Genomic DNA, 371741 nt, shown 5'->3' with positions numbered 1-371741 from the left:
GACGCCACACCGAGCCGACGGTCTCGGGCGGCCGCACCGTCGTTGAGCCCGGGCCACCCCACCAAACCATCAGGCCCGGACGCCACACCGAGCCGACGGTCTCGGGCGGCCGCACCGTCGTTGAGCCCGGGCCACCCCACCAAACCATCAGGCCCGGACGCCACACCGAGCCGACGGTCTCGGGCGGCCGCACCGTCGTTGAGCCCGGGCCACCCCACCAAACCATCAGGCCCGGACGCCACACCGAGCCGTCGGCCCCCGGCGACCACGCCAGGGCCCGGGTGGCTATACCGAATTGTTCGTGGGCGGCGCCGGGCTGTTCGCCCGGCGGGGCTTCACTCCGTGGCGATGGCTCGCAGCACGTCCAGGCGGGCCGCGCGCCGGGCCGGGCGCAGGCCCGCGAGGGCGCCGGCCGTGAGGCCCACCAGCGCCACCACGCCGAGTCGCAGCGGCGGCATCGCGAAGGCGAAGGCGCTGTCGCTCGCACCGTCCGAGGCCTTCACCAGCACCCAGCCGAGGAAGGCGCCGAGGGCGAGTCCGCCGACCGTGCCGAAGGCGGCGACAAGGACCGACTCCCAGCGGACCATGGCCCGCAGTTGGGACCGGGTCTGGCCGACGGCCCGCAGGAGGCCCAGTTCACGGGTGCGCTCGTGGATCGCCAGCGTCAGGGTGTTGGCGATACCGAGGAGCGCGATGAGCACGGCGAGGGCGAGCAGCGCGTAGACGAGCGTGAGCATCATGTCGATGCCCCCGGCCGAGGACTGCGCGTACTCGTCGCGGGTCTGCACGTCGGGGTTGCCGTACCGGTCGGCGACCTTCTCCACCGCGGCCTTGCCCGCGTCGACGCTCACGCCGTCCTTGAAGTCGACGGCGACGACGGTGTCCGAGTCCTGGGTGCGGTGCGGGGCCCACGCGGCGCGGGTGATGACGTAGTCGCCGGCGAGTTCGGACCGGCCGTAGACGGCGCGGACGGTGAAGGTCTCCTTCTTGCCGTCCGTGAAGGTGAGGTCGGCCTTGTCGCCGGTCTTCAGGCCCTGCTTGTCGGCCTCGCTCCCGGTGAGGGCGATGCCGTCGGTGCCGAGGGCGTGCAGGGAGCCGTCAACCTTGCCGAGGTCGAAGGTGCGCTCCAGCGCGACCGGGTCGGTGACGGTCAACGCCCGCCCCTTGCCGTCGACTTCGGCGACCCCGCGGCCGAGTCCGACGGCCGTGTCCACCTCGGGCAACCGCTGGACCGCTCCGGCGAGCCGGGGGCTGAGACCGCTGCCGCCCGCGCCGAACGACGGGGTACTGACGGCGACGTCGCCGGCGAAGGACCGGGACACGGTCTGGTCCATGGTCGCCTTCAGTGAGGCGCCGAACACCGTGAACAGCGACACCACGGCCACGCCGATCATCAGCGCTCCGGCGGTGGCCGCCGTCCGCTTGGGGCTGCGGAGGGCGTTGCGCCGGGCGAGCCCGCCGGTGACGCCGCGCAGCTTGTCGAGGGGGCCGCCGAGGACGCGTACGGCCGTCGTGGAGGCGACCGGGCCGAGGACCACGAAGGAGGCCAGGGCCAGGACGGCTCCGGTTCCCGCCAGCCAGAGGGACGGCGAGATGAAGACGCCGGTGAGGGTCACCGCGAGCGCCAGGGCGGCCAGGGCCATGCCGGTGACAGCACGGGCGCGGGAGGCGCCGGAGGTGTCGACCGCGGTCTCGCGCAGGGCGGCCAGCGGCGCGGTGCGGCCGGCTCGTACGGCGGGCAGCAGGGCGGAGCCCAGGCAGACCACGATGCCGACCGCGAGCGGCAGCACCATCGACAGGGAGCTGATCACCAAGTCCCCCTCGGGGAAGGCGAATCCGATGGCCGGGAACAGCGCCTGCAGCCCGGCCGCGACACCGATGCCGCCCGCCAGACCCGCGGCCGACGCGATCACGGCCACGACGCTCGCCTCGACGAGGGTGAACGCGGTGACCTGACGTCGTGAGGCGCCGAGGGCACGCAACAGGGCGTTCTCCCGGGTGCGTTGGGCGACGACGATCGCGAAGGTGTTGTGGATGGAGAAGGTCGCGACCAGCAGGGCGACACCGGAGAACACGAGCAGGAGGGTGGTGAAGACAGACAGGAACTGGCTGGAGATCATGTCCGTGTTCTCCTCGGCCGACTCCTGACCCGTGATGGCCTCGACTCCCTTGGGCAGCACGGAGGTCAGCCGGTCGACGAGTGCCCGCTGGCTGACGCCGGGTCCGGCGCGCACCTGGATGCTCGCCGCCTCCCCGGGCCTGGCCGTGAGGTACCTCTCCGCGTCGGCCTGGGTCATGCCGGTGAAGGTCACCTGGGCCATGCCGTCCTCGCCGCCGAAGGTCGCGAGGCCGACGATCGTCACCTTGACGGGGTCGGGGGTACGCAGGGTCGTCGTGTCGCCGATCCTCAGGTCGCCCTTGTCCGCGGTGCCCCGGTTGACGACCACCTCGCCGGACCGCTCCGGGGCGCGGCCCTCGGCGAGCCGGTACGGGTTGAGCTCCGGGTCGGCGATCCAGTTGCCGGCGAGGGTGGGCGGGCCCTGACCGCCGATGGGCTTGCCGTTCGCTCCCACGAGTTGGCCGGCGCCCTGGATGTCGGGCGCGGCGGCCGCGACGCCCGGGACCTTTTCGACGGTGTCGACGAGGTCCGTGGCGACCGGCTGTCGTACGCCCTGGCTCTCGCCGGGTGCGGTGATGTCGTCGGCGCTGCGGACGACGGCGTCGGTACCGCTGGTCGCGTCGCCGAACATGGTGTCGAAGCCGGCGCGCAGCGTGTCGCCCATGACGAGCGTTCCGGCGAGGAAGGCCACGCCGAGGAACACCGCGAGGAACGTCCCGGCGAAGCGCCGCCTGTGGCTGCGCAGGGAGGACACGCTCAGACGTACGGAGGCGTTCATGAGGGCACCTCGAAGGCTTTCAGGCGGTCCAGGACCTTGTCGGCGGTCGGGGATTCCATGCGGTCGACCAGGCGTCCGTCGGCGAGGAAGACGACCTCGTCGGCGTGGGCGGCGGCGACCGGGTCATGGGTGACCATGACGACCGTGCGGGACGTCTGCCGCACGGCACGGCCGAGGAGGCCGAGGACCTCCTCGCCGGAGCGGGAGTCGAGGTTGCCGGTCGGTTCGTCGGCGAAGACCACGTCCGGCCGGCCGGCGAACGCCCGGGCCACGGCGACGCGTTGCTGCTGGCCGCCGGAGAGCTCGGAGGGCCGGTGGTGGAGCCGGTCGCGCAGGCCGACGACGTCGACGAGCGCGTCGATCCACTCCGGGTCGCCCCTGCCGCCCGCGAGGTCCAGGGGCAGGGTGATGTTCTCGGCGACGGTCAGCGTCGGCACCAGGTTGAACGCCTGGAACACGAAGCCGACGCGGTCGCGCCGCAGCAGGGTGAGACGGCGGTCGTCGAGGGTGCCCAGCTCGGTGTCGCCGATGTGGGCGACGCCCGAGGTGAGGGTGTCGAGGCCGGCCGCGCAGTGCATCAGGGTGGACTTGCCGGAGCCCGAGGGCCCCATGATCGCGGTGAAGCGGCCGGCCGGGAAGTCGACGCTCACCCCGTCCAGGGCCCTCACGCTGGTGTCGCCGCCGCCGTACACCTTCACGGCGTCGACGACCCGGGCGGCCGGCAGGGTGCCGGTCGTGATGGTCGTGGCGGTCATGCCGCACCGCCCTTGCCGCTACGGCCGAACTGCTCGTCCAGGACGGACAGCCTGCGCCAGTACTCGTCCTCGTCGATCTCGCCGGAGGCGAAGCGGCGGCCGAGCATCGCGATCGGGGAGTCGCCGGACGGACCGGAGGGGCCGGTGTCGGTCATCGCGCGCCACGGTCCGCGACGGCCGCGCCAGACGGTGCGGCGCAGGACGGTGACGACGCCGATCACGACGGCCGCCCAGATCAGCGGGAAGAACAGGATCCACGGGCCGGGTCCGCCGTCCCAGTTCGCCAGGGTCTGCATCTCGAGTCATCTCCTCGGTGAGGCTTTCGCTGATGTCTCGAGACTCCCGCCGCGGAGGGGGCCGGGTCGTCGTACGGCCAGCGGCAGTGCGCGTACCTCGCGGGGAGTACGCGTGGACGTATCCGCTGCTCCTCAGACTGTTCCTTGGGCTGTTCCGCGGGCTGCCGGCGGCCGTGACGGACGACGCCGTACGGGAGACCGGCCGGCCGGGGAGGAAAAGCCGAGGGAGACGTGTTCCGGGTGCTCCACATGTCGGCGCGGGGCGTGACCGGCCGCGGTACGCGGACGGTCCGCGCGACCGTCAGTGATCCCCGGCCGGGCGGGCCCCGCCGAGGTCCAGGTGCTCGATGTGCGCCAGGTTCTCCCGGTCGTCCGCGTCCTGGCCGGCTTCGGCGGCGAACCAGGCGTCGAGGATCTCCTTGAGGAGGGGCTCGGAGGTGATCCGGAGGCTGAGGGCGAGGACGTTGGCGTCGTTCCAGCGACGGGCTCCGCCGGCCGTGTAGGCGTCCGTGCACAGGGCCGCGCGTACGCCGGGCACCTTGTTCGCGGCGATCGAGGCACCGGTGCCGGTCCAGCAGCACACGACCGCCTGGTCGGCCGTGCCGGCGGCGACCTCGCGGGCCGCGGTCGCCGAGCAGACGGACCACCGGGGATCGTCACCGGGGTTCAGCGCGCCGTACGTGACCACGTCGTGGCCGCGGGTGCGCAGCTGCGTCACGAGGCTGCGCGCGACAGGTTCGTCCATGTCCGAGGAGACGGAGATCCGCATGCCCCGAGCCTACTCGGGGCGGCGCACGCCCTCAGTGCGCGGGTGAGCGGGTCCCGGCGGTTGTGCGTGCCCGTCCTGGCGAACGCCGACCTCAGGTGGTCCTGGACGGTGGGTTCGGTGACGTACCCGCGGCAGGCGACGGTGTGGCTGTCGGCTCCCTCGGCGAGCGAGAGTGCGCCGGCGCCGGCCGGATCGCCGCGGACCCGGATCCTTGGGACCGCCGAGGAGACCTGAGCGGGCGGTCAGGTCAGCGCGCCCAGCGGATCGTCCAGTACCGGCTGCCAGGCCAGCTCCGCCGCGCCGACCAGGCTGTTGTGGTCGAGGGTGCAGGCCAGGATGGGGACGCCGCCGCTCTGCCCCCACAGGCTGCGGTCGGCGACGACCGCCCGCAGTCGGTCCGGGTCGGCGTCGAGAAGGGTGCGGTGGAGGCCGCCGAGGATGATGCGGTCCGGGTTGAGGATGTTCACCAGTCCCGCGAGGCCGAGGCCGAGCCGGTCGATGAGCGCCTCGGCGGCGGTGCGGATGGACGGGTCGTCGTAGTGGTCGCGGATCAGGTCGTTGGCGTGCTGGAGCAGGGAGACCTCGGGTCCCGGGTCGCGCCCGGCGGCGGTGAAGAAGGCCAGCGGGTCGGCCTCGACGTCGAGGCAGCCGCGGCTGCCGCAGTGGCAGGGGCGGCCCTCGGGATGGACAGTGAGGTGGCCGACCTCCAGCGCCAGACCCGAACTCCCGGTGTGCAGACGCCCGTCGAGGACCAGCGCGCCGCCCACGCCGCGGTGCCCGGTGGCCACGCACAGCAGGTCCCGGGCGCCGCGGCCCGCGCCGTGCCGGTGTTCGGCGAGCGCGGCGAGGTTGACGTCGTTGCCCGCGAACGCCGGGCCGGTGATGCCGGCAGCGCGCACGCACTCCTCGAAGATCCGGCGCACGGGCGCGCCGACGGGCCAGGCCAGGTGCAGGGGGTTGAGTGCCAGGCCGTCCGGCTCGGCGACGGCGGACGGCACGGCGAGGCCGGCGCCGACGCAGCTGCGTCCGGTGGTGCGCAGCAGTTCGGCCCCGGCCTCGACGACGGTTCCGAGTACCTTCGCGGGATCGGCGTCCACGGTCTCGCAGCCGGGCGCGGTGGCGACGATACGGCCGCCGAGGCCGACCAGGGCCGCCCGGAACCCGTCGGCGTGCACCTGCGCGGCGAGGACCACGGGCCCGTCCTCGGCGACCGCGAGCCGGTGCGAGGGCCGCCCCTGCGAACCGGCCGCGGCGCCGGGCCTGGCGTCCACCCGGATCAGCCCGAGCGCCTCCAGTTCGGCGGCGACCGCACCGGCCGTGGCCCGGGTCACCCCGAGTTCGGCGGTGAGCACGGCGCGGGTCGGCGCGCGTCCGGTGTGCACCAGCTCCAGGGCGGGCCCGAGCGCACCGCGCCCCCGGTCCAACCGCGTCCTCGAGGTGGTTCCTTCCCCCGGCGTCCGGGGGTCCGCCTTCCCGCTCATGAGGGCGAGTCTCCCATGATCCGCAGGTGCGGGGGTTTACAGACCGCTGACCCGGAGCGTGATGTTCAGCCGTCCTGTCAGTCCCAACTCGGGCGGCGCGGTGTCCGCGTGCACCCGGGGCACTCCGTGATGGGCGAGCCGGGAGGGGCCGCCGAAGACGAACAGGTCGCCGCTGCGTAGTTCGACGTCGCTGTACGGGCGGGTGCGGGTCTCGGTGTTGCCGAAGCGGAAGACGCAGGTGTCGCCGAGGCTCAGGGACACCACCGGGGCGTGCGACTTCTCGTCGCTGTCGCGGTGCATGCCCATGCGGGCGTCCCCGTCGTAGAAGTTGATCAGCGCGATGTCGTACGCGGCGGTCGCGGCCTCCTCGCCGCCGAGCGTGTCGGTCACCGCGCGGCGGCCGAGCTCCCCCAGCCAGTCGGGGAACGGCTTCACCGGGGCGCCGTCGCCGTCGACGACGGTGCGGGAGTAGGCGTACGGATGCCAATGCCAGCCCAGGCAGACCTGGCGCGCGGTCATCGTGCCGCCGCCGGGGGTGCGGACCGTGCGCAGGCCGGCCGGTGGGCGGGCCCACTCCCGGCAGGCCGCCAGCAGCTTCCGCTGCCGGGCCGGGTCCAGCCAGTCCGGTACGTGCACCGCGCCGGGCGCGATCCGCGTACGGGATCTGGGGAACAGCTCCGTGTCCATGGTCTCCATCCTTCCCGACGAGCCCTGAGCTGCGGCTCGGCTAGCCTGGTCGCACGATGAACGACCGTATGAAGACGCCCTGGGGCGAGTTCGAGCTGTCCCGCTTCCCCGAGAACCCGCGTGACCGGCTGCGTGCCTGGGACGCCTCCGACGAGTACCTGCTCCAGCATCTCGCGGACGAGGGGGTCCCCCTGTCCGGCACGGTCGTGGTGGTCGGTGACCGCTGGGGCGCGCTGGTCACGGCACTCTCGGCGCACCGCCCGGTGCAGATCACCGACTCTTTCCTCACCCGGGAGGCGACCCGGGCCAACCTCGCCCGGGGCGGTGTCGATGAGGACTCGGTGGGGCTGCTGACCACTCGGGACACCCCGCCCTCCCGGGTCGACGTCCTGCTGGTGCGCGTGCCGAAGAGCCTGGCGCTTCTCGAGGACCAGCTGCTGCGGCTGGCGCCCGCCGTGCACGAGGGCACGGTCGTCGTCGGCACCGGCATGGTGAAGGAGATCCACACCTCGACGCTCCGGTTGTTCGAGCGGATCCTCGGACCGACCCGGACCTCGCTCGCCGAGAAGAAGGCGCGGCTCATCTTCTGTACGCCGGATCCGACGCGGGCACGGGCCGGCACCCCCTGGCCGTACAGCTATGTCCTTCCCGACGGCATCGGCCCGGTGTCGGGGCGCACCGTCGTCAATCACGCGGGCGTCTTCTGCGCCGACCGGCTCGACATCGGCACCCGGTTCCTGCTCCGCCATATGCCGGCCACGAAGGGCCTGCGCCGGGTCGTGGACCTGGGATGCGGCAACGGTGTCGTCGGTACGGCGGTGGCACTGGCCGATCCCGAGGCGGAGGTGTTGTTCGCGGACGAGTCCTTCCAGGCGGTGGCCTCGGCGGAGGCGACGTACCAGGCGAACGGCGCGCCCGGGCACGCGGAGTTCCTGGTCGGGGACGGGCTGGCGGGGGTACCGGCCGGGAGCGTCGACCTCGTGCTCAACAATCCCCCGTTCCACTCGCACCAGGCGACGACGGACGCGACGGCGCGGCGGATGTTCACCGACGCCGAGCGGGCGCTGCGTTCCGGCGGCGAACTGTGGGTGATCGGCAATCGGCACCTCGGGTATCACGTGAAGCTGCGGCGCCTGTTCGGCAACAGTCGGCTTGTCGCCAGTGATCCGAAGTTCGTGGTGCTCAAGGCCGTCAAGCGGTAGCCGGCACTGGTCAGGGGACATTTCGGGCGGCGTCACGAGACAGCCGGTCCACCGTCGGGAAGGGCGCGCCCGTCAGGGCTCGGCCGTTCCCCTGAGCGCCCGTGGTGACGCGCCCAGTTCCCGGCGGCACGCCTTGTTGAACGCCTGGAGGTCGGGGATGCCGACGGACGCGGCGACGGCGGGGATGGACAGGGTCGAGGCCCGCAGCAGATGGTGGGCGCGGGCGAGTCTGCGGCGGCGGATGTAGCCGACGACCGTGGTTCCGGTGGCCTCGTGCAGGAGCCGGGTGAGGTGGTTGTGCGAGACGCCGACCGCCCGCGCGACCTCCGGCACGGTCAGCGGGGCCGCCAGGTGGGCCTCGATATAGCCGATGGCTGTGTTGACCACCGGATGCGGGCCGGGCAGCGAGGCCGCCGGGGCCAGTTGGGCGATACGCCACAGCGCGGTCCAGATCTCGGCGCGGGTGCGCTCGGGGTCCCGGGGCACCGCGGTGACCGCCTGCCACAACAGAGAGCTGAGGATGGGGAGTTCGGGCCCGGCATCCTGGACCACGGGGAGCGTGCGGACGGGTCCGGTGGCCGCGATGCGCAAGTGGGCGTAGAGGTGCTCGGAGCGGCCCCGGTAGCGGTAGCGGACCGTGGCGCCCGGCGGGATCAGGCTGACCCGGCCCGGGCGGACGATGTGCGCCGTGCCGTCGACCAGGAGCTCGGCGTCGTACTGGTACAGGTGCAGCTGCCACAGCTCGGGCAGCCGGAACACGTCGGTGCGGCCGGCGACGCCGTGCACACCGACGCCGGCGTTCGCCACGACGGGGGGTTCGCCGAGGTGGAGCTCGGTCTCCTGCATGGCCGGAAATTACCAGTGCGGGCCGGACGCCGACCGGGTCCTTGCCCAGCGCGCGAGGCGGACGTCAGTCCAGCGCCCGGATGATCTCCGCGACCGTGCGCACCATCGCCTCCCGTCCGACGGCGAGGTAGGAGCGTGAGTCCACCGCCTCGGGGTGGGCGGCGAGGAAGGTCCGGATCGCGCCGGTCATGGCGATGTTGAGGGCGGTGCCGACGTTCACCTTGGCGATGCCGCCCGCGGCGGCCGCGGCCAGTTCGTCGTCCGGCAGCCCGGACGAGCCGTGCAGTACGAGGGGCACGTCCAGTGTCGCGGCCAGCCGCTCGAGGAGGGTGCGGTCGAGGGCGGCGGTGCGTGTGGTCATGGCGTGCGAGCTGCCGACGGCGACGGCGAGCGCGTCCACGCCGGAGTCCGCGACGAAGGCGCGGGCCTCGACGGGGTCGGTACGGGCACCGGGCGCGTGGGCGTCCGACGGGCCCTCGCCGGGATCCGCCCGGCCGTCCGGTCCGGCCTTGCCGCCCACCCGCCCCAACTCGGCCTCGATCCAGAGCCCTTGTGTGTGTGCCCAGTCGGCGGCGGATCTGGTCGCGGTGAGGTTCTCGGCGTAGGGCAGCCGGGAGCCGTCGTACATGACGGAGCTGAATCCGGCGGCTGGGGCCTGGCGCAGCAGGTCGTCGCTCTGTACGTGGTCGAGGTGCAACGCGACGGGTACGGCAGCGCGTTCGGCCGCGGCGACGGCGGCGCGGGCGAGCGGAAGCAGGCGTCCGTAACGGAACTTGACCGCGTTCTCGCTGACTTGGAGGACAACGGGGGCGCCTACCGACTCGGCGCCGGCGATGACCGCCTCGACGTGTTCGAGGGTGATGATGTTGAAGGCGGCGACGGCGGAGTGGGCCGCGGCGGCGCGGGTGACGAGCTCGCCGGTGGTCGCGAGGGGCACGGCTGGTCCTTCCGTGGCTTCAGGGGCTCAAGGGGCTCAGGGGGCGAGGATCACCGAGCGGGTGAGGTGGCGCGGCAGGTCGGGGTCCAGGCCGCGGGCCGCGGCGACCGCCACCGCGAGACGCTGGACGCGGACCAGTTCGGCGAGCGGGTCCAGGCCGCCCGCCACCCATGATCCGCCGGTCGCCCGTACCTGTTCCGCCAGCCCGTCCGGCGCCTCGCCGAGCATCCAGGTGGCGGTGCCGTGGGTGGTGACGCTGATGGGGCCGTGCCGGTACTCCATCGCCGGGTAGGCCTCGGTCCAGGCGAGGCAGGCCTCGCGCATCTTCAGTCCCGCCTCGTTCGCGAGGCCCACGGTCCAGCCGCGCCCCAGGAAGGTGAACTGAGTGCGGTCGACGAGCCCTTCCGGAAGCGGGGTCGTGAGTGCGGTGCGAGCGTCGGTGACGACGGCGTCGCTGTGCAGGCCGAGGTGGGCGCGGAGCAGGGTCAGGGCGGTGGTGGCGAACCGGGTCTGGACGACGGAGCGTTCGTCGGCGAAGTCGAGGACGACGAGATCGTCGGCGGCCGTCATGACGGGGGTGTGCGGGTCCGCGGTGATCGCGGTCGTTCGCGAGCGCCCCTTCAACTCCCCCAGTAGTTCGAGTACTTCGGTGGTGGTGCCGGACCGGGTGAGGGCGACCACCCGGTCGTAGGAGCGGCCGTGCGGGAACTCGGACGCGGCGAAGGCGTCCGTCTCGCCCTGCCCGGACGCCTCGCGCAGCGCCGCGACGGACTGCGCCATGAAGTACGAGGTGCCGCACCCGACGAGCGCGACCCGCTCCCCCGGCGCCGGGAGCGCCCCGCCGTGTTCAGGCGCCTGCGCCGCGGCCCGGGTCCAGCACTCGGGCTGGCTCGTCAACTCGTCCTCGACATGGGTCATGCCGTACCTCTCCTCCGCTTCGAGCACCGTCTTCGAGCGTCGTCTTCGAGCACCGTCTTCGAGCGTCGTCTTCGAGCGTCGGCTTCGAGCGCCGTCTTCGAGCGTCGGCTTCGAGCCCCGACGTAGATCCTCAGCTTTGATTTTTCTTGCAAGATATAGCGATGTTTCGAGCACAATCAAGCATTCGGACATAGGGACGCACTATCGGCTCCGGACGGGGGTGCGCCCGTTCGAGGAACGTGGGCCGCGGGTGGTCGCGGTCCAGCGGTGTTACCGGCCCGGCGCTGTCTCTGGACGCCTAAGCTGAGGCTGAGGCCGAGGGGCGTGCCGGGCATGGAGGCTGCGATGGATGGACAACCGACCGCACAGCATGTGTCCGGGGGCGGACGGTATCTGCCGATCGCCGAGCACGGTCTGATCGGCGATCTGCGCAGTGTGGCCCTGGTGGGCACCGACGGGACGATCGACTGGTACTGCTGCCCCTCCTTCGACGCTCCGAGCGTCTTCGCGTCGATCCTGGACTCGGACAAGGGCGGCTGTTTCGAGCTGGCGGCCACCGTGCCGGCCACGACGAAGCAGTTCTACTTCCCCGACACCAACGTGCTGATCACTCGGTTCTTCACCGAGGACGGCGTCGGCGAGGTGCAGGACTTCATGCCGGTCGACGGCGGCTCGGTGGAGACCGAGCGCCACCGGCTGATCCGGCGGGTGCTGTGCGTGCGCGGGTCCATCCCGTTCCGTACCCGGGTGGCACCGCGCTTCGACTACGGCGCCGAGCCGCACACCGTGCGGATGGCCGGTGACGTCGCGGTGTTCGAGTCCGCGAAGCTCTCCCTCGGGCTGACCGCGACCGTGCCGCTGGAGGTCGACGGCCTGGACGCGCGCGCCGACTTCAAGCTGGCCGAGGGCGAGTCGGCGGTGTTCGCTCTGGACCAGGTGGGCGGCGAGGTGGCGCCGCGCCGGTGCGCGCGGACGGAGGCCGAGGAACAGTTCACCACCACGGTGGCGTACTGGCGGCACTGGCTGTCCGCGTCCAAGTACCGTGGCCGCTGGCGGGAGATGGTGCACCGCTCGGCCCTCACGCTGAAACTGCTGACGTACGCGCCGACGGGCGCGATCGTGGCGGCGCCGACGACGAGTCTGCCGGAACAGATCGGCGGGGAGCGCAACTGGGACTACCGGTACGTGTGGGTACGGGACGCCGCGTTCTGCGTGTACGCGCTGCTTCGGCTGGGCTTCACCGGCGAGGCCGAGGCGTTCATGAACTTCGTGACCCGCCACATCAGTCCGGGCGACGGCAAACCCTCCGGCCCGCTGCAGATCATGTACGGCATCGACGGCCGTACGGATCTGACGGAGCGTGAACTCGACCACCTGGAGGGGCACAAGACCTCCGCGCCGGTGCGGATCGGCAACGCCGCCGCCGAGCAGCTCCAACTGGACATCTACGGCGCGCTGATCGACTCGATCTACCTCTACGACAAGTGGGCCAAGCCGATCTCCAGCGGTCAGTGGGACGACGTGTGCGCGCTGGTGGACTGGGTGTGCGGGAACTGGGACCAGCCGGACGAGGGCATCTGGGAGACCCGCGGCGGCCGCAAGAACTTCCTGTACTCGCGGCTGATGTGCTGGGTGGCGATCGAGCGGGGCATCCGCATGGCCAACCGGCGGGGTCTGCCCGCCGACCTGAACCGCTGGCGGGAGTCCCGCGACGCGATCTACCGGCGGATCATGAGCCGGGGCTGGTCCGAGACCCGCCAGGCCTTCGTGCAGCACGAGGACGGCGACGTGCTCGACGCGGCGGTACTGATGATGCCGCTGACGAAGTTCATCGCGCCCACCGACCCCAAGTGGCTGTCCACGCTGGACGCCCTCACCCACGACCTGGTGTCGGACTCGCTGGTCTACCGCTACGACCCGCTGGAGAGCCCCGACGGACTGCGCGGCGACGAGGGCACGTTCTCCATCTGTTCGTTCTGGTACGTCGAGGCCATGGTGCACGCCGGGCGGATCGACGAGGCACGGCTGGCCTTCGAGAAGATGCTCACCTACGCCAACCATCTCGGGCTGTACGCCGAGGAGATCAGCCACACCGGCGAGCAACAGGGCAACTTCCCGCAGGCGTTCACCCACCTCGCCCTGATCAGCGCGGCCTTCAACCTGGATCGCGCTCTCGGCTGACCCACCGGGAGAACTCTCGCCGGAACGACAGGATGACGGGACGACGGGACGACGGACCGAACTGTCCGGTCGGGGCACCCCCGACCGGACAGGCACCTCAGCCGAAGGCTTTCACAGCCTGGTAGTACGTCCACGCCGTGCTGTTGCAGGCGGCCTTCGTACCGCTGGTGTAGGCCGCGCACACCCGTTTGAGGTCCTCGTAGAAGGCGCTGTCCAGTCGGGTCTTGTTGGCGCTGAAGGCTCCCGCCGCCTTGTAGTTGCGGTAGCCGAAGTCGTGCCGGGCGCAGGACTTCTGGAAGGGGAAGCCGAACGGGTTGTCCGGCGAGGAGGAGCAGTAGTCCGTGGTCCAGTCGAACGCGTACGCGCTCCAGGTGGACTGGTTCGCGCGGGCGGCGGCCCAGGAGTTGTAGCTCGACGCGGTGGTCTGGGTCCAGCTCGCGAGGACCTGGGACCTGTCGGCGGGGGCGGCGTCGGCGGCTGCGGCGGTGCCGACGACGGTGATCAGGGCCAGAGTCGAGGCGGCCATCGCGGTGGTGAGTCTGCGGTGCATCCCACACCTCCATGAGAACTGCGACCCGTCCGTCGGGCCGCAGGTTCATGACAAGAGGATTCACACCTGGACCGGCTTTCACACCGCCAGCCTTCTGACGAACCGTCAACTCTCCGATATGCCTGCCAATCGGACGTCGACAGCGGTGAGCGCCAACGCCAGCGGCCCCGGCGCGAGAAACGCGAGCGGGACCAGCATCCACGCGCACAGGGCAGCGGTCGCCAGCGCGAGCAGCACCAGACCACAGCCGCCCGGATCCCGTACGGTGTCTTTCGCCGCCGCGCGCACGGCGGCCGGCCAGTCGGTGAGCGACTCGGGGCGGGCGCAGGCCCTGAGGCCCACCACCAGGGCGCCGGTGCCGATCGCGGCGGCCACCACCGCGAACAGCGTCGCCCCCGGCAGCCCTGCCCCGGCCAAAGCCAGGTCCGCGACACACAGCAGCGCACCCGCCAGAGCGACGGCACCGGCCGCCAGATCGCCCACCCGCAGCCGTCGCCGCAGGAGAGCGAAGTACCGCCCCGCGGTGGCGGGTTGCCCCTGCCCCACGCCCCGCAGCACCGCGCACGCGCTCGACAGAGCGGCCGGGGCGGTCACCAGCGGCAGACAGGCCACCGCTGTGGCCAGGCCGACACTCAGCACGTCGGCGAACAGGGTCATCCGGGGCCCGAACAGCTCACCCGGCTCACGTGTCCGCAATGAGCTCATCCCTTGACTCCGGAGCTGGCCATGCCCTCCACCAGGAACCGCTGGAAGGCTAGGAAGAACAGCACGATCGGCAGCAGCGCGATCACCGACATCGCGAACATCGGGCCGAACGACGACTGGCTGGAGGCGTCCACGAACGACCTGAGGGCGAGCGTGAGCGTGAACTTGTCCGGGTCGAAGAGATAGATCAGCTGGGTGAAGAAGTCGTTCCAGGTCCAGATGAAGGTGAAGATCGCCGTGGTGATCAACGCGGGCCGGGTGAGCGGCAGCACGACCTGGAAGAAGCTGCGGAACGGGCCGCACCCGTCGATACGGGCCGCCTCCTCCAGCTCGCGCGGCAGACCACGCATGAACTGCACGATGAGGAAGACGAAGAACGCCTCGGTGGCGAGGAACTTCGGCAGGATCAGCGGCCAGTAGGTGTTCACCAGGCCGAGCTGGTTGAAGATGATGTACTGCGGGATCAGCACCGCGTGATGCGGGAGCATGATCGTCGCGATCATGAAGGCGAACAGCGGGCCGCGGAAGCGGAAGCGCAGCCGGGCGAAGGCGTAGGCGGCCAGCGAGCAGCTGATCACGTTGCCGAGGACCGCACCGCCCGCGATCAGCAGCGAGTTGGACAGCAGCCGCCAGATGGACACGTCGTTCACGCCGTCCATGGCCGTCTTGTAGTTCGACCACTCCAGATGGCTGGGCAGCAGGTCGAGACTGGAGATGACCTCGTCGGCGGGCTTGAGCGAGGTGGCGAGCAGCCAGGCCAGCGGGTAGAGCATGACCAGCAGGGCGGCCAGGCAGCCCAGGTGCAGAACGATACGGCCCCAGCGAACGGGCTTGCGGACAACGGCGGTTGAGGTCATCGGTCCCCCTCGGACGCGTAGAAGACCCAGGAGCGCGAGGTGCGGAACAGCACCGCCGTGACGGCACCGATGACGAGCAGCAGCACCCAGGCCATGGCGGAGGCGTAGCCCATGTGGGAGGCGACGAAGCCACGGTCGTAGAGGTACATGGTGTAGACGAGGGTCGAGTCGGCGGGGCCGCCCTTGCCGGCGCTGACCGCGAAGGCGGGGGTGAAGACCTGGAAGGCCTGGATGGTCTGCAGCACCAGGTTGAAGAAGAGCACCGGGGACAGCATCGGCACGGTGACGGACACGAACTGACGCCATTTTCCGGCCCCGTCGACGGCCGCCGCCTCGTAGAGCTCGGCGGGTATCTGCTGGAGTCCCGCGAGGAAGATGACCATCGGCGCGCCGAACTGCCACACCGTCAGCAGCGCTACGGCCAGCAGCGCCCAGCCGGGCTTGTTCACCCAGCCGCCGGTGCCGAGCAGGTTGTCCACCGTGCCGCCGTCGTTGAAGACCGCCCGCCAGACGAGGGCGATGGACATCGAGGCGCCGAGCAGCGAGGGGGCGTAGAACGCGGACCGGTAGAAGCCCTTGCCGCGATTCAGGGACTTCAGGGCGAGGGCTACGACGAGGGCGAGCGCGAGTTGGAGGGGCACGGCGACGACGACGTACGTCAGGGTCGTCATGACCGACCGCCAGTAGCGCGGGTCCTCGGTGAACATCTGCGTGTAGTTGCGCAGGCCCACCCATCGCGGGGGGTCGAACAGGTTGTAGTCGGTGAACGACAGGTACAGCGACACGGCCATCGGCAGCAGAGTCAGGACGCTCGCGCCGAGGACCCACGGGGACAGGAACACCCAGGCGGCGCCCTCGCGTTCGCGTTTCGGGCGGCGCTTCGGGGCGGTGACGGCCCGCTTCGGTCGTGCGGGGGGAGCGGGTATGTCGGTGGTGGTCATGACCTCAGCTCCGCCTTCGCCTCGGTGACGTAGTTCTCGGCCGCCTCGTGGGGCGACATGCGCTGGTACGACACCTGGTCGTAGTCGCGCTGGAAGGTGCTCTGCAGGGCGTTGTCGCCGGAGGGCGGGGCCTGCGGCGGATCCTTGAGAGTGCCTTCGAGGGACGACTGGAAGTCGGCGACGGTCTTGTCGAAGTCCTTCAGCTGGGACGCGGTCTCCTCGCGGATGGTCTCGTTGACGGCGATACCGCGGGTGGCGCCGAGGATCTCGGCGGCGTCCTGGTCGTTGAGGAGGAAGTCGACTAGCTGCGCCGACTCCTTCGCGTGGCCGGTGTTGGCGGAGACGCCGAGGAACATCGACGGCTTGAAGTACTGGCCGGGCGTGCCGTTCTCGCCGGCCGGCATGGGCGCGAGGGCGATCCCGGTCGGGATGAGGGCGAGGTAACCGCTGGACGGGGCGTCCCAGTTGGTGTCGGCGATCGCCTTGCCACGTCCGAGCGGGGTGTTCTCGACGGACCCGTCCAGCTGGGTGGTCTGCTCGGCGGGCGAGACGGCGCCTTCGCGCCGGAGCCTGTCGGTGAAGGTCCACCACTCGGCCAGGTCGTCGGTGGTGAAGCCGAGCCCGCCGTCCTTGGTGTAGAGGGCCTTGCCCCGGCCGCGCAGCCAGACCTCGAAGGCGTCCTCGCTCTGGCCCGGGTCGGTGGCGCCCGGCTTGCCCGTCCGCTTCGCCAGCTCGCGTACGGCCGCCGCCCAGTCGTCCCAGGTCCAGCCCTGGCGCGGGAGCGGCACACCCGCCTTCTTCCACGTCCCGACGTCGTAGACGACGGTCTCGGTGCCGCGGCCCTGCGGGACGGCGTACTGGGTGCCGTCCACCCGGCCGGTGGCCAGCAGACCCGGGTCGATCTCGGACGTGTGCAGGACGGACTTCTGTTTCGCCAGGTCGAGCAGCACGCCACCGGAGGCGTACTGGTCGATCTGGCGGTAGTCCAGCTGCATCACGTCGGGCGCGTCACCGCCTGTGGCCTGCACGGCGAGCTTCTGTTTGTAGGCGTCGTAACCCGAGAACGACGTCTGCACCCGCACGTTCGGATGGCGCTTCTCGAACAGGGCGACGGCCTGCTCGGTGCGTTCCGCGCGGTCGGGGTTGCCCCACCACGTGTACCGCAGCGCGACCTTGCCGCCGCCGACCGATTCCCCGGAGCCCCCGCATCCGGCCAGCACCGCACAGAGCGCGAGTGCGGCGGCCGATGCGCAGAACCCCTTTGTCCTGTGTCCGGGCATGCCGAGGTCACCTCATTCCTTCCTCGGACTTCTTGTGGCCCCCCTCAGCCCCCTGCGACGCCCCCTGCCACTCGCCCCCGTTCGGCCTGGTCGTCGCCGTTGTTCATCCCTGTTCGCCCCGATACGGCAGCATGGTTCCCGGCAGCGCGTACTCGTCCCGCCGGCCGCACATCCCGAAGCCCCCCAGCCGGGTGGGCGCGGCCTCGTACGCGGTCGCCTCGCCGAGATACCCCGGCGCGTCGTCGGCCAGCGCGTCGAGCTGGGCGCCGGTGCGTTCGGCGGTGGCCAGCGCGCCGGCCCGCCACAGCTCGCGCCAGGCCGGCACCTTGGCGCGCACCAGCCGGGCGGCGGTGCGCTGGAACTCGGTGTAGGGGCCGTTGTCGCCGGCGACGAGGGACTCCCGCAGACCGAGGTAGCCCTCGACGGCGAGGTCCCGGCGGCGCCTGGCCGCCGCGGCGGTATCCGGTCCGGTGCCGGGCGGAAGCGTGGCCGCCGCCGCGTACTTCTCCGGGTCTGCGAGCACCTCGGGCGGGAAGGTGAAGACGGCGTCCCCCGCCTCCGGCAGGCCGCTGTTCTGCATCAGTACGGTGATCCGCAGGTCGCCGCCCTGCACCATGCGGTGCACGGTGCCCGGGGTGAACCAGGCGACCGAGCCCGCCTCCAGGGGGATGTCCCGGTAGCCGTCGGGGCTCAGGGTCTGCACCGCGCCCCGGCCGCCGGTGACGACGTACGCCTCCGTGCACACCAGGTGCAGATGCGGGCTGCCGCCGCACACCCCGTCGGCCGCCTCCCAGTCGTAGGCACTCAGGTGGGACAGCCCCACGGCGCCGGGCAGCGGGTGCGCAAGGGCCGGTTTCGCCGCTGCGGGCCCGCTCACCACGGCAGACCTGCCAGGTACGTGCCGACGCGGTCGCCGTCCCAGGCGCCGTCCGCGACGATCACCCGGTAGCGGTAGGCGAAGGACTCGCCGGGCGGCAGCTCGAACTCCTCGAAGAACGCCCAGGAGAACGCGACCGTCGGGAAGGGCTCCGAGCGCACGAACCAGTGCGACGCGTGGACGGCCGAGGTCTCGTCGAGGTTCTCCGGGGCGTGTGCGAAGACGAGGGTGGAGTGTCCGTCGGTGTCGTCGTGCTCGGTGGTGAAGCCGAGCCACGGGCCCTGGGAGCCCATCAGCTTGTCCGCGTCCGCGTCGGTGTCCGGGGCGAAGACCGTGCCGCCGGTGAAGTCGCGCGGTCCGCGCCACTGCAGACCCGTGTAACCGGCCATCTCCCGGCCGGCGGTGGTCGGGGAGCCGAAGGCCAGCGGTTCGTCGCGCAGGTTCGTCAGCCGGATCGACCAGTCCAGCGCCCAGGCACCGGCCTCCTCGTCCACCGAGTGGACGGCGAGACCGCGCTCCTCGCGCGCCCACTGCGCGCCGCCGTTCTCCACCCAGGTGAGTGCCTCGGTGAAGGCGAGCCGGTCGCCGTCGACCGTGAACGCGGGGAAACCGTCGTGGCGCATCGAGCCGATGCGCTCGGGGAGGGGGAGATAGCCCTGTCCGTGGACGTAGCAGTTGCCGCCCCAGAAGTTCTGTCCGGACAGATGACTCGCGGTCATCTGCAGGCCCTTGTGCCAGCGGTGGTCGTTGGGGCGGTAGCCGGTCACCGTGCGCCCGGCGAGGGTGCGCACCGGGTGGGCGTAGGGCTTGCGGGCCTCGAAGGCCTCGGGGTCGGGGCGGTAGACGTAGCGGAAGATCTCGGTGCCGTCCGGGGCCTGGACCGCGATGTGCTCGCCGTGGACGTGGCTGACGCGGATGCTCATGCGCGCTCCTTGGGGGCCCAGTTGGGGTGGTCTCCGTGCATGGCCGGGTAGAACGGGTCGCCTGGTCCGATCTCGCCCGCGTGCACCGGGCTGCCGGTGAACGCCGCCTTGTAGAGGGCGGCGGCGAACTCAAGGGTGGCACGGGCCTCGGAGCCGCTGTTCGGCGGCCTGACACCGTTGTCGTACGCGTCGAGGAGGGCGCCGAGCTGAGCGGTGTGGGAGCTGGGCACGTCCGCCGCGGGGGTGCGCCAGGCCTCGGCGCGCTCGGCGGCGACCTGCGGGGCCGGGGTGTAGACCCAGTCCTCGTTGCGGTGCCCGTAGAGATGCGTGAGCTCGACCGTCGCGTCCGCGCAGTCGATGCGGATGCGGCTGACCTCGTCCGGGGAGAGCACGCTGTTGACGACGGTGGCGAGGGCGCCGTTCTCGAACCGGACCAGGGCCGTGGAGACGTCCTCGCTCTCGGTGTCGTGCACCAGGCGTGCGGCCATGGCCCGGATCTCCGTCCAGGGGCCGAGCAGGTGCAGCAGCAGGTCGTACTGGTGGATGCCGTGTCCCATCGTGGGGCCGCCGCCCTCGGTGGACCACTTGCCGCGCCACGGCACCGCGTAGTAGGCGGCGTCCCGGTGCCAGGTGGTCTGGCAGTGCGCGACCCGGGGGGCGCCCAGCTCACCGCTGGTGATCAGTTCGCGGGCGTGCGCGGCGCCCGAGCCGTAGCGGTGCTGGAAGACCACGGACGCGTACGCGCCCGACGCCTCCTCGGCCGCCGCGATCTCGTCGTACTCCGCGAGCGACAGGGTCAGCGGCTTCTCGCACAGCACCCAGGCGCCCGACTTCAGCGCGGCGATGGTCTGCTCCCGGTGCAGGGACGGCGGCGTGCCGATGAGGACCAGGTCGGGGCGCACGGCCTCCAGCATCGCGTCCATCGTGGTGTATCCGGCCACCTCGCCGCCCGCCAGTTCCCGGAACAGGTCGAGGCGGTCCTGGTCCACGTCGACGGCGGCCACCAGTTCCGTCCGGTCCGAGTGGGCTCTGAGCGCGGGCAGGTGGCTGCCGCTGACGATGGCACCAGTACCGACCACGGCGACGCGGCGACGGGCTGGGAGCGGGGACATGCGGTACTCCTCGGACAGCTTGCGGGCAGACGCAGAAAGCGCTTGCTCCGAGGGAGCCTAGGGGCCGGAGAATGTCCGAACAACCCCCCTGCGGTGATGTTGGAACGCCTTTCACCCACGGCGGCGCCCCGAACCCACGGATCGCCGCCTCCCAGGAGGGGGCGGCGCTGTGGTGTACGACGGTCCGCGAGGACGCGCCGGGTCACACGCGGAGCGGACGGACCAGGTCACGCACGGACCCGACAGGTGCGCGGCGGCGACCGGTCACTCCGGGTCGGCGTGGGTGACGCGGATCTTGGACTGGCCGTGCGGGAGGGCCTCCCAGTCGTCCATGAAACGCGCTCGCAGGCCGTGTCGTTCGGCCAGGGCGAGGAGCGTCTCGGTGCGGTAGTAGAAGTCCTCACGCAGCACGTGGTGTTCCTCGCCCTCGGTGCGGTCGAAGGTGAAGTCGAACCAGCCGCCCGGTGCGAGCACCCGGCCGACGTGGGCCAGACACTCCTCGATCACCGGAAGCGGCGAGTGCGAGAAGACACTGTGCGCGTGCACGACGTCGAAGTGGGCGTCGGGCAGGAAGCGCAGTGTCAGGTCGCGCACCGGGGTCAGGGTGGGGAGTCGCTGTTGCAGGCCCATCTCGACGATGGTGTCCTGCGCGGAGACCAGGATGTCCGGCGAGATGTCGATGCCGAAATAGTGGCCGACCTCCAGGTGCCGGATGAACCGCCAGCCTCCCCGCAGGTTGCCGCATCCGATCTCCAGCATGCGGTGCTCGGGGCGCAGACCGTGGCCGACCAGGTAGTCGAACTGCATCGCTCCGAGTGCGAGCCACCGCTCCCGGTTGCGGCTGCCGACCGCCGCGTCGGGGTCGGTCCGGGTGTCGGAGCGCATCACGGCCCGGTAGTAGGAGACGTGGTCGGTGTGGCGGCGGCGCAGCCATATGTCCCGGGTGGCGCGGGCCAGATGGCGGGGGACGCGGTCGGGATGACGCAGGGCGTAGCCGATGCGGTGGCCGAGTGCGGCGCGGTTGACGGTGAGGTTCTTGCCGGACATAGGGGGCTCCCTGCTTCCGAGTTCTGGAGTGGTGCGGGCCGTGCCACCAGCCTCGGTGCGTGAGCGGGGTGTCCGGCTCGGTCAACAGGCTTCGCTCCGGGAGCGGTTCGGACGGCACCCATGTCAGCCGATCGGTTGATGCGGTGCCGCGCACGGCGGGCTAGACACGGAGGATGAACCACTCCGACCCGATGAATCTGATGGAGCCGATCGGTGCGACCGACCTCTCAGATTCGACAAGTCTTACCGACCCAGATGATTCGGGCAATTCGGATGATCCGGACGAGCGCTGGCTGGCCACGACCGTGGATGTCGCGTTCCTGCTGCTGCTCGGATCCTCGTTCGCCCGCTTCCTGAACCGCGACCAGGGCGGGTCGGGCACCGGGTGGGTGGTGGCGCTGTTCGCGGGCTTCGGTCTGCTCTACGTCCTCGGGCGTTTCCTGGCCCCGGCGCCCCGCCCCGGCTCCGCGCCCACCACCCGCCATCTGGTCTGGCTGGGCTCGGTGACTGCGGTCTGGGTCGCTCTGCTGGTCCTCGCGCCCAGTGCCACCTGGTGTGCGATGCCGCTGCTGTTCGCCGGTCTGCACGCGCTGCCGCCACGGCTGGCACTGCCGCTCGCCGGCGTGCTCACCGTGCTGGTCGTCGTCTCCGAGATACGCGTGGCGGACGGCGCGCTCAACCCGAACATGGTCGTGGCGCCCCCGGCCGTCGCCGCGGTCGCCACCGCCGTACTGGTCCATCTGCAGCGCCAGGGAACCCGGCAGCGCGTGCTGATCGAGGATCTGGTCCGCACCCGCCACGACCTCGCGGCCACCGAGCGGCGGGCAGGTGTGCTGGCGGAGCGCCAGCGGCTGGCCACGGAGATCCACGACACGGTCGCGCAGGGCCTGTCCAGCCAGCGGATGCTGCTCCAAGCAGCCGAGCGGGTCTGGCGGACGGACCCGGACACGGCCCACGCACACCTTCGCGACGCGGCCGAGATCACCTCCCGCGGTCTGGCGGAGGCCCGCCGGTTCGTGCACGACCTGGCACCGGCCGACCTCGCCGAGCACGCGCTCCCGGGCGCGCTCGCCGTGCTGGCGGAACGGGACAGCGCCCCGGGCCTGGCCGTGGAGTTCCGACTCGACGGCGACCCGGGCCGACTACCGGAACGGGTCGAGGCGGCGCTCCTGCGCATCGCCCAGGGGGCGCTCGCGAACGTACGCGAGCACGCGGCCGCGACCCGGGCCGCGGTGACCCTGACCTGCCTGGACGACCAGATCTCCCTCGACATCGCGGACAACGGCCGCGGTTTCGAGGTGGACGGACCGCGCGCTTCGTCCGCCCCGGAGACGGACCGGGAGCGGGGGCACGGGTTGCCGGCCATGCGCATCCGGGCCCGGCAGGCGGGCGGCACGCTCACCGTGGAGTCCGCCCCCGGCGAGGGCACGGTCGTGTCGGTGGCCGTCCCCCTGGCACCCTTGGCCTCCGCGCCCCCCTCCGCCCCACGCAAGGAGCCCGTCCTGTGAGTACGCCGGTGCCCGCACCGTCTGTCCGGCTGCTGCTGTGCGACGACCACGCCGTCGTACGCGCCGGACTGCGCGCCCTGTTGTCCAGTGCCGAGGGCATCGACGTGGTCGGTGAGGCGGCCACCGGTGAGGAGGCGCTCGCCATGGCCGCCCGGCTGCGCCCCGACGTCGTTCTGATGGACCTTCAGCTCGACGGCGGCATGGACGGTGTGACGGCCACCCGGCGTCTGACCCACGACGGCACGACGGGCCCCCGGGTCCTGGTGCTCACCATGTTCGACACCGACGCGGACGTCACCCGCGCCATCGAGGCCGGAGCCACCGGCTATCTGCTCAAGGCCGAACAACCCGAGGAACTGTTCACGGCGATCCGTGACGCCGCCTCCGGCCGTACCACGCTCTCGTCCCCCGTCGCCGACCGGCTGCTGACCCGCCTGCGCAGCCCGCGCCCCACCCTGTCCCCGCGTGAACGGGAGATCCTCGAACAACTCGCCCGCGGACTGGGCAACCGCGAGATCGCCCGAGCCCTGTTCATCAGCGAGGCGACGGTGAAGACCCATCTCGGCCGCATCTACGGCAAGTTGGGCGTGGAGACCCGCGCTGGCGCGGTGGCGGTCGCCAAGGAGAAGCGGCTGCTGGCCGGATAACTCCCCCTACGACAGGATCCGTTGACACCCCGGGCGATCCGCGTCACGGTGAGGGCCCCGTCGTGCCCGGAGGTCCTCCATGGCTCCGTCCTCAGCGCCTCGTTCCGACGCCGACCTGGTGGAGCGGGTACGGGCGATCCGCCCCCTCGTCCGCGAGCACGCGCTACGCGCCGAACAGTTGCGGCGGGTGCCGGGCGAGGTCGTCGCGGCCCTGTCGGACGCCGGGATCCACCGGATGAACGTCCCCCGGCGCTACGGCGGGTACCAGACCCGGTTACGGACCCAGGTCGACGCGCTGGCCGAGATCGCCGCCGCCTGCGGTTCGACCGCCTTCATGGCGTCGATCCAGGCCGGCTGCGCCTTCATCGCGGCACTCTTCCCGGACGAGGCGCAGGACGAGATCTTCACCGGCCCGGACGTACGGGTGAGCGGCACCCTCATCCCGGATGCCACGGCCGTCGCGACGGACGACGGCTATGTCGTCAACGGGACCTCGGCCTTCGCCACCGGCTGCCAGGACGCCGACTGGCATCTCCTGACGGCCCGCCTCCCCTCCGGTGACGGACCGCCCGAGGTGCTGTGGACCGCCGTCCCCATGGCCGAGCTGGATGTCCTCGACGACTGGCATGTCTCGGGTCTGGCCGGCAGTGGCAGCAACAGCGTCGTCGCGCGGGACGTCGTCGTACCCGCGCACCGGGTCCTGCCGGTCGGGCCCCTGCTGGGCGGCCGTTTCCCCTCGAAGGCCAACGCCGACGACCCCTTCTACGGGATGCCCGTCCTGCTGCTCTTCTGTGCCTGGACCGTGCCGACCGCCCTCGGTCTTGCCCGGTCGGCGCTGGCGGAGTTCACCGAGCGGATCCACCGGCGGGGCATCACCTACACCTTCCACGAGCGCCAGCACGAGGCTGCCGTCACCCATCTGCAGGCGGCCGAGGCCGCGATGCGGATCTCCTGCGCCGAGGCGTTGACCGCCGAGTTCGTCGCGTTGATCGAGTCCCGGGCACAGAGCGGCGAGCCGTACACCCTGCCGGAACGGGCCAGGATCCGGGCGCAGAGCGGCTATGCGACACGGCTGTGCAAGGAGGCCGTCGACCTGATCGCGTCCGCCTCCGGTGCGTCCTCGCTACGCCGGGAGGTGCCGGTCCAGCGTGCCGTGCGCGATCTGCACGCGCTGAGCCTGCACTCCTTCGTCAACCCGGCCACCAACCTGGAGCTGTACGGCCGGGTCCTGTCCGGGTTGGACGCGGGGACACCCTTCATCTAGGTCACCGCAGCCTCCGTGCCAGGCCAATTCCGCGTCTGCTCCAGGTCACTTCTGGCGTGGGCCGGTCACCGGCAGGTCCTGCTTCAACTCGCCGAAGAGCTTCCGGGCGCGGGCCGTGTCCCACAGCACGGCACTGCCCTTGGAGGTGGTGACGCTCGGGTCGGAGACGGGCACGTTGAGCTGGCGGCCACCTCCGCCGGCGACGCCCCGCATGGCCTGGAACAGCGACATGAGCCGCGGCAGGTCGGTGCTCTTGTCCACGACGAGCGTGTCGAGGCCCGCGGTGACGGCCGGGACCGACTTGGCCGGGTCCAGGAGCGTGCCCGTGGTGGTCGCCTTGGCGGCGAGCGCGGTCAGGAACTTCTGCTGGTTCCGGGTACGCCCCAGATCGCCCTGGGCCTCCTGCTTGCGCTGCCGGACGAACGCCAGCGCCTCGGCGCCGTCGAGGGTCTGGCAGCCCCGGGGCAGGTTCGCCCCCGAGGACTTGTCCTTGACGGGCCGGTCGAGACACATGTCCACGCCGCCGACCGCGTCCACCACGCCGACGAACCCCGCGAAACCGATCTCGGCGTAGTGGTCGACGTGCAGTCCGGTGTTGCGCTCCACGGTCCGGACGAGCAATTCGGGTCCGCCCAGCGAGAACGCCGCGTTCAGCTTGTTCGGCGCGGCGCGGTAGCTTCTGCCGGTGCCGGGATCGACGTACGGCGGGAGGGTCACCCACGAGTCGCGCGGGAGGCTCATCATCGTGGTGCCGCTCGTGCCGGTGTGCAGCAGGATCATGGAGTCGGTGCGGCGGCCCTCGGCCGAGCCGGTGTTCAGGTCCTCGCGGTCCCGCTGGGACAGGCCCTCGCGACTGTCGGAGCCCACGACGAGGTAGTTGGTCCCCTTGCCGGAGGCCGCGCGGTCGGTGAGCGCGCCGAGGTCCACCTCCTGGTCGAGCCGGGTGTCGGCCCACAGGTACGTTCCGGCGCAGGCGGCGAGCAGACCGCAGAGCAGGACGACCGCCGCCCGCACCGCCCGGCGGCGCCCGGAGCGGCGGGCCCTGGGCACTCTGCTCCCCCGGTCCGGGTGACCGCGAGGGCCCTCCCCGCCGGTTCGGCCCGGCGGGGCGGGCGAGGGCATGCCGGGCAGCGGTGCGGTACGCGTCGAGGGCGGAGGCGCGTACGGCAGCACCCGGCCCGTGCTGACGTGTACCGGCCCGGTCATGCCGGCGGTCGCGCCATCGAGCGGGTCGTCGTCACCCGCGCGGTGGTCGGTCCAGTCGTCCATCGGCCTGTCCAGTCATTCGGAGCGTCGGATCACCTCGTCTCCCTCGGAGCGTCGGGATCACCTCGTCGGCACGCTCTTGTACGGCGCGGGGCCGCCGATCTGTTCAGCCGCCGTGCCGGAACGCTTCATCCGCTGCCACTTCAGCCGACTGCCGAGGAGCAGGGCGACCACGGACTGGATGACGACCAGATACATCAGCTGGCGGTAGACGAAGATCTGGAGCGGCATCGACCACAGCGTCCGCCTGCGCTCGCCGTCCAGTCCCAACGCGTAACCGGCGCAGAGCAGTTGGACACCGAGGAAGGCGAACCAGACCCCGGCCGACCGCAGCGGGTCGAGGAACAGGACGCCGTACAGGGCGTAGACGTCGATGACCGGTGCGAGCAGCGGCAGGACGACCTGGAAGAGCGCGAGGTAGCTCAGACCGCGGCGGCCGAAGCGTCCGGCCGTGCCCACGCCGAGGACGGCGCCCCGGTGCTTGCCCATGGCCTGGATGGTCCCGTAGCACCAGCGGTAGCGCTGGCGCCACAACTGCCCCAGCGAGGTGGGGACTTCGGTCCAGGCGACGGCGGACTCCTCGTAGAGCACCCGCCAGCCCGCCCGCCACAGGGCCATCGTGAGGTCGGTGTCCTCGGCGAGGGTGTCCTCGCTGATCCCGCCGACACCCAGCAGCGCGTCCCTGCGGAAGGCCCCGATGGCGCCGGGAACGGTCGTCATGCACTCCAGCACCTCGAACATCCGCCGGTCGAGGTTGAAGCCGAAGCAGTACTCCAGGTGCTGCCACTTCGCGAGCAGCCCCCGCCGGTTGCCGACCTTGGTGTTCCCGCTGACCGCGCCGACGGCGGGATGGGCCAGCGGCTGCACGAGCCGGTGCACGGCCTCGGGCTCGAAGACGGTGTCGGCGTCGACCATGACCACGATGTCGTGCCGGGTGTGCGCCAGACCGGTGTTGAGGGCCGCGGCCTTGCCCCCGTTGGGCGTGCGGATCACCTCCACCCGCGGGTCGTCGATCCCCGCGGCGATCTCGGCCGTACGGTCCGTCGAGCCGTCGTCGATCACGACGATCTGCAGGTCGCGGTGGGTGGATCCGAGAAGCGAGTGCAGCGTGGACGCGATGCCCGCCTCCTCGTTGTACGCGGGGACGAGCACCGTCACCGGTTCGATCACCTCCCGCAGCCAGGGCGCGCCGGGCCTGAAGCGCTCCAGCCGGCGGACGTGGGCGCGGGCGAAGAGGACGAGCAGGGCCAGACGCAGGACGCCGAGCGCGCCCGCGACCCCGAGGACCCACGTCATCGCCTGCGAGAAGGCGCGCCCGAGGCCGGTGCCCCAGATCAGGGCGGTGCCCTGCCAGCGGGCGACGGTCGACACCGGGGTGTACGGGGTGAGGTCGAGTCCGTCGGTCACGGTGATGAAGCGGTCGACGCTCCGGTCGTCGAGGAGTTTTCGGGTCTCCCGGTAGGCGGTCTCGGTCTGGCTGAGCTGCCGGACCATTCCCTGTGCCGGCTTGCGGGCGGCCTTGTCGGCGGCGACCAGGACATAGCCACGGGCGGTGGCCTGTCGGGCCGCCTGCCATTCCCGGCCGCACAGGGTGTCCGGGGAGGTGGTGCGCGGCATCCGCAGCAGCGTGGTGTGCACGTTCGCGGTGCCCGCCAACGCGGCCTGGGTCAGGTCGAGTTCGGTGGTGAAGCGGGCGGACGACGCCTCGCCGAGGACGGCGCCGGTGTAGGTGTTCGAGCCGATCTCGTGGCCCTCGGCGCGGATTCGGCGGACGAGATCCGGGTGGCGGGCGGCCTGGGCGCCGTAGAGGAAGAAGGTGGCGTGCGCGCGATGGCGGCGCAGCAGGTCGAGCAGGCGTGGGGTCCACACCGGGTCGGGGCCGCCGTCGAAGGTGAGGGCGACGGTGCGGGCGGGCATGGACGCGGTCTGTATCCCGTCACCGTTGATCCCGATCACCGGGCCGTTTCCGGCGGCGACCGCGTCCGGTGCGGGTGAGGTGCAGGGGGAGCGTGTCTTCGCGGCGTCGACCTCGTGGTCGGTCCAGCCCTCGAAGAGCAGGGCCGCGAACATCGCGGGGAGGACGAGGATCAGTAACAGCCAGTGGGCGCGCGGGTCGCGGGACTGCTTGTGCCGGCCCCTCACGGAACATCGGCCCCCTTCCCGGGAGATGCCCCGTGCAGGGCCCGGGTGCTGTGCAACAGCAAGGCGTTTCTTCTTCCCTCCGGGGCGCCGGAGCGCGGGAGGAGGGGGGACGCCTTGTGGCACTGCCTGATCGGGCTCATGTTGCGCATGGGGCGCGAGTGTAGCCACGGCGCTGTCCGCGCGTGGCGTGATCGACGAGGCTCACAGCAAGCTCGAATCACCCGTTGCGGCAGACACCTTGACAGCGTGCGTGCTGTTTCGCGACGTTTGATCCTCGCCGAACAGTTCGGCTTTCCGGGGGGAGCGGTCGCGCATGCGAACCATGACCAGACTGGACATCACCGTCCACAGAACCGGTGAACTGGACGCGTCGCTGCGTGGCGCCTGGCACCGGGCGATGGACGAGTCGCCGGAGTACGCCAACCCGTTCCTCGCGCCGGAGTTCGCGATCGGGGTAGGCAGACATCGAGGCGGGGCCCGGGTGGCGGTCCTGCGGGAGGGCGGCGAGCCCGTGGGCTTCCTGCCGTTCGAGCGCAACGCCCTCGGGGTGGGCCGGGCCATCGGTCTGGGTCTCTCCGACTGCCAGGCCCTGGTGCACCGTCCGGGGGTCACCTGGGACTCCGACGAACTCCTGCGGGCATGTGGGCTGTCCATCTTCGAGTTCGACCATCTCGTCGAGGAGCAGAAACCGTTCGGCAGACATGTCACAGGGACGTTCGCGTCACCGGTGGTCGACCTGAAGCCCGGCGACGGCGACTACCCGGCGTGGCTGCGGGGCGCGTACCCCGGGCTGGCCAAGACGACGTTGAAGAAGGAGCGCCGGCTGGCCCGTGACGTGGGCGAGGTGCGGTTCGTCTACGACGAACGCGACCCGCGGGCACTGCGGACGCTGATGGGGTGGAAGTCCGCCCAGTACCGCAGGACGGGACGGATGGACCGCTTCGCCCGGCCGTGGATAGTCGATCTGACGAACCATCTGTTCCATGTGCGTGAGGAGCACTTCACCGGTGTGCTGTCCGTGCTGTACGCCGGTGACCGGCCGGTGGCCGCGCACTTCGGGCCGACGTCGAGCACGGTGTTCGCGGCCTGGTTCACCGCGTACGACCCCGATCTCCGTTACTACTCGCCCGGCCTGATCATGCACCTTCGGCTGGCCGAGGCGGCGGCCCGGCACGGTGTGCGGCTCATGGACATGGGGCGCGGCGAGAAGGAGTACAAGGACTGGCTCAAGACCCGCGAACTGCGGGTGGGCGAGGGGTTCGCGAGCCGCCGCCACCCGGTGGCGGCGGCCCACCGGCTGTGGCGCAGGCCGGTACGGGGCCTGCGGAACACGGTCCTGGCCCATCCCGCGTTGCGCGATCCGGCCGACCGGCTGCTGCGGACGGTCGGCACGTTGCGTTCGTCGAGCCGGACCGACTCCGAGCGGACCCAATCCCCGACCGCCGAGCGGTGACGCCGCCCGACTGTGACGTATGCCATGACTTCACCCGTTATCTCTGGTTCTGGAGGACGGTCAGGCACGTAGGGCGAGTAGCGGTTTCCCGCACATGCCTTACCAGTATCCGAGGGGTTGTCAGGCGCACGATGCGCACGTCGGGGATCAGGGCTGGCCGGGGAAGTTGCCAGGCTTTCACACTGGATCGCAGCATGTCCGGCCCTGGATTCAGGTCCTGTCGGGCCGCTGGGCCGTGGAGCCAAGGTGATGGCAACCGCGCCCCGGCACTGACCGCCAGGCAGCCTCAAGACCCGCCGCGCCTCTACCATTCGCGTCAAGCGACCGCCGCGCCTCGGCCGCGCGGGCCGAGCGCGCGTCGTCCTCGAGATCGGCTGAGCCACCGGCCGGGCTTGATCCGTTTTTGGCGGACCTCGCCGCTCGGTCGGCCGGGTCGCCAAGACTTCGATCCGACCGAGACCGCGGTGCGGTTGTGGGTCGGTCAGGCCGAGGTCGACGCGGGCGATTGCGGGCCGCGGCAACTCCACCATGCGACCTGCTCCGTGGTCGCCGGACAGTCCGGCATACATTTCCTTGACGTCCTACTGCAGCTCGCCGACCTCGTCAGCCGGACATACCCTCCACGCGTGCGCGCAGGGCGGCGCCGTATCGGGAGTACTCCTGCGTGAACTGGTCGAGTGCCGGGATGAGTTCGGCGGCGGCAGCGCCGAAGAACTCCTCGGAGTCGGTGAGCTCGGTGGTGCCGTCCGGCTGTGGGGTGAGCACGAACGAGTGCCTGCCGAGGATCGCGTCGAGCGAACCGCCTTCCCAGACCAGCCGGTGGGGGGCCCGCACGTCGATGATCCTCAAAGTGACGTCCTGCTGACCGGTGTCGCCGCCCGAGCGGCGGCCCGGAATGTCCGCCCCGACCACGACCTGTTCGGGCTTCGCGTCGAGGGACAGAACCGGGTGCCACTGCGCGTACCGGTCGAACGCCACGAGCACGCGCCACACGTCCTCCACCGGAGCGGAGATCCTGGTCACCGCGGTGACAGTGGGGGCCTTCTTCACGATCGGGTCCCTTCCGGTGCCGTCGGTGTCGGTCACGGCACCAGCACGATCCGGCCGCGCCGGCTGCCCCGGGCGAGCTGGGCGTGGGCTTCGGCGGCCTGTGACAGGGGGTAGGTCTGCGCCACGCGCGGCGTCAGCACGCCCACCTCGGCGAGCGCGGAGAGGTACGAGAGGCGGGTCGCTTCGGGGCCGGCGGTCGTGTGTCGTACCACCACGCCCCGCTGCGGCGCCGGCAGCACGTCGCCCCTCACGCTCACGAGGATGCCGCCGTCGCGGACAGCCGCCAGCGCAGGGGCGCCCAGCGCCGCCGCGTCGAGCACGCCGTCCACGCCTTCAGGCACGAACCGGCGCACCGCCTCACTCAGTTCCTCCTCGCGCGACACGAACCAGGTGGCGCCACGACCGCGGAGAAAATCCTCGTCATCGGGCCGGCCCTGCGCGACGACCCGCACGCCTCGCGTCCTGGCCAACTCGACGGCGTAGCCGCCAACGGCCCCGGCGGCGCCCGTGACCAGCAAAGTGTCGCGGGGGCGTAGCGGGAGGTGGTCCAGGGCCAGTGAGGCGGTCATCGCGTTGAGGGGGATCGTCGCCGCGAGCGTCAGGTCCATGCCCTGTGGGGCGGGTGCGATGGAACCCAGGTCGGTCACGAGGTACTCGGCCTGGGCCTTCGTCGGGCGCAGCACCGTGGCGTCGAACGCGATCACCGGGGTTCCGACGGACAGCAGGACGCCTGGACCGACCGCGTCGATCGTCCCGGCGGCGTCCAGCCCCAGACCGGCGTACTCCATGCCCTCCGGCTGCGCGAAGACCCCGGCCCACACAGCGGCGTCGGCGGGATTGAGCGCGGCGGCCGCGACCTTTATGCGGACTTCCAGGGGACCTGGTTCCGGGAGGGGGACCTCCAGGACCTCGACGGCCTCGGGTCCACCGACCTTCTTCACGACTGCAGCGCGCATGATCTTCGCTCTTCCCTTTGCATATTCGAACGTCAGGAACGCTACGAACGCTAGGCAAGTTACGATCGATTCGTAAGTAGGCACTTTAAAGTGCGTTACGCCCCTGGTCGGGCAGACGGCCACCAAGGTGAAGTCGGCGCGCCGGGTCGGGCCCGGAACGTACGAGGCGTGCACGGATGACTGCCCCCGGCCAGAAGAGGCTCACCCGGACCTTGCGTTCACCTGGAACGACCCGGGATCCGCCGTGGAGTAGAACGAGGCATTCCCCACCCACCTGAGCACGCTCCCGGAACGGCTCCTGCGGCGATCCACGCCCTGGCAGGTCCGTCGCCGAGTTCGGGCACGACGACGGGCATCGTCCCCGCCGGACTGCGACCAGCTGCCGTCCACAGCCCACCAGAGTCCCCGCCGCCGTGCACGACGTGGAGGGCCGCAGTCCGATCATGTGCTCAGCCGCGTCATGCACGAGTCTTGATATGGGCCCCTGACCTGCAGTGATGATGTTCGGGGCCCCGCGGCAGTCGCTGACGATGAGGCCGGTCATCCCGTTCGGGCGCAGGAGCACAGCCCGCGGGGGGCTTGTGTTGTCTTTACTGGTCGGTCTGCCGGGTGTCGTAGCGGGTCCGCGCCGCGTCGACCTCATCGGTTTTGTCGGCGGCCCAGTCGCGTACCTGGGACAGCAGGCCGTACAGGCCCTGCCCGAGCGGGGTCAACTCGTAGTCGACACGTACCGGCACAGATGGTGTGACCGTCCGCTTCACCATGCCGTCGCGCTCGAGCATGCGCAGGGTCTGGGTGAGCATCTTCTGGCTGACGCCCGGTATCTCGCGGCTGACGTGGCTGTAACGCATCGGATCGCCGTAGGACCCGAGGGTGCACATCGTCAGGCTCACCCACCGGTTGCTGATCGTCGAGAGCAACGCCACCGCGGGACAGTCATGCATGTACGCCTCATACGTGCCCGGCTCGATTCGGCGCGCCAACTTCGTCGTGGTGGCCATCCATCTCTCCCGTCAGGAGTGCAACGCACTTCAAAGTGCCTACTTACCAATCGATCGTAACCAACTTGGCGTTCGTGGCGTTCGAATCACACGAAAGGAAGAATGCCTGCGCGTGCGCCCGCGGGCCGGTCAGCCCCTCGGCGTCGCGCGTACCGGCACGGGCGGGGCCAGGAGCTGGTGGATGCCCAGATCGAGGGCCGCTTCGAGGTGTGTGAGGGAGCCGGTGGACATCATGATCAAGACGCCGCCTTGGATACCGGCCAGCAGGGCGGCCGCGGCGCGGTCGGCGTCGACGCTGAGCGGGATCTCGCGCTGGTCCTGCATGGCCCGGATACCGGCCGCGATCTGGGCCTGCCACGAGGAGATCAGTTGTCTGGTGACGGCCTGCGTGCCGGGCGTGGCGGGTGTCAGCTGCGACATGAGCGCGCTGACCGGGCACTGCTGCCCCTGCCTGCGGTAGCGGTCGACGACAGCGTCCCGCCAGTTGCGCCAGGCCTGCCAAGAGGTGAGCTCACCGAGGTGGGGTTGCTGGTCGGACAGGACGCGGCCGGCCTCGTGCCGGGCCACGGCGAGCAGGAGCTCCTCCTTGCCGCTGGGGAAGTAGTGGAAGAGCTGGCTCTTGCTGGTGGCCGTGCGGGCGCGGATGTCGTCCAGGGTCGTCTCGGTCACGCCGCGCTCGCGGATCTCCTCCGCGGCTCCTTCGATGATGCGTTGCCTGGTGGCCGCGCCCTTGGGGGTCAGTCGTGGTGCCATGCCGCCATCCTGGCACTTTCTGGACTTGAAGGTCCATTTTTTGGGTGGCAGATTTGCTGTTCCCAGCCGGGTCGGTACAGACCGGTTCAATACAGAAAGGCACGGCATCATGATCCAGCGACTCACCGGGCGGACGGCCCTGGTCACCGGCTCCACCACGGGTATCGGCGCCGCCATCGCGGCAGCCCTGGCTGCCGAAGGCGCGTTCGTCGTCGTCAGCGGACGTGACGAGCGCCGCGGCGCAGAGGTGGTGGCGCACATCGAGAAGGACGGCGGTGCGGCGGCCTTCGTCAAGGCGGATCTGTCCGCGGGCGCCGATGTGATCGGCCGCTTCGCCACCGACGCGGTCGCCGCGGCCGACGGGCGGATCGACGTGCTCGTCAACAACGCGGCGCTCCTGCTCGCGCCGACCCCTACCGCCGAGGTTGCGCAGGAGACCATCGACGAGGCGCTGGCCGTGAGTGTGCGGTCGATGTTCCTCCTCACCGGCCTGCTGGTACCGCCCATGGCCGAGCGCGGCCACGGCGCCGTGGTCAACCTGGGGTCCATCAACGCCATGCGGGGCATGGCGCATTCGGCGCTCTACGGCATGACCAAGGCGGCCGTGCACTCGCTCACCGCGTCGTGGGCCGCGGAGTACGGGCCGCACGGCGTCCGGGTCAACACCGTCGCTCCCGGCCCCACGCTGACGGAGAAGGTGGCGGCGATGGAGGAGCACCTGGCCCCGATCATCGCGGGCACGCCCTCCCGCCGCGCCGGTACCCCGGCGGAGGTGGCCGCCGCCGTCGTCTTCCTCGCGAGCGACGAGGCGTCCCAGGTTCACGGCGCCACCCTCACCGTCGACGGCGGATTCACCGCGGTGTAGTGGCACGGCGGTGCGGCGGGGAGAGCCGCGACGGCTACGCCGAGGTCACACCTGATGAAGTGGTATGTCAGTGCCCACCCGGCTGATCAAGTCGGTCGACCGCTTCGGCCCAGAGCGCGGTGTCGAGTTCTCGACGTACGCGACGCCGACGGTGGTCGGCGAGAGCAAGCATCGAGGCTTGTCCGGCCACGGGGGATTGCGGTGGGCCCGCTACACGTAGAGGCCCGCTTGATGGAGCAGCAGCGGGAGACGCTCCAACCGCTCCGCGAGCGCGGCGGCCTGGGGCTCGGCGCCAGCCCCGGGAAACCCGGTCTTGGGCATCGCGAGCACATAGCCGACGCCGGCCACCTCAAGCATCCGGCGGAAGCGCCCTTCCTGATCGTAAGCGGCATCCGCGGTCACCCAGGAGATCGGCAGTGGGGAGACGAGAGCCCGCGGCACGATGGCCTTGGCCAGGGCGCCCTTGGTGGCGGACTCGCGCTCGGCCGGCACCCGGGCGGCACGGCATCGGTCGGGATCACCCGTCCAGGACTTGGGCAGATACAGCTCCCGGTCCACCAGCGCGCGGCCCGCGGGTGTCGTGTGGGCGGCGAAAACGCCGATCTGGCAGTTCTCCGTGCGCCCGCCGGTGCCGGAGTACTGGCGCTGCACCCCGGCGGAGGTGGCGCCCCTCTTCACGAATCCGGTGTCATCTGAACAGACTGTATGAACACCCCGTATGCTGCTCTTGGTCGGCCGGACAGACCGGCACCACGCCAGTCGAGCACCGTTCGCGACATTCCGGGAGGCGACCATGTCGTCGGTCACGCGACGCCGAACCCATGATCACGAGCGGCGGTCCGCGGCAACAGAGGCGAAGCTGCTCTCGTCGGTGGAAAGGCTCCTCGACGCCGGTGAATCCTTCACGGAGATCAGCGTTCAGCGCATCATCGAAGAAGCCGGCGTGTCACGGGCTACGTTTTACGCGTACTTCCAGGGAAAGCCGGACATCCTCAAGCGGCTCGCACAGAAAGTCAGGGACGCTTCTCTGACCTTGGCCAGGCAGTGGGACCCGGGGGCGGGCGAGGACGGCGCGGCCAGGTACACGACGTTCTTCGAGGACGTGCTCGCCCTCCACCGGGCATACCACCCGGTGCTTTCCGCGGTCCGAGAGGTCGCTTCCTACGACCCGGAGGTACGGGACTTCTACACGGCCGGCCTGGAGGGATTCGACGAGGCCGTGCTCGCGACGCTCGTGGAGCAGCAGCAAGCCGGGGCGACGCCGTCCGACCTTGATGCCGTGGCCGCGAGCAGGGTCATCGTCTGGGGCGGAGCCCAGGCCATCGCCCGGCACATCAGCGTGGACGACGGGAGCGGCGATGCCGCACTGGCCCGTGAGCTCGGCAGAATCTGGTGGTACGGCGCCTATCGCCGCCCGGCCGGGTGACGCGGGTCTTCGAAGTTGAGGGGCGGCGGCCGCGCGGAGGGGCGTCTGCGCGGCCGCACCCATCAAGTTCGAAGACCGGTAACGCCGGTCGGCCACATCACAGGTGAAGGCGAATCACCTGATTCGGACAACGACTGCCTTCCGTTGTTCCGTTGTTTTTCGCTGAGGACAAACCTTCAATTGGGAAAGGATCAAAATGAGTGGCAAAGGCTCTACGTATGTACTGATCCCAGGTGCCTGGCATGGGGGGTGGTCCTGGCGTCCGGTTGCCGAACGGCTGCGTGCCGCGGGGCATCGTGCGATCTGCCTTACTCTGCCCGGCCTGGGTGATGGTGACGATCCCACGGGTCTTGGACTCAAGGATGCGGTGGACCATGTGGTGTCCGAGGTGGAGGGGCTGGGTCTGTCCGATGTGACTCTGGTGGGTCACAGCTGGGGTGGGTATCCGCTGACCGGCGCAGCGCACCGTCTGCCGGGCAGGGTCTCCAAGGTTGTCTACTACGCTGCGCAGGTTCCCGTGCGGGGTAGGTCGATGGTGGAGGACAATCCTCCGGAAGCGGCGGCGATGCTGCGGGGGCTGATCGACGCATCCCCGACGCGTGCGATCCCGCCCACGCTGCAGTTCGTCCAGGGCATCTTCATGCAGGACGTCGACGAGGGGACCCAGCGTCTGGTGGCAGATCTGCTGACGCCGCAGCCCGGCGACTATTTCCTGGACTCACTCGACGTGCCCGATGTGAGCGAGCTTGGAATTCCTGCGCTGTACATCCTCGGCGAGGACGATCACGCGCTTCCCCGACCCGGCACCGAGTTCGCGGCCCGGCTGGGACTCGAACCCGTCATGGTTCCTGGGACCCACGAGGGCATGCTGACCCACCCCGACGAGGTCGCCAAGGCGATCCTGAACGACTGATGGCGCGTGAATGAGGTCCTCGGACGCATGGGTGTGAAATATCAGCCGATTTCCAATTGTGGACGACACTCCCATTCCTGTTCCGTGTTCGGATCGCGCAGTGCGCGCAGGGCACCGTCGCCATGGGAGCGGACAATCGGGTAACGGCCGTGGAAATTGGCGTTCAGCGCCATGCCCAGCGCCCCCGACTGATCCTCCATCCCTTCCCGCTGGGCGTGCCTCAGTTCACCGAGCCGTCCGAAGAAGATGCTCCGCGCCAGGGCATGGCGTCCCTCGCCGATGTTGAGCTGCACGCCAATCATGCGCCGGTTTGCCTCGGAGTCGATGACTGCAGCAGGTTCAGGGTCTTGAAGATACGGCCGTAGTGGGCGAAGGCGTCGCCGAGACCGGTCATGCGGTCGCCGCTGGTCATCATCCGCAGCAGGTCGTACGAGTGGACGGGCTGGTGAGACGCGCGGACGGCGTCGCGGCCTGGCGAGTTGTGGGAAGAGACGCTCTTCTGCCGCCGACACTCCTGCCCGGGTCGGCAGCAGTACAGGGCAGGCCCGGCAGCGACGATCCGTCACGATGGCCGGCTCGAACCAGTCCTTCGCGGCGCCGGCGCTGGACTTCCTCCGCCACTGGCGCGGAAAACGTCCAACCCCGCCCCGGACCTGCCCCCACCCGGCAGGGACCGGCGTGCCGGGACGACGCCGATCCCAGGTGGCGGGCCCCTGAACCAACCAGCCCGGCTAATGACGGGCCGCGGCGAGCGGCAGTTCCGAAGCGGGAGCACCGCCGGCCCGGTCGATGGCGCGCAACTCGTCGAGGCTGTCGGCGAGGGTGCGACCTGCCAATGCGCCGAGGACGGCTGCCTCGGTCTCGGCGGTGAGCCTGGCGAAGTACTCAGCGGAGTGGTTGGTGACCAGGCACTCCAGAGGCCCCTCCCGCCGGGGGGCAAACAGCGGCTTGTCGCCGATGGATGAGCGGTAGATCTCTCCCAATGTGATCTGGTCCGCGGGCCGACCGAGGCGGACACCCCCGCTGCGGCCCTTGATGGACGCGACGAGACCGTCCTGCACCAGCGGGACCATCAGCTTGCGCACCAGGCTCGGGTTCGTGTCCAGACTCCTGGCGAGCTGGGTGGAGCTGAGTACGGGACTCCCCTCCTCCTCGGCATGGCCCAGCAGGAGCATGGCCTTCAGCGCGCTGGAGAACCTCACGTCCAGCATGCTCGTACCCCTCTCATCCGCCGCTCGGTCCGGGTGGCTCCCGGCGCCGCCATATTAGCAACTCTTACAGTTGCGCTTCAGCCCAAGGATATGTATTTTTTACACATGCAGATTGCGTTCGCGGGGCCCGCCTGCAGCGCACAGCGGGGCCCGCCTGCAGCGCACAAGCGACCGGTCGCCCGTCTGCCCTACAAGCCCCGGCACCGCCGGGCATCACAGAGAGAACCGGAGAACGTCATGAGCACCGAGAACGAGATCAGGGAGATCGTTTCCCGATACACCCGGGCCGCGGACCAGCGCGACGGCAAGGCGCTGGCAGAGCTCTTCGAGGCCGACGCAGACGTCTCGGTCCACTACCACCGCGGGCCCGATGGGGATGAGTTGCTGGGAACCCTCTCCGGAGGAGCGCAGATCGCAGAGGCCATGTCCACGTCGATGGCGCCGCACCCGCCCCTGGGCTGGAGCCACCACACCACCTACGACCACCTGGTCTCCGTCGACGGCGACGAGGCGAGCATCGAAACCCAGTTCATCACCTTCGACGTCGTCGGAATCAGGAAGCCCGAGGGCGGGTGGCCCGAGGGCACCTTCGGCGCCCAGGGCACCATCAAGCCCATCGAGTCCGGGTACTACCGCTTCAGCTTCCGCCGGACCGACGGTGTCTGGCGGATCCGTCACCTGGGCGTCTTGCACGACATCCCCTACGTCTACTGATCACGCTGCGGCCCGTTCCCCACGCCCGCACAGCGGGCTGCGGAGGAGAGCTGCCGAACCGGACATGAGCCGCTCCGCGGCCGGCCGGTGTGAACACCGGCCGACCGCGTGACCGGGACACATCCGTCACACGCCGGCGGCGGTACGGGCTCACGGCGGCCTCTTCCGCAGCCACGCACGGCACGTTCCGCCCTCTCGCGGCCCCGGTCAGGCGAAGACCCCGCTCGCCGGGGCGGAGCGGGGCCGCGGTTCTTGATGTATTTCAACAGTCACTGCTGATCGCACGACTCCCACTTCGGGGACCGACGACAGGCACTCGTGCGGATCGGCACTCAACCGGGAGGTCGTCCCAGGCATGGCGACACTTGGACTCATCGGCAGTGGACAGATCGGAAGCACGCTCGCCCGTCTGGCGGTCGACGCCGGCCTGGACGTCGTGCTCAGCAACTCGCGGGGGCCGCAGACCCTTTTCGACCTCGTGGACGAACTGGGGCCGCGGGCCCGTGCGGCCACTCCCACGCAGGCGGCAACCGCCGGTGACTGGGTCGTCGTGACGATCCCAGTCGGCGCTGTCGGGAAGGTTCCCCGGAAGCCCCTCGCCGGCAAAACGGTCATCGACACCGGCAACTACTGGGCCCCGCGTGACGGCATCATCCCGGAACTCGAAACGCATGAACTCACCGATAGCGAACTGCTCCAGCGACACCTGGACGAGGCGCACGTCGTGAAGGCGTTCAACAACATCAACTACAAACACCTGGCGGCACTGCCGCGGCCAGTGGACGCGGCCGACCGCACCACCCTGCCGATCGCCGGCAACGACCCGGACGCAAAGAAGCACGCCGCCGAGTTGCTCTCGCTGCTCGGGTACGACTCCGTCGACATGGGACCGCTCACCGGAAGCTGGCGCTCACACGTGGGCACTCCGGTCTTCTGCGCGCCCTACGCGGCGACCAAGAACGACCAGTACCTGAACCAGCCGGCCGCTCCCGCCTCTGCCGCCGAGATCGGCGCGGCGCTGGCGTCCGCACGGCGCTGAGCCACGAACGCCTGCCGGCTTCGGAGCACCGTGGCGTCGGCGGCGCGTGCGCAGGCGACGTCGCCCGCCCCCAACAGCATTGGCACGAACAGATTCGGCAGGTCAGGCGCCGCAGGAGCCATCAGAGGACAGTCCGTGAGTTGGTGTTCCTTTCCGGGTGAGGCTGGGGCAGGGTTGCCGGTTGCGGGGTGATTGCTGCTTCCTGGTGAAGCTACCGGTGTCGACTTCGGTGAGGACATCGAGTTTGACGAGGCGTTTCAGCTTGGCGCGGTTGCCTTCGAAGTTCTTCGGCAGCAGTTCTTGGTCGAGGGCGTCGCAGACGTCACGGGCCCGGAGGGGGCCCGTGACCTCGTTGGAGACGGCGGGGATGCGGGGGTAGTCCGGATGTTCGGGCATGCGGGCGAGAACGGGTGGGTGGGGAGCCGTTCACCGAGCGCGGTGTCGGTCTTCCGGGTGATCGCCAGGAGTTCGAGGTGGGTCTCGGCTTCCCACAGCTGTCTCTGCAGTTCGGTGATCTGTGTGCGGAGGTCGGGACCCGCAGCATCGAGGTGGAGGGCGCCGCCCGGCGGTATCACGTCCACGGCACAGGACCGCTGTGCCTCGCACACTCCGGAGATCCGGAAGGGACTGGCCCTGCGGCGGTCAGACCAGACCCGCGTGGTGGACGGTCAGGGCGATCTGTACCCGGTTGGTCAGTTCCAGCTTGGTGAGGATGTGCGAGACATGGGCCTTGACGGTGGCCAGGCTCATGTACAGCTCCGCTGCGATCTCCGCGTTGGTCTTGCCCTGTCCCACGGCGACCGCGACTTCCCTTTCCCGCTCGCCCAGCCGGTTGAGCCGGGTGCGTGCCTCGGTGGTCTCCGGTCGCCGGTCCGTCCTGTGGTCCTGGGTGACACGGGCGATGAGCTGCTCGGTCACCGCGGGTGAGAGCACCGGCTCACCCGCCTTCACCCGGCGCACCGCCGCGACGATCTCGGCCGGTGAGGAGTGCTTGAGCAGGAAACCGGCCGCGCCGGCGGACAGGGCGCTGAGGACCTGCTCGTCGGCCTTGAAGGTCGTCAGCATCACGACGGCCGGCGGATGGGGGCGGGCTCGGAGCAGCCGGGTTGCTTCCAGGCCGTCCACCTCGGGCATCCGGATGTCCATCAGCACCAGGTCGGGGGCGTGCTCGTCGACCAGTGCGGAGACCTCGCCGCCGTCCCCCGCCTCGGCGACGACCTCGATGTCGCCGGCGCCGCTGAGCATCAGGCGGAGCCCAGAGCGGACCAGCGGGTCGTCGTCGACGAGCAGCACACGGATCATGCGGGCCAGGGTAGCCACGCCCGCAGCACATGGTCCGGCCCGGCCATGCCGTGGCTGATCCTGCCGCCGGCCAGCGTGACGCGTTCCTCAAGGCCGATCAGCCCCTGGCCGGCACCCGGGATGCCGTCGCGCGTGGCACCGCGTCCGGCAGGGTTGGTCATCTGCAGGCTGAGCCCGTCGCCGGGGCCGCCATCCACCGTGATCCTGACCGGCGCACCGGGGGCGTGCTTTCTGGCGTTCGTCAGTCCTTCCTGGACGATCCGGTAGGCCGTGAGTCCGGCGATACCCGCTGGACCGTCCGGCTCGGCGCAGCGCATGTCGAGGTCGACCCGCAGGCCGGCGTCCTGTGACTCCTTGACCAGGTCGGGCACCTCGGCAAGGCCGGTCTGCGGGGGCCTGGTGCCATCGATGGCGGGATCCTCCGTCGGCGAACGAAGCACCTGCAGCACCACCTGCAGATCCTCGAGTGCCTGGTGTGCGCTCTCCCTGATCACGGCGGCGGCACGGGTGGTTTCCCGCGCGGACGCGCCGGAGTTGAACTCCAGAGCACCCGCGTGGACGCTCAGCAGGGAGAGCCGGTGGGCCAGGACATCGTGCATCTCCCGGGCGATGTCCTCCCTGGCCTCACGCTGGGCACGCCGAGCACGGAGCACGGCCTCCGCCTCGGCCCGTTCGGTGCGGTCGTTCAGGGACCGGACGAACAGCCCCCAGCCGATAGCGGCGGCGATCAGAACCGCAAGGATCACCGCGTTCGCGAGCAGCGCCCCGGAGACATAGGAGTACGTCAGGAAGTAGACGGGGATCGGCAGCAGCCCCAGCAGGGCGACGGTCACGATGGTGCGCGGTGGCCTGAGGACGGCGACCGTGAAGAGCGCCACGACCAGGGGCACCACGGCCGGGGTGACGGCAGCGGCCGCCAGGGCGACGACGCCGACAGCGGTCGGCCACCGCCTGCGCCACCACAGCATCCCGGTGGACACCAGCGAGATCGGGTTCACCACCCAGGTGAAACCGAGCAGCAGCGGCGACGAGAAACTCAGTGTGCCGAACGGCCAGGAGCCGGAACCCAATGCCGGGCTCAGCGCCAGGTTCCCCCTGGTCTGGACATAGGAGAGAGCGGCCGACAGCACGGCCGTCAGTACGACAACGCCGAGGTCGACGATCTTCTCACGCCGGTCACCACTCACAAGGGCAAAGGTAGAGCGGCCGCCGGCGGGGGCCCAGCGCCGAGGAGTCCGCCGGGGAAACCACAGACTTTGGTCTAGGTCGAACGCCCGCCAACACCGACTTTCAGCCGAAGCCGCCCGTAGGCCCGCACTCCTAGCGTTCCGGGAGTCCCACCTCAGGTCTTCTACGAAGGGCCCGGCCTTGAAGAAATACGTTCTGCTCCTGTCGGGAGCACTGCTCGCGCTCTCCGGCGGGCTGCCGCTGGCACAGCGGCTCTACGACCGTCTCACGCTCTGGGGATTCGGCGTGCCCGCCTACGGGTCGTCGTTGATCAAGCTGGCCCTGGTGCTCGTCGGTACCGCGGCACTGGTCCTCGCGACGCGCGTGTCCGGTTCCCCCTGGCGCGCTCCCCGTTCCAAGGCGGGGCAGCCGCACCATGACTGATCCGACCGATGCGACCGATCCGCGAGAGAGCCCGGCGTTGGAGGCGGTGGGACACGGCAGGCGCTACAGCTGATCCGCCCGCGGGGTCCGCTGCCGGCGGATACCGAGCCGGTCCTGCCGAGCCTGGAGGACCGGCTGCTGGCTCACCTGCGGACGGACGACGTGGCGCCGCTGATCACGCCCACCGCGCGTGTCTGGCGGACTGGTACCGGTGGTGGCACCCGCGCCGTACCGTCCTGGCGATGGGCGCGACCGTGGCCGTGAGCGCGGGAGCGCTGCATCTGCTCGAGTCGGCCGGCATCTGATGCGCCCGACGCGGCCGGGCACCGGGTGTCGGAAGTGCCGGCCTCGCGGCCGACTGCACCAAGTGCCTCGTCCAGAACGGCAGGAGCCGACGTGTGCCTGCCGCTGGCGGCCGCGCTCGCCGGGCTGTGCGTTGGCGGATCCGCCGCCGCCCGGTCTGAACCGTCGTTCGGTCAAGCCGTCGGTCAACAGCGCCGGCGATCACCGGTGACCAACGACAGCCGTCACCCGAAGACATCACCCGATCCAGAGACAGGTTCCGCATGCCCATGTACCGGCGAATACGACGGCCGCGCACAGTCATCGCCCTCGCGACAGCCGTGACCACCATCCTGGCCGTGACGCTGACGCTGGCCTTTACGGTCACGACGTACGATCACACGTCGCCGCGCGCCGCCCGGGGCAAGGCATCGGGATCGGTCACCGGGGCCGTCGACTGCCGTAAGGCGAAGTGTGTGGCCCTCACCTTCGACGGCGGCCCCAGTCCGACAACCCCCGGGCTGCTGGACATCCTCGAGCGGGACCATCTGCACGCGACGTTCTTCCTGCAGGGCAAGGGTCACATCGCCAAATACCCCGAGATCATCCGTCGTATCGCGGACGAGGGGAACGAAATCGGCAACCACACCTGGAATCACAAGGTGCTGACGCGGATCGACGCGGTCGACGCCCGCCAGGAGCTGGTCCGCACGCAGGACGCCATCGAGAGGATCACCGGCGCCGAACCCGTCCTGATGCGCCCGCCGCAGGGCCGCACCAACCGCAATGTGGCCAAGATCTGTCGGGAGTTGGGCCTGGCGCAGGTGTTGTGGAGCGTCACGGCCAAGGACTACGAGACAACCGACTCGGCCCTGATCACCAAGCGGGTGCTCGAACAGACCCACCGCGACGGCATCATCCTGCTGCACGACCTGCACAAGGGGACCGTGCCCGCGGTCCCGGGGATCATCAACGCGCTCCAACAGCGTGGCTACACCATCGTCACGGTGTCGCAGATGCTCGCCCCTGCCAAACCCCGGCCGGGGATGGTCTACCGTCCCTGAGCAGCCGGAACAGATCCGCTTCTTCATGGCGGGTGGCATGGGCCTTGTGCGGCAGCCGTAGCAGGGCATGACGGGGTTGCGCCAGCGGCGAGTGCGCCCATAGGTCGCGCTCCTGCACGAGATCGTCGGTGCGCGAACTGGCGCGACCGCACATCGTCCTCATCGGCAAGACCGCCTCGCCGGCGAGCGGGACGGAGAAGCGGACCGGTGGCGACACCGGCACCGCACCCGACCGACTCAGCGGTCGGGGGTTCAGTGCCTGCGCAGTATCCGCTTGCGCAGAAGGTCGACTCCCGCCGACGGCGCCATCAGCGTGGCGGCCGACCCTCAGCAGGCCAGCCAACCACGTAGATCCTTGCGCAGGCGGCTGTCTCCAGTCAGGTTTTAGCTGCGCATACTGGATTGGGATCCCGGCGCGCCGGGGTACGACGCGACGAAGCCGGCGACTGCTTCCGCGAAGGTTTCGGGTTCTTCGATGTGTCCGAAGTGGCCACTGTCGTTCAGCACGATCAGCCGGGAGTCGGGGATGAGCTTGCTGAGTTCGCGCGCCCAGCGCATCCCGCAGATGACGTCGTACCGGCCGACAACCACCATGGCTGGGACGGTCATCGAGGCCAAGGTTTCCCTGTCGTCGATGGTCTCGGGCCCCTGGTCCTCGTCGAAGCCGGAGATGTGGCAGCCGCTGACTGTCGCTCGCATGGGCGCGAACTCCTGCTCGCGTCCCCAGTAGTCGGCGAAGTAAGCGGGGAGCAAGCCGCGGACGGCGGCCGTGAACTCCGCGTCGTTCGAGATGGCCGCCGTCGCCTGGAACGCCTGGACGACCTCGGGGAGGTCGGGGTTGTCCGCATGCCTATGGCTGAACTCCTGCACGTTGGCCATGGCTTCGGCCATGAACTCGGGCCCGGTCAGCGGCGAGCTCTCGTACAGGACGACGCCTGCGACGCGGTCGGGGTGCCTCAGGGCGCAGTGCTGCACGACGAATCCACCGTGCGAGTGCCCCAGGAGGTAAGCCTGGGGCAGGTTGAGATAGTCGAGCAGACCTATGAGGGCCTTCGTGTAGCGCTCGCGCGTGTATCCGTTCGGGTGCGAGGCGAGACGGCCCGAGCCTCCCGTACCGATCGGCTCCATGTACACCATGGTCAGATGCCGCTCCACAGCCGGCATGCGCAAGTACTCCCAGAACACTCCCGGCCCGCCCGGATGAGCCAGACAGACGGGGCCCGTGCCGTGGATGTGGTAGCGCTGGGTGATCCCGTCCAGATCGATGGTGTGGACGCCCGGGGACAATGGCGCAGCGTTCTCGTTCATCGCGATCTCCGATGGAGTATGGGGTGACGGACATCGACAAGACGAGAAGAGCGGGCGGATATTCGATCACTGCCATGTGACGGTCATCACAGTCAACCGGAGTGCCACCGACCGGCACGCACATACGGCGCGACACCATACGCCTCAGACAACCCGAGAGTGGAACAGGCGTAGTTGGCTCACACGGCTGTCCGCCAGAGACATCAGCCAGGTCACCGCGGGCGGGCAGTGTTCGGGGTCCTCGGGCGGGTTGACCAGGTCCATCTCCCAGATGATCGTGTCGCTGCTGGCGACCGCGTCCACGAAACGCTGGCGCACTCCTGCTTCCAGGTCGCACTCCATACCCCGTACCAGGAACTCGCGTCCTCCGACCGGCTGCCGGCCGTCGAACAGTGTGACGTCGGGCGACCACCGCTCGGTCAGGAGTTTGGCGAAGTGCCCCCGCTCCGCGGCGTTCAACGTCTCCAGGGCCTCTCTGCGGCTCGCGTCGGTACGTGCCGCCGCGTCGGCGTGCGCGGCGCTCGCGGTTGCCGCCATCGCCTCGGCGAGCCTGGCCCTCGCCTGGCTGAGCCGACTGCACACGGTGCCCACGGGAACCCCGCACACGGCCCCGATCTCCTCGTAGGACATGGCTCTGCTGTTGAAGTGCCTGAGCATGACGGTCATGCGAAGAACAGGGGAAAGACCCTCAACCGCTTGCCAAATCCAGTCCCGAAACGCGTGCCGTTCGAGTACGCGCTCGGGGCTTTCGTCGCTGGAGAGCAGGTCCAGGTCCTCGACGCGGCTCGTCTCCGGTACGGACCGCAGCCGGTCGCGGCACGCGTTCCTCACGATCATCCGCAGCCATGCGCCGACTGCTTCCGGGCTTCTTACGTCGCCGATACGCCGGAGCGCCACCAGTGCGGCGTCCTGCACCGCGTCCTCCCCGTCCGGGCCGGGGCCGAGCAGACTCAACGCCACCGCCCGCATCCCGGCCTGGTGTCGAACGATCAAGGCCCCGAGCGCCCCAGCGTCACCGGACTGGGCAGCACGGGCGAGTTCCCCGTCCGAAAGCCCACTCATCGTCATTCGAATCCCCTGTGTTCGGCATGAACGGGTTGCACCGGAACTACCGGCCTACAGGCTTCGGACTGGCTGGCCCCCGGTCTCGCTCCGAGCCAGGCCGGTGGGCCGTAGCGCTTGCTCACCGGCGGCTGCGCCACGAGTTCACCCGGCGTCAAGGGTGCGGGTACGCGGGCAGGTTCCGGGCTGCGCGTCCTTGCGGTGTTCAGCAAGGGCGGCCTCCGTGAGGTGGCGGGTGGCGATGCGGGCCAAGGTCTGCAGGGCCGCTTGCGCCTCGAGATGGTCGAGGCTGTCGGCACCGTCGACCACGAGGGGGCTGTCGCTCGTCAGTCGGGTCCAGCCGGTCTCGTCGCGTCCCACCTGGAGCGTGATGGGCTCGCCCGTCGGCAGAGTGAGAGTGATGCTCGCTCCGTCGGCCACCGCGTGTCGGCCGGTGTGCAGGACGGCTTGTCGGTAGCTGTCGGAGCTTGCCGCGAGTTCGGCTGGTTCGGCGAGGGCGGCCAAGGCCCGGCGGCTGTGGTGCGCGAGCTTCTCACCCTCGTCCGCCAGGCTGGGCAGCGTCTCTCGGGGTGTCCAGCCAGGCCCCTGGTCCGACGGTGGTTCCAGCACGTCGGCCACGGTCTCCAGGGCGCGCGACGCGGCCAGCGTCGCGCGCACAAGCGGGTCGTCGGGGTCATGGGTGAACGCGGGCAGGGCGACAGCGTCGGCGATCCTGGCGACGGTGCGCACCGCGTCACCTGTGAGGGGAATTCCGCGGCCCTTCTGGGGGCCTGAGATCACTTGCTCGCGGGAGCCGATGTCGATGGCCCGGGCGGCCAGATCGGCGTAGACGGTGTCGCGGCTGACACGGGCGAGGCGGGCCAGCTCGGCAACGTTGCGGGTGCCGGTGCGCCAAGCGGCGGCCACAGCGTCGGCGCGGTCCTCGCTGAGCCGTTCCCGGCGCGCGGCCCAGGCGATGAGCTCGGACAGGGCAGCGATGCGTACTACTTCGTTCGATTCCGTCACACCGACGATGCTATGTCGAACGGGTCGACATGTCGAATGAATCGACACAACGCTCCGTGCCGCGTCCAAGGGCGGGGTCTGTACGGGCAACGGCGCGGATATGGAGCGGGAGTTCATCGGGCCGTATCTGCCGGTCGGCGGGTACGGCTCGCACCCCGAGCGGCCGCGGCAGCAGTTCGAGAGCGTGATCTGGCGGTTTCGGACGGGCGGCCAGCAGCGGGAGTGCCGCAGGAGTTCGGCGCATGCCCGCCAGTGCACAAACGTTTCCGGCAGCGGCGGGACGCCAGGGCCTTCGAAACGCGATGTCCCCCGCCGGCACTGCGACAAGGGCGGCGCGCCGGGCCCCGGTCAGGCGCCCGCGACGGCGCCGGGCCCCGGCCGCACGGGGCACGCGCCGCCAAGGGTCGCGTGGCCGAGGCCGCTCGGGGAACCGGCGGTCGGAATGGCCTGCCTGCCACTGTCGTGATCGTCCGAGGGCGGGGCGAAGGCGACGTCCAGACGTGTGAGCCCACGGAAGTTGAGGCTGCGCTGCCACTGCGGCGGTGCGGTGTTTTCCATCCGCAGGCCGGGGAGCCGGTTGAGAAGTGCTTCCAGGACGATCGCGCCTTCCAGCCTGGCCAGCGCCGCGCCGAGGCAGAAGTGCGGACCGTGCCCGAACGCCATGTGCCGCCCGCCGGGCCGCTCGAAGTCCAGCACATGGGGATCGGGAAACACGGCCGGATCCCGGTTGGCGGCGCCGCACACCAGGAGCACGGTCTGCCCCTCAGCGATGGTGCGGCCCGCCAGGTCCAGGTCGTGCCGCGCCCGGCGCAGCATGAGCTGGACCGGAGCGTCGTAGCGCAGGAGTTCCTCGACCGCGGCGGGCATCAGATCGGGCCGCCGGCGCAGTTGGTCGGCCGCGTCCGGATGGCGGAGCAGGGCCAGCGTGGCGTTGCCGATGAAGTGGGTGGTGGTCTCGTGACCGGCGATCAGCAACAGGGCGCAGTTGGCCAGGAGTTCGTCGAAGTCCTGGTCGGTGTTCTCCGCCTGCGTGGTTACGAGCGCGCGCAGGGTGTGGGGGGCCGGCGGAGTGTCCTGGCGGGCGAGGAGTTCACGGAGGTAGGCGAGCATGTGCGCCATGCTCTGCGAGGCCTCCCGGTTGCGGTCGGCGTCGAGCCGGGAGTTGCCGATAGCCTCGGCGATCGGCTCGGACCAGGCGGCGACGGCGGGGCGGTCCTGCTCCGGTACGTCGAGCAGGTCGCAGATGATGGTGAGAGGCAGGGGGCGGGCAAGGTCCGCGACGATGTCCATCCGCCCGGTCGGCGCCGCGTGGGTGATGATCCGGTCGACGGCTTCGAAGATCCGGGCGCGGAGTGTCGCTACTGCCCGGGGAGTGAAGGCCTTGCTGATCAGGGCCCGCAACCGGGGGTGGTCGGGAGCGTCGTTGTAGAGCATCTGCCGGCTCAGGACCTCGGCCAGCGGCCGCAGTTCCTCGGGGACGGCCTCGATGTCGGGATAGCGCACCGAGGACAGCCCCGGGTCACCTGCCGCGCTGCTGACCACCGCGTACCCGGTCGCAATCCACGCGCCCAGGTGGCGGTCCCAGAACAGTTCGTCGGCGCTCCTGAGCTCTTCGTAGAAGTCGTAGAGACGCTCTTGAACCTTGGGCCGAAAGGCCGGCAGTAGCGATGCAGGGACGCGCATCGCGCCAGGCTACTCCATGTAATGACAAGGGGGAGTTGTCGTCCTCGGACCAGCGGTTCGGTGCCCGGGCCTCTCGCCGCAACGTGAGCAAGGGGCCCGGATCGTGTCCCATCGCCCGCGCAAGCATGGCCACAGTGTGTGCCGAAGGAGCCTTCGTACCGACACCAGAGATAGAGGTCGGAGAGGTTTACGACATCCCGAGTCGGACAAACGCTCGGGATGTCTCACCGTGACACCACGACCGTCACTCCGGCCGGCACCGGCACCGCCCCTGCGGGAAGTCCGCCGTCGCAGCACAGGGCGACGGCTTCGACCCAGGTCGTGCCCGGGCCGGCCAAGCAGCGCGACGCGTTCTTCGACAACGCCAAGTACCTGACGATCGTGCTGGTCGCGGCCGGGCACGCGTGGGAGCCGCTGCGAGACGGCAGCAGAGCCGCCGCCGCGCTCTACATGCTGGTGTACACCTTCCACATGCCGGCGTTCATCGTCATCTCCGGCTACTTCTCCCGGAGCTTCGACGCCAGTCCGGAGCGGATCAAACGGCTGGTGACCCAACTGGTCGTGCCCTACGTCGTCTTCGAGACGGCCTACACCCTGTACACCCGGTGGACCGACCAGGCGCCCGACCGCCCGATCAGCCTGCTGGATCCGCTGTATCTGACCTGGTTCCTGGCGGCGCTGTTCGTCTGGCGTCTGACCACTCCCCTGTGGCGGACCGTGCGGTGGCCGCTCCCCCTGGCCCTCACCATCGCGGCGCTGGCCACCGTGGCACCCATCGGCGACGACCTCGCCCTGCAGCGCACCCTGCAGTTCCTGCCGTACTTCGTGCTGGGCCTGTGTCTGAAGCCGGAGCACTTCCAACTGGTCCGCCGCCGGTGGGTACGCCTGCCGGCGCTCCTGGTGTTCGCGGGCGGGCTCGCCGTGGCGTACTGGGCGGTGCCGCGGATGACCACCGCCTGGTTCCTCCACGACGACAGCGCCGTGGAACTGGGCGCGCCCGGCTGGTACGGCCCGGTGATGACTCTGGTGCTCTTCGGATGTTCCCTGCTCCTGGTCGCCTGTTTCCTCGCCTGGATACCCGGTCGGCGCACCTGGTTCACCGCCCTGGGCGCGGGCACCCTCTACGGCTATCTGCTGCACGGCTTCGTCGCCCAGGGAGCCAAGTTCTGGGGCTGGTACGAGCCCGCCTGGGTCCACCGGCCGCTCGGCGAGATCATTGTCACGGCGGTGGCCGTCACCGTGGTGACCGTGCTGTGCACCCCGCCCGTCCGGCGGGTCTTCCGGTTCGTGGTGGAGCCGGGGACGGAGTGGGCGTTCCGGCGGACCGCTGCCACGAAACCGTCCGGGGTCCGCGGCGGAACCCGCACCGCTCCCGGTCGGTGACGTTCCCGGTCGCCGGTCGGTGAGCGGCGCCACGAACGGCGCCACCGGCCCGGGAGCACGCGCACGGGAGCACGCCTCGCATGATCGCTACAACCCTCGGGGCCCTTCGCGTGTCCAGGACATGGCCGGACGGTGAACCGCCCGGCCGCGTCCTTCCCGCCCCACCGAGGAGAACCACCGTGCTCCGCCGTTTCCACCCCTCGGCAGCGGTTGTCGCGACCGCCGCGATCGCCGCCGCCCTTCCCGCAGTCGCCGTTCCCGCAGCGCAGGCGGCTGAGGGCGGGCCCGCCCTGGTGATCTCGACTCTGCCGAGCGCCTCGCCCAAGCCCGGCGAGGTGTACGACGAGCAGGTCACCGTCACCAACAACGGCACGACGGCCGCGGACGGCGTCGCCTTCCGGATCCGGCTGACCCGTGGGCTCGACTTCCCGGCGCCCGTCGAGGGCTGCGTCTACTCGACCGGGGAGAACAAGGTCAGGCAGGCGCTGTGCGAGCTCGACACGGTCGTCGCCCCCGGCGCCTCCGTCACCGTGCCCGTACGGTTCAAGGCGCTGCCCAACGCCCTGATGGAGTCCGTCGAGTACGGCACCTCCGCCACCGGCGAGGCCCCGGGCGAGGGGTACGACGACAGCTACCGGCGCCTGACCCTGACCGCGGACAGCACGGCCGACCTGGCCGCCACCGGCGACCGGGCGAAGGCTCGCCCCGGCAGTGAGGTCACCGTCAGGGCGACTCTGCGCAACGACGGCCCCGGCTGGGTCCAGAACCAGGAGAGCGACGACCTCGCGGCACTGCTGGTGAAGATCCCGGCCGGTACCGTGGCCGTCGACGTACCCAAGGAGTGCGCGCCGTTCGGTATCGACGGCCCGAGCGGACCGTCGGCGCCCGGCAAGCCCCGGTATGTCTGCTGGTCCGACGGCGGCACCCTCGATGTCGGCCAGTCGTTCAGCTACACCTTCGTGCTGAAGGTCGACGACGACGCGCGGGACACCAAGGGCGAGGTGAAGGCGACCTCCGTCTACGACATCCACCCCGAGTACGACAAGAACCCCGCCAACGACACGGCGTACCTCGGCGTCGACCTGCCCGGCGAGCCCGACGAGGGCTCCTCCTCGGGCGCCGCCACCGGCACCGGCGGTGCGACGGACGGGGGCTCCGGTTCGGGCGGGGACGGCAACGACCCGCAGGGCCAGGCCGCGGGCGGCTCGGGCACGACGGGGTCCACCTCGGCGGGTGCGTCGACCGGCGGCTCCACCGACGACTCCACCGGCGGAACTGGCGGCACCGGCGGCACCGGCGGCACCGGAGACGACGCCGTCAGCGGCGACCTGGCCAGCACGGGCACCGGCGGCACCTCGCTCCTCGCCGGGGGCGCGGTGGCCGCCGCGGCGCTCGGCGGCCTTCTGGTCGTGGCGGGACGGCGGCGTCGCGCGAACGCCGCGTCGTCCTGACGGCTGACCGCTGACGGCTGACGGCTGACTGACTGAACGGCTCGCGGCTGACTGCTGCGGCTGCGGCTGCGGCTGCGGCTGCGGCTGCGGCTGCGGCTCGCCGTATCCCGGGTGGCTGGACCATGTCCAGCCACCCCCGCGAGATCCCTTGACGCTCACCCGTTTCGTTGCTTCTCTCGAAAGGCTGCCTATGGGAGCGCTCCCACCCCTCACGTGAAAGGGATCCCCATGCAGACCACCACTCCCCACGACACCCTCGTGCGCCGCGCAAGACGCGCGTTACCGGCCGTCCTCACCGCCGTACTCGTCGCCTGCCTGCTGTCCTGGGCGGGCGGTTCTCCGGCCCAGGCCGCCCCGGGCGACGGCTCGGTGTCCGACCCCAACATCGCCTATGTCGGCCGCTGGGACACCGGCTCGGGCACGGCCGCCGTGCCCGGCTGGACCGGCGCGTATCTGCAGACCGGCTTCACCGGCACCACGGTGAAGGTCATAGCCCGGGACGCCGTCAACTTCTACGCCGCCATCGACGGCGGACCCGACACCTTCTACGCGGGCGTACGGGGAACGGTGAACCTCACGCCCCGGCCGCTGTCCGCCGGCACCCACACCCTGCGTATCTCCTACCGCTCGGGCGACACGGTCTTCCAGGGCCTGGTGCTGGACTCCGGGGCCCGCACGGTGCCCGCGAACACACCGTCCGGGCTGGTCGAGTTCGTCGGCGACTCCATCACCGCGGGTGCCCTCACCGACCGGCTGGCGCTCGACTCGTACGCCTGGAAGACCGGCGAAAGCCTGGGGCTGCGGCACACCCAGATAGCCCGCTCCGGCTACTGCCTGGTCGCCCAGTCCGGCTGTACGGGCCTGAGCACGCAGTTCTTCAGGACCGCCAGCACGGGCAGCCAGGGCTGGGACTTCTCCCGCTACCAGGCGAACGCGGTCGTCATCAACCTCGGCACCAACGACATCGGCCACGGCGTGTCCGGGGCCGCCTTCCAGTCGGCGTACACCACGTTCCTGCGTGATCTGCGCGCCGCCTACCCGAACGCGCACCTCTTCGCGGTGCAGACCCTCAAGAAGCGCTACGTCACCGAGACCAGGGCCGCCGTCAGCGCCCGCACCGGCGCCGGTGACAGCAAGGTGTACTACGTCGACACCACGGGCTGGCTCACCGACGGCACCGACTACGAGGACGGCGACGGCCATCCCAACGAGGCCGGCCACACCAAGTTCGCGAGCCGGCTCGCCCCCGTGATCAGCGCCCGGCTCACCGGCACCGCCGCCAGGTCCGTCGCGGCGGCCGCGCCGGGACAGCCCGGTGACCCGAACATCAAGTTCGTCGGCCGCTGGGACACCACGAGCTCCGGCACCGTGTACACCCCGTACTGGGCGGGCGCGTACTACCGCGTCGGTTTCACCGGCCGGACCGTGCAGCTCAAGCAACGGAACACGATCGACCTCTGGGCGCGGATCGACGACGGGCCCGTGACCTTCTACAACGACGTCAAGGGAACGGTGAACCTGACGCCGTCGGCGCTGCCCGCCGGTCGGCACACCCTCCAGGTCAACTACCAGGTGGTCGCGGGTTCTTACCACGGCGACGCCGTGTTCCAGGGCCTGGTCCTCGACAGCGGCGCGACGACGTTCGCACCGGCCGCCCCGGCCGAACTGGTCGAGTTCGTCGGCGACTCGATCACGGTGGGGACGACGACCTCGCTCAACGCCCGTAGCGCGTATGGCTGGTTGATAGGGGAACGGCTCGGCGCCGAGCACACCCAGATCGCCCAGGGCGGTGCCTGTCTGGTCGCCACGGCCGACGGATGCGTGGGGCTGGAACAGCAGTTCGGCCGGCTCAACCCGAACGCGGCCACGCCCGACTGGGACTTCTCCCGGTATCGCGCGGACGCGGTCGTCATCAACCTCGGCACCAACGACGTCGGCCACGGGGTGAGTTCAACCCAGTTCCAGTCGGCGTACAGCAGTCTGCTGCGCAAGGTGCGTGCCGCGTATCCGCAGGCCTGGATCTTCGCGCTGGAGACCTTCCGCGGACGGTTCGTCCCGCAGACGGAGGCGGCCGTGCAGGCTGCCGTCGCCGGCGGGGACTCCCGGGTCTCCTTCGTCGACACCACCGGTTGGCTGGGCTCCGGCGATCTCTCCGACTCGGTCCATCCCAACGACCAGGGGCACCGGGTCATCGCCGACCGGCTCGCGCCGATCATCGCGGCACGGATCGGCGGCTGAGCGTTTTGGGCGGCCGGTGGGCGGCGCCGCTCCCAGGCACGTGCCGCGCACGGCGACGTCCGGAGGACTGAACGCGCCATTTCGTGGTACAGACAGTCCAGTTGAGGCGAACTACGGGCGGGGGCGATGGGGTGCTCGGCAGGGGCATACGCAGTGGCAGCGGTCGCGGTGACGGTCGCGGCACAGGTACGACTGGTGCGGTGGCGGCCGCCGTGTTCGCGGCGTGTGTGCTGGGGCTGGTCGGCTGTTCCTCCGGAGGTGACGGGCGTGCGGCGGAGCCGACGGAGACGGCGAGCGGCACGTCGACGGCTTCCACCGCCTCGCCCACGGTCTCCGCGTCGACGTCGACTTCAGCCTCGGCCTCGGCCTCGGTCTCCGCTTCCGCTTCCGCCTCGGGGAGCCGCCCGTCGCCGGTGCCCGTCACCGGTCCGGAGCAGAAGCTGGTGACGATGACGGTCAGCGGCGGCTTCGCCGGTGTCCGTCAGGAGGTGATCCTCCGCGGCGACGGCACCGTAAGCGCCGACGACAAGGGCAGCCGCGTGGTGCACCGCACCGGCGCGGCCCAGTTCACGAAGCTGCGCACGCTGCTCGGAGATCCGGCGCTCGCCGAAGTCCCCGCGTTCACGATCGACAAGGGGGCGGCCGACAAGTTCCAGTACGCCCTGCAGTTCAACGGCCGTACGGTCATCACGGACCGCTCCTCCGCCCAGCCCGCTCTCGACCGCCTCATCGACGACCTCAGCACCTGGCTGCCGGATCACTGACCTCGTCCGCTACCGACGCGGTTCGAGTAGGGACGCGGGTCGAGCGAGATGTGCGCGGACAGTGCGCGGAGGAAGTCGGGAGCGTCGAAGAGTTCGCCGGCCGAGGCGACACCGACGGTCCTGGTCCGCCCCGTGAGGATGCGGTGCACCGCCTCCACCGCGAGCGGCGCGGTGACGGCGTAGATGTCCCGGCCCGTCGCCACCGCACGCCGTTCGGTGCCGCCGGCGCGCACCAGGACGTCGACGAGGAAGGTCTGCGCGGAGCGTCCCTGCTCGTCGACCGAGGTCGGCGACGGTGTGTCCGGTTCCGCCAGGTTCTTGGCCGCCTCGCTGCTCATGTAGGTGCGCACCTCGGGGATGGAGAGGTGGCTGGGGACCGTGACGACGTCGGCCATCGTGAACTCCCCGATGACGCTGCGGGGGCCCATCGGGTCGGGAAAGGGCCACTCCAGGATCGGCAGGGCGTCGGTGTGGTACTCCAGTCGCCCCTTCGTGTAGCGGACACGTCGACCGTCGCGCCGCGCATGGGAGACCTTGCCCGCGGTGCGTGTCCCGGCGGTGGGATGCCAGCCGCTCAGCCCGTACGCGATGTGCGCCTCGTCGGCCTCCGTCCAGTCCCCCATCGCCGCGGTGACCAACAGATCGCCGAGACCGCCGTAGAAGGCCATCGCGGGGACGATCACCGCTCCCTCGGCCCGGGCGCGATCCGTGAACCGCGTGAACGTGTCGGCGTTGGCCTCGATCTCGGCCCCCACGTCGACGTACGGGATCCCGGCGCGCAGTGCCGCCTCGATCACGGGCGCGGCCGTCGTGGCGAAGGGCCCGGCGCAGTTGATCACAGCCGCCGCGCCGGCCAGCGCGCGGTCGAGCGAGGCCGGATCGTCGACCGACGCCGCGCGGACCTCGGCTCCGGGATGGGACGCCGCAAGCGCGCGCAGCTTGTCGGTGTCCCGGCCGGAGAGCAGCGGGACGAACCCGCGATCCCGCAGCTGTGCCACCACGAACCGCCCCGTGTGTCCGTACGCGCCGTACACCGCGATGGTCTGTCCCGATCCCATGGGTTCTCCCCGTACTCGAATGATCCGCTTGAGCTGCCTGAACTGCTTCAGCTGGTGGATCTTCCGGCCGACCTGGTCGACCGCTTGATCCACTGCGGACATCCTGACGCGGGCCGAGGCCTCGCGGTGAGTGTCTGGAACGCCATGCCCCGTACAGTTCCGGACATGAACACTGTCGCGCTGGCCGTCACGGACGGGATGCTGCACTTCGAACTCTCCGTGGCGTACGAGGTGTTCGACGCCGCTCCGGCCGGCGTGGCCGTTCCCTGGTACGACCTCGCCGTCTGCGGGTCGGACGCCGTGCGGGTCGGCCGGTTCCGGCTGGAACCCGACCACGGGCTCGACCGGCTGGCGCGCGCCGACACCGTGATCGTTCCTGGCTGGGCGGATGTCGACGAGGACCCGCCCGCCGACCTGATCGACGCGGTGCGGGCGGCCCACGAGGCGGGAGCGCGCGTGGCCTCCCTGTGCACGGGCGCGTTCGTGCTGGCGGCCGCCGGTCTGCTGGACGGGAGACGCGCGACCACGCACTGGGCGCACACCGAGGTCCTGGCCACCCGCCATCCCCGGGTGGAGGTCGACCCGGACGTGCTCTACGTGGACAACGGCAGCGTGCTCACCTCCGCCGGCAAGGCCGCCGCGCTGGATCTGTGCCTGCACCTCGTCCGCCTCGACCACGGTTCGTCGGTCGCCAACGCCGTCGCCCGCCGTCTGGTCGTGCCGCCGCACCGGGCCGGCGGCCAGGCCCAGTTCGTCGCCGCCCCGGTGCCCACCCGGGACGACCATCCGCTGGCCGCGCTGTTGCCGTGGGTGATCGACCGCCTCGACCAGCCGCTGACCGTGGAGGACCTGGCCCGTCAGGCGCGGATGAGCTCGCGCAATCTGGGCCGCCACTTCAGGGCGGCGACCGGGACCACCCCGCTGCAGTGGCTGCTCACCCAGCGGATCCGGCGTGCCCAGGAGCTGCTGGAGACCACCGACGAAGGTGTCGACGCCATCGCGTCAGCCACCGGCATGGGCACCGCCACGACGCTGCGCCGACACTTCAACCGCACGGTCGGCGTCCCCCCGGACACCTACCGCCGCACCTTCCGCTCACGGACCCGGCCGGACCCGGCATACGGCCGGCACCACCGCCACGGAGTGTGACCAGGCCTTTCGGGGTACTCGGCACCACGTCTCGGGGTACTCGGCAGCGTGTCGGACGTCTCCGCCGCGCCGCCGATCGCGATGGGAGAGACACATGGACGACCGCCCGAACCGGACCGACAACGACCTGCTCGGTATCTACCTCAACGATCACCTCGCCGGAGCCGCGCTCGGCGTGGACCGGGCGCGGACGCTGACCAAGGCCGAGTCCGAACGGGACCCGGCGCTCGCCGACGCCCTGCGCCCGATCGCCGACGAGATCGCCGAGGACCGGGCGGGCCTGTTGGAGATCATGCGGGGGCTGGATGTCCCCGTACGCCGCTACAAGATCGCCGCCGGTCATCTGGCCGAGCGGGCGGGGCGCCTCAAGGCCAACGGCCGGATCGTCCGCCGATCACCGCTCGCCCCCATGCTGGAGCTGGAGCTGCTGCGTCTGGGCGTGGAGGGGAAGGCCGCCGGCTGGCGCACGCTGCGTCGGCTGGCCGACGCCGACCACCGCCTCGATCCCCGGCGGCTCGACAACCTGCTCGAACGCGCCCAACGGCAGCGGGACACGCTGGAGCGGCTGCGCCAGCGACAGATCACGCAGACCTTCCAGCCGACCGACACCCCGGACACGGCCGAAGGCGACGAAGGCCCCCGGACATCCTCCTGACCCGACGCCCGGTGCACGCCCTCGGGGACCTTCCTGACCCGACGCCCGGACCGCCGGGTCGCCTCCGCTCTCAGCGGCCCGGCTCGTGGTGCAGCACGAGGAGTGCGATGTCGTCCCTGCGCTGCTCGGTCGCACTGGCCTTCCTCAGCAGGTCGTCGACGAGCACGTCCAGGTCCCGGTCGTCGGCGCCGGCCAGATGGTGGGCGAGGTGGGCGATGGAGTCGTCGAGGTCGACGCCCGGTGCCTCCACGAGGCCGTCGGTGTAGAAGGCGAGCATCAGCCCCGGGGTGAGCGGGATCTCGGTCAGGGGGAAGACCGCGTCGTTGTCGATTCCCAGGAGCGGGCCGGGCGGGACGTCGACGGGCCGGGTGTCGCCGTCGGGGAGGCGCAGCAGGGGCGGCGGGTGGCCGGCGCTGGCCAGGGTCACGCTTCGGCGGGCGAAGTCGAGGTGGGCGTAGAGGCAGCTGGTGAACAGGTCGGGGCCGAGGTCGGTCAGGAGCCGGTTGGTTCCGTAGAGGACCTGGTCGGGAGCCGTGCCGAGGGTCGCGTGGGCGTGGACACCGGTACGGACCTGCCCCATCAGCGCGGCGGCGGCCACGTTGTGGCCCTGCACGTCGCCGATGACGGCCGCGGCGGCGGCGTCACCGAGCCGGATCAGGTCGTAGAAGTCCCCTCCGATGTCCATGCCGCGGGTGGCGGGCAGGTAGCGGGCGGCCACTCGCAGACCGTTGATCTGGGGAAGGGTGCGCGGCAGCAGTGCCTGTTGGAGGCCGTGGGCGAGCTCGTGCTTGGTGTCGTACAGGCGGGCGCGGTCGAGGGCCTGGGCGATGAGCCCGGCGAGCGACGTCATGACGGCGCGTTCCTCGGACGGGAACACATGGGGGGCGCCGTAGGACAGGACGCAGCAGCCGACAGGCCGGCCGGAGACGATCAGCGGCAGGAACGCCCAGGCCTGCTTGCCGCTGGTCTGCGACGCCTCGGGATAGACGCGGCGCATCTCCTCGGGGTCGGAGAAGAACGTGGGGATGCCGCTGTCCAGGACGTGACCGGCCGGCGTGAAGTCGGTGTCGAGGGGCAGGCCGTCGAGACGCTCGATGGTGTGGGGGGCGTAGCCGCGGTAGCCGGTGATCCGCAGCCGGCCGGCGTCGGCGGTGGACAGGACCAGGCCCTGGGCGCCGAAGGCGGGCATGATCTGGTCGGCGACCAGGGCGATGACGTCCTGGACGCCGACGACCTCGGTCAGTGCGGCGGCCAGGTGGGTGAGCTGGTAGAGCTGTCCCGCGCGGGCCGGTGCGACGGTGCTCGCGGACCGGCGGGACCCCGGTACGGGAGGGGGCTGTGCGCCTCTGGGCACGATACGGACACTGATGCCGCTGGCGTCCGGGTAGAGGTGGAACTCCAGCCATCGGTCCGGCGGGCGGCACGCGGTGAACGAAACGGGCTCACGGCTGATCACCGCGGCACGGTAGCGGTCCTCGTAGGTGGGTTCGTCGAGCCAGCGCAGGGACTGCCACGGCAAGGTGCCCAGCAGCCGACCGGCCTCGCGGCCCAGGAGGTCGCAGGCACCGGAGCTGAGGTAGGTGAAGCGCCCCTCCAGGTCCACGGCGCAGCTTCCGCCGGGCAGGCGCTCCGCGAAGTCGGCGGCGGCCATCACGGGACTCGCGGGCCGGCGGCCGGTGGTGGCGGGGACGACGCGAGGCCTGTCGTCGTCGGCCGGTGACCTGCCGTGCTCGACGGCTTCCTCCAGCAGCCGGGCCAGGCGCCCGCATCTGGACGCGATGTGTCCCCGCTCCCGTCCGGTCATGTACGGCGGGCGGGTGGCCGGCCACATCAGCAGCAGCGCACCCCATCGCCGGGCGCCGGTGACCGGCGCGGCGACCAAGGCCAACGGGTAGGGAAGCACCATCGCGGTGCGCGGATAGGAGCGGGCCATCTCCTCCTGGCTGCCCACCCAGACCACACGTTGCTCACGGACCGCGACAGCGACCGGTGCCGGAGCGGCCATCGATATGGTCGCCCACGGTGCCGCGAACTCCGCCGGCGCCCCGCACAGCACGTCCAGACACAACAACCGCTCGTCCGGAGCGAGCAGGTAGAGAGCGCCGACGGACGCGCCGGTCCCGCGCACCGTCTCCGCGAACTCGGCATCCAGCTCACCGCTGCCGGTGGCCGGATCACCCGCGCTGGCCACGAGGCACCTCCAGCCTCACCGGGGTGGTACACCCCTACGAGGACGCTACGCCCCGGGGAGCGGTCGGCACACCCGTCCTGCGCGGGTGGAAGGCCGGCGCCGGCCATGGCTAGGAGACCGCGGTCGCCATCTCAGAGGTCACCCGGATCACCCGGGTCACTCAGGCCACCCAGGCCACCCAGGCCACCCAGGCTCAGCGGATCCCGGCAGCCGTCCCACATGTCACGGCTGGGCCGGGCGCAGACGCGCGGGCTGTCCGCAGAACCGGTAGCGGCGTTCCGGCCGGCCCGTGACCCCGTAGCGCAGGGACACCTCGGCGCTGCCGATGGTGTGGAAGTACTCCAGGTAGCGGCGGGCACTGACCCGGGAGATACCGACCGAGGTCGCGCACTCGGCGGCGGACAGGGTGCCCTCCGTGCCGCGCAGCGCGCGATCGACCAGCTCGGCGGTCTCCACGCTCATGCCCTTGGGCAGCACACCGGCCGTCGACGCCGGCCCGCTCGCTCCGGCCAGCACCCGGTCCACGTCGGCCTGGCCGCGTACGACGGCGGCGAGCAGACGGCCGCGCTGCTGGGCGTAGCGCTCCAGCCGGGCACGCAGTTCCTCGAACTCGAACGGCTTGAGGAGATAGTCGACGACGCCGTGCCGAACGGCGCCTCGGACCGTGTCGGCTTCCCGTGCGGCGCTGATGACCATGACGTCGCAGTCGTGCCCGGCGGCGCGCAGCCGGGGAATGAGGTCCAGGCCGAAGACGTCCGGCAGATACAGGTCGAGCAGGACGAGGTCGGGGCGTAGTTCGTCGACGGCCCGGGCGGCCTGTTCGCCGGTGTGGGCGACACCCATGACCCGGAACCGCTCGACGCGCTCCACGAAGGTGCGGTGGACCCTGGCCACCATGAAGTCGTCGTCGACCACGAGAACGCCGATCGCGTCGGACGTGGCAGACGTGTCGGACCCACCGGGCGCCCCGTTCATCCTCTCGCTCCTTCCGCCACCACGTCGGTGAGGTGGCCGACGGTCATGCGTGCGGTGAACATGGCCCCGTCCGGGGTGTTGGTCACCGAGATCTCACCCCCGTGACGCTCGCAGACCAGACGGGTGAGCGCCAGACCGATGCCGCGTTCGCCCTCCTGGGCGGCCTTGGTGGTGAAGCCGTGCGAGAACACCTCCCGGGCGAGTTCCGGTGCGACGCCGGGCCCGGAGTCACGGACCACGATCTCCACGCTGGACGCGTCCTGCCGCAGTTCGACCTCGACCCAGGCCTCGCGGTCGTCGGGTTCACGCAGGGCGGCGGCGACGGACGCGGCGTCCACGGCGTTGTCGACGAGGTTTCCCACCACGGTCGCCACATCGGCGGCGTCCTCCGGGGCGAGCCGGTCGAGGGCTGTGCTCTCCGAGATCCGCAGGCTGACCTTCCGTTCGGCGGCCAGGGACGACTTCGCCATGAGGAGGGCGGCGACCGCGGTGTCACGGACCCGGCGGCTGAGGGTGACGTCCAGGGACTGCCGACGCTGGTTCAACGCGCGGATGTAGCACACGACTTCGTCCTGTTCACCGATCTGGATCAGTCCCGAGATGGTGTGCAGCTGATTGGCGAACTCGTGGGCCTGGGCGCGCAGAAGCTCGGAGGAGCTGCGGAACGATCCGATCTCCCGCTCCAGCCGGGCGAGTTCGGTGCGGTCCCGCAGAGTGGTGACCGAGCCGAGCGGGCGGCCGTCCTTGGTGACCGTCATCCGGTTCATCACCAGCACCCGGCCGTGGCGGACGACGACCTCGTCGCGCCGACCGGTCGCGCCCTCCCGGTCACCCACCAGGACGTCCCGCAGCCGTCCCTCGATGTCGAGTTCGGCCAGGCTGTGGCCCTCGCAGTCCTCGGGCAGGTCGAGCAGGCGCCGGCCCATGTCGTTGACGAGGGTGAGCCGGTGCTGCGGGTCCAGGGCGATCACTCCCTCGGCGAGTCCGTACAGCATCGCCTCGCGATGCTCGGCGAGGCCGGCGATCTCGCGTGGTTCCAGGCCGAGGGTCTGCCGTTTGACGCGCCGGGCCAGCAGCCAGGAGCCGACCAGGCCGAGGCCGCTGGCGATGCCGAGATAGGCGAGCAGGTACGAGGACGCTCCGCTGAGGCGCTGCCACACCGTCGGGTCGGCTTCGCCGATCATCACGGTGCCCAGGTGCTGTCCGAGGTTCTCCCTGGTCGCGCCGAGTACCGGCACCTGGGCGACGAGTTCGCGGCTGTCGTCCAGGGTCAGTGAGCCGGACCAGCCCCGGCCCTCGGCGGCGCCCCCGCCCAGCGGCAGCCGGTCGCCGATCGCCGTGGGGTTCGTGGAGCTGACGATCCGGCCGTCGGCGTCCGCCACCGTCACCGAGGTGACCCCGGACTGTGTCTGCGTGGAGTTCACCAGCGGAGCCAGGGCCTCCTGCGGCGCGGGCCCCACCAGCTGGCTGCGTACGAGGGGGGTGGCGGCGAGCTGCTCGGCCAGCGCGCCGACCCGGCGGCCCTCGACGCGGTTGAACGTGGCCTCCGACTGGGCCAGCGAGACGGCGGCGACCGCCAGCAGCACCACCACGACGATGGCGAGCTGGAGGACCAGCATCTCCCCCGCGAGGGTCTGGCGACGGAAGGAGGCGACCACGACGGACTCAATCTCTCGTGACGACACGACGGCGGCGGCTCATGGGGCCGGGGCGCCCATCATGTCGCTCACCTGTGGCCAAGGAAAGAGACCGGCGAAGAGACCGGCGATGGGACGGACGAAGAGAGCGGCACGCAGAGCGGCCCCAGAGCGGCACACCCCCACCTGACGCGCGGTGACCGCAAAGACCACAAGCTCCGTTGGTTCCGGAAGAGAGACAGGCCCTCGACGCGCGGGCAACATGTGGCCCACGTCACCCTCCCCACAGGGCTTCCCCCGTTCCTCAAAGACGTACCGACAGGTGGTGGCACTCGTGCGCCTGCGCACCCCCTTCGCCCTGCTCGGAGCCGCCGTGCTCGTACTCGTCGGGCCTCCGCTGCTCACGGCAGGCAGCGACGCCGCGACGGGCACCCAGATCCCGGGCCTGCGCCTCATGGTCCCCAACACGCCCGGCGGCGGCTACGACATCACGGCCCGGACGGCCGCCAAGAACGCCGAGGACGCCGGACTCACGCACAACATCGAGGTGTTCAACCTGCCCGGCGCCGGCGGCACCGTAGGGCTCAGCCGACTGGTGAGCGAGCACGGCAACGGCAAGCTCGCCATGTCGATGGGTCTCGGCGTGGTGGGCGCCGCCCGCTCCAACCACGCTCCCAAGACACTCGACGACACCACCCCGATCGCCCGGCTCACCGAGGAGCAGGACGTCGTCGTGGTCGCCAAGGACTCCCCGTACCGAAACATCGACGAGCTGATCGACGCCTGGCAGGCGAAACCCGGCAAGCTCCCGGTGGGCGGCGGCTCCTCGCCCGGCGGGCCGGACCATCTCGCGCCGATGCTGATGGCGCAGGCCGCCGACATCGCGCCGAAGGACGTCAACTACATCCCCTTCGACGGCGGCGGCGAGTTGCTCGCCTCGATCCTCGGCGACAAGGTCGCCTTCGGGGTGTCCGGCGTCGGCGAGTACCTCGACCAGATCAAGGCGGGCGAGCTGCGGGTGCTCGCGGTCACCGGCCCCGAACGCGTCGACGAACTCGACGACGCGCCCACGCTCAAGGAGTCCGGCTACGACGTCGACTTCACCAACTGGCGCGGCATCGTGGCCCCGCCCGGCCTCTCCGGCGCCGAGCGCGACAAGCTCGTACGCCTCGTGGAGAAGTTGCACGACTCCCCCGAGTGGAAGAAGTCCCTTCAGCAGAACGGCTGGGACGACGCGTTCCTGACCGGCGAGAAGTTCAGCGACTTCCTGGACGCCCAGGACAAGCGCGTGGTTTCGGTGCTGAAGGAGCTTGGACTGTGACGACACAGACGGACATCCCCCGGAGCGAGCCGGCGCAGCGCCGCTCCTGGTTGCACGAGCACTCCGAACTCGGCGTCTGCGTCCTGCTGTTGGCGCTCGGCGTGCTGGTCCTGACGGACGCGCTCACCATGGACGTCGACATCACCCAGCGCGGGCCCGTCGGACCGAAGACGGTACCGGTCGTCGTCGGTATCGGGCTGCTCGTCATCGCCGCCCTGCTCGCCGTCGACGTACTGCGCGGCGGCCGTGGCCAGGCCGAGACCGGCGAGGACATCGACCTCTCCGAACCCGCGGACTGGCGCACGGTGTTGCTGCTCACCGGCGTGTTCCTCGGCGCGGCCGTCCTCATCGAACCCGTCGGTTTTCCCGTCGCGGGCGCGCTGCTCTTCTGGGGAGCCGCGTTCGCGCTCGGCAGCCGCCGCCTCGACCGGGACCCGCTCATCGCGGCCGTCCTCTCCCTCGTCACCTACGCCCTCTTCAACAACCTTCTCGGAGTACCGCTGCCCGGCGGCCCGCTGATGGGAGCGCTGTGACATGAACGCCTTCAACTCCCTGATGGACGGCTTCGGTACGGCCCTGACACCGATCAACCTGCTGTGGGCCGCCATCGGTGTGCTGCTGGGCACCGCGATCGGTGTACTGCCCGGCATCGGGCCCGCGATGGCGGTCGCGCTGCTGCTGCCCGTGACGTACGGACTCGATCCGACCGGCGCGTTCATCATGTTCGCGGGCATCTACTACGGGGCGATGTTCGGCGGCTCGACGACCTCGATCCTGCTCAACACCCCAGGTGAGAGTGCCGCCGTGGTCGCCGCCATGGAGGGCAATCCGATGGCCAAGTCGGGTCGTGGCGCGCAGGCGCTCGCGGCCGCAGCCATCGGCCACTTCGCGGGCGGGCTGATCGGCACGACCCTGCTGGTCGCGCTCGCCCCGACGGTCGCCGACCTGGCGGTGGACATCGGCGCGCCGGACTACTTCGCCATCATGGTGCTGGCGTTCATCGCCGTGACGTCCGTGCTGGGTTCGTCCCGCGTCCGCGGTCTCGCGTCCCTGCTCATCGGTCTCACGCTGGGTCTGGTGGGCCTGGACCAGATGACCGGCCAGCAACGGCTGACCTTCGGTTCCCTCCAACTCGCCGACGGCATCGACGTGGTGATCGTCGCGGTCGGCCTGTTCGCGATCGGCGAGGCCCTGTGGGTCGCCGCCCATCTGCGGCGCCTGCCGGCCGAGCCGATCCCGGTGGGACGCCCGTGGCTCGGCCGGGAGGATGTGCGGCGGACCTGGAAGTCGTGGCTGCGCGGCCCGTTCATCGGCTTCCCGTTCGGCGCGATTCCGGCGGGCGGCGCCGAGATCCCCACCTTCCTGTCCTACGTCACGGAGAAACGCCTGTCGAAGCACCCGGACGACTGGGGCCGCAAGGGCGCCATCGAGGGCGTGGCCGGACCGGAGTCGGCCGCGTCCGCGTCGGCCGCGGGCACGCTGGTGTCCATGCTGACCCTCGGCCTGCCCACCACGGCGGTCGCGGCGGTCATGCTGGCCGCCTTCCAGCAGTACGGCATCCAGCCGGGTCCGCTCCTCTTCGAACGTGAACCGGACCTGGTGTGGGGTCTGATCGCGTCGCTCTTCGTCGGCATGGTGCTGCTGCTCGCGCTCAACCTGCCGCTGGCTCCGGTGTGGGCCAAGCTGCTGCGGATCCCGCGACCGTACCTGTACGCCGGGATCATGTTCTTCGCGGCGGTCGGCGCGTACGCGGTCGGCGGCGAGGTCGTCGACCTGGTGATCCTCCTGGTCATCGGCCTGATCGGCTTCGGCATGCGGCGCTACGGCCTGCCGATCCTGCCCGCCGTCATCGGCGTCATCCTCGGCCCGAACGCCGAACAACAGCTGCGGCGGGCTCTACAGATCAGCGACGGCAGTGTGTCCGGTCTGGTCGACACGCCTTTCGCGGTGACCGTGTACGCGGTGGTCGCGGTGCTGCTGGCCTGGCCTCTGCTGAAGCGGCTCGGGACACGCGGCCGCGCGGAGGCCTGATCGGTTCGCACCGCGGCGACCACCACCTCCCGTAAAACGATTTACGGATGGTCGGGGTAGACTGGCGCCGCCCATGAGAGACCGCGTCGTGCCTGGTCGCACGGCTGCCGCAGCGAGGGGGGTGGACGCCGTTCCGGTTCGCCCCGCCCGTATCCAGGACGTCGCCGCCGCCGCGGGGGTCTCGGTGTCGACGGTGTCGAACGTCCTCAACCGGCCCGAGCGCGTCAACGCCCGCACCGCCGAGCGGGTCCGGGACGTGGTCGCCGCGCTCGACTACGTTCCCCACCCGGGAGCCGCCGGCCTGCGGACCGGGCACTCCTCCTCGATCGGTCTGGTGCTGCCCGACGTCGCCAACTCGTTCTACTCACGTATCGCACGGGGCGCGGCGGACGCGGCGTACGAGCACGGCTACAGCCTCGTGCTCTGCGACAGCGGGGACGCGCCCGAGCGGGAGCAGGGCTACTTCACCATGCTGATAGAGCAGCGGGCCGTCGGGGCCGTGGTGGTTCCGCTCAGCGCCGATCCCACCCGGCTGACGCGGCTGCGCGAGCGCGGCATCCCGCTGGTGCTTGCGGACCGTGCGATGCCGGCCCAGGACGGCTGCTCCGTCTCCGTCGACGACATCGCCGGAGGCCGTATCGCCGTATCGCATCTGCTGGACCGCGGTGCGCGGGACATCCTCGTGGTGAACGGGGAGCGCGGGATCCGGCAGTGCGCCGACCGGTACCAGGGTGCCCGGCAGGCCGTGCGCAGTCGGCGGGCGGCGGGGCTGGGCCAGGTCGTCGCCGAGGAGATGACGGTGGCGTACGGCAGGGAGATCGCGAGCGGCCTCGACGAGTTGCCCGACGGGGTCTTCTGCACCAACGACTTCCTCGCCGCGGGACTGTGCCGTGGACTGGGTGAGCGGGGCGTGCGGATTCCCGAGGAGGTGCAGGTGGTCGGCTACGGCGACCTCGACATCGCGAGCTTCGTGGGGACGACCCTGACGACGGTGCGGCAGCCGGTCGAGGAACTCGGCAGGGCGGCCGTCGAGATGCTGCTCGACGAGGTGGAGGCCCGCGCGGAACACGCCCACGGGACCCGGGTGTTCGCGCCCGACCTCGTCCTACGGGAGTCGACCCGGCCGCCTTCCGACACCTGAACCCGGCCGCCGTCAGGCGGACCCGGGGATCCGGAGCGTCACGGGCCCCAGCAGCCCCGACGCGAGCTGGGACGGGAAGGCCCAGGCGGTCGGCGTGGCTTCGGCGAGATACGGGGCCAGGGTGTTGTGGACGGTCACGTCGACGCGGACGGTACGCCCGGCGGCACCGCGGAGTTCGAAGCGGTACGGCGCGCAGAACGCCTCGCCCATGGGTTCGCCGTCGACAAGGACCGAGACGCTGCCGCGCACCCGCCCGAGGTCCAGCACCGGGCCAGGCCCGGCCGGTACCTCCAGGGTCCGCGAGTAGGTCACGCCGCCGCTCCAACCGCCCAGTCCCAGCGCGCCCCAGTCCCCCAGCGGCAGCGGCGCAGGCACGGTACGCACACGCACCGGCCCGCGCCAGGCGGAGCCGCCCCGCAGCACCGCCGTGGGTGCGGTGACGGACTCGATCTCCGTGGGCTCCGACAACGGCTGATCCAGTGTCAGCACCTGCCCGTCGAGCGTCTTCTCGGTGCCGTTCCCGACCCGTACCCGAGCCGGAAGCTCCAGCGGCAGATCCATCGACACGGTGCCCGCGGGCACGGTGAAACGGAAGCGCTGCGCGCGCTCGCGGATGTCGTCGGTGGACCGCAGCGGCAGTACGGCGGTGCCGAGCTCCGGTGCGCCGGTGAGCCACTCGGTGTCCGGCAGCGGGTGCGGCCGTACCGCGGCATGGCAGTGCTGCAACTCCCCCCACCGGCCCTCGTGTTCGACCGTACGTCCGCGCCACTGGCCGGTCCGGGCCTCCCATCCGGCACCACTGACCAGAGCGGTCGCGATGGACTCCGCGCCGGCCACGCAGTCGACGTAGACCGCTTCTCGTGCGTGGACGCTGTCGGCCACCACGTCGAGGACGTGCTCGCCCGCCCCGAGTGTCAGTCGGTGGCGGAAGAACATCGGCACCGCGCCCCAGTCCGACTCGTAGTACTCCACCTTCTCCTGACGTGCTACGACCGAGCCGTCGAGCAGGACCGTGACGCCCACCGCGGCGCCCACGACCAGCACCGCCGCGCCGCCGGAGGCAACGCGCAGCCGGCCGCGGTAGGTCACGCCGCCGTCGGGTCGTACGTCGTCGGGCAGACACATGAACTGCGGACGCGGCGAGAACCCGTCCGGACGGGACAGGCAGAAGTAGCTGCCCAGCGGTGTGCCGGCGGCACCCGAGATCAGCAGCGGCCGGTCCTCGGCGTCCCCCAGTTCGTACTCGAGCACGTTGCGGGACCGTGTGACCCGCACCGGGGCGAAGGCGAGAAAGCCCCTCCCGATGTCCAGCCGCTCGCCGTTCCACCAGACCCGCTTGGCCGCCGCCGCACCGATGTGCAGATCGGCGGGACCCCGGTGGTCCGTCACCACGATCGACCGGATCCGGGCGACGGTTCCGAACCCGGGCACGGGGACGCGCACGAACTCCTCGGACACCATCCCCTTGTTGCCGAGCAGACCGTCCTGGTCCGGCATCCCCCGGCTCGACGAGTACAACGAGACACGCCAGCCGCCGTCCGGGGGCACCAGGGGCGCCGCCCCGGCCAGCACCCGCTCGACACCGGCGGCGTCCAACGGGTCGGGGGCCTGGGCGGAGGGCACCGGAGGCAGGACACACACCCGGTTGCCGTATGTCGCCCGCGACAGCTCCCCGTACGCGTCGGTCCGGTCGGTCTCGGTCCATCGCATGGTCCAGATCTGCGGCTCGTCGACGGACGTGCCCGCGGGCAGCGCCAGGTCGCCCCAGGTGTTGTCCATGGTGGGGACCAGCCGGCCCTCCCAACCGCCCGAGACGTCGATCGTCTCCGCCGGCTCGGGGTGCGGCGCCGCCGTCCGGGCCGGCGGTGTGCCTTCGCGCCATACGACGAGAGCGGCGGGGGCGCCTTCCAGCGGCACCTCGATGGTCGAGAGGCCGTCAAAGACGGTGACACGCGCCGGACTTCGGGCGCCGGTCGCCGGATTCCAGATCTCGGCCTCCGCGATCGCGGCGCGTACGGTGATGGACGAACCGCGGGCGTAGCGCGCGGGGTCGACCTCGTGGAGGCCGTTCGGCGGATCCGTGCGGGCGTCCGGGAAGGCCCCCGTGACCAGGGCGACCGCCGTGTCGCCCCGCCTTCTGACGAGCAGCGGTACATCGCCCGTCACGTGGCCCGCGGCGTCGGCCACCGCCGCCGCACCCGCCGCGGCGTCACTCGCCCACTCCAGCCTCGGGTGGGCCGCCAACGCCGCGACGACGGCGTCGTCGCCGCCCGCCCCGGCCGCCGTCGCGGGCGGCCGGCCCACGACCACCACCCGGCCGCCGGCATCGAGCAGTTCCGTCAACCGGCGTGCCGTCTCCTCCTCCAGGACGCTCGCCGAGGGCAGCAGGACCGCGGTGTACGCCAGGTCCCTGACGCGCAGGGCGCCGTCGGCGGCCTTGGCACACCGCACCGAGGCGTCGTCCAGGACGTCGAAGGAGACGCCCCTCCGGTCCAGTTCGCCGATCCGGGGTCGCAGCCAGTTGTTCGTGCCGCACAGGTCCAGGTAGTGCCGCTGAGTCTCGTCGACGTCGGCGTGAGCGTCGCCGAGGCGGCCGTCGCCGAAGTGCTGGACGGGCACGTCCAGCGGGATGAGGGACTGCATCGTGGCGGTGGGGTGCAGGACCGCGACGTCGGCGCTGTAGGTGCCCCAGGACATGATCGAGCAGATCCGGGCGACCGCCCGGGAGAACGCCGGGTACTGCTGCCAGTAGGGCTGCCGCCAGTCGGTGGACGGCGGCGCCCACTCGAACCAGCCTCCCGCGGTGCCGAAGTAACTGGCGTGCGGGTTGTACAGGTTGGCGCCACTGCGCAGGAACGGCAGCAGCCAGTCGTAGGTGTCCTCCAGGGTGCCGCCCCAGCCGGAGGAGTGGAACGCCTCGATCCAGACGCGCTCGTGGCCGTGGAGGTGGGCCATGGAGGAGTGGACCTTGGCGTCGCCGTGGTGGTCGCTGCCGACGGCGCCGTACCAGCGATGGGTGCGGAAGTAGTCCGTGTAGATCTGCGTGGACTGGGCCGGGAAGCCCGCTCGCGCGGGGTTGCTCTGGTCGGCTCCGATGAGCATGCCGCGTTCTTCGTGCCAGGCGGCGAGCGGCCTGAACAGGGCCTCTTCGGTGAGTTCGGCGCGGACCGCGTAGTAGTCGGCGCGGACCGCGCGGGGGTCGACCTCAGTCGCGCGGTGGTCGGCGTGGGTCTTCGCCGCCGAGGCGGTCGCCGGGGTTGTCGCCGGGGCGAACAGGGCCGGCAGATGGTCGAGCAGGTCGTAACCGCGTCGGGCGCGGAACTCCTCGGGGAAACGGTGGCTCCAGGAGTTGGTGCCGGGCAGCTCGTCCTGGAAGCTCCCCGCGACGACATTGCCCAGGTACTCCGGGACACGCCGGTCGAACTCGTGGTGGACGGCGTCCAGCAGCAGGCCGACGGCGTGCGGGTCCAGATAGTCGAACGCCGTGGGGACGGCGACGACCAACCGCACCTCAGTCCCGTCCCCGGCCTCGACCCGGGCGGCACCGGGGCCGGCGCCCACGGCCATGGGCAGGCGACGCCCCGTCAGGTCGTACACCCCGACCGGGGTTTCGGAACCCCGCAGCGTGACCGCGCCCCCGGAGACGGTCGTCGTGCGGGAGCGCAGCGCCCGGCCGGTGGCCCGCGGGTGCCGACGGGTGACACCGCCCTGGACGTTGGCGCCGGAGAACCCGATCTGGTCGTAGAACCACAGGCGGGTGCCGAGTTCCCCGGCGATCCCGCAGGCGTCGGTGAAGCGGGCCCACCACTCCTCGCCGAACCACACCGGATCGTCGGTCCGGGCGCCGAAGGTCGGCCCGGCGGGGGCCAGGTTGATCACCACGAGGTTGTGGACGCCGCCGTCCGCGAATCTGCGCATCTGCCATGCGAGGCGCTCCCTGGTGACCTTCGCACCCGACCACCACCACAGCGGGGTGGGGCCGAAGTCCCGGGGCGGATCGTCGAACAGCTGTCGCAGTCCAGGAGAGATCACGAATGCGGTCCTTCCGAGTGCGGCCCGGGCAACCTCGCGGATCTGAAAACGTTTTACATCACGTCCACCGTAGGCGACCTGCGGCGTTCGCACCAGATACGAAACTCCGAGAAGGATCTGCCCCTTCTCTGCGCGGATGTGGGCGCGGGGGCTTGTTGCAACGTTTTTCGAACCTTATAGTCACTGCGACCTGCCCGGCCGAGAGCCGCGACGTCCCCCTCCGCCGCTCCTTCCGCGTGTTCCTCCGCCGGGTCTCGTCGATCGAAGATCACCAAGGCCAATCCCCGGACGACGACGGAGTCGCATCATGGCCCGAACTTCGACTGCCCCGGATCACCCGGAACAGCCCATCCCCAAGCGCCTGTGGAAGGTCGCGGCCCTGTCAGGCATGGCCTCGTACCTGGACGCCGCTCTCATCGTCAGCATCGCCGTCAACCTGGCCATCTACCGGGACCACTACGACATGGGCGTGTGGATGGCCGGCGCGATCAGTGCGATCGTCACCGGCTGCATCGCCGTCGGCTCCCTCGTCGGCGGACGGCTGGCCGACATGTTCGGGCGCCGCCGTGTCTACAACCTGGACATCCTCTGCTTCGCGCTGGGCGCGATCGTCATCACCCTGGCGCCGAACGACATCGTGCTCCTGGTCGGCGTGCTCGTGGCGGGCCTGGCGGCAGGAGCCGATCTGCCGACATCCCTGGCCGTGGTCTCCGACGCCGCGCCCGCCGACGGCCGCGCCCGGCTCGTGTCCTTCACACAGGTCATGTGGGTGTTGGGCATCGTCGTCGTCATCTTCCTCGGCTACGTCCTGTCGGACACGGGCATGACCGGGGCGCGGATCATCACCGGTCATCTGGCCGTCGCCGCGCTGCTCACCTGGCAGCTCCGCGCCCGTCTGAAGCTCGCCGACGAGCCGTCGGACGACGCGGTGGAGGCCGAGACGGTGGAGGCCGACGCGGTGGAGGCCGGGGCGACCGCGCCTGCCGCCCCGCGCGGAACCGCGCTCAAGAACGTGTGGAACCGTGCCGCGTTACTGCCGATGGCCGCGACCTTCCTCTATTACGTCACCTGGGGCGTCGGCGCCAACACCTTCGGCCAGTTCGGCACCTATCTGCTGGTCACGGTCAGCGGCGCCTCGCAGAGCCTGGCCACCGGGATCAACCTGGCCTTCCTCCCGATCGCGCTGGTGCTGACCTTCGTCTTCGTCCGGCTCGCCGACACCCCCTGGCGCGACCGGCTGTTCTACGTGTTCACGATCGTGCAGGTCATCGCCTTCTGCATCGCCTCCCTCACGGCAGGCGCCCTCGTCGGCATGCTCGTCTTCTTCGTGCTCTACCAGATCTCCAACCCCTTTGCGGGGGAAGCCAGTTACAAGGTGTGGTCGCAGCTCACGCTGCCCCCGGACACCCGCGGCACCACCCAGGGCCTGACCTACGCCCTGTCGCGAGGCGTCTTCGCGGGCGTCGCGTTCGTCACGCCCGCCCTGATGGAGTACAGCGTGTCCCTGCTGCTCTGGTCGATCACCCTCTGCATGGCGGCGTCGGGTGTCGCCGGGGTCTACATCGTCCGTGTCCTCATCCGGCGTTCCCCTGATGCCGCTGCCGCCCCGGCGGGTCTGGGAGTGTCCCGGGCCTGAATCCGAACCGGACCTCCGAAGGAGCACCGCCCATGGCAACGACCGAACCCACCACCCTGGCCGCGGACCGCGCCGCCGCCCTGCGCGATCTGCTGCCCCCGGTGCCCCGCCGCCGTACCCGGATCGGACTGGTCGCCGGCGGGCTCGGCACCTACTGGCCGCAGTTCCCGGATCTTCTCCCGCAGTTGAGGGAGTCGGCCCGGTACGTCACCGAGCGGTTGCGGCGACTGGACGCGGAGGTGACCGACGTCGGCTTCATCTCCGACGCCGAGGAAGGGGCAGTCGCCGCCGAGGAGCTCCGGCGGGCGGACTGCGATCTGATCGTGCTGTTTCTGACGACCTACCTGACCTCGTCGATGGTGCTGCCGATCGCCCGGCGTTCACACACCCCCGTCCTGGTCATCGACCTCCAGCCGTCCGAACGGATGGACCACGCCTCCTTCGACACGGGCGCCTGGCTGGCGTACTGCGGACAGTGCCCGGTGCCCGAGGTCGGCAACGTCTTCCGCCGCGCCGGCATCCCCTTCCGGTCGGTGTCGGGCTGGCTGCGCCAGGAGTCGGCCTGGCGGCGCATCGAGCAGTGGATCCGGGCCGCGCACGTCCGCGCCGCGCTTCGGCACGGCCGGCACGGTCTGATGGGGCATCTGTATCCCGGCATGCTCGACGTGTCGACCGATCTGACGCTGCTTCCGGCGACGTTCGGCTCTCATGTCGAGGTGCTGGAGTTCGACGACCTGCGGCATCGAGTGGAGAAGGTGACCGAGGAGGAGACCCGTGAGCGCATGGCCCTCGCCCGGCGGGTCTTCGCCGTCGACGACAGCGTGGCGGACGAGGACTTCGCGTGGGGGGCGACCGTGTCGGTCGCCCTGGACCGGCTCGTCGAGGACTTCGGCCTCGACACACTCGCGTACTACCACCGCGGCCTCGACGGCGAACTGCACGAGCGGCTCGGCGCCGGCCTGATCCTGGGCGCCTCGCTGCTCACCGCCCGGGGTGTGCCCGCGGCCGGTGAGTACGAACTGCGCACCAGTGTCGCCCAGTTGGCCACGCAGTGCATCGGTGCCGGGGGCTCCTTCACCGAGATCCAGGCCCTCGACTTCGAGGACGAGGTCGTGGAGATGGGGCATGACGGGCCTGCCCACCTCGCCGTCAGCGCCCGCGATCCGCTGCTGCGGGGTCTGGGTGTCTTTCACGGCAAGCGCGGCTGGGGCGTCAGCGTGGAGTTCGACGTCCAGCACGGGCCCGTCACCCTCCTCGGCCTCGGCCAGGACGCCGACGGCAGCCTCTCCTTCATCACCTCCGAGGGCACTGTCGTACCGGGACCGCTGCTGGAGATCGGCAACACCACCAGCCGCGTCGACTTCGGCCGTGATCCGGGCGAGTGGGTCGACGCGTGGAGCGCCACGGGCGTCGGCCACCACTGGTCCCTCGCGGTCGGCCACCACACCGCCGACTTCCGCGCCGCCGCGAGTCTGCTCGGCATCGACCACCGGGAGGTGTGACCACGGCCGGGACGTGCGGAGCTCGACGTGCGGTCGCCGATCAGCTCGGCGCCATCGCCGCCCTACGGGCTCGACCCCCCTACGCTCAAGGCGGGGCGACCCTGGCCGCCCTCGCCCGAGGGCCCTGGGGCGGCATGCCCCGAGCCAGCGGACCGCGCATGTGGCCCCGGAGCCGCGGGGGCGGCCGGGGCGGGAGCCAGGACGCCAAGGTCCACGCTCCGCACACGCGGTTGCCGGAGGTGAGTTCCCGAGACCTCCTTCGTGGTCAGCCGGAAGCCTCGGTGAGCATGCGCCAGCCCGGGGTGTAGTTGCCGTGAAGCACGAGGGACGCGGCACCGACCGCGCCGACGGTGTCGCCCATCACGCTCTGCTCGACCGCGATGGGGCGGATGGCGCGCGCGACCGACGTGCTGTTGACGGCCGTGTCGATCTCCTCCCGCACGATGGGTTCGATGCCGCGCAGCGCCTCACCGCCGAGGATGACGCGGCTGACGTCCAGCAGGCTGACGGCACCCCGGGCGGCCTGTCCGATGCGACGGGCGGCGTGGCGTACGACATCGCAGGCGGCCGGGTCGCCCGTGCGGGCGGCCCGGCGGAGCAACTTCCAGTCGCCGTGCAGGGAGTCGGGGCCGACGGCCAGGCCGATGCGGTCGGCGGCGGCCTGCCCGTGGCGCCGCAGCAGGTCGTCGATGATCGCGGCCGGGCTGCAGTAGGGGCCGAGGCAGCCGGTGCCGCCGCAGTGGCAGACGCGGTCCCCCGGTTCGACGGCCATATGGCCGAACTCCCCGGCGTTGCCCGAATCGCCGTGCAGGACGGTGTTGTTGAGGACGATGCCGGCGCCGATACCGGTGCCGAGGTAGAGGAACAGGAAGCTGCCCGCCCTGGCCTCGCCACCGATCCACCGTTCGCCTATGGCCGCGGCGGTGGCGTCGTTGTCCAGGGCCACGGGCATGCCGGTGGCCTCGGCGAACATCTCCAGCAGGCCGACGCGGTCCCAACCGGGCAGGTTCGGCGGGGAGATCACCGTACCGGTGGAGCCCTCGATGGGCCCGGGAGCGGCGATGCCCAGGCCGAGCAGTCGGGCGGGGTCCACGGCGGACCGGTCGACGAGCCGAAGGGCCGCGCGGGACACCCGTCGCACGACGTCGGTCGGCTCGCTCGGGACGGTGAGCCTGAGCCGACGGGTGGCGATCGCCTCACCGGCCAGGTCGACCAGGACGATGACGGCCGTGTCGGGGTCGAGATGGACACCTAGCGCGTAGGCCCCCTCGGGACGGGCCGCCAGCAGAGTGCGGCGTTTGCCCCCGCTGGAGGGCGCGTAGCCGGTCTCCGTGACCAGGCCGGCGTCGAGCAGCTTGCGGACGACGTTCGAGACGGTCTGGTTGGTCAGGCCGGTCAGCTCGGCCAGTTCGACACGGCTCACCGACCCTCTGGTCCGGATGCCGTCCAGGACGACGGCCTGGTTGTACCGTTCCTAAAGACTGAGCGGGAGTGACTCCTGTTGCCAGGGCCCGTGCTCAGCCGTGTGCCCCGAACGGTGTTGGGCACGTTGGTCGCCCGCTTTCGCTCCACGGCCCGGCGGCGCGCATCCGGTGCGCGATCCGGGCAGGTGGGGGCGGGTTCCCTCACGCCGCCGGGCCTCCGGTCGGGCCTGGACGGTCCGATGCCCACTACGATCACTCTGGTCGTCGTGGGGCGGTGTCGTCCGTCGCCTGATCGAGTGTCCGAGGGCGCGTCGCCCGACCGCGATGCTCGCCGCATCGTGCCGGGACATTGTGCGAGTCGGTGTGGTCAGCGGCTGCTGCCAGTGCTGGGCACCCCACCGGCTGGTGTAGGCGGGGTCGACCGCGACGATCATGATGCCGTGCTCGGCGGCCATCGACACCAGCCGGACGCGGAGTTTTGCCGTCGGGAAGAGGGAGAGCAGCCGGCGGAAGCGCTTGTTGCGGCCGTGCTTCTCCCGGCTCGTGCCGTCAGTGAAGTCGAGGTTCTCGATGGCGATCGCTGCCGCGCCGCTGCGTTGGGTGTGGTGCAGCAGCCGGGTCAGGGCGTGCCGGATCTGTGCGTCCCGGTGCGCGGCGGTGCCGGTGAGGTCGTAGAAGTAGCGGCGTGGTTCGCCCACCGGGTTGCCGTGCACATCCAGGCGCCAGGCTGCGAGGTGGTCGTCGTTCATGTCCACCCCCACCACCCCCCGGGCCAGGGCCACTTCCAGCGGCAGGACGGGGGCGGCGGCGCGCTGCCACGAGGCGGTGACATACCATCGGCCGCGCACCGTGTCGTGGTGGACGCGGTAGGCCACCGCCCGGTTGGCGGTGATTCGGTCGCGCCACTCCTCACCCCGGTGCTGGAACCGTACGGTCGCCTCCAGCAGATACCGGCCGTGCGGGGCGTTGGCCAGGTGGGCCAGCGGTGCCGGGAGCTTGATGGAGAGGTGTCCGGTGTCGGTGACACGGATCGTCTCGTTGCCGAACCGCTTACCCGTCTCTCCGTCGGCGGCCAGGAACATCCGCTCCGCGAGCCAGCGTTCCTTCCACGCCTGCTCACTCAGCCCGGCCGCCTCCAAGTGGTGGCGGGCGTTGGCGAGGCGTTTGCCGCCGCGCACCACGTGCACCCGTCCCGCTGCCCAGTGGGCCTCCACCTCCGCGAGGCGGTCTTTGAGGGTCTGCAGACGGCGGGACTTGGCATGCCACTCACGGCGCGAGGCGTACCCGCGCACCAGTCCCGCCCGCTTGTCGGCTTTGGCGCCCAGCGGCCGGGCCAGTCGCGCCTCGACCACAGCGATCTGAGTACGCAGCCAGCCCAGGTGGGCGGCCTGCCCGCGCCTCGCCAGCGCCCACTGGTCGTGGGTGGCCTTGGTGATACTCCCCGCCCAGCGCGCCGACGACCTCCCCGTCAGCTCCCGCTTACGCACCGCCCACCCGGCCGCATCATGCGCGAGCCCCTGCCGGGAACGTACTGCGAGGTCTTCAGCCGCCAGCGAGCCCAGGAACGTGCCCACCTCGGCGAGCACCGCCGTGTCCGACTCGCTCACCCGCAGCCGGTCCCGGATCGCCACCCCAGCCGGGCCCGGGCACCACGAACGGTGCCGCCAACTCCCGCAGCCCACCCCCCGTTCACCTCCACCCGGCCCAAGGCCCCCGACACAGCACTCAACGAGCACCAGAACCAAAGGTCACCCATTCGACCCAAGAACCTCAGTTCGCCTCAAGAAACGGGGCCAGCACACCCCATGGCAGGAGAAACACGCCCAGCGCGTCGGTGGATGACCGCAACACGGCCTGACGGCTCCCTACCGTCCGGCGCAGGTCGGCGACCGGTGGGCCCCCGCCTGGTCCACGAGCTGGTTCCGGGTCGACGGCGTGATCCCGGACGACTGGACGGGACTGCCCGCCGAGGCCGTCCTCGACCTGGGTTTCTCGACCCACTCCCCCGGCTTCTCCGCCGAGGGCCTGGTCTATCGGGCCGACGGCACCGCGGTGAAGGCGCTCAACCCGCGCAACACCTGGCTGCCGGTCACGGCCACGGACCTGCTGGAACGCCCACTCGACGACACCACGAGCCATGAGGTCACGGACGGCACCGCCCGGTTGCGGCTGCGCCCGTTCCAGATCCTCACCCTGCGCCTGCGCCCGCGGGCGACCGGCGGCACCTCCGCCGACTGAACGTGCCCGTCACCCGGACACACCGGGCCCCACCCGCAGGAACTCCGACAGGCCCGCGAGGAGCCGGTCGACGTCCTCGGTGTCGTTGTAGGGCGCGAGACCGACGCGGAGACCGCCGGTGTCCCCGAGGCCGAGCCGGCGGGACGCCTCGAGGGCGTAGAAGGTCCCGGCGGGCGCCTGGACACCACGGTCCGCCAGAAAGCGGTAGGCGTCTGTCGTGCCGCGCCCCTCGAAGGTCATCAGCACGGTGGGGGTGCGGTCCGCGGCCCGGGAGTGCACCGTGACCTGCTCCAGGGCGGACAGGCCCTTGTCGATCCGCGCCCGCAGGATCCGCTCGTGCTCTTCCAGCGCCGCGGACGCGGCGACAAGCCGCTGACGGCGGGTGCCCTCGGCGCTCGCGTCGAGGCCGGCGAGGAAGTCGACCGCGGCGCGGGTACCGGCGAGGAACTCGTAGGGCAGCGTGCCGAGTTCGAAGCGTTCCGGGACCACGTCCGTGGAGGGCAGCAGTTTGTCCGGGTGCAGACTCTCCAGCAACGGCGGCCGGGCGGCGAGGACGCCGTGGTGCGGGCCGAGGAACTTGTACGGGGAGCAGACGAAGAAGTCCGCGCCGAGCTGCTCGACGTCGACCAGGGAGTGGGCGGTGTAGTGCACGCCGTCGACGTAGAGCAGCGCGCCCACCTCGTGTGCCGCCTGGGACATCGCGGCGGTCGCGGGCCGGGTGCCGATCAGGTTGGAGGCGGCGGTGACAGCGACCAGCCGGGTCCGCTGCGAGAGCACGGCGCGGATGTCCTCGACGGTCAGCTCACCGGTCGCGGGGTCGAAGTCGGCCCACCGCACGACGGCGCCGGCCTGCTCGGCGGCCTGGATCCAGGGGCGGATGTTGGAGTCGTGGTCGAGGCGGGTGACGACCACCTCGTCGCCGGGCGACCACGTCCTGGCGAGGGTGCGGGAGAAGTCGTAGGTGAGCTGGGTGGCGCTGCGGCCGAAGACGATCCCGGACGGCTGCGCGCCCAGCAGATCCGCCATGGCCCGGCGGCTCTCGGAGACGACGGTCTCGGCGTTGCGCTCCCCGGCCGTGATGTGGCCCCGGTTCGACAGCGGCTGCGCCAGCACGTCGGCGATGGCCTGGATGACAGGCCTGGGGGTCTGGGTGCCGCCGGGCCCGTCGAAGTGGGCGATCCCGGCGCTCAGGGCGGGGAACTGCGCGCGGAGGGCGGCTACGTCGTACGTCACGGGAAGCTCCTGTCGGTGCTCGGGCGCGGCCGGGGTGGCGGCCGACCGGGGCCTCGTCGAGGCGATGACGACGGTAATCGACGACGGCGACAGACCGGGTCGGTGACAGGAGGCGGGGCAGGAGGCGGAGGTGGGAGGCGGAGGTAGGAGGCGGGCACGGACAGCGGGCCCGCGGGGCCGCCGGGCGCCCCGCGGACCACGGGTTCAGCGCAGGGCACCCTTGGTGGCGTCGGCGATGAAACCGCGGGCGAAGAAGGTGAACACCAGCACCAGCGGGATCACCGACAGCAGCACTCCGGACATCACCATGCTGTAGTCGGTGGAGTGGCCGGCGTACAGCTGTGCCAGCGCCACCTGGAGGGTGAGGTGGTCCGGGTTGACCAGCATCACCAACGGCAGGATGTAGTCGTTCCAGGCGGCGATGAAGGTGTAGATGCCGAGGAACGCCAGGGCCGGGCGGACGCACGGCAGCACCACGTGCCAGTACAGGCGGAAGAACCCGGCGCCCTCGATCCGCGCGGCGTCCAGCAGTTCGTCGGGGACACTGCTGGTGGTGTACTGACGCATCCAGAAGATGCCGAAGGCGTTGGCGGCGGCGGGCACGATGAGCGCCTTGAGCGTGCCCAGCCAGCCCAGCTGCACCATGATCTCGTACTGCGGGATGATCGCCAGCTGGGTCGGCAGGATGTACATCGACAGCAGCAGACCGAACAGGAACTTCTTCGCGGGGAAGTCGTACTTGGCGAAGGCGAAGGCCGCCAGCGAGTCGAAGAACAGCACCAGCAGGGTCGTACAGACCGCCACCGTCAGGGTGTTGAACATCGACCCGAAGAAGTCCATCCTGCCGAACAGGTGCTGGATGTTGGTCAGCAGGTTGTCGCCGAACCACAGCTTCGGCGGAAAGCGGTAGATGTCCTGCGAGGTGTTCGTCGCCATGACGACGATCCAGTAGAACGGGAACACGGAGATGACGACACCGGTCATCAGGGCGAGGTGAACGCTCAGCCCCCGGAACCGGTTGCGGTTCTGGCTGTTCACGGCTGTCGGTCCTTTCGCTGCACCAGGCGCCAGTTGATGAGGACGATGAGCAGGATCACCAGGAAGAAGGCCCAGACGATCGCGGCGCCGTAGCCGAAGTCGTTGTTGTCGAAGGCCTGGTGGTAGAAGTACAGCAGCGTGGTCAGGCCCGCCTGGCCCGGCCCGCCGGAGTTGGGATTGGTGGCCGCCTCGCTGCCGAACAGCACCTGGGGTTCGGTGAAGCTCTGCAGGCCGGTGACGGTGGAGATCACCACGGTGAACAGGATGATGGGCCGTAGCAGCGGGATCGTGATGGAGAAGAAGATCCGTGCCGGGCGGGCTCCGTCCATCTTGGCGGCCTCGTAGAGCTCCGAGGGGATCGCCTGCAGGCCGGCCAGATAGATGATGGCGTTGTAACCGGTCCACTGCCAGGTCATCAGCGCCGCGATCACCAGCTTGATCGTCCACTCGTTGCTCATCCATGGCACGGCCGACACATGCAGCGACCTGAGGATGGCGTTGATCAGGCCGAAGTTGTTGCTGAAGATCGCGCCGAAGAAGATCGCGATGGCCACCAGCGAGGTGATGCTGGGGATGAAGAGGGCGACCCGGTAGAAGGCGGTGAGACGGCGGGTCGAGTTCACCAGCACCGCGAGCACCAGCGCGAGACAGAGCATCGGCACGGTGGACAGCACCCAGATGACGAGGGTGTTGCGGACGGACAGCCAGAACACCGGGTCGTCCCACAGGAAACGGAACTGCTGGAACCCGACGAAGTGCATGTCCCCGATGCCGTCCCACTTCTGGAAGGCCAGATACACCGTGTAGAGCACCGGGAAGAGCATGAAGACCGAGAACAGCAGGTAGTACGGCGAGATGGCGAGGTACTGCGGCCAGTACCTGCCGGGCCGCCGCCGCGGCACGCGTGGCATCCCGGCCGACACCGGCCGGACCCGGCGGCCGTGCCGCCCCGGACCGCGCCGGCGGTCCGGGGTCGGCCGGTCGGTGGGCCCGGCGTCGGATCCGGGGGTCGGCCCGGTGGGAGCCGGCCCGGCTACCGGGCTTGACGACATGTCACTTCACTCCCTGACGCTGGGCGATCTGCTTGGCCTGGCCGACCGCGTCCTTCCAGGCCTGCTCGGGGTCCTTGCCCTTGGCCTCGATGCTGGTCAGCTCGCTGAAGTAGGGCGCGGAGACCGCCGCGTCGGCGGGGGCTTCGTAGACGCTGTGGATCTTCTCGGCCGCGGGACCGAAGATCTCGATGGTCTTCTGGCCGCCGAAGAAGGCGTCGCCCTCGGTCAGCGCCGCCAGCTTGTACGCGGCCGGGGCGGTCGGGAACAGGGCCGCGTCGGTGAAGCCGCGGGCCTGGTTCTCCGGGCTGAGGATCCAGCTGATGATCTTGAAGGCCTCTTCGGGGTTTCCGCTGGTCGCGGGGATGGCCAGGAAGGACCCGCCGAGGTTGGACGGCCCGCCGGGCAGGCTCGCCACCCGCCAGTTGCCCTTGGTGCCCGGGGCGGCGTTGCTGATGTCCAGCGCGTGCCAGGCGGCGCCGATCTCGGTGGCCAGGGCGCCGTTGCTGATCGCGGCGTTCCAGGTGTTGTCGTTGATCTTGGCGTCGATGCCGAGGGTGTAGGGCTTCACGGAGGTGAGCCAGGCGGCACGGATGTGGTCCTGGTCGCCGATGAACTTGTTGTCCTCGTCGATGAACCGCCGGGTGCCCTGGCCGATGATCATCGAGAACACCGAGCCGATGTTGTTGATCAGGTAGGTCTTGGGTATCGCCTTGTGCAGTTCGACGCCGGCCTTGAAGTAGTCGTCCCAGGTGGACAGTTCGGAGGAGACCTTGGCCGGGTCGGTGGGCAGTCCCGCCTTCGCGAAGAGGTCCTCGCGGTAGTACGTGGCGCAGGGACCGATGTCGATCGGGAAGCCGATGAGCTTGCCGTCCTGCGAGGTGGCCTGCTTCAGCTTCCACGACAGGTACTGCGGGACCAGCTTGTCCGCGCCGACGGTCTTCAGGTCGATGAAGCGGTTGGCGTTGGGCAGGAAGGAGGCGATGTCCTCGCCCTTGACGCCGGTGATGTCCGGGGCGGACTGCGCGGCCCGCAGGCCGGTGAGCAGCTTGGTCTTGAAGTCGCCGCCGACCACGGAGGTCTTGAGGCTGATGTCGGAGAAGTGCTTCTTGGAGTCCGCGACGACCTTGTCACTCAGGCCACCGGACCAGTACCAGAGGGTGAGGTTCTTGCTGTCCTTGCCGCCGGTCGACCCGGAGCCGCCACCGCAGGCGGCGGTGGCACCGGCCGTGGCGGCCGTCAGTACGGCGGCCTGAAGGAATCGTCTGCGGGAAAGGTCCACGATCTTCTCCTAGTTCTCGGCATGTCCGGCAAGGACCCATGAGTCGAGGGACTGCGGCGGGGGCCGGGTGGCTGAAGAGCATCGGCGTGGTGTTGACCTCTTCAGCCACCCGGGGTGTTCGACCGGGTCCTCTCAGACGGCGCCGAAGCGTCCGTAGCGGCGGAATGCGCCGTTGATCCGCTTCGGCCGACCGGAGTGGGGCCCGGACCTGGCTCCGAATTACGCAAGAGAGTGCACCTGGTGAGCAGGTTTGACAAGGGTCAAGTACAAATCGAGACATTCATGCGCGGCTTTGCTTGAGTTTGGCGGGTTGACGAGTATGGTCTGCGGCATGCTCGCTGACCGAAGACATCAGCTGATCCTGCGCGCCCTGCGTGCGGACGGGCCCGCCACGGTCGTCTCCCTGGCCGAGGCGGTCGGGGCGAGTCAGGCCACCATCCGGCGCGACCTCGCGCAGTTGGAGGACGAGGGACTGCTCAAGCGGGTCTACGGCGGTGCCGCCCCCCTCGACGACGAGGACGACCCGTTCGCCGACGTGGCCGCGGTCCGGGTCGAGGCCAAGGACGCGTTGGCCGAATGGTGCGCAAACCTCGTCAGGGACGGCGAGACCGTACTGCTCGACATCGGCACGACGGCCCACCGGGTGGCCCGCCACCTGCACGGCCGGTCCCTGACGGTGATCACCAGCAACCTGGCCGTCTACGAGGAGCTCCAGGACGACAAGGCCGTCCAGTTGATCCTGCTGGGCGGTGTGGTCCGGCGTGACTACCGCTCGCTGGTGGGCTTCCTCACCGAGGACAACCTGCGGCAGATCCACGCCGACCGGCTGTTCCTCGGCACCAGCGGGATCCGCCCCGACGGTCAGGTGCTGGACACCACCGCCGTCGAGGTCCCCGTCAAACGGGCGATGATCGCGGCCAGCGCCCAGGTGGTCCTGCTGGCGGACGCGGGCAAGTTCCCCGGCACCGGAATGGCCCGGGTGTGCGGACCGGAGGAACTCGACGTGGTGGTCACCAACGCGTCCGCGGACGAGAAGACCTGCGGCCGACTGCGTGAGGCGGGAGTCGAGGTGGTCAAGGTATGAGACTCACGATCCTGGGCGGCGGTGGCTTCCGGGTTCCGCTGGTCTACCGGGCGCTGCTGGGCGACCACGGCGAAGGACGGGTCACCGAGGTGACCCTGTACGACCTGGACGCCTCCCGGCTGACGACCATCCGCAAGGTCCTCGCCGACCAGTCCGCCGGGCATCGCGACCCGCCCGTCGTCACCGTCACCACCGACCTGGACGAGGCGGTCACCGGAGCCGACTTCGTGTTCTCCGCCATCCGGGTCGGCGGGCTCGCCGGGCGCGCGGCGGACGAGCGGATCGCCCTGGAGGAGGGCGTACTGGGTCAGGAGACCGTCGGCGCGGGCGGCATCTCGTACGGACTGCGCACCGTCCCGGTGGCCCGCGAGATCGCCCGCCGTATCGCCGCGCTGGCGCCCGACGCCTGGGTCATCAACTTCACCAACCCCGCCGGCATGGTCACCGAGGCGATGACCGCCCACCTCGGCGACCGCGTGATCGGGATCTGCGACTCCCCGGTGGGTCTCGGTCGCCGGGTGGCCGGGGCGCTCGGCGCCGATCCGGCCCGCGCCCGCCTGGACTACGTGGGCCTGAACCACCTGGGCTGGTTGTGCGGCCTGCACGTCGACGGCCGCGACCTGCTGCCGTCCCTGTTCGCGAACGAGGCCGCACTGGCCTCGTTCGAGGAGGGCAAGCTCTTCGGCGCGGAGTTGCTGCGCACACTCGGCGCGCTGCCCAACGAATACCTGCACTACTACTTCAACCGTGAGTCGGTCGACTCCGCGCGCGCCGCCGAGCAGACCCGCGGCGCCTTCCTCCACTCCCAGCAGCAGCGCTTCTACGACTCCATGGGCGTCGCCCACGGCGAGCCGCCGGCACCCCGCGCGGCCTGGAACGCCTGGGACGCCACACGCCTGGAGCGCGAGACCACCTACATGGCCGAGAACCGCGAGGCCGTCGGCATGGGCGAACGGGACTCGTGCGACCTGGAATCCGGCGGATACGAGCAGGTGGCGCTCTCCCTCATGCGGGCCATCGCCCTGGACGAACGCGCCACCCTCATCCTCAACGTCCGTAACCGCGGCCGGATCCCGGTCCTCGACGACGACGCCGTCATCGAGGCCCCCTGCCACGTGGACGCCAACGGCGCCCGCCCCATCTCCGGAGCCCCGCTGCCCGACCACGGCACCGGCCTGGTGTGCGCGGTCAAGGCGGTCGAGCGCGCGGTCATCCACGCCGCCACCACCGGCGACCGCGCACACGCGGTCAAGGCGCTGACCATCCACCCGCTGATCGACTCGTACGCCGTCGCCAAGCGCCTGCTGGACGCCTATCAGCGACACTTCGCCGAACTCGGCTACCTGAACCGCTGAGGGCGGCGCGATTACCATGCCGGGGACGGGAACCCCGGCGCGTCGGGCCACCTCGGCGATGTCCAGGTCCGTCATCCTCATGACCTCAGGCACAGGAGACGATCATGGGCATCGCGCGCAGGAGCACCGAGGGACAGGCCGCCCGTTGGAGCGGGCCCGCCGGCCATGCCTGGGTCGAGGCGCAGGCGGTGTTGGACGAGATGCTCAGGCCGTTCGAGGAGTTGCTCATCGAATCGTTGTCCGCCGAAGCCGGGGACCATGTGCTCGACGTCGGCTGCGGCACCGGCGGCACGACGCTGGCCGTCGCGGAGCGGCTCGGTCCGGCGGGCAGCTGCGTCGGCGTCGACATCTCGGAACCGATGATCACCGCCGCCCGGAAGCGCGCCGAGCAGGCGGAGGTGCCGGTGTCCTTCATCCAGGCCGACGCCCAGGAGCACTCGTTCGAACCCGCCGGCTTCGACGCGATCATTTCGCGCTTCGGCGTCATGTTCTTCGAGGATTCGGTCCGGGCCTTCTCGAATCTGCGCCGTGCCGCGAAGGACGGAGCCCGGCTCCGCTTCATCACGTGGCGTGGCCCCGCGGAGAATCCGTTCATGACGACGGCCGAACGCGCCGCGGCACCGCTTCTGCCGGATCTCCCCGCCCGCCGGCCGGACCAGCCGGGGCAGTTCGCCCTCGCGGACTCGGACAGGATCCACCGCATCCTGGTGGAGAGCGGGTGGACCGGGATCGACATCCGGCCGGTCGACGTGACGTGCGCGCTGCCCGAGAAGGAACTGGTGGGCTACTTCACCCGGTTCGGTCCCCTCGGCCTGGTCCTGCCCGAGGTGGACGAGCGGACCCGCGCACAGCTCGTCGAAACGGTCCGCGCCGCGTTCGACACCTTTGTGCAGGGCACGGAGGTCCGCTTCACCGCGGCCTGTTGGATGGTCGGCGCCCGAGCGTCAGCCGCGTCGGGCGACTCGGTCGGCTGAGCGGGCGGGCGGGCGGCAGGGTCAGCGTCTGGTGAACTGAACCCGGGTCGGCTGCACGACGTTCGGCCGGAGTGCGATCCCGTCGAGCGTGAGCCGTTCTCCGAAGACGTCGGTGATCCTGATCGCGCCGCCGCACCCGCTGCCGTCCTCGGAGATGAAGTAGTTGTAGTCGGTACGCGGCAGCCGACTCCAGCCGCCGCCGGTACGGACCTCCAGCCGGGCCAGCGGATTGCGGTGACCGATCACCTGGATTCCGCACCAGTACCGGCTGGACCCGGTCTTGTACCGGATCGAGAGCGGGCCGGCGGTGCCGGGGCTCACCAGCTGCCAGGTGATCGGGATCTGACCGAGCGAGGGGGCGGCGAGTTCGGCGAAGGCCTGTGCGCTGAGGTCGATCTGACCGGGTGCGCACTCCCCCGGGCATTCGTTGGTGATGCGGACCGTGATGGAGGCCCCGTCGGCGGTACGGACCCGTACGTACGCCCCGCACGCCGTGGCCGACTCGTAGTCGGTGTGGTTCATCGCCCCGGTCATGACGTCATCACTCGCGTCGTACAGACAGGCGCCGGTGCCGTCCGAGTCGTAGAAGGTGGCGACTCCCCGGTAGGTGGCACCGGGCCGTACCCGTCCCGCCAACGGCGCGGCGGCAGACGGCGTTCGCGGGGTGTTCGTGGCCGGAGGCTTCGCCGGCGTGGCGGTCGGGCGCGCGGTCTCTTTCCGCGGGGTGCCCTTGGCCGACGGTTTCGACGAGGCGTCGCTGGCACGGGCTGACGCGGTCGGGGACTCCGTCGCGGGCGGGACGTTCGGCCGTTCGCCGGCCGCGGGCGTGGCCGCGGCGTGTCCGACATCGGCCTTGTCGTCGGAGAGGAGCACCACGGTCAGGGAGGCGATGATGAGCGCCACGGCCGCCGATATGAACAGCCATCGTCTGTGCACCGGACCTCCTTGACGGCCGCCAACTGTTGCCGTGGGTGACAGGAAGCAGCGATCGTGCCAGACCCGGGAGCACGGCGACAAGCCCTGCATCGGGGCGTGGCCGGGGCCGAGAGCCGTCCTGGCGCGGATGTCAGTCCACGGGCCACGTGTGCGCGGGCGCGTTCATGTGCATGTAGTCCATGTATGTCGTGGTCATCCGCCGCAGCGCCTCCTGCCGGTCGGAGGTGACGGTCTTCTGCAGATGGTGGACCGTCTCCGCCTGCCACAGAGCGCCGTTGCGGGCGGTGACGCAGCGCTGTTCGATGATGCCCAACAGGGGTTCGCGCCATGCCGCGTCCATATGGGACAGCTCCAGACCGCGGTGGGCCAGGGGCAGCAGGCGCCGCAACACCAGTTCCGTGACGGGCACTTCGCCCACGCCGGGCCAGTAGAGGCGGGCGTCGATGCCGTCGCGGGCCGCGGTGTGCAGGTTCTCCTCGGCCACCGAGAAGGACATCCGCGTCCACACCGGCCGGTCCTCGTCGACCAGGGTCCGGGTCAGGCCGTAGTAGAAGGCGCCGTTGGCGATGATGTCGGCCACGGTGGGGCCGGCGGGCAGGACCCGGTTCTCGATGCGCAGATGCGGGCGACCGTCGCTCACGGCGTAGACGGGGCGGTTCCACCGGTAGATCGTGCCGTTGTGCAGCGTCAGTTCGCCCAGTTGCGGAACGCCGCCGCGTTCGAGCGCCTCCCGCGGGTCCTCGTCGTCGCAGAGCGGCAGCAGCGCCGGGTAGTACCGGACGTTCTCCTCGAAGAGGTCGAAGACGCTGGTGATCCATCGCTCCCCGAACCACACCCGAGGTCGTACCCCCTGGGTCTTGATCTCCTCGGGGCGGGTGTCGGTGGCCTGCTCGCACAGGGGGATGCGGGTCTCACGCCACAACTCCTTGCCGAACAGGAAGGGCGAGTTCGCCGCCAGGGCGATCTGCACGCCCGCGATGGCCTGGGCCGCGTTCCAGTAGTCCGCGAACTGCTTCGGGTCGACCTGCAGATGGAACTGCGTGCTGGTGCAGGCGGCCTCGGGGGTGATGGCGTCGGCGTACATCGCCAGCCGCTCCACGCCGTCCACCCTGATCCGCAGGTCCTCACCCCGCGCCGCGAAGATCTGCTCGTTGAGCAGCTGGTACCGCGGATCACCGGACAGGGCGGCCTCGCCGACGTCCGCCTCCGCCAGGGTCGGCAGAATGCCGATCATGATCAGGTGCGCGCCGACGGCCGAGGCACGGTCCTCGGCGTGGTTGAGCGCGTCGCGGATCGCCTGCTCCCAGGCACCGGGGCCACCGGCTGTCAGCTGTCGGGGCGGGATGTTGATCTCCAAGTTGAAGCGGCCCAGCTCGCTCGACCAGTCGGGGTCGGCGATCGCCTCGAGGACCTCGGTGTTCCGCATCACCGGCAGCCCGTGGTCGTCCACCAGATTGAGCTCGATCTCCAGTCCCACCTGGGGGCGCTCGCTCTCGAAACCCGACTCGCGCAACATCTGCTCCAGCACATCGAGGCAGGTGCGCATCTTGTCCCGGTACCGACGGCGGTCCTCCCGCGTGAACACCAGGGCCGGCACGTCACGTCCCATCGGTCCTCCCGAGTCCCCTCGGCGGATACCTCTCGCCCTCCCAGCGTCGCACCTCGGGCGGCACCCGGACAGCCGGCGCACGGCTGCGGTCCCACGGCTAGATCGGCGGCCGGCGAGCTCGAAGTCTCCGCCCCTGAGCCGACCACTCTGTCCCACCGTGCTACGCGCAGGCGCATACTAGAAGGGATGACAAAGCCAGCCGCACCTAAGCGCTATTTGCCCACCAGTCCCTTCAAGGCTCCGGCCACGCCGGCTCCCAAGCAGTTCGCCGTGGGAGACCGGGTCACACACGACATCTACGGCCTCGGCCGGGCGATCGCCGTCGAGGACGGCATCGCGGTGCTCGTGGACTTCGGTTCGATGCAACAGCGAATCATGAGTCCGTACAGCAAGATGAGCAAGCTGTAGGGCCACTGTTCCCGGCCTCTGCACACAGGTCCGCTCCCTGTCCCGGTAACGATTGGAAGACTTCTCATCGACCTCCCCTCTCTGTTCTCCGCGCCGGAAACGGCGCCTCACTCCGCCACCGTCGCATCCCCGACTCCGGCGACGAACCCCTTCCAGGCACCGGGCTTCGGGGATGACGACACGTTCCTGCCCGAGGAAGCGCCAGCACCCACCTCGGGCAGGGGTACGGACCGACGCAGGGCAAGGTAGTTCCGACCAGCGACAGTGGCCTCAGCAGCCGGCCACTGGCCGCTCAGTCTCAGTCTCCGTTTCCGTCCCACTAGTCAACGCGTAAGCCCGTTCCTCGGTCCAGAGTCGTTCTCGGGTGGTCGTCGTTACGGAACGCTCCTACGACGATCACGCTCCACAGGCATGGGCCGCCCCGCCGACCGCCTTTCCGGCCGCCCGGAAACGCCGTCGATGAACACAGCCCGCCCCATGACGGCGGGCCGCGTCCAGCAGCCCCCTGGCCATCGCGAGGTCGATCGGTGAGCACCCGCTCGGTGCGGTACGAGGACGCGTCCGAGGGCAGATGGGGCAACGCCCCGTCGAGTTCGCCCTGTTGAGGGTGGATCGGCCAGCAGCCGGGCCAAGGGGAAGGATGCCACCAGGCTCACGGCCATTACGTCCGAGAAGCCCCCGGGGCTGTCGTCCTGCGCTCGTACGGCGCCGGGTGCCCCGCATTGTTGGCCTGGACGTCGGGAGGTCTTGCTCCGGTTACGGCTCCCCCATAGCCTGATTTTGTGCCGCTAATAAACAAAGCCCGAACGCACAACGCCGTGCCGGGCGACACCCTCACCCGGCTCCGTATCGTCCTCACCGTCTTCTTCGCCCTCGACGGCTTCGTCTTCGCCGGCTGGGTCGTGCGCATCCCCGCCATCAAGCATCAGACCGGCGCCTCCGCCAGCACCCTCGGACTCGCCCTCCTCGGCGTCTCCGCCGGCGCCGTCATCACGATGATGCTCACCGGCCGCCTCTGCCGCCGCTACGGCAACCACCAGGTCACCGTCGTCTGCGCCGTCCTGCTCTCCCTCAGCGTCGCCCTGCCCCCACTCACCCACTCGGCGCTCACACTGGGCGCCGTGCTGCTGATTTTCGGCAGCGCGTACGGCGGGATAAACGTCGCCTTCAACAGCGCCGCGGTCGACTTGGTACGAGCCCTGCAACGCCCCATCATGCCCACCTTCCACGCCGCTTTCAGCCTCGGCGGCATGGTCGGCGCCGGACTGGGCGCGCTGGTCGCCGGAGTGCTGTCCCCCACGCAACACCTACTCGGCCTCACCGCGATCGGACTGCTCGTCACCGTCCTCGCGGGCCGCACGCTGCTGCGTATCCAGCCTCCGCCACCACCGGAGAGCGCACCGACGTCGACGTCCGCGCCGCGCCGGCTGGGAGCCCACACCCGCCCCCTCGTGATCACTTTCGGTCTGATCGCCCTGTGCACGGCCTACGGCGAGGGCGCCCTGGCCGACTGGAGCGCCCTGCACCTGGAGCAGGACCTCGACGCCGCACCGGGCGTGGCGGCTGTCGGCTACTCCTGCTTCGCGCTCGCCATGACCATCGGCCGCCTGACCGGCACCCAGCTGCTCGAACGTCTGGGCCAGACACGCACTTTGGTGGTCGGCGGCGCGACCGCCGCGGTCGGCATGCTGCTCGCCGCGCTCACTCCCTCCCTGTGGGTCGCGCTCGTCGGCTTCGTGATCACCGGCCTCGGGCTCGCGAACCTCTTCCCCGTCGCCGTGGAACGCGCAGGCACGCTGGCCGGCCCGGACGGAGTCGCGATCGCCTCCACACTCGGCTACGGCGGCATGCTCCTCGGACCACCCGCCATCGGATTCATGGCCGACTGGTTCTCCCTTCCCGTCGCTCTGACCAGCGTCGCCGTACTCGCTGCGGTCGCCACCCTGATCAGCCTCACCGTCCGCCCCGCGGGCCCGGCCGAGCAGGCTCCGGGCCCCGCGCGAAACCAGTAGCCGACCACCGGCCACCCGTCATCAGTGGGGGACTCCCCGTCACCTCGCCCCGCGCAAAGCTCCCCCTGGAGCGTGCTCCATCCGGCAGACTCACCCCATGGAGACTGCCGAGTTCGTAGCGATCCTGGACCGGGAAGGCCGGTCGCTGGCCACCGCCGCCGAGCAGGCCGGCACCGACGCGAAGGTGCCGACCTGCCCGGAGTGGCAGGTGAACGACCTGCTGCGGCACACAGGCAAGGTGCACCGTTGGGCGACCTCGCTCGTCGCCGAGGGTCACTCCTCCCCCCGCCCCGTCGGTGGCCCGCCCGACCTGGACGGCGCCGCGTTGCTCACCTGGTTCCGGGAGGGACACGGGAAGCTCGTCAGCACCCTCACCAGCGCCTCGCCCGACGTCCGGTGCTGGCACTTCCTGCCCGCCCCGTCGCCGCTCGCGTTCTGGGCCCGGCGGCAGGCGCACGAGACGACCGTGCACCGCTTCGACGCCGAGTCGGCCAGGGGCGGCACCCCGACCGGGATCGACCCCGCCTTCGCGGCGGACGGCATCGACGAACTGCTGATCGGCTTCCACGCCCGCGACAGGAGCAGGGTGCGCACACCGGAGCCCCGGGTACTGCGGGTGCGGGCGACGGACGCGGACGACGCCGTGTGGACCGTACGGCTGTCGCAGGAACCGCCGGTGGCCAAGCGGGGTGATGCCGGGCCCGGCGAGGACGTCGACTGTGAAGTGGCCGGTCCTGTCGCGGAGTTGTATCTCGCGCTGTGGAACCGGCTGCCGTTTCCCGCGGTGACCGGTGACGCCTCGGTCGCGGAGTTGTGGCGGGCGAAGTCGGCCGTGTGACCTGAACCTGAGCCCGCCTCAGCTCGAAGCCAGCATCCTTGTCAGCACCGCGCGCTGTACCGGCAACACGTCGCCGTGCAGCGCGCGCCCCTTCTCCGTGAGCGCCACCCGTACGCCCCGCCGGTCCTCCGCGCACATCGCGCGCTCGACGAGCCCGTCCTTCTCCAGCCGGGCGATCAACCGCGACAGCGCGCTCTGACTGAGGTGGACGCGCTCGGAGATCTCCTGCACGCGAAAGGCGCACCCGCCGTCCGCGGAACGCCCCTCGGACAGGACGTCGAGTACCTCGAAGTCACTGCCGCACAAGCCGTGTTGGTGCAGTGCGCGGTCGAGTTCGCACTGGGTGCGCGCATGCAGTGCCAGGATCTCCCGCCACTGTTCCGCGAGCGCCCGCTCGGCTTTCTTCGCCGCCATGGGCGCACCGTAGCAGAGAAACGAATTTGTTGCATCGGAATTAAATGCGCTTACATTCGATGCATGCGCATGTAGTCTCTTCGCCATGACCTCTCCGCTCACCACACCCACGGCCCCGTCCCCGACGGTTCGCTGGACGCCCCGTCTGTGGGGCACCCTGCTCGTGCTGTGCGCCGCGATGTTCCTGGACGCGCTGGACGTGTCGATGGTCGGCGTCGCCCTGCCGTCGATCGGTGCCGATCTCGGCCTGTCGACCTCGACCCTGCAATGGATCGTCAGCGGCTACATCCTGGGCTACGGCGGCCTGTTGCTCCTCGGCGGACGGACCGCCGACCTGCTGGGCCGACGCCAGGTCTTCCTGATCGCCCTGGGTGTCTTCGCGCTGGCCTCGCTGCTCGGCGGGCTCGTCGACTCGGGCCCGCTGCTGATCGCCAGCCGCTTCATCAAGGGCCTGAGCGCGGCCTTCACCGCACCGGCCGGCCTCTCGATCATCACCACGACGTTCCCGGAGGGCCCGCTGCGCAACCGCGCCCTCTCCATCTACACCACCTGCGCCGCCACCGGCTTCTCGATGGGCCTGGTGCTGTCCGGTCTGCTCACCGAGGCCAGCTGGCGCCTGACCATGCTGCTGCCCGCGCCCATCGCCCTGATCGCCCTGGCCGCCGGCCTGAAGCTGCTGCCGCGCAGCGCCCGCGAGAAGGACCACAACGGGTACGACATCCCGGGGGCCGTCCTCGGCACCGCGTCGATGCTGCTGCTGGTCTTCACCGTCGTCCAGGCACCGGAGGCCGGCTGGGCGTCGGCCCGAACCCTGTTGTCCTTCCTGGCCGTCGCCGTCCTGCTCACCGTGTTCGTCCGGGTCGAGCGGCGCTCGGCCGGCCCGCTGATCCGGCTCGGCGTGCTGCGGTCCGGCACCCAGATCCGGGCCCAGCTCGGTGCCATGGCCTTCTTCGGCTCGTACGTCGGTTTCCAGTTCCTGGTCACCCTGTACATGCAGACCCTGCTCGGCTGGTCGGCGCTGCACACGGCGCTCGCCTTCCTGCCGGCCGGCGCGCTGGTGGCACTGTCCTCGACGAAGGTCGGCTCGATCGTCGACCGGTACGGCACGCAGCGGCTGATCGCGGCGGGCTTCGCGCTGATGGTCGTCGGCTACGCGCTGTTCCTCCGCGTCGACCTCGACCCCGTGTACGCGGCCGTCATCCTGCCGTCGATGCTGCTCATCGGCGCCGCCTGCGCCCTGGTCTTCCCGTCGCTCAACATCCAGGCCACCAACGGCGTCGAGGACCGCGAGCAGGGCATGGTCTCGGGGCTGCTGAACACCTCGGTGCAGGTGGGCGGCGCGATCTTCCTCGCGATCGTGACGGCCGTGGTGACCGCGGGCGCCCCCGAGAACGCCACCCCGCAGGCAGTCCTCGACAGCTACCGGCCCGGGCTGGTCGTGGTGACGGTGGTCGCCGCGGCCGGGCTGCTGATCACACTCACGGGCCTGCGGCCCAAGCGACACGCACGGCCGTCCGTCGTGATCGCCAAGTCCACCGTGGAGGAGACGGAGCGCGTTCCCGTACGCGACTAGGCACTGTCCCAACGGTCAGGTCTGAGAGGCCGTCTTCGACGGCGTGCGCCCGGCGGGGCCTGCTTGCTCCGCCGGGCGCGCGCCTGTGAGACTTCTGGGATGGAGACCCACGGGGGACGGCGCGGTCAGAGCGAGCGGGACGCGATCACCGTCGAGATCGGGTACGCGCTGTTCAGCGCGGCGTTCGCGGCGGCGGTCGTCTTCGGGGCGGTGGCCGGTCCGGCACTGCTGTTCGCGCTGCCGTACACCGTCGAGCTGTTGCTGGTCCGCACCGGGCTGATCCTCGCGCCCGTCCTCTTCCTCGCCCGGGTCGTCAGCGTGCTGGTCCGTTTCCGGAACGCGCCTCAGCCCAGCCAGCCCGGCCGCACCAGCCCCGACTCGTAGGCCAGCACGACGAGTTGGGCCCGGTCGCGGACGGCCAGCTTGACCATCGTGCGGCTGACGTGGGTCTTGGCGGTGAGCGGGCTGACGACCAGGCGGCGGGCGATCTCATCGTTGGACAGGCCGATGCCGACCAGTGCCATCACCTCCCGTTCCCGCTCGGTGAGTTGGGCGAGGGCGTCGGCGGCGGCCGGTTCCTTGGAGCGGGCGGCGAACTCGGCGATCAGCCGTCGGGTGACGCCCGGTGAGAGCAGCGCGTCGCCACCGACCACCGCCCGTACGGCGCGCAGGAGTTCCTCCGGTTCGGTGTCCTTGACCAGGAACCCGGAGGCGCCCGAACGGATCGCCTCGAAGACGTACTCGTCGAGTTCGAAGGTGGTCAGCATGACCACCTTGACCTGCCGGAGCGCCGTGTCCTCGGTGATCCGGCGGGTCGCGGCCAAGCCGTCGAGGAGCGGCATGCGGATGTCCATCAGGACGACGTCGGGGCGCAGTTCGCGGACCTCGCGCACCGCCTCCTCGCCGTCGGAGGCCTCCCCGGCCACCTCGATGTCCGGCTGGGCGCCCAGCAGTGCCCGGAAGCCGGCCCGCACCAGGGACTGGTCGTCGGCGAGCAGTACACGGATCACCGGCCCTCCTCCTTGACCTTCGACGGCAGCACCGCCAGCACCCGGAACCCGCCGTCGGCACGCGGGCCCGCCTCGATCGTGCCACCCAGGGCGGCGGCCCGCTCCCGCATTCCGGCCAGACCGTTGCCGCTGCCGCCCGCCTCGGCCCCGGTCGCCGGTCCGTCGTCGTCGATACGGAGCCGTAGCGCCTCGCCGTCGTGGTCGAGCCGCACCCGCGCCTGCCGTGAACCGGAGTGCCGTACGACATTGGTGAGGGCCTCCTGGACGATCCGAAACGCCGCGAGGTCCGTCCCGGGCGCGAGGCGGGGCGGCTCGCCCGCGACCTCGACCGTGAGACCGGCGCCCGCCGCCTGCTCCACCAGCTCGGGCAGTCGGTCAAGGCCGGGTGCCGGCGCACGCGGCGCGTCTCCGGGCGTGCGCAGCGTGTCGAGGACCTGGCGGACCTCGCCGAGCGCCTCCTTGCTCGCCGCCTTGATGGTGGTGAGCGCCGTGCGCGCCTGTTCCGGGTCGGTGTCGAGGAGCGCGAGGCCGACGCCGGCCTGCACATTGATGACCGAGATGCTGTGCGCGAGGACGTCGTGCAGCTCACGGGCGATCCGCAGCCGCTCCTCGTCCGCGCGCCGACGGGTCGCCTGGGCGCGCTCGGCCCGCTCGCGGGCCCACTGCTCACGTCGGGTGCGGGCGAGTTCCGACACCGCGACGATCGCCACCGCCCAGGTGGCGACCACGATCTCCGCACCCCAGGAGGCGGCCGGGTCCCCGGAGGGCGGCAGCCACCGGTACAGCCAGTGCGCGACCAGGACGTGCCCGGCCCAGAGCATCCCCAGCGCCGCCCACGCGGCCCTGCGGTGCCCCGCGACGACGGCGCTGAAGCAGGCCAGAGCGACGGCCAGGAACACCGGCCCGTACGGATATCCGGCGCTCAGGTAGAGCATGGCCGCCGCCGCGGTGCCGAACACGACGACCACCGGATACCGAAGCCGCCACAGCGGCAGCACCGAGGCCACCACCAGGAGCAGCCGCCCGAAGGGGGTGAGGGCCGTCCGCTCGCTCTCCTGCGCGTGCGCCGCGAAGTTCGAGCCGGCGAGCACGAACACGGTGAGCAGCAGGGTGGAGCGCCAGGGCCACCGGCCGCTTCGCTCCCGCTCGTCCCAGCGGTTCCACCACGCGGGCCCGTTGCGCCACCACTGGGGCGCACCGCCGCGGCCCGCGGGCTCCTCGTGCTCGTCCATGACGGCCACGCTAGACGCCCACCGGTCCAGGTGGCGTCCGCCGGGCGCGGTGATCACACGTACTCCCCGCGAAGTACGCCGGGCCCGCCCCCGCCCGTTTCGGCGGCTCACCCAGGTGGGGTGTCCGGCAGTCCCACGCTGTGGGCGAGCCGGGTCACCGCGTGCCGGAAGAAGGGCTCGCGGTCCTCCACGACCCGGTTGAACTGCCCGAAGAGCTCGAAACCGATCAGCCCGTACAGCTCGGCCCAGGCCGCGACGAGCGCCGCCACCGCCTCCGGCGGGAGGTCGGGGGCGAAGTCGGCGGCGATCCGCTCGGCCTCGGGCCGCAGTTCGGCGGGCAGCGGCAGCTCGGCGAGACCGGAGCCCTGGTGCGCGTCACGGACGATGCCGATCAGGACGAGGCCGGTCCGGGAGGCGGCCGGGACCGTTGTCTCCGGCGCGGTGTAGCCGGGCACCGGTGAGCCGTGGATCAGCGCGTACTCGTGCGGGGTTCCGAGCGCCCAGGTGCGCACGGCCTCGCACACCGCCGACCAGCACCGGACGGGCCCGGCGTCGGCGGAAGCGGCGTACGCCGCTTCCGCGCGCTCGCCGACGGAGTCGTAGGCGTCGATGATGAGAGCGGTGAGCAGGTCGTCGCGACTGGGGAAGTAGCGGTACAGCGCGGAGGAGACCATGCCTAGTTCGCGGGCCACGGCCCGCAGCGAGAGCCTGGCGGCGCCTTCGGCCGCGAGCTGTCCGCGTGCCTCGTCCTTGATGGCCGCGGTGACTTCGATACGGGCGCGGGCTCGGGCGCCGCGTGGGGTGCTGCTCATACCCGTCAGTGTCCCATGAGATCAGAGCAGTGCACACAAAGGAGAGCACTGCTCTTGCTTTGGAGCACCGCTCTCGTGCAGACTCTTCTCAAGCGAGAGCAGTGCTCTCGGAATTGGTGAGAGCTCCGCTCTCTCGAACACGTGGGAGTCATCATGTCGATGTCGTCGCAGTACTACCTCCAGGGCAGCCCGATGGCCATCCGGCTCAACAACGTCATCGGGTGGCTGGCCCGGCACGGACTCAGCCTCGCCGGGACGGCCGAGATGTCGGTCCGCGGCCGCAAGAGCGGTCAGATGCAGCGCGTCCCCGTCAACCCGCACACCTACGAGGGCGGGCAGTACCTGGTCTCGGCCCGCGGGCACTCCCAGTGGGTGCGCAACATGCGGGCGGCCGGCGGTGGGGAGCTGCGGGTGGGCCGCAAGGTGCGCGCGTTCACCGCGGTGGAGCTTCCCGACGCGGAGAAGCTCCCGGTCCTGCGGACCTACCTGGAGAAGTGGGGCTGGGAGGTCAACCAGTACTTCAAGGGGGTCACCGCCAAGTCCACCGACGAGGAACTCGTCGCGGCCGCCGCCGACCACCCGGTCTTCCGGATCACGGTCACGAAGTGACCTCGCCGCCCGAGGGATCGGCGGGCCGCCGGTCCATCGCGGTCAGCGCACGCTGGGCGAGCGGATGCGCGCGGACGAGCTCGCCCAGTGACGTGGCACCGCGCGTGATGTCCGTGAACGCCTTCCAGGCCGGGCGGAAGCCGGTGAGGGCCGCGTGGAACAAGCCGGGACGCCGCTCGAAGACCGTCAGCAGGGTTTTGCCGACGCTCATCTCGACGCCGAGCCCCGCCTTGATCGCGAACGCGTAGTTCAGCGCCTGGCGGCGGGTGTCCACCGCGTCGTGCGCCTCAGAGATCCGCACCGCCCACTCCCCCGCGAGCCGGCCCGAGCGCAGCGCGAACGAGATGCCCTCGCGGGTCCACGGCTCCAGCAGTCCGGCGGCGTCCCCGCACACCAGCACCCGCCCGCGCGACAGCGGCGAGTCGTCGGCACGGCACCGGGTCAGGTGGCCGGAGGAGATGCTCGGTTCGAAGCCGGCCAGGCCCAGCCGCCCGATGAACTCCTCCAAGTACCGCTTGGTGGCCGCCCCTTCGCCGCGCGCCGAGATCACCCCGACCGTCAGCGTGTCGCCCTTCGGGAACACCCAGCCGTAGCTGCCGGGCATCGGGCCCCAGTCGATGAGCACCCGCCCCTTCCAGTCCTCGGCGACCGTCTCCGGCACCGGGATCTCCGCCTCCAGGCCGAGGTCCACCTGGTCGAGCTTGACGCCGACATGCGCCCCTATGCGGCTCGCGCTGCCGTCCGCGCCGACCACGGACCGCGCGAGGACCGTCTCGCCGCCCTGCAGGACGACCGCGACGGTGCGCCGGTCCGGCACGGACGAGCCGTGCTGCTCGACCCGCTGGACGGTGACACCCGTACGCAGTTCCGCGCCCGCCTTCTGCGCGTGCTCGACCAACTGCTGGTCGAACTCGGGCCGGTTGATCAGCCCGAACAGCATCTGCCGGGAGCGGCGGGTCCGGCTGAACCGGCCGTTGTTCGAGAAGGTCACCGCGTGCACGCGGTCCCGGAACGGCAGCTCGAAGCCGGGCGGCAGGGAGTCGCGTGAGGGGCCGATGATGCCACCGCCGCACGTCTTGTACCGGGGCAGCTCGGCCTTCTCCAGCAGGAGCACGCGCCGCCCCGCGACCGCCGCCGCGTAGGCGGCCGAGGCCCCCGCGGGTCCCGCGCCCACCACCACGACGTCCCACACCCGCTGCACGTCGTCCGCCGAAGAGTCGTTGGCCGAAGGGTTCTCGCTGCTCACGATGGTCTACTGCTCCTGATCAAGCCGCTGCCGCACCTGTCCCCCGCATCCTACGGCGGACATCGCCGCAGGCCACTGTGGGAGGATCTACGGCACTCACTGGTACAACGTCGCACCCACAAGGAGCGTGCCCATGTCGTCGAATCCGGTCGCCGAGACCGTCACCTCGCTGATGCCGAGGGCGAAGGCGGAGCTCACCCAACTGGTGGCCTTCAGGTCGGTGGCGGACTTCGACCAGTTCCCCAGGAGCGAGAGCGAGGGCGCCGCCCGCTGGGTCGCCGCCGCGCTCGACGCCGAGGGCTTCCAGGACGTGGCCCTGCTCGACACCCCCGACGGCACACAGTCGGTGTACGGCTACCTGCCCGGCCCCGAGGGCGCGAAAACGGTCCTGCTGTACGCCCACTACGACGTGCAGCCGCCCCTGGACGAGACCGCCTGGACCACCCCGCCCTTCGAGCTGACCGAGCGCGAGGGCCGCTGGTACGGGCGCGGGGCCGCCGACTGCAAGGGCGGCGTGATCATGCACCTGCTGGCGCTGCGCGCGCTGAAGGCGAACGGCGGCGTCCCGGTCCATGTGAAGGTCATCGCCGAGGGCTCCGAGGAACAGGGCACCGGCGGTCTGGAGCGGTACGCCGAGGAGCACCCCGACCTGCTCGCGGCCGACACGATCGTCATCGGCGACTCGGGCAACTTCCGGGTCGGGCTGCCCACGGTCACCTCCACGCTGCGCGGCATGACCCTGGTCCGGGTGGCGATCGACACCCTGGAGGGCAACCTGCACTCGGGCCAGTTCGGCGGCGCCGCCCCCGACGCGCTGAGCGCGCTGATCCGCGTCCTGGACTCGCTGCGCGCCGAGGACGGTTCGACCACGGTCGACGGGCTCAACGCCGACACCCGGTGGGACGGACTGCGGTACGACGAGGAGCAGTTCCGCCAGGACGCCCGTGTGCTGGACGGCGTCGAGCTCATCGGCTCCGGTACGGTCGCCGACCGGATCTGGGCGCGGCCGGCCGTCACGGTCCTCGGCATCGACTGCCCGCCGATCGTCGGCGCCACCCCGTCCGTGCAGGCGAGCGCCCGCGCGCTGGTCAGCCTTCGGGTGCCGCCGGGCGTGGACGCGGTCGAGGCGACCAAGCTGCTCCAGGCCCACCTGGAGACACACACCCCGTGGGGCGCCCGGGTGCGTACCGAACAGGTCGGGCAGGGGCAGCCGTTCAGCGCGGACACGACCAGCCCGGCGTACGCGGCGATGGCCGAGGCGATGGCGGTCGCGTACCCGGGTGAGCAGATGCAGTACGCCGGCCAGGGCGGCTCCATCCCGCTGTGCAACACCCTCGCCGCCCTGTACCCGCGCGCGGAGATCCTCCTGATCGGGCTGAGCGAGCCGGAGGCCCGGATCCACGCGGCGAACGAGAGCGTGTCCCCCGAGGAGCTGGAGCGTCTGTCGGTGGCGGAGGCGCTGTTCCTGCGCAACTACGCGGCGAACTGACCGCTCTGCCCTCAGCCAAGGGCCCTCGCCTGCGGGCGGGGGCCTGTCTACGGTCGTTCCATGGACGTCGTAGAGCTGCTCCCCCGTCTCCATCTCCTGCGCTTCCCGGTCGGCCAGGCCTATCTCTGGCGCGACGGCGACGGCGACGGCGACGGCGACGGCGACGGCGAACTGACGCTGATCGACGCCGGGCCCGCGGGCTCCGCGGCGCCGATCTCCGCGTACGCGAAGGGTCGCCTGCGCCGGATCGTGCTCACCCACTTCCACGAGGACCACGCGGGCGGCGCGGGCGAGTTGGCCGCGCTGACCGGTGCCGAGATGCTGGCCCACCACCTGGACGCTCCCGTCGTACGGGGTGAGGTCCCGGGCCCGCCACCGGTGTTCGAGGACTGGGAGCGCCCCCTGCACGCGGCGGCCGTACGGCACCTCCCCCGCGGCGACCACCAGCGCCCGTCGAAGGTCACCGAGTTGTCCGACGGCGACGCACTCGACTTCGGGGGCGGGGCTCGGGTCATCCACGTCCCCGGGCACACGGACGGCAGCATCGCCCTCCATCTCCCGGATCACGGCGTGCTGTTCACGGGGGCCACGATCGCCGCCTCGCCGGTCGACGGCAGCGTGATACCGGGCGTGTTCAACCTCGACCGCTCCCAGGCCCTCGCCGCCTGCCACCGGCTCGCCGCACTCGATACGGACGTGGCCTGTTTCGGTCACGGCGCCCCGGTGATCGGCCAGGCCGGGGCCGCGCTACGAGAAACGGCGGACACGTACGGGACCCGGGACTGACCATGGGGACATGCCGTCCACCACACGCCTCACCGCCCACGCCGACCTCGCCACCTCACTCGCCTTCCACAGCGACCGCGAACTGGCGGACCTGGTGGCTTCGGGCACACCGGCCGGTGCCGGGATCGGCGGACGGTCGACGCTCCTGGAGGTCGACGGCACACGGGTCTTCGTGAAGCGGGTGCCTCTCACCGACACCGAGCGCCGCCCGGACCACGTCCGCTCCACCGCCAACCTCTTCGACCTGCCGGCCTTCTGCCACTACGGCATCGGCGCCGTCGGCAGCCCCGGCTTCGGCGCCTGGCGTGAGCTCGCCGTGCACGAGATGACGACCAACTGGGTGCTGTCCGGCCGTTTCCCGGGCTTCCCCCTCCTGCACCACTGGAGGGTCCTGCCCGACACACCCGGGCCACTGCCCGACGAACTCGCCGACGTGGAACGGGCCGTGGCCTACTGGGGCGGATCACCGGGGCTGCGGGAGAGCATCGAGGGCCGGCGCACGGCGTCCGCAAGTCTGACGCTGTTTCTGGAATACGTGCCGTACACCCTCCACGACTGGTTCGCGGCCCAACTCCGCACGGACGAGGCCGACTCCGCCTGCGCCCTCGTGGAGCAGGGCCTCGACGCCGTCACCAAATTCCTCCACGAGCAGCGGCTCCTGCACCTCGACGCCCACTTCGGCAACATCCTCACCGACGGGCACCGGCTCTGGCTCACCGACTACGGCCTGTCGCTCTCGCCCCGCTTCCGACTCGGCGAGGACGAGAGCGACTTCTTCGACCGCCACCGTCCCTACGACCACGCCTACGCCTTCTCCTACCTCGTCCACTGGCTGGTCGTCGACCAGTACGGCCTCGGCAGGGACGAGCGCGAGGAGTTCATCCGCGCCTGCGCCGACGGCAAGCGCCCCGAGGGCATCCCGCGGGCCGCCGCCGATCTCATCTCCCGATACGCCCGACTCGCCGCAGTGGTGGGCGACTTCAACCGGCGTCTCGAGCAGGAGAGCAGGCTCACCCCGTACCCTCACGAGGAACTCGAAGGCCTCAGCGCCGGGTCGAGGACGATGTCCTCCGCGCGGGCCTCGACGAGCGGCTCCTCCGGGAAGTGACAGGCCGTCAGGTGGCCCTCCGGGTTCCCGGCGATGCGGACCAGCGGCGGCTCCTCGGCCGCGCACCGCTCCTGCGCCTTCCAGCAGCGGGTACGGAAGCGGCAGCCCGAGGGCGGGTCGACCGGGGAGGGTACGTCCCCCGCCAGGCGGATGCGCTCACGACGCCGGATGCCGTCCGGGTCGGCCTCCGGGACGGCGGAGAGCAGGGCGTGGGTGTAGGGGTGCCGCGGCCGTGTGTAGAGCGTCCGCCGGTCGGCGACCTCGACGATCTTGCCGAGGTACATCACCGCGACGCGCTCGCAGAAGTGGCGCACGACGGCGAGGTCGTGGGCGATGAAGACGAACGCGATACCGAACTCCCGCTGGAGGTCCTGGAGCAGGTTGACGATCTGCGCCTGGATGGACACGTCCAGCGCCGACACCGGTTCGTCGGCCACGATGAGCTTGGGCCTGAGAGCGAGGGCGCGGGCGATGCCGATGCGCTGACGTTGCCCGCCGGAGAACTCGTTGGGGTAGCGGTTGTAGTGCTCGGGGTTGAGACCCACCGTCTCCAGCAGCTCCTGGACCCGACGCCGGTGCCCCTGGGGCGGGTTGATGCCGTTGAGCCGCATCGGCGTCTCGACGATGGTGCCGACCGTGTGCCGTGGGTTCAGCGAGGAGTACGGGTCCTGGAAAATCATCTGGAGGTTGCGACGGGCCTCCTTCATCCGGGTCACGGGTGTGTGAGTGATGTCCTCGCCGTCGAACACGACGGTACCCGCGGTCGGTTCCAGCAGCCGGGTGACCAGACGGCCCGTGGTCGACTTGCCGCAACCGGACTCCCCGACCAGCCCCAGCGACCGACCGGCCCCGACCGTGAAGTCGACGCCGTCGACGGCGTGCACGGCCCCGATCCGGCGCTGGAACACGATGCCGTGCCGGATCGGGAAGTGCTTTTGCAGACCGCTGACCTCGAGCAGGTTCTCGCCGGCCGGTGGCTCCACGGCGGGAACGGCCCGCTCCGCGGGGGGAGGCTGGGTGGCGCTCATGGCATGCTCCTGTTCGTCCGCCGCCTTCACCGCGCGGCCCCGGCCCTGCGGCCGCGGATCTCGTCCTTGGTCTCCGGCGTGAGGTGACAGGCGGCGAGATGCCGGTCGGTGCCGGAGACGGCCAGCAGTTCGGGCCGCCGCACCGAGCAACGCCCGTCGCCCACCCAGCCCTTGTAGGTACAGCGGGGGTGGAAGGCGCAGCCGCCCGGCGGGTTGATCAGGCTCGGAGGCGAGCCGGCGATCGGGTTCAGCCGGCGGTCCACGTCATCGGTGATCTGCGGCATCGACTCCAACAGGCCCCAGGTGTAGGGGTGTTCCGGCTGTTTGAGTACGTCCCGAACGGTGCCGTACTCGACGCGTCGGCCGCCGTACATCACCAGGATGTCGTCGGCGATGTCGGCCACCACGCCGAGGTCGTGCGTGATGAGGATGACGGCGGAGCCGAACTCCTCCTGGAGGTCGCGGATCAGGTCCAGGATCTGCGCCTGGACGGTGACGTCGAGGGCGGTGGTGGGCTCGTCGGCGACGAGCAGTTCGGGGTCGCAGACCAGCGCCATGGCGATCATGGCGCGTTGCCGCATGCCGCCGGAGAACTGGTGCGGATAGTCCTTCGCCCGCCGCTCGGGCTGCGGGATGCCGACCCGTCTCAGCATCTCGACGGCGCGGTCCCGGGCCTCCTTCCCGGTCACCTTGTGATGCACCCGGTAGGCCTCGGCGATCTGGGCGCCGACGGTGAAGTACGGGTGCAGGGCGGACAGCGGGTCCTGGAAGATCATGGAGACCGTCCGGCCGCGCAACCCGCGCATCTCGTGCTCCGGGAGGGCGACGAGCTCGCGGCCCGCCAGCCGGATCTCACCGGAGACCGTGGCGCGGGTGCCCTTGTGCAGGCCCAGCAGGGCCAGCGAGGTCACCGACTTTCCCGAGCCGGACTCGCCGACGATGCCGAGGGTGCGGCCCTTGTCCAGCGTGAAGGAGACACCGTCGACGGACTTGACGACGCCGTCCTCGGTGGGGAAGTGCACCCTCAGGTCCCGTACATCGAGGAAGGATTCGGGGGCGGGCGTGAGGTCCGCGGGCTGTGGAGAGGTCTGCGGGGACACTGGCTTTCCTTACGCGGCTGTCGGGTCTCAGGCGAGGCGTACACGGGGGTCGACGAGGCCGTACACGACGTCGACGACCACGTTGGCGAGCACCACGAACGTGGCGGCGAAGAGGGTGGTGCCGAGGATGACCGGCAGGTCGGAGTTCTGCACCGAGTCCACCGCCAGCTTGCCGATGCCGTTGATGCCGAACACCGACTCGGTGATCACCGCGGAGCCGCCGATCAGCGAACCGACGTCCATGCCGAAGATGGTGATGATCGGGGTGATCGCGGCCCGCAGCCCGTGCTTGAGGACGACCTTGCCGACCGGCAGCCCCTTGGCCCGGGCGGTGCGCATGTAGTCCTCGGCGAGGACCTCCAGCATCGAGGAGCGGGTGAGCCGGGTGTACATCGCGAGATAGACGATGACCAGCGTGGCCCAGGGCAGGATGAGCCCCTGGAACCAGGCGGTCGGGTCCTGGGTGATCGGTGTGTAGCCGGCCGCGGGCAGGATCTGCCACTTGTCGACGAACAGGAACAGCAGCAGCAGACCGATGAAGTAGATCTGCACGGAGACGCCGACCAGCGCCAGTCCGACCGCCGCCTTGTCGGCGGCCCGGCCCCTGCGGACCGCGGCCACCATGCCGAGGCCGACGCCCAGGACCAGGAAGACCAGCGCGGCGCCGAGACCGAGCGAGAGGTCCGCCGGGAAGTCGTCCAGCAGGGTGGTGAGGACGGGTGTGTCGGTCTGGAAGGAGAGGCCGAGACAGGGCGCGCCGCAGTGCACGCGCACGCTCTGGTCGCCGTAGTCACGGCCGGCGAAGAGCCCCTTGAAGAACTCCCAGAACTGGGTGACGAAGGTCTGGTCGAGGCCCAGGGAGTGCCTGATCTCCGTCAGCCGGGACGGCGAACAGGTCTTCCCGCAGGCCAGGAGCGCGGGGTTGGACGGCAGCGCGTAGAAGATGACGAAGGTGATCGCGGTGATCACCAGCAGGATCATGGCCGCTGCCAGCAGGCGTCGGACGAGGTAGCGAAGCATGTCGTGCTGGACCCTGACGTGAGTGGGGTGCCCGCCGGCCGGGACCGCCGGCGGGCCTGGGAGGGATGTGTCAGTGCTTGATGTACGTCAGTGCCTGATGTGCGTCAGTGCTTGATGTAGACGTGCACAAGGCTGGGCTCGGCCATGATCGTGTCGTCGATGACCCCGCCGATCTTGGAGCCGCCCAGATCGCTGAAGTTCATGTACATCAGCGGGACCACGGCGGCGTCCTTCAGGATCTGCTCGTCCAGGGCCCCGTAGGCGGCGTTGCGCCGACCGATGTCGGTCATCCTGCCGATCCGGTCGATCTGCGCGTTGACCTTCGGGTCGTTCAGGTACGACAGGTCCTGGTTGGACTGCGGCAGCTTCTTGATCTGCCGTCCGTCGAACAGGGTGGGCAGCACGGTGGAGGCGTTCGGCCAGTCCGCGATCCAGTCGCCCCAGGTCAGGTCGTACTGGTTCTTCACGTTGTCGATCGTGCTGAAGTAGCTCGACTTGTCGATCGGGCTGATGTTCACCGTGACGCCGATCTTGGCGAGCGCGGTCTTCACGGCGTCGGCGAAGTGCTCGTGGGTGGGAATGTTCTCCACGGCCAGTGACATGGTGAGCTTGGGGTCGCCGGCCTGCTTCATCAGGGCCTTGGCCTTGGTGAGGTCACCGGCGGGACTGGAGGCGTAGAGGTCGAAGTTCTTGTGACCGTTGATGCCGGGGGCCAGCATCGTGGTGGCGTAGTCACCGTAGGCCGAACCGCCGAAGGCGCCACGCACGGTTGTCTTGTCGACGGCGTACTCGATCGCCTCACGGACCTTGATGTCCTTGACCCGGTTCGTGTTGATCGCCATGTAGTTGATGCCGGGAGCCGGGATCTTGTAGTAGCGCGACTTCAGCGAGGGGTCGCCCGCGATGGTCGTCAGGTCGGATCCGGCGATCGGCGTCTGCGTGATCGAGGTCTGTGCGGTACCGGCGTCGGACTTGATCTGCTGGTCGATGGCGGCCTGGTCCTGCCCGACCTTCACGTCCATCTCGTCGACGTTCTGTTCGCGGATCGGGTCGTCGGACCGGCTCCAGTTCTTGTTCCTGACCAGGACCAGTTCCTTGTTCTTGGTGTACGACTTGATCATGTAGGGCCCGTCGGACCAGACGTGCGTGTCGTACGTGGAGCCGGTGTCGTGGGCCTTGGGCACCGCCGACCATCCGGTCATGGCCGTCGTCTCGTCGAAGTCGGCGACCGGCTGGTCGAGATGGAAGACGAGGGTGTACTTGTCCGGCGTCCCGATCGAGTCCAACTGCTGCCCCTTGTAAGGGCCCTTGTACGAGGCGCCGCCGACCAGCCACTGACTCGCGTACGGCGGGCCCCCGTTGATGTCCGGGGAGAACGCCCGCTCGATGCCGTACTTGACGTCCTGCGCGGTGACCTCGGTGCCGTCCTGCCACTTGACCCCGTGGCGCAGATGGAAGGTCCACACGGTGGCGCCCTCGCTGGACGTTCCGGTGTCGGTGGCGAGGTCCCCGACCAGCTTGGGCTGGGACCCCGTCTCCTGCCATCCGGTGAGGGTGCGGACGATCTCGTAGTCCATGCTCGACGCCTCGGTCGTGTAGGCCCGTTGGGGGTCGAGGTGGTCGAAGTCCGCGTCGTCGAGGATCGTCAGCGTGCCGCCCTTGGCGGGGGCGCTGCCGGTGGTGCTGGAGGAGCCCCCGCAGGCGGCGGCCCCCAGGGCGATCGCCACGGCGGTTGCCGTGAGGGCGACCGAGCGCGTTCTGCGCGTCATGAGGTAACACTCCGTTCTTGTACGGGCTCGGCCACGGCGGTTCGCGACGGAACCGTCCGGCCGGTGCTTCGGGGGCACGCGTCAGCCGCGCGCCGCACGGGGATCGAGGGCGTCGCGGACTCCGTCTCCGAGGAGGTTGAGTGCCAGGACGAGGACGAGGAGCAGGACCCCGGGGACGAAGAGGTACATCGGGTCCTGCAGGAAGTACTGGGAGGCGTCCGACAGCAGGGCCCCCCAGTCCGGGTTGGGCGGGATGACGCCGACGCCCAGGTACGACAGGGCGGCCTCGGTGGTGATGTTCTGCGGGACGGCGAGCGCGAAGGAGATCAGGATCGGCGCCCACAGGTTCGGCAGCAGTTGGCGGAAGAGGATGTGTCCCGGACCGGCGCTCATGATCCGCGCGGCGTCGACGAACTCCCGCTCGCGCAGGGACAGTACCTGGCCGCGTACCAGGCGGGCGGTGTAGGCCCAGGCGAACCCCGCGATGTTGAGGACCAGGACCAGCAGTCGCAGGTTCTCGTCGGTGCCGCCGTGCTGGTCGGTCTGCAGCGCGTTCTGGATGACCGGGGTGAGCGCGATGATGAACAGCAGTTGCGGGAACGCCAGCATCACGTCCATGACCCGTGACAGCACCGAGTCGACCCAGCCGCCGGAGTAGCCCGCGGCGAGTCCGGCCACGACACCGACGACGGTGGACAGCACGGCCGAGGCGAAGCCGACGAGGAGCGAGGTGCGCAGGCCGTGCACGACCCGGGCGAACAGGTCGTATCCCGTGCCCGGTTCGACACCCAGCAGATGGTGGAGGCTGATGCCGCCCAGCGATCCGTAGGGGAAGTTGCCGGTGTCCGGGTCGATCGCCCGACCGTCCGGGGTGATGGGCCCCCAGCCGGTCAACGCGGTGAGCACCGGGGCCAGCAACGCGATCACGATGAACAGGACGGTCACCACGAACGCGGTCAGGGTGACCTTGTCCCGCCTGATCCGGTTCCAGGCCATACGGGCCGGCGAGCGTCCGGCGACGGCGGGCGCGGCGGACGGGGAGGCTCCGGCCGGTTCGTCGGCCGAAGGCGTGGTGCCGGTGGCGTTCTGGACCGGCTGATGCTGCGTGGTCATCGTACGGACGTCCCGGAGGTGAGCTGGGGCTGCCGCGGGGTGGCCACGGTCGCCGGGGGAAGGGACGCGTCAGGGGACGGGCCCCTGGGCGAAAGGCCTGGACGGCGTCCGGTGTCGGCGCCGTGAGGACTCTGCGGACTGTCGCAACGCCCCGTCGGCCCGGTCAAGGCGGAACGGGGGCGGAAAAGTGATTGTTTGCGCAGGTTGCCAAGAGTTGACGCGAGCGAGACGTTTCGTTAGCTCCGGCATAGAGGTATGGCGACGGACTCTTGGCCGGAGCGCGGTGCACGGCGGCGCCGGAAAGTCCCTGCGCACAGGGCTTCGCAGGGGCTTCGCAGGAGCGGGGGCACACCTGAGATCCCCGCCGGCACCAGGGTGCGGCGGGGATCTCACGACAGGTCAGCCGACCGGGATCCCGGCTTCGAGGTACAGCGCCGCCCCGCGTTCTCGCGCCCGCAGGGCCCAGCGCAGCCGCTCGTAGCGGACCGGGGGCAGCAGGTCGGCGGCTTCCTCCTCGGAGGCGAAGCACCAGGCGCGCAGCTCGGGCCCGGGCAGCAGGAGGCGCCCCGCCTCGGTGGAGTCCAGGCGTCCGCCGTCGAAGAGGAGGCGCAGACCGCCGTAACCGGGCGGCGCGGGCGGTTCCCAGTCGACGACCAGGAGGCGGGGTACGTCGTCGAGGCGGATGCCGGTCTCCTCGGCGACCTCGCGCATGCCGGCGCGGGCCGGAGCCTCACCGGGCTCGACGACGCCGCCGGGGAACTCCCAGCCGGCCTTGTAGGTGGGGTCGACGAGCAGCACCCGGTCCTGCTCGTCGAAGAGGAGGACACCCGCGGCGAGCGTCTCGGCGGTCGGCTCGGGCGTCTGCACGATGTCGCAGACGGGCACGGTGCCGCGGCTGACGGCCTCGGCGATCCGCGAGGCGGTCTCGTACGGCGTGAGGGCGCTGGTGTCGATCGGGTGCGCGTCCGCCGTGAGCCAGGAGGCCAGAGCGGATCGGTACGGATCGATGTGGTCGTACGACCACTGCCGTATGCGTATCTCCCCGTCCGGGAGGTCCGGCGGGACCTCGCGGCGGGCTATGCGCTCACGCAGGATCGTTTCCGCCGGAGCGAGGAGGACATGCCGGACCGCGATCCGGCGTGCGGCCAGGCCACCGAAGATCTCGTCCCGGTAGTCCTGGCGCAGGAGGGTCATCGGGATGACCAGGGTCCCGCCCAGCTCGGCGAGCATCGCGGCCGCCGTGTCGATCACGAGTCGTCGCCAGATCGACAGGTCCTGGAAGTCGCCGACCTCGGCGAGGTGCTTGGGCGGCAGCAGGTGCGTGAGCCCTCCGCCGATGACCTCCGGGTCGAAGAGCGTGCTGTTCGGGATCAGTTCGATCAGTTCCCGTGCGGTGGTGGTCTTCCCCGCACCGAACGCGCCGTTGATCCAGACGATCACGTTTCCCCCTCTTCAGCCGGCCCCCTGAGGCTTGCCCGCTCCACCCTGCCACGAAAACCAGCCGCAGTTGAGGGCGCACAGACGGACGCCGGCGCCCCCTCCCGTCGGGGGCACCGGCGCCGCGTCCTGCGATCGAGCCTCGTCAGCCGTTCTGCCCGAGGGCGTCCTCGTCCCCGTCGGGGCTGTCGGGGGCGACGGTGTGGTCGAGGGTGCTGAGCGTCTTGTCGACGTCGAGGTTCCCCAGGTCCTCGCCCAGGGCGTGGGACGGGGTGATGGCCGCGACGACGAAGCCGGTGGCGAGGGAGGCGATGGCGAGCATGCTGCGCTTCTTCATGCCGGGTTCAACTGGCGAACGCCGTCCGGAGTCACGCCCCGCCTCGAGGTGATCGGGACAGCGCCGGGCGCCCCGGACGAGAGGCCCGGCCGACCCACGTGGGCGGACCGGGTCCATTCGAGTGAAACCATCCTGCCTAGGGCCCTAAGTCCGTCAGACCCCCGCCGCAGCCGGGTCCGTCCGCCGGGCGAGGGCGGCCGCCGCCGCGCCGACCAGTCCCGCGTCCGTGCCCATCTGTGCGGGCTCCACCCGCAGGCGCCGCACGAAGGACAGGGTCGCGTAGTCGTGCAGGGCCTTGCGCAGGGGTGCGAACAGCACGTCGCCGGCCTTGCCCACGCCGCCGCCGACGACGGCGATGTCGATCTCGACGAGGGTCGCGGTGGCCGCGATGCCGGCGGCCAGCGCCTGGGCGGCCCGCTCGAAGGAGGCCACGGCGACCGGGTCACCGTCCCGGGCGGCGGCGGCCACCGCGGCGGCGGAGGTGTCACCGTCCGGGCCGGGCCGCCAGCCGTTCTCGAGCGCCCTGCGTGCGATGTTGGGGCCGCTCGCGATGCGCTCCACGCAGCCGCGCGCACCGCACGGGCACGGGTCGCCGTCCAGGTCCACGCTGATGTGGCCGATATGGCCCGCGTTGCCGGTCGGGCCGGGGTGCAGTCGGCCGTTGAGGACCAGTCCGCCACCGACGCCCGTCGACACCACCATGCACAGCGCGTTGTCGTGCCCACGGGCGGCGCCCTGCCAGTGCTCGGCGGCCGTGATCGCCACGCCGTCCCCGATCAGCTCGACGGGCAGCCCCCCGGCCGCCGCCTTCACCCGCTGGACCAGCGGATAGTCGCGCCAGCCCGGCACGTTCACCGGACTGACCGTGCCCGTGGAGGCGTCCACCGGGCCCGCGCTGCCGATCCCGAGGGCCGTGGCGTGTCCCCACAGAGGCGACGCGGTCAGCTCGGCGAGCACCTCCTCGACGGCCCGCATCACGGTCTCGCCGTCTTCCCGGGCGGGCGTGGCGCGCTGCGCGCGAGCCTGGATCCGGCCGTGGCTGTCCACCAGCGCTCCGGCGATCTTGGTGCCGCCGATATCGAGCGCGGCCACGAGGTCGGTGTGCATCAGTGTCGGATCTCCCCGTCAGACATCGGAACAACCTTGGGAACAGCCATGAAGAGTGTGCGAGCAACCGCGCGGTGACGCGGGCCGGTCTCGCGGTGGGGCGCAGGCCGGAGATTGTGGTGGACAGTGTCTCTCGCATCTGACAACGTTGTCCAGGCTCTATGCTCGACGCCACATCCTCATACAAAATCATGGGCGCCGCATCCCCCATGAACCGCAGTATCCCCGTGGACGACAGGACAGGACACCGCACCGTGCCCGAGACCCACCGCCGCGCCGAGCGCCTCGCCACAAACCGCTACGGCAACCGTCCGACGATGAAGGACGTGGCCGCGCGGGCCGGCGTCGGGCTGAAGACCGTGTCGCGCGTGGTCAACGGTGAGCCGGGAGTCACGACGGAGACCGAGCGGCGTGTCCAGGAGGCCATCGACGCTCTCGGCTTCCGTCGCAACGACAGCGCGCGCGTGCTGCGCAAGGGCAGCACCGCCAGCATCGGCCTGGTCCTGGAAGACCTCGCGGACCCGTTCTACGGCCCGCTCAGCCGCGCGGTCGAGGAGGTGGCGCGGGCCCACGGCGCCCTGCTCATCAACGGTTCCAGCGCGGAGGACCCGCAGCGTGAGCAGGAGCTGGTGCTGGCGCTGTGCGCACGGCGGGTGGACGGACTGGTGGTCATCCCCGCCGGTGACGACCACCGCTATCTGGAGCCCGAGTTGCAGGCGGGCGTGGCGACGGTGTTCGTGGACCGTCCGGCCGGTCACATCGACGCCGACGTGGTCGTCTCGGACAACTACGGCGGCGCCCGGGACGGTGTGGCCCACCTGATCGCCCACGGGCACCGGCGGATCGGGTTCATCGGCGACATGCCCCGCATCCACACCGCCGCCGAGCGCCTGCGCGGCTACCGGGCCGCCCTGGAGGACGCCGGCATAACGGTGGAGGACTCCTGGATGTCGCTGGGCGTGACCGATCCCGAGCGGGTGCGCCGGGCGACCGAGGAGATGCTCGCCGGTCCCTCCCCCGTCACCGCCGTCTTCGCCGGCAACAACCGGGTGACGGTCACCGTGATCCGGGTCCTGGCGGAGCACCGGCGCCCGGTCGCCCTCGTCGGCTTCGACGACATCGAGCTGGCCGATCTGCTGCAGCCCGGGGTCACCGTCGTCGCCCAGGACGCGGCCGCCCTCGGCCGTACCGCCGCCGAGCGGCTGTTCCGCCAGCTGGACGGCACCCTGCTCGCCCCGGAGCGGATCGAGCTGCCGACCCGGCTGATCACCCGCGGCTCGGGCGAGCTGCCACCGACGGACTGAGCGACTCATGGAAGATCACACCCTGGAGGCACTGGGCCTGGCCGAGGCGCCGCGCGATCATCCGCTGCTCTATCCGGGCGGGTGGCCGAGGGACTCCGGACTCCTCGACGGTGACCGGCTGCTGCCCCTCGACGTCTTCGTGCACCCGGACCGCACCGCCGTCCTGGCCGTCGGCTCCAACGCCAGCCCGGCCCAACTGCGGCACAAGATGGCCGAGTTCGGGATCACATCGCCGATTCCGATGGTCAGGGCCCGGGTCACCGGCCTCGGCGTGGGTGTCTCCGCGCACGTCAGCCGCCTGGGGTACGTGTCCGCGTCGCCCTTCGACTCGCCGGGAGCCGTACGGGAGTTGTTCGTCACCTGGCTCGACGACGAGCAGCTCGCGGTGGTCGACGCGAGCGAGGGGGTGCCGCTGCCGAACGGCAACTTCCACCGCGCCTGGCTGCCCGCGCCCGAGGTGCGCGTCGAGCCGGCGCCCGGAGTGACGCTGCCCGGCGTGTACGCGTACGTCAACCGCCATGGCGTCCTGCACGACGGCACCGGCGTGCCTCGCACGCATCCGGGCCAGCGGACCCTGCTCGGCGAACTCCTCGTGGGTTCCGCCCGGTTGAGGGAACTCTTCGGCATCACCCCGGAGGAGTTCTGCGCCCGAGCCCGGGCCGACCGGCGGCTGTGCGAGCGGGGCGCCCGGCTGTTCAAGGACGAGAAGCTGGTGACGACCTCGGGGCTGGAGCGGTACGCAGGGGGCTGAGGGGGCCGTCGGCGGGGCGATGTCGCGGGCGGCGACTGTACGGCCGGACCGTGGGCGCGGCGAGATCGTCGCGCCTGCGGTGTAGCGGTCCTCGTTCAGCAGACCGGGAGTCCGGGTATCGGGGAGTCGTTGTCGCCGCCCCTGATGTAGACGGCGCTGAAGTGGACGTTCGTGTTGCCGCTGTCGTCGTCGGTCTTCGCCCACCAGACGTTGGTCCACCGGCCGTACGTCTCGCGGCGGCCCAGGTTCTGCTGGCAGTAGAAGTAGCTGGTGCCCGCCTTGAGGACGCCGACCTTGGTGCCGGAGGCGGTGTACGAATCGGAGGTGCGCCAGACCTCGCAGTTGTATCTGCCGCCGCCGATGGAGTGGCAGGTGGTGCCGCTGCCCGAGGTCTTGGCCGGGGACGAAGCGGTGGCTCGGTCCGCGGGGTCCGTGTCGGGCTTGGCCCCGGGCGGCTTCGTCGCGGTGGGACTGCTGCCGTCGCCCTGCTCGGTGGGCTCGGGGGCGTCCGAACCCTCGGCGTCGGCACGGTCGGCCGCGGCGGAGGCGGCACCGGACGTGACGGACGCCGTAGGCCGGGTATCGGCCGCGGTGTCGCCCGTGTCGTCCAGCACGGCGACGGTGGCCCCCGCGGCCACGAGCGCGACGGCCACGGCCGCGGCGGCGAGCAGGACACGCCCCTTGCGACGGGAGGGGCCGGAGGGGGGCATGGGGCCGGTGGCTGCCGGGTCCGATCCGGCGGGGACGGGGGCGTCGAAGCCGTGCGGGTGCGGCGCGGTCGAGTTCCCGGGGCCCGCGTGACCAATGTGGCCGACCTGGCCGGAGGGACCGGCCTGCGCGGCGCCTTCGGCCTTCCGAGTGGGCGCCGGTTCACCAGCCGCCCCTGGCTGACCGCTGTGGTCCGTCGGCTCACCGTGACCCGCTGGTGCGCCCGGCGCGGGGAGACTGGTCCCCTGGTCCCCCGGCGGGACCGCCGGCACAGTCCGCTCCGTCTCCGCCCGCTCCGTCTCCGTCCGCGCCGGTGCCGGATCCGCCGGACCGCGCAGCCGCGTCGTCGGCATGTCCGTACCGGCCGTGTCCGCCACCGCCTGCAGCAGTTCGCCGGCTTCCTCGGCCTCGGGGCGGGACTCGGGACGCTTGTCGAGGAGGCGCCGGAGGACCGGGCCGAGGTGGCCGGCGCGGTGGGGCTCCGGGAGCGGCTCGGTCACGATCGCGGTGAGCGTGGAGAACGTGGACGTACGGCGGAACGGCGCGGAACCCTCGACGGCCGCGAACAGCGTGGCACCGAGGGCCCAGATGTCGGAGGCGGGGCCCGGGTCCGCGCCCTGGGCGCGCTCGGGGGCCAGATAGTCCAGGGAACCCACGAGTTCGCCGCTGCGGGTGAGGTGGGTGGCCGATCCGTCGCCCGGGTCCTCCAGCTTCGCGATGCCGAAGTCGGTCAGGACGACGCGGCCCGAGCGGTCGAGCAGGATGTTGCCGGGCTTCACGTCCCGGTGCAGTACGCCCGCGCGGTGGGCGGCGGCGAGGGCGTCCATCACCTTGGCGCCGATACCGGCCGCCTCGCGGGGGTCGAGGGGGCCGCGCTCGCGCAGGACGTCGTCCAGCGACGGGCCGTCCACCAGTTCCATGACGATCAGCGGACGGCCGTCGACCTCGGCCACATCGTGCACGGCCACCACTGCGGGGTGGCGCACCCGGGCCGCCGCACGGGCCTCCCGCTGCATCCGCAGCCGCAGACCGGCGAGTTCGGGCCCGTCGGTGTCGGTGTAGGTGCGCAGTTCCTTGACAGCGACCTCACGCCCCAGCACTTCGTCGACGGCCCGCCAGACCACACCCATGCCGCCACGCCCGAGCTGTGCCACGACGCGATAGCGCCCGGCCAGCAACCTCCCGGCCTCGTCCGCCTGTTGGTACTCCCCCGAAGACACCGTCGCCCCGTTCCTCTGACCACGCCCGCGAATGACGTCCAGACTACGGGGCGGGGGTGACAACGCCAGCCGACGCTTGCGGCTGTGACAGGCCCGCTACGTCGCGGAGACCGTCAGGTCGGCTCGTCTCGGTGCCGCGAAGCCCTCGAGGTCCGCGCGGGTCAGGCCGCTGCGGCGGGCGACCTCGGCGATGTCGAGAGCGCCGCAGTCCAGGCCGCGCAGCAGGTAGCCGCTGAGGGCCTTGGCGGTGGCGGGCTCGTCCATGACGTCGCCGCCGGTGCGGTTGGCGTAGCGGGTGAGACGGGCGGCGGCCTGTTCGAAGCCCTCCCGGTAGAAGGCGAAGACGGCCGCGTACCGGGTGGGGATATGGCCGGGGTGCATGTCCCAGCCCTGGTAGTAGGCGCGGGCCAGGGCGCGTCGGGTGAGGCCGTAGTGCAGCCGCCAGGCGTCGTGGACCTTCGCGGTGGGACCGACCGGCAGGACGTTCGTCGAGCCGTCCGACACGCGTACGCCCGTCCCCGCGGCCGCGACCTGCATGATCGCCTTGGCGTGGTCGGCGGCCGGGTGGTCGCTGGCCTGGTGGGCGGCGGACACCCCCAGACAGGCGCTGTAGTCGAAGGTGCCGTAGTGGAGGCCGGTGGCGCGGCCCTCGGCGGCCTGGATCAGGCGGGCGACCGTGGCGGTTCCGTCGGTGGCGAGGATGGACTGGCTGGTCTCGATCTGGATCTCGAAGCCGATCCGGCCCGGCTCCAGCCCGCGCGCCTTCTCGAAGGCCTCCAGGAGCCGCACCATGGCGGTGACCTGCTCGGGGTACGTCACCTTCGGCAGCGTCAGCACCAGCCCGTCGGGCAGAGGGCCGGCCTCCGTCAGTCCGGTGAGGAAGATGTCCAGGGTGCGGATGCCGCGGTCGCGGACGGGTGCCTCCATGCACTTCATGCGGATGCCCATGTACGGGGCCGCCGTGCCGTCCTGGTACGCCCGGGCGATCAGTCGCGCCGCGCGGGCCGCCGTCTCGTCCTCCTCGGCGTCCGGGCGGGGTCCGTAGCCGTCCTCGAAGTCGACGCGCAGGTCTTCGATCGGCTCCTGCTCCAGCTTGGCGCGGACCCGGGAGTACACCGGCTCGGCGAGCTCGTCGGAGAGACCGAGGACGGCGGCGAAGGACTCGGCGTCCGGGGCGTGTGCGTCGAGGGCGGCCAGGGCCTCGTCGCCCCAGGAGCGGATGGTGTCGGCGGCGAAGACGTCGCCGGGGACATAGACCGTGTGGACGGGCTGGCGGGTGCCGGGGTCTCCGGGGTAGCGGCGCTCCAGCTCGGCGTCTACCGGCGCGAGGGAGGCGCTGATCTCCTCGCTGACGGCTCCCGCGAGGCTTGTCGCCACCTGCTCCTGCTGCCCCTGACCCATCCCACACCCTCCTGTTTTCCGCTCTGCGGAATCTAAAATCCAAGAGCGAAGTTATCCATGAAGCTTCCCGCCGGTCAACACCCTGCCCATGTCCTGGCCCACTGCGTTCACTCCCGCTGCCGATAACCTCAGTGCCCCCTTTCGCACTTCGGCTCACACCTTCATCCTGACCTCTGGGGAGGGAAACACATGGGGAACACGACCAGCATGACGCGTCGCATGGGCATGAGATCGGCGGTGGCCACCGTGCTCGCCGTCCCGCTGTTGGGCACGGTCCCGGCCTCGGCCGCCAAACCGAGAACCCGCCGTCTGGAGGTCATGACGTTCAATCTGCGCTTCGCCAGCACCACCGAGCCCAACAGCTGGGCGGCCCGCCGTCCGGTGATGCGCGAGCTGTTGCGCCGCGAGGCACCCGACGTGATCGGCACCCAGGAGGGCCTCTACCAGCAGTTGCTCGACATCCACTCCGACCTCGGACCGCACTGGGACTGGATCGGCACCGGCCGCGAGGGCGGCAGCCACGACGAGGCCGTGGCGATCTTCTACGACACCCGGCGCCTGGCGCCGACCGAGCACGACACCTTCTGGCTCTCCGACACGCCGAGGGTGATCGGCTCGAACACCTGGGGCGCCCGCCTCCCCCGCGTCGTCACCTGGATCCGGTTCAGCGATCTGCACAACAGAGGGCGGGAGTTCTACGTCCTGAACACCCACTTCGACCACGTGAGCCAGTACGCGCGCGTGCGTTCCGCATCGCTCATCGGCGACCGGATCGCGGAGCTCGACCGGTCCTTACCGTTCGTCGTGACCGGCGATTTCAACGCGGCGGCCCACAAGAACGAGGCCTACGACACTCTCCTGGGCGCCGGACTCGTCGACACCTGGGACACGGCGGCCGAGCGCGGCAGGCTCTACGCGACCTTCCACGGCTACCAGCCGCTGACGCCGGACGGCGACCGCATCGACTGGATCCTCACCACGCCGGGTGTCACGACCCACCGGGCGTCGGTCAACACCTTCGAGCGCGACGGCCAGTTCCCGAGCGACCACCTGCCGGTGCAGGCGTCGCTGACCCTGGGATGAGCCGAGGCCCCCGCGACCAGGGACGGTCGCGGGGGCCTCGTACAGCCTGACTGACGGGGATCAGCCCTTGCGGGTCTTGATCTCCTCGGTCAGCGCGGGGACGACGTCGAAGAGGTCGCCGACCACGCCGTAGTCGACCAGGTCGAAGATCGGGGCCTCGGCGTCCTTGTTGACCGCCACGATCGTCTTCGAGGTCTGCATGCCGGCCCGGTGCTGGATGGCGCCGGAGATGCCGTTGGCGATGTAGAGCTGCGGCGAGACGCTCTTGCCGGTCTGGCCGACCTGGTTGGTGTGCGGGTACCAGCCGGCGTCCACCGCGGCACGCGAGGCGCCGACGGCCGCGCCGAGGGAGTCGGCGAGCGCCTCGATGATCGCGAAGTTCTCCGCGCCGTTGACTCCACGGCCGCCGGAGACCACGATCGCGGCCTCGGTCAGCTCCGGACGGCCGGTCGACTCACGCGGGGTGCGCGCGGTGACCTTGGTACCGGTGGCCTGCGCCGAGAAGGTGACGTCCAGCGCCTCGACGGCACCGGCGGCCGGAGCGGCCTCCACGGCGGCGCTGTTGGGCTTGACGGTGATGACCGGGGTGCCCTTGGCGATACGGGACTTGGTGGTGAAGGACGCGGCGAACACCGACTGGGTCGCCACCGGGCCCGACTCGCCGGCCTCCAGGTCGACGGCGTCGGTGATGATGCCCGAGCCGACGCGCAGCGCCAGACGGGCGGCGATCTCCTTGGCCTCCGCGGAGGACGGCACCAGCACCGCGACCGGGGACACCGCGGCGACGGCGGCCTGCAGCGCGTCGACCTTCGGGACGACCAGGTAGTCGGCGTACTCGGCGGCCTCGTGGGTGAGAACGCGGGTGGCACCGTGCTCGGCGAGGGTGGCGGCCGTGTCGGCGGCACCGGCGCCCAGTGCCACCGCAACCGGCTCGCCCACGCGGCGGGCGAGGGTCAGCAGCTCGAGGGTGGGCTTGCGGACGGCACCGTCCACGTGGTCGACGTAGACGAGAACTTCAGCCATTGCTACTCCTGGGCGAAAGCCCCGAACTTCGGCCGGGGCAAGTTTTGTTGGACTGCTAGGCTCACGCCCGTGCCTTTCAGGCACCGGACAGGGCTTGTCCGTCGCGAGGCTGTCTCAACAGTCGAGTGAGAAGCCCCTTCGGGGGCGGAGTCACGGGATTGCTCTCCTGCAGCACTCCGAGGCGCGGGTCGTGTTGCAACCGGCCCGCGCCGCCACCTTCAGATGAACTTCTGGCTCGCGAGGAACTCGGCGAGCTGCTTGCCGCCCTCGCCCTCGTCCTTGACGATCGTGCCGGCCGTGCGGGCCGGGCGCTCAGTCGCGGAGTCGACGACCGTGTAGGAGCCCTCCAGGCCGACCTCCTCGGCCTCCAGGTCCAGGTCGGACAGGTCCCAGGACTCGACCGGCTTCTTCTTGGCCGCCATGATGCCCTTGAAGGACGGGTAACGCGCCTCGCCCGACTGGTCGGTGACCGACACCACGGCCGGCAGGGAGGCCTCCAGCTGCTCGGACGCGGCGTCGCCGTCCCGGCGGCCCTTGACCGTTCCGGTGGCGCCACCCTCGACGGAGACCTCGGACAGCAGGGTCACCTGCGGGACGCCCAGACGCTCGGCGAGCAGCGCGGGTACGACACCCATGGTGCCGTCGGTGGACGCCATGCCGGAGATCACCAGGTCGTAGCCGGCCTTCTCGACCGCCTTCGCCAGCACCAGGGAGGTGCCGATCGCGTCGGTGCCGTGCAGGTCGTCGTCCTCGACGTGGATCGCCTTGTCGGCACCCATGGACAGCGCCTTGCGCAGCGCGTCCTTGGCGTCCTCGGGGCCGACGGTCAGGATGGTGACCTCGACGTCGTCGTCGGAGTTCTCGGAGATCTGCAGCGCCTGCTCGACCGCGTACTCGTCCAGTTCGGAGAGCAGACCGTCCACGTCGTCCCGGTCGACGGTCAGGTCATCGGCGAAGTGCCGGTCGCCAGTGGCGTCGGGCACGTACTTCACGGTGACAACGATCCTCAAGCTCACGCCGGCTCTCCTACTGCATCGTCATTTTTCGGCTGCCTCTTGCGGGCAGCATAGGCGCCACAAGCGGCCGATTCCGGTCGGGGCTACCCATGCTCCGAACGAAATATTACTCGTCAGTACACCTAGTTCGTTCCCGCTGAGCAAGCGCTTTGAACTGTGACCTTCGCAACGCAGCGTAATCGGAACTCGACGCCTTCGCAGCACCGGACGGGGCCGGCCGGGCCATTCAGTCGCTCAGCCCGTGGAAGCGGCCCTGGTGATAGAGGAGCGGACGGCCGGGGCCGGTGGGGTCACCGAGGACGACCTCGGCCAGCACGATGCGGTGGTCGCCGGCCGGCACCCGCGTGACGACCCGGCACACCAGCCAGGCCAGAACGTCGTCCAGGACCGGCACGCCCTCGGGGCCCTCGCCCCAGACGGTCGCCGCGCCGAAGCGGTCGGCTCCGCTGCGCGCGAAGGTGGCGGCCAGGTCCTGTTGGTGCTCGCCGAGTATGTGCACGCCGACATGTTCGGACTCGGACACCGCGGGCCAACTGGACGCGCCGGTGCCGATACCGAAGGAGAGCAGCGGGGGTTCGGCGGAGACCGAGGTGAGGGAGGTGGCGGTGAAGCCGACCGGACCGGCGTCACCGCGCGCGGTGATCACGGCGACTCCCGCCGCGTGCCGCCGGAAGACGGAACGCAGGAGGTCGGGCGAGGCGAGCCGAGGGGTGCCGAGTTCGGGCGTGGCCGTCATGGAAGTGTCCTTCTGCGAGGAGTGGCTTGGGCGTCCGTAGCTGCTCAACAGCTCGGACAGCGCGCGCTCGCGGTGCGGGCCAGGTCGACGTGGACCCGCTCGAAGAGAAGGAGTTCCGAAGGCATACGGTCAGGCTGACGATAGGTGGTAGGCGCAGTCAAGTGCGTACCGGCATGTGGGAGATGCCTCACCGCCCCCGTCACCGGTGTCACACCGCCTCCCCCAACGCGGCGATCACGTCGGCCTTGCGCGGCTGGCCGGCGGCACGCCTGACGATCCGGCCGTCGGCGTCCAGGACCAGCACGGTCGGGGTCTTGAGGATGTCGAGGACGCGCACGAGGTCGAGGTTGTCCTCGGCGTCGAGTTCGACATGGGTGACCCCCGGGACCAGGTCGGCCACCTCACCGAGGACTCGGCGGGTCGCCCGGCAGGGGGCGCAGAACGCGCTCGAGAACTGGACGAGGGTGGCGCGCTCACCGAGCCGCCCGCCCAGTTCGGCCGCGCCGAGCCGCTTTCCGTCGTCGCGCCCGCGCACTCGTATCCTCCCGCTCCGTCGCCGATGCAGCACTCCGTAGGCGCTCGCCGCGGCGAGCACCGCCACACACACCACCAGTCCGGTCATCGACGGCATCAGCATTCACGAGACTGAAAAGATTCCCGCCCCCCTGAACTGCCGCCGATGCGGAATGCTTGATTCCCATGGACATCGATGTAAGGGGGCCGCGCTTCGGCGCGGCCGTGACCACCGTCGTGCTGGCGGCCGTGCTGATCACCGGCAGCGCGTGGCTGCTGGCCTGGCAGACGCTGGCGTTCGCACTGGGGGCGGCGGGTGGCGTGGGGCGTTCGCCGTACGGCTGGGTCTTCCGCGCGGCGGTGCGGCCCCGGCTCGGGCCGCCGACCGAGTTCGAGGCGCCGGAGCCGCCCCGGTTCGCGCAGGCGGTGGGCCTCCTGTTCGCGGGCGTGGGCCTCGTCGGCTACACGCTGGGACCGGACTGGCTGGGGCTCGCGGCGACCGGCGCGGCGCTGGCGGCGGCGTTCCTCAATGCCGCGTTCGGTTACTGCCTCGGATGTGAGATGTACCTGCTTGTACGGCGGGCGACCGTACGCGCGGAGTAAAGGCGACTTAAAAGCCCGAGGTGGATCACTTCGTAGAAGTGACGAGAATCTCGCGCCCGACGGGCACCAGGACTGGCTCCCCGCCCGTTCTTGGGGCACGATCTGCGAGATGCCGTAAACCTACGGCCGCGTAACTTTCCGCCTGGAGGCGCCTTCCCAGGCAGAGAAGGAAGGGCTCACACCGTCCATGGCAGAGCTTGTCTACCGTCCCGTCGTTGGTTTCGCCCAGGCCCTGTTCAAGGCGTGGGACCTCAAGATCGACTGCAAGGGTTCGGAAAACATCCCGCGCTCGGGCGGTGCCGTGCTGGTGAGCAATCACATCAGCTACCTGGACTTCGTCTTCGACGGGATGGCGGCGCTTCCGCAGAAACGTCTCGTGCGGTTCATGGCGAAGGAGTCCGTGTTCCGTCACAAGGTCTCCGGCCCGTTGATGCGCGGGATGAAGCACATCCCGGTGGACCGTAAGCAGGGTGAGACGGCGTACGCGCACGCACTGGACTCGCTGCGGTCCGGCGAGATCGTGGGCGTCTTCCCGGAGGCCACCATCTCCCCCTCCTTCACGCTCAAGTCCTTCAAGACGGGCGCCGCCCGCATGGCGCAGGAGGCGGGCGTCCCGCTGATCCCGATGGCCGTGTGGGGCACCCAGCGGCTGTGGACCAAGGGTCACCCGCGCAACTTCAAGCGCAGCCACACCCCGATCACCATCCGCGTGGGCGAGGCGATCGAGGCCTCGCGCGACAAGTACGCGGGCGTGATCACCCGTCAGCTGCGGGAGCGCGTGCAGGAACTCCTGGAGGCCGCCCAGCGCGCCTACCCGGTGCGCCCCAAGGACGCGAACGACACCTGGTGGATGCCGGCCCACCTCGGCGGCACCGCCCCGACCCCGGAAGAGGTCCGCGCGGCCGAGGCACACTGAGCCCCGCGCTCCGCAGCCGGCCTGGGAGTCATCGCTCGCCTCGCAGTGCCGTGGGGAGCGTCTTCCACAGGGAGGGCCGGTCCGGCGCGGCCTTCAGGGGGCCCAGAACAGCCGGGTGCGGTTCGGCGTACAGGACCGGATAGTCCACCTCGCCGGACTTCGGGTCGGGGATCCAGGCCAGCCGTTCGCCGTCGAGCGAGAACCGGGCGTCCACGCCGGGCTTGTTGCCGCGCGGATCCTGGCGGTGCCAGGCCCCGTTGAAGCGCACGGCGACCAGACCGTGCACGGCGTGGCCGACGCCGTCGTCCTGCAGCAGGCGCTGATAACAGAGCGCCGCCGGGATGTCCTCGGCCCGCAGCAGGGCCGTCAACGCGTGGGCCTTCGCGTAGCAGATCCCGGTGCCCTGTTCCAGGACGTCGGAGGCCCGCCAGGTGACGCGCGGGTCTGCGGAATCCTGCGAGTGGGGAATGGCGTCGCGCACGAACTCGAAGGCCAGACGTGCATAGGCATACGAGCCCACCGCCTCCTTGGCCAGGCGGGCGGCGGTCTCCCGCACCAGCGGATGATGGTGGTCGATGACCTCGTCGGCGGCCAAGTACGCGGACAGGTCGGGGGTTTCCTGGATCAGCTCCATGCCCGCAGAGCATAGGAAAGCGATCACTCGACAGTCAATGACTTTTCGAGTGACCGCATATCTATGCACGACTAGTGCGCCATCTCCTCCTTCAACGCGGCGACGAACGCGTCCACGTCGTCCTCGGTCGTGTCGAAGGCGCACATCCAGCGCACGACGCCCGTCGCCTCGTCCCAGAAGTAGAAGCGGAACCGCTTCTGCAGGCGCTCGCTCACCTCGTTCGGGAGCTTGGCGAAGACGCCGTTGGCCTGCACCGGGTAGAGGATCTCGACGCCGTGCACGGCGCCGACTCCCTCGGCCAGCCGCTGGGCCATCTCGTTGGCGTGGCGGGCGTTGCGCAGCCACAGGTCCTTGGCCAGCAGGGCCTCCAACTGCACCGACACGAAGCGCATCTTGGAGGCGAGCTGCATGGACAGCTTGCGCAGGTGCTTCATGTGGCTCACGGCGTCCGGATCGATGACGACGACCGCCTCACCGAACAGCGCGCCGTTCTTCGTGCCGCCCAGGGAGAGGATGTCGACGCCGACCGCGTTGGTGAACGTCCGCATCGGCACGTTCAGGGAGGCCGCCGCGTTGGCTATCCGCGAGCCGTCCAGGTGGACCTTCATCCCGTGCGCGTGGGCGTGGTCGCAGATCGCGCGGATCTCGTCCGGTGTGTAGAGCGTGCCGAGCTCGGTGCTCTGGGTGATCGAGACGACCTGCGGCATCGCACGGTGCTCGTCCTCCCAGCCCCAGGCCTGCCTGTCGACCAGCTCGGGGGTGAGCTTGCCGTCGGGCGTGGACACGGTGAGCAGCTTGAGGCCGCCCATGCGCTCGGGAGCGCCGCCCTCGTCGACGTTGATGTGCGCGCTCTCGGCACAGATCACGGCACCCCAGCGGTCGGTTACCGCCTGGAGCGCGACGACGTTGGCGCCGGTGCCGTTGAAGACCGGGAACGCCTGTGCCGTGGGGCCGAAGTGGCTCCGGACGACGCTCTGGAGGTTCTCGGTGTAGTCGTCCTCGCCGTACGCGACCTGGTGGCCGCCGTTGGCCAGGGCCAGGGCGGCCATCACCTCCGGGTGGGCGCCGGCGTAGTTGTCGCTGGCGAAACCGCGGACCTCCGGGTCGTGATGACGGCGAGCGTCGGTCTTCGGGGGGTTCACGGCTTGTCGGATCACGGCTTCTCGGTCAGCCACAGACGCTTTCCGTTCACTTCGGCGGCGGGCTTCTCCCAGACGCCGACGATCTCCTCGGCCAGGTCCTTGACGTCCGTGAAGCCCGCGAACTTCGCGTTGGGGCGCTCGGCGCGCATCGCGTCGTGCACCAACGCCTTCACCACCAGGATGGCAGCGCCGGAGGTGGGCCCGTGCGCCCCCTGGGCGGCGCCCGCCTTGGCGAAGTAGTCGGCGAGCGCGAGCGTCCACGCCTCGGCGGCGGCCTTGGCGGCCGCGTAGGCGGCGTTGCCCGCGGTGGGCCTGCTGGCGCCGGCGGCGCTGATCAGGACGTACCGGCCGCGGTCGCTGCTCTGCAGCGCCTCGTGGAAGGCGAGGGAGGTGTGCTGCACGGTGCGAATGAGCAGCATCTCCAGCAGGTCCCAGTCGTGCAGGTTGGTCTTGGCGAAGGTCTCGCTGCCTCGCCAGCCGCCGACCAGGTGGACCACGCCGTCGACCCGGCCGAACTCCTTCTCGGTATGGGCGGCCCACTCCCGGGTCGAGTCCAGGTCGAGCAGGTCGACCGTCTCGCCGGTGACCGTGGCGCCGCCTGCGCTGTAGCGGGCCGCGTCCACGGCCTCCGCCAGCCGCTCGGGATCGTTGTCCGCGCCGACGACGGTCGCCCCCGCCTCGGCGAGCCTGAGCAGCGTCGCACGCCCGGCGGGTCCGCCCGCGCCGGCCACCGCGATCACCGCACCGCTGAGAGCCCCGTTCCCCATGTTCTTCGCCTCCTGAGCAGTGGTCCTGGTCTCGCGGTCGCTCACGCGGCGATCCGCTCGGCGCTCTCCGCGGTGATGCCCCGGGTCGAGGCGATCACCTTCTTCAGCTTCTTGGAGAGGGCCTCATAGAACATGCTCAGCGGAAACTCGTCCGGAAGCACGTCATCGACGAGTTTCCGCGGCGGCTGGATCAGATCGAGGGCGTCGGGGCCCTTGGCCCAGCGGGATCCCGGGTGCGGGGAGAGGTAGGTGGAGACCAGCTCGTATCCGGCGAACCAGTGGACGAGCTTGGGCCGGTCGATGCCGTCCCGGTAGAGCTTCTCGATGTCGGCGCACAGCTCGTTGGTGACCTGGGGCGCGCGCTGCCAGTCGATGAACAGCTTGTTGTCGGTCCAGCGGACCACGTCGTGCTGGTGCAGGTAGGCGAAGAGGAGCTGGCCGCCGAGGCCGTCGTAGTTGCGCACCCGCTCGCCGGTGACCGGGAAGCGGAACATGCGGTCGAACAGCACGGCGTACTGCACGTCACGGGCCTGCGGGACGCCGTCGGCCGCCAGCTTCACGGCCTCCCTGAAGGCGGTGAGGTCGCAGCGCAGCTCTTCGAGGCCGTACATCCAGAACGGCTGGCGCTGCTTGATCATGAACGGGTCGAAGGGCAGGTCCCCATGGCTGTGGGTGCGGTCGTGGACCATGTCCCACAGCACGAAGGCCTCCTCGCAGCGCTTCTGGTCGTGGACCATCGCGGCGATGTCCTCGGGCAGCGACAGGCCCAGGACGTCGACGGCGGCGGCGGTCACGCGGCGGAAGCGGGCGGCCTCGCGGTCGCAGAAGATGCCGCCCCAGCTGAACCGCTCGGGGGCCTCGCGCACGGCGATGGTCTCCGGGAAGAGGACGGCCGAGTTGGTGTCGTATCCGGAGGTGAAGTCCTCGAACTTGATGCCGCAGAACAGCGGGTTGTCGTAGCGGGTGCGCTCCAGCTCGGCGAGCCAGTCGGGCCAGACCATGCGCAGCACGACCGCTTCGAGGTTGCGGTCCGGGTTGCCGTTCTGCGTGTACATGGGGAAGACGACCATGTGCTGAAGGCCGTCCGCGCGGCTCGCGGCGGGCTGGAAGGCCAGCAGCGAGTCGAGGAAGTCCGGCACCTGGAAGCCACCGTCGGACCAGCGGCGCAGGTCCTTGACGAGGGCCTCGTGGTACGCGGCGTCGTGCCCCAGCAGCGGCGACAGCTCCTCGACGGCGTCGACGACCCGCCGTACGGCGCGTTCGACGTCGGCCGGGTCCGGGGCGCCCTCGGTCTGGAAGTCGATCGACCCGTCCTTGGACTGCCATGGCCGGATCTGCTCCACGGCATCCTTGAGCACGGGCCACGCCGGGTGATCCACCACCCTGGTCGCGGGAGGAACCTGTTCCCCCGAAGCCGTCTGCACAAGAATTTCCGTCATGTCTCACCCTCCACGGGAGAACCTCGCGTATGAAGACCGTATACATAGATGACTTCGGTCAGCAAGCGAGAGTTCGGGAGATTATCCTGCCTGCCCCCGTCATCACAGGATATTCTCCTGTCGGATACCCTGATGGAAGCTACTTATGCATCGCACGCCCGCTCCGCGTGCAGGCGTGGGTTCATCGCGGGGCAGGGACGTTAGGCTGCGGATCTGCCCGCGTAGCCGTCCGCCCGGACTGCGCGGCGTGCCGAGTCCGCAGTCGACGGAAGCGAGTCGAACGTTGAACTTCCTCACCATCGGTCACCGCGGAGTGATGGGTGTCGAACCCGAGAACACCCTTCGGTCCTTCGTCGCCGCCGAACAGGCCGGTCTCGACGTCATCGAACTCGATCTGCATCTGAGCAAGGACCGCGCCCTTGTGGTCATGCACGACGCCGACGTGGACCGTACGACCGACGGGACCGGCCCGATCGCCGAGCAGACCCTCGACGAGCTGCGCGCGCTGGACGCCGGGCTCGGCGAGCGGATCCCGGTGTTCGAGGAGGTGCTGGACGCCGTAGGGCTGCCGCTGCAGGCCGAGATCAAGGACCTGGCGGCCGCCCGCGCGCTCGCCGAGGTCATGGAGCGGCGGAACCTGACCGCCCGCGTGGAGGTGTCCTCGTTCCACGACGAGGCGATCGCCGAGATCTCCCGGCTGCTGCCCGGCGTACGCACCGCGCTGATCGGCAGCCGCTACGGCACCGACATCGTGGAACGCGCGGTCGAGGCCGGTGCCACGACCGTCTGTCTCAACATCCGCCGTCTCACCCTCGAGGTCGTCGAGAACGCCCGCAAGGCCGACCTGCGGATCATAGGCTGGGTGGTGAACACGCAGGACCAACTGCGGCTGGTACGGGCCCTGGAGCTGGACGGCGCGACCACCGACTATCCGGAGATCAGGCGCACCGGCCGCTTCACGGCGTGACGATCAGCCCACCGCCGTAACGATTATGCGAGCTCCTTGACCAGCAGCTCGAACTGCAGGTCGTCGCGCTGCGGAATGCCGAAACGCTCGTCGCCGTACGGGAAGGGGGTCATCCTTCCCGTACGGCGGTAGCCGCGGCGCTCGTACCAGGCGATGAGGTCGTCGCGTACGGAGATCACGGTCATGTGCATCTCGGTGGCGCCCCAGGTCGCGCGGGCCTGCCGCTCCGCCTCCGCGATGATCGCCTTGCCGAGGCCGCCGCCCTGCGCGGCGGGGCTGACCGCGAACATCCCGAAGTAGGCGTGGTCGCCGCGGTGTTCGAGCTGGCAGCAGGCGACGACCTGGCCCTCGCGCTCGACCGTGAGCAGTCGGCTGTCGGCCGCCTTGATGACATCCAGCACGCCCTGCGCGTCGGTCCGCTGCCCTTCGAGGATGTCCGCCTCGGTGGTCCAGCCGGTACGGCTGGAGTCCCCGCGGTACGCCGACTCGATCAACGCGATCAGGACGTCCACGTCGGCGTCGGTGGCGTCACGGAAGCTCAGTCGGGTGGCAGCTGTCTCCATGGCTCGGATCTCCGGTTCTCGGGGCAGGGCACGGCACGGGCATCGATGAGGTTACGCCGCGGAGCGGTGCCACTAGGCTCCCCATACATGGTGCACGTACTGAGCGGCCGGACATTGCTGCGGCCCACTGATCCTGAACGGTCCCGTGTCTTCTACGGCGAGCAGTTGGGGCTCTCCGTCTACCGCGAGTTCGGGGACGGGCCGGAGCGCGGCACCGTCTACTTCCTCGGCGGTGGGTTCCTGGAGGTGTCCGGGCGCTCCGAGGTACCGCCGTCGCCGGCGGTGCGGCTGTGGCTCCAGGTCGCGGACGTGGCCGCGGCTCACAAGGAGCTGCGGGGCAAGGGCGTCGAGATCGTGCGGCCCCCGGTGACGGAGCCGTGGGGGCTGGTCGAGATGTGGATCGCCGATCCGGACGGGACGCGGATCGTGCTGGTGGAGGTACCGGCGGACCATCCGCTGCGGTACCGGCCCGGTATCTGAGGTCGCCGGTTCGCAGGCGCTGTCGGTCGGATGGCCGAGGCGGGTGCCGGGGCATAGCGTGCTGAGAGGGAGCTCCTCCCCTGCGGTCCCAAGGCACTCGGAAGGAACGCCATGAAGCTCGACAAGCCGGTGACCGGCGGCCCCTGCTGGACCGAACTGGGGACCGGGGACATGGAGGCGGCGAAGCGCTTCTACACGGAGCTGTTCGGCTGGCGCCCCGAGACGGATCCACGTCAGGAGGCGGGCGGCTACACGATCGCGCACCTGGGCGACGCCGCGGTGGCCGCGTTGACCCCGCTGTACCAGGAGTCGCAGCCGGTCGCGTGGAACGTGTCGTTCGCCGTGCGGGACGCCGACGCCGCCGCCCGGGAGGTGACGGAGGCGGGCGGCACGGTCCTGGTCGGCCCGATGGACGTGTTCGACGTGGGCCGTTTCGCGGTGGCCCGCGATCCGGCCGGCGCGGCCTTCCAGCTGTGGCAGGCCCGCTCCTTCCCGGGCGCCGGGCTGTTCAACGCGCCCGGTGCACTGGGCTGGGTGGAGCTGCTGACCCGGGCCCCCGAGCGGGCCGAGGCCTTCTACACGGCGGTGTTCGGCTGGAGCGTCAACGCCTCGGAGCAGTACACGCAGTGGGGCATCGACGGCGCGGACTTCGGCGGCATGGTGACGATGGACGACAGGTTCCCGCCCGAGGTGCCACCGCACTGGCTGCCGTACTTCGCGGTCGACGACGTGGACACCACCGCGAGTACCGCGACCTCGGCGGGCGGCACCGTCCTCATGGAACCCGCCTCCGTCCCGGCCGGCCCTCGCATCGCGGTGCTGCGGGACCCGCAGGGCGCGGTGTTCGGGGTGTACCGCGCGGCGGACGAGGACTGAGGCGGAGGACGCGGGCGGTCGTCACGCCGCCGAGGAGCGGCGTGACCGGAACCGGGCGTCAGAACAGCCGCGTCACCGTCACCTGGTCGATGACGGGGGCGTGGGCGGAGCGCTGGCCGTGCGGGTTGTGTGTCGCGCCGTCGAAGTTTGGGAGTTCGTCGGCGGTGAGGGTGATCGTGTTGGCGCCCGGCTCCAGGGTGACGGGGACCGAGAGGTTCCAGAAGTTGTTGAAGTGGAAGGTGGTGGGGAACAGGACCCGGTGCGGGGCGGCCCCGTTGACGGAGACGTCCGCGTGGCGGCAGACCGGGTCCGGGTTGTAGTGGGTCGCGGGCGCCTGCTCGCCGTTGGCGTAGCGGAGGGTCAGCGCGTGGCGTCCGGCCCGCGCGGCCGGCACGGTGAGCGTGAGGGCGTTGCCCAGGCCGCCGCCGATTCCGTCGACCGCCTTGCCGCCGGTGGCGTACGAGTATCCGGTCACCTTCGCGGTGCCGGTCACCAGGCCCTCCTCGGCCGGGTACGCGGCGCTGGGCAGCAGGCCGCGCGACGGGCCGACGCGCAGCCGGTCCACGACCATGCGCTCCGAACTCCCGGTGATCGTGAGCTTGTTGACGCCCCCGGTGAGGAAGAGCGGGACGGCTCCCCGCTCGACGCGTCCGACGTCCTCGCCGTTGACGCTCAGCAGGCCCTCTCCGGGGCCGAGTACGTCGACGGTGACGCTCGCCTCGCCGTCCTCGTCGGCGTGCACCCAGAAGGTGACGGTGCCGCCCCTGGGGAGCACGGCGGCTCCCGGCCCCGAGGCCCCGCGGTGCGCGTAGCTGACGGCCGCCCCGGCGCCGAGGGCGGCGTACTCGGCCTCGTACAGCGCGGTGGCGTCGTCGTCGCACCGTACGAGGTCCAGCTTGTCGACGACGGCGTCCCCCTTGGTGACGCCGAGTTCGGGGTCCCGTGCCGCGAGGGTGACGCGGTGGCTGCCCGCGGCCAGCTCGACGCGGGTGTCGGTGTGGCCCCACACCGCCCACTTGTAGCCGAGCGGCAGCAGCAGTTCGCGCGGGTCCTCGCCGTCCACGCGGAGGAAGACGTTGGTGGGCCCGTGCTCGCGCACCAGCTCGGCCTGGTTGTAGGAGTTGGCGAACACCCGGATCTCGTAGGTGCCGTCGCGCGGGGCCTCGACGTCGAAGGCGAGCACACCGTCGGATCCTGTGCGCAGACCGCCCACGTGATAGCCGCCGGAGGTGGCGAACCGGTCGACGTCGGCGGGAGATCCCTCGGGTCCGTTACGGGAGTAGCCACCGCCCGTGTACGTGGCGTCCTCGGCCTCGTACGTCCGCCGTGTGCCCGCCGCCGGCGGCGGCGCGATCGGGGCTCCGTTGCCGCCCGGCGCCAGGATGACCTGGTAGGCGGACATCGCGTCGAGATCGGACACCGACAGGGTCACCCGGCCGTCCACGACGGGCAGTTCCTCGTCCCGCAGCCGTGACGGCTGGGCGCAGACGCCCACTTGGCCCGTCCACGGTATCTCCTGGAGCCGTAGGTGCACGGCTGTCCCGAAGAGGTCGGGGTCGACGCCCTCGAAGACGATGTCGGCCGCGCCGCCCGCTCCCCCGAACAGCAGCCGGGCCTGCCGCTTGACCCGGTCCAGTGCGGCCAGGCCCTGGAGGGTGTACTGCACGTTGGGATGCGGGGCGGTGACCCGGACGGTGTTGCCGGTCAGCTGCCCGTAGGCGTTGAACAGCCACCACTGGCCGTTGCCCTTGCCCGCCTCGACGGCCGAGTCGTTGAGGTTGCCCGCTATGTTCCAGTACGCCAGGTCGGCGTCGACCTTCGACTCCTCTATCGCGGAGATCCACTGCACCATCTGGCCGGGGACGGAGACGTGGTAGTTGTGCGCGTACTCGTTGAGGTTGACCGGCAGCGGGCCGATGCCCAACTCCCGTTCCAGCTCGCGGTACTTGGCGACGTTCGTGCGGACCTCGGCCGGCGAGGACAGCTCGTGCCAGGTGATCACGTCGGGCAGCACGTCCTGTGCCTTGGCGAACTGAAGGAAGTCTCGGACCTCGGGGTACAGGATGCTGGTGTTGGGTCCGGCGATCCGCGCCCGGGGGTCGAGGCCCTTGATGAGGTGGTACGCCTGCTGCCAGGCCGCGAAGTAGTGCCGCGGGTCGGTGCGCCAGGAGGTCCGGTCGTAACTCCACTCCCCCTCGCCGAACATGTTGCCCTCGGGCTCGTTGAACGGCACGTACACGACATGCGACCGGTACGCGCCGAGGGTCAGGACGTGCTCGACCTGGCGGCGGACGACCTCAAGGAATCCGGCCAGCCGCTCCTCGCCGGTGGCGCCGGGCCACTCGTAGGGGAAGCCCCGGTAGTGGTCGGGCAGGTAGACGTACACGTCCTGGCCGCCCGCCGCGACGAAGGACGGGAGGATCTCCAGCGCGTCGGCACCCGGATGCTGGATGCCGTCCTGGGCCTTGGTCGTGACCGTGCGGACGTACATGCCCTCGACGACCGCGCGACTGGGGACTCCGTCGCCGTACAGGCCGTAGAGCGTGCCGCTCGCGCCACCGTGGAAGGGGCCCGTCTCGACTCCGAGGTCGACGGTGAGCCGGTCGGGAATGACGGTGAGCCGATCAGAAAGGGCGGTGCCTCGATCGGGAACGGGGACGGCGGGGTCTTCAGTTGTCACGGCATCATCCTTCGTCCGGCATGTCGTACGCCAGTCGATGATCCGAACCGGCCTGGTCGAACGTAGGAAGGTCGCGTCGGCCGCGTCAATGGCACGCCGACCACGAAACGTGCGGAGCGGGAGGGCACCGGAGGGGCTCAGGGGCGGGGCGCTCCCAGGCGGCCCTCCAGCCGGCTCAGCAACCCGGCGAGCAGCGCGGACAGTTCGTCCCGATGTTCCGGGTCGATTCCGGACAGTACGGAGGTCTCGTAGGCGAGCTGTTCGGGGAGGATGCCGTCGACCAGGTCGCGTCCGGCGTCCGTGAGGCGGACGTGGGCGACGCGGCGGTCGCGGGTGTCGCCGCGCCGCTCGACCAGGCCACGCTCGGTCAGGGCCTTGAGGCGCTTGGTGACGGCGGCGCCCGAGGAGAAGGTCTCGCGCACCAGTTCACCGGGGGTGAGCTCGTGGCCGGTGCGGCGCAGCGCGCCCAGCAGGTCGAACTCGGGGCGGCTGAGGCCGGCCCGGCGCAGCGGGGCGTCCTCGGCCTGTTGGAGGAGGGCGGCGCAGCGGGTCACTCGGCCGATGATCTCCATGGGGCCGGTGTCGAGGTCGGGGTGGACGGCCTGCCACTGCTCCACGACCGCGGCGACCGTGTCGCTCCTGGTCGCGTCCTGTGCCGTGGTCGGCCGTCCGCCGGTCACCGTCATGGCCGTGCGCCCTCCGTCGTGTCCGTGTGCCGGTCCAGGTGCAGCCCCTGGCGCCGAACCGTCGCCGCGAGCGTACGGTGTCCGGACTGTTCGGCGTGCACGACCCTCTCGTGCGGCAGGGCACGCTGCCACCACTCGCCGGACGCGGCCTCGACCGTGCCGCGCAGTTCCAGCAGGGCGGCGGCGAGGCCGCGCCGGGCGGCTTCGAGGGCGCCCGGGGCGGGGTGCGGCTCGGCCAGGAGCCGGGCGGCGTGTTCGCGGGCCCGCTCGACGCCCGTCAGCGCGTGCCCGACGCTGTCGCCCGCGCGACGGTTGGTGACGGCGACGGCCGCGGCGAGGCCGACGAGCGCCCCGACGAGGGTGTCCACGGCTCGCTCGACGATCAGCTGTCCGGGCTGCTGGTAGCCGGCGAACTCGGTGATGAGCAGTGCCATCGGGGTCACGCAGACGCTGCCGAGCCAGTAGTTGCGGCTGATCAGCGCCTCCGCTCCGAAGTTGAAGGCGAGGCAGCACAGGACCAGCGCCGCCGGGCCGAGGTGGGCGAGCGGAGCCACCGCGGCGAAGAGGAGGACGCCGAGGAGGTTGCCGACCACGCGTTGGACTCCCCGGGTCCAGGTGAGGGTGATGTTCGCCTGGTAGAGCGAGGCGGCCGTGACCAGGGCCCAGTAGGGGCGGCCGACACCGAGGGCGAGGGAGGCGTAGCCGGCGAGGGCACAGCCGAGGGCGGTGCGCACGGCGAGCGGGGTCAGCGGGCCGAGGCGGGTCCACCAGGGGCGGGTGGGGGCGGCGAGTTCGGTGTCGACGCCGAGGAGTTCGTCGGTCTCGGCCGGCCCCTCGCCCACCGATGGGACCGGTCCGGTGCCGCGCAGGGCGCGGGCCCAGGCGCGCAGTCGCCGAGGCTCGGCGTCGGCGGGTGCGGCGAGGGCGACCTCGGCGCGGACGACGAGCCGTTCGAGGGCGCGCCGGGTCGCCGTGCGGGGGCCGGCGGACAGCAGGCTCTGCCAGGCGGCCTGCACGGCGGCGGCCGCGGCGGCGCGGGCCTTCGCGTGTCCGTCGCCGACGCCACGGGTGGCGGCGTGGGCGGCCGCCGCGTCCAGGGCGTGTGCGGTGGCGCGGCGCTCGGGACCGTGCGGGCGCAGCAGCCCGGGCGCCATGCCGATGAGCCAGGCCCAGACGCCCGTCCCCGCGGCCAGCGCCAGGTGGCCCGGGACCTGGCCGAGGGTCTGCGGAGCGAACAGCGCGGCGGAACTGATGAAGGTGAGGACCACATTGCCGGGCGGCCCTGTGCGGGTGGCGTCGCACAGCGTCTTCTGTAGGGCGGCCAGGACCGCGCCGACGGTCACCAGGACGACGGCGCTGGAGGTGAGCGAGGCCGTGACCAGGGCGGCGGCAAGACCGCCGAGCATGCCGAGCACGACCCAGGCGAGGGCGTGGGCTCTGGCGGCGTAGGGGCGGTTGTGGGCGTACAGCGCGCACAGGGACCCGGCCATCGTGTAGAGCGCCAGGTCGAGGCGGCCGAGTACCAGCAGGGTCAGATTGGGCGGGGCGACCGCGACGACCACACTCAGGGCGGGCTTGAACCAGATGTCGGAGGGCCGGCCGAGGCGCAGCACGCCGGACAGCGGGAGGCGTCGGGCGGACGGGGCGTCGGGGGTGGGGGTCGCACGGCTCATGAGGCAGAAGTTTAGCAGGTGTTTTACTCGTAAATAATAGACGCTGACCTGCCGTGCTCCATCGAATGCTCCCCGTGTACACCCTTGCGCTCGCTTGCGCTCCGCACGGCCGGGGCATTCCTTGACCGACCGTCTGGCGGGGAGGTGGGCGTGCACGGACCGACTTCGCCCGGCTGGCTGCTGGTGGCGCTGTGCGCGGCGACCGGGGCGTACTGCCTGCGGCGGATGCGCAGTGGCGTCGAAGAGCAGCGCCGGGCCGCGGGCGGCGAGGCGCTGATGGGATTCGGCATGTCCGCGATGGCCGTACCGGCGGCGGTGTTCACCCCGCCGTCCTGGGCCTGGCCCGCCTACGCCGTCGTGTTCGGCGCGGCCGCGCTGCACGCCCTGTGGGCGGCGCGGGCCGGCGCCCATCACCTGCACCACCTCGTGGGGGCCTTGGCCATGGTCTACATGGCCGCGGTCATGGCGGCCTCCCCCGGACAGCACGACGGCCACGGCGGCGCCGGGGTGCCGCCGGTGACGGGGGCGCTCCTGCTCTACTTCGCGGGATACGTGTTGCTGTCGGGCGTACGGCTGGTTCCGACGGGTGGCGGAGACGGGGCCGTGGGGTGGGGAGACCGGCCGGAGCTGGCCCGGGCGTGCCGGCTGTCGATGGGGATCGCGATGGTGGCGATGCTGCTGGCACTCTGAAGAGGCTCGACGCGCCGGCTCGGCACCCTGTGCGAACCGTTGCCTGCGTCACTTCGGTCTCGGGGGCCGTACCGGTGAGCGGTGTCGCGCTCATAGGCTGCTCCCCATGATGCTCCCCGCGGCACTGTTGCTGCTCGGCGCCCTGACCGCCGTCGTCGCCCCCCGGCTGCTGGCCCGGGCCGACTGGGCGGACCACGAACCCGTCCTCGCCCTGTGGGTGTGGCAGTGCGTGGTGGCGGCCGTCCTGGTGTGCTGCGCGCTGTCCATGACGCTCAGCGCGGCGGTGGCCTGGCAGGCGGTCCGCGGCCATGTGTTCGCGCCCGCGCCCCACGCCGTCGTGGAGGCCTACACGCTCGGTACGGCCGGGCCGTGGGCCGCGACCACCGCCGTGGCACTGGCCTGTGGCGGGATGTGGAGTGCGACGATGCTGGTGCGTGAGGTCGTCCGCGCGCGTGCCCGACGGCGGCTGCGGCGGGGCGAGCTCCTCGTCCGGGCCCCGCTGTTGCCCGGTGAGGAGCCCGGCGGCCGACTCGTGGTGCTGGAGGGCGAGCGGCCCGACGCCTGGTGGCTGTCGGGTGCCAGGCCGCGACTTGTCGTCACCACGGCCGCGTTGCGCCGTCTGAAGGGCAGGCAGCTGGACGCCCTCGCCGCGCACGAGGAGGGGCACGCCCAGGCCCGGCACGACTGGCTGCTGCACTGCTCGGCCGCCCTGGCCGACGGGTTTCCGCGGGTTCCGGTGTTCGCCGCGTTCCGCGACCAGATGCACCGACTGGTCGAACTCGCCGCCGACGACATGGCGTCCCGCCGCTTCGGCCGGCTGACCACCGCACTCGCCCTGGTCGAACTCAATGAGGACCGGGGTGTGTTCGGCCCCGCCCCGACCCCACAGGCCCATCTGCCCCAGCGGGTGCACCGCCTGCTCACTCCCCCGGACCGGTTCACCGCGGCCCGCCGGCTGCGGCTGACCGCGGCCGCCGGGCTGGTTCCGGTCGTCCCGGTGTTGGTGGCGTTCGTGCCGGGACTACGGGTACTGGGGTGACCGGCGGGGCGGATCATCCGGCCCGCCCGAGCCCGGAAGGCACCGTGGCGTCGCGCCGAGGTCACATCGGCATCGGCATGATTTCGCCCGGGATTGGCCTCACGCCCCACAGGTCAGCAAGGATCACACCATGCACACTCCGCCCGTCGACTCCCCGCCCCGCCCGCCGGCGCCCCGCACCGCCGCCCGCGCCGCCGGCGTCCTCGCGCTGTGCTCCACCCTGCTTCTCGTGCTGGTCGCGGCGCAATGGCCACCCCTGATCACCCTCGACGAGGACATCGCCCGCACCACCCACCGCTGGGCGGTGGACGAACGCGGTGTCACCCACGCGTTCCGCATCCTGACGGACTGGATCTGGGACCCGTGGGCCATGCGCCTCCTGTGCGCGGTCGTCGTGGTGTGGCTGGTGTGGCGGCACGCGGACTGGTGGACGGCCGGGTGGCTGACCGCCACCTGTGCGCTGGGCACACTGGTGCAGCAGTTCCTCAAGACCGCGGTCGGGCGGGCACGGCCGGTCTGGCCCGACCCCGTCGACACGGCCCACTTCTCGGCCTTCCCCTCGGGCCACGCCATGACCGCCACGGTCGTGTGCGGTCTCCTCCTGTGGCTGTTGCACCGCCACGGCGCGGGCCACGCCCTGTGGAGCACGGTCCTGACCCTCTCCGTGCTCTCCGTCGTCGGCGTCGGCCTGACCCGGATCTGGCTCGGCGTCCACTGGTCCACGGACGTGGTCGGCGGCTGGCTGCTGGGGGCGCTGATGGTGGCTCTGGCGGTGCTGGTCCACCTGCGGTGGCGGCCGAACACCCCGCCGGCGGGAAATCCGGCCTCGTAAGATCACCCCATGGCTGCCGTGTTGTTCGACTTCTCAGGGACCCTCTTCCGTATCGAGTCCGGTGAAGCGTGGCTGCGAGCCGTCCTCACGCAGACCGAACTCGCCCTCCCCGAGCCCGAGTTGCTGCGGGCCGCGCAGGATCTGGAGAGCGTCGGCGCCCTGCCAGGTGGCGTCTCCCAGACACGGCCGGTCCCCGACGAGCTCGCCCCCCTCTGGCAGATCCGTGACAGGAGCGCCGAACTGCACCGGGCCGCGTACACCGGCCTCTCCCGTCAAGTACCGCTGCCCGACCCCGCGTTGCACGACGCGCTGTACGACCGGCACATGACCCCGGCCGCCTGGGCCCCGTATCCCGACGCCGCCGAGGTGCTGCGCACGCTGCGCGAGCGCGGGATCGGGGTGGGTGTGGTCAGCAACATCGGCTGGGATCTGCGGCCGGTGTTCCGCGAGCACGGGCTCGACCCGTACATCGACACGTATGTCCTGTCGTACGAACACGGTATCCAGAAGCCCGACCCGCAGCTGTTCGCGACGGCCTGCACGGCACTCGGCGCCGAGCCTCGTGACGTCCTGATGGTCGGCGACGACCGGCGCGCGGACGGCGGCGCGACGGCTCTGGGCTGCGGGGTGCACTTCGTGGACCATCTGCCGGTGACGCAGCGGCCGGACGGGCTGCGGCCGGTGCTCGACCTGGTCGGCTGACATCTCCGCGATGGTCGGCCGACCCCGCCGCCCGCGGAGGTAAACCGCACCCGGCTGGACCGAAGGACCCACCGAAAGTAGCCCAAGGCCACCACTGGGGCGAGATGCTCGCCCACCCTGGACGATCCCCCGCGTCGCCCAGGGCAGACGGCAGCCCCGACCAGGCCCTCACGGGGCGCCGGTCCGGACGCACTGAGTATAGTTGGCTGGCAGCCAGTCAACGCAGGAGTTACAGCATGTCCCCGCGCAGCGCCTCGGTCAATGAAGAGTTGCGGCGGCGTTCCCGGGAGCGGCTGCTGCAGGCGGCGGTCGAGCTGGTGAGTGAGCGCGGCTACGAGGCGACGACGCTCGGCGACATAGCGGACCGCGCCGGCTCCGCGCGCGGGCTGGTGTCGTACTACTTCCCCGGCAAACGCAGGCTGGTGCAGTCCGCCGTGCACCGGCTGATGCACCGCACGCTGGAGGAGGCGCTGGAGCGCGAACCGCGCACCCGGGACGGCCGGGAGCGGATGGCCCGGGCCATCGACGCGATCCTGGGGCTGGCCCGGGACCGGCCCCTGCTGATGCGCCAGCACATGGCCGGACTGTTGCAGGCCGAGGGGTTCGTGCCGTGCCCGGAGCAGCGGCGCCTGGCCGAGCTGCTGCGCGACACCGTGGCCCGCGACGGCTCTCAGGACGTCGACGCCGACTACCCGATGCTGCGCGCGCTGCTCATGGGCGCGGTCTACGCGGCGCTGGTGCCCGGCGCGCCCATGCCCGTGCCGGTGCTGCGGGCCGAGTTGTTCAAGCGCTATCGGATCGGCTGGGAGCAGGGGGTCCCGCCGGACGCCTCGGGGGCGTCCGGCGGGAGCTGTGACACCGATCTGTCGAGATTCTTCGCGACCGGGGCCGCACCGGAATGCGGCCGGGACGGTCAGTCGAAGTAGTCAGGCTGCGTCTGGACGTTGAGCTCGCCCAGTCGGACCCGCTTCGCCGGGTCGGTGCGCCGGTCGCTGAGCTTCAGCACGTCGAAGCCCTTGGTGATGTCGTTCGAGTAGATGTACCCGTTGTAGTAGTACGCCGACCACGAGCCGCCCCCGGTGAGCGTGTCGGTGCTCAGCGGGCCGCGCTCGAAGTAGGCGATCTCCTTGGGCTTCGAGGAGTCGGTGAAGTCCCAGACGGAGACGCCGCCCTGGTACCACGCCTGGACCATGATGTCCTTGCCCTTGACCGGGATCAGCGAGCCGTTGTGGGCCACGCAGTTCTCGGTGTCGGCCTGGTGACGCGGGATCTTGTAGTAGCCGCGGAAGACCAGCTTGCGGTGGTCACCCCTGCCGACGACGTCGTAGATGCCGTCGGCACCGCGGTTCGGGCCGATCGCCGCGTTGCAGGTGGCCGCACCGCCACCGCCCAACTCGTCGGTGAAGACGACCTTGTCGGCCTTCTGGTTGAAGGTCGCCGAGTGCCAGAACGCGAAGTTCACGTTGTCCTGCACCCGGTCGATGACCTTCGGACGCTCGGGGTCCTTGATGGAGAACAGGATGCCGTCGCCCATGCAGGCGCCCGCCGCGAGGTCCTTCGAGGGCAGCACGGTGATGTCGTGGCAGCCGGTGGTCTTGGAGACACCCGGGTTGGTGGGTGCGCCGGGGTTGCCGCCGCCGTCCGGGCCCTCACCGGGGAAGAGCACCGGGAAGCCCACCATCGCCGCCTTCTCGGGGGCGTTGCGCGGCACCTTGATGATCGAGATGCCGTCGTGCGGCGGCTGGCAGTCGGGGTAGGTGGCGCTCGGCGAGTACGAGGAGACGTAGACGTAGACGTTCCTGCGCTCGGGCACCAGCGTGTGGGTGTGCGAGCCGCAGGCGGTCTCCACGGCGGCGACGTACCTCGGGTTGGTCTTGTCGCTGATGTCGAAGACCTTCATGCCCTCCCACGACGACTTCTCGGTGGCGGGCTGGGTGGTGCTGTTGCAACTGCTGTCGCTGCGCGAGGAGTCCGTGGACAGGAACAGCAGGTTGCCGGAGACGGTGATGTCGTTCTGCGAGCCCGGGCACAGGACCTGCGAGACGGTCCTCGGCGCCTTCGGGTTGCTGATGTCGAAGATGCGGAAGCCGTCGTAGTTGCCGGCGTAGGCGTACTTGCCCTGGAAGGCGAGATCCGAGTTGGTGCCGGGCAGAACGTCCTTGGGGACGTTCACGAGGTGCTTGATGTTGGCGGAGTGGACGATCTGGCCGGGGGCCGGTATCTCGTCCGCCGCGATCGCCGCCCGGACCTCGGCCGCGACGCTCTTGGAGACCTCTCCGCTCGTTGCCGGCGCGTCCCCGGGGTCGGGGGTCGCGGCCGCCGGAGCCACCGTCAGAAGTGCGGCCAGCAGTCCGGCTGCCGCCGCCGCAACTCCCAGACGTCTGTGCCGGGTTCGGGGACTGTTTAACAGGATCACTGCTTTCCTCCCTTGACCGTTCAGCGAACACGGTTCATGCACCCCGCAGTATCGTCTTGACCATGCCCATATCAACAGTGGGCAACGAGCCTGTAATGAAGGTTTTCGATCAGTGATGCGCCCAAGCGTGCTAGGACGGTCATCGGCACTCACGAGGTGCCCCCGCATTCCGCCTGCCACAGGAGGTCGTTGTGCCCTTCCGCCGTGTGTCGCGCGCACCCCTCGCCTCGACCGCACTGGTCACCCTGGCCGTGTTCGGGCTCGGGGCCTGTGACTCCGGTCCGGAGCCGAAGCCGACCGCGGCGACCGGGCCCTCGGTGCTGGTGCCCGGCAAGCCCGGCGAGGCGAACCGCACGATGTCCGCCGAGGACGCGCAGGCTCAGCGCGTCGACGACGACACCCCCAACACGGCGGACGTCGGCTACGCCCGCATGATGATCCAGCACCACACACAGGCACTGGAGATGACCGAACTGGCCCCGAAACGCGCGCAGTCGTCGAAGGTCAAGGCGCTCGCCGAGCGGATCGCCGCCGCGCAGGGGCCGGAGATCAGCACCATGCGGGGCTGGCTGACGGAGCACGGCGAGGACGAGAAGAGCGGCGGACACGAGCACGCCGTCATGCCCGGCATGGCGACCGAGGCCCAGGTGAAGAAACTGCGGGCCGCCCGGGGCGAGGCCTTCGACCAGCTCTTCCTCACCCTGATGATCACCCATCACGAGGGCGCGATCACCATGGCCACGGACGTCAAGTCCCAGGGCAACAACGTGCGGATCGAGGAGATGGCCGACGATGTGATCGCCCAGCAGACCAGCGAGATCACCCGGATGCGGGACATGCCGTGACCCGCGACCCGGCAACGGCGCTGCTCGGCACCATGTGTGACGTTGCGTCAGATAACTGGCGTCACGCGCCCGCGCGCTCAGCCTGAGGGACTCACGGCGGCCGCGTCCGTTCGCGCACAGCACCGCGAGGACGGGGTCGTCCCCCTGCCCTGGGCCGGCCTGCCCCTGGGCCGGCGGCATTCCTGCGCGACCAGGCGCCGCCCCTCGGCATCACGCGGCCACGTCGCCGCCCGCCGGACAGTCACCAGAAAGACCAAGAAAGGACGCTTATAGCACACACGCCAGGTAACCGCAGGATCACATTCCGTACGAACGTACACACACGCCCGTTCCGCGCGCCGCGCCTGTCAGCGGAGCGCTGACAGTGCCATCCTGGAAGTGACTCCTGTGGATTCCCCGGGTTAGGAGTTCCGCCGTGTTCCGAGTCGCCGTCGTCGGATCCGGGCCGAGCGGGTGCTACACCGCCCAGAGCCTGGTCCAGCAGGACCCCGACGTGCTCGTCGACGTCCTGGACCGGCTGCCGTGCCCGTACGGCCTGGTGCGGTACGGCGTGGCGCCGGACCACGAGAAGATCAAGTCGCTGCAGAACACCCTGCGGATGGTCCTGGAGCACGAACGGGTGCGCTTCCTCGGAGGCGTCCAGGTCGGCCCCGGCGGGGTGTCGGCCACACGACTGCGGGAGCTGTACCACGCCGTCGTGTACTGCGTGGGCGCCGCCACCGACCGGCACCTGGGGATCCCCGGAGAGGACCTGCCGGGCAGCTGGTCGGCGACGGAGTTCGTGTCCTGGTACAGCGCGCATCCCGACTCCGCCGCCGAGGGTTTCGTCGTCGGAGCCCACTCCGCGGTGGTCATCGGCGTGGGCAACGTCGCCGTTGACGTCACCCGGATGCTGGCCCGGGGTCTGGCGGAGCTGAACCCGACCGACATGCCGCAGGCGCCCCTGGCCGCGCTGGCCGCGAGTCAGGTGACCGACATCCACATGGTGGGGCGGCGCGGCCCCTCCCAGGCCCGCTTCACCACCAAGGAGCTGCGTGAGCTGGGCGCCCTGCCGGGCACCGAAGTGGCCGTGGACCAGGAGGAGTTGGCACTCGATCCGGCCTACCACGACCCCGCCGCGCTGCCCGCGGCACAGCGCCGCAACGTCGAGGTGCTGCGGGGCTGGGCGAACGCCCCGGCCCCACAGGCCGCGGCCCGCCGGATCCGGCTGCGGTTCTTCCTGCGGCCCGTGGAACTCCTCGCCGACGAAGGACACGTGGGCGCGGTGCGTTTCGAGCGGACGGTGCCGGACGGACACGGCGGGGTGACGGGGACGGGCCGGTTCGAGGTGATCGAGGCCCAACTGGTGCTGCGCTCGGTGGGCTACCGCGGCGTACCCCTGGAGGGGCTGCCGTTCGACCCGGCGACCGGCACGGTGCCCCATCTGGCCGGCCGGATCCTGCGCGAGGACGTGGTCGCGCCCGGCGAGTACGTGGCCGGCTGGATCAAGCGGGGCCCGACAGGCGTCATCGGCACCAACCGGCCGTGCGCCAAAGAGACGGTGACCTCGCTGCTGGAGGACGCCTCCGTCCTCGTATCCGACGATCTCCCCGGCGACCCGCTCAGGGAACTGCGGGCCGACGGGATCCTGCCGGTCGAGTGGGCCGGGTGGCAGGCGATCGAGCGGGCCGAGGCGGAGCTCGGGGCCTCGCTGGGACGGAACGTGGCCAAGCTGCCGGACTGGGAATCGCTGCTGACAGCGGCGCGCTCGCTGACCCCGTAGCGGCGTGGCGGACAACTGGGTGGGCATGACACAGATCGGCAATGCCGCCGACATCAACAAACTGTTCAAGTCCCTTACGGTCCCGTACTGACCGAATGTCCCCAGCCGCCCGCCGTTCTGGAGCGCCCATGACAACGACCGCACCCGTGCATCCCGTCGACGAGGTCCCACCCGCACGGCAGTTGGCCGCCTTCGGCCTGCAGCACGTGCTCGCGATGTACGCGGGCGCGGTGGCCGTTCCGCTGATCGTCGGCGGGGCGATGAAGCTGTCCCCCGCGGATCTGGCGTATCTGATCACCGCCGACCTGCTGGTGTGCGGGATCGCCACGCTCATCCAGTGCATCGGGTTCTGGCGTTTCGGCGTGCGGCTGCCGATCATGCAGGGCTGCACGTTCGCGGCCGTGTCGCCGATGGTGCTGATCGGTACGACCGGTGGCGGTCTGCCCGCGATCTACGGCTCGGTGATCGTCGCGGGGCTCGCGATCGTGCTGCTCGCGCCGGTCTTCGGACGGCTGCTGCGGTTCTTCCCGCCGCTCGTCACCGGCACGGTGATCCTGATCATCGGTATCTCGCTGCTGCCGGTGGCGGGGAACTGGGTCGCGGGCGGCGTCGGGGCGAAGGACTTCGGGGAGCCGAGGAACATCGCGCTCGCGGCCTTCGTGCTGGCGGTGGTACTGGGCGTGCAGCGGTTCGCGCCGGCGTTCCTGAGCCGGATCGCCGTGCTGACCGGCATCGTGGTGGGCCTGGTGGTGGCGGTGCTGTTCGAATTCACGGACTTCGGCGGGGTGGGGGACGCCGACTGGGTGGGGATCAGCACGCCATTCCACTTCGGCGCGCCCACCTTCGAGGCGTCGGCGATCATCTCGATGCTGGTGGTGGCGCTGGTGACGATGACGGAGACGACCGGTGACCTCATCGCGGTCGGCGAGCTGACCGGCCGGAAGGTCGAGCCGCGCTCACTGTCGGACGGCCTGCGCGCCGACGGCCTGTCGACCGTCCTGGGCGGCGTCTTCAACACCTTCCCGTACACGGCGTACGCGCAGAACGTGGGCCTGGTCGGTATGACCCGCGTCCGCAGCCGCTGGGTCGTGGCCACCGCGGGCGGTGTCCTCGTTCTGCTGGGGCTGCTGCCCAAGCTGGGCGCGGTGGTCGCCGCCATACCGGCGCCGGTGCTGGGCGGTGCGGGTCTGGTGATGTTCGGGACGGTGGCGGCGAGCGGCCTGAGGACCCTGACCCAGGTGGACTTCAAGGGCAACCACAACCTGACGGTGGTGGCCGTCTCGGTGGCGGTGGGCATGCTGCCGGTCGGCGTGCCGACGATCTACGAGAAGTTCCCGGACTGGTTCCAGACGGTGATGAACAGCGGAATCAGCGCGGGCTGCCTGACGGCGATCGTGCTGAACCTCCTCTTCAACCACCTTCCGGCGAAGGAGCGTTCAGTCCCTGCGGCCGACCCGGCGCGGTCAGCCACCGAGGCGGTCGGCCTGCCGGGCGGCGGCGCCGAGCAGGGCGTCGACAAGTCCCGGGAAGAGGTCGTCTAGGTCGTCTCGGCGCAGGCCGTTCATCTTGGCCGTGCCCCGGTAGATCTGCCGGACCACCCCGGCCTCACGCAGCACCCGGAAGTGGTGCGTGGACGTGGACTTGGTCACGGGCAGGTCGAAGTGCGAACAGGTGAGCTCGCCGCCGTCGGCGGCGAGCTCTCGCACGATCCGCAACCGCATGGGGTCGGAGAGCGCGTGCAGCACGCCCTCCAGCCGGATCTCCGCGCGCGTCGGGTGCGGGAGGTCGCGACTGCTGACGGCGGGGGTGCTCACGGTGGCTCCACTCACTGGGGGGAGCCCCATTGTACGAGATCTCTCGTAGTTTGACACTCGACGTACTACGATGCCTATCGTACGAGTCGTCCATCGGCCCCGTGACGATCGGAGTAGCTACCCATGAGTGCCCTCTTCCAGCCTTTCAGCCTGCGTGACGTGACCATCCCGAACCGGATCTGGATGGCCCCGATGTGCCAGTACTCGGCAGCCTCCGAGGGGCTGGACACCGGCGCGCCCGCCGACTGGCACTTCGCGCACTACGCGGCACGCGCGGCCGGCGGCACGGGACTGATCCTCACGGAGGCGACCAGTGTCAGCCCCGAGGGCCGGATCACCCCGTACGACCTCGGCATCTGGAACGACACCCAGGTCGAGGCGTTCCGTCGGATCACCCGCTTCCTGGTGTCCCAGGGCACGGTGCCCGGGATCCAGCTGGCGCACAGCGGCCGCAAGGCCTCGACCGACCGCACCTGGACGGGCGGCGCGCCGCTGACCCCGGACGCCGGCGGCTGGCAGCCGCTGGCGCCCAGCGCCCTGGCGTTCGACGAGCGTCACCCGGTCCCGACCGAGCTGACGACTGATCAGATCAAGGAGATCGTCGGCCAGTTCGCGGCCGCGGCCGGTCGCGCCCTGGCCGCCGGCTTCGAGGTCGTGGAGATCCACGGCGCCCACGGCTACCTGATCCACGAGTTCCTCTCCCCGCACTCCAACCACCGTACCGACGCCTACGGCGGCTCCTACGAGAACCGCACCCGCCTCGCCCTCGAGGTCGTCGACGCCGTGCGCGCGGTGTGGCCGGACGACAAGCCGCTGTTCTTCCGCGTCTCGGCGACGGACTGGCTGGAGGACGGCGGCTGGACCCCCGACGACACGGTCCGCCTCGCCCGCGACCTCCAGGCCCACGGCGTCGACCTGCTCGACGTCTCCACCGGCGGCAACACCTCCGGGGTCCGCATCCCGACCGGCCCGGGCTACCAGGTCCACTTCGCCGCCCGCGTCAAGGCCGAGACCACTCTCCCGGTCGCCGCGGTCGGCCTGATCACCGAGGTCGAACAGGCCGAGAAGGTCCTGGCCAACGACGAGGCCGACGCCGTACTGCTGGGCCGCGAACTGCTCCGCAGCCCGTCGTGGGCCCGACTCGCCGCGCGTGAGCTGGGAGCCGAGACGCGGGTGCCGGACCCGTACCACCGGTCCGTCTGAACCAGGAGGGACAACCGAGCAGAGGGCGACCTCGGATCCCGCACCCGAGGTGACCCCCTGCTCGACGCTCAGCTCACGTGCAGGCCGTTCCGTTCAGCGTGAACGCCGTCGGGGCCGCGCTGTTGCCCGAATGGTTCGCCTGATAGCCGATGGTCACGCTCCCGTTCGGGGCGATCGTCCCGTTGTACGCGACGTTCGTCGCCGTGACCGACCCGGACGCCGGGGCGTAGGTGGCGCCCCAGCCGTTGGTGATGGTCTGGCCCGAGGGCAGGGTGAAGCCGAGTTTCCAGCCGTTGACCGACGTCGTACCGGTGTTGGTCAGGGTCACCGAACCGGTGAGGCCGGTGCTCCAGGCGTTGGTCGTCGCCGTCACCTTGCAGGCGCCCGGCTGGGGCTGGGGCGCGGGGCCCGAGCTGTCGAGGCCGAAGAAGGTGAGCGCGCGGGCGGCCATGCCGGAGCTGTAGACGTTGTGGCCCACGCCCTGGACGCTGATCGCCTCGACGGGGGCACGGTCACCGGTGGAGCCGTAGCGGGTGCGGGTCCAGCCGGAGACGGGCGAGTCGGTGGCGGCCGGGGTCTGGCTGACGCCGAGGACGTTCGTCCATTCCTTGATCTGCTCCCCGAAGTTGGGATAGCGCAGCACATCGTCCTCGGTGCCGTGCCATGTCTGCATCCTCGGCCGGGGTCCGCTGTAGCCGGGGTAGGCGGCGCGGACCAGGTTGCCCCACTCCTGCGGGGTGTGTATGACCGTGCCGTTCGCGCACTCGCTGTTCCACTCGGAACCGTTGGTGGTGGCGAAGCAGCCGAACGGCACACCGGCGAAGGCGGCGCCCGCCGCGAACACATCGGGATAGTCGCCCAGCAGGACGTTCGTCATCATCGCGCCGGAGGAGATCCCGGTGGCGAAGATCTTCGACGTGTCGGCGCTGTAGGTGCGGGTGACCCAGTCGACCATGGACTTGATGCCGACCGGGTCGCTGCCGCCGTCCCGTTTCAGCGCCTGGGGCGATGACACGTCGAAGCACTTGCTGGCGCGGGTGACCGAGGGGTACACGACCACGAACCCGTAACGGTCGGCCAACGAGGCCCACTCCGTGCCGGAGTACATGGCCGGTCCGGAGCCGGTGCAGTAGTGGACGGCGACCACGACCGCCGGGTGCGCGGTGACGTTGTCCGGCACGTACAGGTACATCTGGAGGTTGCTGGGGTTGGTACCGAAGGCGGTGACCTCGGTCAGGGCCGCGGCGGCCTTGGCGGGGCGTGCCGTGGCCGCCGGAGCGGTGAGGACGGTGACCGCGAGCAGCGGCACGAGCGCTCCGAGGAGCGCCACGAGTACCGAACGCAGCGGTCCGCGCGCGATGGTGCGGGGGGTGGTGGGCACGTCCTTGTCCCTTTCTGTCGGCTCTGGGACGTGGTACGGCGTTGCTTCAGCGGTGGTTGAACGCGGTGGCCGGTGGCAGTTGTCGGAAGCGGTGGCCGGTCAGCAGGAGGAGTTCGTCTGAGTCAACAGGGCGCCATCGACTCGCCCTCTCCGAAGGGACGCTTCCGCCGAGCATCGTGGCATGGACATGGTCCCCATGGAAGCGCTCCCACAGGTCGAAAGAATTCGCTCGCGACGCCTGCCAGGGGTGGCCGAATGCAGCCTGCGCAAAGCGTTGACTAGAAAGCGCTTGCCCTCTACGTTCCGTTCAGCAGTGTGACCGACCCGGGCCGTCTTGGCTCCGCACAGTCACGTCGCCCTCAGGTGGCGTTCAACATGGCGTACAACATTCACGTACCTGACCTGCATGGCACCCGCAGGCACCTCCGAAGGGGCGCACCCCACATGCGTACTCGGTCCCCCACGTACACACGCGCAAAGGTCCGCCCTGACAGCCGGCGCGGCCGCCCTCGCGACGGTGGCCGTCCTGGCCGCACCGCAGTCGGCCGGGACCACCGAGACCTCCCCCATTGGTTTCGGCGCCGGAACCACCGGCGGCGGCAGCGCGTCGGCGGTCACCGTCTCGACACTGTCCTCCTTCAGGACGGCCGTCACGGGCAACTCGGCCAAGGTCGTGAAAGCGAGGACACCGGCCATCTGAAGGTGACGTACCACCACAACCTCTTCAGCAACGTCTACTCGCGCATCCCCAGTCCGCGCTTCGGCACCGGGCACTTCTACGACAACTACGTCGTCGGCGCCGAAACGGCCGTGCACTCCCGCATGGGCGCACAGATGCTCGCCGAGAACAACGTCCTCCGCTCGACGTCGGTCGCGGTCACCACGAACCACAGCAGTGACTGACGGATACGCCGATTGCGCGGCAACGACCTGGGTGGGGCCGCCACCGAGGTCTCGCGGGTCGGCACCTTCACCGCCCCGCCCTACAGCTACACCGCCGAGCCCGCCTCGTCGGTCGTCACCTCGGTGACGAGCGGCTCGGGCACCGGGAAGCTCTGACCATCCCCCGACATCAGCCCCCAACACCAGCCCCCGAAACGGAAGAAGGAATCGGGACATGACTTCTTCGGCACCTCCCCGCGCCCGCGGGCGCGCACTGACCGGCTCGCTGGCCGCACTCGGGCTCTCGATTGGCATGATCATGACACTCGGTGCGCCACCGGCGAGTGCCGCCACCTGGCCCACCGCGACCGGCAGCCAGGCGGTCTCCTCCACCATCTCGCTGTCCGGCACCAAGGACTACGGGATGATCCGCCTCTACGGCACCGGAGACCTGGGCAGCGGCAGCCAGGACGAGGACCAGGGACCGATCCTGCAGCTGGCTGCCGGGACCGTCCTCAAGAACGTCATCATCGGCGCCCCGGCCGCGGACGGCATCCACTGCCTCGGCAACTGCACACTGCAGAACGTCTGGTGGGAGGACGTCGGCGAGGACGCGGCCACGTTCAAGGGCACCTCGTCGTCCAGCGTCTACACCATCTCCGGTGGCGGCGCGAAGGAAGCCAGCGACAAGGTGTTCCAGTTCAACGGCGCGGGAACGCTGAACATCTCCAACTTCGCCGTGAAGAACTTCGGCACCTTCGTCCGCTCCTGCGGCAACTGCAAGACGCAGTACAAGCGGACGATCAACCTCAACACCATTGAGACGACCTACAAGGGCAGCAAGCTCGTCGGCATCAACACCAACTACGGCGACAGCGCGACCCTGAGGGGCATCACGATCGTCGGGGACACCAGCAAGAAGATCGTCCCGTGCCAGAAGTACATCGGCAACAACACGGGCGCGGAGCCGACGACGAACGGCAGCGGCCCCGACAGCAGCTACTGCAAGTACTCGACCTCGGACATCACCTACAAGTGACGCCCCTGGCCTGAGAGGCGGCCGTACGAAGCGTCCCTGCACGGCGCTTCGTACGGCCGTCGTGTCATGCCCGCAGCGCGTGCGGGGGCATGGTCCGGCCAACTCCCCCTGCTGGTCCGTGAACAATGCCCGGGCCCTGGCCGCGCAGGTTGGCCGGGCGCAGCCAGACACCAGGCCTCCCTCATGGTCCGGCCTGGTCCGGCACGCCCCGCCCGCCCTGGACGCGATCCTGGCGCGCGCGCTGCCCTTCGGGCACCGAATCCCTGCCCGACGGGACCTCTTCCATCCGTTCGCACACTGTCACGTCCCGATTCCGCTTGGTTGTCAGTCCCGTGGTGAAGACTCACGATCAGTTGGCACTTCGCTTGGGGAGGACAACGTGTTCACGGGGATCGACGAAGTCGACTGGGCCGCGTTGCGGCATGCGTACGGCAGTGCGGAGGACGTGCCCGGACTGCTGCGGGGGCTCGCCTCGCCGGACCCGACCGAGCGGGCGGGTGCCCTGGACCGGATGTACGGGGCACTGCACCACCAGGGCAACGTGTACGACTCGACGCTCGCCTGCGTTCCGTTTCTGCTCACGCTCGCCGGGAGCGAGGCCGTGCCCGAGCGGGGCGGGATCGTCGAACTGCTGGTGAGCATCGGGTGGGACGGCGCGGGTCGAAAGGGTGCGGGGCGGCAGGAGGCCGGTGGCGGCGGCGACCCGTCGGCCGGTGCCGCGATCCGTGCGGGCGCGGAGGCGTTCGTCGAGCTGGCCGGGGACGCCGACACCTCGGTGCGCGTGGCGGCCGCGGGCGCACTCGTGCGGTTCCTCGACGAACCGGTCCGGGTTCTCGGGCTGTTGCGGGAGCGAATCACCGTGGAGCGGGACGACCGCGTCCTGATCGCCCTCACCGAGAGCCTCGGTCTGTTCGTACGACGGCACCCCGCGCACGCCGACGGGGCGCTGGAACTGCTGGTGGCGCAGAGCGCGTCGCCGAACGGGCCGGGGCTGCGGCTCGCGGCGCTGGGCCAGCTCATGGGCTGCGCGCCCGGCCGGGCCCCGGCCGACCCGGTACCTCTCGCGGTGCGGCTGCTCAGGGAGCGGTCCGCGCGGCGGAGCGTGCGGCCGGCGGAGGGCGGGGGCCCCGGCATGGACACGCTCGTCGGCCGCCTGCGGCGGCTGTGGCCGTCGGACGAGGAGGGCTCGCAGCTGCTGCGCACCCTCCACGCCGCGCTCGACGACCGGGTGGCCGACCGGACCGCCCTTCTCGACGGGCAGTTGACCAGCCCGGACCCGAGCGACCGGTGCAACGCGGTATGGATGGCCGCGGGACTGTTGCGCGAGTGGCGGGGCGACCACGCGGGGCTCGTGACAGTGATCGGAGACCAACTGGGCGCGCCGGAGGGCGGGGTGGGCGACGCGGCGGTGTCCGTCCTCACCGACCTGTTCGGCCTGGCCGTGCCCGCCGCGGACCGTCTCGCCGCGCGGGTGGCATCCCGGCCCGAGCTGTGGGTGCGTCGGTGGCATCGCGGGACGCCCGCACTCGGCGGTCCGATCAGGGCGCTTGCCAGGAGCGGGGATCCACGGGCGGTGCCGGTGCTGGCCGAGGTACTGGCTGGGCCGGTCGTACCCGGCGATCTTGGCCAGGCGATCGGTCACCTCGGCTCGGTGGCCGCCGTACTCGCGCCCGTGGTGCGGCGCAGGCTTGGTGAGATACCCCTCGACTCACCCGAGGCCCCGGCCCTGGCCGTACCCCTGCTGTCGGCTGTGCTCGCGCTGGGAGACCGGGAGGCTCTGCCGGAGGTGATGCGTCTGGTGCGCGGTACGTCGTCCGCCGGGTTGGGTCCGGACGACACGCACGTGGGGGACGTGATCCGCGCACTGAGCGCGTTCGGGCCCGCGGCACGGGAGGCGGTATCGGTGCTGCGGCGGCTGCTCGACACCGAGCACGTGAGCGCGGCGGCGGGTGCGTTGTGGGAGGTGGCGGCGGACGCGTCCGTCGTACGGCCGGTCCTGCTGCGGGAGCTGGAGGGAGGGGATCCTCGTCGTCGCCGGGCGGCCATGGAGGTGCTGGCGCGGATGGGGCCCGCGGCTTGTCCGGCACCGGCCGCGTTGCGCCGCGGAACGGAGTCCGGTCACCCGTGGGAGCGGGTGACGGCCGCGCGCGCCCTGTGGCGGATCGACGCGGACGCCGCACCCGTCCTTCCGGTGCTGCGGTCGGCCTGGACGGAACATCCGCACACGCGCGGCGCGGTCGCCGAGTGCCTGGTCGAGATGGGGCCGGCCGCCACACCCCTCAGGGACCTGCTGACGGCCGAACTGTCCTCGCGACGACGCCATTTGGCGCTGCCTGGTGGTTACGGCAGCCACGACATCCCGAAGGACGAGCGGCTGTTGCGGCTGTGCCGGGAGGCGCTGGCGGGCTAGTCGGCGGCAGGGCTCCGCACAGAGCCGTGGCGTGCCGTGGCGTGCCGCGCCCTGTCGTGTCTGGGACGCCGGGTGGCGCCGGCCGCCCCCGCCCTCAGCCCGTCGTGCGCCCCCACAGAGGGCCGAACCGTGCCCACTCGGCGTCCCACTGGTCCATGCGGCGGCGTTCCATGCGGCCGCACAGCACCCGCCCGCCGATGAAGGGCACGACCCCGGCGCCGACACCCAGCAGGCCGCCGATCATGGCGGCCCGCAGCCGGGCCTCGGCGACGCCGGCGGGCTTCGTCACCAGCCGGCCCTGCGGATCCGTCCAGACGGTGACCGGGGTCCCGTAGACGCTGCCAGGGTCGACCCGGGCCTGCCCGGTGTGCGCGGAGCCGTCCGGCACCGTCCAGCGCACCTTGGCCCACACCTGCTCGCCACTCGACGTACGGGAGCGCGAGGCCGCCGTTCCCGGTGCCTGTTCGGTGAGATGCGCCACGACGGGACGCCACTCGAGACGTTCCCGGGCCAACCCGTGCTCGACGGTCCGGGCGACACCCAGACCGGCGAGTACACCGGCGAGAACGGTGAGCGCCCAGGCGCCGAGCACGACCCACGCCTCCATCGCGTCGGCACGGCGCTTGAGCGGATTGCGCCGCCAGCGCCACAGCCACACCTTCGGACCACGGAACGCCATCGCAGGCATCCTCCTCAAGAGCGCACGAACATGCCGGACCGCCCTCCCATACGGGAGCCGCGTCCTGGTTGCTCACGACGGGTTTCCCGACTCGGCGGTCGCACGCCTCCCCGTTCTCGTGCGGCGTCTTGCGTGAAGCGGCCCACAGGCCGCCCCGCCCGACTGTCATCGCCGCGCTGACCTGCGGCGAAGCGTTTGAGGGGGTGACTGTCAGTGGTGGGGTGCAGACTGGCGGGTGTCTGGGACAAAGACGTCGCGGAGGTGATCGGCATGACCGAAGTACTGCTCGCCGTGGGCACACGCAAAGGCCTGTTCATCGGGCGCAGGCGGGAAGGAGCCTGGGAGTTCGACGAAAGCCCCAGCTTCAACGCGCAGGCGGTGTACTCGGTCGCCATCGACACCCGAGGGGACCGTCCACGGCTGCTGGCCGGCGGGGACAGCGCGCACTGGGGCCCCTCCGTGTTCCACTCCGACGACCTGGGCCGGACCTGGACCGAACCGGCGCAGCCGGCCGTCAAGTTCCCGCAGGACACGAAGGCCTCGCTGGAGCGCGTCTGGCAGCTGCACCCGGCGGCCGCGGAGCCGGACGTGGTGTACGCGGGCACGGAACCGGCCGCGCTGTACCGCTCCGAGGACCGCGGTGAGAGATTCGAGCTGGTCCGGCCCCTGTGGGAGCACCCCACCCGGTCCAAGTGGGTGCCGGGCGGCGGCGGAGAGGGCCTGCACACCGTGCTCACCGACGAACGGGATCCGCGCGCGGTGACGGTGGCCGTGTCGACGGCCGGTGTCTTCCGTACGAAGGACGGCGGCGCGAGCTGGGAACCCTCCAACTCCGGTGTCTCCGCGGTGTTCCTGCCGGACCCGAACCCGGAGTTCGGCCAGTGCGTCCACAAGGTCGCCCGGGACGCGGCGACTCCGGACCGGCTGTACCTGCAGAACCACTGGGGCGTGTATCGCAGCGACGACGCGGGCGCGCACTGGACGGACATCGGCGAGGGCCTGCCGTCCACGTTCGGCTTCGCGGCGGCGACACACCCCCGCCGCGGCGACACGGCGTACGTGTTCCCGATCAACGCGGACGCGGACCGGGTGCCTGCCGACCGTCGCTGCCGGGTCTTCCGGACCGCGGACGCGGGCAGGAGCTGGGAGCCGCTGACGGCGGGCCTGCCCCAGGAGGACCACTACGGCACGGTGCTGCGGGACGCCCTGTGCACGGACGACGCCGACCCGGCCGGCGTGTACTTCGGCAACCGCAACGGCGAGGTGTTCGCGTCGGCCGACGACGGCGACAGCTGGCGGCAGTTGGCGTCGCATCTGCCGGACGTGCTGTGTGTACGGGCCGCGGTGGTGTGATGAGCCCCAGACGGTTACCGGTCGGCCTGCCTTCCTGCCTTGGCCACTGGTTGATCCGCGTCACCTGTACGGCAGTAGGGTGACGCCCGTGGCACCACGACCCTTGGATGAAATCGTCGAACCGGGCTGGGCGAAGGCCCTGGAACCCGTCGCCGGACAGATCGCTCGGATGGGCGACTTCCTGCGCGCGGAGATCGCCGCGGGACGCACCTACCTGCCGGCCGGACCGAATGTCCTGCGGGCCTTCCAGCAGCCCTTCGACGAGGTGAGGGTCCTGATCGTCGGACAGGACCCCTACCCGACGCCGGGGCACGCGGTGGGGTTGTCGTTCTCGGTCGCGCCGGATGTCCGTCCGCTGCCCGGCAGTCTCATCAACATCTTCCGGGAGCTGAACAGCGACCTGGGACTGCCGCAGCCGTCCAACGGTGATCTGACGCCCTGGACCCAGCAGGGTGTGCTGCTGCTCAACAGGGCACTCACCACCGCGCCGCGCAGCCCGGCGGCGCACCGGGGGAAGGGCTGGGAGGAGGTCACCGAGCAGGCGATCCGCGCGCTGACGGCCCGCGGCAAGCCCCTGGTGTCGATCCTGTGGGGCCGCGACGCCCGCAATCTCCGTCCGCTTCTCGGGCCTCTGCCGTCGGTGGAATCCGCGCACCCCTCCCCCATGTCCGCCGACCGCGGCTTCTTCGGTTCCCGTCCCTTCAGCCGGGCCAACGAGCTGTTGATCGGGCAGGGCGGACAGCCGGTGGACTGGCGCCTGCCGTGACCGCAGTGGGGCACGGTTTCCTCGCCGTCGACTCCGGCGGCTCAGGCCTTCGCGTGGTCGTCGGAACCGCGGGAGAGGCCCCACGGGCGGAACGGGCGTCCCGGGAGCCGGTGCGCACCGGGGCCCGGGGCATCGACCCGGCGCACTTCATGGAACAACTGGTGCCCTTGGTCCGTGCGTTGATCACCGAGACAGGTATCGACGGGCTGGACACGGCGGTGATCGGCGCCGCCGGTCTCGCCACCCTGGGCGAGGCGCTGCGTGCCGAACTCCCGGGCGCCCTGGCAGGGGAGTTCGGTGTCCGTACGGTCGCGCTCGTGGCCGACGCCGTCACCGCCTACACCGGCGCCCTGGGCGCACGGCCCGGCGCGGTCGTCGCCGCGGGCACGGGTCTGATCGCGATCGGCACGGACCTGACGTGCTGGCGCCGGGCGGACGGCTGGGGGCACCTCCTCGGCGACTGCGGCGGCGGCGCCTGGATCGGGCGGGCCGGGCTGGAGGCCGCCCTGCGTGCCCACGACGGGCGGGAGGACGGCTCCGCGCGGCTGCTGGCCTGCGCCGAGGAGGTGTTCGGCCCGGCCCGGGAACTCCCCGGCAAGCTGTATCCGCGCGCCGACCGGCCGGCCGTGCTCGCCGCCTTCGCGCCCCGAGTGGCCGACTGTGCCGACGCCGACCCCGTCGCCGCCGGGATCCTGCGCGCCGCCGCCCGGCACATGGCCGACTCCGCGGCTGTCGTCTGTCCATCCGACGGCGAACCCCTGGTCGCCCTCACCGGGGGCCTGTTCAAGATGGGAGACCCGCTGGTCGTTCCGCTGGCGGAGGAGCTGACGAGGCGGCTGCCGCACGCGCGGCAGGTGGTGGCCGAGGGGGATCCGTTGCGGGGGTCGGTCCGTATCGCGACCGCTCTCGCCACCGGTTCGCTCACTCTGCCGGGTGACGAGGCGATGCTGTCCGTGGTTACCACGAACGGCGTAGGTGCGGTCGGCATAACCGCTGATCACTTCTGAAACGTACGTAACTCATCAGACAAAACCGGACGGATACCGCTCACCTGCACCCTCCCCGAACAGGGGAGCCCAGGAAACCAGTAACATGCGACGCCATGAGCTCCCCCACTGGGCCCGCGTCCGGCCTGCCAGTACGAATGCCGCGACCTCGCCAGCCCGGGCGGCACCGCCGACCCGAGCCCCTGGCGGCTCCCGAGGGTGCCCCCGCGCTTGTTCTCGCGGTTCCGGGCACCCCGGGCATCGCCACGCGCAGTCTCGCCGACGAGGTCGTGAGCATCGCGCGTTCCGAGCTCCCCGGCCTGGACGCCCGGATCGGGTACCTCGACGGGGACGACGCGGAGTTCCCCACGCTGCAGGCCGTGCTGACGCACGCCGCGGAGGAGCGCACCGCTCGATACGCGCAGGCCAAGGCCGCGGGGATGAACGTGAAGGAGCCCGACGGCCCGGTGGCGGTCGTCGTGCCGCTGCTGGCCGGTCCGGACGGCGCGCTGCTGCGTCGGGTCCGCCAAGCCGTGATGGAGAGCCGGGTCGCGGCCGACCTGACCGATGTGCTGGGCCCGCACCCGCTGCTCGCCGAGGCGCTGCACGTGCGGCTGTCGGAGGCCGGTCTGGCCCGCGCCGACCGCGCCCGTCTGTTCACCGTGGCGACCGCGGCGGACGGCATCATCCTGGCCTCCGTGGGCGGCGACGAGGCCGTGCAGGCGGCCGGGATCACCGGCATGCTGCTCGCCGCGCGCCTGGCCGTGCCGGTGATGGCGGCGGCCCTCGACCAGGACGGCTCGATCGCGTCCATCGCCGAGCAGCTCCGTTCCTCCGGTTCGCAGCAGCTGGCACTCGCGCCGTACCTGATAGGGCCGGAGATCGACCCGGGCCTGATCGAGGAGGCCGCCAGGGAGGTGGGCTGCTCCGCCGCCGAGGCGCTCGGCCCCTACCCGGCGATCGGCAAGCTCGCCCTGGCCAAGTACACGACCGCGCTGGGCATCGCCCCGCCGCAGCCGCAGGGCGCGCCGGTCCGCTGACGCGCACCGCACGACGTACGGCGAAAGGGCCCGTTTCCCAATGGAGCGGGCCCTTCGCCATGCGGGCGGGGCGAGAGGGTCAGCCGATGACCACGCAGGAGGCCGCGGTCACCTCGACCGCGCCCTCGAAGCACGGCAGTCCGGTCGCCGGGTCGAGGGCGAACCAGGTGACGTCGCCGGAGCGCTCGTTGGCGACGTAGAGGAAACCGTCCGCCTCGGTGAGCGCCCGGGGCCAGTGGCCGCCGCAGGGGGCCGTACCGAGCAGCCGCAGGGTCTCGCCCTCGACGGCGAACGTGGACAGGACGTCCTCGCCCCGGATCGCGGTCCACACGAAGCGCCCGTCGGGCGAGGCGACGATCCCCGAGGGATAGGCGTGGCCGTCCGGGGTGCCGGGCAGGGCCGGTGTCTCGGCCAGCGGCTCCAGCGTGCCGTCCGCGGCGCCCCAGTGGCAGACGGTGACGGTCGGGGTGAGCTCGTTGACGACGTAGGCGTGCGAGCCGTCCGGGTGGAAGGCCAGATGGCGCGGACCTGAGCCGGGCCGCAGCGCGATCTCCCGGTGGAGCACGAGGCCGCCGTCGGTCAGCGTGCACACCCGCACCGAGTCCGTGCCGAGGTCGACGCTGACGGCCCAGCGGCCGCTCGGGTCGGGCTGGACCTGGTGAGCGTGCGGGCCGTGCTGGCGGGGGGTGTGCGGGCCCGAGCCGGTGTGCCGGAACACTCCGGACGGGGCGTGAGCGAGGGTGCCGTCGGGGCGGAGGGGGACGGCGGTGACGCTGCCGGAGCCGTAGTTGGCGGTGAGGACGTGCCCGGCGTGGACGCCGAGGTGGGTGGGGCCGTTCCCGTCGATCGGCACCGGTGGGCCGGCCGGCTCGGGTCTGTCGCCGTTCACGCGGTACGCGGCCACCGCGCCCTCGGCGGTCTCACTCACCGCGTAGAGCGTGCCGCCGTCGGGTGCGAGGGCCAGGTAGGACGGGTCGGGCAGGCCGTCCAGGCTGCTCAGAAGAGTCAACGCGCCGCTGCCCTCGGCCACGGCCGCCGTCACGATGCCGGGGCCTCCGGCCGCCGTGAAAGACCCGATGAAGGCCCGCCGTCCCCGCCTGCCGCCGTGTGCCACCGCGGTCCCCTCTCGGTCCTGTGCCGTGGGGGCGACGGTAGAGCAGTCGATCACGTGAGGTCTAGACCAAGGCGGCGGTTTGGGGCGCCTTCTCTCGCTGCCGCCGGACGGCGCCTCAGGCTCCGACGAGCGGCGAGCCCGAGGGTGCCCTCAGGGGTTTGGCGAGTTCCGCGAGGGCTCGCTCCAGGCCGTGCAGGTGAGCCAGGGCGGGTGCGTGCGCGGGTGCGGATGCGTGCGGCGGCATGAGAGGCGTGAGGTTCTCGCGCGCGTCGTCCCCGAGGCCGTTCCCGTCCCCGACTCCGGCGCGTGAGCCGCCGCCGACACCGGGAGCGGTGAACACGCCGTCCGCGAGCACACCGGCTGTCGGGACACCGTCCGCCAGGGCCCGCCCCACCGGCCGACCACGCGCCTGGCCACCCCGCGCCGCCATCTCACCCTCAGGACCAGGCCCCGTCAGGGCACCCCCGGTCAGCGCTTCCACCGCTGTCTCGACTCGTCGGCACGCGGTGGTCAGGCGGGTGTCGTGGGAGGCCTCCGGGTCGGCGGCGACGGCGACCAGGCCGCGGATCTCGCGGGCGCAGTCGTCGAGCAGGGCCAGGACCCGGCGGGCGCGCCGCTTGCGGCCGAGCATCGGGTTGAGCGGGTGCACCAGCGGGGCGACGGACAGCCGGACCCGGCCGAGCAGTTGCTCCAGTTCGGCCGCGCGGGGCACCGGGTCGGCGTGCGCGGAGCCGGCCAGGCGGGCCGCGGCCTCGGCGGTGCAGGCGCGGACGCCGTGCAGCGCCCGCAGGATCCAGGCGTCGGTGACGGTGTGCGTGGTGATGGGCAGGACGAAGAGCACCGCGAGCACGGCGCCGGCCGCTCCGACGCCGGTCTCCGCGAACCGCAGGGCCAGCAGCCCGGGCTCCAGGACACCGAGGAGGCCGTAGAGCAGCTCGGCGAGCAGAGTCACGCAGAGCATCATCCAGGTGTACGACACGGCGGCCGCGTAGAAGATGCCGAAGACACAGCCGGCGAGGATCAGGACCGTCGGCAGTACGGCCCCGTCGAGCGGGACGGCGACGAGCAGGCCGAGCCCGATGCCGATCACGGTGCCGAGGACCCGGCGGAAGCCGCGCACCAGGGTCTCGCCGCGCGAGGTGGTGTTGACGAAGATCCACCAGGTGGCGCCGACGGCCCAGTACCAGCGCTGTCCGGACACCAGCTGCCCCACGACCAGGGCGAAGCCCGCGCCCGCGGTCGCCTGGATCGCCTGGCGGGTGGTGATCCGGGCGAGACCGCTGCCGCCCGGCGGGGCGGGAACGGGGGCCGGGGGCAACCGGCGCTCGTAGCACCACAGCCCGAAGCGCACGATCGCGGCGGTGAACACGGACAGCAGGACGGCGGCGTACAGCTCGGGCAGTCGGTCGGTGGTGGCGTGCAGGAACTGCGCCACGAAGTAGGTCATGAACGCGAACACGCCGAGACTGTGCCCGCGCGGCCCCCAGCGCCGCGCGTACACGCCGGCGCCGACGACGGCGAGGAAGGCGAGGTCCCGCGCGACGGGGTGGTCGTGCAGTTCGGCCGCGGCGGCGAGCACGGGCAGGCCGACGACGGGCAGCAGCGCGGTGGTGAGGGCCTGACCGCGAACCGTGGCGTCCGTGACGGTGAACAGGGCGAGCAGCGCGGCGAGGCCGCCGGTGACGGCGCCGACGAGCGAGTGTCCCGCGAGCCCGCACAGGACCACCGCCGACCCGATCCCGAACACCGCCCGCGCGGCGAACCGCAGCCGCACCCGCCCCGGATCCGGCGCCACGAACACCCTCTTCAGCATGCTTCCCGCCACCTTCGGCTCCTGGCTTGAGTGAGCCCTTCGGCCCCGGCACGAGCCTTTCGGCCCCCGGCATGAGAAAGGCGCCGCGGAATCCGCAGCGCCATCGACCTGCCCATAAGAGCACTACGGACCCTGCTGGCTCAAGTGACCTCTGAAATGCTGGACCATTGGCACAGCCATATGGGTTCCGGCCCGTCCACCGACGAGCCAACGGACCTGGCGGGCAGACGGACCAGCCAAAGCCAACGGACCAGGCAGGCAAGCGGACCTGGCAAGCCAACGGACCGGGCCGGCCAACGAACCAAGCACGAGGAGGCGGACAGCATGTCCGTGGACGAGCTCGACACCCGCATTCTCCGGCTGCTGCTGGATCAGCCCAGGACGAGCGTGCGCGAGTACGCCCGTGTCCTCGGGATCGCCCGCGGCACCCTGCAGGCCCGCCTCGACCGGCTGGAGCGGGACGGGGTGGTCACCGGCACCGGCCCTTCCCTCTCCCCCGCCGCTCTCGGCCACCCCGTGTTGGCGTTCGTGCACATCGAGGTCACCCAGGGGCATCTGGACGACGTGGGCGACGCGCTGGCCGCCGTACCGGAGATCGTCGAGGCCTTCTCGATCACCGGGGGCGGCGATCTGCTGACGCGGGTCGTGGCGCGCGACAACGCGCAGCTGGAGGACGTGATCCAGAAGTTGATCAGCCTTCCGGGAGTCGTCCGCACCCGCACCGAGGTGGCCCTGCGCGAGCGCGTCCCGTACCGGCTGCTGCCCCTGGTGGAGTCGATCGGGCGAGCAGCTCGGAAATGACCTTTGACATCCTGGCGTCATGAGCAATCTCGGCGACACCGCGGTCATCTTCGATCTCGACGGAACGCTCGTGGACAGCGAGCCGAACTACTACGAAGCGGGCCGGCAGGTCCTCGCGGCGCACGGCGTCCCGGACTACACCTGGTCGGACCACGAGGGGTTCGTCGGCATCAGTACGCTGGAGACGGTCGCCGTATGGAAGGACCGGTACGGTCTGCGGGTCTCCGTCGACGAGCTTTTCGCCGCAAAGAACCGGCTCTATCTGGAGCTGGCCCGCGCCTCAACGCGCGCGTACCCCGAGATGGCCAAGTTCGTGGAGTTGCTGGCGGCGGACGGAGTTCCGATGGCCGTGGCCTCGGGTTCGTCGCCCGAGGCCATCGAGGCGGTCCTGGCCGGCACGGGCCTGGACGCGCATCTGCGCACCGCCGTGTCGGCCGACGAGGTCGCCCGTGGCAAGCCCGCGCCGGACGTGTTCCTGGAGGCGGCCCGCCGACTCGACACGGCCCCGGCCCACTGCGTGGTGCTGGAGGACGCGGCCCCGGGCGCGGCGGCGGCGCACGCGGCGGGGATGCGCTGCGTCGCCGTGCCGTACATCGCCGCACAGGCCGACGCCCCGGAGTTCGCCACCGCGGATCTGCTCCTGCCCGGCGGTCAGGCCGAGTTCACCGCGCGGACGGCGTACGACTGGCTGGTACGGACGGCTCAGGCGGCCTGACCGTTCGCTCGGCCGGAACTGGACGCTCCCGCCCCGTTGACGCTCTCCCGCCCCTTCTCTAGGGTCTGGTCGATCATCAGCACGCCGTTCGATATCTCGAACGCGCGGCACCCGTGAACACTCGTTGACCCATGGACTCGTGGAGGCGCACACATGGCACCGCCCCTCTCCAGACGGAACCTTTTCCAGGCGGCGGCGATCGCCACTGTGACGCCCGCGATCCCGTATGCGGCGAGCGGCCGGGCCGTCGCCTCGGCTTCGGAGGCACCATCCGTGTGGACCGTAGAGCCGTTCGCCCTCGATGAAGTGGCGCTCGGTCAGGGGCTGTTCGCCGAGAAGCGGCAGCTGATGCTCGACCACGCGCGCGGCTACGACGTGAACCGACTGGTGCAGGTGTTCCGCGCCAACGCCGGTCTCTCCACGGGCGGAGCGGTCGCGCCCGGCGGCTGGGAGGGGCTGGACGGCGAGGCCAACGGCAACCTCCGCGGGCACTACACCGGTCACTTCCTCACCATGCTGTCGCAGGCGTACGCCGGCACCGGCGAGCAGGTGTTCATCGACAAGACCCTCACCGTCGTCGAGGCGCTCACCGAGGTGCGCGAGGCACTGCGGCACGAGCCGCGCGTGCTCAGCGGCACGGGGCGGTTCGGGACGGCGCCGGAGCAGGTCCGCGGTTCCTACCAGTACGTCGACCTCCCCTCCGGTGTGCTCGGCGGCGCCGCGGCCCTCACCCTGTCCGTCTGGGTGAAACCCACGCACGACGCCAACTGGGCCCGGGTGTTCGACTTCGGCGACGACACCACCCGCTACCTGTACCTGGCCGCGCGCAACGCGAACGGCGTGCCGCGCTTCGCCGTCACCACCGGCGGCGGCGGTGGCGAGCAGGGCCTCAACGGCACGGTCGCGCTGCCGCTGAACCGGTGGAGCCATCTGGCGGTGACGCTCACGGGCGACACGGGCACCCTGTACGTCGACGGCACGGCCGTCGCGCGGAACACATCCATGTCCCTCACCCCGGCGGCCCTCGGCACCCTCGCCAACAACTGGCTCGGCCGATCCAACTACCCCGCCGATCCCGTCTTCGCGGGCGCCGTCGACGAGTTCAACGTCTGGTCGCGCGCCCTCACCGCGGCCGAGATCGTCGGCCTCCAGGACAGCCGGGCCGCCGATGCCCCCGCCGGCCCGGGCGACCTCGTGTCGTACGCCTTCGACGAGACCGAGGGATCGACCTTCGCGGACGCCTCCGGCCGGGACCTCACCGCCACCCTGCGCCGCACCTGGGGCGCGCCCAGCCATCCCGGGTTCCTGGCGGCGTACCCGGAGACGCAGTTCATCCAGCTGGAGTCGATGACCGGCCCGGACTACACGAAGGTCTGGGCGCCCTACTACACCGCGCACAAGATCCTGCGGGGCCTGCTCGACGCGTACACCGCCACCGACGACGCCCGGGCGCTCGACCTGGCGTCGGGCATGTGCGACTGGATGTACTCCCGGCTGTCGAAGCTGCCCGCAGCCACGCTGCAGCGCATGTGGGGCATCTTCTCCAGCGGGGAGTTCGGTGGCATCGTCGAGGCCGTCTGCGATCTGCACGCGCTGTCCGGCAAGGCCGAACACCTCGCGCTGGCCCGGCTGTTCGACCTCGACAAGCTCATCGACGCGTGCGCGGCGAACACCGACATCCTCGACGGACTGCACGCCAACCAGCACATCCCGATCTTCACCGGGCTCGTCCGGCTGTACGACGCCACGGGCGAGGAGCGCTATCTCACCGCTGCCCAGAACTTCTGGGACATGGTCGTACCGGGACGCATGTACGGCATCGGCGGCACCAGCACCACGGAGTTCTGGAAGGCGTCCGGGGTGATCGCCGGCACCCTCAGCGCCACGACCGCCGAGACGTGCTGCGCGTACAACATGCTGAAGCTCAGCCGGATGCTGTTCTTCCACGAGCAGTCGCCGAAGTACATGGACTACTACGAGCGGGCCCTCTACAACCAGGTGCTCGGCTCCAAACAGGACAAGGCGGACGCGGAAAAGCCCCTCGTCACGTACTTCATCGGACTGACTCCCGGTCAAGTCCGGGACTACACACCCAAGCAGGGCACCACCTGCTGCGAGGGCACCGGCATGGAGAGCGCCACGAAGTACCAGGACTCGGTGTACTTCAGGGAGGCCGACGGCAGCGCCCTGTACGTCAATCTGTACAGCCCGTCCAAGCTGACCTGGGCGCAGAAGGGCGTCACGGTCACCCAGACCACCGACTACCCGAGGGAGCAGGGCAGCACCCTCACCATCGGGGGCCGCCGCGCGGCCTTCGCGCTGCGGCTGCGGGTGCCGTCCTGGGCGACCGCCGGATTCCGGGTGACGGTCAACGGGCGTGCGGTGTCCGGCACTCCGACGCCGGGCAGCTACTTCACCGTCTCCCGGACGTGGCGCGCCGGTGACACCGTACGCGTCGCCATGCCCTTCCGGCTGCGCGTGGAGAAGGCCCTCGACGACCCGTCGCTGCAGACCCTCTTCTACGGCCCGGTCAACCTCGTCGCCCGCGACCCGGCGACGGACTACCTGAGGTTCGGCCTGTACCGCGACGCCGGCCTCTCCGGCGACCTGCTGCCCTCCCTGACCCCGGTGAGCGGCGAACCGCTCCACCACACCCTCGACGGCACGGAGTTCGCGCCGTTCTTCGAGGGGACCGAGAATCCCACGCACGCCTACTTCCGGCGGTCCGAACCGCAGGTCGTCTTCGGTACGACCGACGCCGGTGTGGCCAACCCCGCGAAGGCCGACGGGACGACCCTGCTGGACGAGATCTGGGCCGCGGCCCCGTTCCGCACCAAGGACGCGCTGGTCACGCGGGTACGGACCACGGTGGACACGTGGGTGTCCGCCGGGCTGCTGGGGCGGGCGGACGGCGACAAGGTGGTGAAGACGGCACGGAAGGCGTCCTACGCGCGCTGATCCGCACGACTGTTGCGCAGGGCACCCGGTGCCGGGTCCTTCGTCGGCCCGGCACCGGGTGTCCTGCGGCTCCCCCGCGAACATGATGATCGACCGAGCCGACGGCCCGCATTGCCGCTTTCCGGCAGTGTTGACTACGCTCACGGTGCCGGAGGGGCGTCACGAACGCGTCAACGGCGTGCCAGGGGTGGCGGGGTAACAGGGGCAGAGGAAACAGGGGGACGTCGGTGGCCGAGCCGGGGGCGGCTGAGCGATATGTCGACGGGTACGCCGAGTTGCTGGCGGAGGTCTCCGTCACCGGCCGGCGTCCGACCCGCGCCGCGCTGGACCAGCGCCGAGCGCTCGGGGAACGGGCCGCGAACGACGGGCTCAGCCTGCGCACTCTCGTCCGGCAGCACCTGGAGGCCACCCGGTCGGCGTGGCCCGGCACGCCGGGCGCCGCGGACGGAGTCCTGGCCGCGGTGGCGCAGGCCGTGGACGCCTTCGCGGAAGGATACGAGCGGGCCCAGCGGCTGGCCGTGCGCCAGGAGGAGGCCGCGCGCCGCGAGTTCATCGACGACCTGCTCTACGGGCGCAGCGACCTGGGCCGGCTCGCCGAACGCGCGGAGCGATTCGGACTCGTCCTGTCGCACACGCACGCGGTCGCGGTGGCCCGGGGGCTCGAGGCGTACGACGACACCGCGCCCGTCACCCGCCGGGTGGAGACCGCGCTGAACTCCCGTTTCGGCGACCGGCGGATCCTGCTCGCCACCAAGAACGGGCTGCTGATCTGTGTCGCGCCCGGCGACCAGCACGAGGTGCTCGCCCACTTCGCCAAGCAGGCACACGCGGCGACGGACGGCAGCCGGGTCGCCGTGGGACGCCCCCAGCCCGGCGCGGGCGGTGTGGTGCACTCGTACGAGGAGGCGCTGAGCACCCTCGATCTGGCGGACCGGCTGAAGCTCGACGACCCGGTGGTGCACGCCGCCGACCTGCTCGTCTACCCGGTGCTCACCCGGGACCGACAGGCCATGGCCGACCTGGTGCTCAGCGCGCTGGGTCCGCTGCGGGACGCCCGGGGCGGTGCCGAGCCGCTGTTGCGCACACTGGAGGTGTACTTCGAGTCCGGCTGCACGGCCGCGGAGGCCGCGCGGCGCCTGACTCTCAGCGTGCGGGCCCTCACCTACCGCCTGGAGCGCATCCACCAGCTGACGGGAGCGGACCCGTCCGACCCGGTGCACCGGTACACGCTCCAGACGGCGGTCATCGGGGCACGTCTGCTGGACTGGCCGGAACAGGAGATCTGAGGCCGGGCCCTCACACACCTCGGCCGACCGTCACGTCGGCGAACCCTCACGTCGGCGAACCGTTTCGCTGCCGTGTTCCGGCAACTACGACCGACGGCGGGGCTTGCTCCGTCGGGTGCCCTTCGGGGCGCCGGCGGAGCCGGAACGTCCACCGCCGGTGCGGCCCGCACCGCCCCGGGAGCCCTGCCCGGCGGTCTTACGGGGCGTGGGCGTGCCCTTCTCGGTGCGCTTGCGATCGGAGCCGGACTCGCTCGCGGGCTTGTCGCGGCCCCGGGTGCTGTTCGGAGTGCGGCCTCGGACGATGCCGATGAGGTCCTCGACCTGGTCGGTGGTCGCGTCCTCGAGCCAGGAGAGGGCGACGCCGGACTGCGGGGCGTCGACGACCGGGCGGTAGGTGAGGTCGCGGCGGTGGTGCAGACGGGCCACGGACTGGGGGACGACGAGAACGCCGATGCCCGCCGCGACCAGCTCGACCGCGTCGTCCGTGGTGGCCGGCCGCTCGAAGGCGGGCTCCCCCGGCGGTCGCTCCCAGTCCAGGACGTCGTCGAGGGGGTGCAGCACGGTCTCCTCGGCGAGATCCGCGCACGACACCTCCTCCACCGCCGTCACGACATGATCCTTGGGGACCATGACGACCGTCGTCTCGGTGTAGAGAGGGATCGCGCTGAAAACCGTACGGTCGACGGGGAGCCGTACGAACGCGGCGTCCGCGTCGCCGTCGCGCAACACGCGGGATGCCTCGGCGGCCGGGACCGCGACAAGCTCCAGGGGGGTGCCGGGCAGGCGCTCGTGCCAGATCCGCGCCCACTTGCCGGGGGTCACCCCGGGGACGTACGCGAGCCGGAACGAAGGGGTTGCCGCAGAGCCTGTCACCTCGCCAGGCTACCCGTCGTGGTCTCAGGCCCCGCGCGCGGTCGATAGTCTGGACACCATGAAGTCGCACCAGAGCACCCAGACGATGAAGCCCGCGACCGCGGCGAAGAAGCTGGGTGTGTACCTCCCGGCCACCCCCGCAGAGTTCCAGGAGGGCGTCGTCACCCGCACCGAGCTGAACGAGCTGCAGGCGAACCCGCCGGAGTGGCTGCGGGAGCTACGACGCACCGGCCCGCACCCGCGCCCCGTGGTGGCGGATCGACTCGGGGTGTCCATCGCCGGGCTGGCCCGCGGCGGAGTCACGGAGGCGCTCACCACCGAGCAGATCGAGGCGCTCCGGGAGGAGCAGCCGGACTGGCTGGACAAGGAGCGCGCCACGCAGGCCGAGGTCCGCAAGGAGGCGGCGCGCATCAAGCAGAAGAACGCCGAGCAGCCCGAGACCTCCTGAGGTTACGTTCCGGGCGGGCCCCGTCCGGCCTTCCGACCGGGTCCTGCCCGGCCTTCCGACCGGGTCCCGTCCGGCTCCGCCCGCCGAATCAACTCGCCGAATCACTCGCCGAATCACTCGCCGAATCACTCGCCGGTCAGCGTGCCAGGGCCGTTCGCGCTGCCGCGACGGCCTGTTCGGCGTAGCCGCGGCCGAAGAGCACGGCGTGCACCAGGAGCGGGAAGAGCTGGTGCGGGCCGACCCGGTCCCGCCAGCCTTCGGCGAGCGGGGCCGCCTCCTGATATCCCTCCAGTACCCGGTCCAGGTGGGGACAGCCGAAGAGGCGGAGCATCGCGAGGTCGGTCTCGCGGTGACCGCCGTGCGCGGCCGGGTCGATCAGCCACACCTCGCCGTCGCCGCCCCACAGCACGTTGCCGTTCCACAGGTCGCCGTGCAGCCGGGCGGGCGGCTCGGCCGGGCCCGCCAGCTCCGGCAGACGTGCGCAGAACTCCTCGATCACGGCGGATTCCGCGGGACGCACGGTGCCGGCGTCGACAGCCAGGCGCAGGTAGGGCAGCACCCGATGCTCCGCGTACCAGTCGGGCCAGTCACCACCGTCGAGGTTCCGCATCGGGGCGCGTCCGATGTACGCGTCCTCGAGGCCGCCGGGCGGTGGGGCGCCGAACGCCGGTGCGCCGGAGGCGTGCAGGGCGGCCAGGTCCCGGCCGAACCGGCCGGCGGCAGCCGCGCTCGGCCGCCCCTCGGCAACCCGGTCGACCACCAGCCACCGCGGATCGTCACCGTGCACGGCCGGGACCCGGACCGCTCCGGCCTCGGCCAGCCAGCGCAGCCCCGCCGCCTCGGCACGCACCGCGCCGGGATCCTCGCTCCGCTTCACCACCACCAACCGCCCGTCGTCCAGGGCGACTTCGGACAGCGCCCCGGACACCGGGCGCACGGCGCGTGCCGGACGCCCGGTGAGCCGCGCCGCCACGGCACCGGGCCCCTCGTCGCCGTCGAGTGTGGGGCGGCGGTTCATGCCGTACCGAACCATGCCGTACCGAACCATGCCTCGGCGAACGCGGTCGGCGTGCCGTCGGCGGGTGCATGGAGCTCTCGCAGGTACCAGGAAGGGTTGCTGTACACGTACAGCAGTGTGTACCCGGTCAGGGCGGCGTCGCGGCCGGGGTCAGCCGATCGTCCACTTCTGGTTGGCGCCGCCTGAGCAGGTCCAGATCTGCAGCCGGGTGCCGTTGGCCGAGTTGTTGCCGGTCACGTCCAGGCACTTGTTGGCCTGTGGATTGACGATGTCGTTCGCCCCGCTGACGGCCCACTTCTGGTTGGGTCCGCCGCCGCAGTCCCAGAGTTGGACCGTGGAGCCGTCGGCGGTGCCGTTCTCGGTCACGTCCAGGCACTTGCCGAGCGCGCGGATCGTGCCGTCGGAGCCCACGGTCCACTGCTGGGCGGCACTGCCGTTGCAGTCGTAGAGCTGTACGGGGGTCCCATTGGCGGAGCTCGCCCCGGCGATGTCCACGCACTTGCCGGCCAGGCCCTTGATCGCCGCGCCGGTGGACGTGCTGCCGGTCGTCACCGACACGGAGTCCACCACCAGCTGCTGTGGGAACGATGTGGAACCGTCCGGGTCACCCGGCCAGTAGCCGCCCACGGCCAGGTTCAGGATCAGGAAGAACGGCTTGTTGAACACCCATGTCTTCCCACCGAGGTCGGCCGGGGTGCGCCGCTGGTAGACGTTGCCGTCCACGGTCCAGGTGATCGAGTCGGGCGCCCAGTCCACCGCGAAGGTGTGGAAGGCGTCCGCGAAGGCCTGGCCGTTGGCCAGCGAGTAGCCCGCGCCTATGCCGCCCGAGCCCGAGTAGCCGGGGCCGTGGATGGTGCCGTGCACGGTGGAGGGCTCATAGCCGACGTTCTCCATGACGTCGATCTCGCCCGAGTCCGGCCAGTTGACCGGCGTGCCCAGCATCCAGAACGCGGGCCACATGCCCTGCCCGCGCGGGATCTTCATCCGGGCCTCGACGTGCCCGTACTGCGCGTTGAACTTCCCGGAGGTGTTCAGCCGGGCCGAGGTGTACTGGCAGGTGCCGTACCAGCACTGATAGTTCGCCGGGTTCTCCTTCCGTGCGGTGATCACCAGGTGCCCCTGGCCGTCCAGGGCCGCGTTCTTGTTGCCCGACGTGTAGTACTGCCGCTCGTGGTTGTTGACGTTGTCGCCCGTCTCGATCTGCCACTTCGACGAGTCGACCGCGGAACCGGAAGCACCGTCGAAGGTGTCGGAGAAGGCCACCGCGGCGGCGGCCGCGTCGGTGGTCGCGGCGGTGGGGGAGGCGTCCCGCGGATCCGCGTGCGCCGCGCCGGTCGCGGCAGAGGCGACCAGTACGGCGGACAGGGCGGCTAGCAGACATCTGCGGAGCAGGCGTGGGGAGGCCACGGCTTTTCCTTCCATACGGCGGTCGGGCGCGCGGAGGAGCCGACCGGGGTGGGGGGTGAAGGCTTCGACTCATGTTTTAAGGAGTGAAGTAAGGGTGCGTCAATACTTTGGTACGGACTAACGATCGGACGTTCACCTTCCCGACCCCACCGCCGAGGTGTGACACCGGTGAAATCCTTCAGCCATGTATTGACATATGGAATAAACGATTCGTAGCTTGGGTGATCATTTAGATTCGTGAAGCATGTTCACGGATATGAACCCACGCACATGCTCGTAGTTTCGAGGGAGCCATGAAGTTCCACGGAGTGCTGTTCTTTCCGGTCACACCGTTCGCCGCGGACGGGTCACTGGACGAGGGACGGCTCGCCCACCACATCGAGGCCGGAGTGGCCGCGGGCGCGGGCGGTGTGTTCGTCGCCTGCGGCACCGGCGAGTTCCACGCGCTGACGTCCGACGAGATCGAACGGGCCACGCGGGTCGCGGCCCGGACGACCGCGGGCCGGGTGCCGGTCCTGGCCGCCGCGGGCGGCCCGACGCCGGTCGCCCGCGACCAGGCCGCCCGCGTCGAACAGGCGGGCGCCGACGGCATCCTGCTGCTGCCGCCGTATCTGGTGAACGCCCCGCAGCAGGGGCTGGTGCGGTACGTCGAGGAGGTCACCGCCACCACCCGGCTGCCCGTCGTCTTCTACCAGCGCGGCACCGCCCGGCTCACCGAGTCGACGGCCGCCGAGCTCGCCGCCCTGCCGAACGTCGTCGGTCTCAAGGACGGCATCGGCGACATCGAGCGGATGCACCGCATCGTCCGCGCGGTGCGCGCGGTGCCGGGCGGGGCGGACTTCCAGTTCTTCAACGGCCTGCCCACCGCCGAGATGACCGCGCCGGCCTACCGCGGTATCGGCGTCGACCTGTACTCCTCCGCGGTGTTCGCCTTCGCCCCGGAGATCGCCCTGGCCTTCCACCGGGCGCTCGCCGAGGGCGACGGGACACTCGTCAACACGCTGCTCGACGAGTTCTACGGCCCGCTCGTCGCACTCCGCGACGAGGTCCCCGGATACTCCGTGTCCCTCGTCAAGGCCGGGGTGACCCTGCGCGGCCTGGATGTGGGCGGGGTACGGGCGCCCCTGCTGGACCCGACGCCGGAGCACGTCGCCCGGCTCGCGAGACTTCTCGACCACGGCCTGGAGGTGATCGCCGCATGAGCACCGCCGGTGACACGAGGATCCGCGAACTGATCATCACCCCGATCGCCTTCGGTGACCCGCCACTGCTCAACTCCAACGGCGTCCACGAGCCCCTCGCGCTGCGCGTGATCCTCCAACTCGTGCTGGAGGACGGCACGGTGGGGCTCGGTGAGTCGACGGGCGGCACCGCACGGCTGGAACGACTTCACGCGGCGGCGCGGGTGGTCGTCGGGATGGACGTCTTCGACACGACGGCCGTCGCGGCCGCGATCGACGCCGCCCTGCTGCCGACCGTGCCCAGCTCCCACGAACGGGGCTGGACCACCTCCGCGGTGGAGGTGGCCTGCCTCGACGCGCAGGGCAAGCTGCTCGGGCGCCCGGTCAGCGACCTGCTCGGGGGCGCGGTCCGCGACTCCGTGCCGTTCGCCGCGTACCTCTTCTACAAGTGGGCCGAGCACCCCGCCCTCGACGGCCGCGCGGCTGTCGGCGACGACTGGGGCGAGGCCCTGGACCCGGCCGGCATCGTCGAGCAGGCGCGGCTGATGCAGGAGCGGTACGGTTTCCGGTCGTTCAAGCTCAAGGGCGGGGTCTTCCCGCCCGACGAGGAGATCGCCGCCATCAAGGCGCTGGCGGAGGCATTCCCCGGGCAGCCGCTGCGGCTGGACCCCAACACGGCCTGGACGGTGGAGACGTCCAGGTGCGTCGCCCGCGAACTGGACGGTGTGCTGGAGTACTTGGAGGACCCGACCAAGGGCATCCCCGGTATGGCGGAGGTCGCGAAGGACTCGCCGCTGCCGCTCGCGACCAACATGTGCGTGGTCGCCTGGGAGCATCTGAGGCCCGGGATCGAGCAGAACGCGATCCAGGTCCTGCTGACCGACCACCACTACTGGGGCGGGCTGCGCCGCACCCGTGAACTGGCGGCCGTCTGCGAGGCGTTCGGGCTCGCGCTGTCCATGCACTCCAACTCGCATCTCGGCATCAGCCTCGCCGCCATGACCCATGTGGCCGCGGCCATCCCGAACCTGGACCACTCCTGCGACACGCACTACCCGTGGAACTCGGCGGACGACGTGATCGTCCCCGGTGCGCTGGAGCTGCGCGACGGCGCGGTCAAGGTCCCCACCGGCCCGGGTCTCGGTGTGGAACTGGACCACGAAGCCCTGGACCGGGCGCACCGGCTGTACGTGGACTCCGGGATGCGCAGCCGTGACGACACCGGCTACATGCGGCGGATCCAGCCGGAGTACGAGCTCAGGCTCCCGCGCTGGTGAGAGGACGCACCCGGACCTCGACGGGGCGAACACTGCCTGCCCCGGCACTGGCACCCCGTGCCCGGCCACCGCTCTCCGCGTGAGCCGGGCACGTGCGGGGCGCGCGCTCTCGGGGCGGTGTCCTCCCGGGACGGTGATCGACGCCTTTTCCCGGCCCGGGCCACCAGGTCCGGCCCCGGCACCGGTGTTCATCGCAGGGTGAGCGGGGTCTCGGATTCGAGACGGGACAGCTTCTCCGGGTTGCGGACGTAGTAGAGGCCGGTGATGCGGGCGTCCTCCAGACGGATCGCCATGACGCCGTCGATCTCCCCGTCGAGGCGTACGAGGAGCGCCGGGTTGCCGTTGACCACGGTGGGAGCGACGGTGACCGGGCGCTTGTTCTTGCCGAGACCGCCGATCAGAAGGCGGGCCACCTTGTCGGCGCCGGTGATCGGCCGCAACGCGGCCTGCTTGATGCCGCCGCCGTCGCCCATCAGGACGACCTCGGGGGCGAGCACGTCGAGCAGGCCCTGCGGGTCGCCGGTCTCGAGTACGCGCCGGAACGCCTCCAGAGCCGCCCGGGTCTCGCTCGCGGAGACCACCTCTCGCGGGCGACGGGCCTCGACGTGCCGGCGCGCGCGGTGGGCGATCTGGCGGACGGCCGCGGGGCTCTTGTCGACGGCGGCCGCGATCTCGTCGTAGCTGACGTCGAAGGCCTCGCGCAGCACGAAGACGGCGCGCTCGGTCGGCGACAGCGTTTCGAGGACGAGCATGAGCGCCATCGACACACTCTCGGCGAGCTCGACGTCCTCGGCCACGTCCGGCGCGGTGAGCAGCGGCTCGGGCAGCCAGGGGCCGACGTACGCCTCCTTGCGGCGACTCATCGTGCGCAGTCGGTTGAGCGACTGCCGGGTCGTGATCCGGACCAGGTAGGCGCGCTGGTCGCGCACCTGCTCCAAGTCGACCTTGACCCACCGCAGCCAGGTCTCCTGAAGGACGTCTTCCGCGTCGGCTGCGGATCCGAGCATTTCGTACGCGACGGTGAAGAGCAGGTTGCGGTGGGCGACGAAAGTCTCTGTCGCCGGGTCGGTGGCGTTCTCGCTCATGTCTCTACCCCCTTCGTTCTTCGTTCCGTTTCGTCGATCGTCACTGGCCGGTGAAAGGCTGAGGACCGAAGCGGCCCCACGCGACGAAGACCGCGAGCGCGAAATAGACCGAGTTCAACATCACGAACATGAACTGGCCGAGGCGGCCATGGGTGATCATCGCGCCTGCCATGAGCAAAATCCAGCAGACGGCGGTCACCGGCACCATGACCGGCGCGATGTCGAGCACGGCGGGCAGGGTCAGGCCGACCGCGGCCAGGATCTCAAGGGCCCCGAGAGTCTTGACGAAGCCGACGCCGGCGTCCTGGGTCCATTCCCCGCCATGCTGATCGGCCAGTTTCTCCTTGGGTACGAACGCCTTGGTGATGCCGCCGACCAGGGCGACCGCGGCCAGCAGTCCCGTAGCGATCCAAAGGGTGAGGTTCACGGGGTCTGTCTCCGTTGCTCAGAGCTGGACTGTCTGTTCAGCGGTGGCCGGTGCCTCGCCGCGTTCGGCCAGCAGCTGCTGACGCTTGGCACCTCCTGAGACGCGGTGCAAGCCGTAGGAACCGGGCTTGCGTGCCTCGCCGGCCAGATGCTTGACGATGCCCGTGCACACGAACTCCTTGAGCCTCGCGCCAGGGCGACCGTCGATGTGGAACCACAGCGCGACGTCGTTCCTGTGGGCGAACTGGAAGATGCCCGCGCGTCGGCCCAGGCTGATGCACTGGCCGGCGAACACCTGGTTGAGGGTGGAGGGCTGCTCACCCGCGATCCTGCTGAGCACCGTGTCGGCGGCCCGCGCGCCCAGCGGCATCGCTGCCTGGCAGCTCATCCGCAGTGGCAGGTCCGACGGTGCCGCCGAGTCGCCGGCCGCGACGATGCGCACGTCGTCCACGCTGGTCAACGTCTCGTCCGTGAGCAGGCGGCCCAGGGCGTCGGTGCTCAGCCCGCTGCGCGCGGCCAGGTCCGGCACGCCGAATCCGGCGGTCCAGATGGTCACCTTGCTCGGCAGCTCCCGGCCGCCGCTGAGCCGCACGGCATCGCGCGTCACGGCCGTCACCGTCGCGTCGGGGCCTTCGAGCACGGTCACACCGAGTTCGGCGAACCGCTTGGCGACCGAGCGTCGGCCCCGAGGATGCAGGTACGGGCCGAGTACCTCGCCGCAGACCAGGGTCACGGCGCGGCCCTCCTCCGCCAGCTCGGCGGCGGTCTCGATGCCGGTCGGGCCGGCTCCGACGACCGTCACCGCGGCCGTCGCGGGCGCGGCGTCGAGGACCGGCCGCAGCCGCACCGCCTCCTCGAAGGTGGCGATCGGGTAGGCGAACTCCGCCGCCCCGGGCACACTCGGGTCGGCGCTGCCGCTGCCCACCGCGTAGATCAGGTAGTCGTAGCCGACCGTGCCGCCCGTCGCCAACGTCACCCTGCGCTCGGCCGCGTCGATCCGTGTCACGGTGTCGACCACCAGCCGGACGCCCTCGGCCAGGACCTCTCGGTAGTCGACGACCGCGTCGTGGGAACCGCCCACCAGTTGGTGCAGGCGGATCCGCTCGACGAAGGTCGGGCGCGGGTTGATCAGAGTCACTGTCACGTCGTCGCGCCGCGTCAGGCGATCGGCGGCCATGACGCCGGCGTATCCGCCGCCGATCACGACCACATCGATGTTCTCAGTCATGGTGTCTCCTTCGGTTCCAGGAAGTCGACTCCGGGAGTTCGGCTCCAGGGGTTCGGCTCCAGGGGTTCGGCTCCAGGGGTTCGGCCTCAAGACACCGTCTGATCGATCGCTGTGACAGCCTGTGAGGCAGATCACTCCACAGCCGGGGGCCCGTGGGCTCGGTACACGGAGTCCTCACGCTCGGAGCCGATGCTCAGCGAACGCGCGCCACCGGGGCGGAGTGACTAGCGTGCGGTTCATGGATCACCGACCTGGACCGTCCGTGCGGCACTTCGAACACTGCCCCTGGCTGTTCGCCGACGAGGCGAGCGAGGACCAACGTCTGGCCCAGCGAGAGCGGCAACTGTCGATAGGCGGGGACAGCGAGATCGGCGAGCAGTGCTACGTCGCCGAGTCGGCGGCGGTGTTCCCGGACCGACTGCGGCTCGGGGACGGCTCGTACCTCGCCGCCCACGCCTATGTGACCGGGGAGTTGACCACCGGCGAGGACTGCTCGCTGAACCCGTTCACGACCGTGCGTGGTGCCGTGGCGCTGGGTAACGGGGTCCGGATCGGGGCGTACACCTCACTCCTAGGCTTCAACCACTCCATGGCTCCCGACCGCCCGGTCTTCCAACAGCCCCTCACCAGCAGGGGGATCAAGATCGGGGACGACGTGTGGATCGGCTCGCACGTGGTCGTGGTGGACGGGGTGACCATCGGCGACCACTGCGTGATCGGTGCCGGGGCGGCGGTGACCAGGGATCTGCCGGCCTGGACGGTGGCCGCCGGGAACCCGGCGCGGCATATCCGCGACCGGCGTGACGTCGGATCGAGCCGTGCCGACGGTACCGAGTCGAGCGGCTTCGCCGGTCACGTGGCCGGTGCGGAGTCGGGCCACTCCACCCGCCCCGCCACCGTCGCAGCTCCACGCCCATCCCCCCGTCGCACAACCGGCACCGAGCTGAGCCGTTTCGCCGACACCGTCCGTGCCCAGGCCCCCGACCTCCTCGCCCGCTGCTGGGACGGTGACCGTTACGTCGACCGTCCCGGTGTCGCGCCCACCGTTCGGGCCCACTGCGACGCCGTGGAGATCGCCGACCTGCTCCTGGGATCCGCGCCCGAGCAGTTGACGGCCGCCGAGCACACCGGACGCCTGGCCGCGCTCCAGGATCCGCGCACCGGGCTGGTGCCGGAGTTCGGCGAGAGCCTGTCGGAGGACGGCTTCCCCCGGTCGGGGGCGGCGCTGTACCACGTCCTCTGCGTCGGCTACGCCCTCGACCTGCTGGGCTCCTCCCTGCCGCATCCGGTGCGCGGAGCAAGGCAGATGACGGCCGGTCACCTCATCGGCCGACTGGACGAGTTGCCCTGGCGTGACGAGGCGTGGGGCGCCGGTGCCTGGGTCGACGCCTGGGCCACGGCCGCCCACTGGAACCTGCGGCGTTCCGAGGACGGACGTGAGGCCGGGCGTGAGGCCGGGCGTGAGGCCGGGCGTCAGGCCGGGCGTCAGGCCGGGCGTCAGGCCGGGCGTGAGGCCGGAGGTATGGAACCGGGCGCGGTGGAGGCGCTGTTCGGGTGGCTGCTCGCCCGTGCGGATCCGTGGACCGGGATGTGGGGTTCCGCCTCGCCCGAGTCGGGCCGGTTGCAGGTGGTCAACGGCTACTACCGGCTGACGCGCGGGTCATTCGCCCAGTTCGGGTTGCCGGTGCCGCACCCGGAGCGGGTCGTGGACGCGGTTCTGGACCACGCCCGCGACGCGCGGTACTTCGGCGCGGGCCAGGAGAACGCCTGCAACGTCCTGGACGTCGCCCACCCCCTGTGGCTGTGCACGCGTCGGCTCGGGGCAGACGGCGGCCACGGATACCGTACGGCCGAGATCCGCGCGTGGGCCGAGCGGCAGTTGGGTGCGGCTCTCCCCCGTCGGCAGGACGACCGGGGCTTCGGGTTCGGTCCCGGCACCTCGGGCCCCGGCCCTGAACCCGGCCTCCAGGGCACCGAGATGTGGCTGGCGATCATCTGGCTCCTGGCCGACCTGCTGGGCCGCTCCGACGAGCTCGGCTACCGCCCACGCGGCATCCACCGCCCCGAGCCGGCTCTCCGTCCCGGAACTGACGGCGCACGACGGCACGCTGAGTCCTGAGAACTCGACCGGCCGTCCGGGGACCCGGATCCCCTTCGCACGGGATGACAGAACGAGAGGCGTCACAACGATGGCTGGAACCACGACGGTCTACCTGCTGTGGCATGTGCACCACCTCGCCGAAGTGGACGGCGAGATCCGGCACTTCACCGAACCGGACGACTTCTGGTCCGACGACGAGGCCGGTGACGACGTCAAGCACCTCGGCACGTATTCGAGCCGCGAGGCCGCGCGCGAGCGCATCGAGCGAGCCCGGCAGCTCCCCGGATTCGCCGACGAACCCGACTGCTTCTACATCCAGGAGTCCGTCCTCGACGAGGACGAGTGGACCGAGGGATACGTGGTGGCGTAGCACAGACCCCACCCCGACAGCAGAGATCCGACCCCGCCGCCGTCCCTTGCCATTCCCATTCGGCAGGGACATGCCCGACCCTGTCCGAGGGCGTGGATCGTCGCGCCCTCGGACGGAGCGGTGACCGGAACAGATGACCGCAATAGAGGAGCGCACGCGTGGGCGGAGTCGGGGAGAGGGCCGTGCTGGTGACCGGCGGCAGCGGTTTCGTCGGCAGCCATCTGGTGCGACGGCTGCTGGAGCGGGGCCACCGCGTCCACGCCACCGTGCGCGGCGTCACGCACACGGCGAAGGTGCGCCCGCTGCGGGAGATGCAGCGGGCGTTTCCGGACCGACTGACCCTGTTCGAGGCTGACCTGCTGCGGGAGGGCTCCTTCGACGAGGCGATGACCGGCTGCCGGGTGGTCTTCCACGTGGCGTCGCCGTTCTTCATGCCGGAGAAGATCAAGGACGGCCGCCGGGACATGGTCGATCCCGCGCTGCTCGGCACCCGCAACGTGCTGGCGAGTGTGGAGCGGACCCCGACGGTCGAACGGCTGGTGTTCACCTCGACCGTCGGCGCGATCTTCGGTGACTACGCCGACGTCCTGGAGATGGACGACCAGGTGCTGTCGGAGAAGTACGTCAACACCACCAGCACAGTGGAGAACAACCCGTACCACTACGCGAAGACGGTCGCGGAACAGGCCGCGTGGGAGGCGGAGGCGGCCCAGGACCGCTGGCGCATGGTGTCCGTCAACCCCGGCCTGATCCTGGGCCCTTCGCTCGCGCCCGCCTCGGAGTCCGGCAGCCTGTTCCTGCTGGAGGAGCTGTTCAAGGGCTACTTCTTCTACGGCGCCCCGGACTTCAGCTTCACGACGGCGGACGTACGGGACGTGGCCGACGCGCACATCGCGGCCGCGGAGCACGCCGACGCGAAGGGCCGCTACATCGTCGCGGCGCCGACGATGACGTCCTTCCACGAGATGGCACGCGTCATCCGGACCCGGTACCCCCGCGATCCGCGCCTCCCCCGAACCGCCCTCCCGCACTGGCCGGTACGGGTTCTGGGGCCCGCCTTCGGGCTCACCCAGGACTACATCCGCAAACACCTCGGCATCCGGTTCCGGGTGGACAACAGCAGGAGCGTGCACGAACTGGGCGTCACCTACCGCCCGATCGAGGAGACTGTGCTCGATCACTACGAGGCGTGGCGACAACGACCGGGCAGGAGATGACGAATTCATGCCCCCTGAAAGCACAGAGGGATGAAGGTCACAGATACGTATCGGACATTTAACACTTCAATCTTCACACTAGTCACACAAGTTGGCTAAGTTGGCTTGTGGACCACACGACTCCTCCGGCGAACCCGCCGAGTCGCGTGCCCCAGCACGGAAGGAGTACGGCTCCCATGGCGCCGGAACGAACCTCGCGCCCCGCCGGCAGCGGTCTCCCGGGTGTGCGCAACTCCGCGCTGGCCACGGCGGCCCTCACCTCGGTGGCCCTGCTCTCACAGACCGCGGGCGCCGCGGCCGCCACGGGAGACGACGCGCCGAGCCGGGACGAGGTCCAGCAGCGGGTCAACAGCCTCTACGACCGCGCCGAGACCGACACGGGGACCTACAACGCGACTCGCGCGGCGGCGATCCCGCGCCAGCGGGGCGGGGCGCCCGCGAGTACCGAGCGTCGCGGCGCCGGTTCGGCCACCGACAGCGCCGGTGAACCCGCCGCCCCCGCGATCACCGATGTCGCCCGGCAGTGGTTCGACGTGGCCCGCGCCAAGCTGGGCCCGACCGTCCCCGCCGTCCTGCCGTCCGACCGGACGCCGGCCCGTCCGACCCGTTCACCCGCGGCCCGGCCCTCGCGCCCGGCTGAGCCGCCGACGAACGCCCTCGCCCTCGAAGGGCCGAAGACGGCCGACCGGGCCGTCCCGGAGCTGACCGCCGGGTCCGCCCCCGAGTTGACCGCCAGGTCCGTCCCGGCACTGCCGAGCGCGGCGGAGCCCCGGCAGGATGCTCTCAGGGCGCTGCCCGCGGGGTCCACCGCGCCCGCCGCACCCGCCGCTCCCGCCGCCGACTCCGGGTCGTCGCCGTTGCGGGCCACCAAGCAGCGCAACCAGCAAAAGCTCGCCCAGGCCCGCGAGTTGCTGGCCACCCACCGCTCCGCGCAGCTCAGCACGCCGCTCGCGGCGATCGAGTCCCGGCCGGCCGAGAACACCTGGTCCGCTCCGGCGGAACCGGCCCTCGCCCATACGGGCACCCAGTGGCAGCTCCTCCAGCAGGCCGACCTCACCCCGGATCTGCCGGTCGCCCCGAACTACCCGCCCTCCGCGGACCTTCCGGTCACGGCCGACCCCACGTTCATCACCCCCCTGCCCGCCGACCCGGCCGCGACGCTCACCCCCGGCCTCCCGGTCGACCCCGCTTTCACGACCATGTCGGGCCTCCCCACCACGGCGGCCGCTCCGTACGCCACGAACCCGCCGACCGCCCCGGCCGCCGCATACGGCACGGCCCTGCCGGTCGCCCCGAGCTACCCGCCCTCCGCGGACCTCCCGGTCGACCCCGCCTTCACGCCGACACACGGCGTGCCCGTGATGCCGGCCCCCGGTCTCCCCACCACCCCGGCCGCCGCGTTCGCCACGAACCCGACCACCCCGGCCGCCGCGTTCGCCACCAACCCGCCCGCCGCGCCCACCTACGCCCCCGCGCCGGTCCTGCCCGCCACCCCGGCCCCCGCGTACACCGCCGGCCTGCCGACCGACCAGGGCTTCGCGCCCACGCCCGGCCTTCCCGTCGCCCCGGCCGCCGCCTTCGCCGCAGCCCCGCCCGTCGACCCGACCCCCGTCCCCGCCGCGCCCGTTCCGGCCGGCCAGGCGGCGGACGCCGGATACGACCTCAAGGCCGCCAAGGTGGTCGCCTTCGCCCGCGCCCAGATCGGCCGACCGTGTGTGTGGGGCGCGGCCGGGCCGGGATCGTACGACGCCTCCGGGCTGACCCAGGCCTCCTGGAAGGCCGCCGGGGTCGGACTCCCGCGCACCGCGCAGGGACAGGCGGCCGGCACGGCGGTCTCCCTCGCCGACGTCCGGGTCGGGGACCTGATCTTCTTCTTCGACGACCTCAGTCACGTGGGCCTCTTCATCGGCAACGGCATGATGATCCACGCGCCGGGTCCGGGAGCGTACATCCGCGAGGAGTCGGTCTTCCACGCCGGCGAGTCGGCGATCCGCGGCGCGGTGCGCCCCGCCTGAGACCGGGTGCCGCCAAGGCGCCGACCACGTCACGCCGGCCGGGCCGCGCGGGTTCACCTCGAACCCGCGCGCCCGGCCCGCCGCTCTGCGATCGCCTCCGGTTCCTTCCGCGCGCCATCCGCGCCGGCCTGGTTTCCTCACCCCTGCACACCTCCACCCCACGCACCTCCACCCCACCCACGCACACCTCTGGACGCCCCCTCCGTGCCTGTCCTAGGGTGCGTAGCAAGCGCTTTCTGGCCTGACCATGCCAATGCGTGCCCGCCGTCTTCTCCCGCTCTCCGGCCATCTCCCGACCGTCCATGCGCTCGGCTCCGCCGCCGGCCCGCACCCTCAGCCGTCGCGGGCCGGCGCGGAAAGGCAGCGTCTCGTGCCGCACCGCGAACCGCAGGTCCCGCCGCAGCCGCCCACCCGCAAGTCGTTCCTGCGCGGCATGGCCGCCGTCGGGGTCGCCCCGCTGCTCCCGGCGGTCCTGCCCGCCGTCGCCGAGGCCGCGCCGTCGGAGCGCCCGGCGTTCCCACTGGCCCGGGACGGCGCCGCCGTCGACGTGTTCGTGGACGCGGCGGACGACCCCGCCGTGATCCGCGCCGCCGGGGACCTCCAGGCGGACGTGGAACGAGTCACCGGCGTCCGGCCCCGGCTGCTGCGCGCCCTGCCCGAACGGGCGGCGCTCCTGGTGGTGGTGGGCACCCTGGGCGCGAGCCCGGTGGTCGACCGGCTGGTCGCCGACCGGCGTCTGGACGTCTCCGGGGTGAAGGGCCGCTGGGAGGCGTCGGTGACCCAGGCGGTGGACCGTCCGCTGCCCGGAGTGGACCGTGCCCTGGTGATCGCCGGAAGCGACCGGCGCGGCACGATCTACGGCGTCTACGACACCTCGGAGCGCATCGGGGTCTCGCCCTGGTACTGGTGGGCCGACGTGCCCGTCGAACACCGCGACACGGTGACCGTGCCCGCGGGCCCCCTCAAGCGGTACGAGCCGTCCATCCGTTACCGGGGCATCTTCATCAACGACGAGCAGAACCTGACCACTTGGTCCCACCGGACCCAGGAGCCGGACAAGAACATCGGGCCCGAGACGTACAGGCGGGTCTTCGAACTGCTGCTGCGTCTGAAGGCCAACTACCTGTGGCCCGCCATGCATCCGTACTCGGACTTCTTCAACAAGCACCGCGAGAACCCCGAACTCGCCGACGAGTACGGCATCGTCGTCGGCTCCAGCCACCCCGAGGCCCTGCTGCGCAACGGCGTCCACGAGTGGGATCCGTGGGCCGCGGAGCACCGGGGTCCGGACGGCAGCCTCCCGGTGTACGACTACACGGTGAACCCCACTGTCATCTCGGACTACTGGAGAGCCCGGGCGAGACAGAACGCGGCCTACGAGAGCAGTTGGACGCTCGGTATGCGCGGTCTGCACGACAGCGCGCTGGAGACCAAGTACGCGACCACCATCCCGGAGAAGGTGGTGGTGATGAACGACATCATCGCCGACCAGCGCCGGATCCTCACCGATGAGGTCGGTGCCGCCGCCGAGCCGCAGATCTTCATCCCGTACAAGGAAGTGCTGGAGCTGTACAACGCGGGCGTCCGGGTTCCCGAGGACGTCACGCTGATCTGGCCGGACGACAACCACGGCAACATGCGCCAGCTGCCGAACGAGGCGGAGCGCGATCGGCCGGGCGGCAACGGCATCTACTACCACCTCTCCTACTGGGGACGTCCGCGCAGCTACCTGTGGCTGGACACCACCCAGATCGCCAAGGTCTGGCAGGAGTTGCGCCGGGTGTACGAGCACGGCGTCGACCGGATGTGGATCTTCAACGTGGGTGACGTCAAGTCGATCGAGACCGGCCTGTCCTTCGCCATGGACGTGGCCTGGGACGTGGACCGGTGGAGCGCCGACGACGTCGAGGACTTCCTGGCCGAGTGGTACGGGCGGCAGTTCGGGCGGCGCCACGGGCGGGAGATCGCCGAGATCCGGACCGAGTACTACCGTCTCGCGGCCGAGCGGCGACCGGAGTTCATCGACCGTCAGATGTTCTCCGTCGTGCACCACGGCGACGAGGCGGGACGCCGGCTCGCGGCCCACGACCGGCTGCTGGTCCGGACCCGGGCGCTGGGCGCCACACTGCCCGAGGCCTACCGTGACGCCTTCTACGAGCTCGTCGAATACCCGGTGCACGGGGCGTACTTGATGAACCTGAAGTACTACTGGGCGGACCGCAACGCCCTGGCGGTCCGGCAGGGGCGCGGCGCGGGGACGAACCGTTTCGCGGACCTGGCCGAGGCCGCCCACGCCGAGGAGGTGGCGATCACCAAGCGGTACAACTCCGAGGTGGCGGGCGGGAAGTGGGATGGGATCGTCAACCCGTACCCCTCGCAGATCCCGAAGGCTCCCGGCCGGCCGGCCGTCACCCGGATCGCCCGGAGTGAGACCTCCGGGCTGGGTGTGGCCGCCGAGGGCAACGAGACCGGGACGGACCGGCCGCTGTCCTTCTCCTCGTTCACCCGCGACCGGCGTTTCGTGGACGTCTTCAACACCGGTTTCCTGGCGCTGGACTGGACGGCCGAGGCCAGTCACCCCTGGGTGCGGCTGAGTACGGCGGGCGGCTCGCTGACCGAGCAGACCCGGGTGTGGGTGGAGGTGGACTGGGCGCGGGTGCCCGAGGGCACGCACAGCGCCACGGTCACCGTCGGCGGGGCCGGGCAGCGCGTCGAGGTACCGCTGCGGGTGGTCGACGACGGGGAACGGGCGCGCCGTCGGACACGGGGGTTCATCGAGGCCCACGGGTATGTGTCGATCGACGCCGTGCACACCGAGCGGCGGGTGGCGCGCGGCGGGGCCCGCTGGCGGACCGTGCGCGGGCTGGGTCGTCGTACGGGTGCCGTCGAGGCGGTTCCGTCGACCGCGGCGCCGGTCACCGGGGACTTCGCGAGCCGGGCCCCGGAGCTGCGGTACCGGGTGCGGTTCGCGAGTGCCGGGAGCTTCGCCGTGACCGTGTTCCGGCTGCCCTCTCTGGACGAGCGCGGTCTGCGTCGGGTGGCGGTCGCCCTCGACGACCAGCCGGCCACCGTGCTGTCCGGCCAGGCGATCGCCACCGGCAACCGGGGGGACGCCTGGGCCCGCAACGTCGAGGAGGGCGTCGAGAAGCTGACCGCCACCGTGACCGTCGGCGAACCCGGCGAGCACGTCCTGCGGCTGTTCATGGTGGACGCGGCGATCGCCGTGGACCAGATCGTCGTGGACACCGGGGGCCTTCCGGTCACCTATCTCGCGCCGCCGGAGAGCTACCACCCGGTGTTCAACCCGGACCCGGGGTACGCGCCGGGCGTGGACGCTCCCGTCCGGTAGGGCTCCGTTCGCGATCGCCCGGCCCCCGGGAACGTACGTTCCGCTCGAAGGCCCGTGTGGGCCGCCGGTCCCCCGCGCCGGCGGCCCACACGGAATCTGCGGGGCCGCGCCGGGTGACGGCCGCGGCCTGTTCCCCCCGCCTCGTGCGCACAGGCGCCGTGTGCTGGAGTACATCCGAGAACGTCGCTGTTGCCCGACTGGATTGTGGAACGGCGAGAGGTCGCGCCGGTATGGGTACAACTACGTACACGAACGGGCCGGACACGCGGAGAGGGACATGGCACCGGGGCTGGGCGACGCCTACGAGCGCATGGTGTCGGTGGCGGTCGCGGCACTTCACGAGCGTGAACCGCAGCGGCTGTGGCCCCTGCTGGCGAGCGCCCTGCCGAACCTGCTGGGCGGCGACGTCGTGCTCTACAAGCTGGACGACTGGAACGAGAGCGCGGGCACGGTCGGTGTGTCGCCGGCCGCCGCGGCGGAGTTCGGCCGCCTCGGGGACGAGGCCATGGGTCTGCTGCGCAGGGGTTACCCCTTCGCACAGCACTACGCGACCGGACCGGACCGGACGCCCGTCACCGCGCGCCGGGCGGCCGGGAACGCCTGGTCCGCCAGCGCGACCGCCCGGCTGATCGGCGACCTCATGGACGCCGACCATGTGCTCGGGATTCCGCTGCCGCGGTCGACCGCCCCGATCACCGGGTGCCTCGTCTACCGCGGCGGCCGGGACTTCACCGACGACCAGGTCCGGCTCGCCGAGCAGGTGCAGCCGCTGTTGGTGGCCGTCGAGCAGCAGCGGCAGCTTCTGGAGCGCTGGCAGTTCCTGACCGCCGGGGACATCGTCCGGGACGCTGCCGAGGAGCCGGCCGCGGATCTCGGTCTGACGCCCCGGGAGACGGCCGTGCTGCTCCTGCTCAGCGACGCCCTGACGGCGACCGCGATGGGTCGCCGCCTGGGCATATCGGACCGTACGGTCCACAAGCACATCGCCAACATCTACCGGAAGCTCGGCACGCACGACCGCGTCAGCACGGTGCTGCGCGCTCAACGGCTCGGCCTCGTCCCCGCGCCGTCCGGATCCGCGTCGCGCTGACCGTCGGCGCGGAACCCGTCGGCTCGGCACGGTGGATCGGCATGGCCGAGCCGGTCAGCGGCGCGCCGGTGCCGCCCCGCCGGGCCGCGACGATCTCCGCCGCGATGGACAGCGCGGTCTCCTCCGGCGTACGAGCGCCGAGGTCCAGACCGATCGGCGACCGCAGCCGGGCCAACTCCCGTTCGTTCAGGCCGACTTCGCGCAGCCGCCGCTCCCGGTCGAGGTGGGTGCGCCGTGAGCCCATCGCGCCGACGTAGGCGACCGGCAGCCGCAGGGCCTCCGTGAGCAGGGGTACGTCGAACTTGGCGTCGTGGGTGAGCACGCACAGCACCGTGCGCGCGTCGGTCGCGGTGCCCCGCAGATAGCGGTGCGGCCAGTCGATCACGATGTCGTCGGCCTCGGGGAAGCGGGCCCGGGTGGCGAAGACGGGCCGGGCGTCGCACACGGTCACGTGGTAGCCGAGGAACTTCCCGGCGCGCACCAGCGCCGCGGCGAAGTCGATCGCACCGAAGACGATCATGCGGGGCGGCGGCACGCTCGACTCGACGAGCAGGGTCAGGCCGTCGGGCCAGCGCGAGCCTCCCCCGGACTCCGTCCGGGGGGACCCCCGTCCCGCCGCGCTCGCCGACAGGTCGAGGGTGCCGGTGCGGCCGGCGTCCAGCAGGGCCCGGGCCTCGGCGGCGACCGTGCCGTCCAGTGCCGCGGGGCCGCCGAGTCCGCCCTCGTGCGACCCGTCGGGGCGCACCACCAGAGCTGTGCCGAGGAGTTCGGCGGGACCGCGCACCACCCGGGCGACGGCCGTCGACTCCCCCTTGGCGGCGGCCGACAGCACGGATCGGAGCACCGGCCGGGCGGGCGTATCCGCGCGGACCGGTGTGACCAGGATGTCGATGATCCCGCCGCAGGTCAGCCCCACCGCGAAGGCGTCCTCGTCGCTGTAGCCGAACCGTTCGAGGACCGTCTCGCCGGTCTGGAGCGCCCGCGCGCACAGGTCGTACACCGCGCCCTCCACACACCCTCCGGAGACCGACCCGATCACCGTGCCCTCGCCGTCGACGGCGAGGGCCGCGCCAGGTCCGCGCGGGGCGCTGCCGCCGACGGCCACCACGGTGGCGACGGCGAACTCCCGTCCCTCCTCGGCCCAGCGGTGCAGCTCTTCGGCGATGTCAAGCATGTCCGCCCGCCAGCAGAACACGGTCGGGCCGGATCGGCAGGTTCCGGTGGCGTACGCCGGTCGCGTGCCAGACCGCGTTGGCGACGGCCGCCGCCGCGCCCACGATGCCGATCTCGCCGATGCCCTTGATGCCGACCGGGTCGTCCGGGTCGGGGTCGTCCACCCAGTCCGCCTCGATGGCCGGGATGTCGGCATGGGCGGCGACGTGGTAGCCCGCGAGGTCGGCGCCGTAGTTGCCGCCGGAGGCCAGGTCGCGGACGGCCTCCTCATGCAGGGCCATGGAGATGCCCCAGGTCATGCCGCCGATGAACTGGTTCCGGGCGGTGAGCGGGTTGACGATCCGGCCGGCCGCGAAGATGCCGAGCATGCGGCGTACCCGTACCTCGCCGGTGGCGGGGTCCACGGCGACCTCGGCGAACTGGGCGCCGAAGGAGTGCCGTTCCTTCTGGGCCAGGGCGCCGATGGCCTCCGTGGTGTCGGACCGTACGGTGATCCCCTCGGGCGGGATGTCGGCGCCGAGGGCGAGCCGCTCCCGCAGTTCACCGGCGGCGGCCATGACCGCCCACGCCCAGGAACGGGTGCCCATGGAGCCGCCCGCGATGAACGCGGGGCCGAGGTCGCTGTCCCCGATACGCACCCGGACCTGTGCGGGCACGGTCTCCAGCGCGTCGGCGGCGACCAGGGTCATCGCCGTCCGGGCCCCGGTGCCGATGTCGGCGGCGTTGATCCGCACGGTGAAGGTGCCGTCCGCCTCCGCCGTCACGGCCGCCGTGGACGGGCCGGCGCCCGCGGGGAAGGAGGCGGCCGCCATGCCGGTGCCGAGCAGCAGGCGTCCGTCGCGGCGCAGGCCGGGGCGCGGGTCCCGGTCGGCCCAGCCGAACCTGCGGGCACCCTCCCGGAAGCAGGCGATCAAGTTGCGGCCGCTGAACGGCAGTCCGGACACCGGGCCCCGGTCGGGCTCGTTGCGGACGCGCAGTTCGATCGGGTCGAGGCCGCACTTCTCGGCGAGTTCGTCGATCGCCGACTCCAGCGCGAACGATCCCGGTGCCTCGCCCGGCGCGCGCATGAAGGTCGGGGTCGGCACGTCGAGCCGTACGAGCTTGTTGCCGGTGTGGTGGGCGTCGGCGTCGTACATCGTCCGGGCCGGGCCGGCGCCCGACTCGATGAACTCGTGCACGGTGGAGGTGGCGCTCAGGGACTGGTGCTCCAGCGCGCGCAGTCGACCGTCGGCGTCGGCGCCGAGCCTCAGGCGCTGCCGGGTGGGGCTGCGGTAGCCGGCGAGCGAGAACATCTGACGGCGGGTCATGACCACCCGGACCGGGCGTCGCAGGTGGGTCGCGGCCATCACGGCGGCCACCTGGTGGGCGCGCACGCCCTTGCTGCCGAAGCCGCCGCCGACATGTTCGGAGCGCACCCGTACCGTCGCCGGGTCGAGCGCGAACAGGTTCGCCAGTTCGCTCGCGACCCACGTGGTGCCCTGGTTGGAGTCGACGACCTCCAGCCGGCCGCCGTCCCACAGCGCCGTCGCGGCGTGCGGCTCCATCGGGTTGTGGTGCTCTTCCGGGGTGGTGTACTCCTCGTCCACGACCACGGCGGACGCGGCGAGTTCGGCGTCGAGATCACCCTTCTCCGCGACCGCGGGCCCATGCGAGTCGAGCGGGTACGCGTCGGGGTGCTCGCCGGCGAACGTCACGTCGTGCGGCTCGGTTTCGTAGTGCACGACCAGCGCCTCGGCGGCTTCCCTGGCCTGCTCGGAGGTGTCGGCGACGACCAGCGCCACCGGCCAGCCCACGTGTGGCACCCGGTCGTGCTGGAAAACGGCCGCGGTCGGGTCCGGCTTGCCCAGCATGCCGAAGTAGTCGGTATGGACGCGAGAGGCGTTGCCGTGGTGCAGGACGGCGACCACGCCCGGCATGGCGAGGACGGGACCGTCCTGAACCGAGCGGATCCGGCCGCGGGCGATGGTGGACAACACCAGCCAGCCGTGGGCGAGTTCGGCGAACGGGATCTCTCCCGCGTAGCGCGCGGCCCCGGTGACCTTGTCCCGGCCCTCGACACGGGTGTGTGCGGTGCCGACGGCGTTCTTGCGCGCCGTGGGGGCGGTGGTCATCGGGTGGCCTCCTCGGCGAGTTCGGTCAGGACGGCCACCACGAGGTTGCGCATGAGGGTCACCTTGTATCCGTTGTGCGGCAGCGGCTTCGCCGCGGCGAGTTCGGCGTCCGCGGCGGCGGCGAAGGTCTCGGCGTCGGCCGGAGCGCCGGTCAGTGCCCGCTCGGCCGCCCGGGCGCGCCACGGCCGGGAGGCGACGGCCCCGAACGCGAGGCGTACCTCGTGTACGACGCCGTCGTGCACGTCGAGGGCGGCGGCGATCGACCCGATGGCGAAGGCGTACGAGGCACGCTCGCGGACCTTGCGGTAGCGGGAGTGGGCGGCCACCGGTGCGGGCGGCAGGGTGACGCCGGTGATCAGCGCGCCCGGCGGCAGCGCCGTCTCCCGGTGGGGAGTGTCACCGACCGGCAGGTAGAAGTCGGCGAGCGGCAACTCTCCCCCGGAGGGGGTACCCCCGGGCCCGTCGGCGGTTTCGTACGAGACGACCGCGTCGAAGGCGGTCAGCGCCACGCCCATGTCGGAGGGGTGGGTGGCCACGCAGTGGTCGGAGGCGCCCAGGATGGCGTGGTTGTGGTGCTCGCCGGCGATGGCGGGGCAACCGCTGCCGGGGACGCGCTTGTTGCAGGGCTTGGACAGGTCGGTGAAGTAGCCGCAGCGGGTGCGCTGAAGCAGGTTTCCGCCGACCGTGGCCATGTTGCGCAGCTGACCGGAGGCTCCGGCCAGGACCGCCTGAGTCAACGCCGGGTAGCGGCGGCGGACTTCGGGGTGAGCGGCGAGGTCGCTGTTGGTGACGGTCGCGCCGATGCGCAGGCCGCCGTCCGCCGTCACCTCGATGTGGTCCAAGGGGAGTTCGCGGACGTCGACGAGCCGGGCGGGACGTTCCACGCCGGCCTTCATCAGGTCGACGAGGTTGGTTCCGCCGCCGAGGAAACGGGCTTCCGGGTCGGCGTCGAGCAGGGCGAGGGCGCCGGAGACATCGTGCGCGCGCCGGTAGTCGAACTCCCTCATGCCGCCGCCTCCGTGGTCGCGTTCCCGGCCGCGCGGGCGACCGCTTCGACGATCGACACGTACGCGCCGCAGCGGCACAGGTTGCCGCTCATCCGCTCCCGGATCTCCTCGGGGCTCAGGGGCGGTGGCCCGGCCTCGGGACTGACGTCGCCGGTGACGGCGCTCGGCCAGCCGGCCGCGTGTTCCTCGATCACCGCGACGGCCGAACAGATCTGACCCGGCGTGCAGTAGCCGCACTGATAGCCGTCGAGGTCGAGGAACGCCTGCTGCACGGGGTGCAGTCGGTCGCCCTCGGCCATGCCCTCGATGGTGGTGACCTCGCGTCCCTCGGCGGCCACGGCGAGTTGGAGACAGGACACCGCCCGGCGGCCGTCGAGCAGAACGGTGCAGGCCCCGCACTGCCCCTGGTCGCAGCCCTTCTTGGTGCCGGTCAGGTCAAGGCGCTCACGCAGGGCGTCGAGCAGGGTGGTGCGGTGGTCGACGGACAGTGTGTGCTTCTCGCCGTTGATCTTCAAAGTGACGGCGCTGTACGTCGACTCGGGGACTGGGGTCATGATCAGTCTTCTTTCGCGTATCCGGAGTGCGCCGGGGCGAGGGTCCGACGCTAGAGTGCGCTCAAACGGACAGCTGTCCGCTAAGACCGAACGTAGTGGACAGTTGTCCGGTCAGCAAGTGCCGGTTCCGGACGCGAGCACTGCTCCGCAGCCGGGCACGGCGCCAAGGGGACGCGTCGGGGGGTGTCCGCCCGCAGCGGTTGGCGCGTCAACACCGCCAAATCGGTAATCAACCGATTCCGCGCCGTTCCGAGGACGGACACCCCCCGACGCGGCCCCGACCCCCCCACCGCGAGGAGGACCAGTGCGGCGGAAGAAGGGCGGGCCCCCGCGATCGAACGCGCACCGCACTCGCGAACGCACCCTGGATATGGCCCTGGCCGAGCTGACGCGCGCGTCGGGCACCCCGACGGGCACGATCGCCACGCAGGCGGGCGATCTGAAAGGCACGTTCTACCGCGGCTTCCCGAACTACGGGGCCCTCGTACTGGAGATCCACCGCCATGAGATGCGGCAGGTCTCCGACACCCCGGCCCGCGGGGCGGGTGGTGACCCGCGGGCAGGGCGACGGCCGTCAGGCGGTGGAGCAGGCAGCGCCGTTGAGGGTGAAGCCGGTCGGGGCGGTGTTGGTCGCGGTCCTGGTGCCGATGAATCCGACGGTGACCGAGCCGCCCGCGGAGATGGTGGAGTTGTAGGAGGCGGGGGTCACGCTCACCGAGCCGCCGCTCTGGGTGGGGGTCCCACCCCACATGTTGGTGACGGTCTGGCCGTTGGCGAAGCTGAAGGCGAGCTTCCAGCCGCTGATGGCGGCGGTGCCCGTGTTGCGGATGGCGATCTCGCCCTGGAAGCCGCCCTGCCATTCGCCGACGACGCGGTAGCCGACGGAGCAGGTCCCGGCGGGGGCGCTCCCGGTGGTCACGTTCACCGTCGCGGAGCGGGCCGACCGGTTGCCGGCCGCGTCCCGGGCGTAGACGGCGAAGGTGTACGCGGTGCTCGCGGTGAGGCCCGTCACGGTCACGGAGTTGGTGGTCGAGGAGGCGACCTTGGTCTCCGAGGTGCCGCTGACCCGCACGACGTCGTAGCCGGCGACGCCGACGTTGTCGGTGGCGGCGGCCCAGGTGAGGGCGGCGGACGTGGCCGTCACGGCGGAGGCGGCCGGGGTGCCGGGAGCCGTCGGGGCCTGGGTGTCACCCGGGTTCCCGCCGCCGAAGACCGTGGCTTCCTTGGAGGTCTGGGCGATGCCGTTGACGCCGTTGAAGATGCGCTGGCCCCAGGAACTCAGCCGGCTGGGGTCGAAGTCGGTCGCCAGGTCGAGGATCGGGTCGGTGTTGCCGCTCCAGGACCAGGCGAGGTAGCCGAGCTTCAACTGCTGGGCGGTGGCCATCATGGTGTCCTCGTCGGGGTCGCCCCACTGATCGGCGGGACCGCCGAACTCGCCGATGAGGAGGGGCAGTTTCGCGTTGACGAAGGCGTTCAGATAGTCGGTGATCTCCGCCGCGGTGTCGAAGACGCTGTACATGTGGATCGAGAAGATCAGGTTGCCGGTGGTGTCGGCGTCGTAGACGGTCTTGGCGTTGGCGCGCATGACGCCCTGCCAGTCCTGGCCCCAGTTGGGCGCGTCCACCATGATCGTGTGCTGGAACCCGGCGCCGCGCAGCTTCTGGATCGCGGCGATCGTGGGGGCGGTCCAGCCTTCGGGGCCGGTGTTGCCCCAGGGCTCGTTGCCGATGTTGATGATGATGTAGTTCTCCTGGCCGGCCAGCACGTTCTTCAGGCCGATCCAGTAGTCGGCCGCCTGGTCGAGGGTGCCGGCGGCGGCGTCCTCGCCGTAGCCGGTGGTGTCGTGCACCTCCAGGACGCAGATGAGCCGGTTGGCCTTGCACTGGGCGATGACGTCGGCCACGTCGGCGGCGCTGTTCGCGGTCCAGCGGTGGCCGTCGGCGAGGACGACACGGACCGTGTTGGCGCCGAGGGCCTTGACGTCGGCCAGCGACTGCGTCTCGTTCGGGTACCAGGTGTGGGCGTGGTTGACGCCCCGCATGACGAAGTCGTTGCCGTTGCCTTCGACCAGCCGGCCGTCGCTGATGTGGAGGCCGGTGGCCTTGGCCGCGGGCGACTGCGCCTCGGTTGCGGGCGACTGCGCCTGGGCGACGGCCGGGCACAGGACACCGAGGACAACGAGTCCGACGAGGGTCGCGAGGCCGGCCAACAGTTTGGTCAAGGAGTTCTCTCGTGCCGTGCTTCTTGATGTTCTCACTGCGGCTCCAGGGGGTGAGCGCCAGGAACTCAGGCATCGACAGAAGTATGGGAGCGCTCCCATGAAGCCATCACGACCGGTACACGTCAAGACTTCGCGCACGCGGGGGCGACCGCCGTAGAGCCCGCTACGGCAGCGGGCGGCACCGCGCCTGTGCGGGTGCCGCCCGGGGGTGCCTCAGGCGATTTCGACGAGCAGGTCGCCGCCCTCCACCTGCTGGATCTTGTTGATCGCCAGCCGGGAGACCCGTCCGGCCTTCGGGGCGGTGATCGCGGCCTCCATCTTCATCGCCTCGATGGTGGCGACGGTGACCCCCGCGTCGACCTCGTCTCCCTCGGCGACCGTGAGGGTCACCACTCCGGCGAAGGGCGCGGGGACATGGCCGGGGTTGGCGCGGTCGGCCTTCTCGGTGGTGGGGATGTCGGAGGAGGCCGCGGTGTCGCGCACCTGGATGGGCCGCAGCTGACCGTTCAGGGTGGACATCACGGTCCGCAGGCCGCGTTCGTCGGCCTCGCCGACGGCTTCCAGCGCGATGAGGAGCCGGACGCCGGGTTCGAGGTCGACGGCGTACTCCTTCCCGGGCCTGAGGCCGTAGAAGAAGTCCTTGCTGTCCAGCACGCTGGTGTCGCCGTAGGAGTCGCGGTGGGTCTCGTACTCGCGGGTCGGCCCGGGGAACAGCATCCGGTTGAGTGTGGCGCGCCGGTCCTTCTCCAGGCCGGTGCGGTCCTCGGCGGTCAGTTCCGGTACGGGCTTGGCGGCGGCGCGGCCCTGGAGCGCCTTGCTGCGGAACGGCTCCGGCCAGCCGCCGGGCGGGGTGCCCAGCTCGCCGCGCAGGAACCCGATCACGGAGTCCGGGATGTCGAACTTGTCGGGTGTCGCCTCGAACTCGTCAGGTGCCACTCCGGCGCCGACGAGGTGCAGGGCGAGGTCGCCGACCACCTTGGAGGAGGGGGTGACCTTCACGAGGTGGCCGAGGATGCGGTCGGCGGCGGTGTACATCGCCTCGATGTCCTCGAAGCGGTCGCCGAGCCCCAGCGCGACCGCCTGGGTACGCAGGTTGGACAGCTGGCCGCCGGGGATCTCGTGGTCGTAGACGCGTCCGGTGGGTGAGGCGAGGCCCGCCTCGAAGGGCGCGTAGATCCTGCGGACGCTCTCCCAGTACGGCTCCAGGTCTCCGACGGCCCTCAGGTCCAGTCCGGTGGGCCACTCGGAGTGGTCGGTCGCGGCCACGATCGCCGACAGTGACGGCTGGGAGGTGGTGCCCGCCATGGACGCCACCGCCCCGTCCACGGCGTCCGCGCCGGCCTGGATGGCGGCGAGGTAGGTGGCCAGCTGACCGCCCGACGTGTCGTGGGTGTGCAGGTGCACCGGCAGATCGAACTCGCGGCGCAGGGCGGAGACCAGCTTCGCGGCGGCCGGGGCGCGGAGCAGGCCCGCCATGTCCTTGACGGCCAGGACGTGGGCGCCGGCGTCCACGATCTGTTCGGCCAGGCGGAGGTAGTAGTCGAGGGTGTAGAGCCGCTCGTTCGGGTCGGACAGGTCGGAGGTGTAACAGAGGGCGACCTCGGCGATCGACGTGCCGGTGGCCCGTACGGCGTCGATGGCGGGGCGCATCTGGCCGACGTCGTTGAGCGCGTCGAAGATCCGGAAGATGTCGATGCCGGTGCGGGCGGCCTCCTCCACGAAGGCGTCGGTCACCTCGGTGGGGTAGGGCGTGTAGCCCACGGTGTTGCGGCCCCGCAGCAGCATCTGCAGGCACAGGTTCGGGACGGCCTCGCGCAGGGCGGCCAGCCGCTCCCACGGGTCCTCGGCGAGGAACCGCAGGGCCACGTCATAGGTGGCGCCGCCCCAGCACTCCAGGGAGAGCAGTTCGGGCAGGGTGCGCGCGACGACCGGGGCGACGGCGAGCATGTCCTTCGTACGGACCCGGGTGGCAAGCAGCGACTGGTGGGCGTCCCGGAAGGTGGTGTCGGTGACGCCGATGGTCGGGGAGGAGCGCAGCCAGCGGGCGAAGCCCTCCGGGCCGAGTTCGGTGAGCCGCTGCTTCGAACCGGCGGCGGGCTCGGTGTCGGCGATGCGCGGGAGCTTGCTGCTGGGGTCGATCAGCTCGGGCCGCTCGCCGTGCGGCTTGTTCACCGTCACGTCGGCCAGATAGGTGAGCAGCTTGGTGCCGCGGTCGGCGGAGTGCCGGGAGGTGAGCAGATGCGGGCGCTGTTCGATGAACGACGTGGTGACCCGGCCCGCCTGGAAGTCCGGGTCGTCGAGGACGGCCTGGAGGAACGGGATGTTGGTGGCCACGCCGCGGATGCGGAACTCGGCCACGGCACGGCGGGCGCGGTTGACCGCGGTGGTGAAGTCCCGGCCCCGGCAGGTGAGCTTGACCAGCATCGAGTCGAAGTGCGCGCTGATCTCCGTACCGGCGTGGGTGGTGCCGCCGTCGAGGCGGATGCCCGAGCCGCCGGGTGAGCGGTACGCGCTGATCCGGCCGGTGTCCGGGCGGAAGCCGTTGGCGGGGTCCTCGGTGGTGATCCGGCACTGGAGGGCGGCGCCGTGCAGGGTGACCGTCTCCTGCGAGAGTCCGAGGTCGTCCAGGGTCTCACCGGCCGCGATGCGCAGCTGCGCCTGGACGAGGTCGACGTCGGTGACCTCCTCGGTGACCGTGTGCTCGACCTGGATCCGGGGGTTCATCTCGATGAAGACGTGGTTGCCCTCACGGTCGAGCAGGAACTCCACGGTGCCCGCGTTGCGGTAGCCGATCTCCCGGGCGAAGCGCACGGCGTCGGCGCAGATCCGCTCGCGCAGATCCGGGTCGAGGTTGGGCGCGGGCGCGAGCTCGATCACCTTCTGGTGGCGGCGCTGCACCGAACAGTCCCGCTCGAAGAGGTGGATGACGTTGCCCTGGCCGTCGGCGAGGATCTGCACCTCGATGTGGCGGGGCTCGACGACCGCCTTCTCCAGGAAGACGGTGGCGTCGCCGAACGCGGACGCCGCCTCGCGGGCCGCCGCCTCGATGGACTCCCGCAGCTGCGCGGGCTCCTCGACGCGGCGCATACCGCGCCCGCCACCACCGGCGACCGCCTTCACGAACACGGGGAAGCCGACGTCGTCGGCGGCCCGGACCAGCTCGTCCACGTCGGTGGAGGGCGCCGAGGAGCCCAGTACGGGTACGCCGGCCGCGCGGGCCGCGGCCACCGCGCGCGCCTTGTTGCCCGTCAGCTCCAGGATCTGGGTGCTCGGCCCGACGAAAGTGATGCCCGCCTCCTCGCAGGCCCGCGCGAGTTCGGGGTTCTCGGACAGGAAGCCGTAGCCCGGGTAGACGGCGTCGGCGCCGGACTGGCGGGCCGCGCGGATGATCTCGTCGACGGAGAGATAGGCACGTACGGGGTGCCCCGGTTCACCGATCTCGTAGGCCTCGTCGGCCTTCAACCGGTGCAGTGAGTTGCGGTCCTCGTGCGGGAACACGGCGACGGTCCGTGCGCCCAGCTCGTAGGCCGCGCGGAACGCGCGAATCGCGATCTCACCACGGTTGGCGACCAGTACCTTGCGGAGCATTACCGTTCCCTTCGGCCTGCCGGTGAAGAACACCATGGTCCCGGCTATACCCCGACCGTGCCATGAGACCCGGGTCACGTGCCGGATGTGTCGTACGACTCAGCGGGCCTCAGCAGTGCCTCAGCGGGTCTCCGGGAAGGGCTCTCAGACCGGGCCTGCTCCGGTGCCGCCCTTGAGGCGTTCCAGGTCGGACGAGCGCACCTGGATGACCAGGATGGCGATCAGCGCGGCGAGCACCGTGAAGGCCGCGGCGATGACGAAGGCGGCCGAGACCCCGGCGGTGAGGACCTCGTCGGCCCAGGGGCGTGGGAGCTGTCCGGTGCGTTGGAACCGCAGGCGTTCGGCGGGGGTGGCCTGCGCCAGGAACGTCGGGATCTGTTTCTCCGCCTCGTTGGTGCTGGCCGTACCGAACATCGTGACCAGGATGGACAGCCCCAGTGAGCCGCCGACCTGCTGGGTGGCGTTGAGGAGCCCGGAGGCCGCGCCGGTCTCCTGGACCTGGACGTTGGACAGGGCCATCAGGGTGAGCGAGACGAACTCCATGCCCATGCCCAGGCTGAAGACCAGCATCGGGCCGAGGACACTGCCCGCGTAGGTGGAGTGGATGTCGGTCAGGGTCAGCCAGGCGAGGCCGGCGGCGGCGAGGATCGCGCCCACCACCATGAAGGGCTTGGGGCCGAAGCGGGGCAGGAACCGCGAGGCCAGTCCGGCGCCGACCGCGATGACGGCGCTGACCGGCAGGAAGGCGAGGCCGGCCGCCAGCGGGCTGAAGTCCAGGACGTTCTGCACGAAGAGCGTGAGGAAGAAGAACATCCCGAAGATCGCGGCGGCTAGGCAGAGCATGATTCCGTAGGTGCCCGCCCGGTTGCGGTCGGCGAACATGTGCAGTGGTGTGATCGGCTGCCGGGAACGCCGTTCGACAAGGACGAACAGCGCGAGGACGACGACGGACGCGGCGAACGAGGCCAGCGTGAGCGGGTCCCGCCAGCCCTCCTGCGCGGCTCTGATGAATCCGTAGACCAGCAGCACCATGCCCAAGGTGGAGGTCAGCGCGCCGGTGACGTCGAAGCGGCCCGGGTGACGCTCGGACTCCTTGATCCAGCGAGGTGTGGCGAGGGCGATGAGCAGTCCGATCGGGACGTTGACGAACAGCACCCAGCGCCAGTTCAGGTACTGCACGAGGATGCCGCCCGCGAGCAGGCCGATCGCGCCGCCGCCGGCCGAGACCGCGGCGAACACCCCGAAGGCCCGGTTGCGTTCCGGGCCTTCGCGGAAGGTCGTGCTGATCAGGGCGAGGGAGGTCGGGGAGGCGATGGCGCCGCCGACGCCCTGGACGGCGCGTGCGGCGAGCAGTTGGGCCTCGTTCTGGGCGAGCCCGCCGAGCAGGGAGGCGAGCACGAAGAGCAGCACGCCGAAGATGAAGACGCGCCGTCTGCCGAGGATGTCGCCGGCCCGGCCGCCGAGCAGCAGCAGGCCGCCGAAGGTGAGGGTGTACGCGTTGACCACCCAGGCCAGGCTGGTGGTGGAGAAGTCGAGGGAGCGCTGGATGTCCGGCAGCGCGATGTTCACGATGGTGATGTCCAGGACCACCATCAGCTGGCAGGACGCGATGACCAGCAGGGCTATCGCGCTTCCGCCACCACCCTGTTCCGTGGTGGTGGCCCCTGGCGCGGAGGTCGGCTGCGGGCTACTGCTCATGGTGTGTCGTCCCTTGGGGGGTCGCACCCTCGCGAGGGGTCAGTGAACGGTCGCGTCCACTGGTGGGTCCACCGTTCGACGGTACGCCGGGGCCCGGGCGGTCACCACTCGAAGCGGGGGACGGCCACGGTCACTCCCAGACCACGACATTGCGCCGCACCGGCACCGTCGAGGCGTCGGCGGCGAACAGTTCGGGTGAGTGGGCGCGGATGCGTTCGATGTCGCTGAAGACGGCCCTCAGGTGGGTGCGCATGGCGGTGCGGGCGAGCGGGACGTTCCCCCCGACGACCGCGTCGAGGATCTCGTGGTGCTGTCCCGCGAACACGGCCGGGGACACGTTCTCGTGCAGGCCCAGGCGCCTGGCCCGGTCGAGATGGCCCTTGGCGGCGGCGACCGTGGTCCAGACCTCGCCGTGGCCGCTCAGCCGCATCAGACCGTGGTGGAAGGCCTCGTCCAGGGCGAAGAACTCCTCCAGGTCGAGGTCCGCGTGCCGCTGGCGCTTCAGGTTGCCCCGCAGTTCCTCGACGAGCGCGGAGTCGAGCGCGCCCGGCAGGTCGTCCAGCGAGGCGAGCTCCACCGCCTCCCGCAGGAACTGGGCGTCGGCGACCTGTGCCGGGTCCACCCGGGACACGAACGACCCGATCTTCGGGAAGACCTGCACCAGGCCCTCCTGGGCCAGCAGGATCAGGCTCTCCCGCACCGGGGTGCGGCTGACGCCCAGGGACGCGGCGAGTTCGTTCTCCGACAGGGCTGCGCCCGGGGCGAGTTCGAGGGTCAGGACCATCTGACGCAACTTCAGGTAGATGTCGCGCCGACTCGTCCGCCGCCCGTTCGTTTGAGCCATGGGCCCATCGTACGTAGAGCCGCGGCGCAAGTATTGCCGTACTGCACGACAGGTGCTTGTATACAAGTACTTCGCGACCAAGGAGCCGCTATGGGCAAGGAGCCGCTGTGAGCAAGATCGAACGTGTCGAGGTCTTCGTCGCCTCTCCCGGCCGGACCTTCGTCACGCTCCGCGTCACCACCACCGACGGGGTCACGGGGCTCGGCGACGCCACCCTCAACGGCCGTGAACTGGCCGTCGCGAGCTATCTGCGCGACCACGTGGCCCCGCTGCTGGTCGGCAGGGACCCCGCCCGTATCGAGGACATGTGGCAGTACCTCTACAAGGGCGCCTACTGGCGGCGCGGGCCCGTCACCATGACGGCGATCGCCGCGGTCGACACCGCGCTGTGGGACATCAAGGGCAAGACGGCCGGCCTGCCCGTCTACGAACTCCTCGGCGGCCGCTCCCGGGACGGCGTGCTCGTCTACTCGCACGCCAGCGGCACCGACGTGCCCTCCCTGCTGGACGACGTCGAACGCCATCTGGAGCTGGGCTACAGGGCCGTCCGGGCCCAGGCCGCCGTGCCCGACGTCGGAGGGACGTACGGGGTACGCAAGGGCACGCTGTACGAGCCCGCCGCGACCGAGCTGCCCGACGAGCAGCCCTGGGACACCGAGGCCTACCTGGGCTTCGCGCCGACCTATCTGGAGGCCGTGCGGGAACGCTTCGGCTTCGGCTTCCATCTGCTGCACGACGTGCACCACCGGCTGACCCCGATCGAGGCGGCGCGGTTCGGCAAGAGCGTCGAGAGCTGCCGGCTGTTCTGGATGGAGGACCCGACCCCGGCCGAGAACCAGGAGGCGTTCCGCCTGATCCGCCGGCACACCACGACGCCGATCGCGGTCGGCGAGGTGATGAACTCGATCTGGGACGTCCAGCACCTGATCACCGAACAGCTCGTCGACTACGTACGCACCACGGTCGTGCACGCCGGCGGCATCACCCACCTGCGGCGGATCTTCGACCTCGCCGCGCTGTACCAGGTGCGCACCGGCTCCCACGGGGCGACCGACCTCTCCCCCGTCAGCATGGCCGCCGCCGTGCACCTCGACATCGCCGTGCCGAACTTCGGCATCCAGGAGTACATGGGCCACCCCGAGGAGACCGCGGAGGTGTTCCGTACGGGTGTCACCTTCGCCGACGGCATGCTGCACCCGTCCGAGGAACCGGGCCTCGGCGTCGAGTACGACGAGAAGGCGGCCGAACGCTTCCCGTACCAGCGGCGCTATCTCCCGGTCGCCCGCCGCCTCGACGGCTCGGTGCACGACTGGTGAGCGCCGACGCCCTGAACCGTGCGGTGCTCCCCCGGCTCGCTGTGGAGCTGCGGCCCGCCGTCGACCCGGCCGAACTGCGCCCCCGTGTCGTCCACTTCGGGATCGGCGCCTTCCACCGGGCGCACCAGGCGGTGTACACCGAGCACGCCACCGCCCGCTCCGGCGAGCCCTGGGGCATCACCGCGGTCGCACCCCGGTCGGCGGAGACGGTCCACACGCTGCGGGACCAGGACTGTCTGTACTCGGTCACCGAGCGCCGTCCGGACGGGCACCGCACGCGGGTCGCGGGCGCGCTCGTCGGCGCGCTGGCCATGGGGCCCGACGCCAAGGCCGTCGACGCCCTGCTCGTCGACCCGGACGTATCGGTGGTGACCCTCACCGTGACCGAGAAGGGCTACCACCGCTCCGCGTCGACCGGCGGCCTGGACACGGCGTCCGCGCCGGTCGCCGCCGACCTCACGGCGGACCCCGACGGGCCCCTCGGCACGGTGATCGGGCGCCTCGCCGCCGGGCTGGCGGCGCGGATGCGCGCGGGCGCGCCCCCGATCGCTGTCGTGTCCTGCGACAACATGGCGGACAACGGCGTCGCGCTGGCCCGGGTGGTCCACGACTTCGTCCGTGCCTCCACCTGGCCGGACCGTACGGAGATCCTGGACCGGCTGGCCGAAGCCGTCGTCTTCCCCGCGACGGTCGTGGACCGGATCGTGCCCGCGACGAGCTACGCCGACCGGATGGCGGCCGGCGCCGCGCTCGGAGTGCGCGACGCCCTCCCCGTGACCGGTGAGCCGTACCGGCAGTGGGTGTTGGAGGACTCCTTCACCGCGCCCCGGCCGCCCTGGGAGCTCGACGGAGCCCTGTTCGTCCCGGACGTCGCGCCCTACCAGCTCACCAAACTGCGGCTGTTGAACGGCTCCCACTCCGCCCTGGCCCATATCGGCACGGCCGCGGGACTCGCCACGATCGCCGACACCATGGCGGCGGACTGGGGCGAGCGTCTGGTCCGGGCGCTGTGCGCGGAGGTCTCCCCCACCCTCCCAGCGGGCGGCCCGGACCCGGTCGCGTACGCCGACGACCTCGTCGTACGTTTCCGCAATCCCGGCATGCGGCACCTGTTGCGGCAGATCGGCTCCGACGGATCAGTGAAGATCACGGAGCGCTGGCTGCCCGCCCTGCGCGCACTGCGCACCCGCGGCCTGGGCACCCCGGTCCTCGAACTCGCCCTCGCCGCCTGGTCCCACGGCACCCGCCGGGCCGACGCGCCCGCCGATCCCGCCGCCGGGGAGCTCGCCGCCTGCTGGGGGCCCGCGACCCGCCCCGCACAGACGGTACGCGCGCTGCTGCGCGTCCTCGGCGCCGCGGACCTGGCGGACGACGACGCCCTCACCGGCGCCGTCGCGGACCGGCTCCCCGCCCTGCGGGCCGGACGTATCGAGATCTGAGCACCCGTCTCCCTCCCCTCCTCTCCCCCTCTTCTCCCCTCTGCTCTGCACACAGCTTCGCCACCGTCCCCGAACAACGGAGTTCACGATGAAGGACAGCGTCACAGCCCCTCAGCAGACGCCACCCGCCCGGCGCACCACGAGAGATCTGACCCGGGCCGCCGTCTCGGGCTGGCTCGGCACGGCCATGGAGTTCATGGACTTCCAGCTCTACTCGCTGGCCGCCGCGATCGTCTTCAACAAGATCTTCTTCCCGGACGTCAGCCCGGCCATCGGGCTGATCGCCGCGATGGCCACCTACGGCGTCGGGTACGTCGCCCGGCTCGCCGGGGCCGTCTACTTCGGGCGGATGGGCGACCGGATCGGCCGCAAGAAGGTCCTGTTCCTGACGATCCTGCTGATGGGCGCCTCCACCACCCTCATCGGGGCCCTGCCCACGTACGCCTCCATCGGCATCCTCGCGCCGATCCTGCTCGTGGCGCTGCGTCTGGTGCAGGGCTTCGGCGCGGGTGCCGAGATCGCCGGGGCGACCGTGATGCTGGCCGAGTACGCGCCCGCCCGGCGGCGCGGCCTCATCTCCTCGCTGGTGTCGCTCGGCACGAACTCCGGGACGCTCGCCGCCTCCGGCCTGTGGGCCGTGCTGCTCGCGGTGCTCAGCGAGGACCAACTGCTCTCCTGGGGCTGGCGGTTGCCCTTCCTGCTGAGCTTCGCCCTGATGATCTTCGCGGTCTGGCTGCGCCGCAGCCTCAAGGAGAGCCCGGTCTTCGAGGAACGCCCGGACGTGGTGGACGGTGTGGCGCTGGCCCGTGACGAGGTCGAGTCCGCGATCGCCACGGCCGACGAGCGGGAGGGCAGCGTCCTGGCGGCCGGTATCCGCCAGCGGAAGGGCAAGGCGTTCTTCCTCGCCCTGGGGCTGCGCTTCGGCCAGGCGGGCAACTCCGGGCTGATGCAGACGTTCCTCGTCGGCTACCTCGCCACCAACCTGGCGGTCGGCCGGTCCGTCCCGACCGACGCGATCGTGTACGGCTCGCTGGTGGGCTTCGCCACCGTGCCGGTGATCGGTCTGTTGGGCGACCGGTTCGGACGCCGCGCGGTCTACCTCGTGCTCTCGCTGCTGACCGCGGTCCTCGCGTTCCCCGTGATGCTGCTCATCACCTCCGGCTCGACCCCGGGCGTGATGCTCGGCATGGTCCTCGGCCTGAACGTCGGAGTCCTCGGACTGTTCTCGCTGGAGAGCGTCACCATGGCCGAACTCTTCGGCTCCCGCACCCGGTTCACCCAGCTCGCGCTCGCCAAGGAGGTCGGCGGCATCCTCGCCACCGCGATCGGCCCGGTCCTCGCGGCCACCCTCACGGCCGTCACCGGCAGTTGGTGGCCCATCGCGGCGATGCTCATCGTCTACTCGCTCATCACCTGCGTCAGCGCGTACCTGGCGCCCGAGACCCGCGGACGCGACCTCGTCCGGCTGGAGGACGCCGTATGAAGACGATCACCGAAGGAGCCCCGGTGCGGGCGGCAGCCGGAGACCACCGGATGAGAGCGGTGGTGGTGCACGGTCCCGGCGACGTGCGCGTCGACGAACGGGCCCGGCCGGTGCCCGGCGCGGGCGAGGTGCTGCTGGCCCTGGAGTGGGGCGGGATCTGCGGATCCGACATCGCGTACTGGCAGAAGGGCGCGTCCGGAACCGCCGCGCTCACGCACCCGTTGGTGCTCGGGCACGAGTTCGCCGGCCGGGTCGCCGCGCTCGGCGCCGGGGTGACCGGCCTCGACGAAGGGCAACCGGTCACCGTCCACCCGGCCCAACTCGTCGGCGACGGCGTGCTTCCCGAGCGCATCGCCGGACGGACCAACCTCTACCCGCACGTCCGCTACTTCGGCTCGGCGGCCTTCGACCCGCACACCGACGGCGGGTTCAGCGAGTACCGGGTGGTCGGCGCGCGGCAGATCCGGCCGCTGCCGGACGGTGTCGGCACCGAACAGGGCGCCCTCGCCGAGCCGTTGGCCGTCGCCCTGCACGCCGTGGGCCGGGTCCCCGACCTGCGCGGCCGTACCGTGCTGGTCAACGGCTGCGGCCCGATCGGCTCCCTGGTCGTCGCCGCCGCCCGGCACCGCGGCGCGGGCACGGTCGTCGCCGCCGACCTGGCGTCCTCCTCGCTCGCCGTCGCCCGAGCCATGGGCGCCGACGACACCCGCGACCTGTCCGGCGGCGCCGCGCTGCCCGAGGATGTGGAAGTGGTCTTCGAGGCGTCCGGCGCCCCGGCCGCGCTCGGGCCGGTGCTCCGGGCCACCGCCCGGGGCGGCACCGTCGTCCAGGTCGGCAACCTGCCCGGTACGGCCGCGGCGGCCGTCCTCGGTGACCTGGTGACCCGGGAGATCACCTGGATCGGCTCGTACCGTTTCGTCGAGGAGATCGACGACGCGCTGCGCGCCCTCCGGGACGGCCTGGACGTGACCCCGCTGATCACCCACCGCTTCCCGCTGGAGCGGGCCGAGGAGGCGCTCACCGTCGCCGCCGATCCGGGCAGCGGAAGCAGCAAGGTCATGCTGCGCCTGACCGACGCCTGACGCCCGGCGGACCGGTCCGCCGAAGCCCAGGCGCTACGCCCACGCCGTCCCGTGCACACGCACGCCCCGTCCGCCAGGAGACACCCGTGCCGCCCCCTCACCTCACCGTCGACCACCAGGAGCAGACGCCCGACGTCGTGTGCGTCGGCGAGACGATGGCCGTGCTCAGCCCGCCGGACGCCCGCCCGCTCGCCGAGCAGCCCGCGCTCAGCCTGGGCATCGGCGGCGCCGAGTCCAACGTCGCCTGCGGGCTGGCCGGACTCGGACACCGCGCCGCCTGGATGAGCCGCCTGGGCGACGACCCGTTCGCCCGGCGCATCCTCGCCGAACTCACCGCGCGCGGCGTGGACGTGAGCGACGTCGAGACCGATCCGGGGCGTCCCACCGGGGTCTACTTCAAGGACCCGGGACCGGACCGCACCCGTACGCACTACTACCGGCGCGGATCGGCCGCGAGCCGGATGGGACCCGATCTGGCCCGGCATCCCACCCTGCGCCGGGCCCGGATCGTGCACCTGTCGGGCGTCGCCGCGGCCATCTCCGACACCTGCGCACAACTGCTGGAGGCACTGCTCCTCGACCGCGACGACACCACACGTGGACCGGCCGTCTCCTTCGACGTCAACCACCGCCCGGCGCTCTGGCGCGACGGCACCGCGGGCGCCGGGCGGACCCTGCTGACGCTCGCCCGCGCCGCCGACATCGTGTTCGTCGGACGGGACGAGGCCGAGGCGCTGTGGGGCACCGCCCGCCCGGACGACATCGCGGACCTGCTCGACTCCGCCTCCGTCGTGGTCGTCAAGGACGCCGAGCACGGCGCGACCTCGTACGCGGGCGGTGTGCGGACGTTCGTGCCCGCCCTGCCCACCGAGGTGGTGGAACCGGTCGGTGCGGGCGACGCGTTCGCGGCCGGCTATCTGGCCGGGGTGCTGGAGTCCCGCGACGAACGCTCCCGGCTGCGCCTCGGACACCTGGCCGCCGCAGCCGCACTGCGGACCAGGGACGACGTTCCCGTGATGCCCCCGCGCGCGGAGACCGTCCGACTGCTCGCCGTGGACGACGACACCTGGGCCGCCACGGCGGCACCTCGCTGAGGCCACCGCGGATGCCCCCGCACGGCACTCCGCGAAAAAGCAGCTGACAGAGCTGATCGAGGGGCTATACGCTCCGCCGCGATGACTACTCCATCTGTTGACAGATCGGGGGCCCCGTCCGCGCAAGGTGAGTGCTGATGCTCACTCAGCTCGCGAACGAGGATTCCCGCCTTTCCTTCTGGCTGCGCGTGCGCGAGTTCGCCGTGCCGCCGTCCATGATCGAGACCGCGACCGCCCGCCGCCGCTCCGGCGACTGGGCGGGGGCATGCGCCGCCGCGGGCGTCGATGTCGATCTCAGTCTGCGTTCCGTGGCGCGCGCCCACGGCCACGACCTCGCGGGCCGGGTCCGGGCCGACCTCCGCAGACTGGCTCCCGACCTGCTGCGCTGGCACATGCCGAGGATCGCCCCCGACGGGCTGCTGCGCCCCGGCCTGACTCTCTCCCTGGCTCGCTACGACGCCGCGGGGCGGGCCGGAGCGGGTTCGGTGCACCTCGTGGCCCGGACTCCCCCGGCCTGGGCGGACGCCGGTCAGAGGATCAGCCTCACGCTGTGGGACGGCTCCCGCGCCGAGACCGGTGCCTGCCGTCATCCGCATCCCCGCCCCAACCGCCGGTTCCGGCTCGACCTGCACCGCCACCTGTGGGACGCGAGCCGGAGTGACGAACTGCGGCTCCGGTCCGGGGCCGACCGGCTGGCCGCCGACGGCGGTCCGGTGCCCGACCCGGATCCGGATCCGGATCCGCTGGGAGGGGAACCGGGGCCGTACGGGCGGCGCTGTGCCGTCGACCGGTGGGCGGCCGAGGCGGAGATCCTGCTCCGTGCCGAAGGGCGGCATACCGGTACCGTCCTCGTCCGGCTCGGGGGCCGACAGCGGCTGGCGGTGGACCTGGTCGCGGACGGCGACGGCCACGGTGCCGGTGGGCCGGCCACCCTGCGGATCACGACGGCGTCCAGAGCCGACGGCGCCTCGGGACGGCCGATGCTTCCCGACGCGGCGACCTGGGTGACACCGGACCTGGAGCTCGTCCGCACCGGTGCGATCGCGGCGGACCGGCTGCACCCGCTGGTCGCCTCTTCGCTGGTCCCTGATCACGTCCCGACCGGGACCGAGACCGGGGCCGGGGCCAGGGCCGGGAGCTCCGACCGGGCGGGACGGCCTCGCCTCGTGGAGTGCCGGGGGGCCCGGCATCGGATCGGTCTGGTCGACGGTGTGCTGGCCCCGCTGGACCACGACCCGGGCGAGATCCGGCGCGAGGAACTGCTGGCCGCGCTGACCGGCACCCCGCTTCCCTGTCTGCGGGTCATCGACGAGGCGCACCGCCGCCCGGAGTGCCTCACCGACGTCCGCGAACGCCTCGGCCACGGCGACATCGCCGGTGCGCTGGCCGTCGTCGAGGGCCTGCTGGGACCCGACGCGCTGCTGCGCGGCGGGGCATTGCGGGACGAACTGGAAGAGGCCGCACGGCGACGGATCACCTACGGCCTGTTCAGGGCGGGCCTGATCGGCCCCGGGCCCGGTCATGTCCGCGTCCACTCGGACGGTCGCCGAGCCGGCGACCGCCGCTCACGCCCGCGCCACGCGACCCTCGGCTGACCCGGGGTACGTCAGCCCGTCCCGTATCCACCCCGGCGTATCCACTCGACGTATCGACTCGGCGTATCGACTCGGCGTATCGACTCGGCTCATCGGCCGCGTCCGCTTGTCCCGTCACCGCGCCCGCCCGGCGCACCACCCGCGTCCACTCGACGCCTCACGAACCCAAAGGTGATCACACATGCCCACACGCACCCCGTTCCCCGCCACCGACACCCCCTCCACCCCCTCCGCGCCATCCCAACTCGACGTCGCCGGAGACCTGTTGGCCCTGCTCCGCGACTCCACCACCGAACCGCGTCCCGACACCCAACTGGAGGCGTTGACGCTGGCCGTGGCCGCCGACCTGCCGGTGCTCCTGTGGGGTGAGCCGGGAATCGGCAAGACCGCGGCCCTGACCCAGCTCGCCGCGTCCCTGGATCTTCCGCTGACCACCGTGATCGCGAGTGTGCACGAGCCGTCCGACTTCTCCGGACTGCCCGTCGTCGGCGACGATCCCGCGGCGCAGGGTGTGCCGATGGCCCCGCCGGACTGGGCCGTGCGCCTGGTCCGGGCCGGCCGGGGGCTGCTGTTCCTGGACGAGCTGTCCACCGCGCCGCCGGCTGTTCAGGCCGCCCTGCTCCGGCTCGTGCTGGAGCGGCGGATCGGCGCTCTGCGACTGCCGCCCGGGGTCCGGATCGTGGCTGCCGCCAACCCGCGGTCCTCGGCGGCCGACGGCTGGGAGCTGAGCCCGCCGCTGGCCAACCGGTTCGTCCACCTGCAGTGGACCCACGACCACGAGGTCGTCGTACGCGGCCTCGGCGGAACGTGGCCCCGGGCGACCCTGCCCCGGCTCGCGCCTCAGAAGCTGGCGGAGGCCGTGGACCTCGCCCGCCGCGCCGTGTGCGAGCTCCTCACGGCCCGCCCCAGACTCGTGCACCAGATGCCCGGCAGCGAGACCCGGCGCGGCGGCGCCTGGCCGTCCCCCCGCAGCTGGGAGATGACGCTCTGCCTGATCGCCTTCGCGACCGCGGCCGGATCCTCCCGGGAAGTGCTTTCCCTGCTGGTCAGAGGCACGGTGGGAGACGGTCCGGGGCTGGAGCTGCTGGCGGGCCTGGACCGGATGGACCTCCCGGACCCCGAGGTGCTGCTCGCCGACCCGGCGAGTGCCGAACTGCCCGAGCGCGGGGACCTGCGCCAGGCCACCCTCGACGGTGTGGTGGACGCGGTCCGCCGGCGCCCGGAGAAGTCCCGCTGGGACGCGGCGTGGGCGCTGCTGGTCCGGGCGCTGGAGACCGGAGCCCCGGACCTGGTGGTCGTCCCCGCGACCACCCTCGCCTCGCTGCGCCGCGAGGACTGGGACGTTCCGGCGACGATCGAGCGGCTCGCCGGAGTGGTGTCCCTGTCCCGGCGCGCGGACCACGCGGCGGCCCGGACCGCGATCACCGCGAAGGCGGGCCGATGAACGCCGATCAGGATCCGCGCCGGGACGTACCCGCGGCCCTGGACCTGGACAAGCTGTTCGCCGCCCGGCTGCACGCCGCCCGGGTCCGGCCCTACCTGGCGACGGCGCTGTTCGCCCTGCACACCGTGGAGTCGCGGTGGGTCCCGACGATGGCGGTGGACCGGCACTGGCGGTGCTACGTCTCGCCGGCCTTCGTCGAGCGGACACCGGTGGAGGAACTGGCGGGTGTGTGGGTGCACGAGGTGTCGCATCTGCTGCGCGACCACCACGGCCGCAGTGACCGGGTCGCGCGGGAACGCGGGCTGACCGGCCCGGGGGAACGGCTGCGGATGAACATCGCCGCGGACTGCGAGATCAACGACGACGTGTTCGGTGAGGGGCTGACCCGGCCCGAAGGCGCCGTCGAACCGAAAACCTTGAGACTGCCGCCAGGACAGCTGATGGAGGACTACCTGCGTCAGTTCCGGCTCGGACCGGGTATGCAGGACCTGGCCTGGCTGGACTGCGGGAGCGGCGCCGACGGGCTGGACCGGGAGTGGGACCTCGGACCCGACGGCGCGCACGGCCTCAGCGCGCAGGAACAGGACGCGGTCCGGTTCCGGGTGGCGCAGGGCATCTCGGCCCGCCCGGGCCACGCCCCGCAGGGATGGCTGCGGTGGGCGGAGGAGGCGTTCCACCCGCCGCAGCCCTGGCGGGAGTTGCTGGGAGCGGCGGTCCGCTCGGCCGCCTCCGGCACCGGGGCGGGCGAGGACTACACATACGGCCGGCCGTCGCGGCGCTCGGCCTCGGTGCCCGGCGTCGTGCTGCCGAGTCTGCGGCGCCGCCCGCCTCGGGTCTCGGTGGTCATCGACACCTCGGGGTCGGTCAGTGACGCCGAACTGGGCAGCGCGCTCCTGGAGGTCGCCGCGATCGCCCGCGCCGTGGGGGGCCGTCGCGACCTGGTCACCGTGGTCCCGTGCGACGCGGCGGCCCAGTTCGTGCACCCGCTGTGCCGTGGTGAGGGAATTCCGCTGCTGGGCGGCGGGGGCACGGACCTGCGCACCGGCTTCGCCAAGGCGCTCCGGGCGCCGCTGCGGCCCGATGTCGTCGTGGTCCTGACCGACGGCCAGACGCCCTGGCCGGTCACCCGGCCGCCGTGCCGGACGGTGGTGGGCCTGTTCCCCCGGCAGCACCGGCGCCGGACGTGGAACGAGAACGACCCCGACTACGTACCGGACGCACCGCCCGCCTGGGCCCGCGTGGTCGACATCGGATCGGCTCCCGCCGCCCGGTGAGCCATGATGGAAAGGTCAGGGACAGGGACTCGGCACCTCCTGGGCCAGCCGAAGGAGACCAGACCATGACCATGCATCCCGCCGAGCAGAGCATCCGCAGCACGCCCGAGGGTCTCCTGTGGGAGCCCAGCGAACGCTGGGTGCGCGGGCGCAAGGGCGACGTCACCGTCGTGGACAGCAGGCACCCGGTCCTCGTCTGGGAACCCGGCGTCCCCGTACCGCTGTACGCCTTCCCGCGCGAGGAGGTCCGCGTGGATCTGCTGCGCCCGGCCGAGCGGCCCCCGACGGGCAGCCACACCGGATCGCGGATCTTCTACGACCTCACGACCGACGAAGGGGTGGTGGAGAACGCGGCCTGGACGTTCCCCGCCGACGACCTGGCCGGTCACATCGCCTTCGAGTGGTTCAGGCACTGGGACAGCGGTCTCGACCACTGGTACGAGGAGGAGGAAGAGATCTTCGTCCACCCCCGTGACCCGCACAAACGCGTCGACGCCCTCCGCAGCGGCCGGCACGTCCAGGTGGAGGTCGGCGGTCTGCTCGTCGCGGACACCCACCGGCCGGTACTGCTCTACGAGACGAGTTTGCCGACGCGGTTCTACATCCCCCGCGCGGATGTCCGGCTCGACCTCTTCGAGCCCACCGACCACAGCACCCGCTGCCCCTACAAGGGCACGGCCCGGTACTGGACCTGGAGCGGTCCGGGCGACGTCCCGCAGAACATCGTCTGGAGCTACCGGGACCCGCTGCCGCCGGTGGCCGCCGTGCAGGGGCTCCTCGCGTTCTACAACGAGGCCGTGGACATCACCGTGGACGGCGAGCGCCGGACGCGCCCGGTGACGGCGTTCACCGACGCCCTCAAGGTCTGAACCAGGTCTCAACCCAGGTCTGAACTCGGGGACTTGGAACGCCGCCCATCGCGGAAACGTTCGATCACTCGGCCCTTGGGCCCGTAGGCTCGACCTCGTTGATCGACGAGGAGTGCGGCGGCGAGCGTGCCGCCGCCTGTGCCGGGGGCGAGAACTTGACGTACGACAACGAGCTGGTCCGGGCGTTACCGGAACTGCTGAAGGCGCACGCCGAGACGTCGCCGTCACGCGTGGCGTTCGCGGACGGCCATCGCGCCGTCACCTACGCCGAGTTGGAGCGGCGCACCGGCCGGCTGGCCGCCCATCTCGCCCGGACGGGACTTCGGCGCGGCGACCGGGTCGCGATCTGCCTCGGCGACCGCGTGGAGATGGTGGAGAGCGTTCTCGCCGCCGTCCGGGCCGGGGCGATCGGAGTGCCCCTCAACCCCCGGTCGTCCGACGCGGAACTCGCCCACTTCCTCGAGGACAGCGACGCCGCGGTCCTCGTCACCGACCCCGCGCACCTCGCCCGGCTGCGCCGTCCGGTCCCCGGGCACCCGCGGCTGCGCGTCCTGCTCACCGGTGACAACTCCGTCGCCGCGGACTCAGGCTCCGTTCCGGTGGATCCGCCCGACGGCGCCGTCCTCTTCGAGGACGTGGCGGGCCGCGAGCAGTCCGAACCGCCCCGGGACGACCTCGGGCTCGACGAGCCGGCCTGGATGCTCTACACCTCCGGCACCACCCACCGGCCCAAGGGCGTGCTGTCCACCCAGCGGGCCGCCCTGTGGTCGGTGGCGGCCTGCTACGCGCCGCTCTTCGGGCTCTCGTCCGAGGACCGGGTGCTGTGGCCGCTCCCGCTGTTCCACAGCTTCGGGCACTCCTTCGCGATCCTGGGCGTCACCGCCGTCGGCGCGAGCGCCCGGATCAGCGGCGGGCTCCTCCCGCCCGGCGGCCTGTGGGAGGAACTCCGCGCGCCCCGTCCGGCACTGGGCGGCCCCTACACGGTTCTGGCCGGAGTGCCCGCCACCTACCACCAGTTGACGGCGTCGGCCGGTGAGACCGTGCTCCCCGCGCGCCTGCGGACCTGTGTCGTGGCGGGCGCGCCCAGCGCGCCGACGCTGCGTCACAAGGTCGAGAAGGTGCTCGGGGCGCCGCTCCTCGACGCGTACGGCAGCACCGAGACCTGCGGCATGATCGCGGTCAACCGTCCGGACGGGCCCAGGATCGACGGGTCCTGCGGACCTCCGGTCCCGGGCATGGAGGTGCGGGTCGTCGACCCCGGCTCGGGCAACGACCCCGGCTCCGGCAACGATGTCGCGGACGGCGTCGAGGGCGAGATCTGGGTGCGCGGGCCGAGCCTCATGACCGGCTATCACCAGCGGCCCGAGGAGTCCGAGGCGGCACTGCGGGACGGCTGGTACCGCACCGGGGACCTCGGCCGACGCGTCGAACACGGTCATCTCGCCCTCACCGGCCGGGTCAGCGAACTGATCATCCGCGGCGGGGAGAACATCCATCCCACGGAGGTCGAACAGGCTCTGCTGCGTTGTCCCGGCGTGCGGGACGCGGTGGTGGTGGGCCGGCCGCACGACGTCCTCGGCGAGGTTCCGGTGGCCTACGTCGTGGCGGGGCCGGACGGCGTGGACGCGAGGCAGGTGCTGGCCGCGTGCCGCGCCCGGCTGGCCGCGTACAAGGTGCCCGTGGAGATCCTGGAGATCGCGGCCGTACCGCGCACGGCATCCGGCAAGATCGCCCGCCACGCGGTCCTTCCGGAACTGGCCCGGCCGGCGGCACCCACCCCCGCCGCGACGACGACCGACGGAGCCCTGCGCCGACGGCTGCTGTCCCTCCCGCCGGAGGGACGGGAGCGGGCGCTGCGGGCGGCGGTACTGGCCCAGACGGCCGCGGTCTGCGGCTGCGGACCGGACGAACGGCTCGACGGCGACCGGCCCTTCACCGATCTGGGGCTGACGTCCGCGGGCGCCGTCACGCTGATCGACCGTCTCGGCGAGGCGACCGGGCTGCCGCTGCCCTCGACGCTGGTCTTCGACCACCCCACCCCGGCCGCGCTGGCCCGGCGGGTGCACGACATCCTCTTCGCCCCGGTGGCCACCGCGTCGCCCGAGGCGCGCACAGCGGGACACCCGGACGATCCGGTGGTCATCGTCGCGATGGGCTGTCGCTGTCCCGGCGACGTCGACTCCCCCGAGGACCTGTGGCGGCTGCTGTCGGAGGGCCGGGACGCGATCTCGGACTTCCCCGCCGACCGGGGCTGGGACCTGGACGCCCTGTACGACCCCGACCCGGACCGGATCGGTACCTCGTACACCCGCAGCGGCGGCTTCCTGCACCGGGCCGCCGAGTTCGACGCGGGTCTGTTCGGGATCTCGCCGCGCGAGGCGCTGGCCATGGATCCCCAGCAGCGGCTGCTCCTGGAGACCTCGTGGGAGGTCTGGGAGCGGGCCGGGATCGACCCGGCCGCGCTGCGCGAGAGCGACACCGGTGTGTTCGTCGGCGTGATGCACGGCGACTACTCCGCCCGCTTCACCCAGCACGAGCTGGAGGCCCACCTGGGCCTGGGCTCGGCCGGGAGCGTGGCCTCCGGCCGGATCTCCTACGTGTACGGTCTGCGCGGACCCTCGATCACCGTCGACACCGCCTGTTCGTCCTCCCTGGTCGCGCTGCACTGGGCGGCGAAGGCACTGCGCTCCGGCGAATGCTCGCTCGCTCTGGCCGGCGGGGTCACGGTGATGGCGACACCCAAACCGTTCACCGCGTTCAGCCGCCAGCGGGGGCTCGCTCCCGACGGCCGCTGCAAGTCGTTCTCGACGGCGGCGGACGGTACCGCCTGGGGCGAGGGCGTGGGACTGGTGCTGCTGGAACGGCTGTCCGACGCCCGCCGCCACGGTCATCCGGTGCTGGCCGTGCTGCGCGGCTCCGCGGTCAACTCCGACGGCGCCTCCAACGGGCTGACAGCCCCCAACGGACAGGCCCAACAGCTTCTGATCACCCAGGCGTTGGCCGACGCGGGACTCGGACCGCGGGACGTGGACGCGGTGGAGGCACACGGCACCGGCACCACGCTCGGCGACCCCGTCGAGGCGCGCGCCCTGCTGGCCACGTACGGCCAGGGGCGCGGCGAGGACCGGCCGCCGCTGTGGCTGGGCTCGGTCAAGTCCAACCTCGGGCACACCCAGGCGGCGGCAGGGGTCACCGGCGTCATCAAGATGGTGCAGGCCATGCGGCACGAGGAGCTTCCCCGGACCCTGCACGCCGAGACGCCCACCCCGCACGTCGACTGGTCCGCCGGCCGGGTGGAACTGCTGACCGAGGCCCGACCCTGGCCGGCGACGGACGCCGGTCCGCGCCGGGCCGGTGTGTCGGCCTTCGGCATCGGCGGGACGAACGCGCACGTGATCCTGGAGGAGCCGCCTCGACCGCCTGACTCCGGACCGCGAGCCGCGGCGCCGCCGGCAGCCGTGCCGCCGCGGGTTTCGGTTCAGGTGCCGGTTCAGGTGCCGGTGCCCTGGCTGCTCTCCGGCGCCGACGAGGCGGCCCTGCGGGCCCAGGCACGCGGGCTCGCGGCCCGTCTCTCGGCCCGGCCCGACCTCTCCGCGGCCGACGTCGCCTTCTCCCTGGCCGTGTCCAGGTCGGCGCTCGCCCACCGGGCGATGGTGCCGGCCGGCGGCACGGACCGCACACGGGCCGCGCTGACCGCGCTCGCCGAGGGCCAGGACGTTGTCGGCTCGATGCGGGCCATCGCGGATCCGGGCCTGCGCACGGCCTTCCTGTTCACCGGCCAGGGGTCCCAACGTGCCCGAATGGGGGCGGAGTTGGCTGCGGCGTTTCCCGTCTTCGCGGCCGCCTTCGAGGACGTCTGCCGGGAGCTGGACGACCGCCTCGAACGGCCGCTGGGCCCGGTGCTGTCCGCCGCTCCCGGTACACCTCAGGCCGCCCTGCTCGACCGTACGGACTTCACGCAGGCAGGTCTGTTCGCCTTCGAGGTGGCGCTGTTCCGGCTGCTGGAGTCCTGGGGCGTGCGGGCCGACTTCCTGTCCGGCCACTCCGTGGGGGAACTGGCCGCCGCCCATGTGGCCGGCGTACTGGACCTCCCCGACGCGGCGGCACTCGTCGCGGCCCGCGGCCGGCTGATGCAGGGCCTGCCCGCGGGCGGGGCGATGGTGTCCCTGGACGCGACGGAGGAGGAGGTGCTCGCCGCGCTCGCGGGCGCCGCCGGTCACGGTGCCCGCCCGGAGATCGCCTCGGTCAACGGTCCGCGCTCGGTGGTGATCTCCGGCGCGCGGGAGGCGGTGCTGGCCGTCGCGGCCCGGTTCGAGGCGCGCGGCCGCAGGACCGTACGCCTGCGGGTCGGTCATGCCTTCCACTCGCCGCTGGTGGAGCCGATGCTCGACGACTTCCGTCGGGTCGCCGAGGGACTCGACTTCCGGCCGCCGCGGATTCCGGTGGTCTCGGCCCTGACGGGTCGTCCGGCCGAGGCGGCGGAGCTGTGCTCTGCGGAGTGCTGGGTACGGCACGCCCGTCGGCCGGTGCGGTTCGCCGACGCCGTGCGATGGCTCGGGGACCACGGGGTCGCGGCGTTCCTGGAGATCGGCCCCGGTGCCGCGCTCACGGCGGCGGCCGAGGACTGCCTGAGCACGCCGGACGGCAGCACTCCGGACGGCAGAGGTCCGGTGTTCGCGGCCGTTACTCGCGGTGGCCTGCCCGAGCCGGAGACGCTGCTGTCCGCCGTGGCCCGCCTCCATGTGCGCGGGGCGCGTGTCGACTGGCCCGTGGTGTTCGAGGGTTCCGGGGCGCGGCGGGTGGACCTGCCGACGTACGCCTTCCAGCGACGCAGGTACTGGCTCGACGCGCCGCGCACCCCGGCACCCGAGGCGGACGCCCACGGTCATCCGCTGCTGGGCCCGGCGTTCACCGTGCCGGACACGGACCGGACGGTGTTCTCCGGTCTGCTCGCCCGCACGACCCACCCGTGGCTCGCCGACCATGTGGTCGCCGGGTCCGTCCTGGTGCCCGCGACGGTGTTCGTGGAGATGGCCGTTCGCGCGGGCGCCGAGGTCTCAGGCGGCGCGCTCGACGAACTCGTGGTGCTGGCCCCACTCACCCTGCCCGCGGCCGGGAGCGTACGCGTCCAGGTGGTGGTGGACGAGGCGGACGACTACGGCCGGCGCCCGGTCGACGTCTTCGCGCGGTCCGGTGAGTCCGCCTGGATCCGGCACGCCTCGGGGCTCATCGGAGCGACGAGCGAGCCGGCCCCCGCGGAGACTTCGCCTCCGGAACCGTCGGTGTGGCCGCCGCGGGGCGCGACCGAGGTCGACCTCGCCGACGCGTACGACAGCCTCGCGGACGGTGGCCTCGCATACGGGCCGGCCTTCCGAGGGGTCCGGGCGGCCTGGCGGCTCGGTGACGAACTGTTCGCCGAGGTACGGCTGTCCGAGGCGGAGTCGTCGGACGCGGGCCGGTTCGGCATCCATCCGGCGCTGCTGGACGCGGCACTGCACGCGCCCCTGCTCGGCGGTGCCGAATCCGGCGCGATCCGCGTGCCGTTCGCGTGGAACGGCGTACGGCTGTACGCGGCGGGCGCGTCGGAGGTACGGGTACGGGTCTCCCCGGCCGGGACGGACACCGTCTCGGTCACGCTCGCCGACCCGGCGGGCCGGCCGGTGGCGGAGGTGGCGTCCCTGACCACCCGGGAACTGCCGTCGGCGGCGCACGACGTGGTACGGGAGGCGCTGCTGCGGCCCGACTGGATCACGGCTGACCCGGCCGGCGGCAAAGCCGGTACGGACACCGGATCCTGGGAGCTCGTGGCTCCGGACGGGCTGAGCCTGCTGGACCTGGGCGCGTCGTTCCCCGGGATGGCCGACACCGGCGCGAGCGAACCGGGCACCGTCGTCGTCACGGCCGTCCATCCGGCCACGGACGCCGATCCGCTGACCGCCGTACACGAGTTGACCTCCAGGGTGCTCCGCACGGTGCAGGACTGGCAGGACGACCCGCGTACCGCGGGCGCCCGTCTGGTGGTGGTGACGCGGAACGCCACCGCGGCGGAACCGGATCTGGCCGGCGCCGCGGTGTGGGGGCTGGTGCGTACGGCACAGTCGGAGCTGCCCGGACGGGTTGTCCTCGTCGATGTGGACGGGCGACCCGAGTCCCTGCGGCTGCTGCCCACGGCGGTGGCCACCGGTGAGCCCCAACTGTCCGTCCGGGCAGGGCGGTTGACCGTCCCACGACTGACCTCGCAGAGCGCCGCCGGACCCGCGGGCCCCGGCTCCGGCAGGTTCGGTGCGGACGGCACCGTGCTGATCACCGGCGGTACCGGTGCGCTCGGTGCGGAACTCGCCCGCCACCTCGTCACCTCGTACGGCGTACGACACCTGCTGCTGACCGGACGGCGGGGGCCTGGGGCGCCGGGGGCCGGGGAACTGCGCGATCTGCTGAGGGAGTTGGGCGCCGAGGTGCGGATCGTCGCCTGCGACGTGGGCGACCGTGCCGCGCTGGCCGAACTGGTGAAGGGTTGTGAGCCCGCGCTGACCGCCGTGGTGCATGCCGCGGGCGTGCTGGACGACGGCGTACTGGCCACTCTGACCACCGAGCGGATGGCCGCGGTGCTCCGGCCGAAGGCGGACGCCGCCTGGCACCTGCACGAGGTGACCCGGGACCTGGATCTGTCGGCGTTCGTCCTGTTCTCGTCGGCGTCCGGGCTGCTGGGACGCGCCGGTCAGGGCAACTACGCGGCGGCGAACTCCTTCCTGGACGCCCTGGCCCGGCACCGCACCGCGCTGGGGCTGCCCGCGCTCTCGCTGGCGTGGGGGCCGTGGAACTCCGGCGGGGGCATGGCGGCGGAACAACTCCGGGAGCGCGACGGGAAGTACGGGGACGTGCTCCGGGCGGTCTCCGTGGAACAGGGCCTGGCACTGTTCGACGCGGCGCTGCGCGTGGACGAGCCCGTGCTGGCGCCCGTCCTGCTGGACCGGGCCGGTCTCCGGGATGCCCCGGGGCCGCTGCCGCCGCCGCTGCGTGGAGTGGTGCGCCCGCGCAGGCCCGCCGCCGGGGCCGGGGCGTCCGGTGCGGGGGCCGGATCCGCGCCGGGTGCGGAGCAGCCGCGGGAGCCGGGAGCCTGGCGGAAGGTGCTGGCCGGGCTGCCCGCCGCGCAACGGGTCGACACGCTCGCGGAGTTGATGCGTGCCGACGTTGCGGCCGTCCTCGGACACCCGGACGCCGACGCGTTGCCGGCCGGCAGGTCCTTCGCCGAGCTGGGCTTCGACTCCCTGATGGCGGTGCAGGTTCGAAACCGGCTGAGCATGGCCCTGCGACTCAGGCTGCCCGCGGCCGTGGTGTTCGAGCACCCGACCGCCCACGAACTGGCCCGCCACGTGCTCGGCCTGCTCGACGACCTGCTCGACGACCTGCCCGCCGAAGTGCCCGCGACCGCCGAGAAACACGAGAAGGACGAGGAGGACGAGGAGCACGAACCGGGGTCGGACCCCGCCGTAACCGAGGAGCGGCCCGCGCGGACCCTGTCCTCGCTCTACCGGCGGGTCTGCGAGGCCGGTCAGGTGGTCGCCGCGATGCACATGCTGGTCACGGCGTCCTGGGCGCTACCGACGTACGGTCCGGCCGACAGCCGGGCGCACGCCCTGCCTCCGCTGCGGCGCGCCGACGGTACCGGGGACGGCCCTGTGCTGGTGGTCTTCACCGGGTACCACCCGCCGTTCGCCGCCCCTGGCGGGGAGTGGGCCCGCTTCCACAGGTGCTTCGAGGGCGCCTTCGACGTCCTCGAACTCCCGCACCCCGGCATCGGTGCGGGCGCGGCCGTACCGGCCGACCGGGAGACGCTCGCCCGGACCCACGCCGAGACGGTGCTCCGGCACGTCGGCGACCGGCCCTTCGTCGTCGTGGGCGTCTGCACCGGGGGCGCCGCCGCGCACGCCGTGACCCGGCGGCTCGAGGCCCTGGGGTCGGCTCCCGTCGGGCAGGTACTGCTCGACACGTACCTCATCGACGACGGCAACAGCGACAAGGACTGGCTGCTGTCCCTGCCCGCCGTCATCGCGCCCCGGCTGGGCGGCGACCAGTTCACCGGCGACGAGGACAACGGGGTAGCGGCGCTGGGCGCGTACACCCGCATGTTCCTCGGCTGGGAGCCGGAACCCGTCGACACCCCCACCCTGCTGGTCCGCGCCATGGAGCCGACGCCCGCGATGGCGGCGGGCGCGGACCCCGACGAGTGGCCGACGTCGTGGCCGCTTCCGCACACGGTCGTCGACGTCCCCGGCGACCACTTCTCGTTCCTTCAGGACCACGCCCCCAGCACGGCGGCGGCCGTGCGCGCCTGGATCGGCTCGCTCGGCCACCCGGGCGCACGCCCGGCGCCGGCCGCGGAAGGAGACCGGTGAACAGCCTCGATGAGCGGACGCCGTCGGAGGAGTTCGACGTCGTCGTCGTGGGCGGCGGCCCGGCCGGTGCCACCGCCGCGACCGCCGTCGCGCTGCGCGGCCACCGTGTCCTCCTCCTGGAACAGGAGAAGTTCCCCCGCTACCAGATCGGCGAGTCGCTGCTGCCGTCCACCGTGCACGGGGTGTGCCGCATCCTCGGCGTCGAGGACGAGGTGGCCCGGGCGGGCTTCAAGCCGAAGCGGGGCGGGACGTTCCGGTGGGGCCGTAACCCGGACCCGTGGCAGTTCTCGTTCGCGCTGTCTCCCCGGCTGGCCGACCCGACCTCGTTCGCCTACCAGGTCGAGCGGTCCCGGTTCGACGCGATCCTCCTGGACAACGCCCGCCGGGTCGGCGTGGACGTACGGGAGGGCTGCCGTGTCACCGGCGTACTCGCCGACGAGGAACGGGTGCGGGGCGTCGGCTGGGCCGGGCCCGGCGGCGAGGTGCGCGAGGCTCGGGCCCGTCATGTCGTGGACGCCTCCGGCAACGGCAGCCGGATCCACGGCGAGGTCGGCGGTCGGCGGACGTACTCCGACTTCTTCCGCAACCTCGCGGTGTTCGGCTACTTCGCCGGCGGCGCCCGGCTCCCGCGACCGAACGACGGCAACATCTTCTGCGCCGCCTTCGACGAGGGCTGGCTGTGGTACATCCCGCTGCGGGACGACCTCACCAGCGTCGGAGCGGTGGTCAGCCGGGAGAACGCCGCCGAGATCCAGCGGGACCCGGCGGCTGCCTGGCGTCGGCTGATCGACGCGTGCCCCGAGGTCCGGGACCTCCTGCACGGGGTGCCCCGGGCCACCGAGGCGCCGTACGACCGGGTCCGGGTGCGCCGGGACTGGTCGTACTGGAAGACCCGGCTGTGGCGGCCCGGCATGGTGCTGGTCGGTGACGCTGCCTGCTTCGTCGACCCGGTGCTGTCCTCCGGCGTGCACCTCGCCACGTACGGCGCCCTGCTCGCGGCCCGGTCCCTCAACAGCGCCCTCGACGGAACGCTCCCCGAGGACCGCCTGTTCGACGAGTTCGAGGCCCGCTACCGGCACGAGTACGGCCTCTTCCACGAGTTCCTGGTCGCTTTCTACGACATGCACCAGGACGAGCGGTCGTACTTCTGGAAGGCGCGCAAGGTCACCCATATCGGGTCGACGGAGTTGGAGGCGTTCGTGGACCTGGTGGGCGGCCTGGCCTCCGGCGACGCCTCCCTCGGCGGGCCCGCGGCTGCGGGTTCCCGTCTCGCGGCGGCATCCTCGGGGCTCGACGAGGCCGTGGGCCGGCTCCAGGACTCCGACGGGCTGCGCAACCCGCTGTTCGAGTCGGCCACCGTGCGGCAGGTGTTCCAGGAGGGCGCGGTCCTCCAGGAACGCGGCGTGTTCGGCGGCCCGCTGGAGGACGAGTCGCCCGTGCGGCTGGGCGGCCTCGTGGCCTCGGAGGACGGTCTGACGTGGGAGGAGCCCGGCCGCTGAGTTCGGCGCGGGGTCACCGGTCGCACCGGCCACTCCTTCCCTCGGGAGTCGCGGTCCGCTCCTCGCAAAGTGATGCGTCTCGCTGACCGAGACGATTCCATGGGCCGGAGCCCTGGCTGTTTTTACGCTCGCGCCTATGAGCTTTCTTCCAGACGGACAGGGACAAAACGCCACGGATGGCGGACGGGCCCCGCTGCGCGTCGGTGTCCGAGTGCCGCCGTGCGACCGGGCGGATCGCGTGGCCGGGACCGTGCGCCGGGCCGAGGAGCTGGGCTTCGACGAAGTCTGGTTCCCCGACTCCCAGTTGCTGTGGCGGGACGTGTTCACCACACTGACCGCCGCCGCTCTGGGCACCGAGCGGATCGGGTTGGGCACTGCCGTGACCAATCTGGCGACCCGGCACCCGGCCGTCGTCGCCTCGGCCGCCCGCAGCGTGGCGGAACTGGCACCGGGCAGATTCACCCTCGGCCTCGGTGTGGGCAACAGCTCGGTCGGGCCCATCGGCCTGCGCCAGACACCTTCGGCGACGATGCGTGAGGGGCTTCTCATGCTCAGGGCGCTCCTGGACGGCAAGGAATGGGACTTCGAGGGCAGGGTCCGCTCGCGGCTGCGTGATCCCCGGCCCGACATACCCCTGCACCTGGCCGCGAGCGGGCCGAAGAACCTGCGACTCGCCGGGGAGACGGCCGATGGTGTGATCCTCCTCAGCGGTGTCTCGCCGAGGACCCTGGAGCAGGCGACCGCGCGCGTACGCGAAGGCGCCGAAGCGGCGGGCCGGGACGCCGACCGCATACCGCTGACCGTCTCCGCGTTCTGCGCGGTGACCGACGACGTCGAGGCCGAGGTCCGGCGGATCAAGCCCATCTGCGCGTCGATCGCGCAGAACGGCGGGGCGCCCTTCCTGGCCCTCGCGGGGATCGACGTCCAGGTTCCCGCCACGGTCGAGGGGATCTACCCCGACCTCGTGCACGCGGAGGACTGGGACGCCGCGGTCGAGATCTGCTCCGAGTGGATCAGCGATGAGGCGGCCCTGCGGTTCGCCGATGAGTTCTGCCTGTTCGGCACCGCGGAGCGGATCACCGAACGGCTGAGCGCTCTGGGCGCCTCGGGGGTCACCGGGGTGTTCCTTCAGCACGTCGGCTCCTACGACCCGCCCACCGAACTGATCGAGGCCGTCGGCTCCTCCGTGCTCCCGGCCCTCTCCCCCACCACCGAGGCGAAGGCAGGCCACCGATGACGGATCCGCTGCGCAAGGGCTATGTGCCCAGCCCCTTCGGGCAGTTGCACTACGTCGAATGCGGCACGGGCGAGCCCGTACTGATGCTCCACCAGACCCCGCGCTCCTGGACCGAGTACCTCGACGTGCTCCCGCTGGTCGGTGCGGAGCACCGGGCGATCGCCATGGACACCCTGGGCTTCGGCGCCTCCGCGAAGCCCGAAGAGCCGCACTCCGTCGAGCGGTTCGCCGACGCCGCCGACGCGTTGATCGAGGAGCTGGAACTCGAACGCTTCCACCTCGTCGGACACCACACCGGCGGCGTGATCGCGGTGGAGCTCGCGGCCCGTCACCAGGATCGTGTGGCGAGCCTCCTGCTCTCCGCCACGCCCTTCATCGACGACGAGAAGCGGCGTACGGCGGGCGAGCGCAAGCCCGTCGACCACGTCGTTCCCCAGCCCGACGGTTCGCACCTGCTTGAGCTGTGGAACCGGCGCCGCGGCTTCTACCAGGAGGGCGAGGAGGCGGCTCTCAACCGGTTCATGGTCGACGCGCTGACCGTGCTGGACCGGGTGGAGGAGGGGCACGAGGCGGTGCGGCGCTCCCTCATGGACCAACGCCTGCCCCACGTCACGGCGCGCACGCTCGCGGTCTGCGCGGCCGGGGACCACTACTCCATGCCCGCACTGGAGAGATTCGCCGAGGCGCTCGGCTGTGAGACGCGCGTCCTGTCCGGCGGACACGTCCCCGTCCTCGAGCAACTGCCCCGGGAGTTCTCGAAGGTCGTCCTGGAATGGGTGGCGCAGGGCTGATACACGACGGTGCCGGGGATGTTTCCCCGGCACCGTCGTGTATTGCGTAAGGAACGTGTCGGGTCCGGCCCGCCTCCGTGCGATCGGACCGGACCGCTGGGTAAGGACCTCATCGCAGGCCGATGTGCGCACCCGGCCCGAGCGGCAGATCGAACCCGTAGAAGACGCCCAGGATCACCAGCCATACCGCCAGGAAGGGCACGACGAAGATGGCGAGCCGGGAGATCAGGGTGCCGAGCTTGGCCTCCGGCTCGTATTCGCGCACCATCGCCAGGATGAGGAAGAGATAGGGATTCATCGGCGTGATGGCACCGGTCGCGGAGTCACCGATCCTGAAGGCGGCCTGGCTGAGCGCGGGGCTCATGCCCATGAGCATGAACGCCGGGATGAAGACGGGGCCGACGAGCGACCACAGGGCCGAGCCGGAGACGATGAAGAGGTTGAGACAGGACGCCAGCAGGACGAAGGCGATGATCGCCCAGAAACCGGTCACCCCGATGGAGGTGAACAGCGCGGCGGCCTTCACCGCGAGCAGGACACCCACGTTGGACCAGTTGAAGAGGGCGATGACCTGGGCCGCGACGAACATCATCACGATGTAGCCGGACATGTTCTTCACCGAGTCGGTCACGGCGGTGACCGCGTCCTCGGTACGGGTGAGCTTCTTGACCGTGATGCCGTAGGTGAGCCCGGCGAACAGGAAGGCGCCGAAGAGGATCGGGACGATGCCGCCGAGCACCGGCGAGGGCACGAAGGCGCCGCCCTCACCGCGCAGGGGCGCGCCCGGCGGCAGCCACAGGGCGAGGACCCCGCCCAGGTAGAGGAGGACGACGAGTGCCGTCGCCAGCAGACCGCGCCGCTGCACCGGGGTGAGAGCGACCTTCTGCGCGGGGGCCTGGTCCGCGGACTCGTACGTTCCCAGTCGCGGCTCCAGGACGCGGCTGATGAGGAATCCGCCGAGCAGGGCGAGCACGATGCTGGTCGAGGCGGTGAAGAAGTAGTTGATGAGCAGATGGATGTGGAGCCCCTGGGCGGCCGGAAGCACCGAGGCCGCCTGCTCGGTGATGCCGACGTACAGGGCGTCCAGCGAGCCGACGGTGAATCCGGCGGCGTAGCCCGCGGTGACACAGGCGAAGCCGCCGATGAGACCGGCGACGGGATGGCGTCCGGCGCTCTTGAAGACCAGGGCCGCCAGCGGCGGGAGCACGATCGCGCCGACGTCGCTCATCATGTGCGCCTGGCTGGCGATGAGCGCCACCGCGTACGGGAGCGCGGCACGCGGCACCCAGGCCAGGGTGGCCCGCATCACGGTCTCCAGCAGACCGGTCTTCTCCGCGAGGCCGACCACCATGATCAGGACCAGTACGGCGCCGATCGGCGGGAACGTCGCGAAGTTGAGGACCAGGTTCTCCACCAGCCAGCGCAGTCCCTCACCGGTGAACAGCCCGGCGATCTGCTTGGTGTCGTGGGTGCCGGGTACGGCGACGGAGACGCCGCCGAGAGCGAGGGCGGTGGAGATCAGGCCCAGGAGCACGAAGAGCGCGGCGAACAGGACGATCGGGTTGGGCAGTGCGTTGCCCGCCCGCTCGATCAGGGAGAGCACGCGGTCCAGGCGGCCGCGCCGCTCGGCGTCCGGAGACTTGCCGCCCGTCGGCTTGAGGTCGGTCAGTGAGGACATCAGGACTGCCTTCCCGTCGGGGCCGCTGGGAGCAGGAGATCCTTGCGGACGATGCCGTCCTGGACGACGCACACGATGTTGGCGGGATCGCCGAGGACACCGATGTCCGCGAGCGGATCGCCGTCGCATATCACCAGGTCCGCGGTGCGGCCGGAGGCGAGGGTGCCGAGCCGGTCGGCGACGCCGAGGAGCTCGGCGGAGGTACCCGTGCCGGCGACGATCGCCGCCATCGGGTCCATGCCGAGGTCCACCAGGTAGCTGAGTTCCATCAGGTTCACGCCGTGCGGGCCGACGGCCGCGTCGGTGCCGAGCGCGATGCGGGCACCGTACTCGATGGCCCTGGCGATGTTCTCCTTGGTGATGCCGGACCAGCGGGTCTTCTTCTGGTAGTGGTAGTCCGGCATCGTGTCCTTGTTGATGCCGGCGTAGACGGTGGACAGCGTCGGGACGACGAAGACGCCGCGCTCGCCCGCCATGTCCAGGGCCCGGTCGTCCAGGCCGTAGCCGTGCTCGATGCTGGTCACTCCGCCGCGGATCGCGTTGAGGATGCCCGCGTTGCCCTGGGCGTGGGCGGCGACCCGCTTGTCGCCGTGGCGCCGGGCCTCGTCCACGGCGGCTCGGATCTCCTCTTCGAGCAGGCCCTCGTCGTCGGGGTCGTCGTAGGGGCTGCCCATGCCGCCCGTGGCGCAGACCTTCACCAGGTCGGCGCCCTCGCGCAGCACCCGGCGCACGGCGAGCCGGGCCGCGTCGGCGGTGTCGGCGATCTCGGACATGCCGGCAGTCAGGTCGGTGCCGTCGGGCAGGCGCAGGTCGGCGTGGCCGCCGGTGTGGCTGAGGATCCGTACGGCCGTGTGCAGCCGCGGGCCCACGATCCGTCCGGTCTCGACGGCCGTGCGGTAGCCCGCCGACAGGCCGCCCAGATCGCGTGCGGTGGTGATGCCGGCGTCGAGGGTCTGCCGCAGCCGCGTCGTGGTGTCCAGCGTGACCAGCACCGGGTCGAGTTCCGCGCGGCGGCCGGGCGGCGAGCCCTGCGCGTAGGCGAGGTGGACGTGGCAGTCGAAGAAGCCAGGGAGTACGGTGCGGCGACCGGCGTCGATGACGCGGGCCGAGGAGAGGCCGTCGGTGGCCGGGGCTGTCGCGGCGGCTCCGGCGTAGGTGATGGTGCCTTCGGCGTCAACGGTGACGACGGCGTCGTCCACGGGGGACGAGCCGGTGCCGTCGATGAGCCGGGCGTTGTGGATCCGCAGGGCGGTCCGGGTGGGCTCGTGCAACGTGGCTTGCGTCATGGGGCGCGGTCACTCCTCCGTGTCGGGATCAGGCGAAGGGAGTGTGGAATGCGGAAGAAAACCTGGTGTGACGGTGCAGACTTCTCGCCGGATTCCCTCGGGGTGCGCAGAGAAGCGCCACCCTCGGGCATGCAGGATTGTGCCGCCGCGGAACCCGCCATGGAACTTGACGAACTGGACCGCGGTGTCGTCCACGCCCTGCAGATCCATCCGAGGGCCCCGTGGACGCTGGTCGGTGAGGTGCTCGGGGTGAACCCGGTCACCGCCGCGCGGCGTTGGCACCGGCTGGAGGAGGCGGGCCTGGCGTGGGTGACCGCCTATCCCCGGCTGTCCAACTCGCGGATCGTGGTGACCGGTGTGGTCGAGGTGGACACCGAGCCAGGCGTCGCCGAGGACGTGGCGCAGGCCCTCGCGGTGGATCCCGCGGTGGCGAACATCAAGCTCACGGCGGGCGGCCGCGATCTGGTGGCCGCCGTACAGGCCCGGAGCCTGGACGAACTGGCCCGCATCACCACGCTGCTGTTCCAGCGGACGCCAGGGGTACGGGCGACGCGCACCCATGTGTCGACCGGTGTCCCCACCGAGGGCAGCCGGTGGCGGCTGCGGAGCCTGGACGACGCCCAGAGCGCGCGCGTCGAGGCGGCGCTCCCCCCGCCCGGCCGGCCCGCGCCCGCGGCCGAGGCACGCCTGGACGACCTGGACGCGCGGCTGCTGGAACTGCTGAGTGCGGACGGGCGGATGTCGCTGCGCGACCTGTCGACGGAGACCGACACGAGCCTCACCACGGTGCGCCGCAGGATGCAGTCGCTGCTCGCCTCACGGCTGAGCCTGCGCTGCGATCTGGCCAGGCCGCTGTCGGGATGGCCACTGTCCGCCGTGTACTTCGCGTCGGTGCCGGGTCAGTACGTGGAGGAGACCAGCCGGGTGCTGGCCGGGGTGCGGGAGGTCCGGTCGTGTGCGATCACGGCCGGTCCGCACAACCTGGTGATCGATGTCTGGCTGCGCGACCTGCATGACGTGCACGCCTTCGAGGCCCATCTGTCACGCAGTCTGCCGCGTCTCACGATCGCCGACCGCTCGGTGGTGCTGCGCACGGTCAAACACATGGGGCACCTGCTGGACCGGGACGGCCGATGCACCGGAGTCGTCCCCCTCCGGCACCCCCAGGCACCGCACTCCGCAGCCGTGGAGCGGACCCCGGGACCGCCTCCGCGGGGCGGACCCACCGGGGCGGCAGAGGCGCCGGCCCGGCCTCAGGCAGCGCCGAGAAAGCTCAACCGCACCTGACGGTTCGGATTGTCTCCGTTCGTGTCCGCCAAACTCCGCAAAGACAACCCGCAGCATAGCCGGGGCGCCGTCGGCGAGGCCGTCCTCGTCGAGGTGATCGGCGGCCAGGACAACCCCTGGCGGTCTCGCCGGCCTTCCTGGCCTCGGTCTGCGACTTCCGGGCAGGGAATAGCAAGGAGGCTTGACGTCTGTAGGGCATGGCAACGACGAGGGTGGACACCTGGTGGTGTCCACCGGCAATGCTCCTGACCGCCTAGTCGGCGCGATGCCGACGTTGAACCGCCCTTAGCCACAACGCCGAGGCAAGGCAGCGGTTTGCGACAAGCCCAGCCAGCTACGCGGGGCCCGCTGGCGGTGGAGGTAGTCGTCGGGGGCGCGCTCGGCCGGCAGCCGCCACTGCTCGCGCTTGCGCCGCTAGTCTTCGAGCCCACCGCCCGTGCCATCGACGGCCTGGAGAAGACCCTGGCCGGCCTCGGCCTCCCAGATGACGCCCTCGCCCTGGACCCTGTGCAAACCCCAGGACTACTTCCACCGCGTGTGGTCCACCGCCTTCCGGGCCTCCGACCTCGCCGACGCTGGCGCTGAGGAGAAGAAGAGTCGATGACCAACGCCGCGTGCATCGCGCGAGCCGTGGCGAGCTGCTTCTCCGGCAGGTCGATCCCCATCGCGTGGGCGTTGCTCTGGCCAGCCAAGGGGAAACGTAGGCACTTGCCGCTCGGTCCGTGGGTGCTGGACGGCCTTCCCGGCCCGGCGCCTGTCCACGGGGAGCCATAGACCGTCCTAAAATGGAACAAATTATCCATCGATGATCGAGGGCAACGTGTCGACCAACCGTGTGGCGTCGAACTTGCACCCGTTCGGCGCCGCAAGTGTCGGCGAAGCGCCCGAGCGCGACGACGCGCTGGTCAGTGCCGTCGTCGGTGCCGTGGAGCTGACCGGAGCGCATACCGGAAGCGTGTTTCTGCTCTCCGGCGACCACCGCTCGCTCGTAGTGGCCGCGTCGTGCGGGACGCCGCCCTCCCTGCTCAGCGGGTGGCGTCGGATCCCGGTGAACAGCCGTCTGCCGGTGGCGGAGGCGTACCGCTGCGGGCGCATGGTCCACCTGGCCGGCGCGGAGGAGACGATGCGGCGCTTCCCCCAGCTCTCGGTCGCCCTGCCCTACCCGTTCGGCTCTGCGTCGGTCCCCGTACGGGCGGGCGAGCGGACCTTCGGCACCATGGCCGTGGTGTGGACGGCCAGGCCGGACGGGACAGGGCTGTCGAGGGCGCAGCGCCGGCGGCTGCTCTCCGCCGCCGACCGGTTGGGCACCACCCTCGCCGGACTGCGGGCCCGCGGCGCGTTCGGCGAGTACGACGAGCGGACGCCTCCGGTAGTGGTCCCGCTGCCATCCGCTCCGGTGATCCGGGTGGGCCTGTTCGACTGGAACCTCGACACCGGAGCCCTCACCGCCGACGACGACCTGTGCGCGATCTTCGGAATGCCGCCCCGCGAGTTCGACGGACGGGCAGCCACCCTGGCGGCCATGATCGAGCCCGCGGATCTTCCCGGCTTCCGGTCCGCCGCCCGTGCCGCGGTCCAGGAACGCCACGTACTGGCACACTGCCTGCGCATCCGGGACGGCCGCGGAGGCCACCACACCGTCGAGCTGTGGGGCCGGATGCCCGAGAGCCCTGACGGCCTGGAGGCCTCGGCCCATCTGGTCGGCGCCGTACTCGACTCCGGGAGCCGCATGGCCGCCGTGGCGGCGATCGAGCGGCTCGCGGACGGCTTCTTCGCGCTCTCGCCCGACGGACGCCTCGCCTACGCCAACCACAGCCTGGAGAATCTGCTGCGGGTCCGCCTGGACGAACTGCTCGGCCGACGCCCCTGGGACGTCCTGCCCTGGCTGGCCGATCCCGTATACGAGGACCGCTACCGGGCCGCCGTGGTCTCCCAGCAATCGGTCTCCTTCCTGGTCCGCCGCCCACCGGACAAATGGCTGGTCTTTTCCCTCCACCCGGGCGCTCAGGGCATGACGGGGTGGGCGGCACCGGCGCGACAGCCCGTACCGGCCGAGACCGGACCCGGGGCAATCCTCACGGAAGGGGGGGCCGCCCGCCTCCTGGTCGCCTCCGCCCGCGGCCCCGCGCGTGGGTTCCCTCTACCGGGTGCTCACGCTGGGCAGCGCGCTCACCGAGGCGGTCACCGCGCACGAGGTGTTCGAGGCCGTCGCCGAGCAGCTGCTGCCCGCTTTCGGCGGCCAGAAGCTAGCGATCGCCGTGGTGGAGGAGCGGCGCCTGCGCCTGCTCGATCAGCGCGGCTACTCGAAGCGCTTTCTCGCCCGGTTCGAAGGCACTCCGCTGCATGCCCGGCTGCCCGTGACGGACGCGCTGACCTCCGGGGCCCCGCTGTTCGTCGAGTCCCGTGAGGAGCTTCTCGAGACCTACCCCGGGATCATGGTCAGTCCATCCAACTCCTGGGCGTTCCTGCCCTTGATCGCCTCGAACCGCCCGGTCGGCGTCTGCCTGCTCGGCTTCGACGACGTCCACCGATTTCCCGACGAGGAGCGCGGAGTCCTCACCGCGCTGGGCGGCCTGATCGCCCAGGCCCTGGAACGTGCCAGGCTCTACGACGCCGAGTTCGCCCTCGCCCGCGGCCTGCAGAACGCGCTGCTGCCGCACCGGCTGCCCACACTGCCGGGCCTTGGTGTCACCGGGCGCTATCTTCCGGGCACCAGAGGCATGGACATCGGCGGCGACTGGTACGACGTCATCCCCACCGGCGACGAGGTCGCGCTGATCGTCGGGGACGTCGAGGGCCACAACGTCGCCGCCGCGGCCGCCATGGGCCAGCTGCGCAGCGCGGTACGGGCCTTCGCCACCGCCGGCCATCGGCCGAGCGACGTTGTCGCCAACACCAACCGGCTCCACATGGACCTCGACCCGGCGCTACTCGCAAGCTGCTGCTACGCCCGCCTCCATCCTCGCTCGGGGGTCGTGCGCATCGTCCGTGCCGGCCACCTCCCGCCCTTGCTGCGCCTGCCCGACGGGCACGCCGAAATCCTGGATGTGCCCGGCGGCCCTCTGCTCGGCATCGACGCAGCGGCACACTTTCCTGAGTCGGAGCTGCGCCTTGTACCCGGGTCGGTCCTGGCTCTGTACACGGACGGACTGATCGAGAGGCGTGACTCGGACATCGGTTCCGACGTCGACCGGCTCCGCGCGTCACTGGCCCGCATGGGCGGAGGCCGCCTGGAGGATCTGGCCGACGCGCTGCTGCGGGATGCCTGCCGGTCCGCCGACAGGGCGGACGACATCGCCCTCCTGCTCACCGAGTGCGCCCCGCCACCGCAGACGGCGACAAAGCCGGCGTCCGCACACGCCGGCTCCGGCCCGTCGCCGTGAGGCAGCAGGCTCTCCGACGCCGCTGTCACCTGCCCCAGATCTTCCGGCACGCCCCCTGGTAACCCGACGGGTCCCAGGTCCTGGCACTGTCCCTGTTGGCGGCCGTAGTGATGTGGAAGGGGGCTACATATCCGCCGGCCGAACGGCCGGAGAAGGCTCGGTTGAACTCGTCGACGGTCTGCCGGCCCTGCAGGGACAGCGGCTCGCGCGCGGTGGCCGCCTGGTGCTGCTCGCTGTACGCCGCCGAGGGCCAGGACGGCCGGGGCCGTGGTGGGGCAGTGGTGGGGCGGTGGTGGGGCGGTGGTCAGCCAGTTCCTCGCCACTGATGTCGTGCACCATGCGGACAAGGGGTGGTCTGTCGGCGAGCCTTGGCTAACGAGGCTGACGAGGTGGTGCCGCCAGGAGATCAGTCCGGCGCGGCGCGGATACCCGGTGCTCAGGGAGATGTTCTCGGCGACCGACACCAGCAACACCGCCCCACATCTGCGCCGAGCCCGCTCGCGCCGCTCCAGCGCGCCCGGGCCGTGGCCGTACCCGCCACCGAGCTGGCGGCCGGCGCCCGTGGCGGCCAGATCGAGGTGGGCGACAGCCATACCGGCGATGACGAACGGGACCCAGGTCAGGGCCGGACAGCCGCCCGTGAAAAACAGAGAGTCGAGGCCCTCTGCCTGGCCGACGACGGGGAACGAGCGGCCGCCGACCACCGGCTGCAGCAGGTTCGTTCGGGACGAAGAGGCCGCCTGAGCACGTCGGTATGTTCATCGGCCAGGGGCTGATCATCAACGCCCCGCGCACCGGCGACGTGATTCGCATCGCGACCCTCGCCTCCTGGAAATCGCAGATTCTCGCGGTCCGCCGAGTCGTCTGACCGGCGCTTCTCCCCTCCCCTTTCCTTGCACCGCCGCTTCGCCCCCTCGGGCTTTGGCATACGTTAAATCGAACTGGAGTTCATGATGTATCTCGCCGACAAATTCGTCCAGCTCGCCTACGACCCCGGGATCAAACCGAACGATGGTGGCCTCCCCGGCTTGGCGGTCCTCAAGCAGGTGGTGGGGTCGATCAACCTCTTCGGGATCATCGCTGTAGTCGGCGCGCTTGCCGTCAGCGCGGGCGTATGGGCCTGGGGCCATCACTCCGGCGGTCACCAGGCCGAGGCCAGCGGCAAGAAGGGCGTGCTGGTGAGCGCTGGTGCGGCCCTTTTGCTGGGTGCCGCGAACGGTCTGGTGGCGTTCTTCAGCACGCTCGGGACGCAGGTCCACTGATGTCTCCCCGCTCCACGAACCCCAGCGGCGCATCTCGCGTACGCCGCCGGGCGCTGCTCGGCACCGCTGTCCTGGTGGTGCTCGTCGCCCTCGCCGGCCTGGCCGCCTACCTCACCCGCGACGGCAGGACCTCCTCCAAGGCTCGTGCATCGCAGGCGAGTTCGGCTTCCCCCTCCTCCCCGACCGCTTCTGCTTCCGCCTCGTCACCACCGCACGGGAGCCGCGGTGCCCTTCCCCTGCCCCCGTCCACGCACGACCCGATCACCTTCGGGAAGGCGGCAGCGGCAGCGCTGTGGTCCTACGACACCCGCACCTACTCTCAGCATGAGCTGCTGGCTGCCCTGCACGAGTGGCTGACCAGGGAGGCCAAGTACGCCGACACCGACTCGGCCGACGCGCTCGTCCCCTCGCCCGTGCTGTGGAAGGAGATGGCCGCGAACGGCCAGTTCGCCACCGCCACCGTGAACGAAGCCCACTTCCCCGACTCGTTCACCCAGGCCCTGCAGGCGGACCCCGGGGCGATCACCACCGCGTACGTCTACGCCGTGACGGTCTCCGGCAAACAGTCGATCGCCTGGAAAGGCTCGCCCCGCGGCGGCGCGGAGAACCGTGTCACCACCCTCGCGGTCCAGTGCCGCCCCTCCCAGCCCTGCGCCCTGGCCGGTGTCCTGTCGGCCGTCGCGCCCTGACCTCCACCCCAGAAAGGAGATATCACCATGGGAGTCTGCGACTTTCCGCTGATGGACAAGGTCTGCGGCGCCGTCGACTTCGCCACCAACCCCGCCGGGACCGTCACCGACGGCATCGGGGCGTGGATCGCGAAGTCAGCGGGTGAGCTGGCCGCCAGCGCAGCCGATCTCGCCGCCAAGGCCGTCAACGAAACCACGGCCATCGATCTCAACGCCGGTTGGTTCCGGGGCAACTACGAGTTGCTGTTGCCCATCGGCCTTGTCTTGACCGTCGGTACGTTCTGCCTCCAGTTGATGTTCGCGGCTTGGCGACGGGACGAACGCGCCCTCGCTCAAGCGGCGATCGGCACGATGACCGGCGTCCTCTTCTCCTTCTGCGCCGTCGCCTTCACCTCGGTGGCCATCACGGTGGTCGACGCTCTGTCCGACGGCCTGTTCCAAGCAGCCAACAGCTCAGTGGACGACGCGATCCGCCGTGTCATCAAGGTCAACCAGTTGGGGGTGATGCATGGCCTCGGCTGGGCAGTCCCAGCCCTGGTCGGCCTCGGCTGCGCGATCGGCGCGTTCATGTACTGGGGCGTGATGGTCGCCCGCAAGGTCGGCGTCCTGGTCATGGTCGCCCTCGCGGTCTTCGCCGGATCCGGCGGCGGCTGGGAGGTCGCCAAGCGCTGGCGGCGCGGCTGGATCGAGGCCACCGCCACCCTCGTCGTGTCGAAACTGCTGATGACCGTGGTCTTCCTGATCGGCGTCTCGGCCATGGGCAAGTCCGACGCCACGGACGGCATGGCCGCCCTGTCCGACGCGACGGCCGGCATCGTCGTGATGGTCCTGGTCCTGCTCTGCCCGTACGCCACCTACAAGTTCGTCCACTGGGCGACCGACGGCGGCGGCCACGACGACCTGCACCGAACCGGCGTCGCCGGCATGGCGATCGCCGCAGGGGCCGCGAAGACCGTAGGCAGCCTCGCGATGCAGGCCAGCACCGGCACGCCTTCTCCGCAGGGGCCCAGCCGGGTCCCCGGCGCAGGCAGCGACGGTGTCGCCTCCGGCATCAACCCGACCGGCGGCAACCTGAGCAAGAAGGGCATCGACGCCGGACCGCCCAAGCCGCAGACCAGCTTCCGGTACGGCGAGGACCCGAACGCCTCCGGCGACAAGGGCCGCGCCCTGATCCAGCACCCCGGCGTCCCTGCGCTGATCACGCGGCCTGCCGACACCGAAGCAGGAGGATCCGAGGGGGGCGCGCCCTCCGCCGCCCAGCCCGCTGGTGCGTCGGTTCCGGGGCGGCAGCTTGACCCGCGCAGGTGCCGCGCCGCCCAGCGGTCCCGCCGCACCGCCGCCGCCCTCCACCGGTCCGTCGGCGACCGGCTCCCCGACTACGACGAGCTGGGTCTACCCCATGCCGCCGTCCGGGTCGGGGTCCGAGTAGGAACGGAACAGAAAACCGGTGCAGCCGTCAAATCTTTTGACGGGCAGTGAGAAGGGCAGCTTCCGTCCCCTCGTCGGCTTCGGCGAGGGCCCGGTACACCGAGGCGACCGAGGGGTGCTGGTCCTTGTTCTTGCCGCTTTTGATGGTGAGCTTCTTGGCGATCTCGGGGACGGGGACGCCCTTGTCCTTGAGCGCCTGGGCGAAGGTGAGCATGTCGTCGTCGATAACCTTGGGCCGTCCGCCATGGTTGCCCTTGGATGCGGCGGACACCTGGCCCTCCAGGGTCTTCTCCCGGATGTAGTTGCGCTCGATCTGTGCGGCGGCGGCGAGTACGGCGAAGAACATGGCGCCCATGCCGTTGGCGTCGTGGATGCCGGTGAGCGGTCCGGTGAGGAGTTCGAGCTGGACGCCGGCGGCCTGGAGCTGGCCGGAGAGCGTCATCAGCTCGGCTGCGTTCCGCGCCAGGCGCTTGAGCTCATGGACGGTGAGGATGACCTCCTGATCGGGGGCGGCCTCCTTGATGTGGTACGCGAGCTTCAGCGCCTTCTCCAGCTCGGGCCGCGTTTTGATCCTCGTGCTGATCTTTTCGGAGTAGACGCACTTGCAGTCGGCGCGGGCGAGCGCGTCGAGCTGGCTCTGCAGTTCCTGCGTTGCGGTCGAGCAGCGGGCGTACCCGATCCGGATGGGCCTGGCCGGCGGAGCGGCGGGCATCTCCTCGACCGGCGGCCCCGGCTTCCACGTTCGTCCCGGGCCGCGGTCTTCGGGAACAAGAACTTCGAGTTCTTCGCGGAGCGCGGGCACGAGGATGAAGCGGGCGGTGTGGTACTTGGTGGCGGTCTTGCCGCCGCGGGTGCGGCACGGACTCCCGGCAGGGACTTCGCACTTGGGGCAGTCGTGGCGTTCTACAGCATTTGCGGGTTGATCGGGCGTCAGCTGCATGAGGTCAGGCTCTCAGAAGTGCTTCGCAGAACACCCGGGTTTTGACAGGAGTTTCGCGAATGGCGACCTGCGGAAACGTGGTCGCTCGGAGCCTGTTCTCAGAACTCTCGCATCTGGTCATTTGTGAGAATGCCCTTGCGTCATGCGGACGTGGCGGCCTGGTTCCGCGTGACCGCGCCGGACGTGGCACCCCGTGTTGGGGGTCAGGCGCGGCGGGCGGCCCAGACGGTGCGTTCGGTGCGTACCGTCAGGTCGTCGCGGCGCAGGATGCTGTGTGGGCTGGTGGTGTCGAGGAGCCGGTCGAGCGCGGAGAGGTCCTCGGGGAAGAGCCTGTCGGCGATGACGCTGCGGATGCGCTGCAGGACGCCGAGGGCGTAGCGGCCGATCGCTTCGCTGCGGTCGCCCTCGATGTCCACGGCGATGGTGCGTTCGTCCTCGACGGTGAAGCCGGCGGCCGTCAGCATCGGGCCCCAGTCGGCGCCGCGGTGGGGCATGTGTTCGGCTTGGCGGCGGTCGGCTGCGGCGTGGACGCGCTCTTCCAGGCCGGGCCGGTCCGTGGGGGCATTCTCGGGTAGGAAGCGGGGGTGGCCGGCCAGTTCGACGACGGCGAACAGGCCGTTGGGTGCGAGCGTGTCGTGGACGGTGCGCAGCGCGCGCTCGGGGTGGGCCATGTGGTGCATCGATGCCGATGCCCAGATCAGGTCGGGCGAGCCGAGGTCGGGCCAGGCGTCGTCGTCGAGGTCGGCCTGCACGGTGCGTACGCGTTCCTCGACGCCGCGGGTACACGCCTTGGTGCGCAGGCGCTGAAGGTGTTCGGCGGACGTGTCGACGGCGGTGACGTGCGCGTCGGGGAAGCGGTCGAGGAGGGCGAAGGTGCCCGTGCCCGTGCCGCAGCCGAGGTCCACGATGTGACCGGGGGCGGTCTTCAGTGGCAGCGACGCGGTGATGGAGGCGGTGTGCTCGGCGAGGACCTCGGCGTCCAGGTCGAGGATCTCCGCCTGGCCGCTGGTGTCCTGCTCGTGGTGGTGGCCGTGCGAAACGCCGTGGTGGGGGGTGTGCGTGTGTGCTTGGTTCATGCTCTTCACCGTAGGTCGACTATGCGCCAGAGGCGTACTGTCTCCCTGCTTGCGCAAGACGATGGTCGTAGGTGCTGCGTGACGCGCAAAAGGGCACCGCTGCGGAGGCCGTCGTGCGGCTCGCGCTGTCATTCGGGAGGGCCTTGAGCGTCGCTGCCGTCGCCGTCGTCGCGCTGGTGGCCGCGGCGGGCGTCGCGGTCGAAGAGGCCCAGGATCTCGCAGGGTCCGCCCTCGGTGCCGATCGCGTGCGGCATCATCGTGGGGAACTCGGCGGCCTGGTTGGTCTCGATGCGGAAGCGGCGCTGGCCGAGCATGAGGATCGCGGTGCCGGACAGTACGACGAGCCACTCGCGCCCCGGGTGGGCGCGCATGCGGGCGGGGTTGTCGGGCGGGGGGTCGGTCAGGCGCTGGCGCACCACGCTCATGCCGGGGTCGGCCTTCAGGGTCCAGCGCATCCGGCCGTGGGTGCTGTCGATCGTCGGACTGGTGACGACGTCGTCGGTGGCGGTCTCCACGAGCTGGTCCAGCGTGGTGTCCAGGGCGCGGGCGAGGGTGACCAGCTGGTCCAGTGCGAGGCGGCGCTGGCCGTTCTCGATGCGGCTCAGTGAGGACTGGCTGAGGTGGGCGCGGGCGGCCAGTTCTTCAAGTGACAAGCCCTGCGCCACCCGCAGGGCGCGGATGCGTTTGCGTACGAGGCTGTCCAGCTCTCCACTTTCTTGCGTCATGGGCAACATTGTATGCCTTCGGTGCAATGTGGGGTTAGCGTCGTGTGCAGATGGCCGGCAGCGTCTGGGACCACGCACGATGAAAGAGCAGGAGGACATGGCTGTGACGACTTCTCCGTACGCGAGCGACGCACTGCCCGGTGGAACCGTCGACGCAGTGGTGATCGGCGGGGGCGCCGCAGGGCTGAACGGTGCTTTGACTCTGGCCCGCTCCCGCCGGTCGGTCGTCGTGATCGACAACGGCTCCCCGCGCAACGCGCCGGCTGCGGCCATGCACGGCTTCATCGTGCTGGACGGCACCGAGCCGCGCGAGATCCTTCGGCGGGGCCGGGAGCAGGTCCGCCAGTACGGCGGACACATCGTCTTTGGCACGGTGGCCTCTGCCGCCCCGGCCGCCCCGTCGGCCGACGGAGACTTGCGTTTCACCCTCACCCTGGCTGACGGCCACAGCATCACCGCGCGCCGCCTCCTGGTGGCCACGGGTCTGCGGGACGTGCTGCCCGAGGTCCCCGGCCTCGCCGAACACTGGGGAGACAGTGTGGTGCACTGCCCGTACTGCCACGGCTGGGAGGTCCGCGACCAGCCCATCGGCGTCCTCGCCACCGGCCCGGCCTCCGTCCACCACGCACTTCTGTTCCGCCAACTGACCGAGGACCTGACCTACTTCACCCACGGCACTGCCCTGGATGAGGACACCCGCGCCCGCTTCGCCGCCCGCAACATCCCCATCGTCGACACCCCGGTGCAGGAGGTCGTCAACCACGAGGACGGCACCCTCGCCGGGCTGCGCCTGACCGGCGGCCAGGTCGTGGGCCGCCGCGTCCTCGCGGTCGCCACACAGATGCAGGCCCGCACCGAGGGCCTGGACGCGCTGAAGCTGCCCATGGAGGACCTGCCCGACAACATGGGCCGCCGCTTCGCCTCCGGCATGGCCGGCACCACCGAGGTGCCGGGCGTGTGGGTGGCAGGCAACGCCACCGACCTTGCCGCCCAGGTCGGCGCCTCTGCCGCGGCCGGCGCCCTGGCCGGCGCCCACATCAACGCCGTGCTGGTCACCGCGGACACCGACGCCGCGCTCGCCGCCGCGCGGGGTGAGACGCCCGCGCCCTGACATCCCCCTGGGGCCCGGCTGGCTGGCCGACCGAACCCGCCCCGCGCCCACTGGGCCCCCGCCCACCCCGTCCACCCGCCGACCGGCCCTGCCCGGCGTCGGCTCGGCATGCCCATTTTGTGAGGAATCCATGAGCACACCCCAGCCCCCACACGCCGCGCCGGCCAGTGGCGAAGGCAGCCCGGACGCGCGTCAGCTGCGGACGGTCCTGATCGCCGTCTCCCTCGCGCTGATGTCGGTCATCGCCTCGGTGTCCGGGCTGAACGTCGCGCAGACCCACATGGCCGTGGAGTTCGGGGCCTCGCAGAACACGGTCCTGGGGATCATCAACATCTACACCCTCGCCCTGGCCGCCCTGCTGCTGCCGCTCGGCGCCATCGGCGACCGCCTGGGACGCAAGCCCATGCTCCTCGCCGGACTGGGCGTCTTCGGCGTCGCCACCGTCGTCTCGGCCCTGGCCCCGACGGCGGAGGTGATGATCGCCGCACGCGTCGCCAGCGGTATCGGCGCCGCGATGATCATGCCGATCACCCTGGCCGTCATCACCTCCACCTTTCCCGAGGAACAGCGCGGCAAGGCGATCGGCGTATGGACCGGCGTCGCCGGCGGCGGCGGCATCCTGGGTATGTTCCTCTCCGCCCTCCTCGTCGACGTCGCCACCTGGCGCTGGCTGTTCGCCCTGCCGGTAGCCCTGATCCTCGCGGCCCTGGCCATGACGGCGAAGTCGGTTCCCAACTCCCGCGAGACCTCGGCCCACCGCTTCGACACCGCCGGCGCGCTGCTCTCCACCCTCGCCGTGACCGGCCTCATCTTCGTCCTGCAAGAAGGTCCCGAACGCGGCTGGACCGCCCCCCTCACTCTGATCAGCCTCGCCGTCGGTCTCCTCGCGGCCATCGGCTTCGTGGCCTGGGAGCTGCACCGCCGCGACAGCGCACTGCTGGACGTGCGGCTGTTCCGCGAGCGCGGCCTGAGCAGCGGCTCGATCACACTGCTGGTGGTCTTCGGTGTCCAGGCGGGCATCGGCGTGGTCCTCTTCCCGTTCTTCCAGGCCGTGCTCGGCTGGTCCGGGCTGCTGTCCACGGCCGCCATGATGCCCATGGCCGTCATGATGATGGCCACCTCCGGCCTGGCCCCCAAGCTCGCCGCGGGCATCGGTTCCCGCTCCACCATGGCCGCGGGCATCGCGCTGGCCGGACTCGGTCTCGTACTCATGGCCCTGCTCGTCTCCGTCAAGGGCGGCTACCTGTCCATCCTGCCCGGACTGCTCGCCATGGGACTGGGCATGGGCCTGTCGATGACCCCGTCCACCACCGCCATCACCGCGTCCCTGCCGCGCGCCAAACAAGGCGTGGCCTCTGCCCTGAACGACGTCACCCGCGAGTTCGGCACCGCACTCGGCGTCGCTCTGCTCGGCGCGCTGCTGGCCAACGGCTACCGCGGCGCCATCGACAACCGGCTGCACGGCATCCCCCAAGGAACCGCGGACACCGCGCGCGACGGCGTTGCCAACGCCGTCGAAGCGGCCGGCAACGCCGGCCCGCACGCCCAGGACCTGCTCCACGCAGCCCAGCAGTCCTTCGTCGACGGCTGGCAGCAATCCATGTGGGCAGGCGCCGCCGTCATGGGCGCCCTCCTCGTCTACATCGTCTTCCGCAGCCCCAAGACCACAACACCTGCGGTCACCGCCGAGGCAGAAACCGCCGAGGCCCTCGCCGCCCGCTGACCGCACAAGAGCCAGACGCACACCAGACACACCGCTCCGTGAACATCGCGTTCGCCGGCGCACGATCGGCCCACCGGATCCCGGCCCGGCCCGGCCCGGCTGATCGTGCGCCGATTTCGTGACCCGGGCCATGACATGCAGCCACCAACGGCTCCCCGACCTCGGTGATCCGTGCCTTCAGTTGGCGTCTGCATGGACCGTGTTCATGCTCGTCCCCGGTGGGCTCGACGTCCCCCTGGCCCTGATACGGCACAGTTCCCGCAGGAGAAACGAGAAAGGTAGGACCGACATGTTGACCATCGGGCTGATCGGCGGCATGAGCTGGGAGTCGAGCGCGGAGTACTACCGCCTGCTCAATGTGCCAAGTACGAGTCGATCGGTGTCACCGACCGCGGGCGAACCGTCGCCATCGACTTCGCCCCCGCGGTGTAGTCGGCTCGTCGTCGAGGGGCTCCGGCTCGTAGGCCGGTGCCGTACGGTCCGGCTCCAGCCCGATCTTGTAGGGGTGGACGCAGGCCGGAGTCCCCTCGGCGGTGTAGCGGAAGCGTCATCCGGGTTGAACGGCGCCTCGCGGTTGGGCCGGTCGTAGACCACGAACTTGCTCCGGGGCATGCGCTTGGACGGGCAGATCCCGCACACCGGCCGGGCCGGGTCATGGATGTCGAGGTCGATGTACGGCGCCTCGTCGTCCATACCGCAGCAGCGTACGGGAGTTGAGCACATGCCCAGGGCCACCATCCCGGCCGTCACCTACGCGAGTACGACGCTGCACGGCAACCTCGACGCCCTCCAGCAGCGGCTCCCCGCATACGCCCGCGAACACCGCCTGGACGTCGTCGCCTCCTACGCCGACCGCGAGGGGCAGCGCGAACCTGCGGAGAAGCCCCATCTGCAGGCCGCTATCGACCAGGTCCGCGAAGGCCGGGCAAAGGTCCTGCTCACCGTGACCGTCTCGATGATCTCCCCGGTCTGTGCCGAGTACGACGCCGTGCTCGCCGACGCTCGCGCGGCCCGCGGACAGCTGGTCTGCACTGGCTGGAGTCCGCCGCCCGCCAAGTAGCCCCAACTACCCCATCTATCACATGGGGTGATGCTATGGGTTGAAATAAGGGATCACCTCACACACCGTCAGGTCACCTGGCACCGTCGCGCGCGAATCACGCCGACGGATCAAGGACCGGGCCAGTGCCCACCAACTTTCTGAGCGACGAACAGCGCAGGCGCTTCGGTCACTTCACCGTGGACCCGGACGCGGGACAGCTCGCCGGGTCCTTTCTGCTTGATCAGACCGCGCGGCGCCGGGCAATGGCCGCCCGCGGCCCGCGGAACCGGATCGGCTGGGCCGTCCAGCTCGGCACCATCCGCTACCTGGGCACCTACCTGGAGAACCCAGAGCAGGTGCCCGCCGTGGTGGTCCCCTATGTCGCTGAGCAGCTCGGGTTGGACCCCGGTGACCGACCGGCTCGACAAGGCCCACCGGGAGTTCGCCGACGGCCTGGCAGCCAACCCCAACGTGCGCATCGAGCAGCAGGGAGGCCGCGACCGCATCATCCTCACCGGCCTGGACCGCCTCGCCGAACCCGACTCTCTGATCGACCTGAACAAGGAGATAGAAGCGCGCATCCCCGCCGTCGACCTCCCCGAGATCGTGCTGGAGGTCAACTCCTGGGTGCCCTACCTGTCCGACTTCACCCACGTCTCCGAGGCCAACTCGCGCATGGACGACCTTCAGCTGTCCGTGGCCGCGGTCCTCACCTCGGAGGCCACCAACGTCGGCATCGAGCCGATCGTCCACGACGGCGTCGACGCCCTCAACCGCGACCGACTGTTCTGGGTCGAGCAGAACTACATCCGCGCCCAGACCCTCTCGACGGCCAACGCCCGCCTGGTCGACTACCACATGCGCCTGCCCCTGGTGCAGGCATGGGGCGGCGGCGAGCTGGCCTCCGCCGACGGACTGCGCTTCGTCACCCCGATCCGCACGCTCAACTCCGGGCCGAACCCGAAGTACTTCGGCTTCGCCGCGGCCATACCCTCATCCAGGGCCGCGTCCGTCACCTCGTCCAGCGCGGCCCGCAGCCGCACGAGCAGCCGCAGCCGGATCGCCGGGGCCAGCTCATCCAGCCCGGTGCAGAACCGCGCCACGTCCGCCTTCAGGAAACCGATCGTCGGGTCGTCACTCATGGGCGCGCACCCTGGCAGCGCTGTTCACTGCCCGTCAAAAGATTTGACGGCTGCACCGGTTTTCTGTTCCGTTCCTACTCGGACCCCGATTCGGGCCGCCGTGAACCCCCGGATTGCACGGGTTCGTTGGACGCACGGGCGGCCTGTCGGCAATCGATCGTTTGCCGACAGGCCGCCCGTGCGGGGAGTCGCTGGATGGGGCACCGCAGGCGATGACGTACGGCGTCTCGCCAGCGCTGGAACCGGGGCCGGTGTCAGGGGCGTGCGGTGGCGGTACGGCCGCCTGTGACGCGCAGGAGGTCGAGCTTTCCTTCGTCGCTGCTGCCGGACGCTGTCGTGTAGGTGACCACGCGCAGGTCCGCGCCCGGAACGATCAGGACGTCGCAGTCGAGCAGGATGTCGCCGATCTCCGGATGCCGGATCGTCTTGCGGTCAGTGGTGTGCTGAGCTGCGGCTGTCTGCGTGGCCCAGTGATGGGCAAAGGCGTCGGATCCTGCCCGCAGTTCCTGCACGAGACGATCGAGCCGGGCGTCCTCGGGGTAGCGGGATGCGGCGTCCTTGAGGTCGGCGACGATCGACGCCTCGAAGGCGTCCTGCCCGCGCTCGGGCTGGATGGGAAGCATCGAGGCATGAGCGGCGCCGTTGCCGAAAAGGGCGCGGGCGAGGTTGCGCTCGGCCGGCGGGAGCACGGCGGGGTCGCCGTGCAGTGCGCTCCACATGGAGTTCCACCACACCAGGGCCCAGTCAGCGGAGAACACCCCGATCGGGACATCGCCCAGGCGCGCGGCAAGCCGCTGGATGCCCGGGGGCACGTGGGTGCTGACCATGCCGTCCTGCGGCGGCAGGAGCCCGGCGCTCCGGTACAACTGGTCGCGCTCGGGCCGGGAAAGCTGAAGGGCCCTGGAGAGGGCGCCGACGACCTGGGCCGAGGGATTCCTCGCGCGTGCCTGCTCCATGCGCAGGACGTAGTCGACCGAGAGCCCGGCCAGCTGTGCGAGCTCCTCGCGGCGCAGGCCCGGGGCGCGACGGCCGGCCGTCGCGGAGAGACCGGCGTCGGCCGGGGAGAGCCGGTCGCGCCAGGCACGCAGGAGTGCACCGAAGGTGGAGCGGGAGGCAGCCATGGATCCATTCTCGCCGCTCGGCACCCGACGAGCCTGGGTACTGCCAGTCCTAGTGACGGGGACGGCACTGGTTGGCGGTGGCGCGAGCGGCGAATGTGGTGATGCGCCCAGCCGGGGCGCACATCAGCTGACCAGCAATTGGAGCCTCCCATGCAGCACACCGTCGTGATGACAGGCGCGAGCCGCGGCATCGGTCGCATCGCCGCAGAGCACATTCTGCGCCGGTCGCCCAACGTGCACCTCCTCGTCGTCACCCGCGGATCCTCCGGCGCACGCCTGGCCGCAGAGCTGAGCGCGGGCGGACACACGGTCTCGCACGTCTCGGCGGACCTCGGCTCGCTGGGCAGCGTCCAGTCGGCTGCCGCCGAGATCCGCGAGCGGCTGGAGCGGGGTGATCTGCCGCCGCTGCGCGGCTTCGTGGGCAACGCGGGCATGCAGTACACGAACGCGCTGACCGAGGGGCCCGACGGGTTCGAGTCGACCTTCGCGATCAACGTGCTCGCCAACCACCTGTTCGTCCGCCTCCTCCAGGACCGATTCGTGGCTCCCGCCCGGATCGTGATCACCGCAAGCGACACCCATTTCGGCGACTTCAAGCACAACATGGGCATGGTGCCAGGACCGGCATGGAGGTCCCCGGACGTCCTCGCCCGTCCGGGCGCCTTCCCCAAGCCGGACACCGCGGCCGGCGGGCGTACCGCGTACTCCACGAGCAAGCTGGCCACGATCTATCTGGTGCACGAGTACGCCCGCCGACTGCCGGCCGGGATCGACTCCGTCGCCTACAACCCGGGGTTCGTCCCCGGCACCGGCCTCGCCCGGAACGCAGGACCCATCTCCCGGTTCGCGATGCGCCGCATCCTGCCGGTCATGACCCTCACCCCGTTCGCGACCAGCCGCAATGCCGCCGGACGCTACCTCGCCGACATCGTCCTCGGCACGACCAAGGCGCCGACCGGGTCCTACGTAGACCGCACCCATGCGGCCCGGTCGTCCGAGGAGTCCTACGACCCTCAGCGCGAAAGCGAGCTCTGGGACACCGCCGAACGGTTCACCGCAGCGTACGCTGCCTGAACTGTGGAATCTCCGGGCTCAGCCCGGAGTACGACGCGCGCACCCGAATGGCGAACGCCCTCACCCACCTGCTCGACGCGGCCAGCGCGGCCGGCACCGTCCCTAACGACGTCACCGGCTCCACCCTGCTGCGCGCCCTGGGCGGCATCTGCGGAATGCGCGCCACGGAGGGCTGGCTGGACGAGGCCCAACAGATCACCGCCCTCCTCCTCGACGGCCTGCGCCCGCGGCACCCCACGGGCGACCTGAGCCGGAAGCCGGGAGCTGTGGCCCGCCGGTCGAGCCCGCCCGTTACTCCTGTCCGCCCCCGTCGTCGTCCGCGTCAGCTCTGGCGCGTCCGGGTCGCGCAGCGGGCGCAGGCCCTGGCCGGGCCCGCTGGCCTTGATGTTGAACAGGTAGCGGCCCAGGAAGTTGATGTGCCGGTCCTTGAGCGGGGAGAGGCGGGCGACGTCCTCCTCCGTGATGTCGTGGCCCTCGGTCCGGAGCTGGGCAACCGCAGCGTCCAGGTAGCGGGTGTTCCACAGGACCACCGCGTTGAGGACCAGGCCGAGGGCGGCGAGCTGGTCCTCCTGACCCTCGCGGTACGCCTTGCGGATCTGGCCCCGGCCGCCGTGGCAGATCGCGCGGGCCAGGCGGTGGCGGGACTCCTGGACGGTGAGCTGCCTGTTCATCAGGCGGCGGTGGGTGTCGTCCATCGGGTCGACCAAGGCGAGCAGGTGCATGGTCTTGTCGATCCGCCCGTACTCGGCGTACGCCGCCCCCAGCGGGGTGGGGTGGCCCTCGCGGCCGAACATCCGCAGCAGGTCATAGGCGCGGACCTGGTTGGTGATGAGCGACCCGGCCACCCGGAGCATGTCCGGCCAGTGCGTGGCGATCCGCTTGAGGTTGACCTTGTTGCAGGCCACGGCCTCCAGCGGCCCGTAACCGGCGGCCGGCTCCTCGCCGTCGGGCAGGTCGGCCCGCCAGAACCGCTGATCGGCCAGGTCGCGGAAGCGCGGGGCGAAGCGGAAGCCGAGCATCTTGTACAGGCCGAAGGCCATGTCGCTGTACGAGGCGTTGTCGGTGGCCACCATCTCCGGCTTCACCCCGCCGTCGAGGTTCAGCAGGGTGTCCAGCGTGTAGAGGCTGTCGCGCGGGGTGCCGCGCACGACCATCGCGCCGATCCCGGCGACCTGGTCGTTTACGGCATTGAGCCAGGTCACACCGCGTTTGTAGCCGTAGTACTTGGGCGAGGGGCCGGTGTTGATGCTCTTGACGGGGACGAAGCGCAGGCCGTCGACGGAGGCGAGCAGCCCGCCGCCCCACATCTGGGCCAGCTCGATGCGGGACTGGGCGGTGATGAGCGCGGCGTTCGCCGCGGCGAGGGTGTCGGCGCGCACGTAGTTCTGGTCGACGTGGGACAGGCGCGAGCGCATCAGTGCCTTGTTCTCCGTGTCGATGACCGGGGTCAGACCGATGTTGCAGCTCTGCGAGACCAGCAGGGCGACCAGGGAGACGAGCAGGCCCTCCATGCGGGTGCGCCGGTCGGAGACGTGACCGAAGGCGTCGAGGAACCCGGTCCAGGAGTGGACCTCGAACAGCAGATCCGGCAGGTCGATCCTTGGGAGCATGGCCTCCGTGGTGGTCTTCAGCCAGGTCAGAGACTCCGGCTCACCCACCGCGCCGAGCTTGTCCACGGACAGGCGGGCTCGTCCGCCGCCCTCGGGGACGACGACCTCCACCTTCGCGTCGTCCCCAGCTTCCTCCAGGCGGTCGGCCATCTGCCACCATGCCGCGTCCAGGCCCCGGGTGAGCTGGGTCAGATGCCGGTCGGCGTCCTCGGTCAGGGACAGGCCAGCGAGGACGTCCGCGCGCATCGCCTCCCACCGTGCCCCGTCCAGCAGTCTCGCGCGCGGGTCGGCCCACCGGTTCGACGGGGCGGCGAACACGTCGCGCCGGTTCAGGGCGCGGTGCAGCTGCTCCAGCACGCACACCACATACGCGTCGCGGTCGACCGCCCCCTGCGGCAGCTTGGTGTTCGAGAACACCGCCCGCTTCCACATCGCGGGCACCAGCTCGGCGTCGACCTCGCGGGGCAGTGGCCGGTCCTTGACCCGCCGGCGCGAGAGCGCGGGCAGGCGGCGCACCGCCTTCAAGATGCGCCGCCCAGACGGGGCAGCGCCCAGCGCGTCCGACTCGCCCAGCAGGGACAGGCAGGGGCGCACGCACGGTGTTGTAGCGCAGGGCCAGCTTCTCGCGCATCGCCGCCTCGGCCGACCCGTCGTCCTCCGGCACCAGGGCCTCGACGGTCGCGACCGCGCCGGCCACCGCCGTACGCGGCATCGCCTCCTCCACCGCCGCCCACAGCGCGGCCACGTCCAGGTCCGCGTCGTGCTCGGCGACCAGGTCCAGCTCCTCGGTGAGGATCTTCGACGCCTTCGCCAGGATGCGCGCCGCCTTCTCCAGCTGCGGCAGCATCGCCAACCGCTCCCGCTCCGACGCCCTGCGCGCCGGGCTGATCAGCCGGTTCGCCATCAGCACCGCGAACAGGTCCAGCGCGTCATCGACCGCCTGCGCCTCCAACTGGCGCACCACCGCCGTCAGCAGCGCGGTCCGCCGGGGCTCCGGCGCCCGCTCGATCGTCTGCGCCTTGCTCAACTGCCCGTACCGGGCCAGCGTGGACAGCCGGTTCACCGGCATCCGTGACAGGTTCACCCGCACCCCAGCGCGAACGCGGAGATCTCCTCCACCCGCTCCATGGCCCGCACCATCGCGGTCCCCGTCGACTTCGTCGGCGGCGTACGCGGCCGCTCCAGCTCCGAGACCCGCTTGCCCTCCGGCACCACCAGCAGTTCGGCCAGCGCCGGCGCGAGCGCGGGGTCGGCCCGGCGCGTGGCACGGGTCACCGCCTCGTACAGGCGCCGCTCGGCCACGGTGCGGGCCTCCGACACCTGCCGGGCCAGCACCGAGACGCCCGGCAGCAGCACCCGGTTCTTCCGCAGCCACGTCACCGAGTGGTTGAACAGCGCCACCGGCCCCTCGGCTTGCGTCCACGCCCGCCCGTACAGGAACCCGCGGAACTCCCGCCCCCACCGCCGGTCGGTGAAGTCCCGGTACTTGAACCGTTCCTGGATCTCCTGCGCGTGCTCGTACGACGTCCTGCGCCGTTCCGGGTACCGCTTCACGCACGAGGCGTCCTCGATGCCGAGCTGCCCGGCCAGGTACTCCACGGCCTCCCACGGCACCGCGAGCGGGTCCTCGCCCAGGAAGCGCGCGACGTAGCGGACCGTACAGATCTGCACCGCCATGCCCAGGCGGTGCGCGTCCGTACGACGCAGCGCGATCAGATCACGGTCGTCATCGTCGAGGAAGAAGAAGCGTTCCAGCTCCGGGCGCGTGGGCACCTCGGTGAACGTCCCGTACGCCTCGGCCTGCTCATCAGTCAGAAATTCCACCGGCACGACCGGACCGTAGCCAGCATCGACAGCCACCCGACGATCTTCCGCGAACCCCAGCGGCACCCCCGGTAGATGTGCTAGCCGACCATGATCAATCTCAGCGGCACTTTCTGTACCTCAACTACTCACACCCGGTATTGGATCGTCGCCGGACTACTCGCCCTCTTCTACCTCTACGCAGGCGCGATGAAGGTTCTCCGTAGCCGAGATCAACTCCGCCCGATGATGGCCTGGGTCGATCGCATACCCCTGCCCGCCGCCAGGGCGCTGGGGACGGTCGAAATACTCGGCGCGACCGGGCTGATCCTGCCGCCCCTGACCGGCATCGCACCTTGGCTGGCACTGGCCGCGACCATCGGGTTCGTGCTCCTGCAGATCGGTGCGATCGCCGTCCCCCTCACCGGCGAAGACCGCCAGATCACACTCAACGTCGGACTCATCGCCACTGCGGCCGTGATCATCTGGCTGGCCACCACCTGGCTGTGATCGAGCACAGTTCTCGACCGGTGGATGCGACTGCGGGCCAGCCGCCCCACCGGTCGCTGGATTTTCTCGGCACCCGTGACCCACAAGCAAGACCCCACAGGTCCAACATCACGTTATCGTCTGGCAGGGTCACGCAAGGGATAGTTGGGAGCGAAACGTGCGCGGTGCAGGGCGACTGCCGTTGCCGATAGCAGCGGACAGCGGGCGCTGGGTGAGTGTGGCGGCGGAGCGGACCGTTCTCGGCGTGGTCCACAACATCACATCCGCGACACGGCTACTCGACCTGCTCACCGTATTCGAGGGCGACCGACGTATACAGACGGTCTTCACCTGCACTGAATCGTCGACTCTGGACGAGGGGACCCTTGAATTCTTCACTTCCAGGGGAATTCTGCACATACCATGGAAAGAAGCAACTGTTCAGAAATTTGACATGGCAATTGCCACAAGCCGCGGCGGCGACCTTCACAATTTGCGCATTCCATTGATCGGCGCACCGCATGGCGCCGGGTACAGTAAGCTATTGAAGCGGGAAGCGGGAAGCGGGAAGCGGGAAGCCTTTGGCTTGTCGCCTGAATGGTTGACGCATGAAGGGCGGATTGTTCCGTCGGTAATCATTCTTTCTCATGATGAGCAACGCGAGCGGCTCGCTGTTAGTTGCCCCGAAGCCGTACCCGTGAGCTTGGTGGCGGGGGACCCCTGCTTCGATCAGCTACAGGTGAGCACTCCTTTCCGAGAGGACTACCGGCGGGCTCTGGGTATCCGTCCGGGCCAGAAGCTCATTGTGGTCTCGTCCACGTGGGGGCGCGGGTCGATTCTAGCGTCGGACGAGAGTGAAACGGATTTGCTTCGCCGCGTTCTGGCGGAGCTACCTATCGAGGAATATCGCGTTCTGGCGGCCGTCCATCCCAATGCCTGGTTCGGTCATGGCGCCTGGCAATTGCAGAACTGGCTGGCTCCGCTTACAGAGCATGGCCTACTGCTTCCGGTGCCGGACACGGAAACATGGAAAGCCGCGCTTCTGGCAGCGGATGGAGTTCTTGGCGACCATGGCTCTTTGACAATGTATGGATTCGCATTGGGAATCCCTGCAATTTTGGGTTCTTTCGCTGAATCGAAGGTGGCCCCTGAGTCCCCTATGGCTCGCCTCGGTAAGATACTTCCCCGGTTTTCTGCTCACCGGCCTTTCCTGACGCAGATCGAGGAAGCAGCCGCAGCCCAGCGAGGCAGCGCCGAACTGCGCCAGCTGCGTGCGACTGTGACGTCACGGCCCGGGGAATCGGCCGTCCTGCTGCGGCGCCTGTTCTATCAATGGCTCGAACTTCCCGAGCCCGCGACACCCGCCAGGCCGCGATCGGTGCCGGTCCCCTCCACCGTGCCGGTCGGATATTCCTCCCCCGTCCAGCGGCCGGTGTACGTGTCGGCCGCCTCCGGGGAGCGCCGGGCCACGGTACGCCGCTATCCGGCGCCCGTGCAGCGCCGCACTATGGAACGGCATCTGGCGGGAACGCACCTGGTGGCCGACATCGACGATCCGGACGCCCGCTGGCCCCGCTCCGCGGACGTACTGCTTCTGCCGCTCGGCCGACCGCGTCACGTCGCCGGGATGATGGGCTGGGAGGACATCGCCGCCCTCTACCCCGGGTGTGCCTTGCTCGCCCTCGAAGAGCCCGAGGACGGCTGCCTGGCGCTGCTGCGGGACGGCATGCGCCTGCGCGCCCGCTGGCATGGCAGGCGCCCCTCGTGGACGTCGACCGCCATAGCGGCCTCAGTGGTCCACGACCATGCGATGTCCACAATGAGTGGCCCCGGCCCGGTGTGTATTCAGGTGGCGATCGGCGCAGAGGCCGAGGCCGGCCTACTCGACGTCACCGTCCTGTGAGCCGTCCTCGTCACCCGCCCCCGTGGCATCCGCGAGGCGCTGGTCCGCCTCCTGCGCCCGCAGACTGTTCGCCTCGCGAAACAGATCGCCGGCTGTGACCCAGTCCAGCGTCGCCCGTGTGTGGTCGCCCTCCGCACTCAGCAGGTCCCCCCTGAGCAGAAGGATCCCGGCCCGCTGATAAGGCGGACCGTTCACGGTCATGATCTCGATCGCATCGTCGAGCGCCCGCACAGCCTCGCCCGGCTGCTCGGCAGCACGCCGGTCCTCGGCGTACCGGGTCAGGGCACGAGCCTCGTTGTAGGGGTCGGGCACCGGCAGATCCGCGAACTGTTCGCGGGCGGAGTGCAGTTCCCGGGCCGCCTCGTCATGACGTCGCAGATCAGTGCAGGCCACTCCCCGGTGGAGGGCGAACAAGGCTCGGCCACGCTTGTGGTCGATGCCATCCAGTGCGCCCAGGCCCAAGGCGTAGCGCTCAAGGGCGACGGCAGGATTGCCAAGCTTGCGTTCCAGCAGGCCGAGGCCCTCCAGCGCACTGGACTCCGTACGCCGCTGGCCTTCGGTGGCGTTGCCGTCGGCTGGGCGTACGAGTTCCAGCGCACTCTCGAAGTGCTCGCGGGCGGTCCGCGGGTCACCCTGGCGTGTACTCCACCGCTCAAGATGAGCGAAGCCGAGTTCGAAGTGCATCCGGGCGATGGCCATCTGGTCACGGCACTCGTGGGCCGATTCGAGTGCCAGTTCATGCGTCGTTATCCAGGGACTGTGCAGGCCGCATTTGAGGTAGAACGTGTGCAGCCCCTGGGCCAGCCGCCAGGTCTGGTCATGACGGCCCTTCTCGTGAGCCAGGCGTACCACGTTCTCCAGGCTCTCCCGGCGTCGCTCCAGACTCGCGATCACCTCTGGTGCGTCAACGCTTCCCGTGGGTACGTAAGCCGCGTACGCACCTGCCGGATCATGCCGGTAGCGGGAGGACAGAGCCGCCTCCGCGCGTTCGGCGAACTCCAGGTAGTGCGCGATGATCCGGTCCAGCACCGCTTCACGGGCCTCGGCCGGTTCGTCGGCGAGAGCGCAGGCGAGCGCATGGTCGTGGATGAGGTGGTGACGCACCCGATAGCCGTCCCTGTCCGGCTCAATCAGGTTCGCGGCGGTGAGCTGCCGAAGGACTTTGTTCCGGGCGGCGGTGTCCATGTCCGGGAGCATGGCCCGTACGACATCCGCCTCGAACTGTCCGGCGGGGTGGAGACCGATGCAACGGTAAAGACGCGCGGCGTCCGGGGCGAGACCGCGATAGCCGGGGTCCAGAGCGGCGGAGATCTCGTCATCCATGTTGAGCGCTTCCAGCCTGGTCGTGCGGTCCGACAGTTCCGCCGCCAGCTCACGCACCCTGCCGGCGTGACCGAGTGCCAGCTGCGCCCCTGCGATGCACAGCGCGAGAGGAAGATCGCCACACCCGTCGGCGATCAGGTCCAGTTCCTTCTCGTACGCCGTGGTGTCGCCTCTGATCCTGCCAACGTTGACGAGCAGCTTCCGGCTGTGCACCCGACCCAGCGGCTTCATCTCGAAGGGCTCGGCGCCGACGGTGCGGACCAGTTGGGGCAGGCGGGAGTGGCTGGTGATGAGAGCCACGCTGCCCGGGGTGCCCGGCAGCAGCGGTTCGACCTGGGAGGCGACTACGACATCCTCAAGCAGCACGACGATCGGACCACGGGCAGCGAGCCGACGGAAGTAAGTCGACCGTTCCCCGGGGTCAGCAGGCACGTCTCCCGCCGGGACTCCCAGCTCGCGGAACCAGCGTTCCAGGATCGCTGAGGGCTCCGGCAGGTTTCCCCAGGGATCTCTGCCCAGCGACGCTTCGAGTTGAGGACCCCTCAGTTCATCCTGGTGTATGCGCAGCCACCTACGCGCCACGGCGGACGTCCCACTACCCGGCACACCCTGCATATACATCGTGGCGGCAACCCCGGCGGCCTGGCCTTGTGTTCGCACGGCGTCCATTCGCCGGAGCAGGCTCTCATTGTTCTCGTAGTGCTCCATCGGCCACAGAGCGATTTGGGGCAGCGGCGCCGCGGTGCTCGGAAGGGCCTGCCGTGGCGTCGCCGGGCCCCCGTCGTAGTAGTGGTACACGTTCGAGACCTGCGTATGACCACCCACCACCAAGGTGCCGTTGGTGACAACGTTCCTCACTTCGGTGTGCAGGTCCCTCAACTCGCCTGCCAGAGACGGCTGCTCCTCCAGCAGCATCCGCAGTTCGCCGCGCAGCAGCTCCTCGATCTCCGGCACCAGTTCCGCCACGCGGGCCTCGTCGCCCCTGTCACGAGCCAGGGTCAGATCGCTACGCCGCTCCTCCAGTTCACTGAGGAAGGAGTCCTCCCGTTCCTGCCTGCCCCGCCTGAAGAGTGCCCCCACCCGGGCCTTGAACGCGGTATATGCGTCGGTACCGATCGTCCCTGCCACTGTCGTCGCAACGGACGCGGCCAGCCGCACCAACTCCGCTTCCACTCAGCCCCCTTGAACGGCCCGAATCCGGCTCGCTCCACATTATCGGCTTCCGAACGACGTGCAGCTGAGTTGCCCGGCAACCGCACACTGCTTCGGCGAACGAGTAGCCCGACGACCCACGGCGCAATCGCACAAGGAGTTCCGGTTGCGTCCAGGGAAGTGGTGTACGGGTTGGACCTGATCCGGGGTTTGCTCCGGCTTCTGGCTGATGCCCGCATAGATGAACGGCCACCGGCTGATCTTCGAAGTGTCGAAGCCTCGAAGGAGATCAGCACGATGACCGCACCTGACAGTGTGCCCCTGCACGCCCTCGCCGAGGACAACCTCGCCGCGGCGAGTCCGGATCTGCTGCGCGCGATGGTCAAGACGTTCGCCGACGCGCTCATGTCCGCGGAAGCCGACGCTCTCTGCAACTCCGAGTACGGGCAGGTCAGCGACGAGCGCGTCAACCACCGCAACGGCTACCGCCCACGCGAGTGGGACACCCGCGCAGGGACCGTCGAACTCGCCGTCCCCAAGCTGCGCCAGGGCAGTTACTTCCCGCACTGGCTCCTCGAACGGCGCCGCCGGGCCGAACAGGCCCTCATCTCGGTGGTGGCCACCGCCTATCTGCTTGGCGTCTCCACGCGCCGGGTCGAGAAGCTCGCCGAGTCCTTGGGGTCACCCAGCTGTCGAAGTCCCAGGTCAGTGCGATGGCGAAGCACCTGGACGAGCAGGTCGCCGCCTTCCGCAACCGGCCCCTGGACCAGGGCCCCTACGCGTTCGTCTGGGTCGACGCGCTCACCCAGAAAGTCCGCGAGGGCGGCCGCATCATCAACGTCCACGCACTGATCGCGGTCGGCGTGAACGCCAACGGGCACCGCGAGATCCTCGGCATCGACGTCGCCACCGCCGAGGACGGCGCCGGCTGGCTCGCCTTCCTGCGCTCCCTGACCGCCCGCGGCCTGTCCGGCGTCCAGCTCGTCGTCTCCGACGCCCACACCGGCCTGGTCGCCGCGATCGGCGCCGTCCTGCCCGGAGCATCGTGGCAGCGATGCCGCACCCACTACGCCCGCAACCTGCTGAGCCAGGTTCCCAAGTCGGCCCAGCCCTGGGTGACCACGCTGCTGCGGACCGTCTTCGAACAGCCCGACACCGACGCCGTCCAGGCCCAGATGCGGCACGTTCTGGACGCCCTGGAAGTCAAGTTCCCCAAAGCTGCAGCCCACTTGGACACCGCCCAGCACGAGCTGCTCGCGTTCACCGCCTTCCCGCGTGAGATCTGGCGGCAGATCTGGTCGAACAACCCGCAGGAGCGGCTGAACAAGGAAATCAGGTGCCGCACCGACGTGGTCGGCATCTTCCCCGACCGCACCGCCCAGATCCGCCTGGTCGGCGCGGTCCTGGCCGAGCAGAACGACGAATGGACCGAAGCCCGCCGCTACATGGGCCGAGAACTCCTCGCCAAGTCCCGCCTCCACCCGATCGAGTCAGAAACCGACGACACAGCCCTGCCCACCGAACTCACCGCATAGCCTCAAAACGAGATCACCGACTGGCCGTCGATACACCACTCCAGCGGACGTGACCTTGAAGGGACATATCGCTTGCTCTGCCTGTACGCGGCGACTCCCGGCGCGGCCTACAAACCCGGAGCTCGGCACGGGTTCCGCCAACAGCGCTGCAGCCACTCGGGGGGGCCCTGCCCCCGGCTGAACACACGGGCCACGGTTTCCGCGCGGCGACCGACCCCAGCGGAGTTCGGCTCCGCTCAGTAGCCGGGCGGGATCCGGTCCTGCGGCCCGTCAGCCACCTCCACCGCGCCTTCTTCCTGTGCCCTCTTGGCCACTCCCGGGTCGGTCGAGTCCGAGACCAGCTCCGCGATGCGCAGAGTGCACTCCCACTCCGTCAGCTTGCCTTTGATCACCACCAGGTATGACTCCTGGTCGGCGAAGCGGTACACGCGGCGCCGCTTCTCGACGATATTTCTGCTCGGCACATACGTGTGGAGGACAGCACGGAGCTCCCCCAGTGCCTGGTCCTTCGTTTCCCGCCCACGGCAGATGAACTCGGTCCTGCACGACTCGCCGTAGCAGTACTGCGCGATCACGGCCCAATTGCCCATGCCCACTCCCCCTCGGTGCCGCCGCCAGTCAGCCACAGCTCAGCCGCCGGGACAAGAGCAATACAGACCGTGGGGTGGCCACCACGCCCCGACGCCAGCGGGTCAGCACCCGCAAGGTCAAGTCACCGATGTCCCGCCACAGCACCCGCCACGAGGACGGCAGGCCCGCCCGGCACCAGCCGCACTGTCACCGGTCTCGACATCAAGGTCCTCGAGCCTGCGGAATCCCGTCCACAGCATGGACCCCAACTCCCCTTGCACGACCAGCGAAAACGCTGGCTACCCGGCCTTGGGGGGGCAGCCCTTGATCGTAGTCACCCTGATCATTGGATCGTGAAGATCCATAGGACAGGAGTTCCCGTTGGGGACTTTGAAGTAGTCGCCTGAGTCCGGGCCGATGCCGTCGCGCTGTACCGGGCCACGCCCGGTGGCACCTACGCGTCCGTGGCCAAGGACCTGGGCGTCAATACGCGGACAGCCCCTCCGGGCGGATCATCCGGCTGATCAGAGGGCCGTTCGAACATCTGCGACCTGCCCCTGCTGGAGCTGGTCGGCTCCCCGGCCGAACGGCTGCCCGTTCAAGCGCCGCCCCGTGCCGCCCGAGGACAGGGCGATGATCTCCGCTGCGACGCAGTCTGGTCAGTGCGGGTTCCAGGACCCCCGCCGCCAGCAGGCCGGCGAGCCGGTCCTCGTGCGTGCGGCGGCTGCCCATCGCGCCGATGTAGCCCGCCCGGGTCCGCAGAGCGGCCTCCAGCAGCGGGACGTCGAACTTCGGGTCGTGGGTGAGCACACACAGCACGGTGCGCTCGTCCACGACGTCCGCCCTCTCGGCCAGATACACATGGGGCCAGCTCACGACGACATCGTCGGCGTCCGGGAAGCGTCCCCGGATGGCGAAGACGGGCCGGGCGTCGACCAGCGTCCCGTGATAGCCATGTCGGGGTGGAGGGAGTTCAGAACCACCCGCATCCCCTGCCGAAGCGCGACCATCGCATGGCGCTCGATGTCTGCCTGGGCCTGCCCCGCAAGCCGTCGCCAGGAAGGGGCGAGGGCCACGTCCCAGAACACACGCAGTTCTCGGGCGGCGCGGTCAGCGTAAGCAGATGCTCCCATCTTCAGGTATCGCCGGACCGAGGGAAGATCTCTCCCTTCGGTCGGCTCGCCCTCCGTATCGGCAACTTCCGGCAGTGACATCAGACGGCGCATCTGGCGGGCCATCACGGGCGCCGCTGTCGTAGCGACGCGGTGCAACTCGGTATCGACATCGGACACCGGTGTTTCCGTAGGCGGAGTCAGGAAGTCCGGCAAGTAATCGGTCATGTCGTCACGCAGCGCGAGCAGAAGATGCAAGCCATGCGTGATCAGTGTCCGGCGGACAGCGCTCGGCGAGGAACGGTGTCCGGCGATTGCGCCAGGGTGGTGGGGGTGCAGAGCGGCCGCCAACTGCATGACGGGCGAGACGGCAAAGCGCGACTCGGCGATGGCATCGGCGCTCAGGCGCAGTTGGGTCATGACGTCCGCCTCTCCCCCAACCGTTCGAAAGTGATCGAATCATATAGGCGACGGTGATCGGCCCAGGCTTTGCTACGGGCACGGAAAGCGCAGCCTCGTACCGTTGAAGTGAGGAACATCCATGCTCATACTCAAACGCGCAGCGACGCCCGCCGCCGTGACGCTCAGCGGATCTGTGCGCTTACGACGCATCCTTGCTGTTGCCGGCACCAGCACTGCGGCATTCATGCTTACCGGATCCACGTGACGGTAAGGGTGACGTGACGTCACAGCTCTGGCAGGGCGGCCTTCGTGCTGAGCCTTGCCGGGGCTGCCGTGCACCGCGAAACATTGAGGTCTTTCAGCGTTGCCGCTCCAGGGTGAGGACCGCTGCGGCGATTGAGCGGCGACGATCTCCTCGGCCGGGTGCGCGGCCAGTTGCGAGGCTGCCCGGCGGGCGACAACTTCTCCGTCGTTCGGGTTGGACGCCTGGTTACGGGCTACCTCGATGAGCTGCCAGAACTGCTCTTTGTTCATGGCGGCAGAGCATGCCACCTGGTACTGACATCATGCCGGTCCCGGGATGTTGACCCGCCAGAGCCACCATGTCGGGGTGCCGGTAAGAATGCTGTCACCAGCCGCAAACGGCGGTGATCAGTCCTCGGACCTGGTGGGTTGGGGCAGTTCCGGCGTGCTCGTTGCCTCGGCGAGTGCGAGGCGACCGCCCTTCAGTTCGGGCACGTAGTTGTAGATCGTGTTCCTGCAGACGCCAAGGAGCTTCGCGATCGAGGTGACGGTGTTCTCCGGGCGGGCGAGCAGGTCGCGGGCGTGACGTACCTGTTCCTCCGTCATCGCCGGCGGGCGGCCGAGTCGGGCGCCGCGGGCGCGGGCGGCGTCCAGGCCCTCGTTGGTGCCCTGCACGATGAGTTCGCGGATGAACTCCGCCAGCGCCGCGAACACGTGGAAGACCAGGCGCCCGCCGGGCTCGGTCGTGTCGAGCGCCTCGTGCAGCGAGGTGAAGCCGACGCCACGCTTGCGCAGGCCGGACACGATCGCGATGAGGTCCTGGATGGAACGGCCGAGCCGGTCCAGCGACGGGACGACGAGGGTGTCGCCCTCGCGCAGGTAGTCGAGGGCCTTCCACAGTTCCTCGCGTTCGGCGTTCTTGCCGGACTTCTTGTCGGAGAAGATCCGGATGCAGCCCGCTGTGTTGAGTGCGTGGATCTGCCGGTCGAGCAACTGCCCCTTGGTGGACACGCGTGCGTATCCCACGAGGCTGCCGGTCCGTACGGCCGGAACGGGTGCGAGGAGATCAGCGGTGTCGTCGTCCTGGGGTGGCTGCACCCGCCAGATAGATGAGCAGCGGCACCTCACAAACGAGGCGAACCGCAAAGGGTTCTTCGCGAAGAATCCTTTGCGAAGAACCCTTTGCGGTCTACCGTGTGTCGCATGGCTGATGCAGTGGAGAGGCCGGATGGCCCGAACGTTGAAGAGGACTCGGTTGTCCTGGATGCCAAGGGGCTGCGTGCCCTGGCGCATCCGGTGCGCGTGCAGTTGGTCGGGCTGCTGCGGAAGTACGGTCCGTCGACGGCCACCCGCCTCGCGGAGCGGCTGGGCGTGAATTCCGGTACGGCCAGCTACCACCTCCGGCAGCTCGGCGCGGCCGGTTTCGTCGAGGAGGACACCGAACGCGGCAACGCGCGAGAGCGCTGGTGGCGGTCGGTGCACCGGACTACCTGGTTCAACGATCCGGAGCTGGCCGAGCGGGAGCCCGAGGCCGCACTGGCCTACCAGCAGTCCGTCGCCGCCATCTACACCCTGCGCACGCAGCAGACCCTGAACGAGCTTCAGACGATGCCACGCGCATGGCGAAACACCTTCGACATGAGCGACTGGGCCTTGCGGCTCACGCCCGAGGAAGCCGCCGCCCTGCACCGGGAGTTGACGGAAGTCGTCGCGCGTTACCGGCGGGACGCGCCGGAGACGGCGGCGAGTGCCCCCGAGGGAGCCGAACGGGTCGCCGTGATCACGCAGATCCTGCCCGAACTGGATGCGCCTGCCGCGTCGTCGCTCCCTTCCGGCCCTCAGGATGAGGAAGGAAGCCCGACGTCATGACCGACGACGCCTCGGAGGCCGGCGGCATACCCGGCAAGAGGTCCTTACGGCCGCTGGGCGGGGTGCTGGCGGCCATGGCCGTGTCGCTGACCGGCACTCGGATCTCCGTTGTGGCACTGCCCTGGTTCGTCCTGGTCACCACCGGCAGCGCCACCCAGACCGGACTGGTCGCCTTCTGCGAGATGACTCCCTACGTGGTGGTCAAGGCGTTCACCGGACCGCTGGCGGACCGGATCGGCCCGCGGGCCGTTTCCTGGACCACCGATCTGGCCAGCGCGACCGCCGCCGCCGCGGTTCCCCTGCTCCACGCCCTGGACCTGCTCTCCTATCCCCTTCTGCTGGTTCTGGTCGCGCTGATCGGCGCCGCCCGCGGACCCGGCGACCTCGCCAAGGAGGTGATGGTCCCGGAGGCGGCTGAGCGCGGCCGGGTGCCACTGGAGCGGGCCACCGGTCTGGCCGGCGTGATCGAGCGGCTCGCCTCCACCGTCGGCCTGGCGGTCGGCGGATCCCTGGTGGCGCTGCTCGGTCCCCTGACCGGACTCGCCGTCAACGCGGGCTGCTTCGCCCTCGGATCTGTGATCATCAAACTCGCGCTGCCTCGCGGCATGGGGCACGCAGTCGAGGAAGCCCCCTCGCCGGCCGGGGAGACGGAACCGGGCTACTGGCGGCGGTTCGGCGAGGGCTTCACCTTCCTGCGCGGCGAGCCACTGCTGCTCACCGCCATGGTCATGTGCGGCATCACCAACCTGCTGGACGCGGCGATCACCTCGGTGCTCGTACCCGTCTGGGCCAGGGAGTCCGGCGACGGGCCGACCGCGATCGGCCTGACGGGCAGCGTGATGGGGGCCGCGGCGGTCGGCGGGAGCCTGATCGCCGCGGTGGTCGCGCACCGGCTGCGGCGGCGGGTGGTGGTTCTCACCGGGTTCCTGCTGGCCGGGGCACCGAGGTTCCTGATCCTCGCCTTCGATGCCCCGTTGGGGGTGGTACTGGCCGTCTTCGCGGTCAGTGGGTTCGGTGCCGGCTTCATCAACCCAGTGTTGGGGGCCGTCCTCGTCGAGCGGGTGCCGCGCCGGATGCTGGGCCGGGTCAACGCGCTCGGTGACTCGCTGGCCTGGGCCGGTATCCCTCTCGGCGGGCTGCTCGCAGGGGTGGCGGTGACCGCTGTCGGACTCGTGCCGGTGCTGCTCGCCTGCGGCGCCGCGTACTTCCTCACCACGAATCTGGCTGGACTGCGCCCGGAATGGCGCGAGATGGACCGTACGCGTGGGCGGGGCGTCCTGAAGTCGCATTCCAAGGAAGACGCCTCACAAGACAGTGCGAACGCAGCGACATGATGCTTACGGGAGGGAGGTGTGGTGGACCATCTGGCTTCCTTCTCCCTCCCACCGCTCCTTCTGACCTCGCTCACGCTTCACGCACGCTCAGATGTCCGCTGGTCGGCGGCGTCCGTCGGAACTCGGGGACCCGGGAGTTTGACCGCGGCAAGGTAGAGGCGGGTGTCCATGTCGAGGTTGACCTCCCCGTACGGACGCACGTGCGACCAGAACAGCGGGGTCAGGCCGCGCCGGTCGGCGGGCGTGAGGAGTTCGGCCCACTCCGGTTCGCCGAGGATGTCCTGGAGCATCAGGGTGTTCACGTAGACCAGGGCCGATTGCAGGATGCGCAGGCACAGGACGAACATCTCCTGCTCGTCGCGCCGGTTCGAGGCGATCTCCCCGCCCTTGCCGTAGGCGATGACGGAGTTCGTGCCGTTGGAGGACTCCATCACGTTCAGGCCCTCCTCGATCTCCCGCTGGAGGTCCCGAAGTCGCAGGTACCGGGCCACGAAGATGGTCTTCTGCGCGCGGCCGACCTCCAGCATCGCCGCGTAGGTGGGGTGGGATGCGTTGCGGGTGAAGCGCCGCAGGATCGCCTCGGTGGAGGCGGTACGGGGTCCGGATCGCCGTGGCGTACTTGATCATCTGGTCGTACTGCTGGGCGATGAGCTCCCAGCGGATCGGGCGGGTCAGCGCCGGGCTCAGCTGCGGGTAGGCGTCCGACTCGCCGGCCACGCTTCACGTTGTTGATCCGCTTGATATGCGGCAGCAGGTCGAAGTTCAGCAGCCTCGTGATGCCGAACCCGATTTCCGACTGGCCGTGCGAGTCCGTGTAGTTGGCCTCCACGTCCATCGTGGTGCCGTGCCGCATCGCGCCCTCGATCATCGTGGCGACCTCGGAAGCGGTGCAGTTGATCAGCTGGGAGTGGACATGCCTTGTTCCCTGTCCGCTGATGTCCCAAAAAAAGACGGTCAGGGTACCTCCCACCCGCTTCTCCTCATCCCCGGTCGGCATTGACAACCGCCCTCGCACCTCTCCATCATCATTCCACTAATCAAGTAGTGGAATGATGGTGGTGATCGTGGAGTACCGCATCGACAGGCGGAGCGGGGTCCCCGCCTTCCAGCAGATCGTGCAGCAGACCAAGCAGGCCCTCCGGCTGGGCGTACTCGTGCCGGGTGACCGGCTGCCCACCGCCAAGGAGGTCGCCGCGACCAGCACGGTCAACCCGAACACCACCCTCAAGGCGTACCGCGAGCTGGAGCGCGAGGGCCTGGTCGAACCGCGACCGGGCCAGGGCACCTTCGTACGCCGCACGCTGGGCCGCCCCGAGACGGGCACCGACTCGCCGCTGTACGCGGAGCTGGTGGCGTGGATGTCGAAGGCGGCCGGGGCCGGTCTGGAGCAGGAGGACGTGGCCGCGCTGGTCGCGTCGGCGATGGAGAAGCAGTACGCCGCCGGGAACGTGGCGGCAACGGGGTCCACGGGGGCCACGACAACCAGGAGCACAGGTGAGTGAAGGTATGTACGCGGGGGAACCGGCGATCGAGGCGTACGGGCTGGGGATGCGCTACCGGCGGGGCTGGGCGTTGCGGGACTGCTCCTTCCGGCTCCCGGCGGGACGGATCTGCGGCCTGGTGGGACCCAACGGGGCGGGCAAGACCACGCTGCTGAGCATCGCGGCCCATGTCCTGCAGCCGACGAACGGCTCGATCAGCCTGTTCGGTGAGGCTCCGGGCTCGGTGGAGTCCGGTCGGCGCACAGCGTTCCTCGCCCAGGAGAAGCCCCTGTTCCGCCGCTTCACCGTGGCGGAGACCCTGCGTCTGGGCCGGGAGCTGAACCCCGGCTGGGACCAGCGCGCCGCCGAGGACATCATCCGCGCGGGCAACGTGCCCTTCGACGCGAAGATCAGCACCCTCTCCGGAGGCCAGCGCACCCGCGTCGCCATCGCCCTCGCCTTCGGAAAGCGCCCCGACCTGCTGATGCTCGACGAGCCGATGTCGGACCTCGACCCGGTCGTGCGCCACGAGATCATGGGCACCCTCCTCGCCGAGGCCGCCGAGCGCGGAACCACCGTGCTGATGTCCACCCACGTCCTGGCCGAACTGGAGAACGTGTGCGACTACCTCGTCGTCGTCTCCGGCGGCGGAGTGCGCCTCGCCGGTGACGTGGACGAGCTGATGTCCGTGCACACCCTGGTCACGGGCGCCAAGGAGGGTGACGGCATGCCTCCCGCCCTCGCCCTCGGGCACCACACCCTCGTCGAGTCCCGGACCAGCGGACGGCAGTTCACCGCGCTCATCCGCCCCGAGGGCCCGGTCACCGGCCCCTGGGACACAAACGCCCCGAACATGGAGGAACTCCTGCTCGCCTATCTCCGCTCACCCGACGCACCACCGCTGATCACCCCCACCGCACAGGTCCATGGCCAGGGGTTCGGCACCGGGGCGGTGGCGGCATGAGCACCTTCACCCGCAGCTCGACCAGCACCTCGACCGGCTCCACGAGCGACGGCAAGAACGGGACCATGAACGGGACCATGAACGGGACCCCCGACGGGACCTTGAACGCGACCACCACGGAGGGCAACCGGCGCCCCCGACTCAGCGGTATGACCTGGCTGGTCTGGCGCCAGCACCGGGCCGCGTTCTGGACGATCCTCGCCGCCACCGCGCTCTCCGTGGCCTGGATCGTCTACCAGCGCGGCCAGCTGGTCGACTTCCTCGACGGCTACGGCTATCCCGGCAAGAGCCTCGACGAGGCGGGCGGCAAGTTCCAGCAGTACAACGACGCGTTCTCCTTCGTCTCCATGGGTCTCCAGGCGATACCCATCCTGCTCGGTGTCTTCCTCGGCGCCCCGCTCATCGCGGGCGACCTGGAGAACGGCACCGCCAAGCTGGTCGCCGCCCAGTCCATGAGCCGGACCCGCTGGCTCGCCACGAAGCTGGCGCTGGCCGGACTGGTGGTCGTGGTGAGCACGGGTGTGTTGTCGGCGGTGTTCGGCTGGTGGTGGAACCCCGTCAAGTCCGAGGTCACGGTCATGGACTGGACCTCGGGCGCCGCGTTCAACACGACGGGCCCGGTGCCTGTCGCCCTCACCCTCTTCTCCGTCTTCGGCGGGGTGGCGATCGGTGTGGTGCTGCGGCGCACGCTGATGGCCATGGTGGTCACCTTCGGTTTCACCGTCGTCCTCCAGCTCGTCTGGGGCTACTTCCTGCTGTCGCTCGGCAACGTCGTCACGGTCACGACGAACAAGGGTGTCACGGGCGGGAACGTGTCCCCGTCGCTCCCCCACGGCGCCTACGAAATCGACCAGTCGTATGTCACCGGCAGCGGGGATCTGGTGGGCTGGGGCACCTGTTCGGGGTCGCAGACCGACGCGGCACGGCAGGTGTGCCTGGACAAGGCCGATGTCGTGGGCTGGTCGGTGCAGTACCTCCCGATGTCGCAGATGAACGCCATGCAGTGGTTCGGGGCGTCGATTCTGTTCGCCCTGACCGCCGGTGTCGTGGCGTTCCTCTTCTTCTGGGGGCGTAAGCGGCTCGTCTGAGTCCGTACGCCCCGCGCCCCTTTGCGAAGGGGCGCCTCTTTCCCCCTCTGTTTCTTTGTCCCGTCCGCCGGGCTGCTCTGCCATGCCCGAAGGTCCGGAGAGAAAGGCATGCCTTGAATCACCGTAAGAGGCGAGCGAGTGAGGCTTCCGCTCTCGCCGTGCTCGTCGCCGCCGCCCTTACCTCGGCCCTGCTCGGTGCCCCGGAATCCGGGGCCGCACAGTTCGACAGCGGTACGGCAGGTACGGCCGGCGCCCTCGGCAAGGCCAGGACAGTCACCCTCGTCACCGGTGACCGGGTCACGCTGGACGCCACCGGACAGGTCACCGGTGTGCGGCCCGGCAAGGGTCGGGAAGGCACCGCCTTCCGAATAGCGCGGAGCGCCGACCGCACCTACGTCGTCCCGCGTGACGCCGAGCGGCTCCTCGCGAACGGCACCGCCGACCGGCGGCTGTTCGACGTGACGCAGCTGGTCAAGTGGGGTTACGACGACGCGGCCCGCCCCGACCTCCCGCTGATCGTGACGTACGCCAAGGGCCGCACCCTCGCGCCGAGCGCGCTGTCCGCCGCCGGAGCCCGGGTCAGCCGGGACCTGCCCAGCGTCAACGGGGACGCGCTGAAGGCCCGTAAGTCCGAGGGCGCCGACCTGTGGGAGACGCTCACCGGCAGCGGGGGGACGGCGCGGGAGAGGTCGGCCGCCGCCGACCGGGTCGAGAAGATCTGGCTCGATGGGAAGGTCGAGGCGGCCCTCGACCGGAGCACCGCGCAGATCGGCGCCCCCGAGGCCTGGGCGGCGGGGTACGACGGCACGGGCGTCGAGGTCGCCGTGCTGGACACCGGAGTTGACGGCACGCACCCGGATCTGAAGGGCCGTATCGACGCGGCGAAGAACTTCTCCGAGGCGGCGGACACGGTCGACCGGGTGGGTCACGGCACGCATGTGGCGTCCACGGTCGCGGGGTCCGGCGCGCACTCCGGGGGCAAGTACAAGGGGGTCGCGCCGGGCGCCCGGCTGATCAGCGGCAAGGTGCTCGACGACGACGGCTACGGCGAGGAGTCCGGGGTCATCGCCGGCGCGCAGTGGGCCGTCGCGCAGGGTGTCGAGGTGGTCAACCTCAGCCTGGGCGGCCCCGACAGCCCCGGTGACGACCCCCTCGAACAGGCGGTGAACGAGCTGTCCGCCTCCTCCGGCGCCCTCTTCGTGATCGCCGCAGGCAACGAGGGCCCCGCCGCCGGGACCGTAGGTTCGCCGGGCAGCGCCGCCGCCGCGCTCACCGTCGGCGCGGTGGACCGCACCGACGCCATGGCCGAGTTCTCCAGCCGCGGCCCGACAGCGGACGGTTCCCTCAAGCCCGACCTCACCGCCCCCGGCGTCGACATCGTCGCCGCGAAGGCGGCCGAGGGCACGTTGGGCGACCCGGCCGCCGACGGCTACGTTTCGATGAGCGGTACGTCGATGGCGACCCCGCATGTCGCGGGCGCCGCCGCGATCCTCGCCCAGCGTCACCCCGACTGGACCGGTGAGCGCCTCAAGGCCGCGCTCACCGCATCCGCCAAGCCGACCGCCGGTGTCTCGGCGTTCGCGCAGGGTACGGGTCGTACGGACCTCACCCGCGCCCTCGACCAGCAGCTCACCACCACCCCCGCCACCCTCGGCTTCCCCGCCCAACAGTGGCCGCACACCGACGACCAGCCGGTCATCAGGACGGTCACGTACCGCAACGACGGCGACCGCCCCCGCACCCTCGACCTGGCCACCGAGGCGTACGGCGAGGACGGAAAGCCCGCCGCCCAGGGCATGTTCGAGGTCTCGCCGAAACAGCTCACCGTCCCGGCGGGCGCCACCGCGACCGCCCAGGTCACCGCAGACAGCGGCGCGGGCACGGCCGACGGCTCCTTCGGCGGCGCGCTCACCGCGACGGACGGCGCGGGTACGACCGTACGGACCGGCATCGGCGTACACCGCGAGGTCGAGTCGTACGACCTGACGGTCAAGCACCTCGACCTGAAGGGCAAGACCGCCATCCGTTCCGAGACCGGGGTGCAGGGCCTGGACAACGAGATCTGGCAGGACTACTCCGACGACACGGACGGCGAGTTCACCGTACGGCTGCCCAAGGGGCGTTACAGCCTCGAAGGCCGTATCGACACGGGCGCGACCCCCGAATCCGGGGAGCTGGCCCTTCTCCTCAACCCGAAGTTCTCGCTCACCCGTGACACCACCCTCGTGATGGACGCCCGCAAGGCCAAGCCGATCCGGATCACAGTGCCGGACAGCAGGGCCAAGCACACCGACGCCACCCTCAACTACGGGTTCGACATCGACGGGTACCGCAGCATCTCCACGTACGACATGGGCGACTTCGGCAGGCTGCGCGTCGGTCAGTTCGGGGCCCGGCTTCCGGCGGGCGAGGCGTTCGCGCAGTACAACGGCACCTGGACGCACGGCAGTACGCACTACCGGCCGACCTGGAACCGTACCGGCGACCTGTCGGGCTTCACCGCGAACCTGAAGCGCGGGCAGTTCGCCAAGGTCACGCTCGCCGCCGGTGCGCCCGCCAGGGGCAAGACGGCGACGCTCGTCGCCGCGCCGATGACTCCGGGCGGCTCGTCGTTCGACTTCCACCTCGACACGCGCTCGCTGCCGGGCGCTTTCACCGAGTACGTCCTGCCGGGCGTGCGGTGGCGGTACTCCGTCTCGCAGGACGGAGGCAAGGACGCGGACGGCGAACCGGTGTGGGAGGCCGGCCAGTGGATCGCGAAGCCCCGCTCGTACAGCGCGGGCAGGCAGTACACCGAGCGCTTCAACACCGGCGTCTTCGGCCCGCACCTCACCGGCCCGTTGACGGACGGCGAGGACCGTCCCGGCGCGGTCCGTATCGGTGACACCCTCCTGGCCTACCTTCCCCTGTTCTCCGACGGCGCCGGCCATGTGGGCGACTCCCGCTACAGCAGGGCCAGGAGCACCCTGTACGCGGGCGGCACGCGGGTCTTCGCCGTGGACACGCCGCTGACCGGCGTCTCGTACGAACTCCCCGCTGCCAAGCGCTCGTTCCGTCTCACCACGGACGTCTCCCGCCCCACCACGCTGTCCTCGGTCAGCACCCGGGTCACCGCCGAGTGGACCTTCACCTCCGCGCACGTCACCGGTGTCGGGCAGCGGCTGCCGCTGTCGGTGGTCCGCTTCACGCCCCGGCTGTCCACGGAGAGCACGGCCAAGGCGGGTACGCGTTTCTCTGTCCCGTTCACGGTCGAGGGCGCGGCCACCGCGCGCACCGCCCGCAAGTTGGCCTTCTCCGTCTCGTACGACGACGGCCGGACCTGGCACCCGGCGAAGGCGGTCGACGGCAAGCGCCTCGACCTGCGCCACCCGGCGAAGGCGGGCACGGTCTCTCTGCGCGTGACGCTCACGGACGCGGCCGGCAACACCCTGAAGCAGACGATCCACCGGGCCTACCGGGCCGTCAAGTAGGCGTCTGTACACGTGTGTTGGTTGGACGCCCGGGTCGGCTTCGGCCGGCTCGGGCGCTCTTGCTGTGAACGGGACCCGCTGACCGTCGGAATGTCGCCGGCCCACACCTGGTCCGGGGCGTCGGCGGTGAAGTCACGGCGCACGAAGTCCGGCCCCCGATCGAGCGCGGCTGGGTGTGGTGTTGACCTTCATGGCTAACGTTACTAGTCTACAGCTAATCGCATTAGCCATTTGGTGGAGGACGGCATGACCGAGCACCTGAGAATCGGCAAGAACACCATCGCCTTCGACGTGACCGGGGAGGGTCCCCTGGTCGTGCTGGCGCACGGTATCGGCGACAGCCGGCACTCCTACCGCTTCCTCGTTCCCGGCCTGGTGGCCGCCGGATACCGGGTCGCGAACGTCGACATCCGCGGGTGCGGTGAGTCCAGCCTCGGCTGGGACGGATACAGCCGCACCGACATCGCCGGAGATCTGGTCGCCGTCGTGCGTCACCTCGGCGGCCCGGCCGTGATCATCGGGCAGTCGATCAGCGGCGGCGCCGCGACCATCGCGGCCGCCACCGCGCCCGACGTGATCAGCGGAGTGATCGAGCTGGCTCCGTTCACCCGTGCGCAGCCGGTCGACCTGGGCGGGCTGATCCGGGTCAAGCGCTTCCGGACCGGGTACACGCGGATGGCGCAGGTCATCGTCCGGGGACGCCTGGCGGACTGGAAGAAGTACCTCGACGTGGCCTACCCGGCCAAGCCCGCCGACTGGAACAGCGAACTGGCCCGCATCGAGGCCACGCTGAGTGAGCCCGGCCGGATGAAGGCCCTGCAGGACATGTGCAAGTCCAAGCCCACCGACGCCGGCACCCAGCTCGCCCACGTCACCTGCCCGGTCCTGATCGTCGAAGGCAGCCTGGACCCCGACTGGGCCGACCCCCGCGCCGAAGGGGCGAAGATCATCGCCGACCTGCCCGCCGGCCTCGGTGAGCTGGCCGTGATCGACGGCGCCGGCCACTACCCGCACGCCCAGACCCCCGACCAGGTCCTCGCGCTGGCCCTGCCGTTCCTGGCCAAGGCGGCTGCCGGTGCCTAGGGCCGGACTCACCGCCGCGACGGTCACCGAAGCCGCCGCCGCCCTGGCCGACGAGGTCGGGTTCGACCAGCTCAGCATGGGCCTGGTCGCCGAACGGCTCGGGGTCAGGACCCCCTCGCTGTACAAGCACGTCACCGGCCAGACCGACCTCGCCCACCGGATCGCCATCCTGGCCATGAACCAGTGCGCCGACGCCATCCGCGACGCCATCCAGGGCCGGGCCGGCACCGAAGCCCTGGCCCGCGGCGCGCAGGCGATGCGGACGTTCGTCAAGGACCACCACGGCCGATACGCCGCAGCCAACGCCGCCCGCCCGACCGGACCCGACGACCCCCTCATCGACGCTCTCAACCGGGTGGTCGACTCCTGGGCGGCCATGCTGCACGGCTACCGGATCGACCCCGACCAGCAGATCCACGCGCTGCGGATGCTGCGCACCGTCCTGCACGGATACGCATCCCTGGAAGCAGCCGGCGGGTTCCAGTTCGCCACCGACATCGACGACAGCTTCACCTGGATGATCGACTTCATCGACCACGGCCTGCAGGAGGCCACGGCCACCAGCACCAACAGCGCCCCCTCCAGGGCCGCGCCGGGCGTGACGCTCTGACCGCCGTGGACTGCGCTCCACGCCAGTCCCCGGCCCCACCGACCACCGGTAGACCACCCGCTCGCCGAACCCCCGCCCCTCCCTCCCGCACCAGCCAGAAGTGGAAACCACCATGAAGCCGGTGCTCACCGCCGTTATTGACATCGACGCCACCCCGCAAGCGGTGTGGGACGTCCTCACCGACTTCGCCGCCTACGGCGAGTGGAGCACCTTCTCCGCAGCCGAGGGAAGTGCTCAAGTGGGAAGCCGGCTCACGATGCGCATGCCGGGCATGACCTTCAGGCCCACGGTCACCGTCGCGACGCCTGGCCAGGAACTGCGGTGGGTCGGCACGCTCGGCAGCAAGCAGCTGTTCCACGGCCAGCACTCCTTCGTCCTTTCCCCCAACCACGACGGCACCACCCGCCTGACCAACCACGAGGAATTCTCCGGCGCCCTGGTCACCCTGATTCGGCGCTTCCTCAGAACACCCAAAAAAGACGGGTACGCCGCCTTCAACACCGGCCTCAAGCAGCGGGTGGAAGTCCGCACCGGGCTCGGGCCGGGTGCGTGAGATGCCGGTGGCCGGGATGGTCGCGGGGATCGGGATGGCCGTCACGATCCCCTGCCCCAGACCCTCGCTGCCGCCGCCGAACTCCAGCGCGACCTCCAGCGTGAGCTGACGTACGACGGACTACGGGCCGCCGAAACCAAGGGCAGCAAGGGCGGGCGCCGCCCGGTTGTCACGGCCGCGAAGGCCATCGCCGTGCGCGCCGCGTACCTGGGCGGCCAGTCGATCGCCGGGCTGGGGGTGACGTTGTCAGGGTCAGCCAGAACGCGGCGGGCGACCTGCCTTATGACTTCCGAAGCGTGCGGATGGTGTTCGACGCGGTCGATCTTGCCGCCCATCACCTTCCGCACGTACTGGAAGCCGTAGGACGGTTTGCCCTTCGGGCGGCCGGCCGCACGAGTCTTGATTGTGGCGTCACGGTTCCGGCGCTGGATCGCGCGGAGTTCCATCTGCGCACCCCAGGCCTCCATGGTGAAGCGGTTCTCGTCGGCCGGGTCATCAAGTTCCCAAGGACCGTCGTGCCCGTATGTGACGAGCACCTTCTTCTCGTCCCGCATCTTGTAGCCGGTGTTCAGGCAGTCGACTACGTTGCGGCCGAGCCGGTCCACCGCGGCGGCGACGAGGCCGTCGTAGGGACCCTTCTCATCATGGAGCCAGGGGCCCAGCTTCGGGCGCGTCATCGGATCGGTGGCTCCCGAGACCTCCCAGTCGTCGGCCCAACCGATGATGTGGGCGCCGACGGAGGCGGCCGCCGTGAGCACGTTCTCCCGCTGACGCTCAGGGGATGACGTGGCCAGCTTCACGCGGGACAGTCGCCGCACGCCGAGCAGGCATTTGCCGCATCCGTCGTAAGGTCGTTCAATCACGTTCAGGTCCGTACCGTGCAAGTTGCTCTCCGTTCGAGCGTGCAGAGTACGGAGAATTGGCGGCAGGACCTCCGCGAGCGATCTTGGTCAGCCCAAGAAGCTCAGTCGAACCTGACGGTTGACATTAGAGATGTTCGTGTCCACCAGGCACACCGACTGCCACGTCCCCAGCTCCAGCCGCCCGCCCACCACCGGGAGCGTCGCGTGCGGGGGAACGATGGCGGGCAGGACGTGGTCGCGGCCGTGGCCCGGGCTGCCGTGGCGGTGCTGCCAGCGGTCGTCGGCGGGGAGGAGGGTGTGCAGGGCGGCGAGGAGGTCGTCGTCGCTGCCGGCGCCCGTCTCGATGATCGCGACACCGGCCGTCGCATGCGGGACGAAGAGATTCAGCAGGCCGTCGCGTCCGGCGGCCACCTCGCGCAGGAAGGCCTCGCAGTCGCCGGTGAGGTCGGCGATCCGCTCCGTGGAACCGGTCGTCACGTTCAGGACTCGGGTGGTGAAGGCGTCTGACATACCTCCCATCCTCACCCACTCATCGCGTTTCACACCCGCCCGGCCGACCACCACCCGATACGGATGTCCCACTTCCCGAGACGCCATTGACCGTGGCCACGTCACCTGACTACGTTCAGCCGCATGTTGCGTTCAGCCATGCTCACCACGCGCGGTCACATCGACCTGCTGCGGGTGGCCTCCGCCGCGTGTCGCCGCGGCTGCTGACGCCCTCTCTTTCTTCGCCCCTCCCCTCGCCCGGTCCGGATCTGACCCCCGTCTGATCCGCGCCGCCGCCCCCGCACGTCCTGGTCACTCCTGAGACGTGGCGGCGCCCTGGCGCATCCCTCACCGGCCGCTCTCCTGGCCATGGAGCACTCATGAGCATCAGCCATGCCCCGCCCGGCTCCCAAGAATCCGATATTTCCGATATATCAACCTCCACTCCCGTCGGGACTCCCGCCGAGCCCGACGCCGCCGAGCGGTCTCCGCTCGACCTCCACGCTCTCGTCCCCAGCTCCACCCGCCGCACCCGCGTGCCCCGCTGGCTGCGTCGCACCACCGGTCCGCTGGTGTTGCTGGCGCTGTGGCAACTCCTCAGCAGCATCGGCGTGTTGACCCCCGACGTACTCGCCTCACCGGGGCGGATCGCGCAGGTGGGCCGGGATCTGATCGCCGACGGTTCGCTGACCTCCGCGATGGGCACCTCACTGCGGCGCGTGGCGGCCGGACTGCTGTTCGGCGTCGTCGTCGGCACCGGACTCGCCCTGGTCTCGGGCCTGTTCAGGATCGGCGAGGACCTCGTGGACGCTCCCGTCCAGATGCTGCGGACCGTGCCCTTCGTGGGACTGATCCCGCTGTTCATCATCTGGTTCGGCATCGGTGAGACACCGAAGGTCGCCATCATCACGCTCGGCGTGACCTTCCCGCTCTACCTCAACGTGTACGCCGGTATCCGCGGTGTGGACTCCCAGCTGATCGAGGCCGGGGAGTCCCTCGGTCTGTCGAAGTGGGGGCTCGTGCGGCACGTCGTCCTGCCGGGCGCGCTGCCCGGGGCGATGACCGGCCTGCGCTACTCCCTGGGCATCTCGTGGCTCGCGCTGGTCTTCGCCGAGCAGGTCAACGCGGACTCCGGCATCGGGTTCCTGATGGTGCAGGCACGGGACTTCCTGCGGACCGACGTGATCGTGGTCTGCCTGATCGTCTACGCCTTCCTCGGCCTGCTGGCCGACTTCGTCGTCCGTACCCTCGAAAGGCTGCTGCTGCAATGGCGACCGACATTCACCGGCCGGTGAGCCCCCAGATGTCCCAGGTGTCCCCGGTGTCCCCGGTGCCCCAGCGCTCCAAGGCGTCCGACGCGTCCGTTGCGCCCGTTGCGTCCCCCACGTCTTCGGTGTCCTCGGTCGCCTCGGTGTCCCAGGCCGTCCGGGTGGAGGGGCTGACCCGCTCCTTCGACGGCCGCGCCGTCATCGACGACCTGCGACTCGACATCCAGCGGGGTGAGTTCGTCGCCCTGCTCGGCCGCAGCGGCTGCGGCAAGTCCACGCTGCTGCGCATCCTCGCCGGTCTCGACCGTGACATCGAGGGCACGGTCCTCGTCCCGCGCCGCAAGGCCGTCGCGTTCCAGGCGCCGCGGCTGATGCCGTGGAAGAAGGTGTGGCGCAACGTGCTGCTCGGGCTGCCGGGAAGGCCCGAACGCGCCCTCGCCGACCGGGCCCTCGAAGAGGTCGGCCTGGACCACCGCTCCGACGCCTGGCCCAAGACGCTCTCCGGCGGTGAGGCCCAACGCGCCTCACTGGCCCGGGCGTTGGTCCGTGAGCCCGATCTGCTGCTGCTCGACGAGCCGTTCGGCGCGCTCGACGCGCTCACCCGGATCAAGGCCCAGCGTCTGGTGGGCGAGTTGTGGCGACGGCGCGGCTGCGCGGTCCTGCTCGTCACGCACGACGTCGAGGAGGCCGTTCTGCTCGCCGACCGTGTCCTGGTGATGGACGACGGTGTCATCGCGCACGAGCAGCAGATCGACCTGGACGAGCCGCGCGACATCACCGACCCGCGGTTCGCCGAACTGCGCGCCGGACTCCTGGAGCGCCTCGGAGTCGACCCGGCCGCCGAAGCCGCCTGACCACTCCCCACCTGCCCCCCCGCCTGCCCCCACCTGATCAGCGACTGCCCGACCACCCCCGAGCCGCACAGCACAGCACAGCACAGAACGGATCCCCCCATGCGACGAAGTCTCGTCCCCGCCGCCCTGCTCCTCCCCTTCGCTCTCGTACTCACCGCATGCGGCGGCAACTCGTCGGCCAGCACCGGGGCGGGCGACGGCACCGACGGCAAGGGCTCCCTCACGCTCGACGTCGGTGACCAGAAGGGTGGTTCCGAGGCCATCCTGCGGGCCGCCGGAGAGCTCAAGAACCTCAAATACAAGATCAAGTGGTCCACGTTCACCTCGGGCCCGCCACTCCTGGAAGCGGTCAACGCCAAGGCCGTCGACGTCGGCGGCGTCGGCAACACCCCGCCGGTCTTCGCGGCCGGCGCCAACTCCAAGATCTCGGTGGTGGCCGCCTGGCACGGCACGTCCAAGGGCGACACGATCCTCGTACCCAACGACTCGAAGCTGAAGGACCCCAAGCAGCTCAAGGGCAAATCCATCGCCGTGGCGCAGGGCTCCTCCGCCCACTACCAGCTGGTCGCCAGCCTGAAGAGGGCCGGGCTGACCTTCGACGACGTCAAGGTGAAGTACCTCCAGCCCGCGGACGCGCTGGCCGCGTTCACCTCCGGCAAGGTCGACGCGTGGGCGGTGTGGGACCCGTACACCTCGCAGGTGCTCCAGGCCAAGCTGGGCCGCGTGCTCACGACCGGCGACGGCATCACCAACGGCCTCAGCTTCCAGGTGGCCTCGCCCGACGCGCTGAAGAACAAGAAGAAGTCCGCCGCCGTCAAGGACTACCTGGACCGGCTGCGCCGCGCCTACGCCTGGGTGTACGACCACCCCGAGGCGTGGGCCAAGGTGTGGGCCGAGGACACGGGGCTGCCGTACGAGGCGGCGCTGGGCGCGGTGAAGCGCACCAACGCCTCCCGTGTTCCGGTCGCGGTCGACAAGCCGCTCATCGCCTCCGAGCAGGAGATCGCGGACGCCTTCACCGGCCTGAAGCTGATCCCGCGCACGGTGGACTTCGGGAAGTTCGTCGACACCCGCTTCAACGGTGACCTGCCGCCGTCCACGACCGCCCCGCGCGTCTTCAAGGAGAAGTGACATGACCGTCCGCCTCCACTGGTTCCTGCCGACGGGCGGCGACGGCCGTACGCTCATCGACCGGCACGCGTACGCCTCCAACGGGTCCGGCCCGGTGCGCGGAGTACGTGCGCCCGACATCGAGTACCTGGCCCAGATCGCCAAGGCGGCCGAGCAGTTGGGCTTCGAGGCGGTGCTCACCCCGACCGGCACCTGGTGCGAGGACGCCTGGCTGACGACCGTGGCACTCGCCCAGCACACCGAGCGCCTGAAGTTCCTGGTGGCGTTGCGGCCGGGGCTGATCTCGCCGACGCTCGCCGCGCAGATGGCGGCCACCTATCAGCGGGTCACACGCGGGCGGCTGCTGCTGAACGTCGTCACGGGCGGCGACTCGACCGAGCAACGGCGCTTCGGCGACCGGCTCGACCACGACCGGCGGTATGCCCGTACCGACGAGTTCCTGTCGGTGGTACGCGGGGTCTGGCGGGGTGAGCCGTACGACTTCCACGGCACGCACTACCAGGTCGACGGCGGGCTGACCGCGCTGCCGCCGGACCCGGTGCCGCAGGTGTTCTTCGGTGGGTCCTCCGCTGCCGCCGGGCCGGTCGCCGCGCGGCACGCCGACGTCTATCTGACCTGGGGCGAGCCGCCCGCGCAGGTCAAGGAGAAGATCGACTGGATCCGCTCGCTCGCCGAGCGGGAGGGCCGCACGGTCCGGTTCGGGATCCGGTTGCACACCATCTCGCGCGACTCGGCGGCCGAGGCCTGGGCGACCGCGAACCGGCTGCTCGACGACCTCGACGCGGACAGCGTCGCGGCGGCGCAGGCGGCGCTCGGCCGCAGTGAGTCGGTGGGCCAGCAGCGGATGCTGGCCCTGCACGGCGGCTCCCGGGACGAGTTGGAGATCCATCCGAACCTGTGGGCGGGCGTGGGGCTGGTCCGCGGCGGCGCGGGCACCGCCCTCGTCGGCAGTCATGCCGAGGTCGCCGACCTGATCGAGGAGTACCACGCGCTGGGCGTCGAGCACTTCGTGCTCTCCGGGTATCCGCACCTGGAGGAGGCGTACTGGTTCGGCGAGGGTGTGATCCCCGAACTGGCGTCCCGGGGGCTGGTCGAGACCGCGACGGCCGGCAAGCCGTTCCTCGTGGGAAGCGGGCGCTGACCGCACGGGAAGATCCACGGGCTTCGCGCTGTTGGTAGAACCGTGAACAACACGCGCGAGGTCGACGTGGTCGTCATAGGCGCCGGACAGGCCGGACTGGCCGGCGCCTATCACCTGCGCCGCACGGGCTACGAGCCGGACCGGGACTTCGTGGTGCTCGACCACTCCCCCGGCCCCGGCGGCGCCTGGCAGTTCCGATGGCCGTCGCTGACGTACGGCAAGGTGCACGGGATGCATTCCCTGCCCGGCATGGAACTCACCGGCGCCGATCCGTCCAGGCCCTCCGCCGAGGTCGTCACCGAGTACTTCGACAGGTACGAGCGCGCCTTCGACCTGCGGGTCAAACGGCCCGTCGGGGTGCGCGCCGTCCGCGAGGGCGAGGGCGGCCGGCTGCTCGTCGAGACCTCCGACGGGACCTGGGCGACACGGGCGCTGATCAACGCGACCGGGACCTGGGACCGGCCCTTCTGGCCGCGCTACCCGGGCCAGGAGACCTTCCAAGGACGCCAGTCGCACACCGCGCGCTACTCCGGACCCGAGGAGTTCGCCGGGCAGCGGGTCGTCGTGGTGGGCGGCGGCGCCTCCGGCACCCAGCATCTGCTGGAGATCGCTCCCTACGCGGCCGCCACCACCTGGGTCACCCGGCGGCCGCCCGTGTTCCGCGAGGGGCCCTTCGACGAGAACCTGGGCCGGGCCGCGGTCGCGCTGGTCGAGGAGCGGGTGCGGCAGGGGCTGCCGCCGAAGAGCGTCGTGTCGGTGACGGGGCTTCCGCTCAACGACGCGATACGCCAGGGGATCGCGGACGGAGTGCTGGACCGGCTGCCGATGTTCGACCGGATCACACCCGACGGCGTGGCGTGGAACGACGGCCGGCGCGTGCCGGCCGACGTCATCCTGTGGGCGACCGGGTTCCGGGCCGCCATCGACCACCTGGCGCCGCTGAAACTGCGCGAGCCCGGCGGCGGGATCCGGGTCGAGGGCACGCGCGCGGTGGCGGACCCGCGGATCCACCTCGTCGGCTACGGCCCGTCGGCGAGCACCATCGGCGCCAACCGGGCGGGACGCGCGGCCGTACACGACATCAGGCGGCTGCTGACCGAGGAGCGCGTCGCCGCCTGACGTCCCATGTCGCCCTCCCTCGCGGATCGACAGCAGGCAGACCGTGCCGGTCAACGCGCGGTGGCCCGGCTCCGCTGCTGGAGCCGGTTGAACTCGGCGACATTGCGCTGGTGCTCCGCGTAGTCGGCCGTGAAGCGCGTGTCGCCATATTTGACCGTGACGAAGTACAACCAGTTGCCCGGAGTCGGGGTGATCGCGGCGCGCATCGCGTCCTCGCCCGGGTTCGCGATCGGGGTCGGCGGCAGACCCATGCGCAGGTACGAGTTGTAGGGGCTGTTGATCCGGGTGTCGGCCTCAGTGGTCTTCAGGCTGGAGCGATTGAGCGCGTAGTTGATGGTGGAGTCCATCTGCAGCGGCATGCCGCGCTCCAGGCGGTTGAACACGACCCGGGCCACCTTGCCCATGTCGGCCTTGGAGGCGGCCTCGGACTGGACGATGCTCGCGATGGTGACGGCCTGGTAGACGTTCATGGAGTTGCGCTGCGCGCCGGCCGCGACCGGGGCGCCGTTGAACTTCTTGTTGGCGGTATCGACCATGAACGACACCATCTGCTCCGGAGTCGCCTTCTCCTTGAGCGGATATGTCGCCGGGAAGAGGTAGCCCTCCGGGTTGCCCTCCGCGTCGATCGGCAGCCTCAGGTTGGCCTTGCCAAGGGACTTCTTGGTGGTGCCCGCGGGCAGGGCGAGGATCTTGTCGACGGCGCGGTAGACCTGGGCGGCGCGCCAGCCCTCCGGGACGACCAGGGCGGTGGGCTTCTTCTCCCCGTCGCTGCCCAGGGTCAGGAGCGGCACCGCCACGGCGGTGCCGGCCACGACGGCCCCGGTCACGATGAGGGCGAGACGGCCCCTGCGCGTCAGTCGGATCATGTTCCGTGGCGGAGTGTTCATATGCATGCGGGCACGGTAACCCGATAATGCTTACAAATCCGACATATCGTCAGCTTGTCGGCTCCAGTCGGGCGTCCCGGCGAACCAGCGCCGCGTACCGCCCGTCCCGCTCCAACAGTTCCTCGTGCGAGCCGCGTTCGGCGACCTGCCCGGAGTCCAGGACCACGATCTGGTCGGCATCCCTGATGGTGGACAGCCGGTGCGCGATGGTGAGCGTGGTGCGGTTGGCCGAGAGGGCGTCGATCGCTTCCTGGACGGCGTGTTCGGTGCGGGTGTCCAGGGCGCTGGTCGCCTCGTCGAGGATCAGCACCGGCGGATCGCGCAGGATCGTCCGGGCGATGGCCAGCCGCTGCTTCTCCCCGCCGGAGAACCGGTGGCCGCGCTCGCCGACGACGGTGTCATAGCCGTCGGGCAGGGAGGCGATGTGGTCGTGGATCTGGGCCGCCTTCGCCGCCTGCTCGATCTCCTCGTCGGTGGCGTCCGGCTTGGCGAAGCGCAGGTTGTCGGCGACCGAGGCGTGGAAGAGGTACGTCTCCTGGGAGACGACGCCGATCGACCGGGCGAGGGTGTCGAAGTCCAGGTCGCGCACGTCGATCCCGTCGAGGGTGACCCGGCCGCCCGTCACGTCGTACAGCCGCGGCACCAGATAGCCGAGCGTGGACTTGCCGGCGCCGGTCGGGCCGACGACCGCGAGACTGCTGCCCGCGGGGACGGTGATGTCGATGCCGTGGAGGATCGGGCTGACCGCACCGACCGCGGTGCCGCCACTGTCGCTGCCTTTGTCGCCCCCCTTGTCGCCGTCGTAGCGGAAATCGACCTTCTCGAAGCGGACCTCGCCCTTGACCTGGTCGAGATGGACCGGCTGTTCGCGCTCGGTGATGTCGATCGGCAGGTCGAGGTACTCGAAGATGCGCTGGAAGAGCGCCAGCGAGGTCTGGATCTGGACGCCGGTCGACAGCAGGCTGACGGCGGGGCGGAACAGACCCTGCTGGAGGGAGACGAACGCGACGATGGTGCCGATGGAGACCTCGGGGCCACTCGTCCGGAGGGTGATACCGGCGGTCCAGTAGATGACCGCGGGCATGGCGGCCATGACGATCGAGATGACGGCCATGCGCCAACGCCCGGCCATGTTCGACCGCACCTCGAGGTCGACCAGTTCCTCGGACTCGTCGGAGAAGGACCGGGTGAGCGAGTCGGAACGGCCCATCGTGCGGCCCAGCAGGATGCCGCTGACCGACAGCGACTCGGTGACGGTCGCCGCCATCGCGGCCATCTGCTTCTGCCGCTGGGTGGTGATCTTCTTGCGTTCGTTGCCGACCCGGCGGCTGATCCACACGAAGACCGGCAACAGGACCAGGGAGACCACGGTCAGCCGCCAGTCGAGGGCGATCATCGCGATGATGGTGGCGACCACGCTGGTCAGGTTGGAGACCAGGGAGGTGGCGGTCGAGGTGACGGTGGCCTGCATGCCGCCGATGTCGTTGGCGATGCGGGACTGGACCTCGCCGGTGCGCGTGCGGGTGAAGAAGGCGAGGGACATCCGCTGCAGACGGCCGTAGACCGCGGTGCGCAGGTCGTGCATGACACGCTGGCCGACCGTGGTGGAGATCAGGGTCTGCAGTACACCGAAGATGCTGGTGAGGACGGCGCTCAGGATCATGCCGAGCGCGAGCAGGCTCAGCAGGCCGGTGCGGCCCTCGGGGATGGCGACGTCCAGCGTCTCCTTCAGCAGGAACGGGGTCGCCACGGTGACCAGGGAAGCGGCGCCGACCAGCAGGCCGACGATCCCGAGTCGGGCACGGTAGGGCTTGAAAAGCTTGAGGATGCGGCGCACCTGCCGGGGCTCTTCGGTCGAGGTGCCGGGAGAGGGGGTCCAGTTGATTTCGTCGCGGGGCATGGTCTCCTACGGAGGGTGAGGCGATGAGGATTTACGGAGCTTAGCTCATTGTTACCTATACTCACAATGAGCTTGGTCCTGATATTGTTCCGGTATGACCACCCCCGATTCCGACGGCCCGCTCGCCGAGCAGCTGCTGCGGCTGACCCGCCGGGTGCACCGCATCCAGAAGCGCCATCTGGAGCAGCGTGGTCTCGGCATCACCCCGGCCCAGTCCCGGCTGCTGCGCACCCTCGCGCACTGCGACGCGCCGCCCCGGATGGCGGATCTCGCGCAGCGGCTCGAGGTGGTACCCAGGGCCGTGACGACGCTCGTCGACGGGCTGGAGGCGAGCGGCAAGGTGCGCCGCGTGCCGGACCCGACCAACCGCCGGGTGATCCGTATCGAGCTCACCGACGAGGGACGCAAGGCGCTGCTGGAGCTGCACGGCGCGCGCAGGTCCGCCGCGGAGGAGATCCTGGCCCCGCTGACGGGCGGACAGCGGGAGCTGCTCGGCGGGTTGCTGGACACGCTGGTGGACGGGGTGGTGGACGGGGTACCGGAGCGGGGGCGGACCTGCTGAGCGGTTGAGCCGCACCCGCGAAGCACGAAACGGGCCCGCTGAGCTGAGTGTGGGAAGCATGGAGCGGGCCGACTGGACTGCGCGCGGGATAACGGTCCGTGGCCCCCGCTCCGTACTGCTGGAGCGGGGGCCGCGGCCCGTCCTGTCGGGGGCGTCAGCCGGCTTCCGGGGCCGGTTCCTTGACCGACTGGGCCGGTACGGCCGCCGGCTTGTCGTCGGGGTCGGCCGCGACCGGCGTCACCGGGACGGCGGCGGCCGGTGCCTTCGTCGCGGTCGGCTCACCCTTGCCGTCGTCCGCTCCCGGCACGGTGGGCCCGCCCTCGTCGTCGTCCTGAGTCGGCACGATCTCGCCGTCCAGGACCTTCTTCGCCCGGTCGAAGTCCAGCGCGCCCTCCCAGCGGGATACGGCGAAGACGGCGACGCAGTTGCCGAGCAGGTTCGTCACGACGCGCATCGAGTCCATGATGCGGTCCACCCCGAGCAGCAGCGCGACGGCGCCCGCGGGGATGGCCCCCAGTGAGCTGGCGGTCGCGGACAGGGCGAGGAAGGCCGAACCGGGGATGCCCGCCATGCCCTTGCTGGTCAGCATGAGCACCAGGATCACGGTGATCTGCTGGCTCAGGCTCAGGTCCACGCCCACGGCCTGGGCGATGAACAGGGTGCCGATGGACAGGTAGAGGGAGGCGCCGTCGAGGTTGAACGAGTAGCCCGTGGGCAGCACCAGGCCCACCGCGTCGTCGCGGGCACCGGCGCGGCGCAGCTTCTGCATCACGCGCGGCATGACCGACTCGGTGGACGCGGTGCCGAGCGCGAGCAGTATCTCCTCGCGGATGTAGCGGACGAACTTCCAGAGGCTGAGCCCCGTGACCGTCTTGAGCGCGACGCCGAGCAGTACGACGAAAAGCGCGGCGGCGGCGTAGCACAGGACGATCAGCTTGGCGTACGTCTCGATCACACCGAGCCCGTACTGCCCGATCAGGAAGGCCATCGCGCCGAACACCGCGATCGGGGCCAGCCGCATGATGAAGCCGACGATCGCGAAGATGATCTCCTGGGCCTGCTCGACGGCGGGCAGCACCTTCGGCACCTTGGTGTGGCCGAGGTGCAGCAGCGCGGCACCGACCAGGCAGGCCAGGATCAGCACCTGCAGAAGCTCGTTCTCGGCGAAGGCGCCTATGAAACTCTGCGGCAGCGCGTTGAGGACGAACTCGGTCGTCGAGGGCAGCGAACCGCCCCCGGTCTGCGCGTCGACCGCCGAAGCGTCGAGTTGGGACGGGTCGACGTTCATTCCCGAGCCGGGCTGCACGATGTTGGCGGCGAGCAGCCCGATGAGCAGGGCGAGCGTGCTCGCGACCTCGAACCAGACGAGTGCCTTGAGTCCGATCCGGCCGAACGCCTTCAGGTCACCGGCCTTGGCGATGCCGACGACGACCACACAGAAGACCAGGGGCGAGATGATCGTCTTGATGAGCCGGGTGAAACCGTCGCCGAGCGGCTGGAGTTCCGTGGCCACGTCCGGCCACAGCTTTCCGACGACGATTCCGAGTACGAGCGCGCAGGCGACCTGCGCGAAGAGAGAGGTACGCAGTATGCGTGCGACGCGTCGCGGCAGGGACGGGACGGACGGCGGCACGGGCACTCCTTGGGGGATCGGTGACACTCAGAAGCCTGAACGGGACTTCTGCGATACGGAAAGCGGATTCCGTGTCGATCACTTTGGAGGTGCCGTTGATCCCGCACAAGACCGCCGTGTTTCCCTCCCGTAAATCACGCCCTCGTGTGACGCATCGCACACAACCCCCCTCAGCAGCCCCGGCGATCCCCGGCGAGCACTCCCTGAACGGCCGTCAGAGAGCGGTCGTAGCACCCGGATGATCCGTGGATCCGATAGCGCTCGCTCGTCGCGGCGACCGCGTGCCGCTGGTCGCGGGGCACGTTCGCCGTGTACGTCGCGTCGCCCGTGTAGGTGTCGTCGAGCCGCGTCCACGCGGTGCGTCGGCCGTCGCGCGACTGAGTCACCGTGGCACGGTCACCGAGGGTCAGCACGGTCCGCAGCCGGTCGGCGGCGCCGAGCGTGGTGGTGCCGTCCATCGTGTACGTCCGCCGGGTGTGCGTCGTACGCGCAGGTCCGCGCCCGTCGACGGTGACCGACTCGTCGTCCGCCCAGGTCGCGTCGAGGGCGTCGACGGTCTCACCGTCGGTCCAGCGGTGCGTGGAGGTGTTCGCGAGGGAACGGCCGACGGTGGTCGTGACTCTGCCGTGCGAGGTGTCCACGTATCCGGCGACGGTCAGCCGATGACCACCCTCAGTGGCTACGCGATGGTCCGAACCGGGCGTGTACGTCGAGGAGTTCACGAGGTCCGCGCTCTTGTGCACGGTGAGCTTCCCGCCGACGTGCGTGCTCCTGGCGTCCTGGTGGACGAGGACGTTGACCGGGGTGCTCCAGCCGCTCTGTCCCTCGGGGACGCCGACGACGGAGACGTCGACTCGATGCGGGCGGCCGTCGTTGAGAATCCCGGCGAACGGCGTCAGGTCGTATTCGATCGGCTTGATGTTGAGGGCGCGCGGTCCCGGGACGACGTACCAGAGAAAGGGGTTGGACCAGCCGCCGGTCCACACGGTCGGGAACGGCGCGGCGATCCCGGCGAGTCGACCGTCGACCTTGATCTGGACCTCACGGTAGGGCCCGCCCGAGGCCTGGCAGGAGTACGGGGCCGAGTCGGGCACCGTCAGATACCAGTACTCCTCACAGCCGCCGCCGGAACCGGTGGCGTACACCTCGGCGACGATGCGTTCGCTGTTGCGCGGGGTGGTGAGCGTGTTGTCCTTGAGGGTCAGGACGCGATCCGGGGCCGGGGCCTGCCTTCCCGCGTAGAAGGTGAGCGTGACCTTCACGTCGATGACGCCGGTGTAGGTGTCGTCGACGACGTTCCCGATCAGCATCTCGACGTCCTGGCTGCCGCGGAAGGTGTCGCTGTAGCGCGTGACGTCCTTCTCGACGGAACACTCGATGCCGTCGGGCGAGGGCTGGGGCGTCGACGTACGGAGTATCTCGACGCCGCCGACATGGACATAGCCGAGCCGGTCGAACTGCCGTCCCCTGACCTTGCCGTCCAGCCGCAGCACCACCTTGCTCCAGCGGTCGCCGCATCCGTCGGGCGGCGTGTAGGAGCCCTTGAACGGCGTGAAGTCACGGAACTGCGCCTCGGCGAGCGTGACCTGGCAGGACTTTCCGGCGGGCTTCCCGACGGGCGGGGCCGCGGTGACCGGGTCGTGCCAGTCGGTCCCGAACTCGGCCGGGATGTCGGCGGGTTGGACCGGGGCGTCCGCGGATCGGGCCGGGGCGACTTGGGTCAAGGCAGGAGCTGCTGAGGCAGGAGCCGCCAAGGCCGGGCTCGTCCCGAGGAGGGTGCTCGCCAGGAGGGTCGCTCCGGCGAGCATGGGCATGATGAACCGTCTCTTCATGGCCGGTGTTCTACGGCGAGTCGGGCACCCTCCGCAATGAGGTCTCCCCGGAAAACGTCAGGCCTTCAGGTCGGCCCTGTCCCCCATGACCACCACGGGACGCAGCTCCGGATCGAGGGTGCGCAGCAGATGCCGCATCGCCCGCCTGGACAGGCTGACGCACGCCGACGTACCGCTGCCGTGGTCCATGTGCAGCCAGATCCCGCCGCCCTCGGACCGCCCCCGCGGGCGGGTCGGGTCGTTCGGCGGGGCGCCCTTGACCCGGTTGTAGTCGATGGCGATGACGTAGTCGAAGTCGTGCCAGTACGACTTGGCCCACCAGCGCGGGGCCGCGAAGGCGACGGACCGGGTGTACGGAAGCCGGGCCCCCGGGTCCGGGAGTACACCGCCCGCGTCGCTGAGGGTGAACACGCCTACGGGGCTGCGGTTGTCGCCCTCGTGGTGGTTCGTGGTCCAGCCCGTCCTGCCGTTGTGCGCGGGCCAACTGCCGGTGCGGTCCCAGGTGGTGCCGTGCCTGGTGTAGAGAACGACGGTGGACTCGGCGGAGTTCCTGCCGTCGCCGTAGACCGCCACCACCTGGCGGGTGTCGGCGGAGATCCGCCGCCGCAGCCGGTCGCCGACGTCGGGGATGCGGGTCGGGTCGGAGTCCTGGCGGGCGTCGGCCGGGTTACCCCCGGCTCTCGGCTCCGCGCCGCCACGTCGTTCCGGGCCCGGACCGCCGCAGCCTGGCAGCGCGATCAGGAGGGCTCCCAGGGCCGCCGTCGCGACCGCGGCACGCCGTGTGTCTCCACTCCGCATCGCTCCATGGTCGCATCGCGGTCAGCCGATTCTGGTCGCCGCGACGGAAAACCGGTTGCTTTCGACCACGCTGCGACGCGAACCTTTCACGGTTTGTTGCCGCCGTTCGCGGTCCCCCCACCCCCTGACACGAGCCACTGGGACGTCATGCAGATTCAAGACCTTCCGTATCCCGACCCGGGTACGCCGGACGCGCGCTCGGGTCCCCGATTCCTGTGGTGGCTCTTCCGCAACCAGTTGGGCGGGCAGCTCAGGTCGTTGGCCTGGGGGCTGCTGCACTTCGGGTCCGTCTCCGTACTGCCGTTCTGTGTCGGACTCGCCGTCCAGGCCGTCGTCGACCACTCAGGTGCCCGGCTCGCCCTCGCGGGCGGCCTGCTCGCGGTGTGCTGCGTCGGCAACGCGGTCGGTGAGACCTTCCTGCATCGCTCGGCGGTCACCAACTGGATCGTGGCTGCCGCGCGGGTCCAGCAGTTGCTGGCCCGCAAGGCCGCCCTGCTGGGCTCGGCGCTGACCCGACGGGTCGCGGCCGGCGAGGTCGTGGCCGTCTCCACGGGCGACGTCGAGAAGATCGGCTGGTTCGTGGAGTCCGTCTCCCGGTTCACCGCGGCGGCGCTCACCCTCGTACTGGTCTGTGTCGGCCTGGTCGTCTACCAGCCGGCGCTCGGCGTGATCGTCGCGGTCGGGCTGCCGCTCCTCGCCCTGGCGGTGCTGCCGCTGCTGCCCCGGGCGACCCGACGTGCCGACATCCAGCGGGAGAAGGCGGGACGCGCCACCGAACTGGCCTCGGACACCGTGGCCGGTCTGCGCGTCCTGCGCGGCATCGGCGGCGAGGACCTCTTCCTCGACCGCTACCGCCGCGCCTCCCAGGAGGTCCGCCACGCGGCCGTGCGCAGCGCCCGGATGTGGTCGCTGATCTCCGCGATCCAGGTCCTGCTGCCCGGACTGCTGCTGATCGGGGTCGTCTGGTACGGCGTCCACCTGGCCCGGGACGGCCGGATCGAGGTGGGCGAACTGGTCACCGTGTACAGCTCGGTGATGCTCCTCACGTACCCGCTGAGGCACTTCGAAGAGATCGCGATGGCCTACTCCTTCTCCCGTCCGTCGGCCCGGCGTGCCGCGCGCGTGCTGTCGCTGGAGCGCGCCACGGACACCGGGGGCTCGCGCGCCGCCGACACCCCGTCCGGCGACCTGTACGACCCGGCCACCGGTCTGCTGGTGCCCGCCGGCCGACTCACCGCCGTGGTGTGCGGCGACCCGGACGCGGCCGGACTGCTGGCGGAGCGGCTGGGCGGACACCCCTCGGACGAGGGCACGTCGGTCCTGCTGGGCGGTGTGCCGCTCGACGACCTGCCGCTGGACTCCGCCCGCACGGCCGTCCTCGTCCAGGACAAGGATCCGGTCCTGCTGTCCGGCTCGCTGCGCGAACTGCTCGACGTGCCCGCCTCGGGCGGCGTCGGCGCCGAGGAGGCACTGGCTGCCGCGCAGTGCGGGGACGTCCTGACCGCCCTCGTGCAGGGGTCGATCGACGCCGAGGATCCGATGGACGCCCGGATCACCGAACGCGGACGGTCCCTGTCCGGCGGCCAGCGCCAGCGGCTCGCGCTGGCCCGGTCACTGGTGACGGACCCGGAGGTGCTGGTCCTGGACGAGCCGACCTCCGCCGTCGACTCGCACACGGAGGCACGGATCGCAGACGGGCTGCGGGGGCTGCGCACCGGGCGCACGACCGTCGTGTTCACCTCTTCCCCGCTGCTTCTGGACCGGGCCGACCACGTCGTGCTCGTGCACGAGAGCGAGGTCGTGGCGGTCGGGGTGCACCGCGAGCTGGTGCACACGGAGCCCCGGTACCGGGCCGTGGTGACCCGTGAGACCGAGGAGGAGGCCGCCGCCGCCCGGAACGGGCAGCGGACGACCGGGTCCGAGCGGGCGGGCGACGTGCCGACCCCCGACGAGGTATCGGCCGCGGGCCACGCACTGGACGCCGCCGACGTACTGGACGCACTGGAAGAGATCGAGGAGACAGCATGATCGGCGTGGCTCCACCGGCGTACGACCCGGCGGCCCCGACGACGGCGAACACCCTGCCCGTCGGCGCCTCCGCGACCGTGCGCGCCTACGTGAGCGAACTGTTCCACCGGCACCGCCGTGCCTTCCTGCTCCTCATGACCGTCAACACGGTGTCCGTGGTCGCCTCGATGGCGGGCCCGTGGCTGCTGGGCGGGCTCGTGGAACGGGTGTCGGACGGGGCCCGCGAGCTCCACCTGGGGCTGACGGCCGGACTCTTCCTGTGCGCGCTGGCCGTCCAGGCCGTGTTCGTACGGGAGGTGCGGCTGCGCGGGGCGATGCTGGGCGAGCGGATGCTGGCCGACCTGCGCGAGGACTTCCTGGTGCGGGCCGTCGGTCTGCCGCCGGGGGTCCTGGAGCGAGCCGGGACGGGCGACCTGCTGTCCCGGATCACCACCGACATCGACCGGCTGTCCAACGCGATGCGGGAGGCCGTGCCGCAGCTGGCGATCGGCGTGGTGTGGGTGGCGCTGCTGCTGGGCGGGCTGGTGATCACCGCGCCGCCGCTGGCGGCCGCCGTGCTGCTCGCCGTACCGCTGCTGCTGGTCGGCTGCCGCTGGTACTTCAAACGGGCCGGAGCGGCCTACCGCTCGGAGGCCGCCGGGTACGCCGCCGTCGCCGCCGCGCTCGCGGAGACCGTGGACGCCGGGCGCACCGTCGAGGCCCAACGGCTCGGCGCCCGCCGCATCGCGCTCTCGGAGCGGCGGATCAAGGAGTGGACGGCCTGGGAGCGCTACACACTCTGGCTGCGGTCGGTGCTCTTCCCCATCGTCAACGTCACCCATGTGATGATCCTCGCCTCCGTGCTGATGGTCGGCGGTGTGTTCGTCCTGCAGGGCTGGATCGGGGTCGGACAGCTGACCACGGGTGCGCTGATCGCGCAGATGCTCGTCGACCCGGTCGGGCTGATCCTGCGCTGGTACGACGAGCTGCAGGTGGCCCAGGTGTCGCTGGCCCGGCTGGTCGGTGTCCGGGACATCGAGCCGGACGCCGGTGACGACGCGGTGGCCCCCGACGGACGGGACGTGCACGCGGACCGGGTGCACTTCGGCTACCTCGAAGGCGTGGACGTGCTGCGCGAGGTGTCCCTGAAGGTCGCCCCCGGCACCAGGCTGGCCCTGGTCGGCCCCTCCGGCGCGGGCAAGTCCACGCTGGGCAGGCTGCTCGCCGGGATCTACGCACCCCGGGACGGCCATATCACCCTGGGCGGCGCCGAACTCTCCCGGATGCCGGCCGAGCGAGTTCGCTCGCACGTGGCCCTCGTCAACCAGGAGCACCACGTCTTCGTGGGTTCGCTGCGCGACAACCTGCTCCTCGCCCGGACCGAGGCGGCCGACGCCGAGCTGTGGGCGGCGCTGGGCGCGGTGGACGCGGACGGGTGGGCGCGTGCCCTGGACGACGGCCTGGACACCGAGGTCGGCTCGGGCGGGCTGGCACTCACTCCCGCCCAGGCGCAGCAGATCGCCCTGGCCCGGCTGGTGCTGGCCGACCCGCACACGCTGGTCCTGGACGAGGCGACCTCCCTGCTCGATCCGCGGGCGGCCCGCCATCTGGAACGGTCCCTGGCCCGGGTCCTCGACGGCCGCACGGTGGTCGCGATCGCCCACCGGCTGCACACCGCCCACGACGCGGACGTCATCGCCGTCGTGGAGAGCGGCCGGATCAGCGAGCTGGGCAGCCACGACGAGCTGGTCGCGGCCGACGGAGCGTACGCGGCGCTGTGGCGGTCCTGGCACGGGTGACCGGGCGGCTCCGCAGGAGCGGGGGCGGGGGCGGCGAGGGTCGGGGACGAGCGGTCCCCGACCCTCGCCCGTGCCGTTGCGCTGTGCCGAAGTCGAGTGGAAGGCTGGATAGCGGCACCGGCTCGGGGAGCGTTCGCGAACCGCACGGTTCACCGACGGGCGCGGCTTGTGCACCGTACGTCTGCGGTCCGCCGCCGGCCACGGGGAGAAGGAGCCCGGCCCCATCACCTGGAGGTACCCGTGAACAGCGCCGACGGATGGGGAGACGACGTCTACCAGCCCGACGGATCCGAGATCCAGGACGACGCGGGGCTGCTCGACGCGGAGGACACCCTGGAGAACGACGGGGTCGAGGATCCTCTCGACCGGGGCTGGTCGCCTCCGGAACACCCCTGGGCGGTGGAGCACACCGGTGTGACGGCCGCGGAGCGCCACACGGGCGAGACGCTGGACCAGCGGCTCGCCGAGGAGCGCACCGACCTGCCCGAGCCCGACGGCGACGGCATCGGCGATTGCGACGGAACCGATGGGGAACTCCTCGACAACGAGGTCGGGGCGGCCCGCTCCGGCCGTCTCGTGGCGCCGGACGAGGGGGCGCACGAGGATGAGGAGAGCGCGCTGGTCGCCACGGACGTGGGTATCGACGGCGCGGCCGCCTCCGCCGAGGAGGCCGCGATGCACATCGTCGACGAGGACGGCCGGCCCAGCTGACCGCACCCGTCTCGTGCCGCCGACAGTCCGGCCGGCGCCGCACAAGGAGGACCCATGCAGCAGGACAAACAGCCCGACTACCACCCGGTCGTCTTCCGCGACCGGGCCGCCGGTTACGCCTTCCTCACCCGGTCCACCGCGACCAGCGACCGGACCATCGAGTGGGACGACGGGGAGACCTACCCGGTCGTGGACGTGGAGATCTCCTCGGAGAGCCACCCCTTCTACACCGGCAAGGCCCGCACGGTGGACACAGAGGGGCGCATCGCCCAGTTCGAACGGCGCTACGGCGGCGGGGCGGGCCAGGGGTCCGGCGGGGCCTGAGTCCCGGAGGTCGATACCGGCGGTTCGTGATTCCCGGCGGCTGAGGACGGCGGCGCGCTTCGCGGCCCGCTCAGATGAAGTTGAGCGCCGCCGCGCAGCCCACTCCGCCGAGCAGCATGAACGCCGGCATCAGCACCTTCAGCTCGATCCAGCTGCCGGCCCGGAAGCGCATGAACTTCGGCGGACCGATCGGATACCAGCGCTTGCGGCCGAGCGGGATGGGCCACAGGATCGGACACCCGGAGACCGTGAGCGCGTCCCCGATGTCGTGCACGAGCGCGCCCAGCACGATCGGCAGCCCCAGCCACAGATACTCCTGGCCCGGCGCCGCGAACAACCAGTCCGAGCCGTTGCCCGGCTTGTCCAGGACGCCGGCGAGGATCCACGCGCTGGTCGCGGCCAGCAGCCAGACCAGGACATCCGCGCTGGAGCCACGGGTCGCCCGCCACAACAGCCCCTCGATGGCCAGCACCATGTGCACGAACAGGAGCGCCAGCACGGCCCAGCGGCCACCGGTGATCGCCGCCACCGAGGCGCCCCCGCCGATCATCGCGGCCCACAACCAGGTGTGCGTGAGCGTCCGGTGTCCACCGGAGCGACGCGGGTCGCCCTGCTTCTTGGTGGCCTTGTAGACGGCGTAGGAGAGCTTGTCGACGATCTCGCACAGTCCGCGGGAGATGGGTCCGAAGGCCCGCGAGATGGTGGCGGCCTTGTGGTCGAGATCCGGGGCGAGCGCGGCGCCGGCGCAGATCAGGGCCCCGGCGAGGAGGACCGGCCAGGGCATCGTGTGCCCGGTCGCCGCGGCTGCCGCGCCGACGCCCAGCCAGGCGGCGGCGCCCGACAGTGAGTGTGCTGGTCCCATCATGGCCGTTGCCCGCCCCATTCCTCGTGTGCCGCTGTCCAGTTGACCCGGCGCGCTGACGCGTCGTCGGCGACACAGCGTAGCGTTCGCGATCTTCGAGCCCGCATCCGATTCCCCCATCGGGCAGGAGGGCAGGCAAGATGGGTGGGTGACCCTCATCGATCAGCTGCCGCCGACCCCCGACCCCGACGCCCTCTACGAAGCCTTCGAGTCGTGGGTGCAGGAGCGCGGCCTCACGCTCTACCCGCACCAGGAGGAGGCGCTGATCGAGGTGGTCTCCGGTGCGAACGTGATCGTGTCGACGCCCACCGGCTCCGGCAAGAGCATGATCGCCGCCGGCGCGCACTTCGCGGCGCTGGCCCGTGACGAGGTCACCTTCTACACGGCACCGATCAAGGCACTTGTGTCGGAGAAGTTCTTCGAGCTGTGCAAGATGTTCGGCACGGAGAACGTCGGCATGCTGACCGGCGACGCGTCCGTCAACGCCGACGCCCCGGTCATCTGCTGTACGGCCGAGGTGCTCGCCTCGATCGCCCTGCGGGACGGCCGGCACGCGGATGTCGGCCAGGTCGTGATGGACGAGTTCCACTTCTACGCGGAGGCGGATCGCGGCTGGGCCTGGCAGATCCCGATCCTGGAGCTCCCCCAGGCGCAGTTCATCCTGATGTCGGCCACCCTCGGCGACGTCGCGATGTTCGAGGAGGACCTGACGCGGCGCACCGGCCGGCCGACCTCCCTGGTCCGCTCGGCGACCCGCCCCGTGCCGCTGTCCTACGAGTACCGGCTCACTCCGCTCACGGAGACACTGACCGAGCTGCTGGAAACCAAACAGGCTCCGGTGTACATCGTGCACTTCACTCAGGCGCAGGCCGTGGAGCGGGCGCAGGCGCTGATGAGCATCAACATGTGCACGCGCGAGGAGAAGGACCGGATCGCCGAGCTGATCGGCAACTTCCGCTTCACCACCAAGTTCGGCCGCAATCTGTCCCGGTACGTGCGGCACGGCATCGGCGTCCATCACGCCGGCATGCTGCCCAAGTACCGCCGCCTGGTGGAGAAGCTCGCCCAGGCCGGTCTGCTCAAGGTCATCTGCGGCACGGACACCCTCGGCGTCGGCGTCAACGTGCCCATCCGGACTGTGCTGTTCACCGCGCTGGCCAAGTACGACGGCATCCGGGTGCGCACGCTGCGGGCCCGTGAGTTCCACCAGATCGCCGGCCGTGCCGGACGGGCGGGCTTCGACACGGCGGGCTTTGTCGTGGCGCAGGCTCCCGAGCACGTCATCGAGAACGAGAAGGCGCTGACCAAGGCGGGCGACGACCCGAAGAAGCGCCGGAAGGTCGTCCGCAAGAAGGCACCCGAAGGCTTCGTCGGCTGGAGCGAGACCACCTTCGAGAAGCTGATCGGGTCCGAGCCGGAGCCGCTCAGCTCCCGCTTCCGGGTGACGCACACGATGCTGCTGTCGGTGATCGCCCGCCCCGGTAACGCCTTCGAGGCGATGCGGCACCTGCTGGAGGACAACCACGAGTCGCGCAAGCAGCAGCTGCGACACATCCGCCGTGCGATCGCCATCTACCGCTCGCTGCTGGACGGCGGCATCGTCGAGAAGCTCGACGAGCCGGACTCCGAGGGCCGCATCGTCCGCCTCACGGTGGACCTCCAGCAGGACTTCGCGCTGAACCAGCCGCTGTCCACCTTCGCGCTCGCCGCGTTCGAGCTTCTCGACCCGGAGTCGCCGTCCTACGCCCTGGACATGGTGTCCGTCGTCGAGTCGACGCTGGACGATCCGCGACAGATCCTCGCCGCCCAGCAGAACAAGGCGCGCGGGGAGGCCGTGGCCGCGATGAAGGCGGACGGCGTCGAGTACGAGGAGCGCATGGAGCGCCTCCAGGACATCACCTACCCGAAGCCCCAGGAAGAGCTTCTCTTCCACGCGTACAACATCTACCGCAAGAGCCACCCCTGGGTCGGCGACCATCCGCTGTCCCCGAAGTCCGTCGTCCGCGACATGTACGAACGGGCCATGTCCTTCACCGAGTTGGTGTCCTTCTACGAGCTGGCCCGCACCGAGGGCATCGTGCTGCGCTACCTCGCCGGCGCCTACAAGGCCCTCGATCACACCGTCCCGGACGACCTCAAGTCCGAGGACCTTCAGGATCTGATCGAGTGGCTCGGCGAGATGGTGCGCCAGGTCGACTCCAGCCTGCTGGACGAGTGGGAGCAGCTCGCCAACCCGGAGGAGATGACCGCGGAGGAGGCCCAGGAGAAGGCCGACGAGGTCAAGCCCGTCACGACCAACGCGCGCGCCTTCCGCGTCCTCGTCCGCAACGCCATGTTCCGCCGGGTCGAGCTCGCCGCCCTGGACCAGGTCGAGGAACTCGGCGCGATGGACGCGGACTCCGGGTGGGACGCCGATGCCTGGGGTGAGGCGATGGACAAGTACTGGGAAGAGTACGACGACCTCGGCACCGGACCCGACGCCCGCGGTCCGAAGCTGCTGATGATCGAGGAGGAGCCGCAGAACGCCCTGTGGCGGGTCCGCCAGATCTTCGACGACCCGAACGACGATCACGACTGGGGCATCAGCGCGGAGGTGGACCTGACGGCCTCCGACGCCGAGGGCCGTGCGATCGTTCGTGTCACCGACGTCGGACAGCTGTGAGGACAGGAGAATCCCACCCATGACGAATCCGGCCGAGAAGCTCGTCGACCTGCTCGACCTGGAGCAGATCGAGGTCAACATCTTCCGCGGCCGCAGCCCCCAGGAGTCGCTGCAGCGTGTCTTCGGCGGCCAGGTGGCCGGCCAGGCACTGGTCGCCGCGGGCCGCACCACGGAGGGCGACCGTCCCGTGCACTCGCTGCACGCGTACTTCCTGCGTCCGGGACGGCCCGGTGTGCCGATCGTGTACCAGGTCGAGCGGGTGCGGGACGGGCGGTCCTTCACGACCCGCCGGGTCACCGCGGTGCAGCAGGGCCGCACGATCTTCAATCTCACCGCCTCCTTTCACAAACCTGAACAGGCGAGTTTCGAGCACCAACTGCCGCCGGCCCGCAAGGTCCCGGCCCCGGATTCCCTGCCGACGGTCACGGACGAGATCCGGGAGCATCTGGGCACGCTGCCCGAGCAGTTGGAGCGGATGGCCCGGCGTCAGCCCTTCGACATCCGCTATGTGGACCGGCTGCGCTGGACGCCCGAGGAGGTCAAGGACGCCGAGCCGCGCAGCGCGGTGTGGATGCGTGCGGTCGGGCCGCTGGGCGACGACCCGCTGGTGCACACCTGCGCGCTGACCTACGCCAGCGACATGACCCTCCTGGACGCCGTCCGCATCCCGGTCGAGCCCCTGTGGGGTCCGCGGGGGTTCGACATGGCGTCGCTGGACCACGCCATGTGGTTCCACCGGCCGTTCCGCGCGGACGAGTGGTTCCTGTACGACCAGGAGTCACCGATCGCCACGGGTGGGCGAGGGCTGGCCCGCGGCCGGATCTACGACCTGGAGGGTCGGCTGCTCGTGTCGGTCGTCCAGGAGGGCTTGTTCAGAGCTCTGTAGGCCCTTGGAGTCTGCGCCGCAGCCGGCCGAACAGTCCGCGAGACTGTTCCGGCCCGTCGGGCACGGCGGTGGTCGCCCGCGGTGCCGGGTGGGACTGTTTCGGGGCGGACCGAAGGGCGGGACGAGGAGTGGGACGAGGGGCGGGACGGTGCTTGCGCGCCTCCGTCACTACGGCCGCCAGTTCGGCCCTGAACCAGCCGATCTCGTCCGGGTAATCCGCCGTCATGATCCGCTCGGTGAGTTGCGCGGCGGGCGAGCCCGGCACGCCATGGGCGGGCGGCCCGGGTCGGAAACGGTTCACGTGGGAGCGCTCATAGGGGTCCGGGACGACCTCCGCGACCTGGACGGGATCGAGGAAGGCGGCCACCGCCCCGGCAGACTCCCACGGGTCCTCGGCCTGTAGCAGCAAGGACGCCAGGTGGCGTACGCGCCAGTTGCGGGGGCGCAGGTCCACGCCCTCGCCCAGTTGGTCGCGCAGTCCGGCTTGCATACGGGCGTTGAGCAGCGGGATGTTCTTCTCGTCGGCGGCGAACCGCTGTAGTTCTTCGGCCAGATAGAGCCACACCACGGCGCGGTAGCGGTTGAGGTAGAAGGTCACCGGTCCCACCATGCCCAGCCGGGCGAGGCGGGTGAAACGGCCGGGGCTCACCTCCATGACGGCCGCGCCCTCCGTGGCTCCCACGGTCTTCACCCGCTTCCGCAAGGAGTCGGGGAAGCCCTCGCCCGCACGCAGCCGCTCGATCTCGGAGCGGGGGACGCGTCGGCCTCCGCCTCCTTCGTCGGGCAGCGTGCGGATGTGTCCGAGCTGCACGGCGAGGTCGAACTCACCTCGCTTCAGGCTCAGTTCACGGGCAGCGCGGCTCGGCGCGTACGAGAGGTGGCGTGGTTTCGTGATGGTGTCGGTCGGCATGTCCGGTCTCCCCCGTGGAGTCAGCGCTCACGCTCTGTGCGCTCGCTGTGACACACACCGTAGCCGGTTCGGCACATGGCGCGGCGAGCCTGTGGATAACTCCACGGGGAGCAGCGAAGCAGCAGGTCAGAGGTCCGATGCCGGGCTTCGCTCGGGCTGTCGGGCGTCCACGGCGAGGTGCTCGCCGACCCGGTTGACGAGCAGCGTCATCTCGTAGGCGATGTGGCCGATGTCCGCCTCCGCGCCGCTGAGTACGCACAGGCAGCTGCCGGTGCCCGCCGCGGTGACGAACAGCACGGCGTCGTCGAACTCGACCATGGTCTGGCGCACCCGGCCCGCCCCGAAGTGCCGTCCCGAGCCCTTGGCCAGGCTGTGCAGTCCGGAGGAGACGGCGGCGAGATGCTCCGCGTCCTCGCGGCGCAGGCCCGTGCTCGCCCCTGTCACCAGCCCGTCGTTGGACAGGACCAGAGCGTGTCGTACCTGCTCCACCCGCTCGGTCAGGTCGTCCAGTAGCCAGCCAAGTCCCTGATTCTGCGCCATCGTTCCCGTCTCCCCGTGTGACGTCTCCTCCCTGGCCGGAGGATCTCTCCTCGCCAGCCTTCCCCACGACCGGCGTCCGGGCAAGGAGGATGGGGACATGGCAGAGAACATGACCGACACCGAATGGCGGGAGTTCGTCTCGCACGGCACCCGCACCGCCAAGCTGTCCACCGTACGGGCTGATGGGAGCCCACACATCGCACCGATCTGGTTCCTGCTCGACGGGGACGAGGTGGTGTTAAACACCGGCAAGGCCACGGTGAAGGGGCGGAATCTGGCCCGGGACGGCCGGGTCGCGCTGTGCGTCGACGACGACCGGCCGCCCTTCGACTACGTGGTGCTCCAGGGCCGCGCCCGGGTGATCGAGGAACTCGACGAGGTCCGGCACTGGGCCGGGCGTATCGGGGCGCGGTACATGGGCGAGGAGCGGGCCGAGGAGTTCGCCGCCCGCAACGGAGTCCCGGGCGAACTGCTCGTCCGCGTCGAGATCGTCAAGGTGCTGGCGCAGAAAGCCGTCGCCGGCTGAGCACGATGCCCGTACCCGAGTCATGGCCGTCGCCCCCGGAGGCGGGTCATCCCACCGAGTCGAGCAGCCGGGCGGTGTACATCCGCCCGGCGTACTCGACCAGCCGGATCAGCACCTCCTTCCCCGAGTCGCGGTCACGGGCGTCGCAGAGCACCACGGGTGTGCCCTCGTCCAGATCCAGGGCACGCGAGACATCCTGGGCCCCGTAGGACCGGGCGCCCGCGAAGCAGTTGACGGCCACCACGAACGGGATGTGCCGGTGCTCGAAGTAGTCCACCGCGGGGAAGCAGTCCTCCAGGCGGCGGGTGTCGGCGAGGACCACCGCGCCGAGGGCTCCCTGCGACAGTTCGTCCCACAGGAACCAGAAACGGTCCTGGCCGGGAGTGCCGAACAGGTAGAGGGACAGGCCGGAGCGGATGGTGATCCGTCCGAAGTCCATGGCGACCGTCGTGGTGACCTTCTGGTCCACGCCGTCGGTGTCGTCCACCAGCTGCCCCGCTTCGCTGAGCAGTTCCTCGGTGCGCAGCGGCCGGATCTCGCTGACGGCACCGACCAGGGTGGTCTTGCCCACGCCGAATCCGCCGGCGACCAGTATCTTCAACGCCAGCGCGGTCGTCTCGTCGTCCTGGGCGTCGGAGTGCTCGGAGACCATCGATCACTTCTCTCGGGAGGGCCGGTCAAAGTCGGCGTCGTTCGAGTCCGGGTATCCGGATGGTGGTGAGTCTTCATCTACAGCGCCCGCAGTCCTTCGATCACCTCGCGCAGAATCCGTTCGTCAGGAAGTTGCGCGGGCGGCACCGGACGGCTGACGGTGACCAGGCCGAGCTCCAGGAGGTCGCCGAGGAGGACCCTGACCACGCCGACGGGCAGGTCGGCGCCCGCGCCGAGTTCCGCGACCGACTGTGTCTCCGTACGGCACAGGTCGACCAGGGCGCGGTGTTCCGGTCCGAGCGCGGTGTCGTCGTCGAAGCCGGGCGCGCCGGGATCCAGGGTCACGAGAGCGATCAGGTCGAAACGCACTCCGGTGGGGCCGGGTTCGGTGCGGCCGCCCGTCATGGCGTACGGACGCACCAGGGGTCCGGCCTCGCCGTCGTACCACTGGCTGCCCAGCTCACGCAGGGCGTCCGTCATGTCCTCGGTCATCTGAGCGGACCGCCTTCTCGCCTCATCCGGCGGCGGGAGGCCGCGCGCCGATGCGGGGCGCCGTGTACAGGTGCTCGCCGACGCGTTTGACCAGCCGCGCCATCTCGTAGGCGACCAGGCCTATGTCGGCTGTCACCGCGGTGAGGACGGCTAGGCAGGAGCCGTCGCCCGCGGCGGCCACGAACAGGAATCCGTCGTCCATCTCCACCATGGTCTGGCGCACGCCTCCGGCCCCGAAGTGCCGGCCCGTGCCCTTGGCCAGGCTGTGGAAACCGGAGGCCACGGCGGCGAGATGCTCGGCATCCTCACGGCGCAGGTCGGTGGAGGAGCCCACGGCGAGCCCGTCGTTGGACAGCACGACCGCGTGCCGCACCTCGCTCACCCGCACCACCAAGTCGTCCAGCAGCCAGTCGAGTTCGCCGGACCTCTGGGCGGCTCTCATGCTCGGGTCCTGGATCATGCGGAGTCTCCTTCGCTGCTGTCGCTGCCCACTGGGAAATCTGGAGCGGCACCGTGACCGGGCCGCCTGCCGCCGCCGCGGGCCCAGCCGTCGCGGTACGCCGCCATGCGGTCCCGGACGAGTTCGGGGGTGCGCCGGCCATCGTCCCGGGGGGCGGAAGCCCAGGCCGGTTCCTCGGCCGCCCGCTCGCGCAGTTGGGGGGCGAGGTTGGCCTGCCGTACCCGGCGCGGCAGGTCGTCGGAGTCCTCCGGGGCGGCGTCGTCGGGGCCCTCAGGAGTCCCGTCGTCGAGGTCGTCCGGAGGACGGTGCAGACGCAAGGTGGTGACTCCGGGGGGTGAGTTGTCGGCCGTGGTCCGCGAATCCGTGGTGGTCCGGGCCGCCCCGGGAGGTGAGTTGTCGGCCGTGGCCCGGCGCTCTGTGGTGGTCCGGACCGCCGCGGGTGCGGGAGCGACCAGTGCGGGCCGGTCGGCCGAGGCGGGGACGGACTCCTGATCCTGGGCGGCGGCGGGCACGCGCGCGTACTCGTGTTCCGCCGGCCGTTCCGCGTCCGCCGGCCTGTGAGGGGAACGTTCCGTCGATCCGGCGTGCAGCAGCGCGGTGGGCAGCAGGACGACCGCGGTGGTGCCGCCGTAGGGCGAGGTGCGCAGGTGCACCTTGATGTCGTGCCGGGCGGCGAGCCTGCTCACAACGAAGAGCCCGAGCCGGTCGCTGTCGAACAGGTCGAGGGCCTCGGACTGTTCGATGCGCCGGTTCGCCTCGGCGAGGGTCTCCTTGCCCATGCCCAGTCCGCGGTCCTCGACCTCGACGGCGTAGCCGTTGCCGACGGGCTCGCCGGTGACCCGCACGCGGGTGTGGGGAGGCGAGAACTGGGCGGCGTTCTCGATGATCTCGGCGAGGAGGTGGGTGAGGTCGGCGACGGCCGCGCCGGTGACGGAGGCGTCGGGCAGTTGGCGTACCTCCACGCGCGCGTAGTCCTCGACTTCGGAGACGGCCGCACGGACCACGTTCGTCAGGGAGACCGGCATGCGCCATGCGCGGCCGGGTGCGGCGCCGGAGAGGATGATCAGACTCTCGGCGTGCCGCCGCATCCGGGTGGTGAGGTGGTCGAGCCGGAACAGGTCGCTCAGTTCGTTCGGGTCGTCGGAGCGACGTTCCATGCTGTCGAGGAGCCTGAGCTGACGGTGGACCAGGACCTGGCTGCGGCGGGCGAGGTTGACGAAGACGCCGGAGATGCCGCTGGCGAGTTCGGCGCGCTCGACGGCGGCCCTGAGCGCGGCGCGGTGCACGATGCCGAGCGCCTCGGCGACCTGGCCGGCCTCATCCTCCGCGGGCTGGCCGGGCGGTGCCTCAGCCCGGACGTCGATCTCCTCGCCCGCGCGCAGTTTCCGCATGGCCTCGGGAAGGTCGCGGCGGGCGATCTCCAGGGCGCTGTTGCGCAGGCTCACCAACTCGACGACCAGGCCTCGACCGATACGCACGGAGATCACGAGGGACGCGACGACGGCGAGGAGGCCGAGGAGCACGGCGGCGCCGGCCGGCGTGAGCAGACCGCGGGTGAACGGGTCGGCCCGGTCGGAGACTTCGCGTCCCGCGTTCTGCTCGATCGTCCGCATGTCGTCCTGCACGCGCGCGCGTGCGCCGTCCCAGGTGGCCTGTGGTGCCGCGGCGAGCGCCCGGCCACCCGGACCCGCGGCGAGGACCCTGTCCTCGGTGTCGTGGAGGGTGCCGTAGGAGCTGCCTCCGGCGACCTCGCGCCAGGCGGCGCTTTCGGAGCCGCGCAGGTCGGCCACGGCGGACTCGGTGAGGGCGCGGCGGGTGCCGACGGAGCCGGTGAACAGCCGCAGCCTTTCGCCCGACAGTCCGCCGGCCAGGCGTGCGCTGCCCAGGACGGCGTCCTCCTGGGCCAGCGCCTCGCCCGCGCGGGAGAACTCGAGCAGCACGCGCGCGTCGGAGCCGAGTTCGGCGTCCTGGATGCCGGTGAGAGCGCCGCCCACGCCGAAGGCACTGGTGATGGTCGTCGTGTACCGCCCGTACGTCTCGTGCCAGTCCACTCGGTGGCCGAGTACGGCGGTGCGCAGTGAGGGCAGTCGCTCGGCGCCGGTGACGAACGTCCCGAGCCGTCGCGCCACGCCGGCGGGCAACTCCTCGCTGTCGGCGACGGTGTTGCCGTCGCCGAGCCGCAGTTTCGCCACGGCGCGGTCCGTGCGCAGGCCGAGGTTCTTCAGGTCGCCGCTCCGCCCGGCCGACGGGTCGCTCGCGTAGCGGACGGCGGCCGCCCGCTCGGTCTGGAGCGCGGCCACGGCCTCCGCGACCGGGGTGCGGATCGTGGAGTCCACGCGCTGCAACTGCCGGAGCCTGGAGATGTCCTGGGCGGTGGAGACGGTGGCGTACGCCCACAGGGCGAGCAGGGAGACGACCGGGACCATCAGCAGGCAGACGATCTTGGCTCGCACCGTGCGCGGTCGGATGCGCCAGCGTCCTCCGTGCGCGGGCGCGTCGTCCGGTATCGCGCCCAGGGGTTCGTCCGGGTGTTCGTCGGCGGGTGGTCCGGCGTGCGCGCGACGCCCGCGCACGGGGGGCTGGTGCGGCGTCTCGGCGCCGGCTGTGGGGGTCCTACGCGATGTACGCATGGCCTCCTCGCTCGGGAGTGGGTCGGGGGCGTGCCCGTGCGGGCGGGGCGGGTACGGGATGCCGCTAAGGGGCCGCGCTCTCGACCGGCCGCTGGGCCGAGGCGGAGGCCTGACGCTCCCCCGTGGTCGGCGACAGCGCGACGAAGGCCGAGGTCAGGAAGAGGTAGGACCCGAGGCCGACGGCGAGGGGGAAGATGAACTGCATCGCCATGGCCCCGGGCAGGGCGGCCCCGGAAGGGGCGACGCGCACGCTCACCGCGAGCATGCCGGTGTAGTGCATGCTGCTCACCGCCGCCCCCATGATCAGGGAGGCGATGGTCACGGCGACGGGTGACTTGATGTTGAGGGCCGCCCACAGGGCCGCCGTCGCCGCGACCACCGCGATCAGGACGGAGAGCCCGACGAGCGCGGGGTCGTATGCGACGTCGCCGTGCAGGCGGACCGCGGCCATGCCCAGGTAGTGCATGCTGGCCACGCCGAGCCCGGTGGTGAGACCGCCGAGGAAGAGGGCGCGGGTGCGGTCGCGGCTGTAACCGACGGCGAAGACGCCGGCGCAGACGACCACCATGGCGACGAGCAGGCTCGCGATCGTGAGCGGCACGTCGTAGCGGATGTCGGTGCCGCTGACGCTGAAGCCGAGCATCGCCACGAAGTGCATGGTCCAGATGCCGGTGCCGATCGCGGAGGCGGCGGTGACGAGCCAGTTGCGGCGTGATCGTCCGGTGGCGCCGAGCGCGCGGACGGTGCAGCGCAGCCCGAGGGCGGCGCCTATGCAGGCCATCACGTACGACAGCACGGGGGTCAGCCACCCCAGGGCCGCGTGGTCCAGGTGTCCCATGGCTCCGGGACGCTAGTCGGGGCAGGGGCGTACAAAGGGGGCGCATTTCGAAAGGTGTTGGAAACTGGCGCAGAGGTGTAGCTGAACGATCGCGGCACGCTCGAACGTGTGCACCCGGGCGTCATCCGTGTCGGTGAGGGATCATGCGGGACATGAGCGACGACCACACACACGTGCAGGAGTTCTTCACCGCCCGTGCCGCCGACTGGGACAGGCGGTTTCCCGACGACGGCCCCGCCTACGCCTCCGCGGTCGCGGACCTCGGGCTGCGTGCTGGAGATCGTGTGCTCGACGCCGGCTGTGGCACCGGGCGCGCCCTGACGCCGCTGCGAGCGGCCGTGGGGCCCTCGGGAGTGGTCGTCGGAGCGGACCTGACCCCGGCCATGCTGGAAGCCGCCGTGCGCGCCGGACGGGACCGGGAGGGGCAGTTGATGCTCGCCGACGTGGCCGTGCTGCCGCTGCGCTCGGAGTCGCTCGACGCCGTGTTCGGGGCGGGGCTCGTCTCCCATCTGGCGCATCCGACCGAGAACCTGCGCGAGTTGGCGCGCGTGGTGCGTCCCGGCGGCATGCTGGCGCTGTTCCACCCGATCGGCAGGGTGGCGCTGGCCGCGCGCCAGGGGCGGCGGATCACGCCGGACGATCTGCGCGCGGAGCCCAACCTGCGTCCGCTGCTGGCCGGTTCCGGGTGGCGCATGACGTCGTACGTCGACGAGGACGACCGGTTCCTGGCCTTGGCCGTCCGCGAGGGCTGACGGCCTTCGTTTCCGCTGACGCCCTGGCTGTCCGCGAGGGTTGACCCCCTTCGTCGGGTGACCGTGAGCTCCGCGTCGGTCAGTCGTTGGAGGTGACCGCCGACGGGCCCGTGTGGCGTACCGGACAGCCCCGTGCGCCCGGGACGGGGCGAGTGCCGAGGTCCTCCAGCCGATAACCGTTCGGGTAGCTCTTGATCTCCCAGTTCTGGCGCGCGTGATGCGGTGCCCGCCGGGGTGGCAGCAGCCGGACGGCGCGTCCGCGCAGCCGGACCACGCCGCGGACGAGGTCACGGGTGACAGGGCTCGGAGGTGTGTAGCGGAAGGCCCTCAGGAGCGGTTCGTCGAGCAGGGCGAGCGTCGAGGTGCGCAGCAGCGCGGCGAGGGGGCGCGGGTACCAGGAGGCCATCAGGGCGAGCGTGGCGTCCGAGACCCGTCGCGCTCCCTCGTCCCAGGCGAAGTGCGCCTCTTCGTAGGCGTCGAGGCAGGTCTCGAACTCCTCGTAGGACTCAGGTACGTCCTTGATGCCCAGATGCCGCCCCAGGGTGCGGTAGTGGACGGCGGAGGCGACGATCTCGTGGCGCGACAGCCTGCGCCAGGCGTAGGCGTCGATCCAGCGCCTGGGCACCACGACGAACGTGCAGAGCACGTACCGCATGTCGTCGTTGGTGATGTCGTAGCTGCGGTGCATCTGGTTGACGCGGCGGATCGCGGTGCAACCCTGTTCACTGTCGAAGCCGTGTTCGACGACGGCGTCGAGGAGCAGCACCGTGTCGTCGTAGCGCTTCTGGGGCCGGTCCGTGAGCTCCGCGGTCTCGGCGAGCAGCCGACCGATACGGGGCACGGCGTAGGTGCGGTACAGGGCCAGTTCGAGTGCGCGAGTGAAGTCCCAGGGAAACTCGTACGCGGATGAGAGACGGTAGATCTCCAGGGCGTCCTTCTCCGGGTCCATCCTCCGGATCTGTTCGAGCCTCGCGAAGCGCTTCACCGCGCTACCCCCTTTTGCCGCCGACGCTTCAACTCTACGTTGAGTAGCAGGATATGCACGATCAGTGAGGACAATCACGCAGGGGGAAAGGTGGTCAGCATGTGGGGCAGGGTCCGCGAGTCGGGTGCCAGATTCCTCAACGCCTTGCGCACCGAGGCGAAGACCGGCCAGGAGGTTCGCTCGCACAACCTGTTCGAGGCCGCGGCCGCCTATGTCTCGGCCTGCGCGGAGGACGACCAGGAACGGATCGAGGAGACCGCGGGCTGGGTGTCCCCGGAGGCCCTGTCGTTCGGGGTGAACGAGCTCGCGTGCCGGGCCGTGATCGCACTCGCGAGGGAGCGCGACGAGTCGCCTCGAACGGTGGCGCGTTCGCTTCTGGGACTCCCGGCGGCCTGACGCATCGGCGACGGATGGTCGATTCGCCCCGTCCAGCCGGAAAACTGCAGCTCCGGCGAGCGGGGGATTCGTGACAAGCGCCTTCCGGGCGCACTAAGGTGCGCGCCGTTGGACGAACCGATGGGGAGGCTGGGATGGCCGGGACGGACGAGGACACCGTCGCCGCCGAGGACGACGCGCTCTATGTGCTGACGGCGGTGCTGCTGACGCCGGCGAAGTTCCCGAGCGTGCTGGGCGACGACTATCCGGAGGCCTGCGCGGCGCTGGGGCTCGCACCGATGGCCGACGGATACGGTCTGGTACTCGGTCAGGACGGCGACGGCGCCAGGTGGACGGTCGTCGTCGACGACGTGTCGCTGGTCGCCGTCGCCATCGCGTCCTGGGACTGCGGCATGGAGCACGATCTGTCGCCCGACGAGCGCACGGTGGTCGCCGCGCTGCCCGGCTGGCCCCTGGAGGTCGCCGTGGCTGCCCCGGGCGTGCCGGCGCCGCACGATCCCGGGCCCGAGGTCGTGGACGGTGCCCCGCTGACGCCGCCGGACACCTCCAGGTGGGGGCCGGCACAGCGGCGGCTGGGCGCCGACGAGATCGCGCTCCAGTGGGCGACATGGCGGGAGCAGATCGACGACGCGGAGTTCCCCCGGCCGGACGGAGGTGACTCCCCCGTCTCCGGGAACGGCGAGTCCGCCGACGCTCCCGAGGAGGGCGCCTCCCCAGGAGACACCGGAAGCGGGCAGGTTCCACGGCAGGACGGGTCCAAGGGCGGCCACAGTGGCATCCGGCGCGTCCTCGCGGAGGCGCGTGCCTACACGGACGCGCCGCCGCCACTCGGCCGGGTCAGGTCGTCGTTCGCCCCCGGAGACGCGCGGACCCTGCGTGCCGACGGTCCCGGCTGGTCGCTTGTGGCGCGGACCGACGACATCGCGTTCGTCCTCCTCGACGACGAGCCCGGCGAGGTCCTGCCGGTGGGCCGGGGGCCGGAGCTGCCGGGCCTGCTGGAGGCACTCGACAAGATGGCCGTACGCCCGCTGTGAGGCCGCGTCGGCCGGTCGCGCCCCAGCGGCCGGTTGCGCACCTCGACGGGGGGTACGGCACCCGCCCGGACCGGCTGCGGTCGGACGGGCAAGCGTCGGACGGCTCGCCGCTCGCCGCTCGCGGACCATGCCGTCGGCCGGTCCGTGAGCGGCGATGTGGCCGGCTACCGCGCGCCCGCCGCTCCCGCGCGCAGCCGCTCCCGCGCGCCCGCCGGTCCGGCGCGACGAGGCGTCGGCGGCCGAGACGTCAGCGGCCGAGCTCCTTGCGGGACACACGGCGCAGCCTGCGCCGCTGTGAGGGGTCCAGCGTGAGGTAGGCGGCCGCCGGGACTCCCAGGACTATCAGGAGCGCGGCCCACCAGGGCAGCCAGATCAGCAGGATCAGCCCGACCGCCACACCTCCTGCGGCGATCTTCGCGTTCTTCGACATGTGCGTCGCCTCCTTCGCGGCAGCTGCCGCTCTCTGTCCAGAAAAACGGGTCCGCGCCTCCCACGGTTCCGGACCGCGACCCTGAGACACCCCTGATACATCCCTGACAGGCACCCCTACCCGGCCCGCAGGGGCTCTCCGACCTCGTGCATGTGGCGCAGGGCCTGCCGGTAGGAGTCGACGAGCCCGGTCTCCGCGTAGGTGATACCCAATTCCCCGCAGTGGGCGCGCACAAGGGGCTGGGCGAGTCGCAGATGGGGGCGGGGCATGTTGGGGAAGAGGTGGTGCTCGATCTGGTAGTTGAGGCCGCCGAGGAACCAGTCGGTCACGATGCCGCCGCGGATGTTGCGCGAGGTGAGCACCTGGCGGCGCAGGTGCCCCCAGGGTTCGCCGTTCGGGTCCGGCATCTCCATGCCCTTGTGGTTGGGGGCGAAGGACAGCCCCAGATGCAGACCGAAGAGGGCTTGATGGAGGGCGGCGAACGCCAGCGCCTGGCCGGGCGACATGGACATGAGCAGCAGTGTCGCGTAGCCGATGAGGTGGCTGACCAGCAGCACGGCCTCCACCCGGCGCTCCCCCGGCGACTGGCGGCGTAGATCCTTGAAGCCGTGGATCTTCAGGGCGATCCCTTCGAGGAGGGTGAGCGGGAAGAACAGCCAGGCCTGGTGCCGGGTGAGCCAGCGCCGAAAGCCCGTCCGTTCCTTCGCCTGCTCGCCGGTGAACACGAGGACGTCGGCGGCGACGTCGGGGTCCTTGTCGATGTGATTGGGGTTGGCGTGGTGCCGGCTGTGCTTGTGGTTCCACCAGGAGAAGCTCATCCCGAGCAGCAGGTTGCCGTGGACGAGGCCGATGAGACGGCCGGCCCTCTTGTCGCCGGTGATCTGCGCGTGCCCGGCGTCGTGGCCTATGAAGGCCGTACGCGCGCCGAGCACGGCGAGCACCGGGGCGAGGAGCAGAACCCACCAGGAACCGCCGAGCAGGACGATGCCTGTGACCACACCGGTCAGGGCGAGCGTGTTGAGGCGATGACGCGCGCGTACCAGCCGTACCGACGTCGCAGGAGGCCGTGGCTCTTGACCGCCCGCAGCAGGGGCGTGAACTCGCTGGAGCCGGGCGGCAGGCCGGACGTGTCCCGTGGGCGGGGTGCGAGTGCTGACGTGGTCTGGGACATGTCGGAGCTCCGGCTCTCTCAGGGAAACGCGCTGACCTGAGGAAACGTACGTTTTGATGACATGCGGCGACCATGAGGGCACCCCCCGTGTACCTGCGGGGGCCAGCACCTCGCGGCAGGGGGGCTGACGCCACCCCGCGGTGAAGTGACACAGGCCACGATCCAGCCTTGCCGCGCAGATCAGCCGGGTGCTGTACCCTCGGCGACTCCGGCTAGGTAGTCAAATTTGAGGAATACGCCATAGCTGTGCAGAGGATATCCCCGGCAACACCGTCCGAGCTCTCCGAACTGGCCGCCTGCTGCGCCGTGTTCGTGCCCGGAGACCCGGCCCGTACCGGCACCGTCGCGTTCTGGCGGCCGGACGGCAGCGCCCCGCCGGCCCTCGTGTCGGCCCCGGTCGAGGACCTGACCGTGGTGCTGCCCGGCAGCGAGGGAGTCGAGCGGGTGAGCGTGCCCGCCGTACGGCTGCCCGTACGTGCCGCTGTGCCGGTGCTCACGCGCGCGCGTGCCCTCGTCCACGCCGACCGCGGGACCCTCTTCTGGGGGACGGCGACCGTGCTCGCCCTGCACTTCCTCGCTCGCGGGCTGCTGTTGCCCGGCCTGTCCGCGGACGACCACGACGCCTGGCGCGCGGGCCCGTTGGGGAAGGAGGACGTCGAGCGCGTCCGCCGGCTCGCCGCCGCCATGCCTCCCGAGGCGCACGCCGTACCGGTGGACGGCGCCGGGCCGCTGCGACTGCCCGATCCCGAACGGCTGCTGCGGGACTTCCTGGACGCTGTCGCCGACTCCCTGCCCCGCTCCCCGGCGGCCCCGCTGGTGACCGATGGCCCCGCCTATGCGGCGCAGGAACCCCAATACCTGCCCGGACAGCGTGCGTGGGCGGCCGACGTCGCCGCGGGCCACGACGCGGGCGTGCGGCTCTCGCTGCGGGTCGAGGTGTCCGGTCTGGCCCCCGAGACGCAGGACGAAACGGGGTTGGCGTTCAGAGCCGTTCCGCAGCTGCACAGCGTGAGCGATCCGGCGCTCGTCGCGGACGCCGCCGAGATCTGGAAGGGCTCGGGGGGCGAGGGCGAGGGCTTCGGTCCGCGCGCGCGGATGGACGCCCTGCTCGCGCTCCGCCGCGCGGCACGGGCCTGGCCGCCACTGACGCCGTTGCTCTCGGCGACCGTGCCGGAGGCCGTCGACCTCGCCGACGAGGAGATCACCGAGCTCCTCGGTGCGGGCACGCGAGCCCTCACCGGCGCCGGAGTCGAGGTGCACTGGCCGAAGGAACTGGCCCGCGAGCTGACCGCCCGCGCGGTGGTGGGTCCGCCGGACCACGCGCCGGAACCGGACAAGGTCTCCTCGGACACACCGTCGTTCCTGTCCGCCGACGCGCTGCTCGCCTTCGACTGGCGCTTCGCACTGGGTGACCGGCAGCTCACGCGCGAGGAGCTGGACCGTCTCGCCGAGGCCAACCGCCCCGTGGTGCGGCTGCGCGACCAGTGGGTCCTCGTCGATCCCCAGGAGGTGCGCCGGGCCCGCACCCAGCAGGACCGCAAGGTGACGCCCATCGACGCGCTGGGCGCGGCGCTGACGGGCTCCACGGAGGTCGACGGCCGCCGGGTCGACGTCCACCCCACAGGGTGGCTGGCGGCGCTGCGGGAACGGCTCACGGACCCCGAGGCGCAGGAGCCGGTCGGGCAGCCCGCCGCGCTCGACGCCACGCTGCGGGACTACCAGTTGCGCGGCCTGAGCTGGCTGGTCCGGATGACGTCCCTGGGCCTGGGCTGCTGTCTGGCCGACGACATGGGGCTCGGCAAGACGATCACCCTGATCGCACTGCATCTGCACCGGCAGACCGACGCGGCCTGCGCCGGGCCGACCCTCGTGGTGTGTCCGACGTCCCTGATGGGCAACTGGCAGCGGGAGATCGAGAGGTTCGCGCCCGGCACGCCAGTACGTCGCTTCCACGGGGCGCGCCGCAGCCTGGATGCCCTGGCGGACGGGGAGTTCGTACTCACCACGTACGGCACGATGCGCCTGGACACCGAACGGCTCGCCGACGTCCCGTGGGGCCTGGTCGTGGTGGACGAGGCCCAGCACGTGAAGAACCCGTACTCGGACACCGCCCGCCGGCTGCGCTCCATCGGGGCACGCGCGCGCGTGGCGCTCACCGGAACCCCGGTGGAGAACAACCTGTCGGAGCTGTGGGCGATCCTCGACTGGACGACCCCGGGCCTGCTGGGCCGGCTCGGCACGTTCCGCACCCGGTACGCGCAGGCCATCGAGGGCGGCCAGGACCCGGCCGCCGCGGAGCGGCTCACCCGCCTCGTGCGCCCCTTCCTGCTGCGCCGCCGCAAGGCGGATCCGGGGATCGCCCCGGAGCTGCCGCCCAAGACCGAGACCGACCGCGCCGTGTCGCTCACCAGGGAACAGGCGGGTCTCTACGAGGCCGTGGTGCGTGAGACGCTCGCGGAGATCTCCGGCGCGGACAGCATGGCGCGCCGCGGGCTGATCGTGAAGCTGCTGACAGGCCTCAAGCAGATCTGCAACCACCCGGCGCAGTTCCTCAAGGAGGACCGGCCGAGGATCGTCGGACGCTCGGGGAAGCTGGAGCTCCTGGACGAACTCCTGGACACCATCCTCGCCGAGGGGGCGGGCGTCCTGGTCTTCACGCAGTACGTGCGCATGGCACGCCTCATCGAGCAGCATCTGTCGGCCCGTGGCGTGGCCTCGCAGTTCCTGCACGGAGGCACCCCGGTCCCCAAGCGGGAGGCGATGGTGCGTCGCTTCCAGGACGGCGAAGTCCCCGTCTTCCTGCTGTCGTTGAAGGCGGCTGGCACGGGGCTGAACCTCACCCGGGCCGAGCATGTCGTGCACTACGACCGGTGGTGGAACCCCGCGGTCGAGGCGCAGGCCACCGACCGGGCCTACCGCATCGGCCAGACCCGGCCGGTGCAGGTGCACCGGCTGATCACCGAGGGGACCATCGAGGACCGCATCGCCGACATGCTGACCCGCAAGAAGGAGCTGGCCGACGCGGTGCTGGGCGCGGGAGAGGCGGCGCTCACGGAACTGACGGACGTGGAACTGGCCGATCTGGTCGAGCTGCGAGGGGGCGGACGATGACCGCGGACGAAGACCTGGAGCGCACGTTCGCCGCGTTGCCGCCCGCGCACGGCCGGGGCTTCGCCCAGTCGTGGTGGGGGCAGGCCTGGCTCAAGGCGCTGGAGGACACGGCACTGGACTCCGCGCAGGTGAAGACGGGCCGCGGGCTCGCGCGCGCGGGAGCGGTGAGCGCGGTGTCGGTGCGCCCGGGACGTATCACGGCCGTCGTCCAGGACCGTGACGGTACGGCACACCGGGCCGACGTCCTGCTGGCGGAGTTGTCCGAGGAGCAGTGGGACCGCTTTGCCGACATGGCCGTGGAACGGGCGGGACACGTCGCCGCGCTGCTGGACCGCGACATGCCGACGCATCTGGTCGAGGACGCGGCCGCGGCGGGGATCGAGCTGATGCCGGGCGTGGGTGACCTGGAGCCCGAGTGCGACTGCGGTGGCTGGGACCACTGCGGGCACACGGCGGCCCTGTGCCATCAGGTGGCCCGGCTGCTGGACCAGGACCCCTTCGTGCTGCTGCTGATGCGGGGACGGGCCGAACGTCCCCTGCTGGACGCCCTCCAGGAGCGCGGCTCCGCGCCCGTCCAGGAGAGTGCCGAGCCGCCAGGAGTGGATGCCGCGGAGGCGTACGCGGCCGGGGGCATCCTGCCGCCGCTGCCCGCCGTGCCCGAACTCCCCGCGGAGCCGGGCGTACCGCCGTCCCTGGACACCGAGGCCCGGCCCGCGCCCGGAATCGATCCGGCAGCCCTGGAGTTCCTGGCCGCCAGGACCGTCGTCGAGGCTCATCGTCTGCTCGCCGACGCGCTTCGGGCGCGGCCGGAACCGCAGGGGCCCGAAGGAGAGTTGACGGTGGCCCAGGACGCCGTCCGCCTCGCCGCGGGCGCCGCTGCGGCCAAGGACGTCGCGGACCGGCTGGCCGACGGGTCCGGGCGCGGCAGGGAGCAGCTGGCCCCGGCCGTACGCGCCTGGCGGTACGGCGGTGTGACAGCCCTGTCCGTGTACGAGGAGGCGTGGACCGTGGAGGGGGAAGCGCTCGCCCGCGCGCGTGCCGCTCTCGACTCGGCCTGGGAGGAGTGGGAGGAGAACGAACGACCGGCGCTGCGGGCCACGGGCAACCGCTGGACGGTCGTCGGCTCGCCGCGCCAGCTGCGCCTCGGACGGGACGGCCGATGGTGGCCGTACCGGAAGGAACGCGGCCGTTGGATGCCGGCGGGCACCGCTGCCCAGGACCCCGCGACGGCGCTGGCTTCGATCGAACGTGCCGAAGGGGAGGACGAGCGGGCCTGAGGGGAAGAGACTCGCTGACATCCCCTTCGCGCCCTTCGGCTCAGGGCTGCGGGAGTTCGCCGGCCAGTGACGGGATCAGCGATTCGAGATCGCTGGGAAAGCCGCTCGGCAGTTCGGTCGGGAACCGCGACGGCAGATCGCTGGGCAGTCTGCTGGGCACCTCGGTCGGCAGGCTGAAGGACGGCGCGGGAGCTGGGCTGGTGCCGGCGCTGCTCTCGGCGGGCGGCTGCTTGTCCGGCGCATCGTCGTTCCCCGAGGCCATGAGGACCACCGCGACGACCGCCACGGCGGCCACGATCACGGCCAGCAGGACGTAGAGGGGGCCGCGTCGCCTTCTCGGGCCGCCCGGATCGCCGGTGGGGCTCAAAGGCTGAGTCGGAGGCGAATTGCCGTACGAAGGCGGTCCGTGGTGGCCGTAGCCGTCAGGAGGTGGTCCGAAACCGCCGCCCTGAGGCGGGGTGTCGTCCGGCGGTCCGGGTGGTCGAGGGGGTACCGGCGGCATGCCCATACCCTCCAGAGTCGCCCCGAACCGGTCATGTCGCGACCCCCGCACGGAAGTTGATACGGACTCACGCCATGGACCGCATGATTCCGGCACATTCCGTGCGGGGAGCTCCGGGAGGGCCGCTCAAGGCGGCACGCGCGCGTGCGGTCAGCCACGCGCTCCCAGCAGGTGGTCCATCGCCAGCTGGTCGAGCCGCTCGAAGGCCATCCCGCGCGCGGCGGCCGCCTCGATGTCGAACTCCTCGAAGGCCGTACGGTCCGCGAGCAGCGCCTTGAGGCCGTCGGCCGCGGTGGGCTGCGCCAGTTCGTCCAGACGCGAGGCGCGCAGGGCTTCCTGGACCTCGGGGTCGGCACGGAAGGTGGCCGCACGGTCCTTCAGGATGAGGTAGTTGCGCATGCAGCCCGCGGCCGACGCCCACACGCCGTCGAGGTCCTCGGTGCGCGGGGGCTTGAAGTCGAAGTGCCTCGGGCCCGCGTAACCCGCGCGCTCCAGGAGGTCGACCAGCCAGAAGGCGGCACGCAGGTCTCCGGCGCCGAAGCGCAGGTCCTGGTCGTACTTGATGCCGGACTGACCGTTGAGGTCGATGTGGAAGAGCTTGCCCGCCCACAGGGCCTGCGCGATGCCGTGCGGGAAGTTCAGCCCGGCCATCTGCTCGTGGCCGACCTCGGGGTTGACGCCGTACAGCTCGGGGCGCTCCAGGCGCTCGATGAACGCCAGCGCGTGGCCGACCGTGGGCAGCAGGATGTCGCCGCGCGGCTCGTTGGGCTTGGGCTCGATCGCGAAGCGCAGGTCGTAGCCCTGTTCGGTCACGTACTCGCCGAGGAGGTCGAAGGCCTCCTTCATGCGGTCGAGGGCGTCGCGCACGTCCTTGGCGCCACCGGACTCGGCGCCCTCACGTCCGCCCCAGGCGACGTAGATCTCGGCGCCGAGCTCGGCCGCGAGGTCGATGTTGCGGATCGTCTTGCGCAGGGCGTAACGGCGTACGTCGCGGTCGTTGGCGGTGAACGCGCCGTCCTTGAAGACGGGGTGCGTGAAGAGGTTGGTGGTGGCCATCGGCACCTTCATGCCGGTCGCGTCGAGAGCCTCACGGAAGCGCTTGATGTGCGCCTCGCGCTCGGTGTCGGAGGACCCGAAGGGGATCAGGTCGTCGTCGTGGAAGGTCACACCGTGGGCGCCGAGCTCGGCCAGGCGCTGCACCGACTCGACCGGGTCGAGGGCCCGGCGGGTGGCGTCGCCGAACGGGTCCCGTCCCTGCCAGCCGACGGTCCACAGGCCGAAGGTGAACCTGTCCTCGGGGGTGGGCTGGTAGTTCATGCCGCGGCTCCTTGTCGCTTGCGACTGCTTGCTGCCGACTATTTCGTCATGGCGATTTACAAATTAGTATGCCGACGCGTCTCTGGGAAGGGACAAGATGTCTTCAGGCAGAGACGCGAACGCAGTGAGAGACATGAGCCGCACTTAGGGAGAGCCCGATGTCAGCAGCCGAGGGTCCGCTCGTCGTCGGTGTGGACACATCCACACAGTCCACCAAGGCCTTGGTCGTCGACGCGTCGACGGGACGGGTGGTGGCCGCCGGACAGGCCCCGCACACCGTGTCCTCGGGGGCCGGCCGTGAGAGCGACCCACGCCAGTGGTGGGACGCGCTGGGCGAGGCCCTGCGCCAGTGCGGGGACGCGGCGCGCGAGGCGGCCGCGGTGTCGATCGGCGGACAGCAGCACGGCCTGGTCACGCTGGACGCACAGGGGGAACCGGTGCGTCCGGCCCTGCTGTGGAACGACGTGCGCTCGGCGCCGCAGGCTCGCCGGCTGACCGAGGAGCTCGGCGGCGCGAAGTTCTGGGCCGAACGCACCGGCTCCGTTCCGGCCGCCTCCTTCACGGTCACGAAGTGGGCCTGGCTGGCCGAGCACGAGCCGGAGGCCCTCCGCGCCACCAAGGCCGTACGTCTGCCCCACGACTACCTCACCGAGCGGCTCACCGGCCAGGGCACGACCGATCGCGGCGACGTCTCCGGCACCGGCTGGTGGGCGTCGGCGACGGAGGCGTACGACAGCGAGATCCTCGCCCATGTGAGACTCGATCCCGCCCTGCTGCCTCGTGTGGTCCGCCCCGGCGAAGTGGCCGGTACCGTGCGCGACGGCCACGGCCTGCCGTTCGCCAAGGGAACCCTGGTCGCCCCCGGAACGGGCGACAACGCCGCCGCCGCGCTCGGTCTGGGCCTGCGCCCCGGCACCGCCGTGCTGAGCCTGGGCACCTCCGGCACGGTCTACGCGGTCTCCAAACGCCGCCCCACCGACCCGACCGGCACCGTGGCGGGCTTCGCCGACGCCCACGGCGACTGGCTGCCACTGGCCTGCACCCTGAACTGCACACTCGCCGTCGACCGCGTCGCCGCGCTGCTGGGTCTCGACCGCGAGGCGGTGGAGCCGACGACGGACGTCACCCTCCTGCCCTACCTGGACGGCGAACGCACCCCGAACCTGCCGAACGCCTCCGGACTGCTGCACGGCCTGCGCCACGACACCACCGGCGGCCAGCTTCTGCAGGCCGCGTACGACGGCGCCGTCCACGCGCTGCTCGGCGCGCTCGACCTGGTCCTCGACGAGGACGCCGACCGTTCGACCCCACTGCTGCTGATCGGCGGCGGCGCCCGGGGCACGGCCTGGCAGCAGACCGTACGACGGCTGTCGGGGCGGCCCGTCCAGGTACCCGAGGCCAAGGAACTGGTCGCGCTGGGCGCGGCGGCCCAGGCGGCCGGCCTGCTGACCGGCGAGGACCCGGGCGCGGTGGCCCGACGCTGGAACACGGCAGCCGGGCCGGTGCTCGACGCCGTGGAGCGGGACGAGGCGGCCCTGGCCAGGATCTCCGGGGTACTCTCCGACGCGGCCCCGCTGCTGGAGCGGGGGACGGATCCGAGCTGACGGACACCTGTGACGCACGACAGTCGACGTGCGGACCCGGCCGTCGACCGACCGCCGGACACCACCGACCGAGGACGGACGGAGGCATGACCGCACCGCTGCACCAGGCCCACCCGGCCGGCCCCGGGCGTGCGCTGCCCGACACCCAGCAGGGCATGCGGCGGCGCAACCTCGCCCGGGTCATGCACGCCGTCAGTGCCGAGGGGCAACTCTCCCGCGCCACCGTCGCCTCGCGCATCGGTCTCACCCGCGCCGCGGTGTCGAGCCTCGTCGACGAACTCATCCGGTCGGGACTGCTGGAGGAACTCGGGCCGGAGCGGCCCGGCCGAGTGGGCAGGCCGGGGTCGGCGCTGGCGGTCAGCGGGCGCGGACCTGCCGGGATCGGCGCCGAGGTCGGCGTGGACCACCTCGCGGTGTGCGCGGTCGACCTGCGCGGAGAGATACGGGCCCGGGCGGTGCGGTACGGCGCGAACCGGGGCCGCTCCCCCGAACCGGTGATCGTGGAGCTCACCGACCTGGTGTGCCGGGTCGTCGCCGAGGCGGAGGGCGAGGGGCTGTGGCCCGCCGGGCTGGCCGTGGCCGTGCCCGGGCTGGTGGCGCGTGACGCCCGGACCGTCGTACACGCCCCGAACCTCGACTGGCACGACACGGACCTCGGTGCCCTGCTGCCCGCGGAGTTCACGCCGACCGTGGGCAACGAGGCCAACTTCGGTGCCCTCGCCGAACTCTGGCTCGGTGACGGCACCCCCCGCGACTTCCTGCACGTGTCCGCCGAGATCGGCATCGGTGCCGCGGTCGTCGTGGACGGCCGCCTGCTGCACGGAACCCGAGGTTTCGCGGGTGAGTTGGGGCATGTGCCGGTCCATCCGGACGGGCCGGTCTGCCCGTGCGGCGGACGCGGCTGCCTGGAGCAGTACGCCGGCGAGGAGGCGGTGCTGCGGGCGGCCGGTCTGGAGCCGGGCGAGGACCGCGTCGGTCTGCTCGCGCAGCGGGCCACGCACGGCGACGAGAACGTACGGGATGCCCTGCGCGATGCGGGAGAGGCGCTCGGGATCGCGCTGACCGGAGCGGTCAACCTGCTGGACCCCGAGGGTGTCGTGCTCGGCGGTGCGCTCGCGGGGCTGGCGCCCTGGCTGCTGCCGTCGCTGCGGGACGAGCTGGCCCGACGCACGGCGGGGCCGGTCTGCCCGGTGTCCGTGTCCCGGCTGGGTTCCGAGGGACCGTTGCTGGGGGCCGCGCACTCGGTGGTACGGGCGGTGCTGGACGATCCGGCGGTGGTGGCCGAACGGGTCTGATCCCTGGGCGACTTCCCCGGCTCAGGTCCGGCCGACCCATCGATCCGCGGCGACTTCACTCGTCCGGGTGAGCAGGTTTTCCACAACCGTGCCGCCGTCCACGGAAGCACACGACGCCCAGCTGCCCAACCGGCAAGCGCCGTACCGTGATTCACGCGAGACGCAGCCGTCGTGAACAGCGGGTGCGTCCGGCTGAAGCGGGATCACATGCCGGCAGGGGCTACCTGTCGGGGCGCATGTCGGGGCACATGACGGGGGGCACATGTCGAGTGAAGACAGCAGCACCGGAACTGCGGCGCGACGCCGTCGGACTGCGCGAGGTCCTGCTCGCGCCTACGGATACAGCGGGCTGGACGGGTACCGGTTCGCGCCCCAGGCCGTGGAGTCCCCGTCGGCCAGTGTGCGACACCAACCACACCTGCGTGGCCAAGATCCGCGAGGAACGGCTGCCCGAGCGCGAGACTCACCGAGGGGTGCACGCCCGGCTTCGGCAGGCAGCGGCGACGCTACGAGGCTGAGCGCGCCCCCCGTCCCACGAGTGAACCCCCCACCTTCGAAAGGCACTCCCCATGGAACGCGCAAGACCGTTCCCGAGCAGGCGCCGGCTGTTGCAGGGCGCCGCCCTCGCCGCCATCCCGACCGCTCTGCTGCCCGACACGCTCGCCCGAGCGCAGGCCCGGGCCGTCGACTACCCGTCGGCCGAATGGCAGCCGGCGGTCGCTTCCAACTACACGGTCTCCCGTCGCCCCGCCTCCTATCCCCTCGACTTCGTGGTCATCCACGTCACCCAGGAGACGTACGCCGACACGCTGGCCATCTTCCGCGACCCCCAGCGGCAGGTGTCCGCGCACTACGTCGTCCGGTCGGCCGACGGTCATGTCGCGCAGTGCGTCCGGGAGGCCGACATCGGCTGGCACGCCGGGAACTGGGACTACAACACCCGCAGCATCGGCATCGAACACGAGGGCTGGGTGGACCGGCCCGCCTACTTCACCGACGCACTGTACGAGCAGTCGGCGAGACTCACGGCCGCGATCTGCGCGAACTACGGCATCCCCAAGAACCGCAAGCACATCATCGGCCACTACGAGGTACCGGGTGCGGACCACACCGACCCCGGCCCCCACTGGGACTGGGACCGCTACATGAGGCTGGTCGACCTCGCCTGACCGAAGGTGCGGAATCGCTGGCGGAATCACCGGGCGTCCCGGCCCGCCGTTCGGGTGGCACGGTCGAAACGGTTGTCCGCGCGCGTACCCGGAGTGACGATGTCCCCAAGAGTTCGCCTTTCGGGAGGCCGAGTTGTCCGATCCCTGGGTGGCCCTGGAACCGGGGGCCGACCCTGCCGAGCGTGTGCGGATGCTGCGGCGCGCGCACGAGACGTTCACGGAAGCGGGCACCGTGCCACGCCCGGTGCGTTCGGTGGTGGCCGACTCCTGGCGGCGTTCGGCCCGGGCCGGGGTCGGGCCCGACGGCACCGCGAGCGTGGAGCTCTTGGACGGTGACCTCGGCGCCTACCGGGCCGAGCACCCGCTGGCGCGGGTGATGCCGCTGTTCCGTGAGCTGCTGGGCACGTTCGCCGCGGACGGCGAGCACCTGCTCGCCGTGTGCGACACGCACGGCAGGCTGCTGTGGGTCGAAGGTCATCCGTCCACCCGCCGCAAGGCGGACCGGATGAACTTCGTCCCGGGGGCGCGGTGGGCGGAGACCGCGGTCGGGACGAACGCGCCGGGCACGGCGGTCGCCGTGGACCGGCCGGTGCAGGTGTTCGCGGCCGAGCACTTCATCCGGCGGGTGCAGCCCTGGACCTGCGCGGCGGCCCCGGTGCACGACCCCCGCTCCGGGCGGGTGCTCGGGGCCGTCGACATCACCGGCGGGAACGGCCTGGCGCATCCGCACAGCCTGGGGTTCGTACAGGCCGTGGCGCGGGCCGCCGAGTCCCAACTGGCGCTGCTGCTGCCCGAACAGCCCGCGGTCGACATGCCGGAACTCAGCGCGCTGGGCCGCGACGAGGCACAGCTGTGCACCGCCGGGCGCAGGGTCCGGCTCAGCCGTCGGCACAGCGAGATCGTGGTGCTGCTGGCCCACCGTCCGGAGGGGCTGAGCGGCGACGAGTTGCTGTGCGCGCTGTACGAGGACGAGTCGGTGACGCCGGTGACGCTGCGCGCCGAACTGGCCCGACTGCGCCGGACACTGGGTCCGGGTCTGCTCGCGTCGCGTCCCTACCGGCTCACCGTGCCGGTCGAGTCGGATGTCGCCGTCGTGGAACGGAGGTTGGAGACCGGCGCCGTGACGGCGGCGACGAGGGCGTACCCGGGCCCGCTGTTGCCGGGCTCGCGGGCACCGGCGGTGGTGAGGCTGCGGCGACGCCTCGCCGACGGCCTGCGTTCGGCGCTGATCGCCCGCCGGGACCCCGACCTGCTGGCGGACTGGGCACACGCTCCGTGGGGCGAGGAGGACCTGGACGTGTGGCGGGCGCTCGCCACGGTGCGGTCGACGGCGTCGGTCCGGGCACGTCTGGCGGCACTGGAGTCCGAGTTGGCGGCGCCGGCGGCGTGGCCACGTCCGACGACACCCTGACCGGAACACCCGGGTGATGCGGCCTCGGCCGCGCGTTCCGGGCTCCGCGACCCGGGCGGCCACGCAACGTACTTGCAACCTCCCGCTTCCTAGCCTCGGGCCGAGAGCTGCCCAACGGCGGGCAGCGCTTCTGAGGGAGGCAGACCGGCATGACCCGATACGCGGCGCCCGGAACCGAGGGCGCGACCGTCTCCTACCAGGCGCGCTACGACCACTTCATCGGCGGCGAGTACGTGCCACCGGCCGGCGGACAGTACTTCGAGAACCCGTCCCCGGTGAACGGGCAACCGTTCACGGAGATCGCGCGCGGCACCGCGGCGGACGTGGAGAAGGCACTCGACGCGGCGCACGCGGCCGCCCCGGCCTGGGGCCGCACCTCGGTGACCGAGCGCTCCGACATCCTGCTGAAGATCGCGGACCGGATGCAGGCGCATCTCGAACCCCTGGCGGTGGCGGAGAGCTGGGAGAACGGGAAGCCCGTCCGGGAGACGCTGGCGGCCGACATCCCGCTCGCCATCGACCACTTCCGCTACTTCGCGGGAGCGATCCGCGCGCAGGAAGGCTCAGTCGGCGAGGTCGACGACGACACGGTGGCGTACCACTTCCACGAGCCGCTGGGCGTCGTAGCGCAGATCATCCCCTGGAACTTTCCCATCCTGATGGCCACATGGAAGCTGGCCCCCGCTCTCGCGGCGGGCAACGCGGTCGTCATCAAGCCCGCCGAGCAGACCCCGGCGTCCATCCACTACTGGATGAGCCTCATCGCGGACCTGCTCCCGCCCGGCGTGGTGAACATCGTCAACGGCTTCGGCGCGGAGGCGGGCAAGCCGCTGGCGTCCAGCCCGCGGGTGGCGAAGGTGGCGTTCACGGGCGAGACCACGACGGGGCGGCTGATCATGCAGTACGCCTCGGAGAACATCAAGCCCGTCACCCTGGAACTCGGCGGCAAGTCGCCCAACATCTTCTTCGACGACGTATGGGCGCAGAACGACGACTTCCGTGACAAGGCGCTCGAAGGCTTCACCATGTTCGCGCTCAACCAGGGCGAGGTGTGCACCTGCCCGTCCCGGGCGCTGGTCCAACGGGGCCACTACGCCGAGTTCCTGGAGGCGGCCGTAGCACGCACGAAGCTGATCAAGCCCGGTCACCCCCTCGACACCGACACGATGATCGGCGCCCAGGCCTCCAACGACCAGCTGGAGAAGATCCTCTCCTATCTGGACATCGGCCGGCAGGAGGGCGCGAAGGTCCTCACGGGTGGTGAACGCGTCCAGTACGACGGTGAGTTGAAGGGCGGCTACTACGTCCAGCCGACCATCTTCGAGGGTGACAACCGGATGCGGATCTTCCAGGAGGAGATCTTCGGACCGGTGGTCTCGGTGACGTCCTTCGACGACTTCGACGACGCGATCAAAATCGCCAACGACACGCTGTACGGGCTCGGTGCGGGCGTCTGGACGCGGGACATCAACACGGCCTACCGCGCGGGCCGGGCGATCCAGGCGGGCCGCGTCTGGACGAACTGCTACCACGCCTACCCGGCGCACGCCGCCTTCGGCGGATACAAGCAGTCGGGGATCGGGCGTGAGAATCACAAGATGATGCTGGAGCACTATCAGCAGACGAAGAATCTACTGGTGAGCTACTCGCCCAAGAAACTCGGGTTCTTCTAGGGCGCCTGAAGTGGGGGGCCTAGCTTGGCGTTTGCCATGTTGGCCCCCTCATCACCAACGCGTCGTACGGCAATCCGCCTGACCGATTCATCTCGATATGTCTATGCCCTGGACAGATCTTCCGGACCAGTCGCGGACCAAGGAACGCACCCACTTGGCCTGACCAGCCTCGGCAGGACTGTGGCGACTGGACGCCGAGCCCGGGCAGCGCGTCATGAGCCACGGGGAACCACGCACACTCGGCGGCACAGCCTCAGACAAATCAGTGGGGTTACAGCGGACGATGCACACATCTTTCGCCCTCGTTGCGACGGACCGCGGTTACGTGCAGGGGCTCGGTGTACGGGTTCGACCCGATCCGGGAGGTGCTGCGGCACCGGGATGACGGCTTAGCTGTCGCGGCGGTCCATCAGTGACCCTGTCCCTCCACCGCTATGGGCGAATGACCCACAGGTCAATCAGCCGAAACCGTCCGTGAGTGTGCAAGCAATAGGCATGACGACACAGGACCCGAGCCTCTGAGGAGGTCCGGGTCCCTGCACAGCAATGTCATGCGGTCGTGCCGTGCGCCAGCGCACGGGCCTTGGCCGCCCACTCCCCCATCCTCGTGATGACGGAGGTCAGTTGCTTCACCGCGGCGGAGATCTCCTTCACCGGCTTGCGGAGGTGCCGGCTGACCCGTAGCAAGCCGACCGCCGAGGTGCCGAAGGAACTAATCTGTGCGAGACCGTCCTGGGCAGCCTCGTCCAGGGACATCAACTGCTCCAGGAATTCCTCCGCTCCCTCGCCGCGTTCGTGGGGCGGCGTCATCTCGATGAGCCCCAGCGCGGCTCGCACCCCGCTGTCCAGGGTCGCCATCCGCTCCGCGAACGCAGCGGCGACGGTGTTCAGTTCGCCCGCTGGTGCACTGATCGTCTCCGCGTACCGAGCGACGGCAGCGAGTTGTGCGCTCGCGGGCGCGTTCGCCTGGGTCAGATCGGCCATCTCGGTACTGGACTGCTCGGTCAGTGCTCCGATCGTCTCGATCGTCTTCGTGATCGCCTCCATGTCGGCGTCCATCTCGGCCAGCCCGTCCTCGATCACGGCGAAGTCGTCGAGCAGACCGGGCGAGTCTTCGTCCTCCCCCTTTCCGCCGTCGTCGGTCTCGTATGCGGAGTCCGGTCCGTCACCGGCCTGGAGTCCGCGCAGCACCCGTGCCGGCGTGAGAAGTTCGAAGCCGTCCCGGAGGCCGGCCTCCAGGGCGCTCTCGATCTCCTTGCGCGCTCCGGCCAGATGGCTGCGCGCCCGCTCGTAGTGGATCGTCCTGATCGACGCGATGTCGAAAGGCAGCTGTCCGACCTCCCCGATGTGAATCGTCGGCTTGCCGGTGATGTGCCGCAGCCCCAGCTCGTACATGACATTGGGATTGCCGCCGCTGACGTCCGCGACGACCAGGTCGGACTCGACGACGTATCGGCAGATCTGCTCGTTGATGTCACCGGCGTGCGCGATGCCGTCCGCGCGCAAGGCGCTGATGCCGTACTTCTCGCAGGCCGGGGCGATCACCTGCTCGAAGATGGCGAGGTGGTGTTCGTACGCCTCGCGCTCGGGGCTGCCGTGCGCGGCATGCGAGTTTCCGATGGGGCCGACCACGAAGCACCTCAGGGGTTCATCGGACTCCTGCCGGAGCGTCTGTGACGTAATCATTCGGGATCCTCCGATGCGTGAGCGTTGTTGTCGTAGGGCGGGGCGGCGGACGGCGCGTCGTCCTCCAGGGGGACGACGTACACCGGCCGCTCCTCAATGCCGAGCGTGCGCAGCAGGTAAGCGGTGGGGATGCGGTAGCGTCCGCCGACCCGCAGCACGGGGCACGGGAAAGTGCCGAGGCGAATCAGCTTGTAGGCCGTGGCGGGGCAGATCCTGAAGGCGCGGGCAGCGGTGCGCAGGTCGACGCTCAGGGGCAGATCAAGGGCTTCCGCAAAGCCGAGCGGCGGGCCGGATCGCCCGCTCACCGCCGGGCTCCCGCGGGGTGCAGGACCAGTGTGCCGACGAGGTCGGCCTCCTCGTGGCGGCGGGCCTGGAACACCAGGTCAGGCAGGCGGGTACCGGTCTGCCGGCCATCTTGCCGGGGACGCGGCTCGGCGAAGCGAATCGTGGCGTACAGGCCCTCGCGGTCGGGCGGGGGCGTGATGTGCACTTCCCATCCCTCGGGTGGGCGGGGCCGTTCCTCCGGCGGAAGAATGGCGTTGCGGGTCTCGGCGAAGGCGCTGATGTCGACGACGGGGATCTCCCGCGTGACACGCTTCGCGTAGGCCCACATCCGGTTCACCGCCTCCTTGACCAGGCACCTGCCCGTATCCGGGCCATCCGGGTCCGCCGTCTCGATGGCGGCAAGCACGGCCAGGACTGCCTCCGCCTCCAGGTCAGCCCGCGCGACCCGCCGCCAGCGGCGCAGGATCCGATGCAAATTCCGGTACAGCCCCGGCAGCACCAGCCAGACGACGAGCAACCGTCCGGTACCGTCGCCTCCCCTCGACTCCCGCTGGGCCTCCGTAACGGCCTGTCGCCATACCGCCGCACCCAGCGCCGCGTCCCGTCGCGGGCCGTAGAGCGCCGTCCTGCTCTCCTCCGGGGAGAGCAGGACCTCACGGGAGCCGACGCGTACCGTGAGGGACGACCGCGTGGCGTCAGGTGGTCCGAGGACGTCCCGATCGATCCGGGCGAAGACGCTCCCGGGTCCGGTCGATGTCATGCCTCCTCCTTGCTGACCTCGTCGGGCCGGAAGTCCGCCAGGGCAGCTGCGGCTCGGCCGCAGGCACGTGTGAGGTCGGTCAGGGCCGACCTCACAGCCACGTGCCATGTCGTGTGGGTCGGGCGCACTGTGGCGTTCCAGCGCATGGACCACGCGGTGGGCGGGTGGACGTGAATGTCGCCGTATACGGCGTGACCGACGTTCACCCCGTAGTCCGCCCACTGGCTGTCGCCCCTCTCTCGCCGGGGCGGGGCCTTGTAGGAGCCCGTCACCAGGCGCGCCCCGAGTCGGCCTGCGGAGAAGACGAGGGCAGACCGACGGTGAGACCGCCGACGACGTCCCGGCCTACAGCGGCGCCCTGATGGACGTACTGGGAGACAGGCGCACAGCTCTGCACGCCGGCATCCGGCAAGGGCGCCTGCGCCTGCGTCATCGCCGACCGCACGTCGTCCGGCGCGTGACCCGGTACGCGGATCCAGCCGTAGCCGCCGAACTCCTTCACCTTCACGTGGACGCGCACGTACTGCGCTGGGTCGAGTTCCCGTCGCCTGGACCGTACGACGTCCTGGTACAGCCGGTCCGACACGATGACGGCGAGATGCGCGGAGGTGAGGGTGGCGAGTACGGCTCGGAGCTGGGGCGCGTTGAGGTAGCGCGCCACAGCGACCGGGGCCGGGCCCGCGTGGCCCAGAGCGGCGTCCGAGACCACACCGGTGTCCACGGCCAGCCGCAGCCTGATCCGCTGAATGCCCGGTCGGGCATTGCGGTCCCCGAGGCGGACCGCGAGATGGTGGACGAAGGGGCCGAGAACGGCGTCCTCCGGCGTGAGCTCGGGGAGGACGGCGAACTCCAGGTCACCCTGCGGCTGACGCGTCCAGGTCGCCCGGTCCAGCCCGGCCAGCGCGGCCGCCTCGTCCAGCATCCGGACCAGCTCGGACTGGACGACCGACTGCGTCCGGGTGTCGAGACGGCTGTACTGCTCCACGTCCGCGGCCAGGCACAGCCGACGCTGTGTCAGGTCGTCCGGCGGGCGGGAATGAGAGAGCTCTTTCACTACAACTGACCACCTTCCAGGAGGGGTTGGGTGCGATGCACGCCAACTGTGCCCGGAAGGAGCGGGAGTAGCCGAGGAAACCGCATTAGTGCGGTTTGCTTGCCCTGTTCCCAGGCGACGGCACACTCAGCCGGGCTGCCTTGCGCAGGCGGGCCATGTCCTCGACAGAGGTTTTCCGAGAGCCGGTGGTGATGATCTCGCGGTTGCGCAGGTGAGCGAGAGCCTTGTGGACGGTGTCCGTGGTGGACGCGGTGAGGGCGGCGAACTCCGACTGGGACAGGTCCACGTCAATGCGCACCTTGTTCCAGTTGGGTCCCCTGAACGTCTCCGCGGGCCGCCCGTACGACTCCGCGAGTTCGACGAGGACGCGCGCCAGCCGAACCGGGACCGGGTATCCACCCAACTCGAGCCGCAGGCGGTCGGATCGGCTCAGCCGACCACAAACCATCTGGATGAGCGACAGCGACATCTCCGGATGAGCGAGGAGGAAGTCCGTGAGCTCGTGTCTCGGGATGACAGTAGCGACCACATCGCCGCAGGCGGTAACCGTGGCTGAGCGTGGTCCGACACCCATCGCCGCCCTCTCACCCACGACGTCCCCGGCGATCCAGATGTCCATGAGCGACACCCGGTCGCGGTCCAACCGAGCGGTTGCCTTCACCAAGCCCTTGTGGAGGACCACCAGTTCCTGATCGTGGTCGCCTTCATGGATGAGTACGTCTCCCACGGCGTAGCGGCGTCGCGTACCGAGCTGGATGAAGGCCGCGCGCGCTTCGGGCGACAGCGTGTTGAGGAAGGTCGCACAGCTGTAGGAATTCGAGCCCTGTGTCATCTGCACAGCACAGCACTCGGTCACCCCGGCATCGGACGTTTTCGCCCCCTCCGCCAGCGCGCGCCGGACGCACGCCGGGGCGCGCGGCGGCGCACGGCCGGAGCATCCTGCGGGGCCAGAACCGAGCGGAGCCCCTCCCATCAGCTCCGGCCGGAATCAGCGATCGCCTCGACCACGCCGTACGATCCGAAGAACAAGAGCTGGTCCAGCAGATCGAGGATCTCGGACCGGCGCGTGGGGGAAGTTGCCTGAACATACGCGCGAACCAGTAGGCGGCCGATGTGGCGGGCGTCGGCCGCCGCACTGCGGGCGAGGTCGCCCGAAGCGACTGCGAACACCGCGACAAAGCGCCGCACGCATGCCAGAACCAGTTCGTCGACCCGGTCCGGAGCGTCTTCGAGCGTAATCAGCAGCTGAGGCAGAGCGGCCCCGAAAGTGCGGGAGTCGATCAGTGCGGTCAGTGTCCGCCGGTAGGGCCCCAGACGTCGGCCGCGCAGAGCGGCGGCCACCGTAGCGGCGGCTTCCCGCACTTCCTCCTCGGGATCGTGAAAGAACCGGACGAGTGCGTGATGGGCGAGGGCCGCGTCACCGGTGTTCAGAAGGCGCTGGGCGCACACGGCGGCGGCTCCCCGCCGCTGTGCCGTGTCGTTCCCGGCAAGCACCTTGGCCAACAGGTCAGGCGTCTCCCACTCCATCGCGGCAAGCGCGGCTACTTGGCCGCCGACCCGACGCACCGGCGCCGCCGCAGAGTGCAGCATGCGTTCTGTCAGCGGTACGGCCGCCGCCGGGTCCCCGTGCATCAGGGCAACGGCAAGGCGGGGAACATACGGTGACGCCAGCAGGTGGTCAGGAGCCTGGACCAGCACCGCGAAGGCCTCGGTCGCCGCGAGGCGGTCGTGACGGATCGCGGCACGCAGCACATGGGCCGCGCATGCCCGGACGCCAAGGGAGGGGTCGGCCGCCAATCTTCCCAGGTGGGGGACGATCAAGGCGGCGCGGGATCCGTCGGCGTCGTGGACGAGCAGATCGCCCAGACTCTTCGCCGCGCTGCCCCGTACGGTGTTGATTCCGACGGTGAGCAGGTCACGCGTCACGTCGCCCCTATCCGCGTCGTAAGCACCGTCGGCGTCGCTCGGATCACCCGAGTCGAGAGCGCGGCCGAGAAGCGCCTCCACCAGGTCCAGTGGCACCAGGGCGAGGTACTTCTGCAGGGCGTGCCCCAGCCACCGGTCATGCGACGACAAACCCCTGCCGGCGAAATGGCGCACCGCCGCGAAGACGGCCTCCGGATCGCGGTACGGCTCGGCCTCCCCCAAGCCGAGGAGCAGCGAGGCACCGTAGGCCGGATGTGTACCGGCGTCGACGCGCAGGGCGAGCCTCGCGAACCGACGGGGGTCCGCCACCGTCGTGCTCCGCAGCACGTGCGACAACTCGCGCGCGCCACCAGTATGTGTCGCCCAGTCGATTCGGTCCTGGCTGTGTTTCCTCATGGCCTTGAGCCACTGGTCGTCACTCATGCGCTGGGCCGCTTCCACCGGGATCGGCGAGCCTACGAACCCACCCGTCATCCCCTCCGGTTCGTCCGGTTCCCGTCGGTCGCCGTGGAGTCGGCTGAGTTCTCCGAGTCGGCGCCTCGCACGCTCGGAAAGCCGCTCTTCGGGCAGCGCCGTCAACAGAGTGAACTCGTGCCAGGGGGACAGTTCTTCGTCCGGGGGGAGGCGCAGGTGGAGCAGGTACTGCTCCAGCCGCCCGACAGTATGATCCGGTAGGGCGCCACCGATGGCGCGGAGGACCTCGCGGGCGCCCCACACGACGTTGTCGGCATAGCCGGACAGTAGACGGCGTCCACCCTGGAGGAGAATGTCGGCGGCCCACGTGGCGAGGTCGGGTCCCCCCGCGGCCAACGCCTGCTGTCCTTGCGGCCTCAACGCGGCCTCAATGAGGCCGCAAGGGGCAAGACCGACGACATCGAGAGTGATCTCGCCAGCTGGATAGGACCTCTCGAACTCGCCCGCGGCGGATTCCCCTACCGACGGGCGAGGCTCCACCACATGTGCGGGCGTGGAATCTCGTGCCCTTTCCGCGGTGCCGATGTCTAGCTTGCCTCGGCATGGAGAGCCCTGGCGCGCCGGTCGTCGGCAGCCTCTCGGCGCGCCCCGGCCACCTCCCCGTCGGATCAGACCGTGAACTCCCGGATCACCACGTTCCGGAACACCGCCTGCCCGTCGATCGTGAACAGCGCCAGTGCGGTGTCGGACGGGTCGGGGAAGGCCTCGGTCGAGTGCACGTACCGGCCGTCGCCGACGAACATCTCGACGGACGTACGGTCGACGAGGATCCGCAGGCGGACCGTGCCGGCGGACAGGTCGAACGGCGTGCGGCTCTCCTGCCAGCGGCCGGAGGCGTCGGGGCTCACGGAGTAACCGCGGTTGACGAAGGCGTAGTCGCCGTAGACTCCCGCGTCGATGTGCCGCCCACCGTCCGACGACCGCCGCAACTGGAGTCCGGCGCCCACCAGTTGGTCCCAGGTGATCTCACAGGTCAGCTCGTACGCGGTGCCCGTGTAGTCGAGCGGTCGTGTGCCGTCGACCGCGATGTCGCCGAGGTCCACCGTGCGCGACACATGGTCGTCCAGGGCCGCCACCGGCTGGGACGCCAGGTAGTACGTACCCGACGCGTGCTTCAGTCGTACCTCGCGGACGATCGAGTCGGCGCCGTTGAAGCCGTCGCACTCGATGGTGGGCGTGGTGTTCGCGTAGTCCCAGTGGTTCATCCAGCCGATCGCATACCGCGCGTCGGGGTCCAGGACCCCGCTCGCGTCACGTTTGTCGAAGGTCACCGCCGCGTACCAGTCCCAGCCGTGGTCCAGCCACTGGGGATCGGGCGCGTCGGCGGTGAAGGCCGTACCGTCGAAGGAACCCGTCCAGTACGCGAACGTGCTCGGCAGCCCGGAGCCCTTGCCGTTGGCGCTGACGCCCAGCACCCACTTCCAGGTCCCGTCGTCCGCCCTGATCCGGAACAGGTCGGGGCACTCCAGGACGCCGATGCCGCCCTTGATAAAGCCGCCGACGTACGTCCACGCCTTGAGGTCGGCGGAGTGGTAGAAGCCGACTTTGTCGTTCTCGGCGAGCAGCATCACCCACCGCCCGCGCTCCTCGTCGCGGATCACCTTGGGGTCGCGGAAGTCCCGTACGCCGGGGTTGGGGAGGACCGGGGCGGTGCCGTGGTTCGTGAAGGTGCGGCCGTCGTCCGTCGAGTAGTACAGGTACTGGGCCTGGGTGACGTCGTCGGGCGCCATGGTGGCGATGACGATCACCGCGCCCGCGCCGAAGCCCGCCGTGTCGTCCGTGTCGACCACCGCCGAGCCGGACCAGACATCGCCGTTGGAAGTCGTGTTCTTCGGCACCGCGATGCCCCGGTCGGTGAAGGAGACGAGGTCGGTGCTGGTGGCCAGGCGCCAGGCGGTGCCGGCCGTCGTGCCGCCCGTCGAGTAGTCGGGGTTGTAGAGGTAGTAGTAGTGATACTCGCCGTCGATCCAGATCGGGCGCTGCGGGTCGTTCATCCACTGGTCGGGGACCGTGAAGTGGTACTCGGCGCGGTAGCTGCCCGTGCACGCGGCCGTCGCCTCGCGGGGCACCGCCTCCGCCGGTCTCACGAGGTCCGGCAGCAGAACCCCGGCGCTGCCGACGGCCGAGGCTGTCAGCAGCGACCGCCTGGACAGCGTCTTCCCCGGGCCGAGCGAACCCGAGCCGAGCGAACTCCTCTTCATGCCACGCATCGTGCGGCTCCCTTCCCCGACGTCGTCGTCGGGACGCGGCTCATGTGGACCGGAACCGTATACCTAACTCGTTAAAGGTCAAGCCCTCGCGCACCGGCCGTTCGTAACTCCCCATCCGCGCACATCCCTTGACAGAGCCGCAGCGGGGTTCTCATCATCATGAAATCAATTCGGCTAACACGAGTTAGGCTCGCCGATGACCGACTCGCTCCTCTCCCGACGGGCCCTGATGCGCTACGGCGCATACGGCGCCGGAGCCGCCGCTCTCGCCGGTGTCGCGGCCGGCTGGGACCGCCTCACCGCCGCCGACATCCCCGGCCGCGACGACGGCTCGCTCGTCATCGCCACCCTGGGCTCCGCCTTCAACCCCGAGGCGCAGCGAGCCCTGCGCGACGGATTCCGCGAGGTCCACCCCGACATCAGGATCCGCATCAACCCCGTACAGGCCTACGACTGGTCGGACTTCTTCTCCAAGATCCTCACCCAGATCGCCGCGGGCACGGCACCCGACCTCGTGTACGTCGCCACCGAGGGCGTGCAGCTCTTCGCCCAGCGGCTCGGCGTACCGCTGGACAGGTGGGCGAAGCGGGACGCGGCCGAGCTGCGCACGTACTTCGCCGACGTCCATCCCTCGCTGGTCGAGTCGATGATGTACGAGGGGAGCCTCTACCAGCTGCCGGTCGAGTTCAACGCGGCCGACATGTACCTCAACAGCCGGGTCCTCGAACGCGCGGGTGCCGACCTCCCCGACGACGACTGGACCCACGACGACTTCACAACGCTGCTGCGAGCGATGAAACGCAGCAACGGCGACCGGTTCACCCCGTACTTCTGGACCAACCGGCTGTGGGGCGGAGTGGTCCCCTGGCTCTTCGCCAACGACACCAACCTCCTCACCGAGTCCAAGGCCCCCGGCGGCGACTGGCTCTGGAACTCCTTCTATCCCGAGGCACAGCGGCGCGGCCGGGGCGGCGGCTACCGGTGGACGACACCCCTGGCCGACTCCGACCGCGTCGCGGAGGTCTACGACTACCTCTCCTCCCTCGTCCAGGAGGACCTGTGCACCCGGCCGGAGGGCGGCGACGGCCGCAACCTCGTCGGCGTCTTCTCCACCGGCCGCGTCGGTGTCACGCCCGCGGGCGGCTTCTGGGCGGGCGGCCTGCATCAGGCGGGCATGAAACCGGCCGACTACGACGTGCGCTACTTCCCGCGCCGGCGCACCCGGCGTCACCAGTTCGGCGCCGCCGGGTACGCGATGCTGCGCACGTCGAAGATGCGGGACGAGGCCTGGGAGTTCATCAAGTACACCGCCCGCAAGGACGTGATGACCCAGCTCTTCGCGGCCAACCAGACCACTCCGGCCCGCCGCTCCATGGTCGACGAGGCCCGCTACCGGGAGACCGGCCCGGCCCACTGGCAGGTCTTCTACGACACCCTCGACAAGATCCCCACCACCGGCCCGATCCCGGCCCCGCCGCAGGTCAACGAGGTCGAGCAGCTGCTGATCAAGCACACCGGAACCGCCCTTGCGAGCCCCGGCGCGGTGCGTCCCGCGCTGCGCCGGCTGCAGGGGGACCTGGAGAAGGCCATGGAGCGTGAAGTGTGACGAACACCGAGATCAGGCCCGTGGGGCCGGAGCCCGCCCGCACCCGCAAGAGCCGCAGGAACCGCAGGACCGGTCAGACCCGTAAGGCATCCGAGTCCACGGCCGCCACCACCATCCGCACCCGGGGCACCCGTCTCCTCGCCGTACTGTTCCTCGCGCCCACCGTCGTCGGCATCGTCGTCTTCACGGTCGTACCGATCGTCGGCTCGGTCGTCCTCAGCCTCTTCCAGTGGGACGTGATCGACGATCCGCGGTGGGCCGGAGCGGCCAACTACCGGGAGATCCTGACCGATTCGACGGTCCTCGTCTCCTTCCGCAACACGCTCGTCTTCATGGTGCTCGCGGTCGCACTCCAGTTGCTGATCGCGCTCGTGCTGGCCATCGCGGTGAACGGCCGGATGCCCAAGTGGCTGCGGTCCGTGTTCCGTTCGGCGTTCTTCTTCCCGCTGGTGCTGTCCGCCGCGTCCATCTCGGTGGTGATGAAGTACCTGTTCAACCAGGACTTCGGCCCCGTGAACTGGCTCCTTTCCACGGTCGGTATCCCCTCGGTCTCCTGGCTGACCTCGGAGAACGGGGCGATGGCGGCCGTGGTCCTGGCGTACGTCTGGCAGCAGTTCGGCTTCTCGTTCCTGCTGTTCGTCGGCGGCCTGAACAACATCCCGAAAGAGGTGCACGAGGCGGCTTCGCTGGACGGCGCGAGCGGGGTGCGCAAACACCTCGCCATCACCCTGCCGCTGCTGTCGCCCACGCTGCTGGTGGCGTCCGTGGTCGGCATCATCAACGCCCTCCAGGTCTTCGAGCAGCCGTACGTCCTCACGGCGGGCGGTCCCGGCGACTCGACGCGCACGGTCGTGATGGTCATCTACGAGACGGCCTTCGAGCAGCTCCGCTTCGGCGAGGCGTCCGCCGTGGGCGTCCTGCTCTTCGCCCTGATCATGGCGGTCACCGCACTCCAGTTCCGGCTCAGCCGGCGTTACGTCCACTACCAGTGAGCCGGGTGAGTCAGATGAGTACGAGTTCCCTCTCGGGTTCGGCATCGGGTTCGATGCCGGGTCCCCGCACGAGCCCCACCGCGTCACGCGTACGGCACGGCCTGGCGCCCTGGGGCCGGATCGCAGGCCTGGCGCTGTGCGCCCTGTTGACGCTCGGCCCGGTCATCTGGACGGTGTCGACATCACTGCGCACGCCGGCGGAGTCCTTCGACCTGCCGCCGAAGATCATCCCCACGGACCCCACCGTCGACGCCTACCGCGAGGTCTTCGACCAGATCGACGTCTGGCTGTACGCACTGAACTCCACCCTGGTGACCGCGCTGATCGCGGCCGGCCAGATGATCACCGCGGGCCTGGCGGGCTATGCCTTCGCCCGCCTCGAATTCCGCTTCAAGAAGCCGCTGTTCGCGCTGGTCCTGGCCACGATGATGGTGCCGTTGCAGGTCACGATGGTCCCGGTCTTCCTGGAACTGAAGACGATGGGTCTGACCGACACTCTGCTCGGCCTCATCGTCCCGGCCTTCCCGTCGGCCTTCGGCACCTTCCTGATGCGCCAGTACTTCCTGGGCATGCCGAAGGACCTGGGCGAGGCGGCGATGATCGACGGCGCGGGTCCGTGGCGCGTCTTCCGGTCGGTGTACGCCCCCTTGGCGGCCCCCGGTCTCGCCATCGTCGGCGTGCTGGCCTTCAACTACCACTGGAACGAGTTCTTCCGGCCGCTGATCCTCGAAACCTCCACCGAGAACCTCACGCTGCCCCTGGGCCTGGTCTCCCTCCAGGGCAACCTCGGCACCGGCTCGATCTCCGTCGTCCTCACCGGAGTCGTCCTCTCCATGATCCCCGCCGTCGTCGTGTTCGTCGTCGGCCAGCGCCCTCTGCGCGAGGGCATCACATCCGCAGGAGTCAATCGTTGAGTTCCGTGAGCCGGTCGACCGACGCCAACAGCCCGCGTTTCAGGGTCCGCCCGCCGGCCAACTGGATGAACGACCCGAATGGCCCGTTCCGCTGGGGCGATCGATACCACCTCTTCTACCAGCACAACCCCGACGCCCCCGTGCACACGAACGTTCACTGGGGCCACGCCTCCAGCCCCGACCTCGCCCACTGGGACGACCACGGGATCGCCCTGCGCCCCACGCCCGACGGCCCGGACGAGGCGGGCTGCTGGTCCGGCTGCGTGGTGGACGACGGTGGTGTACCGACAGCGGTGTACTCCGGGATCGACCACGACCACCAGGGCCTGAGCGCGATCTGTCTCGCCGTGACCGAGGACGACGGCCTCCAGAAGTGGAAGCAACTGCCGGTGCCGGTGGTCGCCGGCCCACCACCCGGCCTGGACGTGACGATGTTCCGGGACCCTTTCGTCTTCCGCTTCGCCGGACGCCGCTGGGCGCTGATGGGCGCCGGCCACGCCGACGGCACCCCGTCCGTCCTGGTGTACGACTGTGAGGACCTGCACGACTGGCGGTTCGCCGGGGTCCTGCTGGACGGGCGGGACCCAGCGGCGGCCCGCGCCTTCGGCAAGCGGGCGATCGGCTGGGAGTGCCCGCAGTTGTGGGCGACCCCCGGGGGCGACTGGGTGCTGGCGGTGGCCCTGTGGGACGGCGACCCGCTGAGCACCGCGTACGTCACGGGCCGTCTGGTGGAGCAGGCGGACGGTGGACCGAGGTTCGCGGCCGGTACGGGCGGCGGCCCGCTGGACCTCGGCCGTGACTTCTACGCTCCCTCCGTCCTCCAGGACACGGAGTCCGGTCGCGCCCTGCTCTGGGGCTGGTCCTGGGAGTCACGCCCGCCCGAGGAGGTGGACCGCGCGGGCTGGTCCGGCGTCCTCACGGCACCCCGGGTGATGGACACCCACGAGGACGGCACGCTACGGGTCGTACCGGCTCCGGAGCTCGAACTACTGCGAGCGGCCGTCCCGTTCACGGCCGCACCAGGACCGCACCGGTCACTCCCCCTCGCGTACGACCTGCTGGTGACTGCCCGTTCAGCGGCGACCGTGAGTCTGCTGCGGGCCACGTCCGGGGCCGAACTGACCGTGCGACTCGATCCGCCGTCCGGCACGGTGACCCTGGACCGCACGGCCTGGCCGCGCTCCCGCCCGGACGGCACGGCCCCCCTGGTCCTGCCGACCCCGCCGGGCGAGACCCTCACCGTACGGATCCTCGTGGACGGCTCCCTGCTGGAACTGTTCGCGGGTGACCGGGCGACGGCCACGGAACGGGTGTACCGACGGGACGACGACATCGCGGAGCTGACCGTGCCGGGGACGGACGTCGAGGTCACGGGCTGGGAGCTGGTCCCACCGAGCCCCGCGTGACGACGGGGCACTCCAGCCGCCGGGTGGTGACCGGCGGCGCGATCCCGCTGTCGATGGCGTCCAGGAGCAGGCGGACGGCCGTCTCTCCCATCGCGCGATGGGGCAGAGCGACCGTGGTGAGGGGCGGGCTGAGGAAAGCCGCCATGTGTTCCTGGTCGTCATAGCCGACGACGGACAGCTCGGCGGGCACGTCGAGGCCCAGGCGCGCGGCGGCGTGGAGGACGCCCGCGGCGACCCGGTCGTTGTAACAGACGATCCCCGTGGGCCGCCGGTAGGCGGGAACACCGTCCAGCAGCCGCAGCGCGCCCTGGTACCCGGCGGCGATCTCCCCTCCCGTCCGCATGATCCAGTCCTTCTCGGCGGTCAGCCCCACCGTCCGCAGCACGTCCCGGAAGCCGCGCAGCCGTTCCGCGGTCGCTATGTCGTCCAGACCGCCCACCAGGGCGACACGGCGGTGGCCCGCGTCGAGAAGGACGCGCGCGGCGCTGCGGCCACCGGCCCGCTCCGCGGGGATGACGGCCGGGAGGGAGCCGTCCTCGGGGAGACAGTTGGCGAGCACGGCGAACGTGCGGCGCAGCCCTTCCGGGACTCGGGCGCGGCGCAACGACAGCGCGGCGTAGATGATCCCGTCGACCCTCCGGTCGAGCAGTTCGGCGACAGCCGCGTCCTCGGCGACCGGGTCCTGCCCGGAGTCGACGGTGAGCACCAGGTGCTCACTGCTCCACGCCATGTCCATGGCCCCGCGCAGCAGCCGCCCGGCGAACGGCGAGGTAGCGATCTCGTCCGTGACCAGACCGATCACGGCGGTACGACGCCGGCGCAGGCCACGGGCGACCGCGTTCGGCCGGTAGCCGAGCTGTTCGGCCGCCTTGCGGATCTTCTCCTGCGTCTCGGCGGAGAGGTTGCCCTGGGCACGCCCGTTGAAGACGAAGGACACGGCCGTGTGCGACACCCCGGCAAGCCGGGCAACATCCCGCGAGGTCGCCCGCTCAGCCCCGCCACCCCGCGTCTTCTCGACCCCGCCCATGTCTCGTCCCCGCCGCCTTTGCCTGATCAGGCAAAGCCTACCCGCGGGAGATGTTGCGGAGCCCGCCGCCGCAGACCGAATGGGACACCGGGGTGGAACAACCGCTGGCCTCGGCACGCCGGGGTGCAGGTCGCCGTGCGACCGTGGACGTCCGACCGCCGTCCCTCGCGGCTGTCAGCACACCTCAACGAGACTCGGCCTCGACCGCCCCCGACAACCGTCGAGGGCTCCCTGCGAGGCCGCTTTCTCTCGGGGCCGTTTCCTCACCACTTACCGGCCATGGCCAAGGCACATCCCGAGCGGTCCACAACCCAGAGGGCCCCCATCGAACTCTTCGACCGCATGCTGACGACGGACCGGCGGGCGCTCGACGTGCTGAGGGTTGAAGTGCGCACCGGAGACGGGACCGAGAAGACACGCCCGCGCCGTCGGGGTCTACCGCCTGTGGCGCGACGGCGGCTTCGCCGTCGCGCACTCCTCGCCGGCTTCCTCGCCGACGCCTACGGCATCACCACCGCGATCTGGACCGTCGCCGCCCTCACCGCCGTATCCGGCCTGATCGTCGCCATCCGCATGTACGAGACACACCCTCCAGAGCCGGCTTCGGCCTCAGAATGGCCTCAACGCCGCAGCAGAGCCGACCAGAACACGCCTCACCAGCTACGTTTCCGGGCGCATACGTGCAGGTCAGAGCAACATCAGCCGACACAGACCAACCTGGGGTCAAACTCGCGAGCAGCGGATTCAGTCCGTTGAGCGGGAGTTGACGGCCCGACACCTCACGAGGAACGCTTCCGCAGGTCATCAACCTGCACAAGTGGGGCGGGTGGGACTCGAACCCACGGCCGACGGATTATGAGCCCTTTGGGGATCTTGGCGACCCTTGCCGATCAACACCGATCCGTGACGTTTTCGCAGGCCAGATGAGTCGATCGGTGTCAGTCCCGTGTGGTGCTTGCCGATCTGTTCCTGTCCTTGTGGCCCCTCAATGGCCCCTGCACGTCTCTGAGTGGGCGCTTGCACCGCGGCACTCCTCACCCGGTTCGGCACAGCAGATTTCCCCTCCCCCCGCGCAGAAGCTCGGTCCCCGGTGCCGGGGAGCCCACTGACGGGTCGACCCGTCCCGTTCGGGACCGGGTGAGGGTGCCGCCGACGGTTCCGTCCCGTCAGGTGCGTGGATCACCGAGCAAGGTGGTCACCAGTTCGAGGAAGCGGTCGAAGTCCAGGCCGGACACCGTCCGGATGGTGGGCAGGTCTTCCCGCCCGTGGTGGACGCGCCGTTCCACGACCGTCATTCCCCGGGTGAGTTCGCCGCGCCGTTCGACGTCGCAGCGGACCTCGACACACTCGATGAGCGTGGGGTCGATCAGGGCCGCGACGGCGACGCTGTCGATGAGGGAGCAATAGGACTGGTAGCCGCGGCCGTTGACGTAGTCGACGACCCGGGCGGCGAGAGCGGCCTCCGGGGTGTGCGCGTGGCGCAGCCGGTCGAGGTCGCCGGCGCGGAAGTTGATGCGGGGGTGGGTGGCGATGTCGAGTCCGACGGCCACGAGGTCGAACCCGGCCCGGAAGACCCGGTGGGCCGCTTCCGGGTCGACGAAGATGTTCCATTCGCTGACCGCGTTGTCGCCGGTGGCCTGGGACCACGCGTAGGGGGTGAGTCCGTAGGAGCCACCGATGATGACCAGTTCGGTCACCTTCTCAGGCAGGTGCGGGTCGATCTCCAGGGCGAAGGCGATGTTGGTCAGCGGGCCGAGTCCGGCGATGCTGATGTCGCCGGCGTGGGCGTTCACGGTGTCCACGATCAGTTGCGCGGCCGGGCGCGGGTCGACGGTGCGCTTCGAGGCGGGAAAGTGGGACTCGGCGAGGCCGTCGCTGCCGTGCGAGAAGGGGTCGACCGGGTAGTCGCCGTCCAGCGGGAGCAGCGGGCCCTGGCCGACGGGGATGTCGTCGCGGCCGAGCAGGTCGAGGACGCGTAGCGCGTTGGCGGCGGTCCGGTCCGAGGGCAGGTTGCCCGTGACGGCGGTGACGGCGCGGATCCGCAGCTCGCGCGACTTCAGCGCGACGATGATCGCGAGCGCGTCGTCCATCCCGGGGTCGGTGTCGATCAGAACGTTCTTCATGTACGCCCTTCCTGCGTCCGGCGTCCAGGCGCTCCGGCCGAGCCCCGAACCCAAAGGTATGGTAGGTATAACAACAGGAAGATTCAACGGGTGTCGGCGGCGCACGGAGGTGCGAGGTTGTCCGAGCGACTGGTGGCGGTGTTCTCCCACGCGGTGACCGACGAGATCCACACGGCGGACGGAAGACTCGCGGCCCGCGAGGTGGGCGGGGCCGGAGCGTACGCCGCGGTCGGGGCGAGCCTGGTCTCGGCGCCCTGGGGCACGGCCATCGTGTCCGGCGTGGGCGCCGCGGACCGGGGGCGGCTGAGTGACTGGTTCCGCCGGCGCGAGGTGGACCCCGTCGGCCTGTTCGAGGTCGGCGAGCACAGCCCGGTCACCCGCGTCCGTTATCTCGACGACGGGGAGCGCGTCGAGGAGTCCGTGCTCGGGGACGCCCACTTCGCCTCGCATACTCCTTTCCCCAGCCGGTCGCCGCTCGGGCCGGACCGCCTGGCGGGCGTGTACCTCTTCCACGACACCGACGAGCGGTACTGGCAGGAGGTCGCCGCCGTGCGCCCGCGATGGCACGGCCCGGTCCTGTGGGAGATCGCCGCCAACGCCTGTACGCCGGACGCCCGTTCCCGGGTGACGGAGCTGGCTGGACTCGTCGACGTACTGTCCCTGAACGTCGCGGAGGCGGCGGCCCTGACCGGCCGGACGGACCCGCTGGAGGCGCTGGCCCGGCTGCCGGGACACGGGCTGGTCGTCGTGCTGCGGTGCGGCGCGGCCGGCTCGCTGGTCCGGCACGGACACCGGCGCTGGCACGTGGGAGTGGCTCCCGGGCCGGTGGTCGACCCCACCGGAGGCGGCAACGCGTACTCGGGCGCCTTCCTGGCCGCGTACACCGCGACGGGCGACGTCCCGTCCTCGGCGCGGGCGGCGGCGGCTGCCGCGTCTCATGTCATCACCCAGTACGGCGCACCGGCCGTCGGCCCGCCCGACCGGGACGGCGTCCGGCGGCACGCCCGAGCAGTAGCAGTCGCGATGTCCGCGACCACGTGACGGAGGAGCCCCATGTCCAACCCCAGCTGGAACCCCGCGCAGATCTACGACGACTACCGGTTCGCCGGCCATCTCCCCCGCCGGGGGCTGATGCGGAACGGCAGGCCCGCGCTGTCCGGCCTGGACCCGCGGCGCGTGGCCCGCTACGTCCTGGTCACCGTCCGTGATCCGCTCTGCGCCTACGACGAGGATCCGGCCGACCAGATCGCCCGGCGGCTCGACGAGCCCGAACTCATCGGCCGTTCAGGGATGTTCACGACGTACTCGGGGCACTGCGAGGGGGTGCCCGTGACCGTGGTCTCGGGCGGGAGCGGCTCTCCCGAGGCCGAGCTGATCATGCACGAGCTGCTGGAGTTCACCGCGGCGGACACCTTCGTACGGGTCGGCGGCTCCGGAGGCATCCACCCCCGGGTCGGCCCCGGGGACGTGGTGGTCACCACCGGTGTCGTCCGGGACGAGGGGATGACCCGCGCCTACGTTCCGGCGTCCTATCCGGCGGTCGCCCACCACGAAGTGGTCCTCGCGATGTCACGAGCCGCCGTCGAACTCGGCTGCGCCTTCCACCAGGGCTTGACCAGGTCCAGCGATTCCGACTTCTGCGGGGTGGGGCGCCCCGGAGTGGGCGGCTACTTCCAGCCATGGCATCTCGACGTTCTCGAAACCTGGGCCCGGGCCGGCGTGCTCAACGGGGACCGGGAGTCCGCGGCAGTGGTGACGCTCGCCGGACTGTTCGGCAAGCGGGGCGGCTCGGTCTGCTCCGTCGCCGACAACGTCATTGCCAACAGCCCCTTCTCCGCCGGGGCCGGTCATGTGGCCGCCATCGACGTCGCGTTGCGCGGAGTGGTGCACCTCGCCCGTCTCGACGCAGCCACGGCCGCCTCGGGCAACGGCCACTGGGTGCCGGCGTCCTTCGAAGCCATGGCCGGAACTCGTTGACACCACACAGCAGTGGTCCTATGGTACTGAGATCAGTACCAATGCCAACAGTGCCGGTGACGACGAGGTTCGCGGTGCTCCTGGCGGCCCCCGCGAGGGGTCGGTTGTGCGGAAGCAAAAGGAGCTGGTACATGAGCAGATCAGGGATCCGGGCGCTCGGTGCGGGTCTGATGGCGATGACGGCCGTACTATCGGCGTGCTCCGGCGGCAGTTCCTCCTCCGCCGGCGGTCGTCAGACCCTGGAGCTGTGGTTCTGGGGCGCCTCGCCGCAGCAGCAGAAGACCATGCAGTCGGTGCTCGTCGACGGCTTCGACAAGTCGCAGAGCAAGTACGACCTCAAGGTCACCTTCAACAACGCCGTGGACAAGAACGTCCAGGTGGCGCTGTCCGCCGACAAGGGACCCGACATCGTCTACGGATCGGGCCCCGCCTTCTCGGCGGCCTACGCGGTCCAGGACAAGCTGGCCGACATGACGCCGTACGCGAAGAAGTACGGGTGGAAGGACCGGATCCTGGCGCCGATGTACGAGTCGGGGACCGTGCACGGCAAGCTCTACTCGCTGCCCAACTCGCTGGAGAACCTCGGGGTCTTCTACAACAAGAAGGTCCTCGCCAAGCTGGGTGTCGGCGTGCCGGCCACCTACGCCGAGCTGACCGCCGACATGGACAAGGCCGCCAAGGCGGGCATGTACCCCTCGGTCACCGGCAACAAGGGCTGGAAGCCAGTCAACCAGAACTACATCTCGATGTTCCTGACCCATGTGGCGGGCGGCAAGGCCGTCTACGACGCGCTGCAGGGCAAGATCAAGTGGACCGACCCGAAGATCGTCAAGGCCGTCGACGACTCCGCCGCCTTCTACAAGAAGGGCTACCTCGGCGGGAAGGACTACGCGAACCTGAACTTCGTGGAGTCCATGCAGCTGCTGGCCCAGGGTAAGTCGCCCTTCTTCTTCGGTCCCACCCTGGCCTTCCAGTTCGCCGGCGACTACTTCAACGACGCCGCCGGGAACACCTCGGACCTCGGCTTCGCCCCCTTCCCGAACGTCACGCCGGGCCTGCCCTCGCCCAGCGGGACACTCGGCACCACCGCCTCACTGTCGATCAACGCCCACTCCGCGCACAAGGACGGGGCGGCCGAGGTGATCGACTACATGATGAGCGACAAGTTCGCCCAGGAGATGAACAAGACCTGGCCCGGGTACTGGGGCGTCCCCCTGAAGAAGTTCGACCTCGACCCCGCCTCCTACACCGGTCTGTCCAAGGAGTTCGTGCAGTCGGTCAAGGACACGGTCGACATGGTCGGCAAGGGCGAATATGGCTTCTTCGCCGGCACATTCTTCCCGCCGGCCACCGCCGCCGCCTTCACCGACATCGACGGGGTCTGGCTCGGCACCGAGAGCACGGGCGACTTCCTGAAAAAGGTCCAGTCGACCTTCGCCGCCGAGCAGGCCAAGGGGCTGGTGCCCCCGGTGCCCGAGCCCGCCGGGTGACGGTCCAGCCCCACCGACCCAGAGCCGTCGGATGCCGCGAGCACACAGCGCGGCATCCGGCGCTCGGAGGAACGCGAGCATGACAGCTACGGCAACCGCGGCGCCCCACCGGGCCGACCGGGCCCCCGCGACGGACCAGCGGGCCCGCCGCGCCCACCAGCGGCGCCGGTCCCTGGTCAACCACCTGCTGGTCGCACCGGCCCTGCTCCTGTCCGTCCTGGTAGTCGTCATACCCGGTGTGCTGACCGCGCTGGCCGCCTTCACCGACTGGACCGGCGTCGGCTTCCACGCCCACTACGTCGGCCTGCGCAACTTCACCGACATCCTCGCCGACCCCGTCTTCACCACCGCTCTGGGCAACAACGTCAAATGGCTCGCCCTCTTCCTGAGCCTCCCCGCCGTCATCGGCCTGCTCACCGCCTCGCTCCTGCTCCGCAGACGCCGCACGCGCACCTTCTACCAGGTCGTCTACCTCATGCCGTACGTCCTGGCGCCGGCGGTCAACGCCATGGTGTGGCTGAGCATCATCTACAACCCCACCGGTGGGGTCATCGGGGTCCTGCACATCGACTCACCGCTGTCCAGCCTGCACGGGGCGATCTACGCCGCGGCCGCGGTCGACATGTGGCACTACTGGGGCTTCCTCACCGTCGTCTACTTCGGCGCCATGCGACAGACACCGGTGGAACAGGTGGAGGCGGCCATCGTCGACGGCGCCGGCTCGTGGCAGGTCTTCCGGCACGTCTACCTCCCGAGCATCCGCCCCACACTGCAGCTCATGGGCGTGATGACGGTGATCTTCTCCTTCCTCGCCTTCGACTACGTCTACCTGCTCACGCAGGGCGGCCCCGCGCACGGCAGCGAGGTGATGGGCACCTACGCCTACGCCTTCGCGTTCTCGGCGTTCGCGTTCGGCAAGGCGTCCGCCGTCGGGCTGATCATGAGCTTCTTCGGACTGATCGCCTCGTGTGTCTACACCTGGATGAGCCGGAGGCAGCTGTCGTCATGAGGAACCACAGCGTGAAGAGCCGATGCAAGGGCGTCCTGGCCCACACCGTCCTCCTGGTGTTCGCCGCCACCGCGCTCTTCCCCCTCCTTCTGGTCCTTCTCAACAGCTTCAAGTCCAACGCGGGCGTCACCGGCAGCCCCTTCTCGCTGCCGAAGTCGTTCAGCCTGTCGAATTTCACGACCGCCTGGCAGTACGGCGCGTTCGGCACCGGATTCCTCAACAGCGTCCTGCTCACCGGCACCACGGTCGTCGTCGTGCTGCTCTGCTCGTCCCTGGCCGGATACGTCCTGGCCGCACAGAAGATCCGTATGTGGCCCGCCGTCATGGTCTACCTGACCATGGCCATGACGGTGCCGATCCAACTGTTCATCTTTCCCCTGTACGCCGGGATGGCCGCCTTGGGACTCCTCGACAACGTCTTCGCGGTCGGCGTGATCCTCGCCGCGATCAACATGCCGTTCGCCACCTTCCTGATGCGCACCTTCTTCCTCAACGTCCCCAAGGAACTCGAGGAGGCGGCTGTGATCGACGGCGTCAACCTCTTCCAGCTGATCCACCGGGTCCTGCTCCCCGTCGTACGGCCCGGTCTGATCACCGTGGGGGTCATCGTCGGTCTCAGCGCCTGGAACGACTTCCTCATCTCCTCGACGTTCCTGCACGACCCGTCCGATCAGACGGTCACCCTGGGCTTCCTGTCGATGAACGGCACCTTCTCCACCCAGCTGGGCGCCATGATGGCGGGCGCCCTCATCCTCATCCTCCCGGTCCTCGGCGTCTTCGTCGTCCTGCAGCGGTACGTCGTGGACGGCATGTCCGGCGGCGCGGTCAAGGGATGAGATGACGAGACATCCCGTAGTGACGCGTCCCGCGGACCGGTACGCCGAGCAGGTGTACGCCGGAGTTCTCGGCAAGATCATCGGTGTCTACCTCGGGCGCCCCGTCGAGGGCTGGCCCTACCAGGACATCACCGAACGGTTCGGAGAGGTCGGCCGGTACGTCAACGACGACCTCGGCGTCCCCCTGATCGTCGCCGACGACGACATCTCCGGCACCCTCGCCTTCGCCCGCGTCGTCCTCGACAACCCGGGCCGGACGATCGAACCGGCCGACGTCGGCGACACCTGGCTCAACTACGTCATCGAGGACCGCACCATCCTGTGGTGGGGCGGCATGGGACGGTCCACCGAGCACACCGCGTTCCTCAACCTGCGCCGCGGCATACCGGCCCCGCACAGCGGATCCATCGCCGTCAACGGCCGCACCCTCGCCGAGCAGATCGGCGCCCAGATCTTCAGCGACGCCTTCGGCCTGATGTGCCCCGGCGACCCCGACCGCGCCGTCGACCTGACCAGGTCCGCCGCGTCGGTCAGCCACGACGGCGACGCGCTGGAGTCGGCCGGGCTGCTCGCCGCCATGCGCGCGCTGGCCTTCGACGAGCCAGACCTGGACCGGCTGCTCGACGTCGGCAGCGGCTTCGTACGCTCCCCGGCCGTGCGCACCCTGTTGGACGAGGTCCGCGCCAACTGCTCCGCCGACCGCGACTGGCGCGACATCCGCGACTGGGTGGACCGTCACCACGGGTACGCCCGCTACCCCGGCCCCTGCCACGCGCTGTCCAACCTGGCGATGTCGCTCGGCGCCCTCCTCGGTGCCGGCGACAGCTTCCCCGCCTCGGTGATGATCGCGTCGTCCGTCGGCTTCGACACCGACAGCAACGCGGGAACCGTGGGTTGCCTCAACGGGGTACGCCTCGGTCTCGACGCGCTCGGCGGGGGCCCCGACCTCAGGACTCCGGTGGCCGACCGTCTGGTCGTCGTCACCGCGGACGGGGGCGAGTGCGTCAGCGACGCCACCCGCGAGACCGACCGGATCGTCGCCTCCGCCGCCGTCCTCGCGGGGCACGAACTCCCGCCGCCCCGGCCCCGGTTCACCTTCGCCCACCGCGGCTCGGTCCAGGGCTTCACCGCCTGCCCGTACCACCCCGGCGCCGACGGGCCGGCACCGGTGGGCACCGGGGACGCACTGCGCGTCCGGCTCGGTGGCCCGACGGGAACTGCCACGGTCCACGTCTCCACTCCCACGTTCCTCGACCCCGCCGACACCAGCGGCAACTTCTCCACGCTCGCCAGCCCCACGCTCTACCCCGGCCAGACCCTGACGGCCCGCCTGACCGGCACCCGCCACGGCACCAGCGTCCGCCCCTACGTCCTGTACGCCGACGACTCCGGCGTCGGCGGCGACACCCACATCGACACCGGCGGGAGCATCGGCGGGAGAAGGGCCAGGACGGTCCTCGGCGAGACGCACTCCCTGGGCCCCGCCCCTCGTACGGTCACCTGGCAGGTCCCTCCCGCTCGCGGCCTGGTCCCCTTCCGGGTCGGATTCGCCTTCACCGCGGACGGCCCCGGCGCGGAGGCGTTCCTGCACGAACTGGACTGGCGTGGCGCTCCGGAGCACTTCGAGCAGAGCGGTGTCCTGCTCTCCTCGATCTGGGACACCAGGCCCCCGGCACTCGCGCCCTGGGTGAGTTCGGCGAAGAACTTCGAAGCCGACTTCGCCGTCACCTACTCCGTCTCCCACCCGGACGCCCTCGGCGTGGTCACCACCGGCACCCGGGAGTGGACCGACTACGCCGTCGCCAGCCGGCTCATCCTCTCCCTGCACGAGAACGCGGGCCTGGTGGTCCGCAGCCGGGGCCACCGCCGCTTCTACGCGGGGGTCTTCACCGACGGAAACCGCCTGCGCCTGCTGCACCAGCACGACGGCGAACGCCACGTCCTGGCCGAGACCACGTTCTCGTACGAGCTCGACCGCCCGTACGCGGTCGAACTGCGCTGTCGTGGCAGGGATCTCGCACTGTCCGTCGACGGCAGGACCCGGCTCACCGCCACCGCCGCCGACACCCTCGGCGGCGGCACCGGCTTCATCGTCGAGCGCGGCGCCGTAGCGGCCGACGGTGTCCGCGTCTCACGACTCGCCGCGCCCTAGGCAAGCGGGAACGGCGTGGGCGCCCCCCCCGTGGAGACGAATATGAACAATCAAGAAAGGCACTATCGATGAGCATTCCCCCCACGATCGGCAAGTGGCTGAGCTTCAGCCTGAACACCAAGCCCGCCGACGGCTTCGCCGCTCCTGTGGGCTTCACCGATCTCACTCCGCGGCTCAGGGACGCCGTCCCGCCGCAGCTGGGCGACGGGACACTCACGGTCTACATCCCGCACACCACGTGCACGCTGATCCTCAACTCCGGCGTCGACGGCACCACGCTCCACGACATCCGGCTGTTCATCGAGGGACAGATACCCGTGAACCGCCCCTTCGTCCATCTGCACGACGGACCGCAGGACGCGTCCGCGCACGTGCGGTGCGTGTTCGGCGCCCAGTCGCTGACCCTGCCGGTCATCGACGGGGAACTGGGGATCGGCCACAGCCAGGGCATCTACCTCCTGGAGCTGGACGGGCCGCGCGACCGCACCGTCCAGTACGCCTTCTCCCGGTTCTCTCAGTGACGCTGGTCGGCATCCAAGCGGGTCTGTCGGTCGACCATCTGGTCACCGAACCCGTCGGGGCACGCTTCTCGTGCCCCGGCGGGCCGGCACTGTTCGCCGCACTCGGCGCACGGCTCGTCACCGGCACTCACGTCCGCGTGAGCTGTCCACTCCCTGAGGACGACCCCCGATTCGCGCGGATCTTCGACGGCTTCGGCATCGACCGGATCCACTGCCACCAGGTACCCACCGTGCCGAGGTTGTGGATCCTGAACTCCGCCCGCGGACGGCGCATCGTCAGGCAGGACACCACAGCGGGTACCGAACTCGAAACACCGGATCACCGGCCCGAGTCGGAGAACCCTCTCCCCGCGCCGACGGCCGGTTTCGAGGACGGCCTCGACGGACTGGTGGCCTCGTCCCCGGCCGAGCGGCCCGCGGCGGATCCGAACACCCGGGTCGGCCTCGACCCGCACCAGATCCTGATCGCCGAACAGGGCCTGGCATACCTGCGCCGGGTGGTCTCCGCGACGACCGTACTGCTGCCGAGCCGGGTCCAACTGACCCTGCTGGACCCCGATCCGCGCCGCGCCGCCAGGTCGCTGGCGGCCGGGCTGGACGTGCCGGTGATCGCCCGCCTCGACGCCGAGGGCAGCTACGTCGTCACGGCCGACGGCATCTGGTCCGTACGCGACCGGGCGGTCACCGTCGTCGAGACCACCGGCGCCGGAGACGCCTGCGCGGCCGCCGTCGTGGCCGCCCTCACCGCCGGCGCCGACCCGGTCGAGGCCGCCATGTTCGGCACCAGCGTCGCGCGTTCCGCCCTCGCCGGCTGGGGCCACGAGGCGCTCGCAGCGGCGGCCCCCCTCTCGCGCCCCCTCCCGGACATCACCACCCGCAAGGAGAACTAGAACCATGCCCGCCGCACCCCGATCCACTCCCGCGTCCGCCTCCGCTTCGGCATGTGCCGCGCTGCGTGCCGCGCTGCTCGACGCTCCCCCGGTAACCGTCAACAGCGTCCCCGACCTGGGGCGTGCGGTCTTCGTCGGCTCGGGGGACTCCCTGGCCTCGGGACTGATCGCCACCGAATTCGGCCACCGTGCCCTGTCCGCGGGCGATGTCACCTGGAGCCAGACCCTGCCCGCCGCCTGCGACACCCTCGTGGGCATCTCGCACTCCGGAACCTCCGGCGCCACTGTCAGGGCCCTGCGCATGGCGCGGGACGCCGGACTGAAGACCGTCGCCATCACCTCGCAGGCGTCCTCACCGCTGGCGGACACCGCCGACGAGGTCCGGTTGGTGCCCACGCTGCGGGTGGAGGAGGAGGTCCCCTGCGCCGGACACGTCATGCTCGCCCAAGGGGTGGCCGCCGTGTGCGGAGTTGACACCACACCGTTCAACCAGGCCCTCGCGCAGAGCCTGGACGGCGTACGCGCGACGGTGGACGCCCACGTGCGGGATCTGCCCGGGTCCGCACCGGCCGCCGTGTCCGTCCTGTCTCTTCCGGAGCTGTGCAGCGGAGCCGACTTCTGGGTCCTGAAGCTGATCGAGGCCTGCGGGCTGGCGGTGCGCACCGTGCCCCTGGAGGAGAGCGGGCACGTCGACTACTTCATCGGCCCCCAAGCGCACCTGACCCTCCAGCTCATGGGTCCGCACGGTCGATCACGATTCGACCGTCTGGCCGAGGCCCTGCGTACCACCGGCCAGACCGTGTGTCAGGTCGACACCCGCCACCTGACGGACCCCAGCGCACCTGACGCCGCCGTCCTGCGTGACCTCGCGACAGCGGTGGCAGGGACCTGGTTCGCCCACGGTGCGGCGCTGCGGTGGGGCCGTCCGCCCTTCCGCGGTGGAGCGGTGAACATGGACGCGCGGCACATCAAACTCGATTCCTGACACGAGCGATGCTTCCTTCGCGCGATCTGACGTTGCCGTGAGGCCCACGATAGGTGATAACTTTGAGACCAATTGCGTGGCGCGGCGTGGTTGTCGGCGCGCGAAGAGTGAGGGGAGTCAGACCGTGTCCGTCGTCGATGGTGCGACGACCGACCGGGGGCGCATGTCAGTGCACCCGGTCGATCGAAAGTCGCCCATGCCAGCCTGGGCCCAGGTACAGCGTGATCTGCGTCGGCAGATCGACCAGGAACTCCAGACGGGCTACCGGCTGCCGACCGAGCGTGAGCTCTCCGAGCTTTACGGCGTCAGCCGCATCACCATCCGCCAAGCACTCAGTGCCCTGGCCGCCGACGGATACGTCGAGCGCCGACAGGGCGCCGGCACCTTCGTCGCCGACATTCCGGAACCGGTCCAGCACGACTTCGCGCTCACCACGCCGTGGCGCGACCGCTTTCACGCCGCGGGCCAGACCGCGAACTCCATCCACCTGCGCGATGCCCCCACCGAGCCCGAGCCCCATGAGCTGACCAAGCTCATCACGCCGGAGGAAGCCTCCGCCAAGCGGCTCCACCTCAAGCGGCTTCACGTGGTCAACGACCGCGCCATCGGGCTCACGGACTCCTGGGTCCCCGAGCACATGGCGCCCGGGTTGTCCGAGCAACTCCTCATTGACGGCTCCCTCTCCAGGACCCTTCGCGAGGCCTTCGAGCGCGCCCCCGCCGACACCAACCACTACCTCGAAGTCGGCGCGGCCAACTCCCAGGAGGCCCGCCTGCTCAACACGACCCTCGACGCGCCGCTGTTCGTGGTGTGGTCCGTGGCCCACCTGGAGGACGGCCGCCTGCTGGAGACGACACGGACCGTATGGCTCGGCAGCAGGGTGCGCTTCCACTACACGTCGACTTTCCCCGGCTCGTGACGTTGGTGGTGTCGATCGACCCGGTGGTCAGGTCCAGACGCGCGGCCGGCAGCGTGCCGACGGCGCCCCGCACGTCATGACGCCCCTCCGGCCGGACAGTGGGGGCCTGTGACGGCTCGCTCGACGTCGAGGTCGTGTACCCACCCGTGCGGGTCGGCCTCTACGCCGTCGTCGTGGCGCGCCGCATGTGGAATGTCCGGCGTGCTCCGCCTGGTGATCTGGTCGTGAGTCGGTGGCTCGCCTCTGGTCTGGCTTCTCGTTTCAGATCTTGGCGGTCTGCTGCGGGCGTGCCTGCCCGGTACGGAATCCTGCACATCGCTCCAACTCAACGGACCCGGTCGAGCCATGGCACTGCGGATTCCCTTCCAACAGCCAGAGGTCCCGCGCTCGAACGGCGAGCTCTTGGTGCGGGAGAACGTCCACCTCGGCTTCGAACGCCTTCGGCAGCGCCGGGTCCGTAGCGGCTGCGGTCGGCACGGCCAAGGAGTGGCCGAGGCACATCTCCCCTGTCGCGTTCAGCCTGTTGAAGTGGTGGGCCGGCCTCTGGTGTGGGCGGGCGGAGGCTCCGACGGACAGTGCGGGCCGCCCCACCGAGCATGGCGGCATGCCGCCATGTCCTGCCTGCCCGGCGCGGCCGAAGCCAGCAGTGATTGCGGTCAGAGGCCGAAGTCGGGCAGCCACTGGTTCACGGTCCGGGAAGGGTAATGCCCCGGAGGCCGCCGCGATCATCTCCCGGGACACGGTACGCAGCAGTCCGACAGGAAGCCGTCTTCGTCCAGTCTCAGTGGCTCTCGCGTCGGGTGGACTCTGTGGCCGACGGTTGTGTCGCTGCCAAGCTGACAAGGCGCTTGAGTCGGTCTTCGGAGGTGGTGCCGGGTTCGGCGGTGCAGAGGGTCAGCCACACAGGACCGGACACCACCCGGGCCGGATCGCCACCGTCCCTGGGAAGTCTCTGTTGGCCACTGTCACCAACAGCAGGGCTCCGCGCAAGAGGGGCAAGTAACCCATCGGGGCCGTTTCCTTGACCCCTCGGGCGATCGCGAGACGCTCTCTCAGCAGCCGCCTGCCGGCCCTGAACACCAGGTGCGCCATCGACACGCAGGCCGAGAACGACCCTGGACGACATCACACATCGAGCGATAAGAAGGCGGCAGGGTCTCCGCGGCGCGGTGAACAACCGACGTCGCCCTGCCCCCGCCCGCGCACCCGCCGCGCCGGTATCTGCACTGCCTCCGCTGTCGGCCCGGTGCTCGACTCCCGCCCTGGGGACAGCAGCGCGTGCCACGCAACCCGCACATGGGACACCGAATCGGCCCGGAGACACCGTCGCCTGGACACGGCCACGCCGTCCCGGCCCCTGCCTGGCCCCTGGACCTGGACATTGACCCTCAGAGCAGTCGCCCGGACGGCGAGCGACAACCTCGATCACCTATGTCACCGCAGGTCAGAGAGGTTGGAACTCCCCCGAGCGCCGCCCGACTCCAAACCCACGAGCAGCGGAATCAGTCCGTCCAGGCAAAGTCGACTCCCCGACACCCAAGAATGAACGTTCCCGCAGGTCAGAAACCTGCGCAGATGGGGCGGGCGGGACCCGAACCCACGGCCGACGGATTATGAGTCCGCTGCTCCGCTCTGGGATGAAATTCGCTCCCTCAACACTTCCCCGCCGTTCGGCAGGCGGCTGGCCGCAGTCGGGTCTGGAACGCCTTGGCCGCACGCCGGCGGGTGTGCCGAGGTGATGCGGTATCAAGCCAAAGTGGCCCAGGCTCCGTTGGTCGTCTTCCGGGATCGGTGCGTCGCCCATATTCTCGTGCGCCGGTGGTTACCTACGGTAAGGGGTAGCGATGGGCGGCACCACACGCAGAGGGTTCCTGGGATCGGCCGCGGTCGCAGGCGGCGGGATCGCCCTCGCGACCCCCCAGCGGGCCGCGGCCGGGAACGGCGCCGCCCCACAGACCGTGGCCGTACTGGGCGGGGGCGTCGCCGGGCTCACGGCCGCCCACGAACTCGCCGAACGTGGCTTCCGGGTCACGGTCTACGAACGCAAGGCGCTGGGCGGCAAGGCCCGCAGCATGGACGTACCGGACAGCGGCACGGGCGGCCGCGGGCCCCTGCCCGGGGAGCACGGCTTCCGCTTCATCCCCGGCATCTACCACAACCTGCCCGACACCATGCGGCGCATCCCCTTCCCCGGCAACCCCAACGGTGTCCACGACAACCTCGTCGCCCCCAAGGAGATGCTGTTCGCCCGGTCGGGCGGCCGCGAGGACATCCGGATCCCGCTTCCCTGGCCCGGCAACACCCCGGCCGAACTCACCCCCGACGAGATCCGCCGCGCCCTCACCTCGGTCCTGGACACCGCCTTCAACCTCCCCCTCCACGAGGCCCTCTACTTCGCCAACCGCTTCCTGGTCTTCCTCACCAGCTGCGACGAACGCCGCGACGAGGCCTGGGAGCAGATGCCGTGGTGGGAGTTCGTACGGGCCGAACGGATGTCGTACGACTACCAGCGGATCCTCGCCATCGGCATCACCCGCAACATCGTGGCCACCAAGGCGGAAGAGGCCAGCACCCGTACCGTCGCCACCCTGCTGGAGGCCTTCGCCTTCAACCTGCTCGGGCGGGGCGCGGACGGACCGCTGGACCGGATCCTCAACGCGCCCACCAACGAGGCCTGGATCGACCCCTGGGTGACGTATCTGAAGTCACTCGGGGTCGAGTTCCACATTGGCTGGACCGTACGGGACCTGACCCTGGACACGGGCCGGATCGCCGGGGCCGTCGTGGAGGACCCGGGTGGTGCCCGCCGGACCATCACCGCCGACCACTACATCTCGGCCATGCCGGTCGAGCACGCACGCCGCACCTGGAGCTCCGCCGTGCGCGCCGCCGATCCCCAACTGGCCGAGTGCGACCGGCTGGAGACGGACTGGATGACCGGCATCCAGTTCTATCTCACCGAACGTACGCCGATACTGCACGGCCACTTCGACCTCATCGACTCCCCCTGGTCGCTGACCGCGATCGCCCAGGCCCAGCACTGGCCGGGCCACGACTTCCCCGCCGACTTCGGCGACGGCACGGTCTCGGACTGTCTGTCCGTGGACGTCTCCGAGTGGGACCAGCCGGGCATCCTGTACGGCAAGACCGCCAAGCAGTGCACCCGCGCCGAAGTCGCCCGCGAGGTGTGGGCGCAGTTGAAGGCGGCGCTCAATGACAGCGGCCGTACGGTCCTGAAGGACTCCGTGCTGCACTCCTGGTTCCTCGATCCGGCCGTCGACGGTCTCGGCACTCCGAACCCGGTCAACGAGGAGCAACTGCTCATCCATCCGACGGGGACCTTCCACCACCGTCCGCGATCGGCCACGAAGATCCCCAACCTCTTCCTGTCCGGCGACTATGTGGCCGTGCCCATCGATCTGGCCACCATGGAAGGCGCCAACACCTCGGCCCGGCAGGCCGTCAACGCCCTGCTGGACGGGATCGGTTCGGCCGCGGAACGCTGCACCGTCACCCCGCTGTACCGGGCCCCCGAGCTCGAGCCGCTCAAACGCCACGACCGCACCCGTTACCTCCTCCGACTGCCGAATCTCTTCGACATCGGTTGACAGCATCGCTGAACCCGTCCCCCGGCGACGGGGAAGGACCACGAACGGCGACGGAGGACGGCCAACACCGCGTGCGTCTCTTTTGCCAGAGGCGCCCCTAACGCCGCCATTGTCATGCTCCCCTTCTCTGCCGCACGGAGGGTGGCCGCTACTTCAGGCCGATCGAGGCGCAGGCCGCCGCGTACTTCGGGGTGCAGATGTCCTTGACGGTGTAGACGCCGTCCGCGATCACCGTGTCCTTGATGTTGTCCTTAGTGAGAGCGACCACCGGCACGAGCATCGCAGGGATCTTCTTCTCGGTCGGGCTGTCCACCCTGTCCTGGGTCAGCGCGTCGAACTCGATGTCGCGGCCCTGGACCTTGTACACCGCCATCTCCGCGGCGTGGGTGGCCTCCTCCAGGAACGGCTTGTACGCGGTCATGTACTGCTCACCCGAGACGACCCGCTGCACCGCGTCCAGGTTCGCGTCCTGGCCGGTCACGGGCGGAATGGTGGTGGCGCCCGCCTCCTTCAGTGCCTCGATGACGGCGCCCGCCAAGCTGTCGTTGGCCGCGTAGACGGCGGCGATGTCGTCGAGGCCGACGGCCTGGATCGCCTTCTTCATGTTCGCCTTGGCGACCGTCGGCGACCACTTGTCGGTGTCGTACTCCTTGACGATCCGGACTCTGTTCTCGAGTTCGCCGAGGGCGCCCTTCTTGTACTTCGCGTAGTTCGTGTCCGCAGGGTCGCCGTTCATCATGACGATCTTGCTGGTTGCCGCCTTGCTGCCGAGCGCCTCGATGATGGCGCGGGCCTGGACCTCGCCGACGAGTTCGTTGTCGTGCGAGACGTATGCGTCGATCGGGCCCTGGGCGAGCCGGTCGTAGGCGATGACGGAAATGCCGGCGTCCTTCGCCTTCTGGACGTCCGGGGCGATGGCCTTGGCGTCCAGCGCGTCCACCAGGATGATGTCGACCTCCTGGTCCACCATCTGCTGGAATTGCCGGCTCTGTCTGTCCTGGCTCGCATCGGCGTTGGCGTAGACGACCTTGCCCTTGCCGTGGGTGAGGGTGGCGACTTCTTTGCTGATGACGGGGTGGTCGAAGTTCTCGAAGCGTGCGGTGTCCTTGTCGGGCAGGAGCAGCCCCACCGTGATGTCGTCGCCCTTCTTCGGGGATGCGGAGCCGCCGCCTCCTCCGACGGCGTCGATGACGCCGCACCCGGTGAGTGCGAGAGCCGACGCGGAGGCGGTCAGGGCTATCGCGAGACGACGCCATGGGGTTGTGCGAAGGGGAGGAGCGCTCACGTCAGGTGCCTTCCGAGTGTGAGGGGAGCAGGGTGGCTTTCGCGCGACGCGCCGCGCCCGGCCGCGTGGTCACCGGCGCACTTCCTCGATGCGGACCGGGCGGTGCTCGCGGAGCGAGGCGGTGGCGGCTTCGGCGACCCAACTGGATTCGACCGCGTCCGTGAGGGTGCAGGGGGACGGGCGATCGCCGCGGACGACCTCGGTGAAGGCGGCGAGTTCGGCGCGGAAGGCGTCGGCGAAGCGGTCCATGAAGAAGGTGTGCGGGACACCGGAGGGGAAGGTGGTGCCGCGCTCGACGGAGCGGAGCGGCAGCTTGTCCTCGAGTCCGGCGGCGACGCTGTCGCGGGAACCGTGGAGTTCCAGTCGGACGTCGTAACCGCGAGCGTTGTAACGGGTGTTGGAGACAACGGCGAGGATGCCGTCGTCCATGGTGAGGATGGTGGCCGTCGAGTCGGCGTCGCCGAGGTCGCGGATCCACTCCTCACCGCGGTTCCCGCCGGTGGCGTAGACCTCGACGACCTCGCGGCCGGTCACCCAGCGCACGGCGTCGAAGTCGTGGACGCCGCAGTCGCGGAAAATGCCGCCGGAGACGGCCGCGTAGTCGCGTGGCGGCGGGGCCGGGTCGAGGGTGGTGGAACGGATGGTGTGCAGCCACCCGAGGGCACCGCTGTGCAGGGCCTCGCGGGCGGCGACGAACCCGGCGTCGAAGCGGCGCGGGTAGCCGATCTGGACAGGGACACCCCGGTCGGCGAGCTGCCGGGCCGTCCGGGCGGCCTCGGCGGTGTCCGCGGCGACCGGCTTCTCACAGAAGACGGGCAGTCCTGCCTCGATCACGGCCTCCAGCAGGGCAGGGTGGGCGTCGGTGGCGGCGGCGATGACGACGCCGTCCAAGCCCGCGCCCAGCAGTTCGGCCACGGAGTCGACGGCGTGGGCTTGGAGTTTCCCGGCGAAGTCGGCGGCGCGGCCGGGCACGGCGTCCGTGACCACGAGGGTGTCCACCGACGGCAGGCTGCTGAGCGTCTGGGCGTGGAACGCGCCGATCCGCCCCAGCCCGATGAGTCCGATTCTCATGCCGTGTACTTCCTTTCAGTCGATGGCGCCGATCACGTTCTGGTCCCAGTCGATCACCGATCCGGTGACCACTCCGCTGCGCTCCGAGAGCAGGAAGACGACGAAGTCGGCGATTTCGTCCGTCCGGCCCAGACGACCCATGGGCAGGTTCTTGCCGGCCTGTACGCGCCAGTCGTCGCCGGCGCCGTGGAAGGCGCGCTGGGTGGCGTCCTCGCCTTCGGTGTCCGTCCACCCGATGTTCAGCCCGTTGATGCGGATGCGGTCGAAGCGGTGGGCGTGCGCGGCGTTGCGGGTGAGCCCGGCCAAGCCCGCCTTGGCGGCGGCGTACGGTGCGAGGAACGGCTGCCCGCAGTGCGCCGAGGTGGACATGATGTTGACGATCGTCCCGGGTGCCTGCCGGGAGAGCATGTCGGCGACGGCGCCCTGCATCAGGAAGAACGGCGCGCGCAGGTTGACGGCGATGTGCGCGTCGAACAGCTCCGGCGTGGTGTCCAGCAGCGAACCGCGTGAGGTCAGGCCCGCACTGTTGACCAGACAGTCCACCCGCCCGAATCGGCTGACCGTGGCGGCCACCGACGCCTTGGCCTGCTCCACGTCGGCGACATCGGTCCTGACGAAGGCGGCTTGGGCTCCCATGGCGATGAGTTCCGCGGCCAGCGCCTCACCGGGCTCGGCACGGCGGCCGGTGAAGAGCACCGACGCACCCTCCCGGGCCGCCGCTCGGGCGACGGCGGCGCCGACTCCCTGACTGCCCCCGCTGACCAGCACGACCTTGTCGTCCAGCAGTGTCATCCAGGTCTCTCCTCAAAACGGCCGGTGGGCATCCACTCGGGGTTGGCAAGCGCGGCAGGACGACGTCCGGCCAGTACTTCGGCGACACCTTGGGCGGGCCGGCGTAGGTCGCGGCTTCGGCGCGGACGCTCAGGCATGGGCGGCCTCGACGTGTGGCCGACGTCCGTAGGCGGCGTCCGGGACGGTGCTGACGGGGTGCCAGAGTCCGTCCTCGGCCGAGGCGGCGACGGCGGCCAGGACCTCGGCGTCCTGGTGGGCGTCGTGGATGGTCGCGTTGCGCTGTTCGCCGCCGGCCAGCGCGGTGAGGAACTTCTTGGCCTCGATCACCTTGAGGTCGTCGAATCCCATGCTGTTGGCCGGTCCGGGCTGGAACCGTGCGTAGTCGCCCATGGAGGCGTTGGCGAGGACCGTGGTGTATCCGACGTCGGGTCCGCCGCGCCCGAGGCAGAGCCGCAACTCGTTGAGCCGCTCGAAGTTCCAGGACGCGGAGCCGTCGGTGCCGTAGACCTCGATGGCGAGTCCGCACTGCGGGCCGACGATGACGCGGGAAGCCTCCAGGGTGCCGACCGCGCCGGTGATGTGCGGGCCGTCGGCGAAGCGGACCAGCGCGGCGACGTGGTCGTCGTTCTCGACCGGCGCCATCACCCCGTCCTCGATGACGGCGAAGTGCGTACCGGAGCCCATGGGCAGGATGGGCCGCTCGCTGTACACGGTGGAGAGCAGCGAGCTGGCCTCGGCGATCGGTCCGACGACGTACTGGACGAGGTCGACGACATGGCTGAGCAGGTCACCGAGCGCTCCGCTGCCGGCGAACTCGCGGCGGAAGCGCCAGGAGAGCGCGCCCTTGGGCTCGGCCGCGTAGCCGCAGTAGAAGACGGAGCGGACGTTGGTGATCCGGCCGAGTGTCCCGTCCGCGACCAGTTCGCGGATGCGCTCGACGGCCGGTGCGCCACGGTAGTTGTAGCCGACCGAGGTCTCGACGCCGGCCGCCCGCGCGGCGGCGGCGACCGCCGCGGTCTCGGTGACATTCCGTCCGACCGGCTTCTCGATCCAGAACGGCTTGCCCACCTGGGCGGCGGCGACCGCGATCTCGCGGTGCACATGGTTGGGCCCGCAGATGGAGACCACGTCGACCTCGGGGTCGGCGAGGACCTCGCGGTAGTCGGCGGAGGATCGGGCGTAGCCGAGCACTTCGCGGGCGTAGAGCGCGCGATCGGGTGCGGTGTCGGCGGCGTGCACGAGTCTCGGCCGCAGGCCGAGTTCGGGGTAGACGACGGGTATGGCCTGGTAGGCGCGGGTGTGCAGCCTCCCCATCCAGCCCACGCTGATCAGGCCTACACCGAGCGTCGGCGCGTCCTCGGAGCCGTCGGAGTCGTTGCCGTTGTTCATGGTGGTGCTCCAGGGGTGTGCGGGATCAGGACGCGGTGCGTGCCAGGGTGAGGTGGGTGGTGACGGCTGCGGCGGGCAACGTGGAGTCAGGCGGCCGTGGTCCAGTGGCGGGGAGATCATCCGAACCACCTCTGCTCGGCGAGCCCGGTCTCGTACTCGGCACGCGGCACGGCCCGGGCCGGTCGACCGTGCACGTGGCAGGTCACTTCCTCGGCCGCGCCCGACGCCGCGGGCGTCCGCGCCGCCGATCCCCATGTCCACCATGACAACTACCAATCCGAGGGGTTGCTTACGAGACGTGAGGGCTCAGCGGGAAGTGCTGAACGCGGCGTCGAACTGCCGGTCGGACGCCTCGGCGGCCACCGAGCGGACGTAGCGCAGCGCCTCCGGCGCGGCGGTCTCCCGGTCCAGGCCGACGTCCTCCCACTCGACGGAGAGCGGGCCGTCGTAGCCGAGGCGGTTGAGCGCGCGCATGATCTCCTCCCAGTCGATGCCACCGCGCCCGACGGTGCGGAAGTCCCAGCCGCGTCGGGGGTCGCCGAAGGGGAGATGGGAGGCGATGATGCCGTTGCGGCCGTTGAGGCGGCGGGTGGCGTCCTTGCAGTGGACATGGGTCACGCGGTCGCCGTGGCCCTCGAGGAAGGCGACCGGGTCGACCTGCTGCCAATGCAGATGGCTGGGGTCGAAGTTGATGCCGAACGCCGGATGCCGCATCGCGGCGAGCGTGCGCTCGGTGGTCCAGTAGTCGTAGGCGATCTCCGCGGGGTGGATCTCCAGGCCGAAGACGACGCCCTCGGCCTGGAAGACGTCCAGGATCGGGGTCCAGCGCTCCACGAAGTCCTCGAAGCCCGCGTCGATGGTCTGAGCCGAGACGGGCGGGAAGCCGGCCAGCATGTACCAGATGCTGGAGCCGGTGAAGCCGTTCACCCGGGTGACGCCGAGTGCGGCGGCGGCCCGCGCGGTGTCGGCCATCTCGGCGGCGGCCCGAGCCCGCACCCCCTCGGGCTCGCCGTCGCCCCACACGTGGGGCGGCAACACGTCACGGTGCCGGTGGTCGAGGGGGACGTCGCAGACGGCCTGTCCGGTCAGGTGGTTGGAGATCGCCCAGACACCGAGGCCGTGGCGCTGCAGGAGTGCGCGCCGCCGCTTGACGTACCGGGGGTCGGTGACGGCTTGGCGAACATTGAAGTGGTCACCCCAGCAGGCCAGTTCGAGGCCGTCGTAGCCCCACTCGCCTGCCTTCCGGGCGAGTTCCTCGATCGGCATGTCGGCCCACTGGCCGGTGAAGAGCGTGACGGGGCGTCGGCTCATGGTGGAGGCTCCGATTCAAGCGCTTCCGGTGCGCAGCCGCAGCTGCGCCGGACTATCAGGTCGAGTGGCACCCGCATCTCGGTGGGGAGCTCGGTCTTCTGTGTCTTCTGTGCGACGTCGGACTTGCGGACCTCGATCGCGGCCAGCAGCATCCGCGCGCTGATTTCGCCGAGCTCGCGGTCGTGCCGGCCGAGCGCGGTCATCGGCGGGTCGAGCAGGTCGCTGGAGACCGGGTCGTCGAAGGAGACCAGGGCGATCTCCGTGCCGACCTTGTACTGGTCGGCGCGCAGTTGACGGAGCGCGCCGAGGGCGAGGGTGTCGCCTGCCGCGATGATGGCGGTCGGCGGCTCGTCCACCCGCATGAGCTCGGCCACCGCCTGTTGTGCGCTGGCCTCGGTCCACTCGTGGTCGCCGTAGGCCAGGTACTCCGGGGGCACCGAAAGCCGCCGCCTGCCCATGACGTTGCGGAAGGCTTCCAGCCGCTCGGTGGCGGGTGCGTTCTCCAGGCGCTGGATCCGGTCGGTCGGGCCGAGCGGCACACCCAGAAAGGCGATCTTGGTGTGGCCGTGGACGACCGCCAGGTGTTCCACGAGGGTGGTCATGCCCCCGACGTTGTCGGGGCTGACGTAGCCCAGTCCGGTGTCCCGGATGACGTGGTCGAAGAAGACGACCGGTCCCCGGTCCGGAACGTAGCCGCCGCTGGTGGCGACAAGCAGTCCGTCGACCTGGCGGTCCTGCAGGGTACGCAGGGCGGCGGTCTCGTGCTGGGCGTCACGCTCGGTGTTCATCACGACGACCTGGTAGCCGGCGGCTTCAAGCACGTTCTGAGCCGCCTTCAGCACCGTGGCGTAGAAGGCGATGGCGATGTCGGGGACGACGACGCCGACGAGCATGGACGACTGGGTACGCAGGGACCGCGCTGAGATGTTGCGCCTGAAGCCCAGCGCGGTCGCTGCCTCGACGACCTTCCGCTGAGTGTCCCCCGGTATGCGGGGGTTGCCGTCCAGAGCCCGGCTGACCGTGGATACGGATACTCCGGCCACCGCGGCGACGTCGGTCAGGGTGGGACGGCGTCGGCGGGACGGATCGACCGGACCGGGAGTCTGGTCCTGGCTTGAAGTCATCGGGGCTCCTTACAAGGGCGGTGTCTGCGGCGAGCCTGCGCTATTTGCTCGCTCGGGCAAAGACACTGCCGCGGGTGAGGATCGAATCCACGGTCGCCGCGAGGACGAGGATGGATCCCTCGGCGACGTACTTGACCACGGTCTCCGCACCGATCAGGTCGAGGCCGTTGGAGATGGAACCGATGACCAGGGCGCCGAGCAGGGCGTCCCAGACGCTGCCGCGCCCGCCGAACAGGCTCGTCCCGCCGATGACGGCCGCGGCGATGGACTCCAGCAGCACCGTGCCCGTGCCGGAGGAGGCCGACACCCCGAGCAGGCGTGAGGCGGCGAGGATGCCGCCGAGCGCGGCCAGCGCACCCGCCAGGCTGAAGGCGATCATCTTGGCTCGGGCCACCGGGATGCCCGCCCGCCGGGCGGCGTCCGGGTTGCCGCCGACAGCGTAGAGGTGCAGACCGAAGCGGGTCTGTGTGGTGATGTAGCTGAAGACGACGAGCAGCGCGAAGAGGATCACCACGGGGAGGGGCACACCGAGATAGCTGTTGAGTACCGCCACGGCTGTGACACTGGCGGCGCCGACCAGGATGCCGGGGAGTACGACCTCACGCGCCACGCTCATGTCGATGCCCCGGCGTCGGGACTCCCCCACAGCCAGCAGGCGCAGCAGGACGAACGTGGTGATGCCTACGGCCATGAGTGTCCACCCCAGGGCGGGTGGCAGGTAGGTGCTGGACAGCGTGGCGATGCCGGTGCCGAAGAGGCTGACCTGTCCGGTGCCGCCGGGCAGCAGTACCAGGATCACGCCGAGCAGCACGAGCTGGGCGCCCAGGGTGACGACGAAGGACGGCACCCCGAACTGGGTGACGATGCCTCCCTGGATCAGGCCGACCGCCGCCCCGGCCGCGATTCCGGCCAGCAGGCCGAGCCAGGCGGGCCAATTCTGGTTGACCACGAGGATCGCGGTGAGGGCCGCCGCCGCTCCGCTGTTGGCCGCGACCGAGAGGTCGATCTCGGCAAGCAGCAGGACGAAGACGATGCCCAGTGCGATCGTCGCGGTGACAACGATCTGCACCAGCAGGTTGGTGATGTTGCGGTTGCCGAGGAACGCGCTGTCCTGGGCGGTGAAGAAGGCCCAGATCACGGCCAGCATGAGGACGACGGGCACGAATCGGTATCGTCCGGCGACGGCGTCGAGCGCCGTCCGGCGGCGGGACTGGCGGCCTTCCACGCGCGCGACGGGCGGCGGGGAGGAAGTGGCGGCAGCGGCCGCGGGCGGTTGGTTCGATGGGGTCATGGTGCCGAGATTCCTGTGATGGCGGCGACGAGCTGGTCCGAGTTGGTGGTCCGTTCGCTGTTGTCGAACTCGGCGACCTTGTTGCCCAGGCGCAGTACGACGATGCGGTCGGCGACCTCCAGGACGTCGCGCAGGGCGTGCGAGATCAGCACGATCGCGCAACCGTGCTCGGTGCGCAGCCGGCGGATCAGGTCGAGCACGCCGGTCCTCTGCTCGACGCCGAGCGCCGCCGTCGGTTCGTCCATCAGGACGAGCCGCGGGTCGGAGAGGGTGGAGCGGCAGACGGCGATGGACTGTCGCTGGCCGCCCGAGAGACGGCCGACCGGAGTGCGCAGGGAGGGGATCTTCGCTCCCAGGCGGCGGATGGTTTCCTGCGCTCGGTGCTCCATGTCCGCGCGGCGCAGGCGCGCGCCGCGCAGCAGAGAGCCGGTCTCCTCCCGGCCGAGGAAGAGGTTCTGGACGGTGTCGAGGTTGTCGCAGAGAGCGAGGTCCTGGTAGACGGTCTCGATGCCGAGCGCCGTGGAATCGACCGGGCGGCGCAGCTCGACCGGGTTGCCGTCGATAAGGATCTCTCCTCCATCGGCGGGCTGCAGCCCGGAGATGATCTTCATCAGGGTGGACTTGCCTGCTCCGTTGTCGCCGACCACGGCCACGATCTCGCCCTGGCCGACGGTGAGGTCGATACCCTCCAGGGCGTGCACGCCGCCGAAGAGTTTGACCACCTGGCGGAGTTCGAGGAGCGGGGCCGCCGTGGTCACGGCGGCCGCTTCCTTGCTCATCCCACTTCCTTCTTGCAGGTCTCCGTGGCGGCGGTGGGACCCACGCAGATCTGCTTCCAGGTCCAGACGCCGTCCTTGACGAGCGTTGAGACTGTGTCGGCGTGCAGGTCCTGTACGGGGAGGAAGACCGCTGGGACGCCGGGCTTCATGAAGCCGTTGTCCACATAGCCGTCGATGTCACCCTTGTTGATCTTGCCGTTCTTGAGCAGCTGCACCGTCAGTTCGGCGGCCTTGGAGGCTTGCAGCTTGAACGGCTTGTACACAGTGCTGTACTGATAGCCGAGCAGGATGTACTGGACCGCCTGCAGGTCGGCGTCCTGACCGCCGATCACCGGCACCTTGCCGGTCAGCGACTGGGCCTTGAGCGCGGCGATGGCGCCACCGGCCGTGCCGTCGTTCATCACGACCACGGCGTCGATCTTGTTGCCGGTCTTGGTCAGGCACTGCTCCATCTCGGACTGCGCCTTGGCCGGGTCCCAGTTCGGCGTGTAGGTCTCGCAGGCGACCTTGACCTTCCCGGCCTTCACCAGCGGCTGGATGTACTGGTCCTGGCCCTTCTTGTACTGGGTCGTGCCGTAGTCGCCCTGGTTGCCGTAGATGCGGGCGATGACCTTGGGCTTGGCGGTCGTGCCGCCGGCGAGCAGCTTGGCGGCGTCCTTGCCCTGATTCTGGCCGACCGACAGCGAGTTGAAGACGACCTGTGCCGCCGCGGGGCCACCACGGGCGTCGTGGTCGTAGAGCAGCACGGGGACCTTGGCGACGGACGCCTTCTGGAGCGCGCCGCCGGCGATGTAGGGGTCTGCGGCGACCAGCACGATCGCGGACGCGCCGCCCGAGATGGCGGTCTCGACCTGCTGGACCTGCTTCTGCGGGTCGTTCTCGGCGTTCTGGATGACGACCTTGGCGTCAGGCATGGCCTTCTTCATCGCGGCCTTGAAGTCGGGGCCGTCCTGAGTGGTGAAGCGCACGGTCGTGGTGTTGGGCAACAGCATGTAGACGGTCTTGCCGCCACCGGCGGTGCCACTGCCCCCGCTGGAGCCGCAGGCGGCGACCAGAAGGGCCGCCGCGGGCAGGGCAGCCAGACGAACGACGAGTCTTCGCGAACAGGGCAAACGTCGCATTGGTGACACTCCTTAGTGAATCCGGCCTCAGAGTGCGCAAACCTTTGCACCAAGGTTTCCGTGGGGTCAACACTTTGAGCCAAAGAAGATGCGGGCCTCGAGATATCGTTTGCACAACGACGCGCCGTGGCCGCGTGGGGCGTGGCGGAAGAAAGTGCACGGTAGCTGGCACTTACCGGCGAGTAGCACCTGGGGCGCTCGCTCGCCGGAAGCCGGCGAGCGCGATGTTGCGATTCGGACAACTGCCAGGAGCACGCCACGGTTGGGAAGTGCCGCAGCCCGAGGATGTCTTGATGCCGCAGCGTCAGGCAAGGGGCTGTGAGGCCCAGATGATCTTGCCGCCCGCGGTGTAGCGCGTGCCCCAGCGGTCGGCGAGCTGGGCGACCAGGAACAGGCCGCGCCCGCCCTCGTCGGTGTCCGAGGCATGGCGCAGATGGGGTGCGGTGCTGCTGCCGTCGGAGACCTCGCAGATCAGCGTGCGGTCGCGGAGGAGGCGTACCTGTATGGGGCCTTTGGCATGCCGGATGGCGTTGGAGACCAGCTCGCCGAGGACGAGTTCGGTGGTGAAGGCGGCTTCGTCGAGTCCCCACTCGGACAGCTGCCTCATGGCGGCGGCGCGAATCTCGGAGACGGCGGCGGGGTCGTGCGGCACGTCCCAGCTCGCGATGTTCTCCTGCGGAAGTGCGCGGGTTCGAGCGACGAGCAAAGTCACGTCGTCGCTGCTGTGCGGGGTCGGGCAGGCGTCCAGGACGGCCTGGCACGTCTGTTCCGGGGGCCGGTCGGGGTGGGCCAGAGCCTGATCCAGGAGGTCGAGGCTGGCGTCGATGTCCCGGGTGCGGTCCTCGATGAGCCCGTCACTGTACAGAACGAGCTGACTGCCCTCGGGCAGGTGCAGCTCACTCACCTCGAAGGGCAGGCCGCCGAGGCCCAGCGGCGGGCCGGCGGGCAGATCGGGGAACTGCACCGTGCCGTCCGGGCGGACCACGATGGGCGGGGGATGAGCCGCGCGGGCCAGGGTGCAGCACTGGGAGACCGGATCGTAGACGGCGTACAGGCAGGTGGCGCCGATGATCTCGGCGTCGTCCGATGCGCCGGTCCGGTTCTGGTCGAGGGCGATGACGAGGTCGTCGAGGCGCGCGAGGAGTTCATCCGGGGCGAGGTCGAGGGTGGCGAAGCTGTGTACGGCGGTGCGTAGGCGGCCCATGGTGACCGCGGCGTGCAGGCCATGGCCGACGACGTCACCCACGACGAGGGCGACGCGGGCGCCGGACAGAGGGATGACGTCGAACCAGTCGCCGCCCACATCGGCTTGGGCGGGCAGGTAGCGGTGGGCGACCTCGACCGCGGTCTGTTCGGGAAGCTCTCGTGGCAGGAGGCTGCGCTGCAGGGTGAGCGCGGTGGCGCGTTCGCGGGTGTAGCGACGGGCGTTGTCGAGGCACAGCGCGGCACGGGCGGCGAGCTCCGAGGCCAGCGCCGAGTCGTCGTCCTCGTAGGGCTCCGCCTGTGTTCGGCGGTAGAAGCTCGCCACGCCCAGGGTGACGCCACGGGCACGCAAGGGGACGGTGATCAGTGAATGGACACCCTGCGCGAGGATCCGTTCGACGCGTTCGGGATGCTGTGCCTTCCAGCCGGGAGCGGCGCGCAGGTCGGCCTCCAGTACCGCTCGACCGCCGGCCAGGCAACGTGCCTGCGGCGTGGTGGCCAGGAAGCTGACCATGTGACCCACCGGGTACAGGGCGAGGCCCTCGTGGAGTCCGTGCAGGGCGGTGCGGCGCAGCATGGTGCCCGCCTCAACCGTGCCGCTTTCCGGTTCCTCCCCACGCAGGACGGGCTCCGCCAGGTCCACCGTGGCGAAGTCGGCGAGTTCCGGCACGGCCGCCCGGACGAGTTCCTCGGCGGTACGGGTCACATCGAGGGTGGTGCCGATGTGCGCACCGGCCTCGATCAACAGCGTGAGGCGTCGCCTGGCCGCCACCGCGAGACGGCCGATCCCCTGTTCTCCCACGCCGATCAGTTGTACGGCCGCGGCGCGGCCAGGAGCAGCCGGGCCGATGGCGTCGGGCAGGTCGGCCATCGGGTACGACGCCGGGTCGGCCGCCGGGCCCGGACGGCTGTGTCGCGGTGTCGGTGGGGTGTCGGCGCTCGTACGCTGCGAGCCGTCGGGGCTCCGCTGCACCCGGGCGGTATCCGCCGTACTGGGCATGACGTGCTGGAGTGGGCCCTCGGGAAAGAGAGCCTCGACGGCGAATCCGGTCACCCCGGAGGCGGTCTCCAGCGGCCTGCACAGCAGCGTGGCCGTGAGCCCCTGTCCCAGGGGCACCTCGACGGCGGCCCGGTGGCCCTCCGCGATGAGCTCGGTGGCCTTCTCCCCCAGGATCAGTGAGGCATCGCGCCCGCCACCGGTCGGCGTGCCAGGGGCCGCCGGCGTTCCTGCGGAGTGGTCCAGTACGTGCACGCGCCGTTCGGCAGCCGCGTATGCCCGCAGCAGGGCACGTTCCCGCTGGGTCGCCTGCTCCAGTATCCGCCGTTCGATCGCATGGCCCGCTTCGTACATGAGGTATTCGGCCTCCGGGGTGGCGTCGGCCACGTCGCACGCGAAGTCGATGACCCCTTCCAGGTGCCCGTCGAGGGGGTTGCGGATGGGCACACTCACGCAGGCGTCGGGCTGGGTGTGCTCGGTGAAGTGCTCCGCGCCGAGGACGCGGCAGGGGCGCCGCTCGACCAGCGCCAGGCCGATCCCGTTGGTGCCGACCGCGTGTTCGGCGAAGCAGAACCCGGGGGCGTCGAAGACGGCATCGAGGCGGCCGGCCAGAGAGGCCTCGCCGACGCGACGCAGAAGTTTCCTCCCCTGGCGGTCCGCGAGCGACACCCGTGCCCGAGTGCCGGTGATCCGAGACTGCAGCCAGTCGAACGTCGGCCTCGCTGCGCGGACCAAGGGGGCGTCCAGGTCGAGATCCGCCTCATACGGCGGGGCCCAGCGGTCCGGGCTGATGGCCAGCACCTGACAGCGCTGCCACGAGCTCAGGATGGCCCCGCGCGGACCTCCCATGACGACCTCGCCAGAGAGCAACCGCTCGCGAGCCCGCGCCGTGACGCGGTCCGGGTCGCTCCAATCTTCGGTCACCGGGATCACTCCCCTGAGCCGACTACGAGAGCCGCCTCGATGTAGATCATCCGATTAGAAAACCCCCCACACTTCAATCTAGCCGCATCGAACTTTTCCGAGTGCGGTGAGGCGCCATCGCGGGTTTTGAATCACCAAGGTCATCCCCCTTCCGCTCGCCCTTGGTACCGGAGAGCGCAAGCCAGGTGATGTCGATCAGCAGGGGTTGTCGCGTGACAGGCAGAGGCGGTCACGCAAGGAGCTGACACGGCCATGGGCGTGGCGATGACAGCCAGTGACTGATCGCAACCATTACCGGAAGCCGACCGTGCCCGGATTGGGCGTTCATGCACGGTTTGCGGATGGAGGAACCTACGAACCTGAGAATTCGCTGAGCATTCCGCGCGCACATTCGTATCTGAGGACGCGCTTCACCCATGCCGGAAGTCCTGCCGGCTCCGGAGTTGTCCTTGAGAGGCCTGATGAGACGCAACACGCGAAAAAGATCGAAGACTGCCCGCCGGGCGGTAGGCGCGGCGGCCGCACTGGCCGTGGGGGCCGGTGGACTGGTGGCGGTCAACATCTACGCCTCGGCCGACGAATCCAGCACGTCGAAGGGCACTGCCCAGAACCAGGTGCTCGCGGCCGGCACCTCCACCATTGACTGCCCCGACGTCGGCCAGAAGGTGACATCGGTGCCCGCCCAGGCGAAGGCCCAGGTCGACAAGGAACTGGCACTCCTCGACAAGCAGATATCCGAGGCATACCAGCGCCTTTCCACCTCCCAGAAGGCGATTCAGCAGGACCCCAATTTCGCCCAGAACGCGATCGTGGGTCCGCTGAAGGACAAGCGGACGGCGACGATCAACCGGATCGCCACCGCCATCGGCCGAGTGGCAGCCAAGCCGCAGGGCCTTGACGCTTTGGCGGCCTGCACGCTGCGCGCCACCGGCAACCAGCCCACCGCCGGTCAGAGCGGCAACAACAACCAGGGTGGCAACAACACCAATGCCGGAGTGACCGGCAACGGCCCCGTCGCCGCCGACTTCGTGGACATCACCAAGGTGAAGTCCAATGTGCGCACGCCGGCCAAGTCGGCGAAGGCTTCAAAGGGTGTCTTCGTCAGCAAGTGCGGGGTGAACGCCAACAAGCTGTACAACAGCGACAACGTCATTGTCGCGCCCGGTGTCACCAACGGCGCACACCACGTGCACGATTACGTCGGCAACCAGGACAATGACGCTTTCTCGAGCGACCAGGACTTCGCCAAGGCCGGGACCAGCTGCCAGAACAAGGGCGACAAGTCGTCCTACTACTGGCCGGTGCTGCGCCTGCAGGACGGCACCAAGGAGTTCGACGCCGACAAGCAGGGCGGCGGCGCCGAGGGCAACACGGGCCGGATCCTGACGGCCAAGAAGGCCACCTTGGACTTCGTGGGCAGCCCCCGCGGCAAGGTGGTGGCGATGCCCAAGTTCCTGCGCATCATCACCGGTGACGCCAAGGCGTTCGTCAACGGCACGGCCAACGCCAACGCCTCCTGGAGCTGCACCGGCTTCGAGAACAAGGTGCAGTTGAAGGACAAGTACCCGCTCTGCCCGTCAGGCAGCGACGTGGTGCGCACCTTCAAGTTCCAGAGCTGCTGGGACGGCACGAACATCGACAGCGCCAACCACCGTACGCACGTGGCTTTCGCCGACGCCAACGGCAAGTGCGCGACCGGCTTCAAGGCCATTCCGCAGCTGGTGCAGCGTCTGGTGTACGACGTGGACGCGCCCAGCGTGAAGAACAACGGCAAGACCCGTCCGTTCTTCTCGTTGGACAGCTTCCCGGAACAGCAGCACAAGCCGGTCACCGACCACGGTGACTTCATCAACATCTTCGACGCGAAGGTGATGAACAAGGCGGTCCAGTGCATCAACACCGGCCGTAAGTGCAGCTGAGTCCGAACACCTGGCGGTGGGCATCGAGTTGACGACGCTCACCGCCATGAACAGTGGCGCGCCCGGCCGTTCTCCGACGGCCGGGCGCGCCACTGTCGTATGGGACGCCGACAAGCAGGGCCGCGGCTTCCCGATTTCGGTTCAGATGGTCATGGCCTGGTACACGAGGGTCCGCAACTGGCGGCGTATGGGCGTTCGTTGCTTGCCCCAGGTGACGACCTGAGTGCAGAACACGGCCGTGACGCCGTCGACCGGGTCCACGAAGAAGTGGGTGTTCGCCGCACCGGACCAGCCGAACTCTCCCTTGTTGCCGAACGAACCCGCGGCCACGGGATCCGTGACGACATAGAACCCCAGCCCGAACCCGCAGCCGCGGTGCTCGTCGTCGGGGTACCGCCCGAAGGAGGTCAGATCGGCGCCTCCGGGCAGGTGGTTGGTCGTCATCAGCGCGAGCGTCCGGGGGCCGAGCAGCCGCTCGCCGTCCAGTTCACCGCCACGCACGAGCATGGTTGCGAACCGGTGGTAGTCCTCCAGAGTCGACACCAGTCCGGGGACGCCGCTGCCGGACGGGAACTCGGCCGGCCGGCGGAAGGTGGGCCGCAGTTCCTGGTTCACGGCGAGCCGGCCCGATTCGGGTTCCGGGCTGTAGACCTCCGCCAGGTCCGTCACCCGCCCGGGCGCGAGCGAGAACGTCGTGTCGGTCATCTTGAGCGGGCCGAGCACGTTCGTCTCGATGAAGCTGTCGAGGGTCTCGCCGCTGCAGACCTCGATGATCCGGCCCAGCACGTCGACGCCGAGGGAGTAGTTCCACGCGGTGCCCGGTTCGAACAGCAGCGGCAGCCCGCCCACATCGGCACACATCTCCTGGAGTGTCGTGCCCGGCCGCGGGAGCACATCTTGGCCCGCCTGGCGATACAGCGCGTCCACCGGGTCCATGTGGGCCAGCCCGAGGGTCAGGCCCGCGGTGTGCGTGAGCAGATGGCCCACCGTCACCGGGTGAGCGGCCGGGCGGACCCGTAGGCTCCCCGGCGACCCGCCGTCGTACACCGCCATGTCCGCGAACTCGGGAATGTAGGCGCTGACCGGGTCGTCGAGTCCGAGCAGACCCCGCTCCACCAGCATCATGACGGCGACAGACGTCACCGGTTTCGTCATGGAATACAGCCGCCACAGAGTTCCGGGCTCGACCGGAAGCCCGAGTTCGAGGTCCCGAAGACCGCCGCCCGCCGCGTACACGGGCTCTCCGTTCCGGGCCACGATCGCCGACCATCCCGGGATGACCCCGAGGTCCGTCTGCCGGTTGAAGAATTCGGTGATCCGCCCCAGCCGTTCCGCGCTGAAGCCGGACTGCTCCGGGGGCTTGGTGACGGTGAAACGATCGGCGAACTGCTGCACGTATACCTCCGTGTACTGAAGTCGGGGACTGCCTGCGTCAGCGGGCGGAAGGCGCCGGGACCCCGTCGGCCCCGGCCGCCGCCAGCAGCCGTCGCGTGTAGGGGTGCGCCGCGTCGGCGTAGACGTCCTCGGTCGTGCCCTTCTCCACGACGTCACCGCGGTACAGGACGACGATCCGCTGGGCGAGATGACGGACCACGGCAAGATCGTGGGAGATGAACAGGTAGCTGACGCCCGTCTCCCGCTGGAGAGCGGTGAAGAGGTTCAGGACCTGTGCCTGGACCGACAGGTCGAGCGCGCTGACCGGCTCGTCGCAGACGATGAGTTTCGGCGACATCACCAGGGCCCGGGCGATCGCGATCCGCTGCCGCTGGCCTCCGGAGAACTGGCGCGGGTAACGGTCGGCCGCTTCGGCCGGCAGCCCCACCAGCGCCAGCACCTCCCGTACCCGCTTCAGGACCACGGACCGCTGGTCACGCGAATGCACCAGAAGTGGTTCGGCCAGGGTCTGGCCCACGGTCAGAGCCGGGTTGAGAGAACCGTTGGGGTCCTGGAAGACGGCCTGAATGCTCTTGCTGAGCTCCCTGCGCCGGGCCCCGCCGGCATGGGTGATGTCCTGGCCGTCGAACAGGATCGTGCCCTGCGTGGCGGCCGTCAGCCCGAGCACGGCACGGCCCAGGGTGGACTTGCCGGAACCGGACTCCCCGACCAGAGCGACGGTCTCGCCGGGCCGGATGTCCAGGGACACGTCTCGGATGGCCGGAGTGCCCTTGCCAGGGCGGTGGTACGACACGGACAGGTCGCGGATGTCGAGCAGAGGCCGATCGGTCGTGCTCACAAGGACACCTCCAGCTGTTCGCCGGCCCGGACACAGCGGGCGACGCCCTGGTCATCGGGCTGCATCAGGACAATCGGCGCCTGTGTGCACCGGGAGACACGGTCGGGACACCGGTCGGCGAAGTGACAGCCGACGGGCCACTGCCCCGGGGGCGGCACGGTGCCGGGAATGGTGGGGATGGGCTCGCCCACCGTCGCCAGCCGCGGATTCGCCGCGAGCAGCTTGCGGGTGTAGGGATGGAGCGGCGCGGTCATGACGCGGTCTGTCGGACCGGCCTCCACCACCTGGCCCGCGTACATGACCAGGGCGGTGTCGCATGCCTCCGCTATGACGTCCCAGTCGTGGCTGATCATCAGCAGTGCCATGCCCGTGTCCCGCTGGATCGTGCGCAGCAGCTGGACGATCTCGCGCTGGACGGTGACATCGAGCGCGGTGGTCGGTTCGTCGGCGACGAGGATACGCGGGCGCCCGGCCAGCGCGACAGCGATGGAGACGCGCTGCGCCATGCCGCCCGAGATCTGCGACGGGCGCAGCCTCAAGACCCGGTCCGGATCGGGGAGTTGAACCTGGGCGAGCAGTTCACGGGCCCGGAGCGTGGCTTCCTTACGGGAAAGCCGCTCGTGGGTGCGCACCGCCTCGCGCAGCAGATGGCCGATGGTGAACAGGGGATCGAGGCCGACCATGGGTTCCTGCGAGATGAAGGCGATGGTGCCGCCGCGCAGTGCCCGCCACTGTGCCGGACCGAACGAGCCGACGTCGGTGCCGTCGATCTCGACGGTGCCCGAGGAAACGCGGGCTCCGGTCGGCAGCAGGCCGAGCACCGCCAGCCCCGTCATGGACTTGCCGCAGCCGGATTCGCCGACCAGCCCCACAGAGCGGCCCTGACCCACGGACAGGCTCACGTCGCTGATCAGATCGACCTCACCGTGCTCGGTGTCCGCGGTGACGGTCACCTTGGTCAGCCGTATGACCGGATTCGGCTCCGCAAGCAGCCACGCGTCGTCGGACTCCGGTACCGCCGCGGCGGCCACCAGTGGGCCGGATGCCTTGCGGCGCCGGGTCGGTGCCGCGTGTGACGCGCCGGACCAGCGTTCGGCGAGCATGTCGCGCAGGCCGTCACCGAGGACGATCAGCGCCGCGGCCGTGACGGCGACCAGACCGCCGGTCGGGATGGCCAGCCAGAGGCTCTCGTTCAGAGTCTGCGCGGCGTCGGCCATCATGCCGCCCCAGGAAGGAGCGGGCGGCTTCACCCCGAGACCGATGGCGTTCAGGCCGGCCGCGATGAGCAGGGTGTTCGCGCACGCCAGCGCCGCGTTCACCAGGATCAGACCGGTGATCCGCGGCAGCACGTGCCGGCGGGCCACACGCCAGGTGCCGAGCCCGGAGACCTGCGCCGCGGCGACGTAGGTCTCCCGGCCGACCGCCAGCGACGCCGACCGCACGACCCGCATCATGCCGGGGACCGACAGCAGGCCGATCACGACCATGGCCGCGGTCATGTTCTGCGAGAACAGGGCCAGCACGATCAGCAGCAGAATGATGCCGGGGATCGACATCACCACGTCGGCCAGCCGCATCAGCACCGCGTCGATGCGGCCCCGCCGCAGGCCGGCGACCAGGCCGAGGGGAACCGCGATCGCCAGGGTGATCACCACGGCGATCGCGATCTCCCGGAACGTGTCCGAGCCGCCGTACATCAGACGCGACAGCACGTCGCGGCCGAGCCGGTCGGTGCCGAGCAGGTGCTTCGAGCTCGGCCCGGTCAGTGCCGCGGCGAAGTCCGCCTGCTGCGGTGGGTACGGTGCGAGCCACCGGGCACCGAACGACGCGATCAGCTCAAGGACCAGGATCACGGCCGGAATCGCGATGCGTGGCCGGCGCAGGACTCGGCGCAGGACAGAAACGTGCGGCGTGCGCGCCGTGGCGGAGGCGGGCGAGGCCGGAGTGTTCTCCGCCTGCTCGGGATGCTCGGGTTCGGGATACTCGGGTTTCGTCATCGATGTCTCCGATATCTCCGGTGTCTCCTGTGTGCTCATGCGTCGACCGCCTGTGGGTTGAGCCAGCCGATGGCGAGGTCGAGCAGGAGATTCAGTCCGACCACGATGAGGGTGAAGTACACCGCCACTCCCTGGATGACCGGGATGTCACCGCTGGACGCGGCCGTGACCGCCGCACTGCCCAGACCGGGCAGGCCGAAGAGTTCCTCGATCACCACGGCCGATCCGAGCAGGCCGATGAGGTGGTTGCCCGCCACGGTCAGGACCGTGACGGAGATGTGCCGCATCGAGTGCTTGAACAGGATCGACCGCTCGCTGACGCCGTTGGCCCGCAGGTTCCGCACGAAGTCCCGGCCCAGCACGTCGGCGAACTGCTCACGCGCCTGCTTGGCGATCACCGTGACCAGTGCGAAGGCAAGAGCGGCCACCGGCAGCAGCAGCGAGCGCACCCAGCCGCCGGCGGACGCTTCGAAGAACACGTATCCGTTCGCGGGCAGCAGGCCGAACTGGGTGTTGAAGATCCAGATGCCCAGCAGACCGACCCAGAAAGCGGGGATGGTCATGCCGGCGATGGACGCGGTGTCCGCGGCGAGCCGCGTGGTGCGCCCACCGCGCGCGCTGACCATGCCCAGCACAACTCCGATGACCAGCGCGAGCAGGGTGGTCGCGATCACGAGGGAGAGCGTCACCCCCACCCTGGTGGTGAGCGTGCCCGCGACGGACTCGTTGCTGCTGATCGACCGCCCGAGGTCGCCGTGAACCGCGTCCCGCAGCCAGGCCCAGTAGCGCTCCCAGACCGGCTGGTCGAGGTGGAGGCGGTGCCGCAGCGCGGCGATCGACTGCGGTGAGGCAGTCAATCCCCCGATGGACCGGGCGGCGTCACCCGGAATGAACAACTGGAGGAAGAAGGTGAGCGCCGAGACGAAGAGCAGCAAGGGCACAGCCTGCACGATCCGCATTCCGCTGGTTCGCCACATGACGTGGTGCCTTTCTCGGTAGGGTCACTTGGCGGCGTGCAAGGACGTCAGGTCCGGGGTGAGGTTCGTGGTCGAGAGGCCGATGCCCTGCAGACCGGGCCGCGCGTAGACGACCTTTTCCATGGAGACCATCGGGATCGTCCAGGACAGGTCGGACAGGCGCTGTGTGAACTTCTGCCATCCCTGCTCCTGGAGCTGGGCGGTCGGTGCGGAAGCCGCCTGGCGGTAGAGCGTGTCGAGCTGCTTGTCGCCGACCTTGAACGGGTTGCCCCAGCTGTACAGGAGATCGTTGCCCTGGGCATACGGCGGGGCGATTCCGACGCCGTAGTCGAACATCATCGCCGGGTACTTCGTGTAGGTGGAGAAGAGCTCGTTGACGTTCGCCGGGACGTTGATCTTGACGTTGATGCCGATGTTCGCCATCTCGGCGGCGAATGCCTCTGCGGCCTGGGGCTCGCCGACACCCGTGAGGTTCACGGTGATGGGCAGGGTGAAGCCGCCCGGGTAACCCGCCTCCGCCAGGAGCTTCTTGGCCTTGTCGACGTCGTAGGCGTACTTTCCCTCGCTGCCCCGGGTGTAGCCGCTCGTGCCCGCGAGAACGGGATAGTCCCAGCCCTTGGCGTACGTGCCGTACAGGGCTTTGGCAATCGAATCCCGGTTGATGCCGTACATCATGGCCTGCCGAACGCGCCGGTCACTCAGGGCCTTGGTCATGGTGCCGGCCCGGTCCATGATCATCAGTTGCATGATCGAGTAGGGGCTCGACAGGACCTGGAATCCGGCGGACTTCGCGGCTTTCGCGGTCGTGGAGTCCCCGAGCGCGTAGTCGACCTCCCCGGAGCGGAAGGCGCTGAGCGTGGTGTTCTCGTCCTTGATGACCTTGACGACGACCTTCTTCCAGTGCACTCGCGACTTGTCGAAGTACCTGGGGTTGGGGACGTACGTATAGGTCTGCCCGGAGACGGTCCCCGACGCGTCGATCATGTAGGGCCCGGCGCCGTGCGTGGTGGTCCCGAGTTCGTCCTTCTTGTCGAGGCCGATGGGGCTGATGATCTCTCCGGTTGTCGGCCTGGAGAGATAGAGCGGCAACAGCGGATCGGACGTCTTGAGGTGGATGCGGAGTTTGAGACCGGTCAGGACGTCGATCGATCCCACGGGGGCCAGGTCGGCCGCCAGCGGACCGCCGGCCTTGGCGTAGTACTGAAGGGACTTCTTCACACCTGCGGCGGTGAGTGCGGAGCCGTCGTTGAATTTCACGCCGGACCGCAGGGTGATGTCGAAGGTCTTACTGTCGGAGCCGACGAAGCCCCACTTGACCGCGAGGGCAGGCGTGTACTTCCCGTTCGGGGCCTGCCGGATCAATGTGTCGTACGCCAGCTCGAAGAAATACTGCTGCGGGTCGGAGGAACCGCCCAGAGCCGGGTTGAGGGAGTTGGGCGCGATTGCCGAGGCAACCGTCAGGACGTTCGGGTTCTGGGCCGTCGCGGTGCCGGACGAAGCGCTGTTTCCGCCGCCGCAAGCGGTGGTCAGGAGCGCCAGCCCGGCGGCGCCGGCTGTGATTGTGAGAGTGAGACGCGAGCGTGTCATCTGAACCTTCGGCGTCGGAGCAGCAAATGGGTACGCGGGGGTCACCGGGGATGCGGAAGGGGCCACCGTCACGATGGATGACCGTGGCGCGAGTCCGCGCGAGGTAGGGGGCGGCAGGACGTTCTCTGAGCGGTTGGGCGTTCGGAAAGCCGCCGACGTGTCCTGGAATGAATGCAGAACACTCGAGTCGCGCTCTTGTGGATTGCTGCCGCAAACGAATGGCCTGGACGCGGCACTGTGAGTGAGCGCCGGGGTGTGGCCGGTGCTCGTGATATTGCACCCTGTGTGACGAGAGCTGCTGCTCAGCCGACTCTTGTGGAGATCGGTCCGAGTAATGCCTGGGGCCTGACGGGTTCTGTGGGTGCTCTCGCGGCGGTATCACTCATGAAGCCGCCTCTCAGCGAAGCCCCTGGAACTGAGTGGGCTCATTATTCGGCCAACCGGTCCGGTCCCAGAACGTTGGGAGTCCGCTGAGCGGACCGCCACGCAAATAAGGGGGGAAGCCCTGGAGGTGCGTCCGCCCACTGATCGCTCCTCACGGTGACGAACCGCCGGCAGGCCACCGCCCGCTGAATCAGGTGGGCGTCACGCGGTCGCCCGCCGCGTCGCGGGCGCGAGCAAGAAGCTGGGCCTCTTCCAGACGCACGGCGCTTCGCCGTCTCCGGGCCCGCTCATCGTCGATGGCCCGGGGAGGTGGGCATCGGTGCCGGGGCGACTTGTCGCCCCGGCACCGCCGCGTCACTCCTCGTCGCGCAGCCGGGCCACCAGGGAGATCAGCGCCTCGGTCTCCTCGGTGTGGCCCAGGGCGGTCAGGCGGGAGATCGCCGCGTCGAGGCGGGTGAGGGCGGGGGCGGGGCGTTCCAGGTAGATGCCCTCCACCGCACCCGCGAGGCGGACACACTCGGCCCACTCGCCGGCGCGGTCGTCGTCCCTTCCCGGCTCGCCGAGCAGAGCGAGGGCCTTCTCCAGGGCGGCCAGGGCGGCCTCGTACTCGCCGGCGTGGGCGTTGACCCGTCCGTGTTCGTAGGCCAGAGCGGTGTCCAGGGAGCGGCCGTGGGCCTCGTGTTCGGCGACGCGGGCCTCGTCGGCGATCCGGCCGGCGTCGGCGAGGAGGGCGAGGGCGTCGGCCAGGCCGTCGGAACCCTGCTGCTGGACCTGGAGACGGGCCAGTTCGCGCAGGCAGTTGCTGAGCTGCTCGTAGCTCGGGGCCTGGGCGTGGGCAACGAGTGCCTGGTCCACGGCCTCGCGGGCCCGGCCGAACTCGCCTGACTCGCCCAGGAGTACGGCCGTCTGGGCAGCGATCATGGCGTGGCTTGCCGGGTCGTCGTCCCAGCCGGCCGACTCGGCCGCGAGGGCGACGAACTCCGCCGTGGCGGCCTTGAGGTCCTCCCCCGCGTGCAGCGCGCGGGCGCGGGTCAGGCGCAGCTGGGCGACGATCCGGTCGTCCAACTCCCCGGCGGCGACGTCCGGTTCCGCCAGCAGAGAGTCGAGCAGAGCGATGCAGTCCTCGACGCGGCCCAGGTCGAGGCTGAGCTGAGCCGCGTTGCTGTACGTGCAGAACGCGTCCGTCCGGCTGCCGCGGCGAAGCTCCAGTTCCGCGGAGCGCGTCAGGTGCCGCAGGGCCTCGTCGGGGCTGCCCAGGTGCATGCAGGCCTCGGCCAGATCACCGTGAAGGCGGGCGGCGTCGACAGCGTCGGCAGGCCACTCGGCGGCCAGTCGCAGGCCTTCGGTCAGATTCGCGTGCGCGGCCTGCGCGTCCTGGAGGCCGAGTTGGAGCCGGCCGCGCAGTCCGAGCGTGCGGGGCAGGTGCCAGGCGGGACCGTGCGCCTTCTGCTGGTCGAGGAGGGCGTCGATCTCGGTGACCGCGGCGGGCAGGTCGCCGGAGATGGCGTACGTGCTGGCCCGCAGCAGCAGGCTGCCGGAGATCTGCCCGACGAGGTCGTGCCGGGTGGCGAACGCGTGCAGCAGATCCGCCTCGGCGAGGACCGGCGCGACATGCGCCTCGCTCCTTGACGTCTGCAGGCGCACGCCGAGCGCGCTGGCCCGCAGCCGCAGCAGCCGGGCCTCCTGGAACGGCGCGAGGCCGGGCGTCTCCTCGTGCAGGCGAACCATGGACGCGTGGGCGGCGGTCAGCGCGGCGGCCTTCGCCTCGGCTCCGTCGGCGCCTTGTGCGGGGGTCTCGGCGGCGCGGAGCAGAGCGAAGGCGCGGGCGAGCGCCGCGTGCCCCGGCAGTCCGGCGTCGTCGTACAGGGCCGCGGCCTCCTCGTGGAGGGCGGCGGCGTCGGCGAACTCGTCCTTCTCGCCCGCCCGGCTCGCCTCTTCGGCCAGCAGGTCCGCGCGCAGTTGTACGAGCGGGCCCACGGCCGGGTCGTCGGGGTGGGTGTAGTCGCGGGCGGCGGCGAGCGTGCGCAGCCGCGCCCAGCAGGCCTGTGAGTCCGGGTGCCCCTCCTCGTCCAAGGCCCTTGCTCGGAGGATGAGTTCGGCCGGTGAGTCGGGGACGGCGGCGGCTGTACGGGCGGCCGGCGCGGCAGCCGGTGCCGCCGGGGCGACGTCGTCGAGACCGCGGCCGCGCAAGGTCAGTTCCAGTGCGTCCAGGAGCGGGGCGCGGTCGAGGCGGGCCCTGCGGCGGTCGGTGTGGGCCGTGGTTGCGTTGCGGGCGTCGAAGCGGGCGGCGAGGTCGTCGGCGCGGCCGCGCACCTCGGCGCGCAGGTCGGCCACCGTCCAGGTGCGGCCCGCGTACCCGGCGGCGGGCAGTTCGCCGTGGCCGAGGAGCTCGACGCGCTGGAGGAGGACCTCCACGCCGGTGAGGAAACTGAGCAGGTCCAGCGGCGAGTCGACCTCGTCGAACAGGCTCCGGTTCTCGGCGAGCAGTTCCAGGCCGCGTGCCTCGTTGCCGGTGAGTGCGCAGAACTCCAGGTGCCGGCCGACCTCCGGGGACATCGAGGGGTTGCGGCGACAGCTGCGGTAGCCGGCGAGGTGCAGTTCCCGGGCCCGGTCGGTGCTGCCGGTGCGCAGCAGGGGCAACAGCGCGTGCGAGACGGAGCGGGCCGGCTCTTCCTGACAGGATTCCTTCCCGGCCAGGACCGGCTCCCAGGTGCGCAGCGCCCGCTTGTCGTCGCCCGCGGTGAGGTGGTGCAGCGCGCGCTCGCAGATCTCGCAGGCCTCGCAGTCGCTGAGCCGGGTGCGGGTGCGGCCCGCCCACAACTCGTAGGCGAAGGTGGTGTCCTCGCCGACGTGGGCGGCGAGCTGGTACGCCTGCCCGTAGTAGGGCTGGAGGCCGAGGCCGGCCTTCTCGTAGCGGTCGCGCATCTCCGTCAGCCACTGGCGCAGGCTGGCCAGCGGTATCTCGGGCAACGCGCGCAGGGCGTTGGACACCCACTTGAACCGCCAGAACAGCATGTGGCGCAGGCGCTCGTCGAAGACGTCGGGCTGCTCGTCGAAGAGGGTGAGCAGGCGGGCGAAGACGACGGGCGACTTCCGGGGCTCGGAGCCGTAGGTGTACGCCTCCTGGAGTTCGAGGAGCGCGTGGATGAGCGGGACGGGTTCCGCGAACTGCTCGGCGGCGTCGACGAGTTCCTCGGCGGTGACGGTGCGGGTGCGTCCGTAGGGGCGCCGGTCGTTCTCCTGGAGCGCCTGGTGCAGCTCGTCTGTGTTCTGGGGATGGGGTGCGGTCGGCATCGTCAGCTGTCCTTGCGGAGGGCGTGGGCGAGCAGGTCGAGGAAGGAGCGGTTGATGAGGCTCGATTCGGATGGCCTCAGCGGGCGCCGGGACAGCATCGCGGCCTGCCCGTAGAGGGCTTCGGCACTGGTGCGGGCCAGCTCGGGCTCGTCGATGGTGACGGCGGTGCGCACCAGCGGGTTGAGCTGGTTGAGGATCAGCTGGGCCCGCGGAGCCTCCTGACGCAGGGCGCCGAGGATGTCGCCCCACAGGCCGCCCTCCTGCTCACGGGCGAGTTGGGACCGGGTGCGCTCGTGCCGGGCCTCGCGGCTGTCGACGAGGAGGGCGGGGGCGGAGGCGGGTTGGAAGGTGCGCAGCGCGACGTCGCAGTCGAAGACGGCGAGGACGTCACGGGCCCGGGCGAGGTAGGCCGCGGCGGCGAGTTCCGTCTCCCGGTCGACGGGATCGAGGTGGGCGGTGAGGGTCTCGGGGTCGAGGTCGGCGACGGCGGCATCGGGCCTGATCTCGGGCAGCCGGTGGACCAGTTCACGGTCGTAGGTGTAGCCCCCGTTGACGACGCCGAGTCCGGCGGCCGAGGCGATCGCGGCGACCTGCCGGAACTCCTCCACGCTCGACGTCACGAG

Annotated in this window: 296 protein-coding genes and 19 pseudogenes (1 of these 315 only partly in view); 156 read left to right on the top strand and 159 right to left on the bottom strand. The window is 70.8% G+C overall.

Going from position 1 to position 371741, the window contains the following annotated elements; all coding sequences use genetic code 11:
* Positions 1-335: 335 nt before the first annotated feature.
* The 6 genes from AB0H86_RS19595 to AB0H86_RS19570 all read right to left on the bottom strand — a co-directional run bounded on the left by AB0H86_RS19595 (position 336) and on the right by AB0H86_RS19570 (position 6885).
* Positions 336-2897, bottom strand: a complete 2562-nt coding sequence (locus AB0H86_RS19595) for an FtsX-like permease family protein (protein ID WP_362439661.1) — start codon at positions 2895-2897, stop codon at positions 336-338.
* Complete coding sequence (locus tag AB0H86_RS19590) at positions 2894-3652, bottom strand: ABC transporter ATP-binding protein (protein WP_362439658.1); 759 nt, start codon at positions 3650-3652, stop codon at positions 2894-2896. The genes AB0H86_RS19595 and AB0H86_RS19590 overlap by 4 nt, the downstream gene beginning before the upstream one ends.
* Entirely contained in the window at positions 3649-3948 is a 300-nt protein-coding gene (locus tag AB0H86_RS19585) for an SHOCT domain-containing protein (RefSeq protein WP_362439655.1), read from the bottom strand. Before AB0H86_RS19585 ends, AB0H86_RS19590 begins: the two co-directional genes overlap by 4 nt.
* A 301-nt stretch (positions 3949-4249) precedes the next feature.
* Positions 4250-4717: an RpiB/LacA/LacB family sugar-phosphate isomerase gene (locus AB0H86_RS19580; RefSeq protein WP_362439652.1), complete on the bottom strand. Its 468-nt coding sequence runs from the start codon at positions 4715-4717 to the stop codon at positions 4250-4252.
* Positions 4718-4959: 242 nt separating this feature from the next.
* Positions 4960-6198 carry an ROK family protein gene (locus tag AB0H86_RS19575; protein ID WP_362439649.1) on the bottom strand — a complete coding sequence of 413 codons (1239 nt, stop codon included), beginning with the start codon at positions 6196-6198 and terminating at the stop codon, positions 4960-4962.
* A gap of 36 nt (positions 6199-6234) precedes the next feature.
* Complete coding sequence (locus AB0H86_RS19570) at positions 6235-6885, bottom strand: alpha-ketoglutarate-dependent dioxygenase AlkB (protein WP_362439646.1); 651 nt, start codon at positions 6883-6885, stop codon at positions 6235-6237.
* A gap of 56 nt (positions 6886-6941) precedes the next feature.
* Between AB0H86_RS19570 and AB0H86_RS19565 the strand changes: the two genes are divergently transcribed.
* The gene (locus AB0H86_RS19565) at positions 6942-8087 is read left to right on the top strand and encodes a methyltransferase (RefSeq protein ID WP_362439643.1); all 1146 of its coding nucleotides are present in this window, start codon (positions 6942-6944) and stop codon (positions 8085-8087) included.
* A 72-nt stretch (positions 8088-8159) separates the two neighbouring features.
* On the opposite strand, the gene AB0H86_RS19560 is transcribed toward AB0H86_RS19565, so the two are convergent.
* The 3 genes from AB0H86_RS19560 to AB0H86_RS19550 form a co-directional block, all read right to left on the bottom strand.
* Positions 8160-8933, bottom strand: a complete 774-nt coding sequence (locus AB0H86_RS19560; RefSeq protein WP_362439640.1) for an AraC family transcriptional regulator — start codon at positions 8931-8933, stop codon at positions 8160-8162.
* 64 nt (positions 8934-8997) lie between these two features.
* On the bottom strand, positions 8998-9870 hold the full coding sequence (locus tag AB0H86_RS19555) for a ketose-bisphosphate aldolase (protein WP_362439637.1): 873 nt from the start codon (positions 9868-9870) through the stop codon (positions 8998-9000).
* 36 nt (positions 9871-9906) lie between these two features.
* Positions 9907-10788, bottom strand: coding sequence for an SIS domain-containing protein (locus tag AB0H86_RS19550; protein WP_362439634.1), 882 nt, complete (start codon positions 10786-10788; stop codon positions 9907-9909).
* A gap of 345 nt (positions 10789-11133) precedes the next feature.
* Here AB0H86_RS19550 and AB0H86_RS19545 point away from each other — a divergent pair, with 345 nt between their 5' ends.
* A complete protein-coding gene (locus AB0H86_RS19545; RefSeq protein ID WP_362439631.1) occupies positions 11134-12969 on the top strand; it encodes a glycoside hydrolase family 15 protein in 1836 nt (611 codons plus the stop codon).
* A 97-nt stretch (positions 12970-13066) separates the two neighbouring features.
* Here the strand turns inward: AB0H86_RS19545 and AB0H86_RS19540 are convergent, their stop codons facing one another.
* The 9 genes from AB0H86_RS19540 to AB0H86_RS19500 all read right to left on the bottom strand — a co-directional run bounded on the left by AB0H86_RS19540 (position 13067) and on the right by AB0H86_RS19500 (position 21261).
* The gene (locus tag AB0H86_RS19540; protein ID WP_362439628.1) at positions 13067-13519 is read right to left on the bottom strand and encodes a phospholipase; all 453 of its coding nucleotides are present in this window, start codon (positions 13517-13519) and stop codon (positions 13067-13069) included.
* A 105-nt stretch (positions 13520-13624) separates the two neighbouring features.
* Positions 13625-14224 carry a hypothetical protein gene (locus AB0H86_RS19535; protein WP_362439625.1) on the bottom strand — a complete coding sequence of 200 codons (600 nt, stop codon included), beginning with the start codon at positions 14222-14224 and terminating at the stop codon, positions 13625-13627.
* Entirely contained in the window at positions 14221-15081 is an 861-nt protein-coding gene (locus AB0H86_RS19530) for a carbohydrate ABC transporter permease (RefSeq protein ID WP_362439622.1), read from the bottom strand. The genes AB0H86_RS19535 and AB0H86_RS19530 overlap by 4 nt, the downstream gene beginning before the upstream one ends.
* Complete coding sequence (locus tag AB0H86_RS19525; protein WP_362439620.1) at positions 15078-16022, bottom strand: sugar ABC transporter permease; 945 nt, start codon at positions 16020-16022, stop codon at positions 15078-15080. Before AB0H86_RS19525 ends, AB0H86_RS19530 begins: the two co-directional genes overlap by 4 nt.
* Positions 16019-17302 carry an ABC transporter substrate-binding protein gene (locus AB0H86_RS19520; protein WP_362439617.1) on the bottom strand — a complete coding sequence of 428 codons (1284 nt, stop codon included), beginning with the start codon at positions 17300-17302 and terminating at the stop codon, positions 16019-16021. The genes AB0H86_RS19525 and AB0H86_RS19520 overlap by 4 nt, the downstream gene beginning before the upstream one ends.
* Positions 17303-17405: 103 nt before the next feature.
* A complete protein-coding gene (locus AB0H86_RS19515) occupies positions 17406-18182 on the bottom strand; it encodes a cupin (RefSeq protein ID WP_362439614.1) in 777 nt (258 codons plus the stop codon).
* Complete coding sequence (locus tag AB0H86_RS19510) at positions 18176-19102, bottom strand: PmoA family protein (protein WP_362439611.1); 927 nt, start codon at positions 19100-19102, stop codon at positions 18176-18178. Before AB0H86_RS19510 ends, AB0H86_RS19515 begins: the two co-directional genes overlap by 7 nt.
* Positions 19099-20214, bottom strand: coding sequence for a Gfo/Idh/MocA family oxidoreductase (locus tag AB0H86_RS19505; protein WP_362439609.1), 1116 nt, complete (start codon positions 20212-20214; stop codon positions 19099-19101). Before AB0H86_RS19505 ends, AB0H86_RS19510 begins: the two co-directional genes overlap by 4 nt.
* A 264-nt stretch (positions 20215-20478) precedes the next feature.
* Positions 20479-21261, bottom strand: a complete 783-nt coding sequence (locus AB0H86_RS19500; protein WP_362439606.1) for a class I SAM-dependent methyltransferase — start codon at positions 21259-21261, stop codon at positions 20479-20481.
* Between the two features lie 293 nt (positions 21262-21554).
* Here AB0H86_RS19500 and AB0H86_RS19495 point away from each other — a divergent pair, with 293 nt between their 5' ends.
* From AB0H86_RS19495 to AB0H86_RS19485, 3 genes are all read left to right on the top strand, one after another.
* A complete protein-coding gene (locus tag AB0H86_RS19495; protein WP_362439759.1) occupies positions 21555-22769 on the top strand; it encodes a sensor histidine kinase in 1215 nt (404 codons plus the stop codon).
* The gene (locus AB0H86_RS19490; protein WP_362439603.1) at positions 22766-23416 is read left to right on the top strand and encodes a response regulator transcription factor; all 651 of its coding nucleotides are present in this window, start codon (positions 22766-22768) and stop codon (positions 23414-23416) included. The genes AB0H86_RS19495 and AB0H86_RS19490 overlap by 4 nt, the downstream gene beginning before the upstream one ends.
* Before the next feature lie 79 nt (positions 23417-23495).
* Positions 23496-24680, top strand: coding sequence for a flavin-dependent monooxygenase (locus AB0H86_RS19485; RefSeq protein WP_362439600.1), 1185 nt, complete (start codon positions 23496-23498; stop codon positions 24678-24680).
* A 45-nt stretch (positions 24681-24725) separates the two neighbouring features.
* Here AB0H86_RS19485 and AB0H86_RS19480 read toward each other — a convergent pair whose 3' ends face one another.
* Positions 24726-25949, bottom strand: coding sequence for an LCP family protein (locus tag AB0H86_RS19480; RefSeq protein ID WP_362439597.1), 1224 nt, complete (start codon positions 25947-25949; stop codon positions 24726-24728).
* A 57-nt stretch (positions 25950-26006) separates the two neighbouring features.
* Positions 26007-28016, bottom strand: coding sequence for a bifunctional polysaccharide deacetylase/glycosyltransferase family 2 protein (locus AB0H86_RS19475; RefSeq protein WP_362439756.1), 2010 nt, complete (start codon positions 28014-28016; stop codon positions 26007-26009).
* Positions 28017-28401: 385 nt separating this feature from the next.
* Between AB0H86_RS19475 and AB0H86_RS19470 the strand changes: the two genes are divergently transcribed.
* Positions 28402-29541 (top strand): GNAT family N-acetyltransferase, encoded by a 1140-nt coding sequence (locus AB0H86_RS19470; RefSeq protein ID WP_362439594.1) that lies wholly within the window; start codon positions 28402-28404, stop codon positions 29539-29541.
* Positions 29542-30144: 603 nt separating this feature from the next.
* Here AB0H86_RS19470 and AB0H86_RS19465 read toward each other — a convergent pair.
* From AB0H86_RS19465 to AB0H86_RS19450, 4 genes are all read right to left on the bottom strand, one after another.
* The gene (locus tag AB0H86_RS19465; RefSeq protein WP_362439592.1) at positions 30145-30627 is read right to left on the bottom strand and encodes an SRPBCC domain-containing protein; all 483 of its coding nucleotides are present in this window, start codon (positions 30625-30627) and stop codon (positions 30145-30147) included.
* Positions 30624-31547 (bottom strand): zinc-binding dehydrogenase, encoded by a 924-nt coding sequence (locus tag AB0H86_RS19460; protein ID WP_362439589.1) that lies wholly within the window; start codon positions 31545-31547, stop codon positions 30624-30626. The genes AB0H86_RS19465 and AB0H86_RS19460 overlap by 4 nt, the downstream gene beginning before the upstream one ends.
* Before the next feature lie 590 nt (positions 31548-32137).
* Positions 32138-32548: a helix-turn-helix domain-containing protein gene (locus AB0H86_RS19455; RefSeq protein WP_362439586.1), complete on the bottom strand. Its 411-nt coding sequence runs from the start codon at positions 32546-32548 to the stop codon at positions 32138-32140.
* Positions 32549-32677: 129 nt separating this feature from the next.
* Entirely contained in the window at positions 32678-33301 is a 624-nt protein-coding gene (locus AB0H86_RS19450) for a TetR/AcrR family transcriptional regulator (RefSeq protein WP_362439583.1), read from the bottom strand.
* Positions 33302-33410: 109 nt separating this feature from the next.
* On the opposite strand from AB0H86_RS19450, the gene AB0H86_RS19445 reads away from it, so the two are divergent.
* Positions 33411-34166, top strand: coding sequence for an SDR family oxidoreductase (locus AB0H86_RS19445; protein ID WP_362439580.1), 756 nt, complete (start codon positions 33411-33413; stop codon positions 34164-34166).
* A gap of 82 nt (positions 34167-34248) precedes the next feature.
* Positions 34249-34335: pseudogene (locus AB0H86_RS19440) on the top strand (RNA polymerase sigma factor SigF); the annotation flags it as partial.
* Between the two features lie 143 nt (positions 34336-34478).
* On the opposite strand, the pseudogene AB0H86_RS19435 reads toward AB0H86_RS19440, so the two are convergent.
* Positions 34479-34961: pseudogene (locus AB0H86_RS19435) on the bottom strand (transposase); the annotation flags it as partial.
* Between AB0H86_RS19435 and AB0H86_RS19430 the strand changes: the two are divergent.
* Both AB0H86_RS19430 and AB0H86_RS19425 read left to right on the top strand, forming a co-directional pair.
* Positions 34885-35592: a TetR/AcrR family transcriptional regulator gene (locus tag AB0H86_RS19430; RefSeq protein ID WP_362439577.1), complete on the top strand. Its 708-nt coding sequence runs from the start codon at positions 34885-34887 to the stop codon at positions 35590-35592. The pseudogene AB0H86_RS19435 and the gene AB0H86_RS19430 sit on opposite strands and share 77 nt — an antisense overlap.
* A 196-nt stretch (positions 35593-35788) precedes the next feature.
* Entirely contained in the window at positions 35789-36505 is a 717-nt protein-coding gene (locus tag AB0H86_RS19425; protein ID WP_362439574.1) for an alpha/beta hydrolase, read from the top strand.
* Between the two features lie 41 nt (positions 36506-36546).
* On the opposite strand, the gene AB0H86_RS19420 is transcribed toward AB0H86_RS19425, so the two are convergent.
* On the bottom strand, positions 36547-37017 hold the full coding sequence (locus AB0H86_RS19420; RefSeq protein ID WP_362439571.1) for a Tn3 family transposase: 471 nt from the start codon (positions 37015-37017) through the stop codon (positions 36547-36549).
* A gap of 219 nt (positions 37018-37236) precedes the next feature.
* The gene (locus tag AB0H86_RS19415) at positions 37237-37716 is read right to left on the bottom strand and encodes an Rrf2 family transcriptional regulator (protein ID WP_362439568.1); all 480 of its coding nucleotides are present in this window, start codon (positions 37714-37716) and stop codon (positions 37237-37239) included.
* Between the two features lie 237 nt (positions 37717-37953).
* On the opposite strand from AB0H86_RS19415, the gene AB0H86_RS19410 reads away from it, so the two are divergent.
* A complete protein-coding gene (locus AB0H86_RS19410) occupies positions 37954-38430 on the top strand; it encodes a nuclear transport factor 2 family protein (protein WP_362439565.1) in 477 nt (158 codons plus the stop codon).
* Between the two features lie 355 nt (positions 38431-38785).
* Positions 38786-39469 carry an NAD(P)-binding domain-containing protein gene (locus AB0H86_RS19405; RefSeq protein ID WP_362439562.1) on the top strand — a complete coding sequence of 228 codons (684 nt, stop codon included), beginning with the start codon at positions 38786-38788 and terminating at the stop codon, positions 39467-39469.
* 102 nt (positions 39470-39571) lie between these two features.
* Here AB0H86_RS19405 and AB0H86_RS19400 read toward each other — a convergent pair whose 3' ends face one another.
* The 3 genes from AB0H86_RS19400 to AB0H86_RS19390 form a co-directional block, all read right to left on the bottom strand.
* Positions 39572-39865: a hypothetical protein gene (locus AB0H86_RS19400; RefSeq protein WP_362439559.1), complete on the bottom strand. Its 294-nt coding sequence runs from the start codon at positions 39863-39865 to the stop codon at positions 39572-39574.
* Positions 39866-40111: 246 nt separating this feature from the next.
* The gene (locus tag AB0H86_RS19395; RefSeq protein WP_362439556.1) at positions 40112-40771 is read right to left on the bottom strand and encodes a response regulator transcription factor; all 660 of its coding nucleotides are present in this window, start codon (positions 40769-40771) and stop codon (positions 40112-40114) included.
* Entirely contained in the window at positions 40768-41958 is a 1191-nt protein-coding gene (locus AB0H86_RS19390) for a histidine kinase (RefSeq protein ID WP_362439553.1), read from the bottom strand. Before AB0H86_RS19390 ends, AB0H86_RS19395 begins: the two co-directional genes overlap by 4 nt.
* Positions 41959-42139: 181 nt before the next feature.
* Here AB0H86_RS19390 and AB0H86_RS19385 point away from each other — a divergent pair, with 181 nt between their 5' ends.
* Entirely contained in the window at positions 42140-42382 is a 243-nt protein-coding gene (locus tag AB0H86_RS19385) for a hypothetical protein (RefSeq protein ID WP_362439550.1), read from the top strand.
* A gap of 641 nt (positions 42383-43023) precedes the next feature.
* On the top strand, positions 43024-43728 hold the full coding sequence (locus tag AB0H86_RS19380; RefSeq protein WP_362439547.1) for a polysaccharide deacetylase family protein: 705 nt from the start codon (positions 43024-43026) through the stop codon (positions 43726-43728).
* A 384-nt stretch (positions 43729-44112) separates the two neighbouring features.
* On the opposite strand, the gene AB0H86_RS19375 is transcribed toward AB0H86_RS19380, so the two are convergent.
* The 4 genes from AB0H86_RS19375 to AB0H86_RS19360 form a co-directional block, all read right to left on the bottom strand.
* Positions 44113-45036: an alpha/beta hydrolase gene (locus tag AB0H86_RS19375; protein WP_362439544.1), complete on the bottom strand. Its 924-nt coding sequence runs from the start codon at positions 45034-45036 to the stop codon at positions 44113-44115.
* 144 nt (positions 45037-45180) lie between these two features.
* A complete protein-coding gene (locus AB0H86_RS19370) occupies positions 45181-46029 on the bottom strand; it encodes a sigma-70 family RNA polymerase sigma factor (RefSeq protein ID WP_362439540.1) in 849 nt (282 codons plus the stop codon).
* A gap of 213 nt (positions 46030-46242) precedes the next feature.
* The gene (locus AB0H86_RS19365) at positions 46243-47103 is read right to left on the bottom strand and encodes a hypothetical protein (RefSeq protein ID WP_362439537.1); all 861 of its coding nucleotides are present in this window, start codon (positions 47101-47103) and stop codon (positions 46243-46245) included.
* Positions 47104-47451: 348 nt separating this feature from the next.
* On the bottom strand, positions 47452-48786 hold the full coding sequence (locus tag AB0H86_RS19360; RefSeq protein WP_362439534.1) for a cytochrome P450: 1335 nt from the start codon (positions 48784-48786) through the stop codon (positions 47452-47454).
* A gap of 219 nt (positions 48787-49005) precedes the next feature.
* Here AB0H86_RS19360 and AB0H86_RS19355 point away from each other — a divergent pair, with 219 nt between their 5' ends.
* The 4 genes from AB0H86_RS19355 to AB0H86_RS19340 all read left to right on the top strand — a co-directional run bounded on the left by AB0H86_RS19355 (position 49006) and on the right by AB0H86_RS19340 (position 54622).
* Positions 49006-50169 carry an acyltransferase family protein gene (locus AB0H86_RS19355; RefSeq protein WP_362439531.1) on the top strand — a complete coding sequence of 388 codons (1164 nt, stop codon included), beginning with the start codon at positions 49006-49008 and terminating at the stop codon, positions 50167-50169.
* 179 nt (positions 50170-50348) lie between these two features.
* Positions 50349-51620 (top strand): hypothetical protein, encoded by a 1272-nt coding sequence (locus AB0H86_RS19350; RefSeq protein WP_362439528.1) that lies wholly within the window; start codon positions 50349-50351, stop codon positions 51618-51620.
* Positions 51621-51848: 228 nt separating this feature from the next.
* Positions 51849-53858 (top strand): GDSL-type esterase/lipase family protein, encoded by a 2010-nt coding sequence (locus AB0H86_RS19345; RefSeq protein ID WP_362439525.1) that lies wholly within the window; start codon positions 51849-51851, stop codon positions 53856-53858.
* Positions 53859-54058: 200 nt separating this feature from the next.
* Complete coding sequence (locus tag AB0H86_RS19340) at positions 54059-54622, top strand: hypothetical protein (protein ID WP_362439522.1); 564 nt, start codon at positions 54059-54061, stop codon at positions 54620-54622.
* Here the strand turns inward: AB0H86_RS19340 and AB0H86_RS19335 are convergent.
* A complete protein-coding gene (locus AB0H86_RS19335; protein WP_362439752.1) occupies positions 54616-55680 on the bottom strand; it encodes a saccharopine dehydrogenase NADP-binding domain-containing protein in 1065 nt (354 codons plus the stop codon). The two genes, AB0H86_RS19340 and AB0H86_RS19335, sit on opposite strands and share 7 nt — an antisense overlap.
* 165 nt (positions 55681-55845) lie before the next feature.
* On the opposite strand from AB0H86_RS19335, the gene AB0H86_RS19330 reads away from it, so the two are divergent.
* Positions 55846-56829: a helix-turn-helix domain-containing protein gene (locus AB0H86_RS19330; protein WP_362439519.1), complete on the top strand. Its 984-nt coding sequence runs from the start codon at positions 55846-55848 to the stop codon at positions 56827-56829.
* Between the two features lie 94 nt (positions 56830-56923).
* Entirely contained in the window at positions 56924-57484 is a 561-nt protein-coding gene (locus tag AB0H86_RS19325; protein ID WP_362439516.1) for a hypothetical protein, read from the top strand.
* A 70-nt stretch (positions 57485-57554) separates the two neighbouring features.
* On the opposite strand, the gene AB0H86_RS19320 is transcribed toward AB0H86_RS19325, so the two are convergent.
* From AB0H86_RS19320 to AB0H86_RS19310, 3 genes are all read right to left on the bottom strand, one after another.
* On the bottom strand, positions 57555-59675 hold the full coding sequence (locus AB0H86_RS19320; protein ID WP_362439513.1) for a SpoIIE family protein phosphatase: 2121 nt from the start codon (positions 59673-59675) through the stop codon (positions 57555-57557).
* Positions 59676-59897: 222 nt separating this feature from the next.
* Positions 59898-60650: a response regulator gene (locus AB0H86_RS19315; RefSeq protein ID WP_362439510.1), complete on the bottom strand. Its 753-nt coding sequence runs from the start codon at positions 60648-60650 to the stop codon at positions 59898-59900.
* Positions 60647-62308, bottom strand: a complete 1662-nt coding sequence (locus tag AB0H86_RS19310) for an ATP-binding protein (RefSeq protein ID WP_362439749.1) — start codon at positions 62306-62308, stop codon at positions 60647-60649. Before AB0H86_RS19310 ends, AB0H86_RS19315 begins: the two co-directional genes overlap by 4 nt.
* A gap of 313 nt (positions 62309-62621) precedes the next feature.
* On the opposite strand from AB0H86_RS19310, the gene AB0H86_RS19305 reads away from it, so the two are divergent.
* From AB0H86_RS19305 to AB0H86_RS19290, 4 genes are all read left to right on the top strand, one after another.
* Positions 62622-63608, top strand: a complete 987-nt coding sequence (locus AB0H86_RS19305; protein ID WP_362439745.1) for a tripartite tricarboxylate transporter substrate binding protein — start codon at positions 62622-62624, stop codon at positions 63606-63608.
* Positions 63605-64141 carry a tripartite tricarboxylate transporter TctB family protein gene (locus AB0H86_RS19300; RefSeq protein WP_362439507.1) on the top strand — a complete coding sequence of 179 codons (537 nt, stop codon included), beginning with the start codon at positions 63605-63607 and terminating at the stop codon, positions 64139-64141. The genes AB0H86_RS19305 and AB0H86_RS19300 overlap by 4 nt, the downstream gene beginning before the upstream one ends.
* 1 nt (position 64142) lies before the next feature.
* Positions 64143-65639, top strand: coding sequence for a tripartite tricarboxylate transporter permease (locus AB0H86_RS19295; protein WP_362439504.1), 1497 nt, complete (start codon positions 64143-64145; stop codon positions 65637-65639).
* A gap of 121 nt (positions 65640-65760) precedes the next feature.
* Positions 65761-66780 (top strand): LacI family DNA-binding transcriptional regulator, encoded by a 1020-nt coding sequence (locus tag AB0H86_RS19290; protein ID WP_362439742.1) that lies wholly within the window; start codon positions 65761-65763, stop codon positions 66778-66780.
* 12 nt (positions 66781-66792) lie between these two features.
* On the opposite strand, the gene AB0H86_RS19285 is transcribed toward AB0H86_RS19290, so the two are convergent.
* Entirely contained in the window at positions 66793-70812 is a 4020-nt protein-coding gene (locus AB0H86_RS19285) for a glycosyl hydrolase (RefSeq protein ID WP_362439501.1), read from the bottom strand.
* Between the two features lie 307 nt (positions 70813-71119).
* Here AB0H86_RS19285 and AB0H86_RS19280 point away from each other — a divergent pair, with 307 nt between their 5' ends.
* Both AB0H86_RS19280 and AB0H86_RS19275 read left to right on the top strand, forming a co-directional pair.
* A complete protein-coding gene (locus AB0H86_RS19280) occupies positions 71120-72448 on the top strand; it encodes an MFS transporter (RefSeq protein ID WP_362439498.1) in 1329 nt (442 codons plus the stop codon).
* A 32-nt stretch (positions 72449-72480) separates the two neighbouring features.
* Positions 72481-73950, top strand: coding sequence for an L-fucose/L-arabinose isomerase family protein (locus tag AB0H86_RS19275; RefSeq protein ID WP_362439495.1), 1470 nt, complete (start codon positions 72481-72483; stop codon positions 73948-73950).
* A gap of 265 nt (positions 73951-74215) precedes the next feature.
* Here the strand turns inward: AB0H86_RS19275 and AB0H86_RS19270 are convergent, their stop codons facing one another.
* From AB0H86_RS19270 to AB0H86_RS19260, 3 genes and pseudogenes are all read right to left on the bottom strand, one after another.
* Entirely contained in the window at positions 74216-75235 is a 1020-nt protein-coding gene (locus tag AB0H86_RS19270) for an ROK family protein (protein ID WP_362439739.1), read from the bottom strand.
* A 57-nt stretch (positions 75236-75292) separates the two neighbouring features.
* Positions 75293-75403 (bottom strand): annotated as a pseudogene (locus tag AB0H86_RS19265) (hypothetical protein); the annotation flags it as partial.
* A gap of 21 nt (positions 75404-75424) precedes the next feature.
* Positions 75425-76981, bottom strand: coding sequence for an IS200/IS605 family accessory protein TnpB-related protein (locus tag AB0H86_RS19260; RefSeq protein WP_362439492.1), 1557 nt, complete (start codon positions 76979-76981; stop codon positions 75425-75427).
* 247 nt (positions 76982-77228) lie between these two features.
* Here AB0H86_RS19260 and AB0H86_RS19255 point away from each other — a divergent pair.
* Positions 77229-77465: pseudogene (locus AB0H86_RS19255) on the top strand (hypothetical protein); the annotation flags it as partial.
* Positions 77466-77621: 156 nt separating this feature from the next.
* Here the strand turns inward: AB0H86_RS19255 and AB0H86_RS19250 are convergent.
* From AB0H86_RS19250 to AB0H86_RS19235, 4 genes are all read right to left on the bottom strand, one after another.
* Positions 77622-78845, bottom strand: a complete 1224-nt coding sequence (locus AB0H86_RS19250) for a cysteine desulfurase-like protein (protein ID WP_362439489.1) — start codon at positions 78843-78845, stop codon at positions 77622-77624.
* Between the two features lie 204 nt (positions 78846-79049).
* A complete protein-coding gene (locus tag AB0H86_RS19245; protein ID WP_362439736.1) occupies positions 79050-79829 on the bottom strand; it encodes a carbohydrate ABC transporter permease in 780 nt (259 codons plus the stop codon).
* Between the two features lie 50 nt (positions 79830-79879).
* Positions 79880-80794, bottom strand: coding sequence for a sugar ABC transporter permease (locus tag AB0H86_RS19240; protein WP_362439733.1), 915 nt, complete (start codon positions 80792-80794; stop codon positions 79880-79882).
* Between the two features lie 142 nt (positions 80795-80936).
* Positions 80937-82214 (bottom strand): extracellular solute-binding protein, encoded by a 1278-nt coding sequence (locus AB0H86_RS19235; protein WP_362439486.1) that lies wholly within the window; start codon positions 82212-82214, stop codon positions 80937-80939.
* A 331-nt stretch (positions 82215-82545) separates the two neighbouring features.
* On the opposite strand from AB0H86_RS19235, the gene AB0H86_RS19230 reads away from it, so the two are divergent.
* The 3 genes from AB0H86_RS19230 to AB0H86_RS19220 all read left to right on the top strand — a co-directional run bounded on the left by AB0H86_RS19230 (position 82546) and on the right by AB0H86_RS19220 (position 85627).
* A complete protein-coding gene (locus AB0H86_RS19230) occupies positions 82546-83298 on the top strand; it encodes a DeoR/GlpR family DNA-binding transcription regulator (protein WP_362439483.1) in 753 nt (250 codons plus the stop codon).
* Positions 83295-84653 (top strand): 6-phospho-beta-glucosidase, encoded by a 1359-nt coding sequence (locus AB0H86_RS19225; RefSeq protein ID WP_362439480.1) that lies wholly within the window; start codon positions 83295-83297, stop codon positions 84651-84653. The genes AB0H86_RS19230 and AB0H86_RS19225 overlap by 4 nt, the downstream gene beginning before the upstream one ends.
* Positions 84654-84757: 104 nt before the next feature.
* Entirely contained in the window at positions 84758-85627 is an 870-nt protein-coding gene (locus AB0H86_RS19220) for a methyltransferase domain-containing protein (protein WP_362439477.1), read from the top strand.
* Between the two features lie 21 nt (positions 85628-85648).
* On the opposite strand, the gene AB0H86_RS19215 is transcribed toward AB0H86_RS19220, so the two are convergent.
* Positions 85649-86563 carry an expansin EXLX1 family cellulose-binding protein gene (locus AB0H86_RS19215; protein ID WP_362439474.1) on the bottom strand — a complete coding sequence of 305 codons (915 nt, stop codon included), beginning with the start codon at positions 86561-86563 and terminating at the stop codon, positions 85649-85651.
* Positions 86564-86693: 130 nt separating this feature from the next.
* Positions 86694-88172, bottom strand: coding sequence for a glutamate--cysteine ligase (locus AB0H86_RS19210; RefSeq protein WP_362439471.1), 1479 nt, complete (start codon positions 88170-88172; stop codon positions 86694-86696).
* 186 nt (positions 88173-88358) lie between these two features.
* Here AB0H86_RS19210 and AB0H86_RS19205 point away from each other — a divergent pair, with 186 nt between their 5' ends.
* From AB0H86_RS19205 to AB0H86_RS19195, 3 genes are all read left to right on the top strand, one after another.
* Positions 88359-88580: a hypothetical protein gene (locus AB0H86_RS19205; protein WP_362439468.1), complete on the top strand. Its 222-nt coding sequence runs from the start codon at positions 88359-88361 to the stop codon at positions 88578-88580.
* An 818-nt stretch (positions 88581-89398) separates the two neighbouring features.
* The gene (locus AB0H86_RS19200) at positions 89399-90592 is read left to right on the top strand and encodes an MFS transporter (protein WP_362439465.1); all 1194 of its coding nucleotides are present in this window, start codon (positions 89399-89401) and stop codon (positions 90590-90592) included.
* A 97-nt stretch (positions 90593-90689) separates the two neighbouring features.
* Entirely contained in the window at positions 90690-91430 is a 741-nt protein-coding gene (locus tag AB0H86_RS19195; RefSeq protein WP_362439462.1) for a maleylpyruvate isomerase family mycothiol-dependent enzyme, read from the top strand.
* 18 nt (positions 91431-91448) lie between these two features.
* Here the strand turns inward: AB0H86_RS19195 and AB0H86_RS19190 are convergent, their stop codons facing one another.
* Positions 91449-91844 carry a MarR family transcriptional regulator gene (locus AB0H86_RS19190; RefSeq protein WP_362439459.1) on the bottom strand — a complete coding sequence of 132 codons (396 nt, stop codon included), beginning with the start codon at positions 91842-91844 and terminating at the stop codon, positions 91449-91451.
* Between the two features lie 85 nt (positions 91845-91929).
* Between AB0H86_RS19190 and AB0H86_RS19185 the strand changes: the two genes are divergently transcribed.
* Positions 91930-93417: an MFS transporter gene (locus AB0H86_RS19185; protein ID WP_362439456.1), complete on the top strand. Its 1488-nt coding sequence runs from the start codon at positions 91930-91932 to the stop codon at positions 93415-93417.
* A 99-nt stretch (positions 93418-93516) separates the two neighbouring features.
* Entirely contained in the window at positions 93517-93801 is a 285-nt protein-coding gene (locus AB0H86_RS19180; protein WP_362439453.1) for a DUF6332 family protein, read from the top strand.
* Here AB0H86_RS19180 and AB0H86_RS19175 read toward each other — a convergent pair.
* The 3 genes from AB0H86_RS19175 to AB0H86_RS19165 all read right to left on the bottom strand — a co-directional run bounded on the left by AB0H86_RS19175 (position 93762) and on the right by AB0H86_RS19165 (position 96471).
* Complete coding sequence (locus AB0H86_RS19175) at positions 93762-94427, bottom strand: response regulator transcription factor (protein ID WP_362439449.1); 666 nt, start codon at positions 94425-94427, stop codon at positions 93762-93764. The genes AB0H86_RS19180 and AB0H86_RS19175 overlap by 40 nt on opposite strands.
* Positions 94424-95659 carry a sensor histidine kinase gene (locus tag AB0H86_RS19170; protein WP_362439446.1) on the bottom strand — a complete coding sequence of 412 codons (1236 nt, stop codon included), beginning with the start codon at positions 95657-95659 and terminating at the stop codon, positions 94424-94426. The genes AB0H86_RS19175 and AB0H86_RS19170 overlap by 4 nt, the downstream gene beginning before the upstream one ends.
* Before the next feature lie 107 nt (positions 95660-95766).
* A complete protein-coding gene (locus AB0H86_RS19165; protein WP_362439443.1) occupies positions 95767-96471 on the bottom strand; it encodes a TetR/AcrR family transcriptional regulator in 705 nt (234 codons plus the stop codon).
* Between the two features lie 159 nt (positions 96472-96630).
* Between AB0H86_RS19165 and AB0H86_RS19160 the strand changes: the two genes are divergently transcribed.
* Positions 96631-97080 (top strand): nitroreductase family deazaflavin-dependent oxidoreductase, encoded by a 450-nt coding sequence (locus tag AB0H86_RS19160; protein WP_362439730.1) that lies wholly within the window; start codon positions 96631-96633, stop codon positions 97078-97080.
* Here the strand turns inward: AB0H86_RS19160 and AB0H86_RS19155 are convergent.
* Positions 97070-98326: a geranylgeranyl reductase family protein gene (locus tag AB0H86_RS19155; protein ID WP_362439440.1), complete on the bottom strand. Its 1257-nt coding sequence runs from the start codon at positions 98324-98326 to the stop codon at positions 97070-97072. The two genes, AB0H86_RS19160 and AB0H86_RS19155, sit on opposite strands and share 11 nt — an antisense overlap.
* A 133-nt stretch (positions 98327-98459) precedes the next feature.
* On the opposite strand from AB0H86_RS19155, the gene AB0H86_RS19150 reads away from it, so the two are divergent.
* The 3 genes from AB0H86_RS19150 to AB0H86_RS19140 are packed head-to-tail and all read left to right on the top strand — an operon-like array spanning position 98460 to position 101709.
* Entirely contained in the window at positions 98460-99815 is a 1356-nt protein-coding gene (locus AB0H86_RS19150; RefSeq protein ID WP_362439437.1) for a dipeptidase, read from the top strand.
* Between the two features lie 60 nt (positions 99816-99875).
* Positions 99876-100601 carry an MBL fold metallo-hydrolase gene (locus tag AB0H86_RS19145; RefSeq protein ID WP_362439434.1) on the top strand — a complete coding sequence of 242 codons (726 nt, stop codon included), beginning with the start codon at positions 99876-99878 and terminating at the stop codon, positions 100599-100601.
* Positions 100602-100611: 10 nt separating this feature from the next.
* Positions 100612-101709 carry a protein kinase family protein gene (locus AB0H86_RS19140; protein ID WP_362439431.1) on the top strand — a complete coding sequence of 366 codons (1098 nt, stop codon included), beginning with the start codon at positions 100612-100614 and terminating at the stop codon, positions 101707-101709.
* Here AB0H86_RS19140 and AB0H86_RS19135 read toward each other — a convergent pair.
* The 8 genes from AB0H86_RS19135 to AB0H86_RS19100 all read right to left on the bottom strand — a co-directional run bounded on the left by AB0H86_RS19135 (position 101625) and on the right by AB0H86_RS19100 (position 110620).
* Positions 101625-102737: a dipeptide ABC transporter ATP-binding protein gene (locus AB0H86_RS19135; RefSeq protein ID WP_362439428.1), complete on the bottom strand. Its 1113-nt coding sequence runs from the start codon at positions 102735-102737 to the stop codon at positions 101625-101627. The genes AB0H86_RS19140 and AB0H86_RS19135 overlap by 85 nt on opposite strands.
* Positions 102738-102763: 26 nt before the next feature.
* Positions 102764-103837, bottom strand: coding sequence for an ABC transporter ATP-binding protein (locus AB0H86_RS19130; protein ID WP_362439425.1), 1074 nt, complete (start codon positions 103835-103837; stop codon positions 102764-102766).
* Positions 103838-103864: 27 nt separating this feature from the next.
* Positions 103865-104857, bottom strand: coding sequence for an ABC transporter permease (locus AB0H86_RS19125; protein ID WP_362439422.1), 993 nt, complete (start codon positions 104855-104857; stop codon positions 103865-103867).
* Positions 104858-104961: 104 nt separating this feature from the next.
* Positions 104962-106626, bottom strand: a complete 1665-nt coding sequence (locus AB0H86_RS19120) for an ABC transporter substrate-binding protein (RefSeq protein WP_362439419.1) — start codon at positions 106624-106626, stop codon at positions 104962-104964.
* Positions 106627-106707: 81 nt separating this feature from the next.
* Positions 106708-107739, bottom strand: a complete 1032-nt coding sequence (locus AB0H86_RS19115) for an ABC transporter permease (RefSeq protein WP_362439416.1) — start codon at positions 107737-107739, stop codon at positions 106708-106710.
* Between the two features lie 399 nt (positions 107740-108138).
* A complete protein-coding gene (locus tag AB0H86_RS19110) occupies positions 108139-109179 on the bottom strand; it encodes an NUDIX domain-containing protein (RefSeq protein ID WP_362439413.1) in 1041 nt (346 codons plus the stop codon).
* A 142-nt stretch (positions 109180-109321) separates the two neighbouring features.
* Positions 109322-109513 carry a hypothetical protein gene (locus AB0H86_RS19105; RefSeq protein ID WP_362439410.1) on the bottom strand — a complete coding sequence of 64 codons (192 nt, stop codon included), beginning with the start codon at positions 109511-109513 and terminating at the stop codon, positions 109322-109324.
* Between the two features lie 153 nt (positions 109514-109666).
* Positions 109667-110620, bottom strand: coding sequence for an ROK family protein (locus AB0H86_RS19100; RefSeq protein ID WP_362439407.1), 954 nt, complete (start codon positions 110618-110620; stop codon positions 109667-109669).
* 209 nt (positions 110621-110829) lie between these two features.
* Here AB0H86_RS19100 and AB0H86_RS19095 point away from each other — a divergent pair, with 209 nt between their 5' ends.
* On the top strand, positions 110830-111924 hold the full coding sequence (locus tag AB0H86_RS19095) for a LacI family DNA-binding transcriptional regulator (RefSeq protein WP_362439404.1): 1095 nt from the start codon (positions 110830-110832) through the stop codon (positions 111922-111924).
* A gap of 7 nt (positions 111925-111931) precedes the next feature.
* Positions 111932-112675: a hypothetical protein gene (locus tag AB0H86_RS19090; RefSeq protein WP_362439401.1), complete on the top strand. Its 744-nt coding sequence runs from the start codon at positions 111932-111934 to the stop codon at positions 112673-112675.
* A 95-nt stretch (positions 112676-112770) separates the two neighbouring features.
* Here AB0H86_RS19090 and AB0H86_RS19085 read toward each other — a convergent pair whose 3' ends face one another.
* Together AB0H86_RS19085 and AB0H86_RS19080 are read right to left on the bottom strand one after the other, a co-directional pair.
* The gene (locus tag AB0H86_RS19085; RefSeq protein ID WP_362439399.1) at positions 112771-114603 is read right to left on the bottom strand and encodes a protein kinase; all 1833 of its coding nucleotides are present in this window, start codon (positions 114601-114603) and stop codon (positions 112771-112773) included.
* A gap of 96 nt (positions 114604-114699) precedes the next feature.
* Positions 114700-116004, bottom strand: a complete 1305-nt coding sequence (locus AB0H86_RS19080) for an aldolase/citrate lyase family protein (protein WP_362439396.1) — start codon at positions 116002-116004, stop codon at positions 114700-114702.
* 189 nt (positions 116005-116193) lie between these two features.
* On the opposite strand from AB0H86_RS19080, the gene AB0H86_RS19075 reads away from it, so the two are divergent.
* Complete coding sequence (locus tag AB0H86_RS19075; RefSeq protein WP_362439393.1) at positions 116194-117087, top strand: endonuclease/exonuclease/phosphatase family protein; 894 nt, start codon at positions 116194-116196, stop codon at positions 117085-117087.
* Between the two features lie 60 nt (positions 117088-117147).
* Here AB0H86_RS19075 and AB0H86_RS19070 read toward each other — a convergent pair whose 3' ends face one another.
* The 4 genes from AB0H86_RS19070 to AB0H86_RS19055 all read right to left on the bottom strand — a co-directional run bounded on the left by AB0H86_RS19070 (position 117148) and on the right by AB0H86_RS19055 (position 120484).
* A complete protein-coding gene (locus AB0H86_RS19070; RefSeq protein WP_362439390.1) occupies positions 117148-118110 on the bottom strand; it encodes an electron transfer flavoprotein subunit alpha/FixB family protein in 963 nt (320 codons plus the stop codon).
* A 218-nt stretch (positions 118111-118328) separates the two neighbouring features.
* The gene (locus AB0H86_RS19065; RefSeq protein WP_362439387.1) at positions 118329-119126 is read right to left on the bottom strand and encodes an electron transfer flavoprotein subunit beta/FixA family protein; all 798 of its coding nucleotides are present in this window, start codon (positions 119124-119126) and stop codon (positions 118329-118331) included.
* A 226-nt stretch (positions 119127-119352) separates the two neighbouring features.
* Positions 119353-119862 carry a flavin reductase family protein gene (locus AB0H86_RS19060; protein ID WP_362439384.1) on the bottom strand — a complete coding sequence of 170 codons (510 nt, stop codon included), beginning with the start codon at positions 119860-119862 and terminating at the stop codon, positions 119353-119355.
* A 208-nt stretch (positions 119863-120070) separates the two neighbouring features.
* Positions 120071-120484: a thioredoxin family protein gene (locus tag AB0H86_RS19055; RefSeq protein WP_362439727.1), complete on the bottom strand. Its 414-nt coding sequence runs from the start codon at positions 120482-120484 to the stop codon at positions 120071-120073.
* Positions 120485-120561: 77 nt separating this feature from the next.
* Here AB0H86_RS19055 and AB0H86_RS19050 point away from each other — a divergent pair, with 77 nt between their 5' ends.
* Both AB0H86_RS19050 and AB0H86_RS19045 read left to right on the top strand, forming a co-directional pair.
* On the top strand, positions 120562-120978 hold the full coding sequence (locus AB0H86_RS19050) for a DUF4395 domain-containing protein (RefSeq protein ID WP_362439381.1): 417 nt from the start codon (positions 120562-120564) through the stop codon (positions 120976-120978).
* Positions 120979-121165: 187 nt separating this feature from the next.
* Positions 121166-121894 (top strand): lysophospholipid acyltransferase family protein, encoded by a 729-nt coding sequence (locus AB0H86_RS19045; protein ID WP_362439378.1) that lies wholly within the window; start codon positions 121166-121168, stop codon positions 121892-121894.
* A gap of 28 nt (positions 121895-121922) precedes the next feature.
* On the opposite strand, the gene AB0H86_RS19040 is transcribed toward AB0H86_RS19045, so the two are convergent.
* The 4 genes from AB0H86_RS19040 to AB0H86_RS19025 form a co-directional block, all read right to left on the bottom strand.
* Positions 121923-122528, bottom strand: coding sequence for a transglutaminase family protein (locus tag AB0H86_RS19040; protein WP_362439375.1), 606 nt, complete (start codon positions 122526-122528; stop codon positions 121923-121925).
* Between the two features lie 71 nt (positions 122529-122599).
* Complete coding sequence (locus AB0H86_RS19035; RefSeq protein ID WP_362439372.1) at positions 122600-123670, bottom strand: low specificity L-threonine aldolase; 1071 nt, start codon at positions 123668-123670, stop codon at positions 122600-122602.
* Between the two features lie 11 nt (positions 123671-123681).
* Complete coding sequence (locus AB0H86_RS19030) at positions 123682-124437, bottom strand: SDR family NAD(P)-dependent oxidoreductase (protein ID WP_362439724.1); 756 nt, start codon at positions 124435-124437, stop codon at positions 123682-123684.
* 41 nt (positions 124438-124478) lie between these two features.
* Positions 124479-125876 (bottom strand): DUF6421 family protein, encoded by a 1398-nt coding sequence (locus AB0H86_RS19025; protein ID WP_362439369.1) that lies wholly within the window; start codon positions 125874-125876, stop codon positions 124479-124481.
* 283 nt (positions 125877-126159) lie between these two features.
* Here AB0H86_RS19025 and AB0H86_RS19020 point away from each other — a divergent pair, with 283 nt between their 5' ends.
* Complete coding sequence (locus AB0H86_RS19020) at positions 126160-126843, top strand: glycerophosphodiester phosphodiesterase family protein (protein ID WP_362439366.1); 684 nt, start codon at positions 126160-126162, stop codon at positions 126841-126843.
* Between the two features lie 23 nt (positions 126844-126866).
* Here the strand turns inward: AB0H86_RS19020 and AB0H86_RS19015 are convergent, their stop codons facing one another.
* On the bottom strand, positions 126867-127406 hold the full coding sequence (locus tag AB0H86_RS19015) for a GNAT family N-acetyltransferase (RefSeq protein ID WP_362439363.1): 540 nt from the start codon (positions 127404-127406) through the stop codon (positions 126867-126869).
* Positions 127407-127493: 87 nt separating this feature from the next.
* Here AB0H86_RS19015 and AB0H86_RS19010 point away from each other — a divergent pair, with 87 nt between their 5' ends.
* Positions 127494-127886 (top strand): glyoxalase superfamily protein, encoded by a 393-nt coding sequence (locus AB0H86_RS19010; RefSeq protein WP_362439361.1) that lies wholly within the window; start codon positions 127494-127496, stop codon positions 127884-127886.
* Between the two features lie 111 nt (positions 127887-127997).
* On the top strand, positions 127998-128762 hold the full coding sequence (locus AB0H86_RS19005) for a VOC family protein (RefSeq protein ID WP_362439358.1): 765 nt from the start codon (positions 127998-128000) through the stop codon (positions 128760-128762).
* 58 nt (positions 128763-128820) lie between these two features.
* Here the strand turns inward: AB0H86_RS19005 and AB0H86_RS19000 are convergent, their stop codons facing one another.
* The 3 genes from AB0H86_RS19000 to AB0H86_RS18990 all read right to left on the bottom strand — a co-directional run bounded on the left by AB0H86_RS19000 (position 128821) and on the right by AB0H86_RS18990 (position 133801).
* Positions 128821-131373, bottom strand: coding sequence for a cellulosome protein (locus tag AB0H86_RS19000; RefSeq protein ID WP_362439721.1), 2553 nt, complete (start codon positions 131371-131373; stop codon positions 128821-128823).
* A 206-nt stretch (positions 131374-131579) separates the two neighbouring features.
* Entirely contained in the window at positions 131580-132128 is a 549-nt protein-coding gene (locus AB0H86_RS18995; protein ID WP_362439355.1) for a MarR family transcriptional regulator, read from the bottom strand.
* Positions 132125-133801 carry an FUSC family protein gene (locus AB0H86_RS18990; protein WP_362439352.1) on the bottom strand — a complete coding sequence of 559 codons (1677 nt, stop codon included), beginning with the start codon at positions 133799-133801 and terminating at the stop codon, positions 132125-132127. Before AB0H86_RS18990 ends, AB0H86_RS18995 begins: the two co-directional genes overlap by 4 nt.
* Positions 133802-133951: 150 nt before the next feature.
* Here AB0H86_RS18990 and AB0H86_RS18985 point away from each other — a divergent pair, with 150 nt between their 5' ends.
* The 5 genes from AB0H86_RS18985 to AB0H86_RS18965 all read left to right on the top strand — a co-directional run bounded on the left by AB0H86_RS18985 (position 133952) and on the right by AB0H86_RS18965 (position 137990).
* Positions 133952-134491 (top strand): DUF5134 domain-containing protein, encoded by a 540-nt coding sequence (locus tag AB0H86_RS18985; protein WP_362439350.1) that lies wholly within the window; start codon positions 133952-133954, stop codon positions 134489-134491.
* A 106-nt stretch (positions 134492-134597) separates the two neighbouring features.
* Positions 134598-135530, top strand: coding sequence for a M56 family metallopeptidase (locus AB0H86_RS18980; protein WP_362439347.1), 933 nt, complete (start codon positions 134598-134600; stop codon positions 135528-135530).
* Positions 135531-135660: 130 nt separating this feature from the next.
* Complete coding sequence (locus tag AB0H86_RS18975; protein WP_362439344.1) at positions 135661-136362, top strand: phosphatase PAP2 family protein; 702 nt, start codon at positions 135661-135663, stop codon at positions 136360-136362.
* A gap of 9 nt (positions 136363-136371) precedes the next feature.
* Positions 136372-137064: an HAD-IA family hydrolase gene (locus tag AB0H86_RS18970; RefSeq protein WP_362439341.1), complete on the top strand. Its 693-nt coding sequence runs from the start codon at positions 136372-136374 to the stop codon at positions 137062-137064.
* Positions 137065-137300: 236 nt separating this feature from the next.
* Entirely contained in the window at positions 137301-137990 is a 690-nt protein-coding gene (locus AB0H86_RS18965) for a helix-turn-helix domain-containing protein (RefSeq protein ID WP_362439338.1), read from the top strand.
* On the opposite strand, the gene AB0H86_RS18960 is transcribed toward AB0H86_RS18965, so the two are convergent.
* Positions 137978-139480 (bottom strand): hypothetical protein, encoded by a 1503-nt coding sequence (locus tag AB0H86_RS18960; RefSeq protein WP_362439335.1) that lies wholly within the window; start codon positions 139478-139480, stop codon positions 137978-137980. The two genes, AB0H86_RS18965 and AB0H86_RS18960, sit on opposite strands and share 13 nt — an antisense overlap.
* Before the next feature lie 191 nt (positions 139481-139671).
* Here AB0H86_RS18960 and AB0H86_RS18955 point away from each other — a divergent pair, with 191 nt between their 5' ends.
* Positions 139672-140325: a DUF305 domain-containing protein gene (locus tag AB0H86_RS18955; RefSeq protein ID WP_362439333.1), complete on the top strand. Its 654-nt coding sequence runs from the start codon at positions 139672-139674 to the stop codon at positions 140323-140325.
* Positions 140326-140415: 90 nt separating this feature from the next.
* On the opposite strand, the pseudogene AB0H86_RS18950 reads toward AB0H86_RS18955, so the two are convergent.
* A pseudogene (locus AB0H86_RS18950) lies at positions 140416-140505 on the bottom strand (hypothetical protein); the annotation flags it as partial.
* 235 nt (positions 140506-140740) lie between these two features.
* Here AB0H86_RS18950 and AB0H86_RS18945 point away from each other — a divergent pair.
* Positions 140741-142087, top strand: coding sequence for an FAD-dependent oxidoreductase (locus AB0H86_RS18945; RefSeq protein ID WP_362439330.1), 1347 nt, complete (start codon positions 140741-140743; stop codon positions 142085-142087).
* Positions 142088-142215: 128 nt separating this feature from the next.
* Positions 142216-143628 carry a nucleobase:cation symporter-2 family protein gene (locus AB0H86_RS18940; RefSeq protein WP_362439327.1) on the top strand — a complete coding sequence of 471 codons (1413 nt, stop codon included), beginning with the start codon at positions 142216-142218 and terminating at the stop codon, positions 143626-143628.
* On the opposite strand, the gene AB0H86_RS18935 is transcribed toward AB0H86_RS18940, so the two are convergent.
* Positions 143551-143901: a helix-turn-helix transcriptional regulator gene (locus tag AB0H86_RS18935; protein ID WP_362439324.1), complete on the bottom strand. Its 351-nt coding sequence runs from the start codon at positions 143899-143901 to the stop codon at positions 143551-143553. The genes AB0H86_RS18940 and AB0H86_RS18935 overlap by 78 nt on opposite strands.
* 123 nt (positions 143902-144024) lie before the next feature.
* On the opposite strand from AB0H86_RS18935, the gene AB0H86_RS18930 reads away from it, so the two are divergent.
* Positions 144025-145104 carry an NADH:flavin oxidoreductase/NADH oxidase gene (locus AB0H86_RS18930; RefSeq protein WP_362439321.1) on the top strand — a complete coding sequence of 360 codons (1080 nt, stop codon included), beginning with the start codon at positions 144025-144027 and terminating at the stop codon, positions 145102-145104.
* Between the two features lie 73 nt (positions 145105-145177).
* Here AB0H86_RS18930 and AB0H86_RS18925 read toward each other — a convergent pair whose 3' ends face one another.
* Positions 145178-146485, bottom strand: coding sequence for a PHB depolymerase family esterase (locus tag AB0H86_RS18925; protein ID WP_362439318.1), 1308 nt, complete (start codon positions 146483-146485; stop codon positions 145178-145180).
* A 406-nt stretch (positions 146486-146891) separates the two neighbouring features.
* Between AB0H86_RS18925 and AB0H86_RS18920 the strand changes: the two are divergent.
* The 3 genes and pseudogenes from AB0H86_RS18920 (at position 146892) to AB0H86_RS18910 (ending at position 150816) form a co-directional block, all read left to right on the top strand.
* Positions 146892-147544 (top strand): annotated as a pseudogene (locus AB0H86_RS18920) (hypothetical protein).
* Between the two features lie 58 nt (positions 147545-147602).
* Positions 147603-148406 (top strand): pectate lyase, encoded by an 804-nt coding sequence (locus AB0H86_RS18915; RefSeq protein WP_362439315.1) that lies wholly within the window; start codon positions 147603-147605, stop codon positions 148404-148406.
* Between the two features lie 379 nt (positions 148407-148785).
* The gene (locus tag AB0H86_RS18910) at positions 148786-150816 is read left to right on the top strand and encodes a HEAT repeat domain-containing protein (RefSeq protein WP_362439312.1); all 2031 of its coding nucleotides are present in this window, start codon (positions 148786-148788) and stop codon (positions 150814-150816) included.
* 94 nt (positions 150817-150910) lie between these two features.
* Here the strand turns inward: AB0H86_RS18910 and AB0H86_RS18905 are convergent, their stop codons facing one another.
* The gene (locus AB0H86_RS18905; RefSeq protein WP_362439309.1) at positions 150911-151495 is read right to left on the bottom strand and encodes a hypothetical protein; all 585 of its coding nucleotides are present in this window, start codon (positions 151493-151495) and stop codon (positions 150911-150913) included.
* Between the two features lie 213 nt (positions 151496-151708).
* Between AB0H86_RS18905 and AB0H86_RS18900 the strand changes: the two genes are divergently transcribed.
* The 4 genes from AB0H86_RS18900 to AB0H86_RS18885 all read left to right on the top strand — a co-directional run bounded on the left by AB0H86_RS18900 (position 151709) and on the right by AB0H86_RS18885 (position 155640).
* The gene (locus AB0H86_RS18900; protein ID WP_362439306.1) at positions 151709-152848 is read left to right on the top strand and encodes an exo-alpha-sialidase; all 1140 of its coding nucleotides are present in this window, start codon (positions 151709-151711) and stop codon (positions 152846-152848) included.
* A gap of 88 nt (positions 152849-152936) precedes the next feature.
* Positions 152937-153614 carry a uracil-DNA glycosylase gene (locus AB0H86_RS18895; RefSeq protein WP_362439303.1) on the top strand — a complete coding sequence of 226 codons (678 nt, stop codon included), beginning with the start codon at positions 152937-152939 and terminating at the stop codon, positions 153612-153614.
* A 5-nt stretch (positions 153615-153619) separates the two neighbouring features.
* Positions 153620-154621 carry a BadF/BadG/BcrA/BcrD ATPase family protein gene (locus AB0H86_RS18890; RefSeq protein ID WP_362439718.1) on the top strand — a complete coding sequence of 334 codons (1002 nt, stop codon included), beginning with the start codon at positions 153620-153622 and terminating at the stop codon, positions 154619-154621.
* 95 nt (positions 154622-154716) lie between these two features.
* Positions 154717-155640: a hypothetical protein gene (locus AB0H86_RS18885; protein ID WP_362439300.1), complete on the top strand. Its 924-nt coding sequence runs from the start codon at positions 154717-154719 to the stop codon at positions 155638-155640.
* A gap of 79 nt (positions 155641-155719) precedes the next feature.
* On the opposite strand, the gene AB0H86_RS18880 is transcribed toward AB0H86_RS18885, so the two are convergent.
* Positions 155720-156754 carry a lactonase family protein gene (locus tag AB0H86_RS18880; RefSeq protein WP_362439297.1) on the bottom strand — a complete coding sequence of 345 codons (1035 nt, stop codon included), beginning with the start codon at positions 156752-156754 and terminating at the stop codon, positions 155720-155722.
* 115 nt (positions 156755-156869) lie between these two features.
* Complete coding sequence (locus tag AB0H86_RS18875) at positions 156870-158567, bottom strand: FUSC family protein (RefSeq protein ID WP_362439294.1); 1698 nt, start codon at positions 158565-158567, stop codon at positions 156870-156872.
* Between the two features lie 324 nt (positions 158568-158891).
* Between AB0H86_RS18875 and AB0H86_RS18870 the strand changes: the two genes are divergently transcribed.
* From AB0H86_RS18870 to AB0H86_RS18855, 4 genes are all read left to right on the top strand, one after another.
* Positions 158892-159368, top strand: a complete 477-nt coding sequence (locus AB0H86_RS18870; RefSeq protein ID WP_362439291.1) for an Lrp/AsnC family transcriptional regulator — start codon at positions 158892-158894, stop codon at positions 159366-159368.
* Positions 159369-159387: 19 nt separating this feature from the next.
* A complete protein-coding gene (locus AB0H86_RS18865) occupies positions 159388-160083 on the top strand; it encodes an HAD family phosphatase (RefSeq protein WP_362439288.1) in 696 nt (231 codons plus the stop codon).
* Between the two features lie 153 nt (positions 160084-160236).
* On the top strand, positions 160237-163041 hold the full coding sequence (locus tag AB0H86_RS18860) for a beta-L-arabinofuranosidase domain-containing protein (protein WP_362439286.1): 2805 nt from the start codon (positions 160237-160239) through the stop codon (positions 163039-163041).
* Positions 163042-163268: 227 nt separating this feature from the next.
* Positions 163269-164327 carry a helix-turn-helix domain-containing protein gene (locus AB0H86_RS18855; RefSeq protein ID WP_362439283.1) on the top strand — a complete coding sequence of 353 codons (1059 nt, stop codon included), beginning with the start codon at positions 163269-163271 and terminating at the stop codon, positions 164325-164327.
* Between the two features lie 84 nt (positions 164328-164411).
* Here the strand turns inward: AB0H86_RS18855 and AB0H86_RS18850 are convergent, their stop codons facing one another.
* The gene (locus AB0H86_RS18850) at positions 164412-165200 is read right to left on the bottom strand and encodes a LysR family substrate-binding domain-containing protein (protein WP_362439280.1); all 789 of its coding nucleotides are present in this window, start codon (positions 165198-165200) and stop codon (positions 164412-164414) included.
* Between the two features lie 58 nt (positions 165201-165258).
* Between AB0H86_RS18850 and AB0H86_RS18845 the strand changes: the two genes are divergently transcribed.
* Positions 165259-165648 carry a DUF5997 family protein gene (locus AB0H86_RS18845; protein WP_362439277.1) on the top strand — a complete coding sequence of 130 codons (390 nt, stop codon included), beginning with the start codon at positions 165259-165261 and terminating at the stop codon, positions 165646-165648.
* 136 nt (positions 165649-165784) lie between these two features.
* Here AB0H86_RS18845 and AB0H86_RS18840 read toward each other — a convergent pair whose 3' ends face one another.
* Positions 165785-166666 (bottom strand): fructosamine kinase family protein, encoded by an 882-nt coding sequence (locus AB0H86_RS18840; protein WP_362439274.1) that lies wholly within the window; start codon positions 166664-166666, stop codon positions 165785-165787.
* 150 nt (positions 166667-166816) lie between these two features.
* Positions 166817-168073: a family 16 glycosylhydrolase gene (locus AB0H86_RS18835; protein ID WP_362439271.1), complete on the bottom strand. Its 1257-nt coding sequence runs from the start codon at positions 168071-168073 to the stop codon at positions 166817-166819.
* Between the two features lie 293 nt (positions 168074-168366).
* Here AB0H86_RS18835 and AB0H86_RS18830 point away from each other — a divergent pair, with 293 nt between their 5' ends.
* Positions 168367-169275, top strand: coding sequence for a 5-dehydro-4-deoxyglucarate dehydratase (locus AB0H86_RS18830; RefSeq protein ID WP_362439268.1), 909 nt, complete (start codon positions 168367-168369; stop codon positions 169273-169275).
* Positions 169272-170531, top strand: coding sequence for a glucarate dehydratase family protein (locus AB0H86_RS18825; protein WP_362439265.1), 1260 nt, complete (start codon positions 169272-169274; stop codon positions 170529-170531). Before AB0H86_RS18830 ends, AB0H86_RS18825 begins: the two co-directional genes overlap by 4 nt.
* Before the next feature lie 188 nt (positions 170532-170719).
* Here the strand turns inward: AB0H86_RS18825 and AB0H86_RS18820 are convergent, their stop codons facing one another.
* Genes AB0H86_RS18820 through AB0H86_RS18810 form a run of 3 tightly spaced genes read right to left on the bottom strand, consistent with a single transcriptional unit; the run spans position 170720 to position 173270 of the window.
* Positions 170720-171616 carry an RNA polymerase sigma-70 factor gene (locus AB0H86_RS18820; RefSeq protein ID WP_362439262.1) on the bottom strand — a complete coding sequence of 299 codons (897 nt, stop codon included), beginning with the start codon at positions 171614-171616 and terminating at the stop codon, positions 170720-170722.
* A 40-nt stretch (positions 171617-171656) separates the two neighbouring features.
* Complete coding sequence (locus AB0H86_RS18815) at positions 171657-172043, bottom strand: DoxX family protein (protein WP_362439259.1); 387 nt, start codon at positions 172041-172043, stop codon at positions 171657-171659.
* 18 nt (positions 172044-172061) lie between these two features.
* Positions 172062-173270: an FAD-dependent oxidoreductase gene (locus AB0H86_RS18810; RefSeq protein ID WP_362439256.1), complete on the bottom strand. Its 1209-nt coding sequence runs from the start codon at positions 173268-173270 to the stop codon at positions 172062-172064.
* Positions 173271-173508: 238 nt separating this feature from the next.
* On the opposite strand from AB0H86_RS18810, the gene AB0H86_RS18805 reads away from it, so the two are divergent.
* The 6 genes and pseudogenes from AB0H86_RS18805 (at position 173509) to AB0H86_RS18780 (ending at position 183412) form a co-directional block, all read left to right on the top strand.
* Positions 173509-175389: a DapH/DapD/GlmU-related protein gene (locus AB0H86_RS18805; protein WP_362439253.1), complete on the top strand. Its 1881-nt coding sequence runs from the start codon at positions 173509-173511 to the stop codon at positions 175387-175389.
* A gap of 70 nt (positions 175390-175459) precedes the next feature.
* The gene (locus AB0H86_RS18800) at positions 175460-175741 is read left to right on the top strand and encodes a hypothetical protein (RefSeq protein WP_362439250.1); all 282 of its coding nucleotides are present in this window, start codon (positions 175460-175462) and stop codon (positions 175739-175741) included.
* A 158-nt stretch (positions 175742-175899) separates the two neighbouring features.
* Positions 175900-176958, top strand: a complete 1059-nt coding sequence (locus AB0H86_RS18795) for an NAD-dependent epimerase/dehydratase family protein (protein WP_362439247.1) — start codon at positions 175900-175902, stop codon at positions 176956-176958.
* A 1643-nt stretch (positions 176959-178601) separates the two neighbouring features.
* Positions 178602-178973, top strand: a pseudogene (locus tag AB0H86_RS18790) (C40 family peptidase); the annotation flags it as partial.
* Positions 178974-179406: 433 nt separating this feature from the next.
* Positions 179407-182322 carry a glycosyl hydrolase 115 family protein gene (locus tag AB0H86_RS18785; RefSeq protein WP_362439715.1) on the top strand — a complete coding sequence of 972 codons (2916 nt, stop codon included), beginning with the start codon at positions 179407-179409 and terminating at the stop codon, positions 182320-182322.
* Positions 182323-182599: 277 nt separating this feature from the next.
* A complete protein-coding gene (locus AB0H86_RS18780) occupies positions 182600-183412 on the top strand; it encodes a LuxR C-terminal-related transcriptional regulator (RefSeq protein WP_362439244.1) in 813 nt (270 codons plus the stop codon).
* On the opposite strand, the gene AB0H86_RS18775 is transcribed toward AB0H86_RS18780, so the two are convergent.
* The 8 genes from AB0H86_RS18775 to AB0H86_RS18740 form a co-directional block, all read right to left on the bottom strand.
* Positions 183345-184586 carry an XdhC/CoxI family protein gene (locus AB0H86_RS18775; protein ID WP_362439241.1) on the bottom strand — a complete coding sequence of 414 codons (1242 nt, stop codon included), beginning with the start codon at positions 184584-184586 and terminating at the stop codon, positions 183345-183347. The two genes, AB0H86_RS18780 and AB0H86_RS18775, sit on opposite strands and share 68 nt — an antisense overlap.
* Positions 184579-186696 carry a xanthine dehydrogenase family protein molybdopterin-binding subunit gene (locus AB0H86_RS18770; RefSeq protein ID WP_362439238.1) on the bottom strand — a complete coding sequence of 706 codons (2118 nt, stop codon included), beginning with the start codon at positions 186694-186696 and terminating at the stop codon, positions 184579-184581. The genes AB0H86_RS18775 and AB0H86_RS18770 overlap by 8 nt, the downstream gene beginning before the upstream one ends.
* On the bottom strand, positions 186693-187703 hold the full coding sequence (locus AB0H86_RS18765) for a xanthine dehydrogenase family protein subunit M (RefSeq protein WP_362439235.1): 1011 nt from the start codon (positions 187701-187703) through the stop codon (positions 186693-186695). Before AB0H86_RS18765 ends, AB0H86_RS18770 begins: the two co-directional genes overlap by 4 nt.
* Entirely contained in the window at positions 187700-188257 is a 558-nt protein-coding gene (locus AB0H86_RS18760) for a 2Fe-2S iron-sulfur cluster-binding protein (protein WP_362439232.1), read from the bottom strand. The genes AB0H86_RS18765 and AB0H86_RS18760 overlap by 4 nt, the downstream gene beginning before the upstream one ends.
* Before the next feature lie 574 nt (positions 188258-188831).
* Positions 188832-190514, bottom strand: coding sequence for a cellulase family glycosylhydrolase (locus AB0H86_RS18755; RefSeq protein WP_362439229.1), 1683 nt, complete (start codon positions 190512-190514; stop codon positions 188832-188834).
* A 177-nt stretch (positions 190515-190691) separates the two neighbouring features.
* Positions 190692-194066 carry a pyruvate carboxylase gene (locus AB0H86_RS18750; RefSeq protein ID WP_362439225.1) on the bottom strand — a complete coding sequence of 1125 codons (3375 nt, stop codon included), beginning with the start codon at positions 194064-194066 and terminating at the stop codon, positions 190692-190694.
* Positions 194067-194210: 144 nt separating this feature from the next.
* A complete protein-coding gene (locus tag AB0H86_RS18745; protein ID WP_362439222.1) occupies positions 194211-195764 on the bottom strand; it encodes an MFS transporter in 1554 nt (517 codons plus the stop codon).
* Between the two features lie 130 nt (positions 195765-195894).
* Positions 195895-196608 (bottom strand): GntR family transcriptional regulator, encoded by a 714-nt coding sequence (locus AB0H86_RS18740; protein WP_362439219.1) that lies wholly within the window; start codon positions 196606-196608, stop codon positions 195895-195897.
* A 107-nt stretch (positions 196609-196715) separates the two neighbouring features.
* On the opposite strand from AB0H86_RS18740, the gene manD reads away from it, so the two are divergent.
* From manD to AB0H86_RS18675, 13 genes are all read left to right on the top strand, one after another.
* Positions 196716-197924: a D-mannonate dehydratase ManD gene (manD, locus tag AB0H86_RS18735; protein WP_362439216.1), complete on the top strand. Its 1209-nt coding sequence runs from the start codon at positions 196716-196718 to the stop codon at positions 197922-197924.
* Complete coding sequence (locus AB0H86_RS18730) at positions 197921-199363, top strand: mannitol dehydrogenase family protein (protein ID WP_362439213.1); 1443 nt, start codon at positions 197921-197923, stop codon at positions 199361-199363. Before manD ends, AB0H86_RS18730 begins: the two co-directional genes overlap by 4 nt.
* An 88-nt stretch (positions 199364-199451) precedes the next feature.
* Complete coding sequence (locus tag AB0H86_RS18725; protein WP_362439210.1) at positions 199452-200846, top strand: MFS transporter; 1395 nt, start codon at positions 199452-199454, stop codon at positions 200844-200846.
* Positions 200843-201928, top strand: a complete 1086-nt coding sequence (locus tag AB0H86_RS18720) for an L-idonate 5-dehydrogenase (protein WP_362439207.1) — start codon at positions 200843-200845, stop codon at positions 201926-201928. The genes AB0H86_RS18725 and AB0H86_RS18720 overlap by 4 nt, the downstream gene beginning before the upstream one ends.
* An 86-nt stretch (positions 201929-202014) precedes the next feature.
* Positions 202015-203022 (top strand): sugar kinase, encoded by a 1008-nt coding sequence (locus AB0H86_RS18715; RefSeq protein WP_362439204.1) that lies wholly within the window; start codon positions 202015-202017, stop codon positions 203020-203022.
* A gap of 137 nt (positions 203023-203159) precedes the next feature.
* Positions 203160-204617, top strand: a complete 1458-nt coding sequence (locus AB0H86_RS18710; protein WP_362439201.1) for a hypothetical protein — start codon at positions 203160-203162, stop codon at positions 204615-204617.
* A 181-nt stretch (positions 204618-204798) separates the two neighbouring features.
* Positions 204799-206061 carry a MoxR family ATPase gene (locus AB0H86_RS18705; protein ID WP_362439198.1) on the top strand — a complete coding sequence of 421 codons (1263 nt, stop codon included), beginning with the start codon at positions 204799-204801 and terminating at the stop codon, positions 206059-206061.
* Positions 206058-207335 carry a VWA-like domain-containing protein gene (locus AB0H86_RS18700; protein ID WP_362439195.1) on the top strand — a complete coding sequence of 426 codons (1278 nt, stop codon included), beginning with the start codon at positions 206058-206060 and terminating at the stop codon, positions 207333-207335. The genes AB0H86_RS18705 and AB0H86_RS18700 overlap by 4 nt, the downstream gene beginning before the upstream one ends.
* 65 nt (positions 207336-207400) lie before the next feature.
* Complete coding sequence (locus AB0H86_RS18695) at positions 207401-208204, top strand: DUF427 domain-containing protein (RefSeq protein ID WP_362439192.1); 804 nt, start codon at positions 207401-207403, stop codon at positions 208202-208204.
* Between the two features lie 155 nt (positions 208205-208359).
* Complete coding sequence (locus tag AB0H86_RS18690; RefSeq protein WP_362439712.1) at positions 208360-216600, top strand: type I polyketide synthase; 8241 nt, start codon at positions 208360-208362, stop codon at positions 216598-216600.
* Complete coding sequence (locus AB0H86_RS18685) at positions 216597-218099, top strand: tryptophan 7-halogenase (protein WP_362439189.1); 1503 nt, start codon at positions 216597-216599, stop codon at positions 218097-218099. Before AB0H86_RS18690 ends, AB0H86_RS18685 begins: the two co-directional genes overlap by 4 nt.
* Before the next feature lie 136 nt (positions 218100-218235).
* The gene (locus AB0H86_RS18680; RefSeq protein WP_362439186.1) at positions 218236-219336 is read left to right on the top strand and encodes an LLM class flavin-dependent oxidoreductase; all 1101 of its coding nucleotides are present in this window, start codon (positions 218236-218238) and stop codon (positions 219334-219336) included.
* Positions 219333-220127: an alpha/beta fold hydrolase gene (locus tag AB0H86_RS18675; protein WP_362439183.1), complete on the top strand. Its 795-nt coding sequence runs from the start codon at positions 219333-219335 to the stop codon at positions 220125-220127. Before AB0H86_RS18680 ends, AB0H86_RS18675 begins: the two co-directional genes overlap by 4 nt.
* A 109-nt stretch (positions 220128-220236) precedes the next feature.
* Here the strand turns inward: AB0H86_RS18675 and AB0H86_RS18670 are convergent, their stop codons facing one another.
* Both AB0H86_RS18670 and AB0H86_RS18665 read right to left on the bottom strand, forming a co-directional pair.
* The gene (locus AB0H86_RS18670) at positions 220237-221805 is read right to left on the bottom strand and encodes an AbgT family transporter (protein ID WP_362439180.1); all 1569 of its coding nucleotides are present in this window, start codon (positions 221803-221805) and stop codon (positions 220237-220239) included.
* On the bottom strand, positions 221805-223091 hold the full coding sequence (locus AB0H86_RS18665; RefSeq protein ID WP_362439177.1) for an amidohydrolase family protein: 1287 nt from the start codon (positions 223089-223091) through the stop codon (positions 221805-221807). Before AB0H86_RS18665 ends, AB0H86_RS18670 begins: the two co-directional genes overlap by 1 nt.
* A 159-nt stretch (positions 223092-223250) precedes the next feature.
* Between AB0H86_RS18665 and AB0H86_RS18660 the strand changes: the two genes are divergently transcribed.
* From AB0H86_RS18660 to AB0H86_RS18650, 3 genes and pseudogenes are all read left to right on the top strand, one after another.
* Positions 223251-224378 (top strand): Lrp/AsnC family transcriptional regulator, encoded by a 1128-nt coding sequence (locus tag AB0H86_RS18660; RefSeq protein ID WP_362439174.1) that lies wholly within the window; start codon positions 223251-223253, stop codon positions 224376-224378.
* 805 nt (positions 224379-225183) lie between these two features.
* Positions 225184-226317 (top strand): annotated as a pseudogene (locus AB0H86_RS18655) (PAS domain-containing protein); the annotation flags it as partial.
* Positions 226318-226507: 190 nt separating this feature from the next.
* Positions 226508-227761: a GAF domain-containing SpoIIE family protein phosphatase gene (locus AB0H86_RS18650; RefSeq protein WP_362439171.1), complete on the top strand. Its 1254-nt coding sequence runs from the start codon at positions 226508-226510 to the stop codon at positions 227759-227761.
* A 25-nt stretch (positions 227762-227786) separates the two neighbouring features.
* Here AB0H86_RS18650 and AB0H86_RS18645 read toward each other — a convergent pair.
* Positions 227787-227996 (bottom strand): annotated as a pseudogene (locus AB0H86_RS18645) (sugar ABC transporter substrate-binding protein); the annotation flags it as partial.
* Positions 227997-228714: 718 nt separating this feature from the next.
* Here AB0H86_RS18645 and AB0H86_RS18640 point away from each other — a divergent pair.
* From AB0H86_RS18640 to AB0H86_RS18630, 3 genes are read left to right on the top strand one after another with little or no spacing between them, the layout of a single operon-like run.
* The gene (locus AB0H86_RS18640) at positions 228715-229023 is read left to right on the top strand and encodes a DUF6112 family protein (RefSeq protein WP_362439709.1); all 309 of its coding nucleotides are present in this window, start codon (positions 228715-228717) and stop codon (positions 229021-229023) included.
* Positions 229023-229712 carry a hypothetical protein gene (locus AB0H86_RS18635; RefSeq protein ID WP_362439168.1) on the top strand — a complete coding sequence of 230 codons (690 nt, stop codon included), beginning with the start codon at positions 229023-229025 and terminating at the stop codon, positions 229710-229712. Before AB0H86_RS18640 ends, AB0H86_RS18635 begins: the two co-directional genes overlap by 1 nt.
* A gap of 51 nt (positions 229713-229763) precedes the next feature.
* Positions 229764-231191, top strand: a complete 1428-nt coding sequence (locus AB0H86_RS18630; RefSeq protein ID WP_362439706.1) for an ATP-binding protein — start codon at positions 229764-229766, stop codon at positions 231189-231191.
* Here AB0H86_RS18630 and AB0H86_RS18625 read toward each other — a convergent pair.
* From AB0H86_RS18625 to AB0H86_RS18615, 3 genes are all read right to left on the bottom strand, one after another.
* Positions 231169-231852, bottom strand: a complete 684-nt coding sequence (locus tag AB0H86_RS18625) for a recombinase family protein (RefSeq protein WP_362439166.1) — start codon at positions 231850-231852, stop codon at positions 231169-231171. The two genes, AB0H86_RS18630 and AB0H86_RS18625, sit on opposite strands and share 23 nt — an antisense overlap.
* 431 nt (positions 231853-232283) lie before the next feature.
* A complete protein-coding gene (locus tag AB0H86_RS18620) occupies positions 232284-233156 on the bottom strand; it encodes a class I SAM-dependent methyltransferase (protein WP_362439163.1) in 873 nt (290 codons plus the stop codon).
* Between the two features lie 128 nt (positions 233157-233284).
* Positions 233285-233881, bottom strand: a complete 597-nt coding sequence (locus tag AB0H86_RS18615; RefSeq protein WP_362439160.1) for an XRE family transcriptional regulator — start codon at positions 233879-233881, stop codon at positions 233285-233287.
* A 97-nt stretch (positions 233882-233978) separates the two neighbouring features.
* On the opposite strand from AB0H86_RS18615, the gene AB0H86_RS18610 reads away from it, so the two are divergent.
* From AB0H86_RS18610 to AB0H86_RS18585, 6 genes and pseudogenes are all read left to right on the top strand, one after another.
* A complete protein-coding gene (locus tag AB0H86_RS18610) occupies positions 233979-234992 on the top strand; it encodes an NAD(P)/FAD-dependent oxidoreductase (RefSeq protein WP_362439157.1) in 1014 nt (337 codons plus the stop codon).
* A 130-nt stretch (positions 234993-235122) separates the two neighbouring features.
* The gene (locus AB0H86_RS18605) at positions 235123-236715 is read left to right on the top strand and encodes an MFS transporter (RefSeq protein ID WP_362439154.1); all 1593 of its coding nucleotides are present in this window, start codon (positions 235123-235125) and stop codon (positions 236713-236715) included.
* Positions 236716-237004: 289 nt separating this feature from the next.
* Positions 237005-237073 (top strand): annotated as a pseudogene (locus tag AB0H86_RS18600) (aspartate/glutamate racemase); the annotation flags it as partial.
* A 363-nt stretch (positions 237074-237436) separates the two neighbouring features.
* Complete coding sequence (locus AB0H86_RS18595; RefSeq protein ID WP_362439151.1) at positions 237437-237775, top strand: recombinase family protein; 339 nt, start codon at positions 237437-237439, stop codon at positions 237773-237775.
* 125 nt (positions 237776-237900) lie between these two features.
* A pseudogene (locus tag AB0H86_RS18590) lies at positions 237901-238110 on the top strand (DUF4158 domain-containing protein); the annotation flags it as partial.
* A 25-nt stretch (positions 238111-238135) separates the two neighbouring features.
* Positions 238136-239188 carry a Tn3 family transposase gene (locus AB0H86_RS18585; protein ID WP_362439148.1) on the top strand — a complete coding sequence of 351 codons (1053 nt, stop codon included), beginning with the start codon at positions 238136-238138 and terminating at the stop codon, positions 239186-239188.
* Here the strand turns inward: AB0H86_RS18585 and AB0H86_RS18580 are convergent.
* Positions 239154-240020: a helix-turn-helix transcriptional regulator gene (locus tag AB0H86_RS18580; protein WP_362439145.1), complete on the bottom strand. Its 867-nt coding sequence runs from the start codon at positions 240018-240020 to the stop codon at positions 239154-239156. The two genes, AB0H86_RS18585 and AB0H86_RS18580, sit on opposite strands and share 35 nt — an antisense overlap.
* Positions 240021-240170: 150 nt before the next feature.
* Between AB0H86_RS18580 and AB0H86_RS18575 the strand changes: the two genes are divergently transcribed.
* Both AB0H86_RS18575 and AB0H86_RS18570 read left to right on the top strand, forming a co-directional pair.
* Positions 240171-241094: an SDR family NAD(P)-dependent oxidoreductase gene (locus AB0H86_RS18575; protein WP_362439142.1), complete on the top strand. Its 924-nt coding sequence runs from the start codon at positions 240171-240173 to the stop codon at positions 241092-241094.
* Between the two features lie 20 nt (positions 241095-241114).
* Positions 241115-241318: pseudogene (locus tag AB0H86_RS18570) on the top strand (TetR/AcrR family transcriptional regulator); the annotation flags it as partial.
* 93 nt (positions 241319-241411) lie between these two features.
* Here the strand turns inward: AB0H86_RS18570 and AB0H86_RS18565 are convergent.
* Positions 241412-244534: pseudogene (locus AB0H86_RS18565) on the bottom strand (Tn3 family transposase); the annotation flags it as partial.
* Positions 244535-244618: 84 nt separating this feature from the next.
* On the opposite strand from AB0H86_RS18565, the gene AB0H86_RS18560 reads away from it, so the two are divergent.
* Both AB0H86_RS18560 and AB0H86_RS18555 read left to right on the top strand, forming a co-directional pair.
* On the top strand, positions 244619-245017 hold the full coding sequence (locus AB0H86_RS18560) for a DoxX family protein (protein ID WP_362439139.1): 399 nt from the start codon (positions 244619-244621) through the stop codon (positions 245015-245017).
* A gap of 244 nt (positions 245018-245261) precedes the next feature.
* A complete protein-coding gene (locus AB0H86_RS18555) occupies positions 245262-246899 on the top strand; it encodes a hypothetical protein (RefSeq protein ID WP_362439136.1) in 1638 nt (545 codons plus the stop codon).
* On the opposite strand, the gene AB0H86_RS18550 is transcribed toward AB0H86_RS18555, so the two are convergent.
* Complete coding sequence (locus tag AB0H86_RS18550; protein ID WP_362439133.1) at positions 246876-249395, bottom strand: hypothetical protein; 2520 nt, start codon at positions 249393-249395, stop codon at positions 246876-246878. The two genes, AB0H86_RS18555 and AB0H86_RS18550, sit on opposite strands and share 24 nt — an antisense overlap.
* Positions 249396-249671: 276 nt before the next feature.
* On the opposite strand from AB0H86_RS18550, the pseudogene AB0H86_RS18545 reads away from it, so the two are divergent.
* A pseudogene (locus tag AB0H86_RS18545) lies at positions 249672-250909 on the top strand (IS256 family transposase).
* A gap of 236 nt (positions 250910-251145) precedes the next feature.
* Here AB0H86_RS18545 and AB0H86_RS18540 read toward each other — a convergent pair.
* From AB0H86_RS18540 to AB0H86_RS18520, 5 genes and pseudogenes are all read right to left on the bottom strand, one after another.
* Positions 251146-251499: a hypothetical protein gene (locus AB0H86_RS18540; RefSeq protein WP_362439130.1), complete on the bottom strand. Its 354-nt coding sequence runs from the start codon at positions 251497-251499 to the stop codon at positions 251146-251148.
* A gap of 628 nt (positions 251500-252127) precedes the next feature.
* A pseudogene (locus AB0H86_RS18535) lies at positions 252128-252433 on the bottom strand (XdhC family protein); the annotation flags it as partial.
* On the bottom strand, positions 252352-253011 hold the full coding sequence (locus tag AB0H86_RS18530; RefSeq protein ID WP_362439127.1) for a hypothetical protein: 660 nt from the start codon (positions 253009-253011) through the stop codon (positions 252352-252354). The pseudogene AB0H86_RS18535 and the gene AB0H86_RS18530, both read right to left, overlap by 82 nt.
* Positions 253012-253083: 72 nt before the next feature.
* A complete protein-coding gene (locus AB0H86_RS18525; protein WP_362439124.1) occupies positions 253084-253527 on the bottom strand; it encodes a DUF4240 domain-containing protein in 444 nt (147 codons plus the stop codon).
* Positions 253528-253644: 117 nt separating this feature from the next.
* Entirely contained in the window at positions 253645-254334 is a 690-nt protein-coding gene (locus tag AB0H86_RS18520) for a recombinase family protein (RefSeq protein WP_362439121.1), read from the bottom strand.
* Positions 254335-254439: 105 nt separating this feature from the next.
* Here AB0H86_RS18520 and AB0H86_RS18515 point away from each other — a divergent pair, with 105 nt between their 5' ends.
* Both AB0H86_RS18515 and AB0H86_RS18510 read left to right on the top strand, forming a co-directional pair.
* Positions 254440-255105: a winged helix-turn-helix domain-containing protein gene (locus AB0H86_RS18515; protein WP_362439118.1), complete on the top strand. Its 666-nt coding sequence runs from the start codon at positions 254440-254442 to the stop codon at positions 255103-255105.
* The gene (locus AB0H86_RS18510) at positions 255102-256439 is read left to right on the top strand and encodes an MFS transporter (RefSeq protein WP_362439115.1); all 1338 of its coding nucleotides are present in this window, start codon (positions 255102-255104) and stop codon (positions 256437-256439) included. The genes AB0H86_RS18515 and AB0H86_RS18510 overlap by 4 nt, the downstream gene beginning before the upstream one ends.
* A 77-nt stretch (positions 256440-256516) precedes the next feature.
* Here the strand turns inward: AB0H86_RS18510 and AB0H86_RS18505 are convergent, their stop codons facing one another.
* From AB0H86_RS18505 to AB0H86_RS18495, 3 genes and pseudogenes are all read right to left on the bottom strand, one after another.
* The gene (locus tag AB0H86_RS18505) at positions 256517-257011 is read right to left on the bottom strand and encodes a Tn3 family transposase (RefSeq protein WP_362439703.1); all 495 of its coding nucleotides are present in this window, start codon (positions 257009-257011) and stop codon (positions 256517-256519) included.
* A 37-nt stretch (positions 257012-257048) separates the two neighbouring features.
* A pseudogene (locus tag AB0H86_RS18500) lies at positions 257049-257156 on the bottom strand (Tn3 family transposase); the annotation flags it as partial.
* A gap of 13 nt (positions 257157-257169) precedes the next feature.
* Positions 257170-257436 (bottom strand): annotated as a pseudogene (locus tag AB0H86_RS18495) (Tn3 family transposase); the annotation flags it as partial.
* Between the two features lie 52 nt (positions 257437-257488).
* Between AB0H86_RS18495 and AB0H86_RS18490 the strand changes: the two are divergent.
* From AB0H86_RS18490 to AB0H86_RS18460, 7 genes are all read left to right on the top strand, one after another.
* Positions 257489-257941: a GntR family transcriptional regulator gene (locus AB0H86_RS18490; protein ID WP_362439112.1), complete on the top strand. Its 453-nt coding sequence runs from the start codon at positions 257489-257491 to the stop codon at positions 257939-257941.
* A gap of 4 nt (positions 257942-257945) precedes the next feature.
* The gene (locus tag AB0H86_RS18485; protein WP_362439700.1) at positions 257946-258884 is read left to right on the top strand and encodes an ABC transporter ATP-binding protein; all 939 of its coding nucleotides are present in this window, start codon (positions 257946-257948) and stop codon (positions 258882-258884) included.
* Positions 258881-259972 (top strand): ABC transporter, encoded by a 1092-nt coding sequence (locus tag AB0H86_RS18480; protein ID WP_362439109.1) that lies wholly within the window; start codon positions 258881-258883, stop codon positions 259970-259972. Before AB0H86_RS18485 ends, AB0H86_RS18480 begins: the two co-directional genes overlap by 4 nt.
* Before the next feature lie 158 nt (positions 259973-260130).
* Positions 260131-263442 carry a S8 family serine peptidase gene (locus AB0H86_RS18475; RefSeq protein ID WP_362439106.1) on the top strand — a complete coding sequence of 1104 codons (3312 nt, stop codon included), beginning with the start codon at positions 260131-260133 and terminating at the stop codon, positions 263440-263442.
* Between the two features lie 246 nt (positions 263443-263688).
* Complete coding sequence (locus tag AB0H86_RS18470) at positions 263689-264525, top strand: alpha/beta hydrolase (protein ID WP_329321665.1); 837 nt, start codon at positions 263689-263691, stop codon at positions 264523-264525.
* Positions 264518-265135 carry a TetR-like C-terminal domain-containing protein gene (locus AB0H86_RS18465; RefSeq protein WP_362439103.1) on the top strand — a complete coding sequence of 206 codons (618 nt, stop codon included), beginning with the start codon at positions 264518-264520 and terminating at the stop codon, positions 265133-265135. Before AB0H86_RS18470 ends, AB0H86_RS18465 begins: the two co-directional genes overlap by 8 nt.
* Before the next feature lie 100 nt (positions 265136-265235).
* Positions 265236-265688 carry an SRPBCC domain-containing protein gene (locus AB0H86_RS18460; protein WP_362439100.1) on the top strand — a complete coding sequence of 151 codons (453 nt, stop codon included), beginning with the start codon at positions 265236-265238 and terminating at the stop codon, positions 265686-265688.
* Between the two features lie 41 nt (positions 265689-265729).
* Here AB0H86_RS18460 and AB0H86_RS18455 read toward each other — a convergent pair whose 3' ends face one another.
* Entirely contained in the window at positions 265730-266572 is an 843-nt protein-coding gene (locus tag AB0H86_RS18455) for a recombinase family protein (protein ID WP_362439097.1), read from the bottom strand.
* A gap of 66 nt (positions 266573-266638) precedes the next feature.
* Positions 266639-267061, bottom strand: coding sequence for a YjbQ family protein (locus AB0H86_RS18450; protein WP_362439094.1), 423 nt, complete (start codon positions 267059-267061; stop codon positions 266639-266641).
* 123 nt (positions 267062-267184) lie between these two features.
* Between AB0H86_RS18450 and AB0H86_RS18445 the strand changes: the two genes are divergently transcribed.
* The 6 genes from AB0H86_RS18445 to AB0H86_RS18420 all read left to right on the top strand — a co-directional run bounded on the left by AB0H86_RS18445 (position 267185) and on the right by AB0H86_RS18420 (position 272553).
* Positions 267185-267268: a putative leader peptide gene (locus AB0H86_RS18445; RefSeq protein WP_351276907.1), complete on the top strand. Its 84-nt coding sequence runs from the start codon at positions 267185-267187 to the stop codon at positions 267266-267268.
* Between the two features lie 152 nt (positions 267269-267420).
* On the top strand, positions 267421-268335 hold the full coding sequence (locus AB0H86_RS18440; RefSeq protein ID WP_362439092.1) for an ABC transporter permease: 915 nt from the start codon (positions 267421-267423) through the stop codon (positions 268333-268335).
* A 116-nt stretch (positions 268336-268451) separates the two neighbouring features.
* Complete coding sequence (locus AB0H86_RS18435; RefSeq protein WP_362439089.1) at positions 268452-269162, top strand: ABC transporter ATP-binding protein; 711 nt, start codon at positions 268452-268454, stop codon at positions 269160-269162.
* A gap of 99 nt (positions 269163-269261) precedes the next feature.
* The gene (locus AB0H86_RS18430; protein WP_362439086.1) at positions 269262-270293 is read left to right on the top strand and encodes an ABC transporter substrate-binding protein; all 1032 of its coding nucleotides are present in this window, start codon (positions 269262-269264) and stop codon (positions 270291-270293) included.
* Position 270294: 1 nt separating this feature from the next.
* Entirely contained in the window at positions 270295-271434 is a 1140-nt protein-coding gene (locus AB0H86_RS18425) for an LLM class flavin-dependent oxidoreductase (protein WP_362439083.1), read from the top strand.
* A gap of 42 nt (positions 271435-271476) precedes the next feature.
* Positions 271477-272553 carry an NAD(P)-binding domain-containing protein gene (locus AB0H86_RS18420; protein ID WP_362439080.1) on the top strand — a complete coding sequence of 359 codons (1077 nt, stop codon included), beginning with the start codon at positions 271477-271479 and terminating at the stop codon, positions 272551-272553.
* A 50-nt stretch (positions 272554-272603) separates the two neighbouring features.
* Here the strand turns inward: AB0H86_RS18420 and mltG are convergent, their stop codons facing one another.
* Together mltG and AB0H86_RS18410 are read right to left on the bottom strand one after the other, a co-directional pair.
* Entirely contained in the window at positions 272604-273446 is an 843-nt protein-coding gene (mltG, locus tag AB0H86_RS18415) for an endolytic transglycosylase MltG (RefSeq protein WP_362439077.1), read from the bottom strand.
* 43 nt (positions 273447-273489) lie between these two features.
* Complete coding sequence (locus AB0H86_RS18410) at positions 273490-275340, bottom strand: ABC transporter ATP-binding protein (protein ID WP_362439074.1); 1851 nt, start codon at positions 275338-275340, stop codon at positions 273490-273492.
* Between the two features lie 94 nt (positions 275341-275434).
* Between AB0H86_RS18410 and AB0H86_RS18405 the strand changes: the two genes are divergently transcribed.
* On the top strand, positions 275435-275902 hold the full coding sequence (locus AB0H86_RS18405) for a MarR family transcriptional regulator (protein WP_362439071.1): 468 nt from the start codon (positions 275435-275437) through the stop codon (positions 275900-275902).
* A gap of 154 nt (positions 275903-276056) precedes the next feature.
* Here AB0H86_RS18405 and AB0H86_RS18400 read toward each other — a convergent pair whose 3' ends face one another.
* The 3 genes from AB0H86_RS18400 to AB0H86_RS18390 form a co-directional block, all read right to left on the bottom strand.
* Positions 276057-277535, bottom strand: a complete 1479-nt coding sequence (locus tag AB0H86_RS18400; RefSeq protein WP_362439068.1) for a cation:dicarboxylase symporter family transporter — start codon at positions 277533-277535, stop codon at positions 276057-276059.
* 170 nt (positions 277536-277705) lie between these two features.
* Positions 277706-279367, bottom strand: coding sequence for a peptide-N4-asparagine amidase (locus tag AB0H86_RS18395; RefSeq protein WP_362439065.1), 1662 nt, complete (start codon positions 279365-279367; stop codon positions 277706-277708).
* 57 nt (positions 279368-279424) lie between these two features.
* Entirely contained in the window at positions 279425-280165 is a 741-nt protein-coding gene (locus AB0H86_RS18390) for a hypothetical protein (protein ID WP_362439062.1), read from the bottom strand.
* A gap of 147 nt (positions 280166-280312) precedes the next feature.
* Here AB0H86_RS18390 and AB0H86_RS18385 point away from each other — a divergent pair, with 147 nt between their 5' ends.
* The 4 genes from AB0H86_RS18385 (at position 280313) to AB0H86_RS18370 (ending at position 285006) form a co-directional block, all read left to right on the top strand.
* The gene (locus tag AB0H86_RS18385; protein ID WP_362439059.1) at positions 280313-282193 is read left to right on the top strand and encodes an ABC transporter ATP-binding protein; all 1881 of its coding nucleotides are present in this window, start codon (positions 280313-280315) and stop codon (positions 282191-282193) included.
* On the top strand, positions 282190-283971 hold the full coding sequence (locus AB0H86_RS18380; protein WP_362439056.1) for an ABC transporter ATP-binding protein: 1782 nt from the start codon (positions 282190-282192) through the stop codon (positions 283969-283971). The genes AB0H86_RS18385 and AB0H86_RS18380 overlap by 4 nt, the downstream gene beginning before the upstream one ends.
* Positions 283972-284211: 240 nt before the next feature.
* The gene (locus AB0H86_RS18375; RefSeq protein WP_362439053.1) at positions 284212-284682 is read left to right on the top strand and encodes a DUF5709 domain-containing protein; all 471 of its coding nucleotides are present in this window, start codon (positions 284212-284214) and stop codon (positions 284680-284682) included.
* 54 nt (positions 284683-284736) lie between these two features.
* Complete coding sequence (locus AB0H86_RS18370; protein ID WP_362439050.1) at positions 284737-285006, top strand: type B 50S ribosomal protein L31; 270 nt, start codon at positions 284737-284739, stop codon at positions 285004-285006.
* A gap of 70 nt (positions 285007-285076) precedes the next feature.
* On the opposite strand, the gene AB0H86_RS18365 is transcribed toward AB0H86_RS18370, so the two are convergent.
* Positions 285077-285871, bottom strand: a complete 795-nt coding sequence (locus AB0H86_RS18365) for a metal-dependent hydrolase (protein ID WP_362439047.1) — start codon at positions 285869-285871, stop codon at positions 285077-285079.
* 145 nt (positions 285872-286016) lie between these two features.
* On the opposite strand from AB0H86_RS18365, the gene AB0H86_RS18360 reads away from it, so the two are divergent.
* Together AB0H86_RS18360 and AB0H86_RS18355 are read left to right on the top strand one after the other, a co-directional pair.
* The gene (locus tag AB0H86_RS18360) at positions 286017-288530 is read left to right on the top strand and encodes a DUF3516 domain-containing protein (protein WP_362439044.1); all 2514 of its coding nucleotides are present in this window, start codon (positions 286017-286019) and stop codon (positions 288528-288530) included.
* 19 nt (positions 288531-288549) lie between these two features.
* Positions 288550-289416: an acyl-CoA thioesterase II gene (locus AB0H86_RS18355; protein WP_362439041.1), complete on the top strand. Its 867-nt coding sequence runs from the start codon at positions 288550-288552 to the stop codon at positions 289414-289416.
* Here AB0H86_RS18355 and AB0H86_RS18350 read toward each other — a convergent pair.
* Together AB0H86_RS18350 and AB0H86_RS18345 are read right to left on the bottom strand one after the other, a co-directional pair.
* Positions 289403-290326, bottom strand: a complete 924-nt coding sequence (locus tag AB0H86_RS18350) for a DUF6397 family protein (RefSeq protein ID WP_362439035.1) — start codon at positions 290324-290326, stop codon at positions 289403-289405. The genes AB0H86_RS18355 and AB0H86_RS18350 overlap by 14 nt on opposite strands.
* Positions 290327-290452: 126 nt before the next feature.
* Positions 290453-290866, bottom strand: coding sequence for a roadblock/LC7 domain-containing protein (locus AB0H86_RS18345; protein WP_362439032.1), 414 nt, complete (start codon positions 290864-290866; stop codon positions 290453-290455).
* 97 nt (positions 290867-290963) lie between these two features.
* Between AB0H86_RS18345 and AB0H86_RS18340 the strand changes: the two genes are divergently transcribed.
* Positions 290964-291392 carry a PPOX class F420-dependent oxidoreductase gene (locus tag AB0H86_RS18340; protein ID WP_362439030.1) on the top strand — a complete coding sequence of 143 codons (429 nt, stop codon included), beginning with the start codon at positions 290964-290966 and terminating at the stop codon, positions 291390-291392.
* Between the two features lie 46 nt (positions 291393-291438).
* Here the strand turns inward: AB0H86_RS18340 and AB0H86_RS18335 are convergent, their stop codons facing one another.
* The 5 genes from AB0H86_RS18335 to AB0H86_RS18315 all read right to left on the bottom strand — a co-directional run bounded on the left by AB0H86_RS18335 (position 291439) and on the right by AB0H86_RS18315 (position 296463).
* Entirely contained in the window at positions 291439-292044 is a 606-nt protein-coding gene (locus AB0H86_RS18335; RefSeq protein ID WP_362439027.1) for an ATP/GTP-binding protein, read from the bottom strand.
* A 77-nt stretch (positions 292045-292121) separates the two neighbouring features.
* Positions 292122-292535, bottom strand: a complete 414-nt coding sequence (locus AB0H86_RS18330) for a DUF742 domain-containing protein (RefSeq protein WP_362439024.1) — start codon at positions 292533-292535, stop codon at positions 292122-292124.
* Positions 292536-292557: 22 nt separating this feature from the next.
* Complete coding sequence (locus AB0H86_RS18325; protein ID WP_362439021.1) at positions 292558-292995, bottom strand: roadblock/LC7 domain-containing protein; 438 nt, start codon at positions 292993-292995, stop codon at positions 292558-292560.
* Positions 292992-295625: a nitrate- and nitrite sensing domain-containing protein gene (locus AB0H86_RS18320; RefSeq protein ID WP_362439018.1), complete on the bottom strand. Its 2634-nt coding sequence runs from the start codon at positions 295623-295625 to the stop codon at positions 292992-292994. Before AB0H86_RS18320 ends, AB0H86_RS18325 begins: the two co-directional genes overlap by 4 nt.
* Before the next feature lie 64 nt (positions 295626-295689).
* The gene (locus AB0H86_RS18315; RefSeq protein WP_362439015.1) at positions 295690-296463 is read right to left on the bottom strand and encodes an MHYT domain-containing protein; all 774 of its coding nucleotides are present in this window, start codon (positions 296461-296463) and stop codon (positions 295690-295692) included.
* Positions 296464-296615: 152 nt separating this feature from the next.
* On the opposite strand from AB0H86_RS18315, the gene AB0H86_RS18310 reads away from it, so the two are divergent.
* Positions 296616-297215, top strand: a complete 600-nt coding sequence (locus AB0H86_RS18310; protein ID WP_362439013.1) for a methyltransferase domain-containing protein — start codon at positions 296616-296618, stop codon at positions 297213-297215.
* 79 nt (positions 297216-297294) lie between these two features.
* Here AB0H86_RS18310 and AB0H86_RS18305 read toward each other — a convergent pair whose 3' ends face one another.
* On the bottom strand, positions 297295-298164 hold the full coding sequence (locus tag AB0H86_RS18305) for an oxygenase MpaB family protein (RefSeq protein WP_362439697.1): 870 nt from the start codon (positions 298162-298164) through the stop codon (positions 297295-297297).
* A gap of 135 nt (positions 298165-298299) precedes the next feature.
* Between AB0H86_RS18305 and AB0H86_RS18300 the strand changes: the two genes are divergently transcribed.
* Both AB0H86_RS18300 and AB0H86_RS18295 read left to right on the top strand, forming a co-directional pair.
* Positions 298300-298596: a hypothetical protein gene (locus AB0H86_RS18300; protein WP_362439010.1), complete on the top strand. Its 297-nt coding sequence runs from the start codon at positions 298300-298302 to the stop codon at positions 298594-298596.
* A gap of 134 nt (positions 298597-298730) precedes the next feature.
* Entirely contained in the window at positions 298731-299630 is a 900-nt protein-coding gene (locus AB0H86_RS18295) for a hypothetical protein (protein WP_362439007.1), read from the top strand.
* 247 nt (positions 299631-299877) lie between these two features.
* Here AB0H86_RS18295 and AB0H86_RS18290 read toward each other — a convergent pair whose 3' ends face one another.
* Together AB0H86_RS18290 and AB0H86_RS18285 are read right to left on the bottom strand one after the other, a co-directional pair.
* On the bottom strand, positions 299878-300060 hold the full coding sequence (locus AB0H86_RS18290) for a hypothetical protein (protein ID WP_189697265.1): 183 nt from the start codon (positions 300058-300060) through the stop codon (positions 299878-299880).
* Between the two features lie 116 nt (positions 300061-300176).
* Positions 300177-301231: pseudogene (locus AB0H86_RS18285) on the bottom strand (acyl-CoA desaturase).
* Positions 301232-301477: 246 nt separating this feature from the next.
* Here AB0H86_RS18285 and AB0H86_RS18280 point away from each other — a divergent pair.
* Both AB0H86_RS18280 and AB0H86_RS18275 read left to right on the top strand, forming a co-directional pair.
* Positions 301478-304342, top strand: coding sequence for an SNF2-related protein (locus AB0H86_RS18280; protein WP_362439004.1), 2865 nt, complete (start codon positions 301478-301480; stop codon positions 304340-304342).
* Positions 304339-305619: an SWF or SNF family helicase gene (locus tag AB0H86_RS18275; RefSeq protein WP_362439001.1), complete on the top strand. Its 1281-nt coding sequence runs from the start codon at positions 304339-304341 to the stop codon at positions 305617-305619. Before AB0H86_RS18280 ends, AB0H86_RS18275 begins: the two co-directional genes overlap by 4 nt.
* 40 nt (positions 305620-305659) lie before the next feature.
* Here the strand turns inward: AB0H86_RS18275 and AB0H86_RS18270 are convergent, their stop codons facing one another.
* Both AB0H86_RS18270 and xylA read right to left on the bottom strand, forming a co-directional pair.
* Positions 305660-305986 carry a hypothetical protein gene (locus tag AB0H86_RS18270; RefSeq protein WP_362438998.1) on the bottom strand — a complete coding sequence of 109 codons (327 nt, stop codon included), beginning with the start codon at positions 305984-305986 and terminating at the stop codon, positions 305660-305662.
* A gap of 285 nt (positions 305987-306271) precedes the next feature.
* Entirely contained in the window at positions 306272-307438 is a 1167-nt protein-coding gene (xylA, locus tag AB0H86_RS18265) for a xylose isomerase (protein WP_362438995.1), read from the bottom strand.
* A gap of 158 nt (positions 307439-307596) precedes the next feature.
* Between xylA and xylB the strand changes: the two genes are divergently transcribed.
* The 6 genes and pseudogenes from xylB (at position 307597) to AB0H86_RS18235 (ending at position 314590) form a co-directional block, all read left to right on the top strand.
* Entirely contained in the window at positions 307597-309042 is a 1446-nt protein-coding gene (gene xylB, locus AB0H86_RS18260; protein WP_362438992.1) for a xylulokinase, read from the top strand.
* An 86-nt stretch (positions 309043-309128) separates the two neighbouring features.
* Positions 309129-310337: an ROK family transcriptional regulator gene (locus tag AB0H86_RS18255; protein ID WP_362438989.1), complete on the top strand. Its 1209-nt coding sequence runs from the start codon at positions 309129-309131 to the stop codon at positions 310335-310337.
* Positions 310338-310665: 328 nt separating this feature from the next.
* Positions 310666-310855, top strand: a pseudogene (locus tag AB0H86_RS18250) (acetamidase); the annotation flags it as partial.
* 51 nt (positions 310856-310906) lie between these two features.
* Positions 310907-311506, top strand: a complete 600-nt coding sequence (locus AB0H86_RS18245) for an N-acetylmuramoyl-L-alanine amidase (protein ID WP_362438986.1) — start codon at positions 310907-310909, stop codon at positions 311504-311506.
* Between the two features lie 133 nt (positions 311507-311639).
* The gene (locus AB0H86_RS18240; RefSeq protein WP_362438983.1) at positions 311640-312917 is read left to right on the top strand and encodes a GAF domain-containing protein; all 1278 of its coding nucleotides are present in this window, start codon (positions 311640-311642) and stop codon (positions 312915-312917) included.
* A gap of 149 nt (positions 312918-313066) precedes the next feature.
* Positions 313067-314590, top strand: a complete 1524-nt coding sequence (locus AB0H86_RS18235) for an aldehyde dehydrogenase family protein (RefSeq protein WP_362438980.1) — start codon at positions 313067-313069, stop codon at positions 314588-314590.
* Between the two features lie 549 nt (positions 314591-315139).
* Here AB0H86_RS18235 and AB0H86_RS18230 read toward each other — a convergent pair.
* The 7 genes from AB0H86_RS18230 to AB0H86_RS18200 all read right to left on the bottom strand — a co-directional run bounded on the left by AB0H86_RS18230 (position 315140) and on the right by AB0H86_RS18200 (position 322976).
* Entirely contained in the window at positions 315140-316276 is a 1137-nt protein-coding gene (locus AB0H86_RS18230; protein WP_362438977.1) for a hypothetical protein, read from the bottom strand.
* Positions 316273-316581 (bottom strand): helix-turn-helix domain-containing protein, encoded by a 309-nt coding sequence (locus AB0H86_RS18225; RefSeq protein ID WP_362438974.1) that lies wholly within the window; start codon positions 316579-316581, stop codon positions 316273-316275. Before AB0H86_RS18225 ends, AB0H86_RS18230 begins: the two co-directional genes overlap by 4 nt.
* A complete protein-coding gene (locus AB0H86_RS18220) occupies positions 316578-317321 on the bottom strand; it encodes a hypothetical protein (protein ID WP_362438971.1) in 744 nt (247 codons plus the stop codon). The genes AB0H86_RS18225 and AB0H86_RS18220 overlap by 4 nt, the downstream gene beginning before the upstream one ends.
* Positions 317322-317589: 268 nt before the next feature.
* Entirely contained in the window at positions 317590-318375 is a 786-nt protein-coding gene (locus AB0H86_RS18215; protein ID WP_362438968.1) for a hypothetical protein, read from the bottom strand.
* A gap of 85 nt (positions 318376-318460) precedes the next feature.
* Complete coding sequence (locus tag AB0H86_RS18210; RefSeq protein WP_362438965.1) at positions 318461-319207, bottom strand: Crp/Fnr family transcriptional regulator; 747 nt, start codon at positions 319205-319207, stop codon at positions 318461-318463.
* A 140-nt stretch (positions 319208-319347) separates the two neighbouring features.
* Complete coding sequence (locus AB0H86_RS18205; protein WP_362438962.1) at positions 319348-321111, bottom strand: hypothetical protein; 1764 nt, start codon at positions 321109-321111, stop codon at positions 319348-319350.
* 272 nt (positions 321112-321383) lie between these two features.
* On the bottom strand, positions 321384-322976 hold the full coding sequence (locus AB0H86_RS18200) for a glycoside hydrolase family 32 protein (protein ID WP_362438959.1): 1593 nt from the start codon (positions 322974-322976) through the stop codon (positions 321384-321386).
* A 205-nt stretch (positions 322977-323181) separates the two neighbouring features.
* Between AB0H86_RS18200 and AB0H86_RS18195 the strand changes: the two genes are divergently transcribed.
* Genes AB0H86_RS18195 through AB0H86_RS18180 form a run of 4 tightly spaced genes read left to right on the top strand, consistent with a single transcriptional unit; the run spans position 323182 to position 327903 of the window.
* The gene (locus tag AB0H86_RS18195; protein ID WP_362438956.1) at positions 323182-324591 is read left to right on the top strand and encodes an extracellular solute-binding protein; all 1410 of its coding nucleotides are present in this window, start codon (positions 323182-323184) and stop codon (positions 324589-324591) included.
* Positions 324588-325583 carry a sugar ABC transporter permease gene (locus tag AB0H86_RS18190; protein ID WP_362438953.1) on the top strand — a complete coding sequence of 332 codons (996 nt, stop codon included), beginning with the start codon at positions 324588-324590 and terminating at the stop codon, positions 325581-325583. The genes AB0H86_RS18195 and AB0H86_RS18190 overlap by 4 nt, the downstream gene beginning before the upstream one ends.
* A gap of 53 nt (positions 325584-325636) precedes the next feature.
* Positions 325637-326497 carry a carbohydrate ABC transporter permease gene (locus tag AB0H86_RS18185; protein WP_362439694.1) on the top strand — a complete coding sequence of 287 codons (861 nt, stop codon included), beginning with the start codon at positions 325637-325639 and terminating at the stop codon, positions 326495-326497.
* A gap of 5 nt (positions 326498-326502) precedes the next feature.
* Positions 326503-327903, top strand: coding sequence for a glycoside hydrolase family 32 protein (locus AB0H86_RS18180; protein ID WP_362439691.1), 1401 nt, complete (start codon positions 326503-326505; stop codon positions 327901-327903).
* Here AB0H86_RS18180 and AB0H86_RS18175 read toward each other — a convergent pair.
* The gene (locus AB0H86_RS18175) at positions 327866-328930 is read right to left on the bottom strand and encodes a LacI family DNA-binding transcriptional regulator (protein ID WP_362438950.1); all 1065 of its coding nucleotides are present in this window, start codon (positions 328928-328930) and stop codon (positions 327866-327868) included. The two genes, AB0H86_RS18180 and AB0H86_RS18175, sit on opposite strands and share 38 nt — an antisense overlap.
* A 1166-nt stretch (positions 328931-330096) precedes the next feature.
* Positions 330097-331053, bottom strand: a complete 957-nt coding sequence (locus tag AB0H86_RS18170) for a nucleoside hydrolase (RefSeq protein WP_362438947.1) — start codon at positions 331051-331053, stop codon at positions 330097-330099.
* A 117-nt stretch (positions 331054-331170) separates the two neighbouring features.
* Between AB0H86_RS18170 and AB0H86_RS18165 the strand changes: the two genes are divergently transcribed.
* From AB0H86_RS18165 to AB0H86_RS18115, 11 genes are all read left to right on the top strand, one after another.
* On the top strand, positions 331171-332094 hold the full coding sequence (locus AB0H86_RS18165; protein ID WP_362438944.1) for a PfkB family carbohydrate kinase: 924 nt from the start codon (positions 331171-331173) through the stop codon (positions 332092-332094).
* Positions 332095-332106: 12 nt separating this feature from the next.
* Positions 332107-333030, top strand: a complete 924-nt coding sequence (locus AB0H86_RS18160; protein WP_362438941.1) for a nucleoside phosphorylase — start codon at positions 332107-332109, stop codon at positions 333028-333030.
* A 131-nt stretch (positions 333031-333161) separates the two neighbouring features.
* Positions 333162-334520 carry an extracellular solute-binding protein gene (locus AB0H86_RS18155; protein ID WP_362438938.1) on the top strand — a complete coding sequence of 453 codons (1359 nt, stop codon included), beginning with the start codon at positions 333162-333164 and terminating at the stop codon, positions 334518-334520.
* Between the two features lie 79 nt (positions 334521-334599).
* Positions 334600-335529, top strand: a complete 930-nt coding sequence (locus tag AB0H86_RS18150) for a sugar ABC transporter permease (protein WP_362438936.1) — start codon at positions 334600-334602, stop codon at positions 335527-335529.
* 11 nt (positions 335530-335540) lie between these two features.
* Positions 335541-336365 (top strand): carbohydrate ABC transporter permease, encoded by an 825-nt coding sequence (locus AB0H86_RS18145; RefSeq protein WP_362438933.1) that lies wholly within the window; start codon positions 335541-335543, stop codon positions 336363-336365.
* 1 nt (position 336366) lies between these two features.
* Positions 336367-338517 carry an ADP-ribosylglycohydrolase family protein gene (locus AB0H86_RS18140; RefSeq protein ID WP_362438931.1) on the top strand — a complete coding sequence of 717 codons (2151 nt, stop codon included), beginning with the start codon at positions 336367-336369 and terminating at the stop codon, positions 338515-338517.
* A 68-nt stretch (positions 338518-338585) separates the two neighbouring features.
* Positions 338586-339038, top strand: coding sequence for a secondary thiamine-phosphate synthase enzyme YjbQ (locus AB0H86_RS18135; RefSeq protein WP_362438928.1), 453 nt, complete (start codon positions 338586-338588; stop codon positions 339036-339038).
* Complete coding sequence (locus AB0H86_RS18130) at positions 339035-339928, top strand: PfkB family carbohydrate kinase (protein ID WP_362438925.1); 894 nt, start codon at positions 339035-339037, stop codon at positions 339926-339928. Before AB0H86_RS18135 ends, AB0H86_RS18130 begins: the two co-directional genes overlap by 4 nt.
* Positions 339929-339932: 4 nt before the next feature.
* Entirely contained in the window at positions 339933-340913 is a 981-nt protein-coding gene (locus AB0H86_RS18125; RefSeq protein ID WP_362438922.1) for an SIS domain-containing protein, read from the top strand.
* Between the two features lie 196 nt (positions 340914-341109).
* Positions 341110-341832: a GntR family transcriptional regulator gene (locus tag AB0H86_RS18120; protein WP_362438919.1), complete on the top strand. Its 723-nt coding sequence runs from the start codon at positions 341110-341112 to the stop codon at positions 341830-341832.
* A gap of 1844 nt (positions 341833-343676) precedes the next feature.
* Positions 343677-345440, top strand: a complete 1764-nt coding sequence (locus tag AB0H86_RS18115; RefSeq protein WP_362438916.1) for an FAD-dependent oxidoreductase — start codon at positions 343677-343679, stop codon at positions 345438-345440.
* Between the two features lie 148 nt (positions 345441-345588).
* On the opposite strand, the gene AB0H86_RS18110 is transcribed toward AB0H86_RS18115, so the two are convergent.
* From AB0H86_RS18110 to AB0H86_RS18065, 10 genes are all read right to left on the bottom strand, one after another.
* Positions 345589-346725, bottom strand: a complete 1137-nt coding sequence (locus AB0H86_RS18110; RefSeq protein ID WP_362438913.1) for a substrate-binding domain-containing protein — start codon at positions 346723-346725, stop codon at positions 345589-345591.
* A gap of 69 nt (positions 346726-346794) precedes the next feature.
* Positions 346795-347796, bottom strand: a complete 1002-nt coding sequence (locus AB0H86_RS18105) for a Gfo/Idh/MocA family oxidoreductase (RefSeq protein WP_362438910.1) — start codon at positions 347794-347796, stop codon at positions 346795-346797.
* A 15-nt stretch (positions 347797-347811) separates the two neighbouring features.
* Entirely contained in the window at positions 347812-348588 is a 777-nt protein-coding gene (locus AB0H86_RS18100; RefSeq protein ID WP_362438907.1) for an SDR family oxidoreductase, read from the bottom strand.
* 129 nt (positions 348589-348717) lie between these two features.
* A complete protein-coding gene (locus AB0H86_RS18095; protein ID WP_362438904.1) occupies positions 348718-349977 on the bottom strand; it encodes a Gfo/Idh/MocA family oxidoreductase in 1260 nt (419 codons plus the stop codon).
* 306 nt (positions 349978-350283) lie between these two features.
* Positions 350284-351288, bottom strand: coding sequence for a sugar phosphate isomerase/epimerase family protein (locus AB0H86_RS18090; RefSeq protein WP_362438901.1), 1005 nt, complete (start codon positions 351286-351288; stop codon positions 350284-350286).
* A complete protein-coding gene (locus tag AB0H86_RS18085; RefSeq protein ID WP_362438898.1) occupies positions 351285-352412 on the bottom strand; it encodes a LacI family DNA-binding transcriptional regulator in 1128 nt (375 codons plus the stop codon). Before AB0H86_RS18085 ends, AB0H86_RS18090 begins: the two co-directional genes overlap by 4 nt.
* A 40-nt stretch (positions 352413-352452) precedes the next feature.
* Positions 352453-353703 (bottom strand): inner-membrane translocator, encoded by a 1251-nt coding sequence (locus AB0H86_RS18080; RefSeq protein ID WP_362438895.1) that lies wholly within the window; start codon positions 353701-353703, stop codon positions 352453-352455.
* Positions 353700-354482 carry an ATP-binding cassette domain-containing protein gene (locus AB0H86_RS18075; protein ID WP_362438892.1) on the bottom strand — a complete coding sequence of 261 codons (783 nt, stop codon included), beginning with the start codon at positions 354480-354482 and terminating at the stop codon, positions 353700-353702. Before AB0H86_RS18075 ends, AB0H86_RS18080 begins: the two co-directional genes overlap by 4 nt.
* Positions 354479-355603: a sugar ABC transporter substrate-binding protein gene (locus tag AB0H86_RS18070; protein ID WP_362438888.1), complete on the bottom strand. Its 1125-nt coding sequence runs from the start codon at positions 355601-355603 to the stop codon at positions 354479-354481. Before AB0H86_RS18070 ends, AB0H86_RS18075 begins: the two co-directional genes overlap by 4 nt.
* Positions 355604-355907: 304 nt before the next feature.
* Positions 355908-358727: a SpoIIE family protein phosphatase gene (locus AB0H86_RS18065; protein WP_362438885.1), complete on the bottom strand. Its 2820-nt coding sequence runs from the start codon at positions 358725-358727 to the stop codon at positions 355908-355910.
* Positions 358728-359188: 461 nt separating this feature from the next.
* Here AB0H86_RS18065 and AB0H86_RS18060 point away from each other — a divergent pair, with 461 nt between their 5' ends.
* Complete coding sequence (locus tag AB0H86_RS18060) at positions 359189-360646, top strand: DUF1996 domain-containing protein (RefSeq protein WP_362438882.1); 1458 nt, start codon at positions 359189-359191, stop codon at positions 360644-360646.
* 141 nt (positions 360647-360787) lie between these two features.
* On the opposite strand, the gene AB0H86_RS18055 is transcribed toward AB0H86_RS18060, so the two are convergent.
* The 7 genes from AB0H86_RS18055 to AB0H86_RS18025 all read right to left on the bottom strand — a co-directional run.
* Positions 360788-362041, bottom strand: a complete 1254-nt coding sequence (locus tag AB0H86_RS18055) for a serine hydrolase domain-containing protein (protein ID WP_362438879.1) — start codon at positions 362039-362041, stop codon at positions 360788-360790.
* A gap of 37 nt (positions 362042-362078) precedes the next feature.
* Positions 362079-362879: an ABC transporter ATP-binding protein gene (locus tag AB0H86_RS18050; RefSeq protein ID WP_362438876.1), complete on the bottom strand. Its 801-nt coding sequence runs from the start codon at positions 362877-362879 to the stop codon at positions 362079-362081.
* Positions 362876-364876 carry a dipeptide/oligopeptide/nickel ABC transporter permease/ATP-binding protein gene (locus AB0H86_RS18045; protein WP_362438873.1) on the bottom strand — a complete coding sequence of 667 codons (2001 nt, stop codon included), beginning with the start codon at positions 364874-364876 and terminating at the stop codon, positions 362876-362878. Before AB0H86_RS18045 ends, AB0H86_RS18050 begins: the two co-directional genes overlap by 4 nt.
* Before the next feature lie 35 nt (positions 364877-364911).
* Positions 364912-365853 carry an ABC transporter permease gene (locus AB0H86_RS18040; protein ID WP_362438870.1) on the bottom strand — a complete coding sequence of 314 codons (942 nt, stop codon included), beginning with the start codon at positions 365851-365853 and terminating at the stop codon, positions 364912-364914.
* Between the two features lie 24 nt (positions 365854-365877).
* Positions 365878-367440: an ABC transporter substrate-binding protein gene (locus AB0H86_RS18035; RefSeq protein ID WP_362438867.1), complete on the bottom strand. Its 1563-nt coding sequence runs from the start codon at positions 367438-367440 to the stop codon at positions 365878-365880.
* A 738-nt stretch (positions 367441-368178) separates the two neighbouring features.
* Positions 368179-371118: a hypothetical protein gene (locus AB0H86_RS18030; protein ID WP_362438864.1), complete on the bottom strand. Its 2940-nt coding sequence runs from the start codon at positions 371116-371118 to the stop codon at positions 368179-368181.
* Positions 371119-371120: 2 nt separating this feature from the next.
* Positions 371121-371741: the 3' portion of an HSP90 family protein gene (locus tag AB0H86_RS18025; RefSeq protein WP_362438861.1), read on the bottom strand. It continues 1239 nt past the right edge of the window; only the last 621 of its 1860 coding nucleotides appear in the window; the start codon falls outside the window, past its right edge; its stop codon occupies positions 371121-371123.

The organism is Streptomyces sp. NPDC050997 (assembly GCF_040660135.1).
Lineage (GTDB): Bacteria > Actinomycetota > Actinomycetes > Streptomycetales > Streptomycetaceae > Streptomyces.
The sequence above is the reverse complement of the archived record's forward strand: the minus strand, read 5'-3'. Positions and strand labels throughout refer to the sequence as shown.

Bases quoted from the DNA above. Each gene is read 5' to 3' on its own strand.
- AB0H86_RS19180 (WP_362439453.1), top strand. From the start codon at position 93,517: ATGGAGACCCACGGGGGACGGCGCGGTCAGAGCGAGCGGGACGCGATC.
- AB0H86_RS18580 (WP_362439145.1), bottom strand. From the start codon at position 240,020: ATGGCTGCCTCCCGCTCCACCTTCGGTGCACTCCTGCGTGCCTGGCGC.
- AB0H86_RS18390 (WP_362439062.1), bottom strand. From the start codon at position 280,165: ATGCGGAGTGGAGACACACGGCGTGCCGCGGTCGCGACGGCGGCCCTG.
- AB0H86_RS18710 (WP_362439201.1), top strand. From the start codon at position 203,160: ATGCTCACTCAGCTCGCGAACGAGGATTCCCGCCTTTCCTTCTGGCTG.
- AB0H86_RS18380 (WP_362439056.1), top strand. From the start codon at position 282,190: ATGATCGGCGTGGCTCCACCGGCGTACGACCCGGCGGCCCCGACGACG.
- AB0H86_RS19195 (WP_362439462.1), top strand. From the start codon at position 90,690: ATGGAGACTGCCGAGTTCGTAGCGATCCTGGACCGGGAAGGCCGGTCG.
- AB0H86_RS18035 (WP_362438867.1), bottom strand. From the start codon at position 367,440: ATGACACGCTCGCGTCTCACTCTCACAATCACAGCCGGCGCCGCCGGG.
- AB0H86_RS19595 (WP_362439661.1), bottom strand. From the start codon at position 2,897: ATGAACGCCTCCGTACGTCTGAGCGTGTCCTCCCTGCGCAGCCACAGG.
- AB0H86_RS19295 (WP_362439504.1), top strand. From the start codon at position 64,143: ATGAACGCCTTCAACTCCCTGATGGACGGCTTCGGTACGGCCCTGACA.
- AB0H86_RS18350 (WP_362439035.1), bottom strand. From the start codon at position 290,326: ATGCCGACCGACACCATCACGAAACCACGCCACCTCTCGTACGCGCCG.
- AB0H86_RS18635 (WP_362439168.1), top strand. From the start codon at position 229,023: ATGTCTCCCCGCTCCACGAACCCCAGCGGCGCATCTCGCGTACGCCGC.
- AB0H86_RS19445 (WP_362439580.1), top strand. From the start codon at position 33,411: ATGATCCAGCGACTCACCGGGCGGACGGCCCTGGTCACCGGCTCCACC.
- AB0H86_RS19135 (WP_362439428.1), bottom strand. From the start codon at position 102,737: ATGAGCGCCACCCAGCCTCCCCCCGCGGAGCGGGCCGTTCCCGCCGTG.
- AB0H86_RS18995 (WP_362439355.1), bottom strand. From the start codon at position 132,128: ATGACGGTGACCGGCGGACGGCCGACCACGGCACAGGACGCGACCAGG.
- AB0H86_RS19165 (WP_362439443.1), bottom strand. From the start codon at position 96,471: ATGAGCAGCACCCCACGCGGCGCCCGAGCCCGCGCCCGTATCGAAGTC.
- AB0H86_RS18675 (WP_362439183.1), top strand. From the start codon at position 219,333: ATGACGGATCCGCTGCGCAAGGGCTATGTGCCCAGCCCCTTCGGGCAG.
- AB0H86_RS19325 (WP_362439516.1), top strand. From the start codon at position 56,924: ATGGACGACCGCCCGAACCGGACCGACAACGACCTGCTCGGTATCTAC.
- AB0H86_RS18595 (WP_362439151.1), top strand. From the start codon at position 237,437: ATGCCCAGGGCCACCATCCCGGCCGTCACCTACGCGAGTACGACGCTG.
- AB0H86_RS18310 (WP_362439013.1), top strand. From the start codon at position 296,616: ATGAGCGACGACCACACACACGTGCAGGAGTTCTTCACCGCCCGTGCC.
- AB0H86_RS19025 (WP_362439369.1), bottom strand. From the start codon at position 125,876: ATGACGGAAATTCTTGTGCAGACGGCTTCGGGGGAACAGGTTCCTCCC.
- AB0H86_RS19100 (WP_362439407.1), bottom strand. From the start codon at position 110,620: ATGCACACCGACCTCGTGGCCGCGCTCGATATCGGCGGCACCAAGATC.
- AB0H86_RS19450 (WP_362439583.1), bottom strand. From the start codon at position 33,301: ATGGCACCACGACTGACCCCCAAGGGCGCGGCCACCAGGCAACGCATC.
- AB0H86_RS18705 (WP_362439198.1), top strand. From the start codon at position 204,799: ATGCCCACACGCACCCCGTTCCCCGCCACCGACACCCCCTCCACCCCC.
- AB0H86_RS18095 (WP_362438904.1), bottom strand. From the start codon at position 349,977: ATGAACAACGGCAACGACTCCGACGGCTCCGAGGACGCGCCGACGCTC.
- AB0H86_RS18490 (WP_362439112.1), top strand. From the start codon at position 257,489: ATGATGGTGGTGATCGTGGAGTACCGCATCGACAGGCGGAGCGGGGTC.
- AB0H86_RS18930 (WP_362439321.1), top strand. From the start codon at position 144,025: ATGAGTGCCCTCTTCCAGCCTTTCAGCCTGCGTGACGTGACCATCCCG.
- AB0H86_RS19505 (WP_362439609.1), bottom strand. From the start codon at position 20,214: ATGTCCCCGCTCCCAGCCCGTCGCCGCGTCGCCGTGGTCGGTACTGGT.
- AB0H86_RS18295 (WP_362439007.1), top strand. From the start codon at position 298,731: ATGGCCGGGACGGACGAGGACACCGTCGCCGCCGAGGACGACGCGCTC.
- AB0H86_RS19410 (WP_362439565.1), top strand. From the start codon at position 37,954: ATGAGCACCGAGAACGAGATCAGGGAGATCGTTTCCCGATACACCCGG.
- AB0H86_RS18860 (WP_362439286.1), top strand. From the start codon at position 160,237: ATGGCACCGCCCCTCTCCAGACGGAACCTTTTCCAGGCGGCGGCGATC.
- AB0H86_RS19070 (WP_362439390.1), bottom strand. From the start codon at position 118,110: ATGGCTGAAGTTCTCGTCTACGTCGACCACGTGGACGGTGCCGTCCGC.
- AB0H86_RS18335 (WP_362439027.1), bottom strand. From the start codon at position 292,044: ATGGTCTCCGAGCACTCCGACGCCCAGGACGACGAGACGACCGCGCTG.
- AB0H86_RS18540 (WP_362439130.1), bottom strand. From the start codon at position 251,499: ATGGGCAATTGGGCCGTGATCGCGCAGTACTGCTACGGCGAGTCGTGC.
- AB0H86_RS18170 (WP_362438947.1), bottom strand. From the start codon at position 331,053: ATGAAGAACGTTCTGATCGACACCGACCCCGGGATGGACGACGCGCTC.
- AB0H86_RS18365 (WP_362439047.1), bottom strand. From the start codon at position 285,871: ATGATGGGACCAGCACACTCACTGTCGGGCGCCGCCGCCTGGCTGGGC.
- AB0H86_RS19585 (WP_362439655.1), bottom strand. From the start codon at position 3,948: ATGCAGACCCTGGCGAACTGGGACGGCGGACCCGGCCCGTGGATCCTG.
- AB0H86_RS18305 (WP_362439697.1), bottom strand. From the start codon at position 298,164: ATGGACCCGGAGAAGGACGCCCTGGAGATCTACCGTCTCTCATCCGCG.
- AB0H86_RS19125 (WP_362439422.1), bottom strand. From the start codon at position 104,857: ATGCTTCGCTACCTCGTCCGACGCCTGCTGGCAGCGGCCATGATCCTG.
- AB0H86_RS19355 (WP_362439531.1), top strand. From the start codon at position 49,006: ATGTCTCACCGTGACACCACGACCGTCACTCCGGCCGGCACCGGCACC.
- AB0H86_RS18870 (WP_362439291.1), top strand. From the start codon at position 158,892: ATGTCCGTGGACGAGCTCGACACCCGCATTCTCCGGCTGCTGCTGGAT.
- AB0H86_RS18990 (WP_362439352.1), bottom strand. From the start codon at position 133,801: ATGAGCCGTGCGACCCCCACCCCCGACGCCCCGTCCGCCCGACGCCTC.
- AB0H86_RS18605 (WP_362439154.1), top strand. From the start codon at position 235,123: ATGAGCACACCCCAGCCCCCACACGCCGCGCCGGCCAGTGGCGAAGGC.
- AB0H86_RS18235 (WP_362438980.1), top strand. From the start codon at position 313,067: ATGACCCGATACGCGGCGCCCGGAACCGAGGGCGCGACCGTCTCCTAC.
- AB0H86_RS18395 (WP_362439065.1), bottom strand. From the start codon at position 279,367: ATGAAGAGACGGTTCATCATGCCCATGCTCGCCGGAGCGACCCTCCTG.
- AB0H86_RS19480 (WP_362439597.1), bottom strand. From the start codon at position 25,949: ATGGACGACTGGACCGACCACCGCGCGGGTGACGACGACCCGCTCGAT.
- AB0H86_RS18090 (WP_362438901.1), bottom strand. From the start codon at position 351,288: ATGAGCCGACGCCCCGTCACGCTCTTCACCGGCCAGTGGGCCGACATG.
- AB0H86_RS18640 (WP_362439709.1), top strand. From the start codon at position 228,715: ATGTATCTCGCCGACAAATTCGTCCAGCTCGCCTACGACCCCGGGATC.
- AB0H86_RS19120 (WP_362439419.1), bottom strand. From the start codon at position 106,626: ATGACGCGCAGAACGCGCTCGGTCGCCCTCACGGCAACCGCCGTGGCG.
- AB0H86_RS18125 (WP_362438922.1), top strand. From the start codon at position 339,933: ATGCCCGCCGCACCCCGATCCACTCCCGCGTCCGCCTCCGCTTCGGCA.
- AB0H86_RS18085 (WP_362438898.1), bottom strand. From the start codon at position 352,412: ATGACTTCAAGCCAGGACCAGACTCCCGGTCCGGTCGATCCGTCCCGC.
- AB0H86_RS19430 (WP_362439577.1), top strand. From the start codon at position 34,885: ATGCTGCTCTTGGTCGGCCGGACAGACCGGCACCACGCCAGTCGAGCA.
- AB0H86_RS19230 (WP_362439483.1), top strand. From the start codon at position 82,546: ATGCTCGCTGACCGAAGACATCAGCTGATCCTGCGCGCCCTGCGTGCG.
- AB0H86_RS18700 (WP_362439195.1), top strand. From the start codon at position 206,058: ATGAACGCCGATCAGGATCCGCGCCGGGACGTACCCGCGGCCCTGGAC.
- AB0H86_RS19540 (WP_362439628.1), bottom strand. From the start codon at position 13,519: ATGCACCGCAGACTCACCACCGCGATGGCCGCCTCGACTCTGGCCCTG.
- AB0H86_RS18100 (WP_362438907.1), bottom strand. From the start codon at position 348,588: ATGACACTGCTGGACGACAAGGTCGTGCTGGTCAGCGGGGGCAGTCAG.
- AB0H86_RS18765 (WP_362439235.1), bottom strand. From the start codon at position 187,703: ATGAGGGAGTTCGACTACCGGCGCGCGCACGATGTCTCCGGCGCCCTC.
- AB0H86_RS18905 (WP_362439309.1), bottom strand. From the start codon at position 151,495: ATGGCGTTCCGTGGTCCGAAGGTGTGGCTGTGGCGCTGGCGGCGCAAT.
- AB0H86_RS19550 (WP_362439634.1), bottom strand. From the start codon at position 10,788: ATGACCCATGTCGAGGACGAGTTGACGAGCCAGCCCGAGTGCTGGACC.
- AB0H86_RS18720 (WP_362439207.1), top strand. From the start codon at position 200,843: ATGAAGACGATCACCGAAGGAGCCCCGGTGCGGGCGGCAGCCGGAGAC.
- AB0H86_RS18345 (WP_362439032.1), bottom strand. From the start codon at position 290,866: ATGGCGCAGAATCAGGGACTTGGCTGGCTACTGGACGACCTGACCGAG.
- AB0H86_RS18745 (WP_362439222.1), bottom strand. From the start codon at position 195,764: ATGAGCAGTAGCCCGCAGCCGACCTCCGCGCCAGGGGCCACCACCACG.
- AB0H86_RS18185 (WP_362439694.1), top strand. From the start codon at position 325,637: ATGCCGGGTCCCCGCACGAGCCCCACCGCGTCACGCGTACGGCACGGC.
- AB0H86_RS18515 (WP_362439118.1), top strand. From the start codon at position 254,440: ATGGCTGATGCAGTGGAGAGGCCGGATGGCCCGAACGTTGAAGAGGAC.
- AB0H86_RS19040 (WP_362439375.1), bottom strand. From the start codon at position 122,528: ATGGAGCTGATCCAGGAAACCCCCGACCTGTCCGCGTACTTGGCCGCC.
- AB0H86_RS19590 (WP_362439658.1), bottom strand. From the start codon at position 3,652: ATGACCGCCACGACCATCACGACCGGCACCCTGCCGGCCGCCCGGGTC.
- AB0H86_RS19580 (WP_362439652.1), bottom strand. From the start codon at position 4,717: ATGCGGATCTCCGTCTCCTCGGACATGGACGAACCTGTCGCGCGCAGC.
- AB0H86_RS18370 (WP_362439050.1), top strand. From the start codon at position 284,737: ATGCAGCAGGACAAACAGCCCGACTACCACCCGGTCGTCTTCCGCGAC.
- AB0H86_RS18320 (WP_362439018.1), bottom strand. From the start codon at position 295,625: ATGCGTACATCGCGTAGGACCCCCACAGCCGGCGCCGAGACGCCGCAC.
- AB0H86_RS18820 (WP_362439262.1), bottom strand. From the start codon at position 171,616: ATGAGCGAGAACGCCACCGACCCGGCGACAGAGACTTTCGTCGCCCAC.
- AB0H86_RS18830 (WP_362439268.1), top strand. From the start codon at position 168,367: ATGAAGTTCCACGGAGTGCTGTTCTTTCCGGTCACACCGTTCGCCGCG.
- AB0H86_RS18330 (WP_362439024.1), bottom strand. From the start codon at position 292,535: ATGACCGAGGACATGACGGACGCCCTGCGTGAGCTGGGCAGCCAGTGG.
- AB0H86_RS18120 (WP_362438919.1), top strand. From the start codon at position 341,110: ATGCCAGCCTGGGCCCAGGTACAGCGTGATCTGCGTCGGCAGATCGAC.
- AB0H86_RS18160 (WP_362438941.1), top strand. From the start codon at position 332,107: ATGTCCAACCCCAGCTGGAACCCCGCGCAGATCTACGACGACTACCGG.
- AB0H86_RS18355 (WP_362439041.1), top strand. From the start codon at position 288,550: ATGACGAATCCGGCCGAGAAGCTCGTCGACCTGCTCGACCTGGAGCAG.
- AB0H86_RS19005 (WP_362439358.1), top strand. From the start codon at position 127,998: ATGAAGCTCGACAAGCCGGTGACCGGCGGCCCCTGCTGGACCGAACTG.
- AB0H86_RS19210 (WP_362439471.1), bottom strand. From the start codon at position 88,172: ATGGGACGTGACGTGCCGGCCCTGGTGTTCACGCGGGAGGACCGCCGT.
- AB0H86_RS19315 (WP_362439510.1), bottom strand. From the start codon at position 60,650: ATGAACGGGGCGCCCGGTGGGTCCGACACGTCTGCCACGTCCGACGCG.
- AB0H86_RS18315 (WP_362439015.1), bottom strand. From the start codon at position 296,463: ATGGGACACCTGGACCACGCGGCCCTGGGGTGGCTGACCCCCGTGCTG.
- AB0H86_RS19115 (WP_362439416.1), bottom strand. From the start codon at position 107,739: ATGACCACGCAGCATCAGCCGGTCCAGAACGCCACCGGCACCACGCCT.
- AB0H86_RS18810 (WP_362439256.1), bottom strand. From the start codon at position 173,270: ATGACTGAGAACATCGATGTGGTCGTGATCGGCGGCGGATACGCCGGC.
- AB0H86_RS19425 (WP_362439574.1), top strand. From the start codon at position 35,789: ATGAGTGGCAAAGGCTCTACGTATGTACTGATCCCAGGTGCCTGGCAT.
- AB0H86_RS18200 (WP_362438959.1), bottom strand. From the start codon at position 322,976: ATGAAGAGGAGTTCGCTCGGCTCGGGTTCGCTCGGCCCGGGGAAGACG.
- AB0H86_RS19460 (WP_362439589.1), bottom strand. From the start codon at position 31,547: ATGCGCGCTGCAGTCGTGAAGAAGGTCGGTGGACCCGAGGCCGTCGAG.
- AB0H86_RS19510 (WP_362439611.1), bottom strand. From the start codon at position 19,102: ATGAGCATCCGCGTCAGCCACGTCCACGGCGAGCACATCGCGGTCCAG.
- AB0H86_RS18770 (WP_362439238.1), bottom strand. From the start codon at position 186,696: ATGACCACCGCCCCCACGGCGCGCAAGAACGCCGTCGGCACCGCACAC.
- AB0H86_RS18620 (WP_362439163.1), bottom strand. From the start codon at position 233,156: ATGAACCAAGCACACACGCACACCCCCCACCACGGCGTTTCGCACGGC.
- AB0H86_RS18585 (WP_362439148.1), top strand. From the start codon at position 238,136: ATGTCGCTGAGCAGCTCGGGTTGGACCCCGGTGACCGACCGGCTCGAC.
- AB0H86_RS19395 (WP_362439556.1), bottom strand. From the start codon at position 40,771: ATGATCCGTGTGCTGCTCGTCGACGACGACCCGCTGGTCCGCTCTGGG.
- AB0H86_RS19455 (WP_362439586.1), bottom strand. From the start codon at position 32,548: ATGGCCACCACGACGAAGTTGGCGCGCCGAATCGAGCCGGGCACGTAT.
- AB0H86_RS18300 (WP_362439010.1), top strand. From the start codon at position 298,300: ATGTGGGGCAGGGTCCGCGAGTCGGGTGCCAGATTCCTCAACGCCTTG.
- AB0H86_RS18080 (WP_362438895.1), bottom strand. From the start codon at position 353,703: ATGACCCCATCGAACCAACCGCCCGCGGCCGCTGCCGCCACTTCCTCC.
- AB0H86_RS18610 (WP_362439157.1), top strand. From the start codon at position 233,979: ATGGCTGTGACGACTTCTCCGTACGCGAGCGACGCACTGCCCGGTGGA.
- AB0H86_RS18670 (WP_362439180.1), bottom strand. From the start codon at position 221,805: ATGTCCTCACTGACCGACCTCAAGCCGACGGGCGGCAAGTCTCCGGAC.
- AB0H86_RS18840 (WP_362439274.1), bottom strand. From the start codon at position 166,666: ATGAACCGCCGCCCCACACTCGACGGCGACGAGGGGCCCGGTGCCGTG.
- AB0H86_RS18470 (WP_329321665.1), top strand. From the start codon at position 263,689: ATGACCGAGCACCTGAGAATCGGCAAGAACACCATCGCCTTCGACGTG.
- AB0H86_RS18665 (WP_362439177.1), bottom strand. From the start codon at position 223,091: ATGACGCAAGCCACGTTGCACGAGCCCACCCGGACCGCCCTGCGGATC.
- AB0H86_RS18045 (WP_362438873.1), bottom strand. From the start codon at position 364,876: ATGACGAAACCCGAGTATCCCGAACCCGAGCATCCCGAGCAGGCGGAG.
- AB0H86_RS18290 (WP_189697265.1), bottom strand. From the start codon at position 300,060: ATGTCGAAGAACGCGAAGATCGCCGCAGGAGGTGTGGCGGTCGGGCTG.
- AB0H86_RS18915 (WP_362439315.1), top strand. From the start codon at position 147,603: ATGACTTCTTCGGCACCTCCCCGCGCCCGCGGGCGCGCACTGACCGGC.
- AB0H86_RS19570 (WP_362439646.1), bottom strand. From the start codon at position 6,885: ATGGACACGGAGCTGTTCCCCAGATCCCGTACGCGGATCGCGCCCGGC.
- AB0H86_RS18695 (WP_362439192.1), top strand. From the start codon at position 207,401: ATGACCATGCATCCCGCCGAGCAGAGCATCCGCAGCACGCCCGAGGGT.
- AB0H86_RS18975 (WP_362439344.1), top strand. From the start codon at position 135,661: ATGCACACTCCGCCCGTCGACTCCCCGCCCCGCCCGCCGGCGCCCCGC.
- AB0H86_RS18825 (WP_362439265.1), top strand. From the start codon at position 169,272: ATGAGCACCGCCGGTGACACGAGGATCCGCGAACTGATCATCACCCCG.
- AB0H86_RS19415 (WP_362439568.1), bottom strand. From the start codon at position 37,716: ATGCTGGACGTGAGGTTCTCCAGCGCGCTGAAGGCCATGCTCCTGCTG.
- AB0H86_RS18630 (WP_362439706.1), top strand. From the start codon at position 229,764: ATGGACAAGGTCTGCGGCGCCGTCGACTTCGCCACCAACCCCGCCGGG.
- AB0H86_RS18040 (WP_362438870.1), bottom strand. From the start codon at position 365,853: ATGTGGCGAACCAGCGGAATGCGGATCGTGCAGGCTGTGCCCTTGCTG.
- AB0H86_RS19335 (WP_362439752.1), bottom strand. From the start codon at position 55,680: ATGGGATCGGGACAGACCATCGCGGTGTACGGCGCGTACGGACACACG.
- AB0H86_RS19150 (WP_362439437.1), top strand. From the start codon at position 98,460: ATGTCGTCGAATCCGGTCGCCGAGACCGTCACCTCGCTGATGCCGAGG.
- AB0H86_RS19140 (WP_362439431.1), top strand. From the start codon at position 100,612: ATGCCGTCCACCACACGCCTCACCGCCCACGCCGACCTCGCCACCTCA.
- AB0H86_RS18275 (WP_362439001.1), top strand. From the start codon at position 304,339: ATGACCGCGGACGAAGACCTGGAGCGCACGTTCGCCGCGTTGCCGCCC.
- AB0H86_RS18155 (WP_362438938.1), top strand. From the start codon at position 333,162: ATGAGCAGATCAGGGATCCGGGCGCTCGGTGCGGGTCTGATGGCGATG.
- AB0H86_RS18560 (WP_362439139.1), top strand. From the start codon at position 244,619: ATGATCAATCTCAGCGGCACTTTCTGTACCTCAACTACTCACACCCGG.
- AB0H86_RS18885 (WP_362439300.1), top strand. From the start codon at position 154,717: ATGAGCTCCCCCACTGGGCCCGCGTCCGGCCTGCCAGTACGAATGCCG.
- AB0H86_RS18575 (WP_362439142.1), top strand. From the start codon at position 240,171: ATGCAGCACACCGTCGTGATGACAGGCGCGAGCCGCGGCATCGGTCGC.
- AB0H86_RS18980 (WP_362439347.1), top strand. From the start codon at position 134,598: ATGATGCTCCCCGCGGCACTGTTGCTGCTCGGCGCCCTGACCGCCGTC.
- AB0H86_RS19500 (WP_362439606.1), bottom strand. From the start codon at position 21,261: ATGTCCGGCAAGAACCTCACCGTCAACCGCGCCGCACTCGGCCACCGC.
- AB0H86_RS18625 (WP_362439166.1), bottom strand. From the start codon at position 231,852: ATGCCCGCCGCTCCGCCGGCCAGGCCCATCCGGATCGGGTACGCCCGC.
- AB0H86_RS19240 (WP_362439733.1), bottom strand. From the start codon at position 80,794: ATGCCACGCGTGCCGCGGCGGCGGCCCGGCAGGTACTGGCCGCAGTAC.
- AB0H86_RS18030 (WP_362438864.1), bottom strand. From the start codon at position 371,118: ATGCCGACCGCACCCCATCCCCAGAACACAGACGAGCTGCACCAGGCG.
- AB0H86_RS19360 (WP_362439534.1), bottom strand. From the start codon at position 48,786: ATGCGCGTCCCTGCATCGCTACTGCCGGCCTTTCGGCCCAAGGTTCAA.
- AB0H86_RS19045 (WP_362439378.1), top strand. From the start codon at position 121,166: ATGGCAGAGCTTGTCTACCGTCCCGTCGTTGGTTTCGCCCAGGCCCTG.
- AB0H86_RS18220 (WP_362438971.1), bottom strand. From the start codon at position 317,321: ATGACATCGACCGGACCCGGGAGCGTCTTCGCCCGGATCGATCGGGAC.
- AB0H86_RS19330 (WP_362439519.1), top strand. From the start codon at position 55,846: ATGAACACTGTCGCGCTGGCCGTCACGGACGGGATGCTGCACTTCGAA.
- AB0H86_RS19545 (WP_362439631.1), top strand. From the start codon at position 11,134: ATGGATGGACAACCGACCGCACAGCATGTGTCCGGGGGCGGACGGTAT.
- AB0H86_RS19530 (WP_362439622.1), bottom strand. From the start codon at position 15,081: ATGACCTCAACCGCCGTTGTCCGCAAGCCCGTTCGCTGGGGCCGTATC.
- AB0H86_RS19565 (WP_362439643.1), top strand. From the start codon at position 6,942: ATGAACGACCGTATGAAGACGCCCTGGGGCGAGTTCGAGCTGTCCCGC.
- AB0H86_RS19345 (WP_362439525.1), top strand. From the start codon at position 51,849: ATGCAGACCACCACTCCCCACGACACCCTCGTGCGCCGCGCAAGACGC.
- AB0H86_RS18430 (WP_362439086.1), top strand. From the start codon at position 269,262: ATGCGACGAAGTCTCGTCCCCGCCGCCCTGCTCCTCCCCTTCGCTCTC.
- AB0H86_RS19575 (WP_362439649.1), bottom strand. From the start codon at position 6,198: ATGAGCGGGAAGGCGGACCCCCGGACGCCGGGGGAAGGAACCACCTCG.
- AB0H86_RS18750 (WP_362439225.1), bottom strand. From the start codon at position 194,066: ATGCTCCGCAAGGTACTGGTCGCCAACCGTGGTGAGATCGCGATTCGC.
- AB0H86_RS19400 (WP_362439559.1), bottom strand. From the start codon at position 39,865: ATGCCCGAACATCCGGACTACCCCCGCATCCCCGCCGTCTCCAACGAG.
- AB0H86_RS18135 (WP_362438928.1), top strand. From the start codon at position 338,586: ATGAGCATTCCCCCCACGATCGGCAAGTGGCTGAGCTTCAGCCTGAAC.
- AB0H86_RS18800 (WP_362439250.1), top strand. From the start codon at position 175,460: ATGGCTGGAACCACGACGGTCTACCTGCTGTGGCATGTGCACCACCTC.
- xylA (WP_362438995.1), bottom strand. From the start codon at position 307,438: ATGAACTACCAGCCCACCCCCGAGGACAGGTTCACCTTCGGCCTGTGG.
- AB0H86_RS19225 (WP_362439480.1), top strand. From the start codon at position 83,295: ATGAGACTCACGATCCTGGGCGGCGGTGGCTTCCGGGTTCCGCTGGTC.
- xylB (WP_362438992.1), top strand. From the start codon at position 307,597: ATGTCAGCAGCCGAGGGTCCGCTCGTCGTCGGTGTGGACACATCCACA.
- AB0H86_RS18115 (WP_362438916.1), top strand. From the start codon at position 343,677: ATGGGCGGCACCACACGCAGAGGGTTCCTGGGATCGGCCGCGGTCGCA.
- AB0H86_RS19375 (WP_362439544.1), bottom strand. From the start codon at position 45,036: ATGAACGAGAACGCTGCGCCATTGTCCCCGGGCGTCCACACCATCGAT.
- AB0H86_RS19075 (WP_362439393.1), top strand. From the start codon at position 116,194: ATGGGGAACACGACCAGCATGACGCGTCGCATGGGCATGAGATCGGCG.
- AB0H86_RS18230 (WP_362438977.1), bottom strand. From the start codon at position 316,276: ATGATTACGTCACAGACGCTCCGGCAGGAGTCCGATGAACCCCTGAGG.
- AB0H86_RS18175 (WP_362438950.1), bottom strand. From the start codon at position 328,930: ATGGGCGGGGTCGAGAAGACGCGGGGTGGCGGGGCTGAGCGGGCGACC.
- AB0H86_RS18525 (WP_362439124.1), bottom strand. From the start codon at position 253,527: ATGAACAAAGAGCAGTTCTGGCAGCTCATCGAGGTAGCCCGTAACCAG.
- AB0H86_RS19470 (WP_362439594.1), top strand. From the start codon at position 28,402: ATGCGAACCATGACCAGACTGGACATCACCGTCCACAGAACCGGTGAA.
- AB0H86_RS19405 (WP_362439562.1), top strand. From the start codon at position 38,786: ATGGCGACACTTGGACTCATCGGCAGTGGACAGATCGGAAGCACGCTC.
- AB0H86_RS18785 (WP_362439715.1), top strand. From the start codon at position 179,407: ATGGCCGCCGTCGGGGTCGCCCCGCTGCTCCCGGCGGTCCTGCCCGCC.
- AB0H86_RS19280 (WP_362439498.1), top strand. From the start codon at position 71,120: ATGGCCCGAACTTCGACTGCCCCGGATCACCCGGAACAGCCCATCCCC.
- AB0H86_RS19245 (WP_362439736.1), bottom strand. From the start codon at position 79,829: ATGACCGGTGTCGTCATCTCCGTGTTCCCGTTCTACTGGATCGTCGTC.
- AB0H86_RS18680 (WP_362439186.1), top strand. From the start codon at position 218,236: ATGAGCTTTCTTCCAGACGGACAGGGACAAAACGCCACGGATGGCGGA.
- AB0H86_RS18965 (WP_362439338.1), top strand. From the start codon at position 137,301: ATGTCCCCGCGCAGCGCCTCGGTCAATGAAGAGTTGCGGCGGCGTTCC.
- AB0H86_RS18070 (WP_362438888.1), bottom strand. From the start codon at position 355,603: ATGCGACGTTTGCCCTGTTCGCGAAGACTCGTCGTTCGTCTGGCTGCC.
- AB0H86_RS18970 (WP_362439341.1), top strand. From the start codon at position 136,372: ATGGCTGCCGTGTTGTTCGACTTCTCAGGGACCCTCTTCCGTATCGAG.
- AB0H86_RS18060 (WP_362438882.1), top strand. From the start codon at position 359,189: ATGAGACGCAACACGCGAAAAAGATCGAAGACTGCCCGCCGGGCGGTA.
- AB0H86_RS19475 (WP_362439756.1), bottom strand. From the start codon at position 28,016: ATGTTCGCGGCCCTGCTCTTCGAGGGCTGGACCGACCACGAGGTCGAC.
- AB0H86_RS18780 (WP_362439244.1), top strand. From the start codon at position 182,600: ATGGCACCGGGGCTGGGCGACGCCTACGAGCGCATGGTGTCGGTGGCG.
- AB0H86_RS18740 (WP_362439219.1), bottom strand. From the start codon at position 196,608: ATGGCTCAAACGAACGGGCGGCGGACGAGTCGGCGCGACATCTACCTG.
- AB0H86_RS18805 (WP_362439253.1), top strand. From the start codon at position 173,509: ATGGATCACCGACCTGGACCGTCCGTGCGGCACTTCGAACACTGCCCC.
- AB0H86_RS18405 (WP_362439071.1), top strand. From the start codon at position 275,435: ATGACCACCCCCGATTCCGACGGCCCGCTCGCCGAGCAGCTGCTGCGG.
- AB0H86_RS18195 (WP_362438956.1), top strand. From the start codon at position 323,182: ATGACCGACTCGCTCCTCTCCCGACGGGCCCTGATGCGCTACGGCGCA.
- AB0H86_RS19050 (WP_362439381.1), top strand. From the start codon at position 120,562: ATGGACATCGATGTAAGGGGGCCGCGCTTCGGCGCGGCCGTGACCACC.
- AB0H86_RS19145 (WP_362439434.1), top strand. From the start codon at position 99,876: ATGGACGTCGTAGAGCTGCTCCCCCGTCTCCATCTCCTGCGCTTCCCG.
- AB0H86_RS18140 (WP_362438931.1), top strand. From the start codon at position 336,367: ATGACGAGACATCCCGTAGTGACGCGTCCCGCGGACCGGTACGCCGAG.
- AB0H86_RS18150 (WP_362438936.1), top strand. From the start codon at position 334,600: ATGACAGCTACGGCAACCGCGGCGCCCCACCGGGCCGACCGGGCCCCC.
- AB0H86_RS18615 (WP_362439160.1), bottom strand. From the start codon at position 233,881: ATGACGCAAGAAAGTGGAGAGCTGGACAGCCTCGTACGCAAACGCATC.
- AB0H86_RS19525 (WP_362439620.1), bottom strand. From the start codon at position 16,022: ATGACCACCACCGACATACCCGCTCCCCCCGCACGACCGAAGCGGGCC.
- AB0H86_RS19010 (WP_362439361.1), top strand. From the start codon at position 127,494: ATGGTGCACGTACTGAGCGGCCGGACATTGCTGCGGCCCACTGATCCT.
- AB0H86_RS18340 (WP_362439030.1), top strand. From the start codon at position 290,964: ATGGCAGAGAACATGACCGACACCGAATGGCGGGAGTTCGTCTCGCAC.
- AB0H86_RS19105 (WP_362439410.1), bottom strand. From the start codon at position 109,513: ATGAAGAAGCGCAGCATGCTCGCCATCGCCTCCCTCGCCACCGGCTTC.
- AB0H86_RS19220 (WP_362439477.1), top strand. From the start codon at position 84,758: ATGGGCATCGCGCGCAGGAGCACCGAGGGACAGGCCGCCCGTTGGAGC.
- AB0H86_RS18410 (WP_362439074.1), bottom strand. From the start codon at position 275,340: ATGCCCCGCGACGAAATCAACTGGACCCCCTCTCCCGGCACCTCGACC.
- AB0H86_RS19190 (WP_362439459.1), bottom strand. From the start codon at position 91,844: ATGGCGGCGAAGAAAGCCGAGCGGGCGCTCGCGGAACAGTGGCGGGAG.
- AB0H86_RS18875 (WP_362439294.1), bottom strand. From the start codon at position 158,567: ATGCTGAAGAGGGTGTTCGTGGCGCCGGATCCGGGGCGGGTGCGGCTG.
- AB0H86_RS18485 (WP_362439700.1), top strand. From the start codon at position 257,946: ATGTACGCGGGGGAACCGGCGATCGAGGCGTACGGGCTGGGGATGCGC.
- AB0H86_RS18450 (WP_362439094.1), bottom strand. From the start codon at position 267,061: ATGTCAGACGCCTTCACCACCCGAGTCCTGAACGTGACGACCGGTTCC.
- AB0H86_RS18440 (WP_362439092.1), top strand. From the start codon at position 267,421: ATGAGCATCAGCCATGCCCCGCCCGGCTCCCAAGAATCCGATATTTCC.
- AB0H86_RS19090 (WP_362439401.1), top strand. From the start codon at position 111,932: ATGGAAGATCACACCCTGGAGGCACTGGGCCTGGCCGAGGCGCCGCGC.
- AB0H86_RS18325 (WP_362439021.1), bottom strand. From the start codon at position 292,995: ATGATCCAGGACCCGAGCATGAGAGCCGCCCAGAGGTCCGGCGAACTC.
- AB0H86_RS18210 (WP_362438965.1), bottom strand. From the start codon at position 319,207: ATGACACAGGGCTCGAATTCCTACAGCTGTGCGACCTTCCTCAACACG.
- AB0H86_RS18255 (WP_362438989.1), top strand. From the start codon at position 309,129: ATGACCGCACCGCTGCACCAGGCCCACCCGGCCGGCCCCGGGCGTGCG.
- AB0H86_RS18775 (WP_362439241.1), bottom strand. From the start codon at position 184,586: ATGCTTGACATCGCCGAAGAGCTGCACCGCTGGGCCGAGGAGGGACGG.
- AB0H86_RS19170 (WP_362439446.1), bottom strand. From the start codon at position 95,659: ATGGACGAGCACGAGGAGCCCGCGGGCCGCGGCGGTGCGCCCCAGTGG.
- AB0H86_RS19520 (WP_362439617.1), bottom strand. From the start codon at position 17,302: ATGCCCGGACACAGGACAAAGGGGTTCTGCGCATCGGCCGCCGCACTC.
- AB0H86_RS18940 (WP_362439327.1), top strand. From the start codon at position 142,216: ATGACAACGACCGCACCCGTGCATCCCGTCGACGAGGTCCCACCCGCA.
- AB0H86_RS18865 (WP_362439288.1), top strand. From the start codon at position 159,388: ATGAGCAATCTCGGCGACACCGCGGTCATCTTCGATCTCGACGGAACG.
- AB0H86_RS18510 (WP_362439115.1), top strand. From the start codon at position 255,102: ATGACCGACGACGCCTCGGAGGCCGGCGGCATACCCGGCAAGAGGTCC.
- AB0H86_RS18845 (WP_362439277.1), top strand. From the start codon at position 165,259: ATGAAGTCGCACCAGAGCACCCAGACGATGAAGCCCGCGACCGCGGCG.
- AB0H86_RS18385 (WP_362439059.1), top strand. From the start codon at position 280,313: ATGCAGATTCAAGACCTTCCGTATCCCGACCCGGGTACGCCGGACGCG.
- AB0H86_RS19205 (WP_362439468.1), top strand. From the start codon at position 88,359: ATGACAAAGCCAGCCGCACCTAAGCGCTATTTGCCCACCAGTCCCTTC.
- AB0H86_RS18425 (WP_362439083.1), top strand. From the start codon at position 270,295: ATGACCGTCCGCCTCCACTGGTTCCTGCCGACGGGCGGCGACGGCCGT.
- AB0H86_RS19080 (WP_362439396.1), bottom strand. From the start codon at position 116,004: ATGGGTCAGGGGCAGCAGGAGCAGGTGGCGACAAGCCTCGCGGGAGCC.
- AB0H86_RS19060 (WP_362439384.1), bottom strand. From the start codon at position 119,862: ATGACGGCCACGCCCGAACTCGGCACCCCTCGGCTCGCCTCGCCCGAC.
- AB0H86_RS18245 (WP_362438986.1), top strand. From the start codon at position 310,907: ATGGAACGCGCAAGACCGTTCCCGAGCAGGCGCCGGCTGTTGCAGGGC.
- AB0H86_RS19015 (WP_362439363.1), bottom strand. From the start codon at position 127,406: ATGGAGACAGCTGCCACCCGACTGAGCTTCCGTGACGCCACCGACGCC.
- AB0H86_RS19275 (WP_362439495.1), top strand. From the start codon at position 72,481: ATGGCAACGACCGAACCCACCACCCTGGCCGCGGACCGCGCCGCCGCC.
- AB0H86_RS19485 (WP_362439600.1), top strand. From the start codon at position 23,496: ATGGCTCCGTCCTCAGCGCCTCGTTCCGACGCCGACCTGGTGGAGCGG.
- mltG (WP_362439077.1), bottom strand. From the start codon at position 273,446: ATGCATATGAACACTCCGCCACGGAACATGATCCGACTGACGCGCAGG.
- AB0H86_RS18105 (WP_362438910.1), bottom strand. From the start codon at position 347,796: ATGAGAATCGGACTCATCGGGCTGGGGCGGATCGGCGCGTTCCACGCC.
- AB0H86_RS19095 (WP_362439404.1), top strand. From the start codon at position 110,830: ATGAACCGCAGTATCCCCGTGGACGACAGGACAGGACACCGCACCGTG.
- AB0H86_RS19560 (WP_362439640.1), bottom strand. From the start codon at position 8,933: ATGCAGGAGACCGAGCTCCACCTCGGCGAACCCCCCGTCGTGGCGAAC.
- AB0H86_RS18445 (WP_351276907.1), top strand. From the start codon at position 267,185: ATGTTGCGTTCAGCCATGCTCACCACGCGCGGTCACATCGACCTGCTG.
- AB0H86_RS18760 (WP_362439232.1), bottom strand. From the start codon at position 188,257: ATGACCCCAGTCCCCGAGTCGACGTACAGCGCCGTCACTTTGAAGATC.
- AB0H86_RS18660 (WP_362439174.1), top strand. From the start codon at position 223,251: ATGGAACTTGACGAACTGGACCGCGGTGTCGTCCACGCCCTGCAGATC.
- AB0H86_RS18480 (WP_362439109.1), top strand. From the start codon at position 258,881: ATGAGCACCTTCACCCGCAGCTCGACCAGCACCTCGACCGGCTCCACG.
- AB0H86_RS18075 (WP_362438892.1), bottom strand. From the start codon at position 354,482: ATGAGCAAGGAAGCGGCCGCCGTGACCACGGCGGCCCCGCTCCTCGAA.
- AB0H86_RS19055 (WP_362439727.1), bottom strand. From the start codon at position 120,484: ATGACCGGACTGGTGGTGTGTGTGGCGGTGCTCGCCGCGGCGAGCGCC.
- AB0H86_RS18530 (WP_362439127.1), bottom strand. From the start codon at position 253,011: ATGACCCAACTGCGCCTGAGCGCCGATGCCATCGCCGAGTCGCGCTTT.
- AB0H86_RS18725 (WP_362439210.1), top strand. From the start codon at position 199,452: ATGAAGGACAGCGTCACAGCCCCTCAGCAGACGCCACCCGCCCGGCGC.
- AB0H86_RS19185 (WP_362439456.1), top strand. From the start codon at position 91,930: ATGACCTCTCCGCTCACCACACCCACGGCCCCGTCCCCGACGGTTCGC.
- AB0H86_RS19535 (WP_362439625.1), bottom strand. From the start codon at position 14,224: ATGAGCTCATTGCGGACACGTGAGCCGGGTGAGCTGTTCGGGCCCCGG.
- AB0H86_RS19160 (WP_362439730.1), top strand. From the start codon at position 96,631: ATGTCGTCGCAGTACTACCTCCAGGGCAGCCCGATGGCCATCCGGCTC.
- AB0H86_RS19030 (WP_362439724.1), bottom strand. From the start codon at position 124,437: ATGGGGAACGGGGCTCTCAGCGGTGCGGTGATCGCGGTGGCCGGCGCG.